Genomic DNA, 448614 nt, shown 5'->3' with positions numbered 1-448614 from the left:
CCGGCTGACGCTCGCCGACGGGGCCGACGGCGCGCGACCGCACCTGCACGCCCTGTCGACGGAGCTGTTCTACGTCCTCGACGGGGCGCTCGACCTGTACCTGGACGGCGCGTTCGAGACCGTCGGGCGCGGCGGGCTCGTCGTCGTGCCGCCCGGGATGCCGCACGCCTTCGGCGCCGCCGCCGGGGCGGGCGCCGATCTGCTCGCGGTGCTCACGCCGGGCGTCGACCGCTTCGACTACTTCCGGTCCCTCGGCCGCATCCAGCACGGCCTGGACTCCTTCGACCGCCTCCTGCCCGAACAGGACCGCTACGACGTGCACTTCCTGGACGCCTCGGACTGGCGGTCCGCCCGTGCCGCGACCGCGGCGCGGGCCGCCGGGGGAGCACAACGCGCCAAAGGCCGCCGAATGCCCTGATGACCGTGGTGACCCACGGCCATGTTCTGGGCAACACTGCACACAGCACGCAGCGCACAACGGGACGCCGCCCGCTACAGCCTGTGCCTGGCGGCAGGGCTCACGTCAGGAGGCTGCTGGTGTCGACGGTGGAGAGCCGGGAGGTCCGCCCGGCCCGTGAACGCTGGGAGGTCGCCCTGCCGGACGGCCGTGTCGTGCCCTGGACGGGCTTCCACGTCGGCCCGGCGGGCATCGCGCCGCGCGAGCTCGCGCACATCTGCCGACGGCTGCTCGGGATGGGGCCGGCCGAGGCCGAGGCCGCCGCCCGCGTGGAGCTGAGCCCGGCCGGTGCCGCCCGTGACAGACCCGGCATCGTGGCGTACTCGCCGCCCATGGCCAAGCGCATGTTCGAGGGCGCCCTGGAGAGCCTCGCGGCCGGTGAGCCGGCCGAGGACTGGCCCACGATCCTGGAGGCCCGCTCGGTCTGCCTGGCGCACACCGGCGACCTGCTCATCGGCAGGACGGCACCCTGGAAGGAGGCGGCGGCGGGCCGCCCGGTGGTCGTGGTCCCCGACCACGACCACTTCCACCTCAGCCACGCCCTGCTGAGGCTGGCCGACGGCCCCGCCGACCAGTGGGCGCGGGTCCTCGGCCCGGCGATCGACCGGCTGCGCGCGGATCCCGCCTGTGTCGTACGCGTCTACGCGCTCGACGAGCCGATGCGGATCCTGCTCCTGTGGCTCAAACGGGTCGCGGGGGTCGACCGGCTCCTGGTCGAGGCCAACGCCCCCGAGATCACCGAGCAGTGGGGGCACAAGGCGGTCCTGCACCCCGCCGCCCGCACGGCGCACGACCTGTCGGTGCCGCCGGGGCGTGCCCCCTTCGACGTACTCGACGCGGAGACGGAACTCACGCCGCTGTACCGCGTGTTCGGTCTGGCCGTGCCGCGGCTGCCCGGGTACGTCGTCCTCTGGGACGGCGAGCCCGCGGACGCCGTCGCGGACGGCGGGATCCGGACAACTCCAGGTGACGTCCGGGTGCCGGGCACCCCGGGCGACGAGCAGCTCGGGAACGGCCGCGCGCACCGCGCTGAGGACTCCTTCGCAGCCCAACTCGTACTCGCTGCACAGCTCTTGAGGGAGCGTCATGGGCTGCGGGTGGGATGTCTGAAACCCGTCAGGGGCGGCACGGGACAGCGCATCCACGTCGGGGTGCCCCTCGACGACCCGGACGTGCTCGCGGCGCTGGCCCGCCAGGCGGCCCGCTCCGGTGAGGACTACCTCCTGGAGGCGCACGCCGACTACCTCCGCCACGCCGTGACCGGCCACGAGTTCCTGCTCGCGCCGTCCGTGCACGTGCGGGCGGGCGCCCTCGCCGACGGCATGGCCCTGCAGTTCCTGAACGGCACCATGTGGGAGGGGAACGTCTTCCTCGACGAGTCCACCCACGCGGCGTTCGGCATCACCCGGAGCCACTACACGCGGGTCCGGCACGCCATGGCCGACTTCGTGCGGCTCTTCCAGGGCCGGGGACTGATCAACGGGGGTGTCGACTTCGCGATCGCCCGCGTCGGCGGCCGCTACGGCGACACCCCCCTGGTGGCCATGCAGGACCTGAACCTCTCCGCGTGCGGCGCCGATTACCTGCACGCCTTCCTGGCGGAGAGCCGCACCGAGCTCGGCGCCCTCGCCGGGACCGGGGCGGGCATCTCCGCCGCGACCAAGGTGATCCGCCCCGCGTCCGACATGGACCTGCCCCGCCTGCGCCGCCTCGTCGACCACCGCACCCCCACCTCGTACGCCCGCGCCCTCACGTCCGTGCCGGGCAACTGGGGGCTGATCGCCGTCGCCTGCCCGGACGCCGTACGGGCGGCGGAGGAGGTCCTGGCGATCGAGGCGCGACTCACGGCCTGACGGGTCAGGTCCACGCCTCACCGCCGCACGCGTGCGGCGTCCGGCACGCCTCAGTACACGCTGACGCCGTACGCGGCGAGCGCCTCGCGCACCGGTTGGTGGATGGCGGAGCCGTTGGTGCCCGTGCAGCCGGAGCTGCCCGAGTGGATGCCGAGGGCCACCGTCCCGGCGAAGTGGGCGCCGCCGCTGTCGCCGCCCGCGGAGCAGGCGGTGGTGCGGACCATGCCGTGCACGGGGCCGTCGCTGTAGTTGACGGTGACGTTGACGGCGGTGACCGTGCCGCTGGTCACCTTGGTGGTGGAGCCGCTCTTGCGGAGCGACTGGCCCACGACGGCGTCGGCGGCGGAGGAGATCTCCTGGTGGCCGCCGTTGTAGAGGTTGACGTTGCCCGCGGGGGACGAGCCGTCGGTGTAGCGGACGATGCCGTAGTCGTTGGTCGGGAAGCTGGTGCCCTCGCGTACGCCGACGGCCGCGCCCCCTGACGTTGCCGCCCAGTTGGCGCTGAGGTTGGTGCAGTGCCCCGCGGTGACGAAGTACCGGGTGGAGCCCTTGGTCACGTTGAAGGCGGCGGAGCAGCGGGAGCCGCCGCCGTAGATGGCGTCGCCGCCCGCGACCTCGCGTTGGAAGGTGCCGGGCACGCGGCTGACGCGTACGGCGCCGTCGAGCGAGTCGGCGACCCGGCGCAGCCGGGCCAGGTCGCGGGCCGAGACCGAGCTGTCGGCCTGCACGGCTATCTGGTTGGTGCGCGGGTCGACGCCCCAGGAGGTGCCGGTGATCTTCGCGCGGGACTCCAGCGCGTCCATGGCGGAGTCGAGCACGGCGGCGCTCCGCCGCACCCGCTGGGGGGTGGCACCCGCCGCGCGGGCGCGCTCGGCGGCCGCCTCGCTGGTGACGGTGACGACCAGCTTCCCGGTCCTCCGGTCGACGTACGTACCGGCGCTGTCGTCGCCCAACTGCCGTTGGACCTTGGCGTCGAGGGCGTTGAGCTGCGCCGGGGAGGGCGTCGGCGGTTCGCTCTGCGCCCCGGCGGGGAGCGCGCCGACGGCGAGGGAACCGGTGACGAGGAGGGCGGACAGGACGAGGCGCGCACAGGTGGTGCGTCTCATGTGGGGGGTCTCCTTTGACGGTGACGTGTGACGTACCGCGGTACGTGGGGGACGTACCGAGCAAGGAAAGTGGCATGACCTCGTCAATCGCGCAAGGGTGTGGGGCGGCCCTGTGCGTGTGGCTCTTGTGCGGGGAGGGGGCCTGGGTGGGGCGTTCGGCCAGGTGGTCGGGGGTTGGGCGGGCGGGTCGGCGGGGGGCGAACTCGGTGACGGTGATCGGTGATTGGCGATGGGTGGTCGGCGGGCGGGGTTCGGGGCGGGTTCGGCGATCAGTGTGTGAGGTCCGGTCCGGGCCGGGCCCGTGAAGCCAAGGGTTGGGGCCCGGCCCGTCCCGCCCTCACCCCCGTGACGCTCCGACGGTGGCGGCGGCCGCCGGGGCCCCGCTCCGCCGGGCCTCGACGGCAAGCCGGGTGTCCTCGGTGACCAGGTCGGCGTTGATCTGGGCCCCGGTCGCGGCGCCCGCCGCGGCCGCGCCGCCGACCTGGGCGGACAGATCGGTCACGTTGCCCGCGACCCACACGCCCGGCACCTCGGTGCGGCCGGTGGCGTCACAGGAGACGAACGCGCCGATGCCCAGTGGGTGTTCCGTCGCCCGCAGCCCGAGCGCCGCGAGGAAACCGGCGCGCGCCACGATGCGTGACGAGACCGCGAGCGCCTCGCGGGCGACCACCGTGCCGTCGCGCAGCCGCACCCCCACGAGGCGGTCGTCCGCCACCTCCAGGCCCGCCACCTCGCCCTCCACCACGCGGATGCCGCGTGCGGCGAGGCGCTCCGCGTCCTCGTCGGACGGCGGGGCCGTGGTGTGGGCGAAGAACGTGACGTCGTCGCTCAGCTGCCGGAACAGCAGCGCCTGGTGCACCGCCATCGGCCCGCTCGCCAGGATGCCGATGGCCCGGTCGCGGACCTCCCAGCCGTGGCAGTACGGGCAGTGCAGCACGTCCCGGCCCCAGCGGTCGCGCAGCCCCGGCACGTCCGGCAGTTCGTCGACGAGGCCGGTGGCCACGAGGAGCCGCCGCGCCCGGACCGTACGGCCGTCGGCGAGCGCCACCGCGAAGCCCGCTCCGTCGCGGGTCGCCGCGGTCACGGTGGCGGACGCGACGTGCCCGCCGTACCCGCGCACTTCCGCCCGGCCGCGCGCGAGCAGTTCGGCGGGCGGCATCCCTTCCCTGGCCAGGAGCCCGTGCACGCCGTCGGCCGGGGCGTTGCGCGGCGCGCCCGCGTCGAGCACCGCCACGGAACGCCGTGCGCGGGCCAGCATCAGGGCCCCGTTCAGTCCGGCGGCACCGCCACCGACCACCACCACGTCATAGCTGCTGTTCAGCTGATCGGTCATCGTGACCACCTCCACGACGACCCTGCGCCGAACCCTGCGGTTTGGGCAAGCAGACTTGCTGATACGGCAAGCATGGAGGGCCGTGCCGGAGGTCCGCGCAGGCGTCAGGCCCGTCCCGGCGGCAGCGCGCACACGGCGATGCCCGGCTCCACGAGGCTGCCCAGGACGAGGGTCCCGGCGCGGGCGGCGACGCTGGTGACCATGCGGTACCCGGCGCCCTTGCGGGCCAGGTCACGCACGGTCTCGCCCCGGGGCGAGAAGGCCATGACGCGCAGCACCCGGCGCGGCGGCACGGGCACGCGGAGGGCGGCAGCGGCGGCCGCGCGGCGTACGGCCGCGGGCGCCCGGCGCAGCTGGTCGATGAGCGGCTCGCGCGGCCCGGCCAGGGCGACCCAGAGCGTCCCGTCCTCGTCGCGCGACAGGTTGTCGGGGAAGCCGGGCAGGTCCTCCGCGAAGGTGTCGCTCCGCCCCGCCCGGGGGCCGGTGAGCCAGTACCGGACGAGGCGGCGGGCGCCGGTCTCGGCCACGGTGACGTGTGACGCGTCGGGCGCCAGGGCCGCGCCGTTCGCGAAGTACAGGCCGTCGAGCAGCACTTCGGGCTCGCCGCCCGGGGCGAGCCGCAGCAGGCGGCCGGTGCCGACGTGCTCGACGATGTCGGCCCGCCAGTCGTCGAGGCCGTAGCGGCGGCTGGACACCGTGAAGTACACGGTGCCGTCGGGGGCGGCGGTCGCGTTGCTGCAGAACCTCAGCGGCTCCCCGGCGACCGCGGCGGCGAGGACCTCGACCCGGCCGCCGTCCTCAAGGGCCACGCGCAGCAGGCCCCGGTGCGCGTCGCAGACGAGCAGCCGCCCGTCGGGCAGCGGTTCGAGGCCCAGCGGCCTGCCGCCCGTGCGGGCCAGCTCCTCCACCCGGCCCCCGTGCCCCGGGGACGGCAGCGTGACGCGCAGGATCCGTCCGTCGGCCGTGCCGGTGAGCACCCGCCCTGCCCCGTCCACGACGACGTCCTCGGGACCGGCGGCGGGCAGGCGCAGAACGCGCAGCGGTGGCAGGGGAGACGGCGGGACCGAACCCGCCGCGCGCCGGGCACGCGGGCGCGAGGTGCCGAGGATGGGCATGGGGCGGACCTCCCTGTGGGCCTTCCTGTGGGACTTCCTGTGCGCCTTCCGGCCGGTGGGCCTTCCGGTTCGCGTCAGGCCGTATAGGTGCCCAGCCGGGGCCGACCGATGCGCGCGGCGCACCGCGCCCCGGCCCCGCCGGGCCCCGATGACCGGAACGCGATATTCAGTGGCCGACCGGCGGCCGCTGACACAGGCTGGGGGCATGGACCCCCAGCTCGCTCCCGACCCCGTCCTCCCGTGGCTCGGCACCCCGATCGACGCCCGCCCCCTCTTCGCCGCCGAGCACGCGGCGCTCCTGGCGACGCTCCGCGCCCTGGAGCCCGCCGACTGGCACCGGGAGGCCGTACCGGGCTGGACCGTACGGGATCTCGCCGCGCACCTCGTCGGTGACTGCTACGGGCGCCTCGCCCGTGACCGCGACCGCCACGAGCTAGGGCCGCGCCCCGGGCCCGGCGAGACCCTTGAGGCGTTCATCCACCGCATCAACCAGGAATGGGTGGATGCCTGGGCGCGTGTGAGCCCCGCCGCCGTCACCGACACCCTGGAACTGGTCGGCGCGCAGGTCACCCGCCTCTTCGCGACCGCGGACCTCGACGCCGCCTCGCTGGGGGTGTCCTGGGCGGGAGCGGACCCGGCGCCGATGTGGCTCGACTGCGCGCGCGAGTTCACCGAGTTCTGGACCCACCGCCAGCAGGTCCGCCACGCCGTCGGCCAGGACAGTGACCCCGACCCGCGGTTCCTCGGCGTGGTCCTCGACACCTTCATGCGGGCGCTGCCGCACACCCTGCGGCACACGGACGCACCCGTCGGCACCCGGGTCCAGGTGCGCGTCGACGGCCCGTCCGGCGGTACGTGGACGGCCACCGCCACGGGAGACCGCTGGTCCTTGGCCCTGCCCGATGCCGATTCTTCGGACGCCGGTCTTTCCGACGCCGGTCTTTCCGCCGCCGTCGTGGAGCTGGACGCGGAGACCGCGTGGCGGCTGTGCACCCGCGGCATCTCCCCGGCCGCGGCGCTCGCCCGCGCCCGCACGAGCGGGGACCGGCGGCTCGTCGAAGCGGTGATCCAGATCGTGTCCGTGGTCCACTGAGATCCGGCCCCGGGCCTGGCACGGGGTCAGCCGGTCAGCCGGTCAGCCGGTCAGCTGGCCAGTCGGCCAGCCGGTCAGCCGGTCAGTCAGTCGTCTCCGTCCGCTCCGTCGTCTCCGTCGTCTTCGTCCCCTCCGTCCGCGGCTGGGGTGGGTCCGTCGTCTCGTTCAGCACCTCCTCGGCGACCGCGGTGAGCAACCGCCGCTGGGAGCGGGCGTGCCGGCGCAGCAGCGTGAACGCCTCGTCCACGCTGATCCGGTGGCGGTGCGACAGGGCGCCTTTGGCCTGCTCGATGACCACCCGGGACCGCAGGGCCGTCTCCAGCTGGCCGACGATGACGCGCTGCCGGTGTGCGGCGCGCTGCTGGAGGATGCCGATGGTGGCGAGGCGCGCCAAGGCCTGTGCGAGCCGGAGCTGCGCTACCGGCGGCGTCTCGGGCTGCTCGCGGAAGAGGCTGAGCGCGCCGATGGTCCGCCCCCGCAGCCGCAGGGGCGTGGCCGCGACGGAGGCGAAGCCGGACAGGAGCGCGTGCGGGGCGAACCGGGGCCATCGCGCGTGCGGGCGGCCGTTCGCCAGGAGCGCGCCGTCGACCACCCGGCCGGAGCGGAGGCAGTCGAGCCCGGGCCCTTCGTCCCACTCGACGGCCAACTGCTCCAGGCGGTGGCTGTGTTCGTCGGACCCGGACGTCAGGGGCGCGCTCTCCGGCACGGACAGGGTGACGCCCGCGGACGCGACGTCCAGGAGGTCGACGCATCGCGTGGCGAGCAGATGGAGGAAGCTGACGGTGTCGAAGTCGTCGACGAGCGTGTCGGCGAGCTCGACGAAAGCGGCGGCGAGCCGCTCTTCACGCGCCTGCTCGGGCATCGCGGCTCAACGCTCCTTTCTCAGTGGTCACCTGACTGCACACGGGAAGGGGTGGCTGCGGAACGGAACGGAGGGGAGAGGAGGGGGCGGGGGCGGCGGGAGAAAGGGGGGGACGAAAGCCGCGGAGCGGCTGATTTCCTGACCATGCCTCATACGCAATGTAACCCTGGGGTGGAGGCAGGGGAAAGCCCCCGGTCCGGTGCTGGTGGGACCGGCGGCGTCAGCTGCTGCCCGCGGGCTGGACGGGGACCATCTCGTACGGAGGGACCCGCGGGCGCCGTATGTCGTCCGCGTCGGCGAGACCCTGACTGCGCCGGACCTCCACACGGAAGTCGTGCAGCGCGTCCCTGAACCGGCTGTCGACCTCCTGGTACGCCCTCGTGTCCGCGGTCAGGCCCCTGCCCACGGCGTCCCTGAGGTCCCGGAGCACGGCGAACGCGTGCTCACACGCCATCGTGACGTGCGACTCCCCCGTGACCAGCAGCAACTGCCGCGAATCCGCCGTGCCCGCCTCGGCCATGAGGTCCCTGACCGCCCCGTAGTTCCGGTCGGCGGCCCGGTCCTCGCGGCAGGCCACGTCGTAGAGCCCCTCGTAGGCACGCATCAGGGCCCGCAGGAACTCGACGCAGACCTCCACCTGCCTGTCCCGCTGAGCATGCGCCCGGTCCCGCTTCCATCGCACCCGGTCAGCGACAACCGTCGAAGCGACACCGGCAGCCGTACCGCACAAGGTCGCCACGAGCGTGATCCACACACTGCCCCCCAGAACGAGCGATCGCTGCCCCCACGACTGAACTCCGGACGGAGCCGGGCATGTTCACGCCCTGATCCCCGTCCGTCCCGTCGAGTACGGTGCCAAGACTCACGGCTCCGTGGCAACTGCCGTCCGACCGGAACGAAGCCGCCCACGGCCAGGACCTGGCCATCGAGCAGCGGCGGCCGGCGCCTGACGCCACCGCTCCCGCGCTCCGCGATCCCGGCACTCTCCGCATGGACGCCGAAGCGTGTACCGAGAAGGTACGAGATCGTCCACCCCGACTACTCCTCCGCCTTCGCCGGGCCGGTGCGCCGCAAGGCTGCCTATGTCACGGTTCCCGCCGCAGCCGCAGCCGCCGTTGCAGAAGAAGAGCCGTACCAACGCCGTCATCATCGGGTCGGCCGCAGCTGTGATCGCGGCCGTAGTCGCCACAGGGGTCTTCATCGTCAACAGCCGCGACGACGACAAGAAGGCGGAGAGGACGGCGAAGCCCAGGTGTTCGGTCTGGACGACACCGTCACCTACCGCAACGAGGTGGCGGTCAGCCTGTCGAAATTCACGCGTGGCAGGTCGAGTTCGACTGCTGCCCCGGAGAACACGCCGTACCTGAAGTTCACCGTGCGGGTGGAGAACGGAGGGACGTCGACGGTCGACACGACGGCACTCTCCGTGAACTGCGCGTATGGCGAGGACGGCAAGGAAGGCGAACTGGTCATCGACTCCGAGCGAGGACTGAAGGGCAGTCCTTCGACGCGGCTCCTCGCGGGCCGCTCCCTCGCCGTGACATGGGCGTGCGCGGTGCCGGAGTCGGAGAAGACCGTGCAGATCGAGGTGTCGCCGGACTTCGAGACGGAGACGGCGATCTTCACGGGTGACGTGAAGTGAGGCCGCTGGAGCGGGCGTTATCGGCCGGCCGGCCCAGGCACGCTTCGGCGACCGTGCCAGCCGCTGTCGATGACGAGTGAGTGACCGCGCCCGCCGAAGCGCTGGTAGTCGGGGACGGCGTGGGGTGGTCGAGCTTGCGCGCTCCTCCGCGACGAGTGGCCCCAGAGCGCCCCGACTCAGGCGGCCGCGACGATGTCCGCGCGCACCGCGGCTTCCCACTCGATCAGGAGGCGCTCGTACACCACCCGTTGGGCAGCCGTGAGCCTGACGCGGGGGTCTCCGTCACGCCCTGCCCAGAGGGCGCGAATGTCCTCGTTCACGACCGCGGCGGGCCGGGGGCTGGGGGTGGGGACACGCCTGCCAGCGTAGGCGGTTACACCGACAGTCGGTGACGGTGAACACAGCAGCTACTCACGAGCTTCGTTACATAGGGTGATGCAGTATTGACGGGCCTCCCGTTCGCCGTGAAGGTGCGTGCAACAGCGTGGAATCCGCTCGGCAGAGGAGATCGCGATGGCCCTACGGTTTCTCGGCATCATCCCCAACACCCCGCAGGACGAGTCTCCGGCGATCTGGCTGGACGATAGACAGGGGATCTGCTGATCCAGTCGTACAAGGCGACCCCTGAGGATGTGCGGGCGTGCCAGGAGATCGGTTCTGTCCCCGGGCACTCCACGAACGTGCCGGATCACGAGACGATCATTAGGCTGCCTGCGGTGATGTTGCAGTACATCCCACGCCCGGAGCGCAGTGGAGAGGAAGCAAGTGCAGCCACCAGCGCGTAGCGCCCTGGCTCAAGCTCAACGATCAGCAGTGCACCTGGAGTTGCGCGACAGCTACATGCTGGAGGATCCCGAATTCATCGCCTGGCAGGAGGGACACCGGCTAGATCGGTCGGACAAGGCCTCGTGGTGGGGAGGCTGGCACGACGTCGTCCGGGCCGCGACAGGCCGCGGTGTGGCAGTACGCCGGCTGCGTGTGGTGTCTGAACCCCTGCACGACTACGCACGCTACGAGTACGACCTGACCTTCGCCAACCTGGCCGCGGGCGAGCAAGTCCGCTGGCTGCCCCGGCGGGAGGCGACTGGGCTCCTGCTGCCGGCCAACGACTTCTGGGTGTTCGAAGACGAGCTGCTGCTGGTGCACCACTTCACCGGCGAGGGCCAGCTCGCCAAGGACGGGCGCGAGTACATCACCGATGCCGTGCTCGCCGAGCAGCACAGCGAGGCGTTCGAAGCCGCCTGGCAGCGCGCCGTCCCACACGTCCAGTACCACCCTGCCTGACCGCCGACCATGGCGTCATCGGATTCGTCCAGCGCTCAGCAGGCTCGGGAGGATCTCGCCGACCGCCTCGGCGAGATCCGTCTGGACGCAGGCCTCAAGGGGAGCCAGCTCGCACAGAGGCTCGGCTGGTACCCGTCCAAGGTCTCCCGGATCCAGACCGCTCGCACGTCGCCGTCCGCTGACGACATTCGGGCCTGGTGCACAGCGTGCGGCGCCGAGGACCAGGCCGCTGACCTCATCCAGCGGCTCCGCGACGTGGAAGGCATGTTCGTCGACTGGCGCAGGATGGAGCGCGACGGCCTGCGTCACGCCCAGGAAGCCGTACGGCCTCTCTTCGAACGCACGACACGCTTCCGGGCCTACTCCTCGTGGTTCGTCCCCGGCCTCATCCAGAGCCGCGCGTACACGGAAGCCGTGCTGCGAGCGGTGCAGCGACGCCGTGTTGCCGTAGACGATGTCGACGCGGCTGTCGCTGCGCGGATGGACCGGCAGCAGATCCTGCACGAGGGGGGCCGCACCTTCGCGTTCCTCGTCGAAGAGTCCGTACTGCGCTCGGGGATGGGCGGACGAGAGGTCATGGCTGGCCAGCTGGGGCAGCTGATCACGGTTGGTTCTTTGCCCAACGTCAGCCTCGGCGTTGTCCCCATGAGCGCCAGCCGCAGCCGCATGCCCGTTGAGGGGTTCTGGATTTACGACTCCGTACAGGTCAACGTCGAGCTGGTTTCGGGATACCTGACACTCACCCAGCAGCGCGAAGTCGCGATGTACGCCGAGACGTTCGCCGAGCTGTCCGAGCTCGCCGTCTACGGGGCCGAGGCCCGGAGCTTGATCGCGCTGGCTCTGCGGGCCCTTGGGTGAACCTCATAGAATCTCGTAGAAGTTTCTGGAGCTCCTCGGCGCCCCGTCCGTACGGTCCGTAACAGGACCCCACGAGACAGGACAGGGCGGAACCTATGGCCACCCAGCAGGAGCAGCACGATGCAGGAGACACTTGCCGCGAACCCTGGCCTCGTCCGAGAGGCGTGGAGTCTGGGCGCCCTCGCCCCCCCATCCGCAGCGAGCACTGGATCGTCGCAGAAGCCGCGTGGCCACGGTTCTGGGCGCGATCGGCTGCTCTGCCCGCCTACGGGCGCGCCGGTGTGCGGGCGCTTCTGGGTGACCTGGCCGGATGGCTCTGGGTGCCTCACCAAGCCAGCCCAACTCGCCTCTGTTCTCCGAGCAAGCGGCGGCCCCGGACTTCTCGCGGAGGCATTGGGATGACCGTGCACCACGACCCCACACCGCCCGCGCCCTGGTCCGTCGAGGAACGCCTGCGGGCCTGGGCGGCGGAGGGCCAGGAGCGCATCGCGGTGGAGATGCTCATCGAGGAGCACGCGCTCCTGGCCCGGCCCGCCGTGCAGCGCATCCTCGTCGTGCGGACCGGCGGCGCCGTCTACGCGGACTGGACCCACCTGTCCCTGCGCCTGCCCGAGATGGAGCTCAGCGAAGGCGAGTACGCCTTCCTGGAGGTCGTCCTCGCCCTCGCGTTCGGGCGGCAGGTCCTCGTCGACCGCGTCCTGCCGCTGGGCGAGCGCCGCCTGGCGGTCGTGCTGCGCGCGCTGGCCGCGTGGGCGGGTGCCGACTCCCTCGCGGTGGGGGTCCGGTCATGACACTCACGGCGGACCAGTCCGCCCTCGACGGACTGTTGGAAGCGGCCTTCTCCGCCTGCGGCACACTGCCCCCGCCCGCGGAGACAGCCGAGGTGCACCGGCGCCTCCTCGCCGAGATCCGCCTCCGCCTGCCCAGCGCGGAGCGGGCCATGGCCCGCGCGCCGGTACGGAGCCGGGCCTGGTACGCGCATCTGCGGGTGGTGGACGCGACGCGGGACGCGCTGCTCATGGTGGGCGAGGAGCCGGATCCGTGCGAGACACCGCTCGGTGCCGGGTTGCGGGTGGCTGAGCTGGGGCGGCGTTTGCGGGAACTGGCGGTGTACCCGACTCAGAGCGAGGGCTCATGAGCCGGGGTGCGCAGCTGTGCTGGCGGTGCGATGAGCCGATCCGGCCGGGCGAGAGGGCCGAGACGGTGGTGAAGGACTCGGCGTCGGGCGGCGGCGCAGCGGTGATCTGGCACGCGGATCCGTGCATCGGCGATGAGGAACCGGTCAACGAGTGCGGGCACGCTCCGAGCGGTCTCGTAGCGGTGGAGAGCGTTTGTGACTCCGTGCGATCCGCTCGTCGACGGCGGCCTGGGAGAGCCGGGCGCTGAGGCGTGCGGTGCGGATGCGGTCCCCGATGGCCCGGTGGCGGGCATGTGGCCGAGCCGGAGTGGCGCCGGCCGCTCAGGCATCAGCGGCGGGGCCTCTTGTCAGGGCTGAACAGCGTGCGAAAGGCCCCCCCGCGGGGGCCTTCGTGATGTTCAGGGGGGGCGCCCGAGGCCCGGTCTAGTCCCCCGACTCTCCCGCGTGCGGGCTCAGTTCACCCGCTCCCACCAGGATGAACAGCACGATGCCCAGCGCGATCCGGTAGTAGACGAAGGGCATGAAGCTCTTGGTCGTGATGAACTTCATGAACCAGATCATCCCAACGCAGCCTTAGCCTCCTTGACCTGCAACTTCATCCACTCCGAAAGATCCACTGGGAGAGGAGTGGGAGACGGAGGCGGTTTCCAGCTCTCCGGGAGCGTCACCACGAACCGGTACCACCGCATCTGCAGCGTCTCCATGATGCGCCGCTCCATTTCCGGAGTCACGTTGGCGTACAGGCCCTCGACGCCGGCGACCTCGTGCCCCATCCGCGACTCGCTCGCGATCCGGCTGTGGCCGTCCTCGTCGAGCCACTCCTTCTGCCCGTGCCGCTTCAGATACTGTCGCTTGCCCGCCCAGTTCGGCACGGCCGGGATCTCCGGCAGAGGCCGTCGCGAGACGACGAGCTGCTCCTGCCCAAGGCGTATGCGCGGGAACTCCTCGCTCGCGGGGCGCCCGTCTGCGATCGGCCGCCAGTAGTGGTACGTGAAGTTCGCGTTGGCCAGCAGGCCGTTATTGATTGAGAGGAACACCCACTCGCTGTCGTGTGAGGAAAGCAGCATCACCAGGAGTTCAGCGAGAAAGGGCGGCAGTACGAGCGCACGCTGGCTCTCGTACTTTGGCGGATGAAGCCCGAGCACGCCGTCCTCCCGCTGGTGCTGCCACTGCACGCGAAGCGCGGGCATCAGGTCCGGTCCGTAGCGCAGGAGGTCGTCCGCATGCCGCTCCTCGCGGTCTTCTTCTTCGGGATCGTCGAGCGGGTCGGAGGCAGGCCAGTAGGGGTGGCAGTACTCGCGGCGCAGCGCATAGAGCTCGGCCGGTCGCATACCCTGAAATGGCATCATGAACTCGTAGACGAATCCAGGGAAGCCCCAGAACATCAGCCCGTTGCAGGCGAGCTGAAACACGTCCTCCATGTGCATGTTGCGTTTTCGCTCACGCTTCTTCTTCCGGTACTTCCCGCGGCGTCGCTTCTTCTGGACGGGGGAGGACTGGCGCAACCCGTCCTCGACCGCGTCGTCCATCATCATCGAAAAGGTGCCGAGTATCTCGCGGCCATACCCCTCGCCGATGTGCGACTGCCCCTCAATCCACATCTTCCAGGCCCGGTATGACGAGGGCTTGATGTCGCCGACCGCGGTATCACCCCAGCGGGGCTCGATGTAGAGGCGGATCATCGACTTGATCGCCCTCTTGCGCAGGTGGCCGACATCCTGGGTGTCAGGCCAGGTCTTGCAGTAGACCTTCATGAGGACGGAGCCGTCGCGACGGGATATGTAGCGGTCGTTGCGGATGTCGGCTTCGCGGTCGAGCCCATACTTCTTGGCTTCACTTTCGTCGGTGAAGCCGCCCTGCTGGTCGTAGATCCACTTGCCGCGTTCGTCCTTCTTGCCGGTGTTCCAGACGACCCGGCAGGTGTTCCCGCGCCACTCGGTGTACGCCACGGTGCCCCCTGGGTTTTGGGTGCGGGGACCGGCTGGCACCCCTGCCGCCGGCCGTCCGCTACGGCTGCGACTCGTGTCTGCCTATGACGCAGTTGCGGCAGGCATCGCAGTCGCCCCCTTGACGCCTGATCAGGTCTCGCACGGCGCGTCGTACTGCGGCGTCGTGCTCGACCCGGGGCGTCGCTGCACACACGATCTGTCCATCCACCTTCCCGTGGAATCCGTTGAAGCCGGGTCCGGCGTCGATGGTGAGCAATTCGTGCACGGGCTCCCCCTTTCGGGTGAGGGAACCTCCCAAGTGACCACTGATGGTGTCACGTTGAAGCGTGCGTGTGACCGTGTTCGACCAGAGTGCCCGGTGCTCGGCGGGTAACGAAACGGTTAAAGCGAATGGTTGTACGGCAGACGCGATCAATTGCGTTCAATGTCGGGGATTCTTCCGCGCTTCCTGAGCTCGTCGATCACGCCTTGCTTGAGGGCGCGGATCTGTGCCGCCGTCAGGTCGTCTGATACGGAGATCGCCGCGTTCTGGACGGCGTCTTCCACGTCGGCGGCGAGGTCGCCGACGGAGACAGGGGAGATGGAGCTCTGGGGGGCGCTGGGTTCGATGGTCGTGGGTGCCGTTGCCCCGGCGAGGATGTCCCGGCATGTGCTCGCTGCCCACTTGAAGACTGGCTCGATCTTGCCGTAGGTCACGTCGCGCACTGGCCGTCCATCTTCGACCTTCATGTACGTGTTGATGGTGATATCTGCCGCTTTGGCTACGTCGATCTTGTTCATGCCCAGCTCGACGCGTCGCTGCCTGACGAGGCGGGCGAGGCGCTGAAGTGCGAGGTCATCGTGGGGGACAGCCATGCTGCACATCATTGCAGCACCTATCAGGAACAGCTAGGAACACCTCAGTTTTGGCCTGAACTTTGACGATCTCGTAACTAGGTGCTGCACGCACCTGCCTGAAAGCGTCAACTCATGCAAGTTACTAATAGGTAAGACTTGTAGAAACTCGCAGAACCTCGTAGCTTCTCGTCATGGAAGCACCACCACCCACCTTCGAGGTGAACGGGGCCGCACTGCGCAAGCGACGCATGCGCCAAGGCCTCGGCATCAAGGAGACAGCGCAAGCCGCCCGCATCGACCGCAGCTACCTCCAGCGACTCGAAACCGGCACCCGCTCGCGCATGGGACCTGAGCGCTACGTCCGGCTCCGCACAGTCCTCAACTCCACTGACGAAGAGCTCCTGGCCCCAACGACGGAGCTCCAAGAAACGAGGTGACATGACCAGCCCCGAAGCCGCCCCCTCCCTTCCGGCCGACCAGGACGGCGCTGCAGCCGAAGAGTCGGCCCCAGGAACGACCGAGACGATGATGCGCCGCGACGGCTTCCTGCCGCCCGACGAGGCCGCTGAAGACCTCGGATGCGGCAAGCGATGGCTCCTCAACGGACTGAACCGTCACGGCTTCCCCCACACCCGTATGGGCCGTGCGAAGTGGCTCAGCCCGGAAGACCGTGCGGAGATCCGCCAGCTCTGCCGCGTACCGGCTGAGCCAGCCAAGATCGCCCGCCTTCGCAAGAGCCAGGCGAAGCGCAAGCCCGCCAAGTCCGCCGCCTAGGCGGTTGCGGCCCCAACCGCCGGTTTCTGGCGAGTCGCCGGCAGCCGGGGCCACCGCGGCCCGTGAGCCGCGAGATCCACCCACACCATCCGTAGAGAAGAGAGGTGGACCAACATCATGGTCTCATCCCCGAATCGGCTTCCGGAGATCGTGCGGCAGACGCCGGTCGTCACGGACACCAAGAACCTTCTCGTGTCGACCGTCCGTATCGGCGGCGGCTACTACGACACGGTCATCTTCGACGAGAACAGCGACAAGCGGCACGCCGGGTTCTTCCTCGGCGAGTACGTAATCAACCGGTCGTCCAAGACTGCGGGGTCCCGAGATGCCGCGATGGACGTCCACCGCGAGGCCCTGTACACGGCCCGCACCGAGGAGCCCTTTCCGCCGCGCGACGGGCACGACGCACTGTGCGCCTACGCGTCGGGCATGACCAGCCGCTGCACCTGCTCGGCCGAGGGCGGTGCCCGTGATGAGTGATCTGACCTTCGAGGAGATCGTCGCCGAGGTCGACGTGAAGCCGTTGTGGTCGCGGCTGTTCGACGAGGCCGAGCAGGAGCTCTTGGCGGACCGGCCGGAGGACTTCGACATCGAGGACATCGGCCGTGCCGCTTGGGCTCGTCTGGCGTCTGACGGCGAGCGTGACGCCGCGCTGGACGCTCTGTTCTACGCGTACTGGTCCGTTGTGATGGCGGAGCAGGAGGAGCTGGCGCGGCACGAGAAGGCGCGTGAGGAGTCACTACTGCGACCGCAGGATGTGCGCGGTCTGCTGCTGGACCTGAGCGTCGAGGCGGAGGGCCGGTCGGTGAGCGTGGACCGGTACGCGCTGCGCCGGGTGCTGGGAGAAGTGGAGCGTCTGCAGGGACGTGTCGAGCTGCTGGAGCGCCGGCCGGAAGGCGGTGCGGCATGAGCGCGGTGCGGGATGCGATCGGCTGGCGGGCCCGGCTGGAGTCGGCCGAGCGGGCGGCTCTGGTGGATGAGCTGGGGGCCGTGGTCCTCGACCTCTACAGGGGCGTCCCCGCGGACGCGGTCCTCGACGGGGTGTCGCGGGTGCTGACGGAGTACGGGGAGCTGGCGGCGGTCCCGGACCGCATCCGGCCCGACGACGTCATCAGCCTGCGCGACTTCGAGGGCGGTGACGGTGATGAGTGAGCGCCCGATGCCGGAACGCGAAGCCGACCCGTACAGGCCCCTGAGCGACGAACGTATTAAGGCGGTACGCGGCCTCGTCGATGCCGTGACGCCGGGGCCGTGGAAGGCGAACGTCCGCGGTGGGGTGGTCACCGACGAGTCCGGAAGCCCGCTGGCGGTCTTCGGTGGCGGCGCGCAGGACCGCGCGGATGCCGCGTTCATCGCGGAAGCCCCGGAAGCGGTCTATGACCTGCTCGTCGAGGTCGCTTGGCAGCGGAAGTGGTCGGGCATCGGCTGGCGTAAGGCCAACAGCTATCACGAGCAGTTTGAGGCGGCCAGCTGGGAGTTGGGCCGCACGCGGGGGCTCGTTGCCCGTCTGCGGCAGGAGCTGTCCCGTCAGGCGCGGCAACGCAGTGCAGTGATTGACGATCTGCGCGGTGAGTTGGCTGCGGTCGGTGTCGAGCGTGACGCAGCGCAGGAGACGTCTGTCCGCCTTGCGGGGCTGCTGGGTGAGCGTGACGCCGATCTGGAGCTCCTGCGCGGTAAGGCTGCCGCCGCGGACCGCTACTACCAGCAGATCACCGAGCAGGCCAAGCAGATCGACCAGCTGCGCAGCGAGCGAGACGGGTTGAATCGTCGGCTCTCCAGGGTCCTTGACCTGTGTGATCGCGAGCAGCGGAACGCTGTTCGGTGGGAGAACCCGGTCCCGGTTGCTGAATGGGTCAAGCCAGTGCGGCGAGCGGCCCTCGGTGACGCCAAGTCTGACGAGGCGGGTGGCCGGTGATGGCGATCGATACCCCGCCCCAGATCGAGCGTCTGGATCGTGCACTGCCTGCGCTGGGAGCCGAGGCGGTTCGGCTGTCGGGGCGTGGGGCGGAGATGCGGCATCTCGCCGATCCGCTGGACCACACGTGGGAGCGGCTCGCGGTCGAGCACCCCGAGGCCTGCTCGACAGCGGCCGACTATCCCGGCTGGGCTGAGCATGTTGCCGCCCTCGCCGCCACCAACCACCGTCCCAAGGAGGCGTCGTGACTGATCCGATCACCGACCTGGCTGCTGCGGTGCGGGAGCGGGGTGCGCTGCCGGTGCCGCTCGGCCGCTCCGACCCGGTGCTGACGGTCGAGGAGCTCGACGAGATCGAGATGTCGCATCCGGGGGACTGGTACGGCGGTGAGTGGCGCAGCGAGTACGTCGAGGGGACCCCGGACCGGTTCGGGCGCTACGTGGTGCGTCACCACGAGTCGGGCGAGGTCCTCGCGGAGCTGCCGGACTGGGCAGGCGGGATCGCCCTGTTCATCGCCGACGCCCACGACCACATGCCCGCCCTGCTGGCGGAGGTCCGCCGCCTGCGGGCCCGGAACGCAGAGCTGGAGGGGGCGGCGACATGCCCGTCAGTGTCGAGGCGTGGCACCCACTGCAGTCTCCCGATCCGGCACCGGGGCGATCACCGGACTGCTGACAAACGGCACTACTGGGACGACAGCTACAGCGTACCTGCCGGGGAGGCGCGATGACCGCGAAGATCGTGGGCGGTGTGACCGTCGCCTTGAATGACGGGCCTGTCCGCATCGAAGTCGGCCCCAGTCTGTTCGACGGTGCGCCCACAGCCCGCCTCGTCATCGGCGAAGGCGCTGGTGCGGTCGCGATCAGTGTCACCGACAGCCCCGCCGAAACGCTCGACAACCTCGCCGAGCAAGTGGCCCGGCTCGCCGCCTGGACGCGGCGCATGAAATCCCTCAAAACCCTGCCCGAGGTGGCGTGATGAAGTGCGGAGAACCGAAGCCCGACAGCAGCTACCAAACGTGTGACCGCAACCTGAAGCACCTCGGCGCGCACGAGTACCTCGGAAGCAAGTGGCCCCGCCCCGTGCTCGCCGAACCGGACCCGCAGGTGCAGGAACTTCTCGACGACTCAACACCCGTGAACGCGTGGGGCATCAACGAACGCAGCTACCCGATCATCGTCACCGAGACCATCACCCGGGTGCTCTTCGTGCAGGCCGAGAACGAGGACGACGCCCTGGCCTACTGGGTCGACGACTGGACGGACATCCCGCTCAAGGAAGCCACTGTGATCGAGGGCTACCTGGAGTTTGAGCGGCCGGACGAGTTCCAGCGGCAGGAAGCCTTCGGTGCGAACGGAGGGAGGCCTCCGGTCGGACCTCAGATCGCGTGCCCTGACTGCGGTGGGCTGGCGTATCGCCGTTCCTGGTTCCACGACCCGTACCGCAAGTGCCACGGCCCCATCACGTGGAGGACTTGGCTCGGCCGCGTGAGGCGCGACCACCGGCAGACCTCGGCGTTCACCGCCAGCGGCACGAGCGTGAAGGCGGTGGCGTAGTGGTGACTTTGTCTGTGACTCGCTCGCGTGTCGCCAGCGTCCTGTACCGGGCGGCGGTTCTGCTGGAGGAGGAGGAGGGGTGGGATCCCGAACGCAACTCGATGATCTTCGCTATCGATCGGGCGGCCGGGTTCGTGAAGCCCGGCATCGACCCGGCGGCCGAGGAAGCCACCCTCCAGGCATGGGACGCCCTGGTCATCCAACTCGGCGAGGAACTCGTCGTCCCGTGGGAACGGATGCCGGGCCGCACACAGAGCGACGTCCTCGCCGCCCTGCGCGGCGCGGCTCGGGCGGTGACGTCATGACTGCCCCGGTGGATCCTCGGCCCCGCGCGGACCTGGAAGAGGACGCTCTGGCCCGCGCCGATGCGATCGCCCACCGGGCGTTCGGCAAGGACGAGTCCCGGTGGACCGCGGCGCAGGTCGACGGCTACCTGTCCGCCGTGGCCACCGTCCATCAGGCGTTCTCCCCGAACTACACAGAGTCGATCATCGCGGGGCTCACCGAGACCTACAGCGAATTCGACGCCCGCATGACCGCCAAGGAGGCGGCGTCATGACCGGGGAGGAGCGGCTCGCCGACCTTCACCAGTTCCTTGAGACCGGCCACGAGGGCATCGAGGTGGAGCTCCTCTACCGATTCGGGCTCGGCCACCTCGACGAGGGAGGCGAGTCATGAGCCGCCTGCCCCGCCTCCGCAGCCTCGGACGACACCGCGGCAAGACACCCACACAGCTTCGGGGCGAACTCGACGACGCCTACCGGACGATCGCCGCATCCTTCGCTGAGATCAGGAAGCTGCGGGCCGGAACCACCGAGCTCGAGGCCCAACTCGACCAGGCCGGCATCGACGTCAGCGGAGCCCTCCACGACCTGCGAACCACACGCACGCAGGTCGGGCAGCTGCAGGAGCGGGTCCGTCTCGAAACCCAACGCGCCGACGGCCTCAAGCAACAGCTGGCCCCCTACCTGGCCGCCGAGGCCAACGCGGCCGCGGTCCGGGTGCCGCCCGTGTACCGCGACACCAGCGATCCCGATGATCAGGCCACCGAACCCATCCAGGCCCTCACCCTCCAGCAGGCGTTCGGCAGCACCGATCCGGCGCACGTCCCCGCCTGGGCCCTGAAGACCGGCCCGGCCGCCTAGACCGCCGGGCTCGCTGGATGGATAGCGGTCAGCGAGTCCGGCCACCAACCACCACCCACCCAGACGCGGCGTAGAGCACACCCCTCCAGCTCCGCCGCAGCCAGGCCGCCGCACCCCCCGTTCTGCGGCGGCCTGGCACCCCACATCCATTTGGAGTAGCACATGAGCACCACAAACCCGATCATCCCGGCAGGAACCGCCCGACACGTCCTCTGGCGCTACGACCGCCGTGGCGGCGCCGAACCCGGCAGCTTCACCAAACACCTCATGGCCGCCATCGACGCCGCCGACGTCACCAACCGGGCCATCCTCCGCACCGCATACCCGGCACTCTCCGAAGCCCTGCACCTGGCCCGCTACGACGAAGAAGGACTCGCCAAACTCCACCGCATCGCCACCGGCCAAGCACCCCTGGCCTGCCCGTGCGGCGACACCGCAGGCCCCTTCACCCGAGACGGACGCTGCGAGACCTGCGCGAAGGCCGCCGCATGACCGCCACCGTCGAGGCCCCGAAGGAGGTGCAGCCGGGCCTGTACAACATCTCCGCCGATCTCTACCACAGCGACCCCATCCCTGGCGGCAGCCTCTCCTCCACCGGCGCCCGCAAACTCGCCACCGAATGCCCCGCCAAATTCAAGTACTGGTCCGAGCACCCGGAACCGGTGAAGAAGGACTTCGAACTCGGTACCGCAGCACACACTCGAGTCCTCGGCGACGGGCCCGAACTCGTGCTGGTCGACGCGGAGAAGTGGACCACCAACGCCGTCAAGGCAGAGGTCGCCGCGATCCGCGCCGAAGGCAAGATCCCCATGAAGCGCAGTCAGCTGGAGCAGCTCGACGCCATGGTCGCCGCCCTGTGGGCAGACCCCGAAGCGGCCCGATTCCTCGACCCGGACTCCGGCATCGCCGAACAGTCCGCATTCTGGGAGGACCACGGGATCTGGCGGCGGGCCCGCTTCGACTGGCTGCGCCACGACGGACAGATCGTCGACTACAAGACCACGAAGTCAGCGAACCCCGTCGACCTGCCCAAGGTGATCCACGACTGGGGTTATCACCAGCAGCAGGAGTACTACCTCGACGCGGGCGTAGCCCTCGACCTGATCGACCCCGAGCGGCCGTTCCAGTTCGTGCTCCAGGAGAAAGAACCGCCCTACCTCGTCGTCGTCACGACCTGCGACCCGGTAGCCCGCAGCATCGGCCGCCACCTCAACGACCGGGCCCTGAACACCTACGCCCTGTGCCGCGAATCCGGCGAATGGCCGGGCTATCTCGAGTCCCCGTTCACCTCGCTCCCCTCATGGGTCGAGCGCCAGTACGCCTAGGAGAACCCGCACATGACCCAGCCCCTCGGCCAGCCCGTCCGCGCCGGACGGCAGGCGCAGCGAACCGACGAATACGACGACGGACCGGTTGTCTTCCGACCAGCCAGCAAGGATGGCCAGAAGGGCCGCCTGTCCATTCAGGGCCCCTCCGGGTGCGGCAAGACGTGGACCGGGCTGTCCACCGCCGGCGGCTTCGCTGAGGGCGAGCGGTTCGCCGTCATCGACACCGAACGCAATGCCGCCACCCTCTACGTCAACGACCTACCGGTCGAGTTCGACCACTTCCCGATGCGCCGCTACAACCCGCGCGGCCTCATCAAGGCCCTGGCGGCGGCTGCCGCGGCCGGCTACCCGGTCGTCATGATCGACTCTCTGACCCACTTCTGGAAGGGCGCCGAAGGCACCCTTGACCAGGTCTCCCAGGTCGCCGACAGCAAGTACAGCGGGAACAAGTTCGCTGCCTGGAAGGACGGTGGCGAGATCCAGGACGACATGATCGAGGCCCTCATGTCGTACCCCGGCCACGTCGTGGCAACGATGCGGGCTTCGGAGAAGTGGGTCCTGGAAAAGGGCAGCAAGACTCCCGTCAGCAAGGGCCTGCTCGCGGAGCAGCGTAAGGGCATCGAGTTCGAGTTCGGTGTAGCCGCCGAAATGGACGAGACCAACCGGCTCCGCTTCATCAAGTCCCGCTGCCCCGCCTTCAGGGGCCTCGTCCTCAACCAGCCCAACGGGGCGCGCGACATCGCCAAGCCCTACCTGGACTGGCTGCGCGACGGCGGCAAGGAGATCGACGCCACGACGTGGATCGATGCCGCAAGCTCAGACGACGCCACCCCGAAAAGCCTCCTCGCCCTCTATCGGGAGGTCGAGGCGTCCAGTGCGCTCGCTACGCCGCTGATGCACCCCAAGACGGGCCAGCCGACCAGCCTCGGCGCCTACATCAAGGAACGCGGCATGGCCCTCAAGAGCGCCCAGCAGTAGCCCGCGCCCCGTCAGGCAGCCCCGCGGGCCATGCGGGGCTGCCACCACCAAGGACATCACAAGGAGCCCGCCATGGCCCGCAAGCTCACCCCAGCCGAACGCCTCGCCACCGCCGAGAAGGACCTCCTCCTGGAGGAGATCGCCGACCAATCGTCGTGGGACCAGTTCCTCGTCGAACAGGCCGTATTCCACTTCGGGCAACGCCACGACGAATGGTCCTGCAACGACCTGCGCGACGTCCTGCCCGAACTCGGACACGGCTTCCTCGGCGCCGCCATCAACAGCCTCCGCGGCGCCGGGATCATCGCCCACACCGGCCGCACCGTGCCCTCGACCCAGGCCAGCACGCACGGGCACCGCATCGGCGTCTGGCGGATCACCGGCAAGGGGCGGGCCATCGCCGCCCAGCGCCGTATCGCCCGGGCCCGAGGGAGGGCGGCATGAGCTGCCGCATCGTGTTCCTCGTCGGCGTCCTCGGCCTGATCGCCTCCGCGACCGCCATCGCATACGCCCACGCCGACCGCAGGCACAGGAGGCGGACGTGATGGCCGAGATCGTCGAGACCGTGGACGCGATCGTCGGCGGCGCCATTGTCACCGTCTGCATCGTCTGCGGTGCCACCGCAGCCGGCGTCGCCCTCGGCGTCCAGGCCGCCCTCCACTGGGTCCGCTCCCGCCGGAGCCCGCGCATCCCCGCCGCACCCGACAACCAGCCCGGCACCAACACCGACGACCTGTGGGAATGCCGCCGCATCCACGCCACCAACCAGCCCCACACCGGAGAGGAGAAGCAGTGACTTCTGAAGCCGACCACACCCCGAGCCGCGCCTGCTACCTACGGGGCTGCCGCGAGACGGCCTGCGAACAAGCCAACTACCGCTACATGGCCCGCCTTCGCCTCGACCACCACCGCGGACAACGGCGCCGCCACGACGCCACCCAAACCCGCAACCACGTCGAACGCCTCTACGCCCACGGCTGGACACAAGCACAGATCAGTCGCGCCGCCCGCCTAGCCCACACCACCATCAGGGGCCTGGAAGACGGCCAGGCGACCGTGTCGCCCGCAACAGCCCGCGCCGTCCTCAACATCCCCATCACGCAAGCCCCGGACGACCTCCGCGACGTCGACGCCACCGGCACGGTACGCCGCATCCGCGCACTCGCCGCCATCGGCTACAGCCTCGCCTCGCTCGCACCGCACCTCAAACTCCACGTGAGCGCCGTCGGCCGCATCAGCCGCGGCGAATACGAACACGTCCGCGCCACTACCGCCCACACCACCACACGGATCTACCGGGAACTCAGCCGCACCCCCGGCACCAACCAACGCGCACGCAACCACGCCCGCAAACACGGCTGGCACGGCCCCCTCGCCTGGGACGACAACATCGACAACCCCGACGCCAAGCCGGAAACCGCCCACGGCCGCCAGCGCCCCGGCCAAGCACCACCGGACATCGACCCCCGCCGCGTCGCCCGCCTCACCAGCGAAGGCCTCACCACCGCCCAGATCGCCGAACGCATCGGCTGCCACCCCCGCACCGTCACCCGCGCACGCAAGCGCGCCCAACAACAGGCGGTCGCCGCATGAGGAACGACACCGGCACCACCCATGACTGGCGCGCCACAGCGCACTGCCGCAATGAAGACCCCGAGCTCTTCTTCCCCAACGGCACTACAGGGCCGTGGACCCTGAGGATCGAACAAGCCAAAGCAGCGTGCCGTCGCTGCCCCGTAGCTGACGCCTGTCTGCGATACGCCCTCAACGAGGGCATCTCCGACGGCATCTTCGGCGGGCTCACCGAAGACGAACGCCGCAGCCTCCGACGATCAGTCCAACGCGGTGCGACCGCTCCTGAACAGCTGGTAGACGCGGCGGACCGCACCCGCGCACCACACCGCGAACGCACCCTGCACACCATCGTCGAAGACAACACCATCCGCCTCTTCGGTGGCCATCTGGCATGGACTGGCAGCGAACAAACGTACCTCGGCGGCAGCCGCTACTCGCCGCGGCAAGCAGCCTTCGTCGCAGACCGAGGACGCCGCCCAGAAGGCCCCGTGCTGACCAACTGCGGCGTCAAGGAATGCGTCCTCCCAGCACACCTCACCGACCAGCCCGAACGCGGCTACTGCGGCACCCGCAACGGCTACCTCCGCCACCGCAAGAACGGCGAGGAAGCGTGCAAGCCATGCCGCAAGGCGAACACAGACGCAGACAACCGACTACGCCGCACCGGCACCACCAAGAAGAAGCCCGCCGCATGACCGCCACCCGCCCCGCCCGCGGGCCCCCGAGCGCCGCCCGCTTCCCCGCCCCAGCCCCCATCCACAACGCCAGGAAGAAGAACACCCATGGCCGTCTCCAAGCGCCTCAGGTACGAGGTACTGCGTCGGGATAACCACGCCTGCAGGTACTGCGGCGCGACGGCGCCCGGCGTGAAACTCAACGTCGACCACGTCATCCCGCAGGCGCTCGGCGGCAGCGACAAGCCCGACAACCTCGTCACCTCCTGCACCGACTGCAACGCAGGCAAAACCAGCAGCATGCCCAACGCACAACCCATCACTGACGTGGACCAGGAAGCATTCCGGCAGGCCGTCGCCGACAAGCAGGCGGCGAGCAAGCAGCGTGAACTGGTCGCAGCACACTTGTACGCGACGTGGCGTTGGGCGTGGGAACGCACAGGGAGTCCCGCGCCTGTCGACGGCGATGTGCGCTACTTCGCCCGTCGCCTGTTCGCGATGCTGAACCGCGGCCTGTCGGCACAGCTCGATCTGACCGAGATCGTCTTCCAGGCTGGATCGGACCTTGGGATTGATCCGACCGACTACCTGCCGCTTGAGTACCTGACGGAGGAAGAGCGCGCGCACCGCGCCGTGCCCACCGACGAGGAGTTCGAGCGGGCGAGGGGCGCCTATCCGGCATGGTGGGCTGGCTGGGAGAAGCGCGATCCGGCTCCCCCCGCCGACTGGGCTGATCACACCTTCCGCCGCCAACTGAGGCAGGCCCTCACCGCTGGCTTCCAGGGCGACGTCATAGCGCAAGCCGCCCACGCCGCCGGGCTGGCTATGAGCGCCGAGCTCGTCGCCTTTCTGCCGGAGACCCGCAGCTCGGGCGGTGGCAACTGATGCCGCGCATCCGCACGGTGAAACCGGAGCTGTGGGAAGACGAGCTCCTCGGCACGATCCCGCGGGATGCCCGGCTGCTGTTCATCGCCACGTTCAACATGGCGGATGACGAGGGGATCCTGCGCTGGACGCCGGCCTACATCAAGGCGCAGGCGTTCATGTACGACGACGACCTTGGCCCCAAGGAAGTCGATCAGCTCATGCGGTGCCTGACGGATACGGGACTGGTCTTCCCCTATGTCGGCGGGGTTGCCCGGCAGCAGATGGCGGTGGTCGTCAACTTCCGCAAGCACCAGCGGATCAACCGGCCGCAGAAGAGCAAGCTGGTGCCGCCGTCGACCGGGGCGTGGCAGGTGCGGGAGATGTATGCCCGCCGTGACGGCTGGGTGTGCCAACTGTGCGGCGGCGAGATCCCGCGGCGCTTGGTCGCCAACGATGATCACAACCTGTGGGTCGACCACATTCGTCCGGTGGCCGCGGGAGGCACCGACCATCCGTCCAACGTCCGTGCCGTGCACCGCGTCTGCAGGCGGAGCCGGGGTGTAGCCGATGACGAGGAGGGCTTCATTCCGCCCGCCGGACTGGCAGGCATTGAGGATTCACTGAACGATTCACTGAACCGTTCACTGAATGACCCCGTGAAGGAATCTCACACTCCGTCGAACTTGGATGCTCCGACGGATACCGACGGTGAGTTTTCTTCCATGAACCATTCACTGACGGAAGGGAAAGGAAAGGAAGGGAACAGGGAAGGGAAGGGAACCCCCCCTACCCCCCGGCAGACGTCCGGCCGCCCCACCGTCGAGCAGACGGGCGAGAGGCCCCTACCGGACCGCATGACCGACCGCTTCCTCGAGTGCTACGCCCGCGGCAACAGCTACCGGCGCCGCCAGGTGCGCACCACGATCGCCGACGCGCTCGCCAACGAGACCAACCCCGACGAGCTGTGGTCCGCGCTCGAGCAGCTCGGTGAAACCAGCAAGCCCGTGACCGCGAACACCCTCCAGTTCGCCTTCTCCAAGATCCGTCAACTCGCCACCGGCGCCGACGTGATCCCCTTCTCGGCCCGTCAGCAGCAGGGCAGCGACGACCTCTTCGACCGCGCCATGGCGCGCGCCAACGCCCGCATGGACCAGGAGTCCTCATGAACCCGAACGAAACGGTGATGCTCGCCCGCTACGTCAAAGCCCTCTGCCCGCAGCAGAAGTTCGACGAGTTCACCCCCGACGCATGGCACGACGTCCTCGCAGACTTCCGTCTCGCAGACGCCCGAGCCGCTGCGGCGACTGTCGCCCGCAAGCAGCCGTTCATCAGCCCCGCCGAGATCATCGCGGAGATCCGCAAGCAGCGGGACGACCGCGCCGACGGCTACCAGGGCCCCGGCCTGTCCGCCGAGATCCCCGACGCCGACCCCGACGACGTACAGGCCTACCTGTCGGCGCTCCGCGGCCAGCGCACCCGCGCCGCGGACGGCCTCGAGTTGAAGAAGCGGCCGGTAGCCCAACTCCTCGCTGGCGTCGGCAAAGAAATCCCCGACGAGCAGAAGCCGGTACGCCGGCCCGGCCCCCTCGGCATCGAGTGCCCCAACTGCGGTGCGGCGATCGGCCGGCCGTGCCGGACCCCGGGCGGCAAGGAGCGCGCCCCGCACCCGGCCCGCACCGGCGAGGCCTCCAATCCGGCGGCCGAGCAGGCGGAGATGGAACGTCGGCGTGCAGCGTCCGCTCGCCACCTGGCCCGCGAGGCGGAGGACGAGCACTCCGTCGACGAGGAGGCCGTCTCGTGAGCGATGCCCGGATTCCTGACGACGACGGCATCCAGCCAGCCGACATACGTGCCGTGCGTGGTGAGGGGCGTGCGGAGTTGCGGGCGCTGCTGCGGGCGCAGATCGACATCGGCCGCGCCCGCCGCGAGTCCCCGGCGCCACCGCCCGCCCCGCCGTCGCCGCCCGGTCACCGACCTGGCGCCTGGCCGACCGGCAGCAGCCCGCCGGGCCCGCCGCGGGACTGGCAGATCCCGGCCCCAGTGTGGCGCGCGGCGGCCCGCCACTACAGCAACCAGACCCACCGACCTGATCAGCCCTGCGACTGCGGCAACTGCCCCAGCACCGACACCGAGGAGAACTGATGGCCATCTACGAGATCGAATTCGGAGCACTCGGCGGCAGTCGCCCCGCGCCGTCGCTGACCGTGAAGACCCGCGACATCACCGAACTCAGCCGGACAGTCGTCGAACACGCCCGCCCGCACATCACGCCCGTCCTCACCGAGATGGGCCGCCCCGAGTGCGCTGACGCGCTCTTCCGCGTCAACAGCGACCGGACGATGGGCGAGTTCCTGTGGCTCGACATCGCGGCCGGGAAGCAGGCCACGTTCCTCCCGGCGCGCATCAAGACCACCCCAGAGCGCATCCAGCGGAAGCGCACCAGGGACTGGAGCTCGAACGGCGCCAAGTACGTCGGCCGTGGCAGCCGCTGGGGCAACCCGAACCGAGTCCTGAAAGCTGACGGCGGCTGGGCAGTCAGCCACGACAGCGGCGGAACGGTCGGCACGTTCGCCGACAAGTCCGAGGCGCATCGGTTCGCTGTCGACGCGTACCGGTCCCACCTGAAGGCCCGCGCCCGGCTCGTCGGCGAAGCCCGCGCCGAACTGGTCGGCCGGGACCTCATGTGCTGGTGCGCTCCGGAACTCGCGTGCCACGCCGACGTCCTGCTGGAGACCGCGAACGAAGCGGAGGCGGCTCGATGACTCTCCACTCCGGTGCCCCGATGCCCGAGCAGCTCCGTCACTGGATGCGCGCGAAGCAGCATCCGGCCCGGTCGGTGCCGTGCCCGCACTGCGGGGTGGCCGCGCACAAGCCGTGCCGCTTGCGCACCGCGAACCGGCTCCTGACCGAGCCGCACCCGCAGCGGATCTCCGCGTGGGCGCAGACCATCGCCTGCTGCCCCGAATGCCAGGTCACGCCGACCGTGCCCTGCCACGACGACGGCCGTGCCCTGGCCACCGTCCACGACCGCCGCCAGCAGGAAGCCCAGGAGACCGCCGCATGAGCACCGGAAGGACCGGCTGGCATGAGGCCCGCCCCTGCTGGCGGGAGGCCGACACCTACGACATCGACGTGATCGTGCGCGAACGCCGCCCGACCGACAGCCTGACCCGCCTCGAGCGCGTACTGGTCGCCCGCGGCCTCCACGGCCAGCTGCCCGGCACAGAGATCGCCCGCATCGTCGGCGTACACCCCCGCACGGTATGGCGGTGGGCCGCCGACGGATGGAAGCAAGCCGCCTGACCGCGCGCATCCGGATACAGCCCACCCCACACCCCAACCACCCACCACCCCAACCCGCCCACCAGGAGCAGCACATGACCAAGCTCGACCCCAACCCCCGCAGCCCCCACGCCGACGCCGACCCGCAGTACCGGCACCTCTTCCCGGCGCCGCTCTTCTTCCCTGCCCCTCAGCCCGGTGCGCTCGCCCTGACCGGCTGCATGGCCCTGGCCGTCGTCCCCGACGGACCCCTCTCCGAGACCAGCCCGGACGGCGAGCTGCCCGAGGGGCTGTGCCCGGACTGCGTGGCCGTCATGCGCGGCGGGGAGCCTCCGGCCCGGCCGGTGACCACCTGCCGCGTGTGCTCGGAGCGGACTCGGCACGGCGGGCTGTGCGCGCTGTGCCGGCAGGACGCGCACGAGACGTGGTGGCCCGTCCGGGCCGACGTCGTCCTCAGCGCCAGCGACATCGAGCTGGAGGGCGGCGACGTGCTGCTCCAGGAGCTGGCCGTCGGCGACCGGATCGAGATCGAGAAGCAGATCGGCCCGGTGGCCCCCGGCCTCTGGGTGGTCACCGCGGTCGAGAGCGAGGACTCCAGCCGCGTCCGTGTTCGCCGTCTGTCCCGCGAGGAGATCGAGGCGCTGCGCGGTAGTGCGTGCGCCCAGACCAGCGAGTGAGTAGCCCGGCCGCCGTCCCGACACCACGAAGGAGCACACCGTGCCTGACCGCCCGTACACCGACGCCGACCTCCGCGCCGAAGCCGCCCGCCAGCTCTCCGCCCACGCACCCGGGTCGAGCCCTGAAGGCGCCTACGCGGCCATGCTCGACGCCCGCATCGAGAGCACCCAGACCCCCGACGGCCGCGGGCCCACGTGGACCGAGGCCGTCGACACCCCGGACCTGGGCGCCCCGGCCGCCGCGATCCACGCGTACATCCAGGGCGCGGCTGACGTGTCCGAGTGGGCGATCAACCTCGGCGCCGATGGCCTCATGCCATCCGCCTCCGAGATCACCCTCGACGCGGGCGAGCAGGCCCTGGCCCGGGTCCACTTCGCGTTCTCCCCGGTCATGCCGGAGGAGATGCGCACCAACCTCGTCGAGGGGTTCGAGCAGGCCCTCGCCGACGCCGACGCGTCCCTTGACGAGCCCGACCCCCAGGACGACGGCGACGCCGACAGCAACGTGTTCGAGCTGATCTCCGAGATCGCCAGCCGCCTCCGCGACGCCACCGACAGCGGCGAGTACCACGCCGTCGGCCTGATCTACGACCTCGCGAACGGCCGCACCACGATCGCCGACGCGCGCGCCGAGCTCGCGGAGATCACGTTCCGCCATGTCTGACAGGACGGCCCGCCCCGTGGCTACCGGACGCTGTTGGCGAATTGACTGCGTGTGACCTTGTCGGCCCCCGAGACTTGCTCTCGGGGGCCGACGTCGTGCGTGCGGAGGTCGGCGGTGTCGTTGCGGGTGAGGGAGCCGCAGGAGGTTCCCGCAGAGACGGTGCGGGTGGCCCGGGCGGCTTTCCCGAAGGGAAGCCTGGCAATCCGGGTTCGGGACGAGCTGGGTGTGCTGTTTTGCGACGAGGAGTTCGTGGGGCTGTTTCCCACGCGGGGCAAGCCTGCTTGGTCGCCTGGCCGGCTTGCGTTTGTGCTGGTGTGGCAGTTCGTGGAGGGACTGACTGACCGGCAGGCCGCGGAGGCGGTGCGGGCGAGGATCGACGTGAAGTACGCACTCGGGCTTGAACTCAGTGACCCGGGGTTCGACTACTCGGTGCTCTCGGAGTTCAGGGACCGTCTGATCGCCGCCGAGGCCGGACGGCAGGTCCTGAACGGGATCTTGGACGCGGCCCGAAAGCGCGGGTTGCTCAAGCCCGGCGGCCGGGCCAGGACCGACTCCACGCATGTGCATGGTGCGGCCCGTGAGCTGAACTGGCTGGAACACGTCGCGGAGACCCTGCGGTCCGCACTGAACGCGCTGGCCGAGGTCGCCCCCGAGTGGCTGGTGGAGGTGGCTGAGCCGGACTGGTTTCGCCACTACGCCACCCGTGCCGAAGAATCGCGATTCCCTCAGGCCCGCTCCGAGAGAACCGAGGTCGGTCTGCGGATCGGGGCGGACGGGATGCGCCTGCTGAAGGCCGTGGCCTGTGCGGACGGGGCCGACCGGCTACGCGTACTGCCGGAGGTGGAGGCCCTGCGGCAGGTCTGGGTCCAGCACTTCCACCTGGTGGAGGGCGAGGTGGCCCGCCGAGGCCCAAAAGACCGACCGCCCAGCGCCCTGCGTCTGGTCAGCCCTTATGACATCGAGGCACGCTGCGGCCGGAAGAACGAGACCCGCTGGGACGGCTACAAGGTCCACTTGACCGAGACCTGCGAGCCGGACGCCGTGCACCTGATCACGAACGTGGTCACCACCACCGGAGCGGTATCCGACGACCGGATGGCCGTCGTCGTCCACAACGGCCTTGCCGCACACGGCCTGCTGCCCACAGAACACTGGGTGGACGCCGGATACGCCAACGGGCCCGCGCTGACTGCGGCACGACGCGATCACGGCGTCGAACTCCACGGGCCGCTCAAGGCCGTCACCAACGCCCAGTCCCAAGGCGAAGCGGTCTTCGGGCAGGAGGCCTTCGTCATCGACTGGGACAACCAGCATGTGACCTGCCCCGCCGGGCACACCAGCACCGTGTGGCGGCAGGCCCGCTCACAACAGGGCGCACCGGTCATCCGCGTTCAGTTCTCTCCCGGTGACTGCACCCCTTGCCCGTTGCGGCCCGAGTGCACCCATTCGAACGTTGCTGCACGCAAGCTCCCCCGCCGTGATCTGACGTTGCGGCCGTGGGCAGAGTACGAGGTCCTCCACCGGGCCCGGGCTCTCCAGCAGACCGACGAGTGGAAAGAGCGATACAAGATCCGTGCCGGAGTCGAAGGCACCATCGCCCAGGGCGTCCTGCGATGCGGCCTGCGCAGATCCCGCTACCGAGGCCTGTCCAAGACCAGCCTCCAGCACCAGCTCACCGGCGCCGCGATCAACCTCGCCCGCATCGACGCCAACCTCACCGGAACACCCAGAGCCCGCACCCGCACCAGCCACTTCGCAGCACTTCGCCCCGCCGAGCAACTCGACGGGGCGAAGCAACACGGCCCGAATTAACCAACAGCGTCCGTGGCTACCGGGGCGGGCCGCACCACCGATCTCAGCACACCTCACTAGGAGTTGACCATGAGCCGACCGCCTGTCCCCGAAGGCTGGGAGTTCCGCCTTTCCCACGACCGCCGCTACTTCGCGTTCTACGACCCTGGCAACGGGCCCTGGTTCGTACCCGAGCCGAGCATGCGCGGACGGTTCGTCGACAGCGCGGAGATGAACAGCTTGGACTGGTACCGGTACATCCCGGAGCAGGAGCAGCCGCCCGTCGCCGCGCCGTCCGCGCCCGCTGACAGCGTCACGCTCACCCGCGGCCAGCTCGCCGCGCTCCTCGCCCACCACGCCGACGTACTCGCCGCACGCTGGCACGCCGTCGCCCCCGGCGCCGGGGCGTGGGAGGTCGCCGCCGCGTACTCGCTGCGCGGCCATGCCGCCGAGCTGACCGCCGACGAGGAGACGCCCGCAGTACGCGAGCTGCTCGTCTCGGTCCTCACGTTCAACGCTGAGCAGCAGCCCGCTGCCGTGCCGCCCGTGCTCGCCGACGCCGAGCGCCGCGACCGGTACGCGACGGCGATCCGGCAGGCGGGCGATACCGCCTACGGAAACCGCCCGTTCTACGAGGCGATCACCGACGCTGTGATCGCGGTGGCGGATGCCGAGCAGGCCGGCCTCCGCGCTCGGATCACCGAGCTGAAGCAGCGGGCTGATCGTTCCGAGAAGATCCGCGAGAACGCGGACTTCCACCTCGGCCAGGAGATGGCCCGCCGCCAGCGCGCGGAGAAGGAGACCACGCGACTCCGCGCCGAGCGGGCTGCCGTGCTGCGCGAAGCCGCCGACGTGATCGAGGGCATCGACTTCCACCCAAACGCGATCGTCCGCTCCCTCGACGTTGCCGCCGGACTCGCCCACCGCCTCCGCCGCATGGCCGACGAGGCGCAGCCAGCGTGCACCTGCGGCCCCGACGAAGCCTGCGGAGACCCGTGCAACTACGAGGCGCAGCAGGCAGGAGACAGCCGATGATCCGCGAGGACAAGTTCCTGATCTCCCGCAAGCCGTTCGCCGTCGACCTGCCTACCGTCACCGGAACCCAGCATCCGCGAGGCGACCGCTACGCCTTCAGTGGCACCGCTGACGCTCTCTGGTTCCGGCGCCAGAACGGTGTCACCCGGGCATGCATCGGCACGCTCAAGCTGTGGAGCCACTACCTCCCCAAGCCCATCAACCTCGACGACCCGCACAACATCCTCGCCGCCGACCTCGATGGCCGGTACGGCGGCGACTGCCAAGGGCGTTGGGATGGCGTCCGGTACTGGGGTGCTCAGGAACCCGAGGTGCAGGAGCAGCACCTCGCCATCCTCCGGCAGATGCTCAACCACTACCCGGCCCTGCCCGCCGGCTACGACGGCTGGTGGACGTTTCAGACCCCGAAGGGGCCGTCGTGATCGGCGAGGCCTTGAGCACGGCGTTCCTCCTGCTCCGCGCCCTCGTGGTCTGGGTGGTCCTCGGCGCTGCCGCGGTCGCGCTCCTCATCGCCGCCGCTACCGCTCTCGTCTCGAAGCTCACCTCGTGGGCATGGGGTGCCCCCAGGAACGGCTCCAGGCGCCCTTCCTGGGTCCGTGGGTGCTTCCGGGCGGCATTCCTCGCCCGGCGCGTCACGAGAGCCTCAGACGGGCGCACAGCGCCTCGACCCCATCCTGCATCCCGAAAGGCCCACGCTCGTGGCTGACTTCACCACCGAGACGATCACCCGCACCGTGCACCGCTGGCTCATCTCCGCCGCCGAACCCTGGGGTGCGGCAGCAGCCGAGATCGGCAAAACCTGGGCCGCCGCCGAACGCGCATACCGCCAGCACCACGACATCCCCCAGGACCAGGCGCTCCACGACGACGCCCTGCGCTTCCACACCCGCGACGACCAGATCGTCATCGAATACATCACCGAAACCCCCACCAACTAGACCATCCCGGAGGAACCTGATGCTCACTCCCGACCAGTGGACGACGATCAAGCGGCTTGTCGCCTGGCTCGACAGCGAGAACGGACGCAGCCAGGAGGAGATCGGCCTGCGCGTCCTCAAGCTCACCGAAGAGACCGGCGAAGTCGCGCAGGCGTGGATCGGCGTGCAAGGCCAGAACCCCCGCAAGGGGATCACGCACACGATCACTGACGTGCAGGACGAACTCTGCGACGTGATCGTCACCGCCGCCGTCGCCCTCGCCTCGATCACCGGCACCCCCGAAGACGTCCTCGACCAGAAGCTCGCGAAGATCGCCGCACGGGCGCAGGCGGTGAACGCCTGATGCCCCGCCTGATCCGGGCCCGCGACATCGACGCCGTCCTCGCCCCGTACCCGCACTCCGAATGGGTCGGCGACGACTGGATCCCCGGCTGGCGCACCGCCCAGGACGGCCGTCGGCAGGTCAACGTCTTCCACGACGGGCCTGGCGAGACCGACGGCCTCGAAAAGTACCGGCTCGAACTGCAGGCCGCCGGTTATTGCGTGATTCCCGACCAGCAGCTCGGCGGCGGACGACGCCGACTCCACATCACCCACACCTGACCAGGAGGAACCGTGACCACGCCACCGCCCCACAGCGAGTACATCGACGCCGTCGTCAAAGCCTGCACCCAGCAGGAGATCCCGCCATCCGACATGTGGATCGAAGACGACAGTCTGGACCGCTACCGCGACGACGAGCACTCAGGCGTCGCCTGCATGCTCAGCGCCATCCTCGAATGGGACGCCGACCACCCCGCCGTCGACCGGCACGTCCACCGGCACGGCATCACCCTCGTGTGGGAGCACCCCGCGCAGCATTGGATGTGGGCTGCCCGGAAAGCGTCCGGCGCGCTACTCCGCGACCCCGAGCCCCTTCAGGCGCTGCCCCGGTGGGCCGAGCCGCTCCTGCTGCCCCGTGTCGTTGGGTGCCTCGCCAAGGGCTACCGAGTGAGGTTCGAACCGGCGCAGCTGTGGCCCGAGCATGCGGCAGCGCAAGCCGCAGTCGACGCATGGGAAGCCGCCGAGATCAGCGGCCAGCCCGTCCCGGCCCGACCTGCCCCAGACACGCTCCTGATCTACCGCACGAACCCCAAAGACCCGGGCGAAAAGGTGTTCGCGCAGCTGAGCAGCCGCCTTCCCGACGGTGCTGTGAGCGTCCTCTGCGAAGACGGCCGGCTCATCACAGTGCCGGTACACCATCTCACCGACGCTACGGCCGACGACGCCACGAAGTAGCCCACCCGGGGCGGTGGTTCCGGCCGCCGCCCCACCCTGAACCGCAAGGAGTAGTAGACATGACCACAACCGCTGGCGAACTCCGCGCCGAAGCCCGAACACTCCGGGGCCTCGCTGACGCCGCCAACCCCCGGGGCGACGGCCACTGGTTTGCCCGCTGCGACTTCCCCAACAGCCGGTTCCCCGGGTCTCAGTGGCGCACCCGCGCCCGGCTCTGGACCACCCGATGGGGGCAGCTTTTGGGCGCCCATGCCAAGGGAACAGACGCCTTTGCTTACGTCGATCAGCAGGTCGGCATCTACATCGCAGTAATGAACCCGGCAGTAGGGCTCGCCCTGGCCGACCTGCTGGACCGCACCGCAGATCACTGTGCCGAGAACCTCCCCTGCTGCGCCGACGGCGTGGAGTGCCCGACCGTGGAGCCGGTGCTGGACCTGATTGCCGCGCTGCGAAAGGCCAGGGCCCTGACTGCGAACGGCGGACCGTCGTGACCGAGCGCCCCACCCCGGTGTATCTCGACGCGCAGACTGCCGAGATCCTCGCCCGCTGCTACCGCGGCCAGGCCAAGCGCGACGTGATCGCCCGCGCCGTGCGGCTCCTCGCCGCCGCCGACGGCCACCTCGACCCCAGCGGACGCATCAAGACCGGCCGCGAAACCCGCAGGAGCCCCCAATGACCGAACCGCCCGAGCAGCCGCGCCGCCTGGTGGTCGACCGGGGCGGCCGCGTCACCGCCGTCCCCGCCAGGCCGGGCCGCCCGAACGCCCGCCGCTACCTCACCCCCGCAGCCGAGCAGATCATCGCCCACTGCTACCCGGGCCAGGTGATCGCCGTCGTCATCGAACGCGCCCTCCGCCACATGGCCATCGCCGACGGACTACTCAAACCCAAACCGAAGAACCCCAGGAGCCAGCCGTGACCACGTACTGGGCGGCCCAGGACCCCGCGATAGAACCCTGCGACACCAGCGGCATCGAAGGCCCGCTCGTCGACCTCGACCTGGACGCCACCCGGCAAGGGCGGGCCACCGACGGCGACGTCCTCACCGCCCAGACCGTGATCGTGGCGGGGGAGTGTCTCTGATGCCCCGCAACCCGCACGCTCCGCTGAGCCCCGGACAGGCGGCGGCGCTCCGCCTCGCCGCATCCGGCTACACCAGCCGCCAGATCGCGCTCCGCCTCGGTGCCACCGAGCAGGGAATCCACCTGCGCCTCAGAGCGGCAGCCATCCACCTCGGCGCCCGCTCCCGCACCCATGCCGTCGTCATCGCACTCAGGCGCGGCCTCATCAACCCCGACGACATCGAGTACCCCACCCAGGAGACCGCCGCATGACCGACCACTCAACGCCCCCGCAGACGGCCCCAGACGGGCCTGAGAGCGTCCCGCAGCCCCGTCACGGCGCCGCGCGGCCACCGGACGCCCCGGAGGCGCCACAGGCGCCCTCGGGCGGCTTCTTCGTCTTCGTCGACCCGGACGCCCCGCCCCTCACGCTCGTCGTCAATCCGTCCGGGCAGCGCACGGCAGCAGGCAGCAACGGTCCGTCGCCCGTCCACCCGCGTGTCCAGGGCCGCTGCCCCGCCTGCCGCGGCGCCAGCCTGTTCCTCGGCACCGGCGGACACGTCACCTGCTCCCGCAGCGACTGCCCCAACCCCTGCGCCGCCGACGACCTCCTCCACGGAAGCCCCGACGTGGCCACCCTCACCGCCCGTCTCCGCGTAGCCACCACTGAACTCGCCCGCCTCGGAGAGGGCGAGGAGAAGCCCGCGCGCGAGAACTCGTTCCCCACACCCGGCGAGTGGATCTGGCGGTGGAACCGGGCCACCCCGGCCACACGGCTGAGCGTGATAGCCCAGCTCCTCGACGCAGCACGCCACATGCGCCAATGCGACCAGCCCGCCCCGGCAGCGACCGAAGCGACCAAGGCTCCGCCATACGACGGCCCCACCGTCGCCGAAGCCGCCGCCGAGGATCGCCGCTGGTGGAACAGCGAAAAGGACGGAGAACGATGAGCTACGCCTGGTGCTTCAGCCACGGCAGTCTTCACCACTTCGAACGCAGGGGAGAGCCGTGGTGCACCGCAACCTGGACGTGGCTTGACGGGGCAACGGAAGACGAGGCACTAGCGGATAAGATCAGCCGCTACAGCGGTGCGCGCTTCCTCCATGAACTCCCGGACGATCAGCAACTTCAGCTCATCCTCGGCCCCGAGGAGGGATCATGACCGGCTCGACGCCACCCCCGCCCGGCGACACCCGCGAGCAACTCCCCGACCACCTGCTCGCGTTGATCGATGTTCCGCTGTACGTGTCGACCGCCTGCGAAGCCGCCGACCGCCTGACCGAAGCGATCACCGTCCATCCGGGCCACGCCGATGAACTGCGGCAATGGTCCGACCGCATGCACGCCCGCTGCCGGATCAACAACAAGTACACCGGCCAGCTGTGCCGCTACCCCTGCCACCTGCGTGCAGATACTGCACACGCCCTTGACAGCCGCTAGTCCCGTGACGGCACCCGGGCGGCCAGCACTGACGCAAGATCCCCCGCCCAGCGGCGATCCACCGGCCTGCCCGCTGCGACCAAGGCGAGGGCTTCGACGATGTCCTGCGCCTCCGACAGCGTGACCAGGGGCAGGAGCAGGCCGTCGTCCGGGGCCGGGCCGGTGATCGCATCATCCACGCAGAGACCAACCCGCCGGGAAGCCGGACAGTTACGGGCGACCTGAACCCCACGGCGATATCACGGTGATATCGTCGGCCAGAGGACAGTCCCCGCGCCGGAGGCCGTGATGACCGCACCCGCATGGACGGCAGACGAACTCGCCGACCTCGAAGAAACCATCACCGCCGCCCGCGAAACCGGCAACGAAGAACTCGCCGCCCACTGGGAAAACATCCGCGACGGCCGCACCCCCACCCGCGACTGGGAAGAACTCCGCGTCGACCTCTACGCAAAGAACGGAATCGACGTCAGCCCCAGCGCCGCCTAGCTAGGCTCGGCAACCATGCCGCCCAAGCACAGCCGCTCCGGCGCCCGCATCATCTTCGGGCCCGTCGCCGTCGAACAGGCCGCCGACTTCACCCCCGCCGAAGAGATCGCCGTCGACCGCGCACTCTCCGCGATCGCCGCAAACCCCCTCATCGGCACCCTGCGCCCCAAAACAGAACACGGCGGCATCATGTGGGAATACCGGGCACCCGGCACCAGTGTCCGCATCATCTACACCATGACCGTCCGCCGCACCATCATCACTGTGGCGTACTTCGAAGCCTGACACCCGGGCTCCACTCGCGATCTCCGCTACCCGGAGAGACCCTGAAGAGGGGTGGCAGGAGCGCCGCCATGCGAGCAGAAGTCACCATGGGCATCATCGCCCTCGGAATCGCCGCCCTCGGTTTGATCTTCGGCCTTGCGAGTGCCATGCGAGCCCGCATCAAAGAAGTCGAGGACGTATACCTCCAGCACTACTGGGAGATCCTCGATCGGCTACCCTCGGCCGCCCTCGTCGGCCAACGGAACCGCAAGACCAGCGACGGGGACCGGCGCGTGGCCCGCCTCTACCTCCGCCTCTGCGAAGACGAACTCCAGCTCCGCGCCAGCGGCTGGGTCAGCAGGTGGACCTGGCCCGGCTGGCGCAACGGCATGCTCACCCAACTCGGCAAGTGGCCTATCGCCGACGAATGGCAACGCATCCGCTGCGGCGACCTCTGGACCACCACCCGCGGCCAATACACCCACCTGCGGAAACTCGACGCAGACCCGGGATACGACCCCCTCAACGTTCGATGGATCACCAAGGCGTGGCGCAGGCTCTGACCCCCGCCCCCACGCCGACCACACGACACAGCCGAACAGACGCCCTGACGCGACAGCACCCCCGCAGCCAGTCAGCTGCGGGGGCGCTCCCGTGCCCACAATCAGACGCCGGCGACAGCCCCGCCGGCCCGACGCGCCAGCCGAGCCTGCTCCCGCACTGCCAGGCCCAACGCGATCAGACCGTCCGCCGCCACATCCGCCACGGCCGGCGTGAGAAACGCATCGAGCGGATCGTCCGAGCTCACCACCACATGCGGCGACCGCAAACGCGAGTCGTCACTGTGCGGATCCGCGTGCACCCGCACGTCGACCTCGAGGACCTTCACACCCGGCAGCAGGAACGAACCGACGGACCACGCCACCGGGACGCCGTAATGATCTACATCTGCGACGTCGACCTCACGAACCGACGCATGATCCACCACACACCAGTCAGGACACGGCAGCCACACATGCGACGCCGCACCAGGACGGCCAATCAACGCCGGAACCAGACGGTAGCCCGGCGGAACCGACGGAGCGGCCGACGGAGGCGGCACCGGGGGAGCGGCGCCAAGCTCAGGCGCTACAGTCATGGGTAGAGCTCCTCTCATGCAAGGGTCGAGTCTCTTGATCAGCGAGTTCGCAGCTCGCTGGTTATCGACGGCCGGAGCGGGTGATGACCGCTCCGGCCGTCAGCTTTCCTACCGCCTGCCGCCGCCGCGAGAGCAACGCGCACCACAAACCGTGAAACCCATGAACGCGGCCACCGAAAGCTAGCGCGGACCTCAAATCAACTCCACTCAAACAAGCGGCGAAAAGTCGACAAACAGCACCCCGCGGCAGGCGAACCCGCAGGCCAACGCTCCACACGCTGTCAAGCGAAGAACTCCCGATCTGGTAGCCCCAGGCGCCCTGGGCCAGCGAATAGATCCACCCCACTGAAAACCGGACCGCCCCGCCGAACCCCGCACCCGAGCCTCCCTCCCCGCCGCCCCCGCCACCAGACGACAGGACTGGACAAGCACGACTGTCCAGATGCAGCGGCCGACGGAAGTCCGCGCACCGCGTTCCCAGGAACCTACCTGGACGGCGGGAACGAGACACCGGGCCAGCGCGAGATCCAGAAGACGCCACCGTGTGCTCAAGGTGTAGCCAGAGCGTCGCCAAACTGCACAGGTGAGAGCGTGCATACACGAGATCCAAAACGCCCCCACCTCCCCACACTTACTGATGCTGGGCACCCCGGTGGCCGACCTGCAGACCCCAGAAAATCTGGCCCGAAGATGGCCGGAACCCATGCCCTCCCGAACGACACTACGACCACCCAAAAGCTGGCCGATGAAAACCGGCACCCACCCCAACCGAGAAGACCCGACGAAACCCGAAAGGGCTCGGCGAAACTCGAATAGACCAGACGCGCAACGTCAGCAGCGGACCGGGCAGGATGTCCGGAACTCGGCCACCAGCCAGACGCTACGACCCGGTCGGCGCGCCATCGCGAGAACCAGACGGCGGACGTCAGGCCCCTGAACTGCGGTGAGTCCGACTTGCCCGAAGCAGTAGGATCTGACGCGCGCCCCACGGAGTGCGCGGGACACCGGCGGCCAACAGCGGAAGCGGCCGGAAGACGTCAGGGCTACTGCGGATCGATCGGCGTGCGGTACTGCCGGATGCACAGGTTTCCGGGCTCGATGAGGCTCTGGACCTCAAGCACTTGCCCGTCGTCGTCGAGTACCTGCCGGAAGACGTTCATTACAGGGACCTCCTCGGGGAGTTGAAGGGCGAGCACCTCAGCGGTTGTCGGCGGCCGGACGGAGACTTGATCCAGCAGTTCCGCCGGAACTCCGAGGGCGTCTTGCAGGCGCCGATATGTGGAGACGGTGCGTATCGGTCGGCCGTCTACCTGGACGAGCGTCTCCTGCCGCTGGACGGGTTCGCCTTCTCCGACTGCCAGGGCGCGAGCCACGCGGCGCGGAGGAGTGACCTCGGCGCTGGAGATCTCGGTTTCGACGTGCTGGGTCTCGTCGTCAAGGTGCTGAGGGGCAGGTGAAGTTACGTAGACGGCTGATCCGGAGCGGCCAACGGCGAACCCTTCATCCTTCAGGATGCGGAGACCGCGTTGAATGGTGACGTTTGAGGTCCGAAACTGGGTGATCAGGTGTTGCGTGGACGGAATCCGGGAGCCGACGGGCATATCGCCAGCCATGATCAGCGGTCGGATCTCAGCAGCCATGCGCTGGGCCACGTTGCGACTGTCCTTTGATACCGCCGCAGGTTGCGGCCGCAGCGGCTCGTCACGGACGGCGGGCAGGAGGGCGAGCACTGCTGAGATGTTGTGGGTGTGATTGTGGAGCGGCTGCTGCTGCCTGATGGCTTCGACCTCGGCTTCGGCGGCCTGCTCCCTGGTGTCGAACCATTCGAAGTCGCGTGTCGCGACCTCGGGCCACCAGGGCTTGTCGGCTGCGTGAGCCTTCATGCGCATCTTCGGCGCACCGCTGATCCCGACGTACAGCAGTCGGTCGTCGACGTCGTAGAGACGATAGAGCGCGGTGCGCTCAGGGGGTTCGGGCATGGGGATCCCTTCGTTCGGCCGCGACTTAACGCACAGCAGCGCGGCGACTACAGCGACCGTAGCGCTCTAGAGCAATCGAAGCTAGGAGTCTGCGCCGATTTCCACAAAGAGGCCCCTGACCTGCCGTGAGGTGTAGCGGGTAGCGTTGCTCTGGAGGAATCCATCCCGAGGAGGTCACGTGCCGCGCAAGCCCGGCGAGCCACTGAAGTACCGGCAGATCGCCGACGAACTGCGAGGCCGCATCGATGCGGGGGAGTTCGCTGACGGCGACAAGCTGCCCCCTGAGCGAAGCCTTGCGGAGGAGTACGGCGTCGCGCCTGGCACCGTTCGGCAGGCGCTCGGAGTGCTTCGTGATGAAGGTGTTACTGAGTCTCGGGTTGGTTCTGGTGTCTATATCCGCAGGTGGCGCCCCATCGTTCGCAACGCGCTGCGTCGACTCTCCGGTGAGCAGTGGGGTGAAGGTAAATCGATTTGGGATGTCGATGTGGAGAACCGGCGCCTGGAGCCGGTGGATGTACAGATCGAGCAGGCTCCGGTGTCCGCGGACGTAGCCCGCACTCTTGACCTCGAAGAGGGTGATCTTGTCTGGCGCCGCAACCGCAAGTACTTGGTTGACGGTGTTCCCGTGATTCGATCGACCTCGTACATTCCCGAAGACCTTGCTCGTGGAACCAGGATCACCCAAGTCGATTCTGGGCCTGGTGGCACTTACGCGAGGCTCCGGGAGGCCGGTCATGGCCCCGTGCGCTTCCGGGAGGAACTGCGCTGCCGCATGCCTTCGGCGGCAGAGTCGGAGGACCTGGGGCTCGCTGCAGCTACGCCGGTTGTCGAGATCTGCCGCACTGCCTATGAGGTGACGGGTCGTGTCGTAGAGGTCAACCGTATGGTTTTGGACGCCTCGAAGTACCTGCTGGTCTACGACTTCCCGGCCTGACCTGCGTAGTCAAGCCCCCGCCCTTACGGGTGGGGGCTTTCTGTATGCTCATTTTCAGCCAAGCGCTCTAGAGAGCTATTGATTGCTCTGAAGCGATCTGGTTCTCTAATGGTGTCCGCCCCAGTCGACCGCAGGGGAGCACCCAGTGACGTCTGCTTCTGCCGCCTCTGTGGGCGGTTACCTGACTACCGGAGAGGTGGCGGCGCGCATTGGTAGCACCCCGCAACATGTGCGCCGCCTGATCGAATCCGGGCATCTCGCCGCGATCAACATCGCTAGGGGGGCGCTTCGCCCCCGCTTCCGCATCTCCCAGTCCGCTATCGACGACTACCTCCGCTCGGCGCGGGTGGTCCCAACGGAAATCCCCGAGTCCGTCCTGGAGGCGGATCTTCCTGCTCATGAGGAGGTGGCCTGATGGCCACGGCAACCCCTGCCCCGCCCGAACCCGCTCTCCGCCCTACTGCTCCGCTTCCTTCTGCTGCGCGTGCTGCTCTGCTCCGTTTGGAGCGTGCTCTGTCGGTTCCGTCGTTGTCGGCTGCTGATGTGGCGGCGCATGTGGCGGCGTCGTATGTCCGTCCGCGGCGCACGGTTCTGGCGTCGTTTCCGGCGGGTGGTCCGCGTGGTTCGTGGCCGGCGGAGGAGTTTGCGCAGCAGCGTCGTCGTGAGGGTGTCGCGGTCGACGTGGTGATGGATCTCGACTCGGACGCGTTCCTGGTCGTGTCGGCTGAGGGTGACGGGAAGTCGAGTTACGAGGTTCTGCTCAAGTCGCGGCGTCCGCGCCCGTACCCGACGGGGGTGGCGTGATGGCTGACATCGTGATCAGGGTGGGTGTGAGTGCGGCCCGTCGTATCGGCCTCGAGGACTTCGTCCTGTACCGGGATCCGGTGAAGCACTTGCTGGGGCAGGCGGGCGCGGAGCGGGTCTGTCAGGTGGAGTGCGCCCAGTTCGAGCTTGTGGAGCTGGTGGATATCGCTTCGGGTGACACCTTCCGGGCGAAGCGCGAGTTTCTGCGGCTGATCCCGGTCGAGTTCATCATGCGGGATATCGATGAGGCGCCGCTGGCTGCGGACTTTCCGGAGCTGGTTCCGGCGGCGGTGGCGTGGCTGCAGCAGCGGTCGGGCGGGCAGTCCCGGCCGGCCGAGCTTCCCTCGGGCGGTGGCCGGCGGTGACGGTGCTGTTCGATGCGGATCACGCGGCGACGGAGCTCGGCGTGAAGCGCCGGTCGCAGACGTCGGTGGGTGAGGTTCGTGACGCGGCGGTGGCGGATCTGTTTGCGGATTTCGCTGCGGCGCGTGAGGCGGGCCGCCCCGACATGGAGGCGCTGGTCCTGGACCACGCTTACGCGCTGGATCCGCTGTTGGTCGATGAGTTGCTGGGTTTCGACTATCCCGCGGCGGCTTGAGTCGGCCGGTCTTCGTTCGGGTCTCTGATCTGCACTTCCCCTGTTGTGAGAGGAGCTTGTCGTGGGCTTGTTCGGCCGTAGGAAGTTCAGCGAGATGCCGACTGCGGAGGAGCGGTACTTCGCCGCGCAGAAGCCGTCGGAGCGGCGGGTGCCTGCGCAGCCTGATGAGGCTGAGCTGGCGTTTCGGGAGCGTAGTGCGCGACGTCGGGAGCGGGAGCGTGCTGCTGCTGAGGAGCGGCGTAAGCAGGTTGTCAGCGCGGGGACGATCCGCCGCCGCGGGAGGACGGTGATCCTCGAGGGCGACTGGAAGCTGGCCACCGACAAGCTGCCCCTCGGTGATCTGAGCGGCCTGACGGCCAGGGGGAGGCTCGGTGATCTGACGGTCAGTGACCTGCATGCGTTGGCGACGAATCACGGGCCGGACTGCAACTGCGGGCGTTTCCGCTGATCCCGCTTGATCGGCCGTGGCGGCGGGTGTGCTCCCCCTCGCCGTCACGGCTCCCAGCCACTGTCTGATCGCGAAGGGGATTTGTGATGCCTCGTTGGACTGTGACTCGCATAGGTGCCGAAGGCCCTGGTGTGGGCGGCCGGTACACGTACAGCGCCCGCGCTGAGAGCGCCAAGGAGGCGGTGGTGAAGACCGCCGCGAAGGCTGACCGGCTGCATCACCGTCTGAATCGGGGCGGGACCGTGCTCGACCCCGAACCGATCAACATCATCCGCATTCGCTGAAGGAGATCGCTATGTCCAAGCCTGCCTGGTTGCAGAGTCAGCTCGATGACCGTGCCCGCACCGCCGATGCTGTCGGTGCTGCTGCCGATCAGATGAATGTGTGTCGCCGTATCGCGGACGGTCTGAACGCGAAGGGCCAGGACCACACTTCGGATCCGTATTGGCAGGCGGCGGTCGGTGAGTCGCATCGGCTCACTGCCGTGGCTGAGGCCGCCGGGATCGACGTGCACGACATCGGCGCTGAGGCCGCTCGCCGCCGCTGATCATCCAAGCCGCCGTGGCGGCGGGTTCATTCCCCCTTCCGCCGCCACGGCTCCCTTCTTCCGATCTTTGAGAGGCGTCATGACCGAGACGTTTGAGGCGATCCGCTTCACCGCTGACGTGGTCGTCACCACGACTGACGGGTATGTCCTGCTGATTGAGCGCGGCTGGGATCCGTTCAAGGGGCAGTGGGCGCTGCCTGGCGGGTACGTCGACCCCGGTGAGACGAGCCGTGCCGCCGCTGCCCGCGAGCTGGCTGAAGAGGCTGGCGTGTACGCGTCCGAGGCGGAGTTGGAGCAGGTCGGCGCGTTCGACCGGCCCGGTCGTGATCCGCGTGGCAGGTACGTCAGCGTCGCCTACCACCTGACCGTCCTGCCCGGCACGGCCATCGAGGCCGGGGACGACGCGACCCGCGCGCAGTGGTGGCCCCTGGGTGACTTGCCGCCGCTGGCGTTCGACCATCCCGAGATCATCGACGCGGCTGTCGCTCCGACTCGCTGAAATCCCTTCACGACCACCCCCGATCCAACAGGAGGCACCCCATGGCCAAGCTCGTCACCATCACCGAATCCGACGGCCGCGTCATCGAGACCACCGTCAGCGACGACGCCACCGCCCGTGAGTACGAGGACCTGCCGTTCCAGGCGCCGCACGTCGCCTCCGTCACGGTTACGAACGCCGACGACTGACTGGCTGCTCGCTGGTCTCGACCGGCGGCGAGGGGAGCGGGTGAGTTCCCTCGCCGCCACGGCTCCAGGCCCCGGTATACGCCGCGATGGTGCTCGTTCGAAGCGGGCCCGGGGCGCGCACGACCCCTATCCGGGATCGATCACTAGACAGGAGAGAGTCATGACCCGTGACTACGGCGGCGAGGACAGTGCCGATGACGAGGTGCACCGGCTGATCGAGGCGCGGGACTACCACCGCACGCGGCAGCTGGAGGCGGAGGGCTCAGGGCTCGCGGAGGTCCACGGGGAGAACGCAGCCCGCTGCCAGGGCCTGGCTGAGGAGAGCATCCGCCGCGGTCGGCAGGGCTGACGTGTCTGCGGCGATTGTGGCTGCGGCCGCTGCTCTGGCGGGTGTGTTGGTGCAGGCGCTGATCGGGGATCGGCGGGTGCGTGCGGAGCGTCGGCGTGCGGAGTTTGTGGCCGCGGTCCGGGGCGTACTCCGGGCCTATGTCCGCTTTCGCGGCAGGCAGTACATGAAGATCCGCGCCCGGAGGTTGGGTCGCGACGACACCGATGAGTCGCTCGCTGCCCGGTATGCGGCCCGTGACGCGCTCACTGAGGCGATCGACTACCTGTACACGGCTACAGCCGATCAGCGGCTGCTGGCTGCGGCGGAAGAGGCGCGGGAGCTGGTGGTGGCCCTCGGTGATGCCGCGTCGGAGCCGGGCGCGGTCGATGAGGACGCGGTCGCGGAGATCGGGCGGCGCGCCCGGGAATCCCATTCCGCGCTGCGGCAGATGGCCCGCCGCGCCCTGTACGGCTGACGAACCTAACCAGAACTGATCAAGGAGGGCTTGCCGCCATGGACTACAGCGAGATCGCAGCGAAGGCGCGGGTGGTGATCGGGGTGTCGAACGCTCCTCTCCACACCGGCACCGGCGACATCTACACCGTCATCACCGGCCCCGCGGGCGAGGACAACACGGACGACGAAGACCAGCCCCGCTGATCCCATTCCCCTGCTTCAACCAGCTTGAGAGGAGCCCGTGATGGGCGACCGCACCCCCAGCACCAGCAATGAGGTGGACGGCTCGGACGTGCACACGATCGTGCAGTCCGGCACCACCGACACCGTCGACGCCAGCCAGACCACGGTCACGGTCACCCACGGCGACGGCACCACCTACATCAACGGCGACCACGGCCAGGTCAGCCACACCTTCAACCGCTGACCGGTTGCCCGATCCGCCGGACCTTGCATGCCCGGCGGTGAGGGGAGCCGGGACAGCCCCGGAACCAGGAAGGAGCTAGTCATGGGTCAGCAGGACTCTGAGTTCGGGTTTGTGGAGAGCGAGCGGACGGATGAGAACACCGTCACCACGGTGATTGTGACCGGTGACGGCGCTACCGCGCACCCCTGTCCCGGCGGTCTCACGGCCGACGACCTCGTCGACTGATGCCGCAGGCGACGCCGCCGGGGGAGTGCCCGCAGTGCTGGCACCACGCGCACGTGCTGCACAACGTCTGGTCCAGCGGCTACGTGCCGTCGAAAGGCGACTGCCCGCAGTGCGTCGACCACATGATCAACGGCTGTCCGAACCGCGTACCGAAGAAGCCATCCATCTGGTGGTGACCCGACCCGAGAGAGGAGCCCCGGCGTGGGTGTGTTCCGTAGGACCCCCGAGGAGAAGGAAGCGATCGCAGAGATGAAGGCGGCGGACAAGGCGCTGAACGAGAACTCAGACCGTGAGTTCGCGGCCGGGATCCGGCACGAGACCGACGAGTACCAGCGCCTGAACGCCGCAGCGAATGACGCCGCAGCGAAGGTCAGCTTCTGGCACGGCGGTACGAAGAAGCGGGGCGGCTGATGCGGTATCTGATCTGGCTGGTGATGATCGCTCCGGCGTTCGCGGCCGCCATCACGGTCCGGGATGTCGCCGCCGTGGGCGTGGCGGAGCCGTGGCGTGCTACCGCCACTATCGCCACCGCGCTCGTCGTGTGCGCGGTCATGGACTACCTGGTCGACGTCTACTTCGCCCGTCGCGCGGACCGCGCCCAGGACTGATGGTGGCCCTCGGCGCACGTCTGGCACGTGCGCCTTGGACATCCCTCAGCACCCCTCAATCCCACACCTCGTTTTGATCGGAGGCCGCCATGAAGCGGCTTGTCGGCTGGCTGCTGCTCGCAGCCGTCTTGTTCCTCGTCGGGATCTTTCCCGGCCTGGCTGCGGCCATCGGTGCCGCGGTCGGGCTCGGGCTGAGTGGCGGCCTGGCGCTCCTGCTGCAGCCCTCGGTCCTCACGGTTGCGCTGCTGGTGGTGGCGTGGCGGTCGGTTCGGTCGGAGGCCACTTGATGGGGATCACTTACCGCCGGTCGTGGCGGATCTTCCCCGGGGTCCGACTCAACATCAACCGCCGCTCCTGGTCGATCACTTTCGGCGGGCGGCGCGGACCCCACTACACGATCTCATCCACCGGCCGCCGCACCGCCTCCATGAACCTGCCCGGCGGATTCGGATACCGCCACACCACCCGACGCAACCGAGAGGACTGATCAACCGTGAGCACCTCCGTCGAGAAGAAGGTCAACGGCCTTGCCGTGGCCTCGCCTGAGCCCCGGTTCGACCCGGTGGCGCTGGCCGAGGCGGAGGCCATCCGGACACGGGCGGCCGCCGAGGCTGCCGCGTTGCGCATCGAATCCGAAGGCCGCGCCGAAGCCGAGAAGACCCGGGCTGTCGAGGAGGCGGAGAAGCAGCGGATCACCAATGAGCGGCAGCGCCTGCGCCTGGAGAAGGACCAGGCCGACCATGACGCCTACCTCGCCCGGAAGGCGGCCGAGAAGAGAAAGGCCGACGCAGAACGCGAGAAGGCCGCACAAGCCGAGGCCGAGCAGGCGCAGCGGGAGGCCCAGGAGCAGGCCGAGCGGACGCGCGCTGAACGCTGGTGGAAGTGGGGTGCCCGCGGCATCTACGCCGTCGGCCTGGTCATTGCCGCGCCGGTGCAGTTCATGCACTTCTGGGATCCCGCCCGGAAGTTCCTCGTCGCCGCGCCCGCGCTGCTTGAGGGTCTTGCGCTCGTGCTTGCGTGTGGCGCTGGCTGGGCGGTCGCGCACCGCCGGGACGTCACTCCGTACCGCATCGGCGTCATGATCTCCGCGTTGATCGCTGCTGCGATCAACATGCATGGCGGCATGACCAAGCCGGAGATCGGCTTCAACGCCGGGCTCATCGGCGCCATCGCCTCCCTCGGCGGGCCGATCGTGCTCATGGTCTACGAGCACGGCATCGCCCAGCAGAGCGACGGCATCCCCTCCCGGCGCGAACGCCGCGCCTCCCAGCGGGCCAAGATCATGGAGGATGCCGCCCGCGCGCAAGCCCGTAAGGCGAAGGAGGCCGCGGACCTAAAGGCGCGGGAGGAGAAGGCCTTCGCGCAGCAGCGCGCCGAGCGCGAACAAGCACGCCGCGACGAGGACCGGCGCAAGCACCACCCGGAGGTGTGGGCAGTCGCCGACGCGATGCGATCTGCCCGCGGCTCCGCGTTCGTCACCGAGCAGATCTGGGCCGAGGCCTGGCAGCGCGTCACCGGCTGCAAGACGGTCGGAATCACCCTCGACCTCGAGGCCGCATCCCGCGCCCAGCAGGCCCGCGTGAAGACCGTCACGGAGACCCCCGTCCTTGGCGAAATGTCACTGGTCAATTCCCAACGACCCGCCAAGCAGAAGAAGGACCCGAACGCCCCCGACGGGCGCCGAAACAACGGCGGCATTCCGCCCCGCAGGACGACCGGTGACAGCGAGCCCAACCATCCCCTCGCCCGTGCACAAGCCCGCGTCGAGCGGACCCTCGAGAAGAAGGACTGAGACCCGCATGGCTACCCCGCTGAAGGATGGGCGTCCGCCGCTGACGCTCGTCAAGGAGACCCCCGAAGCGGCCCCCGTTTTCGAGTTCGAGAAGCGGCCCCGTCCGGCGTGGATGATGTCCGCGGAGCAGCTGAAGCAGTGGGCGGTGTACGCCCGCGACAACAGCCTCGACTGGATGCGTTTCCATGCCGTCCACAGTCCGTACTACCTGGGCTGGTCGGTGCGCGGCTACCGGCGGCTGTGCCGCCGCTGGTGGGAGGCTCGTCACGACGACTACCGGCAGCAGATTGCCACTGCCAAGCTCATGCTCCGCCAGGCCAAGGAGCTCCCGCGCGGCGATGCGCGGGCGGCGTCCGAGTCGAAGGCGCGGGCCCTGCTGGAAGTGCGGCGGGCGGAGTACAAGGCGCACAAGAAGCGGCACTGGATCCGCACCGGCTACTGCGGTCTGGCCGTCGCCGGCGGTGGTGCGGCTACTGTGATGCTGGGCAGCTGGTGGATGCAGCTCCTCCTCGCTCTCGCTGTGGTGCTGACCGGCAGTTGGTTCGGGCGGCCCGAGACTCCCGCGATCGTCCCCGTGCAGGCGCCGACCCGGACCTCGCACCTGGGGGAGGACACGATGCGCCGCGTCCTCGTCGAGGCCGGCGCGGTCCCGGAGAAGCGCGGCGGGGAAATCCGCGGCGTTGGCATCCCTCACGGGGAAGGCCCCGGCATCGCCTACGCCGTGCACACCCCTTCCGGGATCCCTGCGGCCGTGGCCGTGAGCAAGAAGCAGCAGATCGCATCCGCGCTCGGCGTGCACTCCGACTGGCTCGACCTCAGCGTCGGCAGCATCGAGACGCTGCTGCATGTGTGGGTGGCGAGCGATGACCCGTTCTCGGTGGTCCGCCCCTCGCCGCTGCTTGACCACGACGGGCCGATCAATACCTTCCGTGACGGCATTCCGGTCGCCTTCGGCAAGCGCGGCGACCCGATCACCCTGCATGTGCGGGACACCAGCCTGATCGCGGCCGGGGCCACCCGGCGCGGCAAGGGGATGCTTCTGGCGAACATCCTGATCGGCGCGGCCAAGGACCCGTGGGTGAACGTCCGTATCTTCGACGGCAAGGGTGTCGCCGAGCACAACCCGTATGCGCCGATCCTGGCGACGTTCGTCAAGCGGAACCCGGAGCGTCTCGCCCTCATCACCCGCCTGATCAAGGAGGAGGTCGACCGCCGTTCCGATCTCCTCGACGACCACGGCTACGAGAAGATCGACGACGACAACTACGAGCAGGCCATGCGGCTCCTCGGCGGCCGGGAGCTTTTCATCGTCGACGAGCTCGCCACCTACACCCCCAGGGGCACGAGCCCCTGGGACGACGAGATCACCGAGAATCTGTCGCAGATCGCCGCCGTCGGCGCTGCCGTGGGCGTGCTCCTGATCAGCATCACGCAGGTGCCCGAGGTTGCGGTCATCCGCGGACGTCTGCGCCAGAACCACGTTGGCCGCGCGGCGATGAACACCGAGTCCGGGCAGGCATCGAACACGATCCTCGGCGACGGCATGACCGGTCAGGGCTACGACGCATCCAAGATCCCCCTTGACCAGCCGGGCCGGTTCTGGCTAGCCACCCCGGAGACCGGTGTCATCCAGGGTCGCTCCTACCTGGTGAAGCCAGACGACAAGCGGAAGGTCGTCGCCGAGGCCTACGAGATCCGCAAGGCCGCCGGGCGGCTGCCGGGCCAGTGGCGCGACCGGATCGAGGAGCAGCTCCAGGGAGAGACAGGGGTGTCGTCTGCCGCAGGCGGGCCCGGCGGTAGGGGACGCATCGTCCGCGTCGGCATTCTGGACCGGCTGTCGGCGATGGCGCGCGCCACGGGGCGGGGCAACATCACGAACGCCGAGGTCTTCACGGCCTTCGCCGCTGCGGACCATGCCCGCTTCGGGCGTCGAGACGGCGAGACGGAGGAAGGCTGGTCTGCCCGTGTCGGCAAGGCAGTACGGGAGCAGATCGAGGCGGTGACACCCGATCTGAAGGTCAAGCGAGTACCGGCCGAGGACGGTAAGCGGCCCCAGGGCTACCTGCTGGAGGACATCGAAGCCGCCCGTAATGCCCGCAATGCGCCCTGACGGTCCCCTGGTAAGACGTGGATCGCCGCAGGTGGCCGCCCTGACAGGCCCCTGACCGCGCCCGTCGAGCGCACTCTCCAAGCCGTGACCTGTCACCCGCCTGTCAGGGCTGTGGCCTGCGCAAATCCACGACTGTCAGGGCACCCGTCAGAGCAATATGCGAGGAAGGTCCGGAAGATGCTCACCCTCAGGATCCAGCAGATGACGATCGACGGACACCCGTATCTGTGTCCCGAGTGCGCCGCGCAGGCGTTCACCCTCGACGGCACCGGGTTCATCGACGCGCTCCCGGTCCGCGGGAACTGCTGGCAGTCCCACACCTGGGAAGAGCCCCTGATCACCCTCGGCGTCCTCAAGGAGATCCTCCACACGAGCAGCGGCCGCCAGTGCGCCACCGACGAGGACACCTTCGAGATCACTGTGGGCGGCGCGGTCCTCGCCGGGATCCTCCACCCGGAGATCACCGTCGATGACGTGAAGCAGGCTGGCCGCCTGTACTGGCGGCGGATCATCAAGCCCGTCCTGCGACGGCATCGCCGCGCCGCGGGGCGCGCCGTCACCCGGCCGGTCAAGGGCGCGGTCGCCGCGACCCAGGCCGCCGCCCTCACCGCCGCCTGGGACCTGCGGGCCGGCGGCCACGAACCCGACCCCGATCGCCAGCCCGAGCCCATCAACCCGTGCGGCGCGGGCTGCGACCGCGGCTGGTTCACCATCCCCACCCGCATCCACCCCAAGGCCGGAAGCCAGGGCAAGATCCGCGTCCCCTGCGGCGTGTGCGCCACAACCGGCGAGGCCGACTAGCCCGACTGCCCGTCCGTCAGGACCCGGCGTCTGCCGGGCAAGGGGGCCGCACTCGTTCCGAACTCCACCCCACCCTGACAAGGAGATCTCTCATGGCCGACTACACGATCGACACCCTGCAGACCTGCGGCCGGCTCGACAACCCGCACCCGCCGAAGTGGGGCGCCGTCCTGTGCGACCAGGACGGCCAGGCCGTCATGAAACCGGGCGGTGGCGCCGCCTACCGTTCCGACCTCCACGACACCGAGCAGGACGCCATCGACGACCTCACCCGCCAACTCGCCGCCGCCAACGCCGCCTGACCGCACCGACAAGGAGACCGTCATGGAACCGCTGCCCGGCCGTCCGCCGCTCGACCACCCCGCGGTCGCGCAGCGGAACCTCTCGCCCGCCACCCAAGAGATCCTCGACGACATCGAAAGCATCGACTGGAAGGTGCCGACGTCGCATCGCGACACCAGCCCTGTCCCCACGGTCGGAGACGCTCAGCCCGTCGCGCAGCCCGGGCGTCCGCCGATGAGCCAGAAGGCCACCGACGGCAGCGCACTCATGCTCGCAGGGAGCGTCCTGATCGTCGCGACCGGAGGGGCTGCCAGCCTCGTTTTGTGGGCCTCTGGGCAGGCCAACCCAGTTGTTATCGGCATCGTCTGCGCCGCACCCCCCGCCGCATTCCACTCCCTGAAGGGCCTGGCAAAGATCTTCAGCCGGACAGGCCCGCGGGAGCTCCACCAGACGTACAACGCGCCCGTCCATCAGATCAACAGCACCGTCACCACCCACAACCGCTGGTGGGGCCGTAGCTCCACCAACCTGTGAAGGAGATCAGCATGCCGAAGACCCCCACCCCGGAAGAGATCGACGCGGCAGCGCGGCAGGTGCAGCGCGGCGGCTTCCTCGGCCGCGGCAGCAGCAGGAAAGCCGACCAGCTCATCGACGCGGCAGGCGAAGACGGTCAGGCCGTCGCCATGCAGATCCTGTCCGCCGCCGCCGACCACAAGCCCCGCTGGCGCCGATAGGGGAGCGCTCATATGTCTGCGCCTGATCATCGTCTTGTCGCCCGTGCCCGCCAGTACGTCCCGCGCGGTGTGCTGGTGGTGGCCGCTACCGCGGCGCTCGCCGTCACTCTGCCCGCTGCCGGAGCCCCCACCGCCGCCACCGGCGCGGGCATGGCTGTCACGTTCACTGCCGGGCTGGCCGCGGTCGCCTACGGGGCCGGGGCGCCCGTGAAGTCCAAGGCCCGGTAGCCCAGTTCGTCCGCTCGCCCCCGTCGAGTGTGCCATTGGCCCGGTATTGCAAGCTGCTGGGTGCACAATGGCTCAATCAGCACCCTGCTTCCCGTGCCACCCGAGGAGCCCGCCGTGCACAACCACCCCACCGGCCTCGACGACTACGACTGGCCCGCATGCGTGGCGCCGCGGTGCGGCCGTCTGCTTTGGGTCGCCGAGACCGGACGGCTTGCGTGCCGTCCGTGTGAGGACGCCACCGCGACCCGCATCCGCGAACTCCCGGCATTGTTCGCCCGGTTGGACACGACGGCGATGCTGATGAAGGGCGCCCGCCGCACCGGCAGCGCCACGTCGGGCAGCCGGACCCCGCCGATACCGCCCCGCCTTGATGTCCTCGCCCTCGTCGGCCCCGGCGGCATAGCCGCCCGGCTCCGCGACATTGAGGACGCGTGGCGGTCCGCGCTCGGCTGGACCGTCGCCCCCTGGCGCGGGAGCCCGGCCGAAGCGATCCCGCAGCACGTCCGATTCCTCGCCGACAACCTGCTGTGGGCCTGCTCGAGCTACGACAGCATCGGCCAGGACATCGACGACCTCCGCAAGCTGCACGGCGAATGCAAGGCGATCGCCGACGGCGAGAAACGCGGCGGCTGCGTCCAAGTCGGGCCCTGCCCCACGCGCTACGACGACGACACCCTCTGCGGGGAACCTCTCACCGCCGTCACCGACAACCACCGCATCCACTGCCGAGCCTGCGGCGCACGCTGGGAAACCCTCGGGGAATGGCGCGGCCTGCGTGACGCGCAAGAAGCCGTACTCGAAGAGCAGCTCCGGCGGGCGGAGGATGCGGCGTGAACGACGCTCTGCGGCTTGTCCTCGGCCTTTGCGGCTTGCTTGGCGGCGCCGTCGGATTGGCTGGCGCATGGATCGTATGGAAAGGACGGCAGACGTGAGCGAAGCTGCCGACAAGACCCAACGATCACCGGTAGACGGCATCGGACTGGCCCTGGCCTACATCCGCAGCCACTGGCATCCCCGTGTCGCGAAGGCAAGCCTGTATGCCGAGGCCTCAAAATCCCGTGACGTTGCCCTGGAACCCGAGCCAAGCTGAACCCCCACGCCAATGGAGGCCCGCATGCAGAAGATCCCCACCCTGTTCGTCCGCAACCCCGACGACCGCCGCCACGTACTCCCCGAGGTCACCTCCGGCTGCGAGTGGGTTCTGGAAGGCTACGGCACCGCGACCCGCAAATACGACGGCACCTGCGTCCTGCTCGACGAGTCCGGTGACTGGTGGGCTCGGCGTGAGGTCAAACGCGGCAAGGCACCGCCACCGAACTACGTGCCGATTGAGCACGACACGACCACGGGCAAGACGGTCGGCTGGGAGCCGATAGCGCAGTCGTCGTTCGCCAAGTTCCACACCGAGGCCGCCGAGATACATCGGCACTGGCCGCACGGAACTTACGAGCTCTGCGGCCCGAAGATCAACGGAAACCCTGAAGGTGTCGAGCGGCACACCCTGATCCGACACGTCACGGCCGAGACCGTCGACCCCCGTCTGGACTTCCGCACCTACGACGAGATCGGGAACTTCCTCGCAGGGCACACATGGGAAGGCCTCGTGTACCACCACCCCGATGGCACTATGGCGAAGATCAAAGCCAGGGACTTCCCGGGCGCGGAAGCACCATGAATACTTGAGCACTTGACAAAATATGTTCACCGAAGTCACTCTGTGCTCAGATAGCTGAACTTCGCGCTGAGGCCACCCGCCACCCCGGGTGGCCTTCGTTGCATCCGGAGGTGACCACTTGCCCTCCGAAACCCCAACCCTCGTCACCGCCGCAGACCTCGCCTACTGGACCGGACGGCCCGTCGGCACCATCTGGCGCTGGGCCTCCGAAGGCCGCCTCACCGTCCACGGCCACGGCAAGAACGCCCGCTACGACCTCAACGAGACCACGGCCGCCGAACGGAACCCTGACACACGCGAGCTCATCACCCCCGCCCCGCCGCCGCCCATCAAAGACCAGCGGCAGCACGCCGCTTAGCCCCTGCGCCGTGGTGGTCGTGGCGCAGGCCGGGCCTCGTAGCGCGTCGCGCTCGGCCCACCCCGTCCGCCCGGTCCGTGGGGGTCCGGGCGGACACCTCCCGGCCAGTAGCGCCCGCCCCCAGCAGGCGGTACTGGCCCCCGTCGCCCGGCAGGCCCCCGCCCCGGGCGACGGGACCCTCAATCTCCGCCGCCAGGCGATGAGACCGGAGAGGTCTCCTCGTGTGAGGGCTTACACCCTCCGTGAGTTGGTACCGGCGTCCGGGCGGCGGACCACCACCCCTGAATCGTGCGGCGAGGAAGAGGTGGTGTGCTATGCGGCGTCCACTCACCATCGCCGGGATCCTCGCCGCACTCCTCCTCTGGCACGTTGCAGCGCCGACTGCCGATGCCGGCCGCGTCGCGGATGCCGGGCCGACGTGGAAGCTGCGGTTCGTTGACGCCTTCAACACCCCAGTCGCGAAGGGACGTTTCCGCGACTGCAGCCACAACGTCGACACTCCGCGCGCCTACTGCGGTGGCCTCACCGGCAGCGCGCGGGCGAACTGGTGGGCCTACCCGAAGGGCTGGCCCGACACCGCCACCCAACGCGACTACCCGGTAGGTGGCCTGTACGACCCCGCGTCCACGGTGTGGATCTCGGGCGGGCAGATGCACATCCGCATGTGGCGCGGCCCGTCCGGGCCCGTGCACTCCGCCGCGGTTGTGCCGAAGAAGCTTATGGAGCAGCGATACGGGCGGTACGAGGAACGTTTCCGCGTCTCCAAGGTCGCCGTCGGCTACAAGTCGGCGCACTTGCTCTGGCCCGTCGTGAATGACGGCTGCTCGGAGATCGATTTCCCTGAACTTGAGTGGTCGGAGACCATCGCAGGCTTCGTCCACCCCGCCAACTGCACGCGGCAGACCGCGTTCGACAGCGGCAGGCGCTGGAGCGATTGGCACACCTCACAGATCGAGTGGAAGCCCGGCGAGGTCCGTTTCTACCTCGACGGCGAGCTGATCGGCCGCTCCACGAACAGCGTCCCCGACCGGCCCATGAGCTGGATCATCCAGAACGAGGCCGCGCTTAACGGGGACCGGGCTGCCGTCAACAGCTCGGCACAAATGGACATCGCCTACGTCAAGGGCTGGACCTGGGGCTGAGGCCCGGAAGGAAGATCAACATGGCGAACATCGTCTTCAACACGGCCCTCGGCTACCTGAAGCGATATGCAGAGCAGGTCGGCACCGGCAACGCTGCCCTCATCATCGTGCCCCTCGAAACCTCCGGCCTCGAAGCCGACTCCGTGCTGCGCGACAAGGACGACCTCGCCGCCGTACTCTCCGGCACCACCAACGAGCAGACCACCATGGGCCGCAAGACCGTCACCGCGTGCACCGTCACCGTCGACGACACCAACGACCGCCTCGCCCTCGACATCGCAGACCAGACCTGGACCGCAGCCACCGGCAACGCGATCTCCAAGCTCCTGATCTGCTACGACGCCGACACCACATCGGGCACCGACTCGACCATCGTGCCACTGACGCTGCACGACTTCTCGATCACCCCCGACGGCTCGGACGTCTCAGCAACCATTTCCGACTTCTTCCGCGCCACATCCGCCGCCTGACCCTGGCCGCCGGATTCCCGGTAGGGGGCGATCGTGGGCCAGCCTCTCTACGTCAACAAAGCCGTCAACGCGGCCACGGGCACGAGCCTGTCCGTGAACGTGCCGGCGGGCACCGTGGACGGCGACGTCATGATCGCCCACGGGACCACGGGCGCCTCCGGCACCTTCAGCCCACCGGCAGGCTGGACGCAGATCGACTCCAACGCCACCGGCTGGCAGGGCCGAGCCTGGTACCGGGTGGCCTCCAGCGAGCCCGCGTCCTACTCCTGGACGCAGACCGTCCTCTCGCTGATGATCGTCTCGATCTACAGCTTCCGCAGGGTGGACAACACCAGCCCCATCGACGCCCACGCGATCAGCGCGTCGACGACCGCGGCGACGGTGACCGGCCCGCCGATCACCACGACAGCGTCCGGCTGCCCGATCCTCTACCTGCGCCAGTCCCGCTCCTCCGGGGGGACGAACCCCACCTGCTCGACAACCGACACATCCGTGACGGAAATCGACGACCAGGGCGCGAGCGGCAACGGCCAGGCCGGCTACCTCAGCTTGGCGCCCAAGAGCGCGGGCAGCGTCACTGGGCTGAGCACGACGGCGACGCAGACGCTCACCAACTGCAATCACTACACGATCGCGTTGAAGCCGGACGCGAGCGCGAACCCGGCCGGCTGGTCGTATGTGTCCAGCACTCTCGGCACCGGCAACAAGACCGGCGGCACCGCGGCGGCGGCGTCCGTCACGGCGTCCGTCGGCGACTGCCTGATCGCCGCCTGCGTCAGTGACGACATCAGCGGCGCCGACGCGATCGGCACCAGCGCAGTCTCCGACGCCGCTGGCAACACCTGGACGAGGATCGCGGCGAACCAGTCGCAGACCAGCGCCGGCTCCGTCGCTGTGGCGATCTTCTACTGCACGGTCACGAACCCGATGTCCGGTACAACGGTCAGTTTCGCGCCGTCCTCGAGCGCGGCGGCGAAGAACCTCACCGTGTACCGGTTCACCGGCGGGTCCTCGACGCTGCGGGGCTCGGCCACCACCGCCACGATCGTCTCCGGAAACGTCAACGTCAGCCTCACCAACGCCAACCCGGTCGCCGGGGACCTGGTGATCGGCGTCGACGGCTTCGAGGGCACCGTCGGCGGCTCCAACAACATCACCGGCGACTCGGACACCACCAGCGGGTCCTGGTCGACGATGCTCAACGCTGGCACCACCGGCGGCAGCGGCTCCTCCAACATCCAGGCCGCCACCCAATACAAGATCGTCACGACGGACGGATCCCAGACCTGGGACACCACCATGCCGGTCGGCGGCGACGGCAGGGCCATCCTCATCGCCCTCCGCCCCGGCGGCCTCACCGCCACAGCCGGAATCGCCTCCGAAACCGCCACCGCCCAAACCCTCACCAAAGCCAAGACACGGGCGGCGGCACCCGGATCCGAGACCGGCACGGCGCAGCCCCTCGGCCGCCGCAAGACCGTCGTCCTCGCCCCCGCCCTCGAAACCTGTACCGGTCCAGTGCTTGGGCAGGCCAAGTCGGCGGCGCTCGCGGCCGTCACAGAAACGGACACAGCCCGCTCCCTGGCCGCACCCGCTACGCCGCTGGTCGCCGGCAGCGAGACCGGCACGGCGCAGGCCCTCGGGCGAGCCAAGGCCGTTGTACCCACGGCCGCGGACGAAACCGGCAGCGCCCAAGCCCTCGGGCGGGGCAAGACACAGGCCCTCACAGCGGCCGCCGAGACCAGTGCCTCACAGCCAGTCGGCCGCCGCAAGACGGCACCCCTTGGTGCTGCCACCGCTGATGCCGCGGTTCAGCTGGTCGGCAGAGGCAAGCAGCGTACCCTCGGCACCACCGAAACCACCGACAGCGCCGGGGCCCTCACGTCGGCGAAAACCGCCGCCCTATCCACCGCCACGGCATCCGATGTCGCTCAGGCCCTCGGTCCTGCCAAGCGCCAGCAGCTCGCCGCCGCGACGAGCATCGAGGATGCGCACGGCGTCGGGCGGGTCAAGTCGATAGCACCCGCGGCAGCCGCCTCTGTCGAGGCGGCCGTATCGCCGGGTGCCGGCAAGACGACACCGCTGCTGGCCGCCACAGTCCAGGACGCCGCGCAGACAGTGGGACAGATCCGCAGCCGCACCCTCGGCGCAGTCGCCGAGGAAGCAACGGCCCGGCCCGCCAGCGCGGCCAAGCGCACGACGCCACCTCCTGCACAGGGCACGGAGACAGCGCAGCCTCTGACCGCCGCCAAGGCGTTGACCCTCGCCGGAGCGGTCGACGCCGAGGAAGGCGGGCCGCTCGCCCACATCAAGGCCCGTGCGCTGGAGAGCGCATCGGCCGCGGAGACGGCGCAGCCACTGGGTGGAGCCCGCAACGTCCTGCTCCCACCCGTCGATGAATCCGGCACGGCACGGCTGGTGGGCGCGGCCAAGACCGCGCTGCTCGGGCCGGCCAGTGCCACGGAGACGGCCGCCTCGCTCACCGCAGGGGAAGCCCGCGCCCTGGCCGCAGGAGGGGCCGACGAGGCGGCCCAGGACCTCCAGGCGACCAAGCAGCTGCGGCTCGACACTGCATCTGTCGACGAAGCCGCCCAGCCACTGGGCGCCCGCAGGACGCTCCCGTTGGCCGTGGCTGCGGAGACGGCACAGGCCCTTCCGCTGGCATTGGCAGGATCCCTCACAGCAGCCGGTGAGACCGACACGGCCCGCGCAGTCGCGGGGATCAAGGCCCACCTCGTCGCGCCGGCCTCGACTAGGGAGACAGCGCAGGCCCTTGGGCAAGCGAAGGCCCAACTCCTGGACACCTCCCAGGAGATCGACACGCCGCAGGCTCTCACCTGGGCGAAGACCCGTCCGCTCGACCCGGGCGCTGAGACTGTCACGGCCCAAACCATCGGGCGCACCAGGACGCGGGCGCTCGGGACCGCGGCAGAGAATACGGCGGCCAATGCGGCGGGGCGCAGCCGCCCACTCTCGCCCACCACCGCCCTGGAGACCGCACAAGGCCTCCAGGCGGCCAAGATCCAGGTCATGGCCCCGGCGGCCACCCAGGAGGCGGCACACCCCCTCACAGCGGCCAAGACGCAGGCCATGGGGGCTGCAGAGTCCGCCGAGACGGTACAGCCTGTCACGGCCCGCAAGGCGGCTCCCCTCGACCTCGCCGACGAGATCGACCAAGCGCAGCAACTCGCGCAGCCCGGCCGCCTCGACAGCGCAGGCGAATCAGACAGTGCCATACCGCTGGGACGAGCCAAGCAGGTGGCGCTGCCCACGGCCGGCGAGGTCGACAGCGCGGAGTCGGTCGGTGGTTGCAAGACCGCCTGGACCGTCGCCGCGGAGAGCCAGCAAACCGCGGGGATCCTGAACGCCCGCAAGATCCAGGCGGTGACCGCTGCAGCCGCCGCAGAGGACGCACGGACCGTTGTCACGGCCAAGGCCAAGCAGACCGGCATTGCCGTCTCAACTGTGAGGGCAATGCCGCTGTCGGCCCGCAAGACGGCCCCCCTCGGCACGGCTGCCGAAACCGACCGGGCGCAGCAGTTGGCGATACCCGGTCACGCCTCCGTGGCAGCGGAGACCGAGACCACGCGGAGCCTCGGACGCCTCAAGGCCCTGATGCTGCAGGCCGCGATCGAGAACGCCGAAGCTTGGTCTCCCGGTCACAGCAAGGCGCGGCAGCTCGGGGTCGCGGGCGAAGTCGACAGTGCACGTGCCCTGCCCGCGGCCGGACGTCTCACCGCAGCGCTCGAAACCGAGACGGCCTTCACCGTCGCGCGCCTCAAGCAACTGCTCCTGGGCGTCGCCGCAGAATCCGCCGAGGCCATTCCGCTCGGACACATCCGGCAACGCACCCTCGGCACCGCCACTGAGATAGACGTGGCGCAGGCCCTGACGCCGACCAGCCCCGTCACCGACGTCGACATCACCATCGGCCTGCCGTACAGCCGGTGGGCCGCCAGTACGCCGACAGCCCGGCCCTACACGGCGGGAGTACCCGAGGCCGCGGACTGGGAGGTGGGCGCCCCGTGCTGATCCCCGCCTCCTCCACCGAGTACCTGCACGTCCCGGTCACCGCACCCGAGGGCGTCGACCTGACCGGAGCCCCGGTACGCATCGCCGTCGTCGCGCATCGGGACAACCCCGCGACCAGCGAGTGGAAGACCGGGGTCTGGGACGACGGCGAGGCCACGCTCCTCATCGGCCCCGGCAGCACGCTCGTCCTCACCCGCGGCGACTACCGCGTGTGGGTGTCCGTCGACCCGCCCGGCGCCGAAAACATCACCCGCATGTCCGGACACCTCGGCGTCACCTGACCAGGAAGGAGGGCAGTAGCCATCGCTGACAATCTTTCGAACACGGCGGAGAACCGTGCTCTGGACTGGCTCATGGGCACGGCCACCACTGCGCCCACGCTGCCGCTGAAGGTCGCCCTCGTCACCGCCAACGGATCCGACTCGGCCGCTGGCACTGAGGTGACCGGCGGATCCTATGTCCGCAAGAACCTCACCGTCGGAGCAGCATCCTCCGGGGCTACCTCCAACTCGGCGGATATCGTCTGGACTGGCATGCCTGCCGGGACGATCGTCGGTGTCGAGATCTGGGACTCGGCAGGCACCCCAATCCGCTGGTGGTGGGGGCCTCTAGCTACCTCCAGGACTCTCGCTTCCGGCGACGAATGCCGCTTCCCTGCAGGCGCTTTGGCCTTCGCGCAGGCGTGATCGGGGGCAGCGATGGCCTTGATCGGCACCCTCGTCGACACGTTCAACGACAACGTGATCGGCCCGGAGTGGGGCAACTCCTACGGTGGCGCGACTGAGACCGGTGGCCGGGCCAGGTTGCCGTGCGTGGCAGGCCAGTACTCCGGCTACCAGACCGCCAAGGACTGGACGTTGGCAGGCAGTAGTGCCTACGTGCAGCTGCCCGTGGCCGCTGCCGCGAACGGCGCTTCGACGGAGGCGCAGACAGCGTTCCAGATCATTCAGGCGACCGCCGGAACCTACCTCTCCATCAACATCAACACTGTCGCGGGCACCATCAGGTTCGAGTCCAACGTGGGCTACACCGACGGCTCCGCGGTCTCCCTCACCTACAACTCGTCGACGCACGCCTGGCTCCGTATCCGCGAAACCGGTGGAAACGTCCTGTGGGACACCTCGACGGACGGCTCCTCCTGGACCAACCGCCGGACCCTAGCCACCCCCGCCTGGGTGACCAGCGGCACCAACGCCCTCGCGGTGGAACTCCTCTCCTACCGCAACAACGGCAGCACGAACTTCAGCGAGTTCGACAACTTCAACACCGCGGCCAGCAGTGCAGCGGTCTACCTGATGTCCGCCAGCCTCACCGCCGACGGCGCCCAGACCGCCGCTCTCACCCCCTCCGCGGTCCTCGGCGCCTCCCTCGACGCCAGCGGCAGCCTCGACGCGTCCGCCACCCAAGCCGCCGTCCTTACGGCCAGCCTGTCCGCCAGCTCCCGGCTCGGCGCCCAGACCGACGCAGCCGTCCGCGACGACCTCACCACCCACATCAGCGAGCCCCACAGCGGATGGACGGTGACCGGCCCGTGGATCTAGCCGCCCTCTCCACCGAATACGTGAAGATCACCGTCGTGGCCAAGGCAGGCGGCGCCAGCCTCAACCTCGGCGCCCCACCCGAGTTCGCATTCCTCGCCGACGGCACCACCCCCGACACCGGCGACTGGCACACCGGCGAATGGCTCGCACCCCACGCCCGCATCCTCATCGGACCCGAAGGCGGCGAAACCACCCTCACCGAAGGCGACTACCGCGTGTGGATCAAATTCGCGGGCGGCACCGAAACCCCCATCCACCGCACCGGCACCCTCACCATCTACTGAGAGGGGCCCGCGCCGTTGATCTCCGTGCTCCTGCCCTCGCGAGGGAGACCCCAGAGCCTCAGCGACTCCATCGACAGCCTTCTCGACCACGCCGACAGGCCCGGCTGCATCGAGATCCTCACCGGCGCCGACCCGGACGACCCGGACACCTATGAGATCAATCTGCCCTGGCAGGCGATCCCCTGGACAGCCCCCGAACGGTACGGATACTCACGCCTCCACGAGTACGTCAACCAGCTCGCCGCCAAGGCAAGCGGGGACTGGCTGATGCTGTGGAACGACGACGCCCGCATGCTCAACGACGGCTGGGACACGGCAGTCCACAAGCAGCCGCCCTCGGTGCTGTGGCCGTACAGCAACGACATCCCGACCTGCAACACTTTCCCGATCTGGCCACGCGCCTGGACCGACCACCTCGGCCACGTCAGCCTTTCGCCGCACTGCGACTCGTGGATCCAATACCTCGGCCAGACCCTCGGCCTGCACCAGCGCGTTGACGTGCACATCCTCCACGACCGCGACGACCTCACCGGCGGCCACAACGACCAGACCCGCGCCGAGTCCCTCGCCGGCTACCGCACCACCGACTACGGAAGCGCCGCCATGGAAACCGCCCGCGCCGCTGACGTCGCAACTCTGAAAACCCTACTCAACATCGCCTGACGGCCGGGCACGCGCCCGGACCCGCGCCCCGGAAGGTAACCCTGCGCATGGCACGCATCGGCTGGATCGGCCTCGGGAAACTCGGCATCGTCTGCGCCTTGACCCTCGCCAAACATGGCGGGCACACCGTGACCGGCTACGACCCGTCACCACGACCCGCCGACATCCTTCACGGAGCAGCCCCGCCACCGCAGGAAGAAGGCATCGAGGCGCTACTGGCCGGGGCCTCCCTCACCCTGGCCTCCTCCGCGTCGGCTGTCGTGGCCAGCACCGACAGTGTCGTATTCGTCGCCGTGCAGACGCCCCACAGCCCCGCCTACGGCGGCGAACAGACCATGCCCGACGAGCCCAACGACTTCGAGTACCAGTACCTCGTCCAGGCCATCCGCGACCTCTGCCGCTCCGCCGCACTGCAGGAGAAACCGATCACCATCGCGGTCATCTCCACCTGCCTTCCCGGCACCATGAACCGGCTGATCCGACCGCTCCTCAACAAGTGGACGACCCTCGTCTACAACCCCGCCTTCATCGCCATGGGCACGACGATCGCCGACTACCTCCACCCCGAGTTCGTACTCCTCGGCGCAGACGACCCCCGGCACACCGAGCCGATCCTCGACATTTACGCCACAGTCCATGACCGGCCCGCTCAGATCATGGGCATGGAGTCGGCGGAGCTCACGAAAGTCGCTTACAACGTCGTCATCTCCACCAAGATTGTCGTAGCGAACGCGCTGATGGAGATCTGCCACAAGACCGGCGCTGACTGCGACGACGTGGCCGACGCCCTAGCTAAGGCCACAGACCGAGTCGTATCGCCCAAGTACATGCGCGGAGGCATGGGCGACGGCGGCCACTGCCACCCCCGCGACATCATCGCCATGTCCTGGCTCGCCCAACGCCTCGACCTCTCCACCGACGTCCTCGGCTACATGGTCCAAGCACGCGAAGCCCAAACCGGCTGGCTCGCCGACCTCGCACAGCAGTGGGCGGAACAGACCGGCCTCGACGTCATGATCCTCGGTAAGGCGTACAAGCCCGGATCCGACCTCACTGGCGGCAGCCCTGCCCTCCTCCTCGCACACCAGCTTCGCGAGCGCGGTGTCGACGCCCAGCACTGGGACCCCCACGTCGACACCGAAGGCCCCTGGTTCGACGCGGTCACGCCAGCAGTGTTCGTCGTGGGCACCCGGCACGACGCGTTTCTCCACCTCAGCATCGCCCCCGGCTCCGTGGTCATCGACCCGCACGGCTACATGCCCGACCAGCCCGGCGTCACCACCATCCGCGTCGGCAGGAAGGGGTGACCGCCGTGAACCCCGAGGACGTCATCGCCGCCTGGGACCAGCCCGGCGCCACCGCCTCCATCCACCCCACCCGCGGCATCAGCGAAGGCGCCTACTGGGCATCCGGCGAAGCGCAGGCCGAACTCCTCGCCCGTGACATCCTCGCGGGCAGCCGCGTCATGGACTTCGGCTGTGGGGATGGCCGTGTCGCCGTCCCGCTGCGCGCGCTCGGATACGACGTCACCGGCGTCGACGCCGCTCCACGGATGCTGGCCGCGCTGAAGAAGCACGCCCCAGACCTGCCGACGTTCCAGTCCGACGGATCCGACTTCGGCAAGCACGTTGGCCGCCGCAAGTTCGACGCCGTGTACTGCCTCGCTGTACTCATCCACCACAGCCACGCCACCGGCGAGCAGCTCGTCGAACGCCTCCGGGCGGTCGTCCGCAAGGGTGGTCTCCTCGTCCTCGACTGGCCCGTCGCCGACGAGCCCGCCGAGACCGACGCATGGATCGGCGTCACCACCTGGTCCCGCGAACAGCAGGACAACATCACCACACGGCTTGGCCTGGAACGACTGGACGTCGACCGGCCGTGGGCGGTGTACCAGGCATGACCGTCGGCGTCGTCATCCCGTGGCGGCCCGGCACCCCGGAGCGGAACGCCCACCACGAATACGTGCGCGCTCACCTCGCGGCGCTGCTGCCTGACGCGATCCACCTCGATGTCGACAGTGGCCACGAACCGTTCTCCCGCGCCGGAAGCCGAAACGAAGGCGTCCGCCAAGCCGAAGCCGCTGGCGCCGACGTCGTGGTGCTGTGCGACGCCGACACCCTCGCCGAGCCCGAGCCCGTCCACGAGGCCATCGCCACAGCTGCGGACGGCCGCCTCCACCTCCCGTACAGCTGGTACCGCGGACTCACCCGCGACGGCACACGCGCTTACCTCGCGGGCGCACAGGCAGCGGACTGCCCGGTCGACCTCGAACATGGATGGGCCACCGGCGGCGTCCTCATTATCCAACCAGCCAGCTGGTGGGCCATGGGCGGCATGGACGAACGGTTCACCGGCTGGGGCTTCGAGGATGCGGCAGCGAGGATCTGCGCCGACGCACTCCTCGGCCCGACGGGCACACACGAGGGCACGATCACCCACCTGTGGCACCCGCAGGAGTCCGGCCTCGGCAGCCCCCAGCACGTCGCCAACGGCCAGCTCTGCCAGCGCTACGTCGACGCCACAGGCAAGCCCGAAGCGATCCGCGCCCTCATCGCCGAACGCACTTCGGTACCCGCCTGAACCGGAAGGCCCGCGCCCATGGCCCGCCACCACATCACCATCGCGATGCGGCCACTGCGGCTGATCGAACGCCTCTGGTACTGGCGCCTCGGCATCCCGGCGCCCCTCGCGTCCGGCCCCTCACCGGCGAAGCGGGAAGCCTGGATCCGGCTCCTGCCGCAGTCCTGGACCCGCATCCACCACCGGTACGCGGAGCGCCACGGCTACTACTGGCTGCCGTGCATCCTCTGCACCAGGCCATACGGCGGGCACCAGTACGCCGGCAGCATCCCCGACCCCGTGTACGGGCCCGGCTCCGGCCGCAGCGTCGGTATCTGCCCGCACTGCACACGCCGTGGACGGCACGTCGAGCTCGACCACGACGACCTGCCGATCTACTGATCCCACGGAAGGCCCGCGCCCATGGCTTCCCCCGACCCCACCGACTTCACCCTCCATGCCGAGCCCTACACCGACGGCACCAGCGCCATCCTCGCCCTCCGCTGCCCTGGCTGTCTCGGCTACGAACTCGGCAACTGGGACCCCAGGTACGACGACAACGCCACACCTAGTGTCGCCGACATCCTCGCCGCCACCGCCGCCCACGAACACGTCCTCATCGGCTAAACCCCGGAGCCCGCGCCATGGATCTCCACGCCTGGATCACCCAGCAAGTCGACCGCGTTGAACAACTGCTGGACGAGTACGAGTGGCCGCCCAGCCAGAGTGAAAGCGTCCGCCTCCGCTGCGAGGCCGACCGCCGCATCCTCACCCGGCACACGCTCGACCTCGACTGCACCTACGAACCCGCCTGCAAAGGCTGCCGCACCTACGGCGACCAGGACATGGCGTGGACCGACAACCTCAACGACTGCCCCGAACTCCTCGACCTCGCCCACGCACACGGCATCACCGACAAGATCCTCGCCAGCCTCGACCGGCCCCCGCCGCCCAAGCCGACACCGGCACAGCAGCGACGACTTCGCGAACAAGCCCGACTCATCGTCCCTATCACCACCAGCGACGTACCCGACGCACTACGCGGGCCCCACTGGAAGCCGTAACCGACCACCCCACAGGAGCCCGCGCCATGGCCCGCTACCTCATCACCTTCGACGACGGCAGCACCCAGAACCTCACCGCCGACACGGTTGAGTACGACGGCGACCAGTACACGGCCTACGCCAACAATCAAGTGAAGGCGTTCATTCAACCTCTCGACGTCCGAAGCATCGTCCGCCTGGACGGACAGGCGGCAGACGCCTGATGGCCCGCCTGCAGATCCTCGAACTCCCCGAAGGCGCCGCAGACGACCGGCCCCCGTTCGTGCTCATCATCGACCAATACGAAGACACCGACGTCACCCCCGGCATCACACAGGAATCACGGCTGCTGCGCTACCAGGGAATGGCCGACCAGATCGGCGCCCGCGCCGTCCTCGTCTTCGAAGAGCCCATCGACATCCCAGCCAACGACGTCCCTCTCGACGCCGACGGCCACCCAGTGAAAATCCGCGTCGAGCCCGACTTCGACCAGTTCCGCGAACAGGTACAGGACGAGATCGCCAAGGCACAGGGCGAACTCGCTGCAGCACTCCGGCGACGTGGCCTGCCAGCAACGGAGACGCAGGAGGACGGATGAGCGGCGGCTGGAAAGGGAGCACACGACGCCAACGGCTCCCCTCGAACTGGGAATCTGCAACCCGTCCCGCAGCACACGCCCGCAACCCCGAACACATCTGCCACCTCTGCGGACAACCCGGCGGCGACTACCTCGACCACAAGAACCCCGGCGACGACCACAGCCTCGACAACCTCGACTGGGCACACGACCGCGTAGCGCCCCACTGCCATCGCTACAAGTCGTCGCAGGAAGGCAACGCCGCCAAGGCAGCCAACCCGCGCCCAGGACGGCGACGCCCACCCGAGCAGCACCCCGGACTGAGGTGACGCCATGCTCAGCTTCAACATCCCCGTAGCCCCTGGCGAGAACCCCGAAGCAGTCGCACGGACACAGATCCTGTGGAAGGCACACGTGAAACAGGTCCACCTGCAACGCCCGATCCTGTTCACCGTCACCCGCATCACGGACAGCTTCAACACGCTTGCCAAGGTCATGGGGCTGCCGCAAGACCCTGAGCCCCGTCAGTACTACCGAGTCGACGCCAGGACCAACGACTGCCCCGGCGACAAGTCAGTTGGCGCCTGACCATGCCCGCCTACCTCATCGTCCACAACGAACGCCGCGGCGAAGACACCCTCCTCGAAGACGACCCCCTCAACTTCGAACTCGACGACGGCTGGATCGTCTTCCACGACCAACACGGACCCTGCTACGCCGTACCCCGCGAACAAGTCCGCAACATCATGCGCATCGACCCACAACAGAACGACGAGCCAGACCAAGAGGGCGAGCCCGACAGGCGGTGAACTGCTATGGCCAGCAAGGGGCGAGGCGGACGCAGCCAGCGAGGCAACGCCGAAGCGCTACGTCGCTACTGGGGTCTGTCAGGCGCGGGCGGAGCACGCATCCGCTGGGGAACAGCAGGAGACTGGCGACGCTGCAACCGGCTCCTCAGCAGGTACCTCGGCGCACGGGCCAAGGGGTACTGCCAACTGATGCACATCCGGTCGACGGGGGTCGCGACGGGCAGCCGGCTCAATCCCGGTCGGCGCCGCACCCGGTGAGGGCAGTGCGTGCCGGCGCTCGGCGGTGGTGGCACGCGGTGTCCGGGAGGCAGGGACGTCGTGGCGGGCAGTGCCTGTGTGCGCCTCGTCTTGATCCGCGCTTCGGCGTCGGGTATCGACGTGGTCTGCTTGAGATCATCAAGGTCAACTCGCTCGTGATCCTTTATCACTGATCGCTTGTCGAGCGGCCGTTCGAGTCTCGATCCAGGCGGCAGCCTCGATCTTGAGGCGAGCGGCTCGCGACGATCATCTCGGACGCCCACCTTGATCACGGCAGCCAAGATCAACCCTGGGGGAAGATCCCCCACCAAGATCCCTCCGGATCGGGGGCGTATAGCACCTGACATCGCCCCCGGGTTTCCAAGGCCCCTGACCTGCGGGTATGCCCTACCGGTCTAGTCCACTCGATGGGCTAGGCAGTGTCGCGAGATGGTAACCATGCAGGTCAAAGCACTGTAGTCGTTAACAGTCAGCTGTATCCTGGATGCATGCCAGAGACGCTTCGGAGTTGCGAGCACTGCGGGGGAGATCTGCCGGTCATGCACCGGTCGGATCGCCGCTACTGCTCGAACTCGCATCGCGTCCTCGCGGCTCGGGCCCGCAAGCGTGAACGTGACGCCGTCCTTGCCGCCGAGCAGCAGGCCCGCATCCCGGCCGAGTTGACGTCGCGTCCGCGCTGGGTGCGTCACAAGGACAAGGTGCCGATGCGCACCGATGGCCGTTTCGCCTCGGTGAAGGACCCGTCGTCCTGGTCGGACTATGCCGCGGTCGCCGCATCGAACACCGGCGACGGTGTCGGCTTCGTCCTGACGGCCGGCGACGGCATCGTGGTCGTCGACCTGGACCACGCGGTCGAGGACGGAAGCGTCCTTCCGTGGGCGCAGGCGATCGTAGACCGGTTGCCGCCGACGTACATGGAGCGTGGCCGGTCCGGTACTGGCCTGCATCTGTGGTTCCGCGGCGCGGTTCCGCATGGTCGACGCATCCGCAAGGGGGAGTTGGCGTTCGAGGTGTACTCGGATCGCCGCTACATCATCGTCGGCGACCGGGTTCCGGGTACGCCGCTCAGTCTTGCCGTGCTGCCTGATGCGGCCGGTTTGATCGCCTCGCTCTGACGCCCTGGCGGCGTCCCCGAGTTGGGGCGTCGTTGTTTCCAGCCCTCTGCGCGCCCTGGTGGCGTGCCATGACCCTGGAGGTCGTCATGGGCGCTCGTGGACCTATCGGTAAGCGCTCTGAGGAGCGCATGGGCCATCGCTCGAAGAAGGAGAAGGACTCCGTCACGAAGGCACCGTCAGGGGCGCCGACGGACCTTCCTGCACTGCCGGAACCGGATGAGCTCTGGCATCCGATCGCGAAGGACTGGTACCTGTCGCTGCGCGAGTCCGGCCAGGCCATGTTCTATCAGGCGTCGGACTGGGCGACTGCACGGTATGCCGCGGAACTCATGTCGCGCGGACTGTCGTCGGACCGGCCGCCGAACGGACAGTACGTTGCCGCCCTCAACAGCCTGCTGGGCAGCCTGTTGACGACGGAAGGGGATCGTCGGCGCGTCCGTATGGAGTTGGAGCGGAAGAAGCCCGCGGGCTCGGGCCGGGCGAGCGTGACGGCACTGGATGATTACCGCTCCGCCTTCGGTGGCTGAGCAGACGATCGAGGCAGTCCCGGACACGATCACGCCTGTTGTGATCGGGCCGACGTGGACGCGGGGCGAGGATGGCCTGTTTATCCGGCCCCTGTTCACGCTGGGCTGGCATGTCCTTCTCTGGACGGCCGCGTATCTGCAGCACCGGGGCTTGCCGTGGCGGTACACGAGCGAGCAGGTCCGCTTGATCCTGTGGTGGTTCGCCATCGATCCGGAGACGGGGGCGTTCTGCTACCGGGATGCTGTGTTGCAGCGCTTGAAGGGGTGGGGCAAGGACCCGTTCGGGGCGACGCTGTGTGCTGTCGAGTTCGTCGGCCCGTCCCGGTGGTTGGGGCGGATTGCCGGGCCTGACGATGAGAGCGGGGTGCCGGAGGGGCAGCCGGTCGGTGAGCCGCATCCGGAGCCGTGGGTGCAGGTCGCAGCGGTTTCCAAGGATCAGACCCGCAACACAATGATCATCTTTGGGTCGCTCTTCACACCCCAGGCCAAGTCCGAGTTCGGGATCGAGATCGGCAAGGAAGTCGTCTACGCCCACAAGGGCCTGGCCCGCATCGAGGCCGTCACCTCCTCGCCTCGCGCGCTTGAGGGCGGCCGTACAACGTTCACGCTCCTCAACGAGACACACCACTGGATCGATTCGAATCAAGGCCACGAGATGGCGGCGACGATCGAGCGGAACGCCACCAAGTCGGCGGACGGATCGGCGCGAACGTTCGCCATCACCAACGCGTTCGAACCCGGCGAGGACTCGGTCGCTGAGCAGACGCGCGATGCCTATGAGGCAGCTGAGGCCGGGCGGGCTGAGGACCCGGGCATTCTGTACGACTCTCTGGAGGCCCCGCCGGAGGCGAAGCTGACCAAGCCGTGGCTGGCGAAGGTCATCGAGGCGGTACGGGGCGACTCCACGTGGCTCGACATCCCCCGCATCGTGAAGTCGATCCTTGATCCACGCAATCCTCCCTCGCGCAGCAGGCGGTTCTGGTTCAACCAGATCGTTGCTGCCGAGGATGCGTGGATGGCCCGCTACGAGTGGGACGCCTGCAAGCGTGATGACCTGCGGCTTGCTGACGGTGATGAGGTCGTCATGTTCTTCGACGGCTCCAAGAGCGACGATGCCACAGGCCTGGTGGCCTGCCGTGTGTCAGACGGCCTTGTGTCGGCCTTGGGTGTGTGGCAGAAGCCATCGAACTGGCCGACGCCGAACACGCCGGGCTTCGTGCCGTACCGGGTGCCGCGCGACGAAGTGCATGGGGTGGTGGAGAACGCGTTCGCGCGGTTCAAGGTCGTGGCGTTCTTCGCAGACCCTGGCTCGGGCCAGGATGACGACGACGGCGAGATGTACTGGGACTCCTACATCGACACCTGGGGCCAGACGTGGGGCGCCAAGCTCGCGCTCCGGTCGGTGCTGTCCGGGCCGAAGGCGCATGCGGTGCGCTGGGATATGCGCGACAGCCGGAATCAGGAGACGTTCACAGAGGCTGTGAAGCGGGCGCACGCGGATGTTCTGCAGCGACAGCTCGTGCATGACGGGCACAAGGTGCTGCGCACGCACGTGATCAACGCCAGGCGTCGGACGAACCGCTGGGGCGTCACGATCGGCAAGGAGCACCGCGAGAGCGCACGGAAGATCGACCTCGCGGTGTGCATGGTCGGAGCCCGGATGCTGCGCCGGATGATCCTCAACTCTCCGAAGCGTAAGAAGCGCACGCCAGGCAAGGGACGGGTGGTGGTGCTGCGGTGACCGTCTCGATTCCTGATCTTCCGCTGGTGTATCTGTCGGACGATGAGCTCGCTCTGATCAACATGTTGCGGGCGGACATGCTGCGGGATCGTCATGCTCTTCAGTTGCGGGATGCGTACTTCAACGGCGAGCAGTTGGTGCGTGATCTGGGGATCAGTATTCCGCCGCAGCTCAAGAGCCTGCACACGGTGATCGGCTGGCCGCGGGTGGGTGTCGAGTCGCTGGAGGAGCGCCTTGATCTGGAGGCGTTCCGGTGGGCGGACGGTGCGGATTCGTCGGAGCTGGCGGAGATCGCCGAGGCGAATGATCTGTTCGACGAGTCGAGTCTCGCGCATCTGGATGCGCTGGTGTACGGACGCGAGTATCTGGCGGTCGGTTCGGGCGACTGTGGTGGGGACTGCCCTCCGCTGATCTCCGCCGAGTCGCCGCTGGACATGACGGTCCGGTGGGACGCCCGCGTCCGCATGAGCACCGCGGCGCTGCGCGAGTGTGCGGCGGACACGTACCTCGAGGCGGGGCCTGAGGAGCGGATGCTGGTCTTGTATCTGCCGGATCAGACGGTGATGTGCCTGCCGTCGGAGTCGGGCGGCTGGGAGGTCGTCGACCGGGATATACACGGCCTTGGTGTGGTGCCGGTGGTGCGGATGGCGAACCGGCAGCGGACCGCGGACCGGGTCGGCAGGTCGGAGATCACCCCCGAGGTCATGTCGATCACGGATGCGGCGTGCCGCCGGCTGATGGGCATGGAGGTCGCGGCTGAGTTCTTCGGGGCCCCGCAGCGGTACATCCTTGGGGCGGCGGAGTCGGCGTTCCAGGACGCTGAGGGCAACGCGAAAAGCGCGTGGGAGACCTACGTTGGCCGCGTGCTCGCCCTGGAGCGGGACGAGGACGGCAACTTGCCGTCCGTGGGCCAGTTCGCGGCACATGACCCGACCGGCATGACGAAGATCATCGACTTGTACGCCAGGATCATGTCGTCGCAGTTCGGGCTTCCGCCGCACATGCTTGGCTACACCACCGACAACCCCGCCTCCGCCGACGCGATCCGTTCCACTGAGGCGAAGCTGGTCAAGCGCTCCGAACGTCGGATCCGGCGTTTCGGCGCCTCCTGGCAGCAGGCCATGCGCCTCGCCCTGTGGATCCGTGACGGGGAGCCGCCGGACAAGGCGCGCCGTATCGAGACGGTGTGGCGCAACCCGGCGACGCCGACCGTGGCAGCCCAGGTGGACGCCACCGTCAAGCTCGTGCAGGCCGGGGTCCTCCCGGCCGACTCGGACGTGACGCTGGAGATGGCCGGGTTCACCGAGGCGCAGCGGCAGCGTGTCGCCGCGGACCGCCGCCGCACTGCGGGCCGGGCTGGGAGCACCGCGCTGATGGACCGCCTGGCCGAACTCGGCTCCGGCACCAGCAGCGGCGTAGCGGCTGATCCGTCGGAGGCCGACCTTGGCATCGACGACCTCGGATAGCAGTGCGAGCGTCACGCGCTGGCGGCAAGCACAGTTCGGGCTGACCACGCTGCTCCTGCGGGACCTGCGAGGGCTGCGCCGTCTGATCAACCCTGCCCGTCTGCAGGCCACGGTGCCGGCGTGGATCGAAGCGGTAGCGGCCCTGGTGGCCCGCTACTCGGAGGTCGCCGCGACGCTGGCCGCAGACTTCTACGACGGCGAGCGCGAGGCTGCTGGCATGCCGGGCCCGTTCACGGTGCCGCTGGCCGATGGCCCGCCGGATGAGCAGACGTCGAACTCTCTGCGGTGGGCCACGAAGGATCTGTGGCCCCGCGCTGAGGGCGAGGCGACAGTCGCGCAGTTGGAGCCGCTCGACAGACGCCTGGAAGCGGCGATGTCGAAGGCGGACGGGGCGGTCGAACGGCTGGTGCTGAACGCTGGCCGGGAGACGGTGCAGGATGCGGTCCGGCAGGACCGCGGGGCGGTCGCCTACGCGCGGGCCGCGGCGCTCAGCTGCTGCTCCTTCTGTGCCCTCATGTCCAGCCGCGGGGCGATCTATAAAGATCGCGGAGCGGTGGGCGAGGACGCGAATGAGCAGTTCATCGGCAACGACAGTGTGATCAAGTATCACAACTTCTGTCGGTGCCAGCCGATACCCGTGTTCCGCGGGCAGTCCTTCGAGTTGTCGCCCAAAGCCCGGGAGTGGGACCGCATCTATCGCGAGTTCGCCCAAGGCCATCCGGGTCAGCAGCTTCGGCTCTTCCGCGCGGCGCTAGCCGAGCAGCGCGCGCAAGCGGATCCCGGTTCTTTCTGATCGACGAGGTCGCCCTGGTGGCGGCCTTTCTCATTTCCACAGCCCCTGGAGGGCCGATTCGTCATGCCTGAAGAGACCGAGCAGGCCGCCGAGCAGCAGGAGTCCCCGCAGCCCACCGAGCAGGTGGTCGCCAAGGGAGATGCCGAAGAGGTCGAGGAGCCTTCAGCCGGAGATGCCCCGGAGGCGGAACCGGACAAGAAGGACGAGCCGTTCGACGAGGCGCGCGCCAAAGCGGCGCTGCGCAAGAAGAACTCGGAGAACGAGAACCTCCGCAAGCGCCTCAAGGAGGCCGAGCCGCTGCTGGCCGAGCTGAAGAGGCGGCAGCAGGCGGAACTGTCGGAGTCGGAGCGCCTCACCGAGCAACTCGGCGTTGCGCAGGAGCAGATCGCTAAGACGCGGCAGCGGCTGGTCCGTAGCCAGGTACAGGCGCTGGCAGGCGCGGCGACGGATGCGCGGCCCGCGTTCGCTGATCCGGCAGACGCGTTCGGCGAGCTGGATCTCGACTCGTACATCGACGACTCAGGTGACATCGACGAGGCCGCCATTGAGGCGGATCTTCAGGCGCTGTTGGAGCGCAAGCCGCACTGGGCGAAAAGCCAGCCCCAGGAGGGCCCGCGGCGTCCCGCGCCGGATCGCACTCAGGCGTCCGGCGCCAACAAGAAGCAGGCCCCCAGCCCGCGCGATGAGTTCGCCGGGTGGCTGAGTACGCAGCTGAAGTAGCTGCGGGAGACGAGAACCCCATGGCGGTCACCGCCCCTCTGACATTGTCCAATGTCGATGCGTCGCTTCTGCCGCGCACAATCACTGCACCGATCTTCGAAAAGTCCGTTGAAGCCAGCGCGGTCATGCAGCTGGCCCGGCCTGCGCCGCTGGCTCTGGACGCAACTACGTCGGTGCCGATCCCGATGGACGTCCCGGTTGCGGACTGGGTCGGTCAGGCGGCGAAGAAGCCCCTGTCGACCGGCGGCGTCGACGTCAAGCAGATGCAGGCCAAGAAGGTCGCCGTGCTGATTCCGGTCGCCATGGAGGTCGCGAAGACCAACGCGGGCGGTCTGTACGATCAGCTGCAGAAGGACCTGCCGACTGCATTCGCGCGGGCCTTCGACCACGCGACGATCCACGGCAAGACCATGAAGGGTGCCACAGGCCCGTTCACCGAGTACCTCGCCGGGACCACGAACTCCGTGGCCCTGGGTACGGCGGATCAGGCTGACGGCGGCATCTGGGCCGACTTCGTCAACGGCATGGCCGAGGTCGTCGACGGCGACTGGGACTACACCGGCACGGTTGCGGACCACCGGCTGAAGCCGTCGCTCCTGCTGGCGACGGACACGACCGGCCGTCCGATCCTGGTGGACACGCAGACGCCGGGCACGAACATGGCGGCGGCAGGCACGCTGATCGGCGAGCCGCTGGCGTACTCGCGGTCGGTGTCGGGCAAGCAGCGCCGTCAGTCGACATCCACGGACACGGGTCTGCGGGCGATCGGCGGCGACTGGTCTCAGGCTGCGTATGGCGTGGGCATGGACATCACGGTGCGGATTTCCGACCAGGCGACCTATGTCGACGAAGAGGGCGGCGTTCACTCCGCGTTCCAGGAGAACCTGGTGCTGATCCTCGCCGAGGCCTACTACGGCTTCGTGCTGGGTGACGTCGACGCCTTCGTGAAGTACACCGGCGCTCCGAGCGGTTCCTGATGGCTAGGGCTGTCCCGGCTTCCGCGCCGGGCGGGGCAGCCAAGCCCCTGAAGATCGTGGCCCGTGTGCACGCGATGCCGCCGGAGCATAATGCGGGTGCCGAGCACATGCTCGTCTCCATGCTGCGGCCCCTGGTGGAGCGTGGCCACGACGTGTCGGTATGGCTGTCCCGCTACGGCAACGCCCACCAGGAGTACGAGTACCGCGGCATCAAGGTGATCCCCCTGGAGTCGCGGCTGGATTTCCCGACGGCGGTGCGGCGGGCGGATGTGCTGGTGGCCCATCTGGAGACGGTGCCGCCGACGGCGTCGCTGGCTCGCGGGTATGGCAAGCCGCTGGTGGTGGTCTGCCACAACACGCACCGGGAGACGTTCCGAGACATGGCTGCGGGCGGGACCGCGCTGGCGGTCTACAACTCGCGGTGGATGGAAGCGGAGGCGGAGGTCTTCTTCGCCGAATACCCGAAGTCCATCCGCCCCGCGGGCACGTTGATTGTGCGGCCGCCGGTGTTCGCCGACGAGTATGCGACGAAGCCAGGCAAGGCCATCACGCTGATCAACTGCAATCCGGAGAAGGGCGGCAAGGTGCTCCAGGCCCTCGCCGAACGGATGTCGGACCAGCAGTTCCTCGCGGTGAAGGGCGCCTACGGCGAACAGATCCTCCCCGACCTGCCGAACGTTGAAATCGTCGAGCACGTTCGCGGGGAGGACATGCGGAAGCAGGTGTACGCCCGCACCCGGGTGCTGCTGATGCCGTCCTCGTATGAGTCGTGGGGCCGCGTCGGCTGTGAGGCGATGGCGAGCGGCATTCCCGTCGTTGCCCACCCAACGCCAGGTCTGTGCGAGTCGCTCGGCGAGGGCGGGATCTTTGTCGACCGGACCGAGATTGACGGCTACGAGGCGGTTCTGCGGAAGCTCGCATCGGCCGCCGAGTACCGGCTTGCCAGCAAGCGCGCCAAGACCCGTTCCGCCGAACTCGACCCCTCGGGGGACCTCTTCCTGTGGTGGACCGCAGTGGAGGGCCTGTCCGGATAGGAGGCTGTGATGGCGTTCCAGGCGCCGACGGCCGAGGACCTCGGCCTCTACCTTGGCCTCGACGAGATCGAGGGGGACCGGGCGGCCCTGCTGATCCTGCAGGCGGTCAGCCTGTGTGAATCGGTCGTCAAGCCGCTCCCGGATCAGGCGACGGCCGTGGTGCTGTCGGTCGCCGGGCGGGCTTACGTCAATCCGCAGCAGGTCAGCTACGAGACGATCGGCCCGATGTCGGTTCAGCGTCCGACTGGCTCGGGCGGCCTGTATCTCACGAAGGCTGACAAGGCAGCTCTGAAGGCTTTGGCCGGCCGCGGGGGCGCGTTCACGGTCGACCCGACCCCGGCTACGGCCGATCCGTCTCCTACCTGGCCCGTCGACGATGCGGGGTTCGCGGATGAGTTCGAGCCGGGCTGGGGGTATTCCTGATGCCCGGCCGGTACCCGTATGGGGAGACGGTGCGGATCCTGCGCACCGGTGTCTCGCCCGGGCGTGACGCCCGCGGGCAGCCGCTTCCCGGGCCGGACGAATCGTTCGACCTTCAGGGCTGTGTGGTGACGCCGCGTGCGGAGACGCCGCAGGTGGGGGGAGAGCAGCAGCAGGCGCGGGACACGGTCATCGTCGGCTGGACCGTCTACGTACCCGTAGCCCAGAAGGCTCAGGCTCGTCTGCCGCTCCGCACCACCGACAAGGCCAGGGTGCGAGGCGTGGCCTGCGACATCACCGGGGAGCCCGGCGACTGGGGCCGGAGCCCGTTCACCGGAACCCGCGGCGTGATTCAGTTTGCGGCGGACAGGGTTACGGGCTGAGCCGGACACGGGCTTCCTCGATCGCGGCGACGATCTTTGCTGCCGCGTCGTTCGACCGGTACGGGATGGACAGGCTGTTCGGGTCGCTGTGCGGCGGACGGCCTCCCAGGAAGATCCCCTTCTTCTCCTTGGCCTGTACGGCGCCGGGCACGGCGAGCTGGATGTAGCCGTGGAGGAGGCGGGTCGCCGGCTTGCATGTTGTGCCGCTGATGCTGCGGACATTGGTCCTGGCTGTCCGGTCTGGTGCACCCACCTCCTTCTTGACGATGGTGATCCACTCGCCGTCGAAGCTGATCGACGCCTGCACGCCCTTCACATCCATAGCCCGCCCCCTGGATCGCAATGGCTGGAGGTGGCTATGCCAGCACGCCTCAAGGTGAAGCGCAGGGGAATCGGCGAAATGCTGCGAATGCCCGGCATGCAGGCAGAGATGCTGCGACGCGCCGAGGTCATCAAAGGAATCGCTGTGGCTACGTCACCGGTCGACGAACGGGGCCCACACCCAGGGCACTACAAGGCGTCGTGGGAGACCGATAGCACCAGCCGTGGTGGCCGCCGCAGGGACCGGGCTGCCGCCTATGTCCGCAACACCTCCTACTACGCCCGCTGGGTGGAGTACGGCACCGAACGCGTCCCCGCCCACCACGTGCTGCTGTGGGCGGCGCAGATCGGCGGGCGGAACCAGTGACCGCGCTCATCGATGTCGAAGGCGAACTCATTCCCCGCGCCACCGCCCGCTTCCCGGACGCTGTGGTGCGCGACGAACTCGACAACAACCTGCTGGATGAGCTACCGACAATCCAATTCCTCCAGGTTCCCGGTGGTGGATACGACGGAGCGAAACTGGCGCGGATGCTCTTCGACATGAACGTCTACGCGCCGACGAGGGCCTCTGCGTTCTTGCTGGCGCGCGACGCCCACGAGTGGATCATGCATGTGGTGCGTGGTTCGACCACGTCCACGCTGGTCGTCGGAATGGTTCGGTGCCTGGCTCTGCCCGCCGGGCTCCCATACGAGAACAAGGCTCTCCGTCGCGTCGGTGGTACCTACGAAATCTATTGCCATCCGGCCTAAGTGCCAGGCCCGCTGAGGGCTGCGACGGCTCGCTCGTACCAGTCAGGTGGCACTAGAACGCCCGCCGCCTTGCCGTGTCGGGTGATGGCGATGTGCTTGCCCTGCCACTGCGTTCCGTTCAAAAGCTGCGCGAACCGCTCGCGCGCCTCCTGCACTTTGACTTCTTCGTCCATAGACGGATCGTACAGCTTGATAGTTCTGTAAGGTTAGGGCGGACCTTACAGACTGGAGTGGCGTGGAGAAGATTTGCATCAAGTGCGACAAACGCAAGCTGCGCAGCGAGTTCCGCAAGAGGAGTAGCAGCAAGGACGGGCTGGCCACCGAGTGCAAGGAGTGCGGGCGGGCCCGTGACCGTGAGTGGAATCGGAAGAATCGTGACCATCGAAGGGCGTACCGCGAGCGCACGAAGAAGGAGCGCAGCGAATATGCCAAGCAGTGGTATGCGAAGAACCCGGGCTACCGGGAGCGGTACTACGAGGAGAACAAGGAAGCCAACTATGAACGGCGCTACCGGTGGATCGAGCTGAATCCCGAGAAGCACCGTGCGGCCTCCGCCAGGCGTCGCGCAGCCCTGAAGGTCACTTCAGACCTTGATGCAGTCGCTGAGTACATGGGGCTCATACGAGCTGACCCGTGCGTCTACTGCGGATCCCCGACGGACCACATCGATCACATCGTCGCCCTCGCCAAGCAGGGTGCGCACGAGTGGGACAATCTAGCTCCCACGTGTGCCACCTGTAACACATCGAAGGCTACGCAGGATGTCTTGACTTTCATGCTGCGTCGGCTCACCACAACCACATAACTGCACCCGGTCTCTTGACCGATTCGGGCCCGCGCCGGACCCCAAGATCCCGCCCGTGCGCGGGCTTCACGCATGTCTGGAGACAACGATGGTCAACATCACTCGCGCAGCGGACCTGATGGAGGTCGGCGCTAATGGTGGCGGCTGGACTGCCCCGCTCGGCACTTCGTCCCCCGGTGACCCGCTGGTCCAGCCGATGCCCCCTTGGGCGCCCTTGGGGGGTATCTCAGACGACGGTCTGGTGCAGGGGTTCGACGAAGACAGCCAGGAGTACACCCCTTGGGGTTACACGTCGCCGATCCGCACGACGATCACCAAGTCCCTGCGCACCTTCAAGATCACGGCATGGGAGACGGCGCGCACTACGGTCCGGTCGCTGCACTACCGTGCCTCGCTCGCAGACCTTGAGCCGGTGTCCGGATTGACGACATTCGCGGAGACTGCGAGCCCCAACCCGGATCGTCGCTCCTTCTGGTTCGTCGTCTTTGACGGCGAGACAAGCCTGAGCTTCTACGTCCCTGCCGGGGAGATCTCGGACCGTTCCGACGTCACGCACAAGCAGGACGAGATGGCTGGCTTCGAGTGGACGATCACGGCCTATCCGGACGAGGCAGGCAACACCGTCTACCACGCGGACCGCGTCCCGGCGACTGCCGACTACACCGGCTCCTGACCGGATTCTGTGCTGGTGGGTGGGCCGCCACCGTCGGCGCGGGCCCGGCCCATCCACCTTTCTTCGTAACTGCCCGCGCCATTGATCGAGGGAGGCCCGCGCCGTGGCCAACACGCGTAGCACCAGCACCAGCACCAGCACCAGTACCAGCAGCAGCCGGAAGCCGCGCGCAGCGGCTCGTTCAACGTCCCGCCCGGCGGCCACTCGACGGGCTGTGGAGCGCGAGCAGGAGCTTGAGGAGCCGGAGGTAACGGCCTTCGAGGCTCAGGAGATCGAGGCAGAGGGGCACTACGTCACTGCCCTTCTCTGCGGTGAGGAAGTGCGGATCGTCCCGCCCGACGCTTGGCGAATGTCGTGGCATCGCATGCTCACGCAGGGCTACATCGACACGTTTGCTCGGAAGGTGCTGCACCCGGACGACTTCGACTTCTTCATCGAGATCGACCCCACGAATGAGGAGTTCCAGAACTTCATCGCCGATGCGGGAGATCGTTCTGGGGAGGGCCTGGGAAAGTCCGTAGCACCATCGCGCTCTGGGAGGCGCATGCAGAGTCGGTAGAGGCCGACTTGATCGACCGGCACTACGACATCGCGGATGTGCTGTCGGGGCGCCGGTCTTGGCGTTGGCTGCGGGTGCTGATTGAGCATCTGCCGCCCGAGTCGCACACCATGACTGCCTTGCGGAACACGCTGTCCGACGAGGAGCTGGCGGAGCAGGCGGACAAGGGTGAGCCAGAGAAGGGGCGTTGGTCGCAGCTGGAGCAGTTGACCGCTGCACTGGTTGATGGTGTGCGGCGTGTCGAGTACGTGCTGATCTGCGCGAATACGGAGAAGGGCAAGCAGCCGCAGCCGCCCGATCCCACGCCGCGCCCTGGGGCGAAGGCCCGTGCGGCGAAGCCGAAGCTGAACGACGAGCAGGCGGAGCGCCTGTTCCGGATCATCAATGGGGGCGCTGCGTAGCGCATGCGGGAGGGGGACCTCTCGTGGCGATCAGTGTCGGCTCCGTCGAGATCGATGTCATCCCGAACGCGCGCGGCATTCACGGCCGTCTGCGTGCGGCGTTGGTGCCTCCGGCGTCGCAGATCGGCGATGAGGTCGGGCGGATCATCGGCCGTCAGATCGCTGCGCACATCACGCCTTCGGTGCGGGACGGCATCCAGGACGGGGCCCGCGCGGCCCGCCCGGCCGCGACCCGGCAGGGCTCGGATACGGGTGGGGCGTTTGCCCGGTCGCTGAAGGCCCGCCTGGAGGCGGCGTTCCGCAGCATGCCCAAGCTCGACGTCCGCCTCTCGGACACGGGTGTCGACGCGGACCTGGCGCGGCTGCGTGCCCGCCTGGAAGCGCTGTCCGGCAAGACGATCGGCGTCGACATCGACGCGCAGGCCGCCCGCGCGGAGGCCGCGGACATTGAGGAGCGTCTGCGCCGTATCGGTGCAGCGCACCCGAACGTGGCCGTCCGTGCGGACACGGCGGCGGCGATCGCCCAGCTGCGGCTCCTGCAGGAGCAGGTGGACGAGCTGTCCGCCGACCCGGCCCGGATCCGGGTGGAGACGGACGGCACCTTTGGTCAGCGGCTGCGCGCCCAGGTGCAGGCGGCTGAGGCCAGCCTCCCCAACATCAACATCGGGGCGGACACGTCGCCGGCCGAGGTGGAGCTGGCGCGGCTGCGGGCCCGGCTGACCGCCCTGCGGGATGTGCGGATCGGCGTCGACATGGACGCCGCGACCGCGCAGGCCGAGATCTCCGCGATCGAGGCCCGTCTGCAGGCGCTGGCGGCGCAGGACGCGGACGTGGCGGTGCGCGTGGACGCGGCTGCCGCCGCGGCGCAGCTTGCTGCTGTCCAGGCGATGGTCAACAAGCTGGACGCGGACGACGTCAAGGTCCGGGTCGATACCTCGGGTGCCACTTCGGCGATCTTCCAGCTGTCGGTGGCACTTGGGTCTGTCGCGGTGATCCCCGCGATTCCGGTCCTTGCGGCCGGGATGGGCGCGATCGCGTCCGCTGGTGTTGCTGCGGCGGCTGGCGTCGGTGCGCTGGGTGCTGTGGCGATCCCCGCGTTCATGGGGATCGCCAGAGCTGCTCAGGCGCAGAAGGCGGCGCAGGACGCCGCGACGACTGCGTCGATCAAGGGTGGTCAGGCGGCGTCGCAGGGTGCGGCGCGGGCACGCCAGCTGGAGGGTGCGCAGCAGTCGCTGGCCGCCGCGCACAGGAATGCGGCCCGGCAGATTCAGCAGGCCGAGCAGGCCGTCGCGGACGCCAAGAGGTCTGCGGCGGAGGCGAACCGGCAGGCGTCCCAGCAGGTGCGGCAGGCCGAGCAGGATGTGGCGGCTGCGGTGCAGCAGGCGGCGGACCGGCAGCGGGATGCCGCCCAGCAGGTTAAGGACGCCAAGCAGTCTCTGGCGAACGCGGTACAGCAGGCGGCGGACCGGCAGCAGGCGGCGAACGACCGTGTCGTGGCCGCCGAGCAGTCGCTGGCTGATGCACAGCGGTCGGCTCGGCAGGCGCAGCAGGATCTGACGCAGGCGCGCCGTGACGCGGCGATGGAGCTGGAGGATCTCGGGAACCGCCTCACTGACGCGCAGCTGTCGCAGCGGGATGCGGCCCTCACCGTCCAGGCGGCTGAGCAGCGGCTGCGGGCGGTGCGGGCTAAGGGGTCGAAGGCGTCGGCGCTGGAGCAGGCGCAGGCGCAGCTCGCCTACGACCAGGCGGTTCAGCGGCTCAAGGAACAGCGGCTCGCGACGAAGCGCATTGCCGACGAGAAGAAGAAGGCCGACAGGGCCGGGGTCGACGGCTCGGACCGGGTCAAGAACGCGCAGGGGCGGCTGGCGGATGCCCAGCGGCAGGTCCGTGAGCAGACGGCCGCGCTGGCGAAAGCGCAGCAGGCGGCGGCCCGGCAGCAGCGCGAGAACGCCCTGGAGATCGCCGCCGCGCAGGCGAAGGTCGCGGATGCCCAGCGGAATGTGGCGCGCGTCCAGAAGGAGTGCGCCGCGGCGATCTCCGCCGCGCAGGACAAGGTCATCGAGGCGCAGCGCAACGCGACCAAGGTTCAGCAGGACGGTGCACGGTCGGTGGGGCGGGCGCAGGAGTCCCTGGCCAACACGCACGTGACGGCAGCGGATTCGATCACGTCGGCCGAGCGGCAGGTGGCGTCGGCGGCGCAGCAGACGGCCGGGAGCATGTCGCAGGCCGCTGTCGCGCAAGCCAAGTACCAGGAAGAACTGTCGGAGCTGTCGCCTGCGGCGCGGGACACGTTCGACGCGTTCACGGACCTGAGGTCGGCGTTCTCCGCGTGGTCGGAGTCGCTGCAGCCCCGCGTCATGCCGATCTTCACCCGAGCGTTGATCGGGCTGAAGAACGCGCTGCCCGGGCTGACGCCCTTCGCGAAGGAAGCAGCAGACGCCGTCGGTGAGCTGCAGGACCGGGCAAGCAGGGGCTTCAAAAACCCCTGGTGGAAGGGCTTCAAGGCAGATCTGGCGGGCGCAGTCCGACCTGCGATCATCGGCTTGGGTGTCTCCTTCGGCAACGTGTTCAAGGGCATGGCCGGAGTGGTGCAGGCCTTCCTGCCCCATATGGACTCCATCAGCGCGCGGATGCGGGCCATCACCGGCCGCTTCGCCGCTTGGGGTGCCGGCCTGAAGGGGTCGCCCGCCTTCGAGCGGTTCCTGGCGTATGCCGCTGAGAACGGGCCGCTCGTTGCCCGCACCATCGGTGACATCTCGCGTGCCTTCTTCGAGGTCGCGCGGGCTCTGTCGCCCCTGTCGGGGCCTCTGCTCGAGGTTCTTGGGGTTCTGGCGCGCGGCATCGCCTCGGTGGCAGAGACCACGCCTTGGCTGATTCAGGGCCTGTATGGGCTGTTCATCGCGACGAAACTGTGGACGCTCGCGCTCGTCCTTCAGGCGGCGGTGCTGAACGCGCACCCGATCACCCTGCTCATCATCGGGATCGTGGCGCTGGTCGCCGCTGTCGTCTACGCGTACAAGAGGTTCGACTGGTTCCGTGCTGGGGTCCAGGCGGTCTGGAACGGCATCAAGGATGCGGTGTCCGGCGCCTGGAATCAGGTACTCAGGCCCGCCTTCGACGGCATTTCCACAGGTCTGCGCACGGTGGGCGGCTGGGGATCGTGGCTGTGGCGCACCGCGCTGAAGCCTGCCTTCGACGGCATCTCGCTGGGCGCGCGGGTCCTCGCTGCTGTCATCGCCACACTGCTGATCGCCCCTGTCGTGCTGGGGTTCAAGCTGACAGCTGCGACCGGGAAGTGGCTGTATGAGAAGGGGCTGCTCCCGGCATTCCGGGGTATCGGTGTCGCGGCCGGAGCCCTGTACCGCAATGCGATCAAGCCTGCTGTCGACGGCATCGTCGAGGGCTTCCGTTTCGTCGGCCGGATCGGTAAGTGGCTGTGGGAGAACGCGCTGCGGCCCGCGTTCCGGGGGATTGGGACGGCGGCTGGAGCGCTGTACAGGGTCACCATCAAGCCTGTCGGTGACCGCATTGTCGGCACGTTCCGATTTGTTGCCAGGATCGGGAAGTGGCTCTGGCAGCAGGCCCTGGCACCGGCGTTCCGCGGGATCGGCGCGGTCGGGAAGTGGCTGTACGACAAGGCGATCAAGCCTGCGTTCAGTGGGATCGCGACGACCGCGTCGTGGCTGTGGCGCAAGGGATTGAAGCCGCCATTCGATCGGATCAAGGAAGCGGTCAGGCTGGTCGGGGTCGCTTTTGGCAGGGCGAAGGACGCCATCAAGACGGCCTGGGGCAAGGTTCAGTCGATCACTAAGGGCCCCGTCAACTTCGTGATCAAGTACGTGTACGGCAAGGGCATCCGCCCCGTCTGGAACGCCGTCGCGAAGATCGTCAGCCTGGATGAACTGCCGCCCGCACCGAAGCAGCTGGCGGCAGGCGGCACCGTCGGTGACGGCTTCGGCCCTGCCCGGCCGATGGTCACCAACCGCCCGACCGCGATCGTCGGCGAGGGCAACCCAAGGTTTCCGGAATTCGTGATCCCGACGGACCCGCGATTCCGTAACCGTGCTCGCGCCCTGCATGCCGCGGCAGGCACCAAGCTCATGGCGGACGGGGGCATCCTCGGCGGCGCCTGGGACTGGACCAAGGACACGATCGGCAAGGCGATCAATTGGGCCAAGACCGGCTTCAACCTGCTGACGAACCCGTCGAAAGCCTGGGACAAGCTCGTCAAGCCCATCAAGGAGCGGGTTGCGAAGGGCATCACCGGCGATGGGCTGTGGGCCAAAGCGATCCGCCGGGTACCGGGCAAGTGGATCGGCGGGCTGAAGAGCAAGCTCGTCGACGCCGTGAACAGCATGCTGGGCGGCGGCGCCGACGGGATGCTTGGCGGCGCCTGGCTCAAGCCAGTCGACGCCCGGTTCGGAACGAAGTTCGGTGTCCGCGGCAGCATGTGGAGCTCAGGTCGTCACACCGGTCTCGACTTCCCCGCGGCCATCGGCACCGCGGTGAAGGCGGTTGCTGACGGCACCATCGCCAAGACGGCGAACGGCGGCCCCTACGGCAAGCACATTGTGATCAACCACGGCAGTGGGCTGCAGTCCCTGTACGCCCACATGTCCGCAATCCTGATGAAACAGGGCCGCGGCGTTGCGGGCGGAACCCAGATCGGCCGCGTCGGCAACACCGGCAACACGACCGGCCCGCACCTCCACCTCGAAGCCCGGGTCAACGGGCGCTCCGTCGACCCGATGCCGTTCCTCACGGGTGGCGGCAAGGGCTTCCCCGCGAACGCGGTGGGCGCGGCGCAGAAGTACGCCAAGGCGCTCCTGCCGCGCTACGGGTGGGGCGCCAACCAGTTCGGGCCGCTGAAGAAGTTGTGGCATGGCGAGTCCGGGTGGCGTTGGAACGCAGATAATCCCACGTCAGACGCCTACGGAATCCCGCAGGCGCTCCCGGGGTCGAAGATGCGCTCGGCGGGCCCCGACTGGCGGACCAACGCGAAGACGCAGATCCGCTGGGGCATGGGCTACATCAAGGACCGTCCGGACTACGGCAGCCCAGCACGGGCGTATGCGAAGTGGCTGGCCAGGTCGCCGCACTGGTACGACCAGGGCGGCATGCTCCAGCCCGGCCTGAACCTGGCCTACAACGGCACGGGGCGGCCGGAGCCGGTGTTCACGTCCACGCAGGCCAGCGCCCTTGCGCGGATGGCAACGGGCGGCGGCGGTCTCGGGGACCTGAGCGTGCAGGTGTTTGTCGGCGATCGGGAGATCACGGAAATCGCGCGTGCTGAGGTGCGGCGGTCGAACGGCGAGCTGGTGACGGCGCTGCGTGGCGGGCGGGGGTGAGCGATGGCGATCCCCGGGAACATGCTGTCGGCGACGACGTCGGAGATCGACCCGAACACCTCCGGCTGGACGCCGAAGCTGAACTGCACCCTCAGCAAGGGCACGGGCGGTCGGATTGGTGACGGCTGCCTGATCGTCAAGAGTGTCGCGGCGGGGGAGATGCAGGCCCGCACGGTCTCGTCGTACCCCGTCACCGCCGGCACCGTCTACCAGACGTTCGGTGATGCGGCAGGCGTCGTGGTGGAGCGGATCGGGATCCGCTGGCTCACTGCGACCGGCACGGAGATCTCGGTGACGTGGTCGCTGTCCACGGCGTCCGCCTCCGCGACCTGGCATCGGGTAGGAGTGGCGGGCGCGGCGCCGGCGGGGGCGACGCAGGCGCAGGTCCTGCTGTCGTCCACACCGGCTGCCGGGAACGTCAACCAGTTCTGGGAGAACGTCTACCTTGGACTGCCGATCAGAACGACTGGCAATCTCTTCGCGTTCGGCACGGAGACCGCTGAGGTCGACGCGTCGGGGTGGACGGCGGAGGTCAACGCGGGCGTCACCAGGCAGGTTCCCGCGGTGGCGTGGGCCGTCGACAACTACTTGGTCGGCGGCCACGTCATCGCGATCACCGCCACCGGTGCCGGTAACGCTGCGGCGGTCTCCACGGATCGGCCCGTGGTCACCCCGGGTACCGACTATCGGGCCTACATCTACCTCAACCCGCCGACCTTGGCGGCGGACACGTGGGTGGAGCTGCGCTACTACGACGTCAACGGCAACCAGGTCTCGGCCGCCCGCTCGAGTCTGGTGCAGCCGTCGCCGGGGCAGGGCTGGTACCGGCAGCGCGCCTCCGGCATCGCCCCCGCCAACGCAGCCACCTGCTCCATCGCGGCCGGGATCAACGGCGCTGCGGCCGGGCAGGTGCTGCGTCTGGAGGGCGCGGTCGTCACCGTCGCCCCGGAGCTCCAGGCCGGGACGATCCTCCCCTACGCCGACGGCAGCTTTGAGCAAGGTGTTGCAGGGTGGACGGTTGCCTCCGGTGTGGCGACGATCTCCCGCTCGACGCCATGGGGCGCCGCGTACTGGGAGGGTGCCTACGCCCTCGCGGTCACGTCCTCAACGGCCACGGCCAGTGTCATCAGGTCGGGGCGGTTCGCGGCGCCTGCGGACACGAGCTATCGGGCGCAGATCATCGCGAGCCGGTCGGCGGGTTCCTGGACGTCGGTCAACGTCAAGGTCCGCTGGTACGACGCGGCCAACGTGGACCTGGGGACGACGGGCGGTACCAGCTACAACCTGCCGGCCAGCGACTGGTGGGCGATGGCCACCGACGCGACGGTGCCCGCCACCGCCACGCAGGGCGCAATCGAGCTGACCGTCACCGCCTCCGCATCCAGCTCCGGCATGTACGTGGACGTGGCAGCGCTGTGGGAGGCCCTGCCGCTCACAGCGGTGGAGGTCGTCGAGTCGACCGCCAGCATCACGCTGACGCTGCGGGAACTGCCACTCGACTACTACATCAGCGTGTACCGGGAGGCGTCCGACGGCTCCCGCACCCTCGTGCGTGGCACGTCGGGTCTCCTCAACTACACGTTGATTACGTCGGATCTGCTGGTCATCGAGGACTACGAGGCGCCGATCGGCGTACCGGTCGCGTACCGGATCGAGCTGTACGAGCCCGACTCGACGAGCCCGTCCACCCGCAGCTCCGACACCGTCACCATCCCCGCAGGCGACATCAACCTCGCCTGGCTGAAGGATCCCGGCAATCCGCAGCGGAACGTCACAGTGATGGTGCAGCGGGCGCCGGACTGGCAGCGGCCCATCGATCAGACCCCGTACCGGGTCAAGGGCCGCCGCAACGCAGTCGTCCTCTCGTCGAGCCGCGGCGGGCTGGAGGGCGAGCTGACGGTGTGGACCCGGACCGACGACGAGCGGGCGGCGCTGCACTGGATCCTCGATTCCGGCGCCACTCTGCTGTGGCAGGCCGTCCCCGGTATGGGCGTTGCCGACATGTACGTGTCCGTCGCCCAGGTCACCGAGGCCCGCACGGGGGCCACGGCGATGGATCTGTGGCGGGCGTGGACGCTGCCGCTGACCGAGACGGACATGCCCGTCACCACCGGCGTCGGCTCCAGCGCAGGCCGCACATGGCAGGACGTGCTTGCCGAGTTCGACAGCTGGCAGGCGGTGCTCGACACCTACGCCAGCTGGGAGGACGTGCTCCTCGACCGCAGAACGGGGTGACGTCGTGTATCCCGTCTCAGACCGGTTCCTGCCGCGCCTCGCCGAGTCCCACACTCCTGTCACGCGCGTCCAGCTGTTCCGGACCGACGGCAGCGTTGTCGAGCTGGAGCACACGGGTGGCAGTGTTCCGGTGGACCGCGGGCAGGCGACCCGCCGTACCTGCACGGTTACCGGCGCCGACGTGTCCCTCATCCCGCGCACGCCTACCGATCAACTGGCCGTGTACGGGGCCAAGCTGAGGATCGCGCGCGGCGTCGACTACGGCGACGGCACCACGGAGCTCGTACCACTCGGCGTGTTCCGCCTCGACTCCGTCGAGGGAGACGTCACCGAGGGCCCCATCACCCTGACCGGCAAAGACCTCTCCGCTGTGGTCGCTGACGACAAGTTCACCGAGCCCTACAAAGCCACCGGCACGGTCGTCGGTGCGATCACCGGGCTCATCCAGCGCAGCCTGCCGGATGCTGCCGTCATCAGCGCCATCGCCGACGCCCCCATCGGCGCCAGGACTTTCGACATCGAGGCGGACCCGTGGGCTGGCGTGCAGGAGATCGCCGCCGCGGCAGGGGCCGAGTGCTACGCCAACGCGGACGGCGAATTCGTGATCGCCACGCTGCCGGAGCTGACGACGACGCCTGCCGTGTGGGAGGTCGCCGCAGCCGAGGGCGGCGTATACGTCACCGGTAGCCGCGCCATGAGCAGCACCAACGTCTATAACGGCGTCCTCGCTCGCGGCGAGAACACCGAGGAGAACGTGCCGCCCGTCTCCTACCTGGCCACGGACGACGACCCGAACTCGCCGACGCACTGGGGCGGACCCTACGGGCGCCGGCCAATGTTCTACGCCTCCTCGACGCTGGTCACGGAGGAGGCGTGCGCGCAGGCGGCTGGCCTCAAGCTCAAGGCCAGCAAGGCCCCTAACGCGTCGGGTGACTTCTCTGCCCTGCCGAATCCGGCGCTCGAGCCAGGCGACGTGATCCGCGTTGTTCACCCGGACGGCACCCGCGAACTCCACCAAGTGCAGTCGTTCAGCGTGCCTCTCGATCCTGCTGGCGGTGACTTCCCGATCACTACTATCTCGGCGAAGGAGGACGAGTGAGCTCCTCCTTCTCCTCGGCACGCGACCTGGCCGATGCCGTCGTTCACTCCGCTCAGAGGGTCGGAGCCACGACCCCGGCGATCCGCGGCGCGGACTGGCGTCTCGCCACCGTCACCGCCGCCCCCGGCGACGGAACCGTCACCGCGGACGGCGTCACCTGCCGCTGCCTCGACAGCTATCCCCTGCCCACCGTCGGCGACCTCATCGTCATCACCCAGTCCTCCGCCGGGAACTGGCTCGCCGCAGGCCGCACCTCGAACAGCAACTTCGGCATCGGGCAGTCCCGGATCGCCCTGAAAACCGCGGACACGTCCCGCACCAACACGGCCACACCCACAGACGACCCCCACCTCGTGTTCACCGTCGCCGCGAACGCCACCTACGCGATGGACGGCTGGATCAAATACTCGGCGCTCGTCGACCTCGACATCACCATCGACTGGACCGTGCCGGCCAGCGCGCTCGGGGAGTGGACCGGACACGGCATGGGCCTGGGCACCACCGGCCAGTCCACCAGCGGCTACTCCATCCGCACCGAAACCAACGACGTCGCTCAGCCCAGGAACTTCTCCGGCACGACGTCAGCCGCGGGGGAGTACTCGGTGCTGCTGGCCGGCACCCTCCGCGTCCAGGGAACCGGCGGCACCTACGCCCTCCAGTGGTCCCAGGGCAACACCGGCGGCACCGCCACCACCGTCTACACCGACTCGTGGCTGCGCCTCACACGCATCTCATAAGGAGGCCCAGTTGCCGATCACGGACGACTACGGGCAGGGCATCCAGATCGCCAGCCTGACCGACCAGCCCGACGCGGGCAAGCTCGCCCGCGACATTGCCAACGCCCTGGCTCAGCGCGGCGTCATGCGTTTCGCCTCGGCGAGCGCGCGGGCCGCGACGCTCGTCGGCTCGGCGGCGCCGGTCGAGGGCATGCAGACGTGGCTGCAGGACGTCAACCGCCTGGACGTGTACGACGGCACGTCGTGGGTCGCGGTCTCTACGGGCGCCTCTGCTTGGACGACGATCTCGCTGGCCTCGGGTTTCACTCAGAACGGCAACAGCAACGGCAATCTGCAGTACCGGCTCCTCAACATCTCCGGTGAGGAGTCGCTGCAACTGCGCGGCGCGGTGAACCGCACCTCGTACCCCTCGTCACCGCCGAGCTCCTACGTCATCAACTCCACTGCCCTGCCGTCCGTGGTGCGGCCGTCGACGCTGCGCACTGTGCTGATTCCCTGTTCGGACATCAGCAGTGATCGCATCGCCCTCAAGCTTGACGTGCAGACCGACGGCTACCTGCAGGTTTACGGATTCGGATCATCCGTCAAGCCACCATGGATCGGCTTCAACGGCGTCATCGTCAGCCTCTGAGGAGGACGCCGTGGCCACGCAGTGCAAGCTGTACCGCGACACCCCGCAGGTCATCTGGCCGAACTCGTGGACCTTGCTGACGTTCGACCGGGCTGTCCGCAACGACCGGCACATGCACAGGCCCCCTGCGCTGATCATGCCGCCGTTCGGCGGCGACTTCATCTGGGGCCGCGGCATCCGCTGGGAACCCCTCAGCCTGCCTCCCGGCGACACCCGGCCCCGACAGTTCATGGCCCGCTTCGTCCGTGACCCGTTCGGGGAATCCGACGACACCGGCGCCGAAGACCAACTCGACACCCCCGGCCGTGACTGGTCCACCAGCACCTGGTGCTTCTGGGGCGAGTCCGGTGTCCCCGTCGGCATCGAAGTCTGGCACGACCACCACGAGCCAGCGTCCGTCGGCCACGCCCAGTTCGTCGCCACAACCTGGGACTACTAGAAAGGGGCGGCCCATGGCCTGGTATCCGGGCGCTGTCAAGATGGAGCTGCAGCCTGAGTCCGATGCGCAGCCCGCGATCCGACCGACGCAGTTCATCGTCCACTCGATCATCGCGCCGTGGACGGCCCGCCGCACCTACGAGTACTGGCGCGACAGCACCTCGCTGGAGTCCCACTTCGGCGTCGACTACGAAGGAACGGTCGGCCAGTACATCGGCACCGAGACGCGGGCAGACGCCAACGCGGGCGCGAACCGCAGGTCCGACGGCACCGGGGCCGTGTCCGCAGAGACAGCCTCGAACACCTCCGGCTCCGACCCATGGAACGACAAGCAGGTCGAAGACCTGATCGCGATCGGCGTGTGGTTGCACCAGACGCACGGCCTCCCGCTGCGGATCTGCCGCTCCCACTCCGACCCGGGCTACGGCTACCACTCCCTGTTCCCGCAGTGGTCAACGTCCGGCACGGCCTGCCCTGGGCAGGCCCGCATCAGGCAATTCAAGGAGGTCGTGTTCCCGGGGATCGTCGCCCGCGCGACCGGCAAGACCCCGACACCCCCGCAGGAGGACGACGTGCCGCACACGCTCGGCCTGTACGACGAGACCGACCGCACCCTTGCCCCCGACAAGTGGACCACCCTGTCCATCGAGAGCGTGGATCTCCTCAAGGGCGCCAGCATCTACCAGGCGATGGTGCAGGTCACCGGCAGCGTCCCCGAAGGCTCCACCCTGCAGGGCCGCTTCTACCACCTGCGCTCGGACAACACCCGCTGGCTCGGCGGCATCACCGAACGCGTCGCCACCGCAGGGGCCACGTTCGCGGACTTCCACAACGTCGGCTCCATCAAGCCGACCGAGAAGCTCCGCTTCGAGATCGCCTACTTCCCTCTCGACCCCGACGACATGAGAGCCATCACCATCACCACCGCGCGCTGCCGCGGCCTGTACTGGAAGTGAGCACCATGAAACTCTTCGGCCGCGAGCCAGCCCTCATCATCGCCACCGTCAGCGCCGCGCTCTCCCTCGTCGTCAGTTTCGGCTTCGACGGACTGTCCGCCGAGCAGGCCGCCGCGGTCGTCGCCGTTATCTCCGCGGTGTTCGCCGCGGCCACGGCCGCCATCACCCGGCCCGTCGCCCCCAGCGCGTTCACGGGCCTGGCCGCAGCCGGTTTCGCCCTTCTCGCCGCCTACGGTTTCGACGTTTCCCAGGAGACCGTCGGCGCCGTCAACGCCCTCGTTCTCGCGATGCTGGCGCTTCTCACACGCGGGCAGGTGTCCCCAGCGCGGCCTCCGGCTGGAGTCTGAGTGCGCTGCCGCGCGGCCCGTCGGCTGGCCCGGATACTCGGCCGCCGCGGCGCCATCCTTCTCTGCTACGGCACCGTGTGGGCCCTCTACGGGTACGGGCAGCTCGTGTCACCGCAGCCCGACCAGCGGGGCCTGCGCCTGCTCCTGGACCGGATCCCGCTCGACGCGTGGGCCTGGATGTGGATCGCGACAGGGCTGCTGGCGGTTGTCTTCTCGTGGCTGCCGCAAGGCCGTGACGCACCCGGATTCGTGGCCCTGGTCCTGATCGTGCTGCCGTGGATGGGCGCGTATGCAGCTGCCTGGATCATGGGGGAGTTCGAGCGCGGCTGGGTCGCCGCCCTCATCTGGGGAGTCATCGCCGTACCGGTGATCGTCGTGGCCGGATGGCGTGAGCCGCCCCGGCCCAAGAGATTGAGGGCCGCGGATGGGCACTGAAACGATCGCATCAGTAGTGGTCACCGCAGTGACCGGTATCTGCGGGCTCTGGGCAGCCCGCGCGGCCCGCCGGACACCACGCCAGGAACGCCGCGACGATTTCACTGTGGTCACCAATCGGATGGACCGGGACATCGAGCGGCTGGAAGGCCGCCAGCGCGAGCAGCAGGACCAGATCACCGGGCAGGGGGCGGCGATCTCCTGGCTCGTCGTCGACCGCCGCAGCCTCGTCCGAACCATCCGTAAGGCCGGACTCGATCCCCCACTGGCGAAACCGATCCCGGAGCGGGCCCGCCCCTACCTCGACCACATCGACGTGTGAGAACTGGAGTGCGATGCCCGAGCCCCCGCGGCCACTGGCCCGCCGCCGCGACAACACGGCCGCCGACCTCGGCTCCCTCGTCGACCTCGGCCTCACCGAACCACCCCCCGAACCCGCACCCATATCGCCCCCCGCCCCACCGGCGACGGAGCTGGCCGTGGGCGCTGCTGAGGAAGCCGCCTCCAACTGACGTCGCCCCGCCCCTGCTTCGGCAGGCGGCGGGGCGCTTCGTCGTATCCTGGCTGCAGCCGCTGGCCTGTAAAGCCCGCGCGCGGGACGTATCCACCGCCCGGTGCGCGCGTGCGGCTAGTGGATAGGAGGGCCGGAGCCGACGGGCGACGGCCCTCCGGCGTTGTCGACGACGCCGTTCAGTTGGGGAACCAGGGCCACTTGTTGAGGATCTGGCCGTACAGTTGAAGCACGGCAGGGCGCGCACGCCGGAACCGCTCGACGGTCAAGGCTCTCGGAGCCCGCGCAACCCACCCCGCCCCCTCGCAGGGGCGGGGTTTTCCCTTGCTCAGAACGGGGCGTCGCCGCTGCCCTCGATCCGGATGCGGAACTGGCCGGTGGGGGAGTTCACCCAGTCCGACGTGTCCGGGCGCACGAACGAACCCTCCTGGCCGCGGATCGACAGCCGCCCCTCGGTCAGGTTCAGCAGATGCGGCGTCCGCGCCTCGACGGGGAACGCGAGGCTGCCACCCCACGAACCGGCCTCGTCCCTACGCAAGTCGCCTGCCGCGGCAGGCCTCTCGTCGCCGTCCAGCAGAAGGATCACAGTTCCTCGGTACGCGCTCATGCCGCGAACCTACCGACGCCGTCAAGCCGGAAATCCACAGCACCGTCCACAGGCGCATCGTGTCCTCCTTCGGCCCGCATCGATAGCCGGGCATGACCCCCGAAGAACGCCGTCGCATCCTCGGCGACGACTGCATCGCCCACATCCACGCCCGCGTAGCCCAAGCACCTGAGCCGTCACCCGAACTCATCGACTGGCTCCGGCGCATCCTCGCACCCGCGGTCGACAGGGTCCTGGCGCGGAAGGCGAGGGAGAACAGCGAGGAAGCTAGCGCATAACGTTCCCTGAAGCGCTAGGAGTTGACCATGGATGACTCTCGATAACATGCTATATCGCGGGCGAAAAAACGGTACAATTAGCTATGGCTGACGACCTGACACTCGGAGAGATCCGCCGCGAACTTCAGCGCCTCACGTCCATGGCTGGCAGTGCCGAGCGCCCCAAGCCGACCCGCATCAATCCCCCCGATCATCAGTGGCCCGGCCATGAGTGGGATCTGCGTGAGATGACGCCACAGGGCGGCACCAAGGAGAAGGTGTGGGTGATCCGCACCGTTGACGAGCAGAACACCGCCGACGGCTTGGTGTACGTCTCCACCCCCGAGTCGATGTATCCCGGCATTGACTTCGTTCCGCTGTACGCCTCCGATGCGCGGCAGCTCGCGATGGCGCTGCTCGCCGCAGCGGACCGGGCGGACCACCAAGCACTCGACATACCGCGCCTTGAAGACCGACGGAAGGCGAGCTGACGTGACGGAGCCCTACGACCCGCTGTCGGATCTCATCGCCCGCGCGGAGAAGCGCCCCGACGGCGTCAGCCAGCTGAAAGATGTCGCCCGGCTGGCCCTCAGTTGGCACCGCCCCGTACTGACGTGGGTCACGGGCGGCATACGCAAGGACCCCGTGACGGGTGAAGATCTTTGGCGAGCGGCCACCGTGTGCGCCTGCGGCATCGGCGAGTTCCCGTGCGGGCACCGGCAGCAGCTCACTGCCATCCTCGGCGTGGTCGAGGAGTACCAGCCGTGACCGACCTCGTTCCGCAGCAGCCGGACGCCGCCCCCGCCGTCCCCGCCGTCCGCGACGCCGCAACCCTCGCCGTCCTCGCCGCGATGGAGCAGGCCGCCGAACAACACCTCGACGCCATCCGCCCACACAACACGAAACGCGGCTACGCCAACGACTGGAACCTCTGGACCGAATTCCACGACTGGCTCACCGAACAGACCGGCCACCGCATCGCCCTGACCGACGTCACCAAAGGCACCCTCGTCGGCTTCGTCGTCTGGCTCGACACGATCAAACTCGCCGCACCGACGTCCATCGACCGCAGGATCACCGGCGTCACCGTCACCGCACGCGGGCTCGGCGTCGAGGTCCCCAAGGCCGCCACCGTCGCAGCCCGGCAAGCGCTCAAGCCGATGAAGAACGACCCCGAACGCATGGCGCGCGGGCGCGGTAAAGCAGCCGCCGTCACGCCGGAGCAGCTGCGGCAGATGAACGCCGCCGTCGCCGACGGACTCACCGGACTCCGCGACCGAGCCCTCTGGCTCATGGCCTTCGCTATCGCCGGACGCTCCGCCGAAGTCGCCGCCCTCAGGGATGACGGCATCGGCCTCGTAAGCCAAGGACTCGAAGTCCACGTCCCCGCCGTGAAGGGTCGCCCGCCCCGGGACGTCGTTGTCAGCTACGGCAAGAGCGCCGACACCTGCCCCGTCCGCGCTTGGCTCACCTGGCGTGCGGCATCTGGGATCACCACCGGGCCCGCCTTCCTACCCATCGACGTCTGGGGGCACATGGGCGACCATGCCCTGTCCGCTGAAGCCTGCCGCGAGATCATCGCCCGCAATGCCGAACGCGCAGGCGTCGCCGTCCGCCTCACCGGACACTCCATGCGATCCGGATTCATCACCACCAGCCGCAAGGCAGGCAAGCGCGAAGAGAAGATCCGTGCCCAGTCCGGTCACGCCGAGAACAGCCCCGCCTTCTGGGGCTACATCCGCGAAGCCGACAAATGGACCGACGCCGCATCCGAGGACATCGGGCTTTGACGTCCGACGCGTGCCCGCCCCGAAGCGAGGCGAGCTCACGCGTGTCAGAGCTCGCCGGGTTTGACCTGTCTGATGGTCACCGCTGTGCAGCCGTCGGCTTCGAGTTCCTTCTGCCGGTGCTTGGCGCTGGGTTTGTCGTAGCTGGCGACGGCGGTGTGGGTGGTGCCGTCGGGGTCGGTCCAGTCGAGCTTGTAGCTGATCATCGTGGTGGTGGTCATGAGGGCATCATCGCTGGTGGCACTGACAATCGACGGATGGCTGTCTAGTCGGCGAGGTCGGGGCGGAGTCGGCGCACGGTGGTTGCCGCGTGCCGTGTCGTGCCATGGTCGACCTCTACGGACAGGGGCTGGGGCAGCTGCCAGTACTCGGTCCCGTCCTCCAGTCGCGCCGTCTCCGGGCGTCTGCTGGTGCTCGCCTGGAGGGCCTGTGCCAGGTGGTGGCGGAGCTCGACGCTGAGCGGCGTGGACAGCGCCAGATGGTCGCCGAAATCGATGATGAGCCGGGCCGGCGCCCGTGCCCGGCCGGTGTAGCCGACGGCCACAGCATCCCGAGGCGCTGACGGTCTCAGCTTCAGCCAGCCGCGGCGCCCTCCCGGGTAGGCCTGCGTCCATGGCTTGGCGAGCACGCCCTCCACTCCGGCCGCGGCCAGGTCCTCATCCGCCAGCCATGCGAGGGCCTGTGCCCGGTCCCGCGTCATCGGCACGACCTGCAGGGGTGGGCCGATGGGGGCGACGAGGTCCTCAAGGAGCGCCCTGCGCCGGTGATACGGCCAGCCTCGCCGGTCCTGCCCGCGGTCGACGATCACGTCGAAGGCAACGAAGTGCGCGGGCAGCCGGTGGGCGAGGTCGGCGGCGCGGCGTGGGGCGGCGAGGGCCCGGGACTGCATGGCCCCGAAGTCGATGCGGCCGTCATTGTGGACGACGCCTTCACCGTCGAGGACCGTGCCGACCTCGAGCCGCTCGGCGACCGCGGCAAGGTCGGGAAAGAGGCCGGTGATGTTGCGGCCGGAACGCCCGGCCTGGACGAGCGGGCCCACCTCAGTGCTTGCGAGGAGTAGCCGGTGCCCGTCGAGTTTCCACTCGAATGCGTACTCGCCGTGCGGCAGGTCGGTGACCGGCTCGGCAAGCGCGACACGGACAGGGAAGGGGAGCACATAGCCAGCCTCCGGCCAGCTGCGCGGCGACGCCTGCTGGGCTACTCCAGGAACCCGAGCTCCTTGTCGGGTCGGCAGTGCGGACACGCTTCTACGCCCTCGGCGAGCTTGTGCAGCGCTTCGCCGCGGTCGACGCCCTTGCTGCGCTTGCCAGCCATGTGACAGCCGCCGACGTGCACGTACACGGGGAGTCTGTCGCGGCCGACGCCGGTCTCCAGCAGCCAGTCCGGGGTCGGCGGCCGGGCGGCGGCCCCGCGGGCGCGTTCGGTCTCGCGTTGTTCTTCGGCCGCGATCCATCGCCGGGTGCGCTCGAGATCGCCGACCTGGACGCGTTCGAGGAAGCGGAGCGCGGTGAGGCGGGGTGACTCAGGAGCAGTGTCGTGCATGTGTTCGATTATAGGCGTGGCTGGATCTACACTGCACCCGTGAACGACCCAGACAGATACCGTGTCACCCTCACCACCAGCGGAAAACCCACCCTGATCGGCTGGTGGGGCAGCCTCGCCACCGCGACGACCAAGTACTCCGCAGTGATCGGAAAGCATGGCCGCCCAGGGAGCACCGTCGAACTCGCCGAACGCCGCGGCGACTCCTACCGGGTCCTGAAAACCTGGCCGCCGACCGCATCCGAAGCCGCCGACCATACGGAATGAGCAGCGACGGAGCCCCGCTCGCCCACTCGAACGCCGCTGGCCTCACCGCCCCGTCGCCGGGGCCGGCGGTGTTGTCAGTAGTGGCCGCTACCGTGAGGGCATCGATATCCGCGCATGCTGGCTGCAGCGCAACGCCTCGCCCGGAGTGATACCCGGGCGAGGCGCACGACTTGGAGGGGCCGTGGAGCCTGAGACCGAGGTACGCGAAGTCGAGATCACCTGGAACGAACTGGGTGAAGCGACGATCAAGTTCATGGAGTCCGACGGCAGCCGCACGCGGACGACCACACAGTTCGGGTGGATCGAGCCGAGCGATCCCGACCTCTCCGACGGCCTGGGCGAGTGGAAGCTGACCGTCCGCCTGGGACGCGCCGTCGGCCAGTCACGCGGCCTGATCGAGGAACGCCCGTGAGCGACAACCCGGCGCAGTGGCTGCGCGACCAGCTCAACGAGGACGAGCGGATCGCCAAGAGAGCGGCAGGGCGCAGCTCGGAATGGAGGCTTGCGCGGCCGCTCGACGATGAGGAAGCGGGCGACGCATCCCTCCTGCGCCCCGTGGAACTGGAGCACGCAGAGCGGCACGATCCGGCACGGGTGCTGCGCGAAATCGATGCCAAGCGCAAGGTGATTGCGGCGCACGCCACGGCTGCCAAGCGTGTGGAGGAGCTCACTACTCTCGTTGCCCGGCTGCGAGCCGAGGGGCAGGACGATCTCATGGCGACGATGAAGCAGGAAACGGCCATCCATCAGCGCGACGTACTGCATGGCGTTCTCTGCCTGCTCGCCCTGCCCTACGCTGGTCGGCCGGGCTACCGCGAAGAGTGGCGCCTGTAAGAACCCTCTGTGATCACTTTGCGCAGAGTGATCAAGTGGTGCCGTCCTCCAGCTCCGGGTTCCGGACGATCCGCTTGACCTGAATTTCGACGTCGTTGCGCGGCTGTCCGGTCTCGGCGGCGACCTCCGTGATCCGCTGCTGCACTGCCTGCGCGGTCTCCACGGTCAGCGTCCCGGCCTGGATCTGCTCCCAGGCGGAACGTTCCAGCTCGATCAAGTCGTCGGGGATGTTGAAGTCAGCCACGTTGTTGAATCTTAAGTGATCTCGTCGTCCGGCCCGGCTTCGGCGCGCTTGGGGAGCTCGGCGCCGGGGCGCCGGACGTACCACTCGATGAACTGGCGGACCTCGGCGGAGCGGTCGCTGTCAGCTGGGATGGCGGCGGCGAACGAGCCCCAGAGCTCGTCGCTGATGCCGCGTAGAACGCGTTGCTTATGGCGGTGTCGGTGTTGCTTGCGGCGTTCTTCGGGGGTGGGCATGAGTGCATCTTCTCAGGTGGCTTGCCACCAGTCAAAGGATCTGTCATCTTGGTGGCAAGCCACCAATAGGCTGTAGCCCGGCAAAGAGGAGCGACCATGAAGGCGTACACGCTGACGATGCGCCTTCAGCTTCGAAATCACCGACGTCACCGAGGAGAGCTGATCATGCCCAGCAGCCACCGCCGCATCCAGCAGGAGACCATCGAGCGCCTCGGCCCTGCACCCACCACGCCGCTGGAGCGCCTGCACCACACCTTGGCCGCCCATGCTGAGACCCCCGGCGAGTGGATGGCCGTGGAAGCCACCACCGGCATCTACGGCGACGGCATCCGCACCGGCCTGACCATGGATGACCTCCGAACCCTCGCCGCCCTCATCAAAGAGAAGTGATGCCCATGAAGAAGCCGACGCAGGCGCAGATCGCCGCGCTGCACTTGCTCGCCGACGGCTCGGCGTACCGCAGCTCCCGGGCCTTCGCCGACACCAGCGCCTACCGCGAGGGCAAGCGGATCACGGCCGCCACCGCCGCCGCACTGGTGCGTGCTGGCTGGGCGGAGTGGGGCGCGGAAGCAGGCCTCAAGCGGCCGCTGACCATCACCGACGCTGGCCGTGCACAGCTCCCTGACGCCGCACAGGAGGGCTGACCATGTCTCTGCTGCCGCTGCAGTTCCCGTACCGAGTCCAGCACGCCGGGACCGACCCGGTGCACGCCGAATAGAGAGGACATGACCATGCTGGCTGTCTCAGAACGAGTGACCGGCCCTGGAGCGGTCACGGAAAAGTTGATCTGGCACAAGCCTATCGGCTCCGATCCTGAAGCCATCTTCCAGCGCATCGCATGCAGCGGCGAAGACGGCATCGTCATAAGCAGCGGCAAGCGCGAGGTGCCTCTGAAGCTCGACAAGCCGGCGAGAAGTGGTGCGCCGACTGCCTCGCGCTGGTTCGACGGGGTCGCGGCGGCCAACGCGTAGTGCGAGTGATCAAGCGCGGGCACCCGCACTACGCGTTGACGATCGATCGCGTCGACATGGTCCGCTACCACCTGACCGAGGAAGACGTCGCCGACATCGGCGCCGAACAATAGGGCCCTCGCAAGGCCGTGGCGGCTGGGCGCCCCGTCGCCCGGCGGCCCCGTCTGCAAGCCGCTAGGTATGAACCGGCAACGAAATGGCACGCCGAGTAGGAAGACAGCTCGATCATGAACTTTCTCATGCAGCAGACGCTGACGAACGGCAGCGAACTCCCTGACGGCCCGCACTTCACCCACTGCTACATCTACGCGGGCGCCCACTGCTCCTGTGGCGGCAACTACCAAGGCGATCGGCCCGGCCCGGAACTCGACCCGAGCGCTGTTGTGGCACTGGCCGAGCAAGCAGAGCGCTGACCATACCGACCATGCTGAAGCCCCGGCCCAGGGTAAGTGGGCCGGGGCTTCAGCATGTCAGCCTACGTCACGCCGCCTCGACGACGCCTTCGCGGATAGCGTGCGCCCACTCCTCCAGCAGCTGCTCGTACACGGCCCGATCCTCCCGTGACAGCCGCGCATCCCGGTGCGGCCACAACGCACGAATCCGCCTGTTGATCTCCTCAACAGAGCGCACGCAGCCGCGAGATGGGGGAGAGGGGGGCATGTGCACCAGCCTACGACCCGGGTCTGACAGCGGCCACGGCTATCCAGCCGCAGGCGGCTCCGTGATGTAGGTGCCCTTCGACGGCAGCGTCACCACCAGGCCGCGGTCCCGCAGTTCCTGGATCGCCCGCCGTGCCGTACCGATGGCGACCTGGTACTCGTCCGCAAGCTCCCGCTCACCGGCCAGCCTGGCGCCCGCGGGAATCTCGCCCGCCGCGATCCGCGCAGCCAGATGATCCGCGACCTGCACGTACACGTACACGGGCCGGGACGGATCCACCACCGGCTCTTGATCACTCATGACGTCAACGTAAAGCGGCCGGTCACACCCTGAAACCGCAGGTAGCGGCATGGTGCTCCATATAGCGGTATAGAGCGGTACCGTGGTCCATCACCATCACAGACCCCCGCGACCGCGGTCACGGCCCGGGGGCATGGCCGACGAACGGAGCGTCGACAATGGACCAGCGTAGAGATCAACCCCAGGCGCGCCAGACCGCTGGACAGCGGGAGGTCCGGCCGTGACGCGAGCCGCCTACCGGTACGTCGACTGGAGCCTCGGCACCGACCCCGAGCAGCCGCTCCAACGCCGCATCGAATGCGCTTCCTGCTCCGCCGCATCCGGCGACAGCCCCGGCCAGCTCGGCCCCGAGCAGTGGGCCCTCCGGCACGCCGCCGCCACTGGACACCGGGACTTCCAGGAGATAGCAGTCGCCTACCTGCGCGCCACACCCGCAGTAGAGGACGCCTGAACTCCGGTTTCACACGGGGTGTGACGGTCGCGTCGCGACCCTTGTGGCACACACCCTTCTCGGCATATGCATATATCTACGAAACTGAGTGGACCGCCGCCGGGCCCGGGCCCCGCTCGGCGGCCTCTCAACCAGCAAGCCGGATCGTCCACCTGTCCATCGGCAGGATCAGATCCGCAGTCTCCACGGGGGCGCCATGCTCATCCAGGCGGGTCCGCACCACCCGATAGGCCAAGGCATCCACCAGCAACCCCAGCGCATGCGCCTGCTCCACACCCAGGCTGACCACGCCCAACTCGGCCACGAACGACGCGTGCCGCCGACGCCGGCCGCGCCACCACGTCGACACCAGCATCGCCGACCTGCCGCCCGGATCCAGGCACTCCACCGTCTCGTGCTGCAGCACCGTCCGCGGCGCAACCCGAAGGCGCTCAGCCAGCTCTTCCGTGGCGGGGCGCGGGCGGGTGTCGGTGGTCTCGCTGGAATACGGCCACGGCGCGTCCGGGTCCGTGAGGGTGCGCATAGCAGGAGGATGCGCCACGTAGACGTGACTGCGCTCCTCGCCCTCAAGAACTCCCGTGCGGCGCAGAAGGACGTAGGCCAGACGCATCGTCTGAGGGTGCACCCGATATTCACTGGCCATCTGGGTACGCGAGGGTAGGGGTTGTCCTGGCTGCCACTCGCCAATTGCGATGCGGCGGCGGACGTCAGCTGCGATGCGGCGGTGCTTCGCTTCCGACATCGGGACCCCTGGCGTCGATCATGACGTGAGGCCTGACGGTATGAAGTAGGCGGAGTACTGGATATATCCAGTAGCCCGTAAGCAGTCTGGCCTGAGCCAGAGGCAATTGCACAGAGGCTTCGGCGCTGCGGGGTTCAGGTCTCCGTGGAACCGACGGGTTCATCCTTCGCCCGCGCACCCCCTTGGCGAGCGCATGGTGAGCCGCACGAGTGGTCCCGCGATCAAGGGAGGGGAAATGGGGCCCAATGGGTTGGTAGGGGCGCCGTTGGTACGGCGTCCCTTGTAGGCACCGCCCGTCTGCTGGGGCACCCGCTAGGAGCAGACGGGCGGTAGTGGCCGACGCCGCTGTCGGTCATGTTGCCGCCCTCCGGCTTGCCAGTCCACCTCCCAAGTGGGCCGGCCGGAGGGCGGTTTCGCGCGCCTGCGTGATCGACTGGGAGAACTTTGGGAGAACCGGCCCGCAAGACGCTCCGCCAAGCTACGAGTAAGGGCGAGTTTCTGCGCGTAACTACACGCTAAGTGGCCGTTGAAGGTAGCCCGAAATGCCCCCCGCTAGTCCCCCGACTCTCCCGCGTGCGGGCTCAGTTCACCCGCTCCCACCAGGATGAACAGCACGATGCCCAGCGCGATCCGGTAGTAGACGAAGGGCATGAAGCTCTTGGTCGTGATGAACTTCATGAACCACGCGATGACCGCGTAGCCGACGACGAAGGCGATGATCGTCGCGAAGATGGTCGGGCCCCAGGAGACGTGGCCCTCGCCCGCGTCCTTGAGTTCGTACGCGCCCGACGCGAGGACGGCGGGGATGGCGAGGAGGAAGGAGTAGCGGGCCGCGGCCTCTCGGGAGTAGCCCATGAGGAGGCCGCCGCTGATGGTCGCGCCGGAGCGGGAGACTCCGGGGATCAGGGCCATGGCCTGGCACAGGCCGTAGATGAGGCCGTCCCTGATGTTCAGCTGCTTGAGGTCCTTGCGCTCGCGCACCGCGCGGTGCTTGCCGCCGACCTCGTCGCGCGCGGCGAGGCGGTCGGCGAAGCCGAGGACGATGCCCATCACGATCAGGGTCGTGGCGATGAGCCGCAGATCCCGGAACGGGCCCTCGATCTGGTCCTTGAGCGTCACGCCGAGCACACCGATCGGGATCGAGCCGACGATCACGAGCCAGCCCATCTGCGCGTCGTGGTCGGACCGCGGCACCTTGCCCACAAGGGAGCCGAACCACGCGTGCAGGATGCGGCCGATGTCCTTGCGGAAGTAGATCAGGACGGCGGTCTCGGTGCCGATCTGCGTGATGGCCGTGAACGCGGCACCCGGGTCGTGCCAGCCCGCGAACGCCGCGGTCAGCCGCAGATGCGCGCTGGAGGAGATCGGGAGGAACTCGGTCAGTCCCTGGACGAGTCCGAGGATGAACGATTCGAGCCAAGACATGAGAACTGCGCCGTCCAGTTACTGATCGTGCGCTGACCCGTGTGGTGGCGGTCAGAAGCGGTGAAGGGGGACCGGGGCGGCGAGGGCGGTGCGGTGTGGTGCGGCCTGTGTGTGGTGGTCGGGCAGGAAGGGGGTGCTGATCCAGCTGATACAGGGGATCACGTGCCTCGCCGGGGGCAGCGTAGCGCCACAAAGTTACGCCCCCACGCGAGGGCCGCTTCTAAGCGGCCGAATGCCTCGGCCGGGCCGCCCCCCCCGTGCCACACCCGCGCCGCGCCGCCACCATGTGTGCACTCCGGCGTCCGCCGCTCGCCATCCCTCGGCCGCCTGTCCGCCACCTGTGATCCCTCAGCAGGCCGTCGGACAGTAGGCGTCCGTACGTCCGTACGCGATGCTCCCGCCGTCGCCGAGGGCCGTCCCTCACACCCCCGCAGGCCCTGTCACCGTCCACCCCGGCACCTGCGGATGCGCCGTCAGGTCCTCGTGGCGGACCTCGGTGCCGCAGTGGGCGCAGGTGACCACAGGCGTGAGCGTCCGGCCGCAGGCGTGCTCGACGAGCATGGGGCGGCCGTCGTCGGGGCGGAGGTGGCGGTCGCCCCACGCCATCAGGGTCATCAGGACGGACTCCAGCTCCAGGCCCGCCGGTGTCGGCCGGTACTCGAAGCGCTGGGGGCGTTCGCTGTAGCGGGCCTTCTCCAGGACGCCCGCGTCGACCAGGCGGCGCAGCCGGGCCGTCAGGACGTCGCGCGGGGCGCCCGTGTTGCGGGCCAGCTGGTCGAAGCGCCGGGCGCCGAGGAAGACCTCGCGCAGGACGAGCAGGGAGTACTTCTCGCCGACCAGGGCGAGCGTGTCGGCGATGGCGCAGGGGCGCGGGCCCTTGGTGGATGGCATGAAAGCCAGTCTACGGGTGGGTTGGAAAATCAAACTCACTTGGTTACCGTGGAGTACGCAAGTGCGTCCAGTTTTCAAACTCATTCGCAGGCCGCCGGGCACAGGGCCCGGCCTGTCCGAGAGGCACCCTCATGCGCGACGCCGTCATCGTCGAAGCGGTACGCACCCCGGTCGGCAAGGGGAAGCCGGGCGGCTCCCTCCACCACGTCCACCCCGTCGACCTGCTCGCCCACACCCTGCGCACCCTCGTCGAGCGCAGCGGAGTCGACGCGGCGCGGGTGGACGACGTGATCGGCGGCTGCGTCGACCAGGTCGCCGAGCAGGCCATGAACACCACCCGGTACGCCGCCCTTGCCGCGGGCTTCCCGGAGTCCGTGCCCGCCACCACCGTCGACCGCCAGTGCGGCTCGTCCCAGCAGGCCGTGCACTTCGCCGCGCAGGGCGTGATCGCGGGCGCGTACGACATGGCGATCGCCTGCGGCGTGGAGTCGATGAGCCGCGTACCGATGTGGTCGAACGTGCCCGCGGGCGCCGACCCCTTCGGCCCCGGCATCGCCGAGCGCTACCCCGAGGGGCTCGTCCCGCAGGGCGTCAGCGCCGAGCTCATCGCCGCGAAGTGGTCCATCAGCCGGGAGGAGATGGACGTCTTCGCCACCGGCTCGCACCGGAAGGCGGCCCGGGCCTGGGCGGGCGGCCTCTTCGACGCGGAGGTCGCGCCGCTCGGCCACGTCACCCGCGACGAGTCCGTACGCCCCGCCACCACGCCCGAGGTGCTCGCCGGACTCAAGCCCGCCTACGAGGACCCGGCGTTCGCCGAGCGCTTCCCGCAGATCGACTGGTCGGTCACCGCCGGGAACACCAGCCCCCTCAACGACGGGGCGTCCGCCGTGCTCATCACCACCAGCGAGAACGCCGCCCGGCTCGGCCTGCGCCCGCTCGCCCGTCTGCACAGCTTCGCCGTCGCGGGCTCCGACCCGCTCCTGATGCTCACCGGCATCCTGCCCGCCACCGAGCAGGTGCTGCGCCGGGCCGGCCTGACGCTCGACGACATCGACCTGTTCGAGGTCAACGAGGCGTTCGCCAGCGTGGTCCTGTGCTGGCTGCGGGAGACCGGAGTCGACGAGCGGAAGGTGAACGCGCACGGCGGCGCCATCGCCCTCGGCCACCCGCTGGGCGCGAGCGGGACGCGCCTGATGACCACGCTCGTCCACGCCATGCGGGCCCGTGGGGCGCGGTACGCCTTGCAGACGATGTGCGAGGCGGGCGGTCTCGCCAACGCGACCGTCCTGGAAGCCGTGTGACGTCGGGGGCCGCGCCCGGGCCGCCGAGCGGCGGGCCGTCCGGTCAGTTCCCGCGCAGGCGGTGACGCTTGCGCCAGGCCACCGCCGCGGCGCCGAGACCCGACACCGCGATGAAGCCCATCGCGAGCAGGAACGCCGGGGAGGTCGGGGTGTCGGCGCGGGCACCCGCTATCACGTACGCGGCCGTGTTCGGCACCGAACCGAGCGCCGTGGCCAGGAGGAAGGGGAGCCAGCCCATCTTGGAGACGGCCGCGCAGTAGTTGGCCGCCGCGAACGGCACGCCGGGGAAGAGGCGCACCGCGAGCATCGAGCGGAAGCCGTGGCGGCTGAGCTGGCCGTCGGCCGCCTTCAGCCAGCGGCCGCGCAGCAGCGGCCGCAGCGCGTCCTGGCCGAGGATCCGGCCGAGCCCGAAGGAGGCGCCCGCCCCGAGCACCGTGCCCGCGACCGCCGCGGCGAGCCCCGCCTGCGAGCCGAACAGCGCGCCCGCCGCGAGGTTGAGCAGCGGCCGCGGCACGAACGCCACCGTGCACGTGCCGTACGCCACCGCGAACACGCACACCGCGGCCGTCCCGGTCAGCTCCGGCGGCCAGCCGTCGGCGAGCAGCCGCTGCGGCTCGAAGAGCAGCACGCACGTGGCCGCCGCGACGAGCAGCAGCACGAGCAGGGACAGCCGCGACCACGGTGAGAGGAGCACCCGGGTGCAGCGCACGACGAGGCCCTGCGGCGGGGTGGCGGCGGTGTCGAGCATCCGGGGAGACTAACCGACGCATGTGTCTGATCGCCGTATGGTGCGTCTCATGAGCGTCACAGTGCCGCGCAGCACCCTGGCCGACACGGTCCTCGACCGGCTCACCGCGAGCTATGCGGAGGCAGCCAATCCGGTCCGGGCCGCGGAGATGCGCGCGTACATGAAGGACGTCGCGCCGTTCCTCGGCCTCGCCTCCGGGGTGCGCCGGGAGCTGGCGCGGGCCGTCCTCGCGGGCACTCCGCGCCCCGACGAGGCCGACTGCACGGCGCTCGCGCTGCGGTGCTGGCGGCTGCCCGAGCGCGAGTACCACTACTTCGCGGTCGACTATCTGCGGCGGCACGTGAAGCGCTGCTCGTCCGGCTTCCTGCCGGTGGCCCGGCACCTCGTGACGACGGTCCCCTGGTGGGACACCGTCGACCTGCTGGCCGCGCACGTCGTCGGCGGGCTCGTCGCCGCCGACCCGGAGCTGACGGCCGACATGGACGCGTGGAGCACCGACGACGACCTGTGGGTGATCCGCACCGCGCTGCTCCACCAGCTGCGCTACAAGGAGCGGACGGACGCCGACCGGCTCTTCGCGTACTGCGCGCGGCAGGCCGGGCACCCCGACTTCTTCATCCGCAAGGCCATCGGCTGGTGCCTGCGCGAGTACGCCAAGACCGACCCGGACGCGGTGCGGACCTTCGTCGACCGGCACCGCGACGCGCTGTCGCCGCTCTCCGTGCGCGAGGCCCTGAAGAACATCGGCGGCTGACGGGGGGCGCGCGGGGCGTATGGGGCGCGTGGGACACAACTGCCGTACGTGACCGGTGCGTCGCAGAAAATCATTCGACGGGGCGCGACGCGTCAGCCATGATCGTCGACATGTTCCGGCACGCCTTTCCCACAGCTCCGACCGCGGTCGCGGTCGCTGCGAAGGCTGCCGCGTTTCCCTTCGACGGCGCCCGAAGCTGACTCTCCCCGGACATTCCGGCGGACCCCGTAGGGGGAGGGTCGGCCAGGCCCCAGGGGTCCCCGTCCGACGGCCGCGCGCCGCGGGCCTCAGCTTTCGAGTTCCGGAGAAGGAACCGCCATGTCCAAGACCGCTTACGTCCGCACGAAGCCGCATCTGAACATCGGCACGATGGGCCACGTCGACCACGGCAAGACCACCCTGACCGCCGCCATCACCAAGGTGCTCAGCGCGCGCGGCACCGGCACGTTCGTGCCCTTCGACCGCATCGACCGCGCGCCCGAGGAGGCGCAGCGCGGCATCACGATCAACATCGCGCACGTCGAGTACGAGACCGACACGCGGCACTACGCGCACGTGGACATGCCCGGTCACGCCGACTACGTGAAGAACATGGTGACGGGCGCGGCCCAGCTCGACGGCGCCATCCTCGTGGTCTCGGCGCTCGACGGGATCATGCCGCAGACCGCCGAGCACGTGTTGCTCGCCCGCCAGGTCGGCGTCGACCACATCGTCGTGGCCCTGAACAAGGCCGACGCGGGGGACGAGGAACTCACCGACCTCGTGGAGCTGGAGGTGCGCGACCTGTTGTCCGCGCACGGGTACGGGGGCGACTCCGCGCCCGTGGTCCGGGTCTCGGGCCTCAAGGCGCTGGAGGGCGACCCGCGGTGGACCGGGGCGATCGAGGCGCTGCTCGACGCCGTCGACACGTACGTACCGATGCCGGAGCGCTATGTCGACGCGCCGTTCCTGCTGCCGGTGGAGAACGTCCTGACGATCACCGGTCGCGGCACGGTCGTCACGGGTGCCGTCGAGCGCGGCACGGTCCGGGTCGGCGACCGCGTCGACGTCCTCGGGGGCCTCGGCACCGACACGGAGACGGTCGTCACCGGCCTGGAGACGTTCGGCAAGCCCATGGAGTCGGCGCAGGCCGGTGACAACGTGGCGCTGCTGCTGCGCGGCGTGCCGCGCGACGCCGTCCGCCGCGGACACGTGGTCGCCGCCCCCGGCAGCGTCCGGCCGAGCCGCCGCTTCACCGCGCAGGTGTACGTCCTGTCAGCCCGCGAGGGGGGCCGTACGACCCCGGTGGCGACGGGCTACCGGCCGCAGTTCTACATCCGCACCGCGGACGTGGTCGGGGACATCGACCTCGGCGAGGCCGCGGTGGCCCGCCCCGGCGACACGGTCGCCATGACCGTGGAGCTGGGCCGCGACGTCCCGCTGGAGCCGGGCCTCGGCTTCGCGATCCGCGAGGGCGGGCGGACGGTGGGCGCCGGCACGGTGACGGCTGTCGCCTGAGGTCGCGGTGAGGGGGGCTCGGCCTGGGGAGGCCGGGCCCTCCTCGCGTCCGGCGGGGGCGGGCACAATGGGGCGGTGGACCAGCCCGCCGATGCCCCCGACCCCACGTCGATATCCGACGCCGAGCAGCCTCCCGAGCCGGAGCCGGAGCCGGAGCCGGAGCCGATGCCTGAGTCCGTGGCCGAGCCCGTGCCCGTCACGCGCGTCGTCGACCACGGCACCGCCAAGCTGCTGCCCGACGTCGACCGGGCCCGCGCCTGGCTCCTGACCGTCGACGGCGCCCCGCAGTCGTACGTCGACCTGGACGCGCCCACGTACCTGGAGTTCGAGTACGCGCGCAGGCTCGCCCACGTCCTGGACACGCTCGCCGCGCCGGGCCGCCCGCTGGACGCCGTGCACCTCGGCGGCGGCGCCCTCACCCTGCCCCGCTACCTCGCCGCGACCCGGCCGGGCTCCGGGCAGGACGTCGTGGAGGCCGACCGCGAGCTGCTGCGGCTCGTCGTCGAGCATCTGCCCCTGCCCGGGGATGCGGGGATCCGCCTGCACGGCGCCGACGCCCGGGCCTGGCTGGAGGCGGCCCCCGCCGACAGCGCGGACGTGATCGTGGGGGACGTCTTCGGCGGCTCGCGCGTGCCCGCGCACCTGACGTCCGACGCGTACGCCCGTGACGTCGACCGGGTCCTGCGCGCGGACGGCGTCTACGCGGCCAATCTCGCCGACGGCGCGCCGTTCGACTTCCTGCGCTCCCAACTGGCCACGTTCGCCGGGTGTTTCGCGGAGCTCGCCCTGATCGCCGAGCCGGCGATGCTGCGCGGGCGCCGGTTCGGCAACGCCGTGCTCGTCGCGTCGCACGTCCCGTTCGACGTCGACGCGCTGGTGCGGCTCGCGCGGGCCGACGCGTTTCCCGCCCGGGTCGTACACGGGGGCGAGCTGCGGCGCCTGGTGGGTTCGGCGCGGGTGGTGCGCGACGGGGACGCGGTGGCTTCGCCGGAGCCGCCGGGCGGGGCCTTCAGCGTGGGCTGACCCGCGCCGACGGGGCCCCTCCGCCATGGTGACGGCCGGCGGGCGCGATCGCGCGTGCGCTGTGGTCACCATGTGCAGAGAGGCCGTCGCTGTCCCCGGAACGGCGGTCGGTCAGCCGTTGGTACGCGCGAAGCTCGTGAGGGCGGACCGTCACACCCGGGTGTCGTCGAAGTAGGTGCGGCGCGACGCGATCAGGACGGTGCCCGCCTCTTCGGTCAGGTCGAAGAAGTCGCTGAAGGACAGGTCGGCGTGCGAGCCGCCGCGGAGGGTGCCGGTGAAGCGGCCCTCGACGGCCACCTGGCGGTCCGAGTGGAACAGCGCTTCGATGGAGTGCTGGCCCTTCGCGATGACGCGACGGCTGGTGTAGAACTCGCGGAGCTCGGACATTCCCTCGATCACGGGATAGCCGGGCCGCTTGTAGCGTATGGCGGGGTGGAAGAGGTCGAACATGGCCGGGTCTTGGCGGTCGACGCACTCGTAGTAGCGGCGGATCAGGCTTTCCGGCGTGCTGGTGGGAGCCGTCATATCAGGGGTGTCTCCGTCCTTGGTTTCGTCAACATGGGCGGCCCGGTCGGTTCAGGCAGCCGTAACGAAAGATGGCGCAGTTCTCCAGTGCGACGTCGATCTCGCACTTGGCCCGTACAAGTACGCGGCAGGCTAACAGGGGGCGCTGTTCTCTTCGAAGGGGTCGTTTTATTGCCTCAACGGGCGTGGCCCAAAACTGACAGTCGACGCATGGCTGCTGGTGGCAGGGGGGTTGACTGCATGTCCCCGCGCTCCCTCGCCTGATTCGGCAACGGTTTCCCGCGCACGCACGGCTTTCCTGAGCCCATTCGCGCCGGTCGCTTGAGTGGATTGACATGGCCGCGCCATTCGGACTCTTCGATTCCCTCGTGGTGCCGTACTCCGGGAGCGTCTTGGGCCAAACCGACGAGCATAGGAGAGTTCCGCTATTCCGGCTCCGCGCGACGCCGAAATCAAGGGCGGCCGGAGGGAATTCGAAGGGGTGTGCTCGGCGGTCTCGAATGGTCCGGCATTCCTGAATGGCCGGAAAGCGGTCGGCGCGCTCGTCGTCGATATCTGTGGCCGTGCCCGTGCCCGTGTGTGGCGGGTGGCCGGTCGGAGCGGGGCGGGCACGTCACCGCGGATGCCGGATGCCGGATGCCGGATGCCGGATGCCGCATGTCACATGCGAGGGGGTCGCGCCCCGCGTCGGATTGTCCCGTCGCGCAGGACATTTCTCGTGGGCCGCCCGCGCTGGTTGATCATGTCATTTGACCGTCAAATCGGGCGTAATCCATGGAAAGTTGGATGAAAACTCCCCCGAAAACTGACTGTGCCCGCCCGCCCCGGATCGGGGCGGGCGGGCACAGTCAGGAGGGAGCGGCGGGCCCGGGGTCAGGAACGCTCAGGACTCGCTGGCGGTGCCGTGGAGGCGCACCGTGGCGAGGATCTTCTTCACCAGTGTGTCGGGCACCTCGCCCTTCACGCCCTTCGCGCCGTGCAGCGTCCACGCGACGTAGTCGCCCGCGCTGTTCTTGAAGGAGAGGGTCGTGGCCTTGCCGTTGGAGTCGCACTTGCCCGAGCCGGGGTCGCCGACCGACGTCGTGGTGACGACACTGCCCTCGATGCCCGACGTGGTGGTGTACGACTCCACCTTGCCGATCTTGACGTTCTTCTTGTCGGCCTTCTTCTGGCCGGTGTAGCCGCCGAAGACCCACCACGCGGAGTCGTTGCGGGCGACTTCCTTGGTGCTCTTGGCGCCGTTCTGGCCCTTGGTGCCGACGCTGGCGAGCGAAGAGTCGTTCATGCGCCCGTCCTTGTCCTCGTCGGACGAGCACCACTTCTCTTTGTAGATGGCGGGGGCGGACATGATGATCAGCGGCTTGGAGCCGTCGCCCTTGTTGTGGTCCTCGAAGCCGATGTAGGTGTCGGGGGTCTTGATCGTCCAGTCCGGCGGCACGTCGAAGGCGGTGCCCCACTTGGGGTTCACCACGACCTGCCAGCCGGGGACGGTCGGCTTGGGGTCGTTGCCGGTGCCGCGCGGGTTGTCGTCGTCCGACGGCTTGGGGCTCGGCTTCTTGGTGGCCGACTTGGACGGCTTGGGGGCCGCCGTGTCGGACTTGTCGTCGTCACCGCCGAAGACCAGGAAGCCGGTCACGCCCGCGGCCACGACGACGGCCCCCACAGCGACGAGGGCCGTGACCTTCGTCCGGTTGCCGCCGCCGTTGCCCCCGCCGCCCGCGTCCGGGCCGCCGGGCTGCGCCGCCCCCATCGGGAACGTCGGGGCGCCCCACTGGGGCTGCCCGCCCGTGGGCCGGCCCGCCGTGGGCTGCCCCCCGGTCGGCTGCTGATACGGGTTCGGCTGCTGGTAGCCGGGCTGCTGGTACGGGTTGGGCTGCTGATACCCAGGCTGCTGATATGGGTTCGAACCCGGACTTTGCGGGTTCTGCTCGCCCCCGGGCGGCTGCTGTTCTGGCCACATGGCCAGTAACCATAGAGGGGCCCGGGGCTCAGGTGCCACGCCCGCCCGGCGGGCGGACGGGCACCGGGCAGGACCTCGTACGAAGCCGTGACGAAGTGGTGAAGAAGCGGTGGACGGACGTCGGCGTACGGCGTGGTACGCCAGTCAATGCCCGGTTCTTCCGCTAGCGCCTGATGTGCGGGGGAGTGGTGTGGTTCACGACTCCGAGGCATCGCCGTGCAGGCGCACCGTGCTGAGGATCTTCATGATCGTCTTGGTCGGGATCTCCTCCTTGACGCCCTTGGCGCCGTAGAGGCTCCACGCCACGAAGTCGCCCTCGGCGTTCTTGAACCCGAACGTGATCGCCTTGCCGTCCGAGGCGCACTTGCCCTTCTGGGGCGTGTGCTGCGAGCGGGACCACGCGATGCTGCCCTTGATGCCCGCCTTCGTGGTGTACGGCTTCGCCTTCTCGTCGAAGAACAGGCTCTTCTTGTCCGGCTGCGTATAGCCGCCGAACACCCACCAGGCGACCTGGTTCACCGCGACCTCGTCGGTGTTCTTCGCGCCGTTCGCCCCCTTGGTGCCGACCGCGCCGAGCGCCTTGTCCTCGCTCCTGCCGTCCCTGTCCTCGTCGGAGGTGCACCACTTCGACTTGAAGTACGCGGGCGCCGACATGGTCATCAGCGGTTTGCCGGTCTTGACGTCCTCGAACGCGACGATGGCGCCGGGCTTCCTGACGTCCCAGTCGGGCGGCACGTCGAAGGCGGTGCCCCACCTCGGGTTCACCACGACCTGCCAGCCGGGGACGGTCGGCTTCGGGTCGCCCGCCGTGCCGCGCTCGCTGTCGTCGCCGTCGGCCGCGCCGGAACCGGGCTTCGCGGCGGCGGACCTGGACGGCTTGCCGTCGGCCTGAGGGGACTTGCCGCCCTTGTCGTCGTCCTTGTCGCCCAGGAGCAGGAAGCCGGTCACGCCCGCGGCCACGACGACGGCCGTCGCCGCGACGATGGCGACGACCTTGGTCCTGTTCCCGCCACCGCTGCCGCCGTCGCCCGCCGACGCCTGCGGCACGCCCGAGGGGGCCGTCGGCGCGCTCCACCGGCCGGGCTGCCCGGCCTGCTGGTACGGCGACGACTGCTGGTACCCCGGCTGCTGATAGGGGTTGGGCTGCTGGTAACCCGGCTGCTGGTACGGGTTCTGCTGCTGCGGGTTCTGCTCGCCCCCGGGCGGCTGCTGTCCTTGCCACATGGCCGGTAACCATACGTGTGGCTGGCTGACGTGTTCACAACCACCCCGGGGCGGACCGCCGGTCCGTCAGTGCTTCTGCGGCGCCCGGTACTCGCGCACGGTGCGCAGGATCTCGCGCACCGTCCGGTCGGGGATCTCCTCCTTGACGCCCTTCACGCCGTGGAAGGACCAGGAGAGGAACTCGCCCTCGGAGTTCTTGAAGCCGAACGTGGTCGCCTTGCCGTCCGTGTCGCACGCGCCCTTCTTCTCGACGCCGGAGGAAGCGGCCGTCACCAGGCTGCCCTTGAGGCCCGAGGCGGTGGTGTAGGGCTCCGCGGGGCCGGTGGTCACCTTCTTCTTGTCGGGTTGGGCGTAGCCGCCGTAGACCCAGGCCGTCGCGTTGTTCCGGGCGATCTCCGCCGTGCTGCTCGCGGTCTTGTTGCGCTTGGTGCCCGCGAGGCCGAGGGGCGTGTGGTCCTTCCTGCCGTCCTTGTCGTCGTCCGACGCGCACCAGCGCTCCTTGAGGACGGCCGGAGCGAGCATGGCGACGAGGGGCGTGTCGGAGGGGTCGTCGTGCTCCGAGACCCAGGTGGCGAAGTCGGCCGACTTCAGGTCCCACTGCGGCGGCACGTCGAAGGCGAGCCCGTCCCTGGGGTTCACGACGGTCTTCCAGCCCGGCACCGTCGGCTCGGGGGCGCCGTCCGTCCCGCGGCCGTCGGAGTCCTCCGGCTCGGCGGGGCGGGGCGCCGTGCCGGTGGACCGGGTCGGCCCGGGCGTCGCGGAGTCGTCCTCGCCGCCGCCGAGGAGCACGGCCCCGGTGGCGACCGCGGCCACGACGACCACCGCCGCGGCGGCGATGGCGATCACCTTGGTCCTGCGGCCGCCCCCGCCCGGCGGGACGGGAGGCCCGGCCGACACCGTCGGCGCGTTCCACGGCTCCTGTGGCGAGGGCCCCGGGCCTTGCTGCTGGTAGGGGTTCGGCTGCTGGTAGCCCGGCTGCTGGTACGGGTTCGCGTCCTGGCCCCCGCCGGGGTTCGGCTGCTGGGGTCCACCGGGTCGATCTTGTCCTGGCCACATGGGCGTCCACGATAGGCCCGGCGGGAACGGCTGTTCGCGGAAGCCTGGCCAAGCGCCGCTACTCGTGGGTAACATCCCGGTCATGAGCGCAGACCAGATGTCGATCGGCGAGATGCTCGCCGCCACCGTGCCGATGGCCCGGACCCTCAAGCTGGAGTTCGTCGAGACGACGCCCGAGCGCGCCGTGGTCGTGCTGCCGGACCAGGCGGAGTACCACAACCACGTGGGCGGGCCGCACGCCGGCGCCATGTTCACCCTGGGGGAGTCCGCGAGCGGGGCCATCGTGCTCGCCGCGTTCGGGGCCCAGCTCTCGCGGGCCGTGCCGCTCGCCGTGAGCGCCGACATCGCGTACAAGAAGCTCGCGATGGGCCCGGTCAAGGCCACCGCGACCCTGGGGCGTCCGGTCGCGGACGTGGTCGCCGAGCTCGACGCGGGGCAGCGCCCCGAGTTCCCGGTGGCCATCGCCATCACCCGCGAGGACGGCGCCGTGACCGGTGAGATGACCGTGACCTGGACCCTGCGGCCCAACGACCCGAAGTAGCGGCGACCGTCGACTCCCTCGGCCGGCCCGGCACTTCTGAGTAGGAGTACTCAGGCGGGCCCGGTCGGTGGCCGCGAGGATCGGTGGCATGGACCTGCCGATCGCGCCGCCCGCCTTCGACGCCTCCGCCCGCACCCGGGCCGACACCGGGCCCGATGTCGGCGCGGCCGTCGGGCTCCTCGTGGCCGAAGTGCTCGTCCTCGCGGGGATCGTGGCGGTGTGGATCGCGAGCGGCCTCACCTTCGACCCCGCCGCCGACGCCGAGTTCGACCGCCTCGACGGCTATCTCGCCGCCTCCGCCTGCGTGGGCGGCCTCGCGCTGCTCGCCACCGTCGTGGCGATCCGCGTCCGGGCCCCGGTGACCGCGTGGAGCCAGGGGTTCATGGTGGTGGTGATCGCCGCGGCGGTCCTCGCCGGATTCTCGTACCAGCGGCACGAGGACGAGGTGCGCGGGCCCGCGCCCGCCTGGACGGGCCAGGTGGGCTGCCGCAGTGGCGGGGACAGCGACGAGTGCGCGGCCACCGGCGGCTGAGGCGGGGCGCGGAGGCCGGGGCGTGAGCGGGTAGGCTGCCCCGGCGCGCGCGATCATCGCGCGCGCCGGGGGAGTCGTCCGCGCACGGAAGGAACCGGGGTTGCACGTCCAGGAGTGGCTGGAGCACGTACCCGCCGTCAGCGTCTACGCGCTGGTCGGCCTCGTCATCGGCCTGGAGTCACTGGGCATTCCGCTGCCGGGCGAGATCGTCCTCGTCTCCGCGGCGCTCCTGTCGTCGCAGCACGGCGACGTGAACCCGGTGGTGCTCGGCGTCTGCGCCACCGCCGGGGCCGTGATCGGCGACTCCATCGGCTACGCCATCGGCCGCAAGGGCGGCAGACCGCTGCTCGGCTGGCTGGAGCGGAAGTTCCCCAAGCACTTCAGCGCGGCGAACGTCGGCAGCGCCGAGCGCTCCTTCCAGAAGTGGGGCATGTGGGCGGTCTTCTTCGGCCGCTTCGTCGCGCTTCTGCGCATCTTCGCCGGGCCCCTCGCGGGCGTCCTGCGCATGCCGTACTGGAAGTTCTTCACCGCGAACGTGCTCGGCGGCATCATCTGGGCGGGCGGCACCACCGCCGTCATCTATTACATCGGCGTGGTCGCCGAGGACTGGCTGAAGCGCTTCTCGTACGTCGGCCTCGGGATCGCGGTGCTCCTCGGCATCGGCTCGATGCTCCTGGTCAAGCGGCGGGCGAAGAAGGCCGCCGAGGAACACGCGGCGAGCGAGGCCGCGGCCGCGTAGCCGAAGCGGGCGGCCCGGGGGGGGCAGGGGCCCGCCCCGGCCGCCGCCCGGCGCGCGGAGGCGCTCAGTCCTCCTTGGCGTGCGCGGCGCGGTGGGCCTTCGCGAGCTCCACGTACATCGAGCCGTTGAGCGAGATGCCCGCGCGCTCCTCCTCCGTCAGCTGCCGCTTCACCTTGGCGGGGACGCCCGCCACGAGCGAACCCGGCGGCACCCGCATGCCCTGCGGCACCAGGGCCTGCGCGGCGACGAGCGAACCGGCTCCGATCACGGCGCCGTTGAGCACGGTCGCGCCCATGCCGATGAGGCAGTCGTCCTCGACGGTGCAGCCGTGCACGACGGCGTTGTGGCCGACCGAGACCCGCTCGCCGATGGTGACCGGGAAGCCGGGGTCCACGTGCAGGCTGCAGTTGTCCTGGATGTTGCTGTCGGCGCCGATCTCGATGGGTCCGCAGTCGGCGCGCAGGACCGCCCCGTACCAGGTGCTCGCGCCCGCGTGCAGCGTCACGTCGCCGATCACCACGGACGTGGGCGCGGTGAACGCCTCCGGGTCGATCCGGGGGTCCTTGCCGCCGATGCCCATGACGAGTGCCTGGTGGCTCATCTCGTTCTCTCCTTGGATCGTTGCGTCCGTCGCGCCTGAGCGAACCGTACGGGACCCCGGTCGCCGCCCGGCGGTGTGGGGCGAAGATCACAGGTGGGGGGAGTGCTCGCCCCGCGCGGGGCTGAGTAACGTGAGCGCGTGCCCAGGAACAAGAACGTGTTCTCATCCCTCACCGCGTGGCGGCGCGGCGTCGCGCAGCGCGCCGTCCACGCGGGCTGGGCCTGGGTGCAGCGCACCGGCGCGGTGACCGCGCGGCGGCCCGGACGCCTCGAGTTCGGCGCGATCGGCGAGGGCACGAAGCTCGCCTTCCCGCAGGGCACGGTCTTCGGCGCCCCCTGGATCCGGCTCGGCGCGCACTGCGTCGTGGGCGAACAGGTCACGCTGACCGCGGGGTTGATGCCCGACCTCGACCTCGGCCCCGACCCGATCCTGCGCGTCGGCGACGGCGTGGTCCTCGGCCGCGGCAGCCATGTGATCGCCGATACGTCGGTGACGATCGGCGACGACTGCTACTTCGGGCCGTACGTGTACGTGACCTCGACGAACCACAGCTACGACGATCCGCACACGCCGATCGGCAAGCAGTGGCCGCGCATGGAGCCGGTGACGATCGGCTCCGGCTGCTGGATCGGCACGGGCGCGGTGATCCTGCCGGGCGCCCGGCTCGGCCGCAACGTGGTGGTCGCCGCGGGCGCCGTGGTGCGCGGCGAGGTGCCCGACCACGCCGTGGTGGCGGGCGCGCCCGCGCGGGTCGTACGGACGTGGTGCGCGGAGCGGGGGTGGCAGCCGCCGTTGCGGACGCCCGCCCCGGTGCCGATCCCGGAGGGCATCACGCCGGAGCAGCTGCTCGCGCTCGGCGACCTTGAGGACCTCGAAGGGCTCGGCGAACTGACCGACGTGCCGGACGCCGAGGGCCGCGCCTAGGGCCCGGCCGCGCCCGGTGCCGCCTCACCCCGTGGCGAGCAGCACCGTCCCCACCAGGGCGAGGCCCGCGCCCGCCGCCTGCACTCCGCGGAGGCGTTCCTTGAGGACGCCGCGCGCGGCGAGCGCGGTGACCACGGGGTAGAGGGAGGCGAGCACGGCCGCGACGGTGACGGGGCCGCTGCGGGCCGCCATCGCGTACGTGCCGTTGGCGGCGACGTCCGCGAGGCCCACGAAGGCGAGCGCGGGCAGCGCGGCCCAGACGATGTGCATGCCGGTGCCCTCCGGCAGGGCCCTGCCGCCGCGCCGCACGCTGACGTACAGGGCGGTCCCGCCCGCCAGGACGTTCGTGACGCGCTGGACGAACAGGGCGAGGAACAGGCCCGTGACGGTGGTCGACGCCTCCGCGATCAGGGCCATGACGGCGCCGAAGCCGAACGCCGCGAGCAGCGTGAGCAGGACCGCCTGGCGCCGCACGGGCGCGCCGCGCAGCTCGGGCCCGCCCGCGAGGACGATGCCGACGACGGCCACGGCGATGCCCGCGAACTGCGCGGGGCCCGGCCGCTCGCCCAGGAACAGGCCGACGCCCACCGGCACCACGACGCCGAGGGAGCCGAGCGGCGAGACCACGCCCATCGGGCCGAGCGCGAGCGCCTTGTAGAAGGCGAGCATCGCGACCGGCCCCACCAGGCCCGCGCCGACGGCGAACCAGAGCTGTGGCCCCCACTCGGTCCAGCTGCCGGTGGCGACCACCACGACGCCGAGGACGGCCACCGCGACGCACTGGGACACCACGACCACGGTCAGGGCGGGGATGCGCCGGGTCAGCAGTCCGCCGCCGAAGTCGGCGAGGCCCCACATGAGGCTGGTGGCCAGGGCGAACAGCGCTGTCAGTCCTGGCACGGGGAACCTCGCAGTACAGTGTGGTGAACCATCGGGAGCCTTCGGGTGCACCACACCGTAGTTCAGTACAGTGAACCCTGTCATCCAAAATATTGGACGGAATGTGTCGGATCTCGACCAGCTCACGCAGTCGCTCGCGCGGAACCTGAAGCGCTGGCGCGGCGAGAGGGGCTTCACGCTCGACGCCCTCGCGGCCCGCTCCGGCGTCAGCCGCGGCATGATCATCCAGATCGAGCAGGCCCGCACCAACCCCAGCGTCGGCATCACCGTCAAGCTCGCCGACGCCCTCGGCATCAGCATCACCACCCTGCTCGACTACGAGCAGGGCCCGCACGTGCGCGTCGTGCCGCCCGAGCAGATGGTGCGGATGTGGTCCACCGACGCGGGCTCCAGCACCACGCTGCTCGTCGGCGCCGAGGCGCGCGGCCCCTTCGAGCTGTGGTCGTGGCGCCTGATGCCCGGCGACGGCAGCGACTCCGACGCGCACCCGCCCGGCACCATCGAGCTGCTGCACGTACGGGCCGGTGAACTGACGCTCGTCGTGGACGGCGCGGAGCACCTCGTGCCCACCGGGTCCTCGGTGACCTTCGAGGCCAACGTCCCGCACGGCTACCACAACAAGGGCGCGGAACCGGTGGAGATGACCATGTCCGTGGCGGTGCCGCCCGCGCACGCCGGGTCGTACTGAGCAGCCGCCGCCACGGCGCGGCCTCCGGCCCCGGTCGGGCCGAACCGCCCTGTTACGGTGCGGACATGCGCGCTCCTCTCGGAAACTTCGACGTCGTCCGCCCCGCTCCCCAGGCCCTCGACCTGCTCGTCGCCCCCGTGGCCGACGCCGTGCGCGCCTGGAGCGGGCCCGTGCCCGCCGACGAGCTGATCCACGTCGACACCGAGCCGCAGTGGGCGGACACCGCCGCGTTCGTGGAGCACTACGGCCCCGAGCTGCTCCAGGAGTCCGCGAACTGCGTCGTCGTCGCGGGCAAGCGCGGCGGCGAGACCACGCTCGCCGCGTGCGTGGTCCTCTCCGGCACCCGCGTCGACGTGAACGGTGCCGTGCGCCGCCAACTGGGCGCCCGCAAGGCGTCGTTCGCGCCGATGGACACCGCCGTGGGCGAGACCGGCATGGAGTACGGCGGCATCACGCCGATCGGCCTGCCCGCGAGCTGGGCGCTGCTCGTGGACACCGCCGTGACCGCCCTTCCGCACGTCCTGATCGGCAGCGGCGGCCGTCGCGGCAAGCTGATCGTGCCCGGCAAGGCGCTCGCGGACCTGCCGAACGCCGTGCTCATCGAGGGCCTCGGCGTGGTCTGAGCGTCAGTCGAGGCCGCCCCGCGCGATGAGCTGACGCACGATCACGTTCCGCTGGATCTCGTTGGTGCCCTCGCCGACGATCATCAACGGGGCGTCGCGGAAGTAGCGTTCGACGTCGAACTCCGTCGAGTAGCCGTGCCCGCCGTGCACGCGCACGGCGTCGAGCGCGATCCTCATGGCCGTCTCCGACGCGCACAGCTTGGCCATGCCCGCCTCCATGTCGGCGCGCCGTCCCGCGTCGGCCGCGCGCGCCGCGTACAGGGTGAGCTGACGCGTCGCCGTCAGTGACGTCGCCATCTCCGCCAGGTAGTTGCCGATGGACTGGTGGCGCCAGATCGGCTTGCCGAAGGCCTCGCGCTCCTGGGCGTAGCGCAGCGCGTCCTCGAACGCGGCGCGGCCCACGCCGAGCGCCCGCGCCGCCACCTGGAGCCGCCCGGTCTCCAGGCCGTGCATCATCTGGCCGAAGCCGCGCCCCTCGACCCCGCCGAGCAGCGCGTCCGGGCCCGCGCGGAAGTCCTCGAGGAGCAGCTCGCAGCTCTCCACGCCCTTGTAGCCGAGCTTCGGCAGGTCCCGCGCGACCGTCAGACCGGGGCCGTGCTCGGCGAGCAGCACCGAGATGCCCCGGTGGCGCGGCTCGGCGTCGGGGTCGGTCTTGCACAGCAGGGCGAACAGGCCGGAGCGGCGGGCGTTGGTGATCCAGGTCTTCGCGCCGTTCACCACGTACCCGGCGCCCTCACGCCGGGCCACGGTGCGCAGGGCCTGGAGGTCGGAGCCGCCGTCCGGCTCCGTCAGGGCCATCGCCGCGCGGACCTCGCCGGTGGCGAGGCGCGGCAGCCAGCGCGCCCGCTGCGCGTCGGTGCCGAAGCGCAGCAGCAGCTTCACGACGACCGTGTGGCCGCCCATCGCGCCCGCGAGGCTCATCCAGCCGCGCGCCAGCTCCTCGGTGACCAGGACGAAGCACGGCGTCGACACGGGCGTCCCGCCGTACTCCTGCGGGACCGCGAGCCCGAACACGCCGAGCCGCTTCATCTCCTCGACGAGCGCCTCGGGATACGTGTCGGCGTGCTCCAGGTCGCGGACGACGGGCCGGACCCGCCGGTCCACGAAGTCCCGCACCGTGGTGACGACCAGGCGCTCGGCGGGCGGCAGCCCTTCGAGCGCGCTCATGCGCCCGCCCCCTCGGGGCCCGGCGCGCCGAGCGCGCCCCGGGCGCGCAGCCGGGCGACGTCGTCAGGACCGCGTCCGAGCTCGGCCAGGATCTTCTCCGTGTGCTCGCCCGCCGCGGGGACCGGGTCCATGCGGGGGCGCACCCCCGAGAGCCCGGCGGGCGGCACCAGGGCCCGCATCGGGGGCGCGCCGTCCGGGAGTCCGACCTCCCGCCAGCGCCCGCGCTCGGTCAGCGCGGGGTGCTCCAGGAAGTCGGCGACCGAGTTGACGCCCGCGTGGGCGATGTTGCCGGCGTCGAGCAGGGCCACCGCCTCCTCGCCGTCGAGGGCGGCGAACCGCGCCGCGACGATCCCGTCGAGCGCCTCGCGGTGCGCGACGCGGGCCGGGCCCGTGGCGAAGCGCGGATCGCCCGCCAGCTCCGGGCGGCCGAGGAACACCCGGCACAGCGCCCGCCACTCCGGCTCGTTCTGCACCGAGAACAGGACCTCCGTGCCGTCGCGCGCGGTGAACACGCCGTACGGCGCGACCGTCGCGTGCCGGGCGCCGACACGCGGCGGCTGGGTGCCGCCGTAGCGGGTGTAGTACGCGGGCTGGCTCATCCACTCCGCGAGCGCGTCGAAGAGCGACACCTCGACCGCCGGGGCGCGGCCGGTCGTCGCCCGCGTGTACAGGGCCGACAGGATGCCGCTGTACGCGTACATCCCGGCGGCGATGTCGGCCACCGAGATGCCGACGCGCACGGCCTCCTCCGGGGTGCCGGTGAGGGAGAGCAGCCCCGTCTGGCACTGCACGAGCAGGTCGTACGCCTTGCGGTGGGCCCAGGGCCCGGACGTGCCGTAGCCGCTGATCGCACAGGTGACGAGGGCGGGGTGGCGGGCCTGGAGCTCCTCGGCCGACAGGCCGATCCTGGCGGCCGCGCCCGGCGCGAGGTTCTGCACGAACACGTCCGCTCCGGCGACGAGCTCGCCGAGCACCTCCCGCCCGGCCGCGGACTTCACGTCCAGGGTGATCGACTCCTTGGAGCGGTTGAGCCAGACGAAATAGCTGGCGTGGCCGTGCACGGTGGTGTCGTAGCGGCGCGCGAAGTCACCGCCGCCCGGCCGCTCCACCTTGATCACACGTGCGCCGAGATCGGCGAGCTGACGGGTGGCGAACGGCGCGGCCACGGCTTGCTCAAGGCTGAGCACGGTGATGCCGGTCAGGGGCAGGGGGTGCGGCATGGCGGGGCTCCATCCTCCCTCGGGCGTCCGTGACTCTTTGTACGGGACAACGACCCGACGCGGTACGGGGCGTCCGCCCGGCCCGGTACGGGGCGTGTGCCCGGTGCCCCTCGGCCCTGGCGCCGGCAGCTCGCGGAAGCCGGGGCGCGGACAGAGGCCGCCGCCGTTCACCTGATGCTCACGAGGGTCGGCCCGATCCGCCGTGCGGACCTCGTGCGCAGTTCAGCCGGGGCGGTCACCGTGCTGAGTGGGTGCCCGCCCGTTCCCTCCGTCGCAGTTCAACGAAGCTCCCCGTCGAACGGAGAACGTACTGTCATGCCCGCGACACCATTGACTCCCGCGACTCCCGCGACTCCCGCGACGCCCGTTCCGCCGCTGCCGTCCACGTCCGCTCCGGCCGCCGGAAGCCGCCCCGCCTACGTCCCCTCCATCGCCCACTCCGAGGGGCAGATCCGCGCCGCCCAGCGCCTGCGCTTCCAGGTGTTCGGCGAGGAGCTGGGCGCCGCCCTCGACACGCCCCTGCCCGGGCACGACGTCGACGCCTTCGACGAACTCGCGGACCACCTCATCGTCACCGAGACCACGACCGGCGCCGTCGTCGGCACCTACCGGCTCATCCCGCCAGGACGCGGCGAACTCTCCTACTCGGCGGGCGAGTTCGACCTGAGCGCCCTGGCACCGCTGCGGCCCGCGACGGTCGAGGCCGGGCGGTCCTGCGTCCACCCCGACCACCGCTCCGGCGCCGTCATCAACCTGATGTGGTCGGCCCTTGCCCGCTACGTCCTGCTCTCCGGCCACCGCTTCCTCGCGGGCTGCGCCTCCGTGCCGCTGGCCGACGGCGGCGCCGCGGCCGCGAGCGCCTGGCTGCTCGGCACCGCCAAGCACGCCTCGCCGCCCGAGCTGCGCGTCCACCCGCACCGGCCGTGGACGCCGCCCGACGAGCGCGCCGGACACCGGCCGACGTACGCCGACCTGCCGCCGCTCCTGCGCGGCTATCTGCGCCTGGGTGCCTGGATGTGCGGGGCGCCCGCGCACGACCCCGACTTCGACTCCGCCGACTTCTTCGTGCTGCTCGACACCCAGCGGCTCAACGAGCGGCACCGGCGCTTCTTCCTCGGCGACGAGGGCTCCCGGGGGGCCGTGTGAACCCCTGGTCCGTGGACGCGGGCTGTCCGCGGACCTGCGCCCGGCCTGCCGCGTCGCGCGCGGGCGCCGCCGAGGCCGCGCGGCGGTACGCGGCGCTCGCGCACGAGCTCGGGCGGAGCCTGGCCCTGGGCGACGGGCTCGGCGACGGCGACGCCGCGCGGGTCCGCGCCCGGCGGGTGCTGCGGGCGCTCGGCGTACGGCTCGACGCGGGGCCCGTGCCGCTGACCGTGCCCGGCGGGGGCGCGGGGACGCTCGTCGTCGCCAACCACATCTCCTGGCTGGACGTGGTGGCGCTGCTCGCCGTCGAGCCCGTCGCCTTCGTCGCCAAGCGGGAGGTGGGCCGGTGGCCCGTCGTCGGGGCGCTCGCGCGGCGGCTCGGCACGCAGTTCATCGACCGGGAGGGCGGCCGGCGCGAACTCCCCCTGATGGTGGGGGAGCTCGCGAAGACGCTGGCCCACGGGCGGTCCGTGCTCGTCTTCCCCCAGGCCACGACCTGGTGCTCGGTCTCCGGCGGCCGGTTCCGGCGGGCGGCGTTCCAGGCGGCCGTGGACGCGGGCGCCGCGGTGCGCCCGGTGACCGTGGCGTACGAGGCGGCGGGCGCGGGCAGTACGGCGGCGGCGTTCCTGGGGGACGAGGGGTTCGGCACGTCCTTGCGGAGGGTGGTCGGGGCGCGGGACCTGAGCGTGCGGGTGCTGGCCCACGCGCCGCTGTACGGAAGCGACCGGAAGGGGCTTGCCGAGGAGGCGTGGACCGCGGTCACGGGCTGCCGCCCGCTGCCGGGCCTTCCTCGGGGTCACGTGCGCTGAGCGCCGTGCCGCGATGGTCACGACCGGCCGTTGCCCACCAGCGGGTCCTTCCTGGTTGGTTCGCACAGTTCCCCGCACCTCTCCGGGGCGCTGCCGAATGGCGAAATTCTTCTCTGGCGACAGCTGCAAGTTGACGGCAGAATCACCATTCCAGTGACGTTCGATTCACTGTCCACGTTCACGTCGGAAATCCGTGCAAGGAGCATGCCGAAAAACGACGAGAGGACGGTCGATGGACGCGATCACCCCCGCGGAAGGCACCTTTGCCGAGGCCTTGGCAGCACGGCCGCAAAGTGCCCTCATGACGGGCCAGTTCCGGATCAAGCTCTTCTATCCCAGCGGGACGTTCAAGGGCTATCTGAACAGGAACGGCGACAACTGGGCCATCATCAGCCAGGATCCGCTCACGCTTGAATTCTACGAGTGGAACGGCGTGACCTACTACAAGATTCCGGGCGAGAGCCGGTATCTGTCGGTGAGCAACAGCGCGTACGGCGGATTCTACGGCTGGTCCGGCGCGACGAGCTTCCGGCTCAACGACGACAAGGAACTCGTCTCGAACTACAACGAGAAGCTCGCCTCGTTCCGCAACGGCGAACCGTGGCTCTTCTTCTGGGACGAGTACAACATCTTCAAGGTGGAGTTCGAGAAAGTCTGACCCACCGAAAAAGGGGCCTGCTGAGCGGGCCCCTTTTTCGCTGCCGCGCCGCTGCCGCCCCGCCGGCGCCCGCTGTGCCGCCCCGCCCAGGACCTCGCCCCCCCGCCCCCGCCCCGTGGCGTTGCCGTCCCCCGGCCGTCAGGGGACGCCGTCCGGCATCAAGAGAGCATAAAGATTGCCGGAAAATGGCAGTGCGCCGAGGCGTCCGGACAGGTCAGGATGGAAAGGCAGGAACGGGGGGCGAGGCCCGGGTGCCGGATCACGGAAACGAGGTCCGGCACCCGAGTGGGGACGACCCCCGGATGACCACCGGTCAAGGGGGCGGGGGCATGGGGGAGTTGTTCGGCGCGGTGGTGGGGTTTCCAGGGGTGGTGTTCACCTCGGCCCTGGCCGTCGTCGTGTGTTTCTGGCTGCTGGTGGCGGTGGGTGTCACCCGCACCGACTGCTTCGACGAGGACGCCGACCTGGACGTCGTGGGACTCGGGGGAGTGCCGGTGTCCGTGGCGGCCTCGCTGTTCACCCTCGCCGGGTGGGCGACCGGTGTCGCGGGGTCGGCGGCCACGGCCCGTGCGGGCCTGACGGGGATGGCGCACGCGGCGGTCGACCTGGGGCTGCTGCTCGCGTCCGCGTGCGTCGGCTGGGGCGCGACCCGCGTGCTCGTGCGCGTGCGGGCGCGGCGCTCCCCGGGCGCCTCCGACCCCATCGCCCTGGCCCTCCTCGGCTCGGTGGGCACGGTCCGCACGGACGGGGTGGGCGTGGATTCCGGCCAGGCCGAAGTCGCCACGCGCGACGGAGCCGTGGTGGTCGTGGAGGTCCGGCAGGACCCCTCCGACCGGTCCGCGGCCCTCGCCCTCGGCAGCGCCGCGGTGCTGTACGCGTACGACGCGTCCGGCGCGTTCTTCTGGGCGGCTCCGGCGGCGGTGCGGCTGCCGAAGGGGCCGCGCCCGCCCCGGACGCACGCGCATCCGCGGGAGCGGTCGTCCACCGGCCACGACTGGCCCTGCGCCGACTGCGCCTGAGCCCCGGCCGTGCAGAGGTTTCCGCTGGTCAGCGGGGTGGGAGCGGAGCGCGTCGGCTTCCCACCCCCGTGCCTGCCGCCGAGCCCCGATGCGTTAGAAAGGCCCGGAGGTCTGATCAGAAAACCGGGGGCGAACATGGCGAGTCAGGACATACCGGAAGAGTTCCTGGACGGCTGCGCGCGGATACTCGCCGACGCCTCCGCGACCGGGCGCGGACTGACGCGCGACGAGCTGGACTCGCGCCGCGCGCTCGGCGAGCGCGCGGCCGACGCCGGGTACGGACTGCGCGCCCTCGTGGGCGCGCACCTGGCGCGGGCCCGGGCGTTCGCCGCCGCGCCCCGGGCCTACGGGGCGCCGGGGGGCGTCGCGCCGCCCGTGTCCGCCGAGGCCGTCCTCGCCGCCGTCGAGCAGGCCGTCGACGCCTTCGCCGAGGGCTACGAACGCGCGCAGCGCCTGGCGATCCGTCAGGAGGAGGCCGCGCGGCGCGAGTTCATCGACGATCTGCTGCACGGGCGCAGCGACTTCGGCCTCCTCGGCGAGCGCGCGGAGCGGTTCGGCCTGCGCCTGTCCGTCGCGCACGCGGTCGCCGTCGCCCGGGGCGAGCGGGTCTACGAGGACGGCGACGACGCTCCGCGCGAGGTGGAGCGGGCGCTGATCGCCCGCTTCGGTGACCGCAGCCCGCTGATCGCCACCAAGGACGGCCGTCTGGTCTGTGTGACGACGGCCGACCAGGGGGACGTCCTCGACTTCTTCGCCAAGCAGGCGCACGCCGCGACGGACGGCGGCCGCGTCGCCATCGGCCGCCCGCAGCCGGGCGCGGGCGGCGTCGTCCAGTCGTACGAGGAAGCCCTGAGCACCCTGGACCTCGCCGAGCGCCTGGACCTGCGCGAACCGGTCCTGCGCGCCGCCGACCTGCTCGTCTACCCCGTCCTGACCCGCGACCGGCAGGCGATGGCCGATCTGGTCCTGAACACCCTCGGGCCGCTGCGCGAGGCCAGGGGCGGCGCCGAACCGCTCATCGAGACCCTCGCCGTCTACTTCGACGCGGGCTGCGTGGCCGCGCAGGCCGCCCGCCGGCTCAGTCTCAGCGTGCGCGCCCTGACGTACCGCCTGGAGCGCATCCACCGCCTGACCGGCACCAATCCCGCCGATCCGATGCACCGCTACACCCTCCAGACCGCGGTGATCGGCGCGCGCCTCCTGAGCTGGCCCGCGCGGGAGTTCTGACCCGGGGACCTAGCGCGGCGAAGGACCGAGTCGCGGGATCTCGATGGCGGGGCACCGGTCCATCACCATGTCGAGCCCCGCCGCCCGCGTCCGTTCGTACGCCGCCTCGTCGACGACGCCGAGCTGGAACCAGACGGCCTTGGCGCCGATGCCCACCGCCTCGTCGGCGACGGCCCCGGCGAGGTCGCTGTTCACGAACACGTCCACCACGTCGACCTCGAAGGGAATCGCGTCGAGGGAGGCGTACCCCCGCTCCCCGTGGACCGTCTCCGCCTTCGGATGCACGGGCACGATCCGCTTCCCGAACCGCTGCAGGACCTCGGCGACGCCGTAGGCCGCCCGCCCCTGGTTCGACGAGAGGCCCACGACCGCCCAGGTGTCCCCGAGCTCGGTGAGGATCTTGCGGACGGTGGCGGGGTCGCCGTACATGCGGGCCTCCTGGGCAGTGGGCGGTCTGACTGCCGTAACCACGGGGAAGGCGCGGTGATTCCTGAACGCCGTCCGCTTCGGAGAACGCCGTCTGCCCGGACAACGCCGTCTGCCCGGACAACGCGGATGCGTTCTCCGGGCAGACGACGTCGGTGAAGGGCGCGCTGGTCCTCAGACGTTGACGCCGAAGTCCGACGCGATGCCGCGCAGGCCGGAGGCGTAGCCCTGGCCGACGGCGCGGAACTTCCACTCGGTGCCGTGGCGGTAGAGCTCGCCGAAGACCATGGCGGTCTCGGTGGAGGCGTCCTCGGAGAGGTCGTAGCGGGCGATCTCCTGGTTGTCGGCCTGGTTGACGACGCGGATGAAGGCGTTGCGGACCTGGCCGAAGCTCTGGCCGCGGTTCTCGGCGTCGTGGATGGAGACCGGGAAGACGATCTTGGTGATGGTGGCCGGGACGGTGGCGAGGTTGACCTTGACGGCCTCGTCGTCGCCCTCGCCCTCGCCGGTGAGGTTGTCACCGGTGTGCTCGACCGAGCCGTCGGGGCTCGTGAGGTTGTTGTAGAAGATGAAGTGCTGGTCGGAGACGACCTTGCCGGACTCGTCGCAGAGCAGCGCGCTGGCGTCGAGGTCGTAGTCCGTGCCGGTCGTGGTCCGCACGTCCCAGCCGAGGCCGACCAGAACGGCGGTGAGGCCGGGCGCCTCCTTGCTCAGCGAGACGTTGCCGCCCTTGGCGAGGGAAACTCCCACGGTGTCCTCCTGTGGTCCTCTGCGGAGATGGTCCTGTTGGAAAACCGGCCCCGTCCGTGACCGGACCGGGACTTAGAATCTACATGACTGTAGAAGTTGCTGTGACGGCCGCGGCGGAGCCCACCGGGCCGCCTTCCCCGTGCGGCCGTTACGATGTGACGCTCCCCAGTGACGTGCCCGACATGCACGCGGTGCGCGGAGCGCTGACGGCGGGCTGAGCGCGCGGCGTACGGACGACGGCAGGCGAGGGCACGGCATGGAGCGGCGGGAACGCGACGGGCGGGAGCCGCGGTCGCGCAGGCGCGGGCAGGGCGAGCTGGAGGCCCAGGTGCTCGCGGCGCTGCACGAGGCGCCGGGCCCGGTCGGCGCGGCCTGGGTTCAGGAACGCGTCGGCGGCGACCTCGCGTACACCACCGTGATGACGATCCTCACCCGGCTCCTCGCCAAGGGCGTCGTGAGCCGCGAGCGCGCGGGCCGCTCCTTCCACTGGCGGTCCACGGCCGACGAGGCGGGCCTCGCCGCGCTGCGCATGCGCAAGGTGCTCGACAGCGAGCGCGACCGCGGGGCCGTGCTCGCCAGCTTCGTGACCACCCTGTCCGCCGACGACGAACGGCTGCTGCGCGATCTGCTCGGTGACACGGGCGCCGGGGCGGCGGAGGGCTGACCGCACGCATGGGACTCTTCGTCTACCTGCCCCTCGTCCTGCCGCTCACGGCCTGGCCGGTCGCCCGGCTCGCCGCGCAGCACCTGCACCCGCGCACCGCGACCCGGCTGCTCGCGTCCCTCGCCGCCGTGATGGCCCTGTGCAGCACCCTGTGCCTGGCCCTCCTCATGGTCGTCGGCACCGCCCAGCTGCCCGGCAATCCGCTGCCCGACGCCTGGTCCGACCCCGAGGTCCGCGCCGCCCTGCCGTACGACGAGATCGCGGGCACGGCCGCGATCCCGGCGCTGCTCGGCGTGTGCGCGGCCGTGGGCCGCACCGTGTGGCGCCACCTCGCGGTGCGCCGCCGGGCCGTGCGGGCCGTCGCGGGCCTTCCGGGCACGTCGGTCGCGGTCCTCGACGACGGGGCCGGGGCCGAGGCCTACGCGTACGCGCTGCCCGGACCGCCCGGCCGTCCCGGCGCGGGGCGCGTCGTCGTCACGCGCGCGCTCCTCGACCGGCTCGCTCCCGCCGAGCGGCGGGCTCTGTTCGCCCACGAGCGGGCCCATCTCGCCGCGCGCCACCACCGGTTCCTCCTGGTGACACAGGTGGCCGCGCGGGCGAACCCGTTCCTGGTGCCGCTGCGCACGGCCACCGCGTACACGGTCGAGCGGTGGGCCGACGAGGAGGCGGCCCGGGTGGTGCGGGACCGGCGCGTGGTCGCGCGGGCCATCGGCAAGGCCGCCCTGGTGGCGGCGCGCGCCCCCGCGCCTGCCTTCGCGGGCCTCGCCGCCGCTGGTCCGGTGCCGCGCCGGGTCGCCGCGCTGCTCGCGCCCGCTCCGGCCGCGCGCACCCGCCCCTCGCTGTTCACGGGGGTGGGTCTCGCCCTGTGGTGCGCGGCGGGCGGCACCGCCGTGTCCGCGATGTCGTCGGCGAACGCGGCCGTCACGACGGTGCTCGTGCTGCGGGCGGCGACGCCCCTGTGAGGCGCGCCGCCGCCCGCGGTGGTGCCGGAGCCCCGTGGGGCGCGCGTCAGAGGTCGAACTCGTGCGGCGGCAGGTCCAGGGCGTAGCACGCCTCCCGCACCACGGCCTGCTCGTCCTTGTCGAAGTCGCCGTCGGCGCCGCCGATGACGATGCCGATCTGGACCACGGCGCGGGCCTCGGCGGGCTTCTTCTTGGCCTTGGCGACCTCCTGCAACACGCTGACCTTGCCGAAGTCGAAGTCGGTCGTGAGCTTGTTCACGTACTCGTCGAAGCGGCGGCGCAGGTCGTCCGCCGGGAAGTTCTGGAGCACGTCGTTCGACGCGATGAGCTGGGCCACGCGCTGGCGCTCGGCCTGGTCGACGGTGCCGTCGGCGGCGGCGACCAGGGCGCACATCGCCATGCTCGCGTCGCGGAAGGAGCCGCTCTTGAGGTCGTTCTTCTTCGCGAGCAGCTGGGCCTGCATCGTCGAGGCGGATTCCTTGAAGCGGTCCCACAGGGCCATGGAAAGTCTCCATCGGGTTGGTGCTCATGAGCGGGCGTCAGACGGTGTCCGACGCGACTCGCCAGTTTCTACAACGATGTAGAAACTAACATCCGGGCGGGAAAGTTCCGCAAGGACGGGGGAGGAGGTACACGGAGGACGTACGAGGACGTCCGCGGTGTGCTCCGCGGTGGGCGTACGCGGCGGACGTCCGTGACGGAAGCGCACGTCCATGACGGAAGGGATGCCTCCGATGACGCCGATGACCCGAGGCCAGGGGGAGCCGTCCGCCGGGCGGCCGCAGTTCACGGCGCGGGACCTGCTGGCCCGCGCGGCGGCGGAGCTGCTGCCCGCGCCGGGCGCCAATCCGTTCGTGCCGCTCGTCGCCGACGGCACGGCGGGGCGGGGCGCGGTGGCGGTGCTCGCCCTGGAGCAGTGCCGGGTCATCCCGGCCGACCGCCGTTCGTTTCTGCACCTGGCCGCGCGCTCGGCGACGGCGGGCCTGCCCGCGGCCGCCGCGTTCTTCTCCACCCTCGCCGAGGGCGAGAGGCTCGCGGCCGACCGGCTCGACGCGCTGCTCGCCGGCTGCCGGGTGAGCGCGGAGCAGGCGCGCGCGTACGAGCCGATGGCGAACTGCCAGGCCTACCCCGCGTACGTGGCGTGGCTCGCCCTCAACGGCGCACCGGCCGACGTGGTGCTCGCCCTGACCGCCAACTTCGCGGCCTGGGGCGGCTACTGCGCGACGCTCGCGGGCGCCCTGCGCACCCGCTACGGTTTCCCGGACGAGGCCTGCGCGTTCTTCGACTTCTTCGCCGAACCCGCGCCCGGCCTCGACCGCGAGGCCCTGGCCGCCCTTGAGGAAGGGGTGGCCGGGGGCGGGGTCACGCCCCGGACGGCGCTGCGGCAGGGGCGGCTGCTCCAGGAGTACGAGGGGATGTTCTGGACGGGCCTCGCGGGGCGGGCGGACGCCGAACGCCCGTGACCCCCGCCGTGCGCGGCCCCCGGCTCACTCCGCGCGCAGCACGATGGCCGTCGCGATGACCCCGTCCCGCATGGTCCACACCCCGTCGAGCCCGGTCAGCTCCGAGCCCGCGACCAGCGGGCCCTCGATGAGGATCTTGGCGGAGAAGGTGCCGTCGGCGCGGATGGTCAGATGCGCGTCCTCGAAGCCGAGCCAGCGCCGCGCCAGCGGGAACCACGTCTTGTAGACGGACTCCTTGGCGCTGAACAGGAGCCGGTCCCAGGGCACGGACGGCCGCTCGACGGCGAGCGCGGCGAGCGCGGCGCGCTCCGCCTCGTCGCTGACCAGGTCGAGCACGCCCGGGTCCGAGAGCCGCTCGGCGGGCTCCGCGTCGATGCCGAGCGAGGTCACGGCGGCGGCGTCGGCGACGACCGCCGCGCGGTAGCCCGCGCAGTGCGTCATGGTGCCGACCACGCCGGCCGGCCACACCGGCTCGCCCTTCTCGCCGCGCGGAATGGGACCGGGCGGCACGCCGATGCGGGCCAGGGCGGTGCGGGCGCAGTGCCGCGCGGTGGTGAACTCCCGCCGCCGCTTGTCCACGGCCTTCGCCACGTGCACGGCCTCTTCGGGGTACAGAACCGCGTCGGCCGGATCCTCGCGCGTCTCGCAGACGGCGACGGGCTGCCCGGCCAGGAGCGTGCTCAATATGCGGGTTCCGCCGAGGGCGTCGGACGCCGCGTTCGAAGGTGAGTTCACGGCGGATCACTCTACCGGTGGCCCCGCGCCCCCGACAGGGCCGCACGGCCCGCCCGCGCCGTGGCTGGACACCGTATAGGTCACATATAGCGGCCGAACCGACGCTCGACTCATTCGAACGAATGAGGGGGGCTTCACGTGGAGTCGGACCAGGGGGCCGGGCGTACGGCCGGGCAGCAGGGCAAGGGTCAGGAGCCGCGCGTCGCGCTGGTGACCGGGGGCTCCCGGGGGATCGGCCGCGCGGTGGCGGCCCGGCTCGCGCGGGACGGCTTCGACGTGGCGCTGTGCTACCGCTCGGACGAAGCCGCGGCCGACGTCGTGGCCAAGGAGGTCGAGGCCGCGGGGCGCCGCGCCCTCACCCGCAGGGTCGACGTCGCCGACGGCGCGGCGGTGCGGCAGTTCGTGGCCGAGGCCGAGGGGGAACTGGGGCCGCTGCACGCCGTGGTGGCCTCCGCGGGCATCACCCGGGACCGGCCGCTCGGCCTCATGACCGACGACGAGTGGGACGGCGTCGTCCGCACCAACCTCGACGGCACGTACCACCTGCTGCGGTCCGTGGTGCGGCCCCTGATGGGGCGGCGCGGGGGCTCGATCGTCACCCTCTCGTCGGTGTCGGGCGTCGCGGGCAACTCCGGACAGGCCAACTACGCCGCGTCCAAGGCCGGGATCATCGGCCTGACCCTGTCGCTCGCCAAGGAGGCGGGCCGCTACGGCGTGCGGGCCAATGTGGTCGCGCCCGGCTTCATCGACACCGACATGGTCGCCGGGCTCCCGGACAAGGCGGTGCAGGGCGCCCTCACCGCCATCCCGCTGCGCCGCTTCGGCCAGGCGGAGGAAGTCGCCTCGCTCGTCTCGTACCTGGTGTCCGACGAGGCGTCGTACGTCACCGGGCAGGTGCTTCGCATCGACGGGGGCATGGCCCTGTGACCGCGCCGGACGATCCGGGGCTCTGGTTCCACCGCGCCCCCGGGCGGCCGCAGCCGCCGCGGCTGCGCCTGGTGTGCCTCCCGCACGCGGGCGGCACCGCGCGGCTCTTCGACGGCTGGCGGCACCGCCTGCCCACCACCGTGGACGTGCTCGCCGTGCGCTACCCCGGGCGGCAGGAGCGGCTCGACGAGCCGTGCGTGGAGTCCATGACCGAGCTGGCCGACCGCGTCACCGCGGCGCTCGCCGCCTACGACGACGTGCCGCTCGCCCTGTTCGGGCACAGCATGGGCGCGACCGTCGCCTACGAGGTCGCGCGGCGCCTCGAGGCGGGGGCGGGCCGTGCCCCCGTGCACGTGATGGTGTCCGCGCGGGCCGCCCCCGGCTACGGCGGGCGCACCACGCTGCACCGCGCGGCCGACGACGTCCTGCTCGCCGCCGTGCGCCGCCTCGGCACGCTCGGCGGCGTCGACCCGTTCGCCGAGCCCGAGCTGAGGGAGCTGCTGCTGCCCGTGCTGCGCAGCGACTACCGGCTCATCGAGACGTACGCGCCCGCCGCCGACGCGGCCCCGCTGCGCGCGCCCGTCACCGCCTACCTGGGGGACCGCGACCCGGGGTGCTCGGGCGACCGGGTCCGCGCCTGGGAGGGGTTCACCACCGGTGACTTCGCGCTGCGGGCGTTTTCAGGAGACCACTTCTACCTCGCCCCCAGGGAGGCGGAGCTGACCTCGGACATCGCCGAGCGGCTCGCGCCCGCCCCGGTGGCAACCGCGAGAGGAACGACAGCGACATGACGCGATCCCAGACCTGGGCCCCGCACGAGGTACGGGCGGCCGTCGGCGGCGGCGCCGACGAGCTGCTCACCCGCATCGACGAGCTCGACGGCGGCCTCGACGCCGCCCTCGTACGCGAACGGGCGCTGGTGTTCCGGGGGTTCGAGGTCGGCACGGACGAACTCGACCGGGTCCTCGACCGGCTGCTGCCGCACCGCCTCGCCTACGTGCACGGCAACTCGCCGCGCACCAAGGTCGGCGGCAACGTCTACACGTCCACCGAGTACCCGCCCGAGTTCACCATCTCCATGCACAACGAGATGAGCTACGCCCACGTGTGGCCCGCCCGGCTCGCCTTCTACTGCGCGATCCGGCCCGGCGGCGGCGGCGCCACGCCCGTCCTGGACGCCGCCCGGTGGCTGGCGGCCCTCGACCCGGAGGTGCGCGAGGCCTTCTCCGGCGGCGTGCGCTACATCCAGAACCTGCACGACGGCTACGGCCTCGGCAAGAGCTGGCAGGACACCTTCGAGACCGCCGAGCGCGGCGCCGTGGAGGACTTCCTGAAGGGCTCGGGCGCCGAGTGGGACTGGCAGCGCGACGGTTCCCTGCGCGTGGAGTCCGTGCGGCCCGCCACCACCCGGCACCCGGTCACAGGCGCCGAGGTGTGGTTCAACCAGGCCGACCAGTGGCACCCGGCCGGGCTCGGCGACGAGACGGCCGCCGAACTCGCCGCGATCCTGCCCGAGGACCAGCTCCCCCAGATGGTCACCTTCGCCGACGGCGGCCGCATCCCCGGCGAGTACGTCACCCAGATCCGCGACCGCGGCCTCGAAGCCGCCGTCGACGTCGACTGGTACCAGGGCGACCTGCTGCTCATCGACAACGTCCTGCTGGCGCACGGGCGCCGCCCGTTCACCGGCGACCGGCGCGTCCTCGTCGCCATGTCGGACTGACGGCGCCGGGCCGCGGAGAGCGAGAGAGCGAGACAGCCATGAGCCACCAGGTCGAAGAGGTGCCCGCGGGCTGGGCGGGCGCCGGTACCCTGCCCGGCCTCCACCGGCCACAGGACCCGGGAACCCGGGTCCAGGACTACATCCACACCCACCGGGCCGCGCTGCGCGCGCAGCTCACCGAGCGCGGCGCGCTGCTCCTGCGCGGCTTCGACGTGGCGGGGGTCGACGGCTTCGACGGGGCGGTCCGCGCCTTCTCGGGCACGCCGCCGCTGGCCTACGCCGAGCGGTCCTCGCCCCGCAGCACCATCAAGGGCCAGGTGTACACCTCGACCGACTACCCGCAGGACGAGGAGATCTTCCTGCACAACGAGAACTCCTACCAGGCGGTGTGGCCGCGCACCCTGTACTTCTACTGCGTCGAGCCGCCCACCACGCAGGGCGCGACCCCGCTGGCCGACACCCGGCAGGTGCTGCGCTCCCTCGACCCGGAGGTCCGCGAGGAGTTCGAGCGGCGCGGCTGGCAGGTCGTGCGCAACTTCCACCCGGGCTTCGGCGTGCCCTGGCAGGAGGCCTTCAACACCACCGACAAGGCGGCCGTCACCGCGTACTGCGCGGAGCACGACATCACCGCCGAGTGGCGCCCCGGCGGCGGCCTGCGCACCACCGCGGTGCGGCGTGCCGTGCACCGCCACCCCGGCACCGGCGAGCAGGTGTGGTTCAACCACGCCACGTTCTTCAACCTCACCACCCTCGCCAAGGACGTGAGCGCGGGCCTGAGGGCCATCTTCGACGACCCGGACCTGCCGACCCACACCTACTACGGCGACGGCGGCGCGATCCCCGACGCCGTCACCGACCAGCTGCGCGCCGCCTACCGGGCCGCGACGGTCCGCTTCGACTGGCGGCGCGACGACGTGCTGATCGTCGACAACATGCTCACCGCGCACGCGCGTGAGCCCTTCACAGGCCCCCGGCGCATCGCCGTCGCCATGGCCGAGCCTTCGGACACCTGAGCGCCCCGAGCGCCGAGGACACTTCAGAGAAGTCGAGGAAGACATGCCCCTGGCAGACCTGTTGCAAGACGAGCGCACCTACGGTTCGCGCATCACGGGCATCGCCGCCTACCGGCCCGCCCGGCTGCTCACCAACGAGGAGCTGGCGCCGCTGACGACGGTGTCCCCCGAGTGGATCGAGCAGCGCACGGGCATCAAGACCCGCTACCACGCGGGCGAGGAGGAGGACCTGGTCGCCATGTCCGTGGCGGCCGGGGAGAAGGCGCTCGTGCACGCGGACGTCGACCCGGCGGAGGTGGACCTCACCATCGTCGCGACCGCGACCCGCAAGCGCCGCATGCCCGGCATCGCCCCGGAGGTGGCGAGCCGCATCGGACTGCCCAACTCCGGCGCGTACGACCTGAACGCGGTCTGCGCGGGCTTCACCTACTCCCTCGCCATGGCCTCCAACGCGGTGCGCCTCGGCGAGGCCCGTACCGTCCTGGTCGTCGGCGCCGAGCGCACCAGCGACTGGATCGACCCCCAGGACCCGGACACCTTCGTCATCTTCGGCGACGGGGCCGGCGCCGCCGTCGTCTCCCGCTCCGCCGAGGTGGGCGTCGGACCCGCCGTGTGGGGCAGCGACGGCGCCCGGCACAAGGTCCTCGGCATCACGGAGAAGGCCGACGGCCGCGAGTACGTCCAGATGAACGGGCCGCTGGTCTACAAGTGGTCGACGGCCACCATGCCCGACGTCGCCCACCGCGCCTGCGCGGCCGCGGGCCTGACCATCGACGACGTCGACTGGTTCGTGCCCCACCAGGCCAACAACCGCATCATCAGGACCCTCACCCACGAACTGGGCCTGCCCCCGGAGCGCGTCGTCAACGACGTCGTCGTCACCGGCAACACCTCGGCCGCGTCCGTGCCGCTCGCCCTCAGCAGCCTCTACGACAGCGGCCGCAGCACACCGGGCGACATCGTGCTGCTGCTCGGCTTCGGCGCCGGGCTCACCTACGCCGGCCAGATCGTGCGCATGCCGTAACCGGCGTCCGCACCGCACCACCCAGCGCAACCAGTCACGTCCCCAACCGCACGGAGAAGAGGTCACCATGGCCAGAGACACACTCACCGCCGACGTCGTCCGCCTCGTCCAGGACACCGCCTTCGACCTGGACGGCGAGGTCACCGCCGAGTCCAGCTTCGAAGAGCTCGGCATGGACTCGCTCACCCGCGTCGATCTGCTCGCCGCCGTCGAGAAGACGTACCAGCTCTCGGTGCCCGACGACACGGTGGCGACCCTGCTGCGCGTCCGCGACGTCGTCGACTTCCTCGTCGAGGCCAAGGCGGGAGTCTGACGCATGGACCGCACCGACCCCTTGGCCGGGACACTGCCCCTGTCGGTGGGGCAGGAGGGGCTGTGGCTGCTGCACACGCTGCACCCCGAGTCCACCACCTACAACCTCGCGGGCGGCGGCCGGATCACGCCCGCGCCCGACCTGGCCGCCCTCGACCGGGCCTGGCGGGCGCTGCTCACCCGGCACCCGATGCTGCGCTCGCGCTACACCGAGGTCGCGGGCCGGCCCCGGCGCGTCGTCGACACCCCCGAGGAAGCCGCGCAGATCGCGGTGGTGGAGGTGCCGGACGCCACCGAGGAGGAGCTGCGCCGGCGCGTCAACGCCGAGGTGCGCAGGCCCTTCAGGCTCCGGGACGAGGGGGCGGTGCGGGCCACGCTCCTGCTGCGCCGCACGGACGCGCTGCTGGTCGTCGTCACGCACCACATCGCGACCGACGCCATCTCGCAGTGGCTGCTGTGGCGCGACCTGTTCGCCGCCTACGAGGCGGAGGTCGCCGGGCGCGAGCCCGACTGGCGGCCCATCGCGCACGACTACGACGAGTTCGTGGGGCGCGAGCGGACCCTGCTCGACTCGCCGCGCGGCACCGGCCAGGGAGAGTTCTGGCGCGCCGAGTGCGAGGGCTCCACACCCGCCGAGCTGCCCACCGACCGGCCGCGCCCCGAGGCGTCCTCGCACACCGGGGCCAGCCTGGTGCGCAGACTGCCCGACGCGCTCGCGCACGCGGTGTCCAAGGCCGCCGCCGAGCGCCACGTGTCACCGTTCGCCCTGATGGTGGGCGCCTTCCAGGCCATGCTGCACCGCTGCACCGGCCAGAGCGACTTCCTCATCGCCTGCCCGGCCTCCACGCGGCGCGCGGCGGCCGCCGACATCATCGGCTACTTCGTCAACCCGGTCCTGATCCGGGCCCGGTTCGACCGCGAGACCACCCTCGGCGACGCCGTGGACGCGGCGGCCGACCGCGTCCGGCAGGCCACCGCACGCGTCTCCTACCCGTTCCCGCTGGTCGCCCAGGGCTCCTCCGGGCCGCTGTTCCGGATCTCCGTCACCATGGTCGCCACCGACCGGTTCGGGCACGGCATGGACGGCCTGGTCGCGGGGGAGACGGTGACCCTCGCCGGACACCAGCTCGGCTATGTCGAGATCCCGCACCTGGAGGGCCAGTGCGATCTGGCCCTGGAGATCACCCGGGACGCGCACGGCCTCACGGTCGCCCTGCGCTACGACACCGACCTGTTCGAAGAGGCCACCGCCCAGCGGCTCTTCGACCAGTTCCAGCGGTGCGTCACGGCCGCCGTCGAGGCGCCGGACACCCGCGTCGCCCGGGTCCCGCTCACCGACGACACCGAGCGGAACCTGCTGCTCGCGCTGAGCGGCGGGCAGGCGTGAGCGCCCGCACCCCGGTCCACGACAGCATCCTCGACGCCGTCGGCGGCACCCCGCTGGTGGAGCTCGGCGGGCTCCTGCCGAGCCTCGGCTCCCGGGTCTTCGCCAAGCTGGAGTCCGCCAACCCCGGCGGCAGCGTCAAGGACCGCTCGGCGCTCTCCATGCTCCTCGGCAAGATCCGCGCCGGCGAGCTGCTGCCCGGCCGGTCCACCGTCGTGGAGTCCAGCTCCGGCAACCTCGCGATCGGCATCGCGCAGATCTGCCGCTACTACGGCATCGACTTCGTCTGCGTCGTCGACCCGCGCACCACCCGGCAGAACCTGGCGATCCTGCGCGCCTACGAAGTCACCGTCGACCTGGTCACCGAGCCCGACCCGGAGACCGGCGCCTATCTGCCGAGCCGCCTCGCGCGGGTGCGCGAACTGGTGGCGACGACGCCCGGCGCGTACTGGCCCAACCAGTACCGCAACCCGCTCAACCCGCGCGCCCACGAGCGCACCATGCGGGAGATCGACGAGGCGCTCGACGGCAGGGTCGACTACCTCTTCTGCTCCACCGGCACCGGCGGCACCCTGCGCGGCTGCGCCCAGTACATCCGCGACCGCGGGCTCGCCACGACGGTCGTGGGCGTCGACGCGCTCGGCAGCGTGCTGTTCGGCGGGCCGCCCGGGCCGCGCCTGCTGCCGGGGCACGGCGCCGCCGTGCGCCCCGAGCTGTTCGACCCCAGCGCCGCCGACGAGGTGGTCCTCGTCTCGGACCTGGAGTGCGTGGTGGGCTGCCGGACCCTGACGCTGCGCGAGGCGATCCTCGCGGGCGGCTCGTCCGGCGCCGTCACCGCCGCGCTCGGCAAGCTCGCGGACCGCGTTCCCCCGGGCAGCACCTGCGTGCTGGTCTTCCCGGACCGCGGCGACCGCTACCTCGACACGATCTACGACGACGACTGGGTGCGACGCCACTTCGGCGACGTCGAGCACCTGTGGAAGGAACAGGGACACACCATGGCGGTGGCGGCATGCTGATCCTCGGACACGGCGCGGTGGAGGGGCTCCTCGCCGGGCGCGAGCGGGAGCTCATCGACCTGGTCGCCGACGCGTACACCGCGCACGACGAAGGCCGCACCAGCCTTCCGCACTCCGTGTTCCTGCGCTTCCCCGACCGGCCGAAGGACCGCATCATCGGGCTGCCCGCCTACCTCGGCGCGAGCGCGGCGGCGGACGGCGAGCAGGGCGGCGAGGACGTCGCGGGGATGAAGTGGATCGCCTCCTTCCCCGACAACGTCGCCTCCGGCCTCCAGCGGGCCAGCGCCGCGATCCTGCTCAACTCCCTGAAGAACGGCCACCCCGAGGCCCTGATCGAGGCCTCCATGATCTCCGCCCGGCGCACCGCGGCCTCCGCGGCGCTCGGCGCCCGGCTGCTGCTCGGCGACCGCAGGCCCACCGGCGTCACGCTCGTCGGCTGCGGCGTCATCAACCGCGAGGTCCTGCGCTTCCTCGCGGCCGACCGGCCGGAACTGACGGACCTCACCCTGTACGACAGCGACCCCGAGCGGGCCCGGTGCTTCGCCCGGGACAACGCGCGGCTTCTGCCCGGCGTCAAGGTGCGCAGGCGCGACCGGCTCGACGAGGCCCTCGCCGACCACGACCTGGTGTCCTTCGCCACGACCGCGGCGACCCCGCACACCGGACTCGCCGCCTGCCCGCCGTCGGCCGTCGTGCTGCACGTGTCCCTGCGCGACCTGACCGTGCCCGCGATCCTCGGCGCGCACAACGTCGTCGACGACGTCGACCACGTCTGCCGCGAGCGCACCTCCGTCCACCTGGCCGAACAGGAGACCGGCGGGCGGGACTTCATCGAGGCCGGTGTCGGCGCACTCCTTCGCGGGCGGGCCGTGCTGCGCCCCGCCCCGGGCAGGCCGCTGGTGTTCTCGCCGTTCGGCCTCGGCGTCCTGGACCTGGCCCTGGCCCGGTTCGTCCACGACAAGGCGCGCCGCTGCGGCATCGGCACCGTCGTCAGCGACTTCCTGCCGGCGCGGGCCCTCTGACAGCGCGGCTCGACCACTCTTACGGAGAAACAGACATGACTGTCCCGCTCCATCAGCTCATCGCCGCCCAGGCCGCGTCGACGCCGCGGGCCGTCGCGGTCGAGGACGACCTCGGCTCCCTCACCTACGCACAGCTCGACCGGCGGGCGGGCGACGTCGCGCGGCTGCTCGTGGCGCGCGGCGTCACGCCCGAGTCGCGCGTCGCGGTGTGCCTGCCACGCGGGCGCGACCTGCTCGCGGCGCTGCTCGGCGTATGGCGGGCCGGCGCGGCGTACGTGCCCCTCGACGCGGGGCACCCGGCGGAGCGGAACACCTGGGTGACCCGGGACAGCGGGGCGGTCCTCGTTCTGACCACGCGGACCTCGGCCGGGCTCTTCGAAGCCGCCCTGCCCGGGCGCGTCGCCGTCCTGGACGAGGACGCCTTCGACGGGGTCCCCCAGGAGGACGCGGCGGCCGAGGTCTCCGGCGACCACGCCGCGTACCTCACCTACACCTCGGGGTCCACCGGCCGCCCCAAGGGCGTCGTCATCCAGCACGCCGGCATCGCCAACCGCGTGGCCTGGTCGCTGGCCCACCAGGGGCTCTCGGCGCGGGACCGGGTGCTGCAGAAGACCGTGATCACCTTCGACGCGGCGGCCTGGGAGCTGTTCGCGCCGCTGGCCGCGGGCGGCACCGTCGTGATGGCGCCCGCGGGCGCCGAGTCCGACCCGGCGCTGCTCGCCCGCACGGTCGCCGCTCGCCGCGTCACCGTCCTTCAGGGCGTGCCGTCCGTGCTGCGGATGGCCGTGCAGGAGCCCGCCTGGGCCGACTGCGGCGCGCTGCGCCTGGTCGCCTCCGCGGGCGAGCCGCTGGACGCCGCGCTGTGCCGCCGCCTCGCCGAGCCCTCCGGCGCCCAGGTGTGGAACACCTACGGACCCACCGAGTGCTCCATCGACGTCAGCGGCCAGCTCTTCGACCCGGAGCGGCACACCGACGCCGTACCGATCGGCCGCCCCCTGGACAAGATGCGCGCCTACGTCCTCGACGAGGAGTTCGCGCCGGTGCCGATCGGCGTCGTCGGCGAGCTGTACGCGGCGGGCGTGGGCGTCGCCCGCGGCTACGCGGGCAACGCCGCGGGCACCGCCGACCGGTTCGTGCCCGACCCGCACGGCCCGGCCGGCAGCCGCATGTACCGCACGGGCGACCTCGCCCGCTGGCGCTCCGACGGCGCCCTGGACTTCCTCGGCCGCGCCGACCACCAGGTGAAGGTCAACGGCGTACGCATCGAACCCGCCGAGGTCGAGGCCGCGCTGACCGCCCACGACGACGTGCGCGGCGCCGTCGTCGCCGCCCGCGAGACCCTCGGCGCGAAGCGGCTCGTCGCCTACCTCACCACCGGCCGCCGGGTGCCGCGCGACGAACTGCGCCGCTTCCTTCGGGGCCGCCTTCCCGAGGCGATGATCCCCTCGCTGTTCGTCACCGTCGACTCCTTCCCGCTCACCACCAGCGGCAAGGTCGACCGCGCGGCCCTGCCGGACCCGGTCGACGAGCAGGGCGCCCAGGGCACGTACACCGCGCCGCGCACGCCCGCCGAGAAGCTCGTCGCCCAGGTCTGGGAGGACCTGCTCCAGGTCGAACGGGTCGGCGCCGACGACGACTTCTTCGCCCTCGGCGGCTCCTCGCTCGTCCTGACCCGCCTCGCCGACGCGCTGCGCACCGCCTCGGGCGGCGACGTGCAGCTGCGCGGCCTGTTCGGGGCCTCGACCGTCGAGTCCCAGGCGCGGCTGCTCGAAGAGGCGCGGCCCGCCGTGCCGCCGGTGACGCCCGCCTCGCGCGAGGAGCCGCTGCCCCTGTCCTTCGGCCAGCACCGCCTGTGGTTCCTGGACCGCATGCACCCGGGCAGCCCCGAATGGGTGGCGCCCATGTTCCTGCGGCTGCCCGCGGGCACCACCACGGCCGCCGTGCAGGAGGCCCTGGACACGCTGGAGTCCCGGCACGAGTCGCTGCGCACCCGCTACGTCCTGCGCGGCGAGGAGCCCCGGCAGGCCGTCGTTCCCGCCGCCCCCGTGGAACTGCGGGTCGAGCATGCCGGTGAGGACGAGCTGGAGAAGCTGTTCGGCGAGCAGTTCGCCCGCGGCTTCGACCTCGCCGAGGGGCCCCTGTGGCGGGCCCTGCTCGTCCAGGTGCCGAAGGGCGGCCCCGTGCTGCTCGTCACCACCCACCACATCGCCACCGACGGCTGGTCGACCGTCCTCCTGGAGCGCGAGCTGCGGGAGCTGTGCGCGGCCCGCGCCGAGGACCGCGCCCCGGACCTCGCGGAGCCGTCCGTCCAGTACGCCGACTACGCCGCCTGGCAGTCCGAGCGCGCCGACGACCCGGCCCTGGACCGCGAACTGGAGTACTGGAAGGAGCAGTTGAGGGACCTCACGGAACTCCAGCTGCCGACGGACCGGCCCCGGCCCGCCCGGCGGGACGCCCATGGCGCGGGGGTGCGCTTCACCATTCCCGCCGGGCTCGCCGACACCCTCACCGGCGTCGGCCGCCGCCACGGCGCCACTCCGTACGTCACCTTCCTCGCGGCCTTCGCCGGGCTCCTGGCGCGCTACTCGGGGCAGGACGACATCGGCGTCGGCAGTCCCGTCACGGGCCGGACCCGCCCCGAGACGCAGGGCACGGTCGGGTTCTTCCTCAACTCCCTCGTCCTGCGCTGCGACACGAGCGGCGACCCCGCGTTCACCGAACTCCTCGACCGGGTGCGCGCCACGACCCTCGCCGGGTTCGCCCACCAGGAGTTGCCGTTCGAGCGCCTCGTGGACGAGCTCCAGCCGGTGCGCGACCTCTCCCGCACCCCGCTGTACCAGGTGGCCTTCGACCTCCAGGACGAGGGCGCCACCGCCGTCGCCGCCGACGACGTCCTGATGGACGCCTTCCAGGGCGCCTGGCGGGTCGCGAAGACGGACCTGACGCTGTTCATGTGGCGGCAGGCGGACGGCTCCCTCGTCGGCGCCTTCGAGTACGCGACCGCCCTCTTCGACCAGCCGACCGCCGCCCGCATGGCCGAGCACTACGTCCGCCTCCTGGAAGGCGTGGCCTCCCACCCCGAACTTCCCCTGTCGGCCCTCGACATCTCCTCCGTCCAGGAGCGCCGCCTGCTGCGTGCGTGGGGCGGCGCGGAATCGGCGGCGGTGGTGTCCGGGGTTCCGGTGCCGGAGCTGGTGGCGCGCCAGGTGGTCCGGGTTCCGGATGCTGTGGCGGTGGAGTGTGGTGAACAGCGGTTGTCGTACGTGGAGTTGGATGCGGCGGCGAATCGTCTGGCTCATCGTCTGCGCGCCGAGGGCGTTGGTGTGGGTTCGTCGGTGGCGGTGCTGCTGGATCGTTCGGTTGAGTTGATGGTGGCGTTGTTGGGTGTGTGGCGTGCGGGTGCGGGTTATGTGCCGATGGATCCCGTACTGCCGTCGGAGCGGATCGCGGCGATGGTGGCCGACGGTGGCGTGTCGGTGGCCGTGACGTCGGCGGAGTACGCGGATCGGTTCACGGATGTGCCGGTGGTGCTGGTGGAGGGGGACCGGTCGGACCTCCCCGCGACCGCGCCGCAGGTCGACGTGGATCTGGATGCGGTGGCGTACACGGTGTTCACGTCGGGTTCGACGGGGCGGCCCAAGGGTGTGGAGGTGACGCACCGGGGCCTGGCGAATCACGTGGAGTGGGCGGAGCGCGAACTCGCATCTTCTGGTTCCGGCGGCGCGCCGGTCTTCTCGTCGGTTGCCTTCGACCTGGTGGTGCCGAACGTGTGGGCGCCCCTGGTGGCGGGGCAGCGGGTGTGGCTGCACGGCGGTGAGCTGACCGAGCTGGGTGATGCGCTGGTCGCGGCGGGTCCCTTCTCGTTCATCAAGCTGACCCCCGGTCATCTCGAAGTCCTTGACGGGCAGTTGTCGGACGAGCGGGTGCAGGAGCTGACGCGCAAGGTCGTGGTCGCCGGTGAGGCGCTGCCGGGCCAACTGGTCGAGCGGTGGCGGCAGTTGCTCGGGGACGGTCAGGTCGTCAACGAGTACGGTCCGACCGAGGCGACCGTGGGGACCTGCGTCTTCCCGCTGGAGGAGGAGTTCACGGGCGTCGTCCCCATCGGCAGGCCCCTTCCCAACATGGTGATGCGGGTGCTTGATGGTGGGATGCGTCCGGTGCCGGTCGGGGTCGTGGGGGAGCTGTTCGTCGGTGGGACGGGTGTCGCGCGCGGCTACGCGGGACGTCCGGCGCTGACCGCGGAGCGGTTCGTGCCCGATCCGTACGGGGGCTCCGGAGAGCGTCTGTACCGGACCGGCGATCTCGTCCGGTGGCGGGCCGACGGCGCGGTCGAGTTCGTCGGCCGCATCGACGACCAGGTCAAGGTGCGGGGCTACCGCATCGAACTCGGGGAGATCCGCGCCGCGTTGGTGGCGCGGTCGTCCGTGTCCGACGCCGCGGTCGTCGTGTCCGACGAGCAGCAGTTGATCGCGTACGTCGTCGGGGAGAGCGACGGCGTCGCCGAGGCCCTGGGCGAGGTCCTGCCGCAGTACATGGTGCCCTCGGTGTTCGTGGACCTCGACGCGATCCCGCTCACGGCCAACGGCAAGGTCGACCGCAGGGCCCTGCCCGACCCCGGCGCGACGGTCACCGACACCTACGTCGCCCCACGCTCCGAGGTCGAGGCGCGCATCGCCGAGGTGTGGAGCCAGATCCTCGTCGTGGACAAGATCGGCGCCGACGACAACTTCTTCGAGCGCGGGGGCCACTCGATCCTCGCGGTCCGGCTGATCTCCCGGCTCCAGGACGAGTTCGACCTCGACCTGCCCGTCCGGGTCGCCTTCGAACGGCCCACGGTCGCCGGGCTCGCCCAGGAGATCGAGGACCGCGTGCGCGCCGAGATCGAGGCGCTCCTCGCGCCCGCCGGAGCCGACGGGACGCCCGCCGAAGCCGACGAAGCACCCGCCGACCAGGCCTGAGAAGGGGGAACCACCATGCCGCAGCACACTCGACAACACCTCGACGGGGCCCGGGCACAGGACGCCGGAGCACCCGAAGGCGCCACCCGCCACCTGATCTCCGTGCGCGACCTCAGCGACGACGAACTGCGCGCCCTGGTCGCCCGCGGCGCCGAGTTCGCGGCGGGCGCGCGCGAGGAGACGCTGGCCGGGGCGATCGTCGGGATCTACTTCCGGCGCACCTCCACACGCACCCGCACCGCCTTCACCAGCGGCGCCCTGCGGCTCGGCGCGCGCACGGTGACCTTCGGACCCGGCGACCTCCAGCTCAACACGGGGGAGACCAGCGAGGACACCGGACGCGTCCTCGCGGGCATGCTCGACCTGCTCGTGGCCAGGACGTCGGACGCCACCGAGGAGATGCGGACCTGGGCCGCGGCCGGGCCGATGTCCGTCGTGAACGCGATGAGCGCCGAGGAGCATCCGACCCAGGCGCTGACCGACCTGACCACGCTGCACCGCCACTTCGGGCAGGTCGACGGCTTGCGCGTGCTGTACGTCGGCGAGGGCAACAACAGCGCCGCCGCCCTCGCGCTCGCCCTGAGCCGGTTCCCCGGCACCACCCTCGACCTGCGGACGCCGACCGGCTACGGCCTGCCCGCGGACGTCGCCGCCACCGCGGTCGCGCAGGCCGACACGCACGGCGCGACCGTACGCGAGCGGCACGACATGGCGGACCTGCCCGAAGGCGTGCACGCGATCTACACCACGCGCTGGCAGACCACCGGCACGACGAAGCCGACCGCGGACTGGCGCGAGGTCTTCGCGCCCTTCCAGGTCACGCGCGAGCTGTGGCGGTCGAGCCCCGACGCGGTCTTCCTGCACGACCTGCCCGCGCACCGTGGTGAGGAGGTCACGGCCGAGGTCCTGGACGGGCCCGCCAGCATCGCCTTCACCCAGGCGACCCACAAGCTGCACAGCGCGATGGCCGTCCTGGAGTGGTGCCGGGCCGGGGCGCGATGAGGAAGGCAGCCGACGGCGGCACGAAACCGCGTCGCCGGCACGCCCTCCCGGGCCTCAACTCCTACCGCGACTTCCGGCTCCTGTGGACCGGCTCGGCCCTGTCGGTGATGGCGGAGCGCTGCTCCGGCATGGCCTTCACGCTGCTGATCCTGTGGCACACCGGGTCCAAGAGCAGCGCGGGCCTCGTCGGCTTCGCCACGCTCCTGCCCGCGCTGCTCGTACAGCTGCCCGCCGGGGTGCTCGTGGACCGCTGGAACCGGCGCGGCGTGATGCTGGTGTGCGTGGTGGGGCGGATGGTGGCGGTCGCGACCGTCGCCGTCGCCCTGGCGGGTGACCGTCTCTACGTGTGGCACATCGCCGCCGTCGCGTTCGTCCAAGGGACCCTGACCGTCTTCTACCAGCTGGCCGAGCGGGCCACCGTGCGCGGCGTGGTGCCCGCCCGGCAGCTGTCGGCGGCCATGGCGACGAACGAGGCGCGGTCCCGCGCGGTGAACTTCGTCGGACACCCGGCGAGCGGCATGCTGTTCGGCATCTCCGCGTGGATGCCGTTCATGTCGAGCGTCGGCATGTACCTGCTGTCCCTGATCACCCTGATCCGCCTGCGGGCCAAGGACGGCACGAAGGGCAAGAAGGGCAAGGGGAAGGGCGGCAAGGGCGGGAAGAAACGCGCCATGACCGCGGAGATCCGAGCCGGGCTCGACTGGGTATGGAAACGCGCCTATTTCCGCACCGCGCTGCTCATCATGGCGGGCAGCAACCTGATCTTCCAGGCCCTGATCCTCAGCGTGGCGGTGGTGGTGCGGGACTCCGGCAGGCCCGCGGGCACGGTGGGCCTGATCATGGCCGCGGGCAGCGTCGGAGGCCTTCTCGGCGCCATCACCGGCGGCGCCCTGAGCAAGCGCCTCCCGATGCGACACACCATGATCGTGGCACACGTGGCCTGGGCACTCGTCCTGCCCGGAACGGTGGTTTTCCACCATCCAGCGGCACTTGGGTCTCTCTTTTTCATAACATCGCATATAGGAGCCGCTGTTACCGTCGCAGGCATGTCCCACCAGGTGCGCATCACGCCGAACAACATGCAGGGGCGGGTCGGCAGCGTCGTCATGCTGCTCGTGTCCGGCGCGAGTTCGCTCGGCGCGCTCGGCACCGGCTTCCTCCTGGACGCGTACGGCACCCGTCAGGTCCTGATCGGCGCATCCGTGGTGATGGCGGTCCTCGCCGCCGTCGCGACCCTTGTGTTCACGCGCCGTGGTGCGGCACTGGAGGACGAGAACAACATGGCTCCGCCGCCCGAGAGGCAGAACGAGCCGGTGGTCGTCTCCTCTCGTACGACCCTGACCTTACGGAGAATCGATGGATGAGGCAGTGCGGCTGGAGTCGCTGACCAAGACGTACAGCTCGGGAGCCAACCCCGTGACCGCGCTGCGCGAGGTGACGATGGCCTTCCCCCGGGGCAGCTTCACGGCGATCATGGGCCCCTCCGGCTCCGGCAAGTCCACACTGCTGCAGTGCGCCGCGGGCCTCGACCGGCCCACGTCGGGCCGGGTGAGCGTCGACGGCACCGATCTGAGCACGCTGAACGAGACCCAGCTGACCGAACTGCGCCGGGAGCGGACGGGCTTCATCTTCCAGTCCTTCAACCTGCTCCCGTCGCTCACGGCCGCGCAGAACGTGTCCCTGCCGTTGCGCCTGGCCGGACGCAAGCCGAAGCGCGAGGCGATAGCGAGGGCCCTGGCCCTGGTGGGCCTGGCCGAGAAGGCGGGCAGCCGCCCCGGCCAGCTCTCCGGCGGCCAGCAGCAGCGCGTCGCCATCGCCCGCGCGCTGGTCAGCCGCCCCGCCGTGCTCTTCGCCGACGAGCCCACCGGCGCCCTCGACCTGCACACGGGCCGGGAACTGCTCGACACCCTGCGCAAACTGGCGGGCCCGCCGACCGGCGACGGCTACGCGGCCACCGAGCTGGCCGACCGGCCCACCACCATCGTGATGGTCACCCACGACCCGAACGTCGCCGCGTACGCCGACCGCGTCGTCTTCCTCGCCGACGGCGTCCTCGCCGGCGGCCTGGAGCGGCCCACGGCGGAAGCGGTCGCGGCCCGGATGACCAGCCTGGCGGTGTCGTAAGTGCTCTTCGTCGCCTACCAGACCCTGCGGGCCCGCTGGGTGTCGTTCCTCGGCACCCTGGTGGCGCTCGTCCTGGGCGTCGCCCAAGTGGCCGCCATGGGCACCCTGTTGATGACCGTGCTCGACCTGCCCGACCGCCCCGTCGAGCGGTTCGCGAAGGCCTCCGCCGTCGTCAAGCCCGATGACGGCGACTGGAGCTCCTCCCAGCACGACCTCGGCGTCCGCTCGCTGCCCGCGGCCCGGGGCGTCGAGCCCGCGCTGCGGCAGAAGGTCGCCGACACCGGCGAGGTCGTCGTCGACCGCGCCTTCTACGCCCAGCTCGACGGCGGCCCCAAGGACCAGGTCGGACACCCCTGGCCGGTCGCGCGCTTCGGCGGCTACCGCCTGACCGACGGGCGCGCGCCCACCGGCAAGGACCAGATCGTCGTCCCCTCCGACCAGGCCCGCACCGGCGAGCAGGTCACGGTGATGACCGCCGCCGGAGTCTCCCGCTACACCGTCTCCGGCACCGTCTCGCCCGTCGACTGGGAGGACGCCGTCTTCTTCAGCGACGCCGAGGCGGCCCGGATCTCGCCGCGGATCGAGGCCCTCGTGCCGCTCGGCCCGCTCGACGCGGTCCGCACGGCCGTCGGCGACGACGCCGAGGTGCTCACCGGGCAGGACCGGCACAAGGCCGACGCCAGCGAGGAGAGCGACCGCGAGACGCTCGACAACACCGTCACCCTGGTGCCGGTCATGGCGAGCGTCGCGGGCACCACCGCGGTCTTCGTCGTCGCCTCCACGTTCGCCTTCGCCGTCGTCCAGCGCCGCCGCGAGGTCGCCCTGCTGCGGGCCGTCGGCGCGACGCCCAAGCAGGTGCGGCGCATGGTGCGCGGCGAGGCACTGCTCGTCGGCACGCTCGCCTCGGCGGCCGGTGCGGCACTCGGCCTGTACGGCGCGCAGCTCCTCGCCGACGTGCTGATCTCCATGGACATCTCACCGGACTGGTTCGAGGTGCAGCCGTCCCTGCACTGGACGATCCTCGCCCCGCTCGCCGGAGCGTTCCTCGTCGGCGTCACCGTGGCCTGGTGCGGCGCCGTCGCCGCCGCCCGCAGGGCCGGCTCGGTACGCCCCGTCGAGGCGCTGCGCGAAGCCGCCGTGGACGACACCGGGATGACGCCCGCCCGCAAGCTGCTCGGCCTGGCCGGCGTCGCCGCGGGCCTCGGCCTCGCCGGGTGGATCGCCTTCGGCAAGCCGCAGAGCGTCCTGTCGCCCAACACGTACGTCACCGAACTGCTGGTGCCCGTCCTGGCGGCGGCCGTCCTCGCCCCGCTCGCGGTCGGCCCGCTCACCCGGTTCTTCATGTGGCCCTTCCGCAACTCCTCGGGGCCCACGGCCATGCTGGTGCGCGAGAGCGCGCTCACCGCCCGCCGCCGCACGGCCGCCACCGCGGCGCCGATCCTGCTCACCGTCGGCCTCGCCCTGTCGCTGCTCGCCGCCACCGACTCGCTCGGCGCGGCCCGCGACCACGGCCTGCGCAACTCGGTCACCTCCGAGTACGCGCTCGCGCCCGACCACACGCCCGGCATCAGCCCCGACGTCATCGAGCGGGTCAAGCGGATCGACGGCGTACGGATCACCGCACCGCTCCTGACGACCGTCTACACCCGCGACGAGGACCGCTTCGACGTGAACGACGGCCTGGTCGTCGACACCTCCGCGCTGAAGCACACCATGGACCTCGACGTCACCGAAGGATCCCTGGACAAGCTCGACTCCACCAGCATGGCCGTCGCCGACCTGTGGGGCTGGGACGTCGGCACCCGCGTGAAGATCTACCTCGGCGACGGCGAGGAGGCCACGCTGAAGGTCGCCGCCGTCTACAAGGCGCTGCGCGGCTCCGACGTCGCCTATCTGCCCGAGCGCTTCGCCGCCTCCGCCGCGTACTCGCGCGACGGCCTGGCACGGCGCGCCTACATCTCCCTGAAGCCGGGCACCGACCGGGCCGCCGCCACCGCGGCCATCGAGAAGGCCGTCGAGGGCAACGGCGCGAAGTTCATGACGCGCGACGAACTCGTCTCCTCCGAGAGCGCGTACGCACGCCACCTCATCGAGGTGCGACAGCGCTCCACCGCGCTCATCGTCGTCCTGTTCTGCTTCATCGCCATCCTCAACACCCTGCTCATGGCCACCGCCGACCGGCGCCGCGACCTCGCCGTGCTCCGTCTCGCCGGGGCCACGCCGAAACAGGTCGTACGGTTCTTCGTCGCCGAGTCGCTCCTCGTCACCGCGATCGGCGTGGCCCTCGCGGTGGCCGCGTCCGCGGTCAACCTCATCGGCCTGTGGGGCGCGCTGCACGAACTGTTCGGCGCGGCGCCGATCGTGGTGCCGTGGGCCGTGGTCGGCGCGGTTACCGCGATCTCGGCGGTGCTCGCCGTCGTCGGGACCGTGCTGCCCGTCGGCGCCGCCCTGCGCTCCCGCATCGTCCAGCTGGTGGGCGCCCGCGAATAGGTGGTTCGCGCCCGCCCCGAAGATCACGCGGCCCGGTCCCCATCGCCCCGGCGGGACCGGGCCGCGTGCTGTCCGCGCGCGCCGGTCCGGCGCGCGCGCCGTGTGGTCTGCGTAGAGGCCGCATATAGGGGCCCGCCGGAAGCTGAGGACGTATCGACCGCCGGGGCCCGCCCCGGCTCTCCCCCCGGGCTCGCCCCGGCTTTCGAAGGGACGCCGACATGGCTGACGACCTCAACGACGACCGCCTCTACCGCGTCGTCCGCAACGACGAGGAGCAGTACTCGATCTGGGCCGCCGACCGCGAGCCGCCCGCCGGCTGGCACGCCGAGGGCACCGAGGGCACCCGCCAAGAGTGCCTGGACCGGATCGACACCGTCTGGACCGACATGCGCCCGGCGAGCCTGCGCCGCCGCATGGAGCAGGCGGGCACCTGACATCCGCGCCCCGGCCGGGGCGCCACACCCAGCAGGTTCGCGGCAACGCACGCACGCATCACGTGGAAGGTCGGGAGGAGCGCTCAGCATGAGCACTGGCGGAAATCGGTCGGGCCAAGGGGCCGGTGCGGCCAAGGACAAGCGCGAGGAGCTGGTGCGCGCCCGGCTCGCCGGAGCCCGCGGCGGACGGCGCACCGCGGTGGCCCGCGCCGACCGCGAAGGCCCGCTGGCCCTCTCCCACGGCCAGCAGCAGATGTGGTTCCTCAGCCGCCTCGACCCGGACAGCTGGGAGTACAGCGTCCCGGTGGTGCTGCGCCTGAGCGGTCCGCTCGATCCGGAGGTGCTGTGCCGCGGCCTGACAGCGGTCGTGGCCCGGCACGAGATCCTGCGCACCCGCTACCGCCTGGAGGGCACCGAGCCCGTCCAGGTCATCGACGAGCCGGGCCTGTTCGAGCTGCCCACCGACGACCTCACCGCGCTCGGCGACCCCGCCGAGCGGGAGCGCCGGGCCCGCGACCTCGCCGAGGCCGAGCCCGGCATCCCCTTCGACCTGGAGCGGGGCGGCCCGGTGCGGGCCCGCCTGATCCGCATCGCCGCCGACGACCACATCCTGGTGATCGTCTTCCACCACGTGGCGTGCGACGAGTGGTCCGTCGGCCAGTTCCTCGGCGAACTGTCCGCCCTGTACGAGGCGTTCGCGGCGGGGCGGCCGTCGCCGCTCGCGCCGCTGCCGGTGCAGTACGCCGACTACGCCGCCTGGCAGCGGTCCCGGCTCGCCGACGGCACGCTCGACCGGCACCTGGCGTACTGGCGCGCGCAGCTCGAAGGACTCACGGCCCTGGAGGTGCCCACCGACCGGCCGCGCCCGGCGACCCGCTCCTGGGACGGCGACGCGGTGCCCGTCGCCCTCTCGCCCGAGCTGACCGCCCGCCTGCGCGACCTCGGCACCGGGCACGGCGCCACGCTCTTCCACACCCTGCTCGCGGGCTACCAGGCGCTGCTCTCCCGCTACACCGGCCGCACCGACGTGCCCGTCGGCACCGTCGTCTCGGGCCGCGGCAGACCGGAGCTAGAGCAGCTCATCGGGTACGGCATCAACACCCTGGTCCTGCGCGGCCGGTGGAGCGGCGACCCGGCCTTCACCGACCTCGTCGAACAGGCCCGCGCCACCACCCTGGACGCCTTCGACCACCAGGAGGTGCCCTTCGCCCGGCTCGTCGACGAGCTCCAGCCCGAGCGCGACCTGTCCCGCACCCCGCTGTGCCAGGTCGCCTTCACCCTGCACCAGGAGCGCACCAGCTCCTTCCGGCTTCCCGGCGTCGCGGCCGAGCCGCTGCGCGCCACCAGCCGCGTCTCCCGCTTCGACCTCACCCTGCAGCTCGGCGAGCGCTCCGACGGCGGCGTGCACGGCACCCTGGAGTTCAGCACCGCCCTGTACGACCGGGCCACGGCCGAGCGGCTCGCCCGCCACTACGTGCGGCTCCTCGAAGCCGCCGCCGACGCGCCCGGCCTGCCGCTGTCCCGCCTCGACCTGCTCGACGCCGCCGACCTGGCCGTGCTCGTGCCGCCCGTCGAGACGCCCACCGCGCCCGCCTCCTGCGTCCACGAGGTCTTCGAGGAGCGGGCCGCGGCCGCCCCGGACGCCGTCGCCCTGGTGTGCGGCGCGCAGCGGCTGACGTACTGGGAACTCAACGCCCGCGCCAACCGCATCGCCCACCACCTGCGTGCGCTGGGCACCAGGTGCGGCGACCTGGTGGGCATCAGCCTCGACCGCGGCATCGACCTGCTGCCCGCGCTCATCGGCGTGCTCAAGGCGGGAGCGGGCTATCTGCCGCTCGATCCGGAGCACCCGGGCGACCGCATCGCGTACACCCTCAAGGACGCGGGCGCCGACACCGTGCTCACCTCGCAGGCGCACGCCGAGCACCTGCGCGGCGCCCACGACGGCCGGCTCGTCGTCCTCGACGGCGACGAGGACGCGGCCGCCCTCGCGGCCGCACCCGACACGAACCCGGACTCCGGCGTCACCCCCGACGACCTGATCTACACCATCTACACCTCGGGCTCCACCGGCCGCCCCAAGGGCGTCGGCCTCACGCACACCAACGTCCTGCGCCTGTTCACGATCACCGAGCGGTACTACGGCTTCGGCGAAGGCGACGTGTGGACCCTCTTCCACTCGTACGCCTTCGACATGTCGGTGTGGGAGATGTGGGGCGCCCTGCTGTACGGCGGGCGGCTCGTCGTCGTGGACGCGGAGACCGCGCGTTCCCCCGAGGACTTCCTGGCCCTCCTCGCCGAGCAGGGCGTCACCGTCCTGAACCAGACGCCCTCCGCGTTCCGCAGCCTGGTCTCCCTCGCCGCTGAAGGGCACCCGCTGATCGACGAACTCGCCCTGCGGGTCGTCACGTTCGGCGGCGAGCGCCTCGACGTGCCGGGGCTCGCCCCCTGGGTGGCGCGGCGCGCGCTCGACCGCACCCAGCTCATCAACATGTACGGCATCACCGAGACCACCGTGCACACCACCTACCACCGCGTCACCGAGGCCGACATCGCCTCCGACGCGGGCAACCCGGTGGGCGTGCCGCTGCCGGACCTGCGGGTGCAGCTCCGCGACGCGCACGGCGAACTCGTGCCCGTCGGGGTGCCCGGCGAGATCCACGTCGGCGGCCCCGGCGTCGCCCGCATGTACCTCGGCCGCCCGCGCCTGACCGCCGAGCGCTTCGTGCCCGACCCCTACGGGCCGCCCGGAACCCGCCTCTACCGCAGCGGCGACCTCGCCCGCTACCGCCCCGACGGCACCCTCGACTACCTCGGCCGCATCGACCACCAGGTCAAGATCCGCGGCCACCGCATCGAACTCGGCGAGATCAAGGCCCTGCTCGCCGGGCACCCGCGGGTGCGGGACGCCGTCGTCGTGGTCCGCGAGGACACCCCGGGCGACCGCCGCCTGATCGCCTACACGGTGCCCACGAGCGACGCCGTCGCCGCGCCCAGCGAGCTGCGCGCCCTGCTCGCCCGGACGCTGCCCGCGTACATGATTCCCAGCGCGTTCCTCGTCATCGCGAAGATCCCGCTGACCGTCAACGGCAAGCTCGACCAGGCCGCCCTGCCCGCGCCCGACCGCACCGCGCTCGCCGTCGAGCGCACGCACGTCGCGCCCCGCACCGCCGCCGAGGAGGAGATGACGGGCGTCTGGCGCGACGTGCTCGGCGTCGACCAGGTCGGCGTGGAGGACAACTTCTTCGACCTGGGCGGCGACTCCCTGCGCGCCGTGGCGCTCGTCGGCGCCCTGCGCGAGGCCGCGTACGACGTGACGGTCCGCGACGTCTTCGCGCACCGCACCCCCGCCGAACTCGTCGAGTTCCTCACCGGCCGCCCGGCGCCCGCCGCGCCCGAGCCCGGCGTGGAGCCGTTCGCGCTGCTCGCCGCCGAGGACCGGGCGAAGCTGCCGTCCGGCGTCGTGGACGCCTATCCGCTGGCGCAGGTCCAGCTCGGCATGGTCGTCGAGATGCTCGCCGACGACGGCCGCAACCACTACCACAACTCGACCTGCTTCCGGATCCTCGACGAGCGGCCCCTGGACCCCGCCGCCCTCGACGAAGCCGTGCGGACCGTCCTCGGCCGGCACGAGATCCTGCGCACGTCCTTCGCCCTGGAGGGCTACTCCGTCCCGCTCCAGCTCGTCCACGCCCCGGGCGAGGTCCACGCCCCGGTCGCGGTGCGCGACGTACGGGCGCTCGACACCGAGGAACTCGACCGCGACCTGCGGCAGTTCATGGCGGCCGAGCGCGCCGAGCTCTTCGACCTCACCGCGGCGCCACTGGTCCGCTTCACCGGCCACGCCCGCGACGACGGCAGCTGGTGGCTCACGCTCACCGAGTGCCACGCGGTCCTGGAGGGCTGGAGCCACCACTCGCTCCTGATGGAGCTCGTCGCCACCTACCGCGCGCTGCGCGACGGCGTGCCGCCCACCGAGCCGGAACCGGCCGCCGTGCGCTACGCCGACTTCATCGCGGCCGAGCTGACGGCCCTCGCCTCCGACGAGGACCGCTCCTACTGGCGGCGGATCATCGAGGGCCACGCCAAGTTCGACCCGCCCGCGGGCTGGGGCGACGACCCCGCCACGACCCCGCGCGGACTGCACCGGGCCTGGGTGCCCTACCACGACGTGGAGCAGGGCCTGCGCGCCCTCGCCGCCACGGCGAAGGTGCCGATCAAGAGCGTGCTGCACGCGGCGCACCTGAAGGTGATGAGCCAGCTCACGCCCGAAGCGACCCTCCGCACGGGCCTGGTGACCAACGCCCGCCCCGAGGCCGTCGGCGCCGACCGCGTCCACGGCGTCTACCTCAACCCGCTCCCGTTCCCCTTCCGGCGCTCCGCCCGCACCTGGCGCGACCTCGTCCAGCAGGTCTTCGACACGGAGATCGAGCTGTGGCCGCACCGCCGCTACCCGCTCGGCGCCATGCAGCGCGACAGCGGGGCCGCCGGGCGCCTCGTCGACGTCCGCTTCAGCTACCAGAACTTCCGCCAGGTCGACCAGGACGTCATCGACTACCCGGCCACCATCGACGACAGCCCCACCGAGTTCCCGCTCGGCGTCTCCACCCGGGCCGGATTCATGGTCATCACCGCGCAGAACCACGTGATGGCCCGCACCGGCGTGGACCGCCTAGCGGCCATGTACCGGGCCGTCCTCGAAGCGATGGCAGCCGACGCGGACGGCGACGCGCTCCACGACTACCTGCCCGGCGGCGAGCGTGAGCGCGTGCTGCGTGCGTGGGGTGGCGCGGAGTCGGTGGTGGAGGTGTCCGGGGTTTCGGTGCCGGAGTTGGTGGCGCGTCAGGTGACCCGGGTTCCGGACGCCGTGGCGGTGGAGTGTGGTGAACAGCGGTTGTCGTATGCGGAGTTGGATGCGGCGGCGAATCGTCTGGCTCATCGTCTGCGCGCCGAGGGCGTTGGTGTGGGTTCGTCGGTGGCGGTGTTGCTGGATCGTTCGGTTGAGTTGATGGTGGCGTTGTTGGGTGTGTGGCGTGCGGGTGCGGGTTATGTGCCGATGGATCCGGTGCTGCCGTCGGAGCGGATCGCGGCGATGGTGGCGGACGGCAAGGTGTCGGCTGCTGTGACGTCGGTTGAGTACGCGGATCGGTTCGTGGATGTGCCGGTGGCGTTGACAGCGGAGGACTTGTCGGCGTATCCGTCGTGTGCTCCTGAGGTCGCTATCGACCTGGATGCGGTGGCGTACACGGTGTTCACGTCGGGTTCGACGGGTCGGCCCAAGGGTGTGGAGGTGACGCACCGGGGTCTGGCCAATCACGTGGAGTGGGCGGAGCGCGAACTCGCATCCTCTGGTTCCGGCGGCGCGCCGGTCTTCTCGTCGGTTGCCTTCGATCTCGTGGTGCCGAATGTGTGGGCGCCGTTGGTGGCGGGGCAGCGGGTGTGGCTGCACGGCGGTGAGCTGACCGAGCTGGGTGATGCGCTGGTCGCGGCAGGGCCCTTCTCGTTCATCAAGCTCACGCCCGGTCATCTCGAAGTCCTAGACGGGCAGTTGGGCGATGCCGAGATCCAGTCGCTCGTCTCGCGCGTGGTGGTCGCCGGTGAGGCGCTGCCGGGACAGTTGGTGGAGCGCTGGCGGCAGCTCCTGGGCGCCGGTCAGGTCGTCAACGAGTACGGTCCGACCGAGGCGACCGTGGGGACCTGCGTCTTCCCGCTTGAGGAGGAGTTCACCGGGGTCGTGCCGATCGGGCGGCCGCTCCCCAACATGGTGATGCGGGTGCTCGACGCGGGGATGCGTCCCGTGCCGGTGGGCGTGACCGGGGAGCTGTTCGTCGGTGGGACGGGTGTCGCGCGCGGGTATGCGGGGCGTCCTGGGCTGACCGCGGAGCGGTTCGTGCCCGATCCGTACGGGGGCTCCGGAGAGCGTCTGTACCGGACCGGCGATCTCGTCCGGTGGCGGGCCGACGGTGCGGTGGACTTCCTGGGGCGGATCGACGACCAGGTGAAGATCCGCGGCTACCGCATCGAGCTGGGTGAGATACGCGCGGCACTGGTCGCACAGCCGTCCGTGTCCGACGCCGCGGTCCTCGTGTCCGACGACCAGCGCCTCATCGGCTACGTGGTCGGCGAGAGCGAGGGGCTGGCCGAGGCCCTGGGCGAGGTGCTGCCGGAGTACATGGTGCCCTCGGTGTTCGTGGAGCTCGATGCGATCCCGCTCACGGCCAACGGCAAGGCCGACCGCAAGGCCCTGCCCGATCCTGGAGCGCCCGACACGGACGCCCACGTCGCCCCGCGCACGGAGACCGAGGCCCGGATCGCCGAGGTGTGGGGTCAGATCCTGGGTCTGGAGAAGGTCGGGGTCGAGGAGAGCTTCTTCGACCTGGGCGGCCACTCGATCAAGGCGATCGCCCTGGTCGGGGCGTTGCGGGCGCAGGGCTTCGAGGCGGGTGTGGGTGATGTGTTCCGCTACCGGACGGTGGCGGGTCTCGCCGCCGCGCTCGGCATCGGCACTGGCGCTCCCGAACCGGAAGGCGTGGCGCCGTTCGCGCTGCTCGAACCGCACGACCGGGAGCGGCTGCCCGAGGGGCTCGTCGACGCGTTCCCGCTGGCGCAGGTCCAGCTCGGCATGCTGGTGGAGATGCTGGCCGACGACGGCCGCAACAAGTACCACAACACCACCACCTTCCGGATCAAGGACGGCCGCCCCTTCGACCGCGCCGCGCTCGCCGCGGCGGGCCGGGCCGTCGTCGAACGGCACGAGATGCTGCGCGCCTCCTTCGACCTGGAGGGCTACTCGACGCCGCTGCAACTGATCCACGCGGTCGCCGAACTGCCGGTCACCGTCCACGACCTGCGCGGCCGGAACGCCGCCGAGCAGGAGGTCTTCCGCAGGGAGCACATCGTCAGCGAGCGCGCCCTGCCGTTCGCGCTCGACCGCGCGCCGCTGCTGCGGATCTCCGCGCTCGTCGAGTCCGACGAGGCGTGGTGGCTTTCGGTCAGCGTCTGCCACCCGATCACGGAGGGCTGGAGCCACCGCTCCCTCCTGAGCGACATCGTCGAGGGCTATCTGACGCTGCGCGCCGACGGGGAACTGCCCCGCGTGGAGATCCCCGACGTGCGGTACGCCGACTTCGTGGCCGCCGAACTGGCCTCCCTCGCCTCCGATGAGGACCGGGGCTACTGGCGCGACGTCATCGACGGCCACGGCACCTTCGAGCTGCCGTCCGCCCTGGGCGACTCGGAGGCCGCCGGGAGCGACGCGCACACGCTGCGCGTCCCGCTCGACGACCTGGCCCCGCGGCTGCGCGCCCGTGCGACCGAGACCGGCACCTCGCTCAAGGCCGTGCTGCACGCGGCGCACCTGAAGGTGATGAGCCAGCTCACGCCGGAAGAGGCCTTCTGCACCGGCCTGGTGTGCAGCGGCCGGCCCGAAGCGGTCGGCGCCGAGCGGGTCTACGGCATGTACCTCAACACCGTGCCGTTCGCCCATCGGCGCGGCGCCCGCACCTGGCGCGAGCTCATCGGCCAGGTCTTCGAGCAGGAGGGTGCCCTCTGGCCGCACCGGCGCTTCCCGATGCCGGTGATGCAGCGCGAACTGGGCGATGGCTCCCGCCTGCTGCACGTCCGCTTCAGCTACCTCGACCTGAGCGACGCCCAGACGGACAGCGACATCGTCGACGCCGACTCGGGCATGGGCGAGGGCGCCACCGAGTTCGGCCTCGCCGTGGCGGCCCGCGCCAGCGGCCTGCTCCTCACGGTGGACCCGAGCTCCGTCACCCGCGCGAACCTCACGCGCATCGCCGCGATGTACCGCGCGGTCCTCGAATCGATCGCGACCGACGCCGACGGCGACGCCGAGACGACACTCCTTCCGGACGGCGAGCGTGAGCGCGTACTGAGTACGTGGGGTGGCGCGGAGTCGGTGGCGGTGGTGTCCGGGGTTTCGGTGCCGGAGTTGGTGGCGCGTCAGGTGACCCGGGTGCCAAGCGGCGTCGCAGTGGAGTGTGGTGAACAGCGGTTGTCGTACGTGGAGTTGGATGCGGCGGCGAATCGTCTGGCTCATCGTCTGCGCGCCGAGGGCGTTGGTGTGGGTTCGTCGGTGGCGGTGCTGCTGGATCGTTCGGTTGAGTTGATGGTGGCGTTGTTGGGTGTGTGGCGTGCGGGTGCGGGTTATGTGCCGATGGATCCCGTACTGCCGTCGGAGCGGATCGCGGCGATGGTGGCCGACGGTGGCGTGTCGGTGGCCGTGACGTCGGTCGAGTACGCGGATCGGTTCGTGGATGTGCCGGTGGTGTTGACGGCCGAGGATCTGTCGGCGTATCCGTCGCGTGCTCCTGAGGTCGCTATCGACCTGGATGCGGTGGCGTACACGGTGTTCACGTCGGGTTCGACGGGGCGGCCCAAGGGTGTGGAGGTGACGCACCGGGGTCTGGCCAATCACGTGGAGTGGGCGGAGCGCGAACTCGCATCCTCTGGTTCCGGCGGCGCGCCGGTCTTCTCGTCGGTGGCCTTCGATCTGGTGGTGCCGAATGTGTGGGCGCCGTTGGTGGCGGGGCAGCGGGTGTGGTTGTACGGCGGTGAGCTGACCGAGCTGGGTGATGCGCTGGTCGCGGCAGGGCCCTTCTCGTTCATCAAGCTCACGCCCGGTCATCTCGAAGTCCTTGACGGGCAGTTGTCGGACGAGCGGGTGCAGGAGCTGACGCGCAAGGTCGTGGTCGCCGGTGAGGCGCTGCCGGGCCAACTGGTCGAGCGGTGGCGGCAGTTGCTCGGGGACGGTCAGGTCGTCAACGAGTACGGTCCGACCGAGGCGACCGTGGGGACCTGCGTCTTCCCGCTGGAGGAGGAGTTCACGGGCGTCGTGCCGATCGGGCGGCCCCTTCCCAACATGGCCATGAGGGTCCTGGACGCGCGGCAACAGCCCGTCCCCGTCGGGGTCGTAGGGGAGTTGTACGTCGGTGGGACGGGTGTCGCGCGCGGGTATGCGGGGCGTCCTGGGCTGACCGCGGAGCGGTTCGTGCCCGATCCGTACGGCGGCCCGGGTGAGCGTCTGTACCGGACCGGTGACCTGGTTCGCTGGCGGGCCGACGGTGCGGTGGACTTCCTGGGGCGGATCGACGACCAGGTGAAGATCCGCGGCTACCGCATCGAGCTGGGTGAGATCCGCGCCGCGCTGGTCGCGCAGCCGTCCGTGTCCGATGCCGCGGTCGTCGTGTCCGACGAGCAGCAGTTGATCGCGTACGTCGTCGGGGAGAGCGAGGGGATCGGCGAGGCTCTGGGCGAGGTGCTGCCGGAGTACATGGTGCCCTCGGTGTTCGTGGAGCTCGATGCGATCCCGCTCACGGCCAACGGCAAGGCCGACCGCAAGGCCCTGCCCGAGGCGACGGCGGCGGTGACCGACACCTATGTCGCCCCGCGCTCCGACGCGGAGGCCCGGATCGCCGAGGTGTGGGGTCAGATCCTGGGTCTGGAGAAGGTCGGGGTCGAGGAGAGCTTCTTCGACCTGGGCGGGCATTCGATCAAGGCGATCGCCCTGGTCGGGGCGTTGCGGGCGCAGGGTTTCGAGGCGGGTGTGGGTGATGTGTTCCGGCACCGGACGGTGGCGGGTCTCGCCGCCGCGCTCGGCACCGGCGGCGGCGCTCCCGAACCGGAAGGCATCGCGCCGTTCGCGCTCGTCCCGAGCAGCGTGCGCGAGGCGCTGCCCGCCGACGTCACCGACGCGTTCCCGCTCTCCCAGGTCCAGCTCGGCATGCTCCTGGAGATGCTCTCCGACGACGGCCTGAACAAGTACCACAACACGTCCACCTTCAGGATCGTGGACGGCAGGCCGTTCGACGCGGGCGCACTGGCCCACGCCGCACGGACCGTGATCGCCCGGCACGAGATGCTGCGGACGTCCTTCGCGCTCGAAACGTACGAGATGCCGCTCCAGTTGGTGCACGAGGAGGCCGACACGACCGTCGTCGCGCACGATCTGCGCGGCACCACGCCCGAGGAGTTCGAGGAGGGGCGGCGCGCGCACATCGCGCGGGAACGCGCCGAGCTGTTCGACGTCTCGCGGCCGCCGCTGCTGCGGATCTCCGCGCTCGTCGAGTCCGACGAGGCCTGGCACCTCGGCTTCACGCACTGCCACGCCATCACGGAGGGCTGGAGCCAGCAGTCACTGCTCATGGAGGTCCTGAACGCGTACCGGGCGTTCGCCGAAGGCGCGGAGCCGGAGCCGGAGGAGCCGATGCCGGTGCGGTACGCGGACTTCGTCGCCGCCGAACTCGCGGCGCTCGAATCGACGGAGGACCGCGACTACTGGCGGCGCGTCGTCGACGGCCACGCGGCGTGCGCGCTGCCCGCCGAGTGGGGCGACGGCGTGGCCGCGGCCCGCGAGGACTTCAAGCTGTCGGTGGAGTTCCGCGACATCGAGCCCGCGCTGCGCGCGCTCGCCACGGACACCGGCACGTCCTTCAAGGCCGTCCTCCTCGCCGCGCACCTGAAGGTGCTCAGCTCCGTCACGAACGAGAACGCCTTCCACACGGGCGTCCTGTACAGCGCGCGGCCCGAGGTGCCCGGCGCCGAGCGGGTGTACGGGATGTTCCTCAACACCCTGCCGTTCGCCCACGACCGCACCGCCGACACCTGGCGCGCCCTCGTACGGCAGGTGTTCGACCGCGAGGCCGAGGTGTACCGCCACCGGCGCTATCCGCTGCCCGCCGTGCAGCGTCTCGCGGGCGGCGGACGGCTCTTCGACATCATGTTCCGCTACCAGGACTTCCACCAGGTCGACACCGGCTCCGTGGACGTCCGCGCGGGCGCGGGCGACAGCTCCAACGAGTTCACGATGTCGATCGCCAACGTCCCCGGCAGGCTCGTCCTGCGGGCCGTGAGCACCGGCCTCAACCGCGCCGGCGCGGAGCGCCTCGTGGGCATGTACCGGACCGTCCTGGAGGCCATGGCGGCCGACGCGGACGGCGACGCCCGCGCGGCGGTCCTCACGGACACCGAACGCGCGCGGCTCCTCCAGGACTGGAACGACACCGACATGGAGTGGGAATGAGCAGGCGCGTGCACGACGTGTTCGCGGCGACCGTCGCGGCCCATCCGGACGCCGTCGCCGTACGGGCGGGATCGACCGTCCTGACCTACCGGGAACTGGACGCCCGGGCCAACCGCGTCGCGCACGAGCTGCGCGCCGCGGGCGTCGGCCCGGAGTCCGTGGTCGGCGTGCTCCTGGAGCGCGGCCCCTGGCTGCTCCCGGTGCTCCTCGGCATCTGGAAGGCGGGCGGCTCCCAACTGGCCCTCGACGCCGTCATGCCCGCCGAGCGCCTGGCCTACATGCTGGACACCGCGGGCGCACGGCTCGTCGTCACCCAGCGGACCCTGGCCGGGCTGCTCGGAGACGGGTACGAAGGCGAACTCCTCGACCTGGACCGCGACCAGGAGCGGATCGCGGCGCGGCCCGGCACCGCGCCCGCCCCGGCGGTGGAGAAGCCGTCGCCCGACGGCCTCGCCTACACGCTGTTCACCTCCGGCTCGACCGGGCGGCCCAAGGGCGTGCAGATCGCGCACGGTGCGATCCTGAACCTGCTCTTCTCGATGCGGGCGCGGTTCGACGCGGCGCCCGAACACGTGTGGCTCGCGGCGACGTCGGTGTCCTTCGACATCTCGTACGCCGAGCTGTACCTGCCGCTGGTCACCGGCGGCTCCGTGGTGCTCGTCGACGACAGCGGCCTGGGCGACGCGCTCGCGCAGCTCGACCTCGTCGACACCCACGGCGTCACCCACGTCCAGGCCACTCCGGCAGGCTGGAAACTGCTGCTCGCGGCCGGGTTCGCACGCCGCCCCATCACGGCTGTGACCACCGGTGAGGCGTGCCCGCCGTCCCTCGGCCGCGAACTGCGCGGCCACGTGGACCGCCTGGTCAACCTGTACGGGCCGACCGAGACGACCGTATGGTCCACCGGCTGGGAAGTGCCGCCGGACACCCCGGACATGCCGGTCGGGCGGCCGATCCACAACACCCGCGTCTACGTGCTCGACGGCGGGCTCCAGCCCGTGCCCGTCGGCGTGACCGGCGAGCTGTACCTGGCGGGCACGGGCGTGGCCCGCGGCTATGTGGGCCGCCCCGGCCTGACCGCCGGACGCTTCCTGCCGGAGGAACTCGGCGGGCCGCCCGGATCGCGCATGTACCGCACCGGTGACCTGGTCCGCTTCCGCGCCGACGGCGACCTGGAGTACCTGGGCCGCACCGACCACCAGGTGAAGCTCCGCGGCTACCGCGTCGAACTCGGCGAGATCGAGGAACAGCTGGTGACCCACCCCGGCGTCGGCTCGGCCGTCGTGGTCGCACGCGAGGACGGCCAGGGCGAGCCCTGGCTGGTCGCGTACGTCCTCCGGGCCGTCCCTTCCGGCAGCGGCGCGGAGCCCGACGGTCCGGAAGGCGCCGACGCCGGGCAGGACGAGCTGCGCCGCCACCTCGCCGCGCGGCTCCCCGCGTACATGGTGCCCACGGGCTTCGTCCTGCTCGACCGCTTCCCGCTGAACGCCGCGGGCAAGGTCGACCGCGCGGCCCTGCCCGCGCCCCAGCGCACGGCGCTCGTCGCCGACCGCGCCTACCAGGCACCCCGTACCCCCACCGAGCGGCTGCTCGCCGACGTGTGCGCCGAGGTGCTCGGCATCCCCGGCGTCGGCGCGCACGACCGGCTCGCCGACCTCGGGGTCGACTCCATGCGCATCGTGCACGTCCTCGCCGCCGGGCGGAAGGCGGGCCTCGCCGTGACCCTGCGGATGCTGCTTGACAGCGTGACCATCGCGGACCTCGGGGCCGCGATCGACGGGACCACCGCGGCCTACGGAGCAGGAGACGATGAAGGTGCCCCCCACGACGCCCCTGACGGAGCGGACGCCCGGGAAGCCGCGGCCGACGACCGCGGACCCGGCGACGGGAACGAGCCGGACGGCGGCACGGTCGGCGGGCCACGGACCGGTACGCCGGTGAACGCCCCCCGGCCCGCGGCCGACGTGGAGGACGTGATGGCGGCGCACGGCATCCCCGGCGCGGCCGTCGCCGTCCTGCGGAACGGGGAGGTCGCGGCCCTGCACGTGCACGGCGTGCGGTCCCTGGACACGGGCGCGCCCGTCACGCTGCGCACCCGCTTCCAGGCCGGTTCGATCAGCAAGCACGTCATCGCGCTCGCGGCGCTGCGCCTCGTCGCCGACGGGCCGCTCGCCCTGGACACGCCGCTCGACGAGTACCTGACCGGGCGGACCGTGCCGCGTCTGCCCGGCGGCGGCCGGGTCACCCTGCGCCACTGTCTGTCGAACACCGCGGGCCTGTCGTCGGCGTCGGCCACGTGGTGGCACCCCGACGAGACCATGCCCTCCGTGTCCGACGTCCTCGACGACGTCGAGGCGGAGGCCGAGCCGGGGTCGGTGTTCCGCAAGGCGGGCAGCCAATGGGCCTTCGTTGAGCAGCTGTTGACCGACGTGACCGGGCAGGAACTCGGCAAACTCGTCGACGAGCTGGTCTTCCAGGAGCTCGGCATGCGGGACAGCGCCTTCGCGGCGGGCGCCCACGCGGACGTCGCCGCGGGCCACGACCGGCACGGCGAGGCGCTGCACGGCGGGCACCGCTGCCGCCCCGCGCGGGTCGGCAGCGGGCTGTGGAGCACGGCCGCCGACCTCGCCCAGTTCGCCTGCGCGCTGCGCAGGACCCGCAACGGCCTCGGGGACCTGCTGCCGGGACCGCTCGCGGAGCAGATGCTCACCGAAGCCTTCCCGGGCAGTTTCTACGGCCTCGGCACGGTCGTCGACAGCTCCCTCGGAGACGTGGAATTCGGCCACGGCGGGCAGACCCCCGGCTTCCGGGCCCTGACATCGCTGCGGCTGCGATCCGGCGCGGGATGCGTCGTGATGACAAACTCCGACCTGGGCAAAGAGGTGCACAAGGCCGTCGCGGCCAGCCTCGGCCGGGACATCACCGCACGCCTCGCCGGCGACTGAACACCCCGCACGGCACGGGAATCAACCGTTCCGGCACCAGCACCGCATGCGGCCGAAGGAATGTATTCAGCCGCATGCGGTGCGTGAGGTTTAAAGCTCGTTGTCCGCCGAATAAGCCGTGGATAACGGCACTTCGTAGCGTCAGGCCCGGCAAGTGTTCGCCTGACGACGGGGGGTGCCGAGATGGACTTTCGAGTCCTCGGCCCGGTGGAAGCAATGAAGGGCGCCGACAGAGTCGCCCTGACCGGATCCAAAGTTCCTACGGTCCTCGCGGCTCTGCTGCTCGCGCGGGGCCGGGTGGTGTCGGACGCGCGCATGAGCACGCTGCTGTGGGGGTGGGAGCCGCCGGCCACGTCCGGCGCACAGATCTACACGTACATGTCGCGGCTGCGGAAACTGCTCGGCGACGAGGTCGCCATCGAGCGCCGTCCGCCGGGGTACGCGCTGCGCGCGCCCCGCAGCACCGTCGACCTCATCGAGTTCGAGCGGCTCGCCGAGCGGGGCCGCGCCGAACTCGCCGCGGGCCGCAACCGCGAGGCGTCCGCCCTGCTCGGCCAGGCCCTCGGCCTCTGGCGCGGCACCGGCATCTCCGGCGTGACCGACCATCTCGCCGAAGCCGAGCTGCCGCGCCTGGAGGAGGCCAGGATGCACGTCCTGGAGCGCCGCATCGAGGCCGACCTCGCGCTCGGCCGCCACGAGCGGCTGACCGCGGAACTCACCGGGCTCGTGGCGGAGTACCCGCTGCGGGAGAAGCTGCGCGCGCAGCTGATGACCGCCCTCTACCGGTGCGGGCGGCAGGCCGAGGCGCTGCGCAGCTACCACGAGGGCCGTGACGTCCTCGCGGACCAGCTGGGCATCGACCCGGGGGAGACGCTCGGCTCGACCTACCACGCGGTCCTCGTCGGCAAGCTCGGCTCGGGACCGGGCGCCGGCGGCGGCGCCCCGGCCGCCGACGCCGACGACGGCGCGCCCCGGCCCTCGATGCTGCCCGCCGACGTGGAGGAACTCATCGGCCGGGAGAGCGAGCTGGAGTCCATGCGCAAGCAGCTGACGCCGGAGCCCGACGGCCGCGGCCCGCGCGGCCTGCTCGTCACCGGCATGGCGGGCGTCGGCAAGACGGCGCTCGCGGTCAGAGCCGCGCACGCCGCCGCCCGGCACTACCCCGACGGCCAGCTCTTCGCCGAACTGACCACGGCCGACGGCACGCCCCGCAGCGTGCGTGACGTCCTGACGATGCTGCTCCGGGCGCTCGGCGCGGTGCCGGACCTCGCGGACGCCCCCGGAGGCGTGGGCGGCGCGGACGGCTCCTACGACGAACGCACCTGCCTCGACGAGCTGATCCGCCTCTACCGCATCCGCACCGCGGGGAAGCGGCTGCTCGTCGTCCTCGACGGCGCCGTCGACAGCGGCCAGCTCGAGCCCCTGGTACCGGGCTCGCCCGAGGCGACGGTCCTGATCACCAGCCGGGCCCGCCTGCCACGGGTCACCCAGGCCCGCACCACGGTGCTCACGCCCCTGGAGGACGGCGCCGCGCTCGACCTGCTCGTCAGCGTGGCGGGCCGGGCCCAGCTCCTCGCCGACCCGGCCGCGACCCAGGCGCTGCTCGCCCGCTGCGGCGGCCTGCCGCTGGCGCTGCGCGTCGTCGGCAGCCGCCTTGCCTCCCGGCCCCGCTGGCCCGCGTCGTGGCTGGCGAACCGCCTGGCGGAGCCGTCGACGCGGCTACGTGAACTGTCGTACGGAGGTTTGGACGTGCGCGGTGCCCTGCTCACCTCGTTGCGGCAGCTCCCCCGGCACACCGGCCGTACGCTGATGTGCCTGGCGGCCCTCGGCACGGAGCCCTTCCGGGCCGAGACCGCCGCCCGCTGCCTCGCCGAACCCGAGTCGACGGCCGAGCAGCGTCTTGAGCGCCTGGTGGACGCCGCGCTCCTGGACATCTGCGGCGTGGACCGCCTGGGGCGGCCGCTGTACCGCTTCCACGAACTGGTGGTGCTGTTCAGCCAGTCACTGGGGCGGGCGAGAGCCGAGCCCGCGCGGACCTGACCGCTGCGGGACCGCGTGCCAGTCCTCGTCGTCGCCGGGCTCCTGGGGCCCGGCGACGGCCCGGCCCGTGAGACGGGCGGTATCGCCGCCCGGTGTGGTGCGCTTGCTGTGCATCGCATTCCTTCCACGAACTGACGAGAACGACAAGAACGACAAGGGCGGCGCGCGCGAAGCGTGGCACGGTCCGCGCGGCCGACAGTAGGGAGCGGGGACTTCGGTCCCCTATCGATCCGCCTTCCTCCGCGCGGGCACCGCGATATCGGCCCAGCTCAGCCATCGCGGTGCTCGCGCGGCCCCTCGTGCGGGGGGCCGCCGCCCGGCCCGGACCCCAGCACCCCGGGCGCCAGGCCCAGGGCGGTGGGCCGGGGGAGTTCGCGGTCCGCGGCCTGTTGGTCGGGGCGCCCCCGGCGCGGCCCGCCGCGATCCGGCCCCGGTTCGGCGCCGTCCTCCTCGTGGTCGCCGTGCTCCGCGGGCGTGTGCCCGGCGCGGGCCCGTGCCGCCGCCGCGGGGTTCCACATGGCGCGCTCCGTGGCCGCGCGGTCCCGGGAGCCGCGCGGCTGGGGCACCGTCAGACGCCGCCCGGCCTCGCCCTCGCGGGCCTGGCCCGCGTCGCGCCCCGGCGGTCTCGCGGTGCGCAGGGCGGCCAGTGCCTCGTCGGCGCGCTTGACCCAGTCGTCTACGCCCACGCGCAGGAAGCAGTCACGGGCGGCTCTCAGATACTCCCGGGCGCGCTCGTCCTGACCGCCCATGCCGCAGGCCTCCCCGAGGGCCAGCTTGATCTTCCCCAGGACCAGCGGGCTGTGCACCGTGGCCACGATGTCCAGGGCGTGCAGGAGCGTGGCGCGGGCCTGCTCCCAGTCCCCGCGGCCGAGCCGGGCCTCGCCGAGGCCCAGCAGACCGTGGGCGAGGCCGAGCAGGTCGGCGCTGGCCCGGGTGATGCGGATCATGCGTAGGAGAGCGCTCTCAGCCAAGTCGTACCGGCCTTCCGCGAGATAGACGCGGGCCAGCCGGTGCGTGCCCTGCGCCGTGCTGCGGGCGCCCCCGGGGCTGATGCCCGACGAGATCCGCACCGACCGGAGGCTGAGCTTGCGCGCCTGCGCCAGATGGCCGCGGTCGAGCTCGATCTGCGCCATGTTGTTGAGCACGTGGGCCTGCGACGACAGGTCGCCCACCGCCCGGAACACCTCCAGGGCGGCCACGCTGCGCTCCATCGCGGAGTCCGTCGCGCCGCGCATCTGGTCGATCATCGCCATGCTGCGCAGGACCAGGGCGCGTCCGTGCTCCTCGCCCGCGAGCTCGTGCAGCGCGAGCGCCGCGGTGAAGCCCGCGTCGGCGCCCGCGAAGCGGCGAAGCCGCATCTCCAGGGCGCCGAGGGCGTACAGCATGGCGCCCTGGCCGCGGACGTTGCCCGCCTCGCGGGTGGCGGTCAGGGCCCGCTGGGCACACTGGCGCCAGTCGTCGACGTAGTTGCGGGTCTCGAAGAGGACCACCGTGCACAGGGTGAGGTCCCAGGCCAGCTCGTCGAGGCCGGCCCCCGCGGCCTGCCCGACGAGACGTACCAGGGACAGCCGCTCGGCCTCCAGCCACTCCAGCGGCAGGGCGAGCAGTTCGGCGACGAGGTCGTCGGGCGGTGTGCAGCGCGGCGCCGCGCTGTGGATGATGCTGAAGTCGCCGCCGTAGAGCCGTCGGTGGGCCTGCTCGGCCAGGCCGAGCGCCGCCCGCAGGACCCTGATGACGGCGGCGCGGGCCTGTTCCTGCGCGTCCTCCCCGTGCGCCCGCTCGCGCGCGAAGATGCGCAGCAGGCTGGGGGAGTGGTACCGGGGCTGCCCGGCCGCGTCCGGTCCCAGGGCGGTGAGGAACTGGGCGTCGACGAGCTGCTCGATGAGCCGCTCCGCGGTGAACTGGTCCGTGTCGAGCAGCGCCGCCGCCACCCAGGGCGCGAAGTCGTGGACGTCGAGCAGGCCGAGGCCGCGGTAGAGCCGGGCGGCGTCCGCGGACAGACAGCGGTAGCTGATCCCGAAGCTCGCCCGGATGCGGGAGCTGCCCTGGCTCAGTTCGTCCAGGCGCCGCTCCTCGTCGCTGAGCCGGGACACCAGGTGGGTCACGGTCCAGTGCGGCTTGGCGGCGAGCCGCGCGGCGGCGATCCGCAGCGCGAGCGGCAGCAGGTCGCACAGTTCCACGAGCCGGGCCACGGCGGCGGGCTCCGCGGCGACGCGCTGGGAGCCGACGACGCGGTCGACGAGCTCCACCGCCTCGGCCGGGGCGAGCCGGTTGAGGTGCACCCGCGCCCGCGGCGGCCAGGCGACGAACTCCGCGAGCTGGTCCCGGCTGGTGACGAGGACGCTGCAGCCCTCGCTGCTCGGCAGCAGCGGCTCGATCTGCGCGTACGTACGGGCGTTGTCGAGGACCACGAGGACGCGCCGGTCGGCGAGCGCGCTGCGGTACATCGACTCCCGCTCCTCGGGTGCCTGCGGGATCTGCACGCCCGCGAAGCCGAGGGAGCGCAGGAATCCGCCGAGGACCTCGGCGGCGGCCGTGGGCTCGTGGCGCTCGTCGTAGCCGTGCAGGTCGGCGAAGAGCACGCCGTCCGGGAACCGCTCCGCGGCGCCGCGCCCCCACCGCACCGCGAGGCAGGTCTTGCCCACGCCCGCGAGCCCGCTGATCAGGCCGGCCGTCGGCCCGCGCACGTCGGTGCCGCGGTCGAGGAGCACGTCGAGCTGTTCCAGTTCGCGGGCGCGGCCGGTGAACCCGGGGGCGTCCGTGGGGAGTTCGAAGGGCGGATCGTGCGGGGGCGGCGCGGCGGCGGGCGGGTCGAGGCCCGCGCCGTCCTCCGCGGCGGTCCCGCGCTCGCGGTCGTCCTGGAGGATGAAGCGGTGCAGCTCCTTCAGCTCGGGCCCCGGTTCGAGCCCGAGCTCGTCGATGAAGCGCTTGCGGCCCTGCCGGTAGCTCTCCATGGCCTCGGCGCGGTGGCCCGAGCGGTACTGGGCGGTGATCAGCAGGTGCAGCGCGCGCTCGCGCAGCGGGTGGGCGCGGACCGTCGCGGCCAGTTCCGAAATGACCCGGTGGTGCCGGCCGAGGCGCAGCTGCACTTCGGTGGCGTCCTCGTACACGCTGAGCTTCAGTTCGTCCAGGCGCCGCGCCTCGTCCTCCACCGCACGGCCCGTCACACCCGTCAATGCGGGCCCTTCCCAAAGGCCGAGGGCCGTGGTGTACGCGTGGGCGGCGTCCGTTAACCGGTCAGTCCGGACGGCCTCCTCCGCCGCGGCCACGAGCTGGTGGAACTCGGTGGCGTCCACCTCGTGCTCGCCGATGCGCAACAGATATCCCGGGTGCGCCGTCACGATGACCTGGTCCGTAAATCCAGCAGCCTTGAATGCTTTGCGCAGCGCCGCGATGCAGATGGACACCTGGGTGCGTGCGGTGGCCGGCGGACGGCCGTCCCACACCGTGTCGACAAGTGCGTCGACGGACACGATTCGGTCCGTGTTGAGCAGCAAGGACGCGAGGATCGTGCGGTGCCGGGGGCCTCCCACGTGCACCTGGCCGGAGCCGGACATGACGGAGAGCGGGCCGAGAATCTTGAATCTGAATCGGTGCCCCATATCTCCTCCGGAGCCCTGGTGTCCCTGACCAGAGCACTTGAGTGTTACACCCTACGCATCAGTGCGGAGGAATCATGCATCGGAACCATAAATGGAGTCCGCAATTCCGTACCGCTCATCGATTTTTCACCGTGCTGTGATGCCCGGTTCTGAATGCCCATCAATAGACGCAGCGGTAACTGCCTCGGTTCCTGCTGGGGCTTCCGGATTCGCTGCGGCTGAATCCTATAAATACTGCAGGGTAATGTCGTTGTGGTACTTGTGAGTAAGAAGTGGGGTAGGCCGAGGTACGGCCGTCGACTAATCGCGACGAACAAGTGAACCGCCGAAAAAGTACCCACGGTCCTCCGAGAGCGGCAAGCAGGCGCACCGGTCCGCCCGGCGCCCTCGGGCGCCGTCCGGGCCGTCGGGGAGGGGGCATACGCTGGGCGGATGCAGGACGAGTACCGCACCGTGGCCCGTGAGGGCGTGCACGAGACCGAGATCAACCGCTCACGCTTCCTGTGCGCGCTCGCACCCGCCGCCACCGAGCGCGAGGCCCAGGACTTCATCGCGCGCGTCCGCAAGGAACACCCCACCGCCACGCACAACTGCTACGCGTACGTCATCGGTGCCGACGCCTCCGTACAGAAGGCGAGCGACGACGGCGAGCCGGGCGGCACGGCGGGTGTGCCCATGCTCCAGATGCTGCTGCGCCGTGACATGCGGTACGCGGTGGCCGTCGTCACCCGCTACTACGGCGGGGTCAAGCTCGGCGCGGGCGGGCTCATCAGGGCCTACGGCGGCGCGGTCGGCGAGGCCCTGGACGCGCTCGGCACCCGCACCCGGCGCCGCTTCCGCCTCGCCACCGTCACCGTCGACCACCAGCGCGCGGGCAAGCTGCAGAACGACCTGCGCACGGCGGGCCGCGAGGTGCGCGACGTCCGTTACGGCGAGGCGGTGAGCATCGAGATCGGCCTCCCGGAGGCCGACGTCGAGCGGTTCCGTGCCTGGCTGGCGGACGCCACGGCGGGCAGCGCGGGCTTCGAACTGGGCGGAGAGGCGTACGGGGACGCCTGACCGGCTTTGGCCCTGCGGAGCCCCGGCCGTCTGTCGTCTGCTGCCACGTCGTGGCTGGGCGCGCGGTTCCCCGCGCCCCTGACGGGGCGCTCCCGTGCCGCACAGCGCGTGATGCGGGAGTACGCGGCCGTGATGTCAGACCCGGCCGTTAGTCTCGGGGGCCATGAGGCTGCTGCACACTTCCGACTGGCATCTCGGCCGGGCCCTGCACCGGGTGAGCATGCTCGACGCGCAGGCCGCGTTCATCGGCCATCTCGTCGCCACCGTCCGCGAGCGCGGGGTGGACGCCGTCGTCGTGTCGGGAGACGTGTACGACCGGGCGGTGCCCCCGCTCGCCGCCGTCGAGCTGTTCGACGACGCGCTGCACCGCCTCGCGGAGCTCGGCGTGCCCACGGTCATGATCTCCGGGAACCACGACTCGGCCCGCCGCCTCGGCGTCGGCGCCGGGCTCATCGACCGCGCGGGCATCCACCTGCGCACCGACCCGGCCGGCTGCGGCGAGCCCGTGGTCCTCACCGACGCGCACGGGGACGTGGCCTTCTACGGCCTGCCGTATCTGGAACCGGCACTGGTGAAGGACGAGTTCGGCGTCGAGCGCGCCGGACACGAGGCGGTGCTCGGCGCCGCCATGGACCGGGTGCGGGCCGACCTGGCCGCCCGGCCGGGCGGCACCCGCTCCGTCGTCCTCGCGCACGCCTTCGTGACCGGCGGAGAGATCAGCGACAGCGAGCGGGACATCACCGTCGGCGGCGTCGCCTCCGTGCCCTCCGCCGTCTTCGCGGGCGTCGACTATGTGGCCCTCGGCCATCTGCACGGCAGCCAGACCCTCACCGAGCGCGTGCGCTACAGCGGCTCCCCGCTGGCGTACTCCTTCTCCGAGGCCGACCACCGCAAGAGCATGTGGCTCGTCGAGCTGGGCGCGGCGGGCGAGCTGACGGCCGCGGAGCGCGTCGACTGCCCGGTGCCCCGGCCGCTCGCCCGCGTCAGGGGCGAGCTCGAAGACCTCCTCGCGGACCCCGGCCTCGCCCGGCACGAGGACGCGTGGATCGAGGCGACCCTCACCGACCCCGTGCGCCCGGACGACCCGATGGCCCGGCTCTGCGAGCGCTTCCCGCACACCCTCAGCCTCGTCTTCGACCCGGCCCGCGCCCCCGAGGAGCCCGGAGTGTCCTATGCGCGGCGCCTCAAGGACCGCACCGACCAGCAGATCGCGGAGGACTTCGTGACCCATGTGCGCGGGGCGGGCCCGGACGAGAAGGAGCGGGCCGTGCTGCGGGACGCGTTCGACGCCGTCCGCGCCGACGACATGCTGCGCGAGGTGGCCGGATGAGGCTGCACCGGCTGCGGATCACCGCCTTCGGCCCCTTCGGCACCACCCAGGACATCGACTTCGACGAGCTGTCGGCCGACGGGCTCTTCCTGCTGCACGGCCCGACGGGCGCCGGAAAGACCTCCGTCCTCGACGCCGTGTGCTACGCGCTGTACGGCTCGGTGCCGGGCCCCCGCCAGGGCAGCGGCCAGGGCGCGACCCTGCGCAGCGACCACGCGCGCCCGGACACCCGCACGGAGGTCCGCCTGGAGCTGACCGTGGCGGGCCGCCGGCTGGAGATCACCCGGCAGCCCCCGTGGGAGCGCCCGAAGAAGCGGGGCACCGGCACCACGACGGACAAGGCGCAGAGCTGGCTGCGCGAGCACGTTCCCGGCGAGGCCGCCGGGGCCGCCGGGACCTGGAAGGACCTCAGCCGCTCCCACCAGGAGATCGGCGAGGAGGTCACCCAGCTCCTCGGCATGAGCAAGGAGCAGTTCTGCCAGGTCGTGCTGTTGCCGCAGGGCGACTTCGCGCGCTTCCTGCGGGCGGACGCGGAGGCCCGCGGCAAGCTCCTCGGACGGCTCTTCGACACCCGCAGGTTCGCCGCGGTCGAGCAGCGGCTCGCCGAGCGGCGCCGCGCCGCCGAGGCCCAGGTCCGCGAGGCCGACGCGGCGCTCCTCGCGGACGCCCACCGCATGCAGCAGGCGGCGGGCGCGGGCCCCGGCGAAGCCGGTGCCGAGCTGCCGCTGCCGGACGCCGAGCCCGGCGACCCCGGCCTCGCCGAGGCCGTCCTCGCCTGGGCCGCCGTGGCCCGCTCCGGCGCCCGCGAGCGGCACACCGTCGCACGCTCCGCCCTCGCCCGCGCCGAGTCCGCCCGCGCCGCCGCGGCCGCCGCGCTCGACGACGTACGCGAACTGGCGCGCCTGCAAAGGAGGTTCGCCGACGCGCAGGAGCGGGCGGCCCGCCTGGAGGAGCGCGCGGCCGACCACCGGGACGTGCTCGCCCGCATGGAGCAGGCCCGCAAGGCGGAGGCCGTCGCCCCCGCCCTCGCGCTGCGCGCGGACACCGACACCGACCACCGCCGCGCCACCGCCGCCGAGGCGCACGCGCGCGGACGGCTCCCCGCGGCGTACGCCGACGAGGGCGCGGCGGGCCTCGCGAGCGCCGCCCGCAAGGCCAGCGAGGAGCTCGGCGGACTCGCGTCGGCCCGCCGCGCCGAGCACCGCCTGGGCGAACTGTCCGCGCAGCGCGCCGACCTGGACCGCCAGGAGCGGGCCGACGAGGACCTCCTCCAGGAGGCCGAGGGCTGGCTCGCCGACTGGGACGGCACCCGCACCCGCCTCCAGCAGGACATCGAAGCCGCCCAGGAGGCCGCGACCCGCACCGAGCACCTGGCCGGTCAGCTCAAGGCCGACCAGGAGCGCCTTGACGCCGCCCGGCGCCGCGACCGGCTCACCGGGCAGGCCGCCACGGCCGGGGAGCGCGCCCTGGCCGCCCGCGAGCACGCCGCCCGTGCCCACGAGCACTGGCTCGGCCTCAAGGAGCGCCGCCTCGCGGGCATCGCGGCCGAGCTGGCCGCGCACCTCGTCGACGGCGCCCCGTGCGCGGTGTGCGGAGCCACCGACCACCCCGTGCCCGCCCGCAAGGCCGAGGGGCACGTCGACCGCGCCACCGAGGAGGCCGCACTCGCCGCCCACCGGCGCGCCGAGGAGGCCGCGCAGACCGCCGCGCGCGAACACGCCGACGTCCGCGCCGAGCTCGCCGCGGCCACCGCGGCCGCTTCGGACACGCCGGCCGCCGAACTCGCCGCGTCCGTGGCGGAGTTGCGGCAGGCGTACGACACGGCCCGGGACCGCGCGGCCGGGCAGCACGCCGTGCGCGAGACGCTCGCCCGGGCCGAGCGCGAGCACGACCGCAGGGTCACGGCCCAGCAGGAGGCCGCGCGCCGCGTCGACTCCCGCGCCGCGCTGCGCGACGCCCTGGAGCGGGAGCGGACCGGGCTTGCCCAGGAGCTGGCCCACGCGCGCGGCGGCTGTGCGAGCGTCGCCGAGCGCGCCGCCCAACTGGAGCGCGGGGCCGCACTCCTCACCGAGGCCGCCGACGCCGCGCGCGCCGCCGACGACACGGCCAAGCGCCTGAAGGACGCCGACGCCCGCCTCGCCGACGCCGCCTTCCGCGCCGGGTTCGACACCCCGGCCGCCGCTGCCGCCGCGCTCCTGGACGACGCCCGGCACCGCGAGCTCCAGCACCGCGTCGACGCCTGGCAGCAGGAGGAGGCGGCCGTCCGCGCGCTGCTCGCCGAGCCGGACGCGGCCGCGGCGGCCCGGCGCCCGGCCGCCCCCCTCGCCGCGGCCGAGGCCGCCGCCGAGGCCGCGGACCGCCGGGCGCGCGCCGCCGCGTCCGGCTGCGACGCCGCCGACCGGCGCAGGGCCGACCTCGACCGGCTCTCCGCCCGCTCCGCCGCGGCGGCCCGCCGACTCGCGCCGCTGCGTGCCGAGTACGACCGCGTGACCCGCCTCGCCACGCTCGCCGCGGGCACATCGGCGGACAACGAACGCAAGATGCGCCTGGAGTCGTACGTCCTCGCGGCCCGTCTCGAACAGGTCGCGGCGGCGGCCACCGCCCGGCTGCTGCGGATGTCGTCGGGGCGCTACACCCTCGTCCACTCCGCGGACCGCACCGGCCGCGGCCGCTCGGGCCTCGGTCTGCACGTCGTCGACGCCTGGACGGGCCGCGAGCGGGACACGGCCACGCTCTCCGGCGGCGAGACGTTCTTCGCCTCCCTCGCCCTCGCGCTCGGCCTCGCGGACGTCGTCACGGACGAGGCGGGCGGCGTCCGCCTGGACACGCTCTTCATCGACGAGGGCTTCGGCACCCTGGACGACCAGAGCCTGGACGAGGTCCTGGACGTCCTGGACTCCCTGCGCGAGCGGGACCGCAGCGTCGGCATCGTCAGCCACGTCGCGGACCTGCGCCGCCGCGTGCACGCGCAGCTGGAGGTCGTGAAGGGGCGCGAGGGTTCTGTGGTGCGCCAGCGCGGCGCCGGGTGAGCTCAGCGGCCCAGCGGGCGCCTCGGCAGGGGAGAGGAGTAGACGATGCTCGTCGTCACGGCGCCGAGCGCGCCTATCTTCCCGGAGACCTCCTCCAGGTGCCGCATCGAGCGCGCGGCGACCTTGATGACGAAGCAGTCGTCCCCGGTCACGTGGTGCGCCTCCAGGATCTCGGGCGTCACGTCGACCAGGTCGTGGAACGGCTTGTAGTTGCCGTTCGGATAGCGCAGCCGGACGAACGCGAGGATCGGCAGGCCGAGCCGCTCCGGGTCGACCACGGCCGCGTACCCCTGGATCACGCCCGCCTCCTCCAGGCGGCGCACCCGCTCGGTGACGGCGCTCGGGGACATCGAGACGGCCCGCGCGAGCTCCGCGTAGCTGGCCCGTCCGTCGCGCTGGAGGACCTCGAGGATGCGCCAGTCGGTGGCGTCCGTGGAATAACCGGTCATGCCCGAGAGGAAACAGGGAAAACCTTGGCTGATCAAGGGGTACGCCGGGAATCGCGGGTTCAGCGCCGACAGTGCGCCCCGTAGATTTTCGGCCATGAACACGATCACCGCCGCGAGCGCCACCGCCCCGAACCCCGTCCCCCGCGTGCCCTCGAACCCCGTCCTCCGCGTGCCCCCGGCCGCCCCCGCGGCGGCCGCCGCCTACTTCGGCGCGAGCCTCGCCTTCCACGCCGACGTGTCGGACGTCGCCGCCGCGCTCGCCGCCGACGGCGACCCCGGCTTCGTCGTCCTCGACTCCCGCTCCACCGGGTCCTGGGACCAGGGCCACGTTCCCGGCGCCGTCCACCTGCCCACCGCGCTCATCCCGGCGCAGGCGGAGGCCCTCCTGGACAAGTCGGTGCCCGTCGTCACCTACTGCTGGGGCCCCGGCTGCAACGGCGCGACCCGCGCCGCCCTGGCCCTCGCCGAACTCGGCTTCCAGGTCAAGGAGATGCTCGGCGGCTTCGAGTACTGGGCCCGCGAGGGCTTCCCGTACGAGACCTGGGAGGGCGAGGACCGTCGAGCGGTGGACCCGCTGACGGCCCCCGCCGACGGCGACTGCGGCTGCTGAACCGCCCCGTTCAGAGCGCCGACAACTCGTCCACCAGGTCGTCGAGGCCCAGTGAGCCCTGTGAGAGGGCTGCCATGTGCCAGGCCTTCGCGTCGAAGGCGGGGCCGTGGCGGCGGCGGGCGTTCTCGCGGCCGAGGAGCCAGGCGCGTTCGCCGAGCTTGTAGCCGATGGCCTGGCCCGGGATCGTCAGATAGCGCGTCATCTCGCTCTCGACGTAGTCCGAGGGACGGCTGGAGCGCGCGTCGTAGAACTCCTGCGCCAGGTCCGGGGTCCACCGCTCGCCGGGGTGGAAGCCGGAGTCCGCCGGGATCTCGAGCTCCAGGTGCATGCCGATGTCGACGATCACGCGCAGGGCGCGCATCATCTGCGCGTCCAGATAGCCGAGCCGCCGCTCCGGGTCGGTGAGGAAGCCCAGCTCGTCCATGAGGCGCTCCGCGTACAGCGCCCAGCCCTCCGCGTTGGCGCTGACGATGCCGACCGTCGCCTGGTAGCGGGACAGGTCGGCGGCGACGTGCGCCCACTGCGCGAGCTGCAGGTGGTGGCCGGGCACGCCCTCGTGGTACCAGGTCGACACCAGGTCGTACACGGGGAAGCGGGTCTGGCCCATCGTCGGCAGCCAGGTCCGGCCCGGCCGGGAGAAATTCTCCGACGGAGCGGTGTAGTACGGGGCGGCGGCACCACCGGGCGGGGCGATGCGGGACTCCACCCTCCGCACCCGCTCGGCCAGTTCGAAGTGCGTGCCGTCGAGCGCCTCGATGGCCTCGTCCATCAGGCCCTGCAGCCACTCCTTGACCTCGTCCACGCCCTCGATGTGCGTGCCGTGCTCGTCCAGGTGCGCGAGCGCCTCCCACGGCGTGGCCGCGCCGGGCAGGATCTTCTCGGCCTCGGTCCGCATCTCGCCGAGCAGCCGGTGGTACTCCGCCCAGCCGTAGGCGTACGCCTCGTCCAGGTCCAGGTCCGTGCCGTTGAAGAAGCGGGACAGGAGCGCGTAGCGCTCGCGGCCCACCGTGTCGGGGGCGTCGGCGACCGCGGGCGCGTACACGTCCCGCATCCAGTCGCGCAGGGCCACGACCGCGCCGGTCGCCGCCTTCGCCGCCTCGTCGAGTTCGCCGCGCAGGGCGGCGGGCCCGGCCGCGGCGAAGTCCTCGAACCAGCCGCGCCCGTCCCGCGGCCCCGCCCACTGGGTGAGCTGCTCGACGAACGTCGCCGTCGGCCGCGGCGCGCCCGGAAGACCGCGCTCCAGGCCGAGGGCGAGCGAGGCGCGATAGCCCTCGTACGCGGCCGGCACGGCGCGCAGCCGCTCGGCGATCGCCGCCCAGTCCTCCTCGGTGTCGGCCGGGGTCACCGTGAAGATCTCGCGCACCTCGTGCGGCGGGGTGCCCAGGTTGCCGACGGTGCGCAGGGGCTCGTCGGCCTCGTGCACGGCGAGCTCCGCCGTGAGCCGCTCCCGCAGCAGCCGCCCGCAGCGCCGCTCGATCGCGGCGTCGGCCCCCGGGCGTGCCTCGGCCTCGTCGAGCCGCGCGAGGGTGGTGCGCAGGAGCGCGGCGCGGGCCGCGTGACCCGCGGGGGAGAGGTCGGGCAGCTTGCTGTGGCTCTCCCTCACGCCGAGGTAGGTGCCGGTGACGGGGTCGAGGGCGACGAGCTCCTCGACGAAGGCGTCGGCGACCTCACGGGGCAGCGGACCCGGGCCCGTCGTGGTGCTTGCGATCTTCGTGTCTGACATGCGGACATCCTGATACGAGACCGGGGCGCGCGTCACGGGCGTTTGCCGCGGCGGGCGCGGCCGCCCCCGCCTGGGCGTTCGTCGCACCACAGGAGTGTTTGACTGACCGTTCCAGTTGCGGCTAGCGTCCTCTTCCATGGCCAGGAGCAAGGAATTCGACCCCGACGCGGCGCTCCAGTCGGCGCTCGAACTGTTCTGGGGCAAGGGGTACGAGGCGACGTCCATGGCGGACCTCGTCGCGCACCTGGGCATCGGACGCGCCAGCCTCTACGCGACCTTCGGCAACAAGCACGAGCTGTATCTGAAGGCCCTCGACCGGTACGCGCAGACGCGGGAGCCCGAGCTGGTCGAGGAGTTGTCGCGCCCCGGGCCCGCGCTGCCCGGGGTGCGGATCCTCGTGCGCCGCTTCGCCGCCGAGGCCTCGGCGGCCGACTGCCGCCGCACCGGCTGCTTCATCACCAACACGGCCGCGGAGCTGGCCCCGCACGACGAGGCCGCGGACCGCAGGATCGAGCGGAACTGGGAGGGCCTGGAGACGCTGCTGCGCGCCGCGCTCACCCGCGCCCGGGCGCAGGGCGAGATCCCGGACGACCGCGATCCGCGCGCCCTGGCCCGCATGCTGCTCGTCCTGCTCCAGGGCATCCGCGTGGTCGGGAAGGTCTCCGGCGGGCCGGACCGGGTGCGCGACGCGGCGGAGCAGGCCCTGGCGCTCCTGGACTGACGGGGATCCGAAGGCGGTTGACCTTCGCATGCCCAAATAGTGGAATGAACGGTCAAGAAAAGGCGGCCACAGCGGCCGCCCCCACAGGCTTTCACCTCGGGTCCGACGGACCCGCACAGGAAGGAATCCCATGACTCGGAAGAAGGTCGCCGTCCTCGGCACCGGCACCATCGGCGCCCCCGTGGCGCGCAACCTGCGCGGGACGTTCGCGGTGAGCGTGTGGAACCGCACCCCCGCCAAGGCCGCCGCACTGGCCGCGCTCGACGGTGTGGAGGCGCACACCGACCCGGCCGCGGCGGTGGCGGGCGCCGACGTCGTGGTGACCGTCCTCAAGGACGGGCCCGCGGTGCGCGAGGTCATGGAGGCCGCGGCGCCGGGCCTCGCCCCGGGCGCCGTCTGGGCCCAGCTGAGCACGGTGGGAGTGGCCGCCGCGGACGACCTGGCCGCCGTGGCCGAGCGCCATGGACTCGTCCTGTACGACGCCCCGGTGCAGGGCACGAAGCAGCCCGCGGAGCAGGGGCGGCTCGTCGTCCTGGCCTCCGGTCCACCGGCCGACCGGAACCGGGTGGAGCCGGTCTTCGACGCCATCGGCAGCCGTACGGTGTGGGTCTCGGATGAGCACGGCGCCGCGAGCCGCCTCAAGCTCGCCCTGAACAGCTTCGTGTTCGCGCTCACCCACGGCGCGGCGGAGAGCCTGGCCCTGGCCGAGGGCCTCGGCGTCGATCCCGCGCTCGTCGTGGACGTGGTCGCGGGCGGGCCCCTGGACAGTCCGTTCTTCCGGGCCAAGGCGGCCGCCATGCTCGCGGGCGACCACACGCCGAGCTTCACCGTGACCAACGCGGCGAAGGACGCGCGCCTGGTCGTCGAGGCCGCGGGGGCCGCGGGCGTACCGGTGGACGTCACGGCGGCAGGCCTGCGCCGGTTCGAGCGGGCGGCCGCGGCGGGTTACGGCGACCAGGACATGGCCGCCTCGCACCTCGCCCCGGACGCCGTCGCCTAGGGACCGGTGACCCGCGCCGGGGCCCGGGACCGCCCGGGCCCCGGCACGGGGCCGGCGCTGTCGCGAGAACTCACTGGTGGCTGTCGTACGGAAGCTGCGAGCGCACCGGTGTCGCGTCCAGGCGCGCGGTGATGACCAGCGTGCCCTCCTCGATCTGGAAGTCGAGGGGCAGGGCGAGGCCGCGCATCGCCGCCACCATGCCGGTGTTGGACGACTGCGTCACCGCGTACACGTTGTCGCAGCCCGCTTCGCCGGCCATGGAGACGAGGCGGGCGAGCAGCTCGCGGCCGACGCCGCGGCGCTGCCACTCGTCCTCGACGAGCAGCGCGATCTCCGTCTCGTCGCCGTCCCACAGCAGATGGCCGAGGCCGACGACGCGGCCGGAGGCCGTGCGCGCGGCCAGGGTGCGGCCGAAGCGCGGACTCAGCAGATGGTTCAGATAGCGGTCGGCGTCCCCCACCGGACCGTGGTAGCGCATCCCGAGGGTGCGCGGGGAGCAGCGCCCGTGCATGGCCTTCGCGGCGTCCAGGTCGGTGGTGTCGGCGCGGCTGACCGTGATGTCGTTGCCCTCGGCGAGGGTCAGGACGTCCTCGCCGCGCGGCACGCGCGGGCCGAGCCTGGCGTCCAGCTCCACGAGGGCCCGCGCGCGGGCGAACTCCGTGGGGGTGAACGGCAGATACGGACGCTCGACCGTGATCACTCCGCCCTCGGGGGCCCGAAGACGCAGCACGGTGCCTTCCCAGGCGCCTTCGGCGGGCACTGCCTCATCGGTGTCCCGGCCCTGCCGGGCGGGCAGCGAGCGGATCGTGCAGCGGCCCAGCAACTGGCGCAGTGCCAGCGGCAGTTCGGCGGCGTCCAGGGCGGTGCGGGTGGCGAGGCCCAGGATGCGCGTGGGCGCGTCCACCAGGTCGTGCGCGTCCGCCCGCTCGATCCAGGTGCTCGATCCGCCCGCCGCGGCGATCACGCGCGTGATCTCCGCCCCGGGGAGCGCGGCGGGCGCGCGCAGCAGGAACTCGTCGACCGTGCCGTCGGCCAGCGGATGCGTCTGCAGGCTGAGGATGTCGACGCGCTCGTGCGCGAGCGCCGTGCACAGCGCGGCGAGCGAACCCGGCGCGTCACGCACGGTCGTCCGCATGCGCCACAGCGTCGACCCGTCGGCGGACGGCGCCGCTCCGGTCGGGGCGGCGGCCCGGTCCTCCGCGGCGGAGGTCCGGGCGCCGGTATCGGTATCGCCCGTGCCGGGCGGTGCGTGGGTGTGGCGCCGCGCCCACCAGGTGTGGAACCCGGCCGTGGCGACCAGGGTGACGGCCGAGACGAGCAGCAGCTCGGGCCCGTCAGGGCCGTGGCCCACGAGATTCGCCGCGGCGTCCGCGACGGCCACGGCCGTGAACAGCGCGGCCAGTTCGACGACGTCCCGGCGCCAGTGGTGCACCGGCCGGCCGTCCTTCCTCCGTGTCACATCAGGCATGTCAGCACTCATACCGTCACTGTGGCCCAAGGGTGTTGCGTGATCACGAACGTCTTGTGACTGATGAGTTAAGTGCGGTTCTGTCGCTTTCATTCCTTTTAGTTCACCGTGATGGTCCATCGATCTCCCCCGTCGGCCGTCACCGGCCCATTGATCGTCACTGACCTCTCGGTCCGTCCGACCCTTTCGACCGCCGCGGGCCCTGCGGCCCGCGCGATCCTGCGGCCGCCGCCGGTCCGCGCGTTGTCACCGACCGCGGCGGCAGCGGCACCGCGTCCACCGTGGCGCACCGGTGGACGTGCCGTCCAGCACTTCACCGGCGGAAGCGCCCATCCGCACGCGCCAACGGAAGCACCCGCGAGCGCTCACCGGCGGACGCGTCCGCCGGAGGCTCACTGGCCCACGCGCCCCGGCTGCAGCACCTTGGTGAAGAGCACGCCCCCGCCCTGCTGGCGCAGCCGCACCGTCAACTCGCCGCTGCCGCCGTCGATGTCCACCTCTCCGTAGTACGGCGGTGTCTCCGCCGGCGACGTGTTGGGCCGGTCCGGCGCTTTGACGAACGTCTGGTCCGGACCGAAGGTTCCATCGAGCTTCACGGCGGGGAAGCCGCCCGCGGCGAGCGGGCCCGACACGAACTCCCAGAACGGCGCGAAGTCCTTGAAGGCGGCGCGCGCCGGGTCGTAGTGCTGCGCCGAGGTGTAGTGCACGTCGGCGGTCAGCCACACCGTGCCGGTGATCCGGCGGTGCTTGATGTGCCGCAGCAGCTCGGCGATCTGCAGCTCACGGCCGAGCGGCGCGCCCGGGTCGCCCTGCGCGACGGCCTCGAAGTTCGTCCGGCCGTCCGCGACGACCAGGCCGAGCGGCATGTCGGACGCGATCACCTTCCACACCGCGCGCGAGCGCGACAGCTCCCGCTTGAGCCAGGCGAGCTGCTCGGCCCCGAGGATGCCGGTGGCGTCCTCGGGCTGGCGGTTCGGCGAGTTCGCGTTGCGGTACGTGCGCATGTCGAGCACGAAGACGTCCAGGAGCGGACCGTGCCGCAGCACCCGGTACACCCGCCCGTCCTTGTCGCCGGGGCGCTGGGTCGAGATCGGGTAGTACTCGCTGAACGCCCGCAGCGAACGCCCCGCGAGGACGTCGACGTTCTTCTCCGTGTAGCGCGGGTCGTCGAGGATCTGTCCCGGATACCAGTTGTTGCGCACCTCGTGGTCGTCCCACTGCACGATGGACGGCACCTGGGCGTTGAAGCGGCGCACGTGCTCGTCGAGCAGGTTGTAGCGGAAGTTGCCGCGGAACTCCGCGAGCGTCTCGGCGACCTTCGACTTCTCCTCGGTGGTGACGTTCCGCCACACCCGCCCGTCGGGCAGCGTGACGCTCGCCTGGATGGGGCCGTCGGCGTAGATGTTGTCACCGCTGCACAGGAAGAAGTCCGGGTCGCGCCGGCGCATCTCCTCGTAGACCTGCCAGCCGTCGAGATCCGGGTTGATGCCCCAGCCCTGGCCCGCGATGTCGCCCGACCACAGGAAGCGCACGCCGTCCTTGCGCGAGCGGGAGACCGTGCGGAACGTGCCGGTGACCGGTTTGCCCGTACGTCTGGGGTCGTCCGGGTCGGCCAGGAGCACGCGGTAGTGGATCTGCTCGCCGGAGGGCAGTTCGCGCAGCCGCGTCGTCCCCGTGAAGTCGGTGCGCGGGCCGAGCAGCGGCCCGTACCAGCGCTTGGATCTGCGGAACGACTCGGTGGCGGAGGTCTCCACGATCATGCGGGCGGGGCGGTCGGAGCGGACCCACACCAGACCCGAGTGCGCGCTCACGTCACCGGCCTGCACGCCCCAGCGGGCACTGGGGCGCCCCGAGCGGGCGAAGGCCGGGGCGGCGCCGCCGAGCGCGGGCACGGCGGGCACGGCCAGCGCGGCGGGCACGGCGAGCGAGCCGCGCAGCACGCTGCGGCGGCGCGGGGACGGGCTCGACGGACGGTGTGACATCAGGGCGCCTCCAGGGACGGCGGTCGTTCGGTGTGCGGAGCCACGTTTACTTTCGTGTCACGGCTCGCACGCGAACCCCAAGTGAACAACTGGCCATGGCTCCAGGGAAACCGCCGTGCGGGCCCACTGGACCCGATGCCTGTCCGACCGGCCGGGCCTGGTACGTGAACGAGCGGGCGTCAGCGGCTCGTGTCGAGGATGACCCGTGCCACGCGCGCGGGGTCGTCGTTCATCGGCACGTGCCCGCAGCCGGGCAGCCGGACGAGCCGTGCCTCGGGGACGGCCCGCTTGGCGCGCACGCCCTGACGGCGCAGCAGCAGCCGGTCGCGGGTGCCCCAGGCGATCGTCACCGGAAGGCCCGGCACGTCGTCCCGGAACACCACGTCGCGCCCCGCGGCCAGCGTCTGCTCGAACCCGGTCGCGTACCGCAGCGCGAGCGTCTCGGCGACGACGGCCTCCGGCGCCCGGCGCGCGGGGCGGGCGTAGATGGTGCTCGTCAGGGCCGTACGGCCCGCGGCGCTGCGGGAAAGGCGCTCGATCAGGGGCACCGGCGCGGCGGACGCGAGGCGCCGCATCGACAGCAGCGTCGCGAACGCGTACCGGCGCTCGGCCTCGGTCCAGAACCCGGCGGGCGAAAGGGCCGTGACGGACCGTACGAGCTTCTCGCGGCCCAGCTCCAGGGCGAGCAGGCCGCCCAGTGAATTGCCCGCCACGTGCGGCCGCTCGACGTCCAGGGCCGCGCACAGCGCGGCGAGCGTGGGCACCACCGACGACAGGCCGTACGCGAGGCCGTCCGGGAGCGGCGGCGACACCCCGAAGCCCGGCAGGTCCACGGCGATCACGTCGCGCTCGGCCGCCAGGATGTCCACGACCGGGTCCCAGGCCTGGCGGTGGTGCCCGATGCCGTGCAGAAGCAGCAGGGGCGCGCCGCCGCCCGTGCGCCGGTAGGAGACGGTCACCGTGCGCGGCCCGCGGGGCGACTCGACGGCGAACGAGACATCTGCCACCTCTGCGGCCATGACCACTCCTGACTTAGACAGCTTGTCAGCAACAATTACCGCCCAGTAGCGGCGAGTTCAAGGGGTCGGCCGGCTCCGGTGCGCTGCGCCCCGGCCGCGCGCGACTGTGATCCTGGTCCGCCGGGCCCGTCACGGCTGGACAGCGGACCGCCGGTGAGCTGGGATGGGACGGTGGCTACCGACACCGCGACCGACGTCTTCGAAGAACACAGGCCCGTCCTCATCGGCGTCGCCTACCGCATGCTCGGCCGCGTGGCCGACGCGGAGGACGTCGTCCAGGACGCCTGGCTGCGCTGGTCGACCGCCGACCGGGAGCAAGTGCGCGAACCGCGCGCCTACTTGGTGCGCGTCACCACGCGCCTGGCCATCGACAGGCTCCGCCACGCGCAGTCGCGGCGCGAGTCCTACGTGGGGCCCTGGCTGCCCGAACCCTTCGTGACCGACTTCGGGCCGACCGTCCCCGACACCGCGGAGCGGGCCATGCTCGCCGACTCCGTGTCGCTCGCCGTCCTCGTCGTCCTGGAGTCCCTCTCGCCCCTGGAGCGCGCGGTGTTCGTGCTCCGCGAGGCCTTCGGGTTCCCGTACTCCGAGATCGCGGTCACTCTCGACCGCAGCGAGGCCGCCGTGCGCCAGCTCGCCGGGCGCGCCCGCAAGCACGTCGACGAGGGCAGGCCGCGCTACGACGTCGACCCCGTCGAGCGGCGCGACCTGACCGAGCGCTTCCTCGCCGCGGCGACGGAGGGCGACCTGGACGGCCTCATGGCGCTGCTCGCCCCGGACGTGCGCCTGGTCGGCGACAGCGGCGGCAAGACCAGGGCGCCGCTGCGGGTCCTGGAGACGGCCGACAAGGTGGGCCGCTTCGTGCTGGGCGCGACGAAGAAGGGCGTGCCGGACGCCGACCGGGTCGAGTTCCGCTTCGTGGAGCTCAACGGCGCCGCCTCCGTGATCTTCCTGGTGGACGGCAAGGTGGACAGCGTCTTCCAGCTGGATGTCGCCGACGGTCGTGTACAGAGCGTCTACGTCGTGCGGAATCCGGACAAGCTCGTGGCCCTCTCCGCCTAGGCCTCCGGCCTCCCGGACGAAGCCCCCGCCCGTGCAATGGGCGGGGGCTTCGTGCCGTACGCGCGCGTGGGGGACGTATCGGTTTTCGTCATGCCAGGGGGTGAGGTGTCGACCCTGCGCGAACACCGCATGAATGCTCTGTGGCACCACTTCTGTGCGGGCGGTAACGGAAGCAGGATTGGTCTTGACCAAGGATGAGCGCGGCTCTATCGTCGCTGAGATAGTGCAGGAACCTTTAATAAACAAGGCGCTGAAAAGCCGCCTGCGCACGGCGATTGCGGAGGACAGGGTGGGGACCACGCAGCTGGAATCGGTGCCGGAGCCGAAGTACTGGCACCTCAAGACCGTGCTCAGCGAAGCACTCGACTCCGAGTTCGCCGTCGGCGAGATCCTGCCGAACGAGCGCGACCTCGCGGCCCGGTTCGGCGTCGCCCGCGCGACGCTGCGCCAGGCCCTGGAGCAGCTGGAGCTCGAAGGCAGGCTCCAGCGCCGCCGCGGCGTCGGCACGACCGTCGCGCCGCCGCGCATGGGCGTGGCCGTCGGCACCGACCGGGGCAGCTGGCCCGGCGCGCCGGGGGACGACTGGCAGCCCGCCGACAGCGAGCCCGCCGTCCCGCCCGCCGATGTCGCCCGCGCCCTGGAGACCGGCCCGGACGAGCTCGTGCACACGGTCCGCCGCACTCGCGTCTCGCACGGCCAGCCCGTCGCCGCCGAGCTGCTGTACGTGCCGTCGTCGTCGGTGCCCGACCTCACCGCCATCGACGCCCCCGCGGGACCGGCACGCGCGCGTGCCGTGCTGCGGGAGCTCGACCGGCTGGCCCTCGAAGGCCAGGACCGCGCCGTCGAACTCGGCTCGGCCCGCGCCGACGACGCCCGCGCCCTGGACCGGCTGCCCGGCGCCCCGGTCCTGGTCGTCACCACCCGCTTCCTCGCGGGCGGCCGCACGGCGGCGCTCTCCGTGGCGACGTACCGGGCGGACACCTGCCGTCTCACCTTCGGCGACGAGGGCGCGGTGGAGATCCACCACGGCCCGGAGCGCCAGGCTTCCTGAGACCCTGAACCCCGGACGGGCGGGGCACATCAAGCCCGTCCGGCGTTCGAGGACGCGCACGCAGCGCGACGCGGCCCGCGCCTCACCGCCCCGCGGACACCGTGCCCTCCACCGCGAACAGCTCGTCCTCCACGTGGTCGAGCGCCAGGCGCAGCGCACCCGTCGCGACGGCGGCCTCGCCCAGCAGCGAGAGCGCCACCCGGGGCGGCCGCAGGCAGTAGCGGGCCAGCTCACGGCGGAGCGGGTCCAGGACGCCGTCCAGGCCCGCCGCCCAGCCGCCCACCACGACCAGCTCCGGGTCGAGGGCGAGGACGAGCGCCGCCACGTCGTGCACCAGGCGCCGGATGAACCGCTCCACCGCCGCCAGGGCCCGCTCGTCGCCCTCGCGGGCGTGCGCGAAGACCTCCGCCACCGCCTGCTCGTCCAGCGGGTGCAGCGGCTCGTCCGTGGTCGAGAGCAGCGTCTCCGGCTTCACCTCGCGGCCAAGCAGGTGCAGCGCGCCGATCTCGCCCGCCGCGCCGCCGTAGCCGCGGTGCAGCCGCCCGCCGATCAGCGAGCCCGCCCCCGGGCTCAGCCCGGCGAGCACGAACACCACGTCGTCCGATTTCGTCGCCGCGCCCTTCCAGTGCTCCGCCACCGCCGCCGCGTTCGCGTCGTTCTCGACCAGGACCGGGCACTTGAAGGAGCGGCGCAGCCGCTCGCCCAGGGGCAGGCCCGTCCAGCCGGGCAGCGCCGTGCTGAGGCGCACCGAGCCGTCCGCCTCCACGATGCCGGGGCTGCCCACGCCAACGGCGCGCAGCGAGCCCCGGGCCACCCCGGCGCGGCGCAGCAGATCGGCGACGGCGCCGCGCAGCCGCTCCAGGCGCTCGTCCGCCGACGCCGTCTCGGAGACGTCCTTGGCCGCCGTGCCGAGGATCTTGCCGTGCAGGTCCGACAGGACGGCGGCCACCCGGTGCGGGCCGATCTCCAGACCGAGGAGATGCCCCGCCTCCGCACGGAAGCGGAACTTCCGCGCCGGTCGTCCCTGGCGCCGCGCGGCGCCGTCGTCCACGTCGGTCTCCACCACGAGACCGGCCTCGATGAGCCCCTCGACCACGCCTTCGACGGTGGGCCGTGACAGGCCCGTCGCCCGGGTGATCTCCGTGAGTGTCGCGAAATCCGCGGCGCGCAGCGCGTGCAGCACCACCGAAGAGTTGATCCGCCGTAGCAGAGATGGATCTCCGCCGGTCAGCCGCCCCAACGCCCTACCTTCCATCCCGTGCGCATGATGGGCGGATGGTACTCGGAAGGCGTCGGCCGGTGCGAGTGCCGATCGCGCCGACCGCTTTCGGACCGCCTCATCCCGGAGCCACGAAACCGGACTCGTACGCCACGATCACCGCCTGCGTCCGGTCCCGCGCGCCGAGTTTCGCGAGCACCGCGCTCACATGCGACTTGACCGTCTCGGTGCCGACCACGAGCCGCTCGGCGATCTCCGCGTTCGACAGGCCGCGCGCCATCAGGCGCAGCACCTCCTCCTCGCGCCCGGTGAGCCCGGCCCGCGCGAACGCGGCCCTGGCGCCCTCCTCGCCCCGCTCCTCGCCGTGGCTGGCCGCGAGACGGCGCACCGCGGCCGGGAACAGCAGCGACTCGCCCTCGGCCACCAGGCGCACCGCGTGCACGATCTCCGCCGGCCTGGCCCGCTTGAGCAGGAAGCCGTCGGCGCCCGCCCGCAGCGCCTCGTACACGTACTCGTCGTTCTCGAAGGTCGTGATGACGACGATCTTGGGCGGGTCCTGCACGGTCCGCAGCACCGCGCGCGTGGCCTCGATGCCGTCCAGGAGGGGCATGCGCACGTCCATCGCGACGACGTCGGGGCGCAGCTGCCGCACCAGGGGGATCACGGCGGCGCCGTCGGCCGCCTCCCCGACGACCTCGATGTCGGGCTGCGCCTCGAGGACGGCGCGCAGCCCCGCGCGGACGAGGGGCTCGTCGTCGACGAGAAGCACGGTCACGGGCATCCGGCCAGCCTAGATCACGGGGCCGCGAGGGACGCCGGAGGCCTCAGCGCAGCGGCAGTTCGGCGTGCACCCGCCACTCGCCGTCGGCGGGCCCCGTGCTCGCCCGGCCGCCGAGCAGCACGGCGCGCTCGCGGATGCCCCGCAGACCGCTGCCGCCCCGCCCGGTGGGGGCCGCCTGGCGCGGCAGGGCGTTGCGCACGTCGATGGTCAGCAGGCTGTCGGCCACCGCGACGCGCACCCGTACCGGAACCGGGCCCGCGTGCCGCAGCACGTTCGTCAGGGCCTCCTGGAGCATGCGGTAGCCCTCGCGAGAGACGGGCCCGGGCAGGTCATCCACCGGGCCCGACACCGCGGCGTCGACCGTGGCGCCCACCGTGCGCGCGGACTCCAGGAGCCGGTCGGCGGCGGCGAGCGTGGGGCGGCGGTGGGCGGGCTCCGCGTCCTCCCGCAGGACCCGCAGCACCCGCTCCAGGTCCTCCAGGGCGTCGCGGCCGGTCTCCTCGATGGCCTCCAGGGCGCGGTCGGTGAAGTCCGCGTCGGCGGCGGCCCGCGCGGCGCCCGCCTGCACCACGGCGACGGTCAGGGCGTGCCCGATGGAGTCGTGCAGCTCGCGGGCGATGCGGTTGCGCTCAAGGAGCTGCTCGGTGCGCTCCTCCAGAGCCGCGAGGCGCTCGGTCGGCGACGGGCCGAGGAGGCCGCGGGCGGCGGCAGCGGCGAGCCCGCCCGCCACGACCACCAGGACGCTCAGGGAGATCAGGGGCAGCGGCAGGAGCAGCGCGTTCCAGGCGGCCGGGCCCGGCCGGGGCAGCAACAGGCCGTCGCCGTCGGGGGATTCGTCGGTCGTGCCGAGCAGCGCGAGCGCGTACCCGATGAGCTGCACCGAGGCCACGCCGAGCCCCCACCCGAGCTGGAGGCGGACCACGAGCCACACGGCGGTCCTGCCCCGGTCGCGCCACGAGGCCGAGGGCGCCACGGAGATGCCGGGGGCGTCGCCCTCGTCCCCGGCCCGCGCCTCGGGCGCGTGCGCCCCCGGGAACAGCATCAGGCGCGCCTGGAGCCCCTCCGCCCGGCGCATCGCGGGCACCAGGGCGGCCGCCGCCACCAAGGGGATGGGCAGCAGGGTGATGACCAGCCAGTCCCGGGCCGCGGCGCTCTCGACGCCGTGGACCGTGGCCGCGGCGAGCACCACGAGGCCGCCGACGAGCAGATGCAGCCAGCGGGTGTAGGTGACCGCGCGGGTAAGCGGTCGCAACAGGCGGATCATGCGGGTCATCGTGCCAGTACGCGCGCGTGGCCCGGCTCCCCCGCGCGGGGGAGGCGATCTCCTCGGCCGGGGGAGGCCCCGCACCGGCGCCGGACGCGAGGGTTGCCCCATGACCAGCATCGACGTCCACCAGCTGACCAAGGAGTACGGCACCAGGCGCGCGGTCGACGACCTGACCTTCAGCGTCCGGCCAGGCCGCGTCACCGGCTTCCTCGGCCCCAACGGCGCGGGCAAGTCCACCACGATGCGCCTCGTGCTCGGCCTCGACCGGCCCACGTCGGGCACCGCCACCGTCGGCGGCCGCCCGTTCGCGGCCTACGACGAACCGCTGCGCCAGGTCGGTGCCCTGCTCGACGCGCAGGCCGCCCACGGGTCGCGCACCGCCCGCGACCACCTGCGCGCGCTCGCCGTCAGCAACCGCATCGCCGCCCCGCGCGTGGGCGAGGTCCTCGAAGAGACCGGCCTCGCCGCCGTCGCGCACAAGCGGATCAAGACGTTCTCGCTGGGCATGCGCCAGCGCCTGGGCATCGCGGCCGCCCTGCTCGGCGACCCGGCCGTCGTCCTCCTGGACGAGCCGTCCAACGGCCTCGACCCGGAGGGGATCATCTGGATCCGCGAGCTGATGCGCCGCCTCGCCCGCGAGGGCCGCACCGTGCTCGTGTCGAGCCATCTGATGAACGAGACCGCCACGTTCGCCGACCACCTCGTCGTCCTCGGCAAGGGCCGCCTCCTGACGGACACCCCCATGCGCGAGTTCATCACCGCGCACAGCAGCCCCCGTGTGCGGGCCCGCACCAGCGACCCGGCCCGGCTGCGGGCCGCCCTCGCCCGCGCGGGGCACGAGCTGGTCGCGGGCGAGGACGGCGCGTGGACGGTCGAGGGCGCCCGCGCCGCCGAGGTCGGCGCGCTCGCCGCCCGCGAAGGCGTCCCGATCCTCGGACTCGCCGACGAGGAGGCCTCCTTGGAGCAGGCCTATCTGGCCCTCACCGCCGAGGAGACCGAATTCTCCGCGCCCCCCGCGACCGCCACGACTCACCAGGAGGCCTGACCATGTCGACCGCCGCCGTACTGCGCTCCGAGTGGATCAAGATCAAGTCGCTGCGGGCGGCGTTCGTCCCGCTCCTCGCGGTGTTCGTGGCGACCCTCGCCATCACCGTCCTGACCTTCGCCACCGTGGGCCGGGCGGAGGCCGACAACGCCGACGCCGAACCCGTCTTCGGCGCCTTCTACGCCCTCAACTTCGGCCAGATCGCGGCCATCAGCTTCGGCACGGCCGCCGTCGGCTCCGAGTACGTGACGGGCGCGCTGCGGGTCTCGCTCGCGGCCGTCCCGCGCCGGGGCCTGTTCTACGCCGCGAAGACCGCCGTCGTCGGCGCGGCGGCCCTGCTCGTGGGCCTCGTCACCTGCTTCGGCGCGTTCCTCGCGGGCCAGGCCTTCCTGGGCGAGTACGCCATCGGGCTCGGCCACCCCGGAGCGCTGCGCGCCTGCCTGGGCGGCGGCATCTACCTGGCCCTGATGGCGCTGTTCGCGGCGGGCCTCACCACGCTGCTGCGCAGCGGGGCGCTGGTGCTCAGCCTGCTGATCCCGTTCATCCTCATCGTGTCCTTCGTGGTCGGCGACGTCGCGGGCGGCGCCGCGCAGTTCCTGCCCGACAAGGCCGGACAGCAGATCCTGCACGAGGACCCCACGGGCCCGCTCGGCCCCTGGACGGGGCTCGCCGTGACGGCGGCCTGGGCGGCGGCCGCGCTGCTCGCCGGCTGGTGGGCGGTGCGCCGCAGGGACGCCTGACGCACGGCCCGCGAGCCCCCGACGGACCGTCGCCCCTTCGCTGTTGGTGATGGATTGTCAGTGGCGGCGGCTTTACTGGACCGCATGAGCAGCGCAGAGCACATCGCGACGATCGACCTGCTGCGCGCCCGGGACTTCCCCGAGGCGCCCGGCAGGTCCGCGGCCGGTCGCGCCGGGCCCGGCTTCCATATCGCGGAGTTAGCCACGTACGAGGCGGCAGGGGACGACGACGGCACGGTCCGCGACGCCATGGAGGAGCGGTACGAGGCGGAGCGCGACGCGCTCACCGTGCTGCTGACCGAGCGCTGGGGCGAGCCCCATGTCATCAGCCTCGCGAGCGCCTTCGCCCGCGCCGTGGCCGGTTCGGGCGACGTGGCGGAGCCCTGGGCCTCCCTCAGCGAGACCGTCCCGGACGTGCACCTGTGGCAGGCGGAAGGCCATTGGATAGCCCTCGGAGTGGCGCGCTGGGGTGGCTGGGAGGCGCTGCAACTCCTCGCGGTGATCACGGAGACCGACCCGCCGTAGCGCCGACCGCCCCTCGGCGCGGACTTCAGGCGCCCCGGCCTCAACTGCCCGGCTTCCCCTCCCGACTTCAACTCCCCAGCTTCAACTCCCCGTACGGGGACGGTAGGAAGAAGCGCGCCACCTCCGCGTCCCCCACCTCAGTGAGACTCGCGGGGGACCAGCGGGGCGTGCGGTCCTTGTCCACGATCTGGGCGCGGACGCCCTCGGGGAAGTCCGGCGAGGCGAGGCACGCGCACGACGTGCGGTACTCCTGGCGCAGCACGTCCTCCAGAGAGCCGCGGGCGCGGGCCCGGCGCACGGCGGCGAGCGTGACCTTCAGGGACGTCGGCGAGCGCGAGAGCAGCGTCTGCGCGGCCTCCTTCGCCGCGGGCTCGCCCCGGCTCAGCAGCCGGTCGACGATCTCCTCCACGGACCCGGCGGCGTAGCAGGAGTCGATCCACTCCCGGTGCGCGGCCAGCTCGCCCCCGGGCGCGGCCTCGGCGAACCGGGCCACCACGTCCGCCGCCTCGCCCTCAGCGAGCGCCGCCGTGAGGTCCGCGAGCCGGCCGGACGGCACGTAGTGGTCGGCGAGCCCGCACAGCAGGGCGTCCGCGGCGCCCCCGGACGCGCCCGTCAGGGCCAGGTGCGTGCCCAGCTCGCCCGGCGCCCGCGACAGCAGGTACGTGCCGCCGACGTCCGGCACGAAGCCGATGATCGTCTCGGGCATGGCGACCCGCGAGCGCTCCGTGACGACCCGCACGCTGCCGTGGGCCGAGACGCCGACGCCGCCGCCCATCACATAGCCGTCCATGAGGGCGACGTACGGCTTCGGATAGCGCGCGATGCGGGAGTTGAGCGCGTACTCGTCGTGCCAGAAGGCCGCCGACGCCGCGCCGCCGCCCGCGAGGACGTCCTCGCGCACGGCGCGGATGTCGCCGCCCGCGCACAGGCCCCGCTCCCCGGCGCCGGACACCACGACGGTGGCCACCGCGTCGTCCCGCTCCCACGCGCCGAGCGCGTCGTCGATCAGACGGACCATGGTGTGGTCCAGGGCGTTGAGCGCGCGGGGCCGGTTCAGGACGACGTGCGCCGCGCGGCCCTCGGTGCGCAGGAGGACAGGGGGTGGTGCGTCGTGGCTCACGGGGTGGTTCCGTCCTTCGGTGGTACGTCGTGCGGGGGCGCGTCCCCGGAGGCTGCGCGGGGTCCGGTGCTCTCCGCCGCGGCGCCGTCCGGCGCCCCGGTGTCCTGGAACGCCGCCAGGATCCGCTCCGCGGCCGTCGTCGCGGTCACCGTCCCCTCGCGCACGCCCCGCTCTAGCTCCGGAGCGAGGCGCCGTACGTCCGGATGCGCGTACAGACGGCCGAGGAGCTCCTCGCGCACCATCGTCCACGTCCAGTCGACCTGCTGGTCGCGGCGCTTGGCGGCGAGGCGCCCGGTGGAGTCGAGGAGCGCGCGGTGCTGCTCCAGGCGCTCCCAGAGCGTGTCGAGCCCCGAGCCCTCGCGGGCGCTGCAGCTGAGCACCGGCGGCGTCCACGCGGCGTCCCTGCCGTGCATGAGGCGCAGCGCGCCCGCCAGTTCGCGGGCCGCCGAGCGCGCGTCCCGCTCGTGCGGGCCGTCGGCCTTGTTCACCGCGATGACGTCCGCGAGCTCCAGGACGCCCTTCTTGATGCCCTGGAGCTGGTCTCCGGTACGGGCGAGCGTGAGCAGCAGGAACGAGTCGACCATATTGGCGACGGCCGTCTCCGACTGGCCCACGCCGACGGTCTCCACGAGCACCACGTCGTAGCCCGCGGCCTCCATCACCACGATGGACTCCCGGGTCGCCTTCGCCACGCCGCCGAGCGTCCCCGCCGTGGGGGAGGGGCGCACGAACGCCATCGGGTCCACCGCCAGGCGCTCCATGCGCGTCTTGTCGCCCAGGATGGAACCGCCCGTGCGCGTCGACGACGGGTCGACCGCGAGCACCGCGACCCGGTGGCCGAGGGCGGTGAGCATCGTGCCGAGCGCGTCGATGAACGTCGACTTGCCGACGCCCGGCACCCCGCTGATGCCGACGCGCCGCGCACGGCCCGCGTGCGGAAGCAGCTGCGTCAGCAACCGCTGGGCGAGGACGCGGTGTTCGGACTTGGTGGACTCCACGAGCGTGATCGCGCGCGCGATGTGCGCGCGCTTGCCGTCGAGCACGCCCTTGACATAACTGTCGAGATCGATCGTCGGTGCCATGGGGTCAGCGGCTCACAGCCCGTTCCCGGGACCGTCGGCGGCCTGTTCGTCCTCGGGTCCTTCGGCGGGCAGTTCGTGGCCGAGGCTCGTGGCGAGCCGTCGCACCAGGTCGTACGCCGCGTCCGGAATCACCGTGCCGGGCGGGAACACGGCCGCGGCGCCCATCTCCAGGAGCGTCGGCACGTCCTGCGGAGGGATGACGCCACCCACGACGATCATGATGTCCTCGCGGCCCTCGGCGGCCAGCTCCTCGCGCAGCGCCGGCACGAGCGTCAGATGCCCGGCCGCCAGCGAGGAGACGCCCACGATGTGCACGTCCGCCTCGACGGCCTGCCGCGCCACCTCGCCGGGCGTCTGGAACAGCGGGCCGACGTCGACGTCGAAGCCCAGGTCGGCGAAGGCCGTGGCGATGACTTTCTGGCCGCGGTCATGGCCGTCCTGGCCCATCTTGGCGACCAGGATGCGCGGACGGCGTCCCTCGGCCTCCTCGAAGGACTTCACCAGCGCGCGGGTGCGCGCCACGGACGGCGACGGGCCTGCTTCGGTGCGGTACACACCGGAGATCGTACGGATCTGGCCCGCGTGCCGTCCGTACGCCTTCTCCAGGGCGTCCGAGATCTCGCCGACCGTCGCCTTCGCGCGGGCCGCGTCCACGGCGAGCGCCAGGAGGTTCCCCTCCATGCCGGTGCCGGAGCCGCGCTCGGCCGCGGCCGTCAGCTTGGCGAGGGCGTCCTGGCAGACCGCGTCGTCGCGCTCGGCGCGCAGCCGCCGCAGCTTCTCGATCTGCTGCGTGCGCACCGAGGAGTTGTCGACCTTCAGGACCTCGATCTGCTCGTCGCTCTCCACGCGGTACTTGTTGACGCCGATCACCGGCTGGCGGCCGGAGTCGATCCGGGCCTGCGTGCGCGCCGCGGCCTCCTCGACGCGCAGTTTCGGGATGCCCGCGTCGATGGCCTGCGCCATGCCGCCCGCGGCCTCGACCTCCTGGATGTGCTGCCAGGCGCGCCGGGCCAGGTCGTAGGTGAGCCGCTCCACGTACGCGCTGCCGCCCCACGGGTCGATGACGCGGCAGGTCCCGGACTCCTGCTGGATGAGCAGCTGGGTGTTGCGCGCGATGCGGGCGGAGAAGTCCGTGGGCAGCGCCAGCGCCTCGTCGAGGGCGTTGGTGTGCAGCGACTGGGTGTGGCCCTGGGTGGCGGCCATGGCCTCCACGCACGTGCGCGTCACGTTGTTGAACACGTCCTGCGCGGTCAGCGACCAGCCGGAGGTCTGCGAATGGGTCCGCAGCGAGAGCGACTTGGGGTTCTGCGGGTCGAACTGCCTGACCAGCTTGGCCCAGAGCAGGCGCGCCGCCCGCAACTTGGCGACCTCCATGAAGAAGTTCATGCCGATCGCCCAGAAGAACGAGAGCCGCGGCGCGAACGCGTCCACGTCGAGGCCCGCGTCCCGCCCCGCCCGCAGGTACTCCACGCCGTCCGCGAGGGTGTACGCCAGCTCCAGGTCGGCCGTCGCCCCGGCCTCCTGGATGTGGTAGCCGGAGATCGAGATGGAGTTGTAGCGCGGCATCTTCTGCGAGGTGTACGCGAAGATGTCGGAGATGATCCGCATGGAGGGCTTGGGCGGATAGATGTAGGTGTTGCGGACCATGAACTCTTTGAGGATGTCGTTCTGGATGGTCCCCGCCAGCTTCTCCGGCGGCACGCCCTGCTCCTCGGCGGCGACGATGTACAGCGCGAGCACCGGGAGCACCGCGCCGTTCATCGTCATCGACACCGTCATCCGGTCCAGCGGGATGCCGTCGAACAGCTGGCGCATGTCGTAGATCGAGTCGATGGCCACGCCCGCCATGCCGACGTCACCGGTCACCCGCGGGTGGTCGCTGTCGTAGCCGCGGTGGGTGGGCAGGTCGAAGGCGACCGAGAGGCCCTTCTGCCCGGCGGCCAGGTTGCGCCGGTAGAACGCGTTGGACTCCTCGGCGGTGGAGAAGCCCGCGTACTGGCGGATCGTCCACGGCTGGTTCACGTACATCGTCGGATACGGGCCGCGCAGATACGGCGCCACGCCCGGGTACGTGCCCAGGAAGTCCAGGCCCTCCACGTCGGCGCCGGTGTACAGGGGCTTGACCGCGATGCCCTCCGGCGTCTCCCAGAGCAGGTCGTCCGCGTCCTTGCCGGTGACCGCCTCGACGGCGGCGCGCCACTGCTCGGCGGAGCCCCGCGGCGGCGCGTCCGCCCCCAGGGCGATGCCGGAGAAGTCGGGGATCGTCATGGCGCCACTCCCATGAGGTCGAGGGTGGAGGACAGCACGGCCACGGCGTCGCAGCCGGCGAAGACGTACGCGTCGACGTCGCCGTACTCGCCGGGCCGCCCCGCGAGGAACACGCGCTCGGCGCCCGCAGCCTTCAGGGCGGCCGCGACGGCCGCCGCCTCCTCGGCGTACAGCGCGTCGCTGGAGCACAGGCACGCGATCGTCGCCCCGCTCGCCCGGAACGCGTCGGCGGCGCTCGAAGCGGTCACCGACACCGGGTCGTGGACGGGCTCGACACCGCCCGCCTGGAAGAGGTTCGCGGCGAACGTGGCGCGCGCCGTGTGCGCGGCGGCCGGGCCGAGCGCGGCCAGGAACACCTTCGGCCGGGCGCCGGTCGCGGTCAGGTGCGCGTCCGAGCGGGACCGCAGCGCCTCGTACGCCTCGTCGCGGCGCACCCGCGGCAGTCCGCCCGTCGGCCCCGCGGGGGCGGGCTCGCGCGCGACCGGCTTCTCGCCGAGGTGCGGGAACTCGCTGACGCCGGTGATCGGCTCGCGCCGCTTGGCGAGCTTGCGGCTGCGCTCGGCCCAGGTCGCCGCGAGGCGCTCGCCGAGCAGGCCCGAACGCAGCGCCGCCGCCTGGCCGCCCGCGCGCTCGATGTCCTGGAAGAACGCCCAGGCCGCGTCCGCCAGTTCGGCGGTCAGACGCTCCACGTACCAGGAGCCGCCCGCCGGGTCGATGACGCGCGACAGGTGCGACTCCTCCAGGAGGATCGTCGAGGTGTTGCGGGCGATCCGGCGCGCGAACGCGTCCGGCCGGCCGAGGGCGTGGTCGAACGGGAGGACCGTGACCGCGTCGGCGCCGCCCACCCCGGCGGCCAGGCTGGCCACCGTCGTCCGCAGCATGTTCACCCACGGGTCGCGGCGGGCCATCATCACCGGGGACGTGACCGCGTGCTGCCGCTGCGCGCCCGCCTCCGCGTCGCCGCACGCCTCGGCCACCCGGGCCCAAAGACGCCGCGCGGCCCGCAGCTTGGCGATGCTCAGGAACTGGTCGGCGGTGGCCGCGTAGCGGAACTCCAGCTGGGCGCAGGCCTCGTGGAGCGACAGGCCCGCGTCCGTCAGGAGCCGCAGATACGCCACGCCGGTCGCGAGCGAGGCGCCGAGCTCCTGCGCGGCCGAGCCGCCCGCCTCGTGGTAGGGCAGCGCGTCCACGACCAGGGTCCGCAGGCCGCCGTACTCACGGCCGACGCGGCGCGCGAGCGCCACGGCCGCGGCCGCGTCCAACTCCTCGCCCGTATGCGCCTCGTGGCCGAGCGGGTCGGCGCCGAGGGTGCCGCGCACCGCGCTCTTGGCGACGCCCGCCGCGTCCACGAGCCCGAGGAAGGCGTGTGCCGCCTCCTCGTACGCCGCACCGGCGTCGAGGGCGACAGGGGCCAGGTCCAGATACACCCCGTCGAGCGCCCGCTCCAGGCCGGACACGGGCAGCGCGTCCGGGCCGAGGGCCAGCCACAGCGAGGTGACGCCGTTCTCCAGGTCGGCGAGGACGGCTTCGTTCGTGCGCGCGGGGTCGCTCGTCGCGTGCCGCTGGCGTACGTCCCACCCGGTCGCGGCGCCGCCCGCGGCGGAGCCGCCCCGCACGAAGGGGGCGAAGCCCGGGTGGCCCACGTCGGCCACGGCGTCACGGGCGGTGTACAGCGGGCGGGTGCTGAGCCCGTCCTCTAGTGCGGTGGACAGCGCTTCCTCAGCCGCCGCCCCCGATACGTCCTTGCCCGACTTGCGCAGTACGCCTTCCACCAGGCGCTGCCACTGCTCATGGGTCGCATCAGGGAAATCGGCGGCCAGCGAAAGCCCGTCGTCAGGCAGGACCGTCATGCGTCGATGCTAGGGCGGAATCGGCACCTGGTGCCGAGGCGCGGCTGTGACCTTGGACTCTTCGGCCGCTCTTGAAGTCGGGCGGTCGTAACGCTATTGCCGCACGTCACAGAAGGGGCATCAGGGGTGATGTGGGGTCCGGGAGGGGTTTGCCCAATGCCGCCGATTGAGGTAGAGGGGTGCCGGTGGCGAACCGCGTGTACTCGCGTTCGAGCCGGAAGCCCGTCGTCCAGGCGAGGAGGCGGCTGGGGCGGTTGTCGCGCGCGCAGGACCAGCTCGCGGTGCGGCCGCGCGCCGCGATGTCCGCGGTGAGCGCGGTCACGCAGGCGTGCGCGAGCCCCTTGCGGCGGTGCGCGGGCGCGGTGGCGACGGCCACGTCCTCGTACGCGGCCCCCGCGAAGTAGGAGCAGGCGACGGACAGGACCCGGCCGCCGCGGTCGAAGGCGGCGACGGCCCGCCCGGAGGCGGCGAGCCCCCGGGCCCCGCCCCAACTGTCGTGGAGCCAGTCGGAGCCGGGCCACCGTACGGCGAGCGCGGCCGCGTCGCCCGCCGTCACCGTGCGGATCCGCACCCCGCGCGGCGGGCGCTGGACGGCGACGGGCTCCCGGTGGACGTAGAGCATGCGCTCGACGGGCACCAGGCGGTCGAAGGCGGCGCCGAGCCGGGGCAGGAAGCGCGGGGGAGCCTCGACGTGGCCGGCCGCGAACGGCGCGAGCTCCGCCGGGGTCACCGCGCCCGGGTCGCCGCGCAGCAGGACGTGCCCGGCGCAGGCCACCGCCAGCGCGCGCGGCGCCTCGGCGCGGTCCGCCCACCACTGTCCGACGCCGTGCGCCAGGGCATGCTCGGGCAGGGCGGCGGTACCGGGCGCCCCGATGGCGAACCAGTCCGAGAGAGCGGGAAGTTGACGCGGCGCGAGCGGGATCACGGAAGCCGTCCTCCAGGGGTGTCAACAAGCGATCGAGACGATAGAGGGCGCACGCGGCGGGACACGCCCGGCCTGACCGCGCACACGGGGGCGGCCGGGCCGGGCGCGGAATCCGGCGGTCCCTTCAAGAGGCGTGGCCGACCAGCAGGTCGGCGAGCTTGGTGAGGCGCTTGACGGTGCGGTCCTCCCGGGCGGCCGCGGCCGGTTCGACCCGCTCGGCACGGTCGTAGTACGCGCCGTTGACGATCTCGACGGCCGGGTCGCACAGGCGCACCACGTGGGCCGCGCCCTCGGCGGCGGCCGCGCCCTCGTGCGCGTACAGCGGCAGGAGCACGGTGTCGCACACGCCCGGGTGCACGGACACCGCGGTCACCCGCGGATCGGCGGCGAAGACGGTGAGCGCGAGCTGCGACTGGGCGTAGGCGGCCAGGCGCGAGTAGCGGCGGGCGCGGTTCGGGTCGCTCCACTGGATCGACGCCGTGCGGTGCAGCGACGAGGACACGTTGACGACGCGGCCGCCCCGCTCGCTGGTCAGGGCGGGCTCCAGGAGGCTGGTCAGGAGGTAGTGCGCGAGGAAGTTCACCTGGAAGGCGATCTCGTTGCCGTCGGCGGTGACGGTGTGCCGCTCGGGGGCCGCGATGCCCGCGTTGTTGACGAGGACGTCCAGGTGGGGGTGGTCGGTGACGACGTGCCGCGCGAGCCGCTCGACCTCCTCCAGGCGGGTGAAGTCGGCGGCGACGGGGTGCGGGCGCACGGCGTCGGCGGGAGTCGCGGCGATGAGCGCGTCGACGGCGGCCCGGGCCTCGTCGACGGTGCGGCCGTGCAGCAGCACGGTGACGCCGCGCTCGGCCAGGAGACGGGCGGTCTCGAAGCCGATTCCGGAGGTGGCGCCGGTCACGAGTGCGGTGCGGCCGGACAGGGAGGCAGAGGACATGGCTGTGTTTCCTGGGTCGGGGCATGCCGGGGCGGCCCCTGGAAGGGGGCGGGGGCATGCGGGGTGAAGGGGGTGCGGCTGATGCGGTGCCGGTTCAGCGCCCCGTCACGAGAACGGGCGCGCGACCGGCACCGCCGTATGGGGCGGCCGGTCGTCATGGCGCGCGAAGCTGTTCACGACACTCATCCAACTGGCCCCTGAGCTGGGCTTCAAGCCGTCCGTACGGTCCTTGACGGGGCCCTGATACGAGCGGTGGGGCGGGGGCCGCGGGGTCAGCCGAGACCCGGGACCGTGGAGATCGCCAAGTCGATCAGCTTGATGCCGAGGAACGGCAGGACGAGCCCGCCGAGCCCGTACAGCGCGAGGTTGCGGCGCAGCAGGTCGTGCGCCGACGCGGGCGTGTAGCGGACGCCGCGCAGCGCCAGCGGGATGAGCGCCACGATGATCAGCGCGTTGAAGATGATCGCGGAGGTGATCGCCGACTTCGGACTGTGCAGCCCCATGACGTTGAGCGCCTCCAGACCCGGATAGGCACCCGCGAACATGGCCGGGATGATCGCGAAGTACTTCGCCACGTCGTTGGTGATCGAGAAGGTCGTCAGGGCGCCGCGCGTGATCAGGAGCTGCTTGCCGATCTCGACGATGTCGATGAGCTTGGTGGGGTTGGAGTCCAGGTCCACCATGTTCCCGGCCTCCTTGGCGGCCGAGGTGCCGGTGTTCATGGCCACGCCGACGTCGGCCTGCGCGAGCGCGGGCGCGTCGTTCGTGCCGTCGCCGGTCATGGCGACGAGCTTGCCGCCCTCCTGTTCCTTCCTGATCAGGGCGAGCTTGTCCTCGGGGGTGGCCTCCGCGAGGAAGTCGTCCACGCCCGCCTCCCGGGCGATGGCGCGCGCCGTGAGCGCGTTGTCGCCGGTGATCATCACGGTCTTGATGCCCATGCGGCGCAGCTCGGCGAACCGCTCGCGGATGCCGTCCTTCACGACGTCCTTGAGGCGGACGACGCCGAGGACGCGCGGCCCGTCCCAGTCGTGCACCGCGACGAGCAGCGGCGTGCCGCCCGACGTCGCCACCGAGTCGGCGAACGCCCTCGCCTCGGGCGGCACCCGGCCGCCGCGCAGCTCCACCCAGCTGATCACCTGGGCGGCCGCGCCCTTGCGGATCGCGCAGGCCGCGCCGTTGTCCCAGCGCAGATCGATGCCGCTCATCCGGGTCTGCGCCGTGAACTCCACGAACGTGGCGTTCGCCAGCTCGCCCCTGGCCGGGGCGCGCAGGCCGTATCGCTCCTTGGCGTGCACCACGACGGACCGCCCCTCGGGCGTCTCGTCCGCGAGGGACGACAGCTGCGCGGCGTCCGCGAGGTGCGTCTCGTCGACGCCGGGCAGCGGGAGGAACGCGTCCGCCTCGCGGTTGCCGAGCGTGATCGTGCCGGTCTTGTCCAGGAGCAGGGTGTTCACGTCGCCCGCCGCCTCCACCGCGCGGCCCGACATCGCGAGCACGTTGCGCTGCACGAGCCGGTCCATGCCCGCGATGCCGATCGCCGAGAGGAGCGCGCCGATCGTCGTCGGGATCAGCGTCACCAGGAGCGCGACGAGCACGGTCGTGGGCTGCGCCGCGTCCGCGTACGAGGCCATCGGCTGGAGCGCGACGACGACCAGGACGAAGACGACGGTGAGCGCCGCGAGGAGGATGTTCAGGGCGATCTCGTTGGGCGTCTTCTGTCGGGACGCGCCCTCGACGAGCGAGATCATGCGGTCCAGGAAGGAGTGCCCGGCGCGCGAGGTCACGCGTACGACGATCCGGTCGGACAGCACCGTCGTACCGCCCGTCACACCGCTGCGGTCGCCGCCGGACTCGCGGATGACCGGCGCCGACTCCCCGGTGACGGCGGACTCGTCGACCGCCGCGACCCCCTCCACGACGTCGCCGTCGGCCGGGATCAGCTCGCCCGCCTCGACCACGACGAAGTCGAAGGGCCGCAGCTCGGTCGCGGCGACGGCCTCCGTCTCCGCGCCCGTGATGTCCATGCCCATACGCCAGTTGTGGCGCAGCCGGCGGGCGACCGTGTCCGTACGCGCCTTGCGCAGGGCCAGCGCCTGCGCCTTGCCGCGGCCCTCGGCGACGGCCTCCGCGAGGTTCGCGAAGATCACCGTGAGCCAGAGCCAGCCGCTGATGACCCAGGAGAACACCGACGGGTGGAGCACGGCGGAGCCCGTGGTGATGACCGCGCCGCACCCCACGACGAACAGGACGGGGTTCTTCACCAGCGCGCGCGGCCGCAGCTTGTGCACGGCGTCGGGGAACGAGGTGAGCAGCTGCGACGTGAACAACTGCACAGGGTCGACGAGTCCGCCGGTACCGGCCCGGTGCCGGCGGCCGGGGCGGAGCCGTGGACCGGGCCCGGACCGGCCCCCGGGGCCCTCGGGGTCCTCGGGCTTCTCGGGCTTCTCGGGCGGGGAGGGAGCTTGCTGCGAGGCGGCGGGAAGCATCGGTGAGGGTGACTTTCTGCAGGGGGAGCGGCCGCGGAGCGCGGCCGCGCGCAGAGGAAGGTAGCCGTGCGGCCCTCCCTGGTTCACCTTCGCGACCGGGAATTGATGACGCTCTGACAGCGCCCCTGACCACCCGTCAAGACCGCGTCAAGAGGCCCTGATGGCGCATCAGGAGAGCGTCAACAAGAACGGGAACGTCCGGAACCGGCCCAAGACTGATCACCACGGGGGGACGGACGAACGGAACCCGGTGCGGGGTCGAAGGCGTGTGACGACGACCACCGCCTACAGCGCGCAGGTCCAGTACGGGGGTAGGGACCGTGTGCGCCCCGCACCGGGGCACCCGTCGTCCGTCCAGGCGGACGTCCCGGGTCCCGGCCACGAGGGGGGTCGGGACCCGGGACGTTTTTCTTGGAACCACGCCGTCGCGCGCGCCCCGGCGTGTTCTCGTACGGCCTTGGCCCCCACGTATGAGAGGCGTCAACGCAGTTGACCCCGCCGTATGAGAGGCATCAAGAGACGCGGCGAACGCGCTGGTGGGCGCTTTGCTTCACGGGACCGCACTAATTCTGTGGGCCCGTTCCGCTTCGGCCGCGTACGGTCGCGGGCAGGGTCCGCCCCCACTGTCAGGAGGCGGCACACCGATGACCCGGGTGCTGGTGGTCGAGGACGACCCACAGCTCGTACGGGCTCTGGAGATCAACCTCAAGGCGCGTAAGTACGAGGTGGACGCGGCGGTCGACGGGGGCATGGCCCAGCGTCTGGCGTCGGCACGTCCGCCGGACGTGGTCCTCCTTGATCTCGGACTGCCCGACATGGACGGCATCGATCTGATCGGCTGGCTGCGCGGGTTCAGCCGCGCCCCGATCCTCGTCGTGTCCGCCCGCCAGGCCTCCGACGAGAAGGTCGCGGCGCTCGACGCGGGCGCCGACGACTACATCCCCAAACCGTTCAGCATGGACGAACTCCTCGCCCGGCTGCGGGCCGCGGCCCGCAGGACCCGGCCCGCGGACCACGACGCGGCACCGGCGCTCGTCGAGACCCCGGGCTTCACCCTCGATCTGCTGGCCAAGAAGGCCTTGCGCGACGGCCGCGTCGTGCGCCTCACGCCGACCGAGTGGCACTTCCTGGAGGTCCTGATCCGCCACCGCGGCCGTCTGGTCAGCCAGCAGCAGCTGCTCGGCGAGGTGTGGGGGCCCTCGCACAGCACGCGCACCAACTATCTGCGCGTGTACATGGCCCAACTGCGCCGCAAGCTGGAGCCCGACCCGTCCCATCCACGGCATCTGATCACCGCGCCGGGGATGGGGTACCGGTTCGAGGAGTGAGGGCTGCGCCTTGAGCGCCGGGCCTCGGGCGGGCTGCGGCGGGCGGGGCTGCGCCTCGGGCCGGGCGTGGCTGTGCGTCGGTCGGGCGCGGGTGCGCCTCGGCCGGGCGAGGGGTGCAGCGGACCTCGGCGGCTCGCCCGCGGCCGCGCCCCGTTCACTCGTTCCGGGCCCGTCGGCCGGGGGCGCGTCAGCAGAGTGTCAGCGTGCACCCCTTCGCCGTCAACGGGACGTCATGGAGGGTCGGTTGACACCCCGTGCCGGGCATAACGTCACCATGTGCCCGGTGCTCGTCACCGGACGAACGGCGCCCGCGCGACCGAGCCCGCGGCGCCCGCCCGACCCACGAGAGCCTCGCCCGAGGCTGCTCAAGGAGGAACCATGACCCAGCCCCTGGTGTGCGGCGAAGACCCCGAGCCTGCTGAACGGGGCCCGGCCGGACCGCTGTTCGTACCCGTCCGGCCGGGACCCGCGGGCTTCGTCGCCCGCCTGTTCCGCACACCCGTCGGCGGCCGCACCGCCGTCGCCTTCACCTCCGAGGAGCGGCTGACCGCCACGCTCGGCGCCCGCCAGCCCCGCATCCGCCTCTCCGAACCGGCGCTGCGCGCCCTCACCGAACCCCTGGGCGTCACCCGGGTCACCGTCGACCCGCGGCTCACCTCCGACGCACCGGTCACCTCCACAGCCCGGGCCTCCTCCGCGCCGCAGGTCACCTCCGCACCGCGGGTCACTTCCGCATCGCGGGTCACTTCCGCACCTCCGGCCGTTTCCGTACCGCCGGTCGCCGTGCCGTCCGTCGGCGCCCCTTCGTCCCGCCGCCCCGCGCGCCGGCGGGAGTGGGATCCGCAGACCGTGGGTGCGCTGCGGGTCACCGGGGCCGCCGCCCTGGTCGGCGCGCTGACCGCCTGGATCGGCTGAGACGGCCAGGTGACGACGTGAAGACGAGGCGAAACGAGGAGCTTGCCATGACCCTTGCCGACCTGCCCGCGGCCCGAGACCACGCCGCGGCCCCCGCATCCGCCGCGCCCCTGGACGCCGCGGCCGACCCCGCCGACGACCTGACGGTCTGGCCGCACTCCACGACGCGGCTCCCGCACGGCGACCTGTCCGTCGGCGGCGTGGCACTCACCGAGATAGCGGACCGCTTCGGCACCCCCGCCTACCTCCTGGACGAAGCCGACGTACGCGACCGCTGCCGCACCTATTTGCACGCCTTCCCCAACGCCGACGTGCTGTACGCGGCCAAGGCCTTCCTGTGCCGTGCCATGGCGCACTGGGTCGCGGAGGAGGGGCTCGGCCTCGACGTGTGCTCCGCGGGCGAGCTCGAACTCGCCGTCACCACCGGCTTCCCCGCCGACCGCATCGTCCTGCACGGCAACGCCAAGAGCCCGCAGGACCTGCACGCCGCCCTGCGGCTCGGCGTCGGGCGCATCGTCATCGACAGCGCGTCGGAGATCGCCCGGCTCGCCTCGGCCGTGCCCCACGGCAGCCGCCAGAAGGTCCTCGTACGCGTCGTCCCGGGCATCGCCGCGGGTGGCCACAGCAAGATCCGCACCGGCACCGAGGACCAGAAGTTCGGCCTGTCCATCACCGACGGCTCCGCCCAGCACGCCATCGCCCGCATCCTGGACCAGCCCGGGCTCGAACTGGTCGGGCTGCACTGCCACTTGGGCTCGCAGATCACCACGGACAAGCCGTACCTGTGCGCCGTGCGCCGGCTCGTCGGCCTGATGGCGCGCATCAAGGAGCACCACGGCATCACCCTGCCCGAACTGGACCTCGGCGGCGGCCACGGCATCGCCTACCGCCCCGGCGAGGACGCGCTCGACATCACCACGCTGGCCCGCAAGGTGCGCACCGAACTCGCCGAGAGCTGCGCGGCGGCCGGCCTCCCCGTGCCCCGTCTGGTCGTCGAGCCCGGCCGCGCCATCGCGGGACCCGCCGGTGTCGCCCTCTACCGCGTCCTGTCCGTGAAGCGCACCAGCGAGCGGACCTTCGTCGCCGTCGACGGTGGCATGAGCGACAACCCGCGCCCCGCGCTGTACGGAGTGCGCTATCTGCCGCGCCTCATCGGACGCCGCTCCACCGCCGCGCCCGCCACCGTCACCGTCGTCGGCCGGCACTGCGAAGCCGGGGACGTCCTCGCCACCGACATCCAACTGCCCGGCGACACCCACCCTGGCGATCTGCTCGCCGTGCCCGTCGCGGGCGCCTACCACCTGTCGATGGCCTCCGGCTACAACCTCGTCGGCCGCCCGCCGGTCGTCGCCGTCGAAGGCGGCCACGCCCGGCTCCTGGTGCGCCGCGAGTCCCTTGAGGACATCCGCAGCCGGGACGTCGGCCTCTAGCCGCCGCGAAGGCGGGGCCGCCCCCTCACTCCCCCTCGGGGACGGCCCCGCCAGCGGCCCTTCGGGAACGCCAACAGCCCTGCTCCCCATGGCCCACGAGCAGCGCCCGCTCCCCGGCGGGCCCTTCCGCCCCACCGGGCGATCCCGCCACCACCCCCACGGCCTCACCTCACGACCCCAGATAGCGCAGGATCGCCAGAACCCTGCGGCTGTACCCGCTTGTCGACGACAGCTCCAACTTGTCGAAGATCGCGTTCACATACTTCTCCACCGCGCTCTGCGACACGTGCAGCTGCTCCGCGATCGCCGCGTTCGTATGCCCCTGCGCCATCCTCCCCAGCACCTCGCGCTCCCGGTCCGTCAACCGCGCCAGCGGATCGGCGTGACGGCTGAACGTCAGCAACTGGCGCACGACCTCCGGGTCGAAAGCCGTACGACCCGCACCCACCCGGTCCAGGGCGTCCAAGAACTCGTCGACCTGCACCACCCGGTCCTTCAGGAGATAGCCCACCCCCTCCGTGGCGGTGGTCAACAGGTCCGTCGCATACCGCCGCTCCACATACTGGGACAGCACCAGGACCCCTGTGCCCGGCCAGGACCGACGGATCTCAAGGGCCGCACGCAGACCCTCGTCCGTGTGCGTCGGAGGCATCCGGACATCCACCACCGCGGCGTCCGGCGGATCGGCCGCGATCGCGTCGAGCAGCGCCTGCGCATCGCCCACGGACGCCGTCACCTCGTGCCCCTCGTCCGCAAGGAGTCGAGCGAGCCCCTCCCGCAGCAGCGTCGAATCGTCGGCGAGCATTACACGCATGGCAACTCCGCGGTGATGACAGTGGGGCCTCCGGCCGGACTGGCCACGCTGAACGTACCGTCGAGCGCCGCGACCCGACGCGTCAGCCCGAGCAGCCCACCGCCCGACGGATCGGCGCCGCCACGGCCGTCGTCCTCCACCCGCAGCCGCAGCACCCCCTCCGCGCCGTCGGCACGCACCGTGACCAGGCTGGCGCCCGAGTGCTTGACCGCGTTCGTCACGGCCTCGGCGGCCACGAAGTACGCGACGGCCTGGGCCGTGGGCGGCGGTGAGGCCCGCAGCTCGCAGTCCAGGCGGACCGGGATCGCGGCGCGCTCCGCGACCGTCTCCAGAGCCGCCGCGAGCCCGCCCTCGTCCAGCGCCGCCGGATACACGCGCCAGGCCACCTCCCGCAGTTCCACCAGCGCCTGCTGACTCTCCTCGTGCGCCTGGCGCAGCAGCGCCGCCGACTTCTTCGGATCAGGCGTGCGACGGGCCCGGCCGAGCAGCATGCCCAGTGCCACCAGACGCTGCTGGACGCCGTCGTGCAGATCGCGCTCGATACGGCGCCGCTCGTCGTGCACCGCCTCCACGACACCGGCACGGCTCTCCGCCAGCTCCCCGATGCGGCGCTGCATGCGCTGGCGGGCGCTCGGGCCGAGGAAGTGCCGCGCGAGGCGCTCGTCCATCAGCGCCACCGCCCCTACCCCCTGAGCGGCCAGGAACAGCAGGAACAACCCGCCGAAGCCGGAGACGCCCATGGTCATCGGCCATCTGCTCAGATCGACCGCGGCCCAGCCCCACAGCAGCAGCGAGGCATAGCCCCCACCTATCAAGGCGCACAGCAGGACCATGCCGCCGAGCAGCCCCACCGGCCAGCGCGTGGCGACGAAGGCCAGCGCGGACGCGCCGCTCGTCGGCGGCGCTATCTCCGCGCCGTACCACCTCGCCATCCGGCGCCGCTGCACGTCGGCCCACCGGCGGGCGGCCCGGGCGACCACGCCCGACTCGCTACGACCCACGCCGGACCGCCCGAGCGTGAGCAGCAGCCAGAGGCCCGACGCCAGGGTGAGGATCAGCTCGACGACCACGCTGAGGAACCCGAGCAGCACGCCCACGGCGACGCGCAGTCGGCGAATGAGAGAGCTTCGCATGATCAATCACGCTAGCCGAGCGCCGCTCGCGGCGGACTGCGGAAAACCGCACACCTTGCTGAGGACCCCCACAGCCAGGCGCTACGGCGTCCCGCAGTGGAACTCTGCGGCGGCCCTCATACCGCCGTGGCCTGCGCATTTCGTACTGTCGAAGGCATGATCCTCACAGCTGGACGCACACTCGACGCGCACCTCTTCGCCACCCACGCGTCCGCATCGGCGGAAGCGCCCGCGGGCGGAATAGCGGGCTGGGCCGCCGACCTCATGGACTCGCTCGGCGCGGCAGGCGCGGGCGCGGCCATCGCGCTGGAGAACCTCTTCCCGCCACTGCCCAGCGAAGTCATCCTGCCGCTCGCCGGATTCGCCGCGAGCCAGGGCAAGTTCAGTCTCCTCGCCGCGCTGCTGTGGACCACGGCCGGATCAGTGGCGGGAGCCATCGCTCTCTACGCCATCGGCGCGCTGCTCGGCCGCGACCGCACCGTCGCGATAGCCGCCCGCCTGCCCCTCGTCAAGACGTCCGACATAGAGAGGACGGAAGCGTGGTTCGGACGGCACGGCACCAAGGCCGTGTTCTTCGGCCGCATGGTGCCGATCTTCCGCAGCATGATCTCGATACCGGCGGGCATCGAGCGGATGCCCCTGCCCGTCTTCCTCGGCCTCACCACCGCGGGCAGCCTGATCTGGAACAGCGCCTTCGTGTTGGTCGGCCACGCCCTCGGCACCCGCTGGCACGAAGTCACCGACGTCGTCGGCCTGTACTCGAAGGTCGTCCTCGCCATCGTGGCCCTCGCCGTCCTGGCCTTCGTGGCGGTACGCATACGCAAGGCGGGCCGCGGCGCGCACCGGGCACGGAGCTGACCGTGCGGGGTGCGCGGGCCACGGCCCGCCGGAAGGGCGACGCCTGAGGGAGCGCGGGGTACCGCGCCTCAGAGAATGGCGCCCGGCGTGTACGCAGCAGCCGCGGGGTGCTCCTTGAGCACCGCCTCGATCTGCGCGACGACCGCGGCGACCTGGTCGCTGGCGGCGCCGGTGAAGGACAGCTTGTCGGCCATCAGCTCGTCCAGCTGCGCGCGGTCCAGCGGGATGCGGGAGTCGGCGGCCAGCTTGTCGAGGAGCTCGTTGCGCTCGGCGCCCTGCTCACGCATGGCGAGCGCGGAAGCCACCGCGTTCTCCTTGATCGCCTCGTGCGCCTCCTCACGGCCCACACCCGCCCGCACCGACGCCATCAGCACCTTGGTGGTGGCGAGGAACGGTAGATAGCGGTCGAGCTCTCGAGCGACGACGGCGGGGAACGCGCCGAACTCGTCGAGCACCGTCAGGAACGTCTCAAGGAGCCCGTCGAGCGCGAAGAAGGCGTCGGGCAGGGCCACGCGGCGGACCACGGAGCAGGACACGTCGCCCTCGTTCCACTGGTCGCCGGCGAGCTCGGCGGTCATGGAGGCGTAGCCGCGCAGGATGACCGTCAGGCCGTTGACGCGCTCGCAGGAGCGGGTGTTCATCTTGTGCGGCATGGCGGACGACCCGACCTGGCCCGGCTTGAAGCCCTCGGTGACCAGCTCGTGCCCGGCCATCAGCCGGACCGTCTTCGCCAGGGACGACGGCGCGGCGGCCAACTGCACGAGCGCCGTGACGACCTCGTAGTCGAGGGAGCGCGGGTAGACCTGACCGACGGAGGTGAAGGCACGGTCGAAGCCCAGGTGCGTCGCGATGCGGCGCTCCAGGTCGGCGAGCTTGTCCGCGTCGCCGCCGAGCAGGTCCAGCATGTCCTGCGCGGTGCCGACGGGGCCCTTGATGCCGCGCAGCGGGTAGCGGCCGAGGAGGTCCTCGACGCGGCGGTGGGCGACGAGCAGCTCGTCGGCGGCGGTCGCGAAGCGCTTGCCGAGGGTCGTCGCCTGCGCGGCCACGTTGTGCGAGCGGCCCGCCATGACCAGCTCCGCGTACTCGCCGGAGAGCCGGCCGAGCCGCGCGAGCACCGCCACCGTGCGGTCCCGCACCAGCTCGAGGGAGAGCCGGATCTGGAGCTGCTCCACGTTCTCCGTGAGGTCGCGGGAGGTCATGCCCTTGTGGACGTGCTCGTGCCCGGCGAGGGCGTTGAACTCCTCGATGCGGGCCTTCACATCGTGGCGCGTGACCTTCTCGCGCTCGGCGATGGAGGCCAGGTCGACCTGGTCGAGGACCCGCTCGTAGTCGGCGAGCGCCGTGTCCGGCACCTCGATGCCGAGGTCCTTCTGCGCACGCAGCACGGCGAGCCAGAGCTGACGCTCGAGCTTGACCTTCTGCTCGGGCGACCAGAGCGTGGCGAGCTCGGCGGAGGCGTAACGCCCGGCGAGGACGTTCGGGATACGGGGCTTAGCAGGCGCAGCAGTCACAGTCGGCCATTCTACTGGCGGTTTCTGCAGGCCAGCGCCATGGCTGGGTTCGTCTGAACCTACGAAGGGAGGGGCGGGTGCACGGTGTACCCGGATGTGCCGCGGGGTCAGGCCGGGTCGGGCTCCACGCGCTGCCAGGCCTGGACCGGGCCGGGAGCCGTGGCGTCGGCCGGGGTGACCCAGAAGGCGCGGCCGGTGGTGGGGTCCACATGGGCGCCCGTCCTGCCGTCGCCGGAGGAGCGGCCCGTCAGACGGCGGCCGATCCACGGGGCCAGGTGCTGCTTGGCGAAGCGGGCGTCGGCGATGCGCCGCGCGGACCAGGAGGGCCGTACGGCAGCGGACAGGGGTGCCTGCCAGTCCTCCTGCGGCGCGTAGCCGAGCGTCTGCCACACCGCTTCGGCGACCCTGCGGTGCCCCTCGGCCGTCAGATGCAGCCGGTCCACGTCCCACATGCGCTGGTCGCCGAGCGTCGTCGACCCGTACAGGTCGACGACGGCCGCGCCGTGGCGGGCCGCGAGGTCGTCGACGTGGGAGAAGAGCTCCTCCATGCGCGGCCGGAAGCGTTCGAGGACCGGGCCCTGGCGGCCGGGGCTGCGCATCAGGACGAGCTGCTTGCAGGACGGGGCGAGGGTCTCCACGGCCTGTTCGAGCAGGTCGCGTACGCGCACCATGTCGCACTTGGGGCGCAGGGTGTCGTTGAGGCCGCCCACGAGCGTGATCACATCGGCGCCGAGCCCGGCCGCCACGTCGACCTGCTCGTCGACGATCTGCCCGATGAGCTTGCCGCGCACGGCGAGGTTGGCGTACCGGAAGCCGGGGGTGCGGGCCGCGACGCGCTCGGCCAGGACGTCCGCCCAGCCGCGGTAGCCGCCGTCGGGCAGCAGGTCGGACATGCCCTCGGTGAAGGAGTCGCCGAGCGCGACGAGGCTGGTGTGGTGGGCGTTGATCTCCATGGCGGGGTCGATGGTATCCCGCGTGGCCGTGCCGGGCACGGGCCGCCCGACGGCACCCGGGCCCCGGTGCGGCCCTCCGCGCCGACCGCGGTGCGGCCCCGGCACAGGCCTGCCCGCGCGCTCCGCTCAGGCCGCTGTGAAGCGCTCGCTCCGCTCCCCGCGCAGGCGCCCCGCGGGCACCGCGCGGCCGAACGCGGCGAGCAGCAGGTCCTGGCCGGATCCCCGCAGCGGCGCCCCGGAGCCGTACGTCCAGTCGAGGTCGTCGGCGCAGAGCTGGACCCCGGTGAGGTCGGCGCCGAAGAACTTGGCGCTCTTGACGGTGACGTGGTCCAGGAGGATCCGCACCCGGTCCTCCGGTACCCGCCGGTCGAGGCCGAGGGCCACGGTGATGTCCATGCCGTGCACCACGTCGTGGCCGAGCGCGCTGGCGAAGCCGCCGACGGGCGGGGTCCACGGGTGGTGCGCGTGCTCACGCAGGAATCCGGCGAGCTCGGCGGTCCCGTACGCCGCCGCGTCCGCGCGGGCGCAGCGGTCCGTCATGCGGTGCAGACTGCCGCCCGCCCTGACGAGCTGCCACAGGACGCGGGGGAGCGGATAGCGGAAGCCGAGCGACATGTGTGCCGCGACCTCGCGCACCCGCCAGCCCGCGCACAGCGACGGCGTGTCCCACTGCTCGGGCGTCAGGCTCTCCAGGAGATCGGCCAGCTCGCGGCGCTCGGCTGCGATGGCGGACCGTATGGGCTGCTGCGACGCGGTTCCAGGCCCCGTGCTCCCTGTGTTCCCCGTGTTCTCCGTGTTCCCCATGGTTCCAAGATCCAAGGGGTGGTGCGATAAGTCCAAGAGCCAGTACGTCTCGTGACTAGCATTCTCCGTTATGGAACTTCGCCAGCTCCGGTACTTCCTCACCGTCGTGGAAGAGGCCAACTTCACCCGCGCCGCCACCCGGTTGCACGTGGCGCAGCCCGGGGTGAGCGCACAGGTCCGGCAGTTGGAGCGGGAGCTGGGGCAGCGGCTCCTGGACCGCTCGGGCCGGACGGTCACCGTGACGGAGGCGGGCGCGGCGGTGCTGCCGTACGCCCGGGCCGCGCTCGCCGCGGTCGAGGGGATGCGGCAGACGGCCGACGAGTTCACCGGGCTGCTGCGCGGCCGTGTCACGCTCGGGGTCGTCTCGGGCTCCGCCACCGGCATGTTCGGCGTGGCGGAGCTGCTCGCGGACTTCCACGACGAGCATCCGCACGTCGAGATCGCCCTGACCGAGGACACCTCGGAGCGCATGCTGGCCGCGCTGCGGGCGGGTGAACTCGACGTCGCCCTGGTCGGTCAGACGACCGACGCCCCGCCGCAGGGCATCCTCTGGGACATCGTGGTGGACGAGCCCTTGGCGGTCGTCGTGGCGGAGGGCGACCCGCTCATCGCGTACGCGCAGGAGCGGGCGGCCGGTCCGGCGCCGGGCCTCCCGTTGACCGCGCTCGCGGACCGGCCCCTCATCAGCCTGCCGCGCGGCACCGGTCTGCGGGCGGTCCTGGAACGGGTCTGTGCGCAGGCCGGGTTCGCACCGCGCGTCGCCTTCGAGGCGGCCGCGCCCGAGCTGGTGGCCCAGCTCGCGGCGCGCGGGCTGGGTGTGGCGGTCTTTCCCGCGTCGGAGACGGAGGCCGCGGAGCTCGGTCTGCGGGCACTGCCGTTCGCCGAGCCGGGACCGCGCGGCCGGATCGTCCTCGCCCGCCGGGCGGACGGCCCGCAGGGCCCCGCCGCCCATGCCTTCCTCACCCGGCTCCAGGAGGCTCTCGCCGACGGGTTGGCCGCCGGGGGATCCGCTGCCGACGCGTCGACAAGCGGTACCAAGGGACGCGACGATAGCGGCAGTTGAGGGCTCAACCGTGAGGCCTCGCTCCTGGAGAGGGGGCCGCCATGTGGAGCGCTGCCTTCTGGAAAGCCACCGCGGAGCGTGCCGTCCGCACGTTCGCGCAGGCACTCGCCGCGGTCCTCGTCGCCGGGGCGACGAACCTCCTCGACGTGGCGTGGACGGCCGCCCTCGGCACCGCGGGCATGGCGGCGCTGCTCGCCGTCCTCACCGCGCTCGGCTCGGCGAAGATCGGCCCGCCAGGACCCGGTTTCACGGAGACCCCGGACGGCGGAGGGCGCGCCCCCGTCCTGTGACGGAAGCGCGCCCTTGCTGAGGCCTCGGCTCTAGAACCATCGTTCTAGAGTTTTCATGAAGGACCGCATGAAGGACCGCATGGAGGTCCCCATGGGAGCTCTATGGGGACTAGACGGGCTGTCCGAACAGCTCCCGCAGCACGTCCTCCATCGTGACCATGCCGGCCAGACGGCCGTCCGCGCCGAGCACGGCGGCCACGTGCGTGCGGCTGCCCCGCATGGCCGAGAGGACGCCGTCCAGCGGTGTGGTCTCGCGCACGCGCGCGATCGGCCGCATGTCCGCCACCCGGAAGGGCAGGTCGCGCGGCGACACCTCCAGTGCGTCCTTCACATGCAGATAGCCGACGATCCGGCGCCCCTCGTCGACGACGGGGAAGCGCGAGAAGCCGCTGTCCGCCGACAGGCGCTCCAGCTTCTCCGGGGTGACGCCCACGCGCGCGTAGACCACGCGCTCCAGCGGAAGCACCACGTCCCGCACCGGTCGGCGGCCGAGTTCGAGCGCGTCGTGCAGCCGTTCCTGCGCGCGGTCGTCGATCAGGCCCGCGTCGCTGGAGTCCTGGACGATGCGGGCCAGTTCGGCGTCCGAGAAGGTCGCCGCGACCTCGTCCTTCGTCTCGACCCGCAGCAGCTTCAGGATTCCGTTGGCGAACGCGTTGATCGTGAAGACCACCGGCCGCAGCGCGCGGGCGAGGGCCACCAGGGGCGGCCCGAGCAGCAGCGCGCTGCGCACCGGCTCGGCAAGGGCGACGTTCTTGGGGATCATCTCGCCGAGCAGCATGTGCAGATACGTCGCCACGGCCAGCGCGATGACGAACGAGATGGGGTGGACCAGGCCGTGCGGCACGCCCACCGCGTCGAACAGCGGCTCCAGCAGGTGCGCGATCGCGGGTTCGGCGACGACGCCGAGCACCAGGGTGCACAGCGTGATGCCGAGCTGCGCCGCGGCCATAAGGACGGACACGTGCTGCAGTCCCCACAGCACGCTCTTGGCGCGCCGGTCGCCGTCTTCGGCGTGCGGTTCGATCTGGCTGCGGCGCACCGAGATCAGCGCGAACTCGGCGCCCACGAAGAAGGCGTTGACGACGAGCGTCGCCAGGCCGATCAGCAGCTGGATGGCGGTCATCGCTCGTCCTTCCCCTTCTCCAGGTGCGCACGGATCCGGGCCCCGCGGCGCCCGCCGCTGCCGTGACGGCCGTGCCTTTCGCCCTCGCCGCCACCCTCGTCCGCGTCGTCCGTACCCTCGTCGTCGGTCGGCGCCGGGGCGCGCAGCAGTACGCGCGCGGCGCGGCGGCCACTGGCGTCCACGACCTCCAGGTGCCAGCCGCCGACGTCGACGCGGTCGCCGACGGCGGGGATGCGGCCGAGCTCGGTCGCGACGACTCCGGCGAGGGTCTCGTACGGGCCGTCCGGCACGCGCAGGCCCACGCGGGCCAGCTCGTCGGTGCGGGCCGCGCCGTCCGCCGAGTACAGCTCGCGGCCGTCCTCGTCGGTGCCGACGGCGGCCAGGTCGGGCGTCTCGTGCGGGTCGTGCTCGTCGTGCACCTCGCCGACGACCTCCTCGACGATGTCCTCGAGGGTGGCGACGCCCGCGGTGCCGCCGTACTCGTCGATGACGACGGCCATGGTGCGCTTGCCCGAGAGCCGGTCGAGCAGCCGGTCGACGGTCAGGGACTCCGGTACGAGCAGCGGCTCGCGCATGAGCTCGCGCACGGGCAGGCGGGGCCTGCGCTCGGCGGGCAGCGCGATGACGTCCTTGATGTGGACGACGCCGACGACCGTGTCGAGGGAGCCCTGGTAGACGGGGAAGCGGGACAGACCGGTCCCGCGGGTGGCGTTGGCGACGTCCTGGCAGGTGGCCTGGGCCTCCAGGGCCACGACCTGGACGCGCGGCGTCATCACGTTCTCGGCGGTCAGGTCGGCGAGGTTCAGCGTGCGCATGAACCGCTCGGCGGCCTCCGCCTCGAGGGCGCCCTCCTTCGCGGAGTGCCGGGCGAGGGCCGCGAGCTCCTTGGGGCCGCGCGCGGAGGCGAGCTCCTCGGCGGGCTCCATGCCCATGCGGCGCACGGCGCGGTTCGCGGTGTTGTTCAGATGCGTGATGAACGGCCGGAAGGCCGCGCTGAAGATCCGCTGCGGGGTCGCGACGCGCTTGGCGATGGGCAGCGGCGAGGAGATCGCCCAGTTCTTGGGCACCAGCTCGCCGACGACCATCAGGAAGACGGTGGAGAGCGCCGTGCCGAGCATGAGGGCGACGGTCGACGCGGCCGCTTCGGGAACGCCTGCGGAGCCGAGCGGGCCCTCGATCAGATCGCCGATCGCGGGCTTGGCGAGCATGCCGACGACGAGGCCGGTCACGGTGATGCCGAGCTGCGCTCCGGAGAGCTGGAAGGTGAGGTTCTTGACCGCCTTGAGGGCGCTCTCGGCGCCGCGCTCGCCGCGCTCCGCCGCACTCTCGAGTTCGCTGCGCTCGACGGTGGTGAGCGAGAACTCCGCCGCGACGAAGACGCCGCACGCGAGCGAGAGCAGCACCGCCACGAGGAGCAGGAGCACTTCGGTCATCGGGTCACCTCCGTCCCATGATCGGCCAGGGGCGTGGCGAATGCGCGATGTCGGGTACTGGGAGGCTCGCCCATGGGCGGACGCTCACACCTTTCGTCAGGGTTACAGGGGACCCTTCATATTAAAGGATCAGCAAAGCACTAGCGGGAGCGTGGCGCTCTGTAGTGGACGATCGCGTGGAGTCACCGGTCGAGATGCTTCACCCAGCGGCTCCACTGCGGCTCGGGCGCGTACCCGGCCGCGTGCCAGGCGTGGTGGGCCCGCTCGTTGCGGTTGAGCACCATGGCGTCCGCGCGGCGCCCGCCGAGCGCCGCGAACCGCTCCTCCGCCGCCGCGAGCAGCGCCGTGCCGATCCCGCGCCGCCGCTGCTCCGGGTGCACGGCGAGCCGGTACAGATGGCACCGCCAGCCGTCGAAGCCCGCGATCACCGTGCCGACGAGCTCACCGCCGCGCTCGGCGAGGAGCAGGGCGCCGGGGTCACGGGCCACGAGCCGCTCCACCCCCGAGCGGTCGTCGCTGATGCTCGTGCCTTCCGCGGCCGCCTTCCAGAAGGCGAGGACCGCGTCCAGGTCGGCGGGCGCGGCGGGTCGAATCCGTAGATCATCCATGGCCGCATCCCATCACCGGACGCGGCCCCACCACCCGGAATTCCAGAATCCGGACAGAGCCCGGAGAGCGCGAAGAGCGTGGAGAGCCCGGACAGAGCCCGGAGCCCGGACGGCTGTACGTCACTCGCCGCGCAGCTCCTCGATGACCGGGCCGAAGGCCTCCAGGCTCTGCTCCAGGACCGCGATGTACGAGAAGCCGTACCGCTCCCGCTGGGCGCGCAGCTGGTCGGCCATCTGCCGGACCGTGCCGAGGAGGAGGATCGGCACCTCCAGGGCCTCGTCCTCGGTGAGGTGCGGGACGCGCCCGAGGGAGGGCCGCAGGGTGGCCCGCCGGTCCCGCGTCTCCTCGACCACCTGGATCAGGAGGTTCAGCTCGGCGGGGGCGGAGCGCCCCGCGGCGAACCGCTGGTACGCGGCCACGCGCTCGTCCACGGCCTCCGCCGTGAGGACGGCCAGCTTGCCGTCCGGGTCGCCCGGGACCGTGCGCGTCCCGGTGAACGCGGCGATGTCGGCGTGCTCGGCGATCACCTTCAGGACGCGGTCGCCGTTGCCGCCGACCAGCAAGGGCGGGCGCGGCCGCTGCCGGGGCTCCGGCCGGTGCTCCGTCGAGGCGAGCAGCCGGTCCAGCTCCTCGATGGTGCGGGCCAGATGGGACAGGCGCGCACCCGCCGTGGGCCACGGGAGGCCCGCCGCGTCGAACTCCGACTTCACGTACCCGGTGCCGAGCCCCAGTTCGAGCCGGCCACCGGTGAGCGCGTCCGCCGTGGCGACCTCGCGCGCGAGCAGGACGGGGTTCCAGAACCCGGCGTTGAGGACGAAGGTGCCGACCCGCGGCCGCTCAGTTGCCTCGGCCGCCGCGACGAGTGCGGGGAACGGCGCGGGCATCCCCAGATGGTCGGCGACCAGGATCACGTCGTAGCCGAGCTCCTCGGCCCTGCGGCACTTCTTGCGCCACTCGTCCCCCGCCGAGGGGGTCATCATCGTGACGCCGAAGCGGAACGGCCTGGTCATGAACTCTCCTCACGTGTCGCGCGGTTGGGGACGCGTGCCCCTGCCCTGACGCGTGCCCCTGCCCCGTCGACCGTACCGGGCACCGCGCACCGGGTACTGGACACCGGCCCCAGCCCCGTCACTCGTGCGCGATCGCCTCCAGTACGTTCATGCGCGAGGCCCGCAGCGCCGGGAGCAGCGCCGCCACGATCCCCACGACCACCGAACCGATCACCACGGCGACGATCGTCGACCACGGCACCGCGAACGCCTTGAGCCCCTGCAACGCCAGGACCTGCTGCATCGACACGCCCCACACCAGGCCGAGCGCGAGGCCGAGCACCGCGCCGAACACCGCGATCACCACCGACTCCAGGCGGATCATGCGCCGCAGCTGCCGCCGCGCGAGGCCGATCGCGCGCAGCAGCCCGATCTCCCGGGTGCGCTCCACGACCGACAGGGCGAGGGTGTTGACCACGCCGAGCACGGCGATGACGATCGCCAGGCCGAGCAGCGCGTACACGAGGTAGAGCAGCACGGCGATCTGTTCGCGGATCAGCTTCTTGTAGTCGGCCTGGTCGAGCACCTTCAACTGCGGGTACGGGTCGAGCACGGACTCGAGGCGGTCGCGCAGCGTGCCCGCGTCCGTGCCGTCGGCGGCGTTGACGAAGAGCGTGGCGTCCTGTCCGTCGGGAGCGTATTTCGCCAGCGTGCCGAGCCCCATGAAGAGCCCGCCCTCCAGGCCGGGGCCCTCCGCGAGGTCCATGTCGGTGAGCGCGCCGACCGTGAGGTCGGCCTCGCGCTTGTCCGCGACCTCCACGGGCAGCACCGAGCCGACGCGTACGTCGTGGTCCCTGGCGAAGTCCTTGTCCATGGCGACGTGTCCGGGGGCAAGGGCCCGGGCCGTACTGCCGCGCGCGTACGAGAGGTTGAGGACTTCGTCGACCCGTTTGTCGTAGCCCGCCGCGGTGGACTTCACGGTCTTGCCGTCGGGCATGCGCAGCTTCAGGGTCGCGAAGCGGTTGCGCACGGTGAGCCCGGCGCCCTCCGTCTCGCGCACCTTCTCGGTGACCTCGGCGGGGAACGGGGCGAAGGGGTTGGCGGCGCCGTTGACGACGAAGTCCGCCCCCAGCGTCCTGTCGATCTGCTCGTCGAACGACTTCGTCATCGAGGCGCTCGCCACGGACAGGCCGCCCACCAGGGCCAGGCCCACCATGAGGGCGGCCGCCGTGGCGCCCGTGCGGCGCGGGTTGCGCAGCGCGTTGCGCTGGCTCATGCGGCCCACGGACCCGAAGACCGCCGGGAAGACGCCGCCGAGCACCCGGATCACCGGGCGCACGAGCAGCGGGCCCGCCACGACCATGGCGACGAGGGTGAGGGCCACGCCGAGCCCGAGCAGCGAGGCCGACGTCGAGGTGTCGCTCGCGGCCGCGCACCCCACGAGCGCCGCCGTTCCGGCCGCCGCGATCAGGGTTCCGACGAGCGCCCGCAGCTTCAACGGCCGCCCCACACCGGCGATCTCGGCGTCCGCGAGCGCGGCCATCGGCGAGACCCGGGCGGCCCGGCGCGCCGGCAGATACGCCGCGACGAACGTGACGCCGACGCCCACGACGTACGAGGCGACGGGCGTCTGCCAGCCGATCGCCATCTCCGTCGACTTCAGGTTCATGCCGAACAGGCCCATCAGTTCGATGAGCCCGGCCGCGAGCCCGATCCCGGCGCCGAGTCCCAGGGTGGAGCCGACCACGCCGAGGAGCACGGCCTCGATGAGCACCGAGCGGCGCACCTGCCTGCGGTCGGCGCCGAGGGCGCGCAACAGCCCCAGCTCGCGGGTGCGCTGCGCGATGAGCATGGAGAAGGTGTTGACGATCAGGAACACGCCGACGAGGACGGCGACCCCGGCGAAGCCGAGCATCACGTACTTGATGACGTCCAGGAACCCGCCGAGTTCGTCGGCGGCGGACTCGGCCTGCTCGGCCGAGGTCTTCAACTCGTACGACGAGCCCGACGACGAGTCGGACGTGGATCCCGACGACGAGCCGAGCGCGGCGGCGACGCGCCGTTTCAGCTCCGCGTCGCTCACCCCGGGCGCCGCGTCCACGGCGATGCTCGTCGCCGCGTCCTTGTCGCCGAGGAGCTTGGACTGCGCGGTCGGGGTGTCCAGGAACAGCAGCGCCGCACCGGGGTTGGTGGTGCGGAACGTGACGATGCCGACGACCTTCACCTCGAAGGAGCCGGGCGGGGCGATCACGGTGAGCGGATCGCCGATCTCCACGTCCTTCTTGTCGGCCGTGTCCGCGTCGAGCAGGGCCTCGCCGGCGCCGCGCGGGGCGTGGCCCGAGGTCAGCCGCACCGGGCTGCGCTCGGTCTCGTACCAGTTGACGGCGATGGTGGGGGCGCCGGTCGTCGGGCCCACCGGGTCGTTGTCGCGGTCGACGACGGTGATGTTCTCGACCGACGCGTCGACGTGCGTGGCCGCGACGCCGTCGACCTCGGCGACCTCCTTCGCCACGGCGGCGGGCAGCGTCGGCGTGTGTCCGGTCGGCACGCGCGCGTCGCTGTCGTCCTTGGGGGAGATCGCGACGTCGGCCGAGGTGGACGCGAAGAGCCGGTCGAAGGTGCGGTTGACCGTGTCCGAGAAGATCAGACTGCCCGCGACGAACGCCACCGAGAGGATCACGGCGAGCGCGGAGAGGAAGAGCCTGCCCTTGTGCGCGAGGAAGCTCCGGAGCGTGGACTTCAGCACGGTGGTCCGCCTCAGGCCTCGTCGGGGGCGCTCTGCGGCGCGGCACCGGTGTCATGGGGAGCCCCGTCGGGTGCGTGGGGCGCCCCGTGCAGCACGTCGAACCGTTTCATGCGCTCCAGGACCGCCTCCGCCGTCGGCCGGTCCATCTCGTCCACGATCCGGCCGTCGGCGAGGAAGAGCACCAGGTCGGAGTGGGCGGCCGCGCCCGGGTCGTGCGTGACCATCACCACCGTCTGGCCCAGCGCGTCCACGGCCTCGCGCAGGAAGCCGAGGACTTCGAGCCCGGCCCGCGAGTCGAGGTTGCCGGTCGGCTCGTCGGCGAAGATCAGCTCGGGGCGCGACGCCAGGGCCCGCGCGCAGGCGACGCGCTGCTGCTGCCCGCCGGACAGCTGCGCGGGCCGGTGCCGGAGCCGGTCGCGCAGGCCGAGGGTGTCGATGACGTGCTCCAGCCACTCGGCGTCGGGGCGCTTGCCCGCGATGTCCATGGGCAGCGTGATGTTCTCGCGGGCGTTGAGCGTCGGGATCAGGTTGAACGACTGGAACATGAAGCCCACCCGGTCGCGCCTGAGCTGCGTCAGCTCGCGCTCCTTCAGGCCGGTGATCTCGGTGTCGCCGAGCCACACCTGGCCCGCGGAGACCGAGTCGAGCCCCGCCAGGGTGTGCATCAGGGTGGACTTGCCGGAGCCGGAGGGACCCATCACGGCGGTGAACCGGCGTCGCGCGATGTCGACGTCCACCGCGTCCAGGGCGAGCACGGTGGTCTCGCCCGAGCCGTAGGCCTTGGTCAGGCCGCGGGCGCGGGCGGCGCTGCCCGGGGGCTCGGCGCGTTCCGCGTGCGGCGTCGAAGCAGGTGTGGACAAGGCCGCCTCCCTGGTTGGGGGTGGAGAGGGTTCAGAGGGTAGGGGCGGCGCGGAGTGGCCGGTATCCCTCGCAGGTCGGGCACCCGGACGTATGTAAGGGGCACGGTCCTGGCGCCTTGTCGGTGCTAGCGCGGCGGCGCTAGCTTGAGGGCATGGCGAAGACGCAGCTGAACGTGCGGGTGGACGAGCACACCGCCCGAGCCGCGCGCGAGCGCGCCCTGGCCCGCGGCATGAGCGTGAACCGCTACATCGAAGAGCTGGTCAAACAGGACGTCGGCGAGCTCGGCCATACGTTCGTGGAGGCCGCCGCCGACTTCATGAAGCAGTACGAAGGGGTGTTCGCCGAGGAGTTCGGCGCGGACCGCGAAGGTCGTCGCTGACTCTTGAACCTCCGCATCGACCTCGCCTGGCTCCTGATGGTCGCCGAACAGAAGACTCCGGAGACCCCCAAGTCACCGACTGGGGCGCCTTGACGGCGGCCGTGGCCCGGCACGGGGCCGAGATCTTCGATGTCCCCGTCTACGAGGGCCCGCACGACCGCGCCGCCGCCCTGCTCCAAGTGCTCCTCCACGTGCCTGCCCTGGAGCGTTCGAACGCGCTCTTCGCGGTGTCCGTCGCGTACGCCTACCTCGTCGCGAGCGGTGTGAAGGTCGTGACCTCGCCCGAGCAGGTACGCGACCTCGCCCGCCTGGTGAAGGAGGACGCGGCGGGCGTACGGGAGATAGCGCACGAGCTGCGCCAGTGGAGCCGCTGACGGGCTCCGGGCCCTCCACGGCGGGGGCGCGCCCCGCTGCGTGAACTCCGTGGCACGGTCGAGCCCCGCCGCGTGAACCCCATGCCGCCGCCGCGCCCCGCGCCGGGCACCGATGAGTTTCGCGCCCCGCGCCGGTCACCCCCACGCGCCCGTTGCCCACCCGCGCGCCCGTGCGCGACTCCCAGGAGGCCCGGCATGCCCGCCACCATCCAGCCGATGCTCGTCACCCCGGACGTGATCCGGCTCCAGTCCTTCTACGCCCAGCTCCTGGGCGCCGAGCAGACCACCCGCGTCCCCGAGGAAGGCCCGGTGTTCTTCGTGGCCCTGCGCGTACGGGAGTCGGAGCTCGGCATCGTCGCCGACGAGAAGGCCCCGCTGGACGCACCGCAGCGCTCGCTGCTCAGTGTCACGGTCGAGGACGTGGACGCGCTGCTCGGCCCCGTCGAGGACCTCGGCGGCCAGGTGCTCGGGCCGCCGAACGACATGCCGTGGGGCCAGCGGGTCGCCCACATCAAGGACCCGGACGGCAACGCGGTGAACCTGGTCCAGCTGCTCTGAGACCCTCAGGCCCCGTCCTCCGGCGGCCGCCACGCGGTGCCGAGGACGCAGGGCGACGTGGGCAGGCGCGGGCGCTTCGGGGGCACGAGGACCCGGCGGTAGGGCCCGATCTCGAACCCGGCCGCGCGCAGCGCGCCCACCGGGTCCCGCGCGGTGTGGCAGCCGCCGAACAGCAGCGGCCACACCGTGCGGTCCAGGGCGCGCTGGGCCGTGGCGAAGGCCGCGCCCCGCGCCCGGCCGTGCTCGAAGAACCGCAGCTCGCCGCCCGGCCGGAGGACCCGCCGCAGCTCCGCGAGCGCGCGCGGCACGTCCCGCACGCTGCACAGCACCAGCGAGGCGACGGCCACGTCGAAGGCCTCGCTCTTGACCGGCAGGGCCTCCGCCGCGCCCGGCACCACGTCCACCGGCACGTCCGCGCGCAGCGCCGCCGACACGGCCAACTGGCGCAGCAGACGCTCCGGTTCGATCGCGACGACCTCGGAGACGGCGGCGGGGTAGTGCGGGAAGTTCAGCCCGTTGCCCGCGCCCACCTCGATGACGCGGCCGGAGACCCCGGTGAGCAGCTCCGCGCGGTACGGGGCGATCGTCGGCTCGGCCGCGACGCTGACGCGGGCGTAGAGACGGGCGAAGAGGGGGTGGTGGACGGGGGCACGGGGGGCAGGCTTGGCGGTCGGCACGGAGGCCTCCTCACGGAGAGGGATGGCTGGTTCTTCCCCCCTCCGGCCGCCCCGCAACCGGCCTCTCGCCGTCCCACAACCGGCCTCTCGCCGTCCCGCAACCGGCCTCCGGCCCTCCCGCAACCGGCCTCCGGCCGCGGCCTCACGCCTCGGACGGGCCTTTCCCGCCCCCGCGCCCCCCGCCTTCGCGAAGGGCCGCGCTAGGGGAGGGAAACCCCACCCCAAGCACCCCCGAGCTCCGGCCCCAGCCACTGCGGGACCGCCGCCCGGAACTCCTCCCCGCTCAGCCCCCCGGCCCCCTCGGGCACCGCCCCGAGCAGCGGCGCCCCCGCGACCCCGGGCAGCTCCGCCACGTTGCAGCGCTCCGCGAGGCCGGGCTCGGCGGGCCAGCTGCCGATGACCACGCCGAGGCAGTCGATCCCGCGCGCCCGCAGGGCCTCGCCGGTCAGCTGGGTCACGTTGAGGGTGCCGAGCCCCGGCGTCGTGACGACGAGCACCGGCGCCGCCAGCTCGCGCGCCGCGTCCGCGAGGGACGCGCCGCTCTCGTCGAGGTGCACGAGCAGTCCCCCGGCGCCCTCGACCAGGACGAGGTCGTGCGAGGCGTCCAGCTTCCGCGCGGCCTCGACGACGTCGGCGGCCGTGACGGGCGTGAGCCCCGCGCGCCGGGCGGCCGTCGCCGGAGCCAGCGGCTCGGGGAAGCGGGCCAGTTCGGCGCCCGTCACCCGGCCGCCCGCGAGCCGCTGCACCTCCGCGACGTCGCCCGGCTCCCCGGGGCCGACGCCGGTCTGCGCGGGCTTGAGGACGGCCACGCTGCGCCCCGCGGCGAGCGCGAGGGCGGCGACGGCCGCCGTGGTCACCGTCTTGCCGATCTCCGTGCCCGTACCGGACACCACGATCACGCTCACGCCCGTGCCTCCCCGCTCGCGCGCGCCGCCGCGCACACCGCGCGCCCGATGCGCGCCACGTCGTCGTCCCCGGTGATGAAGGGCGGCATCGTGTAGATGAGGTCGCGGAACGGCCGCAGCCACACCCCCGCCCCCACGGCCGCCCGCGTCGCCGCCTCCATGTCGACCTGGTGGTCGAGCTGCACGACCCCGAGTGCCCCGAGAACCCGTACGTCACGGACGTACGGAAGCTCCGCGGCCGGGGCGAGGGCGGCCCGCAGGCCCGTCTCGATCCGCTTGACCTCGGTCTGCCAGTCCTGGCCGAGCAGCAGGTCGATGGAGGCGCTCGCCACCGCGGCGGCCAGGGGGTTGCCCATGAAGGTCGGGCCGTGCGCGAGCACGGGCACCTCGCCGCGGGCGATGCCGTCGGCGACCCGGGGCGTGCACAGCGTCGCCGCCATCGTCAGATAGCCGCCGGTCAGCGACTTGCCCAGACACATCACGTCCGGCGTGACGGCCGCGTGGTCGGCCGCGAACAGCGCGCCGGTGCGGCCGAAGCCCGTCGCGATCTCGTCGAAGACGAGCAGCACGCCGTGCGCGTCGCAGGCCTCGCGCAGCGCCCGCAGATAGCGGGGCGAGTGGAAGCGCATGCCGCCCGCGCCCTGCACCACCGGCTCTACGATCACACCGGCCAGTTCGTGGGCGTGCCGACCGATCACGTCGTGCAGGTGCTCCGCGTACGCGTCGTCGTACGCGTCGAAGCCCGCGGGCGGCAGGTCGGCGAACACCTGCTGGGGCAGGACGCCCTGCCACAGGGAGTGCATGCCGCCCTGCGGGTCGCACACGGCCATCGGCTGCCAGGTGTCGCCGTGGTAGCCGCCGCGCCAGGTGAGCATCCGCTGCTTCTCGGGCCTGCCGACGGAGCGCCAGTACTGGAGGCACATCTTGACGGCCACCTCGACCGACACCGAGCCGGAGTCGGAGAGGAAGACGTGTTCGAGGCCCGCGGGCGTGAGGTCGACGAGCCGCTTGGCCAGGCGCACGGCGGGCTCGTGGGTGAGGCCGCCGAACATGACGTGGCTCATGCGGCCGAGCTGGTCGCGCGCCGCCTCGTTGAGGACCGGGTGGTTGTAGCCGTGGATCGCCGACCACCACGACGACATCCCGTCGACCACGTCGCCGACGCCCGCGATCCGCAGCCGTACCCCGCTCGCCTCCTCCACGACCAGCGGCTCCTGCCTGCCCGGCATCGGCCCGTAGGGGTGCCAGACGTGCGCGCGGTCGAGGTCGAGGATCTCCCGCAGGTCCAGGTCACGCATTGGGCGCCACGTCCGTCCCCGCGCCCCGGCGGCGCACCGCCACCAGATCGGTGCGCGCGTCGCCGGGCTCGGCCTGCGCGGCGGACCCGGGGGCCTCGGCGGGCGCGCAGCCGGAGCCGCAGCCCGAGCCCTCCCGCGCGTCGGCGCCGGAGCCAGAACCGGAACCACAGCCTCCGCGCCGGCGGTGCTCCGGCAGCGTCACCTGGTCAGCGGACTCCACCTCGAAACCGGCGTCCGCGATCATCTCCAGGTCGGCCTTGCCCGCCTGGCCCTCACTGGTCAGGTAGTCGCCGAGGAAGATCGAGTTGGCGAGGTGCAGGGCCAGCGGCTGGAGCGTGCGCAGATGCAGCTCGCGGCCGCCCGCGATGCGGACCTCGATGTCCGGGCAGACGAACCGCACCATCGCGAGGATGCGCAGGCAGCGCTGCGGCGTGAGGTTCCACTCCTTGGCGAGCGGGGTGCCCTCGAAGGGGATCAGGAAGTTCACCGGCACGGAGTCCGCGTCGAGCTCGCGCAGCGCGAAGACGACGTCGACCAGGTCCTCGTCCGTCTCGCCCATGCCCGAGATCAGCCCCGAACAGGCGGAGAGACCGGCCGCGTGGGCCTTCTGCACGGTGTCGACGCGGTCAGCGTAGGTGTGCGTCTTGGTGATGTCGCCGTACGTCGACTCCGACGTGTTCAGGTTGTGGTTGTACGCGTCGGCGCCCGCGCCGCGCAGCCGCTCGGCCTGGCCGTCGGAGAGCAGACCGAGGCAGGCGCACACCTCGACGCCCTCGTTCTGTTCCTTGATCGCCTTGATGGTGTCGGAGACCCGGTCGACGTCCCGGTCCGTCGGCCCCCGGCCGCTCGCCACCAGGCAGACCCGCTTGGCGCCGCCCGCGAGCCCGGCCGCCGCCGCCTCGGACGCCTCGTCCGGCTTCAGCCAGGTGTACTTCAGGATGCCGGTGTCCGCGCCGAGCCGCTGCGAGCAGTACGAGCAGTCCTCGGGGCACAGGCCGGACTTCAGATTGACCAGATAGTTGAGTTTCACCCGCCGGCCGAACCAGTGGCGCCGCACCTTTCCGGCCGCCGCCACCACGTCGAGCAGTTCGTCGTCGGAGGTCGAGAGCACGGCCAGCGCCTCGTCGCGGGTCGGCAGCTCGCGCCGAAGCCCCTTGTCCACCAGCGTGTTGAGCAGATCCATGGCGCCGATCCTGGCGTACGCCGGTCCGTCTGACCATGGAGAAACCACACAACAGAAGCTCTGACGGCTGTGGGTATTGCCACACCATGGCCAGGTGGCGCGACGGCTAGGGTCTGTGCACTGTCTACAAACGCATCTCTTCGCACCGCCCGAGCGGACGACGGCCTGGAGGCCCCATGACGAGCGCGCCGTTCGACTGGATCGACGAGCAGGCGCGGGCGCGCGAGCGCGCCGGGCTCGTCCGCGGCCTGCGCCCGCGCCCGGCCGAAACCACCCTGCTCGACCTCGCGGGCAACGACTACCTCGGCCTCACCCGCCACCCGGAGGTCACCGCGGGCGCGGCCGCCGCCGCCCGCCGCTGGGGCGGCGGCGCGACCGGCTCGCGCCTGGTGACGGGCTCCACCGAGCTGCACGCGGAACTGGAGCGGGAGCTCGCCGCGTTCTGCGGCTTCGAGTCCGCCCTCGTGCTGTCCTCCGGCTACGCGGCGAACCTCGCGGCCGTCACCGCCCTGGCCCCGCACGGCTCGCTGATCGTCTCGGACGCGGGCAACCACGCCTCGCTGATCGACGGCTGCCGCCTGGCCCGCGGCACCACCCAGGTCGTGCCGCACGCGGACCCCGCGGCGGCGCGCAAGGCGCTCGGCACCCACGAGGGGCCCGCGATCGCCGTGACGGACTCCGTGTTCTCGGTGGACGGCGACGCCGCGCCGCTGGCCGAACTGGCCGCCGTCTGCCGGGAGTCCGGCGCGGGGCTCGTCCTCGACGACGCCCACGGGCTCGGCGTGCTCGGCGCCGGGGGCCGGGGCGCCGCCCACGCCGCCGGGCTCGCGGGCGCGCCCGACACGGTGGTCACCGTCACGCTCTCGAAGTCCCTCGGCAGCCAGGGCGGCGCCGTGCTCGGCCCGGCCCGGGTCATCGACCACCTGGTCAACACGGCCCGTACGTTCATCTTCGACACGGGTCTCGCGCCCGCCTCCGCCGGGGCGGCCCTCGCCGCGCTGCGGCTGCTGTGCCGGGAGCCGGAGCGTGCCGCACGCGCGCGCGAGGTGGCGACCCGGCTCTACGAACTGCTGGTGGGGGAGGGGTTCTCGGCTGTACGTCCGGACGCCGCCGTCGTCTCGGTGCGTGCCCCGTCGCCCGGGGCCGCGGTGCACTGGGCGGCCGACTGCCGCTCCGCGGGGCTCGCTGTGGGGTGCTTCCGTCCGCCGTCGGTCCCCGACGGCGTCTCGCGGTTGCGGCTGACCGCCCGCGCGGACCTGAGCGACACGCAGCTCGCCGAGGTCGTCGCCGTGATCAGCCGCACCGCACCCTGACACCTGAGATCTGGCACCTACGACCTGGGTCCGGGGTCCGGCGCACTCACTCGGGCCTCACCTAAGGGCCATGGTCTTCATCGAAGGGCGTCGACGAAGACTTCCCAGGCCGTGGGGGAGAAGAGCACGGCCGGGCCAGCCGCGTTCTTCGAGTCGCGCACGGCGAGCAGGCCCGTCAAGGGTCCTGCGCCGAGCGGGGCCGTCTCCACACAGTTGTTCATTCCGTTGCTGCGGCTGCTGCGCCGCCACCGCGCGCCCCTGAGAGACGTGCTGGAGGGAACGTACCGAGGCAGTGCAGTCATGGTGCCTCCTTACGCGCCGTCACCTAACCCGGCGATGAAATCCATTGAATCCTGAACGGAAAGCGCCTGTCCCCGAAGAGAGTTGAAGGCGTCGGTGTACGCCCTAAGGTCTTCTTTCCGTTCGAGGTAGAGGCTACTCGTCAAGTGGTCGAGAACCACCACATCCAGATCAGAAATGTTCGGAAAGGAGAGAATAACGAAAGGGCCGATCAACCCGATGTGCTCGCCCGAGGCGAACGGAAGTACCTGGAGCCGCACTTGAGGCAGCCGGGCCGCGTCCAGTAACCGCCGCAACTGTCCGGAAAGCACCTCGGGCCCGCCCACCTGCCGCCGGAGCACCGCCTCGTCCAGGATCACGCTCAGCCGCAGCGGCGGCTCGCTGCGCAGCACGTCCTGCCGGGCGAGCCGCACCTGCACGAGGGCCTCGACCTGCTCCTCGGGCCGCTCGCCGAGCGCGGCACGTGTCACCGCGCGGGCGTACTCGGGCGTCTGCAGCAGACCGGGAACCACCGTGGTCTCCAGGGTCCGCACCCGGCAGGCCTGCGACTCCAGACTGATGAAGTCGCGGTACGCGGGCGGCAGGAGCCCTCGGTAGGCGTGCCACCAGTGGTGGCGCCCGTGCTCGTCGTCCCCGCCCGCGAGCGCGACGAGCAGCTCCCGCAGATGCGGGTCCTGAACCCCGTACGCTTCCAGGAGGAGTCGTACGTCGGTGGCCTTCACGCCGCTGCGGCCCGTCTCGATCCGGCTCACCTTCGACTGGTGCCAGCCCACGAGGGAGGCCGCCTCGCCGCTCGTGAGCCCGGCCTCGGCGCGCAGCGCCCGCAATTCCGCGCCGAGCTTGCGACGGCGCACCGCGGGACCGTACTGCATGGCTGTCTCCTTCTGGTCCTTCCGGAGGTCCGCGCCAACGGTAGGGGACGGTAGAGGAACTGCCAGTGTTGCGCCCAAATACGGTCTGCCGTCGCAGAGTTCACCGCTTCGAGCGACAGATATATGCACATCTCGGTGGATCGGCGGGCGCGGGCCGCCCGAGAGTGGCAATCTGGCGCGAAGCACCAGCTCCGGGACGGTACTCGAGTACTTCCGCCACGCGTCGGAAGTCCGGTCCCGGTGGGAAAGGGACGGCGCCGTCATGGCAGACCACCAGGAAGCATCAGTCACCCTGCCGAGCGACCCTGTGTCGGTCTCCACCGCCCGCAGGTACGTCGGGGACATCCTCACCGAGTGGGGCCTCCCAGCGGACACGGATGTGGCCGACACGGTGCGGCTCATCGTCTCCGAGCTCGCCACGAACGCGGTGCAGCACACGCTCGGGCTCTCGCCCACCTTCACCGTGGACGTCCGGCTCGACCGCGACGAGAGCCTGCGCATCGGCGTCACCGACAGCCACCCCCGCTACCCCAAGCGGCTGCCCGCGGCCGTCCAGCAGGACAACGGCAGAGGCATGGTCATCGTCCGCTGGCTCACCGCCGAGTGCGGCGGAAGACTCATGGTCTGTCCGACGCCCGAGGGCGGCAAGACGGTGTGGATCACGCTGCCGTGGACGGTCCCGGTGCAGAGCTGACTCCCCGGGGCGCGGCCGCCCCTCGGCCGGGCGGGCTCACTGTCGCTGGCCCGCGCGGCCGACCAGACGGGGCAGCACGCCCCACAGGCCGCCGCACACCACGAACGTGCCGATGGCCGCGAGCACCCCGTCGGTGCGGCCCACGGCCACGTCGACGACGAGGAGGACGGATCCGGTGAGGGCGAGCACGAGCACCGCGAGGCCGATGGCGGCCAGGCGTGAGGACACCCGCACGATCAGGGGTTTGGCGCCGCGCGCGAACAGGGTGCGGTGCACCGCGGCGGGCGCCGTGAACAGCGCGGCGGCGAGCACCGCGAGGAGCAGCGTGACGACGTACGTGGCGCGCTGCACGCTGTCGAGCGACGGGAAGCGCGGCGTGAAGGCGAGGGTGAGCAGGAACGCGAAGAGGATCTGGACACCGGTCTGGGTGACCCGCAGCTCCTGGAGCAGCTCGGAGAAGTTGCGGTCGGCCCGCTCCAGCGGCGTCTCGTTGCGCGTGTGCCGGGAGGCGCTGGGTCTGGAAGTGCCCGCGGCGTGGGGGTGATGATCGGCCATGGTCCACGAGTATCCGCGCGGCGCCGCTCCACTCCCGCGCTGACGGCGGGGCCGGGCGGGTGACGTCGCCGGGGCGCCGCCCCGGACTGCCGTACGGACCGTCCCTCGGCTGGTGCCGCCGCCCGAGCCCTGACCGGACGGCGGCGAAAGGCGCTGGTGGCGCCAGGTGCGGGCGACGGCGCGGACCCCGAGGAGGCCGCCGCCCGCCGGCGGGTCAGCGGACCCGGCCGTACCAGACCTGGTTGGTCCAGATCTTCTCGAGCCGCACCACGGTGCCCCGCTTCGGGGCGTGCCAGATCTTCCCCTTACCGGCATATATGCCGACGTGGTAGACGTTCCGGCCGGAGTGGAAGAACACCAGGTCTCCGCGGGTGCGGCTGGCGGAGGAGACCTTGCGGGTCTTGTTGTACTGCTGTTGGGCGGTGCGCGGCAGCTTCTTGCCCACGCGCTTGTACGAGTAGAGCGTCAGGCCCGAGCAGTCGAACCGGTTCGGCCCGACCGCGCCGTAGCTGTACGGGGAGCCCTTCTTGGACGCCGCGACCTTGAGCGCCTTCGTCCCGTGCGAGGTGGCCGCTTGTGCTTCTCCCGTGAGTCCGGGGGCCACGATGGTGCCGCCCACGGCGGCGAGCGTGAGAGCCGAAGCCGTACTGGCTCTCGTCAACAGCGACGGAACACGATGCAGCGCAGTCATGCGCAACCCTTCGTCAGCCGCCTGTGAAGGATGACCTGTCGGGTTCGGGCAGGCGAAGATGCCCGGCCGCGCGATGCGACTTCACCCCAAGGGCCTTCCGGACTGGCCGGACGGCCCGCCTTGCTGGGTCCTCCACTCCTGCCGGTGCACAGATGTCGACCGGGCACCCGGGCGGCGGCAGGACTCGGCGTCCGCCCGGATCGCCCCGCCGCCTGTGGCGGGGGCTTGTCGTCGGAAGGGATCTTCACCCGAGAGGGGCGAAAAAACCGAGCCGGATCGGCGGTATGTGAGGCTCCTCACGCCTGACCCGTTCCGGTGGACAGAGCCCGAATGGGTTCTAGGTCACACTCGGCGATGATTGCCCCATCAGCGGCGGAACGCCCGAATCCGGCTGTGCTGTAAGGGAGTTGAGCGACTTCGGGAGCCCACTGGAACGACCGCCGGTTACGCAAAAGGGGCGATCATCTCTGGTCATCTCCGAGGCAACCCCGGACTCGGCTTGACATCCGCGTATACCGGCAACGGGCGGATGGCGCAGGCGCGCTGGGTCCGGGGCGCGTTCCGCGGCGTCAGATGCGACCGGCGCACTGGAGTACCAGGCCGAAAACGGAATGGGGGCTGGCTGGAAGTCTGGCACGGGACAGCCGGTCGTGGGGGGTGAATCGGACTGAATCATGACGGACCTTCATGCCGACGGCGGCGGCCGGCCCCGTGTCAGGGGCCCGTCGGCGGCGGCACCGTCACGCGCGCGGCGCGCCGCTCGCCGTCCAGGACGCGCATCGCTCGCGCGAGCGTCGGCGCGTGCACCTCGCTCTCCCCGCGCTGATGCATGAGCGCCAGCGCGTCGTGCAGCTCGGTCGCCCGGGTGATCAGCGCCTGCGCGGCGCGCAGCCCGCCGTAGGTGTGCTCGGCGCGGGCCGGGTTGATCCGGCCGAGCAGGTCGAGGACCGCCAGATAGGCGTCGACCAGCTCGCCTTCGGCGCGGGTCAGGGCGGGCAGCGGTGGCAGTTCGGGGAGCACCGGCGCCTCATCCCGCGTCCGGGCGGGCGGCCTTGCGGCTCGGGACGACCCGGTCCACCAGACCGTAGGCGAGGGCGGCCTCGGCGTCGAGCACCGTGTCCCGCTCGATGTCCGCCGAGATCTGCTCGGGCGTACGCCCGGTGTGCCGGACGAGCATCCCCTCCAGGAGCGCACGGGTGCGCCGCAGTTCCTCCGCGCGGATCCTCAGGTCGGTCGGCTGGCCGCGCACCGGCTCGGGCAGCGCGGGCTGCCGGAGCAGCACCCGGGCGCCGGGCAGGATCGCCCGCTTGCCGGGGGTCCCCGCGGCGAGCAGCACCGCGGCGGCGGAGGCGGCCTGGCCGAGGCAGACGGTCTCCACCTCGCAGGAGGCGTACAGCAGCGTGTCGTAGATCGCCGTCGTCGCGCTGAAGTCGCCGCCGGGGGAGTTGATGTAGAGCGAGATGTCCCGGTCCGGAGCCGCGTGCTCCAAGTAGAGGACCTGGGCCATCACGTCGTTCGCCGAGACGTCGTCGATCGGTGTGCCGAGGAAGACGATCCGCTCCTCCAGGAGCTTGGAGTACGGATCCCAGGTGCGCGGGCCGAGCTGGTGCGCTCGGTGAACTCCGGCAGGACGGAACGGGCGGACGGTCCGCGCATGGCACGCCTCCTGGCAGCACGCGGCCGCCGCCCACCGCGGCGGCCTTCTGTAAAAAATGTACAGGACGTACGTGACGTTATGATGGGGCCATGGCCTACGAGATTCCGGTGACGCAAGCCCGGGCGGAGCTCGCCGACCTGATCAACCGCGTGGTGTACGGCGGTGAGCGCGTGGTCGTCACGCGCCACGGCAAGCCGCTCGTGGCCCTGGTGTCGGCGGGCGACCTGCGACGCCTCGAAGAGGCGGAGGAGCCCGCGCAGGAGCCGGTGATCACCTCGGTGTCGGCGGTCGGCGGCGCGGCCGCGGCCGCCGCAGGGGAGCGGCAGCGCTTCGGCATCGCGGCCGAGCACCGCGGGCCGCGGATGACGTAGCGGGCGGGCGCGCGCATGCGGGACGGATGTGTCAGGCGCCGCGGAGCGGCCCGCGCGGGCCGCTCCGGGTATGCCGCAGCCCCGCTGGCGGTCATGATCGGGTCAAGGGCTGGTTAACCTCGCTGAAACTCCGTCCAACTAGCCTCCTCTGCCACGCCACCTGGGGATTCCGTAAGCGAAGGTGGACACCGGCACGTAAGTCGCTGCGTGTTACATCTATGCCCGTCGCGGTGGCCGCGGCAGCCGGACCCCGCGCGGTCCGGGGTGAGGACTGTGAGGTGGGACGTGCAACTGACCCCGCACGAGCAGGAGAGACTGCTCATCCATGTGGCCGCCGACGTGGCCGAGAAGCGCAGGTCGCGCGGCCTCAGGCTCAATCATCCCGAGGCGATCGCCCTCATCACCTCGCACATCCTGGAGGGCGCCCGGGACGGCCGCAGCGTCGCCGACCTGATGTCGTCGGGCCGCAGGGTGCTCACGCGGGACGACGTCATGGAGGGCATCCCCGAGATGATCCACGACGTCCAGGTCGAGGCGACCTTCCCGGACGGCACCAAGCTCGTCACCGTCCATGACCCGATCGTGTGACGGGAGTTCGCGCAGCATGAACACCGCGACCGGCGCGTGCCCCGGACCGATACCCGGACCGGTCCCCGGGCCGATTCCCGGGGAGATCCTCTTCGCCGAGGAGCCCGTCCCCTTCAACGAGGGCCGCGAGACGACCCGCCTCACCGTCCTGAACGCCGCCGACCGGCCCGTCCAGGTCGGTTCCCACTACCACTTCGCCGAGGCCAACCCCGGTCTCGACTTCGACCGCGGCGCCGCGCACGGCAAGCGGCTCAACATCGCCGCGGGCACCGCCGTGCGCTTCGAACCCGGCATTCCGGTGGACGTGGAGCTCGTCCCCCTCGCCGGCGCCCGCGTCGTACCCGGACTGCGCGGGGAGACCCGGGGCGCGCTCGACGCACCGAACGCCTCCGGCGCCGACGGCGAAGCGAACGGAGCGACACGTGCCTGAGCTGTCCCGAGCCGCGTACGCGGACCTGTTCGGCCCCACCACCGGCGACCGCGTCCGGCTCGCCGACACCGATCTGCTCGTCGAGATCGAGGAGGACCGCTCGGGCGGCCCCGGACGCTCCGGCGACGAGGCCGTGTTCGGCGGCGGCAAGGTCATCCGCGAGTCGATGGGCCAGTCCCGCACGACCCGTGCCGAGGGCGCGCCCGACACCGTCATCACCGGCGCGCTCATCATCGACCACTGGGGCGTCGTCAAGGCCGACGTCGGCATCCGCGACGGCCGCGTCACCGGCATCGGCAAGGCGGGCAACCCGGACACCATGGACGGGGTGCACCCCGAGCTCGTCATCGGCCCCGAGACCGAGATCCTCGCGGGCAACGGCAAGATCCTCACCGCGGGCGGCATCGACACGCACATCCACTTCATCTCGCCGACCATCGTCGACGAGGCCCTCGCCTCCGGCGTCACCACGCTCATCGGGGGCGGCACGGGGCCCGCCGAGGGCAGCAAGGCCACGACCATCACGCCCGGCGCCTGGCACCTGGCACGGATGTTCGCCGCGATGGAGAACAGCCCCGTCAACATCGGCTTCCTCGGCAAGGGCAACACCACGAGCGCCGCCTCGATGCACGCGCAGCTGCGCGCGGGCGCCGTCAGCTTCAAGATCCACGAGGACTGGGGCGCGACCCCCGCCGTCATCGACGCCTGTCTGAACGTCTGCGAGGACACGGGCGCCCAGCTCGCCGTCCACACCGACACCCTGAACGAGGCGGGCTTCGTCGACGCCACCTTCGCCGCGGTCGGCGGGCGTACGATGCACGCCTTCCACGTCGAGGGCGCGGGCGGCGGCCACGCCCCCGACATGATCACGGCGGTCTCGCTGCCGAACATGCTCCCCAGCTCGACCAACCCGACCCGCCCGCACACCGTCAACACCGTCGAGGAGCACCTCGACATGCTGATGGTCTGTCACCACCTCAACCCGGCGGTCCCGGAGGACCTGGCCTTCGCCGAGTCCCGCATCCGCCCCACCACCATCGCGGCCGAGGACGTCCTGCACGACCTGGGCGCGATCTCCATCATGTCCTCGGACTCCCAGGCGATGGGCCGCGTCGGCGAGGTCATCCTGCGCACCTGGCAGACGGCACACGTGATGAAGCGCCGCAGGGGCGCACTGCCCGGCGACACCCGCGCCGACAACCACCGGGCCCGGCGCTATGTCGCCAAGTACACGATCAACGCGGCCATCGCCCAGGGCATCGAGCACGAGGTCGGCTCGGTGGAGAGCGGCAAGCTGGCCGACCTGGTCCTCTGGGAACCCGCCTTCTTCGGCGTCAAACCGCAGGTGGTCCTCAAGGGCGGGCAGATCGCGTACGCGCAGATGGGCGACGCCAACGCCTCCATCCCCACCCCGCAACCGGTCCTCCCGCGACCGATGTTCGGCGGCCGCGGCCGGGCCCCCTCGCTCAACTCCCTCAACTTCGTGACCCAGTCGGCCCTCGACGACGACCTGCCCGAGCGCCTCGGCCTCGAACGGCGCTTCGTGGCCATCCGCTCCACCCGGGGGCGTACGAAGGCGGACATGCGGGAGAACGACGCCCTGCCCCGGGTGGAGGTGGCGCCCGACAGCTTCGCGGTCACGATCGACGGGGAGCTGGTGGAGCCGTCACCGGCGGCGGAACTTCCCCTGGCACAGCGGTACTTCCTCTTCTGACCGCCCTCTCTCCCCTTCTTACCGTCCCCTCTCCCTCACTCTGGGTTCCTCACTTCGGGTTGTCGTACGACATGTCACGAGCTGCACTTCTGATCCTGGCCGACGGGCGCTTCCCCGCCGGAGGGCACGCGCACTCCGGCGGCGCCGAGGCGGCCGTCAAGGCCGGGCGGGTCACCGGGGCGCCGAGCCTGGAGGCCTTCTGCCGCGGTCGGCTGCACACCACGGGCCTGGTGTCCGCCGCCCTGGCGGCGGCCGCCGCACTCGGTGTCGCCGAACCGACCGCCCTCGACGCCGCCGCCGACGCGCGCACCCCGTCCCTGGCCCTGCGGACCGCCGCGCGCAAGCTGGGTCGCCAGCTGCTTCGGGCGGCCCGCGCCACCTGGCCGTCACCCGACCTCGACGCGCTGGCCAGGGCCTTCCCCAAGGGCGCCCACCAGCCGGTGGTCCTCGGGGCGGCGGCGCGGGCGGCCGGGCTCGGGCCCGCCGACGCGGCGTACTGCGCGGCCTACGAGTCCATCAGCGGCCCCGCCACGGCGGTGGTGCGCCTGCTGAGCCTCGACCCCTTCGACGCGACGGCCGCCCTGGCGCGGCTCGGCGACGACGTGGACCGGGTGGCGGCGGCCGCGGCCGCCGCGGCGGGACGCGTACCCGACGAGGGACTCGACGCCCTTCCGGCGGCATCGGCCCCGCTCCTGGAGATCGGGGGCGAGGCGCACGCGGCGTGGCCGGTACGGCTGTTCGCGTCGTAGCCCGCCTCTGCCCGCTCCCGCCCCAGGTCACCCAACGGAACGTCCGCCACGAACGAACGAGAACCAAGGAGAACCATGCACCTGGACCACACCCACGACGAGGCCACGGCCGTGAGCGCGGACGCGCACCGCCCCGACGGCCGTCGGCGTGCCCTCCGCATAGGCCTGGGCGGCCCGGTCGGCACGGGCAAGACGGCCACGGTGGCAGCCCTCTGCCACGCGCTGCGCGAGGAACTGTCCCTCGCCGTCGTCACGAACGACATCTACACCCGCGAGGACGCGGAGTTCCTGCTCAAGCAGGCCGTGCTGCCGCCGGAGCGAATCACCGCCGTGGAGACGGGAGCCTGCCCGCACACCGCGATCAGGGACGACATCTCCGCGAACCTGGAGGCGGTGGAGGACCTGGAGGACGAGGTGGGCCCCCTGGACCTGATCCTCGTCGAGTCCGGCGGCGACAATCTGACGGCCACGTTCTCGCGCGGCCTGGTGGACGCCCAGATCTTCGTCATCGACGTGGCGGGAGGTGACGACATCCCGCGCAAGGGCGGCCCCGGCGTGACGACGGCCGACCTGCTCGTGGTGAACAAGACGGACCTGGCCCCGTACGTCGGCTCGGACCTGGCCCGCATGGCGGCGGACGCCAAGGCACAGCGCGCCGAACTGCCGGTCGTCTTCCAGTCGCTGCGCTCGGCCGAGGGCGTGACGGCGGTCGCCGCGTGGGTGCGCGCGCAGTACGCGGCCTGGGTCGCGGCCGACGCATGACGAGCCCCACGGTGGTGCGGGACCTGGGTTCCGCGGGCGTCAGAGCCGTCGCCCGCGTCACCGCCCGGCCCGACGGCCGCGGCGGCACCGCCCTGCCCGTCCTGGAGGGCGAGGGGCCGCTGGCCCTGCGCCGCGTCCGCGCCCCGGGCCCGGCGGCCCACGTCCTGCTGGTCGGCGCGATGAGCGGCCCGCTGGGCGGCGACCACCTCACCGTCGAGGCGACGGCGGCGCCCGGGGCGCGGCTCCACATCGGCTCGGCGGCGGCCACGATGGCCCTGCCGGGCCAGGACGACCGTGAGGCGCACTACGACGTGCGTCTCACGGTCGCCGAGGACGCGGAACTGCGCTGGCTCCCGGAGCAGTTGATCTCCGTACAGGGCAGCGACCTGCGCGTCACCACCCGGGTGGACGTCGCCGAGGGCGGCCGCCTGGTCCTCCGCGAGGAACAGGCCCTCGGCCGCACCGCCGAACCCTCCGGCCTCCTCCACACCCGCCTCACCGTCCACCACGCCGGCCGCCCCCTCCTCGACCAGCAACTGACCTGCGGTCCCGGCGCCCCACCCGGCTGGGACGGCCCGGCGGTCCTTGGCCGCCACCGGGCAGTGGGGCAACTCCTCCTCGTACGCCCCGATTTCCACTCAGCCATGCCGCCCGCCACCGCCCTGGGGGAACACGCCGCACTCACCCCCCTCGCCGGCCCCGGCGCCCTCGTGACCGCCGTCGCCCCGGACGCCCTACACCTGCGCCGGGTCCTCGACGAGGCCTTGGAACGGTGGGGCTAGGCCGCTGAGCGGGGGCGAGGCCCTTCGTCTCGATGTTTGACTCCCCGCCCCAAGCGGAGCCCCGTCATCCGCCCACTGAAGTGCATGAACCGTTCACCGTACTGGCCGGTCCGTTTATCGGATTGGTAAAGAACAACAACCACACCTGTCCTGACCACCCCCGCAGACGGAAGTATCCCCGTACCGAGGGAATGACCGAAACGATGTGCGGGAGGCCTCACTTGACACGTACCCAGATGACCGCGCGGAGCAGACGAGCGATGACGCTCGGGTCCGCGGGTGCTCTTGTTGCGGCGACGCTGATCGCGGGGGCGCTCGGTGCGCCCGCCGCCAGTGCTGACGCCGCCGGCGGCAAGGCCGCGTACGCGAAGGACCGTGAGGCCCGGGGGGCCGCCATCGCCGCGGCGCGGGCCGCGAAGAAGGGCGTCGCCTGGAAGGACTGTCCGGAGGACTGGGGATTCGCGAAGCCCGTGCAGTGCGGGTGGGTCACCGTTCCGCTGGACTACGCCAAGCCCTACGGCAAGCAGATCAAGCTGGCCGTGGACCGCATAGGCAACACCGGGACCAAGGAGGAGCGCCAGGGCGCGCTCGTCTACAACCCCGGTGGCCCCGGTGGCTCCGGCATGCGCTTCCCGCTGCGTGTCGTGAACAAGAGCAAGCTGTGGGAGAAGACCGCGAAGGCCTACGACTTCGTCGGGTTCGACCCGCGCGGCGTCGGCCACTCGACGCCGATCTCGTGCGTCGACCCGCAGGAGTTCGTGAAGGCGCCCAAGCTCGACCCGGTGCCCGACTCCGCGGCCGACAAGCGCGCCCAGCGCAAGCTCGCCGCCGAGTACGCGGACGGCTGCCAGGAGCGCAGCGGCTGGATGCTGCCCCACATGACCACCCCGAACACCGCGCGCGACCTCGACGTCATCCGCGCCGCGCTCGGTGAGAAGAAGCTGAACTTCCTCGGTGTGTCCTACGGGACGTACCTGGGGGCCGTGTACGCGACGCTCTTCCCCTCGCACGTGCGCCGCATGGTCTTCGACTCCGTCGTGAACCCCTCGCGGGAGAAGATCTGGTACGAGGCCAACCTCGACCAGGATGTCGCCTTCGAGACGCGCCTGAAGGACTGGATGACGTGGGTCGCCAAGTACGACTCCGTCTTCCACCTCGGTGACACGCAGAAGAAGGTCGCCGCGCAGTGGACGAAGCTGCGTGCCGCCGCGAAGAAGGCGCCGTTCGACGGGGTCGTCGGCCCGGCCGAGCTGACGTCGTACTTCCAGAGCGCCCCGTACTACGACTCCACCTGGGTCTCGATCGCCACCAACTGGAGCAAGTTCGTCGCCGGTGACCGGCAGCCGCTGATCAAGGCCGCCAGCCCGGACATGTCCGACATCGCGGGCAACAAGGCCTCGGAGAACAGCAACGCGGTCTACACCGCCGTCGAGTGCGCCGACGCCAAGTGGCCCACCAGCTGGAAGAAGTGGGACCGGGACAACACCCGTCTGCACAAGGACCACCCGTTCATGACCTGGGCGAACGCCTGGATGAACCTGCCGTGTGCCACCTGGTCCAGCAAGCAGCACCAGCCCGTCGAGGTCAAGACCGGCAAGGGTCTGCCCGCCACGCTGATCGCCCAGGCCACGCGTGACGCCGCCACCCCCTACGAGGGCGGCGTGGAGCTGCACAAGCGCCTCAAGGGCTCGCGTCTGATCACCGAGAAGGACGCCGGTTCGCACGGCATCACCAACCTGGAGAACCCGTGCCTGAACGAGCGGGTCGACGCCTACCTGCTCACCGGCAAGGTGGACAGCCGTGACGTGACCTGCGCCCCGCACGCCACGCCCAAGCCGTAACACCCCTGCGCGACGACCACTGTCGGGAGATCGCCCGCGGCCTCGGCCGGGCGGTCTCCCGATGGCGTTCCGTGTCCCGTGTCCCGCGTTCCGCACGCTGGTGCCGCCGCACCGCCGCCACGCCGCCGAGCGGCTCAGCTCAGCGGCATCCTCGGGAACCGGCGCTCCGCCGCGGAGCGCCCGCCCTCCGCAGTCTCCCCCGCGGCCTCCTCCGCCTTCACCACGGCCGCGTACTTGTCGACGTACTCCTGCCCCGACAGGCCGAGGATCTCGTACATGATCTCGTCGGTGACCGCGCGCAGGACCGCCTTCTCGCCGTCCATGCCCGCGTACCGCGAGAACTCCAGGGGCGCGCCGAAGCGGATCGTCACGCGCTTGAAGCGCGGCACCACCTGACCGGGCGGCTGTGCCTCGAACGTGCCGATCATCGCGCACGGGATCACCGGCACCTGCGCCTTGAGCGCCATCGCGGCCACGCCGACCTTGCCCTTGTACAGACGTCCGTCGTGCGAGCGGGTGCCCTCGGGGTAGATGCCGAGCAGCTCGCCCTTGCGCAGCACGCCGAGCCCCTCACGGATGGCCGCCTGCCCGGCCTCCTTGCCCGAGCGGTCCACCGGGATCTGTCCTGCGCTGCGGAAGAACGCGGCGGTGAGGCGGCCCTTGACGCCAGGACCCGTGAAGTACTCGGCCTTGGCCAGGAACGTGATGCGCCGCTTGAGGATCGCGGGCATCAGGAAGTGGTCGGAGAACGACAGGTGGTTCCCGGCGACGATCGCCGCGCCGGACTCCGGGATGTGCTCGAGCCCCTCGATCCGGGGCCGGAACATCAGCCGGAGCAGAGGCCCGATCAACACGTACTTGAGGACCAGGTAGAACATGCGGGCGCCGCCTTCCCCCGGGGGTGCTGCCGACGCACAGTAGTCAATCGGCGGCGCCTAGGCGAGAGCCCGTTCGGGTCGATTCGATCGCGCGGCGCACTGGCCCGTTCGGGTCCTGCCGTGGGCCGTGCGGGGGAGTGCGCGGCGCGGCCCCTGGCCGGACACCGCCCCGCGGGGGTGCTCTGCGGCAGGGTCACCGTCGCCCGGCGGGTCCGGCCCGTCGTGGTACGGCGTGCTGGGCCGGTGCCCGGACGCCCCTGACGCCACCGTCCGTGACGCCGGATGTCCTCGGCCGTGACACGGCGTCCGCCCTCGCCCCCCCGGAGGTCCCATGCGCCCGCTCCTCGTCACCTCGGCCGCGCTGCTCGCGCTCGCCGGGTCCGCCGCGCCGACGGCGGCCGTGTCCGCCGACCGCAGGGCGCCCGGTGAGCGCGGTCTCTTCCTGACGCTGTCGGGCGATCAGAACACCTGGATGCGCGGGGTGCTGCTGCGCTGTGCCCCCGAGCCGTCCGGGCACCACCCGTTCGCCCGGGAGGCCTGCGCGGAGCTGGACCGCGCGGGCGGGGACTTCGGCGGGCTGCCGCGGGAGGAGCGGATCTGCACCAAGGAGTACGCCCCGGTGACCGTCGGCGCGACCGGCACGTTCCAGGGGCGGCCGGTCGCCTGGCACAAGACGTACGGCAACGCGTGCGAGATGCAGGCGTCGACGGGGCACGTGTTCCGCTTCTGAGCCGGGCGCTTCCGGCCGCACGGTCCGCCCCGTCCCGGGCCCCACGTCACGTGGGCCGGGAGAAGACCATCGCCACCGTGATCAGGCCGAGCACCACCCAGCCGAACCACAGCCAGCCGTTGCTGCCGAGCGCCACCGTGTAGGCGGTCACCATCACCAGACCGCCGATGGTGAACGCGCCCATCGTCTTCGTAGAACCGGGCATCGCCCTGCCTCCTCACGACAGACGGCTCGGGCGTCCGGTATCCGGGGCACCGAGACCGTGGCCTCGATGCCATCCTCACCCGTGAGGAGGTCCAGGCGCTAGCGCCCGCGCGACGCCAGTGACGCCAGATAGGCGTTGTACGCCTCCAGCTCCTTGTCTCCGTCGCGGTCGGCGGCGCGGTCCTTGCGCCGGCCCTCGCGCTGGTCCGAGCGGTACCACTGGAAGAGCAGGGCGATCAGGACGAGCACCGACGGGATCTCGCTGAACGCCCAGGCGATGCCGCCCGCCGCGTTCTGATCGGCGAGCGCTTCGACGCCGAGCGAGGCCGGGGGGTTCTTGTACGTCTCGATCATGGGCTCGGACGCCATCATCAAGGCGATGCCGAAGAACGCGTGGAACGGCATGCCCGCGAAGAGCTCCAGCATCCGCATCAGATGGCCGGGCCGGTGCGGGCCCGGGTCGATGCCCATGATCGGCCAGAAGAAGACCAGGCCCACGGCGAGGAAGTGCAGCATCATCCCGATGTGCCCGGCCTTGGAGCCCATGAGGGTGTCGAACAGCGGCGTGAAGTACAGCGCGTACAGGCTCGCGATGAACATCGGGATGGTGAACGCGGGGTGCGTGATGATCCGTACGTACCGGCTGTGCAGCAGGGCGAGCAGCAGCTCGCGCGGCCCCTTGCGGCCCCGGCCCGCGACCGGCAGCGCCCGCAGCGCGAGCGTGATCGGCGCGCCGAGCAGCAGCAGGATCGGGGACAGCATGCTGATGATCATGTGCTGCACCATGTGCACGCTGAACAGGACCATGCCGTAGTCGTTCAGCTTGGTGCACATCACGAGCAGGATCGTGAGCACGCCCACGACGAACGACACCGTGCGCCCGACGGGCCACTTGTCGCCGCGCCGCACCAGGCGGGTGACGCCCCAGGCGTACAGGCCGAGCGCCACCAGGCAGCTGATGAGGAAGAAGGGCTCGACCGAGATCTCAAGACCGCGTGCCAGCGTGAACGGCGGCAGATCCATGTTCATCCCATGGTCCATGCCATGCATGCCGTGCCCGCCGTGATCCATCCGCTGGCTCCTGTTTCGTGCAGATTGTGTCCTGTGTGTCCGCACCAGAGTAGAACCGCCCCCGGTCGCGCTCGCGACCGGGGGCGGATTCAGGACCCGGGTGACCCCAGCGGGGCCGGGCGGCGGCCTAGAGCACGCACTCCGCTTCCTCGTACCGCTGCTCGGGCACGGTCTTGAGCGTCTCCACGGCCTCGGCGAGGGAGACCATCACGATGTCGGTGCCGCGCAGCGCGGTCATCCGCCCGAACTCGCCGCGGTGCACTGCCTCCACCGCGTGCCAGCCGAAGCGGGTGGCGAGCACGCGGTCGTACGCCGTGGGCGTGCCGCCGCGCTGTACGTGGCCGAGGATCACCGGGCGTGCCTCCTTGCCGAGGCGCTGCTCCAGTTCGAGGGAGAGCTGCCGGGCGATGCCCGCGAACCGCTCGTGGCCGTAGACGTCCTTGCCGCCCTCGTCGAACTCCATCGTGCCGGGGCGCGGCTTGGCGCCCTCGGCGGCCACGACGATGGCGAACTTCTTGCCCGCCTCGAACCGCTCGCCGACCTTCTTCGCCAGCTCCTCGATGTCGAAGGGGCGCTCCGGCACGACGACGGCGTGCGCGCCCGCCGCCATGCCCGAGTGCAGCGCGATCCAGCCGGTGTGGCGGCCCATGACCTCGACGATCAGGACGCGCTGGTGCGACTCGGCGGTGGTCTTGAGGCGGTCGAGGGCCTCGGTGGCGACGCCGACGGCGGTGTCGAAACCGAACGTCACGTCGGTGACCGCGATGTCGTTGTCGATGGTCTTGGGTACGCCGACGATCGGCAGGCCCGCGTCGGAGAGCAGCCGGGCGGCCTTCAGCGTGCCCTCGCCGCCGATCGGGATGATCGCGTCGAGGCCGAGCTCGACGACGTGCCCCTTGGCGCGCTCGACGCCGTCACGCAGATGGGCGGGCTGCACCCGGGAGGAGCCGAGGATGGTGCCGCCGCGCGCCAGGATGCCGCCGACCGCGTCCAGGTCGAGCTTGCGGTAGTCGCATTCGAGGAGGCCCTTCCAGCCGTCGTGGAAGCCGATGACCTCGTCGCCGTGGTCGACGACGGCACGGTGCACGACGGAGCGGATGACGGCATTGAGACCGGGGCAGTCGCCGCCGGAGGTCAGGACACCAAGTCGCATGGTGCGAAACCCTTTGCAATCGGGCGGTGACCGGACCCCGTCGTCCGGCTGGAGGATCCCGGCCACCCTACCGGCGCACCGCCCGCCTTCGCAGGCGCCGCCCACCCATCGGACACACGAACGCCGGACGGGCGGAAGAATCCAGCCCGTCCGGCGTTTGAGGACAAGCGCGCAGCGCGGCGAACGGTTTCCCCTGGGGCAGGAGCCGCACGCCGGGCAGCTAGGCCGGCTGCTGAGCCGCCGCGATCCGCTCAGCGCGCAGCGCCTCGTACCACCGGTCGTCCGTCGGCGGCAGCGCGTTCACATCGAGCGCCAGCTTCAGGAGCAGGTCGGCGATCAGCGGGTTGCGGGCCAGGACGGGCCCGTGCATGTACGTCCCGAAGACGGTGCCGTTGTAGGCGCCTTCCGTGCCGTCGCCCGTGCCGTTGCCCTTGCCGAGGCGGACGCGGGCGAAGGGGCGGGCGTTCGGGCCGACGTGCGTGACGCCCTGGTGGTTCTCGAAGCCGGTGAGCTCCGGCAGGCCGAGCTGCGGGTCGATGTCGCCGAGGACGTCACCGACGCAGCGCTCGCCCTCGCCGCGCACGGAGACCACGTCGAGCAGGCCGAGGCCGGGCTCGCGCTGGCCCAGGTCGTTGATGAACTCGTTGCCCAGGATCTGGTAGCCCGCGCAGACCGAGAAGACGATCGCGCCGTTGCCCACGGCCCGCTGGAGGCCGCCGTCGCGGCGCAGGCGCTCGGCCGCGAGCCGCTGCGGCCGGTCCTCGCCGCCGCCGATCAGATAGATGTCGCCGGAGGTGGGCACCGGCTGGTCGCTGCGTACGTCGTAGCGCTCGACCTGGAGGCCGCGCTGCTGGGCGCGGCGCTCCACGACCAGGGCATTGCCCTGGTCGCCGTACGTGGACAGCAGGTCGGGGTAGACCCAGACCAGCCGGAGGCTGTTGTCGCTCATGCTCATTGGTCCTCAGTGACGGTCGGCGCGGTCAGTTGCCCACGCGGCGGCGCAGGTCCTGGAAGGCGGTGTAGTTCGCGATGGTCTCGATGCGGCCGGGCGGCGCGAGCTGCACGGCCTCGTCGAGGGTCTCGCAGACGCGGAAGTCCAGGTTCGCGACCTCCAGGCGGACGGCGAGGTCCAGCTTGCGGTCGCCGAGCACGAAGATCGGGTGACCGGCGAGGCGGGTGTAGTCGACGTCCCACAGCCAGGAGGTGTCGGTACCGTCGGCGCCGCGCGCGTTCACCGAGAGGATCACCGGGGCCGGGGGGCCGTCGATGAGCGAAAACGTTTCGAGCCAGCCCGCCGGGTTCTTCGCGAGCAGGAGCCGCAGGTCGCGGCCCTGGAACTGGACCACGTCATAGCGGCCGGCGACGGCCTGCACCTGATACATCCGCTCCAGGGCGACCTGCGGCGGCACGCCGAAGACGGCGGCGACGGCGGCGGACGAGGTGGCGTTGGCCTTGTTGGCCCGGCCGGGGAGCTGGAGGTGGATCGGCCAGGCCGAGCCGTGCGGGTCCAGGACGTGGTCGCCGGACAGGGCCCAGCTGGGCGTGGGGCGGCGGAAGCCGCACTCGCCGCAGTACCAGTCGTCGCCGGGGCGCTGCATGACGCCGCCGCAGGCCGGGCACGACCAGGCGTCGTCCTTCCAGGCCTGGCCCGCGGCCACCCACACCACGTTCGGCGAGGAGGAGGCGGCCCAGACGACCAGCGGGTCGTCGGCGTTGGCGATGATGACGGCCTTGGTGCCGGCCAGGCCCTCGCGCCACTTCTCCGCGAGCATGCGGGTCTCGGCGGCGCGGTCGAGCTGGTCGCGCGACAGGTTCAGGAGCGCGATCGCCTTGGGGTCGACGTCGCGGGCGACGCCCGCCAGGTACTTCTCGTCGACCTCGATCACGCCGAACTTGGCGTCCGAGCCGCCCGCGAGGGCGGAGGTGATGCCCGCGGGCATGTTCGCGCCGAGGGCGTTGGACACGACCGGGCCACTGGCGCGCAGGGCCTCGGCGATCAGGCGCGTGGTGGTCGTCTTGCCGTTCGTGGCCGAGACGAGGACCACGTCCAGGTGGTTCGCCAGCCGGCCGAGGAGCTCCGGGTCGAGTCTGAGCGCGACCTTGCCGCCGATCACCGAACCGCTGCCGCGGCCCGCCGCGCGCGACACCGCCGCGGCCGCCTTGCCCGCCGTCACGGCCAGCTTGGCGCGTGCCGACAGCGACTCTGAGCTGCCAGGGTGTCCTGCCATCGTTCTGGGTCCTCCTTGCGTACGGCGCCGCGCCTGCCCGGCATCGTGTCGGCCCAGCCTATCGAGATCGACTGACAAGCCCGAATCGCACCACCACCCGGCACCACTGCTGTCCCCTGGACCGTACTCTTGCGGCCATGCGACACGGCTCGATCCCGGGCGCCTCAGGGCGCGTACGACCCCTGACCCTGCTCGGTGACCCCGTGCTCCACGCCCCCTGTGCGGAGGTGACGGACTTCGGGCCCCAACTGGCCGCGCTCGTCGAGGACATGTTCGCCACCATGTACGCGGCCCGGGGCGTCGGCCTCGCCGCCAACCAGGTCGGCGTGGGCCTCCAGGTGTTCGTGTACGACTGCCCCGACGACGAGGACGTGCGGCACCTCGGCCACGTGGTGAACCCGCGTGTGGTGGATCTCGACGGCGTGACCGTGCGCGGCCCCGAGGGCTGTCTGTCGCTGCCCGGCCTGGAGGCGGCCACGCCGCGCTTCGACCACGCGGTCGTCGAGGGCGTGACGGTGACGGGGGACCCGGTGCGGGTGCACGGCACCGGATTCTTCGCGCGCTGTCTGCAGCACGAGAGCGACCACGTGGCGGGCGGGGTGTACACGGACCACGTCACGGGCTGGCGCAAGCGGCGCGTCCTGCGGCAGGCGGCGCGGGCGCCCTGGGCGACGACCGCCTGACCCGGGCGCCCGGACCTGCCCGCGCCTCAGAAGCCGGGCCCGCCCACCCGGTTGCCCGCGGCGGCCAGGCGGCCCCACAGCAGGTCCGCGAGGCTGCGCACCAACTGGGCGCGGGAGCACGGGCGTTCGCCCAGCCACCAGTCGCCCGCGGCGTGCATCATGCCGACGATGCCGTGGCCCCACACGCGCGCGAGTTCCGCGCTCCCCGGCCCGAGGTCGACGCGCTCCTCGATGACCTCGGCCAGCTCCTCGCCGAGGCGCCGAAGCAGGGGAGCGGAGTGCAGTCCGACGTCGAAGCCCTCGCCGCCGGTCTCGCCCGACGAGACGGCTTCCGACGGATGCATGAGGAAGCGGTAGACCTGCGGCCGGGCCTCGATGGCCGCGAGGTAGGTGTCGAGCGTGGACTCCACGCGCTCCCTGCGCTCGGCGGGGGCGTCCAGAGCCGCGCGCAGCGAGGCGAGCAGCGCGTCCGTGTGCCGCTTGGCGAGCGCGGCGTAGAGGCCGCCCTTGTCGCCGAAGTGCCGGTACAGGATGGGCTTGGTGATGCCCGCCTCAGCTGCGATGGCGTTCATCGAGGCGCCGGGCCCTTCGCGGAGCACGACGCGGTCGGCCGCCTCAAGGAGGTCGCGCCGTCGTTGCTCGGCGGACCGCTGTTGATCGGTCCGCTGCGTGGTCTCCATGTGGTGTTCTCCGCCCGTGCGATTCCTGACGCAACGCGCAACGTAACACCCGGAAGCCTTGGAGCATCGAACGGGCTGCCGGGAGTTGACAGAGGCTACCGGCCGGTAACAGACTCCAGTTACCGCAAGTAACGTAGCACGGGTTCGCAGCCTGGAGGGGTCATGGCCGAGTTCACCATGGAGCTCAACGACGAGCAGAAGGAGGTCAGGGACTGGCTCCACGGGTTCGCCGCCGACGTGATCCGTCCGGCGGCCGCCGAGTGGGACGAGCGCGAGGAGACGCCCTGGCCGGTCATCCAGGAGGCCGCGAAGGTCGGCATCTACTCCCTGGACTTCTACGCCCAGCAGTACTTCGACCCCACCGGGCTCGGCATACCCATGGCCATGGAGGAGCTGTTCTGGGGCGACGCGGGCATCGCCCTGTCCATCGTCGGCACCGGCCTCGCCGCCGTGGGCGTCCTCGCCAACGGCACCGAGGAGCAGATCGGCACCTGGATCCCGCAGATGTACGGCGACGTCGACGACGTGAAGGTCGCCGCCTTCTGCTCGTCCGAGCCGGACGCGGGCTCCGACGTGGCCTCGATGCGCACCCGCGCGGTCTACGACGAGGCCAAGGACGAGTGGGTCCTGAACGGCACCAAGACCTGGGCGACCAACGGCGGCATCGCCAACGTCCACGTCGTCGTCGCCGTGGTCGATCCCGATCTCGGCTCCAAGGGGCACGCCTCCTTCATCGTGCCGCCGGGCACGCCCGGCCTGTCCCAGGGGCAGAAGTTCAAGAAGCACGGCATCCGCGCCTCGCACACCGCCGAGGTCGTCCTGGAGGACGCGCGCGTCCCCGGCTCCTGTCTGCTCGGCGGCAAGGAGAAGCTCGACGAACGCCTTGCCCGCGCGCGCGAGCGTGCCAAGAGCGGCGGCGAGCGCGTGAAGAACGCGGCCATGGCCACCTTCGAGGCCTCGCGCCCCGCCGTCGGCGCGATGGCGGTGGGCACCGCCCGCGCCGCGTACGAGGAGGCGCTGGAGTACGCCAAGACGCGCGAGCAGTTCGGCCGCCCGATCATCGACAACCAGGGCGTCGCCTTCCAGCTCGCCGACATGCGCACGCGGATCGACGCGGCCCGGCTCCTGGTGTGGCGGGCGTCCTGGATGGCGGTCACGGGCAAGAAGTTCGAGAGCGCCGAGGGCTCCATGTCCAAGCTGTACGCCAGCGAGACCGCCAAGAAGGTCACCGCGCAGGCGATCCAGATCCTCGGCGGCAACGGCTACACGCGCGAGTACCCGGTGGAGCGCATGCACCGGGACGCCGCGATCTACACGATCTTCGAGGGCACGAGCGAGATCCAGCGCCTGGTGATCGCGCGCACGCTGTCGGGGCTGCCGATCCGCTGAGGCGGGGCGGAGGGGGCGGCGCCGCCGCTCTCCTCGACGCCGCCGCTCTCCTCGGGGCGTGCCGCCGCCCCTCCGGTCGGTGGCACGCCCTCTGGTTGGCGTCATGTGCATGCCCTTACGGTGGCCCCGTCGCCGTCCTGCCAAGGAGTGCCCATGCGCATACGTCCCTTGACCTGGCTGATTCCCGCTCTCGCCACCGCCGCCGCGGTGACCGCCACCACGCTCGCCCTCCCGAGGGGCGGCGAGCGCGCGCCGGAGGACCGCGCCGCTGCCGCCGCCGACGCCCGGCCCACGGGCAAGGCCAGGCCCGATGCCCGGAACGTGGTGCTCGCCGTGCACGGCGGCGCCGGCACCGCCCTCGACCGGGACAAGACCACGCCGGAGCGCGAGAAGGCGTACCGGGACGGGCTCACCGAGGCCCTCAGAGCCGGGCGGAAGGTGCTCGACAAGGGCGGTTCGAGCGTGGACGCCGTCCAGGCGGCGGTCACGAAGCTGGAGGACAACCCGCTGTTCAACGCGGGCAAGGGTGCCGTCTTCACCGCCGACGCGGGCCATGAGCTGGACGCGTCGATCATGCGCGGCTCGGACCTGAAGGCCGGTGCCGTGGCGGGCGTGAAGAGCCTGCGCAACCCCATCGAGGGCGCCCGGGCGGTGATGGACGAGTCGAAGCACGTGCTGCTCGCGGGCGAGGGGGCCGACGACTTCGGGGCCCGGCAGGGGCTGCGGACCGTCACGCAGGACTACTACTGGACGCAGGCCCGCTGGGACGCCCTGATGGCCGCCAAGGAGGCCGAGAAGGGGGGGAAGGGGGCTGCTGGTCCTGCCGGGGACTCACCGGCCGCCCTGGCCGACGCGCAGTCCAAGGGCACGGTCGGCGCGGTGGCCGTCGACAAGCGGCGCGACCTGGCGGCGGCGACCTCGACCGGCGGCCTGACCAACAAGCTCCCCGGCCGCGTCGGCGACTCGCCCCTGATCGGCGCGGGCACGTACGCCAAGAACGGCACGGTCGCCGCGAGCGCCACCGGCGCGGGCGAGGTGTTCATCCGGGGCGCGGCCACGGCGACGCTCTCGCACCTCATGGAGTTCAAGGGCGTGGACGTGGCGAAGGCCGCGTACGAGGTGATCGTCAAGCGCCTTCCGGCCCTCGGTGGCGACGGCGGTGTGATCGCGCTCGCGCCCGACGGCGAGTTCGACGCGCCGCACAGCAGCCCCGGCATGCTGCACGGCTATCTGACCGAGGACGGCAAGGTGGTCACGAAGATCTTCCCGGACGAGACGCCGCCGAACAGCTGAGGCGCCGCGGGTCCCCGTGAGTCGTCACGGGCCTCCGGGAGTCGTCACGGGCCTCCGGGAAATAGGCAGGCAGACTTGCAAGTCTGCCTTCTCATTTCGTACGGTGCCGTCATGACCGACACGTCAGGAAGCACGGCGGGGCCCGGGCCCGAGCAGATCGCCGCCGACCTCACCGCCGCCGTCCGGCACGTCGTGCGCAGGCTGCGTACGCAGACGCCGGAGACCGGCCTCACGGCCTCGCAGCGATCCGCGCTCGCCCTGCTCGCGGAGGGGCCCGCCACCACGGCGGAGCTGGCCCGCGCCGAGCACGTGCGCCCCCAGTCCATGCGCCTGACGGTCGGCGCCCTCGAAGCCGAAGGCCTGGTCGGGCGCGCGCCGGACCCGCACGACGGACGCCGGTCCGTGGTGTCCGTGACCGAGGACGGCCGCCGGGTGCTCGCCGAGGCGCGGGACGCCAAGCGGAACTGGCTCGCGGCGGCCGTCGCGGACCGGCTCGACGAGCGCGAGCAACGGCAGCTGGCCGACGCCGTCGTGCTGTTGGAGCGGCTGGTCCGCCCCTGACGCCCCGCGCCGCCCGCCCGGTGCGGGGCGTGCGCCCACCCTGTACGAGAAAGGCATCCCGATGACCGCCACCACGCTCGACCCGAAGACCGCCCTCGTCCTCGTCGACCTCCAGAAGGGCATCACCGCCCTGCCGACGCTCCACCCGGCCGACCGGATCGTCGAGCGCGGGGCCCGGCTCGCCGCCGCCTTCCGCGCGCACGGGCTGCCCGTCGTCCTCGTCCGCGTGACCGGCAGGGCGCCGGGGCGCACCGAGGTCACGCTCGGCGGGGGCGGCGCGACGCCCGCCGACTGGGCGGAGCTGCGGCCCGAACTGGACCGCCAGGACGGCGACGTCGTCGTCACCAAGCACCAGTGGGGCGCCTTCCACGGCACCGACCTCGACCTCCAGCTGCGCCGCAGGGGCGTCACCCAGGTCGTCATCGGCGGCATCGCGACGGCGTTCGGCGTGGAGTCCACGGCGCGGGCCGCCCACGAGCACGGGTACCACGTGACGGTGGCCGTGGACGCCGTGACCGACATGGACGAGCAGGCCCATCTGGCCGCCGTCGAGAAGGTCTTCCCGCTGCTCGGTGAGACGGACACCGCCGAGGCGATCATCAAGCTCCTGGGCTGAGCGGCTCCCCGGGCGCGTACACGTACGGCGTGGTCGTGGCCAGTTCGGTGAAGCCGAGCCGCCGCAGGATCGGGCGGCTCTCGCTGGAGGCGTCGACCTGGAGGTAGCGCACGCCGCGGGCGGCGGCGAGCCGGGCCCGGTGGGCGATCAGCGAGCGGTAGACGCCGCGGCCGCGCCACTCGGCCACCGTGCCGCCGCCCCACAGGCCCGCGAAGTCCGTGCCGGGCCTGAACTCGATGCGCGCCGAGCTGACCGGCTCGTCCCCGGCCATGGCGACGACCACGGCGAGCGTGTCGGGCGCGGCCGTCAGCTGGTCGAGGACCTGGCGGCCGAGCGCGCTGCCGTCCGAGCCGAAGGCCCGGTCGTGCGCGGCGACCATCAGCCGCACCCCCGCCTCGTCCGTCACCGGGACGAGCTCGATCCCCTCGGGCACGGTGGCGTCGAGGGCCAGCGCGTCGACCTCCGTGACCATCAGGGTCTCGGCGGGCTCGGGCGTGAATCCGGCCGCGAGGAGCCGCTCGGGCAGGTCGGCGGGCAGGTCGTGGGAGTACAGCTTCCACTCGAACTCGCGCCCGAGGCCGCCGAACAGACGCACCTGAGCGGCGATCGCCGCGTCGGCCGTGTCCTGGTCGAGGTCCGACCACACCACGCCGTTCCAGTCATGGGCGGCGGCGCCCACATGGCGGACGACACCGTCGGTCCGCTCCACGCGCCCGCCGGGCCCGTCCGGGTCCGGGCTCTGCCGGATCTGCTGGTCGTACGCCGTGAGTGCCTCGGTCGAGTCCATCCGGCCACTTCAGCAGGGGGCCCCGCGCCGGACAACTGGATTTCTTCCGTAGGAGCCAGGAGGTCAGCGGTCCGCGTGAGGGCGTGGGGCGCGGGACAGCGGGGGCAGGTGCAGCGACTTGGTGATCGCCGCGAGGCGCAGCGCGAGGACGAGGGCGGCCGAGGTCACCGTCGTGGCGGTCGGGGAGGCGCCCGCGTGGTGCAGGCCCAGGTAACAGCCCGCGCCCGCGAGCGCGGCGGTCGCGTACACCTCCTCGCGCAGCAGCAGCGGCGGGAACTGTCCGCACAGCACGTCCCGCAGGACCTCGCCGGTCACGCCCGTCAGGACGGCCAGGATGATCACGGCGAGCGGGGTGACGTGCGCGTCGATGGCGGCCTGCGCGCCCATGACGGTCACCACGGCGAGCCCCACCGCGTCCACCACCATCAGCGTGCGCTGCGGCAGCTCGCGGCGGCGCAGGTACAGCATCGTGGTGACGCCTGTGACCGCGATCACGGTCAGCAGGACCCAGTCGTGGGTCCAGTACAGGGGATGGCGGTCCAGGATGAGGTCGCGCAGCGTGCCGCCGGAGATGGAGGCCACGAAGGCGAGGACGAGCCCGCCGAAGGGGTCCATGCGCGCCCGGTGCGCGGCGAGCACGCCGCTGGCGGCGAAGGCGGCGATGCCGACGAGGTACAGCGTGTGCAGCATCAGCGGGCCGCCTCGCGCGGGACCGGGCGCCGGGTGCCGCCGCGGCCTCCCCGGCGCAGCACCAGGAGCACCGCGGTGGACCCGGCGGCCGTCAGGCCCAGGGCGGTCGCGTCCAGGCGCCAGTCCGAGGCGGCGGACCGCTGCCCGCCGTCGGTGACGGCCGTCCGTGCCTGTCCCTGGTGCGCGGGTGCCGCCACGGCGAGGGCGACGGCCACGGCGGCCGCCGCCACCGCGGCGACGGCCACCGCGACGAGCCGCCACCTGGGAGTGCATGCCGTGTCCATGCTCTCCACCGTCCCGGACGCCCCCGGGTCCGCGCCATCGGTCAGGTGGCCGGATCACGGTGGCCGAAAGGACGAAATGCCGCGGGACTGGGAAGCCGCAGCGCAGGGCTGAGAGGTCGAGCAGCGGCCCCCGCGCCGCTGCTTCAGGGACGTCTCATCCGTGCCAGCGGCAGCGCAGCGCGGCCGTGGTGAAGCCGGGGCCGTAGGCGACGGTGTAGCCGCGCGCGCCGTCGGCGGGCGGGGCGCTGTGCGTGCGCTCCAGGACGCGCAGCACGCTCACCCCGCCCAGGTTGCCCTCCTCGGCGAGCGTGTCGGTGGAGTGACGCGTGTCATCGGCGCTGAGGCCGAGGGCGGCCGCGGTGTCGGAGATGATGCGCGGACTGCCCGGGTGGATGACGGCGAACTCGGCCGTCTGCGGACCGACCCACTCCAGAAGCTGCGGAAGGACGTCGTCCGCGGCCGTGAGCGCCTTTCTGGTGGAGTCGAAGTGGAACCCGTCGGCCGTGATCCGGCCGCGCTGGCGGTCGGTGCTGCCCGGCAGCACGTACTCGTACGAGTCCTCGATCACCAGGCCCGGGCCGAGGGGCTCGTCCGTCACGACGGTGGCGCCCGCCGAGTCCCCGAACAGGGCCTTGTAGATCATGGCCTCGATGCCGGTGTCGTTGTGGTGGTAGACGGACGAGATGACCTCCGCGGCGACCACCAGGACCTTGCTGCCCGGCCGGACGGCGACCAGGTCGGCGGCCCGGATCAGGGACTGGGTGCCGCCGGGGCAGGCAAGGGTGGTCAGCGCGACGCGGCGCACGGTGGGGCGCAGACCGAGCCGCTCGATCAGGTGGATGTCCAGATTGGGCACGGACCAGCCGGTGGTGTGCGTGGTGACCACGGCGTCGATGTCGGTCGCGGCGAGCCCGGCCGACGCGAGCGCGGCCGTGGCCGCGCGCTCGGCCATGGCCAGGGCGTCGTCGAAGGCCGCGTTGGCCCGCTCGTGCACATCGGCCGTGCCGGCGACGGTCGGGGAGTCGAGGGGCCGGGAGAAGTAGCGGGTCTGGACTCCGCAGTTGCCGATGACCCGCAGGAACGCCGGGAGGCGGGGGTGCTCGGGGTGGTGCCGGCGTATGTCGTCGGTGATCTCCGCGGTCGTGACCTTGTGGTCACCGACGACGGTCTGGGGTCTGAGGACATATGCGGACACGAAGGAACTCCCGCCGGGCGCAGGTCGGATGTGGAGGACATAAGGAAACGTACTGCACCTCGTCGAACGTGCTTCCTGGCGCGGCGGTTCCAGCGCAGGTCCACGGACCTGGGAGGGGTCGTCGGGCGGGCCCGCTCGCGGCCGTCGGGAGGAGCGGGCCCGGGTGCGGCGATCAGGCGGTGCCCGGGTGGAGCGTGGGGCGGCGCGGGCGGTGTCCGCCCGCGCGGAGCCGTCAGGTGGCCCGGAGCATCGGCGCCCGGGGGTGGACGCGCTCGCGACCGGGGTGGAACACCAGGATCATCATCCGGGCGCCCGGAGCGGTCAGCGGCTGGGCGGCGCACATCGTGACCCAGCCCGGCCCCTTCTCGGCGTGCAGCAGGGGCCGCTCGTCGCCGTCGGGGTGGGGGTAGGGCTTGTCCGCGCCGTACAGCGGCGCGGCCATGGGGTCGGCCAGGACCTCCTTCTCGATCTGCTGGAGCGTCTCGTCCTCCGGCCGGGTGGCGAGCGCGCTGCGCAGCTGCGGCAGCAGCATGGGGGCCCAGGCGGTGTCCCAGTCGAGGAGGATCTCGCGGGCCACCGGGCTGAGGACCATCCAGCGCATGATGTTCGGCGGGACCTCGCCGCCGGGGAAGACGGCGGCGCAGGCGTCGTTGTACACGAGCATGTCCCAGGACGCGTCCGCGATGTACGCGATGTGCGAGATGCCGTTCACCGCTTCGCGCCAGACGCCGGGCACCTCCTTGCCGGACGACAGGTGGAGCGGCCCCGGCGGGTCCTGGAGCAGGGCGTAGCGGCACAACGACACCCACTCCTGCTCGTTCAGCCCGAAGAGGCGGGCCACGTCGCGCAGGAGGGCGGCCGGTGGGTTGGGGTAGTTGCCGGACTCGAGGCGGTGGTACGTACCAAGGGTGCGGTGCAGGAGTTGGTCCACCTGATGCTGGGAGAGCCCCGGAGCCCGTCTGCCCTGCCCCCTCGAGCGGACGAAGCCGTGCGATTCAGGGGCGATGAGGGCGCGTCGTTCGCGGAGCAGAGCGCGTAGCGCCGTCTTGTTCATGGTGGGTAATCCCTCTTCGTACACGCCGAGTTGAGCATCAGCAGTCTAAATATTCGCATCGTCTTTGGGCATAAACATTGCCTGAAGAAAACGATCAGCTCGTGCGGCATCATGGAGTGGGCGGGGTCACCGACCTGCAGGTTTGATCGTCGGTGGGCTCGCGGGCACAACTCAGGGGCATCTTGTTCGGGGAGCATGAAATTGGCTGAAATTCCTCGGCGTCGGATACCCCCTCCGCCTACGGGGTCGTAGTCGGGTAGCGCGCGGGACCGGTTGTTCGTATTCCGATCTGTGTGGTCGGAAACTGAGCAGTGTGTACCTGCGTGGCAGTTACTACCCGGTTCGGTTCCTGGGTTCACTGGCTGCGGCCGGTGCCGTCACTCGCCATTACGTAGCGGCCACGGTACCGGCCGCCCCGTGTTGTTCCGGGCGGCCCTTGTGGCTGGTATTCGCTCAAGACGCCTGAGTCCGCGTTCGGCCCCCTTGTGTCGCGCCGTCGAGTGCCGATACCTGATTTTCCGCCGCTGCCAGGATCTCCGTCACATGCGCACCGAATCGCACGTCGCACGCGTGCGGCCGTCCGGCATGTGCCGCCGTCACGAGCGCGCTCACGGCTGACTGAAATGCGACGCCCGAATCGCCCCACCCTGTCTCTCCGAACGCCTCCGGGGACGCCGTCCCGCGCTCGCCGCGGAACTCAAGGTTCACGCCCGACGCCCGCTCCGGCGCGCACAGCGTCAGCGTCGCCGTGCTGGACGCGCCGCCCGCGTGCCGGAGGACGAGATGGACCGTGTCGGCGGGGCCCGGAGCCGCCGTGACCGACGTGATCTCGCCGAGTACGGCCGTCAGAACGGACAGCGCGTGCGGCCCCACGTCCCACAGGCCGCCCTTGCTCGCCCGCCACGGCGAGTCGAACGCGCCGGTCCCGTCGGCGGCGTAGAACGAGCTGTACCAGTCGGCGCGCCCGGTGAACCACGGCCCTTCCTGCGCCCGCGCGGCCAGCCAGTCCGCCATGGGCGGGGCGAACCGCAGTGTGAAGAACACCACGGAGGCCACGCCGGCCCGCTCCACCTCCCCGGCCAGGGCGTGCGCCGCGGCCGCGTCCGTGGCCACCGGCTTGTCCAGGAGCAGATGGCGGCCCGCCCGCGCGGCCCGCGCCGCGAGCGGCGCCTGTACGTCCGGCGGCACGGCGAAGGCGACCGCGTCGCTCGCGGCGATGAGCGCGTCCACGTCCTCGTACGCCGTGGTGGCGTGCGCGGCCGCGAGCTCGGCGGCGGCCTCGGGGCGGCGGCCCCACACGCCCGCGAGCTCGGCGTCCGGATGCGCGGCGAGCACCGGCGCGTGCGTCGCGGTCGCCCAGGGACCCGTACCGATCAAGCCCACACGAAATCTGGTCATGGCCGCAGTATGGCGGAGTGGTGCGGGGCGCTCCTCGGGCCGGGTGGCGGCGGCCGCCAGGAGGCGGCCCGGAGCGATCTCCGTACGCGTGCGGGGACAGCCCGTGACGGCCCTCGGCCATAAAGGTACGGACCTTGCGGCGAAGGGTGCGCGGTCGCCGGGGCGATTCCCAGGGGCTGTGCCCGAAGTCCGGCCGGTCATTCGACGTACTGTCAACTCTCGGCGGGTGAATGGCAATTCGGCACGCCAGGTGAATTGTCATTCACTCGCTCCCGGGGAAGATGTCCGGGAATCGCGCGTGAACTGTCCCGACTGTCCTGGAGTTTCCCGATATCCGGTGGTGCGGCTCATGGCGGGGCTGTTGCGCCCTGTGCAACCGTCCGTGGCCTGTGGGGCGGCTGCCCCCTACCCTCGGACCCGGCCGCCGCGACCGGGCGGCCGGTGAGGGAAAGTGACGCCATGACCAGCTCGACCCCCGGGCCGCACCGGCACGTGACGGGGCCCGCGCGCCGTGACGCCGAAGCGACCAAGGCCGCCATCACGCGCGCCGCCCGGCACCTGCTCGCGCGGCACGCGCACGCCGACATCACCCTCAGGGCGGTGGCCGAGCGCGCCGGGGTGAGCCCGCCGCTGGTCCTGAAGTACTTCGGCAGCAAGGACGCGCTGTTCGCGCAGATCATGTCCTTCGAGGCGGACGCCGCGGCCATCCTCGACGCGCCCCTGGAGGGGCTCGGCCGCCACATGGTCCACCACCTGCTCACCAGCCAGGCCGAGCAGGGCGCCGACCCCATCCTGCGCATCGTCTTCGCCCCGCTGCACCGCGAGCACGGCTATGTGCTGCGGGCCAACTTCCGCACGCAGGTGGTGCGCAGGCTCGGCGAGCGCCTCCCGGGTGCGGACGCGGGGCTGCGCGCCGAGATGGCGGTGGCGATGCTGCTCGGCCTGGGCGTGATGTACGGCATCGCCCGCGGCCCCCATCTGCGGGCGATGGCGATCCCCGAGATCACCGACCGCTACGCGCCCGCCGTGCAGGCCTGTCTGACGCCCGGGTGACCTCGGACCCGTCGGCCGTGCCGCCCCGGCGTCCGGCGGCGCGCGTCGAGTTGAGGGATGTGTGCACATGTGTTGAGCAAAGCTTTACGGATGGCCCGAATGTGATGTTCCGGGCGTGCGGGCCATGGGTTCGGGTGCGGTAGCGGCGGCCGTCCGGTCATGGTGACTTCTTGACCTCGGGTCCGGTGCGGCCGAAACCCGGTGGGTCGGACGGGTTCGCGGGGTTACGGGCTCGTTGACCGTATGCGGTCGGCGGCGGAGTCTGGCGATATAGCTGCTAGATACAACTACTTCGGCGGGAGGAACCTGTATGTGCGGAATCACCGGCTGGGTCTCGTTCGACCGCGACCTGCGGACCGAGGGCCGGGTCCTGGACGCGATGACGGAGACGATGGCCTGTCGCGGCCCGGACGACCGCGGCACGTGGGCGGAGGGCCCCGCGGCGCTCGGCCACCGGCGCCTGGCCATCATCGACCTGCCCGGCGGGCGCCAGCCCATGACCGTGACGACGCCGGGCGGCACGGTGGCGCTCGTCTACTCCGGCGAGACGTACAACTTCACCGAGCTGCGCGCCGAACTGGCCGGGCTCGGCCACGCCTTCACCACCGCCTCCGACACCGAGGTCGTGCTGCGCGGCTACCTCCAGTGGGGCGAGGAGGTCGCCGAGCGGCTGAACGGGATGTACGCCTTCGCCGTGTGGGACGGCCCGCGGCAGCGCCTCGTCATGGTGCGCGACCGCATGGGCATCAAGCCCTTCTACTACCGCCCGACCCCCGACGGCGTCCTCTTCGGCTCCGAGCCCAAGGCGATCCTCGCCAACCCGCTGGCCCGGGCGCGCGTGACCGTCGACGGGCTGCGCGAGGTGTTCGCCTTCGTGAAGACCCCGGGGCACGCCGTGTGGGACGGGATGCGCGAGGTCGAGCCCGGCACGGTCGTCACCGTGGACCGCCACGGCACCCGCGCCCGCACCTACTGGCGGCTCGAGACGCGGCCCCACGAGCACGGCCGCGACGAGTCCGTGGCCACCGTCCGCACCCTGCTCGACGACATCGTGCGCCGCCAGCTCGTCTCCGACGTACCGCGCTGCGTCCTGCTCTCCGGCGGACTTGACTCCTCCGCTCTGACGGCCCTCGCCGCCCACCAGCTCAAGGACGCGGGCGAGACGCTGCGCAGCTTCTCCGTCGACTTCGCCGGGCAGAACGACAACTTCGTGGCGGACGCGCTGCGGGCGACGCCGGATTCCCCCTACGCGCACGACGTGGCGCGCCTCGCGGGCACCGACCACCGCGACATCGTGCTCGACGCGCAGGCCCTCGCCGACCCCCACGTGCGGGCGAAGATGCTCACCGCGCGCGACATGCCCGTCGGCTTCGGCGACATGGACGCCTCGCTGTACCTGTTGTTCCAGTCGATCCGCGAGCACTCCACGGTCGCCCTGTCCGGCGAGTCGGCGGACGAGGTCTTCGGCGGCTACCTCCAGTTCTTCGACGAGGAGGCGCGGCGCGGCACCACCTTCCCCTGGCTGGTGCGGCACGCCGAGACCCTCGGTGACGAGACGGGGCTGCTGCGCCGTGACGTCCTGGACACCCTGGACCTGCCGTCCTACGTCGGCGACAGCTATGCGGGGGCCGTGGCCGCCGTCGAACGGCTCGACGGCGAGAGCGACGTCGAGTACCGCATGCGCACGATCAGCCATCTGTATCTGACGCGCTTCGTGCGGGTGCTGCTCGACCGCAAGGACCGGGCGAGCATGGCCGTCGGCCTGGAGGTGCGCGTACCGTTCTGCGACCACCGCCTCGTCGAGTACGTCTACAACGCGCCGTGGGCCCTGAAGACCTTCGACGGCCGGGAGAAGTCGCTGCTGCGGGAGGCCGCCGCGGACCGTCTCCCGCGGTCGGTGTACGACCGGGTGAAGAGCCCGTACCCGTCGACGCAGGACCCGAAGTACGCCTTCGCGCTGCAGGAGCACGCCAAGGACCTGCTCGCGCAGCCCGGGCACCCGGTCTTCGACCTCGTGGACCGGGACGCGCTGCGGCGCCTCGCGCACCGCGAGACGCCGCAGATCAGGCCCGCCTCGCGGCGCGGCATCGAGCGCGCCCTCGACCTGGCCGTCTGGCTCGACCTGTACAAGCCGGAGATCGCACCGGGCTGACGCCCTGTCGCTCGGGCCGCGCCGGGGTCAGGTCCCCGTCGCCAGGGTGTCGAGGAACCGCTGGAGCGCGGGGGCGGACGAGGCGTCGAGACGGCGCCGCACCGGCGGCACGCTCGCGCCCCGCCGGACCGCGCCGGTTCCGCGCGCGTCGCCGCCCCGCCGGACGTGCCCGGCCGCCACCCGGCGTATGAACTCCGGGACCGTGAGGCCGAGTCCGTCCGCATGCCGCAGTACGGCGTCGTACTCGTCGGGTGGGAACAAGACCTGCACAGGCTTGGCACCGTCCATGGACGCATGATGCCGTCCTGTCCAGCCCGGCGCGGGACGGTTGGCATATTCCGCCCGAAGGGGTGGCGCGGGGGTGTGGAGGTGGGGGCGGGGCGCACGTGCCGCGCTCCGCCCCTGCGTGCCGTCGGCCTACGGGCGGTTGTCGATCAGGTCCTGGACCTGCGGATAGATCTTCTCCATGCGGGTGCCCACGTTGGTGGGGCAGGAGCCGCCCCAGTGCAGGGCGATCACCTTGTGGGAGGAGCCGGCGAGCACCGGGGAGCCGGAGCTGCCGCCGGAGGTGTCGCAGTTGTATCCGACGTCCTCGGAGCCGAGTTGCGGGGTCCGCACGCCGCAGTAGGCGCCGCCGTCGCGCTCCTCGTAGATCGAGATGCGCTTGGGCCGGGTGTCGCCGTGTCCGGCGATGTACGCCTGCTCGTTGGCGATCGGCGCGCGGGTCTCCAGGAACAGGGTGCCGAACTGGGTGATCTGGTCGAAGTTGTCCACGCTGAAGAGCGTGAAGTCGAGGCTCGCGGAGGTGCGGAGCAGGGCGTTCGCGCCGACCTTGGTGCCGGGGCGCGGGTCGTTGCCGCCGCAGGTGGCGCAGTCGTAGTCGAACTGCAGCTCCACCCTGTCCAGTTCGGCCTGCGTCTTGATGCAGTGGTTGTTGGTCATCATGTGGTTGCCGCGGCCCACGCGCCAGGCGGTGCAGTAGCCCCCGCCGTTCAGGAGCATGCGGGCCACGCCGCGCGACGCGGCGTAGTGCGCGGGGTGGCTGGTCTTGTAGCAGACCGCGTCACGGCGGCCGTCGGCGCCGCACACGCTGCGCGTCGCCGGGTTCTCGGCGGCGAACTCCGCCGGGGTGTAGCCGCGCCAGTACCGGTCGACCCTGGCGTGCGAGCCCCGCTCGCCGCGGGTGGTGTGCAGGGTGACCACCGCGGTGTCCCCGTCGACCGACATCGCGGCGAAGCCGGTGCGGCCGTGCCGGGTGAAGCCCCCGTCGCCCGGCGCCGCGGGTGGGATCGCCGTGGTAGGTGTGCACCTCGCGTCCGGCCGGGTCGGCCACGGTGAGGCGGTCGCCGGGCGCGAGCGCGACGCGGGCGAAGTGCACCTTGACGTACGCCGCCCCCGGGTGCCGGATCTCCTGCCGGGCCGGACTGCCGGGGGAGCCGAGCCGGAGGTCGACCGCCCTCTCCTCGCCGGCGGCGGGAACCGGGGCGGTGCGGACGGGGGCCGGTGGCGTTTCGCTCGCCGTCGTCGGTGCGGCGGGGACGAGGGCGGCCGTGACCACGAGAGCGGCCGCCGCGATGACGCGTCTTAACACGCTGCCTCCTTGGAGGGCGGTGGGGGAAGGTGCTGCCGCTCACGACAGTAGGTCTGTACATGACAAACAGGGGAGGCGTGTGTCGGTCAGAAGTGTCGGCAGGGGGTGCATGCGAGAGGGCCCCGGCCGGACGGGGGAATCGCGGTCGGGACCCTCATCTTGTTCAACGGTGAAATAGGGAGTGGGGTTCCCCGGCGCCCCGCGGACCCGTGTGATCTGTGCAACATGCACACGGTGCGGAGGCCCCAGTCGGGGGCCCGGCCGGAGCCGGACCGGGGCCGGGCCCGGAGGCACACCCCGGATGTGGCACTGACGGCGGGAACGGCCTAGCTTCGTGCCGTGACGCTCGACGATCTCCGTGTCTTCATCGCCGTCTGCCGTGCCGGCAGCCTCAGCGCCGTGGCGCGCGACCTCTCCTGTACGCAGTCGGCGGTGAGCCAGCACGTCAAACGCCTGGAGAAGGAGCTGGCCGTCAGCCTTCTGGAGCGGCACGCGCGCGGTGTCGTGCCGACGTCGGCGGGGCGCATCCTGCACGCCGCCGCGTCCGACGGCATCGGCGGCATCGACCTCGCCCTGCGCCGCCTGCGCGACCTGGTGCGCGGCGAGAGCGGCGCGGTGCGCATCACCACGGGCGCCACGACGGTGCGGCACTTCATGGCCGACGCGATCGTCGGCTTCCGGCAGCGGTTTCCGCAGGTGGCCCTGGAGTTCCAGACGGCGAGTTCGAGCCGTGCCTGCTTCGACGCGCTCGCCGCCGACGACCTGGACCTGGCCTGGGTCACCATCGGCGAACCCGTGCGGGGCATCGAGCAGCGGCCCGTCGCCGATCTGCGCTGGGTGCTCGCCGTGCCGTGCGGCGACCCCCTGGCCGCCAAGCGGCGCGTCACCCTCGCCGACCTGGCCGGCGTGCAGCTCATCCGGCCGCCGGAGGTGTCCAGTTCGCGCTCGCGCCTCGACGCGGCCCTCGCCGAGGCGGGCCTTCGGCCGCAGGGCCACACCAGCGTGGCCGACTGGGACACCGCGCTGCTGCTCACCGAACTCGGCGTCGGCCAGGCCGTCGTGCCGGAGCTGCCCGGCTGGCGCGCGTCGGGACCGCCGGGGCTGCGCCTCGTTCCGGTGCCGGAGCTGCCCGCGCTCTCCGTGGGCTGGGCGGTGCGCCGCTGGGACGCGCTCAGCCCGCTCGCGCGCGCCTTCGCCGACACGGTGGCCGCCGACTGCGGCGCGGGGAGCATGGCCACGGTGCCCGCGCAGACGGGGCCCGCTCAGGGGGCGAGCCGCGCGGCGCACGTCTGAAGGCAGCGGGCCTCCGGCCGGCTGCGGGCGCGCCGCGCCGCCTTCGCGCCGGGGGAGGCGTCCCCCGACCGGGCGCACCCCGCGCGCGGGCGCGGTCGGCCGACCGGAGAGTGGGAGGCATGCGTGCCTTGCGGGAGACGGTGGCGGGGCTGCCGCGTGCCGGGCGCGCGGCCCTCGCCGGTGTGCCCGGCCTGGTGGCCGTGGGGGCGCTCGCGCTGTGCGCGGTGGGCGTCGAGCACGCGGCCGAGGACGACGGGCGCCGGCGCGCCGCCGCGGTGACGGCGGTCCACAGCGCGGCCCGGCCGCCCATCGTGCCGCGCGCCGAGTGGCTCGGCGACGCCCGCGAGACCGCTCCGCCGGTGCGCTACGGCGGCCCCGTCGTCGCCGTCTTCGTCCACCACACGGACTCGCCGAACGCGTACGACTGCGCCGACGCGCCACGCATCATCCGGGCCCTCACGGCGGGCCAGACCGGGGCCCGGCTCTTCGACGACATCGGCTACAACTTCCTCGTCGACCGCTGCGGCACGATCTACGAGGGCCGCGCGGGCGGCGTCGACCGGCCCGTCGTCGGCGCCCACACACAGGGCTTCAACCACCGCACGGCCGGGGTCGCCGCCATCGGCACGTTCACCGCGGGCACCCCGGTCCCGGCGCCGATGGCGGAGGCCATCGCGGCCCTCGCCGCGTGGAAGCTCGGCCTCATGGACGTCGATCCGCGGCTGCGGTCCCAGCTGGTGTCCAGCAACAGCCTCAGCCGGTTCCCGGTGGGGACGCGCGCCGAGTTCGACGCCGTGGCCGGGCACACCGACGGCTACACCACGACCTGTCCGGGCGCCGCGCTGCGCGCCCGGCTGCCCGCGATCCGCGAGCGGGCCGCCCAGCTCCAGGGCCGTACGAAGGAGCGGGCACAGGCGGCCCGCCCGCTGCGGTGACGGCCCGGGCGGCCGGTCAGACGACGCGGGCGGCGATGGCGCGCGCACACTCCAGGGACTCGGTACGCGTCGTGTCCACCTCCAGGTCGTAGCGCACGCCCTCGTGCACCAGGTGTGCCTGCGCCGCGGCCATGCCCGGCGTCCGGTCGCCCCGCGCGACCTCGCGGCCCGCGGCGACGGCGCTCTCGCACCGGACGCCGACCCACAGCACGTCCAGGTCGCCGAGGGCCTTCTCCCACCGCCGCCGGGACGCGGGGCCGCCGAGGAAGACGTCGTCGACGATGATCCGGGCCCCCGCGCGGGCCATCGCCACGATGCCCTCCGTCCAGGCGGTCTCCAGGGCCCGGAAGTCCGCGCCGACGTCCACGCCGCCGTCGGCGGCGAACACGATCCCGCCGTCCGCGCCCCGCATCCTCGCGGGCAGCGCGTCGACGAACGAGTCGCACCCGAACGCCAGCCACTGGTCGGGCAGGACGGCCTGCAGACACCGTACGATCCCTGACTTGCCCGAGCTGGAGCCGCCGTTGAGGATGATCATCCGAGTCGTCACCGCGCCACCCTAGGTGGCCGTGCCACGCGGTGACCAGTGAGTTTCACGGAGACGGCGCCGGTGCCCGGCCGTCGAGGCGGATGCCCTTCATGGCGGTGTCGAAGACCGGGCGGCTACCGATTCGCGGTCGCGTACACGATGAGGTTGTCCACGGGGTGCCCCTGGGCGTCGTACGCGCCGTCGCAGGTGATCAGGCGCAGGTCCCGGGAGCTGGTCTCGCCGTAGACCTTGTCGGTGGGGAAGGCCTTCTTGGAGGCCGTCTCGGTGGCGGTGACCCGGAAGTGGACGGTCTTGCCGCGCGCGTCCCGCACGGCGATGTCCGCGCCCACCCGCACCTTCTTCAGGTCGTGGAAGACGGCACGACCGAAGCGCGTGTCGTTGTGGCCGATGATGACGGCCGCGCCGCGCCGCCCGGGGACCGCGCCCCCGGTGTACCAGCCCGCCGTCATGCCCTTCTCGGCGGGCGGCACCTCTACGGTGCGGTCCGGGTTCAGGCCGAGCCGCAGCAGCGGGCTGCGCACGCCGATGGACGGGATCGCCACGTGCACGGGGGCGGCGGGCGCGGACCCGGAGGCCGTGGACCCGGCGGCCGCGTCGGGGTCGCCGACCGCGTACGTCTTCGAGGCGGACGACTTCGCCTTGGTGGCGGCGGCCGATCCGTCGGCGGCGGAACAGCCGCCCAGCGTCGCGCAGACGACGACGGCGAGGGCGCAGACACCGAGCGTGCGCCGCCGGGGCGCGGCGGACGCCGGGAGCGGCCGGCTCTTCAGGGGCATGGGAACTCCGGACGCGGTGGCGCCGCCCGGGCAAGAGGCGGCGCCACCGCGCGTGATCGGGCCGGACCCGCGCTCACGGCGCGGTGCCCGGCGGAGGAGGTGGTTCTCGCGGCCGGGGTCAGCCCTGGGCGCGACCGGTGGCGCGGCGGCGCAGGACCAGGGTGCTCGCGCCCGCGACCAGGGCGATGCCCGCCGCCGAGCCGATGAGGGCGGGGGTGTTGTCGCCGCCCGTCGCGGGCCGCTCGCCCGCGGCGACGCCGCCCCTCGGAGTCACGGTGGGCTTGGTCTGCGCGGGCGCGGGCGCGGCCTTGCCCGACTCCTTGACGACGGGCTTGTCACCGGCGGCGACACCGCCGCGCGGCGCGGCGTGCTTGCCCTTGGCGTCCCGCAGGGCCTCCTCCGTCGCCGCCCGCTTCTTGGCGACGGATTCCTTGGAGACCTCGGGCGCGGGCGTGTCCACACCGGCCGTCGGCTTCGGCGTCGGCTTCGGCGTCGGCTTCGGCGTCGACTCGCTGGCGAAGGCCATGGCGGCCGGGGAGGCGAGCACCCCGGCGGCCACGGCGGAGGCGACGAACGCGGCGCGCAGGGGGCGGGCGTGGGGACGGGCGTGGGCGCGGTGGGTCATGTGGTGGGGCTCCGTTCCGGCTCGTACGTGGAGGAGTGCCCGGCGGGGGCGGCGGACACCGGTGTTCCGCCGGGCACGGTCGCCAGGTTGGCGCGGAGTTATGAGGAAGCTGTCAGGTTCCTGTTGGGGTTCGATCAGCCCTCGCGGCGGTCTTAGGGTGACGCCATGACGACGTTGCTGATCCACGCGGGCGAGGCCGGTGCCGAGGCGCCCGGGCCGCGGACGGGCGGGGTGCCGCTGGTGCCGCCCGGCTTCGCGTGGCCGACCTGCCGTGACTGCGGCGGCGCGCTGCTGTTCCTGCTGCACCTGCCGCTCGGCGCGGGCACCGACGGGGCCGAGGACGGTCCGGGTGGCCGCGGCGATGTCGTGTCCGTGTTCCTGTGCCAGAACGACCCCGGCATGTGTGACGACTGGGATGCCACCGGCGGCGCCAACCGCGCGTACCTCTTCGCCGCCGAAGGCCTCGCCCCGGCCGCCGTCCCCGAGCGCGGGGAGACCCGGCTCGGCGCGGTGAGCGCGCTGCGCACCGAGGAGGTCGCCGCGGCGGGCTTCCCCGAGGCGCTCGACGCCTGGGCGGCCGACGACGCGGCCTCGCTCCTGGTGCAGGGCCAGCTCGGCGGCGAACCCGCGTGGATCCAGGGGGACGAGACCCCGCACTGCCCCGGCTGCGCCGCGCGCATGGCGTTCACGGCCCAGGTCGAGGAGGGCTATGACTTCGCCACCTCGGCCAACTTCGGTGGCGGAGGCATCGGTTACGTCTTCCACTGCGTCGGCTGCCGCGACGCGGCCTTCCTCTGGCAGCGCTGAGCGCTCCGCCGGACCCCGGCCTGTCGGACCCCTCTGGCAGAGTGCGCTGCATGAGTGATCGCCACGAAGCCTTCCGTGCCCTGCACCGCACCGGCTCGCCGCTGTTGCTGCCCAACGCCTGGGACCACGCGTCCGCCGCCGCGCTCGCCCGCGCCGGATTCCCCGCGATCGGCACGACGAGCCTGGGCGTCGCCGCCGCCGCGGGCAAGGCGGACGCCACCGGGGCCGCGCGCGAGGAGACGCTGCGCCTCGCCCGCGGCATCGCCCGGCTGCCCGCCCTGATCACCGTCGACATCGAGGGCGGCTTCAGCGACCGGCCCGAGGACGTCGCGGACCTGGCCCGCGAGCTGACCGGGGTGGGCGTCGTCGGGGTGAATCTGGAGGACGGCCGCCCGGACGGCACCCTCACGGCCGTCGACGCGCAGTGCGCGCTGATCCGCGCGGTGAAGGACGCCGCGCCCGACCTGTTCGTCAACGCGCGCACGGACACGTACTGGCTCGGCGCCGGGGGAGAGGCCGAGACCGAGCGGCGCGTCGCCGCCTACCAACGGGCGGGCGCGGACGGCGTGTTCGTGCCGGGGGTGCGGGACGAGTCCGTGATCGCCGCGCTCGTCGGCGCCCTCGACGTACCGCTGAACGTGCTGCACGCGCCGGACGGTCCGTCTCCCGCGCGCCTCGCGGACCTCGGCGTCCGGCGCGTGAGCACGGGCTCGCTGTTGTTCCGCGCGGCCGTGCAGCAAGCGGTGGACGTGGCCCAGGAGTTTATTCGCGGCGCCGCACGCCCCAGGGACGTACTCTCGTACGCCGACGCCCAAGATCTCGCGACGGCGTTCGAGGACCGGACGCGCGAGCCCGGGAGGTAGCCGCGCCGCCGCCGGTGGGCCGCGCCCCGAGCCCGGGCGCAGGAGGGGGAGTGGATGGCGGGGCGGGACACCTCACGCCGGACACCACGGACGTCGGGCCCGGCCGGCCTGTGGGCGGACCCCAACTACCGTCTCTTCCTGGCTCTCCAGGGCCTGTCCGCGCTCGGTGACTCCTTCTCGCACGTGGCGATCCCACTGCTCGTGCTGCACCAGACCGGCTCGGTGGCGCAGATGGGGCTCGTCACCGGGCTCACCGGCCTCGCCTCGATCGTCACCGGCCTGTTCGCGGGCGTCGTCGCCGACCGGGTGGACCGGCGCCGCCTGCTGGTGCTCGCCGATGTCGCGCGCTGCGTGCTCCTCGGCATGGTCCCGCTCGTGTGGCTGTTCGCGACGCCGCTGTGGCTGGTCCACACGGTCGTGCCGGTCGCCGGGGCCTTCGCGATGCTGTTCCAGGTGACGTACGTGACGGTGGTGCCCGCCATCGTGGGACCCGGCCGGATCCTCAAGGCCAACAGCCACCTCTTCGGCGTGTACGCCGTCGCGAGCGCGGGCGGCCCCATGCTGGCCGGGATCGTCGCGGCCGCGCTCGGGCCCGCCGCCGCGCTCGGCATCGACGCCGCGACCTTCGCGGTATCGGCGGTGGGCATCCTGTTCGTCCGCATACGGCCGATGCCCGAGGCAGCGGAAATGGGAGCGGACCAGGGGGCCGAACGGGGCGGCGCGCGGCGGGAGTTCCTCGCCGGGGCGCGCTTCCTGTGGGAGCACCCGGTGCTGCGGCCGCTGACGGTGCTCCTCGCGCTGCTCACCTTCCTCACGTACGGCCTGACCGACGTCATCGTCTACTACGTCAAACACGGCCTCGGGCACGGGGACGGCGCCGTCGGCTCCGTGCTGACCGCCGGTACGCTCGGTACGCTCGGCGCTTCGTTCGCCGTCGACCGGATGCGCGAGCGCCTCGGGTTCGGGGTGAGCTGGATCGGCGTCAACGCGCTCGCCGGGGCCGCCGTGGCCTGTCTGGGGCTCGCCGGAAGCGTGCCGCTGGTGGCGGTGCTCGCCGCCGTGATGCTCTTCTGCACCGGCGTCGCGGGCATCAACTCCATGTCCCTGCGCCAGGAAGTGACGCCCAGTCACCTCCTGGGTCGGGTCACCTCGTCCTTCTGGACCCTCCACAACGCCCTCGGCCCGATCGGTGCGGCCGCCGTCACCGCGGCGGCCGGGGCGTGGGGCGTCCGCGCCGTGTGTCTGACCGTCGGCGCGTGCGTCGTGGCCGTGGCCCTGACCGGCACTGTCACGGGCATCGGCCGTACCCGCACGGGCCGCGCGGTGCCGGGCGGCGGGGGCTGAGGGGCGCCAGCGCCCGGCCGAGTGGGCTCACTCGGCCGTCGGCAACCGGTCCAGTTCGCCGCCGATCGCCTCCCGCAGGACGTCGTGCCGCGGCCCGAGCCCGAACCGCGCGTCGCGCCAGTGCCCCTGCGGGTACAGCCACACCGGCTTGCCCGCCAACTCGTCCGCCTCCCAGGCGTACCGGGGCCAGACATGGGCGTGCAGGAACGGATCGGTGTTCCCCAGGATCTCCAGGTTGACCCGGCGGAACGCCGGATCCAGGCGTCGGCACGCGCGCTCGACGGCCTCGCCGAGCCGGTCCATGTCGGCCAGGAACGCGAGCCGCTTGCTCCGCGGCAGATCGGACAGGCGCAGCACGCCGGGCTCGTCCACGAGCAGGACCGAGTAGCCCGGCAGGAACTGCACGTCGCCGATCACCGCGAAGCCCGCGTCGAGCTGCCGCAGCACCGTGGGGTTCTCGCCGCGCAGGGCGGCCCCGATCCGGTCCGTTCTCCAGTCGTCAGCCATGGCCCGACCCTAACCGCGAAGATCGACTACCGGCCGCGCCGGGGCAGTCGGACCGTCGCGACGCCGCCGTCCAGGTCCACCGCCGTGCGGTGCGGCGGTGCGCCGTCCTCCTCGTCGTCCCGCATCACCAGGGAGGACTGGCGCTCCTTGAGCTCGCTCTGTTTGCCCGGTGAGAAGCTGGCGTGCAGCTGCTCGAAGCCGGTCGCCGATATCTGGCCCTGGCGGGCGCTGTTCCGCCAGGGCAGCAGTCCGGCGCGCCCGGCGCGGAGCAGCAGTTGGTCCACGAAGGCCACGAGGGTCAGCACGATGACGAGGCCGGGCAGGGTCATGAAGACGGCGAACTCCATGACGTCAGTATGCGCCGCGCTCCCCAGAGCCCCCTACTCCCTTTTGGCGAGGCCGTGTTCGGCGCGCGGGCCGGGCCGATCGTGCTCCTGGTGGGCATGCGCGTCGTGGCCCGTGCGCAGCCGCCGCTCAGCGGTGCGACTCCTCCCGTGCGCGGCCCCGTTCACCCGCGTCGGAAGCCCGGTCCCCGTGCCCCGGCCACCACGCCGCGTGCCCGATGAGGGCCGTGAGGGCGGGGGTGAAGAGCATCGCCATGACGAACGCGGCGATCGCGATGCCGAAGGACAGGGAGAAACCCATCTGGGAGAGCGTCGAGTTGCCCGCGAGCATCAGCGTGGCGAACGTCCCCGCGAGGATCACGCCCGCCGAGCCGATGGTCGGGCCCGAGTGCCGGACCGCGGTGCCCGCCGCGTCGTGCGGGTCGCGGCCCTCGCGGGCCTCCTCGCGAAGGCGCGAGACCATCAGGATGTTGTAGTCCGTGCCGAGCGCGACCACGAACAAGTACATGATCACGGGCAGCATGAACATCAGGCCGGGCTGGCTGCCGATCTGCTGGAAGATGAGCGACGTCGCGCCGAGCGTCGCGCCGAAGCCGAGGGCCACCGACAGCATCAGGTACCACGGCGCGACCAGGCTGCGCAGCAGCAGGCCGAGGATCACCATGATGGCGATCGCGGCGACCGGGAAGACGACCGAATAGTCGCGGTCCACGGCCTTGTTGATGTCGACGTACACCGCCGTCGTGCCGCCGACCAGCGCCTCGGTGCCGTCCGGCGCGTCGTCGTGGGCCGCGGGCCGCAGCTGGTCCTTGATGGTGGCCAGGGCCTTCTCGGAGGCGGGCGGATCGGCGAGCACCACCGAGTACGACGCGGTCGTGCCGTCCTTGCTGACCCGCGGCGCGGCCACCGAGCCCACCCCGTCGACGGACGCCAACTGCTTGCGGAACGCGGCTGGTTGACCCGCCGCCAGCGGCCGGTCGCCGGTGGACGTCAGATACACGAACGTCGGGTCGGTGGTTCCCGCGGGGAAGCCCTTCTCCAAGTTGTCCTGCCAGACGATGGACTCCTTGTCCTTGGGCAGCGAGGACCCGGCGAGGTCGAAGTTCGCCTTGTAGCCGAGCGCGCCGAGCGCCAGGACGCCCATGAACAGGGCCGATACGACCGCCCACACGGCGGGCCTGCGGGCGATGGAGGCGCCGAGCCTGGCGAAGCCCGTGCCCTGCGGCTCCCGCTGCCAGGACTTCGAGGGCCAGAACACCTTCGTGCCGAGCAGCGACACCACGGCCGGGACCAGGGTGAGCCCCGCGAGCAGGGTCAGGAACACGGCGATCGCGAGCGCGGGCCCCATCGAGCGCAGCATGCCGAGCGAGGAGAGCGTGAGCGCGGCGAAGGCGACGATGACGGCGCCCGCCGCCGAGGTGATGGCCTCGCCGACCCGCTCCACGGCGTGCACCATGCCGCCCTTGGGGTCCTCGCCCGCGCGCAGCGCTTCGCGGTAGCGGAAGAGCAGGAACAGGATGTAGTCCGTGCCGACGCCGAACAGGACGACGGTGAGCAGCTCCTGGATGGAGGAGTCGGCCTTCATGTCGAAGGCTTTGTTGGCCCAGGCGATCAGGCCCGTCGCCATCGGGGAGATCAGACCGATCAGGACGACGGGAAGCAGCGCGATGATGGGGCTGCGGAAGATCACGAGCAGCAGCACGATGATGATGACGATCGTGCCGACGCCGACGAGCAGACCCGCGCGCTCGGACGCGTCGCTCTCGTCGAGCGCCTGCGCCGCCGAGCCGGTGATGCCCGCGCTGAGGCCGGTGCCCTTGAGCTCCGCCCTGAGGTCCTTGCGGAGCTGTTCGACGGCGTCCTGCTGCTTGGTGTCCTCGGGGTTGGTGATCTTCGGCATGGCCACGACGGCCGTCTGCACGCGCTTGTTGGGCGACACCTCGCCGGGGGTGACGGCCTGGACGTCCTCGACCTGCTTCGCCTGGAGGTCCTTCGAGACACGGGTGACCCCGGCGGAGTCGGCGGGGGTCAGCTGACGGCCGTCGGAGCGCTGGAAGACGATGATCGCGCCGATGTTCTCCTGCTGCGGGAAGTCCCGCTCCTGGAGGTCGGAGGCGCGGATGGATTCGTAGTGCCCGGGCAGGAAGCTCGCCTCGTCGGTGCTGGAGGTGAGCTTCGGTGCCAGCGAGATCACGGCGGCGGCCGCGACGACCCAGGCGAGGATGACCCACCAGGGGCGGCGGACCACGAACCGGCCCAGCGCAGAGAACATGACCCACTGCCTCTCCTCGCCCCCGAGGCACATCACATCCTGCCCAGGATCGGTCCGACCATGCGGGCCCGCCACTCGGGGCGGTCCCCCGGAGCCGCCGCTGCGGCCCCGGGGGACGGGGAGGGCGCGGGCGCCGGATCAGAAGTTGATCATGTGTCCGGCGAGGCCGTGCACGGCCTCCTTGACGGCCTCGCCCAGGGTCGGGTGGGCGTGCACGTTGCGGGCCACCTCGTGCACCGTGAGGTCCCACTGCTGGGCCAGGGTCAGCTCGGGAAGCAGCTCGGTGACGTCCGGGCCGATGAGGTGGGCGCCGATGATCTCGCCGTACTTCGCATCACTGATGATCTTGACGAAGCCGACGGTGTCACCGAGGCCGTGCGCCTTGCCGTTCGCCTGGAACGGGAACTTGGCGACCTTGACGTCGAAGCCCTTCTCCTTGGCCTGCGCCTCCGTCCAGCCGAAGCTCGCGATCTGCGGCTGCGAGTAGGTGGCGCGCGGGATCATCGGGTAGTCGAGCTCCATCGTCTCGGCGTCCCCGATGGTCTCGGCCGCCACGACGCCCATGGACTCGGCGGTGTGCGCGAGCATCAGCTTGGCGGTCACGTCGCCGATGGCGTAGATGTGCGGCACGTTCGTACGGCAGCGGCCGTCGACGTCGATGGCGCCGCGCTCGGTGAGCGCCACGCCGGTCGCCTCCAGGCCGTAGCCGGTGACGTTCGGCGCGAAGCCGATGGCCTGGAGCACCTTGTCGGCCTCCAGGACCTGGCTCTTGCCGTCCTTGCCCGTGACCGTGACGCGGACCTGCTCGCCGGACTCGTCGATGGACTCCACCCGGGTCGACGTCAGCACGTCGATGCCGAGCTTGCGGTACTGCTTGGCCAGCTCCTTGGAGACGTCCGCGTCCTCTAGCGGGGCCACGCGGTCGAGGAACTCGACGATGGTGACCTTCACGCCGTAGTTGTGCAGGACGTACGCGAACTCGATGCCGATGGCGCCCGCGCCCGCGATCACGATCGAGCGCGGCAGCTCGTCGGCGAGGATCTGCTCCTCGTACGTCACCACGCGGTCGCTGCGGCGCGTGCCGGGCAGCAGCTTCGGGGTGGCGCCGGTCGCGATGACGCAGTTGTCGAAGCCGATCGTGGTGGTCGTGCCGTCCGACTTGGCCACCTGGAGGGTGTTCGCGTCCAGGAAGGTGCCCCGGCCGTCGAACTCCGTGATCTTGTTCTTCTTCATCAGGAAGTGGACGCCCTTGACGCGGCCGTCCGCGACCGTGCGGCTGCGCCGGAAGGCCTCGCCGTAGTCGAAGGACACCTCGCCGTCGACCTTGATGCCGTACGTCTTGGCCTCGTGCGTGAACAGATGGGCCAGTTCGGCGTTGCGCAGGAGGGCCTTCGTCGGGATGCAGCCGACGTTGAGGCAGACGCCGCCCCAGTACTTCTCCTCCACGACCGCTACCCGCTTGCCCAGCTGGGCGGCGCGGATGGCGGCCACGTAACCGCCGGGTCCTGCTCCGAGCACGACGACGTCGAAGCGGTCATCCATGGGGTGGTTCCTCTCTGCGTTTGCGGTGCTGTGTGCAGCTCTGTGGTGTGGCTGACACGATCATCCGTCATCCCCGCCCATGGGCGGGGGGCGGGTCGGCGTCCTCACCCCTCAAGGTTCTCGTACGAGCCGCCACTTGACCTCGCCGGCCTGTCGTTCGGCGGTGGGGGCGAGCCCGGCGGCGCGGGCCACGCCGGCGGACGCGGCGTGCTCGGGGTGGATGTGCGCGCTCACCGACATCACCTCCGGGTGCCCGAGCAGCCAGCCGGTGAGGGCCCGCGCCGCCTCCGCCGCGATGCCGCGGCCCTGCCACGGCGTGCCCACCACCCACGCCACATCGGCGGTCAGCTCACCGGGCCCGGGTCCCGGCGTGACGGTCGCCTGCACGGTGCCCGCGAGGCGGTCGTCGGCCCGGACCCGGACGACCCAGTTGCACCAGGAGACGCCGGGCTCGGGGGACCCGGCGAGCATGCGCGCGTACCGGGCCCGCAGCGCGTCGAGGTCGTCCGGGGCGCCCCCTATGAACGCGTGCAGGGCCGGGTCGGCGAGGACGGCGGCCATCTCCTCGGCGTGCGCGAGGCGCAGGGGTTCGAGGACGAGCCGGTCGGTGTCGAGCGGCTCGGGGACGACCGGGCGGGCGGCGGGGCGGGTCACGCGTCCGCTGCCACGACCTCGAGGACCACCACGGGCAGCACCCGCTCGGTCTGCCGCTGGTACTCGGCGTACTGGGGGAAGGTCTCCACCGCCCGCGCCCACCACGCGGCGCGCTCCTCGCCCTCGGCGACGCGCGCCTCGTACTCCTTGACCACGGGGCCGTCCTGGAGTCGTACGCGGGGGTGGGCGAGCACGTTGTGGTACCAGGCGGGGTGCTTGGGCGCGCCGCCGACGGAGCCGACGGCGGCGTAGCGCTCGCCGTCGCTCACCCGGATCACCGGGGTCTTGCGGATCTTCCCGGACCGGGCGCCCCTGGTGGTGAGGACGACGGTGGGGAAGCCGTGCAGCATGGTGCCGTCCAGGCCGCCGCTGGACTCGTAGCGGGCGACGTGTTCCGCCACCCAGTCCCAGGCGTTGGGGACGTACTCGCCGTCCAGTGTGCGGTCGTCCGCTGTGCTCATGCGGGCTCCTCAGACAAGGGCGTACGGGCCGGCCGCGTGCCGGTCCGGTTGGTGCCAACCGGCCGGACCCGCGAACTCTTCCCGTGCGCCCGCGTCCCCGGCGCCGCCGGCCGCCGCAAGACGGCATTGTGCGGCCCCCGATGCTCGGGACATCGGGGGCCGCGTACCTCGGCTGCCTCCCCCCACGAAAGGTGGCCGAGGGGTCAAGGGGGACGGGCGGGCCGTCAGAAGTTCAGGAGCGCCCCCTCGGCGAGCGCCGCGTCCTTCGTGCAGGGGTTGCCGAACGTGGTCGTCCAGGCGACGTGCTTGCCCTGCCAGACACCGCTCACGGAGACGACGACCGGGTTCCACTCCTTGGTGCACAAGGTCTTGGGCTCCTTGTCCACGAGCGCGTCGAACCGCGCGTTCACGGCGCCGGCCTCCGCGCAGGCGGCACGCGGTGCCGGGTGGGTGCCCGAGGCCTTGGGCGCGCACGTCAGGGTGACCGCGCGCTGCACCGTGGCCGAGGCGGCGTCTTCGCCCTGGCCGACGGTGAGCACGAGGTCCGAGGGCGCGTACAGGCCCATCGGCTTCGGCGGGGCGGCCTGGGCCGCGCCCGTCGCGACCGCCGAGACGGTCAGGACTCCGGCGGCCACGGCCGCGGCCGCGCTCACGGTCTTGAGGTGACGCACTTTGATGCTCCTTCAACTGCGGGTGAGTGGTACGAGAATGGGTGTTGCGTACCGATACTGCTGCGCGTTACGGACGGGTTGCGTGCCGTAGCGGCGATTGCGTTGGGGAGTCTGGCAAGTGCGCTGAGTAAGCAGCAAACTGATGGTCGATTTCCGGATGCGTGCGTCCGCTGAGCGAGGCACGCATGGTCGTTCGGGCAGCTCAACGTATGCGGGAGTGCGTCCGCGGACCGTGCGGCGCGCCGTTTTGACACTGGTGGTATAACCCAAAACAACCCTCTGACCTGGGAAAATGAGCGGTTGGTCGTTTTCCGCGGCGTGGGCTTCGACCGGAAACCGGTGCTTGACCGGGAGGGCGCGAGCCGGTAATCGCCGGGGCCAATGGAGCTCCCGGGACACCTGAGGCGGACGCTGAAGCAGGGGTGATGAGAGGTGTCGGCCCAGGTGAGAGGCCTAAGCGGGGGCCACGAGGCCGCGCGCTTCCACCGGGCTCAAGCGCTGCCCTTGCTTGAAAGCGGTTGTGTACGACTCCGCGCCGAGGCGGGCGCGGGCCGCGGCCTCCGCGCGGTCCACGTCCCCGCGCTCGGCGTCCGGCAGCGGCGTGCCCACGGACGCGCGGGCGGCCGCCGCCGCGCCGAGCAGCGTCGCCGCCGTGCCGTGCGCCCCCGCGGCCGCCTCGGCGCCCGCGAGGCCCTCCAGGGCGAGGGCGAGCGCCCTCGGGTCGCCCAGGGGCAGTGCCGCCGCGAATCCGTCCGCGTGCAGGGCCCGGGCCGCCGCCGCGTCGCCGCGCAGCTCCGCCGCGAAGCCGAGCTCGGCGAGCGCGAGCGTCACGCCCGGGCCGTAGTCGGCCCTGCGGAACCACGCGAGGAGCTCGCGCATGTGCCGCTCGGCGCCGTCCAGGTCACCCTCCCTGCGCGCGCCGAGCCCGAGGCCGATCAGGGCGTCGATCTCGCCGGAGCGGAAGCCGTGGTCGCGCGCGAGGCCCAGGGCCCGCTCGTGCGCGGCGCGGGCCCCCGCCAGATCACCGGTGAGCAGCGCGATCCGGCCACGCCCGGACAGGCGCTTGGAGGCCTCCGCCCACAGGCCGAGCCGCTCCGCGACGGCGAGACCCTCGTCGTGCAGCCGCGCCGCCTCGGCGTAGTCACCCGCGATCTCGCTGAGCGCGGCCAGCGGGAACACCGTCTGCAACTGCCCCACGGCGTCGCCGAGTTCGCGGAACAGAAGCGCGCTGCGCTCGCTGTCGCGCCGCACCGCGGCCAGGTCGCCGTGCGCCATCGCGTGCCGGGCCCGCACGCTGAGCGCGGCGGCGGTGCCCCAGCGGTCGCCGAGCGCGTCGAAGGCGTCGAGCGCCTCGTTCACCAGGCGCTCCCCGGTGCGCACGGCGCCCGCGCCGAGCTGCGCCGCGCCGAGGACCCACAGCGCGGTGGCGCGCCCCGACGGGTCGTCGACGTGCTGGTACGCGGCCAGGGCGGCGGCGAGCGGCGGGTCGACGTCCCGGTGCGCCCCGGGCGCCGAGGCGGTCCCGGCGCAGGCGTCGGCGAACCCCTCGTCGCCCTCGCGCAGGGCGATGCCGGTGCGCCAGGCGAGGGCGAGCGCCCGAGCCGCGGCCGTCCCCGGCGCGAGCCCGGCGGCCACGGGCGCGAGCGCCAGGGCCGCGTCGAGGGAGCGGCGCGCCTCGGCCGCGCGGCCCCGCAGCACCCAGTACCAGGCGAGGGAGTTCACCATCCGCAGCGCCCGCTCCACGGCCCCGCGCGCGACCGCCGTGTCCAGGGCGCGGCGCAGATTGCCGCTCTCCTCGTCGAGCCGTTCCAGCCACCGCCGCTGCTCCGGGCCGCGCAGCGCCGCGCCGCCGCGCTCGGCGAGGGCGGCGTAGTGGACGCTGTGCCGCTCGCGCACCTCCTCGAACTCGCCCGCGTCGCGCAGCCGCTCGGCGCCGTACGCCCGTACGGATTCGAGGACGCAGTAGCGCGGCCCGTCCGGCCGGTCGGACGCCACCACAAGGGAGCGGTCCACGAGCCGTGCGAGCAGGTCGAGGACGTCCGGGGCGCGCACCCCGCCGCCCGCGCCGACCGCCTCCGCCCCGGCGAGGCCGCAGCCGTCGTGCACGGCGAGCCGGCGAAGCACCGTGCGCTCGGGCTCGCTGAGCAGCGACCAGCTCCAGTCGATCACCGCGCGGAGGGTGCGCTGCCGGGCCGGGGCGCCGCGGAAGCCGCGGCCGAGCAGCGCGAACCGGTCGTCGATACGGGCCAGCAGGCCGTGCACGCCAAGCGTGCGGACCCGGGCGGCGGCGAGTTCGAGGGCCAGCGGCAGCCCGTCGAGCCGTACGCACAGCTCCGCGACGGCCTCCGTGTCGTCCGCGCCGAGGGCCGCCGCGCCGGGGCCGAGCCCGGCCCGCCGGACGAACAGCTCCATGGCGCCGCCCAGTTCGAGCGGCGGCACGGGGAACACCCGCTCGCCGCTCACGTCGAGCGGCTCCTGGCTGGTGGCGAGGACGGTGAGGTCCGCCGCGTCGCGCAGCAGGCCGGCGGCGACCGCGGCCACGGCGTCCACCACGTGCTCGCAGTTGTCGAGCACGAGGAGCAGGCGCCGGGCGCGCAGCGCGTCCGTCAGCCGGGCCACGGCATCCCGGGGCGGGCCCGCGCCGGGTTCCTCGTGGAGGCCGAGGGCCCGCGTCACGGCCTCCGCGACGGCTTCCGCCGCCCGGTCGCCGCCCGCGTCGATCCCCGCCAGCTCGACGAGCCACACCCCGTCGGGGAAGTCGGGCACGAGCCCGCGCGCCGCCGCCACCGCGAGCCGCGTCTTGCCCACGCCGCCCGGCCCGGTGAGCGTCACCAGCCGGGTGGCGCCGAGGAGTCGACGCACACCGGGCACGGCGTCGTCCCGGCCGACGAGGCCGGAGACCGGGGCGGGCAGGTTGGTGCGGGCGCCGGAGGCCCCGGTCGGCGGGCGGGGGAGCGGGTCCCGGTCGGCGGGCGCGGGAGACGCCCCTCGGGGCGCCGGGGGCGGCCCGTCGAGCGCCGGGTCCTGGCGCAGGATCGCCCCGTGCAGCGCGGCCAGGTCCGGGCCCGGCACGAGCCCGAGGTCATCGGCGAGGCGGCGCCGCAGGTCCTCGTACGCGGCGAGGGCCTCCGTCTGGCGGCCCGACCGGTACAGCGCCCGCAGCTGCGCCGCCCGCAGCCGCTCCCGCGCGGGATGGCGGACGACCAGACCGGCGAGGTCCGCGGCCAGCGGCCCGTGCTCGCCGAGGTCGAGGCGCGCCTCGGCCTGCTCCTCCCGTGCGGTGAGCCGGGCCTCGTCGAGCCGGTCGACCGCGCCCCGCGCGAACGCCTCCCCGGCGAAGTCCGCGAACGCGTCGCCGCGCCACAGGTCCAGGGCGTCCGTGAGGAGCCGCACCCGCTCGCGCGGCCCGTCGGCGCCGCGCGCCCGCTCGACGAGGGCCGTGAAGCGGGTCGCGTCCACGTCGTCCGGCGCGACGCGCAGCGCGTACCCGGCGGGCCCCGACGCGACCAGGTCACGGCCGCCCGGCTCGGCCTTCTCCAGGGCTCGGCGCAGCTGGGACACCTTGCCCTGGAGGGCGTTGGCCGGGTGGTCCGGCAGCGCCCCGCCCCACAGCCCGTCGATCAGCCGCTCGGCGGAGACCGGCCGCCCGGGGTGCACCAGCAACTGGGCGAGCAGCGCACGGACCTTGGCGCCCGGCACGGTGACGGCCGCGCCGTCCGTCGTCCGCACCATCAGCGGACCGAGCACCCCGAATCGCATGCCGACGACGATATCCCGCCAGGTGAGCGGCGCGATCACCCCCGTGACAGCACGACGGCAGTGCGGCGGCAGCACGGCGGCAGCGAACCGACAGCCGACCGAAAGCGCCCGCCAGCAGGGTGATGACCACAGGCCGCGGCGGCCAAGAGCCCGGCCCCTCACCACGGAGCGACACCATGAGCAGCGCAACTCCCGCCACCCCCGCGGCCGCCCCCGCGCCCACCACGGTCACCGTCATCGGCCTCGGCAACCTCGGGCAGGCCCTCGCCCGCGCCTTCCTCGACCAGGGCCACAAGGTCACCGTCTGGAACCGCTCGCAGCGCAAGGCGGACGAACTGGTCGCGCTGGGCGCCGCCCTCGCGCCCACGCCGACCGCCGCCGTCGAGGCCGGCGAACTGGTCGTCGTCTGCGTCCTCGACTACACGACGGTCCGTGACCTGCTCACCCCCGTCGGCGACGCCCTGGCGGGCCGCGTCGTCGTCAACCTGACATCGGGCACCCCGGACCCCGCCCGCGAGCTGGGCACCTGGGTCACCGGGCGGGGCGCTGCCTACGTCGACGGCGCGGTGTACGCGATCCCGCAGACCATCGGAACGCCGGAGGCCTTCGTCCTGTACAGCGGCGACGCCGACGCCTTCGCCGCGTACCGGGCGCTCCTCGAGCCGCTCGGCTCGCCGGTGTTCGTCGGCGCCGACGCCGGGCTCGCGCCGGTGCACGACGTGGCCCTGCTCAGCGGCATGTACGGGATGTTCGCCGGCTTCTTCCAGACCGTCGCCGTCGGCCGCTCGGCCGGGATCGAGGCGGCGCCGGTCACCGAACTCCTGGTCCGCTGGCTGAAGGAGGCCCTCGGCGCGCTGCCCGCCTTCGCCGCCGAGATCGACGCGCGCGACTACCGCACCCAGACGTCGAACATCGACATCAACGCCGTCGGGCTCGCCAACATCCTCACCGCGACCAGGGACCAGGGCGTCGGCGTCGACCTGCTCCAGCCGCTGCACGAGCTCTTCCAGCGGCAGCTGGCCGAGGGCCACGGCAGCGAGAGCATGGCCCGCGCGATCGAGTCCCTGCGCTAGGCCCGGCCGGTGCGCCGGACGTGCGGTGCCGCAGCCGCGGGATCGCACGTCAAGGCCGTGTCAACGTCCTGGTGAGCGCTGCCAAGGATGCGTCAAGGGCCGTGTCCACGGCGCCCGGCACCCGCTTCGGTGGGAGAAGTCACCCAGGACGCCAGGGAGTTGAGGGACATGAGCGCCGAGAATGTGGTGGGACTTCTGATCGCCGCCGCCCTCGTCGGGTACCTCGTCCTCGCGCGGCTCTACCCCGAGAGGTTCTGACACCGGCGCGATGACGGACGTACGACCCGGACAGCTGAAGATCTACCTCGGCGCGGCACCGGGGGTCGGCAAGACCTGCCGCATGCTCGACGAAGGCCGCCGCAGGGCCGCACGCGGCGCGGACGTCGTCGTCGGCCTCGTGGAGTGCCACGGGCGGCCGCACACCGAAGCCGCCCTGGCGCAGGCGCGGGCCGGCGGCGTGCGAGCCGTCGACCGCGCCCGCTGCTCCTACCGGGGCGAGGAGTTCACCGAGCTGGACCTGGACGCGCTGCTCGCCCGCCGCCCCCGGGTCGTGCTCGTCGACGACCTCGCCCACACCAACGTGCCGGGCGAGGGCCGCAACCCCAAGCGCTGGCAGGACGTCGACCGGCTGCTCACCGCCGGGATCGACGTCGTGACCACGGTCAACATCCAGCACATGGAGTCCCTCAACGACGTCGTCGAGGAGATCACCAAGGTGCCGCAGGCCGAGACCGTCCCCGACGAGGTGGTGCGCCGCGCCCACCAGATCGAACTGGTCGACATCGCCCCCGAGTCGCTGCGCCGCCGCATGGCGCACGGCAACATCCACGCCCCCGAGCACGTCGACGCGGCCCTCGCGAACTACTTCCGCCCCGGCAACCTCACGGCCCTGCGCCAGCTAGCCCTGCTGTGGCTGGCCGACCGCGTCGACGAGGCCCTCCAGGCCTACCGCTCCGAGCACGGCATCGGCGGCGTGTGGGAGACCCGCGAGCGCGTCGTCGTCGGCCTCACCGGCGGGCCCGAGGGCGACACCCTGGTCCGCCGCGCCGCCCGCATCGCCGACCGCTCGGTGGGCGGCGAACTGCTCGCCGTGCACATCACGCGCAGCGACGGCCTCGCCGCCGGGACCTCGCACGCCGCCCTGACCCGGCAGCGGCGCCTGGTGGAGGACCTCGGCGGCAGCTACCACTCCGTGGTCGGCGACGACGTGGCGAGCGCCCTCGTGGAGTTCGCGCGCGCCGAGAACGCCACCCAGCTCGTCCTCGGCTCCAGCCGCCGCGGCCGCTTCGAGCGGTTCCTCACCGGGCGCGGCACCGGCGAGACCGTCGTGGCGGCCTCCGGGGCCATCGACGTCCACACCGTCACGCACGAACGCGCCGGACACGGCACGCTCCTGCCCTCCCGCAGACGCACCCTCTCGGGCCCCCGCCGCGTCGCGGGTCCCGTGGCGGGGCTGCTCCTGCCCCTCGCCCTCACCTTCCTGCTCGACCTGGACGTCGCCCGCGGGCACCTGAACCTCACCAGTGAGGCGCTGCTCTTCCTGCTCGCCGTGGTGGGCGTGGCCTGCATCGGCGGCGTGGCCTCCGCGGTGGTCGCGTCCGTGACCGCGTCGCTGCTGCTCAACTACTGGTTCATGCCGCCCGTCGGGCACTTCACGCTCGGCGACCCCAACAGCATGCTGGCGCTCGCGGTGTTCGTGATCGTCGCGGCCACCGTCGCCGCCGTCGTCGACCGCTCGCTGCGCCAGTCCCGGCGCTCCGCGCGCGCCACCGCCGAGGCCGAGACGATGTCCGCGCTCGCGGGCACCATCGTGCGCGGCGGCCGCCCCGTCCCCGCGCTCCTCGAACGGGCCCGCGAGGCCTTCGGCGTGACGGCCGCCGAACTCGTCGAGCAGCCGCCCGACACCACCGACCCCCTGGTGACCGCCGTGCCCGCGGGCGACGACACCTATCTGGTGCTGCGCGGGCGCACCCTGCCGTCCGCCGACCGGCGCGTGCTCGCCGCGTTCGCCGCGCACGTCGGCGCCGCCGTGGAGCGGGCCCGGCTCGCCGAGGCCGCCGCCGAGGTGGAGCCGGTCAAGGCGGCCGACCGGATGCGCACGGCCCTGCTGCGGGCCGTCGGCCACGACCTGCGCACCCCGCTGGCCGCGGCCCTCGCCGCGATCGGCTCGCTGCGCAGCCCCGACCTGGACTTCTGCGAGCAGGACCGGCAGGAGCTGCTCGCCACCGCGGAGGAGTCCCTGACCCGTCTTGGCCGACTCGTCGACAACCTGCTCGACATGAGCCGTCTCCAGGCGGGCGCGCTCACGCTTCAGCTGCGTGCCACCGCACTCGAAGAGGTCCTCGGCCCCGCCCTCGACTCGCTGCCGCCCGCCTGCCCCGTGGACACCGGCGGCCTGGAGGAGATCCCGGCGGTCCTCGCCGACCCGCCGCTCCTGGAGCGCGTGCTCGCCAACCTCGTCAACAACGCCGCGCGGCACACCCCGCCCGGCGGCCGGGTCCTGGTCACCGCGAGCGCCCTGGCGGGCCGCGTCGAGGTGCGCGTCGTCGACCGGGGCCCCGGCCTCCCGGCCGCCGACCGCGACCGCGTCTTCGAGCCGTTCCAGCGCCTCGGCGACACCGACAACACCACGGGGCTCGGCCTCGGCCTCGCCCTGTCGCGGGGCCTCGCCGAGGCGATGGACGGCACCCTCACGCCGGAGGACACCCCCGGCGGCGGCCTCACCATGGTCCTCTCGCTGCCCTTCGCCGCGCACTTCGCCGAGGTCAACGGTGCGCGCGGGGCGAGCGTCTGGCATTCTGAGCGCCTTTGAGTGATGGGCGCATCCATCGCACCCGAGCGCAGAGACGAGATACATGGCACGCGGCAAGCTTCGGATCTATCTGGGGGCGGCACCGGGCGTCGGCAAGACGTACGCGATGCTGTCCGAGGCACACCGTCGTATCGAGCGCGGCACGGACTGCGTCGTGGCGTTCGTCGAGCACCACGACAGGCCGCGTACGGAAGTGATGCTGCACGGTCTGGAGCAGATCGAGCGCAAGGAGCTGGAGTACCGGGGCGCGACGTTCACCGAGATGGACGTGGACGCCGTCCTGGAGCGGGCCCCGGCGGTGGCGCTCGTCGACGAACTCCCGCACACCAACGTGCCGGGTTCGCGCAACACCAAGCGCTGGCAGGACGTCGAGGAGCTCCTCGCGGCGGGCATCGACGTCATATCGACGGTCAACATCCAGCATCTGGAGTCGCTGGGTGACGTGGTGGAGTCGATCACCGGGGTGCGGCAGCGGGAGACGGTGCCGGACGAGGTGGTGCGGCGCGCGGACCAGATCGAGCTGGTCGACATGTCGCCACAGGCGCTGCGGCGCCGGATGGCGCACGGCAACATCTACAAGGCCGACAAGGTCGACGCGGCCCTGTCGAACTACTTCCGGCCGGGCAATCTGACGGCGCTGCGGGAGCTGGCGCTGCTGTGGGTGGCCGACCGGGTCGATGAGTACCTGCAGCAGTACCGGGGCGAGCACAACATCCGCTCGACCTGGCAGGCCCGCGAGCGCATCGTGGTCGGACTCACCGGCGGACCCGAAGGCCGCACCCTGCTGCGGCGTGCCGCCCGGCTCGCCGAGAAGGGCGCGGGCGGCGAGGTCCTCGCCGTCTACATCGCCCGCAGCGACGGCCTGACCGCGGCCTCGCCCAAGGAGCTGGCCGTCCAGCGCACCCTGGTCGAGGACCTCGGCGGCTCCTTCCACCAGGTCATAGGCGAGGACATCACCGCGGGCATCCTGGAGTTCGCCCGCGGCGTCAACGCCACCCAGATCGTCCTCGGCGTCTCGCGCCGCAAGGCCTGGCAGTACGCCTTCGGGCCCGGCGTCAGCGCGATGGTGGCCCGGGAGTCCGGGCCGGACCTCGACGTCCACCTCGTCACCCATGACGAGGTCGGCACCGGCACCGGCCTGTCCCGGACCCCGCGCACCGCCCGGCTCAGCCGCAACCGCCTCATCTGGGGCTGGCTCATCGGCATGGTCGGCCCCGTGCTGCTCGCCGTGCTCCTTCGCGGCGTCGCGCCGGGCCTCGGCCTCGCCAACGACATGCTGCTGTTCCTGACCCTCACGGTCGCGGCGGCCCTGCTCGGCGGCATGCTCCCGGCCCTCGCCTCCGCGGCGTTCGGCTCGCTCCTGCTCAACTACTACTTCACGCCACCCGTCCACCACGTACTGATCTCCAACCCCCGGAACATCGTCGCCCTTGTGATCTTCATAGGGGTCGCGGTGTCCGTGGCGTCCGTGGTCGACCTGGCCGCCCGGCGCACCCACCAGGCCGCACGCCTGCGCGCCGAGTCGGAGATCCTCTCCCACCTCGCGGGCAGCGTGCTGCGCGGCGAGAACAGCCTGGAATCGCTCCTGGAGACCGTCCGGGAGACCTTCGCCATGGAGGCCGTGGCCCTCCTGGAGCGCGCGGGCGACACGGCGCCCTGGACCTGCGCGGGCAGCGTCGGCACCCGTCCCTGCGCCCGCCGCCCCGAGGACGCCGACGTGGACATGCCGGTGGGCGACACCATGTCGCTCGCGCTCACCGGCCGCGTGCTGCCCGCCGAGGACCGCCGCGTGCTCGCCGCGTTCGCCGCGCAGGCCGCCGTCGTCCTGGACCGCCAGCGCCTGCAGTCCGAGGCGGACCAGGCCCGCACCCTCGCCGAGGGCAACCGCATCCGCACCGCGCTGCTCGCCGCCGTCAGCCACGACCTGCGCACCCCGCTCGCCGGGATCAAGGCGTCGGTGTCCAGCCTGCGCTCCGACGACATCGAGTGGTCCGAGGAAGACCGGGCCGAACTCCTGGAGGCGATCGAGGCGGGCGCCGACCGGCTCGACCACCTCGTCGGCAACCTCCTGGACATGTCCCGGCTCCAGACCGACACCGTCCAGCCGATGGTCCGCGAGATCGACCTCGACGAGGTGGTCCCGCTCGCCCTGGAGGGCATGGCCGCGCCCGCCGAGAACGTCGTCCTCGACATCCCCGAGGACCTGCCGATGGTGGCCGCGGACAAGGGCCTCCTGGAGCGCGCCGTCGCCAACGTCATCGAGAACGCCCTGAAGTACAGCCCCGAGGGCGAGCGCGTCCTCGTCGCCGCCAGCACCACGGCCGACCAGGTACAGCTGCGCGTCGTGGACCGTGGCCCCGGCGTCCCCGACGACGCCAAGGAGCGCATCTTCGAGCCGTTCCAGCGCTACGGCGACGCCCCGCGCGGCGCCGGAGTGGGCCTCGGCCTCGCCGTCGCGCGCGGCTTCACCGAGGCCCTCGGCGGCACCCTCACCGCCGAGGACACCCCGGGCGGCGGGCTCACCATGGTCCTGGTCCTGTGCCTTGCCCCCGGGCGCTCGCCGAGCCGGTCGGACCTCCCGGCGGCGGCCACCTCGTAGCGCGGCGGCCGGTCAGCCGAGGCGCACCGTGACCTTCTGCGTGGCGCCCCGCGCGTCCGCGAGGTCGCCGAAGGCGAGCCGCAGCCGGTCGCCGGTCGCGGCCGATGTCACGGTGGCGGGCCTGCCCGTGACCTCGGCGACCGGCCGGTGCCAGGTCACTGTGAGGCCGCCGCCAGCGGCCCGGGTCGGGTCGCTGACGCACACCGTCGCCGTGCCGTCGGACCGCTCGGTGACCAGGACGGAGCACGCGGCACTCGCGTCGAGCGGCCCGGCCGCGCCGCCCGTCCAGAAGTTCACGGCCGTGCAGCCGAGCGAGGGCACGCCGACGCCCTGCGCCGCCCCCGAGTTGGCGAGGATCCGCAGCCAGCCCGTGGCCGCGGCCCGCTCGGCGGTGCGCGCCGCGCTCGCGCCGGGCAGCAGCAGATACGCGTACGTCCCGTCCGTGGGGTCGATGCCGTGGTCGACGTACAGCGTGAGGTAGGTGCGGGTGAGGGGCGCCGCGGACCCGCCCCGGTTGATGTCGCTCCACTTGCCGGTGCGCTGTTCGCGCAGCGCATTCACGGTGGCGCCGCCGGGGAAGACGTAGCCGCCGTGCCCGCCGATGTGCGCCCACCGGGCGCCGGTCAGCGTCTGCGACCACGGCGTGGCGACGGGCTTGGTGACGCCGTCGGCCTGGAAGGGGGCGCGGCCCGCCGTCCCCAGATTGCGGTTCTCGACCGTCGACTCCACCGCCGTGCCGTCCGCGCAGCCGATGCCCGCGCCCAGGCACACGATCGTGTCGTCCAGGCAGAACCACGACTTCCGCGCCGACAGGGTGCTCCACAGCCCCTTCAGATGCTGCCCCACGGCGGCCCGCCGCCCGTCCGTCGCGCCGCCCACCCAGCGCACGGCGGGCCGCACCGCGCCCCAGTCCCCGCCCGCCCCGTCCGCGAGGACCTTGCGCGACGCGGTGGTGCCGGGCAGCCGGCAGGGGTCGACGGTGGGCCAGTAGGCGTCGCTGTACTGGCCGTTCGCGTAGGTGTCGCCCCACCAGGCGAGCAGCCCCGAGCCGGTGTGCCAGCCACGCAGGTTCTCGCCGTTGCCGGTCTCGTAGTACGTGATGCGGGAGTCGGCCATGCTGATCGACGCGGCCCAGCCCGGGCGCCGGTGCGTGGCCCGTGCCATGTCGGGGAAGAGCCGGTGGCCGGTCGGCTCGGGCACCGGCACGACCGCGGCGTCGTCCTCGACGTCCTTGAGGCGGGCCAGGGCGGCGAGGCCGAGGAGCGGGTCGGCGAGCGGCGGGCTGTAGTAGTCGCGGCGCATCCAGCCCTTCACCAGGCCGCGCCAGCGCGCCCGTTCGGCGGCGGACGCGCCCTGGCCGAGCAGCAGCACCGACGCCAGGATCGGATGGCCGCGCAGATGGTCGTCGGCCTGCACCCCCCGCGCGTCGGACGCGGAAACGCCCCGGCTGAGCGCGCGGCCCGCGACGCAGTCCATCACCAGGCCGTTGTGGAGGAACGGCGCCCACGCGTGCTCGACGGCGTCGAACACGATCTGCCGGCCGGGGTCCGTCACCGCCCAGGGCGAGCCGTCGAGCAGGGCGAAGAGCAGGCCGAGCCCGCCGAGCAGCACCGACCCGTAGGAGCCGGTGTAGGGCACGGCGGTGTGCTGGATGAACGAGCCGTCGCGGTACAGGCCGTCGCCGCTCGTCACATACGGGAAGACCGGCGACAGGGCGTCCCGGGCAAGGGCGAGCTTCGCCGGCTCTGCGCCCACGACCCCGCGCAGCGCGAGCACCCGGCACAGGTCCACGCGGTTGGCGCCGGTGCTGGTACCGGTGTAGTGCGCGACCGCCGAGTCGGGCACGAAGTGGTCGACGGCCGCGCAGAACCGCGCCACCTGCTCCGCCGACAGCGCGTCGTACAGCAGCACGCAGCTGTCCAGCAGCGCCTGCGGGGCGCCGATCTGCCAGCTCCACCAGTTGCCGAAGCGCGTCCGGCGCTCGTTGTAGACCTGCGCGTACAGATGGTCGAGCCCCTTGAGGACGTCGGCCCGGAGCCCGGCGTCCCCGGTGAGGCCGGTGCCCGGCTGGCAGGAGGCCTGCGCCAGCGTGGCGAGGCGGGTGTAACTGGCCACGACGTTCGCGGAGTAGGCGAACGACTCCTGGTCGGTGTCCGGTTCGGGGTCGGCGTACGGCAGGTCGGACCAGAGGGAGCCGCTCGCCGGGGCCATCGCGGCCCGCCACCGCCGGGCCGCGGCACCGAGTCCGGCGAGCCGGCTCTTGAAGGGCTCGTCGGTGGGCTTGAACCCCTCGCCGAGGACGAGCGCCCGCCAGGCGGCGCGCAGCTCGGCGTACGCGTCCGGGGCCGCGGCCCGGGCGGTGGGCCCGCCGGGCGCGCCGAGCACGAGGGCGGTGCCGGTGGTCAGCAGGAAGGCGCGGCGGGGCCATGAGGGCATGCGGGACTCCCGGAAGGGGGCGGGGGAGCGAGAGGGCAACTGCGTGCGGCGCGGCCTGGACTGGCAAGCGCTTTCTAGCATGCGGCGGCAGGCCCCTCAAGACCCCGCGACGCCTCCGTTCTCGACTTCTCGACTCCGTGGTGCCGGGGCCTGCTGCGGCGCCGCCCGCTCCAGGAACCGGAGCAGCTCGACGGGGAAGGGCAGCACGAGGGTGGAGTTCTTCTCGGCTGCGACGGCCACGACGGTCTGGAGCAGGCGGAGTTGGAGGGCGGCGGGCTGTTCGGACATCTGTTTGGCGGCTTCGGCGAGCTTCTTGGAGGCCTGGAGTTCGGCGTCGGCGTTGATGACGCGGGCGCGGCGTTCGCGGTCGGCCTCGGCCTGGCGGGCCATGGAGCGCTTCATGGTCTCGGGCAGGGAGACGTCCTTGATCTCGACGCGGTCGATCTGGACGCCCCAGCCGATGGCGGGGCTGTCGATCATCAGCTCCAGGCCCTGGTTGAGCTTCTCGCGGTTGGAGAGCAGGTCGTCCAGGTCGCTCTTGCCGATGATGGAGCGCAGCGAGGTCTGCGCCATCTGCGAGACCGCGAACCGGTAGTCCTCGACCTGGACGATCGCGTTGGCCGCGTCCACGACCTTGAAGTAGACGACGGCGTCGACGCGCACCGTGACGTTGTCCCGGGTGATGCCCTCCTGCGCGGGCACCGGCATCGTCACGATCTGCATGTTGACCTTGCGCATCCGGTCCACGACCGGCATGACCATCGTGAAGCCCGGCGGCCGCGGCTCGCCGTGCAGCCGTCCCAGGCGGAACACGACACCGCGCTCGTACTGCTTGACGACGCGCGCCGCCGACGCCGCGTACAGCAGGGACGCGGACACCGTGGCCACGCCCGCCGCGAGGAGTTCCTCCAGCATGACGACCCCCTGTCACTCCGAGTCGTCCGTGATGTCACGATACGCCCGGATATGGGGCTGAGGCCAGGGGCTGCTCGCGGTGCCGGGCGAAGGGTCCTAGGCCGCCGCGGGCCGGGACTCGTACAGGCGGGTGTAGTAGCGGCCCGCCGCTTCGAAGCCCGTGGGGTCGGCGCCCGCGGCGGCGACGCGGTCGACGGCGTCGCGCTGCTCGGCGGGGTCGGTGAACAGGCGCTGCGGATAGAGGTGGTGCGGGTCCGTCGTGGTGGCGAGGCCGTGCGCGGCGAGGCTCTCGGCGATGCGGTCGTAGGGGACCGTGCGCAGCACGAACGCGCTGACCCACAGGGGGATCCGGACGTGTTCCAGGAGGGCGTCGAAGGTGCGGTGCGAGACGTAGCCGATGCCGCCGGTGACGGTGATCAGACCGACGCGGCCCATGGCGCGGGCGAGGCCGTGACTGGGCGGCACCCGCTCCAGGTTCTCCGCGTACGCCTCGTCGAGCAGACCGACGGCCAGGGCGTAGGCCGTGGCCTGGGCCGCCGTGTCGACGCCGATGATCCGCACCGCGTCCGGGCGGCGCCGCGCGGCGTAGAACTCCTTGTCGCGGTCGAGGAGTTCGCCCGGCGTGAGCCGGTCCGCCGCCTCGTCGGTGTAGTGCGCGTACAGGTCGGCGAGCGTCAGGTCGTGGTTGAGCAGCGCCGCGTTGATGCCGTACGAGCAGCACAGGTCGAGGACCGTGACGGGCTCGCCGTCGGCGCCGGGCGGGCCGCCGAGCTCCCGCTCGGCGAGCGTCCGGCGGAAGACGCCCTGGGCGTGCTGCGGGATCTCGTAGGCGAAGGGGGCGAGGCGGCGGAAATACGCCCTCGGGTCGGGGCGGTCGTAGATGTCGTCGAACCGGGTCTTGCCCGCCATCTCGGTCATCGCCGGGCCGTTGCCGTCGGGCGTCCTGCGTGCGCACATGGGGATACCTCCGGGACGTGAGTTCGGGTGTGCGGCAGTCGAAGCTCTACCCGACGCGATTCCGGGCCCGGTAGACCGCGCGGCGGTTCCCGGCCAGGTCGACTCATTAGGCTGTGCCGGTGTTCACCTCCCAGGGACCCTCGTTCCGCGAACTGGCCGTGCAGGCGCTGTCCTCCACCGAGCACGGCTACGACCTGCTGGCTCCCAAGTTCGACCGCACGCCGTTCCGCACGCCCGACCGCATCCTGGACGCGACCGCCGAGGCCTTGCGTCCACTTGGCCCGTTCACAACGGGTCTCGACGTGTGCTGCGGCACCGGGGCGGGCGTGGAGGCCCTGCTGCCGCTGTGCCGGGAGTCAGTCACCGGCGTCGACTTCAGCGCCGGGATGCTGACCGAGGCGCGGACGGCCGTCATCGCGCCGGAGCCGGGCCCGGCGGTGGACTGGGTGCGGGCCGACGCCCGCGCGCTGCCGTTCGCCGACGCCTTCGACGTGGCGGTCAGTTTCGGGGCCTTCGGCCACTTCGTGCCGTCCGAGCGGCCCGGGCTCTTCGCCCAGGTGCACCGGGCGCTGCGCCCCGGCGGCCTGTTCGCCTTTCCCCTCGGCGCACCGCAGCCACTCACGTCACCATGGTACTGGGCCATGCTCGGCTTCGACTCGGCGATGCGGGTGCGCAACGCGCTGTGGCGGCCCTCCTTCGTCATGTACTACCGCACGTTTCCGCTGGCCGGGGTGCGGGCCGACCTGGAGCGTGCCGGGTTCGCGGTCCGGCTGCTTCCGCTGGAGGGCTTCGGGCGCAGGGACGACGGCAGCCCAAACTGGCGCCTTGTGGTGGCGAGCAAGGGGTGACCCCCGGCCCCCCGAGGAGTTCGGCGCGGTCCCGACGGCGCAGCGTCAGACCCGCGCCCCGAACGCCCGCCGGTAGGCCTGGGGGCTGACCCCCGCGACCCGCTTGAAGCGGTCCCGGAACGCCGTCGGCGAGCCGAAGCCGACCTGCGCGGCGATGCGCTCCACCGGGTGGGCGGTGGTCTCCAGGAGGTGCTGGGCCCGGCGCACCCGCGCCCGGTGCAGCCACTGCAGCGGCGTCGTGCCAGTCTGCTCGCGGAAGCGGCGCAGCAGGGTGCGGCTGCTCAGGCCCGCGTGCGCGGCGATGTCGTCGAGGGTCAGTTCGCGCGCCGCGTTCTCGTCGAGCCAGGCGAGCAGCGGTTCGAGGGCCTGGCCGCAGGGGTTCGCCGGGGGCTGGTTGACGATGAACTGGGCCTGGCCGCCCTCGCGTTCCAGCGGCATCACGGACGCGCGCGCGGCGTCGGCGGCGACCGCGGAGCCGTAGTCGCGGCGGATCATGTGCAGGCACAGGTCCATCCCGGCGGCCGCGCCCGCGGAGGTGAGGATCTGGCCGTTGTCCACGTACAGGACGTCCGGGTCGACGTCGATGTCCGGGTAGGCCGCGGCGAGTTGGTCCGCCGCGTACCAGTGCGTCGTGGCCCGCAGCCCCTTGAGCAGCCCGGCCTGCGCGAGCACGAACGTGCCGACGCAGACCGAGGCGATCCGCGTGCCCGCCTCGGCCGCTTCGCGCAGCGCGTCGAGGACGTCCTCGCGCACCGGCGCCGAGGGGTCGTGCACACCCGGCACGATCACCGTGTCGGCGTCGGCGAACGCGCCCAGGTCGTAGGGGGCGCGCAGCGCGAAGGCGCCGCCCGCGTCGACCTCCTCCTCGGCCGCGCACACCCGCACCCGGTAGCCCGACCGCTCGCCGGGCAGCCGGGTGCGGGCGAAGGCGTCGATGGGCATCGCCAGGTCGGAGGGGATGACGTCGTCCAGGGCGAGGACCGCGACCGTATGCATGGCGGCAACGTACGACACCACCGGCATCGCGCCAAGCCCGGACGCCGAGCGCCCGCAGCCGCACACCGGACCACGACCTCGCTGCTCCGCCCCGGTCGGCCCTTGGCGATATTCCGTTGAAAGCTGTCATTCCAGCCACTGTCGGGGCCCGGCGCGCCCTGGCTAGCCTCGGCGGTGCCCGAGCCCCTCACCACGGAACGGAACCCCGAAATGCGCGTGCAGGCAGTACTCTTCGACGGCTTCGACCCGCTGGACGTCCTGGGCCCCCTGGAGGTCCTGTACGCGGGCGGCCACGCCACCGGCGGCGCGCTCACCGTGGAACTGGTCTCGGCGGAAGGGCCCCGCGAGGTCCCCAGCGGCCTGGAGGGGATCAGCCTGACGGCCGCGGCGAAGCTCGATCCGGCCCGCGCGGACCTGGTGCTGCTCCCGGGCGCGGCCGGGGCGACCGAGCAGCGCGGCCCCGACGACGACAGCATCCCCGCACGGCTCGGGCGCACGCTGCGCACCGAACTGCCCCGGCTCCTCGGCGAGGCCCTGGCGCGCCCCGGAGTGACCGTGGCCAGCGTGTGCGGCGGCTCCTTGCTCCTGGCCATGGCCGGGCTCATCCAGGGCCGCCCCGCCACCGGACACCACGCCGCCCTGGACGGCATGGCCGGGCTCGGCGTGCGGACCGTGGCGGCCCGCGTCGTGGACGACGGTGACCTGGTCACGGGCGGAGGCGTCACCTCGGGCCTCGACCTCGGCCTGTACCTGCTGGAGCGCGGCTTCGGGCCGCGCGTCGCCCACGCCGTCGAAGAGCTCTTCGCGTACGAGCGCCGCGGTGTCGTCTGGAGCGACACCGGCGGCGAGCCCGTCGCGATCTGAGCAGCCAGACCCCCCTTCCCGCCGCCTTCCCGCCGCCTTCGCCAAGGCCTCCCGAGAGCACCTGATGTCGAAACTCTTCCTCACCCTCCATGTGCTCGCCGCGATCGTCGCCGTGGGCCCGGTCACCGTCGCCGCCAGCATGTTCCCCAAGGTCCTGCGCGAGGCCCAGGCCGCGCCCGACGACCCCCGGCCCGTCACCACGCTCCGGACGCTGCACCGCATCAGCCGCGTCTACGGCGGCCTCGGCATCGCCGTGGTGGCCTTCGGCTTCGCCACCGCGAGCAGCATGGACGTCCTGGGCAGCCCGTGGCTGATCACGTCGATCGGCCTGACCTTCCTGGCCGCCCTGATCCTGCTGCTGCTCGTCCTTCCCCGGCAGGAGACGGCCCTGGCGGCGGTGGCCGGGCCCGAGAGCGACACGGCACAGGAGGCCGGGGGCGCCGTCGCCGTACGGCTCGACGCGCGGGCCGGTGCCCGGCTCGCCATGGTCACCGGCGTCTTCAACGTCCTCTGGGCGACCGTCACCATCCTGATGATCGTCCGGCCGGGCTCCACGACCGGAGCCTGACGCGCCCCCGCGCCTCAGGCGAGGAGCCGGGCCTGCCGGGCGGACACCGCGTGGGCGAAGCCGTCCCCCGCCGCCCAGCGGGCCACCTCGCTCACGGCGAGGTCGGTCAGGCGCCGCCACTCGTTGCCCTGCGACCCGGCGAGGTGCGGGGTGAGCAGCACGTTCTCGCAGTCCCACAGCGGGTGCCCGGGCGGCAGCACTTCGGGGTCGGTGACGTCGAGCACGGCCCGGATCCGCCCCGCCGTCACGGCCTCGGTGAGCGCCTCCTGGTCGACGACGGCGCCGCGCGCGGTGTTGATGAGCACCGCGTCCTGACGCAGGGCGGCGATGAGGTCCCGGCCGACGAGCCCGCGCGTCCCGGGCAGCAGCGGGGTGTGCACGCTCACCACGTCGCTCCGGGCGAACAGCTCCCGCAGGCCCACGCCGCGCGCTCCCAGGGCGGCCGCCTCCGCCGCGTCGACGTACGGGTCGTGCAGCAGGACCCGCAGGTCGTACGGCCGCAGCAGTTCGACGACGCGCCTGCCGACGTGCGAGGCGGACAGGATGCCCACGGTGCGGTCGTGGTTGCCGAGCGTGCGCGGGACGCGCAGCGGGTCGTCGGGGCGGCGCGCCGCGGTGAACGCGCGGGCGCGCTCCAGGACCCGCTTGCCCGCGAGCAGGATCATCGCGACCGTGTACTCGGCCACCGGAAGGGCGTTGGCGGCGGCCGCCGACGACACCTCGACGCCGCGCTCCCAGCAGGCGTCCGTGACGTGCCCCCGGATGGAGCCCGCCGTGTGCACGACGGCCCGCAGGCCCGGCGCGGCGGCGAGCGCGGCCGCGTCGAGCGGCGGGCAGCCCCATCCGGTGACGAGCACCTCGACCCGGCCGAGGACGGCCCGCGCCGCCGCCGTGCCGAAGTCGTCGAGCAGCGGCGGATGCACCAGTTCGCAGACGGAGTCGAGCGCGGCGAGCGCCTGGTCGTCGAGCACGGCAGCGGCGGCGTCGCGCGCCATGGCGAGCGCGACGACGGGCCGGGAGGCGGGGCGGGGCTGCGGTTTCGTCATGGTGCTTCAGGTATACGGGGCGCGGCGTGCGGGGCACAGGAGGCGGCCGGACAGCCCGGGGCGCGCCGGAGTCAGCCACCCGCGTGCGGGACGCCGAGCCTGATCCGGTAGCCGCCGTCGGCTGTGGGGCCCGCGTGGAAGGTGCCGTGCAGCAGTTCCGCGCGTTCGCGCAGGCCGATGAGGCCCTGCTGGGAGCCGGGCAGGGGCAGCGACGGACGCGTGGGCGGGCTGTTGGTGACGGTGACGCCGAACTCCTCGCCGTCGTCCCACAGGTGGACGTCGGCGCGGGCGCCCGGCGCGTGCTTGCGCACGTTGGTGAGCGCCTCCTGCACGGTGCGGTACAGGGTGCGCTGCGCGGGCGTCGCGATGTCCGGCGGCAGCGCACCGGTCAGCTCCGCCTCGATGCCGCTGGAGCCGACCAGGGCCCGGAGGTCGGCGAGGGTGGGCTGCGGCGTCAGCTCGGTGGCCCGGCCGCCGGACGCGCGCAGCAGTGTGACCATGTGCCGCAGCTCGTCGAGGGTGTTGACGCTCAGGGCACGGATCGTGCGGGCCGCGTCGCGCGAGTCGGTGTCCTTGGCGGCGACCTGCCAGGCGCCCGCCCGCACCGCGATCAGCGACACCTGGTGCGAGACGACGTCGTGCATCTCGCGGGCCAGCTGCGCGCGCTCCTGGGCGAGCACGGCCTGCGCGTGCAGCGCCCGCTCGTGCTCGCGCGCCTCCTCGATCTCGGCCAGACGGCGGGAGAGGTCCCGGCGTGCCTGGGTGAGCTGGCCGAGCAGCACGGGGGCGGCCGCGGTCGTCAGCGTGTAGACGAAGTAGATCAGGGTCCAGGTCTGGTCGTCGGAGGTGAGCGAGCCCGGCGGCCACGGGAAGGCGGAGGCGGCGGCCGACAGGATCGCGCACACCGCGAGGAGCCTGCGGTCCCGGGTCCGGTCGGCCAGCGTGAACAGGGCGGCGAACGGCGGCACCGTGAGCTCGACCACCACGCTGGCCGGCAGCGTGAGCAGGACGACGGCGAGCGGGAACCGCCGCCGGAACAGGAGCGCGGCGCAGGCCACCGCCGCCGCGGTCAGGGTGCCCGGGGTCTCGTGGTAGAAGTCGGTGGTGAAGCCGAGGTCGATCACCGCGCAGCCGAGGATGACCAGGTCGACGACGTACGGGGGCAGGCGCCGGGGCCACCGGGCCCGGAGCGCGGTGAGCCGCTCGCTCACCGCGGCTCCTCCGCCCGGCCCGCCGCCTCCAGGAGCCCCGCCCGCTCGGCGAGCAGGGCCGCCTGCACGCGGCTGGTGACGCGGAGCTTGGTGAGGATGGCGCTCACGTGGTCCTTGACGGTGCCCGCGCTGAGGTGGAGGCGGGTGCCGATGTCGGCGTTGGTCAGGCCCTCGGCGATGAGGACGAGGACGTCGCGCTCCCGGCCGGTGAGGCGCTCCACGCGGGCCCGGTCCGCGCCGGACGCGGAGCCGCCGCCGGGCCCCGGGTGGGCGCGCAGCATGGAGCGCGACGCCTTGGGCGACATCACCACACCGCCCGCGGCGAGGGTGCGCACCAGCTGGGCGAGCTGGTCGGGCTCGGTGTCCTTGAGCAGGAATCCGGCCGCGCCGGAGCGCAGCGCGGTCACGATGTACTCGTCGGTGTCGAAGGTGGTCAGCATCGCCACGGTCGGGGCCTCGGGCAGCGACCGCAGCTCCCGCAGGACGGTGAGGCCGTCGACGTCCGGCATGCGGATGTCGAGGAGCACGACGTCGGGCCGCTCGCGCCGCACGGTGTCCACGGCGTCGCCCCCGGCGGCGGTCGCGACCACGCGCAGGTCGTCGGCCGCGTTGAGGATGAGCTCGAACCCGGACCGCACCAGGGCCTCGTCGTCCACCACCACTACCCGGATCACGCTGTCCCGCCTCGCCGCCGTAGTCGTCCCGCCGATCGGCCGCCGGCCGTCCGCGAGGGGGACCGCCCTCGTGATCGTCCCCGTACGACTCTAGGCGGCGGCGTCATTGCCGCACGGGGGCGGTCCCGTACGGCAGCCACCCGGCGTGGGGGTTCCAGCCGTTCGGGGGGAGGAGCGGGCCGGGCGGCGGAGCGGCGCCGGACGACTGCCGGATACTCCGTGCGGGGCCCGCCGCCAAGGCTTGCGGCATGACACAGAACGCAGTGGCCACGGCCCCGGCACCGGCCGTGGAGCCGGTGGCCGACGCGCGGTCGACCGGCCGCCTCATAGGCGTCGACCTCGCCCGCGGCCTGGCCGTCTTCGGCATGTACGCGGCCCACGTGGGGCCCGACCCCGCGACGGCGGGCGGCGTGCGGGGCTTCGTGATGGAGCTGGCGCACGGCCGGTCGTCCGCGCTCTTCGCGTTCCTCGCGGGCTTCTCCGTCGTCCTGATGACGGGGCGCCGGGTGCCGAAGACCGGCCGGGCTGGCCGCCAGGCGGTGGCGAAGGTCGCGCTCCGCGCCGTCGTCCTCCTCGTCCTCGGCACCGCGCTCACCATGAGCGGCACGCCGGTCGAGGTGATCCTGGCCTTCTACGGCCTGTACTTCCTGCTGGTCCTGCCGCTGTACCGGCTCTCGGCGCGGACGCTCGCCGAGATCGCCGTGGTGGCGGCGCTCGTGCTGCCCCAACTGCTGTACTTCGTCGTCCGCGCGGTCTACTACGACGGTGCCCTCGGCGGCGGCACCACGGGCCCCCTGGCCTGGCCCCGCACCGGGGACGGCCTGGTACCGCTGCTCTTCACCGGCTCCTACCCGGCCCTGTCCTGGCTGCCGTTCGTCATCGCGGGCATGGCCGTGGCGCGGCTCGACCTCGCGGACACCGCCGTCCGGATCCGCCTCGCCGTCACCGGCGTGGGCCTGGCCGTGCTCGGCTACGGCGGTTCCTGGGTCGCGCTGCACCACCTGCCCGGCGTCGCGCGGGCCCTGGGCGACGCGGGCTTCCAGGCCGGGGGGACGGGCACCGCCTGGTGGTCCGACGTCGCGGGCTTGCCGGAGGAGGACACCTGGGGCTGGCTGTTCGTCGCCGCGCCGCACAGCGAGACGACCCTGTCGATCGTGGCGAACACCGGTGTGGCCGTCGCCGTGCTCGCCGCCTGTCTGCTCGCCGTCGACGCGCTGCCGCGCTTCCGGCGCCTGGCCGGGCCCGTGATCGCGGTCGGCAGCATGTCGCTGACCGCGTACGTCCTGCACATCGTGGCCATCCGCTTCCTCGGCGGCGACGAACTGCCGCAGTCGACGCTGCTGCTCCTCGCCTTCGTCGCGGGCGTCACCGCGTTCGCGGCGCTGTGGACGCGGTTCTTCCGGCGCGGCCCCCTGGAGGCGCTGCTCCAGCGCGCGACCAAGGTCGCGGAGCGCGTCCCGTGATGGTCCCTGCGACCCCCGCCGAACGGCGGGGGTCGCTCCCGCCGTTCGGCCCCTCGGATTCAGCCCCCGGCGGGATGTCTCCGGGCCCGCCCGACAGGGAGGGTGTATGAGCCACGGACATCTCGGACGACCCCGCACCTAAGGCCCACACGTGATCTAGACGTCAGAGCGCCCCCAAGCGCCCGCCCCGCCGATGCCACCCCTCCTAGCGAAGCCCACGGGACACCCCCTCATGAAGATCACCTTCCTGCTCTACAACGCGTACGGCATCGGCGGCACCATCCGCGCGACGGCGAACCTCGCCACCGCGCTCGCCGAGCGCCACGAGGTCGAGGTCGTCTCGTACTACCGCACCGCCGACCGGCCGAGCCTGCCGTTCGGACCCGGTGTCACCCTGCGCCCCCTCGTCGATCTGCGTCCCGGCTCCCGGCACTACGACGGGCGCGACCCGGCCCAGCGCGCGTCCGGCACCGTGTGCCCGCACGACCTGATGTACAAGGGCAAGACGCCGCCCAGCGCGCTCGGCGAGACGCGGCTCGCCGACCACCTGCGGCGCAGCGACGCGGACGTCGTCATCGCGACCCGCCCCTACCTGGTGTGCTTCCTCGCCGAGCACGGTCGCGCCGACCAGCTGCGCATCGGCCAGGAGCACGTCACCCACGACTTCCACAGCGCGGGCCTGCGCCGGGCCCAGGACGCCGCGATCCCGCGGCTCGACGCGTTCGTGACCGTCTCGCACGGCGACGAGCGCGCCTACCGCGCGGCCCTGCCCGACATCGGCACGCGGCTCACCCACATCCCGAACTGCATTCCCGCCCCCGAGGCCGAGGCCTCGTCCGGCGACACCCGGACGGTCGTCGCGGCGGGCCGCCTGGTGCCCGTCAAGCGCTACGACCGCCTCATCGGGGCGTTCGCCAAGGTCGCGGCGCAGCACCCGGACTGGACCCTGCGGATCTACGGACAGGGCCGCGAGAAGGAGAAGCTGCGCCACCGGATCCACGAACTCGGCCTGCACGACCACGTGTTCCTGATGGACGCGCGCACATCCATCGACACGGAGTGGGCCAAGGGCGCCATCGCGGCCGTCTCCAGCTCCACCGAGTCGTTCGGCATGACGATCGTGGAGGCCATGCGCCTGGGCGTGCCGGTGGTCAGCACGGACTGCGACTTCGGGCCGCGCGAGATCATCACGCACGGCGAGGACGGACTGCTCGTCCCCGCGGACGGCCCGGACAGCGCGGTCGAGGACGGCATCGCCGACGCGCTCTGCCGCCTCATCGAGAACGACACCGAGCGCTTCCGCCTGGCCCAGGCCGCGATCCGCTCGGCGCGCCGCTTCCTGCCGGACCACACGGCCGCCCAGTACGAGGCGCTGATCGACGACCTGAAGCCCGGCGCGGCCACCGCCCGGCGCTCCCGGACCCGCTCCGCGCGCACGGCACCCGGCCGCACGCCCCGCCAGCGCGTGGGCGCCCTCGCCGAACGCCTCGGTGTGGCCGCCTGGCTCGGCAAGGCGCTGCCGCCCGTCACCGTCGGCTGCCGCGTGGCCGCCGACGGCTCGCTCTACTTCCGCGTGCCGGTGGCGGAACTCACCCACGGGGACTGGCAGTTGGTGCTCAAGCCGCGCGCGGGCACGGAGGACGACACGGTACGGCTCCCGTTCAAGCACACCGCCGACGAGACCGACCCCTACGTCAAGCTCCTGCTCCACCGCAGCGGCCGCCCCATGGCCGAGGGGTATTGGAACGTCCACCTCCAGCAAGGCCGCAAGGGCCGCGTCCGGCGGGCGCGGGCGGGGCTCGTGGAGACCGGCAGGCTGCTCGCGCCCACCGTGCCCCCGCACCCCTCCGGGGCGGGCTTCGCCACCGCCGTGCCGTACCGCACCCAGGACGGCAACCTCTCCCTGCGCACCTGGAGCAGGGCCGCCCACGCCGAACTGGAGTCGCTCGCCGTGGGCGAGGAGGCCATCACCCTGACCGGCAGGGTGCACGGCGCGGCCGCGCACGGCCACCACTACCGCCTCAGGGCACGGCTGCGCGGCGGCGACGCCACCTTCGAGGCCCGCTGCCACGTCGACGAGGCGGGCTGCTTCACCGCCGCGATCCCGCTGTCGGGACCGGCCGAGCAGCACCCGGGCGGCGAGGCGATCTGGGACCTGGCCCTGGAACCGTACGACGAGCAGGGCGACGCCATCCGGCTCGCGCGGCTGCGCGGCGACGTCATCGAGCGGCGCCGCACCGACGTCTTCCCGAGCGCCCGCCCCGCCGCCGACGGCGCCCTCGAGCTGCGCCCGTATCTGACCGCCCACAACGACCTGGCCCTGAAGGCGGTGGCGCACCCCATGGCGCCCGCGCGCGAGCCCGCCGTATGATCGGCGGCGTACCGCATCGCATGGCGGCCTCCTCGACCGACACGGCCACGACCGGCCTTGAGAACCGTGAGGACCGCGCATGCCCGCGCTCCAGGTACGCCCCTTCCACCGCGACGACCGCGACCAGCTCACGGAGCTGGTGAACGCCCATGTGGCCGCCGTCGTGCCCGGTGTCTCCGTCTCCGTGAACACCGTCCTCGGCCAGTTGGCGCGCAGGCCCGACGAGTTCATCACCGACCCGTGGGTCGCCGAGCGCGTGACGCTCGTCGCCGAGCAGCGGTCGTCCGTCGTGGCCGCCGCGCACCTGCTGCGCTACCGCGCCGACGCCGAGGTCGGCCCGGACCACCGGGGCATGGGGGCGATCGACTGGTTCGTCTCGCACCCGCCCGCGTCCTTTCGGCCGGACGCGGACACGGCCGCCGACCTGCTGATGAGCGCCTGCCTCGCCCAGCTGGCCCGCTGGGACGTGCGCGTGCGGGAGGCCGACGGCGCCCTGCCCGCACCCGCCGTGTACGGCCTGCCCCGGGCCTGGCCGCACGTCCGCGCCGTCTACGAGCGCGCCGGGTTCCGGCACACCGGCCACACGGAGGTCGTCCTCATCGCCGCGGTGCCCGACCTGCCGACGCCCCCGGCGCCGGTGGCGGGCCTGGCCGTGCGCCGCACCCTCGGCGAGTGCGGCACCCGGCTCACCGCGCACCTCGACGGCCACGACCTCGGCCACATCGAGGTCGACACCGCACTCGGCCGCCCCGAACGCCAGGCCCGCAACGGCTCCCTCGCGGACATCGGCAACTTCCGCACCGAACCCGGCCACGGCGTGGACGGCTTGCACGCCTGGCTCCTCGGCGAGGCCGCCCGCTGGCTGCGCCTGGCCGGCGCCGACCGCCTCCTGGCCTACGAGTCCGCCGACGACACCCGGGCCCTCGCGCTCCTGAAGGACCTCGGCTTCACCGAACTGGTTCGCACGGACCGCGGCTGGCGGCACCGGGCCTAGGCCTGGTCCGGGGGGGTCGGCCGCACCCGGCAGGCGCGGCGGGCTCAGCCCTCGACGCCGGTCGAGGTGTGGGCCGACCCCACCGGCTTGGACTCCGGCGAGCCGCGCTGGCGCAGATAGACCGAGAAGATCGCCATCGACCCCACGGCGAGCAGCTCGGACTGCCAGTTCTGCAGCGTGCGGTCCCAGAAGTCCGCGGCCGTCAGATACGCGGACCAGCTGATCGGGGCCTGGAGCCCGCGCAGGTGCTCCTCGTTGTACGCGGCCACGCCCGTGACGGACTGTGCCAGCCAGGAGAGCAGGAACAGCGAGCACATCACCATGCCGAGGGACCGGGAGTACCAGGCCTGGCGGACGCCGCCGACGGACGCCCAGCGCGGCGAGTCGGCCCGCGCGTACCGGCCGACCTTCTGCTCCTTGTCCGTCTCCGTGCCCGCCTTGTCCAGCTCCTTGGACTCGGGCGAGCCGTGCTGGAGCAGCCACACCGTGCCGAAGATGTAGAGGAAGAACTGGAGGTACTCGGACTGCCAGTTCTCCGTCACGTCCACCGCGAAGTCGGAGGTGAGCAGATAGCCGCCGAAGCCCACCGGACGCAGCTCCTCGGCGACGAGCCGGTTGTTGAACTCGGCGTGCCCGGCGACGGCCTGCCCGGCGAGGGCGAGCAGGAACCCGGCCCCGAACGCCAGCGTCAGGCCGTTGGCCCGCAGGAACCGCAGCAGTCGCTTCACCGGTGCGTCAGCCCCAGCACCGTGCAGTAGGCGAGCCCGCCGAGCACCACCACCAGATACAGCGTGAACAACGTCCGCATCCGTCAACCGCCCTTGACCAGACACCGGTACGGCCGCTCCGCGCGCGGCACGCAGCCCGCGGCCGTGACCTTCCAGCCGCCCGGGAACGAGGAGAGGAAGAGCGTGTCGCGCTCGGCCACGACCCGCGCCTGAGCGCCGTACACATCGACGGAGCGCACCGGGCCCGCCGTCGGAAGGCCCGCCTCCGGCAGTGCCCGTACGCACGGTCGCTCCGCGGACCGCTCCAGTTCGTCGCGGGTCCCCGGCGCGAGCGCCGCACAGCCGCGCGCCGGGTCCGACGCGTGCAGGCTCGCCCCGAACCGGGCCGCCGCCGCGGCCGCCGCGTCCTCGCGCCCGGCGAGCGAGCCACAGGCCGCGAGCGTGCAGAGCAGCACCCCCGTGAGGACCACCACGCCGCCACGCACCAGCTCTGCTCCCCTTCGCGGACCCACCGATTCCCGAGCCGCCTCCCCGGTCACGCGGGCGCGGGCACTCCGGCCGACGATGCCGTACGCGGTCACGGCGTGCGGACGCCGGACCTGCGACACGCGCGGGTGCGCCCGATCGGGCCGCGGCCGATCGGCCCCCGCCTGATTCGCCGCGGCCGTGCCGGGCACTCGTCCACCCCGGTGGGGAGGCCGGAGCGCGGCGGTGTGCGCCGTGCTCCGGTGGTGGCGGCGTTCCATCCGGCGGAGGGTGGAACGCGGCAGGCCGCTCCCCCCTGCCGGACCGGACGCGAACTGCCGGGAGGTTCCCTTGTTCGACCACACACTGCCGCTGCTCCTCCAGGGCTACGCGTGGCTGCCCGATCTGAGCCGCCGCCGGGGCCCGGGCCCCGTGCGCACGCGCCTGCTCGGCAAACCGGCCGTCGCGCTGCGGGGACCTGCCGCCGTCGGGTTCTTCTACGACGAGGACCACGTGCGGCGCCGCGCCGCCCTGCCCGAGCCGGTCCTGAGCACGCTCTTCGGCCAGGGCGCCGTGCACACCCTCGACGGGGCGGGCCACCGGACGCGCAAGGCCCTGTTCGTCGAACTCCTCAAGGACGCGCCGGGCGTCGCCGCCCTCGCCGACCACGTGGCGCGGGAGTGGGAGCGCTCGCGCGAGGAATGGTCGCGTGCCTCCGAGGTGACCCTGTTCGACGAGGTGAGCGTGCTGATCACCCGGGCCGTCCGCGTCTGGGCGGGCATCCCGCTCGCGGAGCCCCCGGACGACGAGGCCCGGCGCACCGCACGCGACCTGGTGGCGATGGTCGACGGATTCGCCACCGCGGGGCCGCGCCAGCTGCGGGCCCGGCGCGCCCGGCGGCGCCAGGAGCGGCGGCTCGCCCGCCTCGTCGAGGACGTCCGGTCGGCGGACACCGGGGAGGCCGCCGCGGCGGCGGAGGCCGGGCGGCCGCCGTCCGCGGTGCACGCCGTCGCGGCGCACCGCGACGCCGACGGCGAGCCGCTCGACCCGCGCACGGCCGCCGTGGAACTCCTCAACATCATCCGCCCCACCGTCGCCGTCACCTGGTACACCGTGTTCGGCGCCCACGCCCTGCACCGGAACCCGGAGCTGCGCGCGCCGCTCGCCAAGGAGGACGAGGGCTACGCCCGGGCGTTCGCCCACGAGGTGCGCCGCTTCTACCCGTTCGCGCCCTTCGTCGCCGGGCTCGCCCCGCAGGACGTGGAGTGGCACGGCGAGCCGATCGCCGAGGGCAGCCTGGTCCTGCTCGACCTCTACGGACAGAACCACGACCCGGACCTGTGGCAGGCGCCGTACACCTTCGACCCCGAGCGGTTCACGGGCCGCGAGCCCGGCCGCGACGAACTCGTCCCCCAGGGCGGCGGGGAGGCCGCGACCGGTCACCGCTGCCCGGGGGAGGACGTCACCCTGGCGGTCCTGAGCACGCTGTTGCCGCGTCTCGCCAGGCTCGAGTACCGCGTCCCCGACCAGGATCTGCGGATCCCGCTGCGCCGGATGCCGACCGGGCCCCGCAGCGGCTTCGTCATCACCGACGTGGGCTGACGCCCGCCCACGGACGCCCTCAGGAAGGACTCCATGACGCACCACCACGACCCCCGGCACAAGGACGGCGACGCGGCGAAGACGGCCGCCGAAGAGGTCTTCGAGGAAGCGGAGGACGCGGCGACACGGCGTCCCGGGGACGAGCGGGACCCCGGCAAGGACGGCGAGGCGGCCGACGCGCTCACCCCGGACGCCGGGGCCCAGGAGGACGCCCGGCGCGACGACGGCGCCCGGCGCGGCGACAGCGGGGACGGCGGCGACAGCGGCGAAGGGGCGTAGCGCCGTGCCGCGCGCCGCGCTCTTCGACGTCGACGGGACCCTCGCCGACACCAACCACCTGCACGTCGTGACCTGGTGGGAGGCGTTCCGGCAGGCGGGCGAGCAGGTCGCCACGCACGACATCCACCGGGCGATCGGGCTCGGCTCGACCGACCTCATCGCCCATCTGCTCGGCGACGACCGGGACCAGGACCGGGACGCGGAGCTCAGCGCCGCGCACGGCACCCTGTACGGAACGTACTTCGAGCGGCTCGCCGCCTTCGACGGCGCCCGCGACCTCCTGTACGCCCTCGCCGCGCGCGAGTGGCGCATCGTCCTCGCGACCTCGGCCGGAGGCGGTGAACTGGCGGCGCTGCGCCGGGCGATCGACGCCGACGACGTGATCACCGGCGTCGCCAGCGCGGACGACGTCGCCTCGGGGAAACCGGCTCCCGACCCCGTCCACCGCGCCCTGGACATCGCCGGGTGCGGGCCGAAGGACGCGGTGTTCGTCGGTGACACGGTGTGGGACATGCGCGCGGCGCGCCGGGCGGGCGTGCGCTCCGTCGCCCTGCTCTGCGGGGGCATCCCGCGGCACGACCTGGAGGAGGCCGGGGCCTCGGCCGTGTACGCCACCCCCGCCGACCTCTTGGAGCACCTGGACAGCGGGGTGCTGACGGGTCGTCAGTGATCTGCGCCGCCGGGCCCGCGGGTGCGCCGGTCGGGCCTCACCGCCTCCCGCGGCGGTGAGGACCTCCGGCGGTGTCGTCACGCGTCGATCAGGCGCGGGGTTGCGATGCCGTCCCAGCGCCGGTGAGGTCGAGTGTGATCTCTTCCGCGTCCTCGCTCTGCTCGGTGAGGGCCACGGCCAGGGGCGCTCGATGGGCGCTGACGACCTCGCCGAACAGGCGGACGCCCGCGAGCGTGCTCGACGGCATCATGAGGAGGAGGTCGTCGGCGAAGCAGCCGCGCATGATGAGTCCTGGATGTCGAGCGCCTCGCAAGGGAGGCGGCGTTGGGGGAGCCCATCGCGGGCGAACCCTCGCGCGGTGCCAAAGGGCGGGTGCAGAGTCCCGTTGGGCACAGCCACTGGCGAAAGGCGCCGCTCCAGGCCCGAGAGATCGCCGGAGGGCTGTCGCCGCGCTGACGGTGACGGACGTTCCACGGACTGCTCGCAGCCTACTCCCGCACGGCCCGGCGCGGCAGGGAGGCGAGGGGCGGAGCGGCCGCACGCGCCTGCCGCGCGCGTGCGGCCCGTCCGCCTCGGTCATCGCTCCATGTGCGGGAGAACGCGCGGCGACGGGAGTGCTCCGCCGGACACCCCGGTCCCTGTGCTGCGGCGTCACCGGCGTAGTGAGCGGGTGTCCCGTGCGGCGCTCGCCGCACCCTGGGGTGCGATACGTCTCTTGACGCGGTCACCCGCACGGGCCGGACGAGCCCGCGCACGGCGGTTGTCGAGGCCCACCGGTCGCACGGCACACGCGGCCCGGTCCCTCGTGCGGCAGGGCGCGGGCGCGCCGGAGCCGGTGCGACCCGGACGTTGTGGCGCCACCGCGCTACCGCACCGTGCGGAGGCGGGGACTTCCGTCCTCAGCCGAACTGGACCGAGCGCTTGGAGAGGCCGAGCCAGGTGCCATCGATGACGCTGCGCTGGGTGCGGAGTTCGTCCGCCGCCGTGCCGAGCGTGACCGCGAGCGGTACGAAGTGCTCCTCGCGGGGGTGGGCGTAGCGGGCGCCCGGCGCCTTGTGCGCGAAGTCGAGGAGCGCGTCCACGTCCCCGGCCGCCAGGGTGCGCCGGCCCCAGTCGTCGAACTCGGCCAGGACGGCGGGCACGTGGTTGTCGGGGTTGATGGCCCGGAGGTTGTGGGTGAAGTGCCCGCTGCCGACGATCAGCACGCCCTCGTCGCGCAGCGGCGCGAGCTTGCGCCCGATCTCCATCAGCTTCTGGGGGTCCAGGGTCGGCAGGCTCATCTGGAGCACCGGCACGTCGGCATCCGGGTACATCTCCCGCAGCGGTACGTACGCGCCGTGGTCGAGGCCCCGCTCCGGCAGGTCCTGCACCGGTGTGCCCGGGCCGCGCAGCAGCTTGCGGACCTTCTCGGCCAGGCCGGGGGCGCCCGGGGCGGCGTACCGCACGCCGTAGTAGTGCTCGGGGAAGCCCCAGAAGTCGTAGACGAGCGGCACCGTGGTGGTCGCGCCGAGGGCGAGGGGGGCCTCCTCCCAGTGCGCGGAGACCATCAGGATCGCCGTCGGCCGTGGCAGCCCCGCGCCCCAGCGGGCCAGCTCGCCCGGCCAGACGGGGTCCTCGGCGAGGGTGGGGGCGCCATGGCTCAGGAAGAGGGACGGCATGCGCTCCGGGGCTGCGGTGGTCATGGTCGGCTCCTTGCGGTGCGGCAGCGTGTTCAAATTTGAACCACCTCTCGACCGTACTCGATGGTTCGAATTTGAACAATGGGCGTAGGGTGGCGCCATGCCCAAGACGCACTGGCTCAACGACGACGAGATGGCCGCCTGGCAGGCCTTCCTGACCGCGGGCGCGCTGCTCAACCGGCGCATCGAGGAGCAGCTCAAGGACGAGGCGGGCCTCTCCCACCTCCAGTACGAGGTGCTCGTGCGGCTCGCCGCCGCCGAGGGCGGCGAGCTGCGCATGACCGAGCTGGCCGCGGTGGTCCTCACGAGCAAGAGCGGGCTGACCTACCAGGTCACCCAGCTGGAGAAGGCGGGCCTGGTGCGCCGCCGCTCCTGTGCCGACGACGTGCGCGGCGTCTACGCCGTCCTCACCGAAGAGGGCCGCCGCCGTCTGGAGGCGGCCGCCCCGGGCCACGTCGGCGTGGTGCGCGACCAGCTCATCGACGTCCTCACGCCCGGCCAGCTCGCCGCCCTGAAGGAGGGCCTCGGCGAGGTCGCGCGGCGCCTCGGCGCGGCCTGAGGGGTTGGGCCCGGCGCGGGTCAGGCCGCGGCCCGCTCGGCGCCCGCCTGGTCGCCCTGGTCGGTCAGGTGCCAGTGCAGATCGCGGACGCCGGGCTCCAGGGAGAGCCGGGTCACGAGCTGCTCCATGTCCGCGCCGGGGGCGCCGTCGAGGGTGACGGCGGCTTCGAGGGCGGTGGTCCCGCCGCCCTCGCCGCGCCGGATGCGCAACCCGGCCAGGCGCGGGTCCGCGCTGCTCAGGAGCTGGATGAGCAGCGCTCGGACGTGCGCCTCCGCGCGGCGCTCGCAGGTGACGTGGAAGGTGACCCGCGTGGTGGTGTCGGCGCTCGCCTGCGGGGCCCGGTCGATGAGGCGGCTGGTGGGCCGCAGGGTCAGATGGACGCCGATGACCGTGAGCGCGCCGAGCAGCGCGAGCGCGAGCCGCCCCGAGGCGGCGAGGACGCCCACCGCCGCCGAACACCACAGCGTGGCCGCCGTGTTGAGGCCGCTGATCGAGGCGCCCTCGCGCATGATGACGCCGCCGCCGAGGAAGCCGACGCCGGAGACGACGTACGAGGCGACGCGGGTGGGGCTGGTGGGGTCGGCCATCGCCTCGCTGTAGAGCACGAAGAGGGTGGCGCCCGCGGCGACGAGCGCGTTGGTGCGCAGGCCCGCCATCCGGGCGCGCCACTGGCGCTCCACCCCGATGAGGGCGCCGCAGCCGACGCCTGTGCCCAGGCGGAGAGCGAAGTCGAACGTGGTCAGGGCCTGCATGGCGGCACCTCCCGGTGGCGCGGTCGTACGGGTTGCTGTTCCTCCATGCTTGCATAGTTGCGCAACTATGCAAAGGTCTTTCCGTCCGGGTTCGGTTATTTGCGTATCGACGCAAAGAGGCGCACACTTCCGGTGGCTCCCCGGCCCGCGTCCGGTGCCCGGGGCCGGCCCTTCCCCCCTGCCCGCGGTGCGGCTCCGGCCGCCCGGCATCACCGAAGGAGGCAGCCATGGGCGCAGACCCTCCCAGTAGCGACCGCTGCCTCGACGGCGGCTTCTGAACCCGCTAGTCAATTCACTTACGCACACCGGGCATCGCTCCGTACCCCGCACGGCCCGCCGCGTTCTGCGGTCGCGGCCCGGGGTCCGCTGTGCCCACAGTGTGGTCGGAGGTTCTTGTGATGTCGTTCCGGACCAGCGACGGCGCCCCGCGCGCCCCGCTCGCCAGCCGGTTCGCGGGGCGCCTGTCCCGCATGACGTGGGTGGACGTGGTCGTGGCCGCGGCCGTCCTGGTGCTGCTCTACCTCGTCCTGAAGGTCGGCCAGGGCACCACCGTCCGCTTCTCGACCGAGCAGTCGGTCCAGGTCGACACCGATCCCGCGCGCCTTCCGTACGACGCGGCGCGCTCGCTCCTGCGCATGTTCGCCGCGCTCGCCGCCTCGATCGTCTTCACCTTCGCGTACGCCTACGCGGCGGCGAAGAGCCGCCGTCTCGAACGGATCCTGATCCCGGCACTCGACATCCTCCAGTCCGTGCCCGTGCTCGGCTTCCTGACGGTCGCGGTGACCGGGTTCCTCGCCCTGTTCCCGGGCTCCATGCTCGGTCTGGAGTGCGCGTCGATCTTCGCGATCTTCACCTCGCAGGCCTGGAACATGACGTTCGGCTTCTACCAGTCCCTCACCTCGCTGCCCCGTGAACTCGACGAGCTGTCCCGGTCGTTCCGCTTCACCAAGTGGATGCGGTTCTGGAAGGTCGAGGTGCCGGCCGGGATGATCGGCCTGGTCTGGAACGGCATGATGAGCTTCGGCGGCGGCTGGTTCTTCCTCGTCGCGTCGGAGGCCATCAGCGTCAACAACAAGGAGTACGCGCTGCCGGGCGTCGGCTCCTACGCCGGAGCGGCCGTCACCGACGGCGACCTCGGCAAGGTCGGCTGGGCCATCCTCACCATGGCGGTCATGGTCATCGGCGTGAACTTCCTGTTCTGGCGGCCGCTGACCGCCTGGGCGGAGAAGTTCAGGAACGAGCAGTCCGAGGCGAGCGAGGCGCAGCGCTCGGTCGTGCTCGACTTCCTGCGCCGCTCCCACTGGCCGCGGCTGCTCGGGGCCCTGCTGCGCCCGGCGGGCCGCGCCCTCGGCCGGGCCGCCCGCGTCCTCGGCACCGACGACCGGCCGCTGTCCATCGACCCGGCGCGGCGGCGCACCGGCGACATCGCCTTCGCGGTCGTCGCGGGCGGCCTGATCGTCTGGGGCCTCGCCGACCTCGGCGGCTATCTGCACGAGAGCACCGGACTGGGCGTGTTCGGTGAGCCGCTGCTGCTCGGCCTCGTCACGTTCGTCCGGGTCGTGGTGCTCGTCGCCGTCGCGACCGTCGTCTGGGTGCCCGTCGGCGTGTGGATCGGCTTCTCGCCGCGCCTGACCCGGATCGCCCAGCCCGTCGTGCAGGTCCTGGCGTCCTTCCCGGCCAACTTCCTGTTCCCGCTCGCCGTCTGGTTCTTCCTGCGGACGGGCCTGTCCATCGACGTCGGCGGCATCCTCCTGATGGCACTCGGCGCCCAGTGGTACATCCTCTTCAACACCATCGCCGGAGCCATGTCGATCCCGAGCGACCTCCGCGAGGCCATGGACGACCTCGGCGTCCGCGGCCTGCAGCGCTGGCAGCGGCTGATCCTGCCGGGCGTCTTCCCGGCGTACGTCACCGGCGGCATCACCGCGTCCGGCGGCGCCTGGAACGCCTCGATCGTCTCCGAGGTCGTCACCTTCGGCGGCACCACGCTGACCGCCACCGGGCTCGGCGCGTACATCGCCCGTGCCACCGCCGACGGCGACTTCCCGCAGCTGCTCGCGGGCGTCGCCGTGATGAGCCTGTACGTCGTGGGGCTCAACCGGCTGCTGTGGCGCCGTCTCTACCGCCTCGCCGAACGCCGCTACTCCCTCTGACCGCCGACCGGTCCCCGCAAACTCTCCCCACCCGCCTGGAGAACTGGAGCCTCCCTCATGGCACTCAAGGCCCTGCGCGCCCTGCGCACCCCCACCGCCCGCCCCGCCGCACGGCCCCCGCGCGCCGCCGACGGCGACGTCCTGCTCGAAGCCACCGGCCTGACCAAGTCCTACGCGGGCGCCGACGGGGAGCTGCCCGTGCTCGCGGGCATCGACTTGAAGGTCCGCGCCGGGGAGATCGTCGCGCTGCTCGGCAAGTCCGGCTCGGGCAAGTCCACCCTGCTGCGCTGCCTCGCCGGACTCATCCCGGCGAGCTCGGGCTCCGTCGCCTACCGCGGCGAGCCGCTGACCGGCGCCAACCCGGGCACGGCCATGGTCTTCCAGACCTTCGCGCTGCTTCCCTGGCTGACGGTGCGGCAGAACGTGGAACTCGGCCTGGAAGCACGCGGCGTGCCCGCCGACGAACGGGCCCGCGCCGCCGTGCGGGCCATCGACCTGATCGGCCTGGACGGCTTCGAGTCGGCGTACCCCAAGGAGCTGTCCGGCGGCATGCGGCAGCGCGTCGGCTTCGCCCGCGCCCTGGTCGTCGAGCCGGACGTGCTGATGATGGACGAGCCGTTCTCCGCGCTCGACGTGCTGACCGCCGAGAACCTGCGCGGCGAGCTGATGGAGCTGTGGGAGTCCGGCCAGTTCCCGACCCGGGCCGTGGTCCTGGTGACCCACAACATCGAGGAGGCCGTCCTGATGGCCGACCGCGTGGTCGTCCTGGGCTCCCGCCCCTACGGCACCATCCGCGAGACCATCGAGATCTCCCTGGAGCGCCCGCGCGACCGCAACGCGCCCGCCTTCGACGAACTGATCGACCGCGTCTACCGGGTCATGACCGGACGCCCCCGCGAATCCCGCCTTCCGGGCCGCCCCGAGGCGGCGGAGCCGGACAAGCGCACGGTCGCCACCAGCCCGCTGCCCGCGGCCACCGTCGACGGCCTGTCCGGACTCGCGGAGACGGTCGCCCACCGGGGCGGCCGCTGCGACCTCGCTGACCTCGCCGACGACCTCGGCCTGGACGTCGACGACCTGCTCCCGCAGGTCGACGCGCTCGACCTGCTCGGCTTCGCCCACGTCAGCGGCGACGACCTCGTCCTCACCGAGGAGGGCGCCGCGTTCGCCGGGGCCGACGTGCAGACGTCCAAGCCGCTGTTCGCCCGCGCGGCCCTGGAGGTGCCGCTCGTGAAGCTGATCACCAACAGCCTGCGCCGGCGCCCGGACGGCACCGTCCGCGCCGGGTACTTCCGCGACCTGCTCGCCCACCACTTCACGAGCGAGCAGGCCGAACGGCAGCTGGAGACGGCCACGGACTGGGGCCGCTACGCGGAGCTGTTCGGCTATGCCGCGGGCCCCGAGGAGTACCGGCTCGACGACGCGGACGGGAGCGCCCCGTAAGGCAGGGAACCCCGCGACCGCGCTCAGGCGGCGGCGACCGTGATGTGGCGCTGCGGGCCGGGCGACTCCAGCTCGTCGACCACCGCCACGGCCAGGTCCTCCGCGCTGATCCACGAGCGGCCGTCGGCGCCGGTGAGCAGGGTGTCCGTGCCGCGCCGGTAGCGGCCCGTGCGGGTGCCGGGTTCGAGCAGGGCGGGCGGGCTCAGATAGACCCAGTCGCCCCCGGGGTGCTCCTGGCAGGCCCGCAGCTGGGCCACCCCCGCGGCGGCGACGGCCGTCACCGCCGCGGGCACGTACGCGAGGTCGTCGGCGACCAGCAGGTCCTCGTGGCCCGGGCTGCGCAGCGCGCCCGCGCCGCCGACCACCAGGACCCGGATGCCGAGGCGCGCGGCGCTGTCGAGGACCGTACGCGTGGCCCCGACCAGGAACTCCTGGTCGACCGGCATGGTCCGCAGGCTCACCACGACCGTGTCGGCGGCGGAGGCCGCGAGGGCCGCGCGCAGGGCGTCCGGGTCGTCGGCGTCGACCGCGACCGGCGTCACGCCCGGGTCGTCGCTCGCGGGCTTCCGGGACAGGGCGAGCACCTCGTGCCCCCGGGCGCGGGCCTCTTCGATCACCCGGCTGCCGACCATCCCGCTGGCGCCGAGCACGGCGATCCTCATCCCTGCGTTCATGAAAGCTCTCCTTGTGTCAGGTCTTCTCGTACGGGGTCATGGGGTGTGCGGCCGTCGCGCCGCAGCCGTGGGGGACTGAACTGCGCGGCGAGCAGGGCCGCGAGGGCGAGGGCGAAGCCGAGGCTCTGCGGCAGGTTCAGGGACTCGCCGAGCGCGATGCCGGCGACGGTGGCGACCAGCGGCGACAGGAGCACCAGCGGCGCGGACGCGCCGACCGGCAGCCTGCCGATGCCGCGGAACCAGAGCGCGAACGAGATGATCCCGCCCATGCTGCCGAGCCACAGATAGCCGACGACGGCCTCGCCGTCGATCCCGTGCGGCATCCCCTCGACGGCAAGCGTGAGCGGCAGCAACGGCAGCCCGCCCGCGGTCAGTTGCCAGCCCGCCAGGGTCAGCGGGCCGACCCCCGCGGGGCGGCCCCAGCGCTTGGTGAGGACGATCCCGCCCGCCATGCCCGCGGTGCCGCCGAGGACGGCGAGGATCCCCACGGCGTCCAGACGGGCCTGGGGGCCGAGCACGACGAGTCCGACGCCGAGCACGCCGAGCCCGCCCCAGGTCCACTGCCAGGCCGTCGGCCGGACGTGGAGCACGACGATGGAAAGGCCGGCGACCAGCAGCGGCTGGGTGGCGCTGAGGGTGGCCGCCACCCCGCCGGGGAGCCGCTCGGCCGCCAGGAACAACAGGGGGAACAGGGCACCGATGTTGAGCGCGCCCAGGACGGCGGACTTCCACCACCAGTCCCCGCGCGGGAGGACGCGGGTGATCGCCAGGGCGAGCAGCCCGGCGGGCAGGGCGCGCACGAGCCCGGCGAACAGCGGCTGCCCGGGCGGCAGCAGTTCCGTGGTCACCGCGTACGTGGTGCCCCAGGAAGCGGGAGCGAGCGCGGTCAGCGCGACGGTCGCCACGCGTGGCGCCGAAGAGGCCCGCGAGGGACCCGGTGACCGCTCGGTCAAGGTGGACATGCGAGGAGTCTGCGCCGCGCCCGATCATGTTTCCAAAGCATGGTTGTCATCGCAGCCATGAATGAGGACGATGGCCGAGTGGATCTCCAGCAGATGCGGTACGTCGTCGCCGTCGCCGAAACCCGCAACTTCACGCGCGCGGCGGAGCGCTGCTCCGTGGTGCAGTCGTCCCTCAGCCATCGGATCGCCGCCCTGGAGCGGGAGCTGGGCGTCAAGCTGTTCGCCCGCTCCAGCCGCCGCACCGAGCCGACCAGCGCGGGGGAGGCCTTCCTCGTCGCCGCGCGGGAGTGCCTGGCCGCGGCCGACCGGGCGGCCGCCGACGCCGCCGCGGCCTCGGGCGCGGTGCGCGGCCGGCTCGCCGTCGGCGTGATCGTGACCACGGCAGCCGTCGACGTGGCGGAACTGCTCCAGCGCTACCGCGCCCGGCACCCGGACGTCCGCGTCTTCCTGCGGGGCGGACGCAGCGACGACCTGACGGCCGCCGTCCGCGGCGGCGGCCTGGACATCGCCTTCCTCGGCCTGCCGGAGGGCGACCTGCCCGCCGGAGTGGAGTCCCTCGTGCTCGACCACGACGAGCACGTGCTCGTCGTGCCCGCCGGGCACCGGCTCGCGGGCGCCGAGCGAGTCACGCTGCGCGAGATCGCGGGGGAGACGTTCGTGGACTTCGCGGCCGGGTCGCCCGCGCGGGCCCAGTCCGATCAGGCGTTCGCCGCGGCGGGTCTGGTCCGCGACGTGGCGTACGAGGCCCAGGTCGCCCTGATGACCGGGTTGATCGCGCGGGGCCTCGGGGTCGCGCTGCTGCCGTCGGCGTTCATCGGGCCGCGGGTCGCCGCCGATCCCGAACTGGCCCTCGTCCCGGTGGTCGACGGGCCGCGGCGCGTGGAGTACCTGGTGTGGAGCCGGTTCAACCCCAGCCCGGCCACCCGGGCCCTGCTCGACGTCCTCGGCGTCAGGGAGCCGCGGGCGGCGGACTCCTGACCGCGGGTCAGTGCTCGGTCGCCGGGCGGCGGCGCCCGGCCCGGCCCGCCCGGGCCCGCGACGCGCGGGCGGACACGTGCGCGACGGCCGTCTCCACCGCCGTCTCCACGCCCACCTCGGCGGCGTCGGCGGGGCCCGCCCCGGCCCGCTCCGCCGCGGGCCGCGCCACCAGGGCCGCCTCTTCCAGGAGGCCGCGCACGTCCGCGGCCCGGTAGTAGATCCGGGTGCCCTCGCGGCGCGGCACCACGAGTCCGGCCGCCCGCAGCTTCGCCAGGTGCTGGGAGGTCGCCGCCACATGGGCGCCGAGCAGCTCCGCGAGGGCGCTGACCGGCAGCTCCTGCTGGCTGAGGGCCCACAGCAGGCGATAGCGGGAGGGGTCGGCCACCGCCTTGAGCACCGCCACGGCCCGGTCCGCGGCCGCGGCGTCCCACGACTGTCCTTGCGCATCCATGCAAATAGAGTACTTCGACTCTCGGCGTGACGAACGGCCACGGCTGACGGCTCTCGGCCACGGGCGGGGCGTCGGCGCCCTGGCCGGTGTGCTCCGGCGCGAGTCCCGCCCCGGGAGCGTCGCGCCAGGTCGGCGCGGCGCGCCCGGTGGGCCCTGCTGAATGGTCATTGCTTTTCGCTCCGCCGGAATAGTGAAACGCTCAGGCCCTCGCTCTACCCCCCCGGGCACTTCGGCGTGACGTTCCGTTCGCGTACGGATTTCGACGCGCTGCTCCGTCTCGTCGACCTGCGCAAAGTGCCGGTATTCCAGGAGGTGCGGACACGGTTCGGGGGAACGGTCGAGGAACACCGCGCCTTCGTCCTGATCGACCCGACCGGAAATCTCCTTGAATTCAAGCACTATGTCGATCCGCGCATGATGTATTGACCGTCCGGCCGACGCCTCGCGGGGCGGCTCAGGGCAGCCGCGTCACATCCAGTTCCCGTGCCGCGCCCACCCCCGGACAGCCCGCGAGCCCCAGGGCGTCCGCCAGTTCGGCCGCCAGCAGGTCGAGGACCCGGCGCACCCCGGCCTCTCCCGCCGCCGCGAGCCCCCACAGCGGCGGCCTGCCCACCAGGACCCCGTCCGCGCCGAGGGCCAGGGCCTTGAGCACGTCCACGCCGCCGCGGACACCGCCGTCGAGCAGCACCTCGCAGCCGCCGCCCGCCGCCGCGACCGCCCCGGCCACGTCCGGCAGCGCCACCACGCCGGGCAGCGCGCCGTCGAGCTGGCGCCCGCCGTGGTTGGACACCACGACCGCGTCCACGCCCAGCTCCACCGCGCGCGCCGCGTCGGCCGGGGCGAGCACGCCCTTGAGGATCAGCGGCAGGCGCGTCAAGGACCGCAGTTCGGCCACGTCCGACCACGTCAGGCCCGCCGAGAACGCGGCCGCCGTGTGCGCGGCCACCGCCGAGCCGCGCACCGGCGCCCCGTGCGCCGCCGAGCGGGCCCCGGCGTCCAGGTGCGCGGCGCGCACGTGCCCCGGCAGCGCGAAGCCGTTCCGCGCGTCCCGCGCCCTGCGCCCCATCCACGGCACGTCCACGGTGAGCATCAGCGCCGCGCAGCCCGCGTCCTGTGCCCGGCGCGCCAGATCGAGGGTGAGCCCCGGCTCCCGCAGCCAGTACAGCTGGAACCACACGGTCCCGCCGACCGCCGTGACCTCCTCCACGGGCACGCTGCTGAGGGTCGCGACCGTGAACGGCGCGCCCGCCGCCGCTGCCGCACGCGCGGCGGCCAGCTCCCCTTCGGGGTGCAGCAGCCGCTGATAGGCGACCGGCGCGACGGCCACGGGCAGCCGCGCGGGACGCCCGAGCAGCGTCGTGTCCGTCGTGCGCGCCGAGACGTCCCGCAGCACCCGGGCCGTGACGTAGAGGCGGTCGAACGCCTCCCGGTCGGCCGCGAGCGTCCGCTCGCGCCCGCTGCCGCCCGCGACGAAGTCCCATACGTCGCGCGGCAGCACGGCCGCGGCGACCCGCTCCATGTCGTCGAGGTCGTACGCGTCCCGCGTGCCGTGCGACGCGTCCGCCGCCTCGTCGTCAGCGTCCCGCACGGCCGGTCCGCTCCAGCTCCACGGCCTCGTACAGCGCCTTGATGTTGGCGCTGCCGAAGGTCCGCGCGCCCTGGCGCTCGATGACCTCGTGGAAGAGCGTGTCGCGCGGGTGCGCGGACGCGGTGAAGATCTGGAAGAGCCGGCCCCCGTGGTCCTCGTCCACGAGCAGGTTCGTGGCGCGCAGCTCGTCGAGGGCGTGCGTCCGCAGGCCGATCCGCTCGCCGAGCAGGTCGTAGTACGTGCCCGGGGTCTTGAGGAACGTCACGCCGCGCGCGGCGAGTGTACGCACCGCCCGGACGGCGTCGTCGCCGGAGAACGCCAGGTGCTGCACGCCAGGGCCGTGGTGGCTCTTGAGGAACTCGTCGATCTGCCCCGCCTTCGCCCGCGGGTCGGGCTCGACGAGCGTCAGCGTGACCGCGCCGGTGACGGCGCTCCGCACCACCTTGGACTCCATCGCCTGGTCGCCGACGACGATGCGCTCCTGGAAGACCTCCTGGAACCCCAGGGCGCGCCGGTAGAACAGCGCCGTCGCGTCGAGGTCGCCCGCCTCCAGGCACACCGCGACGCGGTCGACCTCGACGAGCCCCACCCCTTCGGTGCTCCCGTCGCCCGCCCCTGGCACCGGCACGAACCCGGCCGGGAGGCGGGGCCCGCACCGGGCGCCCGCTGAACCAGCGTGTGCGTCACGTCGCCGAAGCCGCTGACGGCGGCCGTGACGCGCGGCCCCTCGCCCGCGTGCCGCGGCGTCCAGGTTCTCGACGTAGAACTCGACGTGGTCGACGGTCAGATCGGTGACCCCGGGCAGGTCGCTCGCCAAGGCCGGTGCGGGTAATTCCGTCATGGCACTCCTCGCGCTTCCTCTTTCGTGGTGTGTCTTTACCGCCGGGCCAAGAGGCCGAATACTTCAGATGCGGACCGATCGTACGGTCGCCCGCCGGATTACCGCACCTGTCAAGCAGGATGCGGTGCGAAAGCGGACCGTTGCGTTCTCCGCCCCGTTGCCGATACCCGTTGCCGATTAAGGACTCAGGTGAGGGAAATCCCGGAATCGGAAATCGCCCGCGCCGAGTTGGACGCGGCCACCCTGCACGCCTCGCTCGGCGATACGTCGATGGAATCCATGAACCTGCTGAACGAGGTGGCGGGCACCTACCCGGACGCGATCTCCTTCGCGGCGGGCCGCCCCTACGAGGGCTTCTACGACGTGGCGCTGATCCACGAGTACCTGCGGACGTTCTGCGCGCATCTGCGCGACGACCTCGGCATGAGCCAGGCGGCTGTGGCCCGCGCCCTGTTCCAGTACGGCGACACCAAGGGCGTCATCGCCGGCCTGGTCGCGCGCAGCCTGGCCGTGGACGAGGGCATCGAGGCCGCCCCGGAGTCGGTGGTCGTCACCGTCGGCTGCCAGGAGGCGATGTTCCTGGTGCTGCGCGCGCTGCGGGCCGGTGACCGGGACGCGCTCCTCGCGCCGAGCCCGACCTACGTCGGTCTGACCGGCGCCGCCCTCCTCGCCGACCTGCCGGTCCTTCCCGTGCGCACCGGGGAGCAGGGCATCGACCTCGACGACCTGGCGGACCGGCTCCGCCGGGAGCGAGCGGCGGGCCGACGCGTCCGCGCCTGCTACGTCACCCCCGACTTCGCCAACCCCGTGGGCGTCAGCATGCCGGTCGCCGACCGGCACCGGCTCCTCGACCTCGCCGCGGCCGAGGACCTGCTGCTCCTGGAGGACAACGCGTACGGGTTGCTGAACAGCGCGGCCGAGCGGCCGCCCACCCTGAAGGCCCTCGACAAGGGCCAACGCGTCGTCTATCTGGGCTCGTTCGCCAAGACCGGGATGCCCGGCGCCCGGGTGGGATACGTCGTCGCCGGGCAGCGGGTGACCGGAGGGCGCGGCGGCGACGTGCTCCTCGCCGACGAACTCTCCAAGATCAAGAGCATGCTGACCGTCAACACCCCGCCGATCGCCCAGGCCGTCATCGGCGGCAAGCTGCTCACCCACGGCTGCAGCATGGCCGCGGCCAACCGCCGGGAGACGGAGGTCTACCGGCGCAACCTCCAGCAGGTCCTGGACGGCCTCGACCGGCGCCTCGGGGACCGCGCGGGCGTCAGCTGGAACGCGCCCACGGGCGGCTTCTTCGTCGTGGTCACCGTGCCCTTCACCGTCGACGACGCCCTCCTCGCGCACGCGGCCCGCCGCCACGGGGTGCTCTTCACGCCCATGCACCACTTCTACGGCTCCACCGCGGGCCACCACCAACTGCGGCTCTCCATCAGTACGTTGGCGCCGGAGCGGATCGAGCAGGGCCTGGACCGCATCGCCGCGCTCGTCGACGAGTGCCTGGCGCCGCGGGCGGCCGGGGCGTGACGAGCCCGCAGTGCCTCGCCGTCACTTGTCCGCGGGAGCGTCGTGGCTGGTCGCGCCCGCGCGGCGGAGCCGCATATGAGCACAGCCCCGCGCCCCTTTGGGGCGCGCCCGTGCAACCCGGCGCCATGGAGCCGGACCAGCGGGTCAGTACCCGGCCGTGAAGCGGCGCTGCACGAAGCGCGGCAGTTCGGCCTCGTCGACGAGCGCCACGGCCGCGTCCTCCGCCGAGATGCGGCTGCGCCCCTCGGCGTCGCGCACCGCCTGGTCGCCGCCGACCCGGAACCTGCCCGTGCGCTCACCGGGCGCGATCTCCTCCGCCGGACTGAAGTAGGTCCACAGGCGGTTCGACAGGCGCAGCACGTTCAGCGCGTCCCGGTGTCCGCGCACCGCCGCCGCGTACGCGCGCGGCAGGCCGAGACCGTCGAGCGTCTCGTGCAGCAGCTCGTCGGAGTCGGCCCGTACGACGCCGGGGGCGATCTCCAGGCTGCCCGCGCCGCCGATGACGATGAGGCGGGTGCGCGGCCGGCTCTCCAGGGCCTTGAGCAGGGCCCGCGCGGCCGCGGCGTACACCGTCGGGTCGGCGATCGAGCGGCGTACGGTCTCCTCGAAGTCCGCGGCCGCGTTGCCGGGCTGGAAGGCGCTGACGAGGACGTCGATTCCGGGCAGGACGCGCGCGACGCTGTCCGCGTCGAGCACGTCGACGCTGCGCCATTCGACGCCGTCGTGCCGCTGGGTGACGCGCGCGGCGTCCCTGCTGAACGCCGTGACCCGGTGCCCCCGTCCGACGGCCTCGGTCACGACCCGGCCGCCGATGGTGCCCGTGGCCCCGATGACTCCGATGTGCATGGCTCTCCCCTTCGCCTTGGTGCCGCGCTCCGCCCTGGAGCTGCACGGCGTGCGGTGACTATACGGCGTGAAGTTTCCGCACGGCAATCGGAAAGGGTGCGCTGTACAGTGACGCCGTGGGAGCCAGAGAGAACACGGGAAGCGCGGCCGGAGCGGGCGGCACCAGGGGGCGTCGGGAGCGGCTGCGCGCCGAGACGACGGCGGAGATCAAGCAGGTCGCGCTCGGCCTGATGGCCTCGGGCGGCCCCGACGCCATCACGCTGCGGGCCATCGCCCGCGAGATGGGCATGACCGCCAACGCGATCTACGGCTACTTCGCCACCCGGGACGACCTGGTCACCACGCTCGTCAGCGATGTGTACACCGCCCTCGCGGACGCCGTGGACGCCGCCTGGGAGGGCACCTCCGGCCGGGGCGCGGCCACGCGGATCCAGGCGTGGGCGGCCGCCTTCCGCGACTGGGCCCTCGCCCACCCCGAGGGCTTCCGGCTCGTCTACGGCGACCCGGTGCCGGGCTACCGCGCCCCCGCGGGAGGTGCCGCGCCCGAGGCCGCGCACCGGGTCTGCACCGGTCTCGCCGCCCTCGCGGCGGAGGCCTGGCCGGGGGCCGAACCCCTGTACGCGGACAGCGACTTCGCGTGGTCCGACTTCGACCCCGGGCTCCTGGACAAGGTCCGCCCCGCCTTCCCCGAGCTGCCCCCCGCCGGGGTGGCGCTCGCGCTGCGGGTCTGGGGCCATCTGCACGGCCTGGTGTCCCTGGAGGTCTACGGCCATCTGCGCGGCCAGACGACCAGTCCCGACAAGCTCTTCCGTGCGGAACTGACCCAGCTCGTACGGGCGTTGGGCGTCGCGGAAGCGGGCTGAGCGCGGGGGCTCAGGCCCGGCCGCGCCCCGACGCCGTCGAGCCGCGCACCACGAGATCCGGCAGGAAGACGAACTCGCTGTGCGGGGCGGGCGTGCCGCCGACCTCCTCCAGGAGGGTGCGCACCGCCGCCTGCCCCATGGCCTGCACGGGCTGGCGGACCGTGGTCAGCGGCGGGTCGGTGAAGGCGATGAGCGGGGAGTCGTCGAAGCCGACCACGGAGATGTCGCGGGGCACGTCCAGGCCCTGCTGACGGGCGGCGCGGATGGCGCCGAGCGCCATCATGTCGCTGGCGCAGACGATGCCCGTGCAGCCGCGCGCGATCAGCGCGGCCGCCGCGGCCTGGCCGCCCTCCAAGGTGTAGAGGGAGTGCTCGACCTGGGCGTCGGACTCCTCGGCGGTGAGGCCGAACCGCTCGCCCATGCCGAGCCGGAAGCCCTCGATCTTGCGGACGACGGGCACGAACCGCCGGGGGCCGACCGCGAGGCCGACCCGGGTGTGGCCGAGCGAGGCCAGGTGCCGCACGGCAAGGCGCGTGGCCGCCCGGTCGTCCGTCGACACGAAGGGCGCGTCGACGTCGGGGGAGAAGCCGTTGACCAGGACGTGCGGGACGCCCTTGGCGCGCAGGGCCGCGTACCGCTCCATGTCCGCGGTGGTGTCGGCGTGCAGCCCGGAGACGTAGATGATCCCGGCGACGCCGCGGTCCACCAGCATCTCGGTCAGCTCGTCCTCCGTGGAGCCGCCGGGGGTCTGGGTGGCGAGCACCGGCGTGTAGCCCTGGCGGGTCAGGGCCTGCCCGATGACCTGGGCGAGGGCGGGGAAGATCGGGTTGTCCAGCTCGGGCGTGATCAGGCCGACGAGCCCCGCGCTGCCGCGGCGGCGCAGCCGTACGGGCCGTTCGTAGCCGAGCACGTCGAGCGCGGCGAGGACGGCTTCGCGGGTGGCCGCGGCCACGCCGGGCCTGCCGTTGAGCACCCGGCTGACGGTGGCTTCGCTGACCCCTGCCTGAGCTGCGATGTCGACGAGCCGCGCGGTCATGCACGGGACTGTACCCGGCGCGGCACGTCCTGCCCACCGCTTGCGCAAGCTTGCGGCAAGCCCTGCCGGGCCGAGAGCGAAACCCCCAGGACACATGGCGGTAACGATCACCCGTTCTTGCAGAAAATCTCCGCAAGGTCTTTCGAGACGTTTTCAAGCCTGTTACGTTCCTGCCAACCCGGCGCCGCGTCGAGTGCGGCCGGCAGGAGGCGCCCCTTTCGTCTCCCCTTGTTCCGGGTCATCCCGGGATCACCCCGGGTCATTCCTGGTCCAGTTGAAGGAGTTCACATGCGGCGTGGCATAGCGGCCACCGCGGTGGTCGCCGCCCTGACGATGACAGCGGCGGCGTGCGGCGGCGACGACGGCGACAGCGGGAAGAAGAGCGGCGGCAAGCTGTCCGGCACCGTCACGTTCTGGGACACCTCGAACGACGCCGAGAAGGCCACGTACGAGAAGCTCGCCAAGGGCTTCGAGGACCTCCACCCGGGCGTCGAGGTCAAGTACGTGAACGTCCCGTTCGGCGAGGCCAACGCCAAGTTCAAGAACGCCGCGGGCGGCAACTCCGGTGCCCCGGACGTGATGCGCACCGAGGTCGCCTGGGTCGCCGACTTCGCCAACCTCGGCTACCTGGCCCCGCTGGAGGGCACCGCCGCGCTCGACAAGCCGGAGGACTTCCTGCCGCAGGCCGCCGCCAGCACCAAGTTCAAGGGCAAGACCTACGCGGCCCCGCAGACCATCGACACCCTCGCGCTCTTCTACAACAAGAAGATGCTCAAGGCCGCGGGCGTCGAGGTCCCCAAGACCTTCGACGACGTGAAGTCCGTCGCCAAGAAGATCAAGTCGAAGTCCGGCAAGACCGGCCTGTATCTGCGCGGCGACGACCCGTACTTCTATCTGCCCTACCTCTACGGCGCGGGCGGTGACCTCCTCGACACCAAGAAGAAGGAGGTCACCGTCGACGACGCCGAGGGCGCCGAGGCCTTCGAGGTCATGAAGGACCTCGTCGACTCCAAGGCCGCCGTGACCGACGCGAGCGACGGCTACAACAACCAGCTCAACGCCTTCAAGGACGGCGACGTCGCCATGGCGCTCGACGGCCCCTGGTCCATCGAGGGCGCCCTGCAGGGCAAGCAGTTCAAGGGCTCCGCCGGCGCAGCCAACCTCGGCGTCGCCCCCGTGCCCGGCGGCAGCGCGCGCCAGGCCTCGCCGCAGGGCGGCTGGAACCTCGCCGCGTACGCGGGCTCCAAGAACCTCGACGCCTCCTACGAGTTCATCAAGTACATGAGCTCCGCGAAGGTGCAGCAGCAGACCACCGAGAAGCTCAGCCTGCTGCCGACGCGTACCTCCGTGTACGACGTCAAGTCGGTCAAGGACAACCAGATGGTGCAGTTCTTCAAGCCCGCCGTCGACAAGTCCGTCCAGCGCCCCTGGATCCCCGAGGCCAACTCGCTGTTCGAGCCCATCCGCCTGCAGATGCAGAAGGTGCTCAGCGGCAAGACCTCGCCCGAGGACGGCGCCAAGGGCATCGGCGACGCCTACCGCAAGCTCCTCAAGGACTACAAGTAGCGATGGCTGTTGAGAGCGGCCCCCGGGCCGTCCCGGCCGCGGACGCCCGGAGCGTCCGCGGCCGGGGCCCCCGCGCGGGGAAGAAGCCCGGACGCCTGCGCAGGGCGCTGAGCACCTACTGGTACGCCTGGGCCATGGTCGCCCCCGTGGTGGCCGTCATCGGCGTCATCGTCGGCTACCCCCTGGTGCGCGGCGTGTATCTGTCGACGACGGACGCCAACGAGGCGAACGTCGAGCGCACCATCGGCGTCAACCACATCCCGGCGACCTATGAATCCGTCGGTCTGGACAACTACAAGGCGATCCTCGACGACGCCGTCTTCTGGGACCGGCTGACCTGGACCGTGGTGTGGACCGTGTCCTGCGTCGCCCTGTCGTTCGCGCTCGGCCTGGTCCTCGCGATCATGCTCAACCGCAAGCTCAAGGGCCGCTCCTTCTACCGGATGGCGCTGATCCTGCCCTGGGCGGTGCCCGCCTTCGTCTCCGTCTTCACCTGGCGGCTGCTCTTCAACGAGAAGAAGGGCCTGCTCAACGCGATCCTCGAAGGCGGCGGCCTCGACGCGATCCCGTGGCTGAACGACCCCACCTGGGCCAAGCTCTCGGTGATCGCCGTGAACGTCTGGCTCGGCGTGCCCTTCATGCTCGTCGCCATGCTCGGCGGCCTCCAGTCCATCCCCGGCGAGCTGTACGAGGCCGCCGAGATGGACGGCGCGAGCGCCTGGCAGCGCTTCCGCCACGTCACCCTGCCGGGCATCAGGCCCGTCGCCACCACCGTGGTCCTCATCAGCGCCATCTGGACCTTCAACATGTTCCCGGTGATCTTCCTGCTCACCCGGGGCGGACCGGGGGACGCCACCGAGATCCTGGTGACGTACGCCTACCGCCTGTCGTTCGTCGTCAGCCCCCGCGACTTCGCCGGGTCGGCGGCCTGGGGAGTGCTCATCCTGCTGCTCCTCTCGCTCTTCGCGGTGGTCTACCGCCGCGCGCTCCGCAAGCAAGGAGAGGTGTGGTGACGTCAGTGACCCCGAAGAAGGTCCGGGCGCGCGGCGAGCGCGGACCGCTCGCCTCCGTCGCGCTGCACACCACCCTGCTGATCGCCGGCCTGATCGCGGTCCTGCCGCCTCTGTGGCTGCTCGTCACCTCGTTCAAACCGCAGAGCGAGGCGTTCTCGACGGACCTGGTGAAGAACTTCACCTTCAGCAACTACGACCACGTCCTGAACGACACCAAGTTCCTCGACTGGGTCGGCAACTCCCTGTTCGTCGTCGGCCTGACCACGGTCATCGGCGTGTTCATCTCCGCGACCACCGGGTACGCGGTGAGCCGGTTCAGGTTCCCCGGCATGCGGCCCCTGATGTGGCTGCTGCTCATCACCCAGATGTTCCCGGTCGCGGTGCTCATCGTGCCGCTGTACAACCTGCTCGCGAGCCTGGAGCTGCTCAACCAGCCCATGGGCCTGGTGCTCACCTACCTGACCATCGCGGTGCCCTTCAGCGCCTGGATGATGAAGGGGTACTTCGACACCATCCCGGTGGAGATCGACGAGGCGGGGCGCGTCGACGGGCTCAACCCCTTCGGCACCTTCTGGCGGCTTATCCTGCCGCTCGCCAAGCCCGGCCTCGCCGTCACCGGCTTCTACAGCTTCATCACGGGGTGGGCCGAGGTCGCCTACGCCTCCGCGTTCATGACGGGCGAGGAGAACCTCACCCTCGCGGGCGGCCTGCAGACCTTCGTCAACCAGTACACCAGCGACTGGGGTTCGCTGACGGCCGCCGCCGTGATCGTGGCCGTGCCCGCCGCGGTCGTCTTCGGCCTCGTCCAGCGGCACCTCGTCTCCGGCCTCACGGCCGGCGCGACGAAGTCCTGACCCCCCAGCAACCGCCACCACTCCTCAGGGAAGACATGACCCAGCATCTCGCTGCCCCCGCCGCCGACCACACCTCCGGTACGCGTACGGACTGGTGGCGCGAAGCGGTGATCTACCAGGTCTATCCGCGCAGCTTCGCCGACGGCGACGGCGACGGCATGGGCGACCTCGCGGGCGTCCGCGCCCGCCTTCCGTATCTGAAGGACCTCGGCGTCGACGCCGTCTGGCTCAGCCCGTTCTACGCCTCGCCGCAGGCCGACGCGGGCTACGACGTCGCCGACTACCGGGCCATCGACCCGATGTTCGGCACCCTGCACGACGCCGACGCCGTGATCCGCGAGGCGCACGACCTGGACCTGCGCATCATCGTCGACCTGGTGCCGAACCATTCGTCCGACCGGCACGACTGGTTCCGGCGCGCCCTCGCGGAGGGCCCGGGCTCCCCGCTCAGGGCGCGCTACCACTTCCGGCCCGGCAAGGGCGCGGACGGCGAACTGCCGCCCAACGACTGGGAGTCCATCTTCGGCGGGCCCGCCTGGACCCGCGCCGAGGACGGCGAGTGGTACCTGCACCTGTTCGCCCCCGAGCAGCCCGACTTCAACTGGGACCACCCCGCCGTCCGCGACGAGTTCCGCTCCATCCTGCGCTTCTGGCTCGACATGGGCGTCGACGGCTTCCGCGTCGACGTCGCCCACGGCCTGGTCAAGGCCCCGGGCCTGCCCGACATCGGCCACCACGACCAGCTGAAGCTCCTCGGCAACGACAGCATGCCGTTCTTCGACCAGGACGGCGTGCACGAGATCTACCGCAGCTGGCGGCAGGTCCTCGCCGAGTACGCGGGCGAGAAGGTCCTGGTCGCCGAGGCCTGGACCCCGACCGTGGAGCGCACCGCCCGGTACGTGCGCCCCGACGAAATGCACCAGGCCTTCAACTTCCAGTATCTGGGCACCCACTGGGACGCCGCCGAGCTGCGGTCCGTCATCGACTCCTCGCTCGCGGCGATGCGGCCCGTCGGCGCCCCCGCCACCTGGGTCCTGTCCAACCACGACGTGACCCGGCACGCCACCCGCTTCGCCAACCCGCCGGGCCTCGGCACCCAGCTGCGCACCCCCGGCGACCGCGCGCTCGGCCTGCGCCGGGCCCGCGCCGCCACCCTCCTGATGCTGGCCCTGCCCGGCTCCGCCTACCTCTACCAGGGCGAGGAGCTGGGCCTTCCCGACGTCACCGACCTGCCCGACGAGGCACGCCAGGACCCGTCGTTCCACCGGGCGCAGGGCCAGGACGGCTTCCGTGACGGCTGCCGGGTGCCCCTGCCGTGGACCAAGGACGGCTCGTCGTACGGCTTCGGCACGGGCGGCAGCTGGCTGCCGCAGCCCGAGGGCTGGGGCGAGCTGAGCGTCCAGGCGCAGACCGGGGACCCGGCGTCCACCCTGGAGCTGTACCGCGAGGCCCTGCGGGTGCGCCGCACCCGCCGCGACCTCGGCGCGGGCGACGCCCTCCAGTGGCTCGAGGCGCCCGAGGGCGTGCTCGCGTTCCGGCGCGAGGGGTTCGTGTGCACCGCGAACACCACGGGCGCCGCCGTCCGCCTGCCCGCGCCGGGGCGGGCCCTGCTCGCCAGCGCGGACGTGGAGACGGCGGCCGACGACGTGGTCGAGCTGCCCGCCGACACCACCGTCTGGTGGGCGGTGTGACGACCTCACCGCCGCGGGGCGCCGACCGGGGTCCACGCGACGTGGACCGCGGCGCCCCGCGGCTCGCGGACATCGCCGCGCAGGCCGAGGTCAGCGAGGCCACCGCGAGCCGCGTGCTCAACGGCAAGGCGGGCGTCGCCGCGGCGACCCGGCGGCGGGTGCTCGCCGCCCTCGACGTCCTCGGCTACGAACGGCCCGTGCGCCTCAAACGCCGCAGCGCGGGCCTGGTGGGGTTGGTCATCCCCGAGCTCACCAACCCGATCTTCCCGGCGTTCGCGCAGGTCGTCGAGCAGGTGCTCGCCGGACACGGCTACACGCCCATGCTCTGCACCCAGCTGCCGGGCGGCGCCACCGAGGACGAGCTGGTCGAGCAGCTGGAGGCGCGCGGCGTCAGCGGCATCGTCTTCCTGTCGGGGCTGCACGCCGACACCACGGCCGACCCCGGCCGCTACCTCGAACTGGCGGGCCGGGGCGTGCCGTTCGTGCTCATCAACGGCTACAACCCGCACGTGCCCGTCTCCTTCGTCTCGCCCGACGACCGGGCCGCCATGCGGATGGCCGTGCGCCATCTGGCGGAGCTGGGGCACGAGCGGATCGGCCTCGCCGTCGGCCCGAGCCGCTACGTGCCCTCGCGCCGCAAGGCGGAGGGCTTCGCGGCGGCGCTGCACGAGCACTTCGGCCTGGCGCAGGGGGAGGCCGAACCGCTCGTGCGGAACACGCTGTTCACCGTCGAGGGCGGCCACGCCGCGGCCAGCGCGCTCCTGGACGCGGGCTGCACCGCGATGGTGTGCGGCAGCGACATGATGGCGCTCGGCGCGGTGCGGGCGGCCCGTCAGCGGGGCCTGACGGTGCCCGGTGACGTGTCGGTGGTCGGCTTCGACGACTCGCCGCTCATCGCCTTCACGGACCCGCCGCTGACCACGGTGCGCCAGCCGGTGCAGGCGATGGCGTCGGCGGCCGTCGGCGCCCTCCTGGAGGAGATCGACGGAAACCCCGTGCAGCGCACGGAGTTCGTCTTCCAGCCGGAGCTGGTCGTGCGCGGCTCCACGGCCGCCGTGCGCCGCGGCTGAGGGATTTCCGCCCCGTGACGGGAGTGTGTCCGAAGGGTTGACCGGGGTTGTTGAGCGCCGTACGGTCACGGCGCAAACGGTGTTGCAAGTTTTCTGCAACAACCTTCAACCCCCCAGGAGGACCCGTGACATCCCCGAGCAGCGGCGCGCGCCGCGGACGGCCACGCACCGCGACCCTGGCCCTCCTCGCGGCCGTCGGCGGCGGCGTGGTGGGCGCCGCCCCGCAGGCGCAGGCGGCCCCGCCCGGCGGCAAGGACGTCACCGCGGTGTTCTTCGAGTGGAAGTTCGACGCGGTGGCCAAGGAGTGCACGGGCCGGCTCGGCCCCGACGGCTACGGCTACGTCCAGGTCTCCCCGCCGCAGGAGCACATCAAGGGTCCGCAGTGGTGGACCTCGTACCAGCCCGTCAGCTACCGGATCGCCGGGCGCCTCGGGGACCGCGCCGCCTTCAAGAAGATGGTCGACACCTGCCACGGCGCGGGCGTCAAGGTCGTCGTGGACACCGTCATCAACCACATGGCGGCCGGGGACGGCACCGGCACCGGCGGCTCGTCGTACACGAAGTACGGCTACCCGGGCGTCTACTCGCGCCCCGACTTCGACAACTGCACCGCGCCGATCACCAACTACCAGGACCGCTTCAACGTCCAGGAGTGCGAGCTCGTCGGCCTCGCCGACCTGGACACCGGCGAGGACCACGTCCGCGGCCGCGTCGCCGCGTACCTGAACGACCTGCTCTCCCTGGGCGTGGACGGCTTCCGCGTGGACGCGGCCAAGCACATGGCGGCCGACGACCTGAAGAACATCAAGTCGCGGCTCAGCGACCCGAACGCGTACTGGAAGCAGGAGGCCATCCACGGCGCGGGCGAGGCCGTCTCGCCGAGCGAGTACCTGGGCAACGGCGACGTCCAGGAGTTCCGCTACGCCCGTGACCTCAAGCGCGTGTTCCAGAGCGAGAAGCTCGCCTACCTGAAGAACTACGGCGAGGGCTGGGCCTACATGCCCTCCGACAAGGCGGCCGTGTTCGTCGCCAACCACGACACCGAGCGCGGCGGCGACACACTCACCTACAAGGACGGCGCCGACCACACCCTGGCCCACGTGTTCATGCTCGCCTGGCCCTACGGCGCCCCGGACGTCCACTCCGGCTACGAGTTCACCGACCGCGACGCGGGCCCGCCGAACGGCGGCCAGGTGGAGGCCTGTTACCGCGACGGCTGGAAGTGCCAGCACGCCTGGCCCGAGGTCCGCGGCATGGTCAAGCTGCGCAACACCGCCCGGGGTACGGGCGTGACCCACTGGTGGGACAACGGCGACGACGCCATCGCCTTCGGCCGAGGCGACAAGGCGTACGTCGTCGTCAACCACGAGGGGACGGAGCTGAACCGCACCTTCCAGACCTCGCTGCCCGCGGGCGGCTACTGCGACGTGCAGAGCGGCCGCGGCGTCACCGTCGACGGCTCGGGCCGGTTCACGGCCGCCGTCGCGCCGAACACCGCTCTCGCCCTGCACGCGGGGGCGAGGAAGTGCTGACCTCCCGCTCCCCGCTGACCGCGGCCGTGGCGCTCGCCCTGCTCGCTGCCGCCGTGCCCCTGTCCTCCGGCGCGTCGGCGGCGCCCGGCCGGGCGGACCTCGACCTCACGAAGTCGAAGGCGCAGTGGATAGACCGTTCTACCGTCGCGTGGGACGTACCCGGCCAGGACGCCGAAGTCCGGTACGCACGGGACGGCGGCCTCACCACGGACGGCGACGACGTGCGCGGCGAGGGCCACCGGATCCGCCTCGCCCGCGTCCCCGGCGGCCTCACCGACGCCCAGCGGGCCGCGTACCCGCACCTGAAGGGCTACGCCGCCTTCCGCGTCGACCCGCGCGACCGGGACCGCGTGCGCACGGCCCTCACCGGGCAGCTCGCCGCCGTCCAGCGGGACGCCGACGGCGCCGCGCGCGCCGCGACCGGCGTACAGATCCAGGGCGTTCTCGACGACCTCTACAGCCGTGCGGCCACCAAGGCCGACCTCGGGCCTGTCTTCCGGCACGGCCGCCCGCACCTCGCCGTGTGGGCGCCCACCGCCCAGGACGTGCGCCTCGACATCGGCGGCCGCAGCGTCCCGATGCGCCGCGACGCCGCCTCCGGCGTGTGGTCGGCCGCCGGGCCGAAGAGCTGGAGAGGCAAGCCGTACCGGTACGCCGTGAAGGTCTGGGCGCCCAGCGTCCGCGAGGTGGTCACGAACAAGGTCACCGACCCGTACGCGACCGCCCTCACCGCCGACTCCCGGCGCGCCCTGGCCGTCGACCTGAGCGACCCGAAGCTCGCGCCCGAGGGCTGGAAGGACCTGCGCAAGCCGGCCGCGGTCCCGCTGCGCGCTGCGCGCATCCAGGAGCTGCACGTCCGGGACTTCTCCGTCGCGGACCGCACGGCCAAGTACCCGGGCCAGTACCGGGCGTTCACCGACACCCGCTCGGCCGGCATGCGGCACCTGCGCAAGCTGGCCCGCGCCGGGACCTCGTACGTCCATCTGCTGCCCGCCTTCGACTTCGGCACGGCCCCCGAGCGCCGCGCCGACCAGGCGGGGCCCGACTGCGACCTGCCGGGCGCCGCGCCCGACTCCGAGGAACAGCAGGCGTGCGTGGCGCGGACCGCCGCGAAGGACGCCTACAACTGGGGCTACGACCCGGTGCACTACACGGTGCCCGAGGGGAGCTACGCCAGCGACCCCGAAGGCACCCGGCGCACGGTCGAGTTCCGCGAGATGGTGCGGGGCCTCAACCGCGCCGGTCTGCGCACGGTGATGGACGTCGTCTACAACCACACCGTGGCCAGCGGTCAGGCCGACAAGTCCGTGCTCGACAAGATCGTGCCCGGCTACTACCAGCGGCTGCTCGCCGACGGCACCGTCGCCACGTCCACCTGCTGCGCCAACACCGCGCCCGAGAACGCCATGATGGGCAAGCTCGTCGTCGACTCCGTCGTCACCTGGGCCCGCGCGTACAAGGTCGACGGCTTCCGCTTCGACCTCATGGGCCACCACCCCAAGGCCAACATCCTCGCCGTGCGCAGGGCCCTGGACGCCCTGACACCGGCGAAGGACGGCGTCGACGGCAAGAAGGTCGTCCTCTACGGCGAGGGCTGGAACTTCGGCGAGGTCGCCGACGACGCCCGCTTCGTCCAGGCCACGCAGAAGAACATGGCGGGCACGGGCGTCGCCACGTTCTCCGACCGGGCCCGCGACGCGGTGCGCGGCGGCGGCCCCTTCGACGCGGACCCGCGCGTGCAGGGCTTCGCGAGCGGCCTGTACACCGACCCCAACTCCTCGCCCGCCAACGGCGACCGCGCCGCGCAGAAGGCCCGCCTGCTGCACTACCAGGACCTCATCAAGGTCGGCCTCACCGGCAACCTGGCGGCGTACTCCTTCACCGACTCGTCGGGCCGTGCCGTCAGGGGCGCGGACGTCGACTACAACGGCGCCCCCGCGGGCTACGCGTCCGCCCCGGGCGACGCCCTCGCCTACGTGGACGCCCACGACAACGAGACGCTGTACGACGCCCTCGCCTTCAAGCTCCCGCCGTCCACACCGGCCGCGGAACGGGCCCGCGCACAGGTCCTCGCGATGGCCACGGCCACGCTCGCGCAGGGCCCGGAGCTGTCCCAGGCGGGCAGCGACCTGCTGCGGTCCAAGTCGCTCGACCGCAACTCCTACGACAGCGGCGACTGGTTCAACGCCCTGCACTGGGACTGCCGCGACGGCAACGGCTTCGGCCGCGGCCTGCCCCCGGCGGCGGACAACAAGGACAAGTGGCCCTACGCGAAGCCGCTCCTCGCCGACCGGGCCCTCGCGCCGGGCTGCGCGGAGATCACCGGCGCCTCCGCCGCCTACCGCGATCTGCTGCGGCTGCGCGCCGTGGAGCCCGTGTTCTCCCTCGCGACGAGCGAGCGGGTCCAGGCGGAGCTGGCCTTCCCGCTGTCCGGCACGGCGGACGAGACACCCGGGGTGATCACCATGCGCCTCGGTGACCTGGTGGTGGTCTTCAACGCGACGCCGCAGGAGCGCACGCAGCGCGTCCCCGGCCTCAAGGGCACCGCGTACGCCCTGCATCCCGTACAGGCGCGCGGCGCGGACCCGGTCGTCAAGTCGTCCACATACGCGCGGAGTTCAGGCTCCTTCCAGGTCCCGGGCCGCACGGTCGCCGTCTTCCGGCGCGGCGGGTGACGACAGCAGATCCAGGCCGTCGAGGACGGCGACCAGCCGGTCGCGGTCCTCGGCGGCCAGACCGCGCAGCGGCCGGGGCAGGTTCGGCTCGGACGCGAGGCCGAGGTGGACCGCGGCGGCCGACATGACGCGCAGGCCGCCGTGGCGCCGGAACAGCTCCCACAGCGGTTCGAGGCGCTCGGAACGGGCCGCGGCAGTGGCCGCGTCCCCGCTCCTGGCCGCCCGTGTGAGGGCGAGGGCGGCGTGCGGGAACAGGCCGCCGAGGACCGAGTACCACACGTCGCAGCCCGCGCTCAGGCCGGTGGCCGCCGACCAGTCGCCGCTGACGCCGAGCGAGACGGTGTCCGGGACGAGCGCCCGCAGCGCGGCCACGCGCTCCCGGGCGGCGGCCGGATCGCCGGGCACCGGCGGGATCTTGATGGCCGCGACGTTCGGCAACCGCGCGATGCGGCCGTGGAGCTCGTCGCTGAAGTCGACGTGGGTGGTGCGCGGGTTGTCGTACACGCACAGCGGCACGGACAGCTCCCGCGTCACGTCCTCGTAGAGCCCGAACACCTCGTCGTCGGTGAGCGGCTGATACGTCATCGGGGCGAGGAGCACCGCCGCCGCGCCCGCCTTCTGGGCGTCCTCGGCGAGCGCCAGGACCTGCGCGGTGCGCAGGGCGCCGATCCCGACGAGGACCGGCGTGCCCTCGGCCGCCTCGACGGCGACGCGCGCGGCGCGGGCGCGCTCCTCGCGGGACAGATAGGCGTAGCCGCCGGTGGAGCCGAGCGCGCCGATCGAGTCCACGCCGGCGGTGGCGAGGCGTGCGACGAGCCGGGCGTAGGCTCGCTCGTCGACGCCCGTCTCGTCGGTGGGGGTCAGGGGGAAGGCGCTGAGGCCGGTGAACATGAGGGGACGTCCTTTCGGTGGCGGGTGTGCGGGCCCGGTCGCGGGGGAGGGGCGGCGCGTCACTCGGCGTGCGGATGGTCGAGGACGGCGGCGAGGTCGGCGGCGAAACGCCGGGCGAGGGGCTCGGTGAGCGTGGCGGTGGTGACCCGCAGCGCCTGCCGGTCGGACGGACCGGCGGCGAAGAGGTCGCCAGGGCGCACCGCCCAGCCGCGGCGCGCGAGCGCGTCGACGACGGGCCGGGCCCGCTGGTCCAGGTCCACCCAGACGTTCAGACCGTCGGGCCGGTAGGCGGCGGGGACGCCGATGCCGTGCGCGGCCAGCTCCCGGACCAGGAGCGCGCCGCGCTCGGCGTAGGCGCGGCGCGCCCGGTCGTGCAGGGCCCGCACGTCCGGGTCGGTGAGCAGCTCGCGCGCGGTGTGCTGGAGCAGCAGGCTCACCCACATCGAGCCCGCGCTGAGCCGGGTCTCCAGGCGCCGGGCGGTCTCCCCGTCGGCGGCGACGAGGGCCAGACGCAGGTCGGGGCCGAGGAACTTCGACACCGAGCGCACCAGCGCCCATGTGCCGGTCCCCACCGGGGTGACGCGGTGGTACGGCATGGCGGAGACGGCCGAGAAGTGGTCGTCCTCGATGACCAGGACCCCGGGGTGCCCGGCCAGGACGGCGCGCAGCTCGGCGGCCCGCCCGACGGTGAGGCTCGTGCCGGTCGGGTTGTGGGCGCGCGGCGTGCACACCACCGCGCGTGCCCCGGACTCCAGGGCGGCGCGCAGCGCCTCCGGGCGCATCCCCGCGTGGTCGACGGCGACCGGTGCGGTGCGGTAGCCGTTCAGGCGCAGCGTGCCGATGCTCCCGAGGAAGCACGGGTCCTCGACGGCCACGGCGTCGCCGCGCGTGAGGTAGGCGTGGAGGAGGCGCTCGGTGGCGTCCGCTGCGCCGTGGGTCACCAGGACCCGGAACGGGCGGTCGGGCAGGTCGTCGGCGTACCGCGCGGTCGCCCACTCCACGAGGCCGGGGTCGAGAGCCGGCGCGCCGTACAGCGGCGGCCGGTAGCCGCCGCGCCCGGCCGCCGCGAGCAGATCGGGCAGCAGCAGCGGGTCGGGGTTGCCGCTGGCCAGGTCGGTGAGGCCGCCGCCGAGGCCGGAGCCCTCGCGGGCCAGTTGGGGTGTGCGCGCCACCATGGTCCCGCCGCGTCCGTGGGTCTCGGCGACCCCGGCGACCACGAGCTGCCGGTACGCCGCCGCCACCGTGTTCCGGTTGACGCCGAGGTCGGTCGCGAGGCCCCGTACCGGCGGCAGCGGGTCCGCCGCCCGCAGCTCACCGGCCGCGATCAGGTCCCGCACGCTGTCCGCGATCTCCATGGCCGTCGCCCCATGGATCGGCACGGCCACCACCTCCACAGCTCGGCCAGGCTTTGTCCTGTGCCAAACATAGGATTGTCCTATGCCAAACGCAATGGGTCGGCGGCCGCAGGCCGGCCCGCCACGCCTCCCGCCTCACCGGGCCAGGCGGCGGGTCAGGGTGCGGTAACGGGCCGCGCGGTACGGCCAGTTGTTGGTGATCTTCCCGGTTTCGGTCTTGTACCAGCTGTCGCAGCCCGCCTGCCACACGGTCTCGCCGAGGGCCTCCTGGACGCGGCGCTGGAAGGCGTCGTAGGCCCGCGACGACACCTCAAGCTCGCCCCGGCCTTCGCGGTCGAGCGCGGCGAGGGAGTCGAGGACGTAGCGGACCTGGGCCTCGATCATGAGGACCACGGAGTTGTTGCCGAGGTTGGTGTTCGGGCCGTAGAGCAGGAAGAGGTTGGGGAAGCCGGGCACGGTCATGCCGAGGAAGGCGGCCGCTCCGTCCGCCCAGGTTTCCTCGCGCAGCAGTCGCCCGTCGCGCCCTGTGACGGTGAGGGGGGCCAGGAACTCGGTGGCGGTGAACCCCGTGCCGTAGATGAGGGTGTCGAGCGCGTGCTCGGTGCCGTCCGCGGTCACGACGCCGCGCGGGGTGATCCGGGTGAGCTTCTCGGTGATCAGCTCGACGTTGTCGCGCGCGAGCGCGGGAAGGTAGTCGTCGGAGATGAGCACGCGCTTGCAGCCGAGCGGGAAGTCGGGGGTGAGCCTGGCCCGCAGCGCCGGATCGGCTATCTGCGTGCGCAGTTGACGGCGGCAGAGGTATTCGACGGCCTTGCCGAGCCGCCCGCCGCGCACGGCCGAGTACAGCACGGTGTCGCAGAGGGCGAACCAGCCGCCGCGGAAGGCGAGGCGGCCCGGCGCCGTGCGGAACAGGGCCTGGTGGGCGGGCCCGTAGCGGTAGTCCCACTTGGGCATGACCCAGTTCGCCGAGCGCTGGAACACGCGCAGGGTCCGCACCCGGGGGGCGATGCGCGGGACGAACTGGACCGCGCTGGGGCCGGTCCCGATGACCCCGACGGTCCGTCCGGCCAGATCGTGCCCGTGGTCCCAGCGGGCCGAGTGGAACGCGGTGCCCGCGAAGTCCTCGCGGCCGGGCAGGTCGGGGAACCGGGGCCGGTTCAGCTGCCCCACGGCCGTCACCAGGACGCGGGCGTGGTGGACCGCGCCGGTGGCGGTGCGCAGCTCCCAGCGCTTCTTCGCCTCGTCGTACGAGGCCGCGACGATCTCCGTGCCGAAACGGATCCGCGGGCGCACCCCGTGGGCGTCGGCGCAGTCGCGCAGATAGCGCAGCAGCTCCGGTTGCAGGGGGTAGGCGCGGCTCCAGTCCTCGCGGGGCGCGAAGGAGTACGAGTACAGGTGCGAGGGCACGTCGCAGCCCGCGCCCGGATAGGTGTTGTCCCGCCACACCCCGCCGAGCTCTTCGGCCTTCTCGTACACGGTGAACGAGGTGACACCGGCCCGGGTCAGGCGGATGGCCATGCAGAGCCCGGCGAACCCCGCGCCGATGACGGCGACGTGATCGGTCATGCCACTTCCTTCCGCTTCGTTGCTGCCGTGTGCTCCTGGGCCGACGGTCGCGTGGCGCCGATGAGGCGCAGGACCGTGGTGCGCAGCGCGGCCCCGGCCTCGGCGCCCGGCACGCGCCCCGCGGCGACCTCGTCACCGGCGGCGTGCCCGAGGGCGACGGTCATGGCCACGAGCCAGCGCGGGGCGAGGCCGGGGGTGAACTCGCCCGCCGCCTGGCCCCGTTCGACGAGCCGGACGAGCCGCTCGGTGACCGGCTCGTGCCGGGCCGCGTCGGGCTCCGCCGGGCCGGCGGCCGAAGGGGCCTGGAGCAGCCACGCGTTGTCCTCGAACGCCGACCAGGAGGCGTCGAGGAACCTCAACAGGGCCTGGGTGGCGGGCCCTTCGTCGAGCGCGGCGGCGTCGAGCGCGGCGACCGCGTCGGCGGTGATCCGGTCGACGGCGGCCGCGAGGAGGTCCTCGCGGGAGGAGAAGTGGGCGTAGACGGTCTGCCGGGTCACCCCCGCCGCCTCGGCGACGGCCGCCATGCCCGCGTCCGGGCGGCGCCGCAGCAGCCGCACCGCCGCGTCAAGGACGGCGGCCCTGCTGCGCTCGGCATCGGCCCGGCGGCGCCGGGGCGGTTCGGTGGAAGGCGTCATCTCTTACAGCCTTGTCCAAGTTGTCGAACGCTCATATCTTACAGAGGTGTCAGAGATCGTAGCGTGACGGAGCTGCCCCCGTCAGCCGTCCGCCGGTCAGCCGTCCCCCGGATCGGAGCGTCATGAAGCCACTGGCCGACACCACCCCCGAGCGGTTCATCGAGGACTTCTTCACCTCCCTCACCGAGTCCACGGTCCGGGGCGACGCGCCGGAGTCCGTCATGGACCGCCACTACACGCCCGACGTCGTGCAGATCAGCGACGGCGTGCACCTCGACCGCGACCGGCTCCTCGCCCATCTGCGGCCCGTGCGCAAGAACGTGGTCGGCTGGCGCTTCGACGTGCACGAGGCCGTCGCTGACGGCCACCGCGTCGCCGCCCGCCTCACCCTCCACGCCCGGACCCGCAAGGGCGGCGCCACCGCCACCGAGGTGCACCTCTTCGGCGAGTTCACCGACGACGGCCGCATGCGCAGGTCGCACCAGCTCACCCGGTCCCTGCCGCCCGTGGGTCCTTAGTCGGTGTACGACGTGAGCGTGCCGCGGCGGCGGACGTCGAGCGTGGCGCAGTGGAACGAGCCGCCGAACGGCGCGTAGTGCATCAACTCGCACGGCAGCGGCTCGAATCCCCAGCCTTCGAGCGCGCGGAGCATGCCGGTGTGGTGCCGCTCCGCGATGACGCGCTTCTCGTCGACCATGAGCACGTTCATGCTGAGCCAGGTGCCGCACATCGAGGTCAGCTTGAGCACGTTCTCGTCGATCGGATCGGGCTCGGGCGCGACCAGGACGTCCCACGAGCTGAGCACGTCGGGCAGGTGGTCGACGTCGACGTACTCGGGGTTGACCAGCACCTTGCCGGGCGCGAGCGGCATGAACGTCGTGTCGATGTGCATGGGCGCCCGGCAGCGGCTCTCGATCTCGTGGACGCGGAAGTCCGGTCCGAGGTGGCGGCGCAGCCAGTCGATGCCCATGCGGTTGGTGACGTTGCTGCGGGTGACGAAGAGGTCGCGGCCCGCGCGCACGAAGTCCGCCGCGTCGAAGACCGGCTCGAACTCGGTGGTGATGTATCGCAGGGGCTCGCCCTCGTCGGGAGGCGTGAAGTCCTTCTCGAACAGGTCCTCGGTGAGCTGGGGCCGGGGCGCCGCGGTCCAGCGGGCGCCGTGCCGGAAGTAGTCCTTGAGGAGCCCGCGGTAGGCGTGGCTCTCGAAGTACCGGCACGGCCAGGCCATCGGGGCCTCGATGATCTCGTCGCCGACGACGAGCAGGCTGTCCCGCGGGCAGGCCGTGCAGAAGCCGTGCGACGACCAGTGGGGCGTACTGAAGCCCGCCTTGTGGTCGACGGGGTCGGGGCGGGTGACCGTGATGCCGAGGGACTCCAGGAGGTCGATGAACGCGTCGAGTTCGCGCTGCGCCGGCTCGACCAGCAGGCCCGGATACTTGAACCCGGCGGCGAGCCCCTGCAACCGGGCCGCCCAGGGCGGCATGTTGCAGGCCACGACCGGATCGCTGGCGGGGATCGTGGCACCGTCCAGGCGCCCGACGACGACCTCTTCCAGAGGGTCCCACTCGGTGTACGAACAGACCGGCGAAACGGGATGCTCCGTGGCGCCGCCCGGCATGGAGTCCGTCGTGTCAGGTGCCGCCGACATGGCGTGACCGCTGCTTTCGGTCGGGTGAAGTGTTGCCTTTTGTGCTGACATTTTACTTTTGCTCCACCTGTCTGTCGATCCGTCGAGGGTGGCTCCGCGATCGTGCCCCAGGGGTCGCCGCACGGGGCGGGTGGCGCCGTCCCGTCGACAGGGAGGGCGCCGCCCCGGTCTGCTCGCGCAGCGCAACGGGACAGGTCAGTACGGGAGTTGGGGATTCTCCGTACGGGTATCGCGCGGCGGCGGCACGAAACCGCGAAGGCGGCGGACGGCCGACCTGCGCCGTACACGGACCCGGAGCGCGCACGGCGGCCGCGGTGCCGACGTCTTACCGCCCCGGCGGCCGGATTCCGTCGGCCCGCCCCGGCCCGGCCGTGGCCCGGCGGGGGCTCGGGCGAAAGAACCGCGCCAACCTGCGCGGCGGGCGGAGTCGAAAATACCCCCCTGGGTATTTGCCCGGTACCGCCGCGTCGGGAGGAGCCGCCGTGTTCACCGTCGACACCCTTCAGTTCCCGGTCCTGGGCAATCACAGCTACCTGGCGTCGGGCCCCCGTACGGCCGTCGCGGTCGACCCGCCGCGCGACATCGACCAGGTCATCGCGGCGGCGGCCCGCCGCGGTGTGCGGATCGCGTACGTCGCGGAGACCCACGTCCACAACGACTACGTGAGCGGCGGCCTGGAGCTGGCCCGGGTCACGGGCGCCCGCTATCTCGTCCCGGCCGGGGCGGCCGTCTCGTTCCCGCACACCCCCGTCGCCGACGGCGACACGGTCACCGTCGACGAGGACCTGGTGCTGCGCGCGCTCGCCACCCCCGGCCACACCCCGCACCACACGGCGTACGTCCTTCACGAGGGCGGCCGCGCGGCGGCGGCGTTCACCGGCGGCTCGCTCCTGATCGGCGCGGTGGGACGGCCCGACCTCGTCGAGCCACGGCTCACCGAGCACCTGGCGCGGGCCCAGCACGCGTCCGCGCACCGGCTCGCGGACGCGCTCGACGACGCGGTGCGGCTCCTGCCCACCCACGGCTTCGGCAGTTTCTGCGCCTCGGGCCAGGGCACGGCCGACGAGACCACCGTCGGCGCCGAGCGGGCGGGCAACGCCGCGCTGACCAAGGACGTGGACGCCTTCGTCGCCGAGCTGCTCGCCGGGCTCGACGACGTGCCCGCGTACTACGCGCACATGGGGCCGGTCAACGCCGCCGGGCCCGCGCCCGTCGACCTGACCCCGCCGGAGCCCGCGACCGCCGACGGGATCGCCGCGCGCCTCGCCGCCGGGGAGTGGGTGGTCGACCTGCGCCACCGCGTGGCCTTCGCCGCCGGTCACGTGCCGGGGTCCGTCAACGTCGAGGCCGACGGCAAGCTCGCCACGTACCTCGCCTGGCTGCTGCCGTGGCGGCGGCCCGTCACCCTGCTCGCCGCATCGGCGGGGCAACTCGCCCACGCCCAGCGGGAGCTGGTGCGCGTCGGCATCGACCGCCCGGCCGCCGCGGCGACCGGCGACCCGCGCTCCTGGGTGGGGCCCGGCGAGCGGCTCGCGTCCCACGCCTGCGCCACCTTCGCGGAGCTCGCCGCGGCCCGTGCCGGGCGCGGTGACGTGGTCGTGCTCGACGTGCGCCGCGACGCCGAGCGCCGCGAAGGACACCTGGAGCCCTCCGTGCACATCCCCGTGCACGAACTGCGCGACCGGGTCCGCGAGGTGCCGGACGGCGTGGTGTGGGTGCACTGTGCCGGCGGGACGCGCGCGGCGATCGGGGCCTCGCTCCTCGACGCCGCCGGGCGGCACGTGGTCGTCGTCGACGACGGCTTCGCCGCCGCCGAGGACGCGGGCCTCGGCCTCCGACGGCCCGCCTCCCGCTGACCCGGCCACCAGGACCCGTCGATGAGCGCGCTCGTCCTCGCCCTGACCGCCGGAGCCGTGGTCGGCCTGGCGCTCGGCGCCCTGGGCGGTGGCGGCAGCGTCCTCGCGGTTCCCGCGCTGATCTATCTGCTCGGCTTCAGCCCGGCCGCCGCGACGACGGCGAGTCTGTTGATCGTGGCCGTCACCTCGGCGAGCGCCCTGTACGCGCACGCCCGCGCGGGCCACGTCCGCTGGCGCGCGGGCGCCCTGTTCGCCGGTGCGGGCATCCCGCCCGCCGCCGCTGCGGGCGTGGCGGCGGGGCGGCTGCCGCAGCCGGTCCTGACCGCCGCGTTCGCCGCCGTGGCCGCCCTGGCCGCGCTGCGGATGCTCAGACCGGGACGGGCCGAAGCCCGCGGGACGGGGGTGGTGCGGCCAGGGCGGGCGGTCGGCGCCGGGGCCGCGCTCGGGGCGCTGACCGGTCTGCTCGGGGTGGGCGGCGGGTTCCTCGTCGTGCCCGCCCTGGTCACCGTGCTCACCTTCGCGATGCGGGAAGCGACGGGGACCAGCCTGCTCGTCATCGCCGCCAACTCCCTCGCCTCGCTGGCCACACGGGGCAGTACGGCGGCGGGGCTCGACTGGGCGGTGATCGCGCCGTTCACCGGCGCCGCCGTCCTCGGCGCCTGGGACGGCAAGCGCCTCGCGGCCCGGCTCTCAGGGCCTCGCCTGCGGCAGGCCTTCGCCTGCGTGCTGCTCGCCGTGGCGGCCGGGATGCTCCTCGACGTCGCCCTACGGCGATGAGCGCGGCACGAGGAGTTCGCCGCCCGCCGGCCGCCGTGCGCTCAGGCGGCGGTGCCGGACCCGCTGCCGAAGGCACGGACGTAGCGGCGCTGCCACGGGGTCTCCACGGCGCGGCGGTGATAGCGCGCGCGGACGTAAGCGACGGCCTCGGCGGCGGGGACGCCGTCGAGCACGGCCAGGCACGCGAGGGCCGTGCCGGTTCTGCCGACACCGCCGCCGCAGGCGACCTCCACGCGCTCGGTCGCGGCTCGCGCCCACGCCTCGCCGAGCAGCCGCCGCGCCTCCTCGCGGTCCGCGGGCAGCCGGAAGTCGGGCCACCGCAGCCAGCGCGCGTCCCACGCGACGGGCGGCGCGGGCTTGCCCAGGAGATGGACGGCGAACATCGGCTCGGGCCCCGCGGGCAGCGGTCGGCGCAGCCCGCGTCCGCGCACAAGGCGCCCCGAAGGCAACCGAATCACCCCCGGATCCGTCTCACACCAAGTCTCAGGCACGCGATCACGGTACCCGCACCGCGAGGAGCGGGTACCGCCTGTGAACTAGCCGATAATCATCGAGTTCTAACGGAATCTTGACTTCGGGAGGGCATAGTGCAAGGCATGACAACCATGGTTCCTGTCTGCCCGTACTGCGGGCGGGTCGAGTGCATCTGCCCGGCGGTGGGCGGCAGTCCCGCCCCGGTCTCCGCGGTGAGCGTGTCCGCGTTTCTCTCGGTGGCCGAGCCGTCGGGCGCCGTGCGCGTGAGGAGGTCGACGGCCGCGCCGCCGTCGTCGTAGCGAGAGGCCTGAGGTGGGCCCGCGCCGGCGGCGCGCTCACCTCAGTCCACGAAAAGAGGGCGGTGCCGGAGCACCGAGCGGGGCACCTCACCGGAGAGCGGGAGCCCGGCCGGGACCACGGTGGGTACGGAGGACGGGCAAGGGTGTGCGCTAGTGCCCTGCCCCGCGCTTGTTCCAGACGTCGAAGCCGACGGCGGCAAGGAGCACCAGGCCCTTGATGACCTGCTGGTAGTCCGTCCCGATGCTGACCAGTGACATGCCGTTGTTGAGCACGCCGAGCACCAGGCCGCCGATCACGGCACCCATGACCGTGCCGACGCCGCCGCTCATGGACGCGCCGCCGATGAACGAGGCGGCGATCGCCTCCAGTTCGAAGTTGAGCCCCGCCTGCGGCGTGCCCGCGTTGAGGCGCGCGGCGTACACACAGCCCGCGAGGGCCGCGAGCACCCCCATGTTCACGAAGACCAGGAAGGTGACGCGCGCGTCCTTCACACCGGACAGCTTCGCCGCCGCCTTGTTGCCGCCGAGCGCGTACACATGCCGTCCGACGACCGCGTTGCGCATCACATAGCCCAGGGCGATCAGCAGCCCGCACATGATGAGCAGCACCACGGGCACCCCGCGGAAGCTGGCGAGCGTCAGCGTGAACGCGGCCACCGCCGCGGCCGTCGCCCCGCACTTGGCCAGCCACAGACCGGTCGGCGTCACGTCGAGCCCGTACGCCGACTGCCGCTTGCGCCCGCGCACTTCGCGCAGCAGCAGGAACGCGATCGTCGCGGCCCCGATCACCAGGGTCGGGTTGTGGTACTGCGTGTAGGGACCCATCTCCGGGATGAACCCCTTGGCGATGTTCTGGAATCCGTCGGGGAACGGAGCGAGCGACCGGCCCTCCAGGACGATCTGGGTGAGCCCGCGGAACAGCAGCATCCCGGCCAGCGTGACGATGAACGACGGGATGCCGACGTACGCGACGAAGAAGCCCTGCCACGCGCCCGCGACCGCGCCGATGAGCAGCGACAGGACGAGCGCGAGCACCCACGGCAGCTCGTGCTTGACCATCATCACCGCCGACATCGCGCCGACGAAGGCCGCCAGGGAGCCCACGGACAGGTCGATGTGGCCCGCGACGATGACGATCATCATGCCGATGGCCAGGATGAGGACGTAGCCGTTCTGCTGGATCAGGTTGGAGACGTTGCTGGGCAGCAGCAGCGTGCCGTCGGTCCAGATCTGGAACAGGACGACGAGGAACGCCAGGGCGACGAGCATGCCGTACTGGCGCACGTTCGCCCGCATCAGCTCGACGAGCAGCGCGCCCGTCGACCGGCGGACGGGCGGCACGCCGGAGGCGTCCCGCGGCGGTGTGGTCGTGGTGGTCATGACGGGTCCTCGGCTTCCGTTCCGGGTCGGGTGGCACATCGGCTCCGGTGCGCGGTCATCCGGCGCATCAGGACCTCCTGCGTCGCCTCCGCCCGGGGGACCTCGCCGGTCACCCGGCCCTCGGCCATCGTGTAGATCCGGTCGCACATCCCGAGCAGCTCCGGCAGTTCGGAGGAGATGAGGAGAACGGCCTTGCCCCGGGCGGCCAGTCGGTCGACGACGCTGTGGATCTCGTACTTCGCGCCGACGTCGACGCCCCGCGTCGGCTCGTCGAGGATCAGCACCTCGGGGTCGGTGTGGATCCACTTGCTCAGGACGACCTTCTGCTGGTTGCCGCCGGAGAGACGGCCCACCCGCTCGAAGACGGTCGGCGCCTTGATGTTCAGCGACGCGCGGTAGCCCTCGGCGACGGACCGCTCGTGGTGGGCGTCCACGAAGCCGCCGAGGAGGCCGCCGCGGCGCATGCCCGCGAGGGAGGCCAGGGAGATGTTGCGGTGGAGGGTGTCGATGAGGTTCAGGCCGTAGCGCTTGCGGTCCTCGGTGACGTACGCGAGGCCCGCGGCGATGGCCGCGGACACGGTCCGCGTGGACGCCTCGCGCCCCCCGACCGCCACGGTCCCGGTGACGTACCGGCCGTAGGAGCGGCCGAAGACGGACATGGCGAGTTCGGTGCGGCCCGCGCCCATCAGACCCGCGAGGCCGACGATCTCGCCGCGCCGCACGCTCAGGGACACGTCGTCGACGACCGTGCGCCCGTGCTCGACGGGGTGCCGGACCGTCCAGCCGCGCACCTCGAAGGCCGTCTCCCGGTGGCCCTCGTAGGGCGTGCGGTCGGGGAAGCGCCGGTCGAGGTCGCGGCCGACCATGCCGCGGATGACGCGGTCCTCGGACAGACACGGCTCGGCGCCCGGGGCCCGGCGCACCGCGAGCGTCTCGACGGAGCGCCCGTCGCGCAGGATCGTCACGGTGTCGGCGACGCGCCGGATCTCGTTCAGCTTGTGCGAGATGACGATGACGGCGACCCCCTGCGCGCGCAGGCCCAGGACCAGGTCGAGCAGCTTGGCGCTGTCCTGGTCGTTGAGCGCGGCCGTGGGCTCGTCGAGGATGAGCAGCCGCACGTCCTTCGCCAGGGCCTTGGCGATCTCGACGAGTTGCTGCTTGCCGACGCCGAGCCCGTCGACCGGCGTCTGCGGCCGCTCGGCCAGGCCGACACGCCGGAGCAGACGGTCCGTCGCGCGGAGCGTGTCGTCCCAGTCGACGCGCCCGCCCCGCCGGGTGCGCTCGTGGCCGAGGAAGACGTTCTCGGCGATCGACAAGTGCGGGACGAGCGCCAGCTCCTGATGGATGATCACGATTCCGTGCCGCTCGCCGTCGCGGACGTCCTTGAAGGCCACGCGCTCGCCGTCCCAGCGGATCTCGCCGTCGTAGCCTCTGTGCCCGTGCACGCCGCTGAGGACCTTCATCAGGGTCGACTTGCCCGCGCCGTTCTCGCCGCAGACCGCGTGGATCTCCCCGGCCCGCACGGTCAGGTCCACGTCGGCCAGCGCCTTGACCCCGGCGAAGGCCTTGGTGATACCGCGCATCTCCAGGACGGGGCGGCTCACCTGAGCTGTCCCGCCGTGAAGTAGCCCTCGTCCACGAGGAGCCGGGTGTTGGACCTGTCGACGCTGACCGGGTCGAGGAGGTAGGCGGGCACGGTCTTCGCGCCGTTGTCGTAGTCGGTGGTGTTGTTGACCGTGACCTTCTTGTCGTTGAGGAGCGCGTCGCCCATCGCCACCGTCCGCGCGGCCAGGGCGCGGGTGTCCTTGAACACGGTCTGCGTCTGCTCGCCCCGGATGATGGACTTCACCGACGCCAGCTCCGCGTCCTGCCCGGTGATGACCGGCAGCGGCCGGCTCCGCGTGCCGTAGCCCGCGCTCTTGAGGGCGGAGATGACGCCGACGGAGATCCCGTCGTACGGCGAGAGCACCGCGTCGACCCGGGCCGAGCCGTAGTTCTTGCTGAGGAGGTCGTCCATGCGCTTCTGCGCGGTGCCGCCGTCCCAGCGCAGCGTGGTGGCCTGGCCGAGGCGCGTCTGCCCGCTGCGCACGACGAGCCGGCCGCTGTCGAGGTGGGGCCGCAGCACCTTCATGGCGCCGTTCCAGAAGTACCTGGTGTTGTTGTCGTCGGGCGAGCCCGCGAACAGCTCGATGGTGCGCGCGCCACCGCGCCCGGTGGGCCTGCCGAGCCGCAGCTTCCCGACGATGTACCGGGCCTGGAGGCGGCCGACGCGCTCGTTGTCGAAGGACGCGTAGTAGTCGACGTACTTCGAGCCGAGGATGAGGCGGTCGTACGAGATCACGGGGATGCCCGCGTCGTGGGCGCGGCGCAGGACCTCGGTGAGGGCCGAGCCGTCGATGGCGGCGATCACCAGGAGGGAGCGCCCCTTGGTGATCATGTTCTCGATCTGGGCGATCTGGTTCTCGACCTTGTCGTCGCCGTACTGGAGGTCGGTCCGGTATCCGGCCTTCTCGAACTGCTCGGCCATGTTCTCGCCGTCGGCCATCCAGCGCTCGGAGGCCTTGGTGGGCAGGGCGAGGCCGACCGTGGCGCCCTTGCCGGTGTCCGGCTCGTAGCGGCTGCCGCCCCTGGCCTCCTGGCCGCAGCCGGCGAGGGAGGCGGCGAGCAGGGCGGCGCTCGCCAGGGCGAGGAGTGCGCGGGTGCTCATGGGTCAGCTCCCTTCCGGGGCGGGGAAGCGCTCCAGATCGCCCGGGAGCCGTGCGCCGAGCGGCGAGAGGCCGCTGTCCGCGCCGTGCCGGACGAGCAGGTCGAGGACGAGCCGCCCGCGCCGGACGCGCTCACGGGCGGTGGCGAGGGCGTGCTCGCGCAGCTGGGCGCCGTAGGGGTAGATGCCGGGCGATCTGCTCAGGCCGAACTTCACGTACAGCGGGGCGCCGCGCCGGATCAGCTCGGCGACCTCGTACATGCGGACGTAGCCGCCGAGGTCGTCGGGCGCCTCCGCATACATGTCGAGCGGTGCCCGGCTCACCCGGCGGATCTCGGTGAGGTGATCGAGCGTCAGGTCCGAGGGCACGTTCAGGGAGTCGGCGCCGAGCCGCTCGTACACCCCGAACGAGGCCGGGTTCACCGGGCCCGTCAGAGCCGACACCTTGAACGTGGTGCCGGTGGGCAACAGGCCCTTCGCCCGCAGCCGGTGCAGCGTCCACAACACGCCCTCGTCGGCGACGAGCAGACAGCGCACGCCGAGCCCGGTGGCGCGCAGGGCGTCCTCCACGCACCCGGCGAGCGCGTCGTGGCCCCGGGCGCGCGGGCCCGCGCCGCCGGACTCGGTACGGGTGGAGGCGCCGGTGTCCCAGGTGCCGCGCGGCCCGGTGAACAGGCACAGCTCGACGGCGCGCGCGGCACAGGACTCCACCATCTCCGTGATCTCGGCGTCGGTCAGCATCCACACGCCGCTGCCCTGGCTGACCCGGTGCACGGGCACGTCGAGCCGCGCGCTCTCGTCGAGGACGACGGCCAGGGCCTCGGGCCCCTCCACGGACGGGATCTCGGTGCGCCAGGCGCCGCCGTCGGGGAAGGCGTAGGGCGACGCGTCGGCCGGGTCGGCCGTCGGGACGGCGTGCCCGATGCGCGCCAGGGCGTCCACGCCGGGGCGGCGCGGGGCGCGCGGGGCGCGTGGGGGCGAGGAAGAGGTCAAGGGGGCTCCATGGCTCGGGAGTTCAAGGAATTGCTCTACGTCGTTCGGGATTTCGGACGCTGTACGAGTGGGAGGACATGCGGGCTGACGGGCCGCGCGAGTCGCGGCTCCCCTACGGGCGGAGCAGCACCTTCCCCGTCCGGGGATCGCCGTCGCCGGCGAGCGCGACGGCCGCGCCGAAGTCCTCCAGCGGGAACTCGTGCGTGACGAGCGCCCCCGGGTCGAGCAGCCCGGCGCCGAACGCGCGGACCGCGTCCGACCAGGCGGCGGAGGAGGCACCGAAGACGCTGCGCAGCTCCAGCTGGCTCAGGGACAGGTGCACCGGGTCGATGCCGACGGCGCCGGGCGCGAACATCCCCGTCAGGACGACGCGCCCGCCGCGCCGGGCGAGCAGACAGGACGAGGCCGCGCTGGCGGGCGCGCCCGCCGTCTCCACGACGAGGTCGAAGCCGCCCCGCGCGGCCTTCGCCTCCTCCGGGCTCAGCGCGGCGGTGGCGCCGAAGGCCCGCGCCCGCTCGCCGCGGGCCGCCCGGGGCTCGACGACCGCCAGGACGGCGGGCGTCGACGCGGCGAGCAGCTGGACGGCGAGCATCCCGAGGGTGCCCGCGCCGACGACGGCGATCCGTTCACCGGGCCGGGGGCGGGCAGCCCGCGCGGCCGCCGCGACGACGGCGGCGGGCTCCAGGAGGGCCGCAGCCCGCAGGTCCGCGTCGTCCGCCAGCGGGTGCAGAAGGCGCGCGGGCACGGTGAGGTGGTCGGCGAACGCGCCCGGTTCGGTGAAGCCCGTCTCCGCGTACCCGCCGGAGCACAGGCTGGTCTCCCCGCACCGGCAGCGCTCGCACACCCCGCAGGAGCGGAAGCCCTCGGCGACGGTCCGCCGCCCCACGAGCCCGGTGTCGACGCCGTCGCCGACGGCAACGACGGTGCCGGCCCACTCGTGCCCGGGCGTCACCGGATACCGCACGTACGCGGCGTCGCGCCGGCCCTCGTACAGCTCGCGGTCGCTGGCGCAGATCCCGGCGGCGGCGACGCGCACCAGGACCTCGCCGGGGCCGGGGACCGGAGTCCCGCGCCGGACGAGGCGGTGGCGGCCGGGCCGCTCGACGACGACGGCGCGGCTCACCGCGGGCTCCTCCGCTCCCAGCCCTCGGCCCACAGGTCGAACCGCGCCCGCCGCTGCGGGAACTCGGCCGCCGCGTCGACGTCGAGCTCGACGCCGAGGCCGGGGGCGTGCGAGACGGCGAAGCAGCCCGTCTCCGGGTCGACGCGCGGGGCACCCCGGACCACCTTCTTGATCTCCGCGTCCGCGAAGTCGTTGAAGTGCTCCAGGATCTTGAAGTTGGGCGTGCAGGCGGCGAGTTGGAGGGAGGCCGCGGTGAGCACCGAGCCACCGACGTTGTGCGGCGCGACCAGCGTGTAGTGCGTCTCGGCGGTGGCGGCCAGCTTGCGCGCCTCCAGGATGCCGCCGATGTGGCCGACGTCCGGCTGGATGATGTCGGCGGCCTGTGACTCGAAGAGCTCGCGGAACTCGATCCGGTCGTGGATGCGCTCGCCCGTCGCGATGGGCACCTCCACCTTCGCCGCCACCTTCGCCAGGGCCTTGAGGTTCTCCGGCGGCACCGGTTCCTCCAGCCACGCGGGGGCGAAGGGCGCGAGTTCCCGGGCGAGACGGACCGCCGTCGACGGCGAGAAGCGGCCGTGCATCTCCAGCATCAGCTCGGCGTCGGGCCCGATGGCGTCGCGCACCGCCTCGATCAGGGACACGGCGTACCGGCTCCGCTCGGCGTCGAGTTCGAGGTGCCCGGTCCCGAACGGATCGATCTTCAGGGCGCGGTAGCCGCGCGCCACGACCTCCTTGGCCGCCCGGTGGTAGGCCGCCGGGGTGCGCTCGGTCGTGTACCAGCCGTTGGCGTACGCCTTGACGCGGTCGGTCACCTTCCCGCCGAGCAGCTGCCACACCGGCACGCCGAGGGCCTTGCCCTTGATGTCCCAGCAGGCCGTCTCCACCGCGGCGATGCCGGACATCACGATCTCCCCGGCCCGCCCGTAGTCCGCGTACTTCATCCTGCGGACGAGCTCCTCCACCGCGAACGGGTCGGAGCCCGCGATGTGGTTGGTCTCCGCCTCGCGGAGGTAGCCGAGCAGGGCGTCGGTGCGGCCCAGCATGCGGGTCTCACCGACCCCCGTCAGGCCTTCGTCGGTGTGGACGAGCACGTAGGTGAGATTGCGCCAGGGGGTCCCGACGACATGAGTGCTGATTCCCGTGATGCGCACGGCAGTTGCCCCTCGGGCTCGTTCGAAATTTCGGCACACGTTCGAAATGGTGGCGTGACCGTAAGGGGCCGTTCTCAGGGGTGTCAATGGGTCGCGCACGGGTCCGTGCGACGCGACCATTGCCTCACCAACACCGCCGCGCATAGCCTTCGTTCGCCATATCGACCGGCGGCCGAAGTATCGAACGTAGAGGGTGGTGGACGGCATGGGACGCCTAGTCCCCGCGGTGACCAGGGCTTTCGACATACTGGAGCTGTTCCTGGACGGCGACGGCACCCTGTCCGCGCCGGAGGTCACCCGCAGGCTCGGACTGCCGCGCACCACCGTGCACGAACTGCTCACGACGCTCTCCGCGCGCTCCTATCTGGCGCCGGTCCCGGAGCGGCCGGGCCGCTACCGCCTCGGCGTGCGCACGTACCAACTGGGCAGCAGATACGCGGAGCGGCTCGACCTGGCCGCCGAGGGGCAGCGCGTGGCGCGGGAGGTCGCCGAGACCTGCGACGAGACCGTGCACGTCGCGATCCTGGAGGACACGGACGTCATCTACATCGCGAAGGTCGACTCCACGCACGCCGTCCGCATGGTCTCCGCCGCGGGCCGCCGCCTGCCCGCGCACTGCACGGCGGTCGGCAAGATGCTGCTCGCCGCGCTGCCCCCGGCCGAACTCGACGCCCGGCTCGCGGACCGCGAACTGACGGCGATGACCCCCGACAGCCTGACCGACCCGAGCGCGCTGCGCGCCGAACTGAGCGCGATCCGCGAGCGCGGCATCGCCTCCGAGCACCGCGAGTCCAACCCGGACGTCAGCTGTGTGGCCGCGCCCGTGCGCGACAGCGCGGGACGCGTGGTCGCCGCGCTCTCCGTCTCCGTACCGATGATCCGCTGGAGCGAGGAGCGCGAGGCGGAGCTCGCGGAGCTCGCCGCGAAGGGCGCGGGCGAGCTGTCCGCGCGCCTGGGCCACCGGGGCGCGCGATGAGGCGCCCGGCGGCCGAGGTCGCCGTCCACGCGTCGGCGGACCTCGGCGAGGGCCCCACCTGGGACGCGGCCACGGGACGGCTGCTGTGGGTGGACATTCTCGGCTCGCGCGTGCACACGTACGACCCCTCGTCCGGACGCCGTACGGTGCTCGCCACCGAGCAGCACGTCGGCGCGGCCGTGCCGCGCGCGGGCGGCGGCCTCGTGGTGAACCTGCGTGACGGCGTGGGCTGTTACGCCCCGGACGGCTCCTTCTCCTGGCTGGTCCACGCCCCCGTACCCGGCCGCAGGGGCAACGACGCGGCGGTCGCCCCTGACGGGTCGCTGTGGGCGGGCACCATGCGCTACGACGAGGCGCCCGGCGGCGGTGACCTCACCCGCGTCGCCCCCGACGGCACCACGACCGAGCTGTTCCCCGAGGTGACCGTCAGCAACGGCATCGGCTGGAGCCCGGACGGCACCCTCGTGTACTACGTGGACAGCCCGACGCGACGGATCGACGTCTGCCGCATGGCGGGGCACCGGCCCGTCGACCGGCGGGAGTTCGTGTCCATCGAGGTGGGCGCGGGCTTCCCGGACGGCCTGACCGTCGACACCGGGGGCTGCGTCTGGGTGGCTCTCTGGGACGGCGCCCAGATCCGCCGCTACACCCCGGACGGCACCCTCGACCGCGTCGTCGAACTCCCCGTGCACCGCCCCACGGCCTGCGCCTTCGGCGGCCCGGACCTGCGCGACCTGTACGTCACCACGGCCCGCGTCGGCCCCCGGCGCCCCCACCCGATGGCGGGCGCGGTCCTCGTGGTGCCGGGGGCGGGGGAGGGCCTGGCGGGGACGCCGTTCGCGGGCTAGCCGACCGGCGTCCGCTCAGCGTGGTGCTTCGCGCAGCAGCAGGACGTCCCGGCCGAGACCGATCAGCAGGCCCTGACCCGGCGCCCAGGCCAGGGCCTCGCCGGGCTCGGGCAGTTCGAGCAGCGCCAGGGGGCGGCGGCCGTGGAGGTCCCAGGCGCGCAGGGTGGCGTCGGCGCCCAGGCTGAAGGCCGCGGGAACGCCCTGGCAGCGCCCGAGGGCGACGCTGCTGACGGCGGCGGTGTGCCCGGCGAGGGGCGGACCGAGCGGGTCCCCTCCGGTCGTGTCCCAGAGACGGATGCTGTGGTCGCCGCCGACGGTGACGGCGACCGGCCCGGCCACGGAGGGGCGAAGAGCCACCGAGCGGACGGGGCCTTCCTGGCGGACGACGCCCCGGGGGAAGAGCCCTTCGGAGGTCAGGTGCCAGAGCCTGACGGTCCTGTCGTCGCCGCAGGAGACCACGGTCGCGGAGCCGTCCGCCGCCGCGGCGAGGGCGATGCCGGTGACCGGCGCGTCGTGCGCGGAGACGTGCCTGCCGAGGAGGCTGCGGCCCGTCAAGTCCCATACGGCGATGCTGTGGTCGACCCCGCCGGTGACGGCGACGGGCCCGCCGTCGAGGCGGCCGACGGCCAGCGCGTCGACGCGGCCGGTGTGCCCGGTCAGCGGCGGCCCGGTCTGCTCCCCGTCGGCGCCCGTGATCCGCACGGCCCGGTCCGCCCCCACGCTGACGAGGACCGTACGCCTGGACGTCCGGGCGAACGCCACGCCGGTGACGACGCCGTGGGCCGTGCCGACGCGGCGCAGGACGCGGCCGGTCGTGAGGTCGCGCAGACAGACCTCGGCGCCGGCCGCGACGGCGGCCACCCGCAGAGCGCCGATGGTGCCGCAGGCCAGGGCGGTGACCGGGCCGGGATGGCCGTACTCGGGCGGTGGCGTCGGGGAGTCCGGGTACCAGCGCCGGACGGTGGTGTCCCGGCTGCCGGTCAGCACGACGCGCCGACCGCCCACCACGCTCGTCGCGAGGGCCGTGATGGAGCGCGTGTGCCCGCCGAGGACCCGCTCCGCGCCGTCGGGCAGCGAGCGCAGCGCGAGGTTCTCGGCCCGGGGGATCACGGCGACGGCCGGGGCGGGGCCGGAGGAGGCCAGCAGACCCACAGGGCCCGTGGCCGGCGGGAGCCGCGATGGCGGGCCCGCCACGGGGACGGGGTCGGCCACCGTGCCGCCGAGGGCGACGTCCCAGAGGCAGGTGCGGTCGGCGCCCGCCGCGAGCACCAGGGCCCGGCCCCGGCCGACCGGCGTCGCGGACAGGCACTCGATCAGCGCGGGGGCGCCCGGAAGGGCGGCGCCCAGCGCGGTGCGCCGCCCGAGGCTCCACAGCCGGACCGCCCCGTCGCCGTCGGCGGTGACGGCGAGCGGCGCGCCGGGCAGGTCGAGCACCGCGAGGGCGCGGACCGGCGCCGTACCGGTGCTGATGGGCGGTCCGACGGGCTGCCCCCGGTGCGGGTCCCACAGCCGCAGCGTGCCGTCGGTGGCGGCGGACAGGACGAGCGGGACCCCGTCGACCGCGACGAAGGCCACGCCGGTCACCGCTCCCCGATGGCCCCGCAGGGCCGGGCCGTGCGGGCGTTGCTCCTCCAGGTCCCACTGGCGGACGGTGGCGTCGCCCGCCCCGGTCAGGCCGTACGTCCGGGTGCCGAGCCGCCCCAGGGCGACCGCGTGCACGCGACGGGTGTGGCCCGTCATAGGGAGGCCCAGCGGCTGCTCCGTCCACAGGTCCCACAGGAGCAGCTCGGTGCCGTCCGTGCTGAGCGCCACCGGGCGCCCGGCGGACTCGCCGACGGCGAGCGCGGTGACGGTCCGCTGAGTGACCAGGACCGTGCCGGACGCCCTGCGGCTCGCCCGCCCGGAGAACCAGGAGGGCGTCCAGGCCACGGGCGCGGCCCCGGGGGAGTGGGCCAGGCGCCGTGCGAGCACGGCGTTCTGCGACCGGGCCGCGTCGATGGCCATGACGGACCGCCGTGCCGCGGGGTCGGCGCGGCGGTGCCGGTCGGTGGACATCCGGTACACGCCCGCGAGTTCGCGTGCCTCGGGGCTCTCGGCGGCGTCGAGATGCCCGGTCAGGCCTGCCGGGTCGGCGTGCGCCAGGAAGCCGGGGTCCGCAAGGAGCGTGTCGCGCAGGCCCGCCGCGGCGGCGTGCCCGACCAGGTGGCGCAGGTGGTAGGGCAGCGCGAGGGCCCAGTCCACCGTGCCCGCCCCGGCGGGCCGCAGGACCGAGAGCAGGGCGCGGTGAACGGCCGCGGCCGACACCGGCGCCGCCTTGAGGTGGTCGACGAGCTCCTGGTGGAACAGGCGGTACAGGGTCGTGCCGTCGGTGTCCACCGAACGCCGCAGATAGAACGCGAGGTCGGCGAGGACCCGGGACACGGCCGCCCGGTCCGCCGCCGCGGCGGGCGCGCCGTCCATCAGCGGCGCAAGCACGAGGACCAGTTCGGCGGGCAGTCCCGGGTGCGCGGCGTGGGACAGGGCCGCGAGCACGGGCCGGGCCCAGGCGTCGTCCAACTGCCGCAGGTGCAGGGCGAGTACGTCGGGGACGTCGCGCGGCACCTCCGCCACCGCCCGGTCGACCCCGCCGGGGCCCACCGGGCCCGGCGCCGTCAGCAGATGCTGGAGGTACAGGCTCGCCAGGAGGTACGAGCCCGGCGCTCCGGCCCGTGCCGCGCCGCCGGGGGTCCCGCCGTCCGGCACCAGGGCCTCGGCGATCCGCAGGCTGAGTTCCTTCCGAAGCGCCGCCTGAGCGGCCGTGTCGTACGCGGGATCCCGCTCCAGGTGCCGCAGGAGGTAATGGGTCACGTCGGTGCGCAGCGCGGCGGTGGGCACCGTGTCGAGGTCCAGCACTCCGCGCTGCCGTGCCTCGGCGAGCAGCGCGGCCGCCTCGGCCACGTCCCGGGTGCCCACCAGGAGGCGGCACACGGGCTGTCCGCCGCGCCGCCGCCGGCCCCGGTCGACGGTGCGGGCCCGCGCGAGCGGGAGGAGCAACAGGGCCACGGTGTCCGGCACGTGGGCCGCCTCGTCGAGGGCGTCGACGACGATCACGGCGGGCGGGCCGCCGTTCGACACCCGGTGGCGCAGCGCGCCCACGACGTCGGACGCCGTCCACGCGTCGGCCCCCGTGCCGAGCCCCAACTGCCCCGCCAGGGAGGCGGCGAGCTCGCCGGTGCCGCGGCCGCGCGCGTGCACGGCGGCGAACGAGGTCCCGCGCCCCGGCAGGGGCAGGTCCGGCGGCAGCCTGTCGATCAGCAGGGCGCGGAGGTCCGGATGGGCGGCGCACACCAGCATGCCGAGGAGGGCCGACTTCCCCGATCCCGGGCTGCCGGTGACCACACGCAGGTGCGGGTCCTGGTCGGTGACGCCGTCCACCCACGGCGTGAGCAGCCCCAACTCGTCGCGGCGGCCGGTGAACAGGCACACCGCGCGGCCGGGCGCCTTGTGCGTGCCGAAGGCGCGCCCCATGTAGTGCTGGGCGTCGAGCACGGGGTCGAGCTCGGCGAGGAAGCCGCGCAGGGAGTCCTCGGTGTGCAGGCGCAGCCGGGCCAGCGGCGTCGACCGGTAGCGGGGGTTGCGGAAAAGGCGCAGGGCGGGCTCCTCGCCCAGGGCGAGCGGCGTGCTGTCCAGGTGCTGCGGTCTGCCGTCCTCCTCCCGCCACAGGGCGTCGAGGGTCCTGCGTATCTCCCGTGCGACCAGCGAGACGGGGACGAACTCGACGCCCGGGTCGGTGCCCAGGCCGTCGGCGCGGACCCGCCGCAGGACCGCGGCGACGGCCTGGCTGAACCGGCCTCGGTAAGCCTTCTCGTCCGCCGCCGACGCGGCGAGCACCCATGCCTTGCGGCGCTCGGCGCGCAGCCGCGTCCGCCACGCGACCCACTGCCAGTCGACAGCCGACCCGGCGTGGCAGACGTCGAGGAGCAGCAGCACGGAGGGCTGGTCGGGGCGGCGCTCGACCGCGCGCAGCCAGGCCTCCACGTCGAGCCCGTCGTACGGACCGCTGTCGCTCATGGCGAGGTACAGGCCGCCCTGGTCGTCGGTGTGGCCGTGGGTGAGGACGTGCACGACCAGACCGCCCGTGACGGGGGTGGCGCGCAGGGCCTCGTCGAGGGCGCCCTGGGTCTCGGCGAGGGCCGGGTCGGCGAGCACGCCGTCGCCGTGCAGCTGGTGCCCGAGCGCGGACAGCGCGAGGGCCACGGCATCGCTGTGTCGGTGGGCGAAGCGCAGCGGGCGGAAGCCGGGCGGGGCCTCCTCGTCGGCGGGGACGGCCGGCGGCGGCCGGAAGGCGCCCACGGAGATGACGAGGGAACGCTCGGCCGGGCTCCCTGCGGGAGGGGCCGGGTCCGGTCCGCGCGGCGCCGGGGGCGGCTCGGTCGTGTGTGTCATGTCTCGCTTTGGACGAGTACCCGGGCGGCCCGTGGTCAGTCGCTGACCTCGCCGGGTTCGCGGGCCGGCGGCGTGGCCGTCCAGGTCAGGGTCACCTGGAAGTGGCTCTCCACCACGCTGCTGGAGATGAGGGCTCCCGCTTCCGCGTTCAGCCGTACGCCGAAGGCCACTTCGACGCCGTCCGGCCGCGGTTGGATGTCGCGCAGGGGGCGCACCATCGCGCTCGCGACGTCGCGGATCTGATCCATGGCGTGGTCCAGGGTGCTGGCGGCCTCGATGTAGCCGCCGCGGCGGGCCAAGGAGCGCGCGCCGTACTCCTGGTCCTCCACCTCCACGCTCGCGATCCCGCCGTCGGCCAGCGGGAACCGGGCCACCTCGCGCATCGTTCTCCTTCTGACCGCAGGAACGGGCTTCGCGCCCCGCCGTCCGAGGCTTGCCCTATTGTGCAGGAAGCTCAACGCGCCTGTGGGAAAAGGAGATCGCTCCTCGACGGCGCGGTGAGGAGCCGGGGCAGAGGCGAGCATCGGAGTGCCGTGCGGATCGTTGGCGTACACGGTGTGGGGAACCACCAGCCGGGGCAGTCCGCGCAGGACGCGGCGGCACGGCTGACCGGGATCTGGCAGGGGCATCTGGCCCGGGGCCCCGGCGCCGCCCTGATGAGCACGGCGGACCTGTCCGTCGCGTACTACGCCGACCACGTCCAGGACGAGGACGCGCAGGGCGGCGACGTCGGCCTGGACGATCTGCCGGACGACGCCGAGCAGTTGGTCCGGCTCTGGCTGGGTGAGCTGGGCCTGCCGGACGAGGAGGACCAGGGGCCGGGCACGTGGCCCGTCCGGCAGGCGCTGGGCTGGCTGGCCGCACGGCGCCGCCTCTCACCGCGGCTCGTCGAGCGGTTCGTCGCCCGGTTCTTCGGCGAGGTGGCCACGTATCTGCGGAGCGGGACGCGGGCCAGGGACGACGCGCGGAACGCGGTGGCGGAGACGATCGCCCGCGAGCGGCCCGATGTGGTGATCGCGCACTCGCTCGGCTCCGTCGTCGCCTACGAAACGCTGTGGGCGCACCCCGAGCACCAGGTGGAGCTGTTCCTCACGCTCGGCTCGCCCCTCGCCCTGCCGCACGCCGTCTTCCCCCGTCTTGATCCCGCGCCCGCCGACGGTGTCGGCGGGCGCCCGCCGTCGGTGCGCCGCTGGGTCAACGTCGCCGACCTCGGTGACCTGGTCGCCCTGCCGGTGCGCGGTGTCTCCCGGCACTTCCGCGGGGTGGACGCCGACACCCACGAGACCATCCACGCCTTCGACTTCCGTCTGGCGGCGCACTACCTGGCCAGTGCGGCGGTGGGGGAGACACTGACCGGGCACGCCGCCCGCGCCTGAGCGGGGCGCCGCACCGAGGCGCGGGGAACCGCGCGACCAGCCACGACGGGACCGCGGACGCCCGGGGGCGAGGCGCTAGGACGCGGCGCCGGGGCCGGGGAGGAAGACGCGGCTCAGGAGGTCGTGCAGGGTCGTGCGCTCCTCGTCGTCGAGGGTGTCCAGGCCCGCCAGCGTGGTGCCCATGTTCGCGCGGATCGCGTCGATGACGCGCTCGCCCTCGGCGGTGAGGACGACGTTCTTGACGCGCCGGTCGCCGGGGCTCGGCTCGCGCCGCACCAGGTCGCGCTTCTCCAGGCGGTCGATGATCCCCGTCATGTTCGAGGCGTCGCAGGCCAGCGTCCCGGCGAGCACGCGCATCGCGGCGGGGCCGCGCCGCAGCACGCTCAGGGTCTTGCCCTGGCTGGCCGTGAGGTTCTCACGGGCGGCCGCGGCCGTGAAATCGCCGTAGTAGGCGCCGAGCGACACCGACAGCAGCTCCATCAGCTGGCCGGTGCCGACGCGGGGAGTCTCAGGCATGGGTCCACCTTACGCCCTAAAACTTGACCATCTCAAACAATGGCCCCTACAGTGATGCGGTTGCTTGAGGTTCTCAAGTTTCTAGGTTCTTAAGCAGTTGGGAAGAGATTCCGTGTCTCACGCACAGCACACGGCGGGCTCAAGGCCCTCGGGACAGACCTCGGTCGTCCTGGTCCTCGGCCTCGCCGCCATGGTCGTATCGATGATGCAGACCCTGGTCGTCCCGATCCTGTCGATCATCCAGAACGACCTGGACGCCACCACGGCCAACGTCAGCTGGGTGACCACGGCCACCCTCCTGTCGGCCGCCGTCTTCACCCCGCTCCTCGGCCGCTTCGGCGACCAGCACGGCAAGAAGCCCACGCTCATCGGCGTGCTCCTGGTGATGATCGCGGGCTCGGTGCTCGCCGCCACCACGACCTCGCTGACCTGGCTGATCGTCGGCCGCGTGATGCAGGGAGCGGCGACCGCCATCTTCCCGCTCGCCCTGTCCGTGCTGCGCGAGGAGATCAGGCCGGAGAAGCTGCACGGGGCGATGGCCCTGGTCAGCGGCACGCTCGCGTTCGGCAGCGGTCTCGCCCTGGTCGGCGCGGGGCTCCTCACCCAGGGTGACGACCCCGACTACCACCGGGTCTTCTGGCTCGCGGTCGTCCTCGCCGTGGTGGCGCTCATCGGCGTGATCTTCGTCGTGCCCGCCTCCCGCTCCAAGACGGGCGGCAGGACCGACTGGCTGGGCGCGCTCACCCTGGCGCTGCTCCTCGTCCTGCTGCTCCTGCCGATCTCGCAGGGCCACGAGTGGGGCTGGACGTCGGGCCGCACCCTCGGCTCCTTCGCCGGGGCGGTCGTGATGGCGGGCGTGTGGGTCCTCACCGAGAGCCGGGTCAGGGAGCCCATGGTGGACATGAAGATGTTCACGCACCGGCCCGTGCTCTTCACCAACCTGGCGGGTCTGCTGCTCGGCTTCGCGATGTTCGCCCAGTTCATCGGCGTCTCGTACCTCGTGCAGATGCCCGAGGACGTGGCCGGCTACGGCTTCGGCGCCTCCGTGCTCGGCGCCTCCGTCGTGTACCTGCTGCCGACCACGCTCGTCTCGCTGGTCGGCGCCCAGTTCGGCGGCGTCCTGGTGCGCCGGATCGGGGCGCGGGTCACGCTCGCCGTCGGCGCGGCCTTCGGCGTCCTCGGCTTCGCCTGGCTGACCCTGGCGCACGACACCAGCGCCTCCGTGATCGGCGCGGGCATGGTCGTCGGCCTGGCGATCAGCTTCGGCTACGCCTCCATGCCCGCGCTCATCGTCGCCAGCGTCCCGGCCCACCAGACCGGCATCGCCAACGGCATCAACTCCATCTCCCGCTCGGTGGGCAGCGCCATCGCGAGCGCGATGATCACCACGCTCCTCGCGTCGAAGACGATCGAGCTCCCGGCCGGAATGCCCTCGCTGCCCCAGGAGAGTCAGTTCACCCTGAGCTTCGCCATCGCGGGCGCCGCGTTCCTCCTGGTCGTGGCGGTGGCCATCGGCGGTCTGCGGGCGGCGCACGCGCCGCGTGCGAGCGCCGTCACGAAGGTGGCGGAGTCGGACGCGGAGTCCAAGGCTCCGGAGCGTGCCGCGGTCTGAACCGCTGCTCACCCCTCGCCGGGATGTTCGACGCCTAGCGGGCGCCGAACATCTCGGCGACGATGTGCTCGGCCTGGTCCGCGAGGTAGAAGTGGTCGCCGGGCAGCACCTTCGTGAAGAAGTCGCCGCCGAGGCTCGTCTCGCGCCACGCGTCGGCGTCCTCCGTCGTCACCTCACCGTCCTGGTCGCCGGTGAACACCCCGATCGGGCAGCGGAGGCGGGCCTCCAGGTCCGGGCGGTAGGTCTCGATGAGGCGGTAGTCGGCGCGGACCGCGGGCAGCACCATCTCGCGCAGCTCGGGCTCGTCCAGGAGCCGGGGGTCGGTGCCGCCCAGCTCCTTCATCTTCCCCACGAACTGCTCCTCGGGCAGCAGGTGCACCGTGCCGCGGCGCTTGCGGCGCGGGCCCTCGTGCCCGGAGACGAAGAGCCGCCGCGGCGCGGGGCCCGTCCCCGCCTCCAGGCGCAGCGCCGTCTCCCAGGCGAGCGCGGCGCCCATGCTGTGCCCGAACAGGAGCAGCTCGCGGTCGGCGCGTATGCCGGTGCGCAGGACCTCCGCGACGGCGTTCGCCAGGTCGGTCATCGTCGCGATCGGCCGCTCCCCGAGCCGGTCCTGGCGGCCCGGGTACTGCAGCGCGACCAGCTCGACGTGGGACGGCACCAGCTGCGCCCAGGGCGTGAAGAACGAGGCGGTGCCGCCCGCGTGCGGGAAGCACACCAGGGTGGTCCGCGCCCCAGGGCGCGGCTGCGGGCGCCGCAGCCAGCGGGCGGCGGCGGTGGTCGCGGTGCCCCCGGCGCGGGTGGTCGTCGTCCTCGGTTCGATGGTCATCAGCACTCCGTCAGGGCGGGAAGGCGGTCCGGCCGCGGTTCTCGTGGCCGCTCGCGTGACGCAACCAGAACCCGGGCGAACGCCGCAACCTGGAGGTGGGCCCGGAGGTGCGTCGCACGCCGACCCGGTTCCCTACCCCGCTCGACCACCGGGTATCCGTGAATCGCCACGGCGCGTCCACCGCGAGGAGGTTGTCCGGTCGGCCGGACGTGTGGGCGGGCGCGGGCGGCCTCAGGACCCGCTGCCCCCGGGACCGTCGGGGCCGCCGTCCAGGACCTCCCGCAGCCAGGCGACTTCCGCGCGGTTGACGGCCCGCGCGGTCAGGAGCATGCCGCGGCGGTACGGGTCCTCGACCTCCTCGGCCCGCAGCGGCCGTTCGTCCTCGTAGAAGAAGCTCGCGGGGGTCTCCAGGAACTCCAGGCGCCGCCGCAGGACCGCGTGCTGCCCCGCCGTGTCGGGCAGCAGCGAGAGGAACGCGAGGACGGTGAAGAACCGCGAGGAGTCCGTGATCTCGTGCGGCGCGGGGTCGCGCAGCCGCTCCAGGAGGTGCTCGCGCCCGGCGTCGTTGAGGGTCAGGACGTGCCGCCGGGTGGCCGCCGCGCCCGGCTCGCTGTGCCGGCTCAGCAGCCCGCGCTTGACCAGCCGATTGATCGCCGGATACAGACTGCCGTCACTGACCGGACGGGTGTGCCCGGACAGCCGCTCGACCCGTCGCCGCAGCTCGTACCCGTGCAGCGGGCCTTCGGCGAGACTTCCCAGGATCGCTAGCTCCAACACGGGGTCATCGTCGCACAGCGACCGTGCATACCTCGATCCGAGGTACTCACTCGATAGAGGAAGCCGGTACCTCGATACCGCTGGCGTGCGACATTGGTGCCCCGCGTGACGGCACTCGTTCCAGGAGCGGGGGTCAACAGTTCGACTGGGGAACTGGGAAGGCGATGGGGAACAGGAAAGGCTCGAACCGTCCACGAAAACGCCCGGTACGCGCTCGGCGCTCACCCTTCACCGGCCCCTTTGCACGGCAATTGCTCATCCTCTATGCGCTCATGCTGATCCTTCCGCTCCTCGTCGTGTGTGTGACGTTTCCAAGTGACCCGTTGAACGGCTCCGCTCCTTCCCCGGGCGTCACGCCGGGCGCCTCGCCGGACCCCCAGCGCGATTACGTCTCCAAGGTGGAGCGAGCCCGTAAGTCCCTTTTCAAAGGGGACCTCGAACTCAGGGCGCGAGGGCTTCGCGTGGGCGAGAAGGGCCGTCTGACCGTCGTCGTCTCAGGCAGTTGGCGCGCGTCTCCCAATGCCAGACGTGATCGCGGGGTGGACGTCGGGGCGCGCGTGGGGATCAGGGTCGACTGCCTGGAACTCGGGGAGTCGTGCGAGGCCCATTCGTCAACGGCGCAGAATGTGCTGGCTCCGGGTGACCGTGCCCGATGGGAATGGTCGGTGCGGCCGGACAAGGCGGGCCCGGCGCCCGTCTCCTTCACGGCGACCGCGTACTACCTCGACTCGGACAACGTGCTCGCGGAGTCCGTGAGTCAGTTCACGCTCCGCGTCGCACCGGGAAAGCCTTCCAGTGGCCTGCTCGCGGATATCTGGGGATGGGTGAGGTTCTCCTGGGATTCGGCCGTCCACATTGCCACGGGCTTGGGCGCGATCCTTGCCCTGTTCGCCGGACACCTCGCTCTGAAGGCCGCTCGTCGCAGCCGTGCGGGACGTGGTGACGCCGAGGACGAACCGGACGCCACGCACGCCCCGGCCGCCGACGCGGCCCCGGCGGCGCCTCACTCGTCGTAGCGGATCGTCCCGTGCTCGTCCATCGTCGGGTGGAGCTTCATCGGCTCCGTCGTCTCCACGTCGGAGGGGCGGGCGGGCTCGGGGCCGTCCGGGCCCACGCGGACCATGCGTTCCACGCGGCAGACGCGGAAGCACTGGTCGCGCACGACGACCTCGTTGGCGCGGCCCGCCGACTTGAAGCGGTCGGCGGCGCGGGCGAACTCGGCGCGCTCGACGTCGTCGAGGTCGTACAGGAGCGGCCAGAACTCGGTCAGGCCGTGGACCAGGAGGCGGCGGGCGTCGTGCGGGGTCGGCATCAGGGCGCCGCGCGGGCGCCAGCGCTCGCCGCTCCGCTCCGCGACCCCGAAGCTCACCGGCAGGAGGACCACCTCCGGATAGTCCCGCACGGCCCGCCGCGCGTCCTCGCGGAACGCCGGGGGAAAGTCGTCGCCCGCATAGGTGAAGCCGCGCAGCGCGAGCCGCAGCGCGCCCGCCATGACGCCGCTGTCGCGGCCGGGGGCGAGCGCGAAGCCCGCGTCATGGGAGGGCGGCGACGGCCGTTCGTCCCACGAGGGGACGGCGGGCTCCGGGTCGGTGGGGCGCGGCGGTTCGAGGCCGTCGTCGCCCGCGCGCGCGAACTCCTCGCCGCGCACGACGCGATAGCGGGTGCCGAGCACGGTCACCTCGTTGATCCGCTCCTGTTCGAGGCGGGCCACGGCGGCGAGCAGGGCCCGGCGCTCGGCGCGGCCGTCCGCGCTGTCCTTCGCCTTGAACCACAGCAGGGAGTTCAGGCCGTCGCGCGCCTGCTGCGGGGTGCCGTCCATGACGTCGTTGAGGAGCCGCCAGTCCGTCTCGTCCCCCGGTTCGCGGGCGGCGAGGCCGAACACCGGGCCGCGCACCGCGAGATGGGGATAGAGGTACGACGCGTCGAGGGCGTCGGCCTCGCTGACCCACGCGGCCGGGTCGTCACGGCGTACGAGTTCGGAGTGGAGCGCGTCGATCTGCCGCTTCCAGTCGTCAGACATGGGCGCCATTCTCCCGAGACACGGCCCGCCCGGTCAGCCGCATCACGCGGGAGCATGATGAATCGGTCGTTCGCTTGGCAGCCGGGCGGCTGTGCCCTATAGGGGGTCGGGCGCCGGTGCGTCAGCGCGCGGGCGGCGGGCCGATCTCGCGCAGCGCGTTGGTCGCGCAGTGCACCTCGCCCAGGCTCAGATGCGCCCAGGAGAAGTTCTCCACCCAGCGCACGCGCACGCCGCTCGCCGTCAGGGCGCGTTCGGCGGCGTCCCGGAACAGGTCGCGGCCGCGCACCCGCGGCCCGTGCGGGACCGGTGCCGCGTAGTCGCGGGCGGTCAGCGACAGGCCGTTGGCGAGCGCGGGGGAGAAGGCGATGTGGCGGCGCGGCCCGCCGGGCCGGGACTCGACGCGGGCGTACAGCACGGGAAGGCGGACCAGTTCGTCCGTGCGCAGGCCGGTCTCGCGAAGGAGCACTTTCAGCTGGCCGTCGACGTGCCGGGCCGCGTCCGCGTTGTCACCCTCGGCGGCCTCGTGGCGCAGGAACTCGTCGACGGTCGGCTTGTCCGGCGCGACCGTGTCGGCGAACAGGCGCTGCCCGCCCGCACCGGCGCGCCGCGCCTCGCGCAGCAGGCCGAGCGCGAGGCGCGGGTCGGACACGGCGAGCGTCCAGCCGCGCGCGTTGTCGGCCCGGACGACGTGCACGGTCTCGTCGGCGTGCCCGGCGATCAGCCAGGAGGTGTCGAGGACGACCGGTTCCTGCTGCCGCTGGGCGCGCAGCATCCGCGTGAACGACGGGTCGGGGTGGCGCCGCGCGGTCGCGCCGTAGACGATCCGGCCCCGCGGGTGCCCCGGATAGGGCGGCAGGGACTCGACGTTCCCGGTGAAGTTGAGGAGTTCGTCGACGCCGGGGCCGCGCCGGGTCGTGTACTGCTGTACGACGCCGACGCCCGGGCCGCGCAGATCGCGGAAGAGCAGCCTGCCCGCCCGGCGCAGGCTCTCCTTGCGGCCGTCGGCGGACTTCCAGTGGTTGGGGGAGCGCAGCAGGACGCGCAGGGTGTGCGGGGTACCGCCGGGCGTCGGCTTGCTGACGTAGCCGGGCTCGACGACGTCCTGGCGCCAGATGTCGCGCCACCACCGCGACGAGCCTGCCTGGAAGCGCAGTTCGCGATCGGGGAGCCCCGCCGCGCGGGTCGCCGCGCGCAGCGAGTCGGCGAACTGTCGCCACTGCCCCGGCGGCCGCGTGTGGACCGGCACCTCGGCGGGCTGCCCGCTGTCCGGGGCGCCGGGCCCCGGCGCGGCGGCGAAGACGTGCCGGGCGCGCTGGAGGTCGTGCTGGAGCAGCACCGGCGTCATGCGCAGGGTCAGCGCGGCGCGCCGCGCCTCCGCGCCCGCCATGGTGAGGGTCAGGTCGACCCGGCCGTCCCACCGCCGGGTGTCGCGCACGATGTCGCGCCCTTCCACGGCGAGTCGCGCCCCCTGGCGCACCTCCCTCGCGGTGAGGCGCCCCGCGCCGCCGAGCGGGACGTACCGGCCGTCCCGTTCGATGAAGATCCGTACGTACGGGCGCTGCGCCGCGGGCACGGACACGCGGCCGCCCGCGGCGCCGTCCGCCCGGGTGGGCCGCACCCGCACCGGCGTCAAGTCCCTCAGGTCCTCGGCCCCGTTGACGACCTCGTCCGCCGCGTCGTGGCAGGCGGCGAGCCGCCGGTCCACGGCCACGTCGAGCCGGTCGAGGTCGCCGGGGCGCAGCCGGCAGCGGCGCGTGTCGTCGTCGATGTTGGGCAGCAGGGCCGTGCCCTCGGGCGCGTCGAGGGCCGGGGCGGGCGGCGGCGCGGCTCCCGCGCGCGCCGGGGAGAGCAGCGCCGCCACGATCACGGCGCAGCCCGCCGCGCCGAACGCCGCACGGCGGCGCGTGCCGTGCCGCTCGTACCCCGCCCGGGACGGCCGAGTACCGTCGTCCCGGGCACTTCCTGTCGCGTGGCCGCCCATCGCGGGCCCCTTCCGTCGCCCGCCGCCTCGCGGGGGCGGGATCACGTCACCGGTCGCCCTCCACTCTTCCGGCGCGCTCGCCACGGCGCGTCGTGCGCCCGGGCGACGTGGGGGTGCATCCTTCGACGCAGCTCCGGGTGGAGTTCCTCCACCCGTGGGGCGGGGCCTCGACGGATCCCTCAGGGCTCCCGGCGGAACAGTCCCGCCCACAGGAAGGGCTCGCCGAAGTACGGCGACTCGGGCGGCTCGGCGCGCATCCGGCGCAGCTCGACCTCCGTCAGACCGGCGAAGATCCAGCGCAGCGACTCGGCCGAGTACGCGAGACCGCCGTGCAGCCGTTCCTGCCGGTAGAGGTCGGCGTCGGACAGCTCCGAGCCCATGGCGCCCGCCGCGAAGCAGGTGAGGGCCAGATGGCCGCCGGGCGCGAGCACCCGGTCGAGCAGCGCGAGATAGCTGACGCGCCGGTGCGGCGGCAGATGGTGGAAGCAGCCCGAGTCGACGACCAGGTCGTACGGTCCCGGCAGGGCGTCCGGGCCGAGCGCGAAGGCGTCGCCGCGGTGGAAGCGGATGTCGGCCCCGGCCTCGCGGGCCCGCTCACCGGCCCAGGCGAGCGCGGCCGGTGACAGGTCGACGGCGTCCACCGAGAAGCCGCGCGCGGCCAGGTGGAGCGCGTTGCGCCCGGGGCCGCAGCCGAGGTCGAGGGCCCGGCCGGGCGCGATCAGCCCCGCGTCGAGGCAGGCGGCCAGATGGGCGTCGGGCTTGTCCACGAAGAACGGCACCGGCTTGGACCGGTCGCTGTAGAACCCGTCCCACCAGTCGGCCGCGCCCGCCGTCCAGCGGTCGGCCTCCGGCGCGAACAGGCCGTCCATGAGCCTCAGTACGTCCTCGACACTGCGTATGTTCCGCTCGGTTCCGCGCGCGTCCTGGTCCATCCGATCCCCTTTCGCGATGTCCCTGGACAGTACCGTCGGGACCTACGGAAGGAGGGTCACGATCGACGCCCGCGTGCCTCGGCCGGTCGGCGCGTCGGGCAGTCGGGGGAGTCCGTGGCGCGTCGGTCGGTGAGCGGCCGTCCCTCGGTGTCGTGGGCCGCGAAGTACGTCGTGGCGAGTCGGCGGCGGCGCGCGTCGAGCACCATCCAGGTGCCGAGGACGAGCTGCGCCGGTGCCCGCCCCACGTCTTCGAAGCGGTCCCTGACGCGCAGGAACGCGCGGGCGCCGAGCACCCAGGGGCGGGGCGGCGGCCGCCCGCGCCGCACCAGGAGGCAGGGGGCGCGGTGCGGGATGGACCGGGTGTGCGAGACCGCCGAGTCGAGCGCGTAGCGGCGCAGGACCTCGCGCGTGGCCGCGCGCATCACCAGGGGCGCGAGCCGCCAGGCCGGGCACGGCCGGTTGGCGGCGACGCCGAAGGGGATGTGGTGGGCGTCCTTGGCCGTGCGCGCCTCCCAGCGGTCGGGCGCGAAGGAGTCGGGGTCCTCGTACCCCGTGGCGTGGTAGGCGGGGTAGCTGAAGCAGAGCACCGATCCTGCGGGCAGCGTGGGGCCCGTGCCGAGCGTGATGTCGGCGGTGGTGATGCGGTGGGCGACGCCGAAGAGGGGATAGAGCCGGAACGTCTCGTCGATGACGTGGTCCAGATAGCGGTCGTCGTCCGGCGCGCCCGCCACCCGCTCCTGTACGTCGTGGTGTTCGGCGAGGGCGAGCAGCAGATGGGCCATCGCCTCGGACAGCTGCACCACGGCCGTGTTGAAGAACGTGCCCTGGAGGTAGTGCGCCCGCTCGCGCGCGGTCAGGGAGCGGGGCAGCGCGTGCGGCACGGCTCCGGCGGCGATGCGGCCCGCAAGGTACCGCGTCAGTCGGCGACGGCGCCGCATGCGGCGCGGGCGGGTGCACTTGAGCGAGCTGACCACGTCGTCGGCGTGGTCGGTGATCAGGCGCCGCACCCCGGGCGGGCACGGCTCGTGGAAGACGCGCTCGTGGAAGAACTCCGCCCACACGGGCATCATCAGATCGCGGAGGCGCACCAGTGCGGCGCGGCCCGTCCCCAGTTCGTCGAGGACGGCGGCGGCGCAGCGGGCCGCGGCGCGCGAGAGGTCCGGGGCCGGTCCGGCGAGGATCGCCAGGGTGGTGCGGGCCACCTCGTCGTAGCGCGGCCCGGTCTCCAGGTGCTCCTGGTGGACGTCGGCACCGGGCGCGAGCCAGTACCAGAAGAGGTCGGACAGGGCGGCGCCCCGGCTGCGGCCGCCCGCCGCCGGATGCCCGTACAGCTCCTCGAACCGGTCGGGCCCCACCTGTTCGCCCGGGACGGCGACGCCCTCGCCGCCGCCGAGCCGCGCGAAGATCCGCATCCGCAGGGCGACGACCTCGGCCGGGAGCCAGTACGGCGTGGACAGCGCGGCCAGCCCGGCGGCCGCGGCCCAGAGGGCTCTCGTACGGGTCCTCATCGCGGCCGGCCGGTGCGCGGGCCGCCCTGTTCCGTCGGCGGGCCGGCCGTCGGCAGCGGGGGCCACTCCCGTCTGACCACCATGTCGGCGGTCAGGTCGCCGGGCCTGCGGCCGCCGCACAGGGTCAGGACGTGGTCGAACTCCGCGCGCAGCACGTCGAGTACCTCCCGCACGCCCGCCTCGCCGTCGGCCGCGAGCCCCCACAGGACGGGCCGGCCCACGCCGACCGCCGTGGCGCCGAGCGCGAGGGCGGCCGCGACGTCGGCACCCGAGCGCACCCCGCCGTCGAGCAGCACGGGCACGCGCCCCGCGACGGCCGCGGCGACGCGCGGCAGCGCCCGTACGGCGCCCGGCGCCGCGTCGAGCTGGCGGCCGCCGTGGTTGGAGACCCAGACCGCGTCCACGCCCTCGTCGACGGCGGTGCGCGCGTCCAGCGGATGCAGCACCCCCTTGAGGACCACGGGCAGGCTCGTGAGGTCGCGCAGCCGGCGCAGGTGCCGCCAGGTGAACTCCGGTGACATGGTGATGGGCAGGGTGCCGCCCGGTGGCGCGCCGGGCAGGTCGCGCAGGTTCTCGGGGGCGAGGCCGGGCGGCAGGTCGTGGAAGCCGTTGCGTTCGTCGCGGGTGCGGCGGCCGAAGACCGGGGTGTCCACGGTGACGACGAGGGCCGTGCAGCCCGCCTTCTCGGCGCGGCGGACGAGGGCGGTCGTGACGTCGTCGTCCGGCTGGAAGGAGACCTGGAACCACACGGCGGCGTCGGCGCGCACGGCCCGCGCCGCGGCGGTGACCTCGGCGACGGCCACCGTGGCCGCCATGCTGGTCACCAGGACGGTCCCGGCGTGCGCGGCGGCGCGGGCGGTAGCGCGCTCGCCGTCGGGGTGGGCGAGGCGGTGGAAGGCGGTGGGGGAGACGACGACCGGCAGCGAGGCCCGGTCGCCGAGCAGGGCGACCCCGGTGTCCCGCCGGTCGTTGCCGCGCAGGATCCGGGGCAGCAGGGCCAGTTCGGCGAAGGCGCGCTCGTTGTCGGCGAGGGCGGCCTCGGCTCCGCAGCCCCCGGCGTAGTAGTCGTAGTGGACGGGGTCGAGCGCGGCGCGGGCGCGGTCGTGCAGCTCCTCGATGCGGGACATCAGGCGCGGCCCGCGCTGTCCGGGGCGAGGCGCTCGCGCAGGAAGGCCAGGAGCGGGGCGCGGTGGACCTCCTCGCTGTCCCACTCGTTCTCCAGGTTCTCGGTGAGGTGGTGCTCGGCCAGGAGCTCCCCGGCGCGGAAGGCGCGGACGACCGGGTGCAGATAGCGCCCGTCGAGCCCGGTGGTGTCACGCTGCCCCACCCGGCCGACCCCGATGTCGAACGGGTCGACGCGGTCGTGGTCGGCGCCGTATTCGAGGGTGATGCCGAAGTACCGCGTCACGTCGCCGAAGTGCCCCTGGGCGACGGCGCGGTGGAGGTGGTCGACCGGCACCTCCTCGCAGAGGCGCAGGCCGCCGTCGGCGCCGACGAGCAGGGCGTCGGCAAGGACGCCGAACTGCTGCCAGAGCGCGGAGCTGCGGTTGACGCGCGCGATCACGGCGTCCGCGGCCGCCGCCGGGGTGGCCGGAAGGTCCCTGCCGGGCCAGGGCACGCCGTGGTAGCGGCGTTCGAGGACGCGGTGCAACGCCCGGACGCCGTAGCGGAATCCATGGATGAATCCGCTCGTCGATTTCTTGAAGTCCCGTACCTGCGTGAGCGTGCCCGCGAAGAACAGATCGGGCACGTCGACGGATTCCCAGGAGTCGGTCTGCGCCGGAAACCGGTCGTTGATGGTGAGGCGCGGACGGCATTCCGGGGCGAAGAGGGACGCGTCGAAGCGGAAACCGGTGGCGAGAATGACGCGGTCGTACGGTATCTCCTTGACCACTTCGTCGACCCGGGCGAAGCTCACCGCGGCCACATACGTGCCGTCGGGCAGCTTGCGCAGGGACAGGACCCGGCCGTCGAGGAGCGCGTTCTGCGATTTGAGCTGGTAGGTGTCCAGGAAATTGTTGTTCACCGCCCGCAGATGCCCCACGAAGTGCGTCCGCCACGCCATGCGCAGCGAACCGGGTCCGGCCAGATGGATGACCGCCGCCGTCTCGATCAGGTTGTCCGCCGTCTCGAAGCCGGAATTGCCGCGCCCGATGATCAGCACGCGCTGGCCCGTGAAGTCGTCCGGGTCGACCGACACGTCGTCGTAGCGCTCGGCGGTCTCGACGCCCTCGATGTCCCGCGGTACGTAGGGTCGGCTGACGCCGGTGGCCACGATCAGGCGCCGGGCGCGCAGGGCGGTGCCGTCCGCGGTCCGCGCGGTGAAGTCACCGGTCCCCGCGGGCGGTCCCGGCCTGCTGATCTCGGTGACCCGGGTGCCGTACCGGACGTTGAGCCGGTGGGCGGCGGCGAAGTCCGCCAGATAGCCGACCATGTCGTCGGCGGCCGGGAAGTAGCGCGGGGTGCGGTCGGTGAACAGCGGGGCGCCCTCGTCCGAGAGGAGCGAATTCCAGTCGGTGCGCAGCCTCAGCTCGGGATCGTCCCAGCCGGTGTGCACCTTGTTGATCGATATGAGTTTCCGGTGTCGCGGGAAACGTGTGAAGAACGTTCCCGGAGCTGTTCCGGACTCGACGATGAGATAGCTGTGGCCGGAGCGGTCAAGGAAATATCCGGCCTGAAGTCCCGCGGGTCCCGCGCCGACTATCAAGTAGTCAAATGAGCCACCGTAGGCCACGCCTTGCTCCCGTCTCCGGTGAGCGTCGCCGACGTCCCCGGTGAGAGGCTTCAACGAGCGAGTACATCACGCTAGTTGACACTTCAAGTGGGCCGCCAGGGCGTCTTGGTGTGGCGTGCGTCACAGGGAATGAGGGCTTGCGGGAAGAGGGCCGAGCGATACCGTGAGCCAGGCCGGTCGACCCCCGGGTGAAATCCGGCCAGAGATCGTACGCCGCTTTCCTGTTCTGCACCCTCATTCCCGCTGCCGCTGTTTCATCCTCCGAAACGGATGCCCCGTGGAAAACGGACGCAAAGCGAGCCATTCGACGGAAGCGCCCTTCCCGCAGTCCCTGATCGACGCGTTCCGCCGCCATCCCGCCTCGGTGGCCTTCGAGCACCGCTCCCGTGCCGTCACGCGCGGCGAGGTGCTCTCGCTCGTCACCCGGTGCGCGGCCGGTCTGCGTGCGGCGGGGCTCGGTCCGGGCCGCTCCCTCGCCCTGGCCACGGACGTCACGCCCGAGGGCTTCGCCGTGCAGATCGCGGCCCATCTGCTCGGCTGCCGGGTGACGGGGCTCCGCCCGGGTCTGACGCCGTCCCAGCTCGCCCACGTCCTGGCCACGGACGTCGACGCGGTCGTCACCGACGCCGTCCCGGCGCGCCCCGAACTGCTGCGCGCCGCCGGGGGCGCCCCCGTCCTGCGGCTCGAAAGGGACCTGCTCGCGGCCCATCCGCACGCCGGTCCGCTGCCCGGCGACGGCCTCGTCGCGCGCGGCCGCCCGGGCGACGAGGCCCTGGTCCACCTCACCAGCGGCAGCACCGGCCACCCCAAGGGCTGCGTCCTCGACTACCGCGCGCTCACCGCGTACTGGTCCTGGCAGCCCGCCCGCTGGGACGACCGGGTCGCGCGCCTCGCGGCCGGGTACCGGCGCTTCCTGCTGTTCGGAACCCTCACCAGCGCCGTCATGTTCGAGCACCTGGGGCTCTGCCTCCTCGGCGGCGGCACCGCCGTCATCCCCGCGGCCCCGCTGGAGTTCCCCCGGGTCATCGAGCGGCTGCGGATCACCGCCCTGCTGATGACCGTGCCCCGGCTGCACCGCGTGCTCGACGCGCTGCGCACCGGGCCCGGCCGCGCCACCGACCTCAGCGGTCTGCGCGTCCTGATCGTGGCCGGTTCCCCGCTCGCCCCGCACGCGCTCGCCGAAGCGGTCGAGCGCGTCGGCACCGCCGTGCACCAGGCGTACGGGCAGACGGAGACCGGCATGCTCACCCTCCTGACGCCCGACGACCTCGCGCACGGGCCCGCGGGCGCCGCCACCTCCGTGGGCCGCCCCTGGGCGCGCACCGAGCTGAGCGTGCGCGACGCCGAGGGCGTCCCCGTCCCGACGGGCGGCACCGGCGAGGTCTGGGCGCGCACCCCCTGCGCCATGAGCGGCTACTGGCGCGACGCGACGGAGACCGCCCAGGTGCTGCGCGACGGCTGGGTGCGCACCCGCGACGTGGGGCACCTGGACGCGCGCGGCTTCCTCCACCTCACGGGCCGCAGCCGCGACATCGTCATCGTCGACGCGGTCGTGCACTACTGCGGCGCCGTCGAGCAGGCCCTCACCACCCACCCCGACGTCGACCGGGCGTACGTCGTGGCCGCCGCGGACCGGCGCACGGGCGAGGCCGCCCACGCCTTCGTCGTCGCGGCGCCCGGCGCCACGCCCGCTCTCGACTCCGTACGGGCACGCGTGGAGGCGGAACTGGGCGTGCCGGGGCTGCCGTCCACGCTGACCGTCGTCACGGACGTGCCCGTGACGCCGAGCGGCAAGCCGGACAAGCGGGCGCTGCTCGCCCGGGTGCCGACGGAGGCGCCGCCCGCCACCGGGGCGCGCTGAGCCGGGGCGGCGCCGGGGCCCTCATGCCGTCAGGGGATCCCCCGTCGGGCCCGATCGCGAGAACGCCCGGCGGTAGTCGCTCGGCGAGACCCCCACGTGCTTGAGGAAGTGGTGGCGGAGGTTGTTCGCCGTGCCGAGGCCGCTGAGTTCGCCGACCTTCTCGACCGGCAGGTCCGTCGCCTCCAGGAGGCTCTGGGCCCGCGCCAGGCGCTGGTTCAGGAGCCACTGGAGCGGCGTGGTGCCGGTGGCCGCCTGGAGCCGCCGGTAGAACGTGCGCGGGCTCATCGCGGCCCGGCGCGCCAAGTCGTCCACCGTCAGCGGCTCGTCGAGGTGCCGGCGCGCCCACTCCAGCACGGGGCTCAGGCTCGCGTCGTCGGCCTCGGGCACCGAGAGGTCGATGAACTGGGCCTGCCCGCCCGGCCGGTGCGCGGGCACCACCATGCGGCGCGCGAGCTGGTTGGCGACGTGCGCGCCCAGATCGCGGCGCACCAGGTGCAGACACAGGTCGAGCCCCGCCGTCAGGCCCGCGCTGGTCAGCACGTCCCCCTCGTCGACGTACAGGACCGAGTCGTCGAACTCGACCTTCGGGTAGCGCGCCGCCAGTTGGCCGGTGTGCTGCCAGTGCGCCGTGGCGCGGCGGCCGTCGAGCAGGCCCGCCTCGGCGAGCGCGAAGGCGCCGTTGCACAGCGACACCATCCGCGCGCCCGCCGCGTGGGCGCGGCGCAGCGCGTCGACGAGGCCCTCCGGCAGGGGCGCGCCCTCCTCGACGCAGGCGTCCGGCACCGAAGGGACGATCACGGTGTCCGCGCCGACCAGGTCGTCGAGGCCGTACGGCGTGCGCACCGAGACGCCGAACGGATGGGCGGCGGAGTCCCGCGCGCCGGTGCCGACGCCGCACAGCCTCAGGTCGTACCAGTGCTCGGAGAGGTCCGGCTGGGGCTTGCCGAACACCGTGCACGGGATGCTCAGTTCGTACAGGTCCCAGGACGGGACCCCGATCTCCTCGGTCACGACCACCGCGACGGAACCAGCGCTCATGCGGTGAGCGTACGACCGCCCGGGCGCGTGGCAGGAATTTGGTGATCGGCGTCACCGCTGTCACTGTCCCGCCCTCCGGCCCGCTGCGAGGGTCCTCGTACCGGATCACCACGGACGGCACCGCAGCAGGCGGACGTACGGAACGACCGCGTCCGGTGGACGCGCAAGGAGCAAGCACGCAATGAACGCTGAACGTCGCACCCCCGTCACCGTCATCGGCCTGGGCAACATGGGCGCGGCCCTCGCCGCCGCCCTCCTGGAGCGCGGCCACGAGACCACGGTGTGGAACCGCACGCCGGCGAAGGCGGCGGCGCTCGCGGCGCGCGGCGCCCGGGTCGCGGCGACCCCCGCGGAGGCCGTCGCGTCGAGCGACCTGGTGATCGCCTGCGTCCTCGACCACGACGCCCTGCACACGGTCGTCGACCCGGTCGTCGCGACGCTCGCGGGCCGCACGCTCGTCAACCTCACCACCGGCTCGCCCGAGCAGGCCGAGGAGTTCGCCGCGTGGGCCGCGGCGCACGGCGTCGACTACCTGGACGGCGCGGTCATGACGACCCCGCCCGGCGTCGGCAGCCCCGAGATGATGTTCCTCTACAGCGGTCTGCGGACCGCCTTCGACACCCACAGGCCCGCTCTGGAGGCGCTCGGCGACCCGCTGTTCCTCGGCGCGGACGCGGGCCTCGCCTCGCTGTACGACGTGGCGCTGCTCGGCCTGATGTGGGCGGCCTTCGGCGGCTGGCTGCACGGGACCGCCCTCGTCGGTGCCGACGGGGCCAAGGCCACGGAGTTCGCGCCGCTCGCCCTGCGCTGGCTCGGCGGCGCCGTGAACGCCTTCATCACCCGGTACGCCGCCCAGGTGGACGAGGGCCGCTACCCGGGCGACGACGCGACCGTCGACGTGCAGATCGCGGCGATCGACCACCTCATCCACGCGGCCGCCGACCGCGGCGTGGACAACGCCCTGCCGCGGCTCCTGAAGGCCACCATGGAGCGGACGCACGCCGCGGGCCACGGCGGGGACAGCTTCGCCAGCGTCATCGAGGTCCTGCGGAAGCCCTGACGCCACCCCGGGGCGCCGAAGAGGCCGACCCCTAAGGGGCCGTGGAGGGGGCGGACGGCTCCGCGACGGGCCGCCCGCCCCTAGGGAACACGCCAGAGTGCCGCGTCGTTGGAGAGGACGCGGCGGCGTCGCCCCGGCGCACGTCATGGGGCGGTGCCCGACCCCCTTCGGCGGTGTCACACAGGACTCCTGTGGCACCTGCGGTGTCTCAAATGACACCTGTCGAAAAGGTTCGGGATTCGGGGGAAATGCCCGAAACGGCAAGCGGGTTGCTGACCAAGAGACGCAGGTCACACCCCTGGTACATGAGATCTACATGTACCAGCGCCTTCTCCTACCCGAGGATGAGTCGGCCGACTTCCGACTACGACGGACGTGGGCGCGGACTCCGGCCCGCAGTCTGACTTCCCCGTGGATTGCTGCCGTCACCATGGAGTGGATCCTGCCGACCCAACCCTGCCGCGCGGCGCGGTGCCGCCGGCGGATCGGTCCTGCCTGCCAATCCCGACGGGAGTCTCGTTCGCCGTGGCTACGTTCCTCTACAAACTGGGCCGTCTCGCCTTCAGACGGCGCTGGTGGATGGCGCTCATATGGGTGCTGCTCTTCATCGGCGCGGGCGTCGCCGCGTCCTCGGCTCCCAAGGCTCCGGCCGACGTGTTCTCCATGCCCGGCACGGAGTCGCAGAAGGCCTTCGACCTCCTCGAGGAGAAGTTCCCCGAGACGAGCGCCGACGGCGCCACGGCCCGCGTGGTGCTGCGCGCCCCCGACGGCGAGAAGATCACCGACGCCGGCAACAAGGCGAAGGTCGAGAAGATCGTCGACCGCCTCGCCAAGGGCGGTCAGGTCTCCAAGGTCGACGACCCGTTCAAGGTGGGCGCGGTCAGCAAGGACTCGACCACCGTCTACGCGACCGTGTCGTACAAGGTCCCCGGGCCCGAGGTGACCGACAAGGTCAAGGACAAGCTCACCGACACGCTCAAGGACGCCCGCAAGGACGGCCTGACCGTCGAGGCGGGCGGTGACGCGGTCCCGACCGAGCAGGAACTGGGCGGCAGCGCCGAGCTGATCGGCATCGGCATCTCCGCGGTGGTCCTGCTCATCACCTTCGGCTCGCTGATCGCGGCGGGCATGCCGATCCTGACCGCGCTCATCGGCGTCGGCATCGGCATCTCCGGCATCACCGCGCTCGCCAGCACCCTCGAGCTGTCCAGCACCACCTCGACGCTCGCCACGATGATCGGCCTCGCGGTCGGCATCGACTACGCCCTGTTCATCGTCTCGCGCTACCGCGCCGAGCGGGAGGACGGCCGCACCCCCGAGGACGCCGCGGGACGCGCCGTCGGCACCGCGGGCTCCGCGGTGGTGTTCGCGGGCCTCACCGTCATCGTGGCCCTCTCCGGCCTCGCCGTCGTGAACATCCCGCTGCTCACCAAGATGGGCCTCGCCGCGGCCGGCACGGTCGTGATCGCCGTCCTGATCGCGCTGACCCTCATCCCGGCGCTGCTCGGCATCGCGCCCCGCAGGACGCTGCGCCGCAAGGACCGCAAGAAGCCCGTCGGCGTTCCGTTCAGCGACCCCAACGCCAAGCCGAAGCTCGGCACCCGCTGGGCCCGGTTCGTGCTGCGCCGCCCGCTGATCGTGCTGCTCGTCGCCATCGCCGGTCTCGGCGCCGTGGCCGCCCCGGCCGCCAACCTGCAGCTCGGCCTGCCCGACGAGGGCACCTTCGCGCCGGACACCACCCAGCGCAAGGCGTACGACATGCTGTCGGACTCCTTCGGCAAGGGCTTCAACGGCCCGCTGACGATCGTGGTCGACAAGGACAAGGGCGCCGGCGCCGCCGCGAAGGACGTCGGCAAGGAGCTCAAGAAGGTCGACGGCATCGTGTCCGTCAGCCCGGCGTCGCCGAACAAGGCCGACGACCTGGCGATCCTGTCCGCGACGCCCAACACGGGCCCGAGTGACCACGACACCGAGACGCTGGTCAAGAAGATCCGCTCGGACATCGGCACCATTGAGTCCAAGACCGGCGCCGAGGTCCTGATCACCGGCCAGACGGCCTCGATCATCGACTTCTCGCAGACCCTCGACGACGCGCTGATCCCGTATCTGGCCCTGGTGGTCGGCCTCGCCTTCCTGCTCCTGATGCTGGTGTTCCGCTCGATCCTGGTGCCGCTGAAGGCGGCGCTCGGCTTCCTGCTCTCGGTGCTCGCGGCGCTCGGCGCGGTCGTGGCGGTCTTCCAGGAGGGCCACCTCGCGAACGTGTTCGGCGTCGACCAGCCCGGCCCGATCATGAGCATGATGCCGATCTTCATGATCGGTGTGGTGTTCGGTCTGGCGATGGACTACGAGGTGTTCCTCGTGACGCGCATGCGTGAGGCGTACGTCCACGGGGCGCGTCCGGGCGAGGCCATCGTCACCGGCTTCACCCACGGCGGGCGCGTCGTCGCCGCGGCCGCGGTCATCATGATCAGCGTCTTCTCCGGCTTCATCCTGGAGGACGACGACATCATCAAGACCATGGGCTTCGGCCTCGCGGCCGCCGTCCTGTTCGACGCCTTCGTCGTCCGCATGGCGATCGTCCCGGCCGTGCTCGCCCTGCTCGGCAAGTCCGCCTGGTACCTGCCGGGCTGGCTGAACAAGATCCTGCCGAACGTCGACGTGGAGGGCGAGAAGCTCTACAAGCAGCTCGGCGACAACGGCGGCGCCCCCTACTCCGACCCGGAGCGGGAACTCCAGCCGACGCGCTGACGCGGCGCCCGCCGCACGCGAAGAGCGCGGACGGCACGGCCCGTACGCACGTTGTGCACGGCCCGGTGGCCCGGTGACCTCGACGGTCACCGGGCCACCGGCCGTTTCCCCGCCGTGCCGCCCGACCGGCTCGTTCGAGTTGCCGGGCCGCGCGGGGCGCTGTGGGCTGGGATGCCGGGGGAGCGACGACGAGGAGTGCCCATGCCGCCCGAGCCCGACCCGGTCACCGAGACCTTCGCCTTCACCTGCGGGGACTGCGGGCAGACCTGGGAGTCCAGCTTCCGGGTCATGTTCTTCCCCGACCCCGCCGATCCCGCGGGGCCCGCCACCCAGGAGTACGTCGACGAGGACGGCAACGCCCTGCGCTCCCCGCTGGCGGCGGCGGTGTGCCCCCAGTGCGGCGGCCGCCGCGTGCACGTGATGGCGCCCGGGTTCGCCGACCGGGCCCACGCCGCCGAACATCCGCCGCGCCCGCACCACGAGCACTCCTTGCACCTGCCGCACCGGCACCGCGCGCCCGGCCCTCCGCCCGGCGGCGAGGGCTGAGCCGCCGACGCCGCCGGGCGGTCGCTCAGGCCTTGCGCGCGTCCAGGACCGCCGCGTGCGGGGTCGTGAGGTAGCGGGCCCAGAAGTCGTCCGCAGGGCCGGGCTCGGCGGTCTCGCAGACCTGGTGCGCGCGCCACCGGGGCGCGTCGAAGCCCGCGTCGCGCAGCGCGCCCTCCAGGGACGCGGCGGTCCAGTAGCGGGCGGTGAACCGGGCGCTGTGCTCGCCGACGGTGAACCCGAAGTCCACCGGGGCGCCGTCCTCGCGGGCGCTGACGTCCAGGCGGAAGCCGTAGCGGGCGTAGTGGTCCGGGTCCGGGTGGACGTCCGGGTGGATGGGCAGCGTCAGGAAGCGCCCGCCCGGCCGCAGCGCCGCCGCGACGGTCCCGCACATCGCCACGAGCGCGTCGTACGTCTCGGCGTGCGGCAGCACGTACACGCCGAGCACGGTGTCGAAGGCGCCGTGCAGCCGCTCCGGGAGCGTCCCCGCGACGTACTCGACGCCCAGGGGCTCGTCCTCCTCCCGGCGGCGGCAGTGGTCGACCATGCCCTCGGACGCGTCCAGGCCGACGATCCGCCGCGCGCCGCGGCGCGCGAGCAGCCTGGAGTAGACCCCGCTTCCGCAGCCGAAGTCGAGTATGTCCTGGCTTCCGATGTCACCGAGGTGACCGAGCACCGTGGGGAACTCCAGGCCCTGCCTGAAGGTCATGCCCGATGACTCCTCGTAGACCTGCCCGAGCTCGTCGAACTGACTGCCTGTCACGTCTTCGCCTCTCTGCGTCTGCTGACAGCGTGCGGCGGATGCGGGGCGGATGGCCGTACCTCCGCCGCACATCCCCCGGGAAGAAGCCTTAGCACACGCCGCCCGGCCGTCCGGCAGGGGACGGCTCGGCCGAATTCGGGTGGGCTTGAACTCAACTTCAGGGCCCGGTCACGCGTCCGTGCTAAGGGCTGGATGATTTCCGGCCCGCCTCCGTGGCCTGGCGTTTCGCCCGCTGGGCGAACCGGCCCGGAGGAAAGGGGAGGTGACGTTCCGGTCCGCCTCGCCTCATGGGGAACGGCGCCGGGAACGGGATGCGCGGGTGGGACGGGGCGCGCGGTCGGGCGAAGGAGGCAGGCCATGATCGGGGTGGAGACGGACCGGCTGGTTGTGGTGGGGCTCGCGGCGCGGCGCGCCCGCGATCCACGGCTCGCGGGCGCGAAGGCGGCCCATCTGGCGCGGGCGGCGGAAGCGGGCCTGCCCGTCCTTCCGGGGTTCGTGCTGGTGCCCGCGGAGCTGATGGAATCCGCTTCCCGGGGGGAGCCCCGCGCCCCAGGGACGCGCCGAGGGCCGGGGGAGGTGCCGGCCGATCCGTTACGCAGTGAGCCGGAACTGCGGCGCGCCTGGCGGGAGTTGAGCGACGACGGACAGCGGCCCCTCGTCGTGCGCTCCTCGTCCGCGTGGGAGGACGCCGCCGACTCGTCCCTCGCGGGGCTCTTCGAGACCGTGCTCGACGTGCGCGGGTGGAGCGACTTCACCGACGCCGTGCGGCGGGTGCTGCGCTCGGCGCGGCGCACGCCCGCGGCCGCCGGGCGCGGCCCGCACGCCGACATGGCGGTGCTCGTGCAGCCGATGGTGCGCGCGAGCGTGGGCGGCGTGATGTTCGGGGCCGACCCGATGGCGGGGCGCCGCGACCGGGTCGTCATCAGCGCCGTCGACGGCGGCCCCGACCGCCTGGTGAACGGCAGTGTCCAGGGGGTGCGTTACCACCTGACCCGGCACGGCCGCCAGGTCCACACCGAGCCCGGCGAACCCCGCGACGCGCGGCTCCTCGCGCGCGGCCGCCGACTGCGCCTCCTGCGCCTCGCGCGGGACGCGCAGCGGGAGTTCGGGGGCCCGCAGGACATCGAGTTCGCCTTCGACGCCGACGACCGGCTCTGGCTGTTCCAGACCCGCCCCATCACCGCGCTGCCCCCGCGGCCCGCGCGCCGCGCGCGCCTGCTCGGGCCGGGGCCGGTCGCCGAGACCTTCCCCGGGGTGCTGCAACCGCTGGAGGAGGACCTGTGGCTGGCCCCCATGGCGCACGGGCTCTCGGTCGCCCTGGACATCGCGGGCGCCGCGCCGCGCCGCCGACTGCGCCGGGTGCCGCCCGTGACCACCGTCGACGGCCGCGCGGCCGCCGACCTGCGGCTGTTGGGGGCCGCCCCGCCGGGCAGCCGCGTGCTCGGCCTCCTCAACCCGGCGCCCGCCGCCCGGCGCGCCACCGCCGCCTGGCGGATGGGCCGGGTGCGCACGACGCTGCCGGCCCTGGCGCTCGACCTCACGGCCGACGTCGACCGGTACCTGAGCGAACTGGCCGCCCCCGCCGAGATGTTGAGCGGGCGTCTGCTGGCCGCCGTCTCCTGGGGGCGTACGGTCCTCTCCGCGCTGCACGCCCAGGAGTCCCTGGCCGGGGCGGTCCTCGGACAGGGCTCCGGCGCCACGGCCGTCGGCGAGGCGCTCGCCGTCCTCGCCGAGGCGCGCGCGGACGAGCCCGACGACGCCCGCCTCATCGCCCGCCACCCGGTGCTCCTCTCGCTCCTGCCGCCCGCGCTCGGCCCGCGCCCGCCGCTGCCCGGGCGCCCCGCCCTGACCGGTGTGCCGCGCGGCACGGCCGTGCTGCCCGCCCGCGAGGGGCTGCGCCTGCGCGTGCGCTGGGTGCAGGAGATGCAGGCCGCCATGGTGCGCGAGCTGGCCCGCAGGCTGACCGCCGCGGAACTCCTCGACGACCCGGCCCGCATCGCCCTGCTGCGCTGGGCCGAGCTGACCGCCGCGGCCGACGGCAAGGGGCTCCCCGCCGACCTGTGCGAGCGGCTGCCGCGGCCGCAGCGCTCGGAGCTGCCCGCCGCCTTCCGCCTCGCGGACGGCCGCCCCGTGGCCGAGCCGGGCCGGCGCAGGGCGGCCACCGACGGGCAGGGCGCGGGCGGCGGCTTCGGCTCCGGCACGGCCTGGCACGGCGACGGCGAGCGCCCCCGGTTCGCGGTCCTGGTCGTCCGCGCCCTCGACCCGGCGCTCGCCCCGCTCCTGCCCGGCCTCACCGGGCTCGTCGCGGAGACCGGCAGCGTGCTCTCCCACCTCGCCGTGCTGGCCCGCGAGTACCAGGTGCCGACCGCCGTCGGCGTCCCCGACGCCCTGGCACGCTTCCCCGCCGGGACCCGGCTGACGGTGGACGGCGGCACGGGCGCCGTGGAAGTGGTGCGGATGGCGGCCGTCGGCGCACCGTCCGCCGCGCCCCGGGGCGGCGCAGACCACACGGAGGGCATGGCGTCATGAAGTACGTGAGCTATCTCCTCGGCGGCCTCAGCGCCGCCGCGGCCGCCACCTACGGCGTCGTCTACCTCACCCGCTGGGAGTGGCAGCGCGCCCTCATCTGCGGTGTGCTCCTGCTGGTCATCGAAGGTCTCCTGGTGGGCACGGTGCTGCTGAGCCGACTGGGGCGCCTGGAGCGGCAGTTGGCCGAATCCGGCCGGCGCGCCGAGGAGGTGTGGCGGCGCCTCCAGGAGTCCCGGGCCGAGCAGGGCGCCCGGTTCCGCTGGCTGGAGCCGGGCGCCCCGGACGGCGCCCACCGCACCTATGTCTTCGTGCCGGTCCTGATGGCGGCCGGGGCCGTGCTCTCGGGCGTCGCCTGGATCGTGCAGAAGATCTCGGCGGCCACCGTACGGCCCGGCGCCGAGCACCGGCTCGCCGGGCGCCTCGCGCGCCTGGCCGCGCCCGGCGACGAACGGCACGGCCGCATGCCGGAGTTGGAGGACCGCGAGGCCGTGCCCCGGCCGCGCGCCCTGCGCACCGCCGTGGTGAGCGGTGTCGCCGTGGCCGCCGTCCTGCTGCTCGCGCTGCTCGTGGACACCCTCTCCGACGCCACCCAGACCCGGCACGGCAAGACCACGGACGCGGCCGCGACCACCGTGGTGTACGAGGTGCGGGTGCGCGGCAGCGACGGCGCGCAGGCCCGCGCGCTCGCCGCCCGGGCGCTGTGGGAGAGCTGCCGCAGGTCCACCGCCGCCCTGAACGTCCACGCGCCGCTGACCCGCCTCGACGGCGACGTGTGGGCCGGAGTGATCCGCCCCGCCCTCTCCGCGCACGACCTGATGCGGCTGCGCGGCTGTCTCACCGACGCGACGGCACACCGCACGAGCGCGAAGGTCCTGGGCGAGAGCCAGGTGAAGCAGGCCCGGCACGGCCCTTGAGGGCGCGCACGCCGCAGGGAGGGCGGACGGGCGGACTCCGGTGCGTCGGTGAACTCGGCTGGGGTGTAAGGGAGTTGATGGGGCGTAAGGGACTCGTGGGGCGGGCGGACCGGGTCGCCGGGCCCCGCGGGCGCCGGTAGCCTGGACGAGGCCTGCGCCTCCCTCCCCGAAGTCCGGTGTGCCGACGCGCGCCCTCTGGTGGTGACCGCTTGTTATCCCGTGCCTCTACCGTCCGTGACACCTGCGCCCGTGCCGTCGCACGCCTGAGAATCCGGCGGCCCACGCCCCGGCGCGCGCTGAGGCTGGTCGGCCTGTGCGTGCTCGGCTACGCGGTCTTCTGGGCCTCCACGGCACTCGGCGTGCTCGCGGTCTCGGCCTGGGCGGGCGAACGCGTGCGCGCCGAGCAGGAGATGACCGGCGTCCGCCACTTCCAGCGGGTCGACGACCGGCTGTGGCGCGGCTCCGCGCCCACGGAGGCCGGCTACCGCGGACTCGCCGCGCACGGCATCCGCACCGTGGTGGACCTGCGCGCCGAGCATCTGAGCGCGAGGGAGCTCGCGCGGCCGGAGCGCGCCGGGCTCGACGTCGTACGGCTGCCCGTCCGTGACGGACAGACGCCCGACGGCAGGCAGGTCGACCGGTTCCTGCGCGTCGTCGCCGAGGCGAAGGGCCCGGTCTACGTGCACTGCGGCGCGGGCGTCGGCCGCACCGGCTCGATGGCGGCCGCGTACCTCGTCCGCACCGGGCAGGCCACGCCGGGCCAGGCGGCCCTGCGCACCGTCGCGGTCGGCCCGCCCTCCCTGGAGCAGATCTACTACGTGCTGAGCGCCGACCGGGACGTCAGCCGCCAGCCCCCGGACGTGGTCTCGCTGATCAGCCGCCTGGCCGACGCGCCGCGCCGCATCAAGGCCTCGCTGTAGGTCTCCGGTCGCCTACAGCCGCTTCTCCATGAGCGTGACGGCGTACCGGCCCGCGACCCCGCCGTCCTTCGACGCCAGCTCGCCCACCTCCCGGTAGCCCGCCGCCGCGTAGTACGCCCGAAGGCGCGGGTTGTTGGAGCGGCAGTCGAGACGGCTCAGACCCCGCCCGGCGGCGCGGATGCGGCGCTCGGCGTGCGCGAGCAGGACGCGTCCGGTGCGCGGGGGCGCGGTGCTCCGGTCCGTCATCAGACGGTGCACGTAACCGGCGGTCGGCGGCTGCGGACCCCACGGGGCGGGGTCGTCCCACCACAGTTCGAAGGCGCCCGCCACCGGCCCGTCGGGCCCCAGCGTCGCCAGCCACACCTCGCTGTCCGCGAGGCGGGCGCCGAAGTGGTCCTCGCCCAGCTCGCCGGGCAGCCACTGGGCGATGCCCCGGGAGATCTGCCAGCGCGCGGCCTCGTCGCGCAGCCGCACGAGCTCGGCGAGGTCGGACGCGCCGGCCCGCCGGAAGGTCAGCTCCGGCCCCTCCAGGAGGGCGGCGCGCAGCGCGGCCACCAACTCCTCGTCGGCGTCCAGGAGTTGGGCGGCGTAGCCGCGCAGGGAGCCGTACCGCTCGGCGATCGAGGCGAGGAACAGGCGCATCACGTCCGCGGGGGCCCGGCCGTAGTCGGGCCAGACCGGCTCGCGGCCCGGGTTCGCGGCGCGCCAGTCGGCGACGAGCCGGTCGGTGGCGAGTTCGGTGAGGGTGAAGTCCTCGACCACGTCGGCCTCGGCCACGCCCAGCAGGCTGAGCACGAGCGCGGCGAGGAGCCCCGTGCGGTCCTTGCCGGACGCGCAGTGGAACACCACGGGGCCCGAACCGTCCTCAGCGATCAGTTCGAGGGCCCGGCGCAGCTCCTTGACGCCGTCCTCGGCGACCTCCAGATAGCGGTCGGCGAGATAGCGCCCGGTGTCCACCTCGGGCCCGAGGGCGGCCTGGTCGTAGGGGCGGTGCTCGACGCTCAGGTTGTGGTAGGCGAACGACGCGTGGTCCGGGACCCGGCCCTTCGCCTCGATCTCCCAGGGGTAGCGCAGATCAATGACCGTGCGGACACCGAGGCCGAGGAAGCGTTCCCAGTCGGCGCCGTGCAGCTTGCTCAGCGAGTCCGACCGGTACACCTTCCCCCACCGCACCGTACGGCCGTCCTCAGTGACGTAGCCCCCTAGGTCACGGCAGTTGTGCAGCCGGTCGAAAGGTATGTGTCTCTTCACAGTGCGGCAGCCTACGTCCGGGTGTGCCGCACACGCCGCGACGAACGTCACCGGGCCCGGCGGGCGCCGTAACGGGCCGGGAAGCCTGGACAACGGAGCGGGCGTGCCGCATCCTGCCCGCCCCCTTCATGTCATGTCGCAAGGACACCTCCGACACGGACCGGCGTCGCGAGGCGCGGCACCGCGTCGAGCGCGATGCCGAAGCGGGTGGCGTACGCCTCCAGGACGTCGGCGTCCGTGGCGAGTTCGGTGACCTGCGGCTCGCCCCCGTGCGGCGTGACGGTGAGCCTGCTTCCGCTGAGCGTGGCCCGGCCGGTCTCGGTGAGGATCGAACACACCAGGGACCGGGTGAAGTGGGACTTCGGGGAGGTGCGGTGGTACCAGGCGCCGCCGGTGAAGTCGGCGAGCGCGCGCGGCCGCGGGTCGAGCAGGTACTGCGGCTCGCCGCCCATCAGGACGCGCAGATCGCCGTCCGGCGTCTCGGCGACGCGGAAGGTCCCGCCGGGGTCGCTCTGGTCGCCGCGCTCGCCGAAGGCCAGCGGGTAGTGGCTGTGCTTGCCGAAGCCCACGTCGGCGAGCCAGTCGCCGCCGTCGGCGGTGCGCACGCGCAGTGCCATGTGGTCGTACGGGATCCCGAGCCGGTCGCCCTGGTACACGCCGGCCTGGAGCATCTCGACCTCGAAGCCGAGCGAGGTGAGGAGGGCGGCGAAGGCCCCGTTGAGTTCGTAGCAGAAGCCGCCGCGGCGGCCGTCGACGACCTTGGTGAGGAGGTCCTCCTCGACGAGGTCGACCTCCTCGCCCGCGTGGATGGCGAGGTTCTCGAAGGGGACGGTGCGCAGATGGGCGAGGTGCAGGTCGCGCAGTGCCGCCGAGGTGGGGGCGGCGGGGCGCTCCGCGCCGATGCGGAGCAGATAGGCGTCGGTCCGTGAGGTGTCCATGGGGCAAGTCTCACGGGCAGCGACCGCCCGGGCCACCGGCCCGAGGACGGACCCGGACCGTCCCCGCGCCCTAGGCCCGAGGCCCCGGCAGTCCTGGGTCCGGCGGCCCCTGTGGTGATGATCCATCGCTGTGTATAGTCGGCCCGGTCACGCGGTCCACCACACCGTCCGCGTGCGGACCGACGAAGGAGGTGAGCCCGTTGCGCGATCTGACCACTGACCGCACCGTCCGGGCCCTCCCGACCGCCGTCCGCGCCTGACCGTCAGACCGTCGTCTCCGTCTGACCGGTTCCCTCGCCCGGCCGCCGTGCAGGAGCGCCCGCTCGATCCGAGCACCGCAGCACTCCTCAGCGAAGGAACCATGACCACCACATCGAGCAGCACCCCCACTCCGTTCCGCGTCGCCGTGCCCGACGAGGTCCTCGCCGACCTGCGGGCCCGCCTGACCCGCACCCGCTTCGTCACGGCGTCCGGCGCGACGCCCTGGGCGGCCGGAGCGGACCCGGCGTCTCTGCGCGACCTCGTCGCGTACTGGGCCGACGGCTACGACTGGCGCGCCGCCGAGGCCGCGCTCAACGCTTTCCCGCACTACACCGCCGACGTCGCGGGCTCGCGGCTGCACTTCCTGCGGCTGCGCGGACAGCGCCCCGAAGGCGCGCCCGCGCCGCTGCCGCTGGTGCTGAGCCACGGCTGGCCGAGCAGCTTCGTGGAGATGCTGCGCCTCGCCCGGCGCCTAGCGGACCCGGCCGCGTACGGCGGCGACCCCGCCGACGCCTTCGACGTGGTCGTCCCCTCCCTGCCGGGCTTCCTGTACTCCGAGCCGCCGCGCGGCCCGTTCACGCGCCGGGGCGTCGCCGAGGCCTGGCACTCCCTGATGACCGGGACGCTGGGCTACGAGCGGTACGGGGCCTTCGGCGGCGACATCGGCGGCGGCGTGACCCAGTGGCTCGGCGCGCTGTACCCCGGCCACGTCGCCGGGGTGCACATCACCTCCGCCGTGGTGAGCGCCGACTTCGAGGCGCACCCGCCGACCCCCGAGGAGCAGGTGTACCTCGACGCGCTCGCCGCGTACGACCGCGCCGACGGCGGCTACAGCGAGATCATGTGCACCCGGCCGGACACGGTCGGCGCCGCCCTGAACGACTCGCCCTCGGGGCTGCTGGCCTGGATCGTCGACAAGTACCGCGACTGGAGCGACTGCGACGGCGACGTCTCCCGGCGCTGGGACCGGGACACGCTCCTGACCGTGGCCACGCTGTACTGGGCCACGGGCAGCATCGGCACCTCGTTCCAGCAGTACTACGACTACCCCCTGAACAAGCGCCTGCCGCCGATCACCGTGCCCGCCGCCGTCACGCTCAGCCACGAGCCGGGGTACGCGGGCTATCCGAAGAGCCTCGCCGAGCGCGTCTTCGCCGATCTGCGGCACTGGAGCGAGCCGCGGCGCGGCGGCCACTTCATGGCGCACGAGGAGCCGGACCAGGTCGCCGCCGAACTGCGCGCGTTCTTCGGCCCGCTGAGGCCCGGGGCCTGATCCCGACGGCACGGCCCGCCGCACCCCGGCGGGCCGTGCCGACGCTCCTGGGGCGCGTCGGGGGCGTGTCGTGGACGGAAGCGGAAAGTCGGAGCAACGGGTCGATATAGGCTGTACGTTCTGTTTCTTTCGCCCACGACGTACTCGGAGAGTTATCTGTGACCGCAGTGATCGCCCCGTCCGCACCGGCTGACCCGTCGACCGAGGCCGCTCCGGCCGCCGACGCGCCCCTGGACGTACGCGATGACGTGCAGACCGGACAGGCGGCCGCGCGGGAGACCGGTCAGGAGACCGGTCAGGACGGCGCGTACGAGGCCGCGCGCGAGCTCGTGGCGCGCGACGCCCACGAGTTCGGGGTGTACGCGCGCACCGGCGGCTGGGCGTTCGGCCTGAAGGTGGCGCGCAGCGTGCGGCCCGGCGGGCAGACGGCGGCGGAGACGCCGAAGGCCTCCGCGAAGGAGTTCGGCGAGCTGGCCGGATGCTCGGCCGAGCGCGTCATGCGCTTCTACAAGGCCTGGGACAAGGCCGCCGACGACGGGCTCGTGCCGCACTTCGAGGAGCTGGCGCCGGGGCAGGAGATCGAGCTTCCGGACGCCGACGTCTGGCTCACCTACTACGTGCCGCGCTCCAGCGCGTCCTCCGCGCGCGGCACCGCGATCATGGCCGCCGCCGAGGCCGAGGGCATCCGCCCGACCAAGGCCCTGGAGGTCGCGGAGAACCCCACCGCGCTGCGCGCCGCGATCCTCGCCGACCCCTCCACCGCCCAGGCCGCCCGGCACGCGCTGCTCGACCGGGTCAAGGAGGACCCGGTCCTGCAGGTCGACCTGGCGCGTGACATCGCCCGCACCGACGACCTGAAGAAGGCCGTCGCGGGCGAGGCCAGGGCCGCGGACCGCATCGAGTACGTCCGCAAGATCGCCGAGGAGGGCCAGGTCAGGACCCCGGCCGGGCAGACCATCGACGCACCGGCCGAGCTGCGCGAGGAGGCCGAGCGGCATCTGTCCCTGATCGACGAGCTGGAGCCCGAGGAGGCCGGGGAGTGGGCCGCGGAGGCCTACGACACCGTGAAGACGCTCGTTGCCGAGACCGTCGAGGCGGACCCCGAACTGCGCGTCCAGGAGCGGCGGACGAAGTTCTACAGCAGCCTCCAGAAGGCGACGAAGGTCTTCGAGGAGCTGACCCTCGACGACGCCGCCGACTTCGGCGACATCTACGAGGACGACATGGTCCAGCGCCTCGAAGAGCTCCAGCAGGCCATCGGCACCTGCCTGACGGCGCTGCGCAAGGCCTCGCCGACGCGCTGACGGCACCACCTGACTGACGCATCACCTGACGGGGCCCGGCGGGGCCGGGCCCCGTGCTCAGCGCGCGGCGGCGATCAGCACCTCGGCCGCGCGGGCCGCGTGGGCGGCGGGGCCGGGGGCGCGGTCGATCCCGGCGGTCACCATCGCGCCCTCGGCGAGCAGGAAGAGCTGCTCGGCCAGCTCGCCGGGCAGCCCGGCGGCCGCCACGAGCGAGGCCACGTACTCCTTGAACGCCCCCTTGTGCAGGCGCACTTGGCAGGCCACCGGCTCGGACGTGGCGCCGAGCTCCCCGTACGAGTTGATCCAGGCGCAGCCGCGGAAGCCGGGCTCGGCGAACCACTCGCCCAGCCGGTCGAACACCGCGAGCAGGCGCCGCTCGGGGTCCTCGTGCCGCTCGACGTGCTCGGCGAGCAGCCGCCGCCAGCGCGTGTCCCGTCGCTCCAGATAGGCCTCGACGAGCCGCTCCTTGGAGGGGAAGAGCTGGTAGAGGCGCTTCAGCGAGACGCCCGACGCGGCGCGGATGTCGTCCATGCCGACGGTCTGGACGCCGCGCTGGTAGAAGAGCCCCTCGGCCGCGTCCAGCGCTTGTTCCCTGGCGACGGTGTTGTCCATTGGCCACAGACTACCGCTGAGAACCATCGTTCTCTATGCTGGTGCGCGTCGCTGGAGAACGCTCGTTCTCCGCTGGGTGGCGACGACGAAAGGAGCCCGCCATGACGGCACGCCCGCCCCTCCCGCCGTTCGACGAGGAGACGGCCCGGCAGAAGGTCCAGGCCGCCGAGGACGCGTGGAACACCCGCGACCCCGAGCGCGTCGCGCTCGCCTACACCGAGGACTCGGTCTGGCGGAACCGGGACCGGTTCGTCAGCGGCCGCGCCGAGATCGTGGAGTTCCTGCGGGACAAGTGGTCCCGGGAGCGGGAGTACGCGCTGCGCAAGGAGCTGTGGGACTTCCACGGCAACCGCATCGCGGTGCGCTTCCAGTACGAGTCCCGGGACGCGAGCGGCCAGTGGTGGCGCGCCTACGGCAACGAGCTGTGGGAGTTCACCGACGAGGGCCTGATGGCCCGCCGCGAGGCCAGCATCAACGACGTGCCGATCACTGCGGCGGAGCGCCGCATCTTCGGCCCCCGGGGAGAGGGGGAGCGCGGCGCCCCGCTGCCCGTCGAGTAGCGGGAGCCGGTCGGCGGGGCCGGTCTCAAGCGGTCCTGGGCAGCCCCTTCGGATTGAGCTCCGAGGTGCGCACGGCCTCGTCGGCGAGCCCCCAGTGGGCGAGCACCTTGCGGTAGGAGCCGTCGTCGACGAGGTGCTGGAGCGCCTTGTGCAGGGCCTCGATGAGGCCGTTGTCCTTCTTCGTGGTGGCGGCGATCTTGCCCTGGAGCCGGTCGCCCGCGCCCGAGAAGGTGCCGATGACCTCGGACCTGCCGGTGCTCGCCGCGTGGTGGGCGGCGACCGGGTGGGGGCCGAGGTAGGCGTCGATGCGGCCGGAGCCGAGCGCCAGGTAGTAGTCGCTGGTGTTCTGGAAGTACTTGATGTCGGTGGCCTTCCGGCCCGCCTTCACGTTCTGCTCGCTCCAGTCGACGAGCAGCTTCTCCTGGTTGGTGCCGGAGGAGACCCCGATGACGCGGCCCGCCACGTCCTTGGGGCCCCTGACCCTCCACCCGCGGTTCTTCCTCGCCTCGAAGGCGATGGTGTCCAGGCGGTAGGTGGCGAAGTCGTACTTCTCCTTGCGCTCCTCGGTGACGGTGATGTTGCTGAAGCCGACGTCGTACTTGCCGCTGTCCAGGCCGACGAAGATGTTCGCCCAGTCGACCGCGTGCGGGCGCACCTTCAGGCCGAGCACGTCGGCGACCAGCTGGGCGATGTCGGTCTCCACGCCGATGACCGTCTTGTCGTCGGTGGCGTAGAACGTCAGCGGCGGCACGGAACCCGCGGAGGCGACCACTTCGAGGGTGCCGCGCGAGCGGACGCGCTCCGGCACGAGGCGGGCGATCGCGTCGACCTTCTCGGCTCTGACGCGCTTCTGGTCGGGACTCAGATCGATCCTCGCGCCCTTGGCGCCCGGCTTCGCGGGGCCGCCCGGGCCCGTCTCCTCGTCGGCGGAGGCGCCGCAGGCGGTGGCGGTGAGGGCCAGGGCGGAGGCGAGCGCGAAGGCGAGCGTGGCACGGCGGGTGACGGGCGCGGGCATGGCGGAACTCCTCGGGGCGGGAACGGCAGGGCGGGGGACGGGGACGTGCGGGGGCTACAGGACCTTGGAGAGGAACGCCCGCGTGCGCTCGTGCCGCGGGCGGTCGAGGACGTCCTGGGGCGGCCCCTGCTCGACGACCACGCCGTCGTCCATGAAGACCACGGTGTCGGCGACCTCACGGGCGAAACCGATCTCGTGCGTGACGACGATCATCGTCGTACCGGCCCGGGCCACGTCCTTGATGACGTCGAGCACCTCCCCGACCAGCTCCGGGTCGAGCGCGGACGTCGGCTCGTCGAAGAGCAGCACCTGCGGGTCGAGGGCCAGCGCGCGGGCGATGGCCACGCGCTGCTGCTGGCCGCCGGAGAGCTGCCGGGGGTAGGCGTCGGCCTTGTCGGCGAGCCCCACCCGGTCGAGCAGGGCCCGCGCCCGGCCCTTCGCCTCCGCGCTCGGGCGGCGCAGCGCCGAGACGGGCGCCTCGGTGATGTTCTCCAGGACCGTCAGATGCGGGAAGAGGTTGAAGTTCTGGAAGACGAAGCCGATCCGGGTGCGCTGGCGCAGGATCTCCCGCTCCTTGAGCTCGTACAGCTTGTCGCCGCGCCGCCGGTAGCCGACCAGCTCGCCGTCGATGCTGACCGAGCCCCGGCTGAGCTTCTCCAGGTGGTTGATGGCGCGCAGGAGCGTGGACTTGCCGGAGCCGGAGGGGCCGATGACCACGGTGACCTCACCGGCGCGCACCTGGAGGTCGATGCCGCGCAGCACCTCGTGCGCGCCGAAGCTCTTGTGGACGCCGCGGACGTCGACCATCACGGGGGCGGTGCTCATCGCTTCTCCCAGAGGGGTGTCAGATGGTGAGAGGAGGCCTTGAAGGCGCGCGCGAAGGCACGGGCGCGCTGGAGCGGCGTCGGCGGGGGAGTGCGGTCCGCGCCGCGCGCGAAGTGCCGCTCCACGTAGTACTGGACGACGGAAAGGAGCGTGGTCAGGACGATGTACCAGACCGTGGCGACCATCAGCAGCGGCACCACCCGGCCGTTGCGGCCGTAGATCACCTGCACTTGGTAGAACAGCTCCCCGATCGCCATCACCGAGACGATGGAGGTGCCCTTGAACAGCGAGACGATCTCGTTCGCGGCGTTCGGCAGGACCGAGCGCATCGCCTGGGGCAGCACGATCCGGCGCAGCTGCCGGTGCCGGGGGATGCCGAGCGCGGCGGCCGCCTCCAACTGGCCCGGCTCGACGGCGAGGAAGCCGCCGCGCAGGATCTCGGCGGCGTACGCGGCCTGGTGCAGCGCGAGCCCGATGACGGCCGCCGACATCGCCCCGACCAGGTGCATGGTGCCGAAGCTCCACACCACGGGCCCGAACGGGACGCCGATGCCCAACTCCTCGTACAGATAGGCCAGGTTGAACCAGAACAGCAGCTGCACGATCAGCGGGATGGAGCGGAACGCCCAGACGTACAGCCAGGCCGCACCGGAGAGCAGCGGGCTGCGCGAGAGGCGCATCAGGGCGACGACCAGACCGAGGGCGAAGCCCAGCGCCGTGCCGTACACGGTCAGCTGGAGGGTCACCCAGACCGCTCGCAGCACGCTGTCGGCGGTCAGATAGCGGAAGAAGACCTCCCACTCCCAGGCCGGGTTGGTGACGAGCCCGTGCGCGAACTGGGCGGCCAGGACGAGCACCGCGGCTCCCGCGGCCCAGCGCCAGTAGTGCCGGGCCGGGACGACCTTCGGCTCGGCGGCGGCCCGGGGCCCGGCGTCGCCCGCCGGGAGCGCGGCGGCCTTCGGGGAGGGCGGGGCGGCGGACGTCATCCCGCCACCGCCAGTGAGCTCAGCGTGCGCTCCAGCGTCCGCGGCCCGCGCTCGGCCCGCTCGCGGTCGCGCTTGGCGACCTCCTCGCGGACGATCGGGATGACGTACCGGCCGAAGTCGACGGCGTCGTCGAGCAGTTCGTAGCCGCGCGCGGACAGGATGTCCACGCCCAGGTCGTAGTAGTCGAGCAGCGCCTGGGCGACGGTCTCCGGGGTGCCGACCAGGGCGGTGGAGTTGCCCGCGCCGCCGGTGGCGGCCGCGGTCGGCGTCCACAGCGCGCGGTCGAAGCGCTCGCCCTGCTCGGCGATGGCGACGAGCCGCTGCGAGCCGGTGTTCTCCGGCGATTCGGGGGAGCGGCGCCGCGCCGGGGTCTGCCCGCCCGCGCGGTGCTCCCGGATCGCGCCCACCGTGCGGTGCGCCTTCTCCCAGGCCAGGTCCTCGGTCGGCGCGATGATGGGCCGGAACGCCACCTGGATGCGCGGCACGTCGGTGCGCCCCGCCGCGCGGGCCGCCCGGGTGACCTCCTCGATCTGCTGCGCGGTCTCGGCGAGCGGCTCGCCCCACAGGCAGTAGACGTCCGCCTCGGCCCCGCCCGCCGCGTAGGCGGCGGGCGACGAACCGCCGAACGAGACGCCCGGGTGCGGCTCCTGCACCGGGAAGACGTCGCTGACGAAGTCCTGGAAGCGGTAGTGCGCGCCCTCGTGGTCGAAGGCCTCGCGCCGCGTCCACACCTTCTTGACGATCTCGATGTACTCGCGGGTGCGGGCGTAGCGCTCGTCCTTGCCCAGCGTGTCGCCCTCGCGGCGCTGCTCGTGGTCGTTGCCGCCGGTGATGAAGTGGACGGTCAGCCGCCCGTCGCTGACCTGGTCGAGCGTCGCGAACGTCCGTGCCGCGTACGTCGGGTACGACACGTTCGGCCGGTGCGCGAGCAGGATCTGCAACGACTCGACCTTCGCCGCGAGGTACCCGGCGGCGGCCGCGGGGATCGGGGAGCCGGAGCCGTAGGCGAAGAGCACCCGGTCCCAGCCGTGGTCCTCGTGGGCCCGGGCGAGCCGCAGCGTGTACTGCTTGTCGAAGGCGGCACCGGAGCGCGGCCGGACCTCCGACCCGTCGTTGGTCGCGGCGATGCCGAGGAACTCCACAGGCATGACAGGCCTTTCGTACGTGGATGAGCGAACCGGCGCGCTCGTGCGGGCGCGGCGCGGCCGAGGAAGGTCGGTGCGGGAGAGCGCGGAGCCCGTCCGGCGCATGAGGGACGAGGCCCGGAGGGCCGATCAGCCGCGCAGGGCGCCCACGCCAGGACACACCGCGGAGCACACCCGACAGAGGTCGATGTGCTCGCGCGAGACCAGCGGCTGCGAGGACGGCATGCGAACAGTTGAGCACCGGACTTTCGGCGTCGTCAACGGGGCCCGGGACGCTGTCGGAGCGCTGCCACACGCCGTTCACACGGGCGTAGCGCCGGTACGGACCTCCTCGGCCGCGTGTCCGGATGTGACAGGGAATCGTCATTGCGGTCATCGGTGGCGCGGGTGAGCATAAGGACATGCCCCTTCCCCACCGGGTCGTCATCGCGGTCTTCCCCGATGTCGACCTCCTCGACGTCACCGGCCCGGCCGAGGTGTTCGCGCTGGCCAACCGGGAGACGGCGGGCCGCGCCGGATACCGGGTCCGCCTCGCGGGACCGACCGCGGGACCGGTCCGGACGTCGGCCGGGGTACGGCTGCTCACCGACGTGGCCTTCGACGACGTGGGCGACCAGGTGGACACCCTGCTGGTGCCGGGCGCGGTCGACATGACCGACGACGGGCCCGTGGCCCGCATCGACACCACCGTCGTGGAGTGGGTGAAGGCCACCGCTCCGCACGCACGGCGGGTGGCGTCCGTGTGCGTGGGTGCCCACCTCCTGGCCGCGGCGGGGCTCCTGGACGGCCTCACGGCGACCACCCACTGGTCGACCGCGGCCCAGCTGGCCGCCGACCACCCGGAGGTCACGGTCGACCCGGACCCCATCTTCGTCCGGGCCGACCGCGGCCGGCTGTGGACCGGGGCGGGCATCAGCGCCTGCCTGGACCTCGCCCTCGCCCTGGTCGCCGAGGACCAGGGCGAGCAGACCGCGCTCGCGGTGGCCCGGCAGCTCGTGGTCTACCTCAAACGGCAGGGCGGCCAGAGCCAGTTCTCCGTGCCGCTGCGCCGCTCGGGCAGCAGCCGCAGGGACATCGACGAGCTGCGCCTGTGGATCGCCGACCACCTCGACGAGGACCTGTCCGCGGGGGCCCTGGCCGCCCGGATGTGTCTGAGCGAGCGGCATTTCGCCCGCGTCTTCACCCAGGAGACGGGCGCGAGCCCCGCCGCCTACGTCGAGGGAGTCCGCATCGAGGTGGCCCGGCGGCTCCTCGAGACCACGGACTGCCCGCTCGACCAGGTGGCGGCCGCCGCCGGGCTCGGCTCGGTCGAGACCCTGCACCGGGCCTTCCGGCGACAGCTGGCCACCACCCCGGCGGCCTACCGCCGCCGCTTCCGCACCAAGTCCGCCTGACCGCTTCCCCCTTCCCACCCCATCCACCGGCACGGACGCCGGGCCGAGGCCCCGCCCTGCCCGAAAACCCGAGGAAAGGCTCCCTGATGAGCACCAGCCACCCCGCCACGACCCTGCGCGACGTGATCGGCCTGGACAACGAGCCGCCCCGGCTGAGCGGTTCGGCCCTGATAATGATCGACTTCCAGAACACCTACCGCACCGGTGTCATGACCCTGGACGGCGCCGAGAAGGCCGTCGCGGCGGGCGCCCGGCTCCTGGAGCGCGCCCGCGCCGCGGGCATCCCGGTCGTCCACATCGTCAACGACGGCGGCGAGGACACCCCGTACGACATCCGCGCCCACATCGGGTCGATCAGCGACGAGGTCGCTCCCGTCGCCGGTGAGCCGGTCGTGGTCAAGCAGTTCCCCAACGCCTTCCACGCCACCGACCTGGAGGAGGCCCTGCGCGCCGCGGGCGTCGAGCCGGGCGAGGGCCGTGACCTCGTGCTCGCCGGGTTCATGACCCACATGTGCGTCACCTTCACCGCCCAGGGCGCCTTCCACCTCGGCTACCGGCCCACCGTCGTCGCCGAGACGACCGCCACCCGGGCGCTCACCGCCCCCGACGGTGCGGTCCTGCCCGCCGCCGCCCTTCAGTCCGCCGCCCTGACCACCGTCACCGACCTGTTCGGCCTCGTCGTCCCCGCCGTGGACGACCTCCGCGACTGACCCCGCCGCCGTCCCGCACACCCCCGGTCCGCCGAAAACCCCTTCGGCGGACCGGGGCCGTTCTGCCAGGATGCGGGCGTGATCATTTCCCATGACGTCGACGGCCCCGCCGATGGCCCCGCACTGGTCCTGCTGCACTCATCGGTCTGCGACCGCCGGATGTGGGAGCCGCAGTGGCGCCCGCTGGCCGAGGCCGGGCACCGCGTCGTCCGCGCGGACTTCCGCAGCTGCGGCCGGTCCCCGGCGGCGACGGAGCCCTACTCCGACGAGGGCGACGTCCTGGCGCTGCTCGACTCCCTGGGCGTCGGCAACGCCGCCTTCGTGGGTTCCTCGTACGGCGGCCGGGTCGCGCTGCGGATCGCCGCGCTGCACCCGGGGCGGGTGACCGCGCTCGCGCTGCTCTGCGCGGGCCGCCCCGGACACGAGCCGAGCCCGCTGCTCCAGGCCTTCGACGCCGCCGAGCAGGGCCTCCTGGACGAGGGGGAACTGGACGCCGCCGCGTCCCTGAACGCGCGTACGTGGCTGGGTCCCGAGGCCGACCGGAAGACCAGGAAGCTGGTGACCCTGATGCAGCGGGAGAACTTCGCCCACTGGTTCGCCGCGCACCCTGAGGGCGAGGAGGCCGACCACGAACTCCCGGAGCCCGCGCTCGACCTGCGGGCGGTCACCGCCCCCACGCTCGCCGTCGGCGGCGCCCACGATGTGCCCGACTTCCGGGAGATCGCGGCCGGACTCCCGGACCTCCTGCCCCTGGCCCGCCACCAGGAGCTGCCGTGGGCGGGCCATCTGCCCTCCCTGGAGCGCCCGGCGGAGATCACCGCGCTGCTCCTGGACTTCCTGCGCGCGGCGCCCGGCCCGAGCGCTTCCGGCGAGCGTACGACCGTCCGCTGATCACGGACCGACGAGCACGGGCCGGTCCGGGACGCCGCCGGTGAGGAGAGCGGACAGCAGCGCGGCCATGCCGGAGGGGCCGAAGAAATCGGGGCCGCGGTAGCCCTCGATCTCGTCCAGCCGCCACCAGCGGAATCCCGCGAGGTTCTCGGCGGCCAACTCCGCCTCCGACAGCGCCCCGTGGGGACGGAAGGCGCGCGTGCGGACGAGGAAGTAGTCATTGATCACCCCGTCGTAGCCCTCCGCGTGGCCGGGCGCGACGATCTCCTGGTGCCAGACGTGGGGCGGCGTCCCCTCGACCGCCAACCCGACCTCCTCCCGCACCTCGCGGCGCAGCGCGGCGCGCGGAGTCTCGCCCTCCTCGATGCCGCCGCCCGGAGCGATCCAGACGACCGCCTCGGGGAGGACGCACCTGCACAGCAGGACGCGCTGCTGCTCGTCGAGCACGAGCGCGCGGACGGAGTGACGCAGGTGCGCGGCGGGCATCGTGGTGCCGTTCCTTTCGGCGTGCGGGCTGACGCTCACGGCGCCAGACCGTCGAGGATAAGCCCGAGCGCTCCTGGCGGGAGCGCGTCGAGCGCGCTTCCGGGGCCCCGGAAGCGCGCTCGACGCGCTCTCTTCGTTCAGGCCTGCCCGGGGATCACGAACAGGGCCCACGTCGCGAGCGGGGCGACCAGGGTCATCGACATGCCCCAGCGCATCAGGGAGTTGAAGATCTGGGGGCGCTGTTCCTCGGGTGCGTTGGCGGTGACCAGGGCGCCGCTGGTGGACAGCGGCGACGAGTCGACCACGGAGGACGAGATGGCCAGGGCGATGATCAGGCCGACGGCACTGACCTGACCGTCCATCAGGAAGGGGACGGCAAGGGGGATGAGCGCGCCGAGGATGCCCGTGGTGGAGGCGAAGGCGGAGACCACGGCGCCGACCACGCAGATCAACAGGGCGCCCAGGAGCGGCGAGTCGATCTTGGCGACGCTGTCGCCGAGCCACTCGATGGTGCCCATGCGCTCCATGACCCCGACGAAGGTGACGACGCCGCAGACGAGCAGCACGGTGGACCAGGCGCAGCGGTCGACGGCTCCCTTGGCGGCGTCGGGGTCGACCAGGGTGAGGACGACCACGACGGTGAAGGCCATGAGCCCCACGTTCCACTCGAAGAAGAGCGCGCCCGCGACCATGCCGAGCAGTCCGAGCAGCGTCAGGGAGCGGGAGAGGTCGAGGCCGGGCGCCAGGGTCGGTTTCGCCAGGGCGACGGTCGCGGTGGCGGTGCCGCCCGCGGGCGCCGTCCCCGCGGGCGCGGCGCCGACGGGCCCTGCCGAGGCCCCGCCGGGCCCGGCGGGGCCGGTCGATGCGCCGGGACCGGATGATCCGGCCACCGCGCCGCCGTCCGTCACCTCGGCGTCCTGCGCGCGCCGCCCGAGCAACTGCCGCCCGCCGAACATGAAGTACGCGACGACACTGAGCGCCACGCTGAACAGGAACGTCATGGCGAACAGCAGCCCGGGGCTGCTCGGCAGCTCGTTGCGCTCGACCACGCCGTTGGTGATGGAGCCGTAGACGCTGGCGGGCGAGAAGCCGCCCGCGCAGCCGCCGTTGGCCACGAGGAGGCCCATCAGGAGAGGGCGGATGCGGTAACGGGCGCACAGGCTCATGCCGATGGGGGCGATGACGCCCACCGCCGCGGGCACCACCGCGCCGACCGCGGTGAGCGCGGCGGTGATGAGGAACATGACCCAGGGGATGAGGGCGATACGGCCGCCCACGGCCCGGGTCGCGGCGTGCACGAGCCATTCGATGGTGCCGTTGTTCTTCGCGACGGCGAACAGGAAGGTGACGCCCACGAGGACGACGAAGAGGTCCCCGGGGAAGCCCCCGAAGACGTCGTCCGCGCTCTCGCTGGCGACGGTGGAGCCGACGGCGAACGCCGCGACGAGCGCGAGCGCTCCCATATGGACGGAGGTGAACGTGGCGACGGCGAAGATGAGCACCAGTGCGCCGATCGCGATGAGATGGTCTGTCATGACACGTCCTCGCCTTCGGACTGCGGCCGAGTAGCGGGTGGAGGGTCAGGTGCGGGGGCATGCGGACGGGGCCCGGAGCCTGTGGAGGCCCGAGGGATCCGGGTGGGGCGTGCTGGAGCGTCGTGGGTCGTAGGAGGGCGTGAAGGGTGTCGTAGGGCGTGGTGAAGTGACGGGCACACCGGGCCCGAATATCCGCAGCACGGACTCTGAGTTCCGCTATGCGGAACTCGCAGGGCGACGTTGGCGAGTATGTGACGGGTGTCACGGCCCGTCAAGGGGGTGCGGGCGCATCGCTCCCGGGGTGCCGGCTCCTCGCTCGTGGGGCGCTCAGGCCGTGCGGGGCTCCTCGTACCCGAGTGCCGTACTGATCTCGCGGGCCGCCGCTCGTACGTGAACTCCCAGCTCTTCGAGGCGCTTCCGATCGCAGCGGCCGGCGGGCAGGTTGATGCTCATGCTGGCCGCGGGCGTGCCGTCCGGGCCGAGGATCGCCGCGGCCACCGCCGCGACGTCGGCGCGCCACTCGCCCTCGTTGAGCGCGTAGCCGCGGGCGCGGATCGCGCGCAGTTCGGCGCGCAGCGCCTCCGGGTCGTCGATCGTCGCCTCGGTGAACCGGGTCAGGCCGTCCGCGACGTACCGCTCGACGGCCTCGGGGGTGCGGGCCGCGAGGATGGCCTTGCCGTTGGCGGACGCGTGGCCCGAGAGGTGCTGGCCGAGCGGGAGCACGATCCGCACCGGCTGCGTCGTCTCCAGGCGCTCGACCAGGACCACCCGTTCGCCCTCCGGCACCGCCAGGTGCACGGTCTCGTCGGTGGCGCGGCGCAGCTCCTCCATCACCGGCACCGCCACGTCCCGCAGGCCCAGTTCACCGGTGGCCTGCCGGCCGACGAGCAGCGCCTTCGTGGTGAGGGTCCAGCGGGTGGGCGGGGTGCCGGTCTGTCTGATCCAGCCCGCGGTGCGCAGGGTGCCGAGCGCGCGCTGGACGGTGCTCTTCGGCAGGTCCATGGCCCGCGCGAGCTCGGCGACGCCGACGGGCTGGCGCGTCGCCAACTCCTCCAGGACGCGCAGGGTGTTGAGGACGTTCTGCATGGGTTCCCCCCGGAGGTCTCGTGTCGGCCCGCTCGGTGAGTGCCGCGTCGGCCGCTTCCAGAGTGGCGCATCGGCAGCGCGTCGGCAGACCCCAACGGCGTTGTGCGGCAGCACCGTTGACCGCCGTCGATCGTCGCCCCTATGCTCCACTGTGCCGCATCACGATACGCTGTGCCACCTCACGGCACAAGCGTGGAGGGGAGATTAGCGCGATGACCGTCAGGACCGGCCGTCACTTCCTGCAGATTCCCGGACCCACCAACGTTCCCGACCGCGTTCTGCGCGCCATGGCCGCGCCCACCCTCGACCACCGGGGCCCCGAGTTCGCCGAGCTCACCCGTCGCGTGCTCGACGGACTCAAGCCCGTGTTCGACACGACGTCCCCGGTGGTCGTCTATCCCTCGTCGGGCACCGGCGCCTGGGAGGCCGCGCTGGTCAACACGCTCAGCCCGGGCGACCGCGTGCTGTGCTTCGAGACCGGCCACTTCGCGAGCCTGTGGCGGGACATGGCCGAAACCCTCGGCCTTGACGTCGAGTTCGTGCCCGGCGACTGGCGCCACGGCGCCTCGCCCGAGGCCGCCGCCGACCTCCTCACCGCCGACATCGCCCACCGCTTCAAGGCCGTCTGCGTGGTGCACAACGAGACCTCGACCGGCGTCACCAGCCGCGTGCCGGAGATCCGCGCCGCCCTGGACGCGGCCGGGCACCCCGCCCTGCTCCTGGTCGACACCGTCTCCTCGCTCGCCTCGATCGAGTATCACCACGAGGCGTGGGGCGTCGACGTGACCGTGACCGGCTCGCAGAAGGGGCTCATGCTGCCGCCGGGCCTCGGCTTCAACGCGGTCAGCCCCAAGGCGATCGAGGCGTCCCGCACCGCCCGGCTGCCCAAGGCCTACTGGGACTGGGCGCCGATCCTGGACGCGAACGCCGCCGGGTTCTTCCCGTACACGCCCGCCACCAACCTCCTCTACGGCCTGGAGGAAGCCCTGCGCATGCTCGCGGAGGAAGGCCTCGCACAGGTCTGGGCCCGGCACGACCGGCACGCCGCCGCCACCCGGGCGGCCGTGCGCGGCTGGGGACTGGAGGTGCTGTGCGCCGATGACCGGGAGCACTCCGGATCGCTGACCGCCGTGCTCCTGCCGGACGGCCAGGACGCCGACGCCGTACGGAAGATCGTCCTGGAGCGGTTCGACATGTCGCTCGGCACCGGGCTCGGGCGGCTCTCGGGCAAGGTCTTCCGCATCGGCCACCTCGGTCACTTCAACGACCTCACCCTCGCCGGGACCCTCGCCGGGGTGCAGATGGGCCTGGAGCTCGCCGGGATCCCGGTCGGGCCCGACGGCCTGGCCGCGGCGCTCGACCACCTCCGCACCGCCTGAGGCCGCCCGCCCGAGCCGCACCGCCTGAGGCGCCACCGCGCCACCCCCGAACCCCGTACGCCCCTCGCCCCTTCGCCCCCGGAGCGTGACGTATGACATCCAGCACCGAGAGCACGGAGGCCGAGCGTGACGAGCTCGGCGGCGAACTCGCCCGGCGGTTGCGCGCCGACCTCGACGGCGAAGTCGCCTTCGACGCCGTGAGCCGCCATCTGTTCGCCCGCGACGCCAGCATGTACGCCATCACCCCGCTCGGCGTCGTCTTCCCCCGCCACGCCGACGACGTCGCGGCGGCCGTCGCCGCGGCCGTCGAGCACGGCGTGTCCGTCGTCCCGCGCGGCGCCGGGACGAGCCTCGCCGGGCAGACCACGGGCCCCGGCATCATCCTCGACCTCTCCCGCCACATGCGCCGCATCGTCGCCCTCGAACCGGAGGGCCGTACCGCCCTGGTCGAACCCGGCGTCGTCCAGGACCAGTTGAACCGCGCCGCCGCGCCGCACGGCCTGATGTTCGGCCCCGACACCTCCACCAGCAACCGCGCCACCGTCGGCGGCATGATCGGCAACAACTCCGCGGGCAGCGGCTCGCTGCGCTACGGCATGACCATCGACCACGTGCGCGCCCTGGACGTGGTGCTCTCCGACGCGACGCGCGCGCACCTGGCGCCGCTCACCGCCCAGGAGCACGCGAGCCGCGCCGGGCTCGACACCCTGGACGGCCGCGTCCACCGCGAGCTGCCCGCGCTCATCGCCGCCCACACCGACGCCATAGCCGACGGCTTCCCGCAGCACTGGCGGCGCGCGGGCGGCTACCGCCTCGACCGGCTCGCCCGTGAGGACACCCCCTTCGACCTGGCGAAGTTCGTCGTCGGCTCCGAAGGCACCCTGGCCGTCACCACCAGGGCGCTCGTGGACCTGGTACCGAAACCGGCGCACACGGTCTTCGCCGTCGGCCACTTCACCTCGGTCGCCGGGGCCATCGAGGCCACCCAGGACGCGCTCGCCTGCGACCCGGCGGCCGTGGAGCTGATGGACCGCACGATCCTCGACCTGTCCCGGCAGAAGATCGAGTACGCCTCCCTGTCCGCGGTCCTCGAAGGCGACCCGGACGCGCTCCTGTTCGTCTCCTTCACCGGCGACGACGAGCGTGAACTCCGCGGCAGCCTGGACCGGTTGACGGCCCTGTGGAAGCGCCACGGCCACGGCTACCACACCCTCCGGGCCGTCACCCCCGCCGACCGGACCGCCCTGATGAAGGTCCGCAAGTCGAGCCTCGGGCTGCTCATGGCCGCGAGCGAGGGCACCAAGCGGCCCCTGGCGTTCATCGAGGACACCGCCGTCGACCCCGTCCACCTGCCCGCGTACACCGCCCGTCTGAAGAAGGTCCTCGACCGCCACGGGCTCACCGCGGGCTTCTACGGCCACTGCTCGGTGGGCTGTCTGCACATCCGCCCGTTCCTCGACGTCACCGACCCCGAGCAGCGCCGCACGATGCGCGAGGTCGCCGAGGAGATCAAGGACCTGGTCACCGAGTACGGCGGCGTCAACTCCAGCGAGCACGGCGACGGCCTGGCCCGCAGCGAGTTCAACCGCGAGCTGTTCGGCGACGCGCTGTACGAGGCGATGCGCCAGGTCAAGGGCCTCTTCGACCCGGACAACCGGCTCAACCCCGGCAAGATCGTGGACGCCCCCGCCATGACCGAGCACCTGCGCGACGCGGCCCTTCCGCCCGCGCCGGGCCTGCGCACCCGGCTCGACTTCGAGGTGGCGGGCGGGATGCGCGCGGCCGCCGACCGCTGCATGAACATCGGCCTGTGCCGCAAGTCGGGCACCGGCGCCATGTGCCCCTCCTACATGGCCACGCGCAACGAGGAGGACTCCACCCGGGGCCGCGCCGGCGCCCTCGTCCAGGCCCTGTCGGCGCCCGACCCGCACGCCGCGCTCGGCGACGAGCGGCTGCACGAGGTCCTCGACCTGTGCCTGATGTGCAAGGCCTGCAAGAGCGAGTGCCCGCTCGGCGTGGACATGGCCTCACTGAAGGCGGAGGCCCTCGCCCACCACCACGACGAGCACGGGATTCCGCTGCGCTCCCGGATCTTCGGCTCGATCCGCACGCTCAACCGCGTCGGCTCGGCCACCGCCCCGCTCTCCAACCTGCCCGGCCGCCTCCCGCTCCTGCGCCGCCTCCTGGACCGGACCCTCGGCATCACCCGCCACCGCCCGCTGCCGCGCTACGCCCGCCGCAACCTGGTGCGCTGGTTCGGTCGTCACACCCCCGTCGCGACGACCACCCAGGGCACGGTCGTGCTGCTCGCCGACTCCTTCACCACGTACACCGAGCCGGAGATCGGCCGGGCGGCCGTGGAACTCCTCGAACACGCCGGGTGGAACGTGCACTTGGAGAGCGGCGGCTGCTGCGGCCGGGCCAGCCTGTCCAAGGGCCTCCTGGACGACGCGAGCGACAAGGCCTTCCAGCTCGTCCACCGCCTCACCGAGACCACCCCCGCCGACGCCCCCATCACCGGCTGCGAACCCTCCTGCCTGATGACCCTGCGCGACGAGCACCGCGCGCTGCTGCCCCGCGACTCGGCCCGCGAGGCGGTCACGGCACGGGTGAAGCAGATCGAGGAGCTGCTCGGCGACGCCATCGACGACGGCCGCCTCACGCTGCGCCCCGACTCCTGGCTCAGCGGGCGCACCCTCCTCTACCACGGGCACTGCCACCAGAAGGCGGAGGTCGGCACCGCCGCGACCGTGGCCCTGCTGCGCCGCATCCCCGGAGTGGAGGTCACCGAACTGGACGCGGGCTGCTGCGGCATGGCCGGCTCCTTCGGCTTCGAGTCCGAGCACTACGACCTCTCGATGACCGTCGGAGCCGACCGTCTCTTCCCCGCCGTGCGGGCCGCGTCCGCCGACACCGTCGTGGTCGCCACGGGCGCCTCGTGCCGTCAGCAGATCTTCCACGGCACGGAGCGCACCGCGTGGCATCCGGTGCAGCTGCTGCGCGAGGCGCTGTGAACGCCCTCGCCCCCGCGCCTACTTGTCGATCCACACCCCGAAGTCGCGCCAGGCCGTGCCGAAGTCCTGGAAGCCGAGGCCGGAGCCGAGCGAGCGGGTCACCGTGCCCTTGGCGACGGCGCCCCCGCCCGCGGCGGCCGCGTACACGGGACCGCCGCTGTCACCTCCCCGCGCCGCCTCCCGGCCGTTCATCTGCTCGGCCTCCACCAGGTCCTCGGAGTCGTTGTAGAAGAACTTCACCTTCAGATCGCAGACGGGCCCGCCCGTCGCCGCGGCGCTGGTGACCCCGGACTGGCACAGGTACTCGCCGGTGTACACCCAGTCCCAGCCCTCGACCCGCACGCCCCGCTCGTCGCCCCGTCCGCCCGTGTACAGGAAGTCGTCCACGTCGGAGGTCGGGATCAGCATGACGTCGTGGGCCTGGTGGCGCGGTCCGACCGTGCCGATGTACTGGTCGGCCCCGTTCGTGACCCGGCCGCCGGGCCGGCCGCAGTGCGCCGCGCCGAGGACGTACTGCGTGCCCGACCCGTCGCGCACGCCGAACCCGGACGAGCAGGGCACACCGTCGGTCTTGATGAGCGCGCCGCCCGACCACGGCTGGGAGTCGTCGTCGCGGCTGCGCTCCTTCATCCTCCCTTCACGGACGGTACGCACCGGCACGCCCAGGTCCTCCTGGAGGGCGGCGGCCCGGCGCCCGGCGGCGGCCGCCGCCCTGCGGCCCGGGTCCGCGGCGACGACGAGCCCGCTGCCGTCCGCCGGGATCTTCACGGTGTGGCCGAGCGAGGGGTCGGCCCGCAGCCGCTCCTGGAGCCGCGCCGACGCGGACTTCAGCTCCTTGAGCGAGTACGGGGCCGAGACGACCCGCACCTGCGCCGTGCCGCGCGCCTTGGCGAGGGCCTTCCGCACCGGCGCGGGCAGCTCGCCCTTCCAGTACAGGGCGACCCGGTTCCGCTCCAGGGCGATGCCGGTGAACCCCGCGTACCGGCCGCGTTCCTGCGCCCATCGGATGACGCCGGCCGCGGCGACGAGCGGCCGCTGCTCCGCCATCCTGCGCGCGGCGTCCTTGCCCGCGAGCCGCCCGACCGACACCGTCTCCCGGTCCGGCTGGTCGGCGCTCGCGCCCTGCCCCGCCGCGCCGAGTATCGCCGTGCCGAACACCGCCGCGCCCGTGGCGAGGAGAGCCTTGTGACGACGCATCGAACCCCCTGGTGACCGTGCGGCGACGGGGGTGTCGCCGCAACAGGCAGGAACGTAGGGGGAGTTGGTCAACAGCGGGTCAACACCCGTGGAAAGCACCGGATGGTGGTACGGGCGCGGCGGGCGGCCCTCGTCACCGGGCGGCGCGCGCCTCCAGCTGCCGCTCCGCGGCGGCCACCGTCTGCTCGAGCAGGACCGCGATCGTCATGGGGCCGACGCCGCCCGGCACCGGCGTGATGAGGCGGGCCCGGCTCAGGGCGCCGTCGAAGTCGACGTCGCCGACGTTGCCCGGGTTGTACCCGGCGTCGATGACGACCGCGCCCGGCTTGATGTCCTCGCCGCGGATCAGCTCGGGTCGGCCCACGGCCGCCACGACGACGTCGGCCTCGCGCAGGTGCGCGGAGAGGTCGGCGGTGCGCGAGTGGCAGTAGGTGACGGTCGCGTCCCGGGCGAGCAGCAGCATCCCCACGGGCTTGCCGAGGATCGCGCTGCGGCCCACCACGACGGCCCGCTTCCCGGCGAGGTCGACGTCGTACGCGTCGAGCAGCCGCATGATCCCGCCCGGGGTGCAGGACACGAAGCCGGGCCGCCCGAAGCTCATCGCGGCGAACGAGCTGAGCGTGACGCCGTCGACGTCCTTGTGCGGCGCGATCGCCTCGAACGCGGCGCGCTCGTCGATGTGCTCCCCGACGGGGTGCTGCAGCAGGATGCCGTGCACGGTCGGGTCCTCGGAGAGGGCGCCGAGGGTGGCGACGAGCTCCTCGGTCGTGGTCGCGGCGGGCAGCGCGACGTGGCGCGAGACGATGCCCGCCTTGGCGCAGCGGTTCCGCTTCATGCGGACGTAGGTGACCGAAGCGGGGTCCTCGCCCACGAGCACCGTGGCCAGACAGGGCGCGGCGCCCGTGCGCCGGGTGAGCTCCGCGGCGCGGGCCGCGGTCTCCTCGCCCACGCGGCGGGCGAGTGCGGTGCCGTCCATGAGCTGGGCAGGAACCGTCGAAGTGGTCGGGGACATGGCCGCCTCCAGGCGTGGTTGACCAGTCGCCCAGGCGCACGGCATCGACATCTGCGTCAGGCCGCTCCCCGGTGGTGCTCCACCTCAGCGCCAGTCACGGCCCGGGGCCCACTGTAGTCGAGGGCGTGTCGGTGCTTGACGGCGCGGGGGGCCGCGACCGCGCACGACCTGGTGATCGGCGGCGTTCCGCCCACCGGCGGGGGACGTTTACGCGGCCCCACCGGGGTCCGGCAGGAGCTCCCGCAGGAGTTCCTCGAACTCGTCGGCCGTCGGGGGCTTGTCCGCGAGGAGGCCCTGGAGCAGCAGCCCGTCGTAGGACTGGGCGAAGAGCTTCACGCGCAGCGGCTCGTCGGTGAACTGGCGGGCGAAGGCGGCGAGCGCCTCCTGCCAGCGGCGGGTCGCGGCCCGCTGCTCCGGGCGGCGCACCGCGAGCAGGCACAGCTCGAACTCGGCGAGCAGATGGCCGGGCGGGCTGAGGATCTCCGCCATGAGCTCCGCGAGCGCCCGGCGCTTGTCGCCGCCGGGCGCCGCCACGAGCGCCTCGATGCGCGCGGAGTCCTCCTCCATGCACTGGGTGAGCGCCGCCGTGAGGAGGGCGTCGATGCTGCTGAAGTAGTACGTCGTGGCGGTGGTGGGCAGCTCCGCCTCCCGGGCCACCGTGCGGTGGGTGACCCCGGCGGCGCCGTCGCGCGCGATGACGCGCACGGTGGCCTCGATGAGTGCCCGGCGCCGCCGCTCGCCCTTGGCGCGGCGGCCGTCGGTGACGGGCTCGGTGGTCGGTCCGGTGGCCGGTCCCGTGATCGGCCCGGTGGTCGGCTCGTTCAGGGTCGTTCTCCCGCGTTCGTGCGCGCGTACCTCTCCTGCCGCGTACGCGCGCCGTTCCCGCCGACGTTACCCGGTCGGCGCACGGCGGGTGCCGCACGCCCGTCAGGTCGTCCGGGGCGGTACCAGGTTCCGCTCGGTGCCGAGCCGGGTCGTGGTGTCGGCGTAGAGGCTGACCTCGCCGCCGCTCCAGCGGACGACGATGTCGTCGGGGCGGCCGCCCGCGGTGTGCCCGCCCGCCGTCGCGACCTTGGCGTGCTTCCACAGCGCGCTCGCCCCGCGCAGCTGGGTCTTCCTGCCCAGGCCGCCGGTGCCCACGTCCTGGTGGAGGGTGAGCTTGCCGTCGGACCAGCGCACGAGGACGTCCCCGCGGTCGCTGCCCGCGAAGTCGCCGCCGACGAGGAGGGCGGCGCGCTTCCAGGTGGCGTTGGGCTTCTGGAGCCTGGTCTCCTTCTTGAACCCGTCGCCGGCCTCGCGGTAGAGGGTGAGTTCGCCGTCGCTCCAGCGGACCACCAGGTCGTCGGCGCGCTTGTTGCCGCTGAAGCGGCCCGCGGTGATCTGGGTGGCGTGCTTCCAGGTGGATTTGGCCTTGGCGAGCCTGACCTCCCGGCCGAAGCCCGCGGCGGACACGTCGGGGTACAGCGTGACCTCGCCGTCGGACCAGCGCACGATCAGGTCGGAGCGGCCGGTGCCGGCGAAGTCGCCGCCGGTGATCGCCGCGGCGTGCTTCCAGGTGCCGTTGGGCGCCTTGAGGCGGCGCTGCGCGCTGAAGCCGCCGTCGCCGTCGCCGGTGTGCAGGGTGACCTCGCCGCCGGCCCACACGGCGAGCAGGTCGGCCTTGCCGTCACCGGTGTAGTCGCCGGAGGCCAGCTGCTTGGCGTGCTGCCAGGTCTCGCCGGTGCCGAGCGCGTAGGGGAGCGGCGAGCGCTCGACCTTGGCGACGTCGGCGACGGCGTCGTCGTAGAGCTTGAACACCTGGTCGTCGTAGAACGGCGCGTACGAGACGTCGCTGCTGGAGCCGCCGCCGCCCGCGCCGCCGAGGTTCCCGACGACCTGGCCGCGCTGGGTCCGCTCGTCGAAGTTCATCAGCCACGGGCTGCCGGAGGTGCCGCCGTGGAAGCCGGCGCACTTCATGCGGAGCTGCTTGTAGCCGGGCAGACGGCTCGTCGTCGTGCGGCACTTGATCGCTCGGTCCCTGGGGTCGTACTTCGCCTTCGGGTAGCCGATGACGGTGACCGGGACGCGGTAGTTCGGCGTCCGCGTCAGGGTGTTGGCGCCGGTGAGTCGCTCGACGGGGCGGCCGTTCTTGTCGGGCTTGAGCGTCGCGAAGCCGAAGTCGAGGTTGGATCCCGGGCCGGTGTCGGTGTGCCGGGGGTCCTTGAAGAACCGGTCGACGGCCCAGATGCCGTACGGCTGCTGGGCCGCGGGCTTGCCGGTGCGGTACTGGGGCACGAAGGCGTGCTTCTTGCCGGGGCCGCAGTGCCCGGCGGTGAGGATCAGATTGCCCTTGGGGCTGTGCACGACGCTCGCCGTGCAACTGTGCGCGGTCATGCCGCTGTCGACGTAGTACAGGACGCCGATGGTCTTGGCGCCCTTGTAGGACGTGGCGGAGGGGGTGGCGGCCGCGGCGCGTGCCCGCGGGGCCGTCGCCGTCGTCTGCGTCCTGGTCTTCGTCTTCGCGGTGGCGCCTGGCTGCGCGCTCCCGGGCGCGGGGGCCTCGGCGGCCGGGGGCGGAGTCGCCGACTCCATGCGCCCGGCGGTCCAGAAGTCCTCGGCGTCCTCGGCCGTCCAGCTGGCGCCGCTCCTCGGGGGAGCGGACGCGCTGACGCCGCCGGGCGTCGCGTCCGGTCCCGGCCGGGGGCCTCCCGGCCCGGCTATGGACTCCTGCGCGGAGGCGGTGGTCGCCAGGGCGGCGATGACGACGCCGCCCGTCCCCGCGGCGACGGACCGGGACCAACGGGAAATGCGCACAGCTCCCCTTCTGTTGCGTGGTGGAGGAAGAACGTGGAGGAACATGGAAGTACGTGGAAGGGCACGGCAGGCAGAGCGTGGAGAACTCAGTGTTCGCCCGTGAACGCATGCCGAAGAGCGTGCGGCGGCAGTCCGTGCACTGTTCGCAAATCCCCCCGGTAAGATCACTGATTACGGATCCCGCCACCAGAATCGACCCTGGTCATCCGAGCCCGAGGACTGCATCTTATGTCACGTGTACGCGCCACTTTTGTGGGGGCTTTGCTGCTCGCGGCCGCATCGGTGGCCGTTCCCGGCGCGGCCGCGGACGCGGGCGGCAGTGGCGAGTTGACGGTGGAGCCGGGTGCCGCGCGACCTGGGGAGCGCGTCGCGCTGTCCCTGGTGAATCCGGAACTCGACGAGGGCGCGAGGGTGCGTTCCGAGGTGTTCGAGAAGTCGGTGGAGCTGAAGTCCACGGGCAAGGTTTCGTTCGCGGCGCACGCCCGGATCCGCTGTGACGCCGAGCCGGGTACGTATGCCGTTCATTTCGCCGAGCCGGTGCATCCGGGCGAGAGCACGCGGGCGGGCGAAGTGACCGTCGAAAAGGGCGGTCCCATTGACGGCCCGCAGTGCGCCTCCAAAGCCAAAGCCAAAGTTGACGACGACAGCGACGGAGACGGCGACGGAAAGGGCACCACGACCCTTGCCGTCGCCGGGGGAGCGGTCGCCGTGGTGGCCGTCGGCGCCTTTCTCGTCGTACTGCGCAGGCGCCGTTCCTAGGCGACCGCGCGACGCGACGAGGTGGGCCCGCGCGGCCCCCCCCGTGCGCGCTAGAGGTTGTCTCCCCAGCCGCCCTGGATCATGGTCTGGAACGCCCAGGCCCCGTCCCGCTTGAGCAGGATGTCGGCGTACCGGAGCTGCTGGGTGCGGCCGTCCGCCGTCATCGTCGAGTCGGTGAAGACCACGGCCATCGACGCGGAGAGGAACACCGGAGTCCGGGTGGACTCGAAGGTGATGTCCTGGCTGCCGTCGCCCATCACCTGCGTCATGGTGGTGACGAACTGCCGCCGGTCCCACTGCGCCGACCGGCCGGACCCTGCGGAGTCGTCGCTCACCAGGTTGAGCGGGAACACCGCCATGTCCGCCATGCGCTCCACGTCGCGCTTGCCGCTCGCCGCGTCGTACTCGGCGAACCAGGAGTCCAGGCTCGCGCGGTCCTCGGCGGTCGGGGCGTATCCGGTGTCGGGCAGATGAGTCATATGGGCTCCCTTGCTGATGAGGCTCTGGCGCATCCACGTAGTCAAACTTGACCACGCAGAGAAAGGTATACCGTGAAGAAGCACTAGTCAAACTTGAATAATGAATCCCGTGGGTGTCAAGCCCGGCCCTGCGTAGGTGCCGGGGCGGACCGCGCGAGGCCGAGGGCCGGTCCGGCGGGCCCGGCGCCGATCGGCGCGTGAAACGGGGGAGTTGCGCGACGGTTGGCGGCTGCTCCCGGGCGGGCGCGGCCGTGAGGATGGCCGACATGGACTCCGAACTCGAAGCATTCATCCCGCTCATCCCCCGGGCCGACTTCTCCGACCCCGTCGCCGCCCGCAAGAACCTCGCGGGCCTTGCCGCCTCCGTGCCGGCGCCGGACACCTCGGACATGGAGATCGAGGACCGTACGGTGCCCGGCGATCCCGGGGTGCCCGTGCGGATCTACCGCCCGCGCGGCGCACGGGGCGCCGTCGTCTGGATGCACGGCGGCGGCTGGGTCATGGGCGACGTGGACACCGAGCACCCGTGGGCCTCCCGCATCGCGGAGAGCTCCGGTGAGGTCGTCATCTCGGTGGGCTACCGGCTCGCCCCCGAGCATCCGCACCCGGCCGCCCTGGACGACGCGTACGCGGTGCTGAGCTGGGCGGCGGAGCACGCGGCCGACCTCGGCGTCGACCCCGGGCGGATCGCGGTCGGCGGCCACAGCGCCGGTGCCGGGCTCGCGGCGGCCGTGGCGCTGCGGGCGCGCGACCGGCAGGGCCCGGCGATCCGCTTCCAGCTGCTCAACCAGCCGGGCCTCGACGACCGCCAAGCGACCTGGTCGGCACGGCAGTTCACGGACACGCCCTGGATGACACGCGGCAAGGTCACCGAGGCGTGGCGGCACTACCTCGGCGGTGCGCGGGCCACGCCGTACGCCGCGCCCTCGCGCGCCGACGACGTGGCCGGGCTTCCGCCCGCCTACATCGCCACGGCCGAGTTCTGCCCGAACCGCGACGAGGGCATCGAGTACGCGCTGCGCCTGCTCAGGGCGGGCGTACCGGTCGAACTGCACCAGTGGGCCGGTACGTTCCACGGCTCGCAGGCCCTCCTGAGCGCCGACGTGTCCCGGCGGCAGAACGCCGAACTCGGCGCGGCCCTGCGCCGCGGCCTGGCCGATTGAAACGTTCCCCTGCGCACCGAACCCGTGTATCAGAACCCCAGGAAGGGCACTCCGGCATGACTCTCACCCCGATCGACCTCTTCGCCTCCTTCATCCACCTCGACGAGGGCGGCCAAGTGCGCGCCGAGCGGCCGGTGTTCGACTCCGCAGGGAGTGGCTGGCAGGTGATGACCTTCCATGTGGAGACCGACGCCGACGTGCACGGTGACCACTGGGAAGTGCACCCCGACGCCGAAGAGGTCGTGGCCTGTCTGGCGGGCGGAATACGCCTCTGCTTCCGCCCGGAGGAACCCGGAGGGGAGGGGGCGGAGGTGAAGGTCGCGGCCGGAGCGGCCGTCATCGTGCCGCGCGGGCGCTGGCACCGCATCGCCCTGGACGGCCCCAGCGACATCATGTCCGTCACCGTGCCGCGCGGCAGCCGCCTGGAGCGGCGTGCCGAAGCGTAGCCGCCGGGCCCCGGGCGGGGCGTGATAGAAAGTGGAACGATAGTCCCGGTTGTTGTTCGTGGGGGTGCGGGCGCCGGGTGTCGCGCGTGCCTCCACGAGCCGAGGGCCGATTCCACGACAGGACAGGCAATGGCACACGCATACCGCGAGATCTTCTCCGCTCCGGGCGCGAAGGCGTTCAGTTCCGCAGGGCTCGTCGCCCGCCTCCCGCTGCCCCTGACCCACATGGGCATCCTCGCGATGCTGTCCGAAACGACGGGCGAGTACGCGCTGGCAGGGCTGGTGGCGGGCACCTTCACCTTCTCCATGGCCTTCCTCGGGCCCCAGGTGTCCAAGGCGGTGGACCGGCGCGGCCAGAGCCGGGTGCTCCCCGTCGCCACCGGCGTCAGCGTGCTCGGGCTCGCGGGCCTGCTGCTGTGCGCCACCTCCGACGCGCCCCGGTGGACGCTGTTCCTCTTCGCGCTGCTCTCCGGTCTCATGCCGAGCATGAGCGCGATGGTCAGGGCCCGCTGGACCGAGCTCTACCGGGGCAGGCCGCAGCTGACCACCGCGTACTCCATGGAGTCCGTGGTCGACGAGCTGACGTACGTCATCAGCCCCGCGCTCGCCGTGGTGCTCTCCACGGCGCTGTTCCCGCAGGCCGCGCCGATGGCGGCGGGGCTGCTCCTGCTCGTCGGGGTCGCGCTGTTCGTGCCGCAGAAGAGCACCGAACCGCCGGTCAAGCCGCGCACCGCCGACGGCGACGGCGGGTCGGCCCTGTCCTCGCCGCCGGTGCTCGTCCTCGCGCTCATCCTGCTGTGCGGCGGCACGATCCCCGGCATGGTCGACACGATGGGCCTCGCGTTCGCCGAGGACGCGGGCAACAAGTCGCTCGCCGGGCTCGTCTTCGCCGTGTACGCGATCGGCTCCGGCATCTCGGGGCTGCTCTTCGGCGCCCGCCGCATCGACGTGCCGCTGCCACGCCTGCTCCTGATCGGCGTGACCGGGACGGCCCTGACGACCCTGCCGTTCCTCCTGGTGGACGGCGTCTGGGGGATGGTCGTGGTGGTGTTCGTCGCCGGGGTCTTCTTCGCGCCGACCATGGTCGTGATCATGGCCATGGTGGAGCGCACGACTCCGGAGCACCAGCTCACGGAGGCCATGACCTGGATGATCGCGGGTCTCCAGAGCGGCGTCGCGCTCGGCGCGGCCGTCACCGGCGTCGTCTACGACCACCTCGGCGCCACGGCAGGCGTCTGCGTGGCGGTCGTCGCGGGCGCCCTGGCCCTGCTCCTGACGCTGTGCGGCTCGCCGATGCTGCGGACGCGGCTCGCCCACGCGCGGAGCGGGTCCGCGGCGGTGAGCGCGCCCGGCCGCGGCGAGCCCGCGGTCTGCCGCTGAACCGGACGACGTGCGGCCGGTCGCCCCACCCCGGAGGGTGACCGGCCGCCCGGCTCAGTGCTGCTGCGGCTTGGCCGGTGTGGCCTCGCTCGGGCGCACGATGACGAACCCGTCGCCCTGGAGCATCAGCTGCACCGATTCGCCGGAGCCGCCGCGCAGCATCGAGCCGATGGACTGGGAACGGTGCAGCGACGTCTCCAGGCTGGCGGTCCAGCCGACCACCGCGTCGGTGTCGACGTACACCGGCTCCTTCGGCGACACCGGGATGACCAGCGGTTCGCCCTCGCACATGAGCCCGATCCTGCCGTGACCGGAGAACACGGTGTTGAACAGGCCGCCGCCGGAGATGCCCGAGCCCTTCACGGTCTTGATCTCGTACGACAGGCTCGCGTCGAAGCACAGGACGTTGCGGCCGTTGATGGTGAGCACGTCCCCCGGTTCGAGGTCGACGAGGAAGCAGTTGTGCGCCTCGTGCGCGAACCACGCCTCGCCCTGGCCGCGCACCGTCATCAGCGGAACGCCCTCGCCCGTGACGGCGCGCTTGAGCATGCCGCCCACGCCCTGGCCCTTGCGCTCGAACTGGAGGTTCCCGCTCACCTGGCTCCTGCCGGGCCTCTGACCTGGGCGCCCATAGGGGTCGGAGCCTCTGTCCGCGAGGGCGGACCTCCCGTCTCTGCCTGGGGCTTCCCGGGAGTTCCCGTGGGAGTGTGCACGCGATATGGAAAATCGCAAGGCGGCCGCTACAGGGCGAGGGTTCAGCTTCGACTCGTGGATCAGGTCGCTGTGCGCCCTCGTCGTAGCCAGGGTCGCCAGCCTATGCCTCCTATGCGCACCAGCGTGCGTTCGCGCTGCAAGGCGGAGCGGATGGGGGCAGTGCCGCGCCGACGTTGCCCGGTACGCCCACGCTGCGAGTCGCATGCGGGGAGGTCTCGACGGTGGTCCGCGCGGCGAGGCCAACACGGATGTCGGAGGTGGTGGTGCGGCAGCGCAGCCAGTTCGTGCCGTCCGGGAGGACCCGGTGTGGACGTGCGCGAAGTGGCGGCAGGCGAGCGAACGGTAGCGGTCGACACCGCCATTGACCACGGCTCCGTCGAGGGCCGTCGCGACCTCGATCTCGCCGGACCAGCCCTCGGGCATGACCTCGGTGCGCAGCAGGGCGAGGTGGGGCTCGGCCATGTGCACGGCACGGAGCTGTCGCACGGTGAGGCGGTGGCCGCCCTCGTCCTCGTAGCGCGCGGTGCGCTCCAGCGTGCCGGAGCGCAGGTCGAGGTGCTGACGGTGGCCATGGAGCTTGTGGGTGTCGGGGGCGAGTCAGATTCCGGTGTCCGTCCGTATGCGCAGCGGAGGCCAGTTGGGGATGTTGACCATGCCCTCGTGATCCACCTGGCGTGCGGCCACGTCGAGGTGAGGCGGTTGTAGCACCCGGCCATGTAGGTGCCCGGGCAGTGGATGGAGTCGGCGGTGCACTCGGGGTGCGCGCCGCGGGTCGCGAAGTAGCCATTGCCGGATGCTCCTGTCACAGGTGGTTTCTGCAGATCACCGGGGATTGGAGTCCGTTGTGGGCGACCTGATGCGGTGGGACAGTCTCAGGGCAGAGCAGACCGGCGGGCGCGGGGACGATGCGTGCGGGTGAGGACCTGGTGACCTGCCGGTGCCTGCGTCATGAGTCATCATGAACGGGCTGGTGAAGCGTCCGGGCCAGGCCCTGAAGGCTCTCGTCCACACGTTGCAGATGCCGCAGGACCCGTCGCGTCGCGTTGATGTCCTCGGCATGCGCCGCTCCCTCGGTCACGCCGAGCTGGGTGGGGACCCCGGGACCGCGCCCGAGCGTGGTGTCGCTGTGGCCTTGGGCGGCTATCTGGTTGATCAGGGTCGCGAGGTTGCGGTCGATGCGGCATGCCTCTTTCACGAGGCGCGAATCGGGGCCGATGTGGAAGCCTGCTGGCACCAGTTCGGCGGTGGCAGCCAGGCTGCGGGCGTGGAAGGCGGCCGTCTCCAACAGCCCCAGCACCAAGAGCGCGGTGCGCCGCCGGGACCGCAACGGGCTGATTGGGGTGATCAGCGGCTGCACCGACAGACGCAGGCTGTCCAGAGCCGAGTCCAGTGCGCGGGCCGGACCGAGCAGGTCCTCGCCGGACTTGCCACCCAGCGGGGCCAGCGATTGGGAGAGCACCGCGCGCAGTCGCTCCAGCGCGTCGAGCAGCAACTGGTCCGTGCGTTCCCGGGTGCGCACGGGCAGTACGAGCAGAGCAGCGGCCAGCCCGCATGCGATGCCCAGTGCGGTCTCCTCGATCCGCACCACCAGCACGCCCGGGGTGAGGGTGTGGAGCAGTGTGTAGAGCATGCCGAGCATCGTGGTGACGAAGAAGGACATCAGCGTGTAGGACACCGCGAGCGTGTAGTACATCCCGAACACGCTCAGGCCCGCCAGGGCGAAGGCCAGCCAGGAGGTGTCGCCTACCAGGGCGGCGAGGGCGAGCCCGGCGACGACACCCGCCACCGTGCCGAGCAGGCGTCGGTATCCCCTGACCAGGATCTCGCCGGTGGAGGCGGTGCCGATGAAGACCACCCAGCAGGTGAACACGGCCCAGTACCAGCGCTCGGGCGAGATCAGCTCACCGCCGACCACGGCGAGCGCCGATCCGGTCGCGACCTGGAGCGCGGTCCTGGTGGTAGGGCGGATGCGGGGGCCTCGCTGCCTGGGTATGGCGTCCTTGGCCGGGCCGGAGTGCTCCGCCGTGAGCTTCGCACGCGACTGAGCCGCCACGGAGGTGCCTTCGGCCGCCGGGGTGTGCCCGTCGACGGCCTGGTGCAGGCCGGACAGGGCACGGGCGAGGTCTCCCGTTGAGCGGAAGACGTCCTGCATCGCCGGGGACGCGTCGGGCAGGTGCTCGTCACCGCGGTAGCCGAGCAGCCGTTTGCGTACTTCGGCAGGACCGGCGTCCGCCGACCGCAGCGGACCCGGAGCGATCGCCAGGCGCAGCGCGCGCAGCTCCGAGACCAGCACGGGCAGGGTCGCAGCGTCGCGGGCGTCGACGGCGGATCCGGCGGGGAGGGCCTTCGTCAGGTGCGGGGTCAGGGTGTCGACGTCGGCTCCGGGCCGCAGGGCTCGCAGCACGAGGACGGCCAGCCGCTCCGCGGCCGTCTCCGCGTCCGCCACGCGGCGCTGGATCGCGGTGGCGGTGCGCTCGTCGGGCGTGCCGATCTGAAGCTGCTTCTGGATCATCAACGCGGCCGTGTGCAGGCGGGCGGTGTGCCGGCGCAGGTCGTCGGCCGCCCGCTCGGCGCGCGGCGCCTCCGATCCGCCCTGGGCTGTCTCGGTCAGCGCGTCGAGCACCAGCGCCAGACGCAGCCGGAAGGCCCGTTGCAGCCGTGCCAGCGTCCGCTCCGGCGGCGAGCGCAAGACGGCGAAGCGGACCAGCGCCGAGCTGCCGAAGGCCACCAGCGCGGCCAGGAACAGCTGCGGCAACTGTTCCACGCGGGTCTCGACGAACTGGGTCACGAAGAAGAGCTGGAAGGAGAAGATGCCCAGCGCGGTCGCGCGCGGGCCCAGCCGCCGGATGTAGAGGGCGGCGAAGATCAGCAGCACGAACACGACGTCCGCCGCAACCCGGTACGGCGCCAGCGCGCTGCCGACCGCCAGGACCGCCAGGGCGACCGGCACCCCCAACGCCAGGGTCAACGCCTGGTCGCGCGGCCGGGGTTCGGTGACCGCGGCCGTGGTGACCATCGCCGTGAGGGCGCCCGTCACCAGGATCGGCACCGAGGCATCCAGCGCCGCGAGGACGCCGAGGGTCAGCAGCACCGCGCAGACCGTGCTGAGCGCGGACCACATCCGGATCAGTCCGGGATCGGACGCCAAGAACCGATCATGAACGTCTGCCCACCGTGTTCGTGCCCGCTGCATGCCCCGCTGCTTTCTGGCCGGATCGATGGTGGAGGTGTTACGCCGCCGACTTGCCGAGCGAGGCCAGGAAGTCGTCCACGCCGACCACGCTGTGGGAGACCATGTTCAGGCCGCGCATCATCGCCTGATAGGTGACCAGACCGCCGGGAGCGGCTATCGCGTCGGTGAACGCGGTCACGTGGTAGCCGCGCTCCATCGCGGTGCGGGCCGTCGACTCCACAGCCATGATCCCGGAGACCCCGGCGATCGCCAGGTACTCGACTCCGCGCTGGCGCAGCTGGAATTCCAGATCCGTGTGCTGGAGGACGTCGAGGCCCTTGTGCGGCGCGAGGACCACGTCGCCCGGCTGGGGAGCCAGCTCCTCATGGAACTCGGTGTTCCACGTGCCGGCCGTGAACATCCGGCTGTCGAACATCTGCCGGTGGATCCCGGAAACGTGCCTCCACGCCGTGTAGTCCTCCTCGGTGAAGGAAGTCCTCGAATAGAAGACCGGAACGTCTTCCTGCCGACGTACCCCGGTGATGAGCTTCTTCAGGCTGTTGACCGTGTCCAGGCGTTCGTACTCCGGCGCGTAGATGGAATAGGCCTTGCCGTCCTTCGAGAAGTTCTCGTTGACGAGGTCGACGAGCAACAGTCCAACTCGACCGGGTTCGTAGGTGTTTGCCATGGCTGTCCTCCAGCGTGGAAATGGTCAGCGACGGACCCGCAGCCCGCGAATCCATCGTTACAATCAATGACTGTAACGTAAGTAGTCGTCGAGTGCGAGCCGCCCCTGACGCCGCCTGCCCCCAGCACGTGGGCGCTGACCGGCAGGGGCGTAGCCGCCTGTGGAGTTGCCCCGGCGATGCCTTCGCCTCCCGCGCGAAGGCGCCCGGTGGTGCCCGGCCGCGTGACGTCCCCTACGGGGAGGGGAGTTGGAGTTCTTCTGGCGCAGGCGCCGTTGGCTGTGCCGGGAGCCGAGATGCACCGCTCCCCGGGCGCCGCGCCCGGGTACCGGCCGGGGCCCGGAACACTGCCCGGCTGCGCGATACCGGCTCCATGGTCTGCCCGAGGAGGCAGGCCGCGAAGGCCGGGAACCTCAGATCAAGCCGTGCTGCCAGGCGCGGGCGGCGACTTCGACGCGGTTACGGGCTCCGAACTTGCGCTGGATGCTGCCGAGATGGGTCTTCACCGTGGAGAGAGTGACGAAGAGAGCGGCGGCGACCTCGTCGTTGGTCATGCCCCTGGCCACCATGGCGACGACCTCCCGCTCGCGGGGGGTGAGAGGTTCGTGTGGCGGGGGTGTGCCGGGCCCGGACCGGCCACCGTGTGATGCCGGTGGGGAGGACATGTGCTGCAGGAGCCTGACCGTGACGGAGGGCGAGATGAGTGAGTCGCCCACGGCAGCGGCACGGACGGCTTCGATGAGGAGGGCGGGCGAACAGTCCTTGAGGACGAATCCGCAGGCTCCGTGGTTAAGGGCGGTGTAGACGTATTCGTCGAGATCGAAGGTGGTGGCGATGACCACCTTCAGCGGCTGTTCGGCATCCGGGCCGGCGAGAAGACGGGCGGCTTCGAGTCCGTCCATGCCGGGCATGCGGATGTCCAGCAGGCACACATCGGGGCGCAGGCGGCGGGCATCGGCCACGGCTGCGGTTCCGTCCGCGGTCTCGGCGACGACCTCGATGTCCGGCTGGGAGTCGAGGATCATCCGGTACGCGGCGCGTACGGTGACCTGGTCGTCGGCGAGCAGCACGCGGATGGTCATGGTGGTCATCGTGCCAGGCGTCACGGCGTGCGCGGCGCCGCGTCGGGGCTGAGGGGGATCTCGGCGGCGACCTGCCAGCCGCCGACCGGTCCGGGGCCCGCGGTCAGGGTTCCGCCCACTGCGTCGACTCGCTCGCGCAGCCCGGTGATGCCGAAGCCGCCGGGACCCCGGTGCGCCGGTGTGGCATCGGATGGCTGTGCGGCGTTGTCGGTCACGCAGACGGTGAGTGCCCCCGCATCCGGGGAATGGCGCACGTCGATGGTCACGGTGCCGGCCCCCGTGGCGTGCTTGCGGATGTTGGTCAGTGCTTCGCGCACCACGTGGTACGCGGTGGCGCAGAGGTGGTCTGGCGGGGGGACGGCGAGCAGCCGGGGGTCGATGGTGAGGCTGACCTCGGGGCCGGTGGCGCGCAGGGCGTCAGCCAGGTCGTGCAGGCCGTGCAGTGTCTGGGGGGCGTGGAGAGGGGCTGAGCGGTCCGGCCGGCGCAGCAGGCCGACCATGGCGCGCATGGAGTCCGTCGCCTGCAGGGCGGCGTCCTCGATGTTCGCCAGCGCCTCGTCCAGGGCCTGGGGTGTGGGCGGGTGCCCGGCGGCCGTGGTGAAGCGCACGGCTTTGACCTGCGCGGTGATGGCGGTGACGTGGTGGCCGACGAAGTCGTGCAGCTCGCGGGCGTACTCCAGGCGCTGGGCGTTGAGGCGGGCGTTCTTCTCCCGCTCGCGCGTGCCGTCCACCAGGTGCAGGTACAGGCCGAGGACGACGGCCACGGGGAGGGCGAGCAGCAAGGGAGGCAGGCCGTACTTCGCCACGTGCATGTATTCGGAACCGGGCAGGCGCAGCAGCACCAGACAGGTGGCGAGCCATGCGGCGGAGGTGAGCGGGATCATCCGTCTGAGGGGCTCGTGCCGCACCGCGCGGGTGGCGAGCAGCAGCAGCATGCCCATCTCCGTCATGCCGGGGGTGTGCTCGGGGCGGTGCTGCAACTGGGCGGTGGTCAGGGACAGGGCCAGGGAAGCGGTGACCGCGATCCATCCGGTGCGCGCCAGGTGCCGGGGCGGCGCCAGCAGGGCGGCCATGCACAGCAGGCCGACGGCGAGGGTGGCGGCAGCCGTGGGCACAAAGCCGGTGTCCAGTGCCTCGGCGGTGATCGCTGCCAGGGCGAGCGTGGTGACGGTGATGGTCAGGCCGCGACGGGCGGGAGCCCAGGTGGCGAACACGGCGCGTGCCGGGAAGGTGGTCATGGCGGTCCACGGTAGGCCAGCTCAGCGTGGGTCGGCCTCCGCCGTTTGCCCGAGCGCCGGCACGGCAGCTGTCGGTCATCTGGTCGATCCGCGCAGTCGCCCTGTGCCGCAAGGATCGTCGACGTTGATCTGACCGGGAGCCGCAGTCGACGGGGGCCGGGTGGTCTTTCTCGGCGGCGGGCGGATCGTCGGCGAGCCAGGAGCCGTAGCCGATTCCGGGCCGGGCCGGAGGCCGCGGCGCCCCGCGATCACGCTGGCCTTCCGGCCCACTTCGCCCGGGCGGCCATGTCGGCCGCTCGTTGTCGCAACAGGACGTCCCTCATGTTTCGTACCGCGTGGCGCAATGTAGGCGCCCACCCGTCCCGCGTGGCGCTGACCGCGCTGGCTGTCTCGGTCGGCGTCGCCTTCCTCACGGGGATTCTCCTGTTCACCGCCACGGTCTCCGACGCGCTCACCGGTGCGTACCGGCAGACGTTCACCCACACCGATGTGGTGATCCGCCCGGACGACCGCTGTACCACTCCGGCCTCCGGCCATCGGCCTGCGTCCTTGTCCGCGGCCGACGTACGGCGGGTGGAGGGCCTTTCCCAGACGGGTCACGTCATTGCCGTCGTCTCCGGATATACGGCTCTGGGGTGTCCGGACGGCCGTTCCGCCGGCCGCGGCGGCCCCGCCCGGGCGGGCAACTACGCCGGGTCGGCCGACAAGAACAGAGCGGACCCGCGCTACCGCTTCACCCGCGGCCGCCCGCCTGCGAAGAGGGGCGAGATCGCCATCGACGAGGACAGCGCCGCGCAGTGCGGCTACCGGCCGGGGGACACCGCGCGGATCTCGGTCAACGGGCCCGGGCTCACCGCCCGCATCAGCGGCGTCTTCACCACCCGGGCCGAGCCGGCCCTCACCGCGGGCGGGAGCCTGGTGCTGTTCGACAGTGCCACCGCGCAGCAGCACTTCACCGGCCGCGGCCGGTTCAGCGAGCTCCATGTACAGGCCGCGCCCGGCATCTCGGCCGAGCAGCTGGAAGCGGCGAGTGAGGAGAGACTGCCGGGAACGCTCCCCATGACGGCCGCCTCCCTCGCCCGCGAGCGGGCGCTGGCCGGCGAGAGCGCGGTTGCCGGGCTGCGCGCCACGCTGCTGTCCTTCGCCGCCATCGCGCTGTTCATCTCCTGCTTTTTGATCACGAACACCTTCAGCATGCTCGTCACCCAGCGCACTCGGGAGATCGGTCTGCTCCGGGCGGTCGGCGCCAGCCGCTGTCAGGTCACCCGCTTGGTGCTGACCGAGGCATTCCTGGTCGCCCTCGCCGCCTCCCTGGTCGGCGTCGCCCTGGGCATCGGGGTCGCCGAGGCTTTGCGGTCCTTCGCCGGCGACGTGGGCAAGAGCGGCCCGCTGCCCTCCGGCGGAGCCCTGAGCCTGCCCGCCTACGCCCTCCTGCTTCCGCTGTTCACCGGCGTGGCCACCACGCTGGTCGCCGCATGGCTGCCCGCGCGGGCCGCCGCCCGGATCGCGCCGCTGGCGGCCCTGCGGGCCACCCCCGCCCCGGCACCGGCCGGCACCGGCCGGGGTCGCGTGCTCCTCGGGCTCCTCCTGGCAACCGGCGGTGTGGCGTGCCTGCTGGCAGGCGCGAGGACCAACCGCATCCAGGACGGTGCACCGGTGCTGGCGCTCGGCGCCATCCTGATAGCCGGCGGTCTCCTTGCGCTGATGCCGACGCTGGTCGCACCGGCGCTCGCCCTGGCCCGCCCGCTCCTGGCCCGAGCCGGGATCAGCGCACGGCTCGCCGCACGCAACAGCGCCCGCGCCCCGCGCCGCACCGCTGCCGCAGCCGCCTCCCTGGTCATCGGCGTCAGCCTCGTGACCGCCCTCACCATGATCGCGGCAGGCGGCCTCGCCGCGGCCAACGCCCAGAGCGCGCATGTGCTCACAGCGGACTACGTCGTGTCGATGCAGGACCTCAGCCCCCTGTCCGACACCGTGGCCCGGCGCCTGGCCGCCAGCCCCCACGTCACCACCGCCACAGCGATGCGTGAAACGCAACTCACCATCGACCAGGCCCCGCAGAGCGCCCTGGCCCTGCCCGCCTCCGCGCTGCGCGACCTACTGCGCCCGCACGTCACCAGCGGCTCGGCCGACCACTACGGCGGCCGCAACATCCTGGTGACCACCGACGACGCCCGCGCCTACGGCTGGATACCGGGGAGTCGGCTGCGCGCCAAGCCGCCCGGGAGCCGGCCCGTCCAGCTGACGGTGGCGGGCGTGTATGAACCGAACACCCTGCTGGCCGGCATCCTCATCGATACCGCCACCCTGCCGAAGCCCACCACCAGCAGCGTCGAGAAGGTCTTTCTCACCACCCGCGGCCATCCCGGCCCCGCGCTGCGGACCGCCCTCACCCGCGCCCTCGGCGACAGTCCCGCCCTGCGCATCGACAGCAGCGACGACCTGGCCCGAGCAGCCGCACAGGACACCCACCGCATGCTGAACCTGCTCTACACCCTGCTCGCGCTGTCCATCGCGGTCGCCTTCCTGGGAATCATCAACACACTGGCCCTGTCCGTCGCCGAGCGCCAGCGCGAGCTCGGCATGCTGCGGGCGATCGGCCTGACCCGGGCGGGTGTGCGCGGCATGGTCCGCGCCGAAGCTCTCCTCATCACCGTGTTCGCCGGTGTGCTCGGAGCGGGCCTGGGAATCTTCCTCGGCTGGGCCGGTGGTGAACTGATCGCACGACACCTTCCCGGCTACCACCACAGCGTGCCCGCCGCACGCCTGGCAGCCCTGCTGGTCCTGGCCGTCTGCGCGGGCCTGCCGGCCTCCCTGTGGCCGGCCCGCCGCGCGGCACACACCCCGGTCCTCACAGCCATCGGGACCCAATAGCGCCGCACCGACAGGCAGTGCTGCCCGGCGGTCGCGGCAGCCGATGGGGCTCCCCTGATCACCGGATCCCGGGACAGCCGTACACCCCACGGCGGGAAACCCGCCACGATCCCCCTACCGGGGACGTCCTGAAGCTCACTGTCATCGAGGCCAGCACTGAAAGACCGGCGGGTGCATGCGCTGACTGCCGAACAACCTGCGCCGATCGTCCTGACCGAACATTGATCGCCCCCTGATCAGCATGCCCGACAGTGCTCTCCAGACACTCGCGCGTGCAGGTGTCTGGAGACATCGAAAGGGAGTTCACCATGAAGCTTCGTTCGCTGACGGCTGCGGGAATCACGCTCGCCGTCACGTGTACCACCATGGGGCTGGGCGGAGCCGGCATAGCCAGCGCGTCGACCACCAGTGCCAAGAACACCAAGAACACCAGGGCTTGCGTGCAGATCTTGCAGAAGGGGAAGAGCAAGCCGTCCAAGCCGACCTGCTATGAGAACTACCGCGCCGCCATCGCGGCCGCAACGAACAGAGGCATCACCGACGCTCCGGTCAACGCACGGGAGGCCGCGACGAACAAGACCTTCCAGGCAAGACTGGCCCGGCTGGGAAAGGCTGCTCCCAAGGGGCAGGCTGCGGCCACTGGTGAGACCCCGTACCTGCTCGCCCAGTTGTTCACAGAGGCGAACTTCGGCGGCACCGCACTGGTCTACATGGGTGCTCAGTCGTGCGAGCGTGACAACGGCACCGACTACCAGCGTCCCTATGTCGGTGACGAATTCAACGACGCGATCAGCGCGGTGAAGACCTACAGCGACTGCCGGGCCAATCTGCACGAAGATCGCGATTTTCAGGGAGCCAACATCGGCTGGCTCTACGGCGAGTGGTCCTACGTGGGCGATGCGATGAACGACCGCACCAGCTCCATCGAGCTCGGCTGACGACCGGGTGCCTTGAGATGTAGTGGCCCATCGACGCATACGCGTCGCTGTGATGGGCCCGGGGCCCTCACCTCTCGGCTACTCGGTGGTGAGGGCCCCATGCCCTGCGTGTGAGACGCCAGCATTGGTTCAACGAGAGCTGTGCATCGTGATGTTGCAGGTCATCCGGGTCCGGTGTTGCGTGGGGTTCAGGATGTTCCTGCTGGCCGCAGGGGCCCCAATCCCGAAAAGGGATGAGCTCACGATGGCCAGTAGTTCCGCTGCGGTGCGGCGGACTTCCGGGCCGTACTGGCCGGCCTGCTGGACGGCTTTGGTGATGCCGGGCAGCTCGGCGGCCCACCAGGACCGCGCTGCGGTCGCGTCAGGGAGGGCAAGTCCTGGGTGACGGACGGGGCCAAGCCGATCCGGCGCCGGACTACTGGGGCGGATGCACCGGTAGCCGGTGCGGCTGGTGGCCAGGTAGAAGTCGAGCAGGCGCGCCAGCACCGGCTCGCCGGGGTCGTGCCCGCTGTGCTCGTCCCGGGCTCGAGTGCGGGCGAAGAGCCGCAGCAGGCCGTGGTAGCGGTAGCGGCCCGCGGCGGGCGATCCCAGAAGGCTCAGGTCGACCAGGGACTCGACGAGCGGCTCGGCGTGTGCCGGGGACAGCTCGAGGATCGCCGCGGCGGCGTGGAGGTCCATGTCGGGTGTGTCGGGGATGGCCAGCAGCCTGAAGGCCCTGGCCTGGTCGTGGTCCAGCTGTCGGTAGCTCAGTTGGAACCCTGCTTCGACCGTGAGCCGATCCGCGCGCAGTTCCGCCAGGGTGCGGCGTTCGTCGGCGAGGCGTGCGGCCAGGTGCGCGATGGTCCACGTGGGGCGGGTCGCCAGGCGGGCAGCGGCGCAGCGCACAGCCAAGGGCAAGAATCCGCAGGCAGCGACCAGCTCTTGTGCGGCAGCGGGCTCGTTGCGCACGCGGCTCTGGCCGAGGACACCGGCGAGCAGGGCAAGGACCTCGTCCTGTTCGGGGACGTCGAGGGCGATGCGCCACACCCCGGCCAGCCCGGACAGCTGGTTGCGGCTGGTGATCAGGACGGCGCAGGTTGGTGTGCCGGGCAGCAGGGAGGCGATCTGCGCGGCGTCGCGGGCGTTGTCGAGCAGAATCAGGATCCGGCGGCCGGCCAGCAGCGAGCGATACAGGGCGGCGCGAGCCTCACACCCAGCGGGGATCGCCCGGTCGGGGACGCCGAGGGCTTCCAGGAACTCCGCCAGGATGCGTGCAGGGTCGGCTGGAGGTTCGTCGAGGCCGTGAAGGTCGGCGTACATCTGGCCGTCGGGGTAATGGTCACGTAGGGCGTGGGCCACGTGAACTGCCAAGGCCGTCTTGCCGATGCCGCCGATACCGGCGATTGCACAGATCCTCACGGCCCGGCCAGTCAGATCAGTGAAGGCGGCGGTCAGCTGGTCGACCAGGTCGCCGCGGCCGGTGAAATCGGCGATATCGGCAGGCAGCTGAGCCGGCACCGGGCGGGCGAGCCATGTCTCACCGGCCAAACCGGTGCCCACGGCCGTATCGGTGGTGATGGCCCGATCCTCACCAGAGGCGGCAGGTTCGCACGTCAGGGCGGGGACGTTGGCAAGGATGCCCTGGTACGCCTGCTTGAGGTCACGGCCCGGATCGATGCCGAGCTCCGTGGCAAGCGCGGTACGGACATCGTGATAGACGGCCAGAGCGTCTGCCTGGCGGCCAGACCGGTAGAGGGCGCGCATCAGCAGAGCATGGAGTCGTTCCCGCAGGGGATGCTGGGCAACCAGATCCGAGAGTTGCTCCACGACCTGAGCATGGCCGCCCCTGGCCAGTTCCGACTCGGCGAGCATCTCCTGCGCGCCGAGATGCCGTTCGGCCAGGCGGGTGCGCTGGGCCGCGACGGCTGGTCCGGGCAACCCGGCCAGCGGAGTGCCGCGCCACAGTTCCAGGGCCTGACGCAGTCTGACCGGGTCAGCTGTGGCCATCGTCGCTTCGAAGACCGCCAGATCGAAGTAGTCGCCGGCGAGGGGCAGCGCGTAGCCGTCGCCGCTGAAGACGACACGCTCAACGCCCAGGCCCTTGCGCAGCCCGGAAGCATAGGTACGCACCGAGCGTGTGGCCTGCGCGGGCGGATCGTCCCATAGTCCGTCGATGAGCTGTTCGGTGCTGACAGCGCGGCCTCTGGCCAGCAGCAGCATGGCGAGCATGGAACGTTGCAACCGGGTGCCCAGTTCGAGCTCGGTGTCTCCTCGACAGACACGCAGCGGACCCATCACACCAAACCAGAGATCACTTGCCATGTGCGCTACTTCCACTGATTCATGTCCGAATCCGGCGGTCTGCTTGGTCGAACCTTGGGTGGATCTCGGTGGGCGCCTGCGAACGCCGGCGCCGCCGCACCCGAAAGGAGTGACCCTGAGACCCGCCACTGCCGCGCACGCGGGACACAGGCGTTGGAAGTTCGGCCGCCGCTACCCTTCCGCGACGGCGGCCGCCTGCCACGCGGTGAGCGCCTGCTGGCCACGTTCGCCCGCGCGCCGCACGGTGAAGCCGAGCCGGCGCACCAGCCGGGGTGGCCTCAAGGCGCCGCGGGAGACGTGAGTGGGGAGCCGCGGTTCGTAGGGCCGGCACCGGGCTCGGGCTCGAAGGGCCTCATGGACTATGGCGGCCTGCGGTGATGCGCTGGCCGCACGAGCCGGTGCTGTCAACCGGCCACCGCACCGTGGCCCGATGTTCCGGCGGTGGGCGGTGTGGTGCAGGTCTGCCCGGCTGTGCTGCGGTTTCCGTGCACGCCTCTCTTTCGCCTGTCTCCGCGTGCTCCGGGCACCGCGGTGGGCAGACGGTGACGGGCCGGCCGCCCATGCGTGGGCGGTGCGGGCTGGTCAGCCACGCAGGGTACGGGCCCGCGCCTCACGCTGTGCCGACACCGCCTGGTGGTTGGCGGCCATCTCCTGCAGGGCGCGGCTGCGCTCGGCGGGGGTGAGATGGTCGATGTAGAGGGTGCCGTTGAGGTGGTCGGTTTCGTGCTGGAAACACCGGGCGAGCAAGCCGTGACCCTCAAGGGTGAGAGCGTTGCCGTCCTTGTCCTGGCCGTGCACGACCGTGCGGGCGGCCCGGGGGAGCTCGTGGAGGCCGGCGCCCGGCACCGAGAGGCAGCCTTCCCTGCCGGCGGCGGGCTCGGCGGGTGGCTGGATGTCGATGACGGGGTTGCAGATGTGTCCGATGTGGCGCTGTCCGTCCTCGCCGGGGCAGTCGTAGACGAACAACTGGAGGTCGACACCTATCTGGTTGGCAGCCAGGCCGACCCCCTGGGCCGCGTGCATGGTGAAGAACATGTCATCGATGAGCTGGGCCAGTTCGTGGCCGAACTCGGTGACCTCGGCGCACCGGCGGTGCAGCACCGGCGCGCCGACCTCGGTGATGGGCCGGTAGGAACCGCGCAGGGCTTCCGGCAGCAGCGGCCGTTCGGTCGGCTTGGCGGGGGCGGCATCGGTGTGGGGCGTGGGCATAGGGGTGAGATCCCTTCCTTCTGGGGGGGCGTGTGGCTTCACGGTTAAGGACCACACGACGAGTAACGTTACAGGGGAGGCGTGTAACTGAATCTGGGGTTCCGCGCCTCTCAGGGCCTACCGCTGTGAACCCGGCCAGGGCGGCGGTGCACGACTGCGGCCGGATGAGCGAGACGCTCGCCAGGGCGGCGCTCAGGTTGGGGGAGGCCGGTAGCTGTGCCGGGGCGCCGGTGTCCAGCAGCCTGGTGTGGTGGGTGGGTGACGTCGTAGCAGATTCGCCGGAGGAAGTCAGTGGTGGCTGCCGGGGCGGACGAGCGGTTCGGTCCGACGAGGTCGACGCCGGGGCCGATCGGTACGAGGAGGTTCAGGCCGCCGTAGGCGTGGGCGTGATGCCGGCCGCGGGAGCGTTCGGCGCGGTCCCCGTAGACGGCGGTGATGCTGGTAGGGGTTGTCCGCCGAGGGTTCAGCGAGCTGGCTGCGCCGGGTCCGACCGCGCCGGCTCAGTGGGTGTGATCCAGCGAGGGGGTGGCGGGATGGGCGAGGAGCTGGGCCATGCGCCGGTGGCTGTCCTCGTCGGCGGGGGTCCACACGGTGACGATGGTTTCGGCGACGGCGGGCAGTTCCATGCGCGTCAGGGACAGCGACAGGTCACCGACCGCGGGGTGGCGGTAGGTCATGGTCTGGGTCGGTGGTGCGGCGACGTCGTGGGCGGCCCACAGCCGTGAGAATTCCGGGCTGATGGTGGCGAGCGAGCGGATCAGCTCGGTCCATGCCGGGTCGTCGAGGTGGCGCGCGAAGTCGGCGCGGAACGAGGCGACCATGTGGGGCAGGCCGATGTCGCGGTTGACGAAGCAGCGGCAGCACTCGGGGGTGGTGAACATCTCCCACAAGACGTTGCGGGAGCCCTCGGGTGCGGTGAGCCGTGGCCACAGCGCGGCGGCCGCTGTGTTCCAGCCCAGCATGTCCCAGCGGCTGTTGATGGCCGCGGCGGGGAAGTCGGTGATGGCGTCGAGGATCGTCTGCAGGGTGGGGGTGATCGGGTCGGCGGTGGTGGCCACCGCGGGGATCGGCACCTCGGCCAGGCGGAACAGGTGAGCGCGCTCGGCGGCGTTGAGGCGCAGGGTGGTGGCGATGGCGGCGAGGATCTGCGCGCCGACGTTGATGGGCCGTCCCTGTTCGAGCCAGGTGTACCAGGTGATGGAGACTCCGGCCAGGTGGGCGACCTCTTCGCGGCGCAGTCCTGGTGTCCGGCGGCGCAGTCCTGGTGCCATGCCGACCGCAGCGGGCGTCAGGCGCTCGCGGCGGCTGCGCAGGAATGAGGCGAGTTCGGTGCGGCGAGGGGCAAGGGCGGAGTTCACGTCCCCATCATCAGCCACACCTCACACCGGTTGCCAGGTGCTGCTGGCACCAGCGTCGGCAGCGTCTGGCAATGGTGTCGCGGCGGCCACAGGCTCGTTCTGCGACACCCCGTCCGACGAATGCCTGGAGAACTTGCTGTGCGTGCCGCGCCATACACCTTGCGATTCACCGTCCGCCGTTCCGAACTCGGCCCTCATGAACAGGTGCTGACCAGACCGGAGGGCACCCTCGCCGCCGAAGCGCACAGCATCAGCGGCCTGCTGGCTGCGCGGCCCCGGCGACGGGCCGACGATCCGGCGCGCGAGCCGCGGGCACATGCCGCCAACCCAGTCCTGCTGGGCCTGGCGTGAACACGCGCCTGATGCCCGCGACTGCGGCCCTGGACCTGCGGAAGGTGACATGAAGTACCGTCTGGGACGGATAGATCACGGCTTCGTGCCGCGCAAGCTCACGGTCAGTTATGTGGCTGTGTGCACCGGTGCGGTCGACATCGCGGGGCTGCGCACCGCGTTCGGGCTGCTGTGTGGCAGGTATCCGATGCTGCGCGGCACGGTAGAGACGACCGGCGAGGAGTGCTGGCTGCACATCCCCGACGACGGCACCAGCACCGCGACCACCGAGATCATCGAAGGTACGGTCTCCGACTGGCTTGAGCGCGGCCTGACGGTCCTGGACCCCGCGCGCGGCCTGGCGAAACTCACCATCGTGGCTGGAGGCGAAGAGACCGCGGTCGCCCTGCAGGTGTCCCACACAATCAACGACGCCACGCTGGGACTTCGACTGCTGGAGTACTTCTGGCACACCGCCGCCACCCTGCCCGTGAGCGCGGCCTTGTCCGATCCGGCCCCAATCCACCCGCGAAGCCTCGAACACGCCTACCGCGCCCGAGCCATGGCCTTGCCGGACCTCGCCGGGAGGGCCGCGGGCCCCGTGCGCAGCACCGCCGTCGCCGACACCGGTGGCAATGCGGTCTTCGCTCCCGAGCCGGCCCAGCGGATCTTGCTGTCGCCCGGTGAGACAGCCGCCCTGCTCGCTCACGCGCGGGCGGCCGGGACGACCCTGCACGCCCTGCTGGCTGCGGCGATCACCCGTGCCGAACGTGCGACCCTCGCATCAGCCGGTGCCGAAGAACTGCCGATGATCATGTTCCATCTCGCGGATCTGCGCCCCCACCTTCAGCCCGTGGCACGCCCCGACGAGGTCACCAACGCGCTCGGGTTCGCGCCCACGGTCACCGTGTGCGGGCCCGGTGCGGATCTGGAGGTCCTGGCCAAGGAGGTGAAGACGCAGCTCGTCGCCGGGATCGAGGGAGGCACGGCACTCGCGGTCATGCTGACCGCTGCGTCTGCCGCCGCACAGGGCCGCGCGCGTACGAGCGTCGGGAACTTCATCACCAACTGGGGCACGGTGCCCGAGCTCACCGTGCCGACGGGGATCGAGATCGTCGACTTCCGTGGCTTCGCCACCTCTGAGGCGGTGACCTGGGTGGGCTATTTCGTCTCCACCTTCGCCGGGCGCTGCAGCATTGAACTGGCCTCCTCCCCGCGGTACCACCGGCCCGCGCAGATCGCGCAACTGCGCGAGCTCATCGCCACCGGCCTGGCCGAACTGATCCACCCCACGGCGCCCTAGGGCCTGTCCGGTGGGTCGGCGCGGCGTCGCGACGCCTGGCACGCACGCTCGCCGCGTTGCCGAAATGCCCTAGTAGCTCCGCTACGAGGACATTCCGGCGCCTTGCGATCGCACGCACCAGACGCCGCTCCTTGCTCCACGCCGACCCACCGGACAGGCCCTAGCGCACGGCAGGCCACCATCGCGATATCCGGCCCGGCCCCGTGCCTGTAGTGCGCCGACCAGTCCCGGCATCAGCCGATCGGCCGAGCCGGGCGCTGGTGGAGTTCGTCTTTCGGCTGATCCACCGGGCCGCGTCCGCTCAGATCATGGAGCGGTGCCCCGGCCTGCAGGTCCTCTCCACGAAGGGCCTCGTATCCGCATTCCCGGCTCTCACGCCATCCGACAAGGGCAAGTAATGAAGGCTCAGCACCCATCCGTTCCGACGACCGAGGCGACAGGCAGCGTGACACTGCCCGGCAAGGCAGGCCCCTCGTCATGACGGTCACCGCACCCCGCCCTGCCGCCGCACCATCCAGTGCCTCCGTTCCGTCCGCCCGCGTGGTCATCACCGCCCTCCTGGCAACGACCTTCCTGGTCAAAGCCTGCGGATTCGCCTACGACTTCCTCGGCTACTCCATCAGCGCGGCACACGGCACGACCGCCGCAGGCGCCGCATTGACGCTCTTCGGGGTCGGCTGGTGTGTCGGGCAACTGGCCAGCGGGGCGATGACGGACCGGCTCGGTGCCCGCAGCGCGTGCACGATAGGACTGCTGCTGGCCGCCGCAGTCTGCGCCGGGCTCACCGTGGCCAGCGGCCTCAACACACTGATGCTGCTCGCCTTCTGCCTGGGCTGCACCATGGACGTCCACAGGCCGGCCGTCTCCGCGCAGATCAACGAACGCCTGACGAACGACGGAGCACGCACCCGCGCCCAGGGCTGGGTCTACTGGGTTTCCAACGTGGGCATCTCGCTGAGCGGCGGCGTCGGCGGCTTCGTGGCCCAGGCCCACGGCTACCGCTTCCTGTTCGCCCTCAACGCCGTCGCCAGCGTGGCCGCAGCCCTCCTGGTGCGCCGCACGCTGACCGGCCGGCGCGCGGCGCCCCGGGCCGAACAGGCGCACGTCACCTACGCACAGATCATCTCCGACGCCCGGCTGCGCTGGATGGTGGCGGCAGCCATCGCGGCGACGACCTGCGCCTACGGCCTGATCAGCGTCCTGCCCCTGGTCATGAGCGCGGATGGCCTCGCCCCGTCCGCGTACGGCACCGCCATGCTCGCCAACTCGGCTGCGGTCCTGCTGCTCAGCCCGCCTCTGACCCGCCTCCTAGTGGGCCGCGATGACCGCGTCCGATACCCCATCGGCCCGGTGCTCGCCGCGGGCAGTCTGATCCTCGGTGCCGCCATGGCGCTGGCGGCACTGCAGCACACCATCGTGGGCTACGCCACCGCGGCGGTGCTCATGGTGCCCGGGGAGATCTGTTACAGCGTCGCCGCCGGTGCCTTCGTCGCGACGGCCGCCCCGGCCGGTGCCATCGGCCGTTACCAGGCCGCCCTCAGTGTCGCGGGCGCGATCGCCTCGCTCACCCCGCTGGCCGTCGCCGGTGCCCTCACCGCGGGAGGCCGCCCCCTGGTGGCCGGCCTGCTGGTGGCAAGCGCCGTCCTCGGGGCCCTGGCCTGCGTGCCTCTCTCCCGCACCCTGCGCACAGCAGACACAGCAGACACAGCAGAGCCCGCCGGGCACCGTCCTGTGCCGTACTGACCCTGCGCCAGCCACCCTTTCCGCACCCCACAGCATCACGAGAGGAACAGCACCCATGAAGGTAGCGATCGTCGACGGGTATTCCACCGGGGCGACCCTGGCCAAGCGACTTGCCCAAGCGGGCGTCGCATGCATCCACGTGCGAAGCCAGCCGGACACCAGCGCTTTCCTCCTGCGCTCGTTCAACCCTGACGACTACGTCCTCGACCTGGGCTTCACCAGCGACTTCGACGACCTCACGCGGGAGCTCGCGCGCCTGCACGTCTCACGTGTGCTGGCCGGCACCGAAACCGGCGTCGAGCTGGCGGAGATGGTCGCGAGCGCGTTGAGTCTGCCGACCAACGAACCCGCGCTGGTCGCCGCCCGCCGCGACAAGTCCCTTATGCAGCAGGCGGTCCAGGCCGCAGGACTTGCGACCCCGCACACCACCGTCGCCCACTCCGTCCGCGCCGCGGCCGACTGGTTCACCGCATCAGGCTTGGACGAGGCGGTGGTCAAGCCCCTGGCCAGCGCCGGCACCGACGGCGTGACGTTCTGCGGCTCGGCCGAAGAAGTCGACCAGGCCGCCACCGCCATCTTCGACACCGTCAACATCTTCGGCGAGCCCAACGAGGCTGTGCTCGTCCAGGAACGCCTGCACGGAACCGAGTACTGCATCAACACTGTCTCCTCCGGCGGCGAGCACCACGTCGCCGAGATCTGGCAATACACCAAACGTCTTGGCCCGTCGGCCGCACCCATCTACGACTTCCAGGAGCCGGTCGACCCCGCCGGCAGCGACGGGCAAGTGCTCCTTGCCTACGTCCGTGCCGTACTGGACGCGCTCGGTATCGCCGAGACGCCCGCACACACCGAAGTCATGCTCACCTCCCGGGGACCTGTGCTCATCGAGACCGGGGCGCGCCTGGGCGGAGCCACCGGGCCCGATGTGGTGGACGCCCACCTCGGCCCCTCCCAAACCGCCCTGGCCGTCACCGCCGTGCTCGACCCCGCCTCACTGCAAGCCCGCAACACCCCCGCCCTGGGCCGAGGTCCGGTGCTGCGGTGGGTCGACTTCATCAACCACCAGCCCGGCCCCGCCAACTCCGACGCCCTCACCAAGATCGCGGAACTCCCCAGCGTCATCGCCGTCTTTCCCGGCTTCGCCCCGGGCCAGCACCTCGCCCCCACCAGCGACATGCTGACCTCGCCCGGGTTCGCCTACCTCGCGGCCCGCAATCGCCGAGAGCTGATCGAGGACTACGACACCCTGCGCGCCTGGGAGCGCGAAGGCATCTACACCAGCTGACGATGAGACACAGCACGTTCAGCAGCGGCCTACCGGCCCAGACGCCGCAGCGCACGGTGAGTCCGAGCGGTGCCTCACTCAACGACGTCCTGCCGCCTGGCCTCACCCCCACGCCACCGGACCCACCCCTCCTCGCCACCGTGGCAGAGCACGAAGAAGGATCATGAACAAGGTCACTGCCCACGACAACTACACCGTCACGGTGCTGCACCGGCTCGCGGCCCGCGGCAGCCGGGACGCGATCGTCGCCGGAGCGCGGCGGATCAGCGGCACCGAGGCCGCCGCCACGGTCCTGCGCTTCGCGGCGGTTCTGCGGGACAGCGGGCTGGCACGCGGAGACGGCGTGGCGCTGTTCGTGAAGAACTCTCCCGAGGCCCTCCTGCTGCAGCTGGCCGTCCATTTCGCGGGGTGCCGCATGGTGTTCGTGCCGCCGGAGCCCGGCAACAGCGAACTCGAAGCACTGATCCGCCGCGCGGACGTCAAGGTGCTCGTGTCCGACCCGGCCTTCGACGACCGCACCCGCCAGATCGCCTCGCAGGTGGAGGTTCCGCATGCGTTCAGTATCGGCGCGTCACCGGTTGCCCCCGACTTCCTCGCAGCAGCATCCAGCACGGGCGCTCTCTCGCTCCACGAGGCTGCCGACAGCCGCCACCTGGCAACCCTGCTCTACACGGGCGGCACGACCGGCCTGCCCAAGCTGGTCGTGCACCGCAGCGGCTACTACGACAACTGCCTGCGGATTGCCGAGACGTACGCGGCCGACGCGCCGGCCGACCCGGCGATGCTGATATGCACGCTGGTGACGCACACCAGTGGCCACGCCGCGTTCCTGACCAGCGCCCTGAGCGGCCACACCATCGTCCTGCTGGAGGACTTCGACGCCGCCACGGCCCTGTCCGTCATGGACCGCGAGCGCATCAGCAAAATGATCGTAGTGACACCGATGCTGTACGAGCTGCTGGACCATCCAGGCTGCCTGCCCGGCCGTTTCCCCGCGTTGAGGACTCTCCAGTACGGGGGCGCCGCCGTGTCCCCTGCCCGTCTGCGGCAGGCGATCGAACGTCTGGGCCCGGTGCTGCACCAGATCTACGCGGCATCAGAGAGCGGGCTCGTCACTCAGCTCAGCCCCGCCGAACACGACCTGCGGCGGCCCGAGTTGCTGGCCAGCTGCGGGCGTACCGGGCCCGGCGTCGAGGTGGAGCTGCGGGGCCAGGACGGCAAGCTCGTGCCCGTGGGGCACCCCGGCGAGCTGTACGTCAACAGTCCCATGGTCATGGAGGGCTACTGGAGAGACCCCGAACGCACCGCCGAGGTCCTCGACGCCGACGGCTGGTTCCGCAGCGGGGACATCGCCCGCCAAGACGAGAACGGCTACCTGTACCTCATCGACCGCGCGGGACATCATCGTGACGGGCCGCACGGCCGACAATGTCTACTCCCGCCTCCTCGACGACTTCCTCACCTCCCACCCCGCGCTCAAGGACGCCGCCGCCCTCGGACTGCCCGGCGACGACGACACGGAGACCGTGCACGTGGTCCTGGTGCCCCACGACCCTTCCTGTGTCCCGGACCTGGCCCAGCTGACCCGCGAGGTCGCCGACGCACTCGGCGACCTCTACACGCCGGCCTCCTACTCGATAGCCGACTCCCTGCCGCGGACTGCCGTCGGCAAGACCGACAAGAAGGCCCTGCGCACCAGCCTGCTGACCGCCCGCGGGTAGGGCCACCCAACAGCCGGGCCCAGGCGGACGCAAGCGCCCCAGGCGAGCCACCCCGCTGCGTGCCCGGCGGTAGCGGGCGCAGGCCAGCGATCGACGCCCGTGAAGGGCGCCATGCCGACCAGGGCGCCCGCAAGGGAGCCCTGCACCACTCAACTCCGTACAGCGATCTCGGCGCGGCTCACTGTGTGCCGTCCCTGTGTCAGTCGAAGGCAGACCCCATGACCAGTTCGTTTACCCGCACCGACCCGGCCCCGGAAAGCCTGGGGCACACGGCGGACCGTATCCGCAGGCGGGCGCAGGCCGCGGCCGCCGACACCGAGCACCGCCGGCGTCTGGCGCCAGACGTGCTCGCCGAGCTCCGGGGTGCGGGCCTGATGCGTTCCGCAGCGCCCGCACGCCTCGGGGCCGCGCAGGCCCCGCCCGCCGACGCACTCGCCGCCGCCGAGACGATAGCGCGGGGCGATGCCGCCACCGGCTGGTGCGTGGCCATCGCCGTGACCACCAGCCTGCTCGCGGCCTACCTGCCGGCACACGGCGCGGCCGAGATCTTCGGCGACCCGCGCTCGATCGCGGCAGGCGTGTGGGCGCCGAAGGGCACGGCCCGCCCCGTCGACGGAGGGGTGATCGTCTCGGGCCGCTGGTCGTTCGCCAGTGGCATCACGCATGCGGACTACTTCTTCGGCGGCTGCCTCCTGGACGACAGCCGGGGAGGCGACGGCGGCGCCCCGGCAGTGCACACCGTCGCCATCCCGGCCGCTCAGCTGCGGATCCTCGACGACACCTGGCATACCTCCGGACTCCGCGGAACGGGCAGTCATGATGTCGTGGCCGAGAACGTGTTCGTGCCCGCTCACCACACGCTGTCCCTGGCGGACGGCCCGGTGATCGACGCTCCGCTCTACCGATTCCCGATCTTCGGGTACTTCGCCCTGGCCGTCGCCTCGGCCGCCCTGGGCAACGCCCGCGGAGCCATCGACGACCTGCGCGACCTCGCGGGCCGCAAAATCGCCTACGGATCCCGTCGCCCGCTGAGCGAGAAATCGAGGACGCCTGGCACGCCGCGCACACCGGTGAGGTCACGCTGGACCTGCGTACCGGACTGCGTCTGGCGGCCACCCACGCCGCTCGCACGTCCGCGGACGTGGTCCGGGCCATGTACGACCTCGGTGGCGGGTCGGCCGTCTACGACGACTCGCCGTTGCAGCGCCGCTTCCGGGACGCGGCCACCGCCACCGCCCACATCCAGGTCAGCCCGGCCACCTGGGAGACCACCGGGCGCATCCTGCTCGGCATCCCCACAGACGCGGCCCTGCTGTAGGCAGCGTTGCGGCACAGCCCTCACGGACAGGCGCGGACCGTTCCCGCAGCCGCCCAGGGCATACGAGGGCCCTGCTGGGCCCCTGCCTCACGGCTGCTGCGCCCGCCCCGTCCTCACAAGCCGCCATGACCTTGACCCTGACCTTCCCACTCCCTGTGGGAACCCGACCAGCCGGAGGCTACTCGTCATGCTCCTGCGCTCTGATGGTGGGCCACAGCACGGCCACCACACGGTCCGCGTGGTCGTCCGGAGTGCTCGCTCCCGTCTGCAGGTAGTCGCCGAAGTAGCTGCCGAAGCAGAGGGCGACCACGGTGTCGAGGTCGGCGTCCGTGCGCACCGCGCCGACCTCCTGCAGCCGCTGGAGGGTTCCCAGCAGCTCCGCGCAGCGCGGTTTGTTGCCGTGCTCGCGCATCTGCTCGAACAGGGCCGGTTCGCGCTCGGCCTCGCTCATGAAGTTGCCGTGCAGCGCCATCGCCCGCTGGTTGTGGTAGCGGGGGTCCAGGCGCCGGACGGCCTCGGTGAACGCCTCCAGGGGCGCCATCGAGTCCACGTCCAGGGGAGGGTATGCCTCGCGCTGCTTCTGCAGGCCGTAGTGGAGCGCGTCCACCACCAGGTCGTGCTTGTTCGGCCAGCGCCGGTACAGGGTAGGGCGCGTGACTCCGGCGTCCGCCACCACGTCGCCGATCGTCATCCGCGTATACCCGTCGGTGGCCAGGCGCACGCGCGTGGCCTGCAGGATCGCCTCCTCGATCGCCGGATCCCGCGGTCGGCCGCCGGGGTGCGGTGTGCGCTCCGGCGCAGCGGTGCGCGTCTTCGTCCCGGCCGTGCGCCGCGGCCGGTGGGCGCGACCGACGCTCTTCTCGTCCTTGCTGCTCACAGCGTGTTGTCCCTCCTTGTTGGCATCCACACTAGCCAGCTCCGGGCCTCCCGAAGCAGTTTAATTCCAGACATTGACTGTAACGAAACTTGTAGTGCATGGTTGTCCCGCCGGACAGCGCCCCACTCCTAGAGCGCGCCACGTGTCAGCGTCCCGCTCGGGCAGCAGTCCCTGGCCCTCGCCCACGCCCGGTTCTTCCAGAGCGGGCCGGCCGCACCCTGTGATCCATTCCGGCACCTGCCGAACGAAATCTGCAAGGAATCTCATGAGCACTGAAAAGCACACGGCCCGCGCTGCGTCCATCGCCGGTACGGCCACGGCGGCGCGCGTCACCTCTCTGGCCTCCCTGGCGTCGGCGCCCGCAGTGGCGCCGGACCAGGAGGCGGCGGCCAGGCCGACCGTGGTGCTGGTCCACGGGGCCTTCGCTGATGCCTCCGGCTGGATGGAGACCGCCGCCCGGCTGCGGCACCAGGGCTTCGGGGTTGAGGCGGTGGCCAACCCGCTGCGGGGCCTGGACTATGACACGGCGTATCTGAAGGGCATGCTCCAGGGCATCGAGGGTGCGAAGATCCTGGTCGGCCACTCCTATGGCGGCGCTGTGATCACCAACGCGGCGGCCGACGTCCCCGGCGTGAAGGCGCTGGTCTACGTCGCCGCCTTCGCTCCGGACGAGGGCGAGACGCTGGGCGGACTCCTTGAGCAGCACCCGGACCCGGGCGTCCCGCCGCTGCCGCAGCGGGCCGTGCAGTTCACCCGGCCCGACGGCAGCACCGGCACCGAAGTCATGCTCGACCCGGCCGAGTTCGCCGACGCGTTCGCCGCCGATGTGCCTGCGAAGACCGCGGCCCTGATGGCCGCCTCCCAGCGCCCCATCGCGGTGGAGGCTTTCGGCCAGCCCGCCCGGCAGGCCGCCTGGAAGACCATCCCGTCCTGGGCGCTGGTGGCCACGAAGGACCATGCCATCGCCCCGAGCCTGGAGCGCTTCATGGCCAAGCGCGCCGACGCCCGCATCACCGAGGTCAACAGCTCCCACGCGGTCATGGTCAGCCACCCCAACGTCGTCAGCGATGTGATCAACCGGGCGTACCACGCCACCCGCTGACCGTATGGCTCCGCGCGGAAGCCTCCCCCGCAGCCGCGCGGACGGCGCCCGCCCGGTGGTACCCCCCGGACCACCGGGCGGAGCAGCCCCTGCCTCACTGAAGTTGCACACATCCGCCCTGCGGCGGACTGAGAAATCCGAGGAACACCATGTCTCTGCTCGACCCTGCCCTGTGGTCCGGAAAGATCAACATCGACGGCTGGCGGGAGGCCTCCGGCGGTAAGACGGCCGTCGTCAACCCCTCCACCGGCGACACCCTGGAACACATCGGATCCGCCGACGCCAGCGACATCGCCCACGCCGCCTCCCGCGCCGCCGAGGTCCAGCGCGCTTGGGCCGCCACCGCGCACACCGAGCGCGCCGCCATACTGCGGCGGGCCGGTGACCTGTTCGCCCAGGCCGCGCCTGAGATCCAGGACTGGCTGATCCGCGAGAGCGGCAGCACACGCGCCAGAGCCGTCTTCGAGACGGACCAGGCCGTACAGGAGTGCTACGAGGCGGCCGTGCTGTGCTCGCACCCGATCGGCCAGGTCATGCCCTCGGCCGAGCCGCGGCTGAGCATGACCCGCCGGATGCCCGCCGGAGTCGTCGGTGTCATCTCGCCGTTCAACGTGCCGCTGATCCTGGCGATCCGGTCCGTCGCCCCGGCCCTGGCGCTCGGCAACACCGTCGTCCTCAAGCCGGACCCGCGCACCGCGGTGAGCGGCGGCGTCACCATCATGCGGATCTTCGAGGAGGCGGGCCTGCCGCAGGGCGTGCTCACCATGCTTCCCGGCAGCGGTGCGGCCGGTGCCGCGCTGGTCGACGACCCGCACGTGCGCGTCATCTCCTTCACCGGATCCACCGGAGCGGGCCGCAAGGTCGGCGAGGCGGCGGCCCGCGGCGTCAAGCGCGCCCACCTCGAACTGGGCGGCAACAACCCGATGATCGTGCTCCCCGACGCCGACCTGGACCGCGCGGTTTCCACGGTCGCCTGGGGTTCCTTCTTCAACCAGGGCCAGGTCTGCATGGCCACCGGCCGCATCCTCGTCCACGCCGACATCGCCGAGGAGTTCACCGCGCGCCTGGCCGCCAAGGCCGAGCAGCTCACCGTCGGCGACCCCGCCGCCGGTGACGTCGACCTCGGCCCCCTCATCAACGCCCACCAGCGCGACACCATCCACGCCCAGGTCACCGCCAGCATCGCCGCCGGCGCCCGGCTGCTGGCCGGCGGCACCTACGACCACCTCTTCTACCGCCCCACCGTCCTCGTCGACGTGCCCGATGACGCGCCCGCCTACGCGGAGGAGGTCTTCGGCCCCGTCGTGCCCGTGCGGACGTTCACCACCCTGGACGAGGCTGCGCGGCTGGCGGCCGACGACGCCTACGGCCTCTCGCTGGCCATCCTCACCCGTGACGTCATGACCGGCCTGGAGCTGGCCGAGCGCATCCCCAGCGGCCTGGTGCACATCAACGACCAGACCATCAACGACGACGCCCTCATCCCCTTCGGCGGCGTCGGCTGGTCGGGCACCGGCGCCCGCTTCGGCGGTGAGGCCAACATCGACGCCTTCACCGAGACCCGCTGGATCACCGTCCGCGCCTCCCAGCCGGTCTACCCGATGTGACACAGCCCTCGTCGGCCTGAGCGCGTGCGCCCGCTGCCCTGCGGGCGCACGCCTCCGGCCGCGCATCCGGTGGTCCGGCGCCCGCCCCCTGGTGCCGGACCGGCCCACCCGTTCTCCAGCCCGCCCCTGCATCCCCTGAAGGGCTCTCCGTGACGTCCGACCTGACCTTCCTCGCGCTCTCCGGCAGCCTGCGCAGTTCCTCCCACAACACCGGCCTGCTGCGCGCCGTGCAGAACCTCGCCCCCCACGGCGTGGCCATCGACCTCTACCAGGGGCTGGGGCGGCTTCCCTTCTTCAACGAGGACCTCGAGGAGGGGCCCGAACCCGCCGCCGTCGCCGACCTGCGCCGCCGCGTGAGGGAAGCTGACGGCGTCATCATCGCCACCCCCGAGTACAACTCCGCCATCCCCGGCGTGCTGATGAACGCCCTCGACTGGCTCTCGCGCCCCACCGGCCAGCACGCCCTGCGCCACAAGCCCGTGGCCGTCCTGGGCGCCTCACCGTCGCAGTTCGGCACCGCCCGCGGCCAGCTCGTCCTGCGCCAGATCCTGCACCGCATCCAGGCCCCCGTCGTAGCCCACCCGGAGGTCACCGTCTTCCAGTCCCACCGGCGCTTCGACGCCGACGGCACCTTCAGCGGTGACGACATCACCGAGAGCCTGCTGCGCGCGCTGCTGGCCGAACTGGTCACCCTGACCGACCTCCACGCCCCGGCCGATGCCATCTGACACCACCCCGACACCGATTCGCCCCCACCCTGGCCGAAGAAGCCACCGGGCAGGCTGTGGTGAACGAACCCAGAGCGCCCTCATCCCCGGGACCTCCGGGCACGCCGCCGTCGGCGCGCCCGGAGAGGGCGAGCCCGCCCCGACGCGTACGCGCTCCGCATGCGCTGCCTCACCTGCAGCAAGGACTGCCACACCGTGGCCCGGATCTCCAACGCCCTGACCGCACACGGCATCACCATGCTGCGCCCGGACTTCACCGGCCTTGGCCGGCTGGCGGTGGCTTCGCCCACAGCATGTCCCCCTCGACGTCGAGGGGGACCACCCGCTCACTGGGCGGCGGGACAGCGCGTTCGTCTCGGCTGCTGGCCGAGTGGGTCAGTCGGGCACCACCCACCCCCTCGCTCGAACTCGGGAGACCCCGCATGCCCGCACCTCACACCCCCGCCCAGCAGCAGAGCACCTCAGCGCAAGACCCAGCAGAGGCCGGGCTCGTCGTGGTCAGCGAGAACGGGTTCGGCCCCTACGGCCAGCAGGTGAGAGCCGGTCACCATCGCCTGGCCGTCGACGAACCGGAGCCGCTGGGCACGGACAGCGGTCCGGGCCCCTACGACCTGCTGCTGGCCTCCCTGGGCGCCTGCGTCTCCATGTTCATTCGTGCATACGCCGCCCGCAAGGGCTGGTCCCTGGAGAAGGTCACCGTCTCGCTGCGACACCGGCGCGTCCGCGCGGGCGACAGCGGGAACCGCACGGTCTCCCAGATCACCCAGGAGATCCGTCTCGACGGGCCACTCGACGCCGGCCAGCGCCGACGGCTGATGAAGACTGCCGAGAACTGCCCGGTGCACCGCACCCTCACCGAGGGCGCGCTCATCAACACCACTCCGAACCCGGCACACCCGTGAGAAGGCCGCTGCGGTGTCCACCCGCACTGAACACCCGAGCCGCGCTGACGGTCCAGGCACCGCGCGGAAGTTCGTCGCCGACACGTGGATGTCGGCGGCCAGCACCCACATGTGCGGCCTAGGCCTCGCACGCGAGCCCGGAGCGGGCGCGGGACCCGCACCACCACAGCAAGGATCAAGGAATTCAGCATGGCAGAACTTCGCATACTCATCGTCGGTGCCGGGATCGCGGGCCTGTCCCTGGCCCGGGCCCTGGAAGCCCGGGGCATGAGCGCCGACGTGGTGGAGCGTGACGGCGAACTGCGCTCCGCGGGAGCCGGGCTGTATCTACCTGCCAACGCGGTGCGCGTGCTGAACCGGCTGGGCCTGGGTGAACAGCTCGCCGGGCGGGCACGCCCAGTGACGCGGCAGCGGATGCTCGACCACCGCGGCCGCATCCTGGCGCAGATCCCCCTGTCCAGGATCTGGGGCGAGGTCGGCGACTGCCGTGCGATCAGCCGCAGTGAACTGCACGCCCTGCTGTGTTCCTCGCTCGTCGCCACGCCGATACGGCTCGCCACCGCCGTGACCGGCATCAGCACCGAGGGCACCGTCACCTTCGCAGGCGGAGAACAGCAGACGTACGATCTCGTCGTCGGCGCCGACGGGGTCAACTCCGCCGTGCGCCGCACCGTGTTCTCCCTTGCTGCGCCGCGCTTCTTGGGGCAGGTCTGCTGGAGGTTCATCGCCGAGCAGACGTCGGGCAACGCCGGGAGCACCGATTGGACCGTGCGATTGGGCAGCAGGGGCCGTACCTTCTTGACCGTCCCCCTGACCCATGACCTGGTCTACTGCTACGCCGACATCAACAGCGCATATCCCGTGCCACCGGCCGGTGACTGGCGGACCCTCTTCGCTGACTTCGCCGGTCCGGTCCGCTCCTTGCTGGAACAAGCGGAAGGCGCGTACTTCGCACCGCTTACCGAGATCGTCGACGTCACGGACTGGGTACGTCCGCACGTGGTGCTTATCGGTGATGCGGCGCACGCCTGCTCACCCAGCATGGCCCAGGGCGGAGCGATGGCCCTCGAGGACGCCCTCGTGCTGGCGGACCTGCTCAGCACGGCGAGCCCCGAGTCCCTCAGCACGGCTCTGGCCGCCTACCAAGCACGGCGCAGGGACCGCATCGAGTGGGTCATCGAACAGAACCACCGCCGCGACAGGACCCGCAACTTGCCCTCGCCCGTGCGCAACCTCACCCTCCGCTTCGGCGCGGAACGCCTTGTGCGAGCCAACCACGCTCCTCTGCACGGCGCGCCATAGCACTGCCGCGGGGTGGCGTCAGGCCGGGAGGGGTGATCACCCGTGGCCAGGTCCGCCACCAGCCGGGCGCGGCTCCGCCAGGACGTTCGTACGCAGGGCGGGCCACAGGAGAGCGACGATGCGGTCGGCCAGGTCGTGCGGCGTGTGCCGGCCGGTACGCAGGTAGCCGCCGAAGTAACTGCCGTGGCAGAGGGTGACGGCGGCGTCGAGGTCGGCGTCGGCACGGACGGCTCCGGTGCCCTGCAGGCGGCGCAGGGTGCGCAGGAACTCCTCGCAGCGCGGCTTGCTGCCCTGCTCGCGGACCAGGGCGAACAAGTCCGGCTCGCGTTCGGCCTCGGCCATGAAGGTGCCGTGCAGTGCCATGGCACACGGGTCGACGTCACACGGATCGAGGCGGCGTACGGCTTCGGCGAACGCCTCCAGCGGGGTCATCGTGTCGAGGTCCAGCGGCAGGCGGCTCTCGTGCCGGCGGCTCAGGCCGTAGTGGAGCGTATCGACGGTGAGTTCGTACTTGCCCGGCCAGCGGCGGTAGAGCGTGGGACGGCTGACCCCGGCGTCGGCGGCGATGCCGCCGAGCGTCATCCGCGCGTAGCCATCGGCGGCGAGCCGGTGGCGGGCAGCGGCGAGAATCGCCTCCTCGACGGCCGGGTCGCGGGGCCTGCCGCCGCGATGCGGGATCTGCGGCTGCCCGGAGGCGGAGGCGACCGTGCGCTGTCCGTCCCGGCCGGAATGCTGTCGCCTGCGGCCGCCCGCCGTCTCGTTCCTGCGGCTCCTCAAGATTCTCTCCTTGTCGTCAGCCCTGGCTCTCACCGGTCCGAGCAAGTTTAGTTACATGGCTTGACTGTAACGTAAGTCGTGCAGCAGGATCTTCCACATCGGACGGCACGCAGGGCCCGCGAAGGCCCTCCCTGTGTCAAGTCCCCGCCGCAGGGCGGGATGTGTCTCCTGATTGGTTCGCTACGCGGCGCCTCGCCGCCCTGTCAACGAAGGAACGTCATGAACACCTTTAAGCGCACCCGTGCCGCCGCAGTCGCCGCCGCCGCGGCGGCCGTCATCACCGCCGCCGTGCCCGTGGTGCACGCGGACGCCGGCCCCGCCAAGTCGGCATCGACGCAGGCCAAGCCGACGGTGGTGCTGGTCCACGGCGCGTTCGCCGATGCCTCCGGCTGGGAGCAGACCGCATCCCAGCTGCGCCACCAGGGGTTCCCCGTCCAGGCGGTGTCCAACCCGCTGCGCGGTCTGCACTACGACAGCGCCTACCTCACGGGCCTGCTCAAGGCCGTCAAGGGACCGAAGATCCTGGTCGGCCACTCCTACGCCGGTGCTGTCATCACCAACGCCGCCACCAAGATCCCTGACGTCAAGGCCCTCGTCTACGTCGCCGCGTTCGCCCCCGACAAGGGCGAGGCCCTCGGTGGCCTCCTGGAGCAGCACCACGACCCGGCGGTGCCCGCGCTGCCGCAGCAGACCTTCCAGTACACCCGGCCCGACGGCAGCACCGGCACCGACGTCACCCTGGACCCGAAGAAGTTCACCGCCGCGTTCGCCGCCGACGTCCCGGCCCGCACCGCCCGGTTCATGGCCGCAGCCCAGCGCCCCATCGCGGCGGAGGCATTCGGCGAGCCCGCCAAGAACGCCGCGTGGAAGACCATCCCCTCCTGGGCCCTGGTCGCCAAGCAGGACAAGGCCATCGCGCCGAGCCTGGAACGCTTCATGGCCAAGCGCGCGGGCGCCCGCACCACCGAGGTCAACAGCTCCCACGCCGTGATGGTCAGCCACCCCGGCACCGTCACCGAGATCATCAAGCGCGCCTACCGCGCCACCCGCTGACACGCCCTGCCACGGGCCAGCACCGGGCGGACCACGCCTGTCCGGTGGGCAACCACCGGCCCACCGGGCAGGGCTCCCACCTCGTACTCCCGGGCCTCACGCGACCTGAAAGACACCCCGTCATGCACGACCTTCGCTTCCTCGCCCTGTCCGGAAGCCTGCGCCGCCACTCCCACAACACCGGCCGGGCCCACCCCGAAGTCACCGTCTTCCCATCCCACCGCCGCTTCGACGACACCGGCACCTTCACCGGCGACGAGATCACTGAAGGTCTCCTCCACGACCTCACCCAACAGCACCAGCGGGCCGCCCTCGCTGCCTGAGCAGCACTCGCTGCCCGGCACCCGCCAGGGCAGCCGACCAGGAAAGGAAGAACGCGGTGACCGCGGCCAGCACACCTCTCACCTTCACCGGCGCGCACGGCGACCCGCTCGCGGCGCGCCTGGAACTCCCACCGGACCGGCCCCGCGCGTACGCGGTGTTCGCACACTGCTTCGCCTGCGGCAAGGACAGCCACGCCGCCAGCCGGATCTCCAAAGCACTGACCTCGTACGGAATCGCGGTGCTCCGCTTCGACTTCACCGGGCTGGGACAGTCCGGCGGTGACTTCGCCGACACCACCTTCAGCTCCAACATGGAGGACCTCGTGCGCGCCGCCGACCACCTGCGCGAGCACCACCGCGCGCCGACCGTCCTGATCGGCCACTCCCTCGGCGGCACCGCCGCGCTCGCCGCCGCCCACCGCGTTCCCGAGGTGCAAGCGGTGGCGACGATCGGAGCCCCCGCCGCCCCTGTGCACGTCACCCGCCTCTTCGGCGACTACCGCACCCAGCTCGCCGAGCGCGGCCGGGCCGAGGCACACCTGTCCGGTCGCACGGTCCGCGTCAGCAGCGACTTCGTCGAAGACCTCCTCCAACAGCCGCAGGACCAGCGCGTCCGATCCCTCGACGCAGCCCTGCTCGTCATGCACTCCCCGTCCGACCAAGTCGTCGCCGTCGACAACGCACGGCAGATCTTCGACACCGCCCGCCACCCCAAGTCCTACATCGCCCTCCCGGACGCGGACCACCTGCTCACAGACCGCGCCGACGCCGACTACGCCGCCGCGGTCCTTGCCGCCTGGGCCCACCGCTACACCGATACTCCCGCCGCTGTGGCTCGCCCCTGACACCGCGCCGTGCACATCACCACACGACAGACCACCCCTCGACACGAAAGGGCGTCACACCCATGACCACACCCCGGGCAGGCGCTGCCCCCACGGGCCGGGCGGAGTGCTCTTCGCCCCCGGAAGCCCTGCGTGGCTCCTGCCGGCCCATCACCGAGGTCGGCGAGCCGGTCCTGCACCGGCGCTGTGCCAACGTCGAAGAGTCCGCTGAGCGTCGCACGACGGTCCTGGCCGAACGCGAAGCGCGGGCGCGCTCCCTGCGCACCTGACATGCCTGCCGCTGCGGCGCAGCCGCCGACATACGCGGCAAAGGCAAAGACCCCTTCCAGTCCACAGACCGTCTCGCGTTGAAGAGGAAATCATGGCCCCAAACCACAGCACCACCGCCGAACAGCACCTCACACACCCGGACTCCGCCACGACACGCGACGACGGCCTGGTGATCGTGGCCGAGAGCGGCGTCGGCCCCTACGGGCAGCGCATCACCACCGGGCGCCATGTGCTGGTCGCCGACGAACCCGAGCCGGCCGGTGCCGACAGCGGCCCCGACCCCTACCGCCTCCTGCTCTCCGCGCTGGGCGCCTGCACGTCGATGACGGTACGCATGTACGCCGAGCGCAAGAGCTGGCCGCTGGAACATGTCACCGTGTCCCTGCGCCATGAGCGCGTCCCGGTCGCCGACCGCACCGAAGGCGGGCCTGGCGACCACATCACCCGGGAGATCAGGCTCACAGGAGACCTCAGCCCCGAACAGCGCCAGCGGCTCATCGACATCGCCGAGAAGTGCCCCGTCCACCGCACACTGACCTCCCCGACCCACATCACCACCACATCTGCGCCAGAGCACCGCCACGACGAGCCTCACCCCTGACCGCGCTGCAAAGCCCTCCTTCTGCACGAACCATCACGCTCCGGCGCAGGAGCCCTTCGCCACAGCCACCGGCGTGGGCGCGTCCAACGCCTCCGCGAGGCGGTCGTGGCGCCTGGCACAAGGCATGGCGGCGCCTCCTTCGGGAGCTAGTGACTCGTCACGACGCCCTCAGGAGGCATGCTCACTGCCAAGTGCCGAGCAGCTGACGCCTACAGATC

The 448614-nt window shown here is 72.2% G+C and carries 454 protein-coding genes, 12 pseudogenes and 2 riboswitches (1 of these 468 only partly in view); of the genes and pseudogenes, 295 read left to right on the top strand and 171 right to left on the bottom strand.

Translation table 11 applies throughout. The annotated features are described in order from the left end of the window. Positions 1–418, top strand: partial view of a cupin domain-containing protein gene (locus CP982_RS07885; RefSeq protein WP_150509862.1) — the 3' portion only. Its footprint begins 134 nt before the window's first position; 418 of the gene's 552 nt are visible here — the last part of the coding sequence; the start codon falls outside the window, past its left edge; it ends in the stop codon at positions 416–418. A gap of 119 nt (positions 419–537) precedes the next feature. Continuing rightward, positions 538–2310: a hypothetical protein gene (locus tag CP982_RS07880; RefSeq protein ID WP_150509861.1), complete on the top strand. Its 1773-nt coding sequence runs from the start codon at positions 538–540 to the stop codon at positions 2308–2310. Between the two features lie 50 nt (positions 2311–2360). Here the strand turns inward: CP982_RS07880 and CP982_RS07875 are convergent, their stop codons facing one another. The 3 genes from CP982_RS07875 to CP982_RS07865 form a co-directional block, all read right to left on the bottom strand. Continuing rightward, the gene (locus tag CP982_RS07875; RefSeq protein ID WP_150509860.1) at positions 2361–3416 is read right to left on the bottom strand and encodes a S1 family peptidase; all 1056 of its coding nucleotides are present in this window, start codon (positions 3414–3416) and stop codon (positions 2361–2363) included. Positions 3417–3753: 337 nt separating this feature from the next. Next, the gene (locus CP982_RS07870) at positions 3754–4749 is read right to left on the bottom strand and encodes an NAD(P)/FAD-dependent oxidoreductase (protein ID WP_150509859.1); all 996 of its coding nucleotides are present in this window, start codon (positions 4747–4749) and stop codon (positions 3754–3756) included. A gap of 104 nt (positions 4750–4853) precedes the next feature. After that, positions 4854–5864: an SMP-30/gluconolactonase/LRE family protein gene (locus CP982_RS07865; protein ID WP_150509858.1), complete on the bottom strand. Its 1011-nt coding sequence runs from the start codon at positions 5862–5864 to the stop codon at positions 4854–4856. A gap of 205 nt (positions 5865–6069) precedes the next feature. Here CP982_RS07865 and CP982_RS07860 point away from each other — a divergent pair, with 205 nt between their 5' ends. Further along, positions 6070–6957, top strand: coding sequence for a maleylpyruvate isomerase family mycothiol-dependent enzyme (locus CP982_RS07860; protein WP_150509857.1), 888 nt, complete (start codon positions 6070–6072; stop codon positions 6955–6957). Positions 6958–7039: 82 nt separating this feature from the next. Here the strand turns inward: CP982_RS07860 and CP982_RS07855 are convergent, their stop codons facing one another. Continuing rightward, the gene (locus tag CP982_RS07855; protein WP_150509856.1) at positions 7040–7819 is read right to left on the bottom strand and encodes an ANTAR domain-containing protein; all 780 of its coding nucleotides are present in this window, start codon (positions 7817–7819) and stop codon (positions 7040–7042) included. Positions 7820–8039: 220 nt separating this feature from the next. After that, on the bottom strand, positions 8040–8456 hold the full coding sequence (locus CP982_RS07850; protein WP_170316391.1) for a hypothetical protein: 417 nt from the start codon (positions 8454–8456) through the stop codon (positions 8040–8042). A gap of 615 nt (positions 8457–9071) precedes the next feature. Here CP982_RS07850 and CP982_RS41620 point away from each other — a divergent pair. Next, on the top strand, positions 9072–9461 hold the full coding sequence (locus CP982_RS41620) for a hypothetical protein (RefSeq protein WP_184925789.1): 390 nt from the start codon (positions 9072–9074) through the stop codon (positions 9459–9461). Between the two features lie 176 nt (positions 9462–9637). On the opposite strand, the gene CP982_RS41615 is transcribed toward CP982_RS41620, so the two are convergent. Then, complete coding sequence (locus CP982_RS41615) at positions 9638–9781, bottom strand: hypothetical protein (RefSeq protein WP_170316390.1); 144 nt, start codon at positions 9779–9781, stop codon at positions 9638–9640. 193 nt (positions 9782–9974) lie between these two features. Between CP982_RS41615 and CP982_RS42460 the strand changes: the two are divergent. From CP982_RS42460 to CP982_RS07810, 5 genes and pseudogenes are all read left to right on the top strand, one after another. Continuing rightward, positions 9975–10246: pseudogene (locus CP982_RS42460) on the top strand (hypothetical protein). Next, positions 10212–10745 (top strand): DUF6879 family protein, encoded by a 534-nt coding sequence (locus tag CP982_RS07830; RefSeq protein WP_342355614.1) that lies wholly within the window; start codon positions 10212–10214, stop codon positions 10743–10745. The pseudogene CP982_RS42460 and the gene CP982_RS07830 overlap by 35 nt, the downstream one beginning before the upstream one ends. Positions 10746–10754: 9 nt before the next feature. Then, positions 10755–11603, top strand: coding sequence for a helix-turn-helix domain-containing protein (locus CP982_RS07825; RefSeq protein ID WP_150509851.1), 849 nt, complete (start codon positions 10755–10757; stop codon positions 11601–11603). A 398-nt stretch (positions 11604–12001) separates the two neighbouring features. Continuing rightward, on the top strand, positions 12002–12394 hold the full coding sequence (locus CP982_RS07815; RefSeq protein ID WP_150509849.1) for a hypothetical protein: 393 nt from the start codon (positions 12002–12004) through the stop codon (positions 12392–12394). Next, a complete protein-coding gene (locus CP982_RS07810; RefSeq protein WP_150509848.1) occupies positions 12391–12741 on the top strand; it encodes a DUF6415 family natural product biosynthesis protein in 351 nt (116 codons plus the stop codon). The genes CP982_RS07815 and CP982_RS07810 overlap by 4 nt, the downstream gene beginning before the upstream one ends. 423 nt (positions 12742–13164) lie before the next feature. On the opposite strand, the pseudogene CP982_RS07805 reads toward CP982_RS07810, so the two are convergent. From CP982_RS07805 to CP982_RS07795, 3 genes and pseudogenes are all read right to left on the bottom strand, one after another. Beyond that, positions 13165–13299: pseudogene (locus CP982_RS07805) on the bottom strand (undecaprenyl-diphosphatase); the annotation flags it as partial. Beyond that, entirely contained in the window at positions 13299–14690 is a 1392-nt protein-coding gene (locus CP982_RS07800; protein ID WP_150509847.1) for an integrase, read from the bottom strand. The pseudogene CP982_RS07805 and the gene CP982_RS07800, both read right to left, overlap by 1 nt. 411 nt (positions 14691–15101) lie before the next feature. Continuing rightward, complete coding sequence (locus tag CP982_RS07795; RefSeq protein ID WP_150509846.1) at positions 15102–15545, bottom strand: helix-turn-helix domain-containing protein; 444 nt, start codon at positions 15543–15545, stop codon at positions 15102–15104. A 173-nt stretch (positions 15546–15718) separates the two neighbouring features. On the opposite strand from CP982_RS07795, the gene CP982_RS07790 reads away from it, so the two are divergent. The 45 genes and pseudogenes from CP982_RS07790 to CP982_RS07580 all read left to right on the top strand — a co-directional run bounded on the left by CP982_RS07790 (position 15719) and on the right by CP982_RS07580 (position 38504). Further along, complete coding sequence (locus tag CP982_RS07790; RefSeq protein WP_150509845.1) at positions 15719–15964, top strand: helix-turn-helix domain-containing protein; 246 nt, start codon at positions 15719–15721, stop codon at positions 15962–15964. A 1-nt stretch (position 15965) separates the two neighbouring features. Beyond that, on the top strand, positions 15966–16301 hold the full coding sequence (locus CP982_RS07785) for a hypothetical protein (RefSeq protein ID WP_150509844.1): 336 nt from the start codon (positions 15966–15968) through the stop codon (positions 16299–16301). 117 nt (positions 16302–16418) lie between these two features. After that, the gene (locus tag CP982_RS07780; RefSeq protein WP_150509843.1) at positions 16419–16781 is read left to right on the top strand and encodes a hypothetical protein; all 363 of its coding nucleotides are present in this window, start codon (positions 16419–16421) and stop codon (positions 16779–16781) included. Further along, the gene (locus tag CP982_RS07775) at positions 16774–17211 is read left to right on the top strand and encodes a hypothetical protein (RefSeq protein ID WP_150509842.1); all 438 of its coding nucleotides are present in this window, start codon (positions 16774–16776) and stop codon (positions 17209–17211) included. Before CP982_RS07780 ends, CP982_RS07775 begins: the two co-directional genes overlap by 8 nt. Next, on the top strand, positions 17208–17453 hold the full coding sequence (locus CP982_RS07770) for a hypothetical protein (RefSeq protein ID WP_150509841.1): 246 nt from the start codon (positions 17208–17210) through the stop codon (positions 17451–17453). The genes CP982_RS07775 and CP982_RS07770 overlap by 4 nt, the downstream gene beginning before the upstream one ends. A 7-nt stretch (positions 17454–17460) precedes the next feature. Continuing rightward, positions 17461–18216 carry a hypothetical protein gene (locus CP982_RS07765; RefSeq protein WP_150509840.1) on the top strand — a complete coding sequence of 252 codons (756 nt, stop codon included), beginning with the start codon at positions 17461–17463 and terminating at the stop codon, positions 18214–18216. Beyond that, complete coding sequence (locus tag CP982_RS07760) at positions 18216–18464, top strand: hypothetical protein (protein ID WP_150509839.1); 249 nt, start codon at positions 18216–18218, stop codon at positions 18462–18464. Before CP982_RS07765 ends, CP982_RS07760 begins: the two co-directional genes overlap by 1 nt. Beyond that, positions 18461–18946, top strand: a complete 486-nt coding sequence (locus CP982_RS07755) for a hypothetical protein (protein ID WP_150509838.1) — start codon at positions 18461–18463, stop codon at positions 18944–18946. Before CP982_RS07760 ends, CP982_RS07755 begins: the two co-directional genes overlap by 4 nt. Beyond that, entirely contained in the window at positions 18943–19194 is a 252-nt protein-coding gene (locus CP982_RS07750; RefSeq protein WP_150509837.1) for a hypothetical protein, read from the top strand. The genes CP982_RS07755 and CP982_RS07750 overlap by 4 nt, the downstream gene beginning before the upstream one ends. 104 nt (positions 19195–19298) lie before the next feature. Further along, the gene (locus CP982_RS07745; protein ID WP_150509836.1) at positions 19299–19772 is read left to right on the top strand and encodes a hypothetical protein; all 474 of its coding nucleotides are present in this window, start codon (positions 19299–19301) and stop codon (positions 19770–19772) included. A gap of 14 nt (positions 19773–19786) precedes the next feature. Beyond that, a complete protein-coding gene (locus CP982_RS07740; RefSeq protein ID WP_150509835.1) occupies positions 19787–20077 on the top strand; it encodes a DUF6197 family protein in 291 nt (96 codons plus the stop codon). Then, the gene (locus CP982_RS07735) at positions 20074–20331 is read left to right on the top strand and encodes a hypothetical protein (protein WP_150509834.1); all 258 of its coding nucleotides are present in this window, start codon (positions 20074–20076) and stop codon (positions 20329–20331) included. Before CP982_RS07740 ends, CP982_RS07735 begins: the two co-directional genes overlap by 4 nt. Then, positions 20328–20450, top strand: a complete 123-nt coding sequence (locus tag CP982_RS42945) for a hypothetical protein (RefSeq protein ID WP_260423134.1) — start codon at positions 20328–20330, stop codon at positions 20448–20450. The genes CP982_RS07735 and CP982_RS42945 overlap by 4 nt, the downstream gene beginning before the upstream one ends. Then, positions 20447–20917: a hypothetical protein gene (locus CP982_RS07730; protein ID WP_150509833.1), complete on the top strand. Its 471-nt coding sequence runs from the start codon at positions 20447–20449 to the stop codon at positions 20915–20917. Before CP982_RS42945 ends, CP982_RS07730 begins: the two co-directional genes overlap by 4 nt. A 162-nt stretch (positions 20918–21079) precedes the next feature. After that, the gene (locus tag CP982_RS07725) at positions 21080–21409 is read left to right on the top strand and encodes a hypothetical protein (protein WP_150509832.1); all 330 of its coding nucleotides are present in this window, start codon (positions 21080–21082) and stop codon (positions 21407–21409) included. Then, entirely contained in the window at positions 21406–22242 is an 837-nt protein-coding gene (locus CP982_RS07720; RefSeq protein WP_150509831.1) for a PD-(D/E)XK nuclease family protein, read from the top strand. Before CP982_RS07725 ends, CP982_RS07720 begins: the two co-directional genes overlap by 4 nt. 12 nt (positions 22243–22254) lie before the next feature. Then, positions 22255–23223, top strand: coding sequence for an AAA family ATPase (locus CP982_RS07715; RefSeq protein WP_150509830.1), 969 nt, complete (start codon positions 22255–22257; stop codon positions 23221–23223). A gap of 72 nt (positions 23224–23295) precedes the next feature. Then, positions 23296–23667 carry a hypothetical protein gene (locus CP982_RS07710; RefSeq protein WP_150509829.1) on the top strand — a complete coding sequence of 124 codons (372 nt, stop codon included), beginning with the start codon at positions 23296–23298 and terminating at the stop codon, positions 23665–23667. A 100-nt stretch (positions 23668–23767) separates the two neighbouring features. Continuing rightward, positions 23768–24019, top strand: a complete 252-nt coding sequence (locus CP982_RS07705) for a hypothetical protein (protein WP_150509828.1) — start codon at positions 23768–23770, stop codon at positions 24017–24019. Further along, positions 24016–24816 (top strand): helix-turn-helix domain-containing protein, encoded by an 801-nt coding sequence (locus CP982_RS07700; RefSeq protein WP_170316389.1) that lies wholly within the window; start codon positions 24016–24018, stop codon positions 24814–24816. The genes CP982_RS07705 and CP982_RS07700 overlap by 4 nt, the downstream gene beginning before the upstream one ends. After that, positions 24813–25067: pseudogene (locus tag CP982_RS42455) on the top strand (WhiB family transcriptional regulator); the annotation flags it as partial. The gene CP982_RS07700 and the pseudogene CP982_RS42455, both read left to right, overlap by 4 nt. A 513-nt stretch (positions 25068–25580) precedes the next feature. Next, a complete protein-coding gene (locus CP982_RS07690; protein WP_150509825.1) occupies positions 25581–26357 on the top strand; it encodes an HNH endonuclease in 777 nt (258 codons plus the stop codon). Next, complete coding sequence (locus tag CP982_RS07685) at positions 26357–27505, top strand: HNH endonuclease (RefSeq protein WP_150509824.1); 1149 nt, start codon at positions 26357–26359, stop codon at positions 27503–27505. Before CP982_RS07690 ends, CP982_RS07685 begins: the two co-directional genes overlap by 1 nt. After that, complete coding sequence (locus CP982_RS07680; RefSeq protein WP_150509823.1) at positions 27502–28140, top strand: zinc finger domain-containing protein; 639 nt, start codon at positions 27502–27504, stop codon at positions 28138–28140. The genes CP982_RS07685 and CP982_RS07680 overlap by 4 nt, the downstream gene beginning before the upstream one ends. Beyond that, entirely contained in the window at positions 28137–28481 is a 345-nt protein-coding gene (locus tag CP982_RS07675) for a hypothetical protein (protein WP_150509822.1), read from the top strand. Before CP982_RS07680 ends, CP982_RS07675 begins: the two co-directional genes overlap by 4 nt. Continuing rightward, on the top strand, positions 28481–29101 hold the full coding sequence (locus CP982_RS07670; RefSeq protein ID WP_229879490.1) for a DUF4326 domain-containing protein: 621 nt from the start codon (positions 28481–28483) through the stop codon (positions 29099–29101). The genes CP982_RS07675 and CP982_RS07670 overlap by 1 nt, the downstream gene beginning before the upstream one ends. Then, positions 29098–29403 (top strand): zinc finger domain-containing protein, encoded by a 306-nt coding sequence (locus CP982_RS07665; RefSeq protein ID WP_150509821.1) that lies wholly within the window; start codon positions 29098–29100, stop codon positions 29401–29403. The genes CP982_RS07670 and CP982_RS07665 overlap by 4 nt, the downstream gene beginning before the upstream one ends. Then, the gene (locus tag CP982_RS07660) at positions 29400–29642 is read left to right on the top strand and encodes a helix-turn-helix domain-containing protein (protein WP_150509820.1); all 243 of its coding nucleotides are present in this window, start codon (positions 29400–29402) and stop codon (positions 29640–29642) included. The genes CP982_RS07665 and CP982_RS07660 overlap by 4 nt, the downstream gene beginning before the upstream one ends. A 74-nt stretch (positions 29643–29716) precedes the next feature. Then, positions 29717–30298: a hypothetical protein gene (locus tag CP982_RS07655; protein WP_150509819.1), complete on the top strand. Its 582-nt coding sequence runs from the start codon at positions 29717–29719 to the stop codon at positions 30296–30298. Positions 30299–30338: 40 nt separating this feature from the next. Beyond that, positions 30339–30962 carry a hypothetical protein gene (locus tag CP982_RS07650; protein WP_150509818.1) on the top strand — a complete coding sequence of 208 codons (624 nt, stop codon included), beginning with the start codon at positions 30339–30341 and terminating at the stop codon, positions 30960–30962. Between the two features lie 114 nt (positions 30963–31076). Then, positions 31077–32774, top strand: coding sequence for an IS1182 family transposase (locus CP982_RS07645; RefSeq protein ID WP_150509817.1), 1698 nt, complete (start codon positions 31077–31079; stop codon positions 32772–32774). A 69-nt stretch (positions 32775–32843) separates the two neighbouring features. After that, on the top strand, positions 32844–33788 hold the full coding sequence (locus CP982_RS07640) for a hypothetical protein (protein WP_150509816.1): 945 nt from the start codon (positions 32844–32846) through the stop codon (positions 33786–33788). Beyond that, a complete protein-coding gene (locus tag CP982_RS07635) occupies positions 33785–34210 on the top strand; it encodes a hypothetical protein (protein ID WP_150509815.1) in 426 nt (141 codons plus the stop codon). The genes CP982_RS07640 and CP982_RS07635 overlap by 4 nt, the downstream gene beginning before the upstream one ends. Positions 34211–34486: 276 nt before the next feature. Beyond that, the gene (locus CP982_RS07630; RefSeq protein ID WP_150509814.1) at positions 34487–34726 is read left to right on the top strand and encodes a hypothetical protein; all 240 of its coding nucleotides are present in this window, start codon (positions 34487–34489) and stop codon (positions 34724–34726) included. A gap of 19 nt (positions 34727–34745) precedes the next feature. After that, positions 34746–35069, top strand: coding sequence for a MazG-like family protein (locus CP982_RS07625; RefSeq protein ID WP_150509813.1), 324 nt, complete (start codon positions 34746–34748; stop codon positions 35067–35069). Continuing rightward, complete coding sequence (locus CP982_RS07620; protein WP_150509812.1) at positions 35069–35329, top strand: hypothetical protein; 261 nt, start codon at positions 35069–35071, stop codon at positions 35327–35329. The genes CP982_RS07625 and CP982_RS07620 overlap by 1 nt, the downstream gene beginning before the upstream one ends. Positions 35330–35341: 12 nt before the next feature. Further along, positions 35342–36004, top strand: a complete 663-nt coding sequence (locus CP982_RS07615; protein WP_150509811.1) for a hypothetical protein — start codon at positions 35342–35344, stop codon at positions 36002–36004. A gap of 59 nt (positions 36005–36063) precedes the next feature. Further along, positions 36064–36495 (top strand): hypothetical protein, encoded by a 432-nt coding sequence (locus CP982_RS07610; protein WP_150509810.1) that lies wholly within the window; start codon positions 36064–36066, stop codon positions 36493–36495. Beyond that, entirely contained in the window at positions 36492–36680 is a 189-nt protein-coding gene (locus CP982_RS07605) for a hypothetical protein (RefSeq protein ID WP_150509809.1), read from the top strand. The genes CP982_RS07610 and CP982_RS07605 overlap by 4 nt, the downstream gene beginning before the upstream one ends. After that, positions 36677–36922 (top strand): hypothetical protein, encoded by a 246-nt coding sequence (locus tag CP982_RS07600; protein WP_150509808.1) that lies wholly within the window; start codon positions 36677–36679, stop codon positions 36920–36922. The genes CP982_RS07605 and CP982_RS07600 overlap by 4 nt, the downstream gene beginning before the upstream one ends. Continuing rightward, positions 36919–37086: a hypothetical protein gene (locus tag CP982_RS41605; RefSeq protein WP_170316388.1), complete on the top strand. Its 168-nt coding sequence runs from the start codon at positions 36919–36921 to the stop codon at positions 37084–37086. The genes CP982_RS07600 and CP982_RS41605 overlap by 4 nt, the downstream gene beginning before the upstream one ends. Continuing rightward, positions 37086–37337: a LuxR C-terminal-related transcriptional regulator gene (locus CP982_RS07595; protein WP_150509807.1), complete on the top strand. Its 252-nt coding sequence runs from the start codon at positions 37086–37088 to the stop codon at positions 37335–37337. The genes CP982_RS41605 and CP982_RS07595 overlap by 1 nt, the downstream gene beginning before the upstream one ends. Beyond that, a complete protein-coding gene (locus tag CP982_RS07590; RefSeq protein ID WP_150509806.1) occupies positions 37334–38014 on the top strand; it encodes a DUF6085 family protein in 681 nt (226 codons plus the stop codon). The genes CP982_RS07595 and CP982_RS07590 overlap by 4 nt, the downstream gene beginning before the upstream one ends. Further along, positions 38011–38226, top strand: coding sequence for a hypothetical protein (locus tag CP982_RS07585; RefSeq protein ID WP_150509805.1), 216 nt, complete (start codon positions 38011–38013; stop codon positions 38224–38226). Before CP982_RS07590 ends, CP982_RS07585 begins: the two co-directional genes overlap by 4 nt. Continuing rightward, on the top strand, positions 38223–38504 hold the full coding sequence (locus CP982_RS07580) for a hypothetical protein (RefSeq protein WP_150509804.1): 282 nt from the start codon (positions 38223–38225) through the stop codon (positions 38502–38504). The genes CP982_RS07585 and CP982_RS07580 overlap by 4 nt, the downstream gene beginning before the upstream one ends. On the opposite strand, the gene CP982_RS07575 is transcribed toward CP982_RS07580, so the two are convergent. Beyond that, positions 38501–38683, bottom strand: coding sequence for a hypothetical protein (locus CP982_RS07575; RefSeq protein ID WP_150509803.1), 183 nt, complete (start codon positions 38681–38683; stop codon positions 38501–38503). The genes CP982_RS07580 and CP982_RS07575 overlap by 4 nt on opposite strands. Before the next feature lie 109 nt (positions 38684–38792). Here CP982_RS07575 and CP982_RS07570 point away from each other — a divergent pair, with 109 nt between their 5' ends. The 3 genes from CP982_RS07570 to CP982_RS07560 all read left to right on the top strand — a co-directional run bounded on the left by CP982_RS07570 (position 38793) and on the right by CP982_RS07560 (position 39820). Next, complete coding sequence (locus CP982_RS07570; protein ID WP_150509802.1) at positions 38793–38993, top strand: hypothetical protein; 201 nt, start codon at positions 38793–38795, stop codon at positions 38991–38993. Positions 38994–39008: 15 nt separating this feature from the next. Continuing rightward, positions 39009–39278, top strand: a complete 270-nt coding sequence (locus CP982_RS07565; protein ID WP_150509801.1) for a hypothetical protein — start codon at positions 39009–39011, stop codon at positions 39276–39278. Between the two features lie 68 nt (positions 39279–39346). Continuing rightward, positions 39347–39820 carry a hypothetical protein gene (locus CP982_RS07560; protein WP_150509800.1) on the top strand — a complete coding sequence of 158 codons (474 nt, stop codon included), beginning with the start codon at positions 39347–39349 and terminating at the stop codon, positions 39818–39820. Between the two features lie 101 nt (positions 39821–39921). Here the strand turns inward: CP982_RS07560 and CP982_RS07555 are convergent, their stop codons facing one another. Together CP982_RS07555 and CP982_RS07550 are read right to left on the bottom strand one after the other, a co-directional pair. Then, positions 39922–40395: a DUF6907 domain-containing protein gene (locus CP982_RS07555; protein WP_150509799.1), complete on the bottom strand. Its 474-nt coding sequence runs from the start codon at positions 40393–40395 to the stop codon at positions 39922–39924. Positions 40396–41438: 1043 nt separating this feature from the next. Next, positions 41439–42374 carry a GntR family transcriptional regulator gene (locus CP982_RS07550; protein ID WP_150509798.1) on the bottom strand — a complete coding sequence of 312 codons (936 nt, stop codon included), beginning with the start codon at positions 42372–42374 and terminating at the stop codon, positions 41439–41441. 178 nt (positions 42375–42552) lie between these two features. Here CP982_RS07550 and CP982_RS07545 point away from each other — a divergent pair, with 178 nt between their 5' ends. From CP982_RS07545 to CP982_RS07275, 58 genes are all read left to right on the top strand, one after another. Then, a complete protein-coding gene (locus CP982_RS07545) occupies positions 42553–43308 on the top strand; it encodes a GntR family transcriptional regulator (RefSeq protein ID WP_150509797.1) in 756 nt (251 codons plus the stop codon). A 145-nt stretch (positions 43309–43453) separates the two neighbouring features. Continuing rightward, positions 43454–43723, top strand: coding sequence for a helix-turn-helix domain-containing protein (locus CP982_RS07540; protein WP_150509796.1), 270 nt, complete (start codon positions 43454–43456; stop codon positions 43721–43723). Positions 43724–43863: 140 nt separating this feature from the next. Continuing rightward, the gene (locus CP982_RS42090; RefSeq protein ID WP_229879496.1) at positions 43864–44112 is read left to right on the top strand and encodes a hypothetical protein; all 249 of its coding nucleotides are present in this window, start codon (positions 43864–43866) and stop codon (positions 44110–44112) included. Beyond that, a complete protein-coding gene (locus CP982_RS07530; RefSeq protein ID WP_150509794.1) occupies positions 44112–44477 on the top strand; it encodes a hypothetical protein in 366 nt (121 codons plus the stop codon). Before CP982_RS42090 ends, CP982_RS07530 begins: the two co-directional genes overlap by 1 nt. Beyond that, the gene (locus CP982_RS07525) at positions 44474–44710 is read left to right on the top strand and encodes a hypothetical protein (RefSeq protein ID WP_150509793.1); all 237 of its coding nucleotides are present in this window, start codon (positions 44474–44476) and stop codon (positions 44708–44710) included. Before CP982_RS07530 ends, CP982_RS07525 begins: the two co-directional genes overlap by 4 nt. Before the next feature lie 61 nt (positions 44711–44771). Further along, positions 44772–45158, top strand: coding sequence for a hypothetical protein (locus tag CP982_RS07520; RefSeq protein WP_150509792.1), 387 nt, complete (start codon positions 44772–44774; stop codon positions 45156–45158). 295 nt (positions 45159–45453) lie between these two features. Continuing rightward, complete coding sequence (locus tag CP982_RS07515) at positions 45454–45705, top strand: hypothetical protein (protein ID WP_150509791.1); 252 nt, start codon at positions 45454–45456, stop codon at positions 45703–45705. 79 nt (positions 45706–45784) lie between these two features. Further along, positions 45785–46204, top strand: a complete 420-nt coding sequence (locus CP982_RS07510) for an NUDIX domain-containing protein (protein ID WP_150509790.1) — start codon at positions 45785–45787, stop codon at positions 46202–46204. Between the two features lie 41 nt (positions 46205–46245). Then, on the top strand, positions 46246–46392 hold the full coding sequence (locus tag CP982_RS41595) for a hypothetical protein (protein ID WP_170316387.1): 147 nt from the start codon (positions 46246–46248) through the stop codon (positions 46390–46392). Between the two features lie 160 nt (positions 46393–46552). Further along, the gene (locus CP982_RS07505; protein ID WP_150509789.1) at positions 46553–46741 is read left to right on the top strand and encodes a hypothetical protein; all 189 of its coding nucleotides are present in this window, start codon (positions 46553–46555) and stop codon (positions 46739–46741) included. Between the two features lie 49 nt (positions 46742–46790). Beyond that, entirely contained in the window at positions 46791–47195 is a 405-nt protein-coding gene (locus tag CP982_RS07500) for a hypothetical protein (RefSeq protein ID WP_150509788.1), read from the top strand. Positions 47196–47233: 38 nt separating this feature from the next. Next, positions 47234–47380 (top strand): hypothetical protein, encoded by a 147-nt coding sequence (locus tag CP982_RS41590; RefSeq protein WP_170316386.1) that lies wholly within the window; start codon positions 47234–47236, stop codon positions 47378–47380. Positions 47381–47420: 40 nt separating this feature from the next. Next, positions 47421–47603, top strand: a complete 183-nt coding sequence (locus tag CP982_RS07495; protein WP_150509787.1) for a hypothetical protein — start codon at positions 47421–47423, stop codon at positions 47601–47603. A gap of 81 nt (positions 47604–47684) precedes the next feature. Then, the gene (locus tag CP982_RS41585) at positions 47685–47828 is read left to right on the top strand and encodes a hypothetical protein (protein WP_170316385.1); all 144 of its coding nucleotides are present in this window, start codon (positions 47685–47687) and stop codon (positions 47826–47828) included. Next, positions 47828–48004 (top strand): pRL2-8, encoded by a 177-nt coding sequence (locus CP982_RS07490; RefSeq protein WP_150509786.1) that lies wholly within the window; start codon positions 47828–47830, stop codon positions 48002–48004. Before CP982_RS41585 ends, CP982_RS07490 begins: the two co-directional genes overlap by 1 nt. Before the next feature lie 25 nt (positions 48005–48029). Next, on the top strand, positions 48030–48239 hold the full coding sequence (locus CP982_RS07485; RefSeq protein WP_150509785.1) for a hypothetical protein: 210 nt from the start codon (positions 48030–48032) through the stop codon (positions 48237–48239). Further along, positions 48239–48436, top strand: a complete 198-nt coding sequence (locus tag CP982_RS07480) for a hypothetical protein (RefSeq protein ID WP_150509784.1) — start codon at positions 48239–48241, stop codon at positions 48434–48436. The genes CP982_RS07485 and CP982_RS07480 overlap by 1 nt, the downstream gene beginning before the upstream one ends. A gap of 89 nt (positions 48437–48525) precedes the next feature. Beyond that, positions 48526–48723: a hypothetical protein gene (locus CP982_RS07475; protein ID WP_150509783.1), complete on the top strand. Its 198-nt coding sequence runs from the start codon at positions 48526–48528 to the stop codon at positions 48721–48723. Continuing rightward, a complete protein-coding gene (locus CP982_RS07470) occupies positions 48723–48923 on the top strand; it encodes a DUF4236 domain-containing protein (protein ID WP_150509782.1) in 201 nt (66 codons plus the stop codon). Before CP982_RS07475 ends, CP982_RS07470 begins: the two co-directional genes overlap by 1 nt. 6 nt (positions 48924–48929) lie before the next feature. Continuing rightward, positions 48930–50228, top strand: coding sequence for an exosortase/archaeosortase family protein (locus CP982_RS07465; protein WP_150509781.1), 1299 nt, complete (start codon positions 48930–48932; stop codon positions 50226–50228). 7 nt (positions 50229–50235) lie between these two features. After that, complete coding sequence (locus tag CP982_RS07460) at positions 50236–52338, top strand: FtsK/SpoIIIE domain-containing protein (protein ID WP_150509780.1); 2103 nt, start codon at positions 50236–50238, stop codon at positions 52336–52338. A 177-nt stretch (positions 52339–52515) separates the two neighbouring features. Continuing rightward, entirely contained in the window at positions 52516–53139 is a 624-nt protein-coding gene (locus CP982_RS07455) for a hypothetical protein (protein ID WP_150509779.1), read from the top strand. A 92-nt stretch (positions 53140–53231) separates the two neighbouring features. Next, positions 53232–53441, top strand: coding sequence for a hypothetical protein (locus CP982_RS07450; RefSeq protein WP_150509778.1), 210 nt, complete (start codon positions 53232–53234; stop codon positions 53439–53441). Positions 53442–53463: 22 nt separating this feature from the next. Further along, positions 53464–53955 carry a hypothetical protein gene (locus CP982_RS07445; protein WP_150509777.1) on the top strand — a complete coding sequence of 164 codons (492 nt, stop codon included), beginning with the start codon at positions 53464–53466 and terminating at the stop codon, positions 53953–53955. Positions 53956–53966: 11 nt separating this feature from the next. After that, complete coding sequence (locus tag CP982_RS07440) at positions 53967–54155, top strand: hypothetical protein (protein ID WP_150509776.1); 189 nt, start codon at positions 53967–53969, stop codon at positions 54153–54155. 12 nt (positions 54156–54167) lie between these two features. Beyond that, a complete protein-coding gene (locus CP982_RS07435) occupies positions 54168–54383 on the top strand; it encodes a hypothetical protein (protein ID WP_150509775.1) in 216 nt (71 codons plus the stop codon). A gap of 93 nt (positions 54384–54476) precedes the next feature. Then, entirely contained in the window at positions 54477–55217 is a 741-nt protein-coding gene (locus CP982_RS07430; RefSeq protein WP_150509774.1) for a hypothetical protein, read from the top strand. A 94-nt stretch (positions 55218–55311) separates the two neighbouring features. Beyond that, positions 55312–55473, top strand: coding sequence for a hypothetical protein (locus tag CP982_RS41580; RefSeq protein ID WP_170316384.1), 162 nt, complete (start codon positions 55312–55314; stop codon positions 55471–55473). A gap of 24 nt (positions 55474–55497) precedes the next feature. After that, the gene (locus CP982_RS07425) at positions 55498–56058 is read left to right on the top strand and encodes a hypothetical protein (protein WP_150509773.1); all 561 of its coding nucleotides are present in this window, start codon (positions 55498–55500) and stop codon (positions 56056–56058) included. 118 nt (positions 56059–56176) lie between these two features. Next, on the top strand, positions 56177–56416 hold the full coding sequence (locus CP982_RS07420) for a MerR family transcriptional regulator (protein WP_150509772.1): 240 nt from the start codon (positions 56177–56179) through the stop codon (positions 56414–56416). A 314-nt stretch (positions 56417–56730) separates the two neighbouring features. Continuing rightward, entirely contained in the window at positions 56731–57558 is an 828-nt protein-coding gene (locus tag CP982_RS07415) for a glycoside hydrolase family 16 protein (RefSeq protein ID WP_150509771.1), read from the top strand. Between the two features lie 20 nt (positions 57559–57578). Further along, positions 57579–58028, top strand: coding sequence for a hypothetical protein (locus CP982_RS07410; RefSeq protein WP_150509770.1), 450 nt, complete (start codon positions 57579–57581; stop codon positions 58026–58028). Between the two features lie 33 nt (positions 58029–58061). After that, positions 58062–62060, top strand: a complete 3999-nt coding sequence (locus CP982_RS07405; protein ID WP_150509769.1) for a hypothetical protein — start codon at positions 58062–58064, stop codon at positions 62058–62060. Then, a complete protein-coding gene (locus tag CP982_RS07400) occupies positions 62054–62341 on the top strand; it encodes a hypothetical protein (RefSeq protein WP_150509768.1) in 288 nt (95 codons plus the stop codon). The genes CP982_RS07405 and CP982_RS07400 overlap by 7 nt, the downstream gene beginning before the upstream one ends. Positions 62342–62362: 21 nt before the next feature. Then, a complete protein-coding gene (locus CP982_RS07395; RefSeq protein ID WP_425329814.1) occupies positions 62363–62746 on the top strand; it encodes a phage tail fiber protein in 384 nt (127 codons plus the stop codon). A gap of 12 nt (positions 62747–62758) precedes the next feature. Further along, entirely contained in the window at positions 62759–63601 is an 843-nt protein-coding gene (locus tag CP982_RS07390) for a hypothetical protein (RefSeq protein WP_150509766.1), read from the top strand. Continuing rightward, entirely contained in the window at positions 63592–63885 is a 294-nt protein-coding gene (locus tag CP982_RS07385) for a hypothetical protein (RefSeq protein WP_150509765.1), read from the top strand. Before CP982_RS07390 ends, CP982_RS07385 begins: the two co-directional genes overlap by 10 nt. 15 nt (positions 63886–63900) lie before the next feature. Further along, complete coding sequence (locus CP982_RS07380; protein ID WP_150509764.1) at positions 63901–64548, top strand: glycosyltransferase family 2 protein; 648 nt, start codon at positions 63901–63903, stop codon at positions 64546–64548. A 47-nt stretch (positions 64549–64595) separates the two neighbouring features. Continuing rightward, positions 64596–65855, top strand: a complete 1260-nt coding sequence (locus CP982_RS07375; RefSeq protein ID WP_150509763.1) for a Rossmann-fold NAD(P)-binding domain-containing protein — start codon at positions 64596–64598, stop codon at positions 65853–65855. A gap of 5 nt (positions 65856–65860) precedes the next feature. After that, complete coding sequence (locus CP982_RS07370) at positions 65861–66448, top strand: class I SAM-dependent methyltransferase (protein WP_150509762.1); 588 nt, start codon at positions 65861–65863, stop codon at positions 66446–66448. After that, positions 66445–67128, top strand: coding sequence for a galactosyltransferase-related protein (locus CP982_RS07365; RefSeq protein WP_170316383.1), 684 nt, complete (start codon positions 66445–66447; stop codon positions 67126–67128). The genes CP982_RS07370 and CP982_RS07365 overlap by 4 nt, the downstream gene beginning before the upstream one ends. 18 nt (positions 67129–67146) lie before the next feature. Beyond that, the gene (locus CP982_RS07360; RefSeq protein WP_150509760.1) at positions 67147–67509 is read left to right on the top strand and encodes a hypothetical protein; all 363 of its coding nucleotides are present in this window, start codon (positions 67147–67149) and stop codon (positions 67507–67509) included. 21 nt (positions 67510–67530) lie between these two features. Further along, positions 67531–67734 (top strand): hypothetical protein, encoded by a 204-nt coding sequence (locus CP982_RS07355; RefSeq protein WP_150509759.1) that lies wholly within the window; start codon positions 67531–67533, stop codon positions 67732–67734. Between the two features lie 17 nt (positions 67735–67751). Then, entirely contained in the window at positions 67752–68171 is a 420-nt protein-coding gene (locus tag CP982_RS07350; RefSeq protein ID WP_150509758.1) for a hypothetical protein, read from the top strand. A 26-nt stretch (positions 68172–68197) separates the two neighbouring features. After that, positions 68198–68374, top strand: a complete 177-nt coding sequence (locus CP982_RS41575; protein WP_170316382.1) for a hypothetical protein — start codon at positions 68198–68200, stop codon at positions 68372–68374. Then, on the top strand, positions 68374–68748 hold the full coding sequence (locus tag CP982_RS07345) for a hypothetical protein (RefSeq protein ID WP_150509757.1): 375 nt from the start codon (positions 68374–68376) through the stop codon (positions 68746–68748). Before CP982_RS41575 ends, CP982_RS07345 begins: the two co-directional genes overlap by 1 nt. Before the next feature lie 312 nt (positions 68749–69060). Beyond that, positions 69061–69315 carry a hypothetical protein gene (locus CP982_RS07335; RefSeq protein WP_150509755.1) on the top strand — a complete coding sequence of 85 codons (255 nt, stop codon included), beginning with the start codon at positions 69061–69063 and terminating at the stop codon, positions 69313–69315. Positions 69316–69317: 2 nt separating this feature from the next. Further along, entirely contained in the window at positions 69318–69536 is a 219-nt protein-coding gene (locus CP982_RS07330; protein ID WP_150509754.1) for a hypothetical protein, read from the top strand. 746 nt (positions 69537–70282) lie between these two features. Beyond that, on the top strand, positions 70283–70909 hold the full coding sequence (locus tag CP982_RS07320) for a bifunctional DNA primase/polymerase (RefSeq protein WP_150509752.1): 627 nt from the start codon (positions 70283–70285) through the stop codon (positions 70907–70909). A gap of 68 nt (positions 70910–70977) precedes the next feature. After that, entirely contained in the window at positions 70978–71436 is a 459-nt protein-coding gene (locus CP982_RS07315; protein ID WP_229879488.1) for a phage terminase small subunit, read from the top strand. Then, positions 71429–73177, top strand: a complete 1749-nt coding sequence (locus CP982_RS07310; RefSeq protein ID WP_229879486.1) for a terminase — start codon at positions 71429–71431, stop codon at positions 73175–73177. The genes CP982_RS07315 and CP982_RS07310 overlap by 8 nt, the downstream gene beginning before the upstream one ends. Next, the gene (locus CP982_RS07305; protein ID WP_150509750.1) at positions 73174–74643 is read left to right on the top strand and encodes a phage portal protein; all 1470 of its coding nucleotides are present in this window, start codon (positions 73174–73176) and stop codon (positions 74641–74643) included. The genes CP982_RS07310 and CP982_RS07305 overlap by 4 nt, the downstream gene beginning before the upstream one ends. After that, complete coding sequence (locus tag CP982_RS07300; RefSeq protein ID WP_150509749.1) at positions 74621–75436, top strand: VG15 protein; 816 nt, start codon at positions 74621–74623, stop codon at positions 75434–75436. Before CP982_RS07305 ends, CP982_RS07300 begins: the two co-directional genes overlap by 23 nt. Before the next feature lie 63 nt (positions 75437–75499). Next, a complete protein-coding gene (locus CP982_RS07295) occupies positions 75500–76156 on the top strand; it encodes a hypothetical protein (protein ID WP_150509748.1) in 657 nt (218 codons plus the stop codon). A gap of 20 nt (positions 76157–76176) precedes the next feature. Continuing rightward, positions 76177–77133, top strand: a complete 957-nt coding sequence (locus CP982_RS07290; RefSeq protein WP_150509747.1) for a phage major capsid protein — start codon at positions 76177–76179, stop codon at positions 77131–77133. 74 nt (positions 77134–77207) lie between these two features. After that, positions 77208–78167, top strand: coding sequence for a glycosyltransferase family 4 protein (locus CP982_RS07285; protein ID WP_308294329.1), 960 nt, complete (start codon positions 77208–77210; stop codon positions 78165–78167). Between the two features lie 9 nt (positions 78168–78176). Further along, positions 78177–78590 carry a hypothetical protein gene (locus CP982_RS07280; protein ID WP_150509745.1) on the top strand — a complete coding sequence of 138 codons (414 nt, stop codon included), beginning with the start codon at positions 78177–78179 and terminating at the stop codon, positions 78588–78590. A 29-nt stretch (positions 78591–78619) separates the two neighbouring features. Then, positions 78620–78970, top strand: coding sequence for a hypothetical protein (locus tag CP982_RS07275; RefSeq protein WP_229879484.1), 351 nt, complete (start codon positions 78620–78622; stop codon positions 78968–78970). Here the strand turns inward: CP982_RS07275 and CP982_RS07270 are convergent. Beyond that, complete coding sequence (locus CP982_RS07270) at positions 78960–79292, bottom strand: DUF4429 domain-containing protein (protein WP_150509743.1); 333 nt, start codon at positions 79290–79292, stop codon at positions 78960–78962. The genes CP982_RS07275 and CP982_RS07270 overlap by 11 nt on opposite strands. 144 nt (positions 79293–79436) lie before the next feature. On the opposite strand from CP982_RS07270, the gene CP982_RS07265 reads away from it, so the two are divergent. Together CP982_RS07265 and CP982_RS07260 are read left to right on the top strand one after the other, a co-directional pair. Continuing rightward, positions 79437–79658 (top strand): hypothetical protein, encoded by a 222-nt coding sequence (locus tag CP982_RS07265; protein WP_229879480.1) that lies wholly within the window; start codon positions 79437–79439, stop codon positions 79656–79658. Continuing rightward, positions 79655–80044 (top strand): hypothetical protein, encoded by a 390-nt coding sequence (locus tag CP982_RS07260; RefSeq protein ID WP_150509741.1) that lies wholly within the window; start codon positions 79655–79657, stop codon positions 80042–80044. The genes CP982_RS07265 and CP982_RS07260 overlap by 4 nt, the downstream gene beginning before the upstream one ends. Here the strand turns inward: CP982_RS07260 and CP982_RS07255 are convergent. After that, entirely contained in the window at positions 80041–80217 is a 177-nt protein-coding gene (locus CP982_RS07255) for a type II toxin-antitoxin system Phd/YefM family antitoxin (protein WP_150509740.1), read from the bottom strand. The two genes, CP982_RS07260 and CP982_RS07255, sit on opposite strands and share 4 nt — an antisense overlap. A 62-nt stretch (positions 80218–80279) precedes the next feature. Here CP982_RS07255 and CP982_RS07250 point away from each other — a divergent pair, with 62 nt between their 5' ends. From CP982_RS07250 to CP982_RS41570, 15 genes are all read left to right on the top strand, one after another. Continuing rightward, the gene (locus tag CP982_RS07250) at positions 80280–80849 is read left to right on the top strand and encodes an HNH endonuclease (RefSeq protein WP_150509739.1); all 570 of its coding nucleotides are present in this window, start codon (positions 80280–80282) and stop codon (positions 80847–80849) included. An 88-nt stretch (positions 80850–80937) separates the two neighbouring features. Continuing rightward, the gene (locus CP982_RS07245; protein WP_150509738.1) at positions 80938–81522 is read left to right on the top strand and encodes a phage tail tube protein; all 585 of its coding nucleotides are present in this window, start codon (positions 80938–80940) and stop codon (positions 81520–81522) included. A 214-nt stretch (positions 81523–81736) separates the two neighbouring features. Next, on the top strand, positions 81737–82081 hold the full coding sequence (locus tag CP982_RS07240) for a hypothetical protein (RefSeq protein WP_150509737.1): 345 nt from the start codon (positions 81737–81739) through the stop codon (positions 82079–82081). 8 nt (positions 82082–82089) lie between these two features. Further along, positions 82090–82482 (top strand): hypothetical protein, encoded by a 393-nt coding sequence (locus CP982_RS07235; protein WP_229879478.1) that lies wholly within the window; start codon positions 82090–82092, stop codon positions 82480–82482. Between the two features lie 23 nt (positions 82483–82505). Continuing rightward, positions 82506–87830 (top strand): aggregation-promoting factor C-terminal-like domain-containing protein, encoded by a 5325-nt coding sequence (locus CP982_RS07230; RefSeq protein WP_150509736.1) that lies wholly within the window; start codon positions 82506–82508, stop codon positions 87828–87830. Between the two features lie 3 nt (positions 87831–87833). Then, positions 87834–90065 carry a hypothetical protein gene (locus tag CP982_RS07225; RefSeq protein WP_150509735.1) on the top strand — a complete coding sequence of 744 codons (2232 nt, stop codon included), beginning with the start codon at positions 87834–87836 and terminating at the stop codon, positions 90063–90065. Between the two features lie 4 nt (positions 90066–90069). Beyond that, complete coding sequence (locus tag CP982_RS07220; RefSeq protein WP_150509734.1) at positions 90070–91164, top strand: DUF5047 domain-containing protein; 1095 nt, start codon at positions 90070–90072, stop codon at positions 91162–91164. Next, positions 91161–91901, top strand: a complete 741-nt coding sequence (locus CP982_RS07215) for a hypothetical protein (protein WP_150509733.1) — start codon at positions 91161–91163, stop codon at positions 91899–91901. Before CP982_RS07220 ends, CP982_RS07215 begins: the two co-directional genes overlap by 4 nt. 10 nt (positions 91902–91911) lie before the next feature. Continuing rightward, positions 91912–92532, top strand: coding sequence for a hypothetical protein (locus CP982_RS07210; RefSeq protein WP_150509732.1), 621 nt, complete (start codon positions 91912–91914; stop codon positions 92530–92532). Between the two features lie 10 nt (positions 92533–92542). Further along, on the top strand, positions 92543–92971 hold the full coding sequence (locus CP982_RS07205) for a hypothetical protein (RefSeq protein ID WP_150509731.1): 429 nt from the start codon (positions 92543–92545) through the stop codon (positions 92969–92971). 40 nt (positions 92972–93011) lie between these two features. Next, positions 93012–93926, top strand: a complete 915-nt coding sequence (locus CP982_RS07200) for a peptidoglycan recognition protein family protein (RefSeq protein WP_229879477.1) — start codon at positions 93012–93014, stop codon at positions 93924–93926. 5 nt (positions 93927–93931) lie between these two features. Further along, a complete protein-coding gene (locus tag CP982_RS07195; protein WP_150509729.1) occupies positions 93932–94273 on the top strand; it encodes a hypothetical protein in 342 nt (113 codons plus the stop codon). Next, positions 94274–94708, top strand: a complete 435-nt coding sequence (locus CP982_RS07190; RefSeq protein ID WP_150509728.1) for a hypothetical protein — start codon at positions 94274–94276, stop codon at positions 94706–94708. Beyond that, a complete protein-coding gene (locus CP982_RS07185) occupies positions 94698–95030 on the top strand; it encodes a hypothetical protein (RefSeq protein WP_150509727.1) in 333 nt (110 codons plus the stop codon). Before CP982_RS07190 ends, CP982_RS07185 begins: the two co-directional genes overlap by 11 nt. A 13-nt stretch (positions 95031–95043) precedes the next feature. After that, complete coding sequence (locus CP982_RS41570) at positions 95044–95220, top strand: hypothetical protein (RefSeq protein ID WP_170316381.1); 177 nt, start codon at positions 95044–95046, stop codon at positions 95218–95220. A 327-nt stretch (positions 95221–95547) separates the two neighbouring features. Here the strand turns inward: CP982_RS41570 and CP982_RS07180 are convergent, their stop codons facing one another. Beyond that, positions 95548–95826: a hypothetical protein gene (locus tag CP982_RS07180; protein ID WP_150509726.1), complete on the bottom strand. Its 279-nt coding sequence runs from the start codon at positions 95824–95826 to the stop codon at positions 95548–95550. Positions 95827–96187: 361 nt separating this feature from the next. Here CP982_RS07180 and CP982_RS07170 point away from each other — a divergent pair, with 361 nt between their 5' ends. From CP982_RS07170 to CP982_RS07160, 3 genes are read left to right on the top strand one after another with little or no spacing between them, the layout of a single operon-like run. Further along, on the top strand, positions 96188–96574 hold the full coding sequence (locus tag CP982_RS07170; RefSeq protein ID WP_150509724.1) for a hypothetical protein: 387 nt from the start codon (positions 96188–96190) through the stop codon (positions 96572–96574). A gap of 1 nt (position 96575) precedes the next feature. Next, positions 96576–96851: a hypothetical protein gene (locus CP982_RS07165; RefSeq protein WP_150509723.1), complete on the top strand. Its 276-nt coding sequence runs from the start codon at positions 96576–96578 to the stop codon at positions 96849–96851. Continuing rightward, the gene (locus CP982_RS07160) at positions 96848–97873 is read left to right on the top strand and encodes a site-specific integrase (RefSeq protein WP_150509722.1); all 1026 of its coding nucleotides are present in this window, start codon (positions 96848–96850) and stop codon (positions 97871–97873) included. The genes CP982_RS07165 and CP982_RS07160 overlap by 4 nt, the downstream gene beginning before the upstream one ends. A gap of 44 nt (positions 97874–97917) precedes the next feature. Here the strand turns inward: CP982_RS07160 and CP982_RS41565 are convergent, their stop codons facing one another. From CP982_RS41565 to CP982_RS07150, 3 genes are read right to left on the bottom strand one after another with little or no spacing between them, the layout of a single operon-like run. Beyond that, the gene (locus CP982_RS41565) at positions 97918–98091 is read right to left on the bottom strand and encodes a hypothetical protein (protein WP_170316293.1); all 174 of its coding nucleotides are present in this window, start codon (positions 98089–98091) and stop codon (positions 97918–97920) included. Between the two features lie 44 nt (positions 98092–98135). Next, complete coding sequence (locus CP982_RS07155) at positions 98136–99026, bottom strand: ATP-dependent DNA ligase (RefSeq protein WP_150509721.1); 891 nt, start codon at positions 99024–99026, stop codon at positions 98136–98138. 41 nt (positions 99027–99067) lie between these two features. Further along, complete coding sequence (locus CP982_RS07150) at positions 99068–99412, bottom strand: DUF6233 domain-containing protein (RefSeq protein ID WP_150509720.1); 345 nt, start codon at positions 99410–99412, stop codon at positions 99068–99070. A gap of 39 nt (positions 99413–99451) precedes the next feature. Here CP982_RS07150 and CP982_RS07145 point away from each other — a divergent pair, with 39 nt between their 5' ends. From CP982_RS07145 to CP982_RS07135, 3 genes are all read left to right on the top strand, one after another. After that, the gene (locus CP982_RS07145; protein WP_150509719.1) at positions 99452–99679 is read left to right on the top strand and encodes a hypothetical protein; all 228 of its coding nucleotides are present in this window, start codon (positions 99452–99454) and stop codon (positions 99677–99679) included. Positions 99680–99860: 181 nt separating this feature from the next. Further along, the gene (locus tag CP982_RS07140; protein ID WP_150509718.1) at positions 99861–100091 is read left to right on the top strand and encodes a hypothetical protein; all 231 of its coding nucleotides are present in this window, start codon (positions 99861–99863) and stop codon (positions 100089–100091) included. Continuing rightward, the gene (locus tag CP982_RS07135; protein WP_150509717.1) at positions 100088–100513 is read left to right on the top strand and encodes a DUF6221 family protein; all 426 of its coding nucleotides are present in this window, start codon (positions 100088–100090) and stop codon (positions 100511–100513) included. Before CP982_RS07140 ends, CP982_RS07135 begins: the two co-directional genes overlap by 4 nt. 31 nt (positions 100514–100544) lie before the next feature. Here CP982_RS07135 and CP982_RS07130 read toward each other — a convergent pair whose 3' ends face one another. Together CP982_RS07130 and CP982_RS07125 are read right to left on the bottom strand one after the other, a co-directional pair. Then, complete coding sequence (locus CP982_RS07130) at positions 100545–100757, bottom strand: hypothetical protein (RefSeq protein WP_150509716.1); 213 nt, start codon at positions 100755–100757, stop codon at positions 100545–100547. Positions 100758–100768: 11 nt separating this feature from the next. Continuing rightward, positions 100769–100990 carry a hypothetical protein gene (locus CP982_RS07125; RefSeq protein WP_150509715.1) on the bottom strand — a complete coding sequence of 74 codons (222 nt, stop codon included), beginning with the start codon at positions 100988–100990 and terminating at the stop codon, positions 100769–100771. A 165-nt stretch (positions 100991–101155) separates the two neighbouring features. Between CP982_RS07125 and CP982_RS07120 the strand changes: the two genes are divergently transcribed. The 4 genes from CP982_RS07120 to CP982_RS07105 all read left to right on the top strand — a co-directional run bounded on the left by CP982_RS07120 (position 101156) and on the right by CP982_RS07105 (position 102374). Further along, complete coding sequence (locus CP982_RS07120) at positions 101156–101380, top strand: hypothetical protein (RefSeq protein WP_150509714.1); 225 nt, start codon at positions 101156–101158, stop codon at positions 101378–101380. 5 nt (positions 101381–101385) lie between these two features. Continuing rightward, on the top strand, positions 101386–101634 hold the full coding sequence (locus CP982_RS07115; protein ID WP_150509713.1) for a hypothetical protein: 249 nt from the start codon (positions 101386–101388) through the stop codon (positions 101632–101634). 81 nt (positions 101635–101715) lie between these two features. Further along, the gene (locus CP982_RS07110) at positions 101716–101961 is read left to right on the top strand and encodes a hypothetical protein (RefSeq protein ID WP_150509712.1); all 246 of its coding nucleotides are present in this window, start codon (positions 101716–101718) and stop codon (positions 101959–101961) included. A gap of 227 nt (positions 101962–102188) precedes the next feature. Further along, entirely contained in the window at positions 102189–102374 is a 186-nt protein-coding gene (locus CP982_RS07105; RefSeq protein WP_150509711.1) for a hypothetical protein, read from the top strand. A gap of 286 nt (positions 102375–102660) precedes the next feature. Here the strand turns inward: CP982_RS07105 and CP982_RS07095 are convergent, their stop codons facing one another. Further along, the gene (locus CP982_RS07095) at positions 102661–102921 is read right to left on the bottom strand and encodes a GntR family transcriptional regulator (RefSeq protein WP_150509709.1); all 261 of its coding nucleotides are present in this window, start codon (positions 102919–102921) and stop codon (positions 102661–102663) included. Positions 102922–103141: 220 nt separating this feature from the next. Between CP982_RS07095 and CP982_RS07090 the strand changes: the two genes are divergently transcribed. After that, positions 103142–103372: a DUF7848 domain-containing protein gene (locus CP982_RS07090; protein ID WP_150509708.1), complete on the top strand. Its 231-nt coding sequence runs from the start codon at positions 103142–103144 to the stop codon at positions 103370–103372. A gap of 127 nt (positions 103373–103499) precedes the next feature. Here CP982_RS07090 and CP982_RS07085 read toward each other — a convergent pair whose 3' ends face one another. From CP982_RS07085 to CP982_RS07075, 3 genes are all read right to left on the bottom strand, one after another. Continuing rightward, positions 103500–104114, bottom strand: coding sequence for a GntR family transcriptional regulator (locus tag CP982_RS07085; RefSeq protein WP_150509707.1), 615 nt, complete (start codon positions 104112–104114; stop codon positions 103500–103502). 552 nt (positions 104115–104666) lie between these two features. Then, positions 104667–105539, bottom strand: a complete 873-nt coding sequence (locus tag CP982_RS07080; protein WP_150509706.1) for an undecaprenyl-diphosphate phosphatase — start codon at positions 105537–105539, stop codon at positions 104667–104669. Between the two features lie 420 nt (positions 105540–105959). After that, positions 105960–106430 carry a winged helix-turn-helix transcriptional regulator gene (locus CP982_RS07075; RefSeq protein WP_150509705.1) on the bottom strand — a complete coding sequence of 157 codons (471 nt, stop codon included), beginning with the start codon at positions 106428–106430 and terminating at the stop codon, positions 105960–105962. Positions 106431–106561: 131 nt separating this feature from the next. Between CP982_RS07075 and CP982_RS07070 the strand changes: the two genes are divergently transcribed. Next, positions 106562–107731 carry a thiolase family protein gene (locus CP982_RS07070; RefSeq protein WP_150509704.1) on the top strand — a complete coding sequence of 390 codons (1170 nt, stop codon included), beginning with the start codon at positions 106562–106564 and terminating at the stop codon, positions 107729–107731. Positions 107732–107774: 43 nt separating this feature from the next. On the opposite strand, the gene CP982_RS07065 is transcribed toward CP982_RS07070, so the two are convergent. Further along, entirely contained in the window at positions 107775–108479 is a 705-nt protein-coding gene (locus CP982_RS07065) for a TVP38/TMEM64 family protein (protein ID WP_150509703.1), read from the bottom strand. Positions 108480–108528: 49 nt separating this feature from the next. Here CP982_RS07065 and CP982_RS07060 point away from each other — a divergent pair, with 49 nt between their 5' ends. The 3 genes from CP982_RS07060 to CP982_RS07045 all read left to right on the top strand — a co-directional run bounded on the left by CP982_RS07060 (position 108529) and on the right by CP982_RS07045 (position 111753). After that, positions 108529–109233: a DNA alkylation repair protein gene (locus CP982_RS07060; protein ID WP_150509702.1), complete on the top strand. Its 705-nt coding sequence runs from the start codon at positions 108529–108531 to the stop codon at positions 109231–109233. A gap of 318 nt (positions 109234–109551) precedes the next feature. Further along, on the top strand, positions 109552–110730 hold the full coding sequence (gene tuf / locus CP982_RS07050) for an elongation factor Tu (protein WP_150509700.1): 1179 nt from the start codon (positions 109552–109554) through the stop codon (positions 110728–110730). 177 nt (positions 110731–110907) lie between these two features. Then, positions 110908–111753, top strand: coding sequence for a spermidine synthase (locus CP982_RS07045; protein ID WP_150515366.1), 846 nt, complete (start codon positions 110908–110910; stop codon positions 111751–111753). Between the two features lie 150 nt (positions 111754–111903). Here the strand turns inward: CP982_RS07045 and CP982_RS07040 are convergent, their stop codons facing one another. The 4 genes from CP982_RS07040 to CP982_RS07025 form a co-directional block, all read right to left on the bottom strand. Continuing rightward, positions 111904–112278 (bottom strand): nuclear transport factor 2 family protein, encoded by a 375-nt coding sequence (locus tag CP982_RS07040; protein WP_144002062.1) that lies wholly within the window; start codon positions 112276–112278, stop codon positions 111904–111906. An 883-nt stretch (positions 112279–113161) separates the two neighbouring features. Further along, positions 113162–114238, bottom strand: coding sequence for a DUF8017 domain-containing protein (locus CP982_RS07035; protein WP_150509699.1), 1077 nt, complete (start codon positions 114236–114238; stop codon positions 113162–113164). 195 nt (positions 114239–114433) lie between these two features. Next, the gene (locus tag CP982_RS07030; protein WP_150509698.1) at positions 114434–115462 is read right to left on the bottom strand and encodes a DUF8017 domain-containing protein; all 1029 of its coding nucleotides are present in this window, start codon (positions 115460–115462) and stop codon (positions 114434–114436) included. Positions 115463–115528: 66 nt separating this feature from the next. Then, a complete protein-coding gene (locus CP982_RS07025; RefSeq protein ID WP_150509697.1) occupies positions 115529–116518 on the bottom strand; it encodes a DUF8017 domain-containing protein in 990 nt (329 codons plus the stop codon). Between the two features lie 82 nt (positions 116519–116600). On the opposite strand from CP982_RS07025, the gene CP982_RS07020 reads away from it, so the two are divergent. The 3 genes from CP982_RS07020 to CP982_RS07010 all read left to right on the top strand — a co-directional run bounded on the left by CP982_RS07020 (position 116601) and on the right by CP982_RS07010 (position 118330). Continuing rightward, positions 116601–117059: a DUF4442 domain-containing protein gene (locus tag CP982_RS07020; RefSeq protein WP_184925782.1), complete on the top strand. Its 459-nt coding sequence runs from the start codon at positions 116601–116603 to the stop codon at positions 117057–117059. A gap of 88 nt (positions 117060–117147) precedes the next feature. Beyond that, the gene (locus CP982_RS07015) at positions 117148–117591 is read left to right on the top strand and encodes a DUF6234 family protein (RefSeq protein ID WP_150509696.1); all 444 of its coding nucleotides are present in this window, start codon (positions 117148–117150) and stop codon (positions 117589–117591) included. A 100-nt stretch (positions 117592–117691) separates the two neighbouring features. Beyond that, the gene (locus CP982_RS07010; RefSeq protein ID WP_150509695.1) at positions 117692–118330 is read left to right on the top strand and encodes a DedA family protein; all 639 of its coding nucleotides are present in this window, start codon (positions 117692–117694) and stop codon (positions 118328–118330) included. Positions 118331–118394: 64 nt separating this feature from the next. On the opposite strand, the gene CP982_RS07005 is transcribed toward CP982_RS07010, so the two are convergent. Then, positions 118395–118931, bottom strand: coding sequence for a gamma carbonic anhydrase family protein (locus CP982_RS07005; protein WP_150509694.1), 537 nt, complete (start codon positions 118929–118931; stop codon positions 118395–118397). A gap of 138 nt (positions 118932–119069) precedes the next feature. Between CP982_RS07005 and CP982_RS07000 the strand changes: the two genes are divergently transcribed. Beyond that, positions 119070–119855 carry an acyltransferase gene (locus CP982_RS07000; protein ID WP_150509693.1) on the top strand — a complete coding sequence of 262 codons (786 nt, stop codon included), beginning with the start codon at positions 119070–119072 and terminating at the stop codon, positions 119853–119855. Between the two features lie 24 nt (positions 119856–119879). Here the strand turns inward: CP982_RS07000 and CP982_RS06995 are convergent, their stop codons facing one another. Beyond that, a complete protein-coding gene (locus CP982_RS06995; protein WP_150515364.1) occupies positions 119880–120746 on the bottom strand; it encodes a DMT family transporter in 867 nt (288 codons plus the stop codon). 112 nt (positions 120747–120858) lie between these two features. Between CP982_RS06995 and CP982_RS06990 the strand changes: the two genes are divergently transcribed. Beyond that, complete coding sequence (locus CP982_RS06990; protein WP_150509692.1) at positions 120859–121443, top strand: helix-turn-helix domain-containing protein; 585 nt, start codon at positions 120859–120861, stop codon at positions 121441–121443. A 65-nt stretch (positions 121444–121508) separates the two neighbouring features. Then, a complete protein-coding gene (locus tag CP982_RS06985) occupies positions 121509–122066 on the top strand; it encodes a YbaK/EbsC family protein (protein ID WP_150509691.1) in 558 nt (185 codons plus the stop codon). Positions 122067–122069: 3 nt separating this feature from the next. Here the strand turns inward: CP982_RS06985 and CP982_RS06980 are convergent, their stop codons facing one another. Together CP982_RS06980 and CP982_RS06975 are read right to left on the bottom strand one after the other, a co-directional pair. Continuing rightward, positions 122070–123233 carry an acyl-CoA dehydrogenase family protein gene (locus CP982_RS06980; protein ID WP_150509690.1) on the bottom strand — a complete coding sequence of 388 codons (1164 nt, stop codon included), beginning with the start codon at positions 123231–123233 and terminating at the stop codon, positions 122070–122072. Next, positions 123230–124453, bottom strand: a complete 1224-nt coding sequence (locus tag CP982_RS06975; RefSeq protein ID WP_150509689.1) for a CaiB/BaiF CoA transferase family protein — start codon at positions 124451–124453, stop codon at positions 123230–123232. Before CP982_RS06975 ends, CP982_RS06980 begins: the two co-directional genes overlap by 4 nt. A 315-nt stretch (positions 124454–124768) precedes the next feature. On the opposite strand from CP982_RS06975, the gene CP982_RS06970 reads away from it, so the two are divergent. From CP982_RS06970 to CP982_RS06950, 5 genes are all read left to right on the top strand, one after another. Then, positions 124769–125599 (top strand): GNAT family N-acetyltransferase, encoded by an 831-nt coding sequence (locus tag CP982_RS06970; RefSeq protein ID WP_150509688.1) that lies wholly within the window; start codon positions 124769–124771, stop codon positions 125597–125599. Then, the gene (locus CP982_RS06965) at positions 125596–126405 is read left to right on the top strand and encodes a lysophospholipid acyltransferase family protein (RefSeq protein ID WP_229879472.1); all 810 of its coding nucleotides are present in this window, start codon (positions 125596–125598) and stop codon (positions 126403–126405) included. Before CP982_RS06970 ends, CP982_RS06965 begins: the two co-directional genes overlap by 4 nt. A 232-nt stretch (positions 126406–126637) precedes the next feature. Further along, positions 126638–127063 carry a hypothetical protein gene (locus CP982_RS06960; RefSeq protein ID WP_150509687.1) on the top strand — a complete coding sequence of 142 codons (426 nt, stop codon included), beginning with the start codon at positions 126638–126640 and terminating at the stop codon, positions 127061–127063. Between the two features lie 329 nt (positions 127064–127392). Beyond that, positions 127393–128082, top strand: a complete 690-nt coding sequence (locus CP982_RS06955; RefSeq protein WP_150509686.1) for a hypothetical protein — start codon at positions 127393–127395, stop codon at positions 128080–128082. 135 nt (positions 128083–128217) lie between these two features. Beyond that, positions 128218–129309: a PucR family transcriptional regulator gene (locus tag CP982_RS06950; protein WP_150509685.1), complete on the top strand. Its 1092-nt coding sequence runs from the start codon at positions 128218–128220 to the stop codon at positions 129307–129309. 9 nt (positions 129310–129318) lie between these two features. On the opposite strand, the gene CP982_RS06945 is transcribed toward CP982_RS06950, so the two are convergent. Then, entirely contained in the window at positions 129319–129738 is a 420-nt protein-coding gene (locus CP982_RS06945) for a CoA-binding protein (protein WP_150509684.1), read from the bottom strand. A gap of 171 nt (positions 129739–129909) precedes the next feature. Further along, positions 129910–130485 carry a TerD family protein gene (locus tag CP982_RS06940; RefSeq protein WP_150509683.1) on the bottom strand — a complete coding sequence of 192 codons (576 nt, stop codon included), beginning with the start codon at positions 130483–130485 and terminating at the stop codon, positions 129910–129912. Positions 130486–130741: 256 nt separating this feature from the next. Here CP982_RS06940 and CP982_RS06935 point away from each other — a divergent pair, with 256 nt between their 5' ends. Together CP982_RS06935 and CP982_RS06930 are read left to right on the top strand one after the other, a co-directional pair. Continuing rightward, positions 130742–131149, top strand: coding sequence for a BlaI/MecI/CopY family transcriptional regulator (locus CP982_RS06935; RefSeq protein WP_150509682.1), 408 nt, complete (start codon positions 130742–130744; stop codon positions 131147–131149). Between the two features lie 8 nt (positions 131150–131157). Then, positions 131158–132111: a M48 family metalloprotease gene (locus CP982_RS06930; protein WP_150509681.1), complete on the top strand. Its 954-nt coding sequence runs from the start codon at positions 131158–131160 to the stop codon at positions 132109–132111. 46 nt (positions 132112–132157) lie between these two features. On the opposite strand, the gene CP982_RS06925 is transcribed toward CP982_RS06930, so the two are convergent. After that, positions 132158–132613, bottom strand: coding sequence for a tellurite resistance TerB family protein (locus CP982_RS06925; RefSeq protein WP_030678563.1), 456 nt, complete (start codon positions 132611–132613; stop codon positions 132158–132160). Between the two features lie 232 nt (positions 132614–132845). Here CP982_RS06925 and CP982_RS06920 point away from each other — a divergent pair, with 232 nt between their 5' ends. Beyond that, positions 132846–133574 carry a transcriptional regulator gene (locus CP982_RS06920; RefSeq protein WP_483409921.1) on the top strand — a complete coding sequence of 243 codons (729 nt, stop codon included), beginning with the start codon at positions 132846–132848 and terminating at the stop codon, positions 133572–133574. A gap of 24 nt (positions 133575–133598) precedes the next feature. On the opposite strand, the gene CP982_RS06915 is transcribed toward CP982_RS06920, so the two are convergent. Further along, positions 133599–134258: a 4'-phosphopantetheinyl transferase family protein gene (locus CP982_RS06915; protein ID WP_150515362.1), complete on the bottom strand. Its 660-nt coding sequence runs from the start codon at positions 134256–134258 to the stop codon at positions 133599–133601. Between the two features lie 189 nt (positions 134259–134447). Between CP982_RS06915 and fabG the strand changes: the two genes are divergently transcribed. From fabG to CP982_RS06825, 18 genes are all read left to right on the top strand, one after another. After that, entirely contained in the window at positions 134448–135236 is a 789-nt protein-coding gene (fabG, locus tag CP982_RS06910; protein WP_150509679.1) for a 3-oxoacyl-ACP reductase FabG, read from the top strand. Next, on the top strand, positions 135233–136027 hold the full coding sequence (locus CP982_RS06905; protein ID WP_184924787.1) for a thioesterase II family protein: 795 nt from the start codon (positions 135233–135235) through the stop codon (positions 136025–136027). The genes fabG and CP982_RS06905 overlap by 4 nt, the downstream gene beginning before the upstream one ends. Continuing rightward, on the top strand, positions 136024–136959 hold the full coding sequence (locus CP982_RS06900; protein WP_150509678.1) for a TauD/TfdA family dioxygenase: 936 nt from the start codon (positions 136024–136026) through the stop codon (positions 136957–136959). The genes CP982_RS06905 and CP982_RS06900 overlap by 4 nt, the downstream gene beginning before the upstream one ends. A 38-nt stretch (positions 136960–136997) precedes the next feature. Beyond that, positions 136998–137972, top strand: coding sequence for a TauD/TfdA family dioxygenase (locus tag CP982_RS06895; protein WP_150509677.1), 975 nt, complete (start codon positions 136998–137000; stop codon positions 137970–137972). 43 nt (positions 137973–138015) lie between these two features. Continuing rightward, positions 138016–138996: a beta-ketoacyl-ACP synthase III gene (locus CP982_RS06890; protein WP_150509676.1), complete on the top strand. Its 981-nt coding sequence runs from the start codon at positions 138016–138018 to the stop codon at positions 138994–138996. A gap of 67 nt (positions 138997–139063) precedes the next feature. Beyond that, positions 139064–139309, top strand: a complete 246-nt coding sequence (locus tag CP982_RS06885; protein ID WP_144002006.1) for an acyl carrier protein — start codon at positions 139064–139066, stop codon at positions 139307–139309. 3 nt (positions 139310–139312) lie between these two features. Further along, complete coding sequence (locus tag CP982_RS06880) at positions 139313–140695, top strand: condensation domain-containing protein (protein ID WP_150509675.1); 1383 nt, start codon at positions 139313–139315, stop codon at positions 140693–140695. After that, on the top strand, positions 140692–141711 hold the full coding sequence (gene sbnA / locus CP982_RS06875) for a 2,3-diaminopropionate biosynthesis protein SbnA (protein WP_150509674.1): 1020 nt from the start codon (positions 140692–140694) through the stop codon (positions 141709–141711). The genes CP982_RS06880 and sbnA overlap by 4 nt, the downstream gene beginning before the upstream one ends. Next, a complete protein-coding gene (sbnB, locus tag CP982_RS06870; protein WP_150509673.1) occupies positions 141705–142733 on the top strand; it encodes a 2,3-diaminopropionate biosynthesis protein SbnB in 1029 nt (342 codons plus the stop codon). Before sbnA ends, sbnB begins: the two co-directional genes overlap by 7 nt. A gap of 35 nt (positions 142734–142768) precedes the next feature. After that, the gene (locus CP982_RS06865) at positions 142769–147691 is read left to right on the top strand and encodes a non-ribosomal peptide synthetase (protein WP_150509672.1); all 4923 of its coding nucleotides are present in this window, start codon (positions 142769–142771) and stop codon (positions 147689–147691) included. A gap of 15 nt (positions 147692–147706) precedes the next feature. Then, on the top strand, positions 147707–148693 hold the full coding sequence (locus tag CP982_RS06860) for an ornithine carbamoyltransferase (protein WP_150509671.1): 987 nt from the start codon (positions 147707–147709) through the stop codon (positions 148691–148693). Beyond that, positions 148690–150057: an MFS transporter gene (locus CP982_RS06855; RefSeq protein ID WP_150509670.1), complete on the top strand. Its 1368-nt coding sequence runs from the start codon at positions 148690–148692 to the stop codon at positions 150055–150057. Before CP982_RS06860 ends, CP982_RS06855 begins: the two co-directional genes overlap by 4 nt. Beyond that, positions 150050–150817, top strand: coding sequence for an ABC transporter ATP-binding protein (locus CP982_RS06850; RefSeq protein ID WP_150509669.1), 768 nt, complete (start codon positions 150050–150052; stop codon positions 150815–150817). Before CP982_RS06855 ends, CP982_RS06850 begins: the two co-directional genes overlap by 8 nt. Continuing rightward, positions 150818–153307 carry an ABC transporter permease gene (locus tag CP982_RS06845; RefSeq protein WP_170316380.1) on the top strand — a complete coding sequence of 830 codons (2490 nt, stop codon included), beginning with the start codon at positions 150818–150820 and terminating at the stop codon, positions 153305–153307. Between the two features lie 218 nt (positions 153308–153525). Next, positions 153526–153741: an MbtH family protein gene (locus CP982_RS06840; protein WP_138958374.1), complete on the top strand. Its 216-nt coding sequence runs from the start codon at positions 153526–153528 to the stop codon at positions 153739–153741. An 88-nt stretch (positions 153742–153829) separates the two neighbouring features. Further along, entirely contained in the window at positions 153830–164782 is a 10953-nt protein-coding gene (locus CP982_RS06835; RefSeq protein ID WP_150509668.1) for a non-ribosomal peptide synthetase, read from the top strand. Continuing rightward, positions 164779–167727 (top strand): non-ribosomal peptide synthetase, encoded by a 2949-nt coding sequence (locus CP982_RS06830; protein ID WP_150509667.1) that lies wholly within the window; start codon positions 164779–164781, stop codon positions 167725–167727. Before CP982_RS06835 ends, CP982_RS06830 begins: the two co-directional genes overlap by 4 nt. Before the next feature lie 183 nt (positions 167728–167910). After that, the gene (locus CP982_RS06825; RefSeq protein ID WP_150509666.1) at positions 167911–169767 is read left to right on the top strand and encodes an AfsR/SARP family transcriptional regulator; all 1857 of its coding nucleotides are present in this window, start codon (positions 167911–167913) and stop codon (positions 169765–169767) included. Positions 169768–170036: 269 nt separating this feature from the next. Here the strand turns inward: CP982_RS06825 and CP982_RS06820 are convergent, their stop codons facing one another. After that, positions 170037–173324 (bottom strand): AfsR/SARP family transcriptional regulator, encoded by a 3288-nt coding sequence (locus CP982_RS06820; protein ID WP_150509665.1) that lies wholly within the window; start codon positions 173322–173324, stop codon positions 170037–170039. Between the two features lie 477 nt (positions 173325–173801). Between CP982_RS06820 and CP982_RS06815 the strand changes: the two genes are divergently transcribed. From CP982_RS06815 to CP982_RS06805, 3 genes are all read left to right on the top strand, one after another. Then, the gene (locus tag CP982_RS06815) at positions 173802–174428 is read left to right on the top strand and encodes a YigZ family protein (RefSeq protein ID WP_150509664.1); all 627 of its coding nucleotides are present in this window, start codon (positions 173802–173804) and stop codon (positions 174426–174428) included. A 163-nt stretch (positions 174429–174591) separates the two neighbouring features. Further along, positions 174592–175758, top strand: a complete 1167-nt coding sequence (locus tag CP982_RS06810; RefSeq protein ID WP_150509663.1) for an exonuclease SbcCD subunit D — start codon at positions 174592–174594, stop codon at positions 175756–175758. Further along, complete coding sequence (locus CP982_RS06805; protein ID WP_150509662.1) at positions 175755–178787, top strand: AAA family ATPase; 3033 nt, start codon at positions 175755–175757, stop codon at positions 178785–178787. Before CP982_RS06810 ends, CP982_RS06805 begins: the two co-directional genes overlap by 4 nt. A gap of 2 nt (positions 178788–178789) precedes the next feature. Here CP982_RS06805 and CP982_RS06800 read toward each other — a convergent pair whose 3' ends face one another. After that, on the bottom strand, positions 178790–179236 hold the full coding sequence (locus CP982_RS06800) for an Lrp/AsnC family transcriptional regulator (RefSeq protein ID WP_150509661.1): 447 nt from the start codon (positions 179234–179236) through the stop codon (positions 178790–178792). A gap of 94 nt (positions 179237–179330) precedes the next feature. Between CP982_RS06800 and CP982_RS06795 the strand changes: the two genes are divergently transcribed. Next, entirely contained in the window at positions 179331–179846 is a 516-nt protein-coding gene (locus CP982_RS06795; RefSeq protein WP_150509660.1) for a rhodanese-like domain-containing protein, read from the top strand. A 10-nt stretch (positions 179847–179856) separates the two neighbouring features. On the opposite strand, the gene CP982_RS06790 is transcribed toward CP982_RS06795, so the two are convergent. After that, on the bottom strand, positions 179857–181569 hold the full coding sequence (locus CP982_RS06790; protein ID WP_150509659.1) for a DUF885 domain-containing protein: 1713 nt from the start codon (positions 181567–181569) through the stop codon (positions 179857–179859). 136 nt (positions 181570–181705) lie between these two features. Between CP982_RS06790 and CP982_RS06785 the strand changes: the two genes are divergently transcribed. Together CP982_RS06785 and CP982_RS06780 are read left to right on the top strand one after the other, a co-directional pair. After that, positions 181706–182290 carry a TetR/AcrR family transcriptional regulator gene (locus CP982_RS06785; protein WP_150509658.1) on the top strand — a complete coding sequence of 195 codons (585 nt, stop codon included), beginning with the start codon at positions 181706–181708 and terminating at the stop codon, positions 182288–182290. A 130-nt stretch (positions 182291–182420) separates the two neighbouring features. Next, a complete protein-coding gene (locus tag CP982_RS06780; RefSeq protein ID WP_150509657.1) occupies positions 182421–183290 on the top strand; it encodes an NAD(P)-dependent oxidoreductase in 870 nt (289 codons plus the stop codon). A 70-nt stretch (positions 183291–183360) separates the two neighbouring features. Here the strand turns inward: CP982_RS06780 and CP982_RS06775 are convergent, their stop codons facing one another. From CP982_RS06775 to CP982_RS06765, 3 genes are all read right to left on the bottom strand, one after another. Continuing rightward, a complete protein-coding gene (locus CP982_RS06775) occupies positions 183361–184770 on the bottom strand; it encodes a GNAT family N-acetyltransferase (protein ID WP_184924784.1) in 1410 nt (469 codons plus the stop codon). A gap of 380 nt (positions 184771–185150) precedes the next feature. Beyond that, a complete protein-coding gene (locus CP982_RS06770) occupies positions 185151–186740 on the bottom strand; it encodes an alkaline phosphatase D family protein (RefSeq protein WP_150509656.1) in 1590 nt (529 codons plus the stop codon). A 179-nt stretch (positions 186741–186919) separates the two neighbouring features. Then, entirely contained in the window at positions 186920–187759 is an 840-nt protein-coding gene (locus CP982_RS06765) for an alpha/beta fold hydrolase (RefSeq protein WP_150509655.1), read from the bottom strand. A 171-nt stretch (positions 187760–187930) separates the two neighbouring features. On the opposite strand from CP982_RS06765, the gene CP982_RS06760 reads away from it, so the two are divergent. Both CP982_RS06760 and CP982_RS06755 read left to right on the top strand, forming a co-directional pair. Continuing rightward, positions 187931–188821: an RNA polymerase sigma-70 factor gene (locus CP982_RS06760; RefSeq protein WP_150509654.1), complete on the top strand. Its 891-nt coding sequence runs from the start codon at positions 187931–187933 to the stop codon at positions 188819–188821. A 289-nt stretch (positions 188822–189110) separates the two neighbouring features. Further along, positions 189111–189872 (top strand): GntR family transcriptional regulator, encoded by a 762-nt coding sequence (locus CP982_RS06755; protein WP_150515358.1) that lies wholly within the window; start codon positions 189111–189113, stop codon positions 189870–189872. Between the two features lie 82 nt (positions 189873–189954). Here CP982_RS06755 and CP982_RS06750 read toward each other — a convergent pair whose 3' ends face one another. From CP982_RS06750 to CP982_RS06740, 3 genes are all read right to left on the bottom strand, one after another. After that, entirely contained in the window at positions 189955–191112 is a 1158-nt protein-coding gene (locus tag CP982_RS06750) for an ROK family transcriptional regulator (protein ID WP_150509653.1), read from the bottom strand. 97 nt (positions 191113–191209) lie between these two features. Then, a complete protein-coding gene (locus CP982_RS06745) occupies positions 191210–191872 on the bottom strand; it encodes a response regulator transcription factor (RefSeq protein ID WP_030676763.1) in 663 nt (220 codons plus the stop codon). Positions 191873–191915: 43 nt separating this feature from the next. After that, on the bottom strand, positions 191916–193136 hold the full coding sequence (locus tag CP982_RS06740; RefSeq protein ID WP_150509652.1) for a sensor histidine kinase: 1221 nt from the start codon (positions 193134–193136) through the stop codon (positions 191916–191918). Positions 193137–193245: 109 nt separating this feature from the next. On the opposite strand from CP982_RS06740, the gene CP982_RS06735 reads away from it, so the two are divergent. The 3 genes from CP982_RS06735 (at position 193246) to CP982_RS06725 (ending at position 195449) form a co-directional block, all read left to right on the top strand. Continuing rightward, positions 193246–194184, top strand: coding sequence for an ATP-binding cassette domain-containing protein (locus CP982_RS06735; protein ID WP_150509651.1), 939 nt, complete (start codon positions 193246–193248; stop codon positions 194182–194184). Between the two features lie 2 nt (positions 194185–194186). Next, positions 194187–194924 carry an ABC transporter permease gene (locus CP982_RS06730; RefSeq protein WP_184924781.1) on the top strand — a complete coding sequence of 246 codons (738 nt, stop codon included), beginning with the start codon at positions 194187–194189 and terminating at the stop codon, positions 194922–194924. 84 nt (positions 194925–195008) lie between these two features. Beyond that, complete coding sequence (locus tag CP982_RS06725; RefSeq protein WP_150509650.1) at positions 195009–195449, top strand: hypothetical protein; 441 nt, start codon at positions 195009–195011, stop codon at positions 195447–195449. Between the two features lie 67 nt (positions 195450–195516). On the opposite strand, the gene CP982_RS06720 is transcribed toward CP982_RS06725, so the two are convergent. From CP982_RS06720 to kdpB, 7 genes are all read right to left on the bottom strand, one after another. Beyond that, positions 195517–196569 (bottom strand): enoyl-CoA hydratase/isomerase family protein, encoded by a 1053-nt coding sequence (locus tag CP982_RS06720; RefSeq protein WP_150509649.1) that lies wholly within the window; start codon positions 196567–196569, stop codon positions 195517–195519. Continuing rightward, positions 196566–197651, bottom strand: coding sequence for a methylmalonyl Co-A mutase-associated GTPase MeaB (gene meaB / locus CP982_RS06715; protein ID WP_170316379.1), 1086 nt, complete (start codon positions 197649–197651; stop codon positions 196566–196568). Before meaB ends, CP982_RS06720 begins: the two co-directional genes overlap by 4 nt. Positions 197652–197663: 12 nt before the next feature. After that, positions 197664–199919 carry a methylmalonyl-CoA mutase gene (gene scpA, locus CP982_RS06710; protein ID WP_150509648.1) on the bottom strand — a complete coding sequence of 752 codons (2256 nt, stop codon included), beginning with the start codon at positions 199917–199919 and terminating at the stop codon, positions 197664–197666. Next, the gene (locus CP982_RS06705) at positions 199916–201769 is read right to left on the bottom strand and encodes a methylmalonyl-CoA mutase family protein (RefSeq protein ID WP_150509647.1); all 1854 of its coding nucleotides are present in this window, start codon (positions 201767–201769) and stop codon (positions 199916–199918) included. The genes scpA and CP982_RS06705 overlap by 4 nt, the downstream gene beginning before the upstream one ends. 106 nt (positions 201770–201875) lie before the next feature. Continuing rightward, entirely contained in the window at positions 201876–202694 is an 819-nt protein-coding gene (locus tag CP982_RS06700; RefSeq protein WP_150509646.1) for a GNAT family N-acetyltransferase, read from the bottom strand. Positions 202695–202818: 124 nt separating this feature from the next. Then, positions 202819–203628: an SDR family NAD(P)-dependent oxidoreductase gene (locus CP982_RS06695; RefSeq protein ID WP_150509645.1), complete on the bottom strand. Its 810-nt coding sequence runs from the start codon at positions 203626–203628 to the stop codon at positions 202819–202821. Between the two features lie 272 nt (positions 203629–203900). Next, positions 203901–206114 carry a potassium-transporting ATPase subunit KdpB gene (gene kdpB / locus CP982_RS06690; protein ID WP_150509644.1) on the bottom strand — a complete coding sequence of 738 codons (2214 nt, stop codon included), beginning with the start codon at positions 206112–206114 and terminating at the stop codon, positions 203901–203903. Positions 206115–206758: 644 nt separating this feature from the next. On the opposite strand from kdpB, the gene CP982_RS06685 reads away from it, so the two are divergent. From CP982_RS06685 to lysA, 3 genes are all read left to right on the top strand, one after another. After that, on the top strand, positions 206759–207442 hold the full coding sequence (locus tag CP982_RS06685) for a response regulator (RefSeq protein WP_150509643.1): 684 nt from the start codon (positions 206759–206761) through the stop codon (positions 207440–207442). Positions 207443–207820: 378 nt separating this feature from the next. Beyond that, positions 207821–208357: an SAV_915 family protein gene (locus CP982_RS06675; RefSeq protein ID WP_150509640.1), complete on the top strand. Its 537-nt coding sequence runs from the start codon at positions 207821–207823 to the stop codon at positions 208355–208357. A gap of 47 nt (positions 208358–208404) precedes the next feature. Next, positions 208405–209787: a diaminopimelate decarboxylase gene (lysA, locus tag CP982_RS06670; RefSeq protein ID WP_150509639.1), complete on the top strand. Its 1383-nt coding sequence runs from the start codon at positions 208405–208407 to the stop codon at positions 209785–209787. Positions 209788–209956: 169 nt separating this feature from the next. Here lysA and CP982_RS06665 read toward each other — a convergent pair whose 3' ends face one another. Together CP982_RS06665 and CP982_RS06660 are read right to left on the bottom strand one after the other, a co-directional pair. Beyond that, positions 209957–210592, bottom strand: coding sequence for a LuxR C-terminal-related transcriptional regulator (locus CP982_RS06665; protein WP_212669182.1), 636 nt, complete (start codon positions 210590–210592; stop codon positions 209957–209959). Then, positions 210592–211734 (bottom strand): sensor histidine kinase, encoded by a 1143-nt coding sequence (locus CP982_RS06660; protein WP_150509637.1) that lies wholly within the window; start codon positions 211732–211734, stop codon positions 210592–210594. The genes CP982_RS06665 and CP982_RS06660 overlap by 1 nt, the downstream gene beginning before the upstream one ends. A 264-nt stretch (positions 211735–211998) precedes the next feature. Between CP982_RS06660 and CP982_RS06655 the strand changes: the two genes are divergently transcribed. Continuing rightward, positions 211999–212592: a DedA family protein gene (locus CP982_RS06655; RefSeq protein WP_229879574.1), complete on the top strand. Its 594-nt coding sequence runs from the start codon at positions 211999–212001 to the stop codon at positions 212590–212592. A gap of 68 nt (positions 212593–212660) precedes the next feature. On the opposite strand, the gene purB is transcribed toward CP982_RS06655, so the two are convergent. From purB to CP982_RS06640, 3 genes are all read right to left on the bottom strand, one after another. After that, on the bottom strand, positions 212661–214103 hold the full coding sequence (purB, locus tag CP982_RS06650; protein WP_150509635.1) for an adenylosuccinate lyase: 1443 nt from the start codon (positions 214101–214103) through the stop codon (positions 212661–212663). Between the two features lie 107 nt (positions 214104–214210). Continuing rightward, positions 214211–215056: an SGNH/GDSL hydrolase family protein gene (locus CP982_RS06645; RefSeq protein ID WP_150509634.1), complete on the bottom strand. Its 846-nt coding sequence runs from the start codon at positions 215054–215056 to the stop codon at positions 214211–214213. A gap of 126 nt (positions 215057–215182) precedes the next feature. Continuing rightward, entirely contained in the window at positions 215183–215860 is a 678-nt protein-coding gene (locus CP982_RS06640) for a maleylpyruvate isomerase family mycothiol-dependent enzyme (RefSeq protein WP_150509633.1), read from the bottom strand. Between the two features lie 70 nt (positions 215861–215930). Between CP982_RS06640 and CP982_RS06635 the strand changes: the two genes are divergently transcribed. Together CP982_RS06635 and CP982_RS06630 are read left to right on the top strand one after the other, a co-directional pair. Beyond that, the gene (locus tag CP982_RS06635) at positions 215931–216923 is read left to right on the top strand and encodes a LysR family transcriptional regulator (RefSeq protein WP_150509632.1); all 993 of its coding nucleotides are present in this window, start codon (positions 215931–215933) and stop codon (positions 216921–216923) included. A gap of 41 nt (positions 216924–216964) precedes the next feature. Then, the gene (locus CP982_RS06630; RefSeq protein WP_150509631.1) at positions 216965–217213 is read left to right on the top strand and encodes a holin; all 249 of its coding nucleotides are present in this window, start codon (positions 216965–216967) and stop codon (positions 217211–217213) included. A gap of 109 nt (positions 217214–217322) precedes the next feature. Here the strand turns inward: CP982_RS06630 and CP982_RS06625 are convergent, their stop codons facing one another. The 6 genes from CP982_RS06625 to CP982_RS06600 form a co-directional block, all read right to left on the bottom strand. Beyond that, a complete protein-coding gene (locus tag CP982_RS06625; RefSeq protein ID WP_150509630.1) occupies positions 217323–218336 on the bottom strand; it encodes a hemolysin family protein in 1014 nt (337 codons plus the stop codon). Then, positions 218333–219769 (bottom strand): hemolysin family protein, encoded by a 1437-nt coding sequence (locus CP982_RS06620; RefSeq protein ID WP_150509629.1) that lies wholly within the window; start codon positions 219767–219769, stop codon positions 218333–218335. The genes CP982_RS06625 and CP982_RS06620 overlap by 4 nt, the downstream gene beginning before the upstream one ends. 182 nt (positions 219770–219951) lie before the next feature. Beyond that, on the bottom strand, positions 219952–220377 hold the full coding sequence (locus tag CP982_RS06615) for a GNAT family N-acetyltransferase (RefSeq protein WP_150509628.1): 426 nt from the start codon (positions 220375–220377) through the stop codon (positions 219952–219954). Positions 220378–220497: 120 nt separating this feature from the next. Continuing rightward, the gene (locus tag CP982_RS06610) at positions 220498–221388 is read right to left on the bottom strand and encodes a TIGR03621 family F420-dependent LLM class oxidoreductase (RefSeq protein WP_150509627.1); all 891 of its coding nucleotides are present in this window, start codon (positions 221386–221388) and stop codon (positions 220498–220500) included. A 118-nt stretch (positions 221389–221506) separates the two neighbouring features. Further along, positions 221507–224113 carry an ABC transporter permease gene (locus CP982_RS06605; RefSeq protein ID WP_150509626.1) on the bottom strand — a complete coding sequence of 869 codons (2607 nt, stop codon included), beginning with the start codon at positions 224111–224113 and terminating at the stop codon, positions 221507–221509. A gap of 11 nt (positions 224114–224124) precedes the next feature. After that, positions 224125–224973, bottom strand: coding sequence for an ABC transporter ATP-binding protein (locus CP982_RS06600; protein WP_150509625.1), 849 nt, complete (start codon positions 224971–224973; stop codon positions 224125–224127). A gap of 152 nt (positions 224974–225125) precedes the next feature. Here CP982_RS06600 and CP982_RS06595 point away from each other — a divergent pair, with 152 nt between their 5' ends. The 3 genes and pseudogenes from CP982_RS06595 to CP982_RS06585 all read left to right on the top strand — a co-directional run bounded on the left by CP982_RS06595 (position 225126) and on the right by CP982_RS06585 (position 226285). Then, on the top strand, positions 225126–225353 hold the full coding sequence (locus CP982_RS06595; protein ID WP_150509624.1) for an antitoxin: 228 nt from the start codon (positions 225126–225128) through the stop codon (positions 225351–225353). A gap of 3 nt (positions 225354–225356) precedes the next feature. Continuing rightward, a pseudogene (locus tag CP982_RS06590) lies at positions 225357–225727 on the top strand (fic family toxin-antitoxin system, toxin component). 195 nt (positions 225728–225922) lie between these two features. Next, on the top strand, positions 225923–226285 hold the full coding sequence (locus CP982_RS06585; protein ID WP_229879572.1) for a VOC family protein: 363 nt from the start codon (positions 225923–225925) through the stop codon (positions 226283–226285). Between the two features lie 5 nt (positions 226286–226290). On the opposite strand, the gene CP982_RS06580 is transcribed toward CP982_RS06585, so the two are convergent. From CP982_RS06580 to bioB, 4 genes are all read right to left on the bottom strand, one after another. Continuing rightward, positions 226291–226962 (bottom strand): class I SAM-dependent methyltransferase, encoded by a 672-nt coding sequence (locus tag CP982_RS06580; protein WP_150509623.1) that lies wholly within the window; start codon positions 226960–226962, stop codon positions 226291–226293. A gap of 200 nt (positions 226963–227162) precedes the next feature. Beyond that, positions 227163–227867, bottom strand: coding sequence for a dethiobiotin synthase (bioD, locus tag CP982_RS06575; RefSeq protein WP_150509622.1), 705 nt, complete (start codon positions 227865–227867; stop codon positions 227163–227165). Beyond that, complete coding sequence (locus CP982_RS06570; RefSeq protein WP_150509621.1) at positions 227864–229165, bottom strand: adenosylmethionine--8-amino-7-oxononanoate transaminase; 1302 nt, start codon at positions 229163–229165, stop codon at positions 227864–227866. Before CP982_RS06570 ends, bioD begins: the two co-directional genes overlap by 4 nt. Continuing rightward, positions 229158–230348: a biotin synthase BioB gene (bioB, locus tag CP982_RS06565; RefSeq protein WP_150509620.1), complete on the bottom strand. Its 1191-nt coding sequence runs from the start codon at positions 230346–230348 to the stop codon at positions 229158–229160. The genes CP982_RS06570 and bioB overlap by 8 nt, the downstream gene beginning before the upstream one ends. 176 nt (positions 230349–230524) lie before the next feature. On the opposite strand from bioB, the gene CP982_RS06560 reads away from it, so the two are divergent. Further along, positions 230525–231661: an 8-amino-7-oxononanoate synthase gene (locus tag CP982_RS06560; RefSeq protein ID WP_150509619.1), complete on the top strand. Its 1137-nt coding sequence runs from the start codon at positions 230525–230527 to the stop codon at positions 231659–231661. Positions 231662–231738: 77 nt separating this feature from the next. Here CP982_RS06560 and CP982_RS06555 read toward each other — a convergent pair whose 3' ends face one another. Continuing rightward, a complete protein-coding gene (locus CP982_RS06555) occupies positions 231739–231963 on the bottom strand; it encodes a DUF397 domain-containing protein (RefSeq protein ID WP_150509618.1) in 225 nt (74 codons plus the stop codon). Between the two features lie 9 nt (positions 231964–231972). Then, on the bottom strand, positions 231973–232833 hold the full coding sequence (locus CP982_RS06550; protein WP_150509617.1) for a helix-turn-helix domain-containing protein: 861 nt from the start codon (positions 232831–232833) through the stop codon (positions 231973–231975). Between the two features lie 262 nt (positions 232834–233095). Between CP982_RS06550 and CP982_RS06545 the strand changes: the two genes are divergently transcribed. Continuing rightward, positions 233096–233527: an ATP-binding protein gene (locus CP982_RS06545; RefSeq protein WP_150509616.1), complete on the top strand. Its 432-nt coding sequence runs from the start codon at positions 233096–233098 to the stop codon at positions 233525–233527. Between the two features lie 36 nt (positions 233528–233563). On the opposite strand, the gene CP982_RS06540 is transcribed toward CP982_RS06545, so the two are convergent. From CP982_RS06540 to CP982_RS06525, 4 genes and pseudogenes are all read right to left on the bottom strand, one after another. Next, the gene (locus tag CP982_RS06540; protein ID WP_150509615.1) at positions 233564–234082 is read right to left on the bottom strand and encodes a DUF6328 family protein; all 519 of its coding nucleotides are present in this window, start codon (positions 234080–234082) and stop codon (positions 233564–233566) included. Positions 234083–234296: 214 nt separating this feature from the next. Next, entirely contained in the window at positions 234297–234773 is a 477-nt protein-coding gene (locus tag CP982_RS06535) for a C40 family peptidase (protein WP_150509614.1), read from the bottom strand. Between the two features lie 3 nt (positions 234774–234776). Beyond that, positions 234777–234930: riboswitch (cyclic di-AMP (ydaO/yuaA leader) on the bottom strand. A gap of 557 nt (positions 234931–235487) precedes the next feature. Then, positions 235488–235793 (bottom strand): hypothetical protein, encoded by a 306-nt coding sequence (locus CP982_RS06530; RefSeq protein ID WP_150509613.1) that lies wholly within the window; start codon positions 235791–235793, stop codon positions 235488–235490. Between the two features lie 7 nt (positions 235794–235800). After that, positions 235801–236429, bottom strand: a pseudogene (locus CP982_RS06525) (ATP-dependent Clp protease proteolytic subunit). A 90-nt stretch (positions 236430–236519) separates the two neighbouring features. On the opposite strand from CP982_RS06525, the gene CP982_RS06520 reads away from it, so the two are divergent. The 8 genes from CP982_RS06520 to CP982_RS06485 all read left to right on the top strand — a co-directional run bounded on the left by CP982_RS06520 (position 236520) and on the right by CP982_RS06485 (position 243667). Further along, positions 236520–236801: a type II toxin-antitoxin system Phd/YefM family antitoxin gene (locus CP982_RS06520; protein WP_150509612.1), complete on the top strand. Its 282-nt coding sequence runs from the start codon at positions 236520–236522 to the stop codon at positions 236799–236801. Between the two features lie 285 nt (positions 236802–237086). Beyond that, positions 237087–237389 carry an urease subunit gamma gene (locus tag CP982_RS06515; RefSeq protein ID WP_144001888.1) on the top strand — a complete coding sequence of 101 codons (303 nt, stop codon included), beginning with the start codon at positions 237087–237089 and terminating at the stop codon, positions 237387–237389. A gap of 16 nt (positions 237390–237405) precedes the next feature. Further along, positions 237406–237819: an urease subunit beta gene (locus tag CP982_RS06510; RefSeq protein ID WP_150509611.1), complete on the top strand. Its 414-nt coding sequence runs from the start codon at positions 237406–237408 to the stop codon at positions 237817–237819. Continuing rightward, complete coding sequence (locus CP982_RS06505; RefSeq protein ID WP_150509610.1) at positions 237812–239533, top strand: urease subunit alpha; 1722 nt, start codon at positions 237812–237814, stop codon at positions 239531–239533. Before CP982_RS06510 ends, CP982_RS06505 begins: the two co-directional genes overlap by 8 nt. A 71-nt stretch (positions 239534–239604) precedes the next feature. Then, positions 239605–240282: an urease accessory protein UreF gene (locus tag CP982_RS06500; RefSeq protein ID WP_150509609.1), complete on the top strand. Its 678-nt coding sequence runs from the start codon at positions 239605–239607 to the stop codon at positions 240280–240282. Positions 240283–240357: 75 nt separating this feature from the next. Then, positions 240358–241044, top strand: a complete 687-nt coding sequence (ureG, locus tag CP982_RS06495) for an urease accessory protein UreG (protein WP_150509608.1) — start codon at positions 240358–240360, stop codon at positions 241042–241044. Further along, the gene (locus tag CP982_RS06490; protein WP_150509607.1) at positions 241041–241826 is read left to right on the top strand and encodes an urease accessory protein UreD; all 786 of its coding nucleotides are present in this window, start codon (positions 241041–241043) and stop codon (positions 241824–241826) included. Before ureG ends, CP982_RS06490 begins: the two co-directional genes overlap by 4 nt. 236 nt (positions 241827–242062) lie before the next feature. Continuing rightward, complete coding sequence (locus CP982_RS06485; protein ID WP_150515355.1) at positions 242063–243667, top strand: alpha/beta hydrolase; 1605 nt, start codon at positions 242063–242065, stop codon at positions 243665–243667. Between the two features lie 134 nt (positions 243668–243801). Here CP982_RS06485 and CP982_RS06480 read toward each other — a convergent pair whose 3' ends face one another. Continuing rightward, positions 243802–244545, bottom strand: coding sequence for a lysophospholipid acyltransferase family protein (locus CP982_RS06480; protein ID WP_150509606.1), 744 nt, complete (start codon positions 244543–244545; stop codon positions 243802–243804). Between the two features lie 331 nt (positions 244546–244876). On the opposite strand from CP982_RS06480, the gene CP982_RS06475 reads away from it, so the two are divergent. Beyond that, positions 244877–245275 (top strand): SSI family serine proteinase inhibitor, encoded by a 399-nt coding sequence (locus CP982_RS06475; RefSeq protein WP_150509605.1) that lies wholly within the window; start codon positions 244877–244879, stop codon positions 245273–245275. A 46-nt stretch (positions 245276–245321) separates the two neighbouring features. Here the strand turns inward: CP982_RS06475 and CP982_RS06470 are convergent, their stop codons facing one another. From CP982_RS06470 to CP982_RS06450, 5 genes are all read right to left on the bottom strand, one after another. Further along, on the bottom strand, positions 245322–245480 hold the full coding sequence (locus CP982_RS06470) for a hypothetical protein (protein WP_037825527.1): 159 nt from the start codon (positions 245478–245480) through the stop codon (positions 245322–245324). A gap of 98 nt (positions 245481–245578) precedes the next feature. After that, positions 245579–246550 carry a cytochrome c oxidase assembly protein gene (locus tag CP982_RS06465; RefSeq protein ID WP_150509604.1) on the bottom strand — a complete coding sequence of 324 codons (972 nt, stop codon included), beginning with the start codon at positions 246548–246550 and terminating at the stop codon, positions 245579–245581. A gap of 127 nt (positions 246551–246677) precedes the next feature. Further along, positions 246678–247703: a 6-phosphofructokinase gene (locus tag CP982_RS06460; protein WP_150509603.1), complete on the bottom strand. Its 1026-nt coding sequence runs from the start codon at positions 247701–247703 to the stop codon at positions 246678–246680. Between the two features lie 220 nt (positions 247704–247923). Further along, positions 247924–248652 carry a type 1 glutamine amidotransferase gene (locus tag CP982_RS06455; RefSeq protein ID WP_144001873.1) on the bottom strand — a complete coding sequence of 243 codons (729 nt, stop codon included), beginning with the start codon at positions 248650–248652 and terminating at the stop codon, positions 247924–247926. 31 nt (positions 248653–248683) lie between these two features. Beyond that, positions 248684–249931: a MurT ligase domain-containing protein gene (locus CP982_RS06450; protein WP_030676603.1), complete on the bottom strand. Its 1248-nt coding sequence runs from the start codon at positions 249929–249931 to the stop codon at positions 248684–248686. A gap of 137 nt (positions 249932–250068) precedes the next feature. On the opposite strand from CP982_RS06450, the gene def (CP982_RS06445) reads away from it, so the two are divergent. Then, positions 250069–250614, top strand: coding sequence for a peptide deformylase (gene def / locus CP982_RS06445; protein WP_150509602.1), 546 nt, complete (start codon positions 250069–250071; stop codon positions 250612–250614). A gap of 26 nt (positions 250615–250640) precedes the next feature. Here def (CP982_RS06445) and CP982_RS06440 read toward each other — a convergent pair whose 3' ends face one another. Then, entirely contained in the window at positions 250641–251294 is a 654-nt protein-coding gene (locus CP982_RS06440) for a TetR/AcrR family transcriptional regulator (protein ID WP_150509601.1), read from the bottom strand. A gap of 162 nt (positions 251295–251456) precedes the next feature. Here CP982_RS06440 and CP982_RS06435 point away from each other — a divergent pair, with 162 nt between their 5' ends. The 4 genes from CP982_RS06435 to CP982_RS06420 all read left to right on the top strand — a co-directional run bounded on the left by CP982_RS06435 (position 251457) and on the right by CP982_RS06420 (position 255153). Continuing rightward, entirely contained in the window at positions 251457–252683 is a 1227-nt protein-coding gene (locus CP982_RS06435; protein ID WP_150509600.1) for an acyl-CoA dehydrogenase family protein, read from the top strand. Positions 252684–252836: 153 nt separating this feature from the next. Further along, a complete protein-coding gene (locus CP982_RS06430) occupies positions 252837–253976 on the top strand; it encodes an isoaspartyl peptidase/L-asparaginase family protein (protein ID WP_150509599.1) in 1140 nt (379 codons plus the stop codon). Positions 253977–254087: 111 nt separating this feature from the next. Beyond that, complete coding sequence (locus CP982_RS06425) at positions 254088–254537, top strand: MarR family winged helix-turn-helix transcriptional regulator (RefSeq protein ID WP_150509598.1); 450 nt, start codon at positions 254088–254090, stop codon at positions 254535–254537. A gap of 61 nt (positions 254538–254598) precedes the next feature. Then, the gene (locus CP982_RS06420; RefSeq protein WP_150509597.1) at positions 254599–255153 is read left to right on the top strand and encodes an isochorismatase family protein; all 555 of its coding nucleotides are present in this window, start codon (positions 254599–254601) and stop codon (positions 255151–255153) included. Here the strand turns inward: CP982_RS06420 and CP982_RS06415 are convergent. From CP982_RS06415 to CP982_RS06390, 6 genes are all read right to left on the bottom strand, one after another. Then, positions 255137–255940 carry a GNAT family N-acetyltransferase gene (locus tag CP982_RS06415; protein WP_150509596.1) on the bottom strand — a complete coding sequence of 268 codons (804 nt, stop codon included), beginning with the start codon at positions 255938–255940 and terminating at the stop codon, positions 255137–255139. The two genes, CP982_RS06420 and CP982_RS06415, sit on opposite strands and share 17 nt — an antisense overlap. A gap of 63 nt (positions 255941–256003) precedes the next feature. Continuing rightward, positions 256004–256630, bottom strand: coding sequence for a trimeric intracellular cation channel family protein (locus tag CP982_RS06410; RefSeq protein ID WP_150509595.1), 627 nt, complete (start codon positions 256628–256630; stop codon positions 256004–256006). Further along, on the bottom strand, positions 256630–256914 hold the full coding sequence (locus tag CP982_RS06405) for a hypothetical protein (protein ID WP_150509594.1): 285 nt from the start codon (positions 256912–256914) through the stop codon (positions 256630–256632). The genes CP982_RS06410 and CP982_RS06405 overlap by 1 nt, the downstream gene beginning before the upstream one ends. 154 nt (positions 256915–257068) lie before the next feature. Then, positions 257069–258109, bottom strand: a complete 1041-nt coding sequence (locus CP982_RS06400; protein ID WP_150509593.1) for a beta-ketoacyl-[acyl-carrier-protein] synthase family protein — start codon at positions 258107–258109, stop codon at positions 257069–257071. Between the two features lie 232 nt (positions 258110–258341). Next, on the bottom strand, positions 258342–259163 hold the full coding sequence (locus tag CP982_RS06395) for an MmyB family transcriptional regulator (RefSeq protein WP_150509592.1): 822 nt from the start codon (positions 259161–259163) through the stop codon (positions 258342–258344). Positions 259164–259616: 453 nt separating this feature from the next. Beyond that, positions 259617–260561 carry a Gfo/Idh/MocA family protein gene (locus CP982_RS06390; RefSeq protein WP_150509591.1) on the bottom strand — a complete coding sequence of 315 codons (945 nt, stop codon included), beginning with the start codon at positions 260559–260561 and terminating at the stop codon, positions 259617–259619. Between the two features lie 459 nt (positions 260562–261020). Between CP982_RS06390 and CP982_RS06385 the strand changes: the two genes are divergently transcribed. Beyond that, a complete protein-coding gene (locus CP982_RS06385) occupies positions 261021–261614 on the top strand; it encodes a TetR/AcrR family transcriptional regulator (RefSeq protein WP_150509590.1) in 594 nt (197 codons plus the stop codon). 310 nt (positions 261615–261924) lie between these two features. Next, entirely contained in the window at positions 261925–263766 is a 1842-nt protein-coding gene (asnB, locus tag CP982_RS06380) for an asparagine synthase (glutamine-hydrolyzing) (RefSeq protein WP_150509589.1), read from the top strand. Positions 263767–263793: 27 nt separating this feature from the next. Here asnB and CP982_RS06375 read toward each other — a convergent pair whose 3' ends face one another. Both CP982_RS06375 and CP982_RS06370 read right to left on the bottom strand, forming a co-directional pair. Then, a complete protein-coding gene (locus CP982_RS06375; RefSeq protein WP_150509588.1) occupies positions 263794–264054 on the bottom strand; it encodes a hypothetical protein in 261 nt (86 codons plus the stop codon). A gap of 129 nt (positions 264055–264183) precedes the next feature. After that, a complete protein-coding gene (locus CP982_RS06370; protein ID WP_212669181.1) occupies positions 264184–264993 on the bottom strand; it encodes a trypsin-like serine peptidase in 810 nt (269 codons plus the stop codon). Between the two features lie 703 nt (positions 264994–265696). Between CP982_RS06370 and CP982_RS06365 the strand changes: the two genes are divergently transcribed. Together CP982_RS06365 and CP982_RS06360 are read left to right on the top strand one after the other, a co-directional pair. Then, positions 265697–266650, top strand: coding sequence for a LysR family transcriptional regulator (locus tag CP982_RS06365; protein ID WP_150509587.1), 954 nt, complete (start codon positions 265697–265699; stop codon positions 266648–266650). A 119-nt stretch (positions 266651–266769) separates the two neighbouring features. Beyond that, the gene (locus CP982_RS06360; RefSeq protein WP_150509586.1) at positions 266770–267585 is read left to right on the top strand and encodes a peptidoglycan recognition protein family protein; all 816 of its coding nucleotides are present in this window, start codon (positions 266770–266772) and stop codon (positions 267583–267585) included. 16 nt (positions 267586–267601) lie between these two features. Here CP982_RS06360 and cpt read toward each other — a convergent pair whose 3' ends face one another. The 3 genes from cpt to CP982_RS06345 form a co-directional block, all read right to left on the bottom strand. Then, complete coding sequence (gene cpt, locus CP982_RS06355) at positions 267602–268123, bottom strand: chloramphenicol phosphotransferase CPT (RefSeq protein ID WP_150515354.1); 522 nt, start codon at positions 268121–268123, stop codon at positions 267602–267604. Between the two features lie 125 nt (positions 268124–268248). Further along, complete coding sequence (locus CP982_RS06350) at positions 268249–268911, bottom strand: class F sortase (RefSeq protein ID WP_229879566.1); 663 nt, start codon at positions 268909–268911, stop codon at positions 268249–268251. A gap of 118 nt (positions 268912–269029) precedes the next feature. After that, entirely contained in the window at positions 269030–269536 is a 507-nt protein-coding gene (locus CP982_RS06345; protein WP_150509585.1) for a hypothetical protein, read from the bottom strand. 165 nt (positions 269537–269701) lie between these two features. Here CP982_RS06345 and CP982_RS06340 point away from each other — a divergent pair, with 165 nt between their 5' ends. Genes CP982_RS06340 through CP982_RS06330 form a run of 3 tightly spaced genes read left to right on the top strand, consistent with a single transcriptional unit; the run spans position 269702 to position 272550 of the window. After that, positions 269702–270343, top strand: a complete 642-nt coding sequence (locus CP982_RS06340) for a hypothetical protein (RefSeq protein WP_150509584.1) — start codon at positions 269702–269704, stop codon at positions 270341–270343. A gap of 50 nt (positions 270344–270393) precedes the next feature. After that, positions 270394–271206: an isocitrate lyase/PEP mutase family protein gene (locus CP982_RS06335; protein WP_150509583.1), complete on the top strand. Its 813-nt coding sequence runs from the start codon at positions 270394–270396 to the stop codon at positions 271204–271206. Positions 271207–271260: 54 nt separating this feature from the next. Beyond that, positions 271261–272550, top strand: a complete 1290-nt coding sequence (locus CP982_RS06330; protein WP_150509582.1) for an MFS transporter — start codon at positions 271261–271263, stop codon at positions 272548–272550. Between the two features lie 27 nt (positions 272551–272577). Here CP982_RS06330 and CP982_RS06325 read toward each other — a convergent pair whose 3' ends face one another. The 8 genes from CP982_RS06325 to CP982_RS06290 form a co-directional block, all read right to left on the bottom strand. Then, complete coding sequence (locus tag CP982_RS06325) at positions 272578–273057, bottom strand: HIT family protein (protein ID WP_150509581.1); 480 nt, start codon at positions 273055–273057, stop codon at positions 272578–272580. Between the two features lie 26 nt (positions 273058–273083). Then, the gene (locus tag CP982_RS06320) at positions 273084–273404 is read right to left on the bottom strand and encodes a DUF6191 domain-containing protein (RefSeq protein ID WP_150509580.1); all 321 of its coding nucleotides are present in this window, start codon (positions 273402–273404) and stop codon (positions 273084–273086) included. 127 nt (positions 273405–273531) lie between these two features. Further along, positions 273532–275673, bottom strand: a complete 2142-nt coding sequence (locus tag CP982_RS06315; RefSeq protein ID WP_150509579.1) for an MMPL family transporter — start codon at positions 275671–275673, stop codon at positions 273532–273534. Positions 275674–275811: 138 nt separating this feature from the next. Further along, the gene (lpdA, locus tag CP982_RS06310) at positions 275812–277215 is read right to left on the bottom strand and encodes a dihydrolipoyl dehydrogenase (protein ID WP_150509578.1); all 1404 of its coding nucleotides are present in this window, start codon (positions 277213–277215) and stop codon (positions 275812–275814) included. A 111-nt stretch (positions 277216–277326) separates the two neighbouring features. Beyond that, positions 277327–277869, bottom strand: coding sequence for a GNAT family N-acetyltransferase (locus CP982_RS06305; RefSeq protein WP_229879565.1), 543 nt, complete (start codon positions 277867–277869; stop codon positions 277327–277329). Then, on the bottom strand, positions 277866–278330 hold the full coding sequence (locus CP982_RS06300) for a nitroreductase family deazaflavin-dependent oxidoreductase (protein ID WP_150509577.1): 465 nt from the start codon (positions 278328–278330) through the stop codon (positions 277866–277868). The genes CP982_RS06305 and CP982_RS06300 overlap by 4 nt, the downstream gene beginning before the upstream one ends. Before the next feature lie 224 nt (positions 278331–278554). Beyond that, positions 278555–279001, bottom strand: coding sequence for a subtilase-type protease inhibitor (locus tag CP982_RS06295; RefSeq protein WP_150509576.1), 447 nt, complete (start codon positions 278999–279001; stop codon positions 278555–278557). Positions 279002–279454: 453 nt separating this feature from the next. Continuing rightward, a complete protein-coding gene (locus CP982_RS06290) occupies positions 279455–282760 on the bottom strand; it encodes an AfsR/SARP family transcriptional regulator (RefSeq protein WP_150509575.1) in 3306 nt (1101 codons plus the stop codon). Between the two features lie 176 nt (positions 282761–282936). Here CP982_RS06290 and CP982_RS06285 point away from each other — a divergent pair, with 176 nt between their 5' ends. The 4 genes from CP982_RS06285 to CP982_RS06270 all read left to right on the top strand — a co-directional run bounded on the left by CP982_RS06285 (position 282937) and on the right by CP982_RS06270 (position 289244). Further along, positions 282937–283833: an NAD(P)-dependent oxidoreductase gene (locus tag CP982_RS06285; protein ID WP_150509574.1), complete on the top strand. Its 897-nt coding sequence runs from the start codon at positions 282937–282939 to the stop codon at positions 283831–283833. A gap of 168 nt (positions 283834–284001) precedes the next feature. Further along, positions 284002–284091: a K(+)-transporting ATPase subunit F gene (gene kdpF / locus CP982_RS06280; protein WP_037825521.1), complete on the top strand. Its 90-nt coding sequence runs from the start codon at positions 284002–284004 to the stop codon at positions 284089–284091. Between the two features lie 10 nt (positions 284092–284101). Then, positions 284102–286645 carry an ATP-binding protein gene (locus tag CP982_RS06275; RefSeq protein WP_150509573.1) on the top strand — a complete coding sequence of 848 codons (2544 nt, stop codon included), beginning with the start codon at positions 284102–284104 and terminating at the stop codon, positions 286643–286645. Between the two features lie 43 nt (positions 286646–286688). Continuing rightward, positions 286689–289244 (top strand): sensor histidine kinase, encoded by a 2556-nt coding sequence (locus tag CP982_RS06270; RefSeq protein ID WP_150509572.1) that lies wholly within the window; start codon positions 286689–286691, stop codon positions 289242–289244. Between the two features lie 12 nt (positions 289245–289256). Here the strand turns inward: CP982_RS06270 and CP982_RS06265 are convergent, their stop codons facing one another. The 3 genes from CP982_RS06265 to CP982_RS06255 all read right to left on the bottom strand — a co-directional run bounded on the left by CP982_RS06265 (position 289257) and on the right by CP982_RS06255 (position 293552). Beyond that, positions 289257–291680: a polysaccharide lyase 8 family protein gene (locus CP982_RS06265; RefSeq protein ID WP_150509571.1), complete on the bottom strand. Its 2424-nt coding sequence runs from the start codon at positions 291678–291680 to the stop codon at positions 289257–289259. Positions 291681–291776: 96 nt separating this feature from the next. After that, the gene (locus CP982_RS06260) at positions 291777–292595 is read right to left on the bottom strand and encodes a slipin family protein (RefSeq protein WP_150509570.1); all 819 of its coding nucleotides are present in this window, start codon (positions 292593–292595) and stop codon (positions 291777–291779) included. A gap of 96 nt (positions 292596–292691) precedes the next feature. Beyond that, positions 292692–293552: a hypothetical protein gene (locus CP982_RS06255; protein WP_150509569.1), complete on the bottom strand. Its 861-nt coding sequence runs from the start codon at positions 293550–293552 to the stop codon at positions 292692–292694. Between the two features lie 119 nt (positions 293553–293671). Here CP982_RS06255 and CP982_RS06250 point away from each other — a divergent pair, with 119 nt between their 5' ends. Beyond that, the gene (locus CP982_RS06250) at positions 293672–294400 is read left to right on the top strand and encodes a class I SAM-dependent methyltransferase (protein ID WP_150509568.1); all 729 of its coding nucleotides are present in this window, start codon (positions 293672–293674) and stop codon (positions 294398–294400) included. A gap of 45 nt (positions 294401–294445) precedes the next feature. On the opposite strand, the gene CP982_RS06245 is transcribed toward CP982_RS06250, so the two are convergent. Continuing rightward, a complete protein-coding gene (locus CP982_RS06245) occupies positions 294446–295396 on the bottom strand; it encodes a GlxA family transcriptional regulator (RefSeq protein WP_150509567.1) in 951 nt (316 codons plus the stop codon). 210 nt (positions 295397–295606) lie between these two features. On the opposite strand from CP982_RS06245, the gene CP982_RS06240 reads away from it, so the two are divergent. Together CP982_RS06240 and CP982_RS06235 are read left to right on the top strand one after the other, a co-directional pair. Continuing rightward, complete coding sequence (locus CP982_RS06240; RefSeq protein ID WP_150509566.1) at positions 295607–296260, top strand: DJ-1/PfpI family protein; 654 nt, start codon at positions 295607–295609, stop codon at positions 296258–296260. Between the two features lie 64 nt (positions 296261–296324). Continuing rightward, positions 296325–296828, top strand: coding sequence for a hypothetical protein (locus CP982_RS06235; RefSeq protein WP_150509565.1), 504 nt, complete (start codon positions 296325–296327; stop codon positions 296826–296828). Between the two features lie 14 nt (positions 296829–296842). Here the strand turns inward: CP982_RS06235 and CP982_RS06230 are convergent, their stop codons facing one another. The 3 genes from CP982_RS06230 to CP982_RS06220 all read right to left on the bottom strand — a co-directional run bounded on the left by CP982_RS06230 (position 296843) and on the right by CP982_RS06220 (position 299759). Next, positions 296843–297874 (bottom strand): hydroxyacid dehydrogenase, encoded by a 1032-nt coding sequence (locus CP982_RS06230; RefSeq protein ID WP_150509564.1) that lies wholly within the window; start codon positions 297872–297874, stop codon positions 296843–296845. Between the two features lie 71 nt (positions 297875–297945). Next, complete coding sequence (locus CP982_RS06225; protein WP_372503506.1) at positions 297946–298995, bottom strand: sensor histidine kinase; 1050 nt, start codon at positions 298993–298995, stop codon at positions 297946–297948. Between the two features lie 86 nt (positions 298996–299081). Continuing rightward, complete coding sequence (locus tag CP982_RS06220; protein ID WP_372503332.1) at positions 299082–299759, bottom strand: response regulator; 678 nt, start codon at positions 299757–299759, stop codon at positions 299082–299084. Between the two features lie 248 nt (positions 299760–300007). On the opposite strand from CP982_RS06220, the gene CP982_RS06215 reads away from it, so the two are divergent. The 3 genes from CP982_RS06215 (at position 300008) to CP982_RS06205 (ending at position 304587) form a co-directional block, all read left to right on the top strand. Continuing rightward, positions 300008–301222: a DUF418 domain-containing protein gene (locus CP982_RS06215; RefSeq protein ID WP_150509563.1), complete on the top strand. Its 1215-nt coding sequence runs from the start codon at positions 300008–300010 to the stop codon at positions 301220–301222. Between the two features lie 232 nt (positions 301223–301454). Continuing rightward, positions 301455–303593, top strand: a complete 2139-nt coding sequence (locus tag CP982_RS06210; RefSeq protein WP_170316378.1) for a glycosyltransferase family 4 protein — start codon at positions 301455–301457, stop codon at positions 303591–303593. A 79-nt stretch (positions 303594–303672) separates the two neighbouring features. Continuing rightward, positions 303673–304587, top strand: coding sequence for a GNAT family N-acetyltransferase (locus CP982_RS06205; protein WP_150509561.1), 915 nt, complete (start codon positions 303673–303675; stop codon positions 304585–304587). Positions 304588–304631: 44 nt separating this feature from the next. On the opposite strand, the gene CP982_RS06200 is transcribed toward CP982_RS06205, so the two are convergent. Both CP982_RS06200 and CP982_RS06195 read right to left on the bottom strand, forming a co-directional pair. Next, positions 304632–305315, bottom strand: a complete 684-nt coding sequence (locus tag CP982_RS06200) for a DUF6766 family protein (RefSeq protein ID WP_170316377.1) — start codon at positions 305313–305315, stop codon at positions 304632–304634. A gap of 83 nt (positions 305316–305398) precedes the next feature. Next, positions 305399–305800 carry a hypothetical protein gene (locus CP982_RS06195; RefSeq protein ID WP_229878873.1) on the bottom strand — a complete coding sequence of 134 codons (402 nt, stop codon included), beginning with the start codon at positions 305798–305800 and terminating at the stop codon, positions 305399–305401. A gap of 331 nt (positions 305801–306131) precedes the next feature. Between CP982_RS06195 and CP982_RS06190 the strand changes: the two genes are divergently transcribed. The 3 genes from CP982_RS06190 to CP982_RS06180 are packed head-to-tail and all read left to right on the top strand — an operon-like array spanning position 306132 to position 308331. Next, entirely contained in the window at positions 306132–307382 is a 1251-nt protein-coding gene (locus CP982_RS06190) for a cytochrome P450 (RefSeq protein ID WP_150509560.1), read from the top strand. A 33-nt stretch (positions 307383–307415) separates the two neighbouring features. Then, positions 307416–307661 (top strand): hypothetical protein, encoded by a 246-nt coding sequence (locus tag CP982_RS06185; protein WP_150509559.1) that lies wholly within the window; start codon positions 307416–307418, stop codon positions 307659–307661. Positions 307662–307665: 4 nt separating this feature from the next. After that, complete coding sequence (locus CP982_RS06180) at positions 307666–308331, top strand: HAD family hydrolase (RefSeq protein ID WP_150509558.1); 666 nt, start codon at positions 307666–307668, stop codon at positions 308329–308331. Positions 308332–308419: 88 nt separating this feature from the next. Here the strand turns inward: CP982_RS06180 and CP982_RS06175 are convergent, their stop codons facing one another. Then, a complete protein-coding gene (locus CP982_RS06175) occupies positions 308420–308614 on the bottom strand; it encodes a hypothetical protein (protein WP_150509557.1) in 195 nt (64 codons plus the stop codon). A gap of 616 nt (positions 308615–309230) precedes the next feature. Continuing rightward, positions 309231–310013 carry a dioxygenase family protein gene (locus CP982_RS06170; RefSeq protein ID WP_150509556.1) on the bottom strand — a complete coding sequence of 261 codons (783 nt, stop codon included), beginning with the start codon at positions 310011–310013 and terminating at the stop codon, positions 309231–309233. A 97-nt stretch (positions 310014–310110) separates the two neighbouring features. Between CP982_RS06170 and CP982_RS06165 the strand changes: the two genes are divergently transcribed. Continuing rightward, positions 310111–310569, top strand: coding sequence for a MarR family winged helix-turn-helix transcriptional regulator (locus tag CP982_RS06165; RefSeq protein WP_150509555.1), 459 nt, complete (start codon positions 310111–310113; stop codon positions 310567–310569). 20 nt (positions 310570–310589) lie between these two features. Here the strand turns inward: CP982_RS06165 and CP982_RS06160 are convergent, their stop codons facing one another. Continuing rightward, positions 310590–311321 (bottom strand): MgtC/SapB family protein, encoded by a 732-nt coding sequence (locus CP982_RS06160; protein WP_150509554.1) that lies wholly within the window; start codon positions 311319–311321, stop codon positions 310590–310592. Between the two features lie 398 nt (positions 311322–311719). Between CP982_RS06160 and CP982_RS06155 the strand changes: the two genes are divergently transcribed. Both CP982_RS06155 and CP982_RS06150 read left to right on the top strand, forming a co-directional pair. Next, positions 311720–313474, top strand: a complete 1755-nt coding sequence (locus CP982_RS06155) for an ABC transporter permease (RefSeq protein WP_150509553.1) — start codon at positions 311720–311722, stop codon at positions 313472–313474. A 57-nt stretch (positions 313475–313531) separates the two neighbouring features. Further along, positions 313532–314917 (top strand): ABC transporter ATP-binding protein, encoded by a 1386-nt coding sequence (locus tag CP982_RS06150; RefSeq protein ID WP_150509552.1) that lies wholly within the window; start codon positions 313532–313534, stop codon positions 314915–314917. Between the two features lie 23 nt (positions 314918–314940). On the opposite strand, the gene CP982_RS06145 is transcribed toward CP982_RS06150, so the two are convergent. Next, complete coding sequence (locus tag CP982_RS06145; RefSeq protein ID WP_150515347.1) at positions 314941–315579, bottom strand: NAD(P)-dependent oxidoreductase; 639 nt, start codon at positions 315577–315579, stop codon at positions 314941–314943. Between the two features lie 8 nt (positions 315580–315587). Continuing rightward, complete coding sequence (locus CP982_RS06140; RefSeq protein WP_150509551.1) at positions 315588–316553, bottom strand: EamA family transporter; 966 nt, start codon at positions 316551–316553, stop codon at positions 315588–315590. A gap of 78 nt (positions 316554–316631) precedes the next feature. Here CP982_RS06140 and CP982_RS06135 point away from each other — a divergent pair, with 78 nt between their 5' ends. Beyond that, positions 316632–317531: a LysR family transcriptional regulator gene (locus tag CP982_RS06135; protein ID WP_150509550.1), complete on the top strand. Its 900-nt coding sequence runs from the start codon at positions 316632–316634 to the stop codon at positions 317529–317531. Between the two features lie 7 nt (positions 317532–317538). On the opposite strand, the gene CP982_RS42450 is transcribed toward CP982_RS06135, so the two are convergent. Continuing rightward, on the bottom strand, positions 317539–317982 hold the full coding sequence (locus CP982_RS42450) for an ArsR/SmtB family transcription factor (protein ID WP_229878872.1): 444 nt from the start codon (positions 317980–317982) through the stop codon (positions 317539–317541). A gap of 234 nt (positions 317983–318216) precedes the next feature. On the opposite strand from CP982_RS42450, the gene CP982_RS06125 reads away from it, so the two are divergent. Continuing rightward, the gene (locus tag CP982_RS06125) at positions 318217–318408 is read left to right on the top strand and encodes a VOC family protein (protein ID WP_150509549.1); all 192 of its coding nucleotides are present in this window, start codon (positions 318217–318219) and stop codon (positions 318406–318408) included. Positions 318409–318436: 28 nt separating this feature from the next. Here CP982_RS06125 and CP982_RS06120 read toward each other — a convergent pair whose 3' ends face one another. Next, positions 318437–319501, bottom strand: coding sequence for an alpha-hydroxy acid oxidase (locus tag CP982_RS06120; RefSeq protein WP_150515346.1), 1065 nt, complete (start codon positions 319499–319501; stop codon positions 318437–318439). 55 nt (positions 319502–319556) lie between these two features. Then, positions 319557–320411 carry a VOC family protein gene (locus CP982_RS06115; protein WP_229878871.1) on the bottom strand — a complete coding sequence of 285 codons (855 nt, stop codon included), beginning with the start codon at positions 320409–320411 and terminating at the stop codon, positions 319557–319559. 198 nt (positions 320412–320609) lie between these two features. Here CP982_RS06115 and CP982_RS06110 point away from each other — a divergent pair, with 198 nt between their 5' ends. Continuing rightward, entirely contained in the window at positions 320610–321935 is a 1326-nt protein-coding gene (locus CP982_RS06110; protein WP_372503505.1) for an aminotransferase-like domain-containing protein, read from the top strand. Positions 321936–322079: 144 nt separating this feature from the next. Here CP982_RS06110 and CP982_RS06105 read toward each other — a convergent pair whose 3' ends face one another. After that, positions 322080–322781: an NAD(P)-dependent oxidoreductase gene (locus CP982_RS06105; protein ID WP_150509548.1), complete on the bottom strand. Its 702-nt coding sequence runs from the start codon at positions 322779–322781 to the stop codon at positions 322080–322082. Positions 322782–322897: 116 nt separating this feature from the next. Here CP982_RS06105 and CP982_RS06100 point away from each other — a divergent pair, with 116 nt between their 5' ends. After that, a complete protein-coding gene (locus tag CP982_RS06100; protein ID WP_150509547.1) occupies positions 322898–323644 on the top strand; it encodes a TetR/AcrR family transcriptional regulator in 747 nt (248 codons plus the stop codon). 10 nt (positions 323645–323654) lie between these two features. On the opposite strand, the gene CP982_RS06095 is transcribed toward CP982_RS06100, so the two are convergent. After that, positions 323655–324680 carry a LacI family DNA-binding transcriptional regulator gene (locus CP982_RS06095; protein WP_150509546.1) on the bottom strand — a complete coding sequence of 342 codons (1026 nt, stop codon included), beginning with the start codon at positions 324678–324680 and terminating at the stop codon, positions 323655–323657. Positions 324681–324968: 288 nt separating this feature from the next. Between CP982_RS06095 and CP982_RS06090 the strand changes: the two genes are divergently transcribed. The 7 genes and pseudogenes from CP982_RS06090 to pulA all read left to right on the top strand — a co-directional run. Beyond that, positions 324969–326246: an extracellular solute-binding protein gene (locus CP982_RS06090; RefSeq protein ID WP_150509545.1), complete on the top strand. Its 1278-nt coding sequence runs from the start codon at positions 324969–324971 to the stop codon at positions 326244–326246. A gap of 2 nt (positions 326247–326248) precedes the next feature. Beyond that, positions 326249–327259, top strand: coding sequence for a carbohydrate ABC transporter permease (locus tag CP982_RS06085; protein WP_150509544.1), 1011 nt, complete (start codon positions 326249–326251; stop codon positions 327257–327259). Further along, positions 327256–328113, top strand: a complete 858-nt coding sequence (locus CP982_RS06080) for a sugar ABC transporter permease (RefSeq protein ID WP_229878870.1) — start codon at positions 327256–327258, stop codon at positions 328111–328113. Before CP982_RS06085 ends, CP982_RS06080 begins: the two co-directional genes overlap by 4 nt. Before the next feature lie 35 nt (positions 328114–328148). Beyond that, positions 328149–329804 carry a glycoside hydrolase family 13 protein gene (locus CP982_RS06075; RefSeq protein ID WP_150509543.1) on the top strand — a complete coding sequence of 552 codons (1656 nt, stop codon included), beginning with the start codon at positions 328149–328151 and terminating at the stop codon, positions 329802–329804. After that, positions 329792–330874 carry a LacI family DNA-binding transcriptional regulator gene (locus CP982_RS06070; protein ID WP_150509542.1) on the top strand — a complete coding sequence of 361 codons (1083 nt, stop codon included), beginning with the start codon at positions 329792–329794 and terminating at the stop codon, positions 330872–330874. Before CP982_RS06075 ends, CP982_RS06070 begins: the two co-directional genes overlap by 13 nt. Positions 330875–330999: 125 nt before the next feature. Beyond that, positions 331000–332403: pseudogene (locus CP982_RS43205) on the top strand (alpha-amylase); the annotation flags it as partial. A 68-nt stretch (positions 332404–332471) separates the two neighbouring features. Continuing rightward, positions 332472–335081: pseudogene (gene pulA, locus CP982_RS06060) on the top strand (pullulanase-type alpha-1,6-glucosidase); the annotation flags it as partial. Here the strand turns inward: pulA and CP982_RS06055 are convergent. From CP982_RS06055 to CP982_RS06040, 4 genes are all read right to left on the bottom strand, one after another. Further along, positions 335025–335972: a dihydrodipicolinate synthase family protein gene (locus CP982_RS06055; protein WP_150509540.1), complete on the bottom strand. Its 948-nt coding sequence runs from the start codon at positions 335970–335972 to the stop codon at positions 335025–335027. The pseudogene pulA and the gene CP982_RS06055 overlap by 57 nt on opposite strands. A 59-nt stretch (positions 335973–336031) precedes the next feature. Next, positions 336032–337351: an aminotransferase class I/II-fold pyridoxal phosphate-dependent enzyme gene (locus CP982_RS06050; RefSeq protein WP_150509539.1), complete on the bottom strand. Its 1320-nt coding sequence runs from the start codon at positions 337349–337351 to the stop codon at positions 336032–336034. Between the two features lie 111 nt (positions 337352–337462). Further along, a complete protein-coding gene (locus tag CP982_RS06045) occupies positions 337463–338893 on the bottom strand; it encodes a flavin-containing monooxygenase (protein WP_150509538.1) in 1431 nt (476 codons plus the stop codon). Continuing rightward, the gene (locus CP982_RS06040) at positions 338890–339528 is read right to left on the bottom strand and encodes a TetR/AcrR family transcriptional regulator (protein ID WP_150509537.1); all 639 of its coding nucleotides are present in this window, start codon (positions 339526–339528) and stop codon (positions 338890–338892) included. Before CP982_RS06040 ends, CP982_RS06045 begins: the two co-directional genes overlap by 4 nt. Before the next feature lie 122 nt (positions 339529–339650). Here CP982_RS06040 and CP982_RS06035 point away from each other — a divergent pair, with 122 nt between their 5' ends. After that, positions 339651–340046, top strand: coding sequence for a nuclear transport factor 2 family protein (locus CP982_RS06035; RefSeq protein ID WP_150509536.1), 396 nt, complete (start codon positions 339651–339653; stop codon positions 340044–340046). Here CP982_RS06035 and CP982_RS06030 read toward each other — a convergent pair. Then, positions 340043–341176, bottom strand: coding sequence for an amidinotransferase (locus tag CP982_RS06030; protein ID WP_150509535.1), 1134 nt, complete (start codon positions 341174–341176; stop codon positions 340043–340045). The genes CP982_RS06035 and CP982_RS06030 overlap by 4 nt on opposite strands. 482 nt (positions 341177–341658) lie before the next feature. Here CP982_RS06030 and CP982_RS06025 point away from each other — a divergent pair, with 482 nt between their 5' ends. Together CP982_RS06025 and CP982_RS06020 are read left to right on the top strand one after the other, a co-directional pair. Further along, positions 341659–343032, top strand: a complete 1374-nt coding sequence (locus CP982_RS06025; RefSeq protein ID WP_150509534.1) for an MBL fold metallo-hydrolase — start codon at positions 341659–341661, stop codon at positions 343030–343032. A 21-nt stretch (positions 343033–343053) separates the two neighbouring features. Beyond that, entirely contained in the window at positions 343054–343809 is a 756-nt protein-coding gene (locus tag CP982_RS06020) for a sulfite exporter TauE/SafE family protein (RefSeq protein ID WP_150509533.1), read from the top strand. A gap of 41 nt (positions 343810–343850) precedes the next feature. Here CP982_RS06020 and CP982_RS06015 read toward each other — a convergent pair whose 3' ends face one another. The 8 genes and pseudogenes from CP982_RS06015 to CP982_RS05985 all read right to left on the bottom strand — a co-directional run bounded on the left by CP982_RS06015 (position 343851) and on the right by CP982_RS05985 (position 351933). Beyond that, positions 343851–344240 carry a protein-tyrosine phosphatase family protein gene (locus CP982_RS06015; RefSeq protein WP_435862480.1) on the bottom strand — a complete coding sequence of 130 codons (390 nt, stop codon included), beginning with the start codon at positions 344238–344240 and terminating at the stop codon, positions 343851–343853. A gap of 492 nt (positions 344241–344732) precedes the next feature. Beyond that, complete coding sequence (mmsB, locus tag CP982_RS06010; protein ID WP_150509531.1) at positions 344733–345962, bottom strand: multiple monosaccharide ABC transporter permease; 1230 nt, start codon at positions 345960–345962, stop codon at positions 344733–344735. Then, positions 345959–347080, bottom strand: coding sequence for an ATP-binding cassette domain-containing protein (locus CP982_RS06005; RefSeq protein ID WP_425329813.1), 1122 nt, complete (start codon positions 347078–347080; stop codon positions 345959–345961). The genes mmsB and CP982_RS06005 overlap by 4 nt, the downstream gene beginning before the upstream one ends. Before the next feature lie 27 nt (positions 347081–347107). After that, positions 347108–347506: pseudogene (locus CP982_RS43200) on the bottom strand (ATP-binding cassette domain-containing protein); the annotation flags it as partial. A gap of 56 nt (positions 347507–347562) precedes the next feature. Beyond that, positions 347563–348669 (bottom strand): multiple monosaccharide ABC transporter substrate-binding protein, encoded by a 1107-nt coding sequence (gene chvE, locus CP982_RS06000; protein WP_150509530.1) that lies wholly within the window; start codon positions 348667–348669, stop codon positions 347563–347565. A 3-nt stretch (positions 348670–348672) separates the two neighbouring features. Continuing rightward, entirely contained in the window at positions 348673–349659 is a 987-nt protein-coding gene (locus CP982_RS05995; RefSeq protein ID WP_150509529.1) for a hypothetical protein, read from the bottom strand. 112 nt (positions 349660–349771) lie between these two features. Further along, positions 349772–350782: a zinc-dependent alcohol dehydrogenase gene (locus CP982_RS05990; RefSeq protein ID WP_229878867.1), complete on the bottom strand. Its 1011-nt coding sequence runs from the start codon at positions 350780–350782 to the stop codon at positions 349772–349774. Then, positions 350779–351933, bottom strand: coding sequence for a mandelate racemase/muconate lactonizing enzyme family protein (locus CP982_RS05985; RefSeq protein WP_150509528.1), 1155 nt, complete (start codon positions 351931–351933; stop codon positions 350779–350781). The genes CP982_RS05990 and CP982_RS05985 overlap by 4 nt, the downstream gene beginning before the upstream one ends. Before the next feature lie 205 nt (positions 351934–352138). Between CP982_RS05985 and CP982_RS05980 the strand changes: the two genes are divergently transcribed. Together CP982_RS05980 and CP982_RS05975 are read left to right on the top strand one after the other, a co-directional pair. After that, a complete protein-coding gene (locus tag CP982_RS05980) occupies positions 352139–352909 on the top strand; it encodes an IclR family transcriptional regulator (RefSeq protein WP_150509527.1) in 771 nt (256 codons plus the stop codon). After that, complete coding sequence (locus CP982_RS05975) at positions 352906–353757, top strand: SMP-30/gluconolactonase/LRE family protein (RefSeq protein ID WP_150509526.1); 852 nt, start codon at positions 352906–352908, stop codon at positions 353755–353757. Before CP982_RS05980 ends, CP982_RS05975 begins: the two co-directional genes overlap by 4 nt. A 15-nt stretch (positions 353758–353772) precedes the next feature. Here the strand turns inward: CP982_RS05975 and CP982_RS05970 are convergent, their stop codons facing one another. Further along, entirely contained in the window at positions 353773–358182 is a 4410-nt protein-coding gene (locus tag CP982_RS05970; protein WP_150509525.1) for an AAA family ATPase, read from the bottom strand. A gap of 35 nt (positions 358183–358217) precedes the next feature. Continuing rightward, positions 358218–358565: a CU044_2847 family protein gene (locus tag CP982_RS05965; protein WP_150509524.1), complete on the bottom strand. Its 348-nt coding sequence runs from the start codon at positions 358563–358565 to the stop codon at positions 358218–358220. Between the two features lie 174 nt (positions 358566–358739). On the opposite strand from CP982_RS05965, the gene CP982_RS05960 reads away from it, so the two are divergent. Continuing rightward, complete coding sequence (locus tag CP982_RS05960; RefSeq protein ID WP_150509523.1) at positions 358740–359558, top strand: serine peptidase; 819 nt, start codon at positions 358740–358742, stop codon at positions 359556–359558. 75 nt (positions 359559–359633) lie between these two features. Here the strand turns inward: CP982_RS05960 and CP982_RS05955 are convergent, their stop codons facing one another. Continuing rightward, positions 359634–360074 carry a MarR family winged helix-turn-helix transcriptional regulator gene (locus CP982_RS05955; RefSeq protein ID WP_229878866.1) on the bottom strand — a complete coding sequence of 147 codons (441 nt, stop codon included), beginning with the start codon at positions 360072–360074 and terminating at the stop codon, positions 359634–359636. 112 nt (positions 360075–360186) lie between these two features. On the opposite strand from CP982_RS05955, the gene CP982_RS05950 reads away from it, so the two are divergent. After that, positions 360187–361686, top strand: a complete 1500-nt coding sequence (locus CP982_RS05950; RefSeq protein WP_150509522.1) for an MFS transporter — start codon at positions 360187–360189, stop codon at positions 361684–361686. Positions 361687–361720: 34 nt separating this feature from the next. On the opposite strand, the gene CP982_RS05945 is transcribed toward CP982_RS05950, so the two are convergent. Further along, positions 361721–362512: a thioesterase II family protein gene (locus CP982_RS05945; protein WP_150509521.1), complete on the bottom strand. Its 792-nt coding sequence runs from the start codon at positions 362510–362512 to the stop codon at positions 361721–361723. A 231-nt stretch (positions 362513–362743) separates the two neighbouring features. Continuing rightward, positions 362744–363289 carry a PadR family transcriptional regulator gene (locus tag CP982_RS05940; protein ID WP_150509520.1) on the bottom strand — a complete coding sequence of 182 codons (546 nt, stop codon included), beginning with the start codon at positions 363287–363289 and terminating at the stop codon, positions 362744–362746. A gap of 251 nt (positions 363290–363540) precedes the next feature. Between CP982_RS05940 and CP982_RS05935 the strand changes: the two genes are divergently transcribed. Next, positions 363541–364305: a hypothetical protein gene (locus tag CP982_RS05935; RefSeq protein WP_150509519.1), complete on the top strand. Its 765-nt coding sequence runs from the start codon at positions 363541–363543 to the stop codon at positions 364303–364305. Here the strand turns inward: CP982_RS05935 and CP982_RS05930 are convergent. The 6 genes from CP982_RS05930 to CP982_RS05905 form a co-directional block, all read right to left on the bottom strand. Further along, positions 364293–365309: a DUF5954 family protein gene (locus CP982_RS05930; RefSeq protein WP_150509518.1), complete on the bottom strand. Its 1017-nt coding sequence runs from the start codon at positions 365307–365309 to the stop codon at positions 364293–364295. The genes CP982_RS05935 and CP982_RS05930 overlap by 13 nt on opposite strands. Positions 365310–365430: 121 nt before the next feature. Beyond that, positions 365431–367290, bottom strand: a complete 1860-nt coding sequence (locus CP982_RS05925) for a protein-arginine deiminase family protein (RefSeq protein ID WP_150509517.1) — start codon at positions 367288–367290, stop codon at positions 365431–365433. Positions 367291–367469: 179 nt separating this feature from the next. Beyond that, positions 367470–368222 (bottom strand): class I SAM-dependent methyltransferase, encoded by a 753-nt coding sequence (locus CP982_RS05920; protein ID WP_150509516.1) that lies wholly within the window; start codon positions 368220–368222, stop codon positions 367470–367472. 56 nt (positions 368223–368278) lie between these two features. Next, positions 368279–369730, bottom strand: coding sequence for a cytochrome P450 (locus CP982_RS05915; RefSeq protein WP_150509515.1), 1452 nt, complete (start codon positions 369728–369730; stop codon positions 368279–368281). Further along, positions 369727–370857: an alpha-hydroxy acid oxidase gene (locus CP982_RS05910; RefSeq protein WP_150509514.1), complete on the bottom strand. Its 1131-nt coding sequence runs from the start codon at positions 370855–370857 to the stop codon at positions 369727–369729. The genes CP982_RS05915 and CP982_RS05910 overlap by 4 nt, the downstream gene beginning before the upstream one ends. Then, complete coding sequence (locus CP982_RS05905; protein ID WP_150509513.1) at positions 370857–372464, bottom strand: NAD(P)-binding domain-containing protein; 1608 nt, start codon at positions 372462–372464, stop codon at positions 370857–370859. The genes CP982_RS05910 and CP982_RS05905 overlap by 1 nt, the downstream gene beginning before the upstream one ends. A gap of 277 nt (positions 372465–372741) precedes the next feature. Here CP982_RS05905 and CP982_RS05900 point away from each other — a divergent pair, with 277 nt between their 5' ends. After that, a complete protein-coding gene (locus CP982_RS05900) occupies positions 372742–374325 on the top strand; it encodes a class I adenylate-forming enzyme family protein (RefSeq protein WP_150509512.1) in 1584 nt (527 codons plus the stop codon). A 21-nt stretch (positions 374326–374346) separates the two neighbouring features. On the opposite strand, the gene CP982_RS05895 is transcribed toward CP982_RS05900, so the two are convergent. Continuing rightward, entirely contained in the window at positions 374347–375342 is a 996-nt protein-coding gene (locus CP982_RS05895; protein WP_425329812.1) for a GlxA family transcriptional regulator, read from the bottom strand. Positions 375343–375538: 196 nt separating this feature from the next. On the opposite strand from CP982_RS05895, the pseudogene CP982_RS05890 reads away from it, so the two are divergent. From CP982_RS05890 to CP982_RS05880, 3 genes and pseudogenes are all read left to right on the top strand, one after another. Further along, positions 375539–376423: pseudogene (locus CP982_RS05890) on the top strand (NAD(P)-dependent oxidoreductase); the annotation flags it as partial. Between the two features lie 525 nt (positions 376424–376948). Beyond that, entirely contained in the window at positions 376949–379171 is a 2223-nt protein-coding gene (locus CP982_RS05885; protein ID WP_150509509.1) for an MMPL family transporter, read from the top strand. A 201-nt stretch (positions 379172–379372) separates the two neighbouring features. Continuing rightward, positions 379373–379717 carry a hypothetical protein gene (locus CP982_RS05880; protein ID WP_150509508.1) on the top strand — a complete coding sequence of 115 codons (345 nt, stop codon included), beginning with the start codon at positions 379373–379375 and terminating at the stop codon, positions 379715–379717. 25 nt (positions 379718–379742) lie between these two features. Here CP982_RS05880 and CP982_RS05875 read toward each other — a convergent pair whose 3' ends face one another. After that, the gene (locus CP982_RS05875) at positions 379743–380477 is read right to left on the bottom strand and encodes a class I SAM-dependent methyltransferase (RefSeq protein WP_170316375.1); all 735 of its coding nucleotides are present in this window, start codon (positions 380475–380477) and stop codon (positions 379743–379745) included. A 357-nt stretch (positions 380478–380834) separates the two neighbouring features. Here CP982_RS05875 and CP982_RS05870 point away from each other — a divergent pair, with 357 nt between their 5' ends. From CP982_RS05870 to CP982_RS05860, 3 genes are all read left to right on the top strand, one after another. Continuing rightward, positions 380835–383006 carry a PEP/pyruvate-binding domain-containing protein gene (locus tag CP982_RS05870; RefSeq protein WP_150509506.1) on the top strand — a complete coding sequence of 724 codons (2172 nt, stop codon included), beginning with the start codon at positions 380835–380837 and terminating at the stop codon, positions 383004–383006. Beyond that, a complete protein-coding gene (locus tag CP982_RS05865) occupies positions 383003–383920 on the top strand; it encodes a hypothetical protein (protein ID WP_150509505.1) in 918 nt (305 codons plus the stop codon). The genes CP982_RS05870 and CP982_RS05865 overlap by 4 nt, the downstream gene beginning before the upstream one ends. A 209-nt stretch (positions 383921–384129) precedes the next feature. Continuing rightward, positions 384130–384840, top strand: coding sequence for a fused DSP-PTPase phosphatase/NAD kinase-like protein (locus CP982_RS05860; RefSeq protein WP_229878865.1), 711 nt, complete (start codon positions 384130–384132; stop codon positions 384838–384840). A 12-nt stretch (positions 384841–384852) separates the two neighbouring features. On the opposite strand, the gene CP982_RS05855 is transcribed toward CP982_RS05860, so the two are convergent. Further along, positions 384853–386091: a tyrosine-protein phosphatase gene (locus CP982_RS05855; protein WP_150509504.1), complete on the bottom strand. Its 1239-nt coding sequence runs from the start codon at positions 386089–386091 to the stop codon at positions 384853–384855. Positions 386092–386222: 131 nt separating this feature from the next. Next, positions 386223–387029, bottom strand: coding sequence for an arylamine N-acetyltransferase family protein (locus tag CP982_RS05850; protein ID WP_150509503.1), 807 nt, complete (start codon positions 387027–387029; stop codon positions 386223–386225). A gap of 361 nt (positions 387030–387390) precedes the next feature. Here CP982_RS05850 and CP982_RS05845 point away from each other — a divergent pair, with 361 nt between their 5' ends. After that, positions 387391–388563, top strand: coding sequence for an epoxide hydrolase family protein (locus CP982_RS05845; RefSeq protein WP_150509502.1), 1173 nt, complete (start codon positions 387391–387393; stop codon positions 388561–388563). Between the two features lie 329 nt (positions 388564–388892). Then, positions 388893–389867 (top strand): hypothetical protein, encoded by a 975-nt coding sequence (locus CP982_RS05840; protein WP_150515338.1) that lies wholly within the window; start codon positions 388893–388895, stop codon positions 389865–389867. A gap of 57 nt (positions 389868–389924) precedes the next feature. Here the strand turns inward: CP982_RS05840 and CP982_RS05835 are convergent, their stop codons facing one another. Further along, entirely contained in the window at positions 389925–390479 is a 555-nt protein-coding gene (locus CP982_RS05835; RefSeq protein ID WP_150509501.1) for a TetR/AcrR family transcriptional regulator, read from the bottom strand. A gap of 101 nt (positions 390480–390580) precedes the next feature. On the opposite strand from CP982_RS05835, the gene CP982_RS05830 reads away from it, so the two are divergent. Continuing rightward, positions 390581–391039 carry a nuclear transport factor 2 family protein gene (locus CP982_RS05830; protein WP_150509500.1) on the top strand — a complete coding sequence of 153 codons (459 nt, stop codon included), beginning with the start codon at positions 390581–390583 and terminating at the stop codon, positions 391037–391039. 25 nt (positions 391040–391064) lie between these two features. Here the strand turns inward: CP982_RS05830 and CP982_RS05825 are convergent, their stop codons facing one another. From CP982_RS05825 to CP982_RS05810, 4 genes are read right to left on the bottom strand one after another with little or no spacing between them, the layout of a single operon-like run. Then, on the bottom strand, positions 391065–392054 hold the full coding sequence (locus tag CP982_RS05825; protein WP_150509499.1) for an ABC transporter substrate-binding protein: 990 nt from the start codon (positions 392052–392054) through the stop codon (positions 391065–391067). 54 nt (positions 392055–392108) lie between these two features. Beyond that, positions 392109–392879: an amino acid ABC transporter ATP-binding protein gene (locus CP982_RS05820; RefSeq protein ID WP_278192599.1), complete on the bottom strand. Its 771-nt coding sequence runs from the start codon at positions 392877–392879 to the stop codon at positions 392109–392111. Next, positions 392876–393865, bottom strand: a complete 990-nt coding sequence (locus CP982_RS05815; RefSeq protein ID WP_150509498.1) for an amino acid ABC transporter permease — start codon at positions 393863–393865, stop codon at positions 392876–392878. The genes CP982_RS05820 and CP982_RS05815 overlap by 4 nt, the downstream gene beginning before the upstream one ends. Continuing rightward, positions 393862–395013, bottom strand: a complete 1152-nt coding sequence (locus CP982_RS05810) for an LLM class flavin-dependent oxidoreductase (RefSeq protein WP_150509497.1) — start codon at positions 395011–395013, stop codon at positions 393862–393864. The genes CP982_RS05815 and CP982_RS05810 overlap by 4 nt, the downstream gene beginning before the upstream one ends. A gap of 398 nt (positions 395014–395411) precedes the next feature. Here CP982_RS05810 and CP982_RS05805 point away from each other — a divergent pair, with 398 nt between their 5' ends. From CP982_RS05805 to CP982_RS05795, 3 genes are all read left to right on the top strand, one after another. Further along, positions 395412–396404, top strand: a complete 993-nt coding sequence (locus CP982_RS05805; protein WP_150509496.1) for a GlxA family transcriptional regulator — start codon at positions 395412–395414, stop codon at positions 396402–396404. Positions 396405–396490: 86 nt separating this feature from the next. Continuing rightward, positions 396491–397114 (top strand): cysteine hydrolase family protein, encoded by a 624-nt coding sequence (locus CP982_RS05800; protein ID WP_150509495.1) that lies wholly within the window; start codon positions 396491–396493, stop codon positions 397112–397114. Between the two features lie 78 nt (positions 397115–397192). Continuing rightward, the gene (locus CP982_RS05795) at positions 397193–398005 is read left to right on the top strand and encodes an alpha/beta fold hydrolase (RefSeq protein WP_150509494.1); all 813 of its coding nucleotides are present in this window, start codon (positions 397193–397195) and stop codon (positions 398003–398005) included. On the opposite strand, the gene CP982_RS05790 is transcribed toward CP982_RS05795, so the two are convergent. The 3 genes from CP982_RS05790 to CP982_RS05780 form a co-directional block, all read right to left on the bottom strand. Beyond that, positions 398006–398530, bottom strand: a complete 525-nt coding sequence (locus CP982_RS05790; protein ID WP_229878864.1) for an NUDIX domain-containing protein — start codon at positions 398528–398530, stop codon at positions 398006–398008. A 98-nt stretch (positions 398531–398628) separates the two neighbouring features. Continuing rightward, on the bottom strand, positions 398629–400026 hold the full coding sequence (locus CP982_RS05785; RefSeq protein WP_150509493.1) for an SLC13 family permease: 1398 nt from the start codon (positions 400024–400026) through the stop codon (positions 398629–398631). A 327-nt stretch (positions 400027–400353) separates the two neighbouring features. After that, entirely contained in the window at positions 400354–401112 is a 759-nt protein-coding gene (locus CP982_RS05780) for an IclR family transcriptional regulator (RefSeq protein WP_150509492.1), read from the bottom strand. Positions 401113–401324: 212 nt separating this feature from the next. Here CP982_RS05780 and CP982_RS05775 point away from each other — a divergent pair, with 212 nt between their 5' ends. Together CP982_RS05775 and CP982_RS05770 are read left to right on the top strand one after the other, a co-directional pair. Then, entirely contained in the window at positions 401325–402491 is a 1167-nt protein-coding gene (locus tag CP982_RS05775) for a pyridoxal-phosphate-dependent aminotransferase family protein (protein WP_150509491.1), read from the top strand. A 92-nt stretch (positions 402492–402583) separates the two neighbouring features. Beyond that, a complete protein-coding gene (locus tag CP982_RS05770) occupies positions 402584–405505 on the top strand; it encodes an FAD-binding and (Fe-S)-binding domain-containing protein (protein ID WP_150509490.1) in 2922 nt (973 codons plus the stop codon). An 18-nt stretch (positions 405506–405523) separates the two neighbouring features. Here the strand turns inward: CP982_RS05770 and CP982_RS05765 are convergent, their stop codons facing one another. The 4 genes from CP982_RS05765 to CP982_RS05750 all read right to left on the bottom strand — a co-directional run bounded on the left by CP982_RS05765 (position 405524) and on the right by CP982_RS05750 (position 410507). Beyond that, entirely contained in the window at positions 405524–406702 is a 1179-nt protein-coding gene (locus CP982_RS05765; protein WP_150509489.1) for a chymotrypsin family serine protease, read from the bottom strand. Positions 406703–406835: 133 nt separating this feature from the next. After that, positions 406836–407714, bottom strand: a complete 879-nt coding sequence (locus CP982_RS05760; protein WP_150509488.1) for a bifunctional 5,10-methylenetetrahydrofolate dehydrogenase/5,10-methenyltetrahydrofolate cyclohydrolase — start codon at positions 407712–407714, stop codon at positions 406836–406838. Positions 407715–407735: 21 nt separating this feature from the next. Then, positions 407736–407822: riboswitch (ZMP/ZTP riboswitch) on the bottom strand. Between the two features lie 99 nt (positions 407823–407921). After that, complete coding sequence (locus CP982_RS05755; protein WP_308294328.1) at positions 407922–408431, bottom strand: TetR/AcrR family transcriptional regulator; 510 nt, start codon at positions 408429–408431, stop codon at positions 407922–407924. A gap of 210 nt (positions 408432–408641) precedes the next feature. Continuing rightward, positions 408642–410507, bottom strand: coding sequence for a trypsin-like serine peptidase (locus tag CP982_RS05750; RefSeq protein ID WP_170316374.1), 1866 nt, complete (start codon positions 410505–410507; stop codon positions 408642–408644). A 228-nt stretch (positions 410508–410735) separates the two neighbouring features. Here CP982_RS05750 and CP982_RS05745 point away from each other — a divergent pair, with 228 nt between their 5' ends. Then, positions 410736–411266, top strand: a complete 531-nt coding sequence (locus tag CP982_RS05745; protein ID WP_150509485.1) for a hypothetical protein — start codon at positions 410736–410738, stop codon at positions 411264–411266. Positions 411267–411316: 50 nt separating this feature from the next. Here CP982_RS05745 and CP982_RS05740 read toward each other — a convergent pair whose 3' ends face one another. Next, entirely contained in the window at positions 411317–411745 is a 429-nt protein-coding gene (locus CP982_RS05740; protein ID WP_150509484.1) for a nuclear transport factor 2 family protein, read from the bottom strand. 266 nt (positions 411746–412011) lie between these two features. On the opposite strand from CP982_RS05740, the gene CP982_RS05735 reads away from it, so the two are divergent. The 3 genes from CP982_RS05735 (at position 412012) to CP982_RS05725 (ending at position 414734) form a co-directional block, all read left to right on the top strand. Further along, positions 412012–412908 (top strand): alpha/beta hydrolase, encoded by an 897-nt coding sequence (locus CP982_RS05735; RefSeq protein WP_150509483.1) that lies wholly within the window; start codon positions 412012–412014, stop codon positions 412906–412908. A 56-nt stretch (positions 412909–412964) separates the two neighbouring features. Beyond that, positions 412965–413354, top strand: coding sequence for a cupin domain-containing protein (locus CP982_RS05730; protein ID WP_150509482.1), 390 nt, complete (start codon positions 412965–412967; stop codon positions 413352–413354). A 129-nt stretch (positions 413355–413483) separates the two neighbouring features. Next, positions 413484–414734 carry an MFS transporter gene (locus tag CP982_RS05725; RefSeq protein WP_150509481.1) on the top strand — a complete coding sequence of 417 codons (1251 nt, stop codon included), beginning with the start codon at positions 413484–413486 and terminating at the stop codon, positions 414732–414734. Positions 414735–414788: 54 nt separating this feature from the next. Here the strand turns inward: CP982_RS05725 and CP982_RS05720 are convergent, their stop codons facing one another. The 6 genes and pseudogenes from CP982_RS05720 to CP982_RS05695 all read right to left on the bottom strand — a co-directional run bounded on the left by CP982_RS05720 (position 414789) and on the right by CP982_RS05695 (position 421626). Then, the gene (locus tag CP982_RS05720) at positions 414789–415331 is read right to left on the bottom strand and encodes an AIM24 family protein (protein WP_268255457.1); all 543 of its coding nucleotides are present in this window, start codon (positions 415329–415331) and stop codon (positions 414789–414791) included. A gap of 331 nt (positions 415332–415662) precedes the next feature. Next, positions 415663–416239 (bottom strand): annotated as a pseudogene (locus CP982_RS05715) (glycoside hydrolase family 65 protein); the annotation flags it as partial. A gap of 155 nt (positions 416240–416394) precedes the next feature. Further along, on the bottom strand, positions 416395–418596 hold the full coding sequence (locus tag CP982_RS05710; protein WP_308294297.1) for an FUSC family protein: 2202 nt from the start codon (positions 418594–418596) through the stop codon (positions 416395–416397). A gap of 82 nt (positions 418597–418678) precedes the next feature. Next, positions 418679–419308, bottom strand: a complete 630-nt coding sequence (locus tag CP982_RS05705; RefSeq protein ID WP_150509478.1) for a cysteine hydrolase family protein — start codon at positions 419306–419308, stop codon at positions 418679–418681. Between the two features lie 411 nt (positions 419309–419719). Further along, positions 419720–420397, bottom strand: a complete 678-nt coding sequence (locus CP982_RS05700) for a response regulator transcription factor (protein ID WP_150509477.1) — start codon at positions 420395–420397, stop codon at positions 419720–419722. Positions 420398–420408: 11 nt separating this feature from the next. Continuing rightward, positions 420409–421626 carry a sensor histidine kinase gene (locus CP982_RS05695; protein ID WP_150509476.1) on the bottom strand — a complete coding sequence of 406 codons (1218 nt, stop codon included), beginning with the start codon at positions 421624–421626 and terminating at the stop codon, positions 420409–420411. Positions 421627–421947: 321 nt separating this feature from the next. Between CP982_RS05695 and CP982_RS05690 the strand changes: the two genes are divergently transcribed. Both CP982_RS05690 and CP982_RS05685 read left to right on the top strand, forming a co-directional pair. Beyond that, positions 421948–424500, top strand: coding sequence for an FtsX-like permease family protein (locus CP982_RS05690; protein ID WP_150509475.1), 2553 nt, complete (start codon positions 421948–421950; stop codon positions 424498–424500). A gap of 308 nt (positions 424501–424808) precedes the next feature. Then, complete coding sequence (locus CP982_RS05685) at positions 424809–425438, top strand: hypothetical protein (RefSeq protein WP_150509474.1); 630 nt, start codon at positions 424809–424811, stop codon at positions 425436–425438. Positions 425439–425567: 129 nt separating this feature from the next. Here the strand turns inward: CP982_RS05685 and CP982_RS05680 are convergent, their stop codons facing one another. The 3 genes from CP982_RS05680 to CP982_RS05665 all read right to left on the bottom strand — a co-directional run bounded on the left by CP982_RS05680 (position 425568) and on the right by CP982_RS05665 (position 430306). Continuing rightward, positions 425568–427739 (bottom strand): AfsR/SARP family transcriptional regulator, encoded by a 2172-nt coding sequence (locus CP982_RS05680; RefSeq protein ID WP_150509473.1) that lies wholly within the window; start codon positions 427737–427739, stop codon positions 425568–425570. 582 nt (positions 427740–428321) lie between these two features. Continuing rightward, positions 428322–428948 (bottom strand): peptide deformylase, encoded by a 627-nt coding sequence (gene def, locus CP982_RS05675; protein WP_150509472.1) that lies wholly within the window; start codon positions 428946–428948, stop codon positions 428322–428324. Between the two features lie 500 nt (positions 428949–429448). Then, on the bottom strand, positions 429449–430306 hold the full coding sequence (locus CP982_RS05665; protein ID WP_150509471.1) for a helix-turn-helix transcriptional regulator: 858 nt from the start codon (positions 430304–430306) through the stop codon (positions 429449–429451). Between the two features lie 436 nt (positions 430307–430742). On the opposite strand from CP982_RS05665, the gene CP982_RS05660 reads away from it, so the two are divergent. The 7 genes and pseudogenes from CP982_RS05660 (at position 430743) to CP982_RS43095 (ending at position 438009) form a co-directional block, all read left to right on the top strand. Further along, positions 430743–431939, top strand: a complete 1197-nt coding sequence (locus CP982_RS05660) for a phthiocerol/phthiodiolone dimycocerosyl transferase family protein (protein WP_170316372.1) — start codon at positions 430743–430745, stop codon at positions 431937–431939. 540 nt (positions 431940–432479) lie between these two features. Next, positions 432480–433682, top strand: coding sequence for an MFS transporter (locus CP982_RS05655; RefSeq protein ID WP_229878862.1), 1203 nt, complete (start codon positions 432480–432482; stop codon positions 433680–433682). A gap of 55 nt (positions 433683–433737) precedes the next feature. After that, on the top strand, positions 433738–434970 hold the full coding sequence (locus CP982_RS05650; RefSeq protein ID WP_150509468.1) for an ATP-grasp domain-containing protein: 1233 nt from the start codon (positions 433738–433740) through the stop codon (positions 434968–434970). 163 nt (positions 434971–435133) lie between these two features. Further along, positions 435134–436198: pseudogene (locus tag CP982_RS05645) on the top strand (AMP-binding protein); the annotation flags it as partial. A gap of 178 nt (positions 436199–436376) precedes the next feature. Next, positions 436377–436691: an AMP-binding enzyme gene (locus tag CP982_RS42440; RefSeq protein ID WP_229878861.1), complete on the top strand. Its 315-nt coding sequence runs from the start codon at positions 436377–436379 to the stop codon at positions 436689–436691. 218 nt (positions 436692–436909) lie between these two features. Then, a pseudogene (locus CP982_RS43100) lies at positions 436910–437176 on the top strand (acyl-CoA dehydrogenase family protein); the annotation flags it as partial. A 419-nt stretch (positions 437177–437595) separates the two neighbouring features. Then, positions 437596–438009 carry an acyl-CoA dehydrogenase family protein gene (locus CP982_RS43095; RefSeq protein WP_308294327.1) on the top strand — a complete coding sequence of 138 codons (414 nt, stop codon included), beginning with the start codon at positions 437596–437598 and terminating at the stop codon, positions 438007–438009. A gap of 178 nt (positions 438010–438187) precedes the next feature. Here the strand turns inward: CP982_RS43095 and CP982_RS05635 are convergent, their stop codons facing one another. Then, on the bottom strand, positions 438188–438886 hold the full coding sequence (locus tag CP982_RS05635; RefSeq protein WP_150509467.1) for a TetR/AcrR family transcriptional regulator: 699 nt from the start codon (positions 438884–438886) through the stop codon (positions 438188–438190). A gap of 265 nt (positions 438887–439151) precedes the next feature. Between CP982_RS05635 and CP982_RS05630 the strand changes: the two genes are divergently transcribed. From CP982_RS05630 to CP982_RS05610, 5 genes are all read left to right on the top strand, one after another. After that, positions 439152–439988 (top strand): alpha/beta fold hydrolase, encoded by an 837-nt coding sequence (locus CP982_RS05630; RefSeq protein ID WP_150509466.1) that lies wholly within the window; start codon positions 439152–439154, stop codon positions 439986–439988. A 149-nt stretch (positions 439989–440137) separates the two neighbouring features. Further along, positions 440138–441595, top strand: a complete 1458-nt coding sequence (locus CP982_RS05625) for a benzaldehyde dehydrogenase (protein WP_150509465.1) — start codon at positions 440138–440140, stop codon at positions 441593–441595. 149 nt (positions 441596–441744) lie between these two features. Further along, positions 441745–442323 (top strand): NADPH-dependent FMN reductase, encoded by a 579-nt coding sequence (locus tag CP982_RS05620; protein WP_229878860.1) that lies wholly within the window; start codon positions 441745–441747, stop codon positions 442321–442323. A 422-nt stretch (positions 442324–442745) separates the two neighbouring features. Next, on the top strand, positions 442746–443225 hold the full coding sequence (locus CP982_RS05615) for an OsmC family protein (RefSeq protein ID WP_150509464.1): 480 nt from the start codon (positions 442746–442748) through the stop codon (positions 443223–443225). A 189-nt stretch (positions 443226–443414) separates the two neighbouring features. Next, the gene (locus CP982_RS05610; protein ID WP_150509463.1) at positions 443415–444527 is read left to right on the top strand and encodes an FAD-dependent monooxygenase; all 1113 of its coding nucleotides are present in this window, start codon (positions 443415–443417) and stop codon (positions 444525–444527) included. A 36-nt stretch (positions 444528–444563) separates the two neighbouring features. Here CP982_RS05610 and CP982_RS05605 read toward each other — a convergent pair whose 3' ends face one another. Continuing rightward, a complete protein-coding gene (locus tag CP982_RS05605) occupies positions 444564–445304 on the bottom strand; it encodes a TetR/AcrR family transcriptional regulator (protein ID WP_150509462.1) in 741 nt (246 codons plus the stop codon). Between the two features lie 219 nt (positions 445305–445523). On the opposite strand from CP982_RS05605, the gene CP982_RS05600 reads away from it, so the two are divergent. The 5 genes from CP982_RS05600 (at position 445524) to CP982_RS05580 (ending at position 448396) form a co-directional block, all read left to right on the top strand. Further along, positions 445524–446357, top strand: coding sequence for an alpha/beta fold hydrolase (locus tag CP982_RS05600; RefSeq protein WP_150509461.1), 834 nt, complete (start codon positions 445524–445526; stop codon positions 446355–446357). A 122-nt stretch (positions 446358–446479) separates the two neighbouring features. Next, positions 446480–446680, top strand: coding sequence for a hypothetical protein (locus CP982_RS05595; RefSeq protein ID WP_150509460.1), 201 nt, complete (start codon positions 446480–446482; stop codon positions 446678–446680). A 56-nt stretch (positions 446681–446736) separates the two neighbouring features. Beyond that, positions 446737–447525, top strand: a complete 789-nt coding sequence (locus tag CP982_RS05590) for an alpha/beta hydrolase family protein (protein WP_150509459.1) — start codon at positions 446737–446739, stop codon at positions 447523–447525. A 62-nt stretch (positions 447526–447587) separates the two neighbouring features. Next, positions 447588–447794 (top strand): hypothetical protein, encoded by a 207-nt coding sequence (locus CP982_RS05585; RefSeq protein ID WP_150509458.1) that lies wholly within the window; start codon positions 447588–447590, stop codon positions 447792–447794. Between the two features lie 92 nt (positions 447795–447886). Then, positions 447887–448396, top strand: coding sequence for an OsmC family protein (locus CP982_RS05580; RefSeq protein ID WP_150509457.1), 510 nt, complete (start codon positions 447887–447889; stop codon positions 448394–448396). The last annotated feature ends 218 nt before the right edge of the window (positions 448397–448614 follow it).

It is taken from the genome of Streptomyces spectabilis, from assembly GCF_008704795.1.
Taxonomy (GTDB): domain Bacteria; phylum Actinomycetota; class Actinomycetes; order Streptomycetales; family Streptomycetaceae; genus Streptomyces; species Streptomyces spectabilis.
The sequence above is the reverse complement of the archived record's forward strand: the minus strand, read 5'-3'. Positions and strand labels throughout refer to the sequence as shown.

Coding starts and splice junctions, on each gene's coding strand:
- CP982_RS07595 (WP_150509807.1), top strand. CDS start 37,086: ATGCCCCGCAACCCGCACGCTCCGCTGAGCCCCGGACAGGCGGCGGCG.
- CP982_RS07060 (WP_150509702.1), top strand. CDS start 108,529: ATGAGCGTCACAGTGCCGCGCAGCACCCTGGCCGACACGGTCCTCGAC.
- CP982_RS07875 (WP_150509860.1), bottom strand. CDS start 3,416: ATGAGACGCACCACCTGTGCGCGCCTCGTCCTGTCCGCCCTCCTCGTC.
- CP982_RS07505 (WP_150509789.1), top strand. CDS start 46,553: ATGACCCGTGACTACGGCGGCGAGGACAGTGCCGATGACGAGGTGCAC.
- CP982_RS05830 (WP_150509500.1), top strand. CDS start 390,581: ATGACGGCACGCCCGCCCCTCCCGCCGTTCGACGAGGAGACGGCCCGG.
- CP982_RS07815 (WP_150509849.1), top strand. CDS start 12,002: ATGACCGTGCACCACGACCCCACACCGCCCGCGCCCTGGTCCGTCGAG.
- CP982_RS06425 (WP_150509598.1), top strand. CDS start 254,088: ATGACCGACACGTCAGGAAGCACGGCGGGGCCCGGGCCCGAGCAGATC.
- lysA (WP_150509639.1), top strand. CDS start 208,405: ATGACCCTTGCCGACCTGCCCGCGGCCCGAGACCACGCCGCGGCCCCC.
- CP982_RS07735 (WP_150509834.1), top strand. CDS start 20,074: ATGACTGCCCCGGTGGATCCTCGGCCCCGCGCGGACCTGGAAGAGGAC.
- CP982_RS06340 (WP_150509584.1), top strand. CDS start 269,702: ATGACGACGTTGCTGATCCACGCGGGCGAGGCCGGTGCCGAGGCGCCC.
- CP982_RS07015 (WP_150509696.1), top strand. CDS start 117,148: ATGGACCTGCCGATCGCGCCGCCCGCCTTCGACGCCTCCGCCCGCACC.
- CP982_RS07460 (WP_150509780.1), top strand. CDS start 50,236: ATGGCTACCCCGCTGAAGGATGGGCGTCCGCCGCTGACGCTCGTCAAG.
- CP982_RS07475 (WP_150509783.1), top strand. CDS start 48,526: ATGAAGCGGCTTGTCGGCTGGCTGCTGCTCGCAGCCGTCTTGTTCCTC.
- CP982_RS05980 (WP_150509527.1), top strand. CDS start 352,139: ATGGGACGCCTAGTCCCCGCGGTGACCAGGGCTTTCGACATACTGGAG.
- CP982_RS06040 (WP_150509537.1), bottom strand. CDS start 339,528: ATGACGCCTTCCACCGAACCGCCCCGGCGCCGCCGGGCCGATGCCGAG.
- CP982_RS06545 (WP_150509616.1), top strand. CDS start 233,096: ATGGCAGACCACCAGGAAGCATCAGTCACCCTGCCGAGCGACCCTGTG.
- CP982_RS06780 (WP_150509657.1), top strand. CDS start 182,421: ATGACTCGGAAGAAGGTCGCCGTCCTCGGCACCGGCACCATCGGCGCC.
- CP982_RS07865 (WP_150509858.1), bottom strand. CDS start 5,864: ATGCCCATCCTCGGCACCTCGCGCCCGCGTGCCCGGCGCGCGGCGGGT.
- CP982_RS05975 (WP_150509526.1), top strand. CDS start 352,906: ATGAGGCGCCCGGCGGCCGAGGTCGCCGTCCACGCGTCGGCGGACCTC.
- CP982_RS05705 (WP_150509478.1), bottom strand. CDS start 419,308: ATGGCAAACACCTACGAACCCGGTCGAGTTGGACTGTTGCTCGTCGAC.
- CP982_RS07200 (WP_229879477.1), top strand. CDS start 93,012: ATGGAGCTGCAGCCTGAGTCCGATGCGCAGCCCGCGATCCGACCGACG.
- CP982_RS07075 (WP_150509705.1), bottom strand. CDS start 106,430: ATGCCATCCACCAAGGGCCCGCGCCCCTGCGCCATCGCCGACACGCTC.
- CP982_RS06745 (WP_030676763.1), bottom strand. CDS start 191,872: ATGCCCGTGACCGTGCTTCTCGTCGACGACGAGCCCCTCGTCCGCGCG.
- CP982_RS06535 (WP_150509614.1), bottom strand. CDS start 234,773: ATGACTGCGCTGCATCGTGTTCCGTCGCTGTTGACGAGAGCCAGTACG.
- CP982_RS07415 (WP_150509771.1), top strand. CDS start 56,731: ATGCGGCGTCCACTCACCATCGCCGGGATCCTCGCCGCACTCCTCCTC.
- CP982_RS06435 (WP_150509600.1), top strand. CDS start 251,457: ATGGCCGAGTTCACCATGGAGCTCAACGACGAGCAGAAGGAGGTCAGG.
- CP982_RS06145 (WP_150515347.1), bottom strand. CDS start 315,579: ATGAGGATCGCCGTGCTCGGCGCCAGCGGGATGGTCGGCAGCCGGGTG.
- CP982_RS06045 (WP_150509538.1), bottom strand. CDS start 338,893: ATGACCGATCACGTCGCCGTCATCGGCGCGGGGTTCGCCGGGCTCTGC.
- CP982_RS06815 (WP_150509664.1), top strand. CDS start 173,802: ATGCAGGACGAGTACCGCACCGTGGCCCGTGAGGGCGTGCACGAGACC.
- CP982_RS06395 (WP_150509592.1), bottom strand. CDS start 259,163: ATGAACAAGACGGCGCTACGCGCTCTGCTCCGCGAACGACGCGCCCTC.
- CP982_RS07705 (WP_150509828.1), top strand. CDS start 23,768: ATGGCCGAGATCGTCGAGACCGTGGACGCGATCGTCGGCGGCGCCATT.
- CP982_RS06775 (WP_184924784.1), bottom strand. CDS start 184,770: ATGAGTGCTGACATGCCTGATGTGACACGGAGGAAGGACGGCCGGCCG.
- CP982_RS07270 (WP_150509743.1), bottom strand. CDS start 79,292: ATGGATGTGAAGGGCGTGCAGGCGTCGATCAGCTTCGACGGCGAGTGG.
- CP982_RS06625 (WP_150509630.1), bottom strand. CDS start 218,336: ATGACCGCCATCCAGCTGCTGATCGGCCTGGCGACGCTCGTCGTCAAC.
- CP982_RS06165 (WP_150509555.1), top strand. CDS start 310,111: ATGCCCAAGACGCACTGGCTCAACGACGACGAGATGGCCGCCTGGCAG.
- bioB (WP_150509620.1), bottom strand. CDS start 230,348: ATGGATCTGCTCAACACGCTGGTGGACAAGGGGCTTCGGCGCGAGCTG.
- CP982_RS07555 (WP_150509799.1), bottom strand. CDS start 40,395: ATGACTGTAGCGCCTGAGCTTGGCGCCGCTCCCCCGGTGCCGCCTCCG.
- scpA (WP_150509648.1), bottom strand. CDS start 199,919: ATGACGATCCCCGACTTCTCCGGCATCGCCCTGGGGGCGGACGCGCCG.
- CP982_RS07680 (WP_150509823.1), top strand. CDS start 27,502: ATGAACCCGAACGAAACGGTGATGCTCGCCCGCTACGTCAAAGCCCTC.
- CP982_RS06685 (WP_150509643.1), top strand. CDS start 206,759: ATGACCCGGGTGCTGGTGGTCGAGGACGACCCACAGCTCGTACGGGCT.
- CP982_RS07515 (WP_150509791.1), top strand. CDS start 45,454: ATGTCCAAGCCTGCCTGGTTGCAGAGTCAGCTCGATGACCGTGCCCGC.
- CP982_RS06085 (WP_150509544.1), top strand. CDS start 326,249: ATGGCTGTTGAGAGCGGCCCCCGGGCCGTCCCGGCCGCGGACGCCCGG.
- meaB (WP_170316379.1), bottom strand. CDS start 197,651: ATGGCACCGACGATCGATCTCGACAGTTATGTCAAGGGCGTGCTCGAC.
- CP982_RS06460 (WP_150509603.1), bottom strand. CDS start 247,703: ATGCGACTTGGTGTCCTGACCTCCGGCGGCGACTGCCCCGGTCTCAAT.
- CP982_RS05600 (WP_150509461.1), top strand. CDS start 445,524: ATGAACACCTTTAAGCGCACCCGTGCCGCCGCAGTCGCCGCCGCCGCG.
- CP982_RS05775 (WP_150509491.1), top strand. CDS start 401,325: ATGACCGTCAGGACCGGCCGTCACTTCCTGCAGATTCCCGGACCCACC.
- CP982_RS06120 (WP_150515346.1), bottom strand. CDS start 319,501: ATGGAGCGGGTCGCCGCGGCCGTGCTGCCGCGCGACGTATGGGACTTC.
- CP982_RS06465 (WP_150509604.1), bottom strand. CDS start 246,550: ATGGATCACGGCGGGCACGGCATGCATGGCATGGACCATGGGATGAAC.
- CP982_RS07110 (WP_150509712.1), top strand. CDS start 101,716: ATGACCATGCTGGCTGTCTCAGAACGAGTGACCGGCCCTGGAGCGGTC.
- CP982_RS06030 (WP_150509535.1), bottom strand. CDS start 341,176: ATGTCGGCGGCACCTGACACGACGGACTCCATGCCGGGCGGCGCCACG.
- CP982_RS07095 (WP_150509709.1), bottom strand. CDS start 102,921: ATGAGTGATCAAGAGCCGGTGGTGGATCCGTCCCGGCCCGTGTACGTG.
- CP982_RS07450 (WP_150509778.1), top strand. CDS start 53,232: ATGGCCGACTACACGATCGACACCCTGCAGACCTGCGGCCGGCTCGAC.
- CP982_RS06335 (WP_150509583.1), top strand. CDS start 270,394: ATGAGTGATCGCCACGAAGCCTTCCGTGCCCTGCACCGCACCGGCTCG.
- CP982_RS07195 (WP_150509729.1), top strand. CDS start 93,932: ATGAAACTCTTCGGCCGCGAGCCAGCCCTCATCATCGCCACCGTCAGC.
- CP982_RS07550 (WP_150509798.1), bottom strand. CDS start 42,374: ATGCCCGAACCCCCTGAGCGCACCGCGCTCTATCGTCTCTACGACGTC.
- CP982_RS06405 (WP_150509594.1), bottom strand. CDS start 256,914: ATGGACACGGCATGCACTCCCAGGTGGCGGCTCGTCGCGGTGGCCGTC.
- CP982_RS06675 (WP_150509640.1), top strand. CDS start 207,821: ATGACCCAGCCCCTGGTGTGCGGCGAAGACCCCGAGCCTGCTGAACGG.
- CP982_RS06360 (WP_150509586.1), top strand. CDS start 266,770: ATGCGTGCCTTGCGGGAGACGGTGGCGGGGCTGCCGCGTGCCGGGCGC.
- CP982_RS06095 (WP_150509546.1), bottom strand. CDS start 324,680: ATGACCGCGCGGCTCGTCGACATCGCAGCTCAGGCAGGGGTCAGCGAA.
- CP982_RS06655 (WP_229879574.1), top strand. CDS start 211,999: ATGGACTCGCTCGGCGCGGCAGGCGCGGGCGCGGCCATCGCGCTGGAG.
- CP982_RS06320 (WP_150509580.1), bottom strand. CDS start 273,404: ATGGAGTTCGCCGTCTTCATGACCCTGCCCGGCCTCGTCATCGTGCTG.
- CP982_RS05865 (WP_150509505.1), top strand. CDS start 383,003: ATGAAGTACGTGAGCTATCTCCTCGGCGGCCTCAGCGCCGCCGCGGCC.
- CP982_RS07640 (WP_150509816.1), top strand. CDS start 32,844: ATGAGCCGACCGCCTGTCCCCGAAGGCTGGGAGTTCCGCCTTTCCCAC.
- CP982_RS07480 (WP_150509784.1), top strand. CDS start 48,239: ATGCGGTATCTGATCTGGCTGGTGATGATCGCTCCGGCGTTCGCGGCC.
- CP982_RS06385 (WP_150509590.1), top strand. CDS start 261,021: ATGACCAGCTCGACCCCCGGGCCGCACCGGCACGTGACGGGGCCCGCG.
- CP982_RS07770 (WP_150509841.1), top strand. CDS start 17,208: ATGAGCGCGGTGCGGGATGCGATCGGCTGGCGGGCCCGGCTGGAGTCG.
- CP982_RS06375 (WP_150509588.1), bottom strand. CDS start 264,054: ATGGACGGTGCCAAGCCTGTGCAGGTCTTGTTCCCACCCGACGAGTAC.
- CP982_RS06115 (WP_229878871.1), bottom strand. CDS start 320,411: ATGACGGAATTACCCGCACCGGCCTTGGCGAGCGACCTGCCCGGGGTC.
- CP982_RS06645 (WP_150509634.1), bottom strand. CDS start 215,056: ATGGAGATCAACGCCCACCACACCAGCCTCGTCGCGCTCGGCGACTCC.
- CP982_RS06865 (WP_150509672.1), top strand. CDS start 142,769: ATGACTGTCCCGCTCCATCAGCTCATCGCCGCCCAGGCCGCGTCGACG.
- CP982_RS06695 (WP_150509645.1), bottom strand. CDS start 203,628: ATGTCCTCTGCCTCCCTGTCCGGCCGCACCGCACTCGTGACCGGCGCC.
- CP982_RS06890 (WP_150509676.1), top strand. CDS start 138,016: ATGCCCCTGGCAGACCTGTTGCAAGACGAGCGCACCTACGGTTCGCGC.
- CP982_RS07785 (WP_150509844.1), top strand. CDS start 15,966: ATGACCAGCCCCGAAGCCGCCCCCTCCCTTCCGGCCGACCAGGACGGC.
- CP982_RS05930 (WP_150509518.1), bottom strand. CDS start 365,309: ATGTCTGACGACTGGAAGCGGCAGATCGACGCGCTCCACTCCGAACTC.
- CP982_RS06855 (WP_150509670.1), top strand. CDS start 148,690: ATGAGGAAGGCAGCCGACGGCGGCACGAAACCGCGTCGCCGGCACGCC.
- CP982_RS06235 (WP_150509565.1), top strand. CDS start 296,325: ATGTCGAAACTCTTCCTCACCCTCCATGTGCTCGCCGCGATCGTCGCC.
- kdpB (WP_150509644.1), bottom strand. CDS start 206,114: ATGCTTCCCGCCGCCTCGCAGCAAGCTCCCTCCCCGCCCGAGAAGCCC.
- CP982_RS07620 (WP_150509812.1), top strand. CDS start 35,069: ATGCCCCGCCTGATCCGGGCCCGCGACATCGACGCCGTCCTCGCCCCG.
- CP982_RS06795 (WP_150509660.1), top strand. CDS start 179,331: ATGAACACGATCACCGCCGCGAGCGCCACCGCCCCGAACCCCGTCCCC.
- CP982_RS07105 (WP_150509711.1), top strand. CDS start 102,189: ATGAACTTTCTCATGCAGCAGACGCTGACGAACGGCAGCGAACTCCCT.
- CP982_RS07285 (WP_308294329.1), top strand. CDS start 77,208: ATGCCGCCGGAGCATAATGCGGGTGCCGAGCACATGCTCGTCTCCATG.
- CP982_RS07085 (WP_150509707.1), bottom strand. CDS start 104,114: ATGTCGGAAGCGAAGCACCGCCGCATCGCAGCTGACGTCCGCCGCCGC.
- CP982_RS06300 (WP_150509577.1), bottom strand. CDS start 278,330: ATGAGCACAGCGGACGACCGCACACTGGACGGCGAGTACGTCCCCAAC.
- CP982_RS06790 (WP_150509659.1), bottom strand. CDS start 181,569: ATGTCAGACACGAAGATCGCAAGCACCACGACGGGCCCGGGTCCGCTG.
- CP982_RS06330 (WP_150509582.1), top strand. CDS start 271,261: ATGGCGGGGCGGGACACCTCACGCCGGACACCACGGACGTCGGGCCCG.
- CP982_RS05745 (WP_150509485.1), top strand. CDS start 410,736: ATGTCACGTGTACGCGCCACTTTTGTGGGGGCTTTGCTGCTCGCGGCC.
- CP982_RS06985 (WP_150509691.1), top strand. CDS start 121,509: ATGCGCGCTCCTCTCGGAAACTTCGACGTCGTCCGCCCCGCTCCCCAG.
- lpdA (WP_150509578.1), bottom strand. CDS start 277,215: ATGGATGACCGCTTCGACGTCGTCGTGCTCGGAGCAGGACCCGGCGGT.
- CP982_RS06420 (WP_150509597.1), top strand. CDS start 254,599: ATGACCGCCACCACGCTCGACCCGAAGACCGCCCTCGTCCTCGTCGAC.
- CP982_RS06520 (WP_150509612.1), top strand. CDS start 236,520: ATGGCCTACGAGATTCCGGTGACGCAAGCCCGGGCGGAGCTCGCCGAC.
- ureG (WP_150509608.1), top strand. CDS start 240,358: ATGCACCTGGACCACACCCACGACGAGGCCACGGCCGTGAGCGCGGAC.
- CP982_RS05805 (WP_150509496.1), top strand. CDS start 395,412: ATGCCCCTTCCCCACCGGGTCGTCATCGCGGTCTTCCCCGATGTCGAC.
- CP982_RS07825 (WP_150509851.1), top strand. CDS start 10,755: ATGGCGTCATCGGATTCGTCCAGCGCTCAGCAGGCTCGGGAGGATCTC.
- CP982_RS05780 (WP_150509492.1), bottom strand. CDS start 401,112: ATGCAGAACGTCCTCAACACCCTGCGCGTCCTGGAGGAGTTGGCGACG.
- CP982_RS07495 (WP_150509787.1), top strand. CDS start 47,421: ATGGGCGACCGCACCCCCAGCACCAGCAATGAGGTGGACGGCTCGGAC.
- CP982_RS05765 (WP_150509489.1), bottom strand. CDS start 406,702: ATGCGTCGTCACAAGGCTCTCCTCGCCACGGGCGCGGCGGTGTTCGGC.
- CP982_RS07035 (WP_150509699.1), bottom strand. CDS start 114,238: ATGTGGCCAGAACAGCAGCCGCCCGGGGGCGAGCAGAACCCGCAAAGT.
- CP982_RS06105 (WP_150509548.1), bottom strand. CDS start 322,781: ATGCACATCGGAGTCATCGGGGCCACGGGCACCATCGGCGGCCGGGTC.
- CP982_RS07360 (WP_150509760.1), top strand. CDS start 67,147: ATGGCCCGCCACCACATCACCATCGCGATGCGGCCACTGCGGCTGATC.
- CP982_RS06285 (WP_150509574.1), top strand. CDS start 282,937: ATGAGCAGCGCAACTCCCGCCACCCCCGCGGCCGCCCCCGCGCCCACC.
- CP982_RS06260 (WP_150509570.1), bottom strand. CDS start 292,595: ATGCTGGAGGAACTCCTCGCGGCGGGCGTGGCCACGGTGTCCGCGTCC.
- CP982_RS06620 (WP_150509629.1), bottom strand. CDS start 219,769: ATGACCGAAGTGCTCCTGCTCCTCGTGGCGGTGCTGCTCTCGCTCGCG.
- CP982_RS07440 (WP_150509776.1), top strand. CDS start 53,967: ATGCCGAAGACCCCCACCCCGGAAGAGATCGACGCGGCAGCGCGGCAG.
- CP982_RS05920 (WP_150509516.1), bottom strand. CDS start 368,222: ATGGACCAGGACGCGCGCGGAACCGAGCGGAACATACGCAGTGTCGAG.
- CP982_RS06485 (WP_150515355.1), top strand. CDS start 242,063: ATGACCGCGCGGAGCAGACGAGCGATGACGCTCGGGTCCGCGGGTGCT.
- CP982_RS06640 (WP_150509633.1), bottom strand. CDS start 215,860: ATGGGGAACACGGAGAACACGGGGAACACAGGGAGCACGGGGCCTGGA.
- CP982_RS06555 (WP_150509618.1), bottom strand. CDS start 231,963: ATGACTGCACTGCCTCGGTACGTTCCCTCCAGCACGTCTCTCAGGGGC.
- CP982_RS06215 (WP_150509563.1), top strand. CDS start 300,008: ATGACACAGAACGCAGTGGCCACGGCCCCGGCACCGGCCGTGGAGCCG.
- def (WP_150509472.1), bottom strand. CDS start 428,948: ATGCCCACGCCCCACACCGATGCCGCCCCCGCCAAGCCGACCGAACGG.
- CP982_RS07120 (WP_150509714.1), top strand. CDS start 101,156: ATGCCCAGCAGCCACCGCCGCATCCAGCAGGAGACCATCGAGCGCCTC.
- CP982_RS05845 (WP_150509502.1), top strand. CDS start 387,391: ATGACCACCACATCGAGCAGCACCCCCACTCCGTTCCGCGTCGCCGTG.
- CP982_RS06860 (WP_150509671.1), top strand. CDS start 147,707: ATGCCGCAGCACACTCGACAACACCTCGACGGGGCCCGGGCACAGGAC.
- CP982_RS06560 (WP_150509619.1), top strand. CDS start 230,525: ATGACGAGCGCGCCGTTCGACTGGATCGACGAGCAGGCGCGGGCGCGC.
- CP982_RS07350 (WP_150509758.1), top strand. CDS start 67,752: ATGGATCTCCACGCCTGGATCACCCAGCAAGTCGACCGCGTTGAACAA.
- CP982_RS05825 (WP_150509499.1), bottom strand. CDS start 392,054: ATGCCCGCGCCCGTCACCCGCCGTGCCACGCTCGCCTTCGCGCTCGCC.
- CP982_RS05770 (WP_150509490.1), top strand. CDS start 402,584: ATGACATCCAGCACCGAGAGCACGGAGGCCGAGCGTGACGAGCTCGGC.
- CP982_RS07490 (WP_150509786.1), top strand. CDS start 47,828: ATGCCGCAGGCGACGCCGCCGGGGGAGTGCCCGCAGTGCTGGCACCAC.
- CP982_RS06210 (WP_170316378.1), top strand. CDS start 301,455: ATGAAGATCACCTTCCTGCTCTACAACGCGTACGGCATCGGCGGCACC.
- CP982_RS06450 (WP_030676603.1), bottom strand. CDS start 249,931: ATGGCAGGACACCCTGGCAGCTCAGAGTCGCTGTCGGCACGCGCCAAG.
- CP982_RS07665 (WP_150509821.1), top strand. CDS start 29,098: ATGACTCTCCACTCCGGTGCCCCGATGCCCGAGCAGCTCCGTCACTGG.
- CP982_RS07730 (WP_150509833.1), top strand. CDS start 20,447: ATGAGCCGCCTGCCCCGCCTCCGCAGCCTCGGACGACACCGCGGCAAG.
- CP982_RS06265 (WP_150509571.1), bottom strand. CDS start 291,680: ATGCCCTCATGGCCCCGCCGCGCCTTCCTGCTGACCACCGGCACCGCC.
- CP982_RS06770 (WP_150509656.1), bottom strand. CDS start 186,740: ATGTCACACCGTCCGTCGAGCCCGTCCCCGCGCCGCCGCAGCGTGCTG.
- CP982_RS07295 (WP_150509748.1), top strand. CDS start 75,500: ATGCCTGAAGAGACCGAGCAGGCCGCCGAGCAGCAGGAGTCCCCGCAG.
- CP982_RS06935 (WP_150509682.1), top strand. CDS start 130,742: ATGGAGCGGCGGGAACGCGACGGGCGGGAGCCGCGGTCGCGCAGGCGC.
- CP982_RS41595 (WP_170316387.1), top strand. CDS start 46,246: ATGGCCAAGCTCGTCACCATCACCGAATCCGACGGCCGCGTCATCGAG.
- CP982_RS05945 (WP_150509521.1), bottom strand. CDS start 362,512: ATGACCATCGAACCGAGGACGACGACCACCCGCGCCGGGGGCACCGCG.
- CP982_RS07660 (WP_150509820.1), top strand. CDS start 29,400: ATGAGCACCGGAAGGACCGGCTGGCATGAGGCCCGCCCCTGCTGGCGG.
- CP982_RS05725 (WP_150509481.1), top strand. CDS start 413,484: ATGGCACACGCATACCGCGAGATCTTCTCCGCTCCGGGCGCGAAGGCG.
- CP982_RS05690 (WP_150509475.1), top strand. CDS start 421,948: ATGTTTCGTACCGCGTGGCGCAATGTAGGCGCCCACCCGTCCCGCGTG.
- CP982_RS06415 (WP_150509596.1), bottom strand. CDS start 255,940: ATGGACTCGACCGAGGCACTCACGGCGTACGACCAGCAGATCCGGCAG.
- CP982_RS07600 (WP_150509808.1), top strand. CDS start 36,677: ATGACCGAACCGCCCGAGCAGCCGCGCCGCCTGGTGGTCGACCGGGGC.
- CP982_RS07760 (WP_150509839.1), top strand. CDS start 18,216: ATGGCGATCGATACCCCGCCCCAGATCGAGCGTCTGGATCGTGCACTG.
- CP982_RS07330 (WP_150509754.1), top strand. CDS start 69,318: ATGCCCGCCTACCTCATCGTCCACAACGAACGCCGCGGCGAAGACACC.
- CP982_RS05815 (WP_150509498.1), bottom strand. CDS start 393,865: ATGACGTCCGCCGCCCCGCCCTCCCCGAAGGCCGCCGCGCTCCCGGCG.
- CP982_RS07775 (WP_150509842.1), top strand. CDS start 16,774: ATGAGTGATCTGACCTTCGAGGAGATCGTCGCCGAGGTCGACGTGAAG.
- CP982_RS07530 (WP_150509794.1), top strand. CDS start 44,112: ATGGCTGACATCGTGATCAGGGTGGGTGTGAGTGCGGCCCGTCGTATC.
- CP982_RS06610 (WP_150509627.1), bottom strand. CDS start 221,388: ATGACCAGGCCGTTCCGCTTCGGCGTCACGATGATGACCCCCTCGGCG.
- CP982_RS05625 (WP_150509465.1), top strand. CDS start 440,138: ATGTCTCTGCTCGACCCTGCCCTGTGGTCCGGAAAGATCAACATCGAC.
- CP982_RS06925 (WP_030678563.1), bottom strand. CDS start 132,613: ATGGCCCTGTGGGACCGCTTCAAGGAATCCGCCTCGACGATGCAGGCC.
- CP982_RS06920 (WP_483409921.1), top strand. CDS start 132,846: ATGACGCCGATGACCCGAGGCCAGGGGGAGCCGTCCGCCGGGCGGCCG.
- CP982_RS06630 (WP_150509631.1), top strand. CDS start 216,965: ATGTGGAGCGCTGCCTTCTGGAAAGCCACCGCGGAGCGTGCCGTCCGC.
- CP982_RS06345 (WP_150509585.1), bottom strand. CDS start 269,536: ATGACCCACCGCGCCCACGCCCGTCCCCACGCCCGCCCCCTGCGCGCC.
- CP982_RS05800 (WP_150509495.1), top strand. CDS start 396,491: ATGAGCACCAGCCACCCCGCCACGACCCTGCGCGACGTGATCGGCCTG.
- CP982_RS06490 (WP_150509607.1), top strand. CDS start 241,041: ATGACGAGCCCCACGGTGGTGCGGGACCTGGGTTCCGCGGGCGTCAGA.
- CP982_RS06830 (WP_150509667.1), top strand. CDS start 164,779: ATGAGCAGGCGCGTGCACGACGTGTTCGCGGCGACCGTCGCGGCCCAT.
- CP982_RS07470 (WP_150509782.1), top strand. CDS start 48,723: ATGGGGATCACTTACCGCCGGTCGTGGCGGATCTTCCCCGGGGTCCGA.
- CP982_RS05785 (WP_150509493.1), bottom strand. CDS start 400,026: ATGACAGACCATCTCATCGCGATCGGCGCACTGGTGCTCATCTTCGCC.
- CP982_RS06170 (WP_150509556.1), bottom strand. CDS start 310,013: ATGACCACCGCAGCCCCGGAGCGCATGCCGTCCCTCTTCCTGAGCCAT.
- CP982_RS05740 (WP_150509484.1), bottom strand. CDS start 411,745: ATGACTCATCTGCCCGACACCGGATACGCCCCGACCGCCGAGGACCGC.
- CP982_RS06055 (WP_150509540.1), bottom strand. CDS start 335,972: ATGTTCACCGGCCTCAGCGCCTTCCCCCTGACCCCCACCGACGAGACG.
- CP982_RS06020 (WP_150509533.1), top strand. CDS start 343,054: ATGAGCGCGCTCGTCCTCGCCCTGACCGCCGGAGCCGTGGTCGGCCTG.
- CP982_RS05680 (WP_150509473.1), bottom strand. CDS start 427,739: ATGGCAAGTGATCTCTGGTTTGGTGTGATGGGTCCGCTGCGTGTCTGT.
- CP982_RS07455 (WP_150509779.1), top strand. CDS start 52,516: ATGCTCACCCTCAGGATCCAGCAGATGACGATCGACGGACACCCGTAT.
- CP982_RS05730 (WP_150509482.1), top strand. CDS start 412,965: ATGACTCTCACCCCGATCGACCTCTTCGCCTCCTTCATCCACCTCGAC.
- CP982_RS41575 (WP_170316382.1), top strand. CDS start 68,198: ATGGCCCGCTACCTCATCACCTTCGACGACGGCAGCACCCAGAACCTC.
- CP982_RS06510 (WP_150509611.1), top strand. CDS start 237,406: ATGAACACCGCGACCGGCGCGTGCCCCGGACCGATACCCGGACCGGTC.
- CP982_RS07560 (WP_150509800.1), top strand. CDS start 39,347: ATGCGAGCAGAAGTCACCATGGGCATCATCGCCCTCGGAATCGCCGCC.
- CP982_RS07685 (WP_150509824.1), top strand. CDS start 26,357: ATGCCGCGCATCCGCACGGTGAAACCGGAGCTGTGGGAAGACGAGCTC.
- CP982_RS05970 (WP_150509525.1), bottom strand. CDS start 358,182: ATGACACACACGACCGAGCCGCCCCCGGCGCCGCGCGGACCGGACCCG.
- CP982_RS07860 (WP_150509857.1), top strand. CDS start 6,070: ATGGACCCCCAGCTCGCTCCCGACCCCGTCCTCCCGTGGCTCGGCACC.
- CP982_RS05850 (WP_150509503.1), bottom strand. CDS start 387,029: ATGGACACCTCACGGACCGACGCCTATCTGCTCCGCATCGGCGCGGAG.
- CP982_RS06455 (WP_144001873.1), bottom strand. CDS start 248,652: ATGAGCGACAACAGCCTCCGGCTGGTCTGGGTCTACCCCGACCTGCTG.
- CP982_RS05610 (WP_150509463.1), top strand. CDS start 443,415: ATGGCAGAACTTCGCATACTCATCGTCGGTGCCGGGATCGCGGGCCTG.
- CP982_RS07040 (WP_144002062.1), bottom strand. CDS start 112,278: ATGACGGCTCCCACCAGCACGCCGGAAAGCCTGATCCGCCGCTACTAC.
- CP982_RS05735 (WP_150509483.1), top strand. CDS start 412,012: ATGGACTCCGAACTCGAAGCATTCATCCCGCTCATCCCCCGGGCCGAC.
- CP982_RS05695 (WP_150509476.1), bottom strand. CDS start 421,626: ATGACCACCTTCCCGGCACGCGCCGTGTTCGCCACCTGGGCTCCCGCC.
- CP982_RS05595 (WP_150509460.1), top strand. CDS start 446,480: ATGCACGACCTTCGCTTCCTCGCCCTGTCCGGAAGCCTGCGCCGCCAC.
- cpt (WP_150515354.1), bottom strand. CDS start 268,123: ATGATCATCCTCAACGGCGGCTCCAGCTCGGGCAAGTCAGGGATCGTA.
- CP982_RS06705 (WP_150509647.1), bottom strand. CDS start 201,769: ATGACGGTCCTGCCTGACGACGGGCTTTCGCTGGCCGCCGATTTCCCT.
- CP982_RS06205 (WP_150509561.1), top strand. CDS start 303,673: ATGCCCGCGCTCCAGGTACGCCCCTTCCACCGCGACGACCGCGACCAG.
- CP982_RS05630 (WP_150509466.1), top strand. CDS start 439,152: ATGAGCACTGAAAAGCACACGGCCCGCGCTGCGTCCATCGCCGGTACG.
- CP982_RS06595 (WP_150509624.1), top strand. CDS start 225,126: ATGGCGAAGACGCAGCTGAACGTGCGGGTGGACGAGCACACCGCCCGA.
- CP982_RS06765 (WP_150509655.1), bottom strand. CDS start 187,759: ATGGCCGCAGAGGTGGCAGATGTCTCGTTCGCCGTCGAGTCGCCCCGC.
- CP982_RS05580 (WP_150509457.1), top strand. CDS start 447,887: ATGGCCCCAAACCACAGCACCACCGCCGAACAGCACCTCACACACCCG.
- CP982_RS07795 (WP_150509846.1), bottom strand. CDS start 15,545: ATGGCTGTCCCCCACGATGACCTCGCACTTCAGCGCCTCGCCCGCCTC.
- CP982_RS07625 (WP_150509813.1), top strand. CDS start 34,746: ATGCTCACTCCCGACCAGTGGACGACGATCAAGCGGCTTGTCGCCTGG.
- CP982_RS05925 (WP_150509517.1), bottom strand. CDS start 367,290: ATGGGCGGCCACGCGACAGGAAGTGCCCGGGACGACGGTACTCGGCCG.
- CP982_RS05835 (WP_150509501.1), bottom strand. CDS start 390,479: ATGGACAACACCGTCGCCAGGGAACAAGCGCTGGACGCGGCCGAGGGG.
- CP982_RS06800 (WP_150509661.1), bottom strand. CDS start 179,236: ATGACCGGTTATTCCACGGACGCCACCGACTGGCGCATCCTCGAGGTC.
- chvE (WP_150509530.1), bottom strand. CDS start 348,669: ATGAGCACCCGCGCACTCCTCGCCCTGGCGAGCGCCGCCCTGCTCGCC.
- mmsB (WP_150509531.1), bottom strand. CDS start 345,962: ATGACCACCACGACCACACCGCCGCGGGACGCCTCCGGCGTGCCGCCC.
- CP982_RS07765 (WP_150509840.1), top strand. CDS start 17,461: ATGCCGGAACGCGAAGCCGACCCGTACAGGCCCCTGAGCGACGAACGT.
- CP982_RS05585 (WP_150509458.1), top strand. CDS start 447,588: ATGACCACACCCCGGGCAGGCGCTGCCCCCACGGGCCGGGCGGAGTGC.
- CP982_RS07290 (WP_150509747.1), top strand. CDS start 76,177: ATGGCGGTCACCGCCCCTCTGACATTGTCCAATGTCGATGCGTCGCTT.
- CP982_RS06540 (WP_150509615.1), bottom strand. CDS start 234,082: ATGGCCGATCATCACCCCCACGCCGCGGGCACTTCCAGACCCAGCGCC.
- kdpF (WP_037825521.1), top strand. CDS start 284,002: ATGAGCGCCGAGAATGTGGTGGGACTTCTGATCGCCGCCGCCCTCGTC.
- CP982_RS06735 (WP_150509651.1), top strand. CDS start 193,246: ATGACCAGCATCGACGTCCACCAGCTGACCAAGGAGTACGGCACCAGG.
- CP982_RS06635 (WP_150509632.1), top strand. CDS start 215,931: ATGGAACTTCGCCAGCTCCGGTACTTCCTCACCGTCGTGGAAGAGGCC.
- CP982_RS07020 (WP_184925782.1), top strand. CDS start 116,601: ATGAGCGCAGACCAGATGTCGATCGGCGAGATGCTCGCCGCCACCGTG.
- CP982_RS07080 (WP_150509706.1), bottom strand. CDS start 105,539: ATGTCTTGGCTCGAATCGTTCATCCTCGGACTCGTCCAGGGACTGACC.
- CP982_RS07810 (WP_150509848.1), top strand. CDS start 12,391: ATGACACTCACGGCGGACCAGTCCGCCCTCGACGGACTGTTGGAAGCG.
- CP982_RS07375 (WP_150509763.1), top strand. CDS start 64,596: ATGGCACGCATCGGCTGGATCGGCCTCGGGAAACTCGGCATCGTCTGC.
- CP982_RS05910 (WP_150509514.1), bottom strand. CDS start 370,857: ATGTCCCGCATCGAGGAGCTGCACGACCGCGCCCGCGCCGCGCTCGAC.
- CP982_RS07025 (WP_150509697.1), bottom strand. CDS start 116,518: ATGTGGCCAGGACAAGATCGACCCGGTGGACCCCAGCAGCCGAACCCC.
- CP982_RS07790 (WP_150509845.1), top strand. CDS start 15,719: ATGGAAGCACCACCACCCACCTTCGAGGTGAACGGGGCCGCACTGCGC.
- CP982_RS07070 (WP_150509704.1), top strand. CDS start 106,562: ATGCGCGACGCCGTCATCGTCGAAGCGGTACGCACCCCGGTCGGCAAG.
- CP982_RS41565 (WP_170316293.1), bottom strand. CDS start 98,091: ATGACCACCACCACGATGATCAGCTACAAGCTCGACTGGACCGACCCC.
- CP982_RS07170 (WP_150509724.1), top strand. CDS start 96,188: ATGGCTGACGACCTGACACTCGGAGAGATCCGCCGCGAACTTCAGCGC.
- CP982_RS06930 (WP_150509681.1), top strand. CDS start 131,158: ATGGGACTCTTCGTCTACCTGCCCCTCGTCCTGCCGCTCACGGCCTGG.
- CP982_RS07005 (WP_150509694.1), bottom strand. CDS start 118,931: ATGAGCCACCAGGCACTCGTCATGGGCATCGGCGGCAAGGACCCCCGG.
- CP982_RS42945 (WP_260423134.1), top strand. CDS start 20,328: ATGACCGGGGAGGAGCGGCTCGCCGACCTTCACCAGTTCCTTGAGACC.
- CP982_RS07710 (WP_150509829.1), top strand. CDS start 23,296: ATGGCCCGCAAGCTCACCCCAGCCGAACGCCTCGCCACCGCCGAGAAG.
- CP982_RS07635 (WP_150509815.1), top strand. CDS start 33,785: ATGATCCGCGAGGACAAGTTCCTGATCTCCCGCAAGCCGTTCGCCGTC.
- CP982_RS06585 (WP_229879572.1), top strand. CDS start 225,923: ATGCCCGCCACCATCCAGCCGATGCTCGTCACCCCGGACGTGATCCGG.
- CP982_RS06160 (WP_150509554.1), bottom strand. CDS start 311,321: ATGCAGGCCCTGACCACGTTCGACTTCGCTCTCCGCCTGGGCACAGGC.
- CP982_RS06140 (WP_150509551.1), bottom strand. CDS start 316,553: ATGTCCACCTTGACCGAGCGGTCACCGGGTCCCTCGCGGGCCTCTTCG.
- CP982_RS06270 (WP_150509572.1), top strand. CDS start 286,689: ATGGCACGCGGCAAGCTTCGGATCTATCTGGGGGCGGCACCGGGCGTC.
- CP982_RS41570 (WP_170316381.1), top strand. CDS start 95,044: ATGCCCGAGCCCCCGCGGCCACTGGCCCGCCGCCGCGACAACACGGCC.
- CP982_RS06945 (WP_150509684.1), bottom strand. CDS start 129,738: ATGTACGGCGACCCCGCCACCGTCCGCAAGATCCTCACCGAGCTCGGG.
- CP982_RS07425 (WP_150509773.1), top strand. CDS start 55,498: ATGCAGAAGATCCCCACCCTGTTCGTCCGCAACCCCGACGACCGCCGC.
- asnB (WP_150509589.1), top strand. CDS start 261,925: ATGTGCGGAATCACCGGCTGGGTCTCGTTCGACCGCGACCTGCGGACC.
- def (WP_150509602.1), top strand. CDS start 250,069: ATGCGACACGGCTCGATCCCGGGCGCCTCAGGGCGCGTACGACCCCTG.
- CP982_RS06665 (WP_212669182.1), bottom strand. CDS start 210,592: ATGCTCGCCGACGATTCGACGCTGCTGCGGGAGGGGCTCGCTCGACTC.
- CP982_RS07750 (WP_150509837.1), top strand. CDS start 18,943: ATGACCGCGAAGATCGTGGGCGGTGTGACCGTCGCCTTGAATGACGGG.
- CP982_RS06950 (WP_150509685.1), top strand. CDS start 128,218: ATGGCGAGTCAGGACATACCGGAAGAGTTCCTGGACGGCTGCGCGCGG.
- CP982_RS07365 (WP_170316383.1), top strand. CDS start 66,445: ATGACCGTCGGCGTCGTCATCCCGTGGCGGCCCGGCACCCCGGAGCGG.
- CP982_RS06350 (WP_229879566.1), bottom strand. CDS start 268,911: ATGCCCCTGAAGAGCCGGCCGCTCCCGGCGTCCGCCGCGCCCCGGCGG.
- CP982_RS06880 (WP_150509675.1), top strand. CDS start 139,313: ATGGACCGCACCGACCCCTTGGCCGGGACACTGCCCCTGTCGGTGGGG.
- CP982_RS05810 (WP_150509497.1), bottom strand. CDS start 395,013: ATGCCTGTGGAGTTCCTCGGCATCGCCGCGACCAACGACGGGTCGGAG.
- CP982_RS06825 (WP_150509666.1), top strand. CDS start 167,911: ATGGACTTTCGAGTCCTCGGCCCGGTGGAAGCAATGAAGGGCGCCGAC.
- CP982_RS07185 (WP_150509727.1), top strand. CDS start 94,698: ATGGGCACTGAAACGATCGCATCAGTAGTGGTCACCGCAGTGACCGGT.
- CP982_RS07590 (WP_150509806.1), top strand. CDS start 37,334: ATGACCGACCACTCAACGCCCCCGCAGACGGCCCCAGACGGGCCTGAG.
- CP982_RS07125 (WP_150509715.1), bottom strand. CDS start 100,990: ATGCCCACCCCCGAAGAACGCCGCAAGCAACACCGACACCGCCATAAG.
- CP982_RS06175 (WP_150509557.1), bottom strand. CDS start 308,614: ATGCGCGGCTGCTTCGCCGACGACCTCCTCCTCATGATGCCGTCGAGC.
- CP982_RS06975 (WP_150509689.1), bottom strand. CDS start 124,453: ATGCCGCACCCCCTGCCCCTGACCGGCATCACCGTGCTCAGCCTTGAG.
- CP982_RS42450 (WP_229878872.1), bottom strand. CDS start 317,982: ATGGATGCGCAAGGACAGTCGTGGGACGCCGCGGCCGCGGACCGGGCC.
- CP982_RS06315 (WP_150509579.1), bottom strand. CDS start 275,673: ATGTTCTCTGCGCTGGGCCGGTTCGTGGTCCGCCGCCCCTGGTGGGTC.
- CP982_RS06430 (WP_150509599.1), top strand. CDS start 252,837: ATGCGCATACGTCCCTTGACCTGGCTGATTCCCGCTCTCGCCACCGCC.
- CP982_RS06820 (WP_150509665.1), bottom strand. CDS start 173,324: ATGTCCGGCTCCGGCCAGGTGCACGTGGGAGGCCCCCGGCACCGCACG.
- CP982_RS07715 (WP_150509830.1), top strand. CDS start 22,255: ATGACCCAGCCCCTCGGCCAGCCCGTCCGCGCCGGACGGCAGGCGCAG.
- CP982_RS07390 (WP_150509766.1), top strand. CDS start 62,759: ATGGCCTTGATCGGCACCCTCGTCGACACGTTCAACGACAACGTGATC.
- CP982_RS07510 (WP_150509790.1), top strand. CDS start 45,785: ATGACCGAGACGTTTGAGGCGATCCGCTTCACCGCTGACGTGGTCGTC.
- CP982_RS06255 (WP_150509569.1), bottom strand. CDS start 293,552: ATGTGCGCACGCAGGACGCCCGACGGCAACGGCCCGGCGATGACCGAG.
- CP982_RS07610 (WP_150509810.1), top strand. CDS start 36,064: ATGACCACAACCGCTGGCGAACTCCGCGCCGAAGCCCGAACACTCCGG.
- CP982_RS06075 (WP_150509543.1), top strand. CDS start 328,149: ATGACCCAGCATCTCGCTGCCCCCGCCGCCGACCACACCTCCGGTACG.
- CP982_RS06090 (WP_150509545.1), top strand. CDS start 324,969: ATGCGGCGTGGCATAGCGGCCACCGCGGTGGTCGCCGCCCTGACGATG.
- CP982_RS06980 (WP_150509690.1), bottom strand. CDS start 123,233: ATGAGCGCGCTCGAAGGGCTGCCGCCCGCCGAGCGCCTGGTCGTCACC.
- CP982_RS07655 (WP_150509819.1), top strand. CDS start 29,717: ATGACCAAGCTCGACCCCAACCCCCGCAGCCCCCACGCCGACGCCGAC.
- CP982_RS06725 (WP_150509650.1), top strand. CDS start 195,009: ATGAGCAGCGCAGAGCACATCGCGACGATCGACCTGCTGCGCGCCCGG.
- CP982_RS07690 (WP_150509825.1), top strand. CDS start 25,581: ATGGCCGTCTCCAAGCGCCTCAGGTACGAGGTACTGCGTCGGGATAAC.
- CP982_RS06240 (WP_150509566.1), top strand. CDS start 295,607: ATGCGCGTGCAGGCAGTACTCTTCGACGGCTTCGACCCGCTGGACGTC.
- CP982_RS07720 (WP_150509831.1), top strand. CDS start 21,406: ATGACCGCCACCGTCGAGGCCCCGAAGGAGGTGCAGCCGGGCCTGTAC.
- CP982_RS07030 (WP_150509698.1), bottom strand. CDS start 115,462: ATGTGGCAAGGACAGCAGCCGCCCGGGGGCGAGCAGAACCCGCAGCAG.
- CP982_RS07255 (WP_150509740.1), bottom strand. CDS start 80,217: ATGGACGAAGAAGTCAAAGTGCAGGAGGCGCGCGAGCGGTTCGCGCAG.
- CP982_RS06850 (WP_150509669.1), top strand. CDS start 150,050: ATGGATGAGGCAGTGCGGCTGGAGTCGCTGACCAAGACGTACAGCTCG.
- CP982_RS07780 (WP_150509843.1), top strand. CDS start 16,419: ATGGTCTCATCCCCGAATCGGCTTCCGGAGATCGTGCGGCAGACGCCG.
- CP982_RS06955 (WP_150509686.1), top strand. CDS start 127,393: ATGGGGGAGTTGTTCGGCGCGGTGGTGGGGTTTCCAGGGGTGGTGTTC.
- tuf (WP_150509700.1), top strand. CDS start 109,552: ATGTCCAAGACCGCTTACGTCCGCACGAAGCCGCATCTGAACATCGGC.
- CP982_RS06840 (WP_138958374.1), top strand. CDS start 153,526: ATGGCTGACGACCTCAACGACGACCGCCTCTACCGCGTCGTCCGCAAC.
- CP982_RS07115 (WP_150509713.1), top strand. CDS start 101,386: ATGAAGAAGCCGACGCAGGCGCAGATCGCCGCGCTGCACTTGCTCGCC.
- CP982_RS07280 (WP_150509745.1), top strand. CDS start 78,177: ATGGCGTTCCAGGCGCCGACGGCCGAGGACCTCGGCCTCTACCTTGGC.
- CP982_RS06475 (WP_150509605.1), top strand. CDS start 244,877: ATGCGCCCGCTCCTCGTCACCTCGGCCGCGCTGCTCGCGCTCGCCGGG.
- CP982_RS06960 (WP_150509687.1), top strand. CDS start 126,638: ATGGACGCGATCACCCCCGCGGAAGGCACCTTTGCCGAGGCCTTGGCA.
- CP982_RS06660 (WP_150509637.1), bottom strand. CDS start 211,734: ATGCGAAGCTCTCTCATTCGCCGACTGCGCGTCGCCGTGGGCGTGCTG.
- CP982_RS05820 (WP_278192599.1), bottom strand. CDS start 392,879: ATGAGCACCGCCCCCGTGATGGTCGACGTCCGCGGCGTCCACAAGAGC.
- CP982_RS06370 (WP_212669181.1), bottom strand. CDS start 264,993: ATGTCGGTCGACGGGGACACCGCGGTGGTCACCCTGCACACCACCCGC.
- CP982_RS05760 (WP_150509488.1), bottom strand. CDS start 407,714: ATGTCCCCGACCACTTCGACGGTTCCTGCCCAGCTCATGGACGGCACC.
- CP982_RS05965 (WP_150509524.1), bottom strand. CDS start 358,565: ATGCGCGAGGTGGCCCGGTTCCCGCTGGCCGACGGCGGGATCGCGAGC.
- CP982_RS07855 (WP_150509856.1), bottom strand. CDS start 7,819: ATGCCCGAGCAGGCGCGTGAAGAGCGGCTCGCCGCCGCTTTCGTCGAG.
- CP982_RS06730 (WP_184924781.1), top strand. CDS start 194,187: ATGTCGACCGCCGCCGTACTGCGCTCCGAGTGGATCAAGATCAAGTCG.
- CP982_RS06390 (WP_150509591.1), bottom strand. CDS start 260,561: ATGACCAGATTTCGTGTGGGCTTGATCGGTACGGGTCCCTGGGCGACC.
- CP982_RS06895 (WP_150509677.1), top strand. CDS start 136,998: ATGAGCCACCAGGTCGAAGAGGTGCCCGCGGGCTGGGCGGGCGCCGGT.
- CP982_RS07245 (WP_150509738.1), top strand. CDS start 80,938: ATGGTCAACATCACTCGCGCAGCGGACCTGATGGAGGTCGGCGCTAAT.
- CP982_RS06970 (WP_150509688.1), top strand. CDS start 124,769: ATGCCCGCGACACCATTGACTCCCGCGACTCCCGCGACTCCCGCGACG.
- CP982_RS06470 (WP_037825527.1), bottom strand. CDS start 245,480: ATGCCCGGTTCTACGAAGACGATGGGCGCGTTCACCATCGGCGGTCTG.
- CP982_RS07345 (WP_150509757.1), top strand. CDS start 68,374: ATGGCCCGCCTGCAGATCCTCGAACTCCCCGAAGGCGCCGCAGACGAC.
- CP982_RS06570 (WP_150509621.1), bottom strand. CDS start 229,165: ATGCGTGACCTGGACCTGCGGGAGATCCTCGACCTCGACCGCGCGCAC.
- CP982_RS07315 (WP_229879488.1), top strand. CDS start 70,978: ATGACCCTGGAGGTCGTCATGGGCGCTCGTGGACCTATCGGTAAGCGC.
- CP982_RS07565 (WP_150509801.1), top strand. CDS start 39,009: ATGCCGCCCAAGCACAGCCGCTCCGGCGCCCGCATCATCTTCGGGCCC.
- CP982_RS07670 (WP_229879490.1), top strand. CDS start 28,481: ATGGCCATCTACGAGATCGAATTCGGAGCACTCGGCGGCAGTCGCCCC.
- CP982_RS05700 (WP_150509477.1), bottom strand. CDS start 420,397: ATGACCACCATGACCATCCGCGTGCTGCTCGCCGACGACCAGGTCACC.
- CP982_RS05615 (WP_150509464.1), top strand. CDS start 442,746: ATGCCCGCACCTCACACCCCCGCCCAGCAGCAGAGCACCTCAGCGCAA.
- CP982_RS07585 (WP_150509805.1), top strand. CDS start 38,011: ATGAGCTACGCCTGGTGCTTCAGCCACGGCAGTCTTCACCACTTCGAA.
- CP982_RS06900 (WP_150509678.1), top strand. CDS start 136,024: ATGACGCGATCCCAGACCTGGGCCCCGCACGAGGTACGGGCGGCCGTC.
- CP982_RS06740 (WP_150509652.1), bottom strand. CDS start 193,136: ATGATCCGCCTGTTGCGACCGCTTACCCGCGCGGTCACCTACACCCGC.
- CP982_RS06480 (WP_150509606.1), bottom strand. CDS start 244,545: ATGTTCTACCTGGTCCTCAAGTACGTGTTGATCGGGCCTCTGCTCCGG.
- CP982_RS05870 (WP_150509506.1), top strand. CDS start 380,835: ATGATCGGGGTGGAGACGGACCGGCTGGTTGTGGTGGGGCTCGCGGCG.
- CP982_RS07580 (WP_150509804.1), top strand. CDS start 38,223: ATGACCGGCTCGACGCCACCCCCGCCCGGCGACACCCGCGAGCAACTC.
- CP982_RS06155 (WP_150509553.1), top strand. CDS start 311,720: ATGTCGTTCCGGACCAGCGACGGCGCCCCGCGCGCCCCGCTCGCCAGC.
- CP982_RS07435 (WP_150509775.1), top strand. CDS start 54,168: ATGTCTGCGCCTGATCATCGTCTTGTCGCCCGTGCCCGCCAGTACGTC.
- CP982_RS06290 (WP_150509575.1), bottom strand. CDS start 282,760: ATGCGATTCGGGGTGCTCGGTCCGCTGATGGTGCGGACGACGGACGGC.
- CP982_RS05650 (WP_150509468.1), top strand. CDS start 433,738: ATGAAGGTAGCGATCGTCGACGGGTATTCCACCGGGGCGACCCTGGCC.
- CP982_RS07445 (WP_150509777.1), top strand. CDS start 53,464: ATGGAACCGCTGCCCGGCCGTCCGCCGCTCGACCACCCCGCGGTCGCG.
- CP982_RS06805 (WP_150509662.1), top strand. CDS start 175,755: ATGAGGCTGCACCGGCTGCGGATCACCGCCTTCGGCCCCTTCGGCACC.
- CP982_RS06835 (WP_150509668.1), top strand. CDS start 153,830: ATGAGCACTGGCGGAAATCGGTCGGGCCAAGGGGCCGGTGCGGCCAAG.
- CP982_RS06275 (WP_150509573.1), top strand. CDS start 284,102: ATGACGGACGTACGACCCGGACAGCTGAAGATCTACCTCGGCGCGGCA.
- CP982_RS06035 (WP_150509536.1), top strand. CDS start 339,651: ATGAAGCCACTGGCCGACACCACCCCCGAGCGGTTCATCGAGGACTTC.
- CP982_RS07225 (WP_150509735.1), top strand. CDS start 87,834: ATGGCGATCCCCGGGAACATGCTGTCGGCGACGACGTCGGAGATCGAC.
- CP982_RS07870 (WP_150509859.1), bottom strand. CDS start 4,749: ATGACCGATCAGCTGAACAGCAGCTATGACGTGGTGGTGGTCGGTGGC.
- CP982_RS06440 (WP_150509601.1), bottom strand. CDS start 251,294: ATGGAGACCACGCAGCGGACCGATCAACAGCGGTCCGCCGAGCAACGA.
- CP982_RS06785 (WP_150509658.1), top strand. CDS start 181,706: ATGGCCAGGAGCAAGGAATTCGACCCCGACGCGGCGCTCCAGTCGGCG.
- CP982_RS07150 (WP_150509720.1), bottom strand. CDS start 99,412: ATGCACGACACTGCTCCTGAGTCACCCCGCCTCACCGCGCTCCGCTTC.
- CP982_RS06550 (WP_150509617.1), bottom strand. CDS start 232,833: ATGCAGTACGGTCCCGCGGTGCGCCGTCGCAAGCTCGGCGCGGAATTG.
- CP982_RS41590 (WP_170316386.1), top strand. CDS start 47,234: ATGGACTACAGCGAGATCGCAGCGAAGGCGCGGGTGGTGATCGGGGTG.
- CP982_RS06230 (WP_150509564.1), bottom strand. CDS start 297,874: ATGACGAAACCGCAGCCCCGCCCCGCCTCCCGGCCCGTCGTCGCGCTC.
- CP982_RS07065 (WP_150509703.1), bottom strand. CDS start 108,479: ATGCTCGACACCGCCGCCACCCCGCCGCAGGGCCTCGTCGTGCGCTGC.
- CP982_RS06150 (WP_150509552.1), top strand. CDS start 313,532: ATGGCACTCAAGGCCCTGCGCGCCCTGCGCACCCCCACCGCCCGCCCC.
- CP982_RS05955 (WP_229878866.1), bottom strand. CDS start 360,074: ATGCCTGAGACTCCCCGCGTCGGCACCGGCCAGCTGATGGAGCTGCTG.
- CP982_RS06615 (WP_150509628.1), bottom strand. CDS start 220,377: ATGGATGATCTACGGATTCGACCCGCCGCGCCCGCCGACCTGGACGCG.
- CP982_RS05685 (WP_150509474.1), top strand. CDS start 424,809: ATGAAGCTTCGTTCGCTGACGGCTGCGGGAATCACGCTCGCCGTCACG.
- CP982_RS06325 (WP_150509581.1), bottom strand. CDS start 273,057: ATGGCTGACGACTGGAGAACGGACCGGATCGGGGCCGCCCTGCGCGGC.
- CP982_RS07410 (WP_150509770.1), top strand. CDS start 57,579: ATGGCGAACATCGTCTTCAACACGGCCCTCGGCTACCTGAAGCGATAT.
- CP982_RS06810 (WP_150509663.1), top strand. CDS start 174,592: ATGAGGCTGCTGCACACTTCCGACTGGCATCTCGGCCGGGCCCTGCAC.
- CP982_RS05915 (WP_150509515.1), bottom strand. CDS start 369,730: ATGAGGACCCGTACGAGAGCCCTCTGGGCCGCGGCCGCCGGGCTGGCC.
- CP982_RS06410 (WP_150509595.1), bottom strand. CDS start 256,630: ATGCTGCACACGCTGTACCTCGTCGGCATCGCCGCCTTCGCCGCCAGC.
- sbnB (WP_150509673.1), top strand. CDS start 141,705: ATGCTGATCCTCGGACACGGCGCGGTGGAGGGGCTCCTCGCCGGGCGC.
- CP982_RS07335 (WP_150509755.1), top strand. CDS start 69,061: ATGCTCAGCTTCAACATCCCCGTAGCCCCTGGCGAGAACCCCGAAGCA.
- CP982_RS06885 (WP_144002006.1), top strand. CDS start 139,064: ATGGCCAGAGACACACTCACCGCCGACGTCGTCCGCCTCGTCCAGGAC.
- CP982_RS06185 (WP_150509559.1), top strand. CDS start 307,416: ATGACGCACCACCACGACCCCCGGCACAAGGACGGCGACGCGGCGAAG.
- CP982_RS06500 (WP_150509609.1), top strand. CDS start 239,605: ATGTCACGAGCTGCACTTCTGATCCTGGCCGACGGGCGCTTCCCCGCC.
- CP982_RS06245 (WP_150509567.1), bottom strand. CDS start 295,396: ATGCATACGGTCGCGGTCCTCGCCCTGGACGACGTCATCCCCTCCGAC.
- CP982_RS07180 (WP_150509726.1), bottom strand. CDS start 95,826: ATGAGCGCGTACCGAGGAACTGTGATCCTTCTGCTGGACGGCGACGAG.
- CP982_RS07320 (WP_150509752.1), top strand. CDS start 70,283: ATGCCAGAGACGCTTCGGAGTTGCGAGCACTGCGGGGGAGATCTGCCG.
- CP982_RS41585 (WP_170316385.1), top strand. CDS start 47,685: ATGGGTCAGCAGGACTCTGAGTTCGGGTTTGTGGAGAGCGAGCGGACG.
- CP982_RS07355 (WP_150509759.1), top strand. CDS start 67,531: ATGGCTTCCCCCGACCCCACCGACTTCACCCTCCATGCCGAGCCCTAC.
- CP982_RS07725 (WP_150509832.1), top strand. CDS start 21,080: ATGAGCACCACAAACCCGATCATCCCGGCAGGAACCGCCCGACACGTC.
- CP982_RS05880 (WP_150509508.1), top strand. CDS start 379,373: ATGCCGCCCGAGCCCGACCCGGTCACCGAGACCTTCGCCTTCACCTGC.
- CP982_RS07570 (WP_150509802.1), top strand. CDS start 38,793: ATGACCGCACCCGCATGGACGGCAGACGAACTCGCCGACCTCGAAGAA.